Origin of the sequence: Prevotella communis (genome assembly GCF_022024175.1) — a bacterium.
GTDB classification, from domain to species: Bacteria; Bacteroidota; Bacteroidia; order Bacteroidales; family Bacteroidaceae; genus Prevotella; species Prevotella communis.
Map to the genome: position 1 here is coordinate 1,903,161 of NZ_CP091794.1, position 461,373 is coordinate 2,364,533.

At 48.3% G+C, this 461,373-nt stretch carries 340 protein-coding genes, 16 tRNA genes, 3 rRNA genes, 4 pseudogenes and 1 riboswitch (2 of these 364 running past the window's edge); of the genes and pseudogenes, 164 read left to right on the forward strand and 199 right to left on the reverse strand.

What is annotated here, in order from left to right; translation table 11 throughout:
• Positions 1-990: the 3' portion of a translocation/assembly module TamB domain-containing protein gene (locus tag L6466_RS07840; protein ID WP_237803273.1), read on the forward strand. The gene continues 3,366 nt to the left of window position 1, outside the view; 990 of the gene's 4,356 nt are visible here — the last part of the coding sequence; its start codon lies beyond the left edge, outside the window; the stop codon is at positions 988-990.
• A gap of 18 nt (positions 991-1,008) precedes the next feature.
• Here L6466_RS07840 and L6466_RS07845 read toward each other — a convergent pair whose 3' ends face one another.
• The 3 genes from L6466_RS07845 to L6466_RS07855 are packed head-to-tail and all read right to left on the reverse strand — an operon-like array spanning position 1,009 to position 3,973.
• On the reverse strand, positions 1,009-1,845 hold the full coding sequence (locus L6466_RS07845) for an N-acetylmuramoyl-L-alanine amidase-like domain-containing protein (RefSeq protein ID WP_237803272.1): 837 nt from the start codon (positions 1,843-1,845) through the stop codon (positions 1,009-1,011).
• Complete coding sequence (locus tag L6466_RS07850; RefSeq protein WP_237803270.1) at positions 1,842-2,957, reverse strand: DUF4421 domain-containing protein; 1,116 nt, start codon at positions 2,955-2,957, stop codon at positions 1,842-1,844. The genes L6466_RS07845 and L6466_RS07850 overlap by 4 nt, the downstream gene beginning before the upstream one ends.
• Before the next feature lie 32 nt (positions 2,958-2,989).
• Positions 2,990-3,973 (reverse strand): Gfo/Idh/MocA family protein, encoded by a 984-nt coding sequence (locus tag L6466_RS07855; protein WP_237803269.1) that lies wholly within the window; start codon positions 3,971-3,973, stop codon positions 2,990-2,992.
• A gap of 100 nt (positions 3,974-4,073) precedes the next feature.
• Here L6466_RS07855 and L6466_RS07860 point away from each other — a divergent pair, with 100 nt between their 5' ends.
• From L6466_RS07860 to L6466_RS07875, 4 genes are all read left to right on the forward strand, one after another.
• On the forward strand, positions 4,074-4,811 hold the full coding sequence (locus L6466_RS07860; RefSeq protein ID WP_237803268.1) for a hypothetical protein: 738 nt from the start codon (positions 4,074-4,076) through the stop codon (positions 4,809-4,811).
• Entirely contained in the window at positions 4,808-5,875 is a 1,068-nt protein-coding gene (hisB, locus tag L6466_RS07865) for a bifunctional histidinol-phosphatase/imidazoleglycerol-phosphate dehydratase HisB (protein ID WP_237803267.1), read from the forward strand. Before L6466_RS07860 ends, hisB begins: the two co-directional genes overlap by 4 nt.
• Positions 5,876-6,001: 126 nt before the next feature.
• Complete coding sequence (locus L6466_RS07870; protein WP_091819218.1) at positions 6,002-7,273, forward strand: phosphoglycerate kinase; 1,272 nt, start codon at positions 6,002-6,004, stop codon at positions 7,271-7,273.
• A 623-nt stretch (positions 7,274-7,896) separates the two neighbouring features.
• The gene (locus tag L6466_RS07875; protein WP_237803266.1) at positions 7,897-8,817 is read left to right on the forward strand and encodes a hypothetical protein; all 921 of its coding nucleotides are present in this window, start codon (positions 7,897-7,899) and stop codon (positions 8,815-8,817) included.
• A gap of 219 nt (positions 8,818-9,036) precedes the next feature.
• Here L6466_RS07875 and L6466_RS07880 read toward each other — a convergent pair whose 3' ends face one another.
• The 16 genes from L6466_RS07880 to L6466_RS07955 all read right to left on the reverse strand — a co-directional run bounded on the left by L6466_RS07880 (position 9,037) and on the right by L6466_RS07955 (position 32,489).
• Positions 9,037-9,450 (reverse strand): PIN domain-containing protein, encoded by a 414-nt coding sequence (locus L6466_RS07880; RefSeq protein ID WP_091851839.1) that lies wholly within the window; start codon positions 9,448-9,450, stop codon positions 9,037-9,039.
• The gene (locus L6466_RS07885; RefSeq protein WP_091851843.1) at positions 9,447-9,692 is read right to left on the reverse strand and encodes a DUF6364 family protein; all 246 of its coding nucleotides are present in this window, start codon (positions 9,690-9,692) and stop codon (positions 9,447-9,449) included. The genes L6466_RS07880 and L6466_RS07885 overlap by 4 nt, the downstream gene beginning before the upstream one ends.
• 358 nt (positions 9,693-10,050) lie before the next feature.
• A complete protein-coding gene (locus L6466_RS07890) occupies positions 10,051-10,329 on the reverse strand; it encodes a hypothetical protein (RefSeq protein ID WP_237803265.1) in 279 nt (92 codons plus the stop codon).
• A gap of 98 nt (positions 10,330-10,427) precedes the next feature.
• Positions 10,428-14,345: an Eco57I restriction-modification methylase domain-containing protein gene (locus L6466_RS07895; protein ID WP_237803264.1), complete on the reverse strand. Its 3,918-nt coding sequence runs from the start codon at positions 14,343-14,345 to the stop codon at positions 10,428-10,430.
• 4 nt (positions 14,346-14,349) lie between these two features.
• Positions 14,350-15,342 carry a restriction endonuclease subunit M gene (locus L6466_RS07900; protein ID WP_237803263.1) on the reverse strand — a complete coding sequence of 331 codons (993 nt, stop codon included), beginning with the start codon at positions 15,340-15,342 and terminating at the stop codon, positions 14,350-14,352.
• 739 nt (positions 15,343-16,081) lie between these two features.
• Positions 16,082-16,957 (reverse strand): protein adenylyltransferase Fic, encoded by an 876-nt coding sequence (gene fic, locus L6466_RS07905; protein ID WP_091851865.1) that lies wholly within the window; start codon positions 16,955-16,957, stop codon positions 16,082-16,084.
• Between the two features lie 1,245 nt (positions 16,958-18,202).
• Positions 18,203-19,189 carry a beta-carotene 15,15'-monooxygenase gene (locus tag L6466_RS07910; protein WP_091851872.1) on the reverse strand — a complete coding sequence of 329 codons (987 nt, stop codon included), beginning with the start codon at positions 19,187-19,189 and terminating at the stop codon, positions 18,203-18,205.
• Positions 19,182-20,993: a peptidase U32 family protein gene (locus L6466_RS07915; RefSeq protein ID WP_237803262.1), complete on the reverse strand. Its 1,812-nt coding sequence runs from the start codon at positions 20,991-20,993 to the stop codon at positions 19,182-19,184. The genes L6466_RS07910 and L6466_RS07915 overlap by 8 nt, the downstream gene beginning before the upstream one ends.
• Entirely contained in the window at positions 20,990-21,907 is a 918-nt protein-coding gene (gene metA, locus L6466_RS07920) for a homoserine O-acetyltransferase MetA (RefSeq protein WP_091818719.1), read from the reverse strand. The genes L6466_RS07915 and metA overlap by 4 nt, the downstream gene beginning before the upstream one ends.
• A gap of 34 nt (positions 21,908-21,941) precedes the next feature.
• Positions 21,942-22,646 carry a PP2C family protein-serine/threonine phosphatase gene (locus L6466_RS07925; protein WP_237803261.1) on the reverse strand — a complete coding sequence of 235 codons (705 nt, stop codon included), beginning with the start codon at positions 22,644-22,646 and terminating at the stop codon, positions 21,942-21,944.
• 52 nt (positions 22,647-22,698) lie between these two features.
• Complete coding sequence (locus tag L6466_RS07930; protein ID WP_091818721.1) at positions 22,699-23,301, reverse strand: double zinc ribbon and FHA domain-containing protein; 603 nt, start codon at positions 23,299-23,301, stop codon at positions 22,699-22,701.
• Positions 23,302-23,333: 32 nt separating this feature from the next.
• Complete coding sequence (locus tag L6466_RS07935; protein WP_237803260.1) at positions 23,334-26,681, reverse strand: AAA family ATPase; 3,348 nt, start codon at positions 26,679-26,681, stop codon at positions 23,334-23,336.
• The gene (locus tag L6466_RS07940; RefSeq protein ID WP_091818723.1) at positions 26,678-29,836 is read right to left on the reverse strand and encodes a protein kinase domain-containing protein; all 3,159 of its coding nucleotides are present in this window, start codon (positions 29,834-29,836) and stop codon (positions 26,678-26,680) included. Before L6466_RS07940 ends, L6466_RS07935 begins: the two co-directional genes overlap by 4 nt.
• Positions 29,836-30,762 carry a zinc ribbon domain-containing protein gene (locus L6466_RS07945; protein WP_237796548.1) on the reverse strand — a complete coding sequence of 309 codons (927 nt, stop codon included), beginning with the start codon at positions 30,760-30,762 and terminating at the stop codon, positions 29,836-29,838. The genes L6466_RS07940 and L6466_RS07945 overlap by 1 nt, the downstream gene beginning before the upstream one ends.
• Before the next feature lie 42 nt (positions 30,763-30,804).
• A complete protein-coding gene (locus L6466_RS07950) occupies positions 30,805-31,404 on the reverse strand; it encodes a manganese efflux pump MntP (protein WP_091818771.1) in 600 nt (199 codons plus the stop codon).
• 8 nt (positions 31,405-31,412) lie between these two features.
• Positions 31,413-32,489 carry an ATP-grasp domain-containing protein gene (locus L6466_RS07955; RefSeq protein WP_237803259.1) on the reverse strand — a complete coding sequence of 359 codons (1,077 nt, stop codon included), beginning with the start codon at positions 32,487-32,489 and terminating at the stop codon, positions 31,413-31,415.
• 124 nt (positions 32,490-32,613) lie between these two features.
• Here L6466_RS07955 and L6466_RS07960 point away from each other — a divergent pair, with 124 nt between their 5' ends.
• From L6466_RS07960 to nifJ, 9 genes are all read left to right on the forward strand, one after another.
• Complete coding sequence (locus L6466_RS07960; RefSeq protein ID WP_237803258.1) at positions 32,614-34,800, forward strand: sodium-translocating pyrophosphatase; 2,187 nt, start codon at positions 32,614-32,616, stop codon at positions 34,798-34,800.
• 73 nt (positions 34,801-34,873) lie between these two features.
• Positions 34,874-36,037 (forward strand): PP2C family protein-serine/threonine phosphatase, encoded by a 1,164-nt coding sequence (locus L6466_RS07965; RefSeq protein WP_237803257.1) that lies wholly within the window; start codon positions 34,874-34,876, stop codon positions 36,035-36,037.
• A gap of 6 nt (positions 36,038-36,043) precedes the next feature.
• Positions 36,044-37,654 carry a WD40 repeat domain-containing protein gene (locus tag L6466_RS07970; RefSeq protein ID WP_143005671.1) on the forward strand — a complete coding sequence of 537 codons (1,611 nt, stop codon included), beginning with the start codon at positions 36,044-36,046 and terminating at the stop codon, positions 37,652-37,654.
• Positions 37,651-40,479, forward strand: a complete 2,829-nt coding sequence (locus L6466_RS07975) for a sensor histidine kinase (protein WP_237803256.1) — start codon at positions 37,651-37,653, stop codon at positions 40,477-40,479. The genes L6466_RS07970 and L6466_RS07975 overlap by 4 nt, the downstream gene beginning before the upstream one ends.
• A gap of 8 nt (positions 40,480-40,487) precedes the next feature.
• Positions 40,488-41,309, forward strand: a complete 822-nt coding sequence (locus L6466_RS07980) for a sensor histidine kinase (protein WP_237796544.1) — start codon at positions 40,488-40,490, stop codon at positions 41,307-41,309.
• Positions 41,310-41,341: 32 nt separating this feature from the next.
• Positions 41,342-46,636 carry a non-ribosomal peptide synthetase gene (locus L6466_RS07985; protein WP_237803254.1) on the forward strand — a complete coding sequence of 1,765 codons (5,295 nt, stop codon included), beginning with the start codon at positions 41,342-41,344 and terminating at the stop codon, positions 46,634-46,636.
• A 27-nt stretch (positions 46,637-46,663) separates the two neighbouring features.
• On the forward strand, positions 46,664-49,054 hold the full coding sequence (locus tag L6466_RS07995; RefSeq protein WP_091818731.1) for a TonB-dependent receptor plug domain-containing protein: 2,391 nt from the start codon (positions 46,664-46,666) through the stop codon (positions 49,052-49,054).
• 164 nt (positions 49,055-49,218) lie between these two features.
• Entirely contained in the window at positions 49,219-50,406 is a 1,188-nt protein-coding gene (locus tag L6466_RS08000; RefSeq protein WP_091818732.1) for an ATP-binding protein, read from the forward strand.
• Positions 50,407-50,485: 79 nt separating this feature from the next.
• A complete protein-coding gene (gene nifJ / locus L6466_RS08005; protein ID WP_237803253.1) occupies positions 50,486-54,064 on the forward strand; it encodes a pyruvate:ferredoxin (flavodoxin) oxidoreductase in 3,579 nt (1,192 codons plus the stop codon).
• Positions 54,065-54,259: 195 nt separating this feature from the next.
• Here the strand turns inward: nifJ and L6466_RS08010 are convergent, their stop codons facing one another.
• A complete protein-coding gene (locus tag L6466_RS08010; protein ID WP_091818734.1) occupies positions 54,260-54,796 on the reverse strand; it encodes a 30S ribosomal protein S16 in 537 nt (178 codons plus the stop codon).
• A gap of 163 nt (positions 54,797-54,959) precedes the next feature.
• Between L6466_RS08010 and L6466_RS08015 the strand changes: the two genes are divergently transcribed.
• Together L6466_RS08015 and rhaM are read left to right on the forward strand one after the other, a co-directional pair.
• Positions 54,960-57,614 (forward strand): CotH kinase family protein, encoded by a 2,655-nt coding sequence (locus L6466_RS08015; RefSeq protein ID WP_237803252.1) that lies wholly within the window; start codon positions 54,960-54,962, stop codon positions 57,612-57,614.
• Positions 57,615-57,636: 22 nt separating this feature from the next.
• Entirely contained in the window at positions 57,637-57,954 is a 318-nt protein-coding gene (gene rhaM, locus L6466_RS08020) for an L-rhamnose mutarotase (RefSeq protein ID WP_091818772.1), read from the forward strand.
• On the opposite strand, the gene L6466_RS08025 is transcribed toward rhaM, so the two are convergent.
• A complete protein-coding gene (locus L6466_RS08025; RefSeq protein ID WP_237803251.1) occupies positions 57,937-58,770 on the reverse strand; it encodes an ATPase in 834 nt (277 codons plus the stop codon). The two genes, rhaM and L6466_RS08025, sit on opposite strands and share 18 nt — an antisense overlap.
• A gap of 155 nt (positions 58,771-58,925) precedes the next feature.
• Between L6466_RS08025 and hisG the strand changes: the two genes are divergently transcribed.
• The 3 genes from hisG (at position 58,926) to hisC (ending at position 62,220) form a co-directional block, all read left to right on the forward strand.
• Entirely contained in the window at positions 58,926-59,777 is an 852-nt protein-coding gene (hisG, locus tag L6466_RS08030) for an ATP phosphoribosyltransferase (RefSeq protein WP_237803250.1), read from the forward strand.
• A gap of 72 nt (positions 59,778-59,849) precedes the next feature.
• A complete protein-coding gene (gene hisD, locus L6466_RS08035; RefSeq protein ID WP_237803249.1) occupies positions 59,850-61,136 on the forward strand; it encodes a histidinol dehydrogenase in 1,287 nt (428 codons plus the stop codon).
• A 43-nt stretch (positions 61,137-61,179) separates the two neighbouring features.
• On the forward strand, positions 61,180-62,220 hold the full coding sequence (hisC, locus tag L6466_RS08040; protein WP_237803248.1) for a histidinol-phosphate transaminase: 1,041 nt from the start codon (positions 61,180-61,182) through the stop codon (positions 62,218-62,220).
• Positions 62,221-63,581: 1,361 nt separating this feature from the next.
• Here the strand turns inward: hisC and recQ are convergent.
• The 6 genes and pseudogenes from recQ to L6466_RS08070 form a co-directional block, all read right to left on the reverse strand.
• Positions 63,582-65,393: pseudogene (recQ, locus tag L6466_RS08045) on the reverse strand (DNA helicase RecQ); the annotation flags it as partial.
• Positions 65,394-65,420: 27 nt separating this feature from the next.
• Positions 65,421-65,801, reverse strand: coding sequence for a (deoxy)nucleoside triphosphate pyrophosphohydrolase (locus L6466_RS08050; RefSeq protein ID WP_237803247.1), 381 nt, complete (start codon positions 65,799-65,801; stop codon positions 65,421-65,423).
• 396 nt (positions 65,802-66,197) lie between these two features.
• The gene (locus L6466_RS08055; RefSeq protein WP_091851915.1) at positions 66,198-66,875 is read right to left on the reverse strand and encodes a sigma-70 family RNA polymerase sigma factor; all 678 of its coding nucleotides are present in this window, start codon (positions 66,873-66,875) and stop codon (positions 66,198-66,200) included.
• Positions 66,876-66,923: 48 nt separating this feature from the next.
• Complete coding sequence (locus tag L6466_RS08060; protein WP_237803245.1) at positions 66,924-67,595, reverse strand: YggS family pyridoxal phosphate-dependent enzyme; 672 nt, start codon at positions 67,593-67,595, stop codon at positions 66,924-66,926.
• A 44-nt stretch (positions 67,596-67,639) separates the two neighbouring features.
• Entirely contained in the window at positions 67,640-68,125 is a 486-nt protein-coding gene (locus L6466_RS08065; RefSeq protein ID WP_237796651.1) for a DUF4494 domain-containing protein, read from the reverse strand.
• A gap of 13 nt (positions 68,126-68,138) precedes the next feature.
• Positions 68,139-69,374, reverse strand: a complete 1,236-nt coding sequence (locus L6466_RS08070) for a serine/threonine-protein kinase (protein ID WP_237803243.1) — start codon at positions 69,372-69,374, stop codon at positions 68,139-68,141.
• A 146-nt stretch (positions 69,375-69,520) separates the two neighbouring features.
• Here L6466_RS08070 and L6466_RS08075 point away from each other — a divergent pair, with 146 nt between their 5' ends.
• The 8 genes from L6466_RS08075 to L6466_RS08110 all read left to right on the forward strand — a co-directional run bounded on the left by L6466_RS08075 (position 69,521) and on the right by L6466_RS08110 (position 81,501).
• A complete protein-coding gene (locus tag L6466_RS08075) occupies positions 69,521-70,726 on the forward strand; it encodes a pyridoxal phosphate-dependent aminotransferase (protein ID WP_091818744.1) in 1,206 nt (401 codons plus the stop codon).
• A gap of 41 nt (positions 70,727-70,767) precedes the next feature.
• Complete coding sequence (locus L6466_RS08080; protein WP_237803241.1) at positions 70,768-72,003, forward strand: ABC transporter permease; 1,236 nt, start codon at positions 70,768-70,770, stop codon at positions 72,001-72,003.
• 125 nt (positions 72,004-72,128) lie between these two features.
• A complete protein-coding gene (locus tag L6466_RS08085) occupies positions 72,129-73,784 on the forward strand; it encodes an AMP-binding protein (protein WP_237796535.1) in 1,656 nt (551 codons plus the stop codon).
• Between the two features lie 13 nt (positions 73,785-73,797).
• Positions 73,798-75,459: an AMP-binding protein gene (locus tag L6466_RS08090; protein WP_091818747.1), complete on the forward strand. Its 1,662-nt coding sequence runs from the start codon at positions 73,798-73,800 to the stop codon at positions 75,457-75,459.
• Positions 75,460-75,581: 122 nt separating this feature from the next.
• Positions 75,582-75,986: a hypothetical protein gene (locus tag L6466_RS08095; RefSeq protein WP_237803240.1), complete on the forward strand. Its 405-nt coding sequence runs from the start codon at positions 75,582-75,584 to the stop codon at positions 75,984-75,986.
• Positions 75,983-77,893, forward strand: a complete 1,911-nt coding sequence (locus L6466_RS08100; RefSeq protein WP_237803239.1) for a carbohydrate-binding domain-containing protein — start codon at positions 75,983-75,985, stop codon at positions 77,891-77,893. The genes L6466_RS08095 and L6466_RS08100 overlap by 4 nt, the downstream gene beginning before the upstream one ends.
• Before the next feature lie 80 nt (positions 77,894-77,973).
• Complete coding sequence (gene pepT / locus L6466_RS08105) at positions 77,974-79,197, forward strand: peptidase T (RefSeq protein WP_237803238.1); 1,224 nt, start codon at positions 77,974-77,976, stop codon at positions 79,195-79,197.
• A gap of 48 nt (positions 79,198-79,245) precedes the next feature.
• Entirely contained in the window at positions 79,246-81,501 is a 2,256-nt protein-coding gene (locus L6466_RS08110) for a cation:proton antiporter (RefSeq protein ID WP_091818751.1), read from the forward strand.
• Positions 81,502-81,532: 31 nt separating this feature from the next.
• On the opposite strand, the gene L6466_RS08115 is transcribed toward L6466_RS08110, so the two are convergent.
• The 4 genes from L6466_RS08115 to L6466_RS08130 all read right to left on the reverse strand — a co-directional run bounded on the left by L6466_RS08115 (position 81,533) and on the right by L6466_RS08130 (position 87,586).
• On the reverse strand, positions 81,533-84,397 hold the full coding sequence (locus tag L6466_RS08115) for a putative LPS assembly protein LptD (RefSeq protein WP_237803237.1): 2,865 nt from the start codon (positions 84,395-84,397) through the stop codon (positions 81,533-81,535).
• Between the two features lie 96 nt (positions 84,398-84,493).
• Entirely contained in the window at positions 84,494-85,030 is a 537-nt protein-coding gene (locus L6466_RS08120) for an HD domain-containing protein (RefSeq protein WP_237803552.1), read from the reverse strand.
• 4 nt (positions 85,031-85,034) lie between these two features.
• Positions 85,035-85,949 (reverse strand): glycoside hydrolase family 25 protein, encoded by a 915-nt coding sequence (locus L6466_RS08125; protein WP_237803236.1) that lies wholly within the window; start codon positions 85,947-85,949, stop codon positions 85,035-85,037.
• A complete protein-coding gene (locus tag L6466_RS08130; RefSeq protein ID WP_091818754.1) occupies positions 85,949-87,586 on the reverse strand; it encodes a diphosphate--fructose-6-phosphate 1-phosphotransferase in 1,638 nt (545 codons plus the stop codon). Before L6466_RS08130 ends, L6466_RS08125 begins: the two co-directional genes overlap by 1 nt.
• Positions 87,587-87,742: 156 nt before the next feature.
• On the opposite strand from L6466_RS08130, the gene L6466_RS08135 reads away from it, so the two are divergent.
• The 10 genes from L6466_RS08135 to L6466_RS08180 all read left to right on the forward strand — a co-directional run bounded on the left by L6466_RS08135 (position 87,743) and on the right by L6466_RS08180 (position 97,083).
• A complete protein-coding gene (locus L6466_RS08135) occupies positions 87,743-88,012 on the forward strand; it encodes a hypothetical protein (protein WP_091818755.1) in 270 nt (89 codons plus the stop codon).
• Positions 88,013-88,567 carry a 1-acyl-sn-glycerol-3-phosphate acyltransferase gene (locus L6466_RS08140; RefSeq protein ID WP_091818756.1) on the forward strand — a complete coding sequence of 185 codons (555 nt, stop codon included), beginning with the start codon at positions 88,013-88,015 and terminating at the stop codon, positions 88,565-88,567.
• Positions 88,560-91,148 (forward strand): golvesin C-terminal-like domain-containing protein, encoded by a 2,589-nt coding sequence (locus L6466_RS08145; RefSeq protein WP_237803235.1) that lies wholly within the window; start codon positions 88,560-88,562, stop codon positions 91,146-91,148. Before L6466_RS08140 ends, L6466_RS08145 begins: the two co-directional genes overlap by 8 nt.
• 2 nt (positions 91,149-91,150) lie before the next feature.
• Positions 91,151-91,474 carry a DUF8442 family protein gene (locus L6466_RS08150; RefSeq protein ID WP_091851936.1) on the forward strand — a complete coding sequence of 108 codons (324 nt, stop codon included), beginning with the start codon at positions 91,151-91,153 and terminating at the stop codon, positions 91,472-91,474.
• Complete coding sequence (locus L6466_RS08155; RefSeq protein WP_091818759.1) at positions 91,455-93,461, forward strand: YgiQ family radical SAM protein; 2,007 nt, start codon at positions 91,455-91,457, stop codon at positions 93,459-93,461. The genes L6466_RS08150 and L6466_RS08155 overlap by 20 nt, the downstream gene beginning before the upstream one ends.
• Entirely contained in the window at positions 93,385-94,182 is a 798-nt protein-coding gene (locus tag L6466_RS08160) for a PP2C family serine/threonine-protein phosphatase (protein WP_237803234.1), read from the forward strand. The genes L6466_RS08155 and L6466_RS08160 overlap by 77 nt, the downstream gene beginning before the upstream one ends.
• A 68-nt stretch (positions 94,183-94,250) precedes the next feature.
• Positions 94,251-94,324 (forward strand) — tRNA-Arg (locus L6466_RS08165).
• A 63-nt stretch (positions 94,325-94,387) separates the two neighbouring features.
• Positions 94,388-94,996, forward strand: coding sequence for a thiamine phosphate synthase (locus L6466_RS08170; protein WP_237796518.1), 609 nt, complete (start codon positions 94,388-94,390; stop codon positions 94,994-94,996).
• Positions 94,997-95,030: 34 nt separating this feature from the next.
• Entirely contained in the window at positions 95,031-95,969 is a 939-nt protein-coding gene (locus L6466_RS08175; RefSeq protein ID WP_091818762.1) for a ribose-phosphate pyrophosphokinase, read from the forward strand.
• A gap of 22 nt (positions 95,970-95,991) precedes the next feature.
• A complete protein-coding gene (locus tag L6466_RS08180; RefSeq protein ID WP_091851942.1) occupies positions 95,992-97,083 on the forward strand; it encodes a TlpA disulfide reductase family protein in 1,092 nt (363 codons plus the stop codon).
• A gap of 73 nt (positions 97,084-97,156) precedes the next feature.
• On the opposite strand, the gene panD is transcribed toward L6466_RS08180, so the two are convergent.
• Both panD and panC read right to left on the reverse strand, forming a co-directional pair.
• A complete protein-coding gene (gene panD / locus L6466_RS08185; protein ID WP_091851945.1) occupies positions 97,157-97,498 on the reverse strand; it encodes an aspartate 1-decarboxylase in 342 nt (113 codons plus the stop codon).
• Complete coding sequence (gene panC, locus L6466_RS08190) at positions 97,495-98,349, reverse strand: pantoate--beta-alanine ligase (protein WP_237803232.1); 855 nt, start codon at positions 98,347-98,349, stop codon at positions 97,495-97,497. Before panC ends, panD begins: the two co-directional genes overlap by 4 nt.
• A 173-nt stretch (positions 98,350-98,522) precedes the next feature.
• Here panC and L6466_RS08195 point away from each other — a divergent pair, with 173 nt between their 5' ends.
• The 3 genes from L6466_RS08195 to L6466_RS08205 are packed head-to-tail and all read left to right on the forward strand — an operon-like array spanning position 98,523 to position 100,995.
• Positions 98,523-99,332 carry a glycogen/starch synthase gene (locus L6466_RS08195; RefSeq protein ID WP_237803231.1) on the forward strand — a complete coding sequence of 270 codons (810 nt, stop codon included), beginning with the start codon at positions 98,523-98,525 and terminating at the stop codon, positions 99,330-99,332.
• 19 nt (positions 99,333-99,351) lie between these two features.
• On the forward strand, positions 99,352-100,851 hold the full coding sequence (locus L6466_RS08200; protein WP_237803230.1) for a DUF4270 domain-containing protein: 1,500 nt from the start codon (positions 99,352-99,354) through the stop codon (positions 100,849-100,851).
• Between the two features lie 15 nt (positions 100,852-100,866).
• Positions 100,867-100,995 (forward strand): dehydrogenase, encoded by a 129-nt coding sequence (locus tag L6466_RS08205; protein WP_091818768.1) that lies wholly within the window; start codon positions 100,867-100,869, stop codon positions 100,993-100,995.
• A gap of 32 nt (positions 100,996-101,027) precedes the next feature.
• Here the strand turns inward: L6466_RS08205 and L6466_RS08210 are convergent, their stop codons facing one another.
• The 13 genes from L6466_RS08210 to L6466_RS08270 all read right to left on the reverse strand — a co-directional run bounded on the left by L6466_RS08210 (position 101,028) and on the right by L6466_RS08270 (position 110,535).
• Positions 101,028-101,822, reverse strand: a complete 795-nt coding sequence (locus L6466_RS08210) for a TrmH family RNA methyltransferase (RefSeq protein WP_237803229.1) — start codon at positions 101,820-101,822, stop codon at positions 101,028-101,030.
• Positions 101,823-101,826: 4 nt separating this feature from the next.
• Positions 101,827-101,899: transfer RNA gene (locus L6466_RS08215), tRNA-Gly, on the reverse strand.
• 15 nt (positions 101,900-101,914) lie between these two features.
• A tRNA-Thr gene (locus tag L6466_RS08220) sits at positions 101,915-101,987 on the reverse strand.
• Between the two features lie 9 nt (positions 101,988-101,996).
• A tRNA-Lys gene (locus L6466_RS08225) sits at positions 101,997-102,069 on the reverse strand.
• 153 nt (positions 102,070-102,222) lie between these two features.
• Positions 102,223-102,681, reverse strand: coding sequence for a DUF5675 family protein (locus L6466_RS08230; protein WP_237803228.1), 459 nt, complete (start codon positions 102,679-102,681; stop codon positions 102,223-102,225).
• A gap of 45 nt (positions 102,682-102,726) precedes the next feature.
• Positions 102,727-105,021, reverse strand: a complete 2,295-nt coding sequence (locus L6466_RS08235) for a YfjI family protein (RefSeq protein ID WP_237803227.1) — start codon at positions 105,019-105,021, stop codon at positions 102,727-102,729.
• Positions 105,012-105,458: a hypothetical protein gene (locus L6466_RS08240; RefSeq protein ID WP_237803226.1), complete on the reverse strand. Its 447-nt coding sequence runs from the start codon at positions 105,456-105,458 to the stop codon at positions 105,012-105,014. The genes L6466_RS08235 and L6466_RS08240 overlap by 10 nt, the downstream gene beginning before the upstream one ends.
• A gap of 115 nt (positions 105,459-105,573) precedes the next feature.
• Entirely contained in the window at positions 105,574-105,765 is a 192-nt protein-coding gene (locus L6466_RS08245; RefSeq protein ID WP_237803225.1) for a hypothetical protein, read from the reverse strand.
• Positions 105,766-106,028: 263 nt separating this feature from the next.
• Positions 106,029-106,736, reverse strand: coding sequence for a hypothetical protein (locus L6466_RS08250; RefSeq protein WP_237796312.1), 708 nt, complete (start codon positions 106,734-106,736; stop codon positions 106,029-106,031).
• Positions 106,736-107,497 carry a hypothetical protein gene (locus L6466_RS08255; protein ID WP_237803223.1) on the reverse strand — a complete coding sequence of 254 codons (762 nt, stop codon included), beginning with the start codon at positions 107,495-107,497 and terminating at the stop codon, positions 106,736-106,738. Before L6466_RS08255 ends, L6466_RS08250 begins: the two co-directional genes overlap by 1 nt.
• Entirely contained in the window at positions 107,494-108,483 is a 990-nt protein-coding gene (locus tag L6466_RS08260) for a hypothetical protein (protein ID WP_237803221.1), read from the reverse strand. Before L6466_RS08260 ends, L6466_RS08255 begins: the two co-directional genes overlap by 4 nt.
• Before the next feature lie 142 nt (positions 108,484-108,625).
• Positions 108,626-109,570: a hypothetical protein gene (locus L6466_RS08265; RefSeq protein ID WP_237796306.1), complete on the reverse strand. Its 945-nt coding sequence runs from the start codon at positions 109,568-109,570 to the stop codon at positions 108,626-108,628.
• A 74-nt stretch (positions 109,571-109,644) separates the two neighbouring features.
• Positions 109,645-110,535, reverse strand: coding sequence for a hypothetical protein (locus tag L6466_RS08270; protein WP_237803219.1), 891 nt, complete (start codon positions 110,533-110,535; stop codon positions 109,645-109,647).
• 408 nt (positions 110,536-110,943) lie between these two features.
• On the opposite strand from L6466_RS08270, the gene L6466_RS08275 reads away from it, so the two are divergent.
• Positions 110,944-111,294 carry a type II toxin-antitoxin system RelE/ParE family toxin gene (locus tag L6466_RS08275; RefSeq protein WP_237803218.1) on the forward strand — a complete coding sequence of 117 codons (351 nt, stop codon included), beginning with the start codon at positions 110,944-110,946 and terminating at the stop codon, positions 111,292-111,294.
• Positions 111,291-111,623 (forward strand): helix-turn-helix domain-containing protein, encoded by a 333-nt coding sequence (locus L6466_RS08280; RefSeq protein ID WP_237803216.1) that lies wholly within the window; start codon positions 111,291-111,293, stop codon positions 111,621-111,623. Before L6466_RS08275 ends, L6466_RS08280 begins: the two co-directional genes overlap by 4 nt.
• Positions 111,624-111,824: 201 nt before the next feature.
• Here L6466_RS08280 and L6466_RS08285 read toward each other — a convergent pair whose 3' ends face one another.
• The 5 genes from L6466_RS08285 to L6466_RS08300 all read right to left on the reverse strand — a co-directional run bounded on the left by L6466_RS08285 (position 111,825) and on the right by L6466_RS08300 (position 114,763).
• Positions 111,825-112,238, reverse strand: a complete 414-nt coding sequence (locus tag L6466_RS08285; RefSeq protein ID WP_348535161.1) for an addiction module toxin RelE — start codon at positions 112,236-112,238, stop codon at positions 111,825-111,827.
• On the reverse strand, positions 112,213-112,347 hold the full coding sequence (locus L6466_RS14245) for a hypothetical protein (RefSeq protein WP_255779426.1): 135 nt from the start codon (positions 112,345-112,347) through the stop codon (positions 112,213-112,215). Before L6466_RS14245 ends, L6466_RS08285 begins: the two co-directional genes overlap by 26 nt.
• Positions 112,348-112,369: 22 nt before the next feature.
• Positions 112,370-112,642 carry a type II toxin-antitoxin system YafQ family toxin gene (locus L6466_RS08290; protein ID WP_237796293.1) on the reverse strand — a complete coding sequence of 91 codons (273 nt, stop codon included), beginning with the start codon at positions 112,640-112,642 and terminating at the stop codon, positions 112,370-112,372.
• Entirely contained in the window at positions 112,639-112,893 is a 255-nt protein-coding gene (locus tag L6466_RS08295) for a toxin-antitoxin system protein (protein ID WP_237796291.1), read from the reverse strand. The genes L6466_RS08290 and L6466_RS08295 overlap by 4 nt, the downstream gene beginning before the upstream one ends.
• A gap of 319 nt (positions 112,894-113,212) precedes the next feature.
• Positions 113,213-114,763, reverse strand: coding sequence for a CotH kinase family protein (locus tag L6466_RS08300; protein ID WP_237812909.1), 1,551 nt, complete (start codon positions 114,761-114,763; stop codon positions 113,213-113,215).
• Positions 114,764-115,048: 285 nt separating this feature from the next.
• On the opposite strand from L6466_RS08300, the gene L6466_RS08305 reads away from it, so the two are divergent.
• The 3 genes from L6466_RS08305 to L6466_RS08315 all read left to right on the forward strand — a co-directional run bounded on the left by L6466_RS08305 (position 115,049) and on the right by L6466_RS08315 (position 116,808).
• Positions 115,049-115,657, forward strand: a complete 609-nt coding sequence (locus tag L6466_RS08305; protein WP_237803212.1) for an HU family DNA-binding protein — start codon at positions 115,049-115,051, stop codon at positions 115,655-115,657.
• Positions 115,658-115,771: 114 nt separating this feature from the next.
• Positions 115,772-115,885: a smalltalk protein gene (locus L6466_RS08310; protein WP_237796286.1), complete on the forward strand. Its 114-nt coding sequence runs from the start codon at positions 115,772-115,774 to the stop codon at positions 115,883-115,885.
• Positions 115,886-116,076: 191 nt separating this feature from the next.
• Positions 116,077-116,808, forward strand: coding sequence for a peptidylprolyl isomerase (locus L6466_RS08315; RefSeq protein ID WP_237803211.1), 732 nt, complete (start codon positions 116,077-116,079; stop codon positions 116,806-116,808).
• 23 nt (positions 116,809-116,831) lie between these two features.
• Here the strand turns inward: L6466_RS08315 and L6466_RS08320 are convergent, their stop codons facing one another.
• From L6466_RS08320 to L6466_RS08335, 4 genes are read right to left on the reverse strand one after another with little or no spacing between them, the layout of a single operon-like run.
• Positions 116,832-117,764 (reverse strand): endonuclease/exonuclease/phosphatase family protein, encoded by a 933-nt coding sequence (locus tag L6466_RS08320; protein ID WP_237803210.1) that lies wholly within the window; start codon positions 117,762-117,764, stop codon positions 116,832-116,834.
• 4 nt (positions 117,765-117,768) lie between these two features.
• A complete protein-coding gene (locus tag L6466_RS08325) occupies positions 117,769-119,298 on the reverse strand; it encodes a peptide MFS transporter (RefSeq protein ID WP_091818163.1) in 1,530 nt (509 codons plus the stop codon).
• An 8-nt stretch (positions 119,299-119,306) separates the two neighbouring features.
• Positions 119,307-120,077, reverse strand: coding sequence for a porin family protein (locus L6466_RS08330; RefSeq protein ID WP_237796265.1), 771 nt, complete (start codon positions 120,075-120,077; stop codon positions 119,307-119,309).
• Positions 120,078-120,086: 9 nt separating this feature from the next.
• The gene (locus L6466_RS08335) at positions 120,087-121,427 is read right to left on the reverse strand and encodes a PBP1 and LysM peptidoglycan-binding domain-containing protein (protein WP_237796258.1); all 1,341 of its coding nucleotides are present in this window, start codon (positions 121,425-121,427) and stop codon (positions 120,087-120,089) included.
• A gap of 76 nt (positions 121,428-121,503) precedes the next feature.
• Here L6466_RS08335 and L6466_RS08340 point away from each other — a divergent pair, with 76 nt between their 5' ends.
• Both L6466_RS08340 and uvrA read left to right on the forward strand, forming a co-directional pair.
• Positions 121,504-122,205: a T9SS type B sorting domain-containing protein gene (locus L6466_RS08340; protein ID WP_237803209.1), complete on the forward strand. Its 702-nt coding sequence runs from the start codon at positions 121,504-121,506 to the stop codon at positions 122,203-122,205.
• On the forward strand, positions 122,192-125,074 hold the full coding sequence (uvrA, locus tag L6466_RS08345; RefSeq protein ID WP_237803208.1) for an excinuclease ABC subunit UvrA: 2,883 nt from the start codon (positions 122,192-122,194) through the stop codon (positions 125,072-125,074). Before L6466_RS08340 ends, uvrA begins: the two co-directional genes overlap by 14 nt.
• On the opposite strand, the gene L6466_RS08350 is transcribed toward uvrA, so the two are convergent.
• The 7 genes from L6466_RS08350 to L6466_RS08380 all read right to left on the reverse strand — a co-directional run bounded on the left by L6466_RS08350 (position 125,057) and on the right by L6466_RS08380 (position 134,641).
• Positions 125,057-125,644: an AbgT family transporter gene (locus L6466_RS08350; RefSeq protein WP_237803207.1), complete on the reverse strand. Its 588-nt coding sequence runs from the start codon at positions 125,642-125,644 to the stop codon at positions 125,057-125,059. The two genes, uvrA and L6466_RS08350, sit on opposite strands and share 18 nt — an antisense overlap.
• A 73-nt stretch (positions 125,645-125,717) precedes the next feature.
• Complete coding sequence (locus tag L6466_RS08355) at positions 125,718-126,434, reverse strand: DUF5932 domain-containing protein (protein WP_237796241.1); 717 nt, start codon at positions 126,432-126,434, stop codon at positions 125,718-125,720.
• Positions 126,407-129,553 (reverse strand): ATP-binding protein, encoded by a 3,147-nt coding sequence (locus L6466_RS08360; RefSeq protein ID WP_348535160.1) that lies wholly within the window; start codon positions 129,551-129,553, stop codon positions 126,407-126,409. Before L6466_RS08360 ends, L6466_RS08355 begins: the two co-directional genes overlap by 28 nt.
• Positions 129,554-129,608: 55 nt before the next feature.
• Complete coding sequence (locus L6466_RS08365; protein WP_091818175.1) at positions 129,609-130,277, reverse strand: bifunctional 4-hydroxy-2-oxoglutarate aldolase/2-dehydro-3-deoxy-phosphogluconate aldolase; 669 nt, start codon at positions 130,275-130,277, stop codon at positions 129,609-129,611.
• 5 nt (positions 130,278-130,282) lie between these two features.
• A complete protein-coding gene (locus L6466_RS08370) occupies positions 130,283-131,305 on the reverse strand; it encodes a sugar kinase (protein WP_091818177.1) in 1,023 nt (340 codons plus the stop codon).
• 159 nt (positions 131,306-131,464) lie between these two features.
• Positions 131,465-133,351, reverse strand: a complete 1,887-nt coding sequence (rho, locus tag L6466_RS08375; protein ID WP_091818179.1) for a transcription termination factor Rho — start codon at positions 133,349-133,351, stop codon at positions 131,465-131,467.
• A 165-nt stretch (positions 133,352-133,516) separates the two neighbouring features.
• Complete coding sequence (locus tag L6466_RS08380) at positions 133,517-134,641, reverse strand: hybrid sensor histidine kinase/response regulator (protein WP_176756922.1); 1,125 nt, start codon at positions 134,639-134,641, stop codon at positions 133,517-133,519.
• Between the two features lie 167 nt (positions 134,642-134,808).
• Here L6466_RS08380 and ruvC point away from each other — a divergent pair, with 167 nt between their 5' ends.
• The 3 genes and pseudogenes from ruvC to L6466_RS08395 all read left to right on the forward strand — a co-directional run bounded on the left by ruvC (position 134,809) and on the right by L6466_RS08395 (position 137,167).
• Positions 134,809-135,381 carry a crossover junction endodeoxyribonuclease RuvC gene (gene ruvC / locus L6466_RS08385; RefSeq protein WP_091818183.1) on the forward strand — a complete coding sequence of 191 codons (573 nt, stop codon included), beginning with the start codon at positions 134,809-134,811 and terminating at the stop codon, positions 135,379-135,381.
• 38 nt (positions 135,382-135,419) lie between these two features.
• Positions 135,420-136,670: pseudogene (locus tag L6466_RS08390) on the forward strand (ATP-binding cassette domain-containing protein); the annotation flags it as partial.
• An 8-nt stretch (positions 136,671-136,678) separates the two neighbouring features.
• Positions 136,679-137,167, forward strand: a complete 489-nt coding sequence (locus L6466_RS08395) for a hypothetical protein (RefSeq protein ID WP_237796230.1) — start codon at positions 136,679-136,681, stop codon at positions 137,165-137,167.
• A gap of 5 nt (positions 137,168-137,172) precedes the next feature.
• Here L6466_RS08395 and dapA read toward each other — a convergent pair whose 3' ends face one another.
• The 16 genes from dapA to L6466_RS08475 form a co-directional block, all read right to left on the reverse strand.
• Positions 137,173-138,060: a 4-hydroxy-tetrahydrodipicolinate synthase gene (gene dapA, locus L6466_RS08400; protein ID WP_091818189.1), complete on the reverse strand. Its 888-nt coding sequence runs from the start codon at positions 138,058-138,060 to the stop codon at positions 137,173-137,175.
• A gap of 109 nt (positions 138,061-138,169) precedes the next feature.
• Positions 138,170-139,123 (reverse strand): SPFH domain-containing protein, encoded by a 954-nt coding sequence (locus L6466_RS08405; RefSeq protein ID WP_091818191.1) that lies wholly within the window; start codon positions 139,121-139,123, stop codon positions 138,170-138,172.
• A gap of 40 nt (positions 139,124-139,163) precedes the next feature.
• Positions 139,164-139,616 carry an NfeD family protein gene (locus L6466_RS08410; protein ID WP_091818193.1) on the reverse strand — a complete coding sequence of 151 codons (453 nt, stop codon included), beginning with the start codon at positions 139,614-139,616 and terminating at the stop codon, positions 139,164-139,166.
• A gap of 36 nt (positions 139,617-139,652) precedes the next feature.
• Entirely contained in the window at positions 139,653-140,315 is a 663-nt protein-coding gene (locus tag L6466_RS08415) for a hypothetical protein (RefSeq protein ID WP_091852195.1), read from the reverse strand.
• Between the two features lie 101 nt (positions 140,316-140,416).
• Entirely contained in the window at positions 140,417-143,263 is a 2,847-nt protein-coding gene (locus L6466_RS08420) for a M16 family metallopeptidase (protein ID WP_237803205.1), read from the reverse strand.
• Positions 143,264-143,357: 94 nt separating this feature from the next.
• A complete protein-coding gene (locus L6466_RS08425) occupies positions 143,358-143,774 on the reverse strand; it encodes a hypothetical protein (protein ID WP_237803204.1) in 417 nt (138 codons plus the stop codon).
• 12 nt (positions 143,775-143,786) lie between these two features.
• Positions 143,787-144,173 carry a hypothetical protein gene (locus tag L6466_RS08430; protein WP_237796223.1) on the reverse strand — a complete coding sequence of 129 codons (387 nt, stop codon included), beginning with the start codon at positions 144,171-144,173 and terminating at the stop codon, positions 143,787-143,789.
• A gap of 142 nt (positions 144,174-144,315) precedes the next feature.
• On the reverse strand, positions 144,316-146,727 hold the full coding sequence (locus tag L6466_RS08435) for a DUF3987 domain-containing protein (RefSeq protein ID WP_237803203.1): 2,412 nt from the start codon (positions 146,725-146,727) through the stop codon (positions 144,316-144,318).
• Entirely contained in the window at positions 146,724-147,113 is a 390-nt protein-coding gene (locus L6466_RS08440) for a hypothetical protein (protein WP_237793105.1), read from the reverse strand. The genes L6466_RS08435 and L6466_RS08440 overlap by 4 nt, the downstream gene beginning before the upstream one ends.
• A gap of 87 nt (positions 147,114-147,200) precedes the next feature.
• Entirely contained in the window at positions 147,201-147,896 is a 696-nt protein-coding gene (locus tag L6466_RS08445) for a phage antirepressor KilAC domain-containing protein (RefSeq protein WP_237793106.1), read from the reverse strand.
• A gap of 23 nt (positions 147,897-147,919) precedes the next feature.
• A complete protein-coding gene (locus L6466_RS08450) occupies positions 147,920-148,201 on the reverse strand; it encodes a hypothetical protein (RefSeq protein ID WP_237793107.1) in 282 nt (93 codons plus the stop codon).
• 204 nt (positions 148,202-148,405) lie between these two features.
• Entirely contained in the window at positions 148,406-148,867 is a 462-nt protein-coding gene (locus L6466_RS08455) for a hypothetical protein (RefSeq protein ID WP_237803202.1), read from the reverse strand.
• On the reverse strand, positions 148,837-149,343 hold the full coding sequence (locus L6466_RS08460; RefSeq protein ID WP_237793109.1) for a hypothetical protein: 507 nt from the start codon (positions 149,341-149,343) through the stop codon (positions 148,837-148,839). Before L6466_RS08460 ends, L6466_RS08455 begins: the two co-directional genes overlap by 31 nt.
• A gap of 165 nt (positions 149,344-149,508) precedes the next feature.
• Positions 149,509-150,390 (reverse strand): helix-turn-helix transcriptional regulator, encoded by an 882-nt coding sequence (locus L6466_RS08465; protein WP_237793110.1) that lies wholly within the window; start codon positions 150,388-150,390, stop codon positions 149,509-149,511.
• Positions 150,391-150,431: 41 nt separating this feature from the next.
• Positions 150,432-151,145, reverse strand: coding sequence for a four helix bundle suffix domain-containing protein (locus L6466_RS08470; protein ID WP_237793111.1), 714 nt, complete (start codon positions 151,143-151,145; stop codon positions 150,432-150,434).
• Positions 151,146-151,258: 113 nt separating this feature from the next.
• Positions 151,259-152,995 (reverse strand): RagB/SusD family nutrient uptake outer membrane protein, encoded by a 1,737-nt coding sequence (locus L6466_RS08475; RefSeq protein ID WP_237803201.1) that lies wholly within the window; start codon positions 152,993-152,995, stop codon positions 151,259-151,261.
• Positions 152,996-153,454: 459 nt separating this feature from the next.
• On the opposite strand from L6466_RS08475, the gene L6466_RS08480 reads away from it, so the two are divergent.
• Together L6466_RS08480 and L6466_RS08485 are read left to right on the forward strand one after the other, a co-directional pair.
• Positions 153,455-153,991, forward strand: coding sequence for an HU family DNA-binding protein (locus L6466_RS08480; RefSeq protein ID WP_237803200.1), 537 nt, complete (start codon positions 153,455-153,457; stop codon positions 153,989-153,991).
• Positions 153,992-154,215: 224 nt separating this feature from the next.
• Positions 154,216-154,311, forward strand: coding sequence for a smalltalk protein (locus L6466_RS08485; RefSeq protein WP_176757075.1), 96 nt, complete (start codon positions 154,216-154,218; stop codon positions 154,309-154,311).
• Between the two features lie 329 nt (positions 154,312-154,640).
• On the opposite strand, the pseudogene L6466_RS08490 reads toward L6466_RS08485, so the two are convergent.
• The 7 genes and pseudogenes from L6466_RS08490 to L6466_RS08520 form a co-directional block, all read right to left on the reverse strand.
• Positions 154,641-154,957: pseudogene (locus L6466_RS08490) on the reverse strand (hypothetical protein); the annotation flags it as partial.
• Between the two features lie 193 nt (positions 154,958-155,150).
• Positions 155,151-156,203: a TlpA disulfide reductase family protein gene (locus tag L6466_RS08495; protein WP_237803198.1), complete on the reverse strand. Its 1,053-nt coding sequence runs from the start codon at positions 156,201-156,203 to the stop codon at positions 155,151-155,153.
• Between the two features lie 9 nt (positions 156,204-156,212).
• Complete coding sequence (locus tag L6466_RS08500; protein WP_237803196.1) at positions 156,213-157,361, reverse strand: TlpA disulfide reductase family protein; 1,149 nt, start codon at positions 157,359-157,361, stop codon at positions 156,213-156,215.
• Positions 157,362-157,482: 121 nt separating this feature from the next.
• Positions 157,483-157,556, reverse strand: a tRNA-Arg gene (locus L6466_RS08505).
• Positions 157,557-157,585: 29 nt separating this feature from the next.
• Positions 157,586-157,659, reverse strand: a tRNA-Arg gene (locus L6466_RS08510).
• Positions 157,660-157,765: 106 nt separating this feature from the next.
• A complete protein-coding gene (locus L6466_RS08515; protein ID WP_091815876.1) occupies positions 157,766-159,274 on the reverse strand; it encodes a TolB family protein in 1,509 nt (502 codons plus the stop codon).
• A gap of 2 nt (positions 159,275-159,276) precedes the next feature.
• A complete protein-coding gene (locus L6466_RS08520) occupies positions 159,277-161,100 on the reverse strand; it encodes a DUF6057 family protein (protein WP_237812911.1) in 1,824 nt (607 codons plus the stop codon).
• Positions 161,101-161,222: 122 nt separating this feature from the next.
• On the opposite strand from L6466_RS08520, the gene L6466_RS08525 reads away from it, so the two are divergent.
• Positions 161,223-164,342 carry a glycoside hydrolase family 2 TIM barrel-domain containing protein gene (locus tag L6466_RS08525; RefSeq protein WP_431356491.1) on the forward strand — a complete coding sequence of 1,040 codons (3,120 nt, stop codon included), beginning with the start codon at positions 161,223-161,225 and terminating at the stop codon, positions 164,340-164,342.
• 55 nt (positions 164,343-164,397) lie between these two features.
• Here L6466_RS08525 and L6466_RS08530 read toward each other — a convergent pair whose 3' ends face one another.
• Both L6466_RS08530 and mtaB read right to left on the reverse strand, forming a co-directional pair.
• Entirely contained in the window at positions 164,398-165,420 is a 1,023-nt protein-coding gene (locus tag L6466_RS08530; protein ID WP_091854454.1) for a glycosyltransferase family 2 protein, read from the reverse strand.
• On the reverse strand, positions 165,413-166,753 hold the full coding sequence (gene mtaB, locus L6466_RS08535; protein ID WP_237803192.1) for a tRNA (N(6)-L-threonylcarbamoyladenosine(37)-C(2))-methylthiotransferase MtaB: 1,341 nt from the start codon (positions 166,751-166,753) through the stop codon (positions 165,413-165,415). The genes L6466_RS08530 and mtaB overlap by 8 nt, the downstream gene beginning before the upstream one ends.
• A 258-nt stretch (positions 166,754-167,011) precedes the next feature.
• Here mtaB and L6466_RS08540 point away from each other — a divergent pair, with 258 nt between their 5' ends.
• Positions 167,012-167,188 carry a hypothetical protein gene (locus L6466_RS08540; protein ID WP_176757021.1) on the forward strand — a complete coding sequence of 59 codons (177 nt, stop codon included), beginning with the start codon at positions 167,012-167,014 and terminating at the stop codon, positions 167,186-167,188.
• A gap of 154 nt (positions 167,189-167,342) precedes the next feature.
• Here the strand turns inward: L6466_RS08540 and L6466_RS08545 are convergent, their stop codons facing one another.
• From L6466_RS08545 to L6466_RS08565, 5 genes are read right to left on the reverse strand one after another with little or no spacing between them, the layout of a single operon-like run.
• A complete protein-coding gene (locus L6466_RS08545) occupies positions 167,343-168,494 on the reverse strand; it encodes a sodium ion-translocating decarboxylase subunit beta (protein WP_237803191.1) in 1,152 nt (383 codons plus the stop codon).
• A gap of 38 nt (positions 168,495-168,532) precedes the next feature.
• Positions 168,533-169,000, reverse strand: a complete 468-nt coding sequence (locus L6466_RS08550) for a biotin/lipoyl-containing protein (protein ID WP_237803190.1) — start codon at positions 168,998-169,000, stop codon at positions 168,533-168,535.
• Between the two features lie 4 nt (positions 169,001-169,004).
• Positions 169,005-170,033 carry an OadG family transporter subunit gene (locus L6466_RS08555; protein WP_237796177.1) on the reverse strand — a complete coding sequence of 343 codons (1,029 nt, stop codon included), beginning with the start codon at positions 170,031-170,033 and terminating at the stop codon, positions 169,005-169,007.
• A 42-nt stretch (positions 170,034-170,075) separates the two neighbouring features.
• Positions 170,076-171,794, reverse strand: a complete 1,719-nt coding sequence (locus L6466_RS08560) for a putative transporter (RefSeq protein ID WP_237803189.1) — start codon at positions 171,792-171,794, stop codon at positions 170,076-170,078.
• 18 nt (positions 171,795-171,812) lie between these two features.
• A complete protein-coding gene (locus tag L6466_RS08565) occupies positions 171,813-174,515 on the reverse strand; it encodes a valine--tRNA ligase (protein ID WP_237803188.1) in 2,703 nt (900 codons plus the stop codon).
• A 169-nt stretch (positions 174,516-174,684) separates the two neighbouring features.
• On the opposite strand from L6466_RS08565, the gene mazG reads away from it, so the two are divergent.
• The 8 genes from mazG to L6466_RS08605 are packed head-to-tail and all read left to right on the forward strand — an operon-like array spanning position 174,685 to position 180,579.
• A complete protein-coding gene (mazG, locus tag L6466_RS08570) occupies positions 174,685-175,536 on the forward strand; it encodes a nucleoside triphosphate pyrophosphohydrolase (protein WP_237803186.1) in 852 nt (283 codons plus the stop codon).
• 12 nt (positions 175,537-175,548) lie between these two features.
• Positions 175,549-176,229, forward strand: a complete 681-nt coding sequence (locus L6466_RS08575) for a lipocalin family protein (protein WP_237803184.1) — start codon at positions 175,549-175,551, stop codon at positions 176,227-176,229.
• A 6-nt stretch (positions 176,230-176,235) separates the two neighbouring features.
• Positions 176,236-177,153, forward strand: coding sequence for a ribonuclease Z (locus L6466_RS08580; protein ID WP_237803183.1), 918 nt, complete (start codon positions 176,236-176,238; stop codon positions 177,151-177,153).
• Positions 177,146-177,544: a hypothetical protein gene (locus L6466_RS08585; RefSeq protein ID WP_143010105.1), complete on the forward strand. Its 399-nt coding sequence runs from the start codon at positions 177,146-177,148 to the stop codon at positions 177,542-177,544. The genes L6466_RS08580 and L6466_RS08585 overlap by 8 nt, the downstream gene beginning before the upstream one ends.
• Before the next feature lie 29 nt (positions 177,545-177,573).
• Positions 177,574-179,076, forward strand: a complete 1,503-nt coding sequence (locus L6466_RS08590) for a L,D-transpeptidase family protein (RefSeq protein WP_237803182.1) — start codon at positions 177,574-177,576, stop codon at positions 179,074-179,076.
• A gap of 36 nt (positions 179,077-179,112) precedes the next feature.
• The gene (locus L6466_RS08595; protein ID WP_091815834.1) at positions 179,113-179,664 is read left to right on the forward strand and encodes an RNA polymerase sigma factor; all 552 of its coding nucleotides are present in this window, start codon (positions 179,113-179,115) and stop codon (positions 179,662-179,664) included.
• Between the two features lie 45 nt (positions 179,665-179,709).
• Entirely contained in the window at positions 179,710-180,069 is a 360-nt protein-coding gene (locus L6466_RS08600) for a hypothetical protein (RefSeq protein ID WP_091815831.1), read from the forward strand.
• A 15-nt stretch (positions 180,070-180,084) separates the two neighbouring features.
• Positions 180,085-180,579 (forward strand): hypothetical protein, encoded by a 495-nt coding sequence (locus L6466_RS08605; protein WP_176757019.1) that lies wholly within the window; start codon positions 180,085-180,087, stop codon positions 180,577-180,579.
• On the opposite strand, the gene L6466_RS08610 is transcribed toward L6466_RS08605, so the two are convergent.
• The 8 genes and pseudogenes from L6466_RS08610 to ileS all read right to left on the reverse strand — a co-directional run bounded on the left by L6466_RS08610 (position 180,570) and on the right by ileS (position 189,060).
• Positions 180,570-181,025, reverse strand: coding sequence for a DUF3256 family protein (locus L6466_RS08610; protein WP_091815828.1), 456 nt, complete (start codon positions 181,023-181,025; stop codon positions 180,570-180,572). The genes L6466_RS08605 and L6466_RS08610 overlap by 10 nt on opposite strands.
• A gap of 23 nt (positions 181,026-181,048) precedes the next feature.
• Positions 181,049-181,771 (reverse strand): 16S rRNA (uracil(1498)-N(3))-methyltransferase, encoded by a 723-nt coding sequence (locus L6466_RS08615; protein ID WP_237796131.1) that lies wholly within the window; start codon positions 181,769-181,771, stop codon positions 181,049-181,051.
• Positions 181,758-182,294 carry a bifunctional nuclease family protein gene (locus tag L6466_RS08620; RefSeq protein ID WP_091815822.1) on the reverse strand — a complete coding sequence of 179 codons (537 nt, stop codon included), beginning with the start codon at positions 182,292-182,294 and terminating at the stop codon, positions 181,758-181,760. Before L6466_RS08620 ends, L6466_RS08615 begins: the two co-directional genes overlap by 14 nt.
• 2 nt (positions 182,295-182,296) lie before the next feature.
• Positions 182,297-183,616, reverse strand: a pseudogene (locus L6466_RS08625) (MFS transporter).
• 68 nt (positions 183,617-183,684) lie between these two features.
• Positions 183,685-184,629 (reverse strand): DUF4296 domain-containing protein, encoded by a 945-nt coding sequence (locus L6466_RS08630; protein ID WP_237803181.1) that lies wholly within the window; start codon positions 184,627-184,629, stop codon positions 183,685-183,687.
• The gene (locus L6466_RS08635; protein WP_091815812.1) at positions 184,626-185,261 is read right to left on the reverse strand and encodes a lipoprotein signal peptidase; all 636 of its coding nucleotides are present in this window, start codon (positions 185,259-185,261) and stop codon (positions 184,626-184,628) included. The genes L6466_RS08630 and L6466_RS08635 overlap by 4 nt, the downstream gene beginning before the upstream one ends.
• Positions 185,258-185,644 carry a TraR/DksA family transcriptional regulator gene (locus L6466_RS08640; protein WP_091815809.1) on the reverse strand — a complete coding sequence of 129 codons (387 nt, stop codon included), beginning with the start codon at positions 185,642-185,644 and terminating at the stop codon, positions 185,258-185,260. The genes L6466_RS08635 and L6466_RS08640 overlap by 4 nt, the downstream gene beginning before the upstream one ends.
• Positions 185,645-185,649: 5 nt before the next feature.
• On the reverse strand, positions 185,650-189,060 hold the full coding sequence (gene ileS / locus L6466_RS08645) for an isoleucine--tRNA ligase (protein WP_091815806.1): 3,411 nt from the start codon (positions 189,058-189,060) through the stop codon (positions 185,650-185,652).
• 202 nt (positions 189,061-189,262) lie between these two features.
• Here ileS and uxuA point away from each other — a divergent pair, with 202 nt between their 5' ends.
• From uxuA to rpiB, 4 genes are all read left to right on the forward strand, one after another.
• On the forward strand, positions 189,263-190,516 hold the full coding sequence (gene uxuA / locus L6466_RS08650) for a mannonate dehydratase (RefSeq protein WP_091815906.1): 1,254 nt from the start codon (positions 189,263-189,265) through the stop codon (positions 190,514-190,516).
• Between the two features lie 374 nt (positions 190,517-190,890).
• Positions 190,891-192,483, forward strand: a complete 1,593-nt coding sequence (locus L6466_RS08655; RefSeq protein ID WP_237803180.1) for a xylulokinase — start codon at positions 190,891-190,893, stop codon at positions 192,481-192,483.
• A gap of 33 nt (positions 192,484-192,516) precedes the next feature.
• Positions 192,517-194,529, forward strand: coding sequence for a transketolase family protein (locus tag L6466_RS08660; RefSeq protein ID WP_237803179.1), 2,013 nt, complete (start codon positions 192,517-192,519; stop codon positions 194,527-194,529).
• A gap of 62 nt (positions 194,530-194,591) precedes the next feature.
• Positions 194,592-195,032 (forward strand): ribose 5-phosphate isomerase B, encoded by a 441-nt coding sequence (rpiB, locus tag L6466_RS08665; RefSeq protein ID WP_237796122.1) that lies wholly within the window; start codon positions 194,592-194,594, stop codon positions 195,030-195,032.
• 93 nt (positions 195,033-195,125) lie between these two features.
• Here rpiB and thrS read toward each other — a convergent pair whose 3' ends face one another.
• The gene (gene thrS / locus L6466_RS08670; protein WP_237803178.1) at positions 195,126-197,072 is read right to left on the reverse strand and encodes a threonine--tRNA ligase; all 1,947 of its coding nucleotides are present in this window, start codon (positions 197,070-197,072) and stop codon (positions 195,126-195,128) included.
• An 81-nt stretch (positions 197,073-197,153) separates the two neighbouring features.
• Positions 197,154-198,332 (reverse strand): DUF3078 domain-containing protein, encoded by a 1,179-nt coding sequence (locus tag L6466_RS08675; protein ID WP_237796112.1) that lies wholly within the window; start codon positions 198,330-198,332, stop codon positions 197,154-197,156.
• Between the two features lie 80 nt (positions 198,333-198,412).
• On the opposite strand from L6466_RS08675, the gene yidC reads away from it, so the two are divergent.
• Genes yidC through dpp5 form a run of 3 tightly spaced genes read left to right on the forward strand, consistent with a single transcriptional unit; the run spans position 198,413 to position 203,976 of the window.
• Entirely contained in the window at positions 198,413-200,305 is a 1,893-nt protein-coding gene (gene yidC / locus L6466_RS08680; protein ID WP_237803177.1) for a membrane protein insertase YidC, read from the forward strand.
• A 26-nt stretch (positions 200,306-200,331) separates the two neighbouring features.
• Positions 200,332-201,795 carry a DUF1846 domain-containing protein gene (locus L6466_RS08685; protein WP_091815785.1) on the forward strand — a complete coding sequence of 488 codons (1,464 nt, stop codon included), beginning with the start codon at positions 200,332-200,334 and terminating at the stop codon, positions 201,793-201,795.
• 9 nt (positions 201,796-201,804) lie between these two features.
• The gene (gene dpp5, locus L6466_RS08690; RefSeq protein ID WP_237803175.1) at positions 201,805-203,976 is read left to right on the forward strand and encodes a dipeptidyl-peptidase Dpp5; all 2,172 of its coding nucleotides are present in this window, start codon (positions 201,805-201,807) and stop codon (positions 203,974-203,976) included.
• A 71-nt stretch (positions 203,977-204,047) separates the two neighbouring features.
• Here the strand turns inward: dpp5 and queC are convergent, their stop codons facing one another.
• Complete coding sequence (queC, locus tag L6466_RS08695) at positions 204,048-204,707, reverse strand: 7-cyano-7-deazaguanine synthase QueC (protein ID WP_237803173.1); 660 nt, start codon at positions 204,705-204,707, stop codon at positions 204,048-204,050.
• 112 nt (positions 204,708-204,819) lie between these two features.
• On the opposite strand from queC, the gene L6466_RS08700 reads away from it, so the two are divergent.
• From L6466_RS08700 to L6466_RS08735, 8 genes are all read left to right on the forward strand, one after another.
• Positions 204,820-205,008 (forward strand): Sec-independent protein translocase subunit TatA/TatB, encoded by a 189-nt coding sequence (locus L6466_RS08700; protein ID WP_091815779.1) that lies wholly within the window; start codon positions 204,820-204,822, stop codon positions 205,006-205,008.
• On the forward strand, positions 205,001-205,747 hold the full coding sequence (gene tatC, locus L6466_RS08705) for a twin-arginine translocase subunit TatC (RefSeq protein WP_237803172.1): 747 nt from the start codon (positions 205,001-205,003) through the stop codon (positions 205,745-205,747). Before L6466_RS08700 ends, tatC begins: the two co-directional genes overlap by 8 nt.
• A gap of 33 nt (positions 205,748-205,780) precedes the next feature.
• Positions 205,781-206,677, forward strand: coding sequence for an esterase-like activity of phytase family protein (locus L6466_RS08710; protein WP_237803171.1), 897 nt, complete (start codon positions 205,781-205,783; stop codon positions 206,675-206,677).
• Between the two features lie 81 nt (positions 206,678-206,758).
• Positions 206,759-208,243, forward strand: coding sequence for a 4Fe-4S binding protein (locus L6466_RS08715; protein ID WP_237803170.1), 1,485 nt, complete (start codon positions 206,759-206,761; stop codon positions 208,241-208,243).
• 58 nt (positions 208,244-208,301) lie between these two features.
• Entirely contained in the window at positions 208,302-209,651 is a 1,350-nt protein-coding gene (locus L6466_RS08720) for an aldo/keto reductase (protein ID WP_237803169.1), read from the forward strand.
• Positions 209,648-210,376 carry a YjjG family noncanonical pyrimidine nucleotidase gene (locus tag L6466_RS08725; protein ID WP_237803168.1) on the forward strand — a complete coding sequence of 243 codons (729 nt, stop codon included), beginning with the start codon at positions 209,648-209,650 and terminating at the stop codon, positions 210,374-210,376. The genes L6466_RS08720 and L6466_RS08725 overlap by 4 nt, the downstream gene beginning before the upstream one ends.
• 10 nt (positions 210,377-210,386) lie before the next feature.
• Entirely contained in the window at positions 210,387-211,625 is a 1,239-nt protein-coding gene (serB, locus tag L6466_RS08730) for a phosphoserine phosphatase SerB (protein ID WP_237796067.1), read from the forward strand.
• 1 nt (position 211,626) lies between these two features.
• Positions 211,627-214,458 carry an outer membrane beta-barrel protein gene (locus L6466_RS08735; protein WP_237803167.1) on the forward strand — a complete coding sequence of 944 codons (2,832 nt, stop codon included), beginning with the start codon at positions 211,627-211,629 and terminating at the stop codon, positions 214,456-214,458.
• A 58-nt stretch (positions 214,459-214,516) separates the two neighbouring features.
• Here L6466_RS08735 and L6466_RS08740 read toward each other — a convergent pair whose 3' ends face one another.
• Positions 214,517-216,562: a hypothetical protein gene (locus tag L6466_RS08740; protein ID WP_091854414.1), complete on the reverse strand. Its 2,046-nt coding sequence runs from the start codon at positions 216,560-216,562 to the stop codon at positions 214,517-214,519.
• A 96-nt stretch (positions 216,563-216,658) separates the two neighbouring features.
• A complete protein-coding gene (locus L6466_RS08745; protein WP_237803166.1) occupies positions 216,659-219,346 on the reverse strand; it encodes a 3'-5' exonuclease in 2,688 nt (895 codons plus the stop codon).
• Between the two features lie 121 nt (positions 219,347-219,467).
• Between L6466_RS08745 and L6466_RS08750 the strand changes: the two genes are divergently transcribed.
• Genes L6466_RS08750 through L6466_RS08760 form a run of 3 tightly spaced genes read left to right on the forward strand, consistent with a single transcriptional unit; the run spans position 219,468 to position 222,998 of the window.
• Positions 219,468-220,940, forward strand: coding sequence for an SPFH domain-containing protein (locus L6466_RS08750; RefSeq protein WP_176757022.1), 1,473 nt, complete (start codon positions 219,468-219,470; stop codon positions 220,938-220,940).
• Complete coding sequence (locus L6466_RS08755) at positions 220,918-222,309, forward strand: MATE family efflux transporter (protein ID WP_237803551.1); 1,392 nt, start codon at positions 220,918-220,920, stop codon at positions 222,307-222,309. The genes L6466_RS08750 and L6466_RS08755 overlap by 23 nt, the downstream gene beginning before the upstream one ends.
• A gap of 14 nt (positions 222,310-222,323) precedes the next feature.
• Complete coding sequence (locus tag L6466_RS08760) at positions 222,324-222,998, forward strand: peptidylprolyl isomerase (RefSeq protein ID WP_237803550.1); 675 nt, start codon at positions 222,324-222,326, stop codon at positions 222,996-222,998.
• A 397-nt stretch (positions 222,999-223,395) separates the two neighbouring features.
• Here L6466_RS08760 and rsmA read toward each other — a convergent pair whose 3' ends face one another.
• The 4 genes from rsmA to L6466_RS08780 all read right to left on the reverse strand — a co-directional run bounded on the left by rsmA (position 223,396) and on the right by L6466_RS08780 (position 228,163).
• Positions 223,396-224,199: a 16S rRNA (adenine(1518)-N(6)/adenine(1519)-N(6))-dimethyltransferase RsmA gene (gene rsmA, locus L6466_RS08765; RefSeq protein ID WP_237803549.1), complete on the reverse strand. Its 804-nt coding sequence runs from the start codon at positions 224,197-224,199 to the stop codon at positions 223,396-223,398.
• Positions 224,200-224,220: 21 nt separating this feature from the next.
• Positions 224,221-225,618: a C1 family peptidase gene (locus L6466_RS08770; RefSeq protein WP_237803165.1), complete on the reverse strand. Its 1,398-nt coding sequence runs from the start codon at positions 225,616-225,618 to the stop codon at positions 224,221-224,223.
• A gap of 50 nt (positions 225,619-225,668) precedes the next feature.
• Positions 225,669-227,105, reverse strand: coding sequence for a Na+/H+ antiporter NhaC family protein (locus L6466_RS08775; protein WP_237803164.1), 1,437 nt, complete (start codon positions 227,103-227,105; stop codon positions 225,669-225,671).
• A gap of 164 nt (positions 227,106-227,269) precedes the next feature.
• Positions 227,270-228,163 (reverse strand): helix-turn-helix transcriptional regulator, encoded by an 894-nt coding sequence (locus L6466_RS08780; RefSeq protein ID WP_237803163.1) that lies wholly within the window; start codon positions 228,161-228,163, stop codon positions 227,270-227,272.
• A 158-nt stretch (positions 228,164-228,321) separates the two neighbouring features.
• On the opposite strand from L6466_RS08780, the gene L6466_RS08785 reads away from it, so the two are divergent.
• The 8 genes from L6466_RS08785 (at position 228,322) to L6466_RS08820 (ending at position 237,380) form a co-directional block, all read left to right on the forward strand.
• Complete coding sequence (locus tag L6466_RS08785) at positions 228,322-229,488, forward strand: iron-containing alcohol dehydrogenase (RefSeq protein WP_237796042.1); 1,167 nt, start codon at positions 228,322-228,324, stop codon at positions 229,486-229,488.
• Positions 229,489-229,543: 55 nt separating this feature from the next.
• Positions 229,544-230,866 carry an amidohydrolase family protein gene (locus L6466_RS08790; RefSeq protein ID WP_237803162.1) on the forward strand — a complete coding sequence of 441 codons (1,323 nt, stop codon included), beginning with the start codon at positions 229,544-229,546 and terminating at the stop codon, positions 230,864-230,866.
• A 2-nt stretch (positions 230,867-230,868) separates the two neighbouring features.
• On the forward strand, positions 230,869-231,975 hold the full coding sequence (locus L6466_RS08795; RefSeq protein ID WP_237803160.1) for a cyclophilin-like fold protein: 1,107 nt from the start codon (positions 230,869-230,871) through the stop codon (positions 231,973-231,975).
• Positions 231,972-232,508, forward strand: coding sequence for a flavodoxin family protein (locus tag L6466_RS08800; protein ID WP_237803159.1), 537 nt, complete (start codon positions 231,972-231,974; stop codon positions 232,506-232,508). Before L6466_RS08795 ends, L6466_RS08800 begins: the two co-directional genes overlap by 4 nt.
• Before the next feature lie 36 nt (positions 232,509-232,544).
• On the forward strand, positions 232,545-233,588 hold the full coding sequence (locus L6466_RS08805; protein WP_237803158.1) for a carboxymuconolactone decarboxylase family protein: 1,044 nt from the start codon (positions 232,545-232,547) through the stop codon (positions 233,586-233,588).
• Positions 233,589-233,622: 34 nt separating this feature from the next.
• Complete coding sequence (locus L6466_RS08810; RefSeq protein WP_091854389.1) at positions 233,623-234,606, forward strand: DUF362 domain-containing protein; 984 nt, start codon at positions 233,623-233,625, stop codon at positions 234,604-234,606.
• A 45-nt stretch (positions 234,607-234,651) separates the two neighbouring features.
• Positions 234,652-235,782, forward strand: a complete 1,131-nt coding sequence (locus tag L6466_RS08815) for an alpha/beta hydrolase (RefSeq protein ID WP_431356492.1) — start codon at positions 234,652-234,654, stop codon at positions 235,780-235,782.
• 407 nt (positions 235,783-236,189) lie between these two features.
• Entirely contained in the window at positions 236,190-237,380 is a 1,191-nt protein-coding gene (locus tag L6466_RS08820) for a hypothetical protein (protein WP_237803157.1), read from the forward strand.
• Positions 237,381-237,418: 38 nt separating this feature from the next.
• On the opposite strand, the gene L6466_RS08825 is transcribed toward L6466_RS08820, so the two are convergent.
• The 5 genes from L6466_RS08825 to L6466_RS08845 all read right to left on the reverse strand — a co-directional run bounded on the left by L6466_RS08825 (position 237,419) and on the right by L6466_RS08845 (position 241,694).
• Positions 237,419-237,904: a hypothetical protein gene (locus L6466_RS08825; RefSeq protein WP_237796016.1), complete on the reverse strand. Its 486-nt coding sequence runs from the start codon at positions 237,902-237,904 to the stop codon at positions 237,419-237,421.
• Positions 237,894-238,658, reverse strand: coding sequence for a TlpA family protein disulfide reductase (locus tag L6466_RS08830; protein WP_237796014.1), 765 nt, complete (start codon positions 238,656-238,658; stop codon positions 237,894-237,896). Before L6466_RS08830 ends, L6466_RS08825 begins: the two co-directional genes overlap by 11 nt.
• A gap of 7 nt (positions 238,659-238,665) precedes the next feature.
• Positions 238,666-239,076 carry a hypothetical protein gene (locus tag L6466_RS08835; protein ID WP_237796012.1) on the reverse strand — a complete coding sequence of 137 codons (411 nt, stop codon included), beginning with the start codon at positions 239,074-239,076 and terminating at the stop codon, positions 238,666-238,668.
• Between the two features lie 15 nt (positions 239,077-239,091).
• The gene (locus L6466_RS08840; RefSeq protein WP_237796010.1) at positions 239,092-240,585 is read right to left on the reverse strand and encodes an MACPF domain-containing protein; all 1,494 of its coding nucleotides are present in this window, start codon (positions 240,583-240,585) and stop codon (positions 239,092-239,094) included.
• A gap of 308 nt (positions 240,586-240,893) precedes the next feature.
• The gene (locus L6466_RS08845; protein WP_111898462.1) at positions 240,894-241,694 is read right to left on the reverse strand and encodes a KilA-N domain-containing protein; all 801 of its coding nucleotides are present in this window, start codon (positions 241,692-241,694) and stop codon (positions 240,894-240,896) included.
• Positions 241,695-242,578: 884 nt separating this feature from the next.
• Here L6466_RS08845 and L6466_RS08850 point away from each other — a divergent pair.
• The 3 genes from L6466_RS08850 to aat are packed head-to-tail and all read left to right on the forward strand — an operon-like array spanning position 242,579 to position 245,805.
• Positions 242,579-242,881 carry an ATP-dependent Clp protease adaptor ClpS gene (locus L6466_RS08850; RefSeq protein WP_237796008.1) on the forward strand — a complete coding sequence of 101 codons (303 nt, stop codon included), beginning with the start codon at positions 242,579-242,581 and terminating at the stop codon, positions 242,879-242,881.
• Positions 242,882-242,889: 8 nt separating this feature from the next.
• Positions 242,890-245,076: an AAA family ATPase gene (locus tag L6466_RS08855; protein ID WP_237803156.1), complete on the forward strand. Its 2,187-nt coding sequence runs from the start codon at positions 242,890-242,892 to the stop codon at positions 245,074-245,076.
• 60 nt (positions 245,077-245,136) lie between these two features.
• On the forward strand, positions 245,137-245,805 hold the full coding sequence (aat, locus tag L6466_RS08860; protein ID WP_237803154.1) for a leucyl/phenylalanyl-tRNA--protein transferase: 669 nt from the start codon (positions 245,137-245,139) through the stop codon (positions 245,803-245,805).
• Here aat and L6466_RS08865 read toward each other — a convergent pair.
• Positions 245,789-246,679, reverse strand: coding sequence for a M48 family metallopeptidase (locus tag L6466_RS08865; protein ID WP_237803153.1), 891 nt, complete (start codon positions 246,677-246,679; stop codon positions 245,789-245,791). The genes aat and L6466_RS08865 overlap by 17 nt on opposite strands.
• Positions 246,680-246,835: 156 nt before the next feature.
• On the opposite strand from L6466_RS08865, the gene L6466_RS08870 reads away from it, so the two are divergent.
• Genes L6466_RS08870 through L6466_RS08880 form a run of 3 tightly spaced genes read left to right on the forward strand, consistent with a single transcriptional unit; the run spans position 246,836 to position 250,212 of the window.
• Entirely contained in the window at positions 246,836-247,903 is a 1,068-nt protein-coding gene (locus L6466_RS08870) for a mannose-1-phosphate guanylyltransferase (RefSeq protein WP_237795983.1), read from the forward strand.
• Positions 247,904-248,995: a GDP-mannose 4,6-dehydratase gene (gene gmd / locus L6466_RS08875; RefSeq protein ID WP_237803151.1), complete on the forward strand. Its 1,092-nt coding sequence runs from the start codon at positions 247,904-247,906 to the stop codon at positions 248,993-248,995.
• A gap of 44 nt (positions 248,996-249,039) precedes the next feature.
• Positions 249,040-250,212: a GDP-L-fucose synthase family protein gene (locus L6466_RS08880; RefSeq protein ID WP_237803150.1), complete on the forward strand. Its 1,173-nt coding sequence runs from the start codon at positions 249,040-249,042 to the stop codon at positions 250,210-250,212.
• 36 nt (positions 250,213-250,248) lie between these two features.
• Here the strand turns inward: L6466_RS08880 and L6466_RS08885 are convergent, their stop codons facing one another.
• The 3 genes from L6466_RS08885 to L6466_RS08895 all read right to left on the reverse strand — a co-directional run bounded on the left by L6466_RS08885 (position 250,249) and on the right by L6466_RS08895 (position 258,518).
• Positions 250,249-252,975, reverse strand: coding sequence for a LamG-like jellyroll fold domain-containing protein (locus L6466_RS08885; RefSeq protein ID WP_237803149.1), 2,727 nt, complete (start codon positions 252,973-252,975; stop codon positions 250,249-250,251).
• Positions 252,975-256,691: a glycoside hydrolase family protein gene (locus L6466_RS08890; RefSeq protein ID WP_237803148.1), complete on the reverse strand. Its 3,717-nt coding sequence runs from the start codon at positions 256,689-256,691 to the stop codon at positions 252,975-252,977. Before L6466_RS08890 ends, L6466_RS08885 begins: the two co-directional genes overlap by 1 nt.
• Before the next feature lie 81 nt (positions 256,692-256,772).
• Positions 256,773-258,518 (reverse strand): mechanosensitive ion channel family protein, encoded by a 1,746-nt coding sequence (locus L6466_RS08895; RefSeq protein ID WP_237803147.1) that lies wholly within the window; start codon positions 258,516-258,518, stop codon positions 256,773-256,775.
• A 300-nt stretch (positions 258,519-258,818) separates the two neighbouring features.
• On the opposite strand from L6466_RS08895, the gene trpB reads away from it, so the two are divergent.
• From trpB to trpA, 7 genes are read left to right on the forward strand one after another with little or no spacing between them, the layout of a single operon-like run.
• Positions 258,819-260,021, forward strand: a complete 1,203-nt coding sequence (gene trpB / locus L6466_RS08900; protein ID WP_091815653.1) for a tryptophan synthase subunit beta — start codon at positions 258,819-258,821, stop codon at positions 260,019-260,021.
• Positions 260,008-261,399 (forward strand): anthranilate synthase component I family protein, encoded by a 1,392-nt coding sequence (locus L6466_RS08905; protein WP_091815650.1) that lies wholly within the window; start codon positions 260,008-260,010, stop codon positions 261,397-261,399. Before trpB ends, L6466_RS08905 begins: the two co-directional genes overlap by 14 nt.
• Positions 261,400-261,433: 34 nt before the next feature.
• On the forward strand, positions 261,434-261,997 hold the full coding sequence (locus L6466_RS08910; protein ID WP_091815647.1) for an anthranilate synthase component II: 564 nt from the start codon (positions 261,434-261,436) through the stop codon (positions 261,995-261,997).
• 60 nt (positions 261,998-262,057) lie between these two features.
• The gene (gene trpD, locus L6466_RS08915; RefSeq protein WP_091815895.1) at positions 262,058-263,056 is read left to right on the forward strand and encodes an anthranilate phosphoribosyltransferase; all 999 of its coding nucleotides are present in this window, start codon (positions 262,058-262,060) and stop codon (positions 263,054-263,056) included.
• Between the two features lie 22 nt (positions 263,057-263,078).
• Positions 263,079-263,813: an indole-3-glycerol phosphate synthase TrpC gene (gene trpC, locus L6466_RS08920; protein ID WP_237803146.1), complete on the forward strand. Its 735-nt coding sequence runs from the start codon at positions 263,079-263,081 to the stop codon at positions 263,811-263,813.
• Positions 263,810-264,478, forward strand: a complete 669-nt coding sequence (locus tag L6466_RS08925; protein WP_237803145.1) for a phosphoribosylanthranilate isomerase — start codon at positions 263,810-263,812, stop codon at positions 264,476-264,478. The genes trpC and L6466_RS08925 overlap by 4 nt, the downstream gene beginning before the upstream one ends.
• The gene (trpA, locus tag L6466_RS08930; RefSeq protein ID WP_237803144.1) at positions 264,475-265,251 is read left to right on the forward strand and encodes a tryptophan synthase subunit alpha; all 777 of its coding nucleotides are present in this window, start codon (positions 264,475-264,477) and stop codon (positions 265,249-265,251) included. The genes L6466_RS08925 and trpA overlap by 4 nt, the downstream gene beginning before the upstream one ends.
• 450 nt (positions 265,252-265,701) lie before the next feature.
• Here trpA and L6466_RS08935 read toward each other — a convergent pair whose 3' ends face one another.
• Positions 265,702-265,947 carry a hypothetical protein gene (locus L6466_RS08935; RefSeq protein ID WP_237803143.1) on the reverse strand — a complete coding sequence of 82 codons (246 nt, stop codon included), beginning with the start codon at positions 265,945-265,947 and terminating at the stop codon, positions 265,702-265,704.
• Positions 265,944-266,153 carry a DUF4250 domain-containing protein gene (locus L6466_RS08940; RefSeq protein WP_237795951.1) on the reverse strand — a complete coding sequence of 70 codons (210 nt, stop codon included), beginning with the start codon at positions 266,151-266,153 and terminating at the stop codon, positions 265,944-265,946. Before L6466_RS08940 ends, L6466_RS08935 begins: the two co-directional genes overlap by 4 nt.
• 196 nt (positions 266,154-266,349) lie before the next feature.
• Here L6466_RS08940 and L6466_RS08945 point away from each other — a divergent pair, with 196 nt between their 5' ends.
• The gene (locus tag L6466_RS08945; protein WP_237803142.1) at positions 266,350-266,883 is read left to right on the forward strand and encodes a DKNYY domain-containing protein; all 534 of its coding nucleotides are present in this window, start codon (positions 266,350-266,352) and stop codon (positions 266,881-266,883) included.
• 54 nt (positions 266,884-266,937) lie between these two features.
• On the opposite strand, the gene L6466_RS08950 is transcribed toward L6466_RS08945, so the two are convergent.
• Positions 266,938-267,010 (reverse strand) — tRNA-Lys (locus tag L6466_RS08950).
• A 177-nt stretch (positions 267,011-267,187) separates the two neighbouring features.
• Here L6466_RS08950 and L6466_RS08955 point away from each other — a divergent pair.
• The 4 genes from L6466_RS08955 to ilvC all read left to right on the forward strand — a co-directional run bounded on the left by L6466_RS08955 (position 267,188) and on the right by ilvC (position 272,919).
• Entirely contained in the window at positions 267,188-268,288 is a 1,101-nt protein-coding gene (locus L6466_RS08955; protein ID WP_237795949.1) for an AAA family ATPase, read from the forward strand.
• A gap of 47 nt (positions 268,289-268,335) precedes the next feature.
• Entirely contained in the window at positions 268,336-270,549 is a 2,214-nt protein-coding gene (locus L6466_RS08960) for a RelA/SpoT family protein (protein ID WP_237803141.1), read from the forward strand.
• A 55-nt stretch (positions 270,550-270,604) separates the two neighbouring features.
• Entirely contained in the window at positions 270,605-271,666 is a 1,062-nt protein-coding gene (locus L6466_RS08965; RefSeq protein ID WP_237803140.1) for a sugar kinase, read from the forward strand.
• 203 nt (positions 271,667-271,869) lie between these two features.
• Positions 271,870-272,919, forward strand: coding sequence for a ketol-acid reductoisomerase (gene ilvC / locus L6466_RS08970; RefSeq protein WP_091815625.1), 1,050 nt, complete (start codon positions 271,870-271,872; stop codon positions 272,917-272,919).
• 80 nt (positions 272,920-272,999) lie between these two features.
• Here ilvC and L6466_RS08975 read toward each other — a convergent pair whose 3' ends face one another.
• The 14 genes from L6466_RS08975 to trpS all read right to left on the reverse strand — a co-directional run bounded on the left by L6466_RS08975 (position 273,000) and on the right by trpS (position 285,625).
• Positions 273,000-273,773, reverse strand: coding sequence for a glycoside hydrolase family 25 protein (locus tag L6466_RS08975; protein ID WP_237803139.1), 774 nt, complete (start codon positions 273,771-273,773; stop codon positions 273,000-273,002).
• Positions 273,770-275,101, reverse strand: coding sequence for a gliding motility-associated protein GldE (gene gldE / locus L6466_RS08980; protein WP_237803137.1), 1,332 nt, complete (start codon positions 275,099-275,101; stop codon positions 273,770-273,772). The genes L6466_RS08975 and gldE overlap by 4 nt, the downstream gene beginning before the upstream one ends.
• Positions 275,102-275,110: 9 nt before the next feature.
• Positions 275,111-275,533, reverse strand: a complete 423-nt coding sequence (locus L6466_RS08985; protein ID WP_091853148.1) for a single-stranded DNA-binding protein — start codon at positions 275,531-275,533, stop codon at positions 275,111-275,113.
• Positions 275,530-276,084 (reverse strand): hypothetical protein, encoded by a 555-nt coding sequence (locus L6466_RS08990; protein WP_091815614.1) that lies wholly within the window; start codon positions 276,082-276,084, stop codon positions 275,530-275,532. The genes L6466_RS08985 and L6466_RS08990 overlap by 4 nt, the downstream gene beginning before the upstream one ends.
• 39 nt (positions 276,085-276,123) lie before the next feature.
• Positions 276,124-276,196, reverse strand: a tRNA-Gly gene (locus L6466_RS08995).
• Positions 276,197-276,218: 22 nt separating this feature from the next.
• Positions 276,219-276,302: transfer RNA gene (locus L6466_RS09000), tRNA-Leu, on the reverse strand.
• A 29-nt stretch (positions 276,303-276,331) separates the two neighbouring features.
• Positions 276,332-276,413 (reverse strand) — tRNA-Leu (locus L6466_RS09005).
• Between the two features lie 48 nt (positions 276,414-276,461).
• Positions 276,462-276,534: transfer RNA gene (locus tag L6466_RS09010), tRNA-Gly, on the reverse strand.
• 103 nt (positions 276,535-276,637) lie between these two features.
• Positions 276,638-277,774, reverse strand: a complete 1,137-nt coding sequence (gene nspC / locus L6466_RS09015) for a carboxynorspermidine decarboxylase (protein ID WP_237803135.1) — start codon at positions 277,772-277,774, stop codon at positions 276,638-276,640.
• Positions 277,775-277,792: 18 nt separating this feature from the next.
• Positions 277,793-281,035: a carbamoyl-phosphate synthase (glutamine-hydrolyzing) large subunit gene (carB, locus tag L6466_RS09020; RefSeq protein WP_237803134.1), complete on the reverse strand. Its 3,243-nt coding sequence runs from the start codon at positions 281,033-281,035 to the stop codon at positions 277,793-277,795.
• 41 nt (positions 281,036-281,076) lie between these two features.
• Complete coding sequence (gene carA, locus L6466_RS09025; protein ID WP_237803133.1) at positions 281,077-282,156, reverse strand: glutamine-hydrolyzing carbamoyl-phosphate synthase small subunit; 1,080 nt, start codon at positions 282,154-282,156, stop codon at positions 281,077-281,079.
• Positions 282,157-282,239: 83 nt separating this feature from the next.
• Entirely contained in the window at positions 282,240-283,040 is an 801-nt protein-coding gene (locus L6466_RS09030) for a polysaccharide biosynthesis/export family protein (protein WP_237803132.1), read from the reverse strand.
• Between the two features lie 95 nt (positions 283,041-283,135).
• Positions 283,136-284,542 (reverse strand): glucuronate isomerase, encoded by a 1,407-nt coding sequence (uxaC, locus tag L6466_RS09035; protein ID WP_091853140.1) that lies wholly within the window; start codon positions 284,540-284,542, stop codon positions 283,136-283,138.
• Between the two features lie 36 nt (positions 284,543-284,578).
• On the reverse strand, positions 284,579-285,625 hold the full coding sequence (gene trpS, locus L6466_RS09040; RefSeq protein WP_237795913.1) for a tryptophan--tRNA ligase: 1,047 nt from the start codon (positions 285,623-285,625) through the stop codon (positions 284,579-284,581).
• Positions 285,626-285,910: 285 nt separating this feature from the next.
• On the opposite strand from trpS, the gene L6466_RS09045 reads away from it, so the two are divergent.
• Together L6466_RS09045 and L6466_RS09050 are read left to right on the forward strand one after the other, a co-directional pair.
• Positions 285,911-286,225: a hypothetical protein gene (locus tag L6466_RS09045; protein ID WP_237803131.1), complete on the forward strand. Its 315-nt coding sequence runs from the start codon at positions 285,911-285,913 to the stop codon at positions 286,223-286,225.
• 58 nt (positions 286,226-286,283) lie between these two features.
• Positions 286,284-288,512, forward strand: a complete 2,229-nt coding sequence (locus tag L6466_RS09050; RefSeq protein WP_237803130.1) for a VapE domain-containing protein — start codon at positions 286,284-286,286, stop codon at positions 288,510-288,512.
• A 150-nt stretch (positions 288,513-288,662) separates the two neighbouring features.
• Here the strand turns inward: L6466_RS09050 and L6466_RS09055 are convergent, their stop codons facing one another.
• Positions 288,663-290,096 carry an IS4 family transposase gene (locus L6466_RS09055; protein WP_431356493.1) on the reverse strand — a complete coding sequence of 478 codons (1,434 nt, stop codon included), beginning with the start codon at positions 290,094-290,096 and terminating at the stop codon, positions 288,663-288,665.
• 269 nt (positions 290,097-290,365) lie between these two features.
• On the opposite strand from L6466_RS09055, the gene L6466_RS09060 reads away from it, so the two are divergent.
• The 8 genes from L6466_RS09060 to L6466_RS09095 all read left to right on the forward strand — a co-directional run bounded on the left by L6466_RS09060 (position 290,366) and on the right by L6466_RS09095 (position 305,311).
• Positions 290,366-290,656: a hypothetical protein gene (locus tag L6466_RS09060; RefSeq protein WP_091815599.1), complete on the forward strand. Its 291-nt coding sequence runs from the start codon at positions 290,366-290,368 to the stop codon at positions 290,654-290,656.
• A 186-nt stretch (positions 290,657-290,842) separates the two neighbouring features.
• On the forward strand, positions 290,843-291,313 hold the full coding sequence (locus tag L6466_RS09065) for an HU family DNA-binding protein (RefSeq protein ID WP_091815593.1): 471 nt from the start codon (positions 290,843-290,845) through the stop codon (positions 291,311-291,313).
• A gap of 53 nt (positions 291,314-291,366) precedes the next feature.
• Positions 291,367-291,462 carry a smalltalk protein gene (locus L6466_RS09070; protein ID WP_176756948.1) on the forward strand — a complete coding sequence of 32 codons (96 nt, stop codon included), beginning with the start codon at positions 291,367-291,369 and terminating at the stop codon, positions 291,460-291,462.
• 15 nt (positions 291,463-291,477) lie between these two features.
• The gene (locus L6466_RS09075) at positions 291,478-291,909 is read left to right on the forward strand and encodes an N-acetylmuramoyl-L-alanine amidase (protein ID WP_091853134.1); all 432 of its coding nucleotides are present in this window, start codon (positions 291,478-291,480) and stop codon (positions 291,907-291,909) included.
• 233 nt (positions 291,910-292,142) lie between these two features.
• Positions 292,143-296,699 (forward strand): leucine-rich repeat protein, encoded by a 4,557-nt coding sequence (locus L6466_RS09080; RefSeq protein ID WP_237803128.1) that lies wholly within the window; start codon positions 292,143-292,145, stop codon positions 296,697-296,699.
• Between the two features lies 1 nt (position 296,700).
• A complete protein-coding gene (locus L6466_RS09085) occupies positions 296,701-297,966 on the forward strand; it encodes a dockerin type I repeat-containing protein (RefSeq protein WP_237803127.1) in 1,266 nt (421 codons plus the stop codon).
• 258 nt (positions 297,967-298,224) lie between these two features.
• Positions 298,225-304,206, forward strand: a complete 5,982-nt coding sequence (locus L6466_RS09090) for an MBG domain-containing protein (RefSeq protein WP_255780301.1) — start codon at positions 298,225-298,227, stop codon at positions 304,204-304,206.
• A gap of 43 nt (positions 304,207-304,249) precedes the next feature.
• Positions 304,250-305,311, forward strand: coding sequence for an acyltransferase family protein (locus L6466_RS09095; RefSeq protein WP_237803125.1), 1,062 nt, complete (start codon positions 304,250-304,252; stop codon positions 305,309-305,311).
• Here the strand turns inward: L6466_RS09095 and L6466_RS09100 are convergent.
• Both L6466_RS09100 and L6466_RS09105 read right to left on the reverse strand, forming a co-directional pair.
• Entirely contained in the window at positions 305,286-305,618 is a 333-nt protein-coding gene (locus L6466_RS09100; protein WP_237803124.1) for a serine O-acetyltransferase, read from the reverse strand. The two genes, L6466_RS09095 and L6466_RS09100, sit on opposite strands and share 26 nt — an antisense overlap.
• 265 nt (positions 305,619-305,883) lie before the next feature.
• Complete coding sequence (locus L6466_RS09105) at positions 305,884-307,035, reverse strand: glycosyltransferase family 4 protein (RefSeq protein ID WP_237803123.1); 1,152 nt, start codon at positions 307,033-307,035, stop codon at positions 305,884-305,886.
• A gap of 117 nt (positions 307,036-307,152) precedes the next feature.
• Between L6466_RS09105 and L6466_RS09110 the strand changes: the two genes are divergently transcribed.
• On the forward strand, positions 307,153-308,304 hold the full coding sequence (locus L6466_RS09110) for a glycosyltransferase family 4 protein (protein ID WP_237803122.1): 1,152 nt from the start codon (positions 307,153-307,155) through the stop codon (positions 308,302-308,304).
• Here L6466_RS09110 and L6466_RS09115 read toward each other — a convergent pair.
• Positions 308,281-309,402 (reverse strand): glycosyltransferase family 4 protein, encoded by a 1,122-nt coding sequence (locus L6466_RS09115; protein ID WP_237803120.1) that lies wholly within the window; start codon positions 309,400-309,402, stop codon positions 308,281-308,283. The two genes, L6466_RS09110 and L6466_RS09115, sit on opposite strands and share 24 nt — an antisense overlap.
• A gap of 5 nt (positions 309,403-309,407) precedes the next feature.
• On the reverse strand, positions 309,408-310,259 hold the full coding sequence (locus L6466_RS09120; RefSeq protein ID WP_237803119.1) for a glycosyltransferase family 2 protein: 852 nt from the start codon (positions 310,257-310,259) through the stop codon (positions 309,408-309,410).
• A 201-nt stretch (positions 310,260-310,460) separates the two neighbouring features.
• On the opposite strand from L6466_RS09120, the gene L6466_RS09125 reads away from it, so the two are divergent.
• Positions 310,461-312,467, forward strand: coding sequence for a DUF4842 domain-containing protein (locus L6466_RS09125; RefSeq protein ID WP_237803118.1), 2,007 nt, complete (start codon positions 310,461-310,463; stop codon positions 312,465-312,467).
• Positions 312,468-312,528: 61 nt separating this feature from the next.
• Here L6466_RS09125 and L6466_RS09130 read toward each other — a convergent pair whose 3' ends face one another.
• From L6466_RS09130 to L6466_RS09140, 3 genes are read right to left on the reverse strand one after another with little or no spacing between them, the layout of a single operon-like run.
• Complete coding sequence (locus L6466_RS09130; RefSeq protein ID WP_237803117.1) at positions 312,529-313,674, reverse strand: glycosyltransferase family 4 protein; 1,146 nt, start codon at positions 313,672-313,674, stop codon at positions 312,529-312,531.
• Positions 313,675-313,678: 4 nt separating this feature from the next.
• Positions 313,679-314,836, reverse strand: coding sequence for a glycosyltransferase family protein (locus tag L6466_RS09135; RefSeq protein WP_237803116.1), 1,158 nt, complete (start codon positions 314,834-314,836; stop codon positions 313,679-313,681).
• A 2-nt stretch (positions 314,837-314,838) separates the two neighbouring features.
• Complete coding sequence (locus tag L6466_RS09140) at positions 314,839-316,005, reverse strand: glycosyltransferase family 4 protein (protein WP_237803547.1); 1,167 nt, start codon at positions 316,003-316,005, stop codon at positions 314,839-314,841.
• Between the two features lie 89 nt (positions 316,006-316,094).
• Here L6466_RS09140 and L6466_RS09145 point away from each other — a divergent pair, with 89 nt between their 5' ends.
• The 3 genes from L6466_RS09145 to L6466_RS09155 all read left to right on the forward strand — a co-directional run bounded on the left by L6466_RS09145 (position 316,095) and on the right by L6466_RS09155 (position 318,994).
• Positions 316,095-317,219, forward strand: a complete 1,125-nt coding sequence (locus tag L6466_RS09145) for a glycosyltransferase family 4 protein (protein ID WP_237803115.1) — start codon at positions 316,095-316,097, stop codon at positions 317,217-317,219.
• 4 nt (positions 317,220-317,223) lie between these two features.
• Complete coding sequence (locus tag L6466_RS09150; RefSeq protein ID WP_237803113.1) at positions 317,224-318,123, forward strand: glycosyltransferase; 900 nt, start codon at positions 317,224-317,226, stop codon at positions 318,121-318,123.
• 115 nt (positions 318,124-318,238) lie between these two features.
• Complete coding sequence (locus tag L6466_RS09155; protein ID WP_237803112.1) at positions 318,239-318,994, forward strand: polyprenol monophosphomannose synthase; 756 nt, start codon at positions 318,239-318,241, stop codon at positions 318,992-318,994.
• Positions 318,995-319,012: 18 nt separating this feature from the next.
• Here L6466_RS09155 and L6466_RS09160 read toward each other — a convergent pair whose 3' ends face one another.
• The 9 genes from L6466_RS09160 to asnA form a co-directional block, all read right to left on the reverse strand.
• Complete coding sequence (locus L6466_RS09160; protein ID WP_091815545.1) at positions 319,013-319,771, reverse strand: lysophospholipid acyltransferase family protein; 759 nt, start codon at positions 319,769-319,771, stop codon at positions 319,013-319,015.
• Positions 319,772-319,792: 21 nt separating this feature from the next.
• On the reverse strand, positions 319,793-320,770 hold the full coding sequence (locus tag L6466_RS09165; protein WP_237803111.1) for a metallophosphoesterase: 978 nt from the start codon (positions 320,768-320,770) through the stop codon (positions 319,793-319,795).
• Complete coding sequence (locus tag L6466_RS09170) at positions 320,767-321,573, reverse strand: vitamin B12 dependent-methionine synthase activation domain-containing protein (RefSeq protein WP_237803110.1); 807 nt, start codon at positions 321,571-321,573, stop codon at positions 320,767-320,769. Before L6466_RS09170 ends, L6466_RS09165 begins: the two co-directional genes overlap by 4 nt.
• Complete coding sequence (locus L6466_RS09175; protein ID WP_237803109.1) at positions 321,570-322,913, reverse strand: dihydroorotase; 1,344 nt, start codon at positions 322,911-322,913, stop codon at positions 321,570-321,572. The genes L6466_RS09170 and L6466_RS09175 overlap by 4 nt, the downstream gene beginning before the upstream one ends.
• Positions 322,897-323,661, reverse strand: a complete 765-nt coding sequence (locus L6466_RS09180; RefSeq protein ID WP_237803108.1) for a DUF4369 domain-containing protein — start codon at positions 323,659-323,661, stop codon at positions 322,897-322,899. Before L6466_RS09180 ends, L6466_RS09175 begins: the two co-directional genes overlap by 17 nt.
• A gap of 81 nt (positions 323,662-323,742) precedes the next feature.
• Positions 323,743-324,144 carry a hypothetical protein gene (locus L6466_RS09185; protein WP_091815525.1) on the reverse strand — a complete coding sequence of 134 codons (402 nt, stop codon included), beginning with the start codon at positions 324,142-324,144 and terminating at the stop codon, positions 323,743-323,745.
• Positions 324,128-324,481, reverse strand: a complete 354-nt coding sequence (locus L6466_RS09190; RefSeq protein WP_237803107.1) for a septum formation initiator family protein — start codon at positions 324,479-324,481, stop codon at positions 324,128-324,130. The genes L6466_RS09185 and L6466_RS09190 overlap by 17 nt, the downstream gene beginning before the upstream one ends.
• Before the next feature lie 35 nt (positions 324,482-324,516).
• Complete coding sequence (locus L6466_RS09195; protein ID WP_237803106.1) at positions 324,517-326,301, reverse strand: DNA polymerase III subunit gamma/tau; 1,785 nt, start codon at positions 326,299-326,301, stop codon at positions 324,517-324,519.
• A gap of 136 nt (positions 326,302-326,437) precedes the next feature.
• On the reverse strand, positions 326,438-327,475 hold the full coding sequence (gene asnA, locus L6466_RS09200) for an aspartate--ammonia ligase (protein ID WP_237803105.1): 1,038 nt from the start codon (positions 327,473-327,475) through the stop codon (positions 326,438-326,440).
• Between the two features lie 236 nt (positions 327,476-327,711).
• Between asnA and L6466_RS09205 the strand changes: the two genes are divergently transcribed.
• The 10 genes from L6466_RS09205 to L6466_RS09250 all read left to right on the forward strand — a co-directional run bounded on the left by L6466_RS09205 (position 327,712) and on the right by L6466_RS09250 (position 351,701).
• Complete coding sequence (locus L6466_RS09205; RefSeq protein WP_237803104.1) at positions 327,712-332,241, forward strand: rhamnogalacturonan lyase family protein; 4,530 nt, start codon at positions 327,712-327,714, stop codon at positions 332,239-332,241.
• A gap of 254 nt (positions 332,242-332,495) precedes the next feature.
• On the forward strand, positions 332,496-333,929 hold the full coding sequence (locus tag L6466_RS09210; RefSeq protein WP_431356493.1) for an IS4 family transposase: 1,434 nt from the start codon (positions 332,496-332,498) through the stop codon (positions 333,927-333,929).
• A 49-nt stretch (positions 333,930-333,978) separates the two neighbouring features.
• Positions 333,979-337,137 (forward strand): pectinesterase family protein, encoded by a 3,159-nt coding sequence (locus L6466_RS09215; protein ID WP_237803102.1) that lies wholly within the window; start codon positions 333,979-333,981, stop codon positions 337,135-337,137.
• Positions 337,138-337,330: 193 nt separating this feature from the next.
• Complete coding sequence (locus L6466_RS09220; protein WP_237803100.1) at positions 337,331-340,657, forward strand: SusC/RagA family TonB-linked outer membrane protein; 3,327 nt, start codon at positions 337,331-337,333, stop codon at positions 340,655-340,657.
• 13 nt (positions 340,658-340,670) lie between these two features.
• Positions 340,671-342,806 (forward strand): RagB/SusD family nutrient uptake outer membrane protein, encoded by a 2,136-nt coding sequence (locus L6466_RS09225; RefSeq protein ID WP_237795861.1) that lies wholly within the window; start codon positions 340,671-340,673, stop codon positions 342,804-342,806.
• A 21-nt stretch (positions 342,807-342,827) separates the two neighbouring features.
• Positions 342,828-345,206 (forward strand): hypothetical protein, encoded by a 2,379-nt coding sequence (locus L6466_RS09230; RefSeq protein ID WP_237795859.1) that lies wholly within the window; start codon positions 342,828-342,830, stop codon positions 345,204-345,206.
• 26 nt (positions 345,207-345,232) lie between these two features.
• A complete protein-coding gene (locus L6466_RS09235; RefSeq protein WP_143005721.1) occupies positions 345,233-345,754 on the forward strand; it encodes a hypothetical protein in 522 nt (173 codons plus the stop codon).
• A gap of 98 nt (positions 345,755-345,852) precedes the next feature.
• A complete protein-coding gene (locus tag L6466_RS09240) occupies positions 345,853-347,658 on the forward strand; it encodes a chitobiase/beta-hexosaminidase C-terminal domain-containing protein (RefSeq protein WP_237803098.1) in 1,806 nt (601 codons plus the stop codon).
• 113 nt (positions 347,659-347,771) lie between these two features.
• Positions 347,772-349,550 carry a pectate lyase gene (locus tag L6466_RS09245; protein ID WP_431356494.1) on the forward strand — a complete coding sequence of 593 codons (1,779 nt, stop codon included), beginning with the start codon at positions 347,772-347,774 and terminating at the stop codon, positions 349,548-349,550.
• Positions 349,551-349,628: 78 nt separating this feature from the next.
• Positions 349,629-351,701: a pectate lyase gene (locus L6466_RS09250; RefSeq protein ID WP_237803097.1), complete on the forward strand. Its 2,073-nt coding sequence runs from the start codon at positions 349,629-349,631 to the stop codon at positions 351,699-351,701.
• Positions 351,702-351,845: 144 nt separating this feature from the next.
• Here L6466_RS09250 and L6466_RS09255 read toward each other — a convergent pair whose 3' ends face one another.
• The 7 genes from L6466_RS09255 to gap all read right to left on the reverse strand — a co-directional run bounded on the left by L6466_RS09255 (position 351,846) and on the right by gap (position 360,144).
• Positions 351,846-353,276 (reverse strand): glycoside hydrolase family 57 protein, encoded by a 1,431-nt coding sequence (locus L6466_RS09255; protein ID WP_237803096.1) that lies wholly within the window; start codon positions 353,274-353,276, stop codon positions 351,846-351,848.
• 33 nt (positions 353,277-353,309) lie between these two features.
• The gene (locus L6466_RS09260; RefSeq protein ID WP_237803095.1) at positions 353,310-354,581 is read right to left on the reverse strand and encodes a glycosyltransferase family 4 protein; all 1,272 of its coding nucleotides are present in this window, start codon (positions 354,579-354,581) and stop codon (positions 353,310-353,312) included.
• Between the two features lie 12 nt (positions 354,582-354,593).
• On the reverse strand, positions 354,594-356,543 hold the full coding sequence (locus L6466_RS09265) for a glycogen debranching enzyme N-terminal domain-containing protein (protein ID WP_237795849.1): 1,950 nt from the start codon (positions 356,541-356,543) through the stop codon (positions 354,594-354,596).
• 175 nt (positions 356,544-356,718) lie between these two features.
• Entirely contained in the window at positions 356,719-357,648 is a 930-nt protein-coding gene (locus L6466_RS09270) for a diacylglycerol/lipid kinase family protein (protein ID WP_091815483.1), read from the reverse strand.
• Positions 357,645-358,568 (reverse strand): tRNA (adenosine(37)-N6)-dimethylallyltransferase MiaA, encoded by a 924-nt coding sequence (gene miaA, locus L6466_RS09275; RefSeq protein ID WP_237795847.1) that lies wholly within the window; start codon positions 358,566-358,568, stop codon positions 357,645-357,647. The genes L6466_RS09270 and miaA overlap by 4 nt, the downstream gene beginning before the upstream one ends.
• Before the next feature lie 14 nt (positions 358,569-358,582).
• Positions 358,583-359,047: a transcription elongation factor GreA gene (gene greA, locus L6466_RS09280; RefSeq protein WP_091815476.1), complete on the reverse strand. Its 465-nt coding sequence runs from the start codon at positions 359,045-359,047 to the stop codon at positions 358,583-358,585.
• Positions 359,048-359,118: 71 nt separating this feature from the next.
• Entirely contained in the window at positions 359,119-360,144 is a 1,026-nt protein-coding gene (gene gap, locus L6466_RS09285; protein ID WP_091815474.1) for a type I glyceraldehyde-3-phosphate dehydrogenase, read from the reverse strand.
• 245 nt (positions 360,145-360,389) lie between these two features.
• Here gap and mscL point away from each other — a divergent pair, with 245 nt between their 5' ends.
• Together mscL and L6466_RS09295 are read left to right on the forward strand one after the other, a co-directional pair.
• Positions 360,390-360,791, forward strand: a complete 402-nt coding sequence (mscL, locus tag L6466_RS09290) for a large-conductance mechanosensitive channel protein MscL (RefSeq protein ID WP_237803094.1) — start codon at positions 360,390-360,392, stop codon at positions 360,789-360,791.
• 181 nt (positions 360,792-360,972) lie between these two features.
• On the forward strand, positions 360,973-362,649 hold the full coding sequence (locus L6466_RS09295; RefSeq protein WP_237803093.1) for a SulP family inorganic anion transporter: 1,677 nt from the start codon (positions 360,973-360,975) through the stop codon (positions 362,647-362,649).
• A 5-nt stretch (positions 362,650-362,654) separates the two neighbouring features.
• Here the strand turns inward: L6466_RS09295 and L6466_RS09300 are convergent, their stop codons facing one another.
• The 4 genes from L6466_RS09300 to L6466_RS09315 all read right to left on the reverse strand — a co-directional run bounded on the left by L6466_RS09300 (position 362,655) and on the right by L6466_RS09315 (position 367,604).
• A complete protein-coding gene (locus L6466_RS09300) occupies positions 362,655-363,566 on the reverse strand; it encodes a PP2C family protein-serine/threonine phosphatase (protein ID WP_237803092.1) in 912 nt (303 codons plus the stop codon).
• Positions 363,567-363,651: 85 nt separating this feature from the next.
• Positions 363,652-365,259 carry a glutamine-hydrolyzing GMP synthase gene (gene guaA, locus L6466_RS09305; RefSeq protein ID WP_091815461.1) on the reverse strand — a complete coding sequence of 536 codons (1,608 nt, stop codon included), beginning with the start codon at positions 365,257-365,259 and terminating at the stop codon, positions 363,652-363,654.
• A 6-nt stretch (positions 365,260-365,265) separates the two neighbouring features.
• Positions 365,266-366,015 carry a nucleotidyltransferase family protein gene (locus tag L6466_RS09310; protein ID WP_237803090.1) on the reverse strand — a complete coding sequence of 250 codons (750 nt, stop codon included), beginning with the start codon at positions 366,013-366,015 and terminating at the stop codon, positions 365,266-365,268.
• 53 nt (positions 366,016-366,068) lie between these two features.
• On the reverse strand, positions 366,069-367,604 hold the full coding sequence (locus L6466_RS09315) for a RapZ C-terminal domain-containing protein (protein WP_091853044.1): 1,536 nt from the start codon (positions 367,602-367,604) through the stop codon (positions 366,069-366,071).
• 206 nt (positions 367,605-367,810) lie between these two features.
• On the opposite strand from L6466_RS09315, the gene L6466_RS09320 reads away from it, so the two are divergent.
• Together L6466_RS09320 and L6466_RS09325 are read left to right on the forward strand one after the other, a co-directional pair.
• Entirely contained in the window at positions 367,811-368,167 is a 357-nt protein-coding gene (locus L6466_RS09320) for a BlaI/MecI/CopY family transcriptional regulator (protein ID WP_091815451.1), read from the forward strand.
• Positions 368,164-369,690 carry a M56 family metallopeptidase gene (locus tag L6466_RS09325; RefSeq protein ID WP_237803089.1) on the forward strand — a complete coding sequence of 509 codons (1,527 nt, stop codon included), beginning with the start codon at positions 368,164-368,166 and terminating at the stop codon, positions 369,688-369,690. Before L6466_RS09320 ends, L6466_RS09325 begins: the two co-directional genes overlap by 4 nt.
• A gap of 82 nt (positions 369,691-369,772) precedes the next feature.
• On the opposite strand, the gene L6466_RS09330 is transcribed toward L6466_RS09325, so the two are convergent.
• The 5 genes from L6466_RS09330 to L6466_RS09350 all read right to left on the reverse strand — a co-directional run bounded on the left by L6466_RS09330 (position 369,773) and on the right by L6466_RS09350 (position 376,602).
• The gene (locus L6466_RS09330) at positions 369,773-372,706 is read right to left on the reverse strand and encodes a DUF4450 domain-containing protein (protein ID WP_237803088.1); all 2,934 of its coding nucleotides are present in this window, start codon (positions 372,704-372,706) and stop codon (positions 369,773-369,775) included.
• Complete coding sequence (locus L6466_RS09335) at positions 372,685-372,876, reverse strand: hypothetical protein (protein WP_091853033.1); 192 nt, start codon at positions 372,874-372,876, stop codon at positions 372,685-372,687. The genes L6466_RS09330 and L6466_RS09335 overlap by 22 nt, the downstream gene beginning before the upstream one ends.
• Positions 372,877-373,158: 282 nt before the next feature.
• A complete protein-coding gene (gene groL, locus L6466_RS09340) occupies positions 373,159-374,790 on the reverse strand; it encodes a chaperonin GroEL (protein ID WP_237803087.1) in 1,632 nt (543 codons plus the stop codon).
• A 58-nt stretch (positions 374,791-374,848) separates the two neighbouring features.
• Positions 374,849-375,121: a co-chaperone GroES gene (locus L6466_RS09345; protein WP_091815438.1), complete on the reverse strand. Its 273-nt coding sequence runs from the start codon at positions 375,119-375,121 to the stop codon at positions 374,849-374,851.
• Between the two features lie 125 nt (positions 375,122-375,246).
• Positions 375,247-376,602: a rhamnogalacturonidase gene (locus L6466_RS09350; protein ID WP_237803086.1), complete on the reverse strand. Its 1,356-nt coding sequence runs from the start codon at positions 376,600-376,602 to the stop codon at positions 375,247-375,249.
• Positions 376,603-376,756: 154 nt separating this feature from the next.
• Between L6466_RS09350 and sppA the strand changes: the two genes are divergently transcribed.
• From sppA to L6466_RS09375, 5 genes are all read left to right on the forward strand, one after another.
• Positions 376,757-378,550 (forward strand): signal peptide peptidase SppA, encoded by a 1,794-nt coding sequence (gene sppA / locus L6466_RS09355; protein ID WP_237803085.1) that lies wholly within the window; start codon positions 376,757-376,759, stop codon positions 378,548-378,550.
• A gap of 8 nt (positions 378,551-378,558) precedes the next feature.
• Positions 378,559-379,728, forward strand: coding sequence for a tetraacyldisaccharide 4'-kinase (gene lpxK, locus L6466_RS09360; protein ID WP_237803083.1), 1,170 nt, complete (start codon positions 378,559-378,561; stop codon positions 379,726-379,728).
• Entirely contained in the window at positions 379,613-380,488 is an 876-nt protein-coding gene (locus tag L6466_RS09365; RefSeq protein WP_091853018.1) for a purine-nucleoside phosphorylase, read from the forward strand. The genes lpxK and L6466_RS09365 overlap by 116 nt, the downstream gene beginning before the upstream one ends.
• A gap of 4 nt (positions 380,489-380,492) precedes the next feature.
• The gene (gene thiL / locus L6466_RS09370; RefSeq protein WP_237803081.1) at positions 380,493-381,566 is read left to right on the forward strand and encodes a thiamine-phosphate kinase; all 1,074 of its coding nucleotides are present in this window, start codon (positions 380,493-380,495) and stop codon (positions 381,564-381,566) included.
• 148 nt (positions 381,567-381,714) lie between these two features.
• Positions 381,715-381,787 (forward strand) — tRNA-Phe (locus L6466_RS09375).
• A gap of 130 nt (positions 381,788-381,917) precedes the next feature.
• Here the strand turns inward: L6466_RS09375 and L6466_RS09380 are convergent.
• Complete coding sequence (locus L6466_RS09380) at positions 381,918-382,538, reverse strand: deoxynucleoside kinase (protein WP_091815419.1); 621 nt, start codon at positions 382,536-382,538, stop codon at positions 381,918-381,920.
• Positions 382,539-382,553: 15 nt separating this feature from the next.
• Positions 382,554-383,174, reverse strand: coding sequence for a deoxynucleoside kinase (locus tag L6466_RS09385; RefSeq protein WP_091815417.1), 621 nt, complete (start codon positions 383,172-383,174; stop codon positions 382,554-382,556).
• 115 nt (positions 383,175-383,289) lie between these two features.
• Here L6466_RS09385 and coaW point away from each other — a divergent pair, with 115 nt between their 5' ends.
• The 8 genes from coaW (at position 383,290) to L6466_RS09425 (ending at position 396,579) form a co-directional block, all read left to right on the forward strand.
• Complete coding sequence (gene coaW / locus L6466_RS09390; RefSeq protein ID WP_091815414.1) at positions 383,290-384,126, forward strand: type II pantothenate kinase; 837 nt, start codon at positions 383,290-383,292, stop codon at positions 384,124-384,126.
• 41 nt (positions 384,127-384,167) lie between these two features.
• Positions 384,168-386,612 carry a zinc-dependent metalloprotease gene (locus L6466_RS09395; RefSeq protein WP_237803545.1) on the forward strand — a complete coding sequence of 815 codons (2,445 nt, stop codon included), beginning with the start codon at positions 384,168-384,170 and terminating at the stop codon, positions 386,610-386,612.
• Between the two features lie 4 nt (positions 386,613-386,616).
• Positions 386,617-389,346 carry a TonB-dependent receptor gene (locus tag L6466_RS09400; RefSeq protein ID WP_237795799.1) on the forward strand — a complete coding sequence of 910 codons (2,730 nt, stop codon included), beginning with the start codon at positions 386,617-386,619 and terminating at the stop codon, positions 389,344-389,346.
• Positions 389,347-389,369: 23 nt separating this feature from the next.
• On the forward strand, positions 389,370-390,593 hold the full coding sequence (locus L6466_RS09405) for a DUF4876 domain-containing protein (protein WP_237795797.1): 1,224 nt from the start codon (positions 389,370-389,372) through the stop codon (positions 390,591-390,593).
• Positions 390,586-392,145 carry a DUF6850 family outer membrane beta-barrel protein gene (locus tag L6466_RS09410; protein WP_237795794.1) on the forward strand — a complete coding sequence of 520 codons (1,560 nt, stop codon included), beginning with the start codon at positions 390,586-390,588 and terminating at the stop codon, positions 392,143-392,145. The genes L6466_RS09405 and L6466_RS09410 overlap by 8 nt, the downstream gene beginning before the upstream one ends.
• 11 nt (positions 392,146-392,156) lie before the next feature.
• Positions 392,157-394,649: a glycoside hydrolase family 127 protein gene (locus L6466_RS09415; protein WP_237795792.1), complete on the forward strand. Its 2,493-nt coding sequence runs from the start codon at positions 392,157-392,159 to the stop codon at positions 394,647-394,649.
• Positions 394,650-394,781: 132 nt separating this feature from the next.
• Positions 394,782-394,888, forward strand: a riboswitch (SAM-I-IV-variant riboswitch).
• Complete coding sequence (locus L6466_RS09420; RefSeq protein ID WP_237795791.1) at positions 394,889-395,146, forward strand: hypothetical protein; 258 nt, start codon at positions 394,889-394,891, stop codon at positions 395,144-395,146.
• Positions 395,147-396,267: 1,121 nt separating this feature from the next.
• Positions 396,268-396,579 carry a LytR/AlgR family response regulator transcription factor gene (locus tag L6466_RS09425; RefSeq protein ID WP_237795789.1) on the forward strand — a complete coding sequence of 104 codons (312 nt, stop codon included), beginning with the start codon at positions 396,268-396,270 and terminating at the stop codon, positions 396,577-396,579.
• Between the two features lie 239 nt (positions 396,580-396,818).
• Here the strand turns inward: L6466_RS09425 and L6466_RS09430 are convergent, their stop codons facing one another.
• The 5 genes from L6466_RS09430 to L6466_RS09450 are packed head-to-tail and all read right to left on the reverse strand — an operon-like array spanning position 396,819 to position 402,270.
• Complete coding sequence (locus L6466_RS09430; protein WP_237795787.1) at positions 396,819-398,081, reverse strand: fimbrillin family protein; 1,263 nt, start codon at positions 398,079-398,081, stop codon at positions 396,819-396,821.
• A 37-nt stretch (positions 398,082-398,118) separates the two neighbouring features.
• Positions 398,119-399,144 (reverse strand): fimbrillin family protein, encoded by a 1,026-nt coding sequence (locus L6466_RS09435; RefSeq protein WP_237795786.1) that lies wholly within the window; start codon positions 399,142-399,144, stop codon positions 398,119-398,121.
• Positions 399,145-399,186: 42 nt separating this feature from the next.
• Positions 399,187-400,080, reverse strand: a complete 894-nt coding sequence (locus L6466_RS09440) for a fimbrillin family protein (protein WP_237795784.1) — start codon at positions 400,078-400,080, stop codon at positions 399,187-399,189.
• Between the two features lie 33 nt (positions 400,081-400,113).
• Complete coding sequence (locus L6466_RS09445; RefSeq protein WP_237795782.1) at positions 400,114-401,052, reverse strand: FimB/Mfa2 family fimbrial subunit; 939 nt, start codon at positions 401,050-401,052, stop codon at positions 400,114-400,116.
• A gap of 9 nt (positions 401,053-401,061) precedes the next feature.
• On the reverse strand, positions 401,062-402,270 hold the full coding sequence (locus L6466_RS09450; protein ID WP_237795775.1) for an OmpA family protein: 1,209 nt from the start codon (positions 402,268-402,270) through the stop codon (positions 401,062-401,064).
• Between the two features lie 1,822 nt (positions 402,271-404,092).
• Here L6466_RS09450 and L6466_RS09455 point away from each other — a divergent pair.
• The 3 genes from L6466_RS09455 (at position 404,093) to L6466_RS09465 (ending at position 407,823) form a co-directional block, all read left to right on the forward strand.
• The gene (locus tag L6466_RS09455) at positions 404,093-404,527 is read left to right on the forward strand and encodes an NUDIX domain-containing protein (protein WP_237795773.1); all 435 of its coding nucleotides are present in this window, start codon (positions 404,093-404,095) and stop codon (positions 404,525-404,527) included.
• Between the two features lie 278 nt (positions 404,528-404,805).
• The gene (locus tag L6466_RS09460) at positions 404,806-407,640 is read left to right on the forward strand and encodes a choice-of-anchor J domain-containing protein (protein ID WP_237803079.1); all 2,835 of its coding nucleotides are present in this window, start codon (positions 404,806-404,808) and stop codon (positions 407,638-407,640) included.
• A gap of 9 nt (positions 407,641-407,649) precedes the next feature.
• Positions 407,650-407,823 carry a hypothetical protein gene (locus tag L6466_RS09465; RefSeq protein ID WP_237803077.1) on the forward strand — a complete coding sequence of 58 codons (174 nt, stop codon included), beginning with the start codon at positions 407,650-407,652 and terminating at the stop codon, positions 407,821-407,823.
• A 139-nt stretch (positions 407,824-407,962) separates the two neighbouring features.
• Here L6466_RS09465 and L6466_RS09470 read toward each other — a convergent pair whose 3' ends face one another.
• The 6 genes from L6466_RS09470 to L6466_RS09495 form a co-directional block, all read right to left on the reverse strand.
• On the reverse strand, positions 407,963-409,612 hold the full coding sequence (locus L6466_RS09470; RefSeq protein ID WP_237803075.1) for a carbohydrate-binding domain-containing protein: 1,650 nt from the start codon (positions 409,610-409,612) through the stop codon (positions 407,963-407,965).
• A 279-nt stretch (positions 409,613-409,891) separates the two neighbouring features.
• Positions 409,892-410,004 (reverse strand): 5S ribosomal RNA (gene rrf / locus L6466_RS09475).
• Positions 410,005-410,139: 135 nt separating this feature from the next.
• Positions 410,140-413,035, reverse strand: a 23S ribosomal RNA gene (locus L6466_RS09480).
• 182 nt (positions 413,036-413,217) lie between these two features.
• Positions 413,218-413,291, reverse strand: a tRNA-Ala gene (locus L6466_RS09485).
• A gap of 20 nt (positions 413,292-413,311) precedes the next feature.
• Positions 413,312-413,385: transfer RNA gene (locus L6466_RS09490), tRNA-Ile, on the reverse strand.
• A 122-nt stretch (positions 413,386-413,507) separates the two neighbouring features.
• A 16S ribosomal RNA gene (locus L6466_RS09495) occupies positions 413,508-415,037 on the reverse strand.
• Together the 16S, 23S and 5S rRNA genes with 2 tRNA genes alongside form the textbook arrangement of a ribosomal RNA operon.
• A 455-nt stretch (positions 415,038-415,492) precedes the next feature.
• Here L6466_RS09495 and L6466_RS09500 point away from each other — a divergent pair.
• On the forward strand, positions 415,493-417,844 hold the full coding sequence (locus L6466_RS09500; RefSeq protein ID WP_308418231.1) for a mechanosensitive ion channel family protein: 2,352 nt from the start codon (positions 415,493-415,495) through the stop codon (positions 417,842-417,844).
• Between the two features lie 8 nt (positions 417,845-417,852).
• Here L6466_RS09500 and leuB read toward each other — a convergent pair whose 3' ends face one another.
• From leuB to L6466_RS09535, 7 genes are all read right to left on the reverse strand, one after another.
• Positions 417,853-418,914: a 3-isopropylmalate dehydrogenase gene (gene leuB, locus L6466_RS09505; protein ID WP_237803074.1), complete on the reverse strand. Its 1,062-nt coding sequence runs from the start codon at positions 418,912-418,914 to the stop codon at positions 417,853-417,855.
• 32 nt (positions 418,915-418,946) lie between these two features.
• Positions 418,947-420,530 carry an alpha-isopropylmalate synthase regulatory domain-containing protein gene (locus L6466_RS09510; protein ID WP_237803073.1) on the reverse strand — a complete coding sequence of 528 codons (1,584 nt, stop codon included), beginning with the start codon at positions 420,528-420,530 and terminating at the stop codon, positions 418,947-418,949.
• Positions 420,509-421,099, reverse strand: a complete 591-nt coding sequence (gene leuD, locus L6466_RS09515; protein WP_091815926.1) for a 3-isopropylmalate dehydratase small subunit — start codon at positions 421,097-421,099, stop codon at positions 420,509-420,511. The genes L6466_RS09510 and leuD overlap by 22 nt, the downstream gene beginning before the upstream one ends.
• Positions 421,096-422,472, reverse strand: coding sequence for a 3-isopropylmalate dehydratase large subunit (gene leuC, locus L6466_RS09520; RefSeq protein WP_237803072.1), 1,377 nt, complete (start codon positions 422,470-422,472; stop codon positions 421,096-421,098). The genes leuD and leuC overlap by 4 nt, the downstream gene beginning before the upstream one ends.
• Positions 422,469-423,974 carry a 2-isopropylmalate synthase gene (locus tag L6466_RS09525; protein ID WP_091815933.1) on the reverse strand — a complete coding sequence of 502 codons (1,506 nt, stop codon included), beginning with the start codon at positions 423,972-423,974 and terminating at the stop codon, positions 422,469-422,471. Before L6466_RS09525 ends, leuC begins: the two co-directional genes overlap by 4 nt.
• A 273-nt stretch (positions 423,975-424,247) precedes the next feature.
• Positions 424,248-426,818 carry an alpha-glucan family phosphorylase gene (glgP, locus tag L6466_RS09530; protein ID WP_091815936.1) on the reverse strand — a complete coding sequence of 857 codons (2,571 nt, stop codon included), beginning with the start codon at positions 426,816-426,818 and terminating at the stop codon, positions 424,248-424,250.
• Between the two features lie 36 nt (positions 426,819-426,854).
• Complete coding sequence (locus L6466_RS09535; RefSeq protein ID WP_091815938.1) at positions 426,855-428,510, reverse strand: glycogen/starch synthase; 1,656 nt, start codon at positions 428,508-428,510, stop codon at positions 426,855-426,857.
• A gap of 132 nt (positions 428,511-428,642) precedes the next feature.
• Here L6466_RS09535 and L6466_RS09540 point away from each other — a divergent pair, with 132 nt between their 5' ends.
• Complete coding sequence (locus L6466_RS09540) at positions 428,643-429,068, forward strand: hypothetical protein (protein ID WP_091815942.1); 426 nt, start codon at positions 428,643-428,645, stop codon at positions 429,066-429,068.
• Here the strand turns inward: L6466_RS09540 and map are convergent.
• The 4 genes from map to mutA form a co-directional block, all read right to left on the reverse strand.
• Positions 429,062-429,919: a type I methionyl aminopeptidase gene (gene map / locus L6466_RS09545; protein ID WP_237795757.1), complete on the reverse strand. Its 858-nt coding sequence runs from the start codon at positions 429,917-429,919 to the stop codon at positions 429,062-429,064. The two genes, L6466_RS09540 and map, sit on opposite strands and share 7 nt — an antisense overlap.
• Positions 429,903-431,870 carry a sugar phosphate nucleotidyltransferase gene (locus L6466_RS09550; RefSeq protein ID WP_091815949.1) on the reverse strand — a complete coding sequence of 656 codons (1,968 nt, stop codon included), beginning with the start codon at positions 431,868-431,870 and terminating at the stop codon, positions 429,903-429,905. Before L6466_RS09550 ends, map begins: the two co-directional genes overlap by 17 nt.
• Positions 431,871-431,969: 99 nt before the next feature.
• Positions 431,970-434,135, reverse strand: a complete 2,166-nt coding sequence (scpA, locus tag L6466_RS09555; RefSeq protein WP_091815952.1) for a methylmalonyl-CoA mutase — start codon at positions 434,133-434,135, stop codon at positions 431,970-431,972.
• 19 nt (positions 434,136-434,154) lie between these two features.
• Positions 434,155-436,020: a methylmalonyl-CoA mutase small subunit gene (gene mutA, locus L6466_RS09560; protein ID WP_237803071.1), complete on the reverse strand. Its 1,866-nt coding sequence runs from the start codon at positions 436,018-436,020 to the stop codon at positions 434,155-434,157.
• Positions 436,021-436,163: 143 nt separating this feature from the next.
• Here mutA and L6466_RS09565 point away from each other — a divergent pair, with 143 nt between their 5' ends.
• Positions 436,164-436,628 (forward strand): GAF domain-containing protein, encoded by a 465-nt coding sequence (locus L6466_RS09565; protein WP_091815959.1) that lies wholly within the window; start codon positions 436,164-436,166, stop codon positions 436,626-436,628.
• Positions 436,625-438,766, forward strand: a complete 2,142-nt coding sequence (locus L6466_RS09570; protein ID WP_237803070.1) for a Tex family protein — start codon at positions 436,625-436,627, stop codon at positions 438,764-438,766. The genes L6466_RS09565 and L6466_RS09570 overlap by 4 nt, the downstream gene beginning before the upstream one ends.
• A gap of 130 nt (positions 438,767-438,896) precedes the next feature.
• Here L6466_RS09570 and L6466_RS09575 read toward each other — a convergent pair whose 3' ends face one another.
• Positions 438,897-439,424 (reverse strand): outer membrane beta-barrel protein, encoded by a 528-nt coding sequence (locus L6466_RS09575; RefSeq protein ID WP_237795741.1) that lies wholly within the window; start codon positions 439,422-439,424, stop codon positions 438,897-438,899.
• A gap of 199 nt (positions 439,425-439,623) precedes the next feature.
• Here L6466_RS09575 and kdsA point away from each other — a divergent pair, with 199 nt between their 5' ends.
• Genes kdsA through L6466_RS09595 form a run of 4 tightly spaced genes read left to right on the forward strand, consistent with a single transcriptional unit; the run spans position 439,624 to position 446,388 of the window.
• Entirely contained in the window at positions 439,624-440,385 is a 762-nt protein-coding gene (kdsA, locus tag L6466_RS09580) for a 3-deoxy-8-phosphooctulonate synthase (RefSeq protein ID WP_237795739.1), read from the forward strand.
• On the forward strand, positions 440,382-441,329 hold the full coding sequence (locus L6466_RS09585; RefSeq protein ID WP_091815972.1) for a KpsF/GutQ family sugar-phosphate isomerase: 948 nt from the start codon (positions 440,382-440,384) through the stop codon (positions 441,327-441,329). The genes kdsA and L6466_RS09585 overlap by 4 nt, the downstream gene beginning before the upstream one ends.
• 14 nt (positions 441,330-441,343) lie before the next feature.
• Complete coding sequence (locus L6466_RS09590) at positions 441,344-445,099, forward strand: two-component regulator propeller domain-containing protein (RefSeq protein WP_237803069.1); 3,756 nt, start codon at positions 441,344-441,346, stop codon at positions 445,097-445,099.
• Between the two features lie 35 nt (positions 445,100-445,134).
• Entirely contained in the window at positions 445,135-446,388 is a 1,254-nt protein-coding gene (locus tag L6466_RS09595; RefSeq protein WP_237803544.1) for a phospholipase D-like domain-containing protein, read from the forward strand.
• Here L6466_RS09595 and L6466_RS09600 read toward each other — a convergent pair.
• Together L6466_RS09600 and L6466_RS09605 are read right to left on the reverse strand one after the other, a co-directional pair.
• Entirely contained in the window at positions 446,385-448,583 is a 2,199-nt protein-coding gene (locus tag L6466_RS09600; RefSeq protein WP_237812915.1) for a tetratricopeptide repeat protein, read from the reverse strand. The two genes, L6466_RS09595 and L6466_RS09600, sit on opposite strands and share 4 nt — an antisense overlap.
• A gap of 19 nt (positions 448,584-448,602) precedes the next feature.
• Positions 448,603-449,520 (reverse strand): ABC transporter substrate-binding protein, encoded by a 918-nt coding sequence (locus L6466_RS09605; protein WP_091851703.1) that lies wholly within the window; start codon positions 449,518-449,520, stop codon positions 448,603-448,605.
• A 136-nt stretch (positions 449,521-449,656) separates the two neighbouring features.
• Between L6466_RS09605 and radA the strand changes: the two genes are divergently transcribed.
• On the forward strand, positions 449,657-451,048 hold the full coding sequence (gene radA / locus L6466_RS09610; protein WP_091815986.1) for a DNA repair protein RadA: 1,392 nt from the start codon (positions 449,657-449,659) through the stop codon (positions 451,046-451,048).
• A gap of 12 nt (positions 451,049-451,060) precedes the next feature.
• Here radA and L6466_RS09615 read toward each other — a convergent pair whose 3' ends face one another.
• From L6466_RS09615 to spt, 3 genes are all read right to left on the reverse strand, one after another.
• Positions 451,061-453,511, reverse strand: a complete 2,451-nt coding sequence (locus tag L6466_RS09615) for a helix-turn-helix domain-containing protein (protein WP_237803067.1) — start codon at positions 453,509-453,511, stop codon at positions 451,061-451,063.
• 134 nt (positions 453,512-453,645) lie between these two features.
• A tRNA-Pro gene (locus L6466_RS09620) sits at positions 453,646-453,718 on the reverse strand.
• Between the two features lie 55 nt (positions 453,719-453,773).
• Positions 453,774-454,961, reverse strand: coding sequence for a serine palmitoyltransferase (gene spt / locus L6466_RS09625; protein WP_091815992.1), 1,188 nt, complete (start codon positions 454,959-454,961; stop codon positions 453,774-453,776).
• Between the two features lie 148 nt (positions 454,962-455,109).
• Between spt and L6466_RS09630 the strand changes: the two genes are divergently transcribed.
• The 3 genes from L6466_RS09630 (at position 455,110) to L6466_RS09640 (ending at position 456,431) form a co-directional block, all read left to right on the forward strand.
• On the forward strand, positions 455,110-456,072 hold the full coding sequence (locus L6466_RS09630) for a diacylglycerol/lipid kinase family protein (RefSeq protein WP_237803066.1): 963 nt from the start codon (positions 455,110-455,112) through the stop codon (positions 456,070-456,072).
• A 48-nt stretch (positions 456,073-456,120) separates the two neighbouring features.
• Positions 456,121-456,315, forward strand: coding sequence for a FeoB-associated Cys-rich membrane protein (locus L6466_RS09635; protein ID WP_143005667.1), 195 nt, complete (start codon positions 456,121-456,123; stop codon positions 456,313-456,315).
• Positions 456,316-456,359: 44 nt separating this feature from the next.
• Positions 456,360-456,431: transfer RNA gene (locus L6466_RS09640), tRNA-Cys, on the forward strand.
• 117 nt (positions 456,432-456,548) lie between these two features.
• Here the strand turns inward: L6466_RS09640 and L6466_RS09645 are convergent.
• Positions 456,549-457,817 carry a methyltransferase RsmF C-terminal domain-like protein gene (locus L6466_RS09645; protein ID WP_237803065.1) on the reverse strand — a complete coding sequence of 423 codons (1,269 nt, stop codon included), beginning with the start codon at positions 457,815-457,817 and terminating at the stop codon, positions 456,549-456,551.
• 107 nt (positions 457,818-457,924) lie between these two features.
• Between L6466_RS09645 and L6466_RS09650 the strand changes: the two genes are divergently transcribed.
• A protein-coding gene (locus tag L6466_RS09650) for a glycoside hydrolase family 2 TIM barrel-domain containing protein (protein ID WP_237803064.1) crosses the window boundary here: on the forward strand, positions 457,925-461,373 show its 5' portion. The gene runs 514 nt beyond the window's last position; 3,449 of the gene's 3,963 nt are visible here — the first part of the coding sequence; its start codon is at positions 457,925-457,927; its stop codon lies off the right edge, out of view.

A 461,373-nucleotide genomic window follows, 5' to 3' on the forward strand; every position in this document is an offset into this window, starting at 1 on the left:
TATATCAACTTCAATATCAACGCCACGCCCCAGGGTACGCTCCGCATCCTGATGGACTCCAAGACCAACGACTACGTCACGCTCCATGGCAGTGGCGGCATCCGTGCGTCGTTCTACAACAAAGGTCCGTTCCATATGTTTGGTACCTATACCGTTGAGAGTGGAACCTATGGCATCACCATCCAGAATATCATCAAGAAGAACTTCACCTTCCAGAATGGTGGCACCATCATCTTTGGAGGAGATCCGCTGCATGCCAATCTGAACCTGCAGGCACAGTATACGGTGAATGGTGTGTCGCTGTCCGACCTGAACCTCGGCACTTCCTTTGCCAGCAATACCGTCCGTGTGAACTGTCTGATGAATATCCAGGGTACGCCTGAGTCGCCACATGTTGACTTCGACTTCGAACTGCCCAATGTGAATGCGGAGGAAAACCAGATGATCCGCTCTGTCATTGCCAGCGAACAGGAGATGAACCAGCAGGTGCTCTATCTCCTCGGTATCGGCCGTTTCTACACGCAGGGCACCAATAACTCACAGACGCAGGAATACGGACAGACCCAACTGGCCATGCAGTCTTTCCTCTCGGGTACCGTGTCTGCCCAGATCAACGAGGTGCTGTCGCAGGTCATCAAGTCGCGCGACTGGAACTTTGGTGCGAATATCTCTACGGGTGACGAGGGATGGCATAATGCCGAGTACGAGGGTATTGTCAGCGGACGCATGCTCAATAACCGCCTGCTCATCAACGGCCAGTTCGGCTATCGCGACAACGCCACTCAGACCACCACCTCTTTCATTGGCGACTTCGATATCCAGTATCTGCTGAACCCTAATGGCAATCTGGCATTAAAAGTATATAATCAGACCAACGACCGTTATTTCACCCGTTCTTCCCTGAATACGCAGGGTGTGGGTCTGATTATGAAGAAGGACTTCAACGGCATCGGAGAGCTCTTCAACTGGAGGAAGATGAAGAAGGAGTAAGGAGTTAAGACGATAGTTTTAGTTGTTAAGACGAATGACTCTGACGCCTGTGTGTGCCGGATGTTTTGAGAGGTATTTGCGGAATGTCATGGGCTCCTCCACCACTCGATGATGTATCTGCGACGCATTCAGCAGATGCAGTCCATCCTTTCTCCACACGGCAAATCCCAGATGCGCTATATCCAGTCCGGCTTTCGATGTGGTGATAGCCAGGATATCACCATCGTGAATCACGGAGCGAAGCAGTTTGCTATTGCGTATCTCCGACTTCGGGATAAAGCGAAACTTCTGGCCGGTCAACAGTTTCTCCTGTCCGGCAATCACAGACACATACTGTGGATGGGCCTTCAGCGCCTTGTACGACTGCGGATGCCTGCTCATATAGTTCACGCTAACCGTCTGTACCGACGTAAAGGGTGCTTTCTTCTGCTGTATCTCGCTGACAATGCCCTTCCTGCTGTTGTCTATAATCCAGTCCGTGAAATAATGCAGACGTGAGGGATAGCCGTCGATGACGCCCCCGCGGTAACGGATTCGCTGCAGCACCTCACGGAAATCGGCAAAGCTCATTTTCTTCTGCTCATGACAGAGCGTCAGCGCCACCACATTCTCCACCAGCGTGGTGCAGTCCAGCTCACGGGTATTCACCACCAGCTGTTCCTCGTCGTTCACCTCCAGCGTATGCGCTATATAGGGCCTGCCCATCAACAGGCGGGCGAAATGCAGTGTCCCTGCCCCACTCGGCGCCTGTCGCAACGCCCGCTCTATGAAGATGCTGTCCGTTTCCTTCTGCGCATAGGTGCCGACACCCGTCAGCACCAGCAGCATGATTACCACACTCAGTCTGTGTCTCATTTCTTCTCCCTGTATTTCTTCTTCAAGCCAAAATTGATTCCCACATACAGATTAGCCGAGCCAAACGTATTATTCGTTGAGAATTGCGACAAGCTATAATTATAGGTATGCATCACCACACTGCAGCCTGCATACCATTTCATGTTGTTATATACCAGCGCAAAACGTCCGATACCGTCGAGGTTCAGGTTCTGGATACTGAAGCTCCTACTTTTCTTGTCGCTCATCTCACCCGTGCTGCGCTTATGCGAGGCGGCAAGTTGGATGCTGCCACCCAGCAGCCAGTTGCGTGCAAACACCCAGTTGTAGGCATAGCCGCCCGACAGGCTGAAATCCACGTATTTGATATTCCTGAACTGCAAAGCGCTGTCCAGTTCCACGCGCTTCGCACCCATTTTCTCGTCGATGACCGACTGCAGCAGCTCATAGTCGAGATCAAACGAGTTCTGGGTATAGCCAAAGCCGGCCAACCACGAACCGCAACTGATTTTCTGTATCGTGCTCTGTGAGAAAGCTGCTGGATATGAGAACTTTCCGTGATTAAAGATATAGTAAAAGTTGAAACCCGTGATGTCCGTGGTAAACCCATCGAACGACACGTTGTTGAGTGCCGAGTAGTCCTGCTGATGCCCCAGGTTCACGTCGCGCAACTTAAAGTCGCGTGCCGTGCGGTGGTAGAACAGGTCCAGTCCTATCTGCGAACTGTACACGCTCAGGTCAAACCCACTCTTATGACTGTTCACCGACAGGTTTTCCAGCGACAGCGTATAGCCCAGAAACACCCATCGCCATCCGGCATACGGACCTAGGCGCACCTCCGAGTCAGGCGAGAAGGAAATCGACTGCCTGTTGTCGCCCGCCGAGCGGAGTGTATAGTAATCGTAGTTGCGCGTACCCTGAAGCATCGCCGCATAGACATAATGCTGAGGTTCTATGTAGCGCTCGTCCACCTTGTCGAACCCGCGGATGATGCGGCGAATCAGTCCCAGTTTCCGGGGCGCACTCTTCACCACGGTGTCTGTCTTCACGGAATCCAGCACCACAGGGATCGTCTCCTGCGCACAGGCAGGAGCCGTCATCATCATCATCAGTCCTAAAACGAGTTTTTTCAAAGTATACTGTTATCCTTATTATATAATATGCCTTAATATTTCCCGAGGATGCGGTCCATCACCCAGTTAATGGATGTTGCCGACACGCTCGTTGCCGTACAGATGCCGCGTCCCAGCAGATGTTCACACACATTCTTGATCAGCGGATACTGCACATACTGCGGATTGGGCACCTCAATGCGCTGCGTGCCATCACTGGTGTGCACCTCTATAGGCGAATAGTTGAACACCGAGAAACTCAGCGACCCCTGGTTGCCAATAATCAGTATGCGGTCGTTACGAGCCGACTCATGTCCTACGAAGCACCACGAGCCACTGCCCGGCAGTCCGTTCTCAAACTGAAACACGGCGCTCACCGAGTCCTCTGCCTCATACAGGCCGCCACGATTCGCACAGATGCCTCGCGCCTCCAGTATTATGCCAAACATATCCTGCAACAGGTCTATCTGGTGTGGAGCCAGGTCGTAGAAATAGCCACCACCCGAAATGTCGGCCTTCAGTCGCCAGGGCAGGTTCTCCGGATGGGCATAGTCCAGCGGACGAGGCGGCCATGAGAATCGTATCTGTACGTTAATCACGTCGCCTATCGTACCCTGCTCCACCAGCTGCTTCACCTTCTGGAAATACGGCAGATTACGTCTGTAGTAAGCCACAAAGCACGGAACGCCCGTCTGTTCCGACACACGGTTCACGCGGATACAGTCCTCATAGTTCGAGGCCAGCGGTTTCTCTACATAAACAGGTTTGCCTGCCCTCATTGCCATGATGGCGTATGTAGCATGACTGGATGGCGGTGTGGCCACATAGATGGCATTCACATCGGGATCGTCAATCAGTTCCTGAGCATCCGTGTACCAACGCGGCACCCCGTGACGCTCGGCATACGAACGGGCTTTCTGCTCCGTGCGGCTCATCACAGCCACCACTGTGGAATCCTCCACCTCTGCGAAGGCCGGACCGCTTTTCAGTTCGCAGACCTCGCCACAGCCAATAAATCCCCACCTTAGTTTCTTCATAGGAATGTAAATTTTCTGCAAAGGTACAAATTAATTCATAATTCTTAATTCTTAATTCATAATTATTTCGTACCTTTGCAACAATTTTTGATACAAAGACATGAAAACGAAGGAAGATTTAATGTTTCAGAAGACGCGTAGCATTGCTTCCATCTTCTATGATGCATATCAACTTTATACCGAGAACTTCAAACAGTTGTTCCGTGCATCCTGGCCTATAGCCATCATCTATGCACTGGTTTTCGCATTGGCCACATACCTGTTCATTAGTGACCTTCTGCCTATTGTCGTAACCCTGCCCGCATTCTCTGCAACCAATTGGGGGGCCGTATTGATGGCCTCCTGCCTGACGCTGGCAGCCCAACTGCTCTTTGTGCTGGCAGCCTTGCTCCTGGCATCAACGGCTTTCTGGGCATGCAGAGAGCATAAGACCACGGGCACCGTTCCCCGTCCGGCTCATTGGTGGGGCGTATGGCCAGGACTGTGGTATGTCAAGCTGCTATGGAAGTCGGTCTGCTTTCTGTTCCGTCCCGGTTTGCGTCATTTCGGCACCCTCTTCGCCACCTTCTTCATAACCCTGCTGTTCACCGCCGTGCTCACGCTCTTCTGTGAACTGCCGGCTATCATTATTGGCATTGCCAATATCAAGGCTTATGCAGGTGCTGCCGCAGGCGACCCTCTGGGCATGCCCGACTATATGGGTAAGCTCACCTTCGCCGCTTTCGTCATCGCAGGCTTCATCCAGGCATACGTTCACCTCATCACGGTGTTCCCCTTCTATTATGCCTATGGAAGCATCGATACGCTGGAAAAAGAAAGAAAACGTATTAAGTTATGAAACGCATACTCTTTATTGACCGTGACGGCACGCTCGTAGAAGAGCCTCACGACGAGCAAGTTGACGCGCTCGAGAAAATCAAGTTCAAGCCGGGTGTCTTCCGCTGGTTGGCATTCCTTCGTGAAAAAACCGACTTCCGCTTTGTGATGGTCAGCAATCAGGACGGACTGGGCACCAGTTCTTTCCCTGAGGACACGTTCTGGCCAGCCCACAACTTCATCCTTGAGGCGCTCAAGGGCGAAGGCATCGAGTTCGACGACATCCTCGTTGACAACCATTTCCCTGAGGACAATGCTCCTACGCGCAAGCCCAATACCGGACTGGTAGAGAAATACATGAACGATCCCGAGTACGACATCGCCAACAGCTACGTCATCGGTGACCGTGAGACCGATGCCCGCTTTGCTCAGAATATCGGCTGTAAGTCACTCATCCTCAGCGACACCCTCTCATGGAAGCAGGTAGCCGAACAGATCTTTGACGGCGAACGCACCGCTGAGGTCGTACGCACCACAAAGGAGACCGATATCCACGTGCGCCTCACCCTCGACGGCACAGGCAAGGCCGATATCCAGACCGGACTGGGTTTCTTTGACCACATGCTTGAACAGATAGCACGCCACGGGCAGATGGACCTGCTCATTCATACCAAGGGCGACCTCCACGTTGACGAGCACCACACCATCGAGGATACTGCCCTTGCCCTGGGTCAGTGCATCAACAAGGCGCTGGGCTCCAAGCGCGGCATCGAGCGCTACGGTTTCTCCCTGCCTATGGACGACTGTCATGCCCATGTGACGCTCGATTTCAGCGGACGTCCCTGGCTCATCTGGAAGACAGAGTTCCATCGCGAACGTGTAGGCGACGTGCCCACAGAGATGTTCTTCCATTTCTTCAAGAGCCTCTCTGACGCTGCCCTCATGAACCTCTACATCGAGGCCGATGGCGACAATGAGCATCATAAGGCAGAAGCCATCTTCAAAGCCCTGGCCCGTGCTCTCCGTGCAGCCGTACGCCGCGACATAGACCACTATCAGTTGCCCTCCACCAAGGGCACGCTGTAAATAATTGAGAGAAAAGATAAAAAAATGATGTGCGAAAGCAAATTTTCAATCATCAATTCTCAATTTTCAATTATTATTAGTAATTTTGCAACCAGTTTAATTTGTAATTTATAATATTGTAAGAAAATGACAATCAACGAATTCAACTTTGCCGGTAAGAAGGCAATCGTACGTGTAGATTTCAACGTACCCCTCGATGAGAATGGTAAGATCACAGACGACACCCGTATCCGCGGTGCCCTGCCTACCCTGAAGAAGATTCTGGCTGATGGTGGTGCTGTCATCATCATGAGCCACATGGGTAAGCCCAAAGGAAAGGTTGACATGAAGAAGAGTCTGGGTCAGATCCGCGAGGCTGTAGAGAAGGCTCTGGGTGTTCCCGTTGCTTTCGCTCCCGACTGCGCTAAGGCTGCTGATGCTGCCAAGGCTCTGAAGATGGGCGAGGCTCTGCTGCTCGAGAACCTGCGTTTCTATCCAGAGGAAGAGGGTAAGCCCGTAGGTATCGACAAGGAAGATCCAAAATACGACGAGGCTAAGAAGGCTATGAAGGCCAGCCAGAAGGAGTTCGCTAAGACCCTCGCTTCTTACGCTGACTGCTACGTGATGGATGCCTTCGGTACAGCTCACCGCAAGCACGCTTCTACCGCTGTTATCGCTGACTACTTCGACGCTAACAACAAGATGCTGGGTCTGCTGATGGAGAAGGAGGTTCAGGCTGTTGACGCCGTTCTCTCTAACATCAAGCGTCCTTTCGTTGCCATCATGGGTGGTTCTAAGGTATCTTCTAAGATTGGTATCATCGAGAACCTGCTTGGCAAGGTTGACAAGCTCATCCTCTGCGGTGGTATGACCTACACCTTCGCTAAGGCTCACAACGGCGAGATTGGTGACTCTATCGTTGAGCTCGACAAGCTGGATGTTGCTCTGGGTGTTGAGGAGCTCGCTAAGAAGAACGGCGTAGAGCTCGTTCTGGGCAGCGACTGCACAGCTACCAACGGTCTCGACTTCGGCACTATGACTGTGAAGGAAGGCGCAGAAATCATCACCTGCCCTGCCAACAAGGTTCCCGCTGGTTTCGAGGGTGTTGATGCAGGTCCTGAGAGCCAGAAGGCATTTGCAGAGGCTATCAAGGGTGCTAAGACTATTCTGTGGAACGGTCCTGCCGGTGTATTCGAGTGCGACGCCTTCACCGCTGGTTCACGTGCTATCGGTGACGCTATCGCCGAGGCTACAAAGAATGGTGCTTTCTCTCTGATTGGTGGTGGCGACTCTGTAGCTTGTGTCAACAAGTTCGGTCTCGCTGACCAGGTATCTTACATCTCTACTGGTGGTGGTGCTCTTCTCGAGGCCATCGAGGGTAAGGTGCTTCCCGGTGTAGCAGCTATCAAGGGTGAATAATAATCATCGACATATCAAAAAAATGCGGGCGTGAAGATTTTCACGCCCGTTTTTTTTACCAATCTAATTATCACACATCAATATGTCAGTTACCTGTCCCGTGGCACGCTCGTCCCGTGGCACGCTCTATCAGTGGCCATAAATTGGAAGTCAACACCATACCTCATACAAAAGGAGGTGGCCATCCCATCTAAAGAGGTACACCCTGGATATTCCCTAACAAGGTAGAAGTGATTAGAGCGCTTACTGTAACAGCTGCAGGTGAATGTTTGCGCATTCTGTGTCATTACCATTCTCCATGCTTGTTGGACTTCTCCTTTTAGCTACCTTTATGCCCTTTACTTTTTTTTCCTTTGCAAATTGAGCACGCCCCGCGCTAAGAAAGCCGAAGCTGAGTCTCAGGCATTAGCTCAGGTTGCTGAACAAAAAGGATTGATAGCCTTCCTGTAAGGGGGGGGGCTATCATATAGCCATTAATAAAATCCTATAGATAATTTGAACAAAAATATAACTTGTTTACAGAAAAAACAAGTTTTCCCAAAAATATTCTACATTATCTATATATCTTATAATCTTTTTTATTATATTTGCAGCAGGAAAATGATAATCTAAAACTTAAAATTATGAGAAAACTACTAGTAAATTATCTGAGTGTACTATTGTTTTTAGTACTTGCTTTAACTTCTTGTTCTGTTCCCCAATATTTAAGTGGACCTGAATTAAAATACCCCACTATTGATAACAAATGTTCCTTTGGCATTCAGAATATGGATGAAAATGCAAAAATAGAGAACGAAAAACTAACTTGTCACTACAATGGATTCGACATTAAGTATGATATATTGTACGACTATAAAACAACGCTGACTATTGTCAATAGTTCTAATAAAAGTATGATCATCGACAAATCAAAATGCTTTGTCTTATATGATGGGTATTCAACTCAGCTTTTCAAAGATGTACGTTCATCAAGAAGTACAACTTTTAATAACGTCCAGGATGCTATTAATAATGTACAAACTAATGAAGCAAGTGTAACAATGACCATACCACCCTATTCAAAATGGGAGTTACCGCTTAATGAAACAAATATTAGACAAATCCGCAAGCTTCCACCTTTCAATACAGATTATGGTGTACATCCATTGACACCATATGACAATCCTGAGACTGTAGAATTTGTTATACCATATTCTTTCGACTATTCTATGGCTAAATGGAGTACAAGTAGAAATCGAATATACGTCAATTCAATTGAAGTCACTAAAGGTGAATTCCCACATTATATTCAAAGTGAAATAAGGCATTGGGATGAGAACTCGAATCAATACATAGTTAGAAGGTCAATAGGAGAACCTGATTATACAGAAGCAAATAGGATAGACAGATTAAACAGAGCAATATACAAGAAGCACAAATCGCAAGTGATAACTGGAAATCTTATAGCTACTCCATTTACATTGGGAGTTTCTCTATTATATGTTTTATTTGGAGGATGTATAAATGTTTCACACCAACCACCTACATATGGAAATGGACAATAGTATAGTAAGATAAATCATTTTTGTCTCTAGTTTTCTGAATAAAAAAGGAGAGTGAAGGATTAGGGACTGGTCTGTCACCTCATTTCATATGGTTTCTTTCACTCAAATAAAAAGCTGGCCACACATGACCAGCTTTTATTGTATCTTGATGTATCGTTTTTCCGTTGAATGGCAGTTACCAGTCCCCCGTCAACCTCTAGGAAGTGACAAATATTCTTACTAATCTTCAATAGTTGCAAGATATTCGGTTGCGGTCATTACAGGAAGTTTTGAGGCAGTAAAATCCTTTCCGTTGCGTGTTATGATGACGTCAGCTTTGGCTTTGATAGCTGTGTAATATTGCATAGCATCTTCAAAATCCTTGAACTGCGAAGCCAACGAGTCATCAACTGTTCGTTCGTTAGTCGTTGCAACACGTGAAAGCTGGCGGAAATTCGACAACAGATTGCGAACGCCTTCTGGACCATTTTTACGAAGTAAGAAGGAGGCGGTCGAATATGTCATTGGTGATACAATGAGCTGTACCTTCTTATTATAAGCCATAGTGAACAAACGTACAGCATCGTGACAAAACGGCTCACGACGCTCCAACACGTCTACTACAATATTAGTATCTAAAAAAAGACGTGTCATTTGTACTTCTCCTCCAAGAATTTGTAATACGCTTCACGAGCGTTCAAATCATCTTCGGCAACTTTTTCTCCAGCTCCCAGCAAGCTCTGCACTACATCAGGAACGGCCTGCTCTGTAGTGTTTTTGCTGGCTCCAACAAAACGCATCAGAAAATTCTCAATAACAGAGGTGATGTTCAGTCCCTGTTGTTGAGCATAGTTTGAAGCCTGCTGATAAAGTTGTGAATTAATAGCTACTTCCATAACTGCAATTATTTGAATCCGCTGCAAAGATACGATTTATTTTTTATATAACTATGCAAAAGACAGAAAATGTTATTTCCAAATCAATATTTAATACATCAGCCCTCTTCCATCTTCCATCTTACATCAGCCCTCAGCCATAGTCTAGCCATACTCCAGGCTTACCCTAGCCATACTCTAGCCATACTCTAGCCATACTCTAGCCTGCTTCGTGAGTGCTCCACGGAGCAGCCTAGGAGCAGCCTAGGAGCAGAGTGATTGCTGCCTAAGAGCTGGCTAGGAGCTGATTTAGGTTGTCAGTTTTCTATCTCACGACTAGAATCTGTTGACAGGTTAATATGACATCAGACTTCAGACATCAGACATCTTCCATCGGAGCGAGACACTCACCCGTCCCCTTCTGTTCTCCAATTTTCATCTTACGTGCCATCTTGTAAGCATCATCCAATATGGCATCTCTGATTTTATCGAAGACCTTACCTGGCAGGTCCACTAATTCACCCGTGAAGTGCCCATCGGCAATAAAGTCGCCACTCTCCTTAATCTGTTTATCTGACAAGTTTACATACGCAACAAAAGTGTCAACATAATCCTCGCCTGAAAGGAAATCGTAATCAAAAGGAATTTTGTGTGTCATAATTGTATAGTTTTAAGCATTAAGTTATACGTTATTATTAGTTTCTGCTTGCAAAGATAACAAATTTTTGTTCAGTCAAAGCGAACGGAAGTCATTTTTTATTCCATTGGCTTAATCATCGACTCGATAAAGGCGATTTCTTTATCAGTCAGACCATACTTGGCATAGAGTTCCGCATCCGTCCAAGATTTACTAAAGTCTTGAATAGGGACAAACCGAAATTTCTCCGCAGAAATATCTTGTGTAGAAATTAACTGCAACATTAAAAATCTTACAAATCGAGTTTTTAGATAAGATAAATAATTCTTCGCCTCTTCCAATGTTTCAAAAACGCCACCAACCAAATAGCTTTGCGTACATATCTCTTTGGGTTTCAACACATTCATCGTTGAAAACACTCTATAGCGACCTGACTTATCAGGTGTTCCTGCGTGTTCACATGTTGCTTTTGAGAAAATCACTTTATATTTATCTATCCATTGAGAATTACGTTTTACGTCCTCATATCGTACAAAGCTTATGCCACCGCTCGAATACAATGATAGAGCATTCCTAAATTTCTCGCTTTTCCCTCTATATGTAGTTACAAAGCCAAATGGAGTCTGAGAACTAATAAAATCTTTAATGGAATCTTCATCTAGTTTCGATATCTTTTTAATAATATTAAGGGCAGAATTACGCCTAATAAACATCGGATATTCATTAAGTTTTCTATCCTCAAAAGTAGTTTCGCCCTTATGTGTGAACCCATATCGACATAATCCATGATAGTCTTTAGCCCACAAAATATAATTGATACCACCAGCAATATCTGCTGTAGGAAATATTTCTTTAGCATCTAAGAAATCTCTTATATATTTTATTCTATCATCATTAAGCATATTTGATCTAAATTCATCAAGTCCCCTTCCTCCATTAAACCATTTTGAAGGGAAAACCATAGAGACATATTTAGGACCCATGCTTTGAGCAAGTTTTACAAATTCCTGGAAAATCTGAATGCCATAATTCTCCTTTTTCTCTCCTACGTTAATCTGATATGGGGGGTTACCAACTATTGCGTCAAATTTCATTTCTAACAGAATCTTTATATATGTTTCTTTATTTTCTCCGATTAAATCGTATGAATTAAATTTGCTGAAAATATTCTTTATTGGAATATTTAGTAGCTCAAATACTTTACGTGTAAATTCATATGTTAGATTGGAGGTGGGAACTGCATAGATATTATCTCTTATCTCATCTCCAAATCTTTTATATAGTGCACAGGCAAATTCTCCTTGTTTTGATGCAATATCTAAGAATTTGCTATTCTTGTCCAACTTCTCCTTTGGAAGTAATGCGACCATATCATCAGCAACATTAGATGGAGTTACAACTTCAGAACTAGATAGTCGGCCAAATTTTTGAAGCGCCCGCTCCACTCTTTCTACAGGAGTGTAGGTCTCGTCCGAAAGCAAGTCGTTTATGTTATTAATCTTGTAATCGAGGTTGCTCAAAATAAATGGATTAATACGCTTTTGGATATAGCATAGTTTCTTAAAACTAAGACCTACGTTTTGGGCTATACGTTTGTTGTCGTTGTTGCTCTTAATCGCGTCAATAATTTGTTGCAACGTCTTTACCTTATCCTTTGTCAGTAACGCAAAGAACAATATTCTCGCAAAGAATGAAGCAAGACGCTTATCGCGCATTTCGTCTTCAGACGATCCAGCATCAACAAGTTGTGAACTTGTTATTCCATCATCAGGAAGATTCGCATATGAGTTTTGATCATCAGATTCATCTTCCGGTTCCGTATAATCATCTCCTTCTCCACTATAAGGTTTAATGTTGAGACCGTTTTTGTTATCAATCGGCTCCAGATCCTTGATATATTCCCATAGATTAGGGTCATTAAGGATTTCGCAATCTGTAGGAACAGTAGTGGCTTCCTCCATTACGGTCTTGTTTGCCGAATAATTACGTACAGCATCTATTATATCTGTAGGAGAAACCTCTGTTATTTTCCCTTTGTTGACAACAATAATAGGAGAAATCTCTATTTCACGTCCTAAACGCTCTTCTAATTCATCATTACCACGCTCATTGGTGTTGACATTGTAAATCATCGACTTCTGCTCTTGCATAAAGAACAGTCTATCTGGATCAAAATCAACAAGCAAAGTCTGTGGTTTCATGTTATATTTGATAGAGTCACCACTATCGTCCTTGTATTTCTTTACATATTGATTTTGCAATCGGAATATGGCTTGGTCATATTCCTGAGGTGAAGATACATCTTTCAAAAACAACATGGTATCCCATTCCCTAACAGTACTGCCTGTCAGCATCCTATTGACTGTCAACGAGATTGATTTTCTACCATCTTGTTCTATTGACGAAATCTTTGCTTTAATAGCATCAGTTGTTGTATATGAGTTCTCCAAACCAGAGATGTTCACGATCTCATATTCATTGAGATTGATATATTCATCTTTATGGTCTTTCAGCAACTGCTCCATTGCATCACATGACGCACAGAATGGCATTACAAAGACCATGTGCCGACACATTTTTCCCTCCTTGAGTTTTTCATAATTGAGGAAACCTAATAGATTTTCATCTTCTGCGCTTCCGTCAATGACACTTAACAATTCTTTGACCTCTTTTTCATGAACGAAGAATTTGTGTGTGGAACTAACAGTATCTTTTGTAATGGATTGTGGTCGGAAAAGTTCGTTGAGCTGTGCTGATTTGCCTTCTTTCTTTAGATTCTCAATCAATTGTCTAGACGATTCGTTTGGATTGAAAGCAAAACGAACCATTTGAGGGAATCCATAATAAGGATTAGACCATTCCTTATAATCATCTTCATTTATGTGGTCATGGTCATATTGTTCTTTATCATCAATAATATCAGAAAACTGATAAAAGGCTATGATGTCTTCCGGTTTGAACTCACTCCCCATTAGAATACGGTATGGGGTGCCAGAAAGATGTAGTGAGGTATCAACGTTGAGTTCTTTAATTCTTGAAAGCCCCTGCTCCAATTCATCAAAAGTATTATCTTCGGATTTCTCTAATTCTTTTTTTACCTGTGCGTCTGTTAGTTGTTTTGCAGTTCTCAGAATCTTACCATATTCCTCAGCACGAGCACCAAAATGAGTTTCATCAACTATAAGTAAATCTATATTATTTTTGAAAAGTTCCTGATGCTTCTCTTTGATGTTATCTCCCATCAAATCCTGTAATGTCAGGAAGATAACCACACATCTGTTAGAACTTAATATATCTTTTATAGCGTGGGGCGAACCATGTAATGCTTCACTTTCAAGGAAATCATATTTTTCAAAGTAAATATGACTTTCTACAGTTTTCTTCCATTCATTACGTACATCAGCTTTTGCAGAAACGACAAGGACGATTTTGGCATCCATTTCTTTTGCACAACACATCGAAGTAAATGATTTACCAAAACGCATTACCGCATACATCAGTAAATGTTTGTGACCTGCTTTACGTGCTTCTATAAAATTACTTATAGTTTCCTTTTGGTTTGGTCTAGGTTCATAAGACTCGGTTCGAGCATAATGAGTTTCTTCTGGCAATCGATCCTCTGAATAAAACTGATAGTTACGAGTTTCGTCTATTCTCTTTGCATATGTTTCAATATCAAGAATAGCCTTATCAACATCCTCAGGCCTTGCATTTTCAAAGAATTCACGCGAATAATAAGGAAGATTATCTATATCTGTCTTCTGAAGACGATGGAATCCACGTATAAATTCTAAATAATAATGTATGGCAAAGTCACGGAAATACTTTCCATTTTCTGTCTTTGCCAACCATTCCCAAGCTGATTCGTGTACAAGATTGGGAAAAACCTCTTTCCACTCATCCAATCTTATATTAACTGGACGATATGTGTCACCAACCTTCAAATAATTGGGAACTGTATTTGTCGTAAATGCGTAGATATGAGGTTCAACTCTACCAACAATAATTCTGTCTAATATTTCCTCTCCTCTTTCCATTATTTTAGGCTTTTATAAGGTCAATAAATCGGATTTTCTTCTTGTTCGGCCAGTCACGAATCAAACAATACGTACCATTATGTCTACGCAGGTCGTCCTGCTGACAACCTGTACAATTTACCGTATGTTCTTCTTCGCCAAATAAAGTCTGGATTTTCTCAGTTACCCCATTCTTGCAACTATCAGGCACAACGCCTTTCAGTCCGTCCATCTGCCATAGGTTCCATGAGATGATATAGGCAATGTATTTAATAGACTTAAGAAGTGGTTTTTTACCAAACTTTTCATTATAGTATTCTATGAAACTCCACAATAAAGCCTCACGAGCCAGCAAAAGATTGTCGCCCTGCCATTCATAGCCATAGGTATTCATATAGGCTATTTGTGCCCAATCGAGCCAATCGCCACTTGTTTCAGTATTCTCTGATACAACTCGCAGTTTCCTGTCAAGCAAACCGATCCGTTGTTTCAAGGGGATTAATTCTCCTGTAGTAGTATCATAACGGCTGGCTAAGTAAGGAGCCTCGCCGCAAGTCATCTCCATGCGTGTTGCCCTTACATAATCTTTCCATGTTTTACCCTCAGGGAATTCAATCTTTTTTGTCGTTGATTTCCAAGTATGATTCTCGCCGTTTTCTACATTGAAGACATCCTTTCTGCCAAACCAAGCTTCATCCACCAAATTATTCTGGGCATTACAAACCCATGAAGGTGTAAAAACCTCAGCCATTCCCTTGGCTCTATCAGTCTGATTTTCTTTAGATTTAAGTACACGAGGTCGGATTACCATCCCATGCTCACCCGTAATTAGTTCAGGCAATATCTGGGCATGATAATCATATTCACTCCCAAGCGCCTCATAGTCATGAGTAGCCCAGAAGATATTACGTCCTGTGGTATGATCACGCAGTAGCGTTGCCAACACTTCCGGCGACATATCAGACAGGTCATCCTCCCTAATATCAACACAGGGAAGATTACTTTCTTTTTTTGGCATTCTTTGCGCTTATAGCTTAAGGCAAAAGCACTTATCGGATTCTTTGGGTCTAATATCTCAAGACCTCCATGTACGAAAGAAGCGTGTCCGCTCCTTATCGAACATAGAGGCCCTGAGATTGCCCAGTAGAAAGATAAGTGACGTCCACGCTATAAGCGCAGACATTCACAATTATCAGTCATCTACTTTTTTTAGAAATTTCTCAGGTTTCTATGTTCACCGAATAACTGCTAATGCTGTTATTATTTTACCCTCAAAAATCATACCGGCACCTCCTCTGAGGCTTCGCGCCGATACTTGCTTGCAAAGATAGTAAAAAAAATGCAATCTGGTTTCCATTTTAGAGAAAAAATGACTGAGCCAATGACAAATGACAATAATGACAATTAAAAAATAGAAATACATCCTCCTTTTAAATATTATATAACTTATTGATATATAATTAGTTATATATAAAATTAAAGAAAAGTACTCTCTCGAAAACAAACTGTCATAACTGTCATTTGTCATTGAAGACAAACAAAAAGCAATTAGAATTCATCTAAAAAGCTTATAATCAACAAGATACGACATAACAACAAACAAGGCTCCCGATATGCCTAACCTCTAAAAGGCACAAATCATCTCAGTTTTCCGCCCTAAAAGGCACAAAAACCAGGCAAAAACTACACTTTTCGATGAGGAAACATGCGTTTGCGGCAAAAATGAGTGAGGATGATAGGGGATTGGCCTGCCATCTCTAATCCTCCTGTTCGTAGTAGTAAGAATAATCGATGCTCTTCATGAAGATTTCGCGATCGTCAATACGGTCCGTCATAGCCTGTTTCAGCAGTTCTCGGATTCTTGTACTGTCCATTTGGCTTGCGATCATAGCATCGAGATAGTCTTTCTTATCTATCTTGCTCCAGTCCACACACATCTTCAGCTGCTTCTTGAAAATCAAGTCAAGCCAAATGCGTGTAGAGCGACCATTACCTTCCATAAAAGGATGGGCCACATTCATCTCCACATACTTATCTACAATCTCATCGAAAGTAGTCTCTGGCATCTGCTCTATAGTTTTCAAATTATCATGCAGATACTCAGCCAAACAGAAAATGGTATTACCTTTAGAAATGGTCTTGGTGCGGATTTTGCCAGCAAAATCATAGAGGCCACCAAAGAGATAAGCATGAATCTGCTGTAGTGCTTTGACAGTACCAGGTTTCAACGTTTCCAATAGGCCACTCTCAACAAGGGTATATGCTTTTTTCTTGCTCTGTCCGTCAATGGTGTTGTCGCTATATAAAAACCAGTCGAGGAAAGCACTTGCACGATTATTAGGATAGTGCTTTGCTAATGTCTTTACGCAGTCTGCATCCAGCGCATCAGCGGCACGTTGTTTGCCATCTGGTGCCTCAAATTTGAGGTGGTTAGTGACACTAACCAGTTGAATGCCCTCCTTTGAGAACTTGCCTTTCAGGTACTTCCAATAGTTACGACATTTCTTATAGTCCTCCTCATCATTGATAGCACGCACAATGTCAGTAGCCGAGAACCACCACTTAGAGTTTTCTTCGTCCCAAACGGCTCGCACTTCTCTATCGTTGAAAAAGCGTATAGACTTCTTACTCATTCTTGGTCTTTAGTGTTTATGTGATGCAAAAATACAAATATAATTTGTAAAGACAAAGGAATACATCGAAAATAAATGGCTTAGTAAGGAAAAATGACGAGGAAAGGAATATCAATATAAATGGCCCTTCTATTTCAATTTCAGTTATTTCAATTAAAAAATGGGGGTGTATATTTTCCTTAAATAACATATAACTAATTAATATTTAAATAGTTATACATAATATAGAAGAAAAGTGCACCCCTCAGAAACAAACTGAAATAATTGAAATTGAAACGCCATGCAGCAATCAATCCATCTAAAGAGCAGAATATCAACAACTTACGTTTCCCAATTCTCCTCTCTCCCGAGATTCCAATCCTCTAAAAGGCACAAATTGTCTCAGTTTTCCGCCCTAAAAGGCACAAAAACCATGCAAAAACCGCATTTTTCGATGAGGAAACATGCGTTTGCGGCAAAAATGATTGACGAGAAAAATGCGTAACCATCTCCATTTTGCCTAGGAAAAAGCAGAAAAACCAACCCTATATAGCTGAAATCATCGATTGACTCGAGTGATTTCATGACTTGAGCTAACTCAATCGATGATTTCACTCGAGTGGCGTTTTTGGGGGTATGAATACATGAAACATTAAACATGAAACATTAAACATGAAACATTAAATATTAAACATTGAAATTATGACTCGATATTTGAGGGTTAGAAAGAGAAACGTCGTTTCTCGATGAGCAACACGTCGTTTCTCGGACAGAGATACGATGAAGTGAAGTGAGAGGCTGGTATTGATTCCAAAGACAAAAAAGTGAACAAAAAAACGGGCCTAAAAAAGGCCCGTTAACTAATTTAATCGTTTGAGTTAACTCAAATCATCAATCGAGTTAATTCAAATGATGATTTTAGTTAACTCAAATTTTTAGGGGTATTATAAGGGGGAAATATAAGAATTGAAAATACTATACAAAACACCATCATTAGCGTAAGCGGCAGGGGTACCTATCGGGGTCTTTTCTATGACAGCCTCCGAACCATTGTGCGCCAGTTTGCCAAACAACGCCTGCCGCGCATTTGCCACCATCGTTACATGTACGATGCATGGTTTGCGCCAAGCTCCTGGCTCCAGCCACGTATGTTTCTCGATTATTGTTGTGTTTACGCTCTCGTTTGTCATTGGCAAATAAAAATTGCTGGTAAGCAACGGGACAATAAAGATTTGTTCCGTTGCTTACCTGTGGATTATATCCGCTCTAAACATTCACGGTACCGCAATGGGGACACTTGCCTTTCTGGTGAAGGGTGGCGCCGCACTGGCCGCAGATATAGACGGCACGGCCATGATGCACATACTGGTAGATGGCGAAGGCGACGTAGGCGATCAGCAGGGGGTAACCGATGTAGTAAAGGGTGGAGATGCTGAAGACGACATAGTCGATGGCCAGGACGCCCATCAGGCCCAGGCAATAGAGGATGGCCTCGGTGAACGACAGTTGGCGGCGGATATCATCGAGCGCGGCAATGGCGATAAGCAGCATGGCCCATACGGATATCAGGAACAGGCTGAGATGTAGGGGCACGGCAAAGGGATTGAGCGTGGGATGATAGTAGTAATGGCGCCAGGAGTCGGGGTCGGCCAACTGGATGGTGCTATAGAACACGGCTGAGGCCGACACAAGAATGGCCAGCAGCATGGGATAGACGGAGGGGATATCGTTGAAATGCACAATGCGGGCATTATGACGATAGGCCATGCGGAGGGTATAGGCGGCAAGCACCACCACAAGGAAGGCCAGCATGATGAGCAGGTGGGTATCGGAGAAGAAGGTGATAAACTGCGAGATGGGGTTGTCAGGGGCCACACCGGGCAACATCTGCTGCTCGTGGATCCAGCCCATGGTCATCTGATCACGCGCCACCTGCACCCATACGGAGTCGATAGTATCTGACGAGAGGGTCATGATATCAGCTACCACCAGACGGTCGTCGCGCACCACGGCAACACTATCAACAAGCATGTCGCTGAGCACCTCAGTAGGTTGTTGCACAATAAGCCATAGGGTGTCGGCAGTAACCAGGAAGTTATAGTTGTGCGTGTAATGATGGGTGGTGTAGAAAGAGATAGAGTCCATCTGCTCCTCGGTGACTATCCAGGCGTCCGAGGTCTCGGGCGTCTGATGATAGCAACCTGTGAAGAGCAGGCTGAGCACTCCTATTACGAAAAGCGACAGTCTATTCATCGGCGTAAATATTCATCTGACAATGACGGCAATCGAACTCCAGGCGGAACTGACGCCCGTCGCCTAAGCGCAGCGACAGCGGTTCCTTCCACTCGGGTTTCCGGCCACCATGTTTCACACAGCGTCCCAGGGCAAAGCGCAGACAATGACGGCACTGCATGATGAGACGCTCGGCGGGCTGGCGCACCTCAAAGGCATCGGCCACCTGGATACCCTGCTGCTCGTAGAACGCACGCGCCAGAGCATTGGAGGCGTTGTAGAGGTACGGCAGATGGTAAGAGGCTTGAGGGTTGAAGGCTGATGTCTGATGGATGATGTGAGAGGGCTGAGGGCTGACGGAAAGAGTCAGCGCCGCCTCTACAGTTTTCCTTCTGAGTTCTGCCAATAAGCTGCTAGGGATGAAGTAGTTAAAGTTGGCAGGGATATCCACCTCTGAGCACTCAAACGGCGTGCCGCCAAGTTTGGTGAGCTGACGGATGATATTCTCGCGCGGGTCCTTCTGAGCCTCCTGATGTTCGGCCACGATAGAGGCTACAGCATCGCCCATCTGCAGGGAGAAACCATCGGCCGTGGCACGCAAAGCCATGGTGACCGTCATCTTTCGTTCGGCACTTTTCTTACCCAACAGGCGTTCCATCTCCTGGTCGTTATTACGATAAAGACGGAGTCCGGGACGCAGGTTGGCCGGCATCTTCAAGGGGAAAAGACGGTTGCCCTCTACCCTATTCACACGGAAGCCCTCGAGCTCGCGGCGGTCGTTGACGAAGCAGAGACCATCCCCATTGCTGAACGACGCCACACCTGCCACATTAAACGAATTGCCACGCAACTCCTTGACCGTGCCCACAAACTCGCCCATAGCCTTGGGCGTGTCGAAAGAGGCAATATCAGGCTGTCGGCCATGCAGGAAATACGTGGTATAGCCACGATTGAAGGTCTTGCGCAAATCAGGCCTGAACGTATAGGTGCAACTGCCCTTCGAGGCACGCTCGTACTGGCCGGGATGCTGCTTGATATAGGCGTTGAGCAACTGGCTATAGGCCGCCGTCACATTCTTCACATATGTCACATCCTTGAGTCGGCCCTCAATCTTAAACGACACAGCACCCGCCTCGATGAGTTCGCCCAGATGTTCGCTCTGGTTCATATCCTTCAACGAGAGGAAATAGCGCTGCGCATCGAGCACCTCGCCATCAGCATCGAGCAGGTCGAACTTCATGCGGCAGAACTGGGCACAGGCACCACGGTTGGCGCTGCGACCAAAGCAATACTGCGACGCATAGCAGAGTCCGCTATAGCTGACGCAGAGCGCACCATGGACAAAGACCTCGAGTTCGGTACCGGGCTCCTGACGATGGATGTCGGCTATCTCCTGAGCCGACAACTCGCGCGCCAGTACCACACGGGCAAAGCCCAGGGAGCGGAGCCAACTGACCTTCCCGGCCGTGCGGTTATCAGTCTGCGTAGAGGCATGAACGGTGAGACCCAGTTCCTGCGCCATCTGACGCACACCCATATCCTGCACCAGGATAGCATCGACCTGTGCCTCGGCCAACTGCTGCAGCAACGCCCGCGTATCGCCCAGTTCATCATCATAGACAATGGTATTTACCGTGACATAGACACGGGCGCCATACTGATGGGCATACTGGCAGAGCGTGCGGATATCGTCCACACTATTGCCCACGGCAGCACGCGCACCAAAGCGCGCAGCCCCGATATACACGGCATCAGCCCCATGGTCGATGGCAGCAATGCCACACTCCAGATTCTTGGCAGGAGCCAGCAGTTCCAGTTGTCTCATTCAATCTTGTTGATATCAAACGGCGTCTCCTGATAGACGTAGTAGTTGATCCAGTTACTATAGAAAAGGTTTGCGTGCGCGCGCCAGGTAACCAAAGGAGGCTGCGACGGGTCGTCGTTGCGATAATAGTTGCGAGGCAACTCCACATCAGAACGCACACCAAAGTCGCGCTTATACTCATTATCCAGCGTATTGGGCGAATACTCCAGGTGGCCCGTGATAAAGAACTCTCGTCCGCCACGCGCCATCACGATACTCACACCACTTTCCTCACTCTCAGCAATCAGTTCCAGTTCCGGATGTGCCAGGATATCCTCCTTGTGAATCTCCGTATGCCTACTGTGAGGCATCATAAACGTATCATCGAACCCACGGAAGATAGGCATCTGAGGTTGGAGAGGATGCTGCTCGAAGATACCAAACATCTTCTTCTCCAGCGGATACTTAGGTACCCCATAATAATGATAGAGGCCAGCCTGCGCAGCCCAGCAGATATAGAGCGTACTGGTGACGTGGGTGCGGGCCCAGTTGAAGATATCCACTATCTCGTCCCAATAGGTCACCTGCTCGTAATCCATGGTCTCCACAGGCGCACCTGTGATAATCATACCGTCGAACTTCTCATGGCGCATCGACTCAAAGTCGCGATAGAACATCATCATGTGTTCTATGGGCGTATTCTTCGGCGTATGACTCTTAAGCTTCATAAAATTGATATCCAACTGCAACGGGGTGTTCGATAGCAGTCGGATAAGGTCGGTCTCTGTTGTAATTTTCAGGGGCATCAGGTTCAGGATCACAATCCGCAGAGGTCGGATGTCCTGTGAGTGTGCCCTTGAGTTATCCATCACGAAGATATTCTCACGCTTCAGAATATCTATGGCAGGTAACCTGTCAGGTAATCTTAACGGCATATAAAACTCTTATCTGTTCAAATATTTAATCTTACTAATCTACTCTAATCGTAATCACTGATACATTATCATATCCACCGGCCTTGTCGGCAGCCTCACACAGCATGTCGGCATCGGCCTTCTTCTCCAGCAGCGCCTGCACGTCCTCGTCGGCCACCATGTCGGTCAGTCCGTCGCTGCACAGCATGAACGTGTCGCCCGACTCCACCTCACCGGTGATATTCGCCATATCGATATAACTCTCCGTGCTGCCACCGCCGATGCAGTTGACAATCTGACTGGAGTGGGTCTTCAGGCCCAGCACATTACTGAGCGAGTGGTCGGTGGTGAGCTGTGTGAGTTCGCCCTGATGCAAGCGGTACAGACGGCTGTCGCCACAGTTGACCCAGTAATACTGTCCGCCGTAATACAGAAAAGCTACGAGCGTGGTGCCCATGCCACGGTAGATGGGGTCTTCCTTACCCTTGGCCTCTACAGCCAGACACATGCTCTTCAGCCAGTTGTCCATAGCCTGACGCAGGTCGCCCTCGGTCATGTTCAAAGGCAGGTCGTCAAAGAAGAAGCGCAGATTGGTCAGGGAGTCCTCGCTGGCCACCTCGCCACAGTTATGTCCGCCCATGCCGTCGGCAATAGCCAGGAGCAGACGGTTATCTGCTTTAGTCGTGAAACTGGTTTTATAGACATCATTACGCAACAGTTCTGAACCGATGAGGATCATGTCCTCATTGTTTGTCCTCACACATCCTACTCTGCTTGATGCTGATATATGAAAATGTGCCATTTCTACTTATTTAATTTACACTAATTACTACTTTCAACACCACATTGGCTATGGTGACGATATCTCCATTCTTGATAGACATCTCTACGTCGGGCTGCAGACGGTGGTCGTTGAGCTTGGTGCCATTCGACGAACCACGGTCGGCTATACACCAGCCGGACTCAGGACGGAACAGCAACTGCGCATGCGCACCCGATACGTAGGCCTGCGTCTTGAAGAAATGCATATACGGACCCTGCTTGCGGCCTATGACAGCCCCGTTGATACCCACGATGCGGATGCCCAGCGAGTCGTTGAACAGCTGCAGCTGAGGCAGTCCGCCACCACCCATGGTAGGTGTGCCGGGGATGCCGCCACGCTGGCTGACCGATACCGAGCGCTGGGAGATGCCACGCATAGACATCTGGCGCATAGACACAGACATCGATACATTAGAGGTCTCCTGACGCTGCTTGAACTCGTCGGCCAGCAGCATCATGCCACCACAGGAGGTGCAGCGCCGGCCGATACCCACACGGCCGCAACGCTCACAATATGCTAAGGCTTTTCCGCACTGGTCACAGTAACAGGAATCGTCTTCTATCTCTTCTTTACAACTAGGACAAATAATCATGTTCTAAGAATTTTCGGTACTTACTATTCCGCTTACTGACGGTCCTTGAAGTCCTCAGGCTGGATAATCTGATAGGTCTCCTTGGTAACGGTCTCAGGCGGCATGTTGGACACACGGATAGAGAGCTGCTGAATGGTCTCGTCGAGCAGGTTGCGAATCTCGCGGGCGTTGCCGAAGGTCTCGTCCTTGACCTCGAGCATCTGGCTGATGACATCCAGCGCCTTGAACTCGGCTGCAGGCGACAGCGTGTACTGCTGTTTCTCGGCCATCTTCTTGAAGATAGCCAGCAACTCGTCTTGTGTGTAGTCCTCGATATGCAGTTTATAGGTGAAACGACTGGCCAGTCCGGCATTCATCATCAGGAACTGCTCCATCTTGTTCTGATAGCCAGCCACGATGACCACGAACTTACCACGGTCGTCCTCCATACGTTTCATCAGGGTGTCGATAGCCTCCTTGCCGTACTGGTCGTTCTGGTCAGACAGCGTATAGGCCTCGTCGATAAAGAGGATACCACCCATCGCCTTGTCGCACATGGCGTTGACAATCTTGGGCGTCTCTCCCATATATTTTCCTACCAGCGTAGCACGGCTGGCTTCGATGACATTGGATGTGGGCAGCACCTCCATGGCCTGGAGCACCTCACCCATCTTGCGTGCGATAGACGTCTTACCCGTACCGGGATTACCCGTCAGGATGAAGTTCATCGTCATCTGCTGCACACTACCAGCACCCATGGCGGCACGCTGCTTGATAAACATGCTCTGCACGGCCAGGCGGCGGATAGCATTCTTGACGGAGCGCATGCCGATGAAGTCGTCGAGCTCGGCCAGCACCTCGTCGAGCGGACGTGATGATGTGCTCTGAGCCATGGGCAGATCTTCCACGGTCAACTTGTACATATCCTCGAACTGGAATCCGTCGGCCACATCGTCGCATACCTGCACATCGGGCTGACTCATCTGACGGACCAGTCGCTCGCTCTGGCGCTCCACGGTCTGGTCGAAGATACGGCGGGCCTCACGCGCATTGCCGAAATTCTTGTCGCGACGCAGGTAGAGCTGTTCGAACTGACGATGAACGGCAGCACGCATCTCCTCGTCGAGCACGAAATTCTTGCCCGTAGCCATGTTGACAAATATCTGCGTGAGTTCGTCTGGATTGTAGTCCTCGAAATGGATGGTCTGGGTGAATCGGCTCTTCAAGCCCGGGTTCGCATCGATGAAGTCGTGCATCTGGTCGGTATAGCCCGCCACGATACAGATAAACTTACCGCGGTCGTCCTCCAGGCGTTTCAGCAGGGTGTCGATGGCCTCGTTGCCAAAGGCATCCTGATCGTTGGACTTGAGCGTATAGGCTTCGTCGATAAACAGTACGCCACCGATGGCAGAGTCGATGAGCTGGTTGGTCTTGATAGCCGTCTGACCAGAGAAGCCAGCCACCAGCTTAGAGCGGTCGGCCTCTACGAGCTGGCCGCGCGACAAGACACCCAGCGTCTTGAAGACATCGGCCATGATACGCGCCACGGTGGTCTTACCCGTACCGGGATTACCCGTGAACACATAGTGCTTGCCCTGGAACGTATTGGTCTCGCCACGCTTGATCTGCAAGGTGAGGAAGGCAGCCAGACTGGTAACCTCTTTCTTCACAGACTCCAGACCCACCATGCCGTCGAACTTCTTCAGGCACTCAGAGCAGTCGACAGCCTTGGGCTCCTCGTAAGGTATATCCTGCGCCTCGATGGTCACCAGCTGCTCGTCAGACATAGCCGTGATATCGCCCTTCTGCAATCGGCCGGCCTGACGCTTGCATATCTCGTCAAAGAGCTGGCGCATAGTACGACCGTTGGCGAAGTCCTTCTCGCGCGTGTCGTACATCTCTTTAATCTTCTTACGCGCCAGTTTCTCAGCCTCAGGCGAGAAGACATACTGCTTGCCCTTGGCAAACATCTGCATAATCTGATAGAGTTCGTCGGGCGTATAGTCTTCCAGGTTCAGGAAATAATTGAAGCGGCTGCGCACACCGGGATTGACGCGGAACAGGTTGTCCATCTCCATGCGGTATCCGGCAGCAATCACCACGAACTTGTCGCGATCGTCCTCCATACGCTTCATCAGCGTCTCCAAGGCCTGCGCACCCTGGGCATCACGCTCGCCAGAGGCGCTGACAGGTGCCAGCGTGTAGGCCTCGTCGACAAAGAGGATACCACCCATGGCCTTGTCACACAGTTCGTTGACCACCTTAGGCGTCTCGCCCTGATACTGGGATACCATCTTAGAGCGGTCCACCTCGACCACATGACCTGAGTCCAGATAGCCGATGGCGGCGAGGATCTCGCCCAACTTACGGGCGATGGTGGTCTTACCCGTACCGGGATTACCCGTGAGCACGGTATGCATGGAGATTTTCTGAGCCTCGCCCAGTCCGCGCTCCACACGCTGCATATTATTCTGGACGGTATAGGCCATCTCGCGAACGGCCTGCTTCACCTCGGTCATGCCAATGAAGGAATCCATATCCTTGAGGATATCGTCGAGCGTGCGCTCCTCGGGCACATAACCCTTGATATCGTCTTTCTCGACAACAGACTCCTTGCTGCCACGACTGATAAACGACGAGAAGATATCCTCGGCCGTCTTCATAGCCAGATGGGCATTACCGAAGGTCTCGTCCTTGATCTTTATCTGATACTTGAAGTAGCGGGTCAACTGCTTATCGGCCTCCTCTGAGAAAGCGGTGATGCCGTACTTCGTCTTCAGCTGCATCTTCACCATGTCGCACAGTTCCTGACAATTGGGAACGGGCAGGTTGAACATGTATTTGAAGCGGTTCTTGACGGCGGGGTTGTTCTCCAGGAACTCCTCAAAACCCTTGGGCAGACCAGCCAGAATCACAATGGGATTACCTTCCCACTTGTCCATCTCCACAAACAGCTTGTCGAGCGGGTTCACCTGGTTTGAATACTTATCGGGCAACAGCTTCTGCACGTTATCAAAGAACAGGATACCGTCCTGGGCCTTCTTGATATTATCGTCCCACTGGTCCACAAAACGCTGATAGTCAACAGCATCCACCATGGTCAGTTTGGGTTTGCTGATAATCTGATTCTGACAGAAATAATCACGGATAATCTCTGCCAAGGCCGTCTTACCCGTACCCGTCTCACCAACGATGATAGAGTTGACCGACAGGCGCACGGTGGTGATGTCCTTGCGTGTACGCAGATAAGCATAGGCGTCAACGATATTCTTCAGCTGCGACTTCACATCGTCCAAGCCCACAAGTTTATCGAGCACATGCTGCGACATCATGGGTTGGCCGCACCATTTGCAGAACTTGGCAATACTTCTGTTTTCCTTATGACAATGTTCGCATTTCATCGTACGCTCTCCTGTTGATTGACGTTTTTATTCTGGTGCCAGCCAATCACCTTAGGACTGAACAGACACAACTCAAGGATCATCACGATAACAAGCAGCATCCACAGCAGATAATGGATCACCGACTCACCCGATATAGAGTGGATCTGGTCGTCAACCTCATCGAGCACGCTGAAATGAGAAGCCTTGTATCGTTGTGACTTGGTCTTGAAGGTATAGTAAAGCGGTTCAAGAAGCGTGGACTTGATATCCTCCTTCTTGAGGGCCTCATTGATAAACTTGGAATCGGCCTTCTCATCACGGCTGAAGTCGGTGAGGCGGGCTACAATCACATAGATGATGGATATTAGGAACACAGCCAGATGGAATAACGACGGTGTGTGCTCGTTGACAAACTTCAAGGCGTAGTAAGGTGCGAACGACGTGGCAAGTCCGAAGCCGCCAAACAGCAGCGATACCAAGGCACCATAGCCACGGAAATAGGCTCGCACGGCCACGATGACGCCCGTCATGCCGCCCAGCGGATAGATAATCGTAGTGAGATGATGCCTGAAGAGATAGGTACGGTCGTCCAGTCCCAGGACGAATACCAGCAGGCACCACAGAGCAGCGAGACCATAGAAGCCAAAACGGATGGACACATCACGATAGTGGGCCGACTGCCATTCACGGCGTACCTCGTTGACACGGGCCTTCGTCTCTTCCAAGGCCTTCGTATAACGGCGGTAGTAGATGCTCTGGGGATCCAGGTCGCCCAGTTTGAGCACCCAGCTCTCCAGTTCACGCTCATAACTGTATTCCTCCTCGAACGCCTGGGACGGGTCTTCATGATAGAATACCGAGAGCCATTGCATCAGGGAACCGTTGCGCAGTTCCACCTTGATCTGAGGCTGTTTCTTGGAATCCAGGCTACGGCCATCATTCAGCGTGACGCCACCTGAAATGAAATAGACGGGTTTGCCGCCCAGTATCTTACAGAAGCGATACAAGGCCGTATGGAGGTCGTAGGCACAGAGGCGCTCCCTGTTCTCCTCGGAATTCAGGTCAAAACATTTGTCGGCCTCTGCAATCAGCCCCTTCCAACCCTTATGCTTGGCATAGAAATAGAAGCGGTCGTTGGGATCCAGAAACTCCACCAGCTGCTCCCTGAGTTCATCGTCAGTAGCACGCTGCACCTTCACCAGTTCGTAGGCCAGGAGCATACCGATCTTCTCGGGCGTGTCAGCATCACGCAGGTCGTAGCCCACATTAGGCGCAATCTTATAGAGCACCTTATAGGCCAGGGCCTTGGAATATTCCTGTCCCTGCGTGAGATGTCTTACAGACTCGCACACAGCCAGGTCGGCATGTGAATACAGCCATGAGAGCAGACGTCCGTCGCACAAGGCGTGCCAGTCTTCCTCCCTGACCTTCTCATATCCGAAGGCACGGACAATATCCTGAACGGTAGACGACGGGAGGTAGGTGATGAAAGGTATGCCCTTGTCCAACTCATAGACCATACGCAGCACGCTGGTCTTTCCGTCGACATCAGGCTGGAAATAAGAACGGAGACGCGTCACGTCGCCATACTCCCTTGCCTCGAGCCACAGGAACAGGGCATCGTTGGGATTCAGCAGAAGGATGGAGTATTTCTCCTGGTTGGCGAGCAGCGTCATCACGATGTCCGACACATCCGCGCACTCCTTATTATCTACGTCGATATATTTCAGCGTGGGCTCCATGGCGAAGCACGACGCCATATAACCAGCTTTCTGGTCGTTGGGGTAACGTACATTCAGGATATCCTTAATCAGGGTGGCCAGTTTGATGTTACCACTCTGCTCCAACCACTGTACGATGCGTCCGCTATAGAAATAATGGACAGCCAACTGCTCATTGGCAATCAGCATGGGCACCAGTTCCTTCACGTTCTCAGCAATCAGGTTGCGCTCGGGGTCAACCACGAAGCTCTGATAGCGCAGGAAAGGCGACGAGATATCTACAGCCACGTCTTCGCCCTTGAACCAGCGCTCCACCTCGTCGTATCCCCAACGGGTGTTCTCGTTCACGGAGGTAAGACCCTGGATGAGTCGCTTGACGGGATCGGGCAGCTCGTTCAGTCGAGGCAGACGACCCTCGTTCTTCTGTTTCATCATGGCACGCTCGTTAGAGCTCATCGGACTCTCGCCCAGCCATAACGTGAAGAGGGTCATACCGAGTGAGTAGAAGTCGGCTGCAAAGGTAATCTCCACCACGCCGTCGATCACATCGGTGTACATCTCAGGCGCCGCATAGATAGGCGTACGGGCCTGCGTCGTACGGAAGGACTTACCCTCGGTCTCCTGTATAGAAGAGATACCAAAGTCGCCCAGCACCAGTTCCTGTTGCTCCTTGTCACGGAAGAAATAGTTGGTGGGCTTGACGTCCTTATGCAGCAAGTGGTTCTTATGACAGTAGGCCAAGGCAGCAGCAGCCTGGAGCGTCAGTCGGCGGAAACGGTTGTAGTCGCCATTGATCTTCACATCCTTCAGGGTGCCACCCTTCAGGTACTCCATCAACTCATAGTAGCGGTTCTTACCGTCTACATACGTACGACCGTAGTCCTGAAGGTCAACAATCATCTCAAACTGGAACGAGCGAACCAGCTGGAGCAGTTTCTTATTGATATCGAAATTGGGGTAATAGAGCTTCAGCACATACTCCTTACCCTCTCTCTGAACCAGATAGACCTGAGCCTCACCGGAGTTATCGCTCAGACAGGTCACCATTTCATAGTCCAGTCCCTTCAGACTGAAATACTGAGCCGACGACTCGTTAGCGCCGTTGCGCGATGCTGGTCCTTCAGGACGCATGGTGGTCTCTCCCGAGTTTTTCTCTTTCATCCCCACGATGGTAGCGTCATCACCCTCGGGCGACTTGTTACCATAAATCATGGTCTTGTCGTCGCCACCATAGACCATTGTCTTGTCGTCGTTGTAGACCATCGTCTTGTCGTCGCTGATAACGTCATCGTTGACGGCGTCATCATCGTTGGCATTTGCCTTGTTCTTATCGGCAAAAACCATCGTCTTATCGTCGTCAACAGGGTCAAGGTCACGATTCATCACCATGGTCTTGTCGTCCACAACGGGGTCGTCGTCGAACACGTCGGTTTTATCGAAATCGTCTGCCATTATTTATCGTCCTTAATATCCTGCTTTGAATTATGTCCCAGTATCACCCATTTGCCACCCATCTGAGGTTTGGCACAGCCACAGGGACTGGAGTGAAGGGCACTCTTATAGTTACATTTCCAGGCCAGTCGCACGCCCGACGGTTTCTGGGCCATCGCATAGTTTCTGACCGTGGCCGGCGAGGGATCCTCGGGGATGGCCATTCGGTTGAGCAACTCAGCCAACTGGTCGAGCTTACGGCTCTTCATGTCAGCCAGTTCCTCCTTGGTCACGCGCTGGCGCTTAGGCACAGGCTTCACGTCGATATGCTGACCCTTGTCCTCGGCCAGCAACGTGAGCACGCGCTTGCGCAAGCCCTGCAGCTCATCATCGCGCATCTTGTCCTGCTCGGTCTCGTAGGGCAACTGCATCTGCAGCTCGTCGTACTCCTGGGCAATAGCCACCAGTTCCCTGTACTCAGGCATCTGTCGTACCTGCTGCAGCATGGCACGCGCCTGGTCGGTCAGGGGGCGTCCGCATTGCTTACAGAAAGAGAAATCGTTGAGCGTATGGCAAGCGGGACATACAATACCGCCACGAGGCTGTCCGCACTCAGGGCAGTAGACATCCTGCTCGTTAAAACTTGCGCCGCAGAAAGAGCACACATCCGTCTTGATATAATGATGACATGCCTCACAGAAATCGGCATCCGGGTCTATCTCACTACCACAGTTGGGGCAAACGCCCGTGATAAGGAAAGCACCACACAGCGCACAGTAGGTGGCATCGGGATCATTGACAGTGCCACACTTAGGACAAGGAATGCCATTGGCATTCGCCGTCTGTCCCTGCATCATCTGCTGCATCTGGGGAGTTTCGTTATCTCGAGACCTGAACTGCTCGCGCTGTAGTTCTTGTTCTGAATTAAGAAATTGTTCGTCAGCCATTAGAATATTTATTAATTTGTCTGCAAAGATAGTTAATCTTTATCATTCTGACAAATAAAATGAAGAAAAAATTGAAATGTGAGTCAGTAAAATCTTAACGCCAATCAATATCAGGATGATACCGCCCAATAATTCAGGGCGGATGCGCCTTCTCACAGCCTCACCAAAACGGAGTCCCAACAGGTGGCCAAACACACTGAAAAAGAAGGAAGCCAGACCAATCCAGACAAGTGGTTCCAGGAGGAGCGACATGGAGGAATAACCCGTAACGGCAAAGGAGATGCCCACGGCCAGCGCATCTATACTCGTGGCCACAGCCAGGAGAAGTTGGGTGCGGAGTTTCCGTGGATTAAAGAAATGCTGTTCCTCAGGCTGGAACGACTCATAAATCATCTTGCCGCCCAGAAAAGCCAGCAGACCGAAAGCTACCCAATGGTCGTAGGCTTCAATATAATGGGCAAAATAATTCGTGGCGAGCCATCCGAAAAAAGGCATCATCGCCTGGAAAAGTCCGAAGAGAAAGGCAATACGGAGAATCACAGGCCATTCCCGCCGGCCCTGAATCACACCACTGGCTATCGACACCGTAAAACAATCCATGGCCAACGCCACGGAGAGCATCCATATATCAAATAGATTCATCATGAGACCTATACTCTTTCTACCTTCATTTTGTAGCGGCCATCCGCAAATTCTATTCTCATCACACGCACCATCTCGTCATCGGTTGGCGTCAAGGCCAGGGCCACATGTCCCATGGTACGGCGTAAATTAATTTCCACACAAGGATGCAGCAGGAAACGCTCGCCCTTGACCACCATCATATCAACCCCGAAAGGTCCGGTATAGCCACCCTTGAGGATGGCCGGCAGACTACTGCAAATATTTTCCTTAATACTATCAAGCAATTCAATTGATATATAACGGCTTATCATTTCACGCTTTTTATTTTCTGCAGCCAGGATATTTCCCGTATAGGCGCCGTTTGCCGTATGGAAAAGCGAGAGTCCTAAGTAACGGATACTGCCATCTTCACCGGCATAGAACTCCATGCCAAAATCCTTCTCTTTGTCAAAAAATGGTTCAGCCATCACAGAGCCCTGCGTCGCAAACAGATTGCGCAGCCATCCGGCCTGATGCGTGGTAAAAGTGGTACTGTTCACAAAGCGCAATCCCCTGCCACTCGACGACCAGGGAGCCTTGAGAACCAGTCGGCCGTAACGCTCCAGAAGCAGGCGAATTTCTTCTTCCGTATGACACTCTAACGACTCGCCTACCGTACCTTCACATTGCAGCAGCGGAAGGAGTTGGGCTGAGGTGCGGCGATGCGACAACTGACGGATAACGTCCAACTGAGCATCCGTGGGCAACAAGCGCTCGTCTGCCCCACTCCGCTTCAGACGGGCCTTCAGGGCCACATCCCATCCCCATGGCTGGATTTTCGTGATGTCCGACGAGGGATTTTTATTTTCCCAACGAGGGAGGAAATTTTTTCTGACCGGCGCGTAATCCTTCAGTTGCCTGTTGACGGCATGAAGAAAACGGTCATAGTCGTAGGCGGCACGTTCAGGATTATCAACAAGAACGCTGTCTCCCTCTTCAGCCCACAAGGCCGGAATAAAGCCCAGGTCATGGCGCAACTGCCGACCGGCATGAGGCGCGGTGAAGTTGGCGAGGTTGGCTGCAAGGGCGATATCGTGTTCAGGATTAAATATATGTAAAGTCATATTCTCAATTTTTCGGCAAAATTACTCAAAAAATCGCAAACTTATTTGTATTTATAAAAAAAAAGTGATACTTTTGCAAAATGTAATACATAATATTATACAAATAGACTAAAAACAATAACCAATGATGAATATACCTATTGCTTTTTGGCTCGTTCCAATTGCCTCAGTAGTGGCCCTTGGCATGGCCTACAGTTTCTTCCGCAGCATGATGAAGGCGGAAGAAGGCACGCCCCGTATGATAGAGATTGCCGGTCACGTAAGACGTGGCGCAATGGCCTATCTGAAACAGCAGTACAAAGTGGTGTTGATTGTTTTCATCATCCTTGCCATCATCTTCTCTGTGATGGCCTATGGCTTTGGTGTACAGAACCCATGGGTACCGTTTGCTTTCCTGACGGGCGGTTTCTTCAGTGGACTGGCAGGTTTCTTTGGCATGAAGACGGCTACCTACGCCTCAGCCCGTACGGCTAACGCAGCCCGTAAGAGTCTGGATGGCGGACTGAAGATAGCCTTCCGCAGCGGTGCCGTTATGGGACTCACCGTAGTGGGCTTGGGACTGCTGGATATCGCAGTATGGTTTATCATCCTGAATTATTTTGATCCCGACGGACTCATCTCCATCACCACCACGATGCTGACCTTTGGCATGGGTGCCTCAACACAGGCGCTGTTTGCCCGTGTGGGCGGCGGTATCTATACGAAAGCTGCCGACGTAGGCGCTGATATCGTGGGAAAGGTGGAAGCCGACATCCCCGAGGACGACCCGCGCAACCCCGCAACCATCGCAGACAACGTAGGTGACAACGTGGGCGACGTGGCCGGTATGGGTGCCGACCTGTATGAGAGCTACTGTGGCAGTATCCTCTCTACAGCTGCCCTGGGTGCCGTAGCCTTTGCCGCTTCCGGCGAGATGCAGTTGAAAGCTGTCATCGCCCCCATGCTGATAGCTGCCGTAGGCGTTTTCCTGAGTATCTTCGGCATTTACCTTGTCCGCACCAAGGAAGGTGCCACGATGCGCGACCTGCTACACTCGTTGTCGCTGGGCACGAATGTGTCGGCCGTCTTGATTGCCGCGGCTACCTTCGGCATTCTCTATCTGCTCCAGATAGACAACTGGCTAGGGCTCTCGTTCTCCGTGATTACAGGACTGGCCGCAGGTGTCATCATCGGACAAGCTACGGAATACTATACCTCACATTCCTATAAACCCACGCAGAAAATCTCGGAGGCTGGTCTTACGGGTTCTGCCACGGTCATCATCAAGGGTATCGGCACGGGAATGATGTCAACCTGCATCCCCGTGGTCACCATCGGTGTGGCCATCATGCTGAGTTATCTCTGCGCCAATGGTTTTGTGATGGACATGAATGCCAGCGCCCTGTCGCAAGGTCTTTATGGTATCGGTATTGCTGCCGTGGGTATGCTCTCTACGCTGGGTATCACCCTGGCTACGGATGCCTACGGTCCTATTGCCGACAATGCAGGCGGTAACGCTGAGATGAGTGAGCTGGGTGAAGAGGTGCGCCACCGTACGGATGCACTCGATGCTCTTGGTAACACCACCGCCGCAACCGGTAAGGGGTTCGCCATTGGTTCTGCCGCCCTCACGGCCCTGGCCCTGCTGGCTTCCTATATCGAGGAGGTGAAGATTGCGATGCACCGCTCTGGCGACTTCATCGTGAACCTGGCCGGTGAGGAGATTGACGCTATCAACGCTACCATACCCGACTTCATGAACTACTTCCAGGTGAACCTGATGAACCCTCGCGTGCTGGTAGGTGCCTTCATCGGCGCCATGGCCGCCTTCCTGTTCTGCGGACTCACGATGGAGGCCGTGGGACGTGCTGCCCAGAAGATGGTGGAAGAGGTGCGCAGACAGTTCCGTGAGATCAAGGGCATACTTGAAGGTACAGGCACGCCCGACTATGGTTCTTGCGTAGAGATATCCACACGTGCAGCCCAGCACGAAATGATTGTACCGTCGCTCCTGGCTATCGCCATTCCTATCGTCGTTGGCTGTGTGCTGGGTATTGCCGGTGTGCTGGGACTGCTCGTTGGCGGACTGTCGAGCGGGTTCACCCTCGCCGTGTTCATGGCCAATGCCGGCGGCGCATGGGATAATGCCAAGAAGATGGTAGAGGAAGGCAACTTCGGCGGCAAGGGTTCGTTTGCCCATAAGGCCACCATCGTTGGCGATACCGTGGGCGACCCCTTCAAGGACACGTCGGGCCCATCGCTGAATATCCTCATCAAACTGATGTCGATGGTAAGCATCGTGATGGCCGGACTGACAGTGATGTTCTCGTAGAAAAAAAAATAATAATCCGTTAAATCCGTTGTCGAAAATAAACGAAATATAAAGTAAAAATTAGATAAACATTATGCCAACAAAAATTCTTAGTGTCGATGACGAGATGGACCTCGAGTTGCTCTTGACACAATATTTCAGAAGAAAGATCCGTAAAGGAGAGTACGAGTTCCACTTTGCTCACAATGGTGTGGAAGCACTGACCATGATGCTTCAGCACAAAGATTTTGATATCATACTGAGCGATATCAACATGCCGGAGATGGACGGACTGACGCTGCTCACGAAAATCAACGAGATGCAGAACCCTGCCATGAAGTGTATCATGGTGAGTGCCTATGGCGACATGGGGAATATCCGTCAGGCCATGAACAACGGTGCGTTCGACTTTGCCACAAAGCCTATAGACCTGGACGACCTGAGTGTCACTATCGAGAAGGCTATCGAGCAGATTAATTATATCAAAGAGTCACAAAAGGAGCACTCGCAACTGGAGTCGCTGAAGACCGACCTGGCTGTGGCTGGCGAGATACAGCAGGCCATACTGCCCAGGGTGTTCCCTCCGTTCCCTGAGTTTGAGGCTATCCTCGACGTGGCTGCCTCGATGACACCTGCAAAGGACGTGGGTGGCGACTTCTACGACTTCTTCCGCATTGATGAAGACAGGATTGGATTCGTGATGGCCGACGTGAGTGGTAAGGGTGTGCCGGCAGCCATCTTCATGGCTGTGAGTCGTACGCTGATACGTGCTATCGGCATGCAGGGCATAGCACCCAACGAGGTGATGACACGGGCCAACGAACTGCTCTGCAAGGAGTCGGTGAACTGCATGTTTGTCACCGTGTTCTACGCTATCTACAACACGAAGACGGGCGAGGTGAACTACTGTAACGCCGGGCACAACTCGCCCTACCTGCTCCATGCCAGCGGACAGGTGGAGGCGCTGCCTATGAGCACTAACTGCATGATTGGTGCTATAGAGGGACTGGACTTCAGCGCCAACACGCTGCAACTGCAGCAGGGCGACATGCTGGTGATGTATACCGACGGTGTGAACGAGGCCGTGAACAATGCCCTGGAGGAGTATAGTGAGCCCCGACTGAAACAGACGCTGGAGGCGCTGAAGGGACTGAACTGTCAGGAGACCATTAGCAATATCCTGGCTAGTGTGAAGGCCTTTACCGACGGCGCACCTCAGAGTGACGACATCACCTTATTATCATTTAAACGAAAGTAAAAAGCATTGAAAGAGCTGATTAGAAATAATATGCTTTGGGGCATTGCCTGTGCCGCTTTGGGCACAGGATGCGCCGTGGGCTTTAGCTGCTACTACTTCGAGAAGGAGAAGACGGCCGAACTGGAACAGCAGTTGGCCGTGATGAGTCAGAAAGAGCACCGGGCCGTGATAGACCAAAGCATCAACAAGCAGATGGAGGAGATTGCCTACGAACAGAAACGCATCAGCGATGAGCGTACCGTCGAGGCAAAGAAGCAGGCCGAGATTGCTGAGGAGGAGAAGCAGAGCGCTATCATCGCCCAAAACCAGGCGAGGGCATCGGAAGAAATAGCCCGAAAGGAGCGCGACAATGCCGAGGCTCAGAGTAAGGAGGCTAAACGGCAGGCCGAGATAGCCAACGACCAGAGGAAGACGGCAGAGCTCAACAAGCGCGTGGCTGATACCCTGAGCTACATAGCGCTGGGACGCTCGCTGGCCTCCATGGGTTCTAATCAGTATCAGTCGGGCGGCAATAAGGAACTGGCTAAGCGGTTGGTCTTTGCGTCGTATTGGCTGACGAAGACCTACGGCAGCAGGAACGACCTGTATCACGTCTCCGTGATTCAGGCCCTGATGGAGGTGAGCGACAGTAAGACGACCTGGAACAACCTGCACAAGGGTGGCATCACGGGCATCTTCTTCGTTCCCAACAAAGAGAAAGAGCTGGTAACGGTGAGTAGCTATGGCGAGATATACCGTCATGTGAATCAGGATGATAAACTAAAGACGCACAACCTGTTCTCTAACAGCGCACTGGACTTCCGTAGCGTGTATGTGGATAAGGCTGGCACCATCTATGCCGCCAGTCACACGGGCCATCTGGTCGTCATCCCGGCCAACGGCAAGGCGCAGCAGGTGGTACTCTCAGACATCAGTCACCCCATGGCGCTGGATATGTATAACGACGACATGCTGGTGGTGGTGGGTGAACACAGTGTGGCACTCTTTAATACGAAGACTCACCAGCAGCAGGGCACCCTACGTGTGAACGCCAAGATCACGGCCCTGGGGCGCATCAACAAGCATCCGTATCTCTTCGACGAACAGGGATATATGCACGAGATGGTGAGCACGGACAAGTTGGATAGTAAGCGCAAGCCCACTGCCGTAAAGGGCATCGTCACGGCTTTTGCACGCTCTGACAACAAGGGTATCAACACCTACGGCACCAGCGACGGCAAGATATATGTGGAGGAAAAGAACGGAAGAATAAAGGAACTGGTGGGCCATCGTTCGCGCATCACCCGACTGAAGGTGAACGGCAACCAACTCTACTCTTCCAGCTACGACGGCAAGATGAACCTGTGGCTCTACGAAAACGAGAAGGTGGAACCTATCCAACTGTTCCAGTCGGACCAGTCGGACGGATGGATTCGCTACTTCAACATCAATAACAAGAAGACGCACCTGTGGTCGGGCGATAACAACGGCAACCTGACGGAGACGTTGGTATCGGTCGATGTGATGGTAAACCGACTGAAGGCGCATCTGCTCACGGAGGAGCAATGGGATAACTATATAGGTAAGAGTGCCTCTTACAAGATGTTTATCAATAGTGTGAAAGGAGGTGAGAAATGAATAAACGGCTCTTTATACTCTTCGCCCTTCTGACAGCCTCAACCTATTCTTTCACACAGGGAATTCCATTCCTGCGCAACTTTAGCGCTGAGGAGTATCAGGCGCACAACCGCAACTTCGACATCACCACAGACGACAAGGGGTTTGTGTATGTGGCCAACTTTGAAGGTCTGCTGTATTACGACCAGGCAGAATGGCGCATCATCCATACGCCCAACATCACCCGTGTGACGACCCTCTATCGCGACCGGAAGGGTACGATCTGGGCTGGCGGCTACAACTACCTGGGCTTCATAGAGAGCAACGACAAGGGTGAGCTGATGCTGCATAATGCCGTGAAGAAAGGTAATTTTCAGGGTGTGGTCACCAGGATTTGGGAGAACGGCAACCAGATGGTCTTCCAACTGGAGGACGGCTACGGCTACACGCTCAGTAAGGGCGAGGTGAAGGAGGCCTCGCAGCGCCTGCTGGAGACGGCACCCGACAACGAGTTTATTGACATAGGATTCGGACTGAAGGCGCAGACAACGGGGGCCAACGGCGTGAATATTCTGAGCAACGGGCAGACGGCCTATCTGATTACGGAGGACAACGGTCTGTGCTCGAACGCTATCAATAAGTTGGCCTACAACGGCAAAGGCATCCTTTGGGGCGCCACGAACAACGGCCTGTTCTGCATCGCCGTACCTACTACCTACACGCATGCCACAGCGCAAGAGGGACTCCGTGGCGAGGTACTGTCTATCATCTTTCATGAGGGAACGCTCTACGTGGGCACTGCCAACGGACTGTTTTTCATGGATGGAAAAATCTTCCGTCAGGTGGCCGATATGACCCACCCTTGCTGGCAAATGATTACCACACCCAAGGGATTGCTGGTGGCTACGAGCAACGGTCTGTACCTGATGAAGGAGAAGACGGTGGCCGAGCGACTGAACGACCACAACACCATGTCGGTGAAGGAGGCGCAGGGCGGATTCTATACTGGTGAGTCGGAGGGTGTGTTCATGAACGGCGACAACGGTCGCAGGGAGAAGATAGCCGACCTGGAGCGCGTGACACATATTTATATAGATAAGAAGGAGACCATCTGGCTGCAGAATCTGTATGGCATCATCTGGTGCAAGAAGCAGGCAGAGAAGGCGTTCCATCAGGTGGTGCTGGAGGGCGACAAGACCGTGCCGGGCATGATTGTGCCAACGAACAAGGAACTGCTCACCATCAGTGCCAACCAGACAGACCCCATCCCCTACCCTCAGATGGCTTATCTGGACAAGGACGGGGCCACATGGCTCACAAATAGCGACGGACGAGGGCTTTACTGCATCAAGGATGGCATCAAGGACAGGCGATTCACGCAGCAGTTGAACGCTATCAGCGAATATAATGTACGCGATATGTTGTTCTTCGACAGGGACAGGCTCATCTTGGGTGGCGACTTTGGTCTGATTACCTATAAGGTGAAATTCTCTGACCCCATACTGGATAGCAGTCCAAAACTGTTTATACGCAGCGTCAAGCTGAATGGCGACAGCATCTTGTGGGGTGGCTACGGTAAGATGCCAAGCAAGTTGCAGAGACTCAGCAGCGATGAGCGCAACCTGGAGTTTACCTTCGCACTGGACAACACCATCCTGATCAAGGAGACACGCTATCGCTACAGGTTGAACAATCAGTCGTGGTCGGCATGGGACAACGAGCAGGAGGCTAAGTTCCCAAGTCTGGAACCAGGAAGATACACCTTCGAGGTGCAGGCGATGGATGCCTACGGACAGGTGACGCAGGCAGAAGCCCTGAAATTTGAGATTCAGCGGCCGTTCTACCAGCGATGGTACATGATGATTCTCTACCTGGTTGTGGTTGGTATCCTGATCTACCTCCTCGTACGTTTCCGTCTGCACCGGTTGGAGAAGGAAAAGATGCGTCTGGAGAATATTGTGCAGGAGCGCACGGCCGAGGTGGTCAAACAGAAGGACGAAATTGAAGAGAAGTCAAAGAGTCTGGAGCAGGCCCTCAAAGACCTGGGCGAGGCGCAGCACGAACTGATTCGTCAGGAGAAGATGGCTACGGCCGGTAAACTGACGCAGGGCTTGATTGACCGCATTCTCAACCCGATGAACTATATCAATAATTTCTCAAAACTGTCGTGCGGACTGCTGAAAGACCTCAAGGCGAATATCGAGGACGAGGAGGAGCACATGGACAAGGAGAACTTCGAGGACACGCTGGATGTGCTGGAGATGTTGAGTCAGAACCTGGAGAAGGTGGAACAGCACGGACTGAACACCACACGCACGCTGAAGGCAATGGAGGAAATCCTGAAAGACCGCACGGGTGGCAAGATGGCAATAGACCTCTGTAGCATCCTGAGACAGGACGAAGAGATGCTACACAACTATTTCAAGGAGAAGATTGCTGCGTTCAACATCCAGGCACCTTTCTCTATACCTGAGACAAGTGTCAATATCAATGGTAATCCAGAGCTGATCAGTATGACCATCATGAGTATTCTAGGCAATGCGATGTATGCGCTGGAGAAGAAAGCAGCACGCACGCAATATACGCCGGAGGTGGCTGTCACGCTGACTCAGGACGACGCGCTTGCTACCATCACCGTTCGCGACAACGGTATCGGCATAGAGGAAAGCATCATTGACAAGGTCTGCGACCCCTTCTTCACCACGAAGCCAACAGGTGAGGCAGCAGGTATCGGTCTCTATCTGAGTCATGAAGTGATACAGGATCACGGTGGCGACATCCAGATAGCGTCCGAGAAAGATAATTATACAATAATAACCATTACGTTACCAATTCTTCAAAACTGATACATATTATGGAGAAGCAAATGGAAAACCTCAGGCAACAACTGAAGCAACAGGAGAAGCTGGCATCATTAGGACTGCTCAGCGCCGGCATTGCCCACGAGATTCAGAACCCCTTGAATTTCGTCATTAATTTCAGTAAGATGTCGAACAAGTTGCTGAGTGATCTGACTGAGATTGTAGAGGACAACGAAGATAAACTGAGTGAGGACGACCGTGAGGAGGTGGAGGATATCGTGGCCGACCTGAAAGAGAATATGTCTAAGATTGTGGAGCATGGCGAACGGGCCATCAGCATCATTCAGGGCATACTGCTCATTTCTCGTGGCAAGGAAAACGAGTTTATCCCGACGGACATCTGTCACCTGGTCAAGGAGTATGTGTGGCTGTCGTATCACGCCATGCGTGCCAACGATAAGAGTTTTAACATAGCTATCCGTGAGAACTATCAGGAGGGTCTGCCTCCGATTATGGTCATCCCACAGGATCTGAGTCGTGCCGTACTCAACGTGATGAACAATGCCTGCTATGCTGTAAAGAAGAAGGCCGAGGCAACGGGTGCTGACTATCAGCCGGAGGTAACGGTATGCGTGAAGTCGGACGGCAAGCAACTCACCATCTCGCTGGCCGACAATGGTGAGGGTATGAGCGACGAGGTGAAGCAGCATCTCTATGAGAATTTCTTTACCACCAAACCCGTAGGACAAGGCACTGGTCTTGGCATGGGCATCACACGCGATATCGTAGAAAACAAACACGGAGGCAAACTGTCGTTCGAGTCAACGCTGGGACAGGGCACGAGTTTCACTTTTATAATTCCAATTAAAAATTGATTCCTTCTTTCACAGGAGAAAAATCCATACGAATGGTTAAAACAGACTCTACTACCGCATTATTTATAAAATGGATAGTGGATGCTTTTGAGAATTATTCCCAAAAGACGGCTATCATTGACCATGCTGGCGAACGGGAAACAACCTACGAAGAGCTGTATATCATGGTTTGCAGGGTTGTGGGCTATATCGACAAGCGTCGGTTGCCCGCCCACTCTTTCATCGGCATCTGTCTGCCCACGAGTATGGAGTATATAGCTGCTGAGATTGGCATCTGGCTGGCAGGTCATGCTATCATTCCCATGGGCGACCAGTTTCCGGAGTCTCGTATTCAGCAGATTATGGAGCATAGCGAATCGCCCCTGTTGATTGATGAGAAGGTGATGAGCGAGATGGCATCCACAGAACCAAAAGAACCGTCGGCACTGCCTGGTGAGGACGACATCAACGCCCTCTTCTATACGTCAGGCAGTACGGGGCAGCCAAAGGGTGTGCTCCACTCGTTTCGCTCGTTTGGCATTCCGCTATTCCCTGACAAGATGTTCCAGGATTTGGATGTGTCGGTGATGGCTGTCACGGCGCCAATGTTCTTTGTGGCCTGCAAACTGATTTATGATTTCATCACCAGGGGCAAGACCGTCAACGTGGTGCCTCAGAATATCAGGATGGATATTCGTAAACTGGAGGATTTCCTGGCCGAGCAGCGTATCGAGTTTGTATTTATTCCTCCTTCGGTACTACCCTATTTCCAGAATAAATCACAGGCATTAAAGGTGGTGTTTACTGCATCTGAGCGTGTGTCGGGTGTAGGCCCTAAGGGGTATAAGCTCGTCAACTACTGTGGTCAGACGGAGACGGCTGGCATCGGCTGCACGTTTATGATTGACAAACCCTACGACAATACGCCTATCGGTATCCCTGTAGAACCTTATATATATAGTGTACAGGATGAGGACGGCAACGAGGTGCCTTTCGGCGAGGAGGGAGAACTGTGTTATCGGGGCGACTTGACGCCTGGCTACTATAAGGACCCGGAGCGTACGGCACAACTGTATCGGGGCGGATGGCTTCATACGGGCGATATTGTCAGGGCTCGGCCAGACGGCAACCTGATATACGTGAACCGTAAGGACTGGATGGTGAAAATCAACGGGCAGCGCGTAGAACCGAGTGAGGTGGAGACGGTGTTCAAGAAGATTCCTGGCATCGACAACGCCATCGTCAAGGGTTTTACTTCTGGTAATAAGCGTCAGTATCTCTGCGGCTATTATATCTCGAAGACGGGCGTCACGGAGCAGGAAATCATCGACTACCTCACGTCGAAGTTGCCTGCCTACATGGTACCGGTCTATTTCGTGAAGATGGAGAGTTTTCCGCTCAACATGAACGGCAAGACCGACCGCAAGAGTCTGCAGTCGCCTGCTGTGGAGGACGACGTCATAGAGCGTGCGCCCTACGAGGCTCCTCAGAACGATACAGAGGCGAAGTTGTGTGCTGCCTTCGAACGTACACTGGGCCATACGCAGGTAGGTGTCAATGAGGACTTCTTCCTGATGGGTGGCGACAGCATCCGTGTGATGAAGTTGCAGACGCTGTGTGCCGACCTGTCTATCGACGCCCGAATGATTTATACGCATCGCACGCCACGCAGGATAGCCGAAGCCATCAGCAAGAAGGGCGAGTTCAGTTTTGAACGCCTGGCGGACTACCCACTGAGTCAGACGCAGTTGGGAATCTTTGCTGCATGCATGGCTCGACAGGGCGAGGTGGTCTATAACAACAGCACGCTTTTCAAACTGGCCCCTGGGCTGGATCTACCTCGTCTGGCAAAAGCCCTTGAGGCCGTAGTAGAGGCCCATCCCTTTGTGAAGACTCGCCTGTTTATCAACAGCAACGGCAATCCCCGTCAGCGCAGGAATGATGACGAGAGTTATAGGCAGGAGATAGAATATGTTTCGGAAGAGGAATTTGACTATCTAAAGCCTCAACTGATGCAACCCTTTGACTTGCTTCATGACCAACTGTTCCGTATCCGTATCATTGCTACGCCGAAGAATGCCTATCTTTTCATGGACTTCCATCATGTTATCTTCGATGGAATGTCTATGGGCGTTGTACTATCCGACTTAGAGAAAGCTTATCATGGTGAGCATCTGGAAGGTGAGTCTTTCAGTGGCTTTGAGGTAGCGCAGGAGGAAGAGGCTCTACGACAAACAAAAGCTTACAGTGATGCCAAAGAGTGGAACACAAATGTGTTTGGAAGTCTGGAAATCACATCCCTGCCCGTTGCCGACAGCAACGGACTTGCTACCACATTTGGAAAACAGGAGGCTGACCTGGGTTTGAGTGTACAAGAACTGAACGAGGCGTGCCAACGTTTTGGTGTGACTTCTAATGTATTTACGATTGCAGTCTTTGGTTATCTGTTGGGACACTATACCTATTCTCAAGAGTCTCTGTTCGCTACCATCTATCACGGTCGTCATGAATTAAGATTGGACCGTACTGTTTCGATGTTGGTAAAGACGTTGCCCGTCTATGAGAAATGGGACAAGCAGACAACGCTGAGAACATTGCTACAGACTATCAAAGAACAACTGATGGGCAGCATGGCAAACGATATTTATTCGTTTGCCGAGCTCAGAGCCATGAATCACTATATTGGCAGTCAGATTCTCTTTGCCTATCAGGGCGACATCGAATTTCCAAACCGTATTGGCGGAGCGCCATACTGTCAGATACCTCTGATGGATAATGCCACCGGCGAGCAACTGGCATTCGAGATTTCCAGAAATGGCAACCAACTCACGCTTCATGCGGAATACCACAGCAACATCTATTCAGATGCTTTTGTGAAGAGGATTTTGCAAAGCTACATTCACCTGATTAAGACCTTTGCGGCTGTTGACAATGATGAGGTGACTTTGATGTCGCTTCCTCTTCTGTCGCATGAAGATATGGAGAATCTGCTAACCATGGGCTGCGGGAAGGAAGTCAAAAGAGATGCGTCAGAGACATTTATTCAATTATTCAGGCATCAGGTCTCACTCACTCCCGATGCAATAGCCGTTGTCGATAAGCTATCTTCTATCACTTACGCAGAACTGGACAGACAGTCTGACTGTCTGGCTGCATCACTTGTCAAGGCTGGAGTTGCTAACGACGCTTTTGTGGCACTGATGCTTCCACGCCGTAAAGAGTTTGTGATTGCTGTCCTCGCAGTATTCAAGGCTGGAGGCGCATATCTGTCGATGGACTCTGACTATCCACAGGCTCGTATTGACTTCATGCTGAACGACCTGAATGCCCGATTCCTGATAACCACCAGTGAACTGGCAGAGAAACATGATTTAAGGTCGAATGATAGTCAGCGACATATTATCTTATTAGATCATTTCGATTTTTCTTCTACTGTTTCGCCATTAGACTATAGTAGAGCGCAATCGCTGGCTTATATCATCTACACATCGGGCACTACAGGCAAACCTAAGGGTGTTATGATAGAACATCATTCGCTCTGTGCCATGCTGAATTGGCTGATTCCTATGGAAGAATTAAAGGCTGGAGACAAGTGCGCACTTCACCCCAGCTTCAGCTTTGACGCCTCAATACCTGACTTGTTTGGACCACTTACATGTGGTGCACAGATTCATATCATATCATCGGCCATGCGTTATGACATAGTGGCTTTCAGCCGCTATCTTACCGACAACCAAATTACGGGTCTGACAATGAGTACGCAGATAGGAATGGAACTGCTTGAGAGTCAGGACCTGTCGCTACGCTATCTGTTCCTTGGAGGCGAGAATCTGCATGTCAACCGAAATACGGGTGTCAAGGTTATCAATGGTTACGGACCTACAGAATTTACGGTCTGTTCTTCTTATCACATCGTTGATCCTGATTGTACATACGAGAATATTCCCATTGGGCATCCCGTTCCTGGCAGCAAGTCGCTGATTGTCGGTTCTGAAGGGCGTCTTGTCCCCTGGGGCGCTATGGGTGAGTTATGTCTGGTGGGACCGCAGTTGGCTCGTGGCTATTGGCAACGAGAGCAACAAACTCGTGAGCGTTTCGTCGACTGTCCCTTCCTGCCAGGCGAGAAGATGTATCGCACAGGCGATCTGGTGAAGTGGAGCCAGGACGGCGAACTGATATTCCACGGACGCATAGACAATCAGGTGAAGATTAATGGCTACAGAATAGAGCTGGGCGAAATAGAGAGCTGCATTAATAGTCTGCCTGGTATTCAGACGTCGGCAGTAATTGTGAACAAACATAACAACCTTCAGTACCTGATGGGCTTTTATGTTTCCGACAGCAGTGAGATGAGTCCAAAGGTATTACGCAAGAGTCTGACAGACTCACTGCCTTCTTATATGGTGCCCTCGAAGCTTGTACAACTGGAAAGAATGCCGATGACTCCCAATGGAAAAATTGATCATCGGCAGCTCACAGAACTGGCAACGAGTATGACATTAAGTCATGGTACTACAGAACCACCTTCAAATCAACGGGAGAAGGTCTTGCTCGACATCGTTAAGACGATATTGGGTATCGAACAGGTGGGTATTACTGATGACCTGACTCTGCTGGGGTTGTCATCACTCAATGCCATTAAACTGGCAGTATTGGCTAAGGAAGCCGACTTCAATCTGAAAGTCAATGACATACTCCGGTTAAAGACTATTAAGAAGATAGCAGCCCACAAAACCACTGTTGGCGACTGGGCTCAGGGCTACGATGCCTCGAAACCTGTTGCCGTGGTCGTTCAAGGACTCACTTCCTACCATTTGTTGCAGCCGCTGATCACCCGTTTATGTCAGCGCTATTCCGTCTTTGTCATCGAACCCCTTCAGGAGCATATCCGTACATTGTTTGCTGGCAAGAACAAGTCAGAAATAGTGGATGGCTATATTGAACTGATTCGCCATAGTCTCCCTGCTGATGCCAAGGTCAGCGTCTTCGTGGGACATAGCTTTGGTGGCGAGTTCAGCTATCGTTGTGCAGTCAAGTGGCACGAGGAAACAAATCAGACTCCACGTGTGTTGCTGTTCGACACCTATTTCGATATCTCTAAGGTTGTTGGCAGGCTCCATCAAATGGAGGAGTATATCAATCCCATAGAGGATTATTCGCCCATGCCGTTCTATAGTGGTAGTGTGGATTATTTCGAAGCCACACAGATGGCAGACAAGGAACTGAAGTCTGATAGCGATGCCTCCTGGCGCCGCTTGTTGCCTCACCTCTGCGTCCATTCTGTGTCAACCAGCCACTTCCGTCTGTTGGATACAAATAACGTCAGCTTCTGTCTGTCGCAAATATAATGTGTAACGTATAATTGTTTTTATGAAATGATTAATCATCTAAGAATATACCTCACAGTCGTCGCCCTCACGCTTCTGGCAATGCCTGCATCAGCTCAGGATGTCTATGTTCAGGCGGAAAATGCCTATAAGATAGGTCGTATTGACTCTGCGCTCGTTTTGCTGAAACGCAACGAGAAAGCTTTTCTTGGTACCGACAGGCAGAAAGCATATCGTTTGATGTCGCTCTGCTGTCTGGCGCTCGACCAGCCAGAACAATCGGAGTATTACGCAGGACTGCTGCTGAACGAAAACAAGTATTTCTTCGGTTCACTGGAAGATCCTGTGCGTTTTGTCGATATGATAAACCGACTGCGCGAAGGTCGGGGTACTACCATTAAGACGGCATCTGGTCAGGAAGAGAATATCGAGGAGGCGCCTGTACCTGTAACCATCATCACTCGCGAGATGATTGATATGCTGAGCAACAACAGGAACATCGGACAGATACTGGCTGCCTATGTGCCTGGCATGAGTGAGATTTGTACGTATGCTTTCGCTAATGTGGCCATGCATGGTGTATATACGAATGGTCAGGAGAAGATTCTTGTGATGGAGAATGGTCACCGACTGAATGCCCGTTCTACCAACAACGGTAAGCTCGACTATGCCATCAGCACGGAGAAGATTGACCATATAGAGGTGCTGCGAGGTCCTGCTTCATCACTTTATGGTAACGTGGCTCTGACGGCTGTGGTCAATATTATCACAAAAAGTGGTAATGAGATCAATGGCATCAAGGGCAAATACAGCTATGGCTCTTTTGGTACACATCGTGCCGACCTCACAGCTGGAACAACGTTCCTAGGAGCCGACGTGATGGCATGGGCTTCTCTCTACACCTCAAAAGGAGAACGTATCACGATTCCTGCTGGTTCTGGCTATTCACAAACCCCACACGATGGCTATGCCTATGTGGGCCGTTACGAGGGCAAACCGTCTTACGACATAGGAGTCACCATAAAACTCAATGATTTCAACCTGATGGTGAGTCGCAAATACGGAAAACTGGTTCCTCAGTATTCATGGTATGCTCAAACATATGACTACGACCGTTATCGTCAGTTCTTTGGGGTCACCCCTGGCTATTCTGTCAATGAGAACCATCTCAATCTCGAATACGACAAGAGTTTTGGCAGTTCCAACTTGAATATAGCGCTCTATGGTGACTGGTATCAGTTTCAAGACTATCAGGTTGTTTCTGATTCTATGTATAACGTAGAGTTCAATCCTGATGGCAGTGGTACCCCAAAGATAGGTCCAGACGGAAAACCGGTTATGCGTCTTTATCATGGTGTGTATCAGGATGACAACTGGGAAGAATATACTATTGGTGCAACGGCTAAGTACTCCTCCAACTATAAGATAGGTAATCAGCATGGTAACCTGCTGGCTGGTGCACAGTTTGAATTCTACAGAATCCCTGTCAACGAGTTCTTCCTCGGAGAGGAGTATAGTAACATCACTATAGTAACCACACCAGAATCCCCTAATCAGCTAAATGTGGGCCATGAGAAGAGCATCTCGGGTTTCATTCAGAATAAGCACTATTTCACCGACCAGCTGATCCTCAATGCTGGTCTGCGCTACGACAAGAAGTATCGTCGAAACGATATGAGCGTCGAGGCATTCTCGCCCCGTGTCGCCTTGGTCTATGTTCCCTCTAAGACGTTCAGCGTCAAGGCGTCGTACTCACGCTCGTTTGTAGATGCTCCCTATTTCTATCGTCAGAACACGCAGAACACGTACAAAGGTAGTGAGGACCTGATGCCGGAATATATGAATGCTATACAGCTGGACTTTCTGGGGTCTATAGGTGGGCATTTTGATTATGATGTCAACTTGTTCTACAACCACTTGACAGACCTCATCTGTAATAACCAGAGCACCGACCTGAATGCGCCGAAATATGTAAACTCGGGTAGTCTTAAGGTGGCAGGTATCGAAACAGAACTGAGTTACAAAACGACGGCGTTCCGTTCACGACTCAACACCACTTTCCAACGGGCCATGAGTGCTGAACAGTATTATTACTACGATCATCACATCTATAGCATACCGTCGGTAACGGCCAACTTGGCTTGCGAGCAGCGCCTGTTTGACAAGAAGAACCACTCTTTGTGGCTATCGGGCAATCTGCGCTATACCTCACGTACGCTCAACAAGGCCAATTCACGTGTCACAGGTAGCGAAGATTTCTATCTCAACGAACGTGCCCTGGTTGACCTGCGTCTGAAGTACGATTACAACAAGACCATGCAGCTCTCACTCGATTGCGACAATGTGTTTAACACCTGCTACGAGATTGGTGGAACGTCATATATCCCCTATCGCTATCCGGGTCGCACCCTGATGGGAACGGTGGCATTTAAGCTTTAATACCCAGCCATCGTAAATGTATGATTGCATATTTATTAAATCTATTTTAAACATTATATCAATTATATTAAAATAAATACGATTTTTGTAATATTTTGCCATTTCCACTTTGCAATTTCGCAAAAAAGTCGTACCTTTGCAGCTGTTTTAAAACAAATCTGTAGATGGAAGCTTTTTTCAGAACACATCGTTACTTGGTAGAGCATGTGAATGCACCAGTCCGTCGCAGTCTCATGGACGAGATCGACTGGTCTGACCGCATGATTGGTATTAAGGGTACGAGAGGCGTTGGAAAAACGACATTCCTTTTACAGTATGCCAAGGAAAAGTTTGATATAAACGACAAGCAATGTCTTTATATCAACATGAACAACTTCTACTTTCAGGGACGCGGCATTGCTGATTTTGCTGGCGAGTTCTATCATCGCGGTGGCCGTGTGCTGTTGATAGACCAGGTCTTCAAGCAGGACAACTGGTCGCAGGAGTTGCGTAAATGCTACGACCTCTATCCAGGTCTGAAGATTGTGTTTACTGGTTCCAGCGTGATGCGCCTGAAGGACGAGAATCCGGAGCTCAATGGTATCGTGAAGTCCTACAACCTGCGCGGTTTCTCTTTCCGTGAGTTCCTGAACTTAATGACAGGCAATAGTTTCCGCGCTTACACCCTGGACGAAATCCTGAGCGACCACGAGCATATTGTCAAGCAGATTCTGCCCAAGGTATCACCACGCCGCTATTTCCAGGACTACATCCATCATGGCTTCTACCCCTTCTTCCAGGAGCATCGCAACTATAGCGAGAACCTGCTGAAGACCATGAACATGATGACCGAGGTTGACATCCTGATTATCAAGCAGATTGAGCTGAAGTATCTGCCTAAGATCAAGAAGCTATTCTACGAGCTGGCCGAGGAAGGTCCGAAGGCTCCCAACGTGTCAAAGCTGGCTGCCGACATCGAGACCAGTCGTGCCACGGTGATGAACTATATCAAGTACCTCACCGATGCCCGTCTGCTCAATATGATTTACCCAGAGGGCGAGGACTTCCCCAAGAAGCCTTCAAAGGTGATGCTCCACAACTCCAACCTCCTGTATGCCATCTACCCCATTCACGTAGAGAAGCAGACAGCTATGGAGACCTTCTTCGTAAACTCTCTTTGGAAGGACCACAAGGTGAACCAGAGTGGACGCGAGCCCTACTTCCTGGTAGACGGAAAACTGAAGTTCCGCATCTGTGATGCCGACGTACATAATAAAATAAAGTACGCGTCCGATACGATTTACGCCCGCTACAACACGGAAATCGGCAAGGACAATCAGATACCCCTCTGGCTGCTGGGATTCCTTTATTAAAAGGTAGAACAGTAAAAGGGTAAAAAAAGGACATAAAACTAAAAGCAAACAAATACATTCATTTTTAATCATTACAAAAATGGCTAAAGAAAAGAAATTTATCACTTGTGATGGTAACGAGGCTGCGGCTCACGTGAGCTATATGTTCTCGGAGGTAGCTGCTATCTACCCCATCACCCCGTCTTCGCCAATGGCGGAGCATGTTGACGAGTGGGCTGCCCGTGGTCGCAAGAACCTCTGGGGTCAGAACGTCTCAGTTCAGGAAATGCAGTCAGAGGCTGGTGCTGCCGGTGCCGTTCATGGTTCTTTGCAGGCTGGTGCCCTCACCACTACATTCACCGCTTCTCAGGGTCTGCTCCTGATGATTCCAAACATGTACAAGATTGCTGGTGAGTTGATTCCTTGCGTATTCGACGTTTCTGCCCGTACGCTGGCTTCACACTCTCTGTGTATCTTCGGTGACCACCAGGACGTTATGGCTTGCCGTCAGACCGGTTTCGCCATGTTCTGCTCAGGTTCAGTTCAGGAGGTTATGGACCTCACAGCTGTTCCTCACCTGGCTACTCTCGAGACCTGCGTACCTTTCGTTAACTTCTTCGACGGTTTCCGCACCTCTCACGAGTACCACAAGATTGAGCTGATGGATCAGGAGGATATCCGTCCTCTGGTTAAGGAGGAGTTCGTTAAGCGTTTCCGCGACCGTGCTATGAGCCCTGAGCGTCCTATCACACGTGGTACTGCTGAGAACCCCGAGACATTCTTCACACACCGTGAGGCTAGCAACCAGTACTACGATGCTGTACCCGAGGTTGTTGAGAAATACCTCGGCGAGATCTCTAAGATTACTGGCCGTGAGTACCACCTATTCTCATACTACGGAGCTGAGGATGCTGATCGCATGATTATCCTCATGGGTTCTGCTACCGATGCTGCTCGCGAGGCTATCGACTACCTGAACGCTAATGGCCAGAAGGTTGGTATGATTTCTGTTCACCTCTATCGTCCATTCTCAGTTAAGCACCTGCTCGCTTCAGTTCCTAAGACTGTTAAGCGTATTGCTGTGCTCGACCGTACCAAGGAGCCCGGTGCTAACGGCGAGCCTCTGTACCTCGACGTGAAGGATGCTTTCTACGACGTAGAGAACAAGCCTCTCATCGTGGGTGGCCGCTACGGTCTTGGTAGCCGCGACACTACACCTGCTCAGATCATCAGCGTGTTCAACAACCTCGCTATGCCCGAGCCAAAGAACCATTTCACAGTTGGTATCGTAGACGATGTTACCTTCACCTCTCTGCCTGAGGTTGAGGAGATTGCCCTGGGTGGTGCTGGCATGTTCCAGGCTAAGTTCTACGGTCTTGGTGCTGACGGTACCGTTGGTGCTAACAAGAACTCAGTAAAGATTATTGGTGACAACACCGACAAGTACTGCCAGGCTTACTTCTCTTACGACTCTAAGAAGTCAGGAGGTTTCACCTGCTCTCACCTGCGTTTCGGTGACACACCTATCCGCTCTACCTACCTGGTAACCACACCTAACTTCGTGGCTTGCCACGTTCAGGCTTACCTCCACATGTACGACGTTACACGTGGTCTGCAGAAGAACGGTCAGTTCCTGCTGAACACCATCTTCGACGCCGACGAGCTCGAGAAGTTCATGCCTAACAAGGTAAAGCGCTACTTCGCACAGAACAACATTACTGTTTATACCATCAACGCTACTAAGATTGCACAGGAGATTGGTCTGGGTAACCGTACTAACACTATCCTGCAGAGTGCATTCTTCCGTATCACCGGCGTCATCCCCGTGGAGCTCGCTGTTGAGAAGATGAAGGCTGCTGCCCTGAAGTCTTACGGGGCTAAGGGTCAGGATGTAGTTGACAAGAACTATGCTGCTATCGATCGTGGTGGTGAGTATGTTCAGCTGACAGTTAAGCCTGAGTGGGCTAACCTGCCCGACGACGAAGCTAAGGTAGACGATGCTCCCGCATTCGTTAAGGAACTGGTTCGTCCTATCAACGCTCAGGCCGGTGACCTGCTGAAGGTTTCTGACTTTGTTAAGCACAACACTGTTGACGGTTCTTGGCAGGTTGGTACAGCCGCTTACGAGAAGCGTGGTGTTGAGGCCTTCGTTCCTGTATGGAACAAGGACAACTGTATCCAGTGTAACCAGTGTGCTTACATCTGTCCTCACGCTGCCATCCGTCCATTCGTTCTCGACGACGAGGAGCTGAAGGGCTTCGCCGCAGCTGCCGACACCCTCGAGATGAAGGCTCCTGCCGCTATGAAGGGTATGCACTTCCGCATCGAGACTTCAGTACTCGACTGTCTGGGTTGCGGTAACTGTGCCGACATCTGCCCAGGCAATCCTAAGACCGGTAAGGCTCTCACCATGGCTCCATTCAATCCTGATGCAGCCGACATGGTTCAGGAGGCTAAGAACTGGGAGTACCTGGTTAAGAATGTTAAGTCAAAGCAGAACCTCGTCGACATCAAGAGCAACGTGAAGAACTCACAGTTCGCTCAGCCTCTGTTCGAGTTCTCTGGCGCTTGCTCTGGTTGCGGTGAGACTCCATACGTTAAGCTGATTTCTCAGCTGTTCGGTGATCGTCAGATGATTGCCAACGCTACTGGTTGTTCTTCAATCTACTCTGCTTCTATTCCTTCTACACCTTATACTAAGAACGAGAAGGGTCAGGGTCCTGTATTCAACAACTCTCTGTTCGAGGACTTCTGCGAATTCGGTCTGGGTATGGCTCTGGGTAACAAGAAGATGAAGGAGCGTGTAGCTAAGCTGTTGCAGGAGATGATCGATAGCGATAAGACCAGCGCTGAGTATAAGGCTCTGGCTCAGGAGTGGATCGACAATAAGGACGATGCCGAGAAGACCAAGGAGATTGCTCCAAAGCTTCGCGAGCAGATTGCTGCTGGTGCTGCCGCTGGTTGCCCAGTTTGCACCGAGCTGAAGACTCTGGATCACTACCTCGTAAAGCGCAGCCAGTGGATTATCGGTGGTGACGGTGCTTCTTACGATATCGGTTACGGTGGTCTCGACCACGTGATTGCTTCTGGTGAGGACGTGAACATCCTCGTGCTCGATACTGAGGTTTACTCTAACACCGGTGGTCAGGCTTCTAAGGCTACTCCTCTTGGTGCTATCGCTCAGTTCGCTGCTCAGGGTAAGCGCATCCGCAAGAAGGATCTGGGTATGATCGCTACCACTTACGGTTATGTATATGTAGCTCAGATTGCTATGGGCGCAGACCACGCACAGACCCTGAAGGCTATCCGCGAGGCTGAGGCATGGCACGGACCTTCAATCATCATCGCCTACGCTCCATGTATCAACCACGGTCTGAAGGCCAAGGGCGGTATGGGTAAGAGCCAGGCCGAGGAGAAGAAGGCAGTTGAGTGCGGTTACTGGCACCTGTGGCGCTACAACCCAGCTCTGGCTGAGGAAGGCAAGAACCCATTCTCTCTCGACTCTAAGGAGCCCAACTGGGAGAACTTCCACGACTTCCTGCTCGGTGAGGTTCGTTACCTCTCTGTTAAGAAGGCTTATCCTAACGAGGCCGAGGAGCTGTTCGCTGAGGCACAGAAGATGGCTCAGCTCCGCTACAAGACTTACATCCGCAAGTCTCAGGAGAACTGGGAGGATTAATTCTCTGAATCCGTGTGGTCAGCGGTTCGCCCGCTGACCCACCTCTATAAAAAAGGAGCATCCGCATTTGCCGGATGCTCTTTTTTATTCTACCATCAATCTTACCAAATACAAGTACGCACAAAAAAAAAGAACCCTCGAAGAAAAACTTCGAGAGTTCCAGTTTGATTTCTACTTGAATAAAGAAGAAGCAGATTAAGCCTCTGCGGGAGCCTCTTCTGCAGCTGCCTCAGCCTCTGCGGGAGCCTCTACCTCAGCCTCTGCTGCAGCAGCAGCTGCCTTCTTGTCAGCTACCTTCTTAGCAATTGCCTCGTTAACCTTCTTCTCTTCAGCGAGAGCCTTTGCCTCAGCATCCTTCTTAGCCTTAGCTACCTCGGCTGCTACCTTGTCAAGACCCTTCTGCTTGTCAGCCTTCCATGCATCGAACTTCTTCTGTGCAGTAGCCTCGTCGAAAGCGCCCTTCTTCACGCCACCCTTAAGGTGCTTCATCAGGTAAACGCCCTCACCGCTGAGGATGTTGCGTACGGTATCAGTAGGCTGTGCGCCATTCTCTACCCAGTACAATGCACGGTCGAAATTCAAGTCTACCGTGGCGGGATTGGTGTTAGGATTGTAAGAACCAATCTTCTCAGTGAAACGACCATCACGTGGTGCACGAGCGTCGGCGATTACGATGCTGTAGAAAGCATAGCTCTTACGGCCACCGCGCTGCAATCTGATTTTTGTTGCCATGTTTTAAATGTTGTTTTTGTTGTTAAAAGTTTGAATTTCATGCTCCCATCTCGTGAAAGCGGCTGCAAAATTACGAAAAAAAAGTAAAAGTGGAAAGTGAAAAGTGAAAAATTTGCTCCCACAACGGTATTTTTAGATTTTTTTGTGTAATTTTGGGCTCGAAATGAAGCAAGAGCTATCGATATTAATACCTATATATAATAGTGACTGCACCAGTCAGGTGGCAGCATTAAGCCGGCAGGCGGAAGCTATCGAGGGTCTCAAGTACGAGATTATCGTAGCCGACGACGGGTCGGACAGGATGGATGATGGAAGATGGATGATGGATGATGGACAATTGTCCGCTTTCCCCCATGTGCGTTTCATTCGCCGTGAGCAGAATGTGGGCCGTGCAGCCATCCGCAATTTCCTTTGCAACGAGGCGCAGTATGCCTGGCTGCTGTTCATGGATGGCGACATGACCATTCCCTCCGACGATTTCGTACGTCGCTGGCTCGATGCCGACGTGGAGCAGGTGGGCTATGGCGGCTATATCATTGGTCGTGGCGAGGAGACCAACCTGCGCTATCTGTACGAAAGACAATGCGTGGCGATGCATACTGCCGAGGAGCGCAGGAAGCGTCCCTTCATGCATTTCCATACGTGCAACTTCCTGATTTCCAAGCCCCTGATGCAGCAATATCCCTTTGACGAGCGCTTCCATCATTATGGCTATGAAGACGTGCTCTTTGGCAAGCGCCTCCGACAGGCAGGCATCCGGATTGTCCATCCCGATAATCCCGCAGGTTTCTTCGACTACGAGGACAACGCCCACTTCGTCAGTAAGACAGAGGAAGGTTTGCGCACGCTCAAGGAATTCCGTAGCGACCTGCGCGGCTACTCCCAGATGCTCACCTTCGTGGACGGCATCCATATCTCAGCCGTGAAAAGCGTCATCCGCCTGTGGCATCGCCTCTTTGGTACATGGGAACGCCGTAACCTCTGTAGCGAGAAGCCCTCGCTCCGGCTGTTCAAACTCTATAAACTGGGCTATTTCCTATCGCTGGCGAAACTCCTGCTTATATTTATCTTATCTACCCCTATTGCAGCACAGACACCCTTTATAACGGCCATCACGGAACGAGGCTACAACGAGAATGTCCAAGACCTGAGCGATTCTATGACCATTAAGATTGACGAACCTACACTGGCATTCGTCAACCTGACCGGCTTTTCCCAACTGCCTACAAAAAAGACTGACATACAAAAGGGCTATCTGGAGATGTACGACGGTAACGGTCACTATTTCCGAAAACCCGTAACCCTGAACGGCCAAGGCGACTATACCATGCGCTACCCCAAGAAAAACTTCTCATGCCATTTCACCGATGCCACTTGGAACGAAGACGGGGCTCCTGACCTGAAGTTTGGCGACTGGGTGAAACAAGACGGTTTTCATCTCAAGGCTTTCTATACCGACTACGCCCGTGGACTCGGAGAGGCAGCCTACAAACTATTCAGTCAGATGATTGCCGACCGACCTCCTTATTGGGAGCGCGGGGGCTATTACGAGAGCAGCGAAGCCCGTTGCTTCCCCGACGGATTCCCCTGTATTGTCTATGTCAAAGGTGATTTCTACGGCATCTATGCCTGGCAGTTAAAGAAGCACCGCAAGAATATGAACCAGAAAAAAAAACGCGCTTCCCATATCCATCTGGACGGTAATCTGAACGACCAATACCTCTTCAAAGGAACAATCAGTTGGAACCGCTTCGAGGTACGCACGCCTAAAACGCTCTACACCATCCAGGGAGAAGTCTACGATGGCAACAGTCCGAAGGAACTCATCGACGAAAACAGTCCGCTCTACATCGTAGATGACGAGCCAGACAGTATCCGCAAGGCCAAGGAATTGTCTGCCGAGGTGAAGCAACATATTCAGGAGCTAAGCCAATACTGGTCAGTCCTGACAGACATCGAGGCCCAGGAAGCCAGCATCGAACAGATGCGACAGGAGATAGAGCAACATTTTGACACAGACGCACTTATCGACTATGCCGTACATTACTATTTCACTCGCAATGGCGACGGTTCCCAGAAAAACTGGCAATGGTTTACCTACGACGGACATCGATGGATGGTGACTCCCTATGATCTTGATCAGACCTTCGGCGTAGGACTCTATGGCAACATCGAACCGCCTTACCGTCCTGTAGAGAAACTGACATCGGGCCCTTTCTACTGGATTAACAAATACTATGCCGACGATATCGCAGACCGTTATATCACCCTGCGAGAGAATGGTGTGTTTGACTATGACAACGTGGTGGCTATCATCGACGATTGGCGAGCACGCATAGGCGAAGCGTTCTATGCTGCGGAAGAGGAACGCTGGCCTCTGAGTCCTTGCTATAGTGATGCCGTCTGCAATAGTGGATGGGAGACTGTGCCGCTGGACGACCCAGAGTACTACCTCTCAGGACAAGGTTCCTATAAAGCCACAAAAGAATATCATACTGGTGACGTATGCTGGCTTGAGGGCAGACTATGGCGGGCCACCACTACAATCACAGGCGTAAAACCATTCATCACCAATGCCAACAAAGACAGCGAAGAACGTATCCATAATTGGGTGAAGGGCCGTATCGAGTTCCTTGATACCTACTTTGCCTATACGCCCGATGCCATTGAAGATATTATCATAGCAGAATCCCCAAAGGACAAGCGTCTTGCGGGCATCTATACGCTTGCTGGCATCAAGATCAGCACCCCATTAACAGGCAAAACCTATATCTTCAGATATTCCAACGGTACCTCACGTAAGGTACACATACAATAATCAATAACTAAAACAAATTATGATCAAAAGATTCGCATTCAAGATGTTCCTGAAGCCAGGCTTCGAGGAAGAGTACGAGAAACGTCACGCCGCCATCTGGCCGGAACTCAAACAGATGATTAAGGAGCAGGGCGTACAAAACTACAGTATCTACTGGGACAAGGACACCAATATCCTCTTTGCCTATCAGGAATGTACCAAGGAGGGCAACTCGCAGGATACGGAGAACGTGGACCCCATCACCCAGCGCTGGTGGGACATGATGGCCGACATCATGGAGGTGAACCCCGATAATTCGCCAGTCACCATTCCCCTGCCCGAGTTATTCCATCTCGACTAAGGCATCCAGAGGGCTACGCACAATTTTTCCGAGTGTGTAGCCTTCTTCCTTGACCGCCTTTTCCAATTGTTGCTGATAGTAAAAGGCGATGCTGCCCACGGCATTAATGGGCAGATCCTTGCGCTGATAGGGCGCTATGTCCCGCTGGATAAAGTCGCGGAAGTTATCAATCACCAACTGCTCTATCTGCGGATTCCCTATCTGCTCATGGATAAAAGCAGAGAGCGAAGCCAACCACCTGTTAGCCATCGGCTGACGATAGACGCGCTCTATGACCTGCGCCATCGACATCCCAGAATAAGCCTCAAAAGCCACTTTTACTTCGTTTGATAACCTATTCTTATACAATGCATTAAGAAAGCGCGCTCCAAGTACTGCTCCACTACCCTCATCACCGAGTATATACCCCATTGGCGGTGTGTTTTTCACAATGCGCTCACCGTCATACAGACACGAGTTTGCCCCCGTTCCCAAAATGCAGGCTATTCCCTCCTCGTTGTTACAAAGCGCACGCGCCGCACCCAGCAAGTCGCCATGTGCCTCTATATGCTCCGCCTGCGGAAAAGCCTCGCCCAGCAATCGTCTCATCTTCTCCTCCAACTCAGGGCGCACCCCACTGCCGTAGAAGAGAATTGATGTAAGATGTCTGATGTCTGATGTCAGCTGCGGCAACAGTTCATCTTTCAAGATTCCGCGTATTGTGTCTTCGTCCTGATGAAACGGATTGATACCCTGCGTCTGCATCCGCATCCCCATGAAAGCCCAGTCCGTCTTTGTGCTTCCGCTATCAGCTATCAATACAGAATGATTTTCCATATAAATAATAATCAAAAAGAGTATAAATATACTCACAAGTACCAAAAAAGTCGTTATTTTGGTGCAAAAGTAAGCATTTTATTGCAAATTAAAGAAAAAAACAGTAATTTTGCAAACGAATATATTAAGAAGAAGGTAAAAAGGTAAAAAAGAATATGCTTAGAATTGCAGTACAATCAAAAGGCCGCCTCTTCGAGGACACGATGCAGTTGCTTAGTGAGGCCGACATCAAAGTAAGTGCCAGCAAACGTACGCTGCTGGTCGAGGCAACCAATTTTCCCTTAGAGGTACTCTATCTGCGTGATGATGATATTCCCCAGAGTGTTGCCTCTGGTGTAGCAGACATCGGCGTTGTTGGCGAGAACGAATTTGTGGAGAAGGGTGCCGAGGCCGACATCATCTCTCGTTTGGGTTTCAGCAAGTGCCGTTTGTCGCTGGCTATCCCCAAGGATATCGACTACAAAGGTCTTGAGTGGTTCAACGGCAAGACCATTGCCACGTCCTATCCCGTCATCCTGAAGAAATTTCTGACCGATAATCAAATCAATGCCGAAATCCACGTAATCACCGGTAGCGTAGAGATTAGCCCGGGCATCGGACTGGCCGATGCTATCTTCGATATCGTGAGCAGCGGCTCTACACTGGTCAGCAACAACCTGCGTGAGGTAGAGATTGTCATGAAGAGCGAGGCTCTGCTCATTGGCCACCCCGGCATGAGTCAGGAGAAGAAAGACCTGCTCAACCAGATGCTGTTCCGTTTCGAGGCCGTTCGTGAGGCTGAGGACAAGAAATACGTACGGATGAATGCTCCCAAGGCCCGTCTGCAGGAGATCATCAGCGTGCTGCCTGGTCTGAAGAGTCCCACCATCATTCCTCTGGCCGACGAGGAGTGGTGCTCAGTACACACCGTGCTCGACCAGAAGCGTTTCTGGGAGATCATCGGCCAGCTGAAGGAACTGGGTGCTCAGGGCATTCTGGTGACACCAATCGAGAAGATGATCCTCTAGAAGGGTATAGGGGAAAGTGAAAAGTGAAAAATTTGCTACCGCTTTTAAAGTGAAGAATTTGCTACCGCAGAGATGAACATTATCAAATATCCCAAACAGGAAGAATGGGCAGAAATCTGCCAGCGTCCACATCTGGACATCACACAGCTGCAGGCCACGGTCAATACCGTGCTCACCGATGTGCGCACAAGGGGTGACGAAGCCGTGAAGGAATATGAAGAGCGCTTCGACCATGCCGTGCTCACATCCCTGGCTGTCACAGAGGCTGAAATCGACGAGGCCGAGCGCCTGGTTAGTGAGGAACTGAAAGCCGCCATCGTGCTGGCCCATGAAAACATCCATCAGTTCCATGCTGCCCAGAAGTTCGAAGGCCATAAGATTCAGACGCGTGAGGGTGTGACCTGCTGGCAGAAGAGTGTCGCAATCGAGAAAGTAGGACTGTATATCCCCGGAGGCACCGCCCCACTCTTCTCTACCGTCCTCATGCTGGCCACGCCTGCCAAGATTGCCGGATGCCGTGAGATAGTACTCTGCACGCCTCCCAACCGCGAGGGCAAGGTGAATCCCGCCATCCTCGTAGCAGCCCGTGTGGCTGGCGTCAGCAAGATTTTCAAGGCTGGTGGCGTTCAGGCTATCGGCGCCATGGCCTACGGCACACAGTCTGTGCCCAAGGTCTTCAAGATATTCGGTCCTGGCAACCAGTATGTGATGGCTGCCAAGCAACAGGTATCGCTGGGAGAGGTGGCTATCGACATGCCTGCCGGTCCCAGTGAGGTCTGCGTCCTGGCCGACGAGACCGCTAATCCTGCCTTCGTGGCTGCCGACCTCCTCTCACAGGCTGAGCACGGCATCGACTCCCAGGTACTGCTCATAAGCACCTCCGAGGACATGATGCAGCAGGTTCAGGCCGAGGTGGAACGCCAGCTCAACCTCCTGCCCCGTAAGGAGATTGCCCAGAAGGCACTCGAGAACAGTCGCATGGTGCTTGTTGCCTCTGCCGACGAGATGATGGCGCTCTCTAACGCCTACGCGCCCGAACATCTCATTATTCAGACCAAGAACTACGACGAGATGGCTGCTCAGGTCATCAATGCCGGTAGCGTCTTTCTGGGACAGTATGCCTGCGAGAGTGCCGGCGACTATGCCAGCGGTACCAACCACACGCTGCCTACCCACGGCTATGCCACGGCCTATAGCGGCGTCAATCTCGACAGCTACTGCCGCAAGATCACCTTCCAGCATCTCACCGAAGAGGGCGTACGCCAGATTGGCCGTGCCGTAGAACTGATGGCAGGTGCCGAACAGCTGGATGCCCACAAGAATGCGATGAGCGTTCGATTGAACGCAATCGAGAAGTGAATAGTGAAAAATTGGCTACCGCTACAACTAATTATTGAGAATTATGTTTAGTCTTGAAAAACTGACTCGAAAGAATATTTGGAATCTTGCGCCCTATAGCTGTGCGCGCAACGAGTTCTCTGGCACCACGGCCACCGTGTTCCTGGATGCCAACGAGAACCCCTACGGCATAGACAACCTGAACCGCTATCCTGACCCTCTACAGCTGGAAGTAAAGAAGCTCATCGAGAAGGTCAAGGGCATTCCTACAGCCTACACCTTCCTGGGCAATGGCAGCGATGAGGCCATCGACCTGATGTACCGTTGCTTCTGCGAACCCAAGGAAGATAATGTGGTGGCTATCGAGCCCACCTACGGCATGTACAAGGTATGTGCCGATATCAACGATGTGGAGTATCGTCCCGTATTGCTCGACGAGAACTACCAGATTACAGCCGACAAGCTCCTCGCAGCCTGCGACGCCCACACCAAGGTTATCTGGATCTGCAGCCCCAACAACCCCACCGGTAATGATATCAACCGCGACGAGATTGTGAAGGTGCTCAACGGTTTCGAAGGCCTTGTCGTGGTCGACGAAGCCTATAGCGACTTCTCTTCGCAGCGTCCCCTGCGCTTCGAACTGCCCCGCTACCCCAACCTCGTGGTGCTCAACACCCTGAGCAAGGCATGGGCCTCTGCCGCTATCCGCCTGGGCATGGCTTTCGCCTCACCCGCCATCATCGACATCCTCAACAAGGTGAAGTATCCCTATAATGTCAACCTCCTCTCACAGCAGCAGGCCATCAAGGTGCTGAGCGACCCCGACGAGGTAGACCGCTGGGGACAGCTCATCATGCAGGAGCGCACCCGTATGATGCAGGCCTTCAGCCAACTGTCTATCTGCGAGAAGGTATATCCCACCAATGCCAATTTCTTCCTGACAAAGGTCACGGATGCCCAGCGCATCTACGACTACCTGGTCAGCCAGGGCATCATCGTGCGCAACCGCACCCGCGTGCAGCTCTGCAACAACTGCCTGCGCATCACCATCGGCACCCGCAACGAGAACAGCGAGCTGATAGGTGCCCTCCGTCAGTACAAATAATATTCCCCCTCTATAACAACAAAAAGCGCACCCCTCCCGGATGCGCTTTTTGTTTATCTTACATCTTACATCTTCAGCCTTCAGCCCTCAGCCTTCAGCCATACTCTAGCCATACTCTAGCCTGCTTCTAGCCTCGCTCGTGAGTGCTCCACGGAGCAGCCTAGGAGCAGCCTAGGAGCAGCCTAGGAGCAGAGTGATTGCTGCCTAAGAGCAGGCTAGAAGCTGAATTAGTGAAAACACAAAAAAGTTGTGACATGAATTTAATTGCATCAGAATCTGATTCGCATAGCCTATACACAGGAGATTTCCGCGTTTTTATGACCATACAGAGTTGTGACACAAACTGAAATAAAAAGGATGCAAAAAGATAAAATTATTGTAACTTTGTAGGGTTAGACAGAATAACTAGTTTTAATGACGCAAGAACAATATAACATATTAACATGGACAGTGGACAGTGAGGACAGTGGTTTTCAGAAATCCTCTCGCGTACGTCTGCGCGCAGACGTACGCGATAAACTTTCTATTTTTCACTGTCCATACTGTCCACTGTCCAAATAGTAAACCACAGACTTATACATCGTAAACCATAGGTTAACACATCGTAAACCATAGAGTAACGACTTAAAAACCATAGAGTAATGAAGCAATGAGAAGCTGAGCAATAGCAAGAAAGCAGGCTAAGAATTAGTATCTCTCTCTTTGAGACTTTCTAATTGACTTCTATTCCTAGGAACGTCAACAAACTCTGTACTCAGATTATCGAATAGAATCTTTTCTTCATCAGTAATGGTGATGAGTCCATGTCCAACTTCTCGATACCACTTTCTTAGAGCAATTTCATTATAATCACCATCCATGAATGGAAAACGTTTATTCCGAATCACAAATAAACGGAAACGAGAAAGAACCTCGAAGAAGGAACCTGAAGGGAGCGAAACTATTTTTCCATATCTATCGTAATCATATTTTTGTGCAATAATCACCATACCAGCTTGCTCATCAACAGTCATACCATATCCTTCTTTTAAAATATGGCATAGTGTTGCGATAATCCGCTCGCGTTTTATTGCGTCTGTAGAAAGATAATCACTCAAACGAATCACTAGCTTACCCTTATAATTCCAATAAGCTTTCTCTGATATTTCCTTTAATATCTTGCGCCATTCTATCGAATGCCAGATATCCAAGTCTATATCATAAGTTCTTCCATGGATAACGATTCTATTCTTGTGTTTTTTCTGCTTGTCCTCCACAATAGAATCTTTAGACTTGTGGACTTCTCCCTTATCTTCTTTTTCTCTTTCTATCAAGACCGTTTTTCCTGTCTCGTCCTTGGTAGGAATAATATTCTCCGTTGGGACATATTGTTTTATGACCGTAATAAATCGTTCTCCATAAGTATCTCTCTTATGTTTACCAATACCATATATATTACCAAAGGAGGCAAGAGTTGTGGGCCTCTCGGTAGCAAGTGCCATAAGTGTCTTATCAGACATCACAACAAATGCTGGACTATTCATTTCATCGGCGATTTCTTTTCTCAGCATCTTCAAATGTTTAAGCAACTCCAACTTTTCACTTTGGTCTGTATTGGTCTCCGCTGAGACATGTTCTTTCATCACCTCGCAACGAACATCTTTTACGTTATAGTCTCTACGGCCGATAACAATCAGTTGTACTTTAGCTTTCCCGCACAGAACATTATAGCCAAGTGGGGTTACATGCAAATGATTGTCTTCGTTGTAAGCAATTTCAATATATCCCATCTGCAACATCTGAAGCAAATAGTCATGCCAGTCTCTAACAGGAACTTCTCTTCCTGCTGCAAAGGTTTTAATCTGAGCATAACCACGAGATACAACTTCTGGTGAGAAGTTTCCATGCAGAATATCGATAGTCAACGTAAGACCAACCTGTTCGCCCGTTCTGAGTATAGCAGAAAGTGCCTTTTGTACGAGTTCTGTCCCGTCGAAAGTCGATGGCGGATTATTGCAAACATCACAGTTTCCACAGCCTTTGTCACATATCTCGCCAAAATAATTCAGCAGAATACGTCGTCTACAAACCTGCGCTTCGGCATATTCCTGCATTCGTTGTAGTTTTTCCATATTGATATCCCGCTGTCCGCTTTCCTCAGCAAAACGGCGTAAAGTAATAATGTCCTGGAGATTATAAAATAGGATTGTCTCGCAAGGCAGTCCATCACGACCACCACGTCCTATTTCCTGATAATAGTTTTCTATGCTCTTTGGCAGATTATAATGAACAACAAAACGCACATTACTTTTGTCAATGCCCATTCCAAAAGCAATCGTCGCACAGACCACCTGGATGCGGTCATTGATAAAATCCTCTTGTACACGATTGCGTTCGTCTGTTGGTAGTCCGGCATGATATACACCCACAGAAACACCCTCTTTCTTAAGTTTCTCGGCAACCTTCTCGGTGGTTTTCTTAGCTAGACAATAGATAATACCACTTTCTCCTTGATGACGATGTATCAAACCCAAAATTGTGCGGATTTTCTCATTGGCCGTATATCCTCTTCTAATGTCCAGACTCAAATTCGGTCGGTCAAAAGAACTGATAAAGATTTCTGGTTCCTTGAGATGTAATTGTTCAATAATATCGGTTTTGGTTATCTTATCAGCAGTGGCTGTAAGTGCCATGATAGGCACATCTGGGAATAACTCATGCAGATTACCCAATTGTGTGTATTCTGGTCTGAAGTCATGTCCCCATTGTGAGATGCAATGTGCCTCGTCAATAGCAAAAAGCGATACTTTCAACATGGTTTGCATCCACCTCAATTCTACCATCAATCGCTCAGGCGAAATATATAGAAGTTTAATTTCACCCCGTAAACATCGTTCAGCAATCTGTCGATTTGAAATCTCATCATTGGCACTGTTAAGTGCCTCCGCAGCAATTCCATTAGCTCGTAATGATTCGACTTGATCCTTCATCAGCGAGATAAGTGGCGAAATGACGATAGCCGTTCCTTCCATCATCAAAGCTGGGATTTGAAAACAAATCGATTTACCACCACCTGTCGGCATTAGTACTAGCGAATCCTTTCTCTGGAGCACGTGATTAATAATATCTTCCTGTAAGGGTCTAAAATAGTCGTAACCAAAATACGATTTTAACGCATGTTTTATATTATACATACTTGTCTCGCTCGATAATTACAATTATTATTTAATCGTTTGAACAACAATCACATCCGCTGGCAGCCAATCTACACTGTCCAGTTGATCTTTATATAGCCATTTCGCCGCCTCATGCTCTTTCAGCGTCAGACTTCCGCTCTCTACGTGACACCAAAAACAATGCATGGTGAGATGAAACTGCGGGTAATCATATTCCACGGTCTGCACCAACCGTTCCACCACGATTCTCGTTTCCAGCTCTTCCCATATCTCACGCTTCAGCGCCTCCTCAGGTGTTTCCCCAGCTTCCATCTTTCCGCCCGGGAATTCCCAACCGTCTTTATAGTCACCATATCCTCGCTGAGTGGCAAAGATGCGACCTTCGTCATCATGTATAATTGCTGCTACAACTTCTATGTGTTTCATTATCCTACTGACCTATGTTTTGCTATATTCAACATTGATGCTGGCATTGGTGTTTTCAATCGCCATATAATTTCCATTGGCTTTGCACCGCAAAGTTACAAAAACTTTATGAGATTGTTGTAATTTCAATTGGATATTTCAAGATATTATTACCCTTTCGAAGAAAAAAAGGGTTGGTGTGGAAAAAGAAGGAGAATTAAAGAAAAAGAGGACTGAAAATGTAGCGGAATATCTATATAGCTGAAATCATGAAATGACCCGAGTGATTTCATGACTTGAGCTAGCTAATTCGATGAATTCACTCGAGTGACGTTTTTGGGGGTATTATGAATACATTAAATATTAAACATTAAAAAAGGCTCCTGAAGCGCAAGTGCTTCAGGAGCCTTTCTATGTTTACTTTCGGAATAACTTCATGTTTTTCTTCAGGCGCCGCACGGCGCGGTCGCGTATCTGGCGCACACGCTCACGCTTCAACGACATGCGCTCGGCTATCTCGGCCATGGTCTGACGCTCCTCACCAATACCGAAGTAGGCATTGACGACGACGGTCTCGCGCTCGTTGAGCGTCTGCAGCGAACGCTCGATGGCATCCTCCAGACTGGCATTATAGACACGCTGGTCGGCCTGTGGGGAGTCGGCATTGACCAGTACGGACAGCAGACTGACATTGGCCTTGGAACCCAGTGGGGCATCCACCGAACGCGTCTGTCCGTCGCGGGTGCTCTCCACACGCTGCTCGTCGCTCTCCTTGCGCACCGCCTTCTCTATCTGCTGACGGATAAAGACCACGGCATAGTTGACGAATCGCAGTCCGCGCGTGGCGTCAAACTTACGTGCAGCCTTCATTAGACCCAGGTTGCCCTCGCTGACGAGGTCTTCCATAGACAGGCCCTGTCCCTGATACTGGCGGGCAATGACAACGACGAAACGCAGGTTGGCCTCGATCAGGCGGTTCAGCGCCCGCTCGTCGCCCTGAAGGATACGAGCCGAGAGGCGGGCCTCCTGCTCTTCGGAGAGCAGTTGCTCGCGACCAATCTCGTCGAGGTATTTATTCAGTATGCTATCTTCCATCTTTTAGGAGTTAAAGGAGTTAAGGAGTTAAGGAGTCAAGACGATAGTCTAATAAACTCTTGGTCCGAAGATGGTGGTACCGATACGCACCATGGTGGAACCGTTTTGCACAGCGATGTGGTAGTCGTGGCTCATGCCCCAGGAGCGCTCACAGAAGGCATCGTCGGTAGCGAAATACTGCTGTTTCACCTCGTCGAAGAAACGGGCAGCCGTCTGGAACTCCTGCGCTATCTGCGCCTCGTCGTCCACATTCGAAGCCATCATCATCAGTCCGCAGATCTGGACGTGCTCCATCTGTCGCCACTCGCCATCGGCCAGCAGCTGGCGGCAGGCATCGAGGGTGAGTCCGTATTTCGTAGCCTCCTCAGCGATATGCAGTTCCAGCAGCACGCGCACCACCCTACCGGCCTTGGCAGCCTGTTTCTCGATTTCGCGCAACAGCTTCAGCGAGTCCACCGCCTCGATCATCGAGATATAAGGGGCGATATACTTCACCTTGTTGGTCTGCAGATGACCGATGAAATGCCACTCGATATCGCTGGGCAACGACTGCACCTTGCGGGACAGTTCCTGCTCGTGGCTCTCGCCAAAGATGCGCTGGCCCTCCTCGTAGGCCGCAGTAATATACTCCTCGGGGTGGAACTTACTGATAGCCACGAGCTGCACCCCCTGAGGGAGCGACTGACGCACTTCGTTTAATTTCTCTTTAACAGGATACATAAAGCGGTAGCAAATTTTTCACTTTTCACTTTTCACTATTCCCTTTACCCTTCGTATTCGGGTTTATCGTCCTGCTTACTGGCCTTTGCCAGGTGCTCGAAAACATCCATGAGCGTGGTCTCGTTGACGCTGACGATAGAATAGTCGATCATGGTGCCACCCATCACCTCTTCCAGGTTTTTCACGGCACCATTGAACGAACCGGCCTGAACCAGGTAGTTCACGTTAGAGCGCTTCTCCTTCTCAGTCTTCTCGTCGAGCGTGATAAACTGCAGTTTTGCCTTGTACCAGCGGTCGGCCATCTCCTGGTCGCTGAAGAAGATCTCGCCATAAGGCGCCTTCTTGATGTCGGTGACATTGAACTCACCACTGATATATGAAGACATCTCCTCGATGATACGCTCCTCGGCCTCGCTGAAGCTCAGGGCATCCACCACATAAGCCTCGGTGACCTTCTTCTGCATACCATCTTCCATTGTCTTCTCGTAACGAATCTTGCATTCAAACCATGTTGCTGTTCTACTTCTCATCATTTTCTTTTATCTATTTATTATCATTTTCCTTTGCCTTGATATAGCCATGACGGCTGAGTCCCTTCTGCTTCTGCTGGGTGAGCTGCTCCACGATCTCGTGACCGATGCGGCCAGCCAGACCGTCGGGCAAGCCAGCCTCGCCAGCCAGTTCTTTTTGCACCTTCAGCAGTTCCTCGGCCATAGACTGAGAATTGGCCATAAAAGTTTTCTCAGACGACCCCATGTGTTTGCTGTTATAAACCTTCGAAAGAATCTCATCGGCAGCTTTCTGGTAACGCTTACGGTAAATCATCTCAGCCTTTTGCATCAGCGCCTCGTCAGAGAGGTCGATGGTATCAGCCAGAAATGCCGTATCCTCATCCAGTTCGTCACTACTAAAGAGGTCATTAGTCTGCTGTTTAGCCGGTTCTACGAACTCTATATTGTTAGTAACCTCGGGCAGCGTGTCTACATAGATATAGACGGCCAGCAGAGAGACGAGCACGCTGGCAGCCATCAGCACGGCAGAGCGTCGCATACTGCGCTTCTGACTGATAGCCTTGTGCATCTCGTCGAGCGACTTATAGCGCTTCCTGGGCTCCTCGGCCGTGGCCTTCTTCACCACCTGCTTATACTCGAAAGGCATGGAGCCCTGCTCGTAGAGAAAAGCGATGAGCTTACCCAGGGAATAGACATCGCTGCGCCCGGTAGCCTCCTCACCGGCAAGCACCTCGGGAGCCACATAGTCCTCGGCCCCGGCAAAGAGTGCCTTCTGGTCGGTCATGGCCTTATAGAACGAGCCATGGGAGAGCAGGAAGGGATGGTTGTCGCTCTTGCGCACAAAGATATTGTTGGGCGCATAGCAGAGCTGGAACACGCCCCCCTCATTGAGCTTGGCACCAAACTCAATCAGCGGTTTCACGATGCTGTCCACAAACCCCTTGCCGGCCAGGGCAGCGGGATTCTGGTCGAGGAGAGATGCCAGCGTCAGGAACTGTCCCTGCTCCAGTTCGAGTTCATAGAGCTGGTCATTGCTGTCCTGATGCACCTCGTAGTGGAGCTGCTGCTTGCCACGCTGGCGCACAGACCACTGCTGTTCCTGCTTCAGGGCTTCGCAGAACACGATACTGTCGGTCAGCTCCGGTCTTAACTCAATGACATAGCGGTATTTACCATCCACCTGACGGCGATAGTAACTGCCCAGCGGGGTTGACTCACGGTGGGGTTTCTGTCCTTCCTGAACATTCAGCATTTCCTCGAAATTCATATGATGTGCGCTTTATTTTGACGTGCAAAAATACGCATAAAATCCGAAATGAGCAAGCAAAAGCCGTTTTTTTCAGATTTATTTGTTGTTATGTCGGAAGAAAATCGTATCTTTGCACGCAATTATAAAAATAGCACATAAACAAGATGCCAGAAATATCAGTACGAGGACTGGAGATGCCAGAGTCGCCAATCAGAAAATTGGCTCCGCTGGCTGTTGCCGCAAAGAAACGCGGAACGAAGGTGTATCACCTGAACATTGGTCAGCCCGACCTGCCCACACCGCAGGTGGGACTGGATGCGTTGAAGCAGATAGACCGTTCTATCTTGGAGTACTCACCATCGCAGGGCTATCAGAGCTACCGCGAGAAACTGGTGGGCTACTACGCGAAATACAACATCAACGTCACGGCCGACGATATCATCATTACCAGCGGTGGTAGTGAGGCGGTGCTCTTCGCGTTCCTGTCGTGCCTGAATCCTGGCGACGAGATTATCGTGCCAGAGCCTGCCTATGCCAACTATATGGCCTTCGCCATCTCGGCCGGTGCCAAGATACGCACCATCGCCACGACGATTGAGGAAGGCTTCTCGCTGCCCAAGGTGGAGAAGTTTGAGGAACTGATCAACGAGCGCACACGTGCCATCATGATCTGTAACCCCAACAACCCCACGGGCTACCTGTACACCCGCCGCGAGATGAACCAGATACGCGACCTGGTGAAGAAATATGACCTGTATCTCTTCTCTGACGAGGTGTATCGCGAGTATATCTACACCGGTTCGCCCTATATCTCGGCCTGCCACCTGGAGGGCATCGAGCAGAACGTGATCCTGATTGACTCCGTGTCGAAGCGCTACTCTGAGTGCGGTATCCGTATCGGTGCGCTGATCACTAAGAATAAAGAGGTACGCGCAGCCGTGATGAAATTCTGTCAGGCCCGCCTCTCTCCCCCACTCATCGGACAGATTGTGGCCGAGGCATCGCTGGATGCACCCGAGGACTACTATCGCGACGTGTATGACGAGTACGTGGAGCGCCGTAAGTGCCTGATTGACGGACTGAACCGTATTCCCGGCGTCTATTCGCCAATCCCTATGGGCGCTTTCTATACCGTGGCCAAACTGCCTGTTGACGATGCGGAGAAGTTCTGCCGCTGGTGCCTGTCGGAATTTGAGTACGAGGGACAGACGGTGATGATGGCTCCCGCAGCCGGTTTCTACACCACGCCAGGCGCAGGCATCAACCAGGTGCGTATAGCCTACGTGCTGAAGAAGGAGGACCTGATGAAGGCACTCGTGGTGCTGCAGAAGGCACTGGAGGCTTATCCGGGAAGGGTCATGGAAAAGTAAAAGTGAAGAGTGAAAAGTGAAAAATCGGCTACCGCTGTAGAGTGAACTTCCCATTATTCATAGCCAAGAGAATTTATAGCGACAAGGGCGACCGCCGCAAGGTGAGCCGCCCGGCTATTCGTATAGCTACCATCGGCGTGGCCATAGGACTGGCTGTGATGATTATCACGGTGAGCGTGGTGCTGGGCTTCAAACATGCCATCCGCGAAAAGGTGGCGGGCTTCGGCAGTCATATACAGGTATACAACGTGCAGGCTACGGGCTACCCCATCTGCATCAATGACAGTACGCTGGCGGCCTACGAGGCGGTAGAGGGCGTGCGCCATGCGGAGCGCTTCGCCATGACGCAGGGCATCCTGAAGACCGACGAGGACTTCCTGGGCGTGATGCTGAAAGGTATCGGACAGGAATACGACACGACCTTTATCAGCGAGAACCTGGTAGAGGGATCGCTGCCGCAGTTCTCGGACAAAAAGACCAAATACCCGCTGGTCATCTCGAAGAGCATCGCCAAGAAACTCCGCGTGAAGACAGGCGACAAGCTGTTTGCCTACTTCATAGGCCAGGACGACGTGCGTGCCCGCCGGTTCACCATCTGCGGCATCTACCAGACCAACATGAAGCGCTTTGACGACCAGATATGCCTGACGGACCTGTACGTGACGCAGCGGCTCAACGGATGGGACAGTCTGCAATGCTCGGGTGCCGAGTTGCTGGTCAACGACTTTGAACAGCTGAAGCCTACGAACATGAACGTGCTGCGCGAGCTGAAGGGACAAACCGACCGCGACGGCAACACCAGTGTGAGCTACAGCATCACGGAGGTGTATCCGCAGGTGTTCTCCTGGCTGGAACTGCTGGATGTCAACGTGTGGATTATCCTGGGACTCATGGTCTCGCTGGCAGGATTCACCATGATCAGCGGCCTCCTTATTATTATATTGGAACGCACGCAGATGATTGGCATCCTGAAGGCACTGGGCGCAGGCAACGGCAGCATCATCAGTACTTTCATGTACTATGGCATCATGATTACCGGGCGCGGCATGCTGTGGGGCAACGTGCTGGGCATAGGACTGGTACTGCTGCAGCAATACACGGGCATCATCACGCTCGATGCCCAGACATACTATGTGAGTGAGGCACCCATGGAACTGAATCCGCTGCTGATTCTACTCATCAATCTGCAGACAATCATGTCGTGCGCCGTGGTACTTCTGCTGCCCTGTATTCTGATACTTTTCATCCATCCGGCACGCTCGATGCACTACGAATAATTCGAAAAGTTGCGCATATTAGTCTATTTTTCCTTAATTAACAAAAACGTCTAAAAAATTGCACGATTTTTTTTGAAATGTGCAAAAAATATCGTACCTTTGCACAAAATTTTGAAAATTGTGCAATGAGCTCAAATATTAGCTTCAACAAGTATATTTACGACGCCATCATCAACAACTGGGACGCTGATGCCTTGACTGATTTTCAGGGACAGACGTTGCAGTTTCACGACGTAGCCCGTAAAATAGAAAAACTTCACATCGTCTTTGAGAACTGTGGCATTGAGAAAGGAGACAAGATTGCCATCTGCGGACGTAACTCTGCCCACTGGGCCGTGACCTTCCTGGCAACCCTGACCTACGGAGCCGTGGTAGTACCCATCCTCCATGAATTCAATGCCGAGCAGATCCATAACATCGTGAACCACTCTGGCGCCAAGGCCCTCTTCGTGGGCGACTTCGTGGCCAAGGAGATTGACCCTGAGCAGATGCCCGCACTTGAAGGTATCGTGTTCCTGCCCGATTTCTCATTGATGGTATCACGTTCTGAGAAACTGACGTATGCCCGCGAGCATCTGAACATGATGTTTGGCGAGAAGTATCCCAAGGCTTTCAGGAAAGAGCACGTACGCTATCACGAGGATTCGCCCGAGGAACTGGCGCTGATCAACTATACCAGCGGTACCACGGGATTCTCGAAGGGCGTGATGATTCCCTATCGCGCCATCATGGGCAACCTGACCTTCTGTCTGCGCCATCTGGGTGCGGTAGTGAAGGCCGGTGACCCCATGCTCGACATCCTGCCCATGGCCCACATGTATGGTCTGGCCATCGAGTTTGTGTTCGGTTTCTGCAACGGTTGTCACCTGTTCTTCCTCAACCGCCTGCCATCGCCCACGCTGATTGCCCAGGCCTTCACGGAGGTACGCCCTACCCTGGTGGTATCGGTACCCCTGATTATCGAGAAGATTATCCGCAAGAAGGTGTTCCCCATCATACAGACCAACAAGATGAAACTGCTGATGGCCATGCCTATCGTATCCACGAAGGTGAAGAACCGCATCTGTCAGCAGGTGTACGAGGCCTTCGGCGGCCGCGCCTACGAGGTCATCGTGGGTGGTGCGCCCCTGTCGAAAGAGGTGGAGCAGTTCCTGATGAGCATCGGATTCCCCATCACCGTGGGCTATGGAGCCACGGAGTGTGCCCCGCTGATCAGCTATCGCGACCATAAGGAGTTTGCCGCCAGCTCATGCGGCTGTCCGGTGGACGACATGGAGGTGCGCATCCTGAGCGACGACCCGCAGAACATCCCCGGCGAGATTATCACACGCGGCAAGCACGTGATGCTGGGCTACTACAAGAACGAGGAAGCCACGCAGCAGGTCATCGACAAGGACGGCTGGTATCACACGGGCGACCTGGGTACGATGGATGAGAAGCAGAACATCTTTATCCGCGGACGTATCAAGAACATGCTGCTGGGTGCCAGCGGACAGAATATCTATCCTGAGGAGATTGAGGATAAGCTGAACTCCATGCCGATGATTGCAGAGAGTCTGGTGGTGCAGGACGGCGACAAGCTGGTGGCAATGATCTATCCCGATCAGGACGAGGTGGTGAACTTCTCACAGGAGGAACTGGAGGCCGTGATGGACCAGAACCGCGAGAACCTGAACGCCCAGTTGCCTGCCTACAGTCGCATCAGCCGCATCGTGCTGCGCGACGAGGAGTTCCAGAAGACACCTAAGAAGAGCATCAAGCGTTATCTTTATCATGCATAAACAAATCTAAGATATGGAAACAATACCAAGTTTTAATAAACTCATACAGGAAAGTATCATCGCCAACTGGGATGCAGATGCGCTGACCGACTATAAGGGACAGACATTGCAGTTCCACGACGTAGCCAGAAAGATAGAGAAGGTGCACATCCTTTTCGAGAACTCAGGCGTACAGAAAGGTGACAAGATTGCACTCTGCGGACGAAACAGCAGCCAGTGGGCTGTGGCTTTCATCGCCACGCTGACCTACGGTGCCGTTGCCGTGCCCATCCTGCACGAATTCATGCCCGAGCAGATTCATAATATCGTGAACCACTCTGATGCGAAGCTGCTCTTTGCCGGCGACTATGTGGCTGGCATCATCGACCCAGAGCAGATGCCTCACCTGGAGGGCATCATCCGCAATACGGACTACTCGCTCATCGTGTCGCGCTCGGAGAAGCTGACCTATGCCCGCGAGAACCTGAACGCCCTCTATGGACAGAAGTATCCTAAATACTTCCGTCAGGAGCATATCAACTATTACATCGAGCAGAGTCCTGACGAGCTGGCCCTGATCAACTATACCAGCGGTACCACAGGCTTCTCAAAGGGTGTGATGATTCCCTACCGTGCGCTGTGGTCGAACTACGACTTTGCATGCAACGTGCTGGGCTCTACGATCAAGAAGGGTGATAACATCATCTCGATTCTGCCCATGGCGCATATGTATGGCATGGCCTTCGAATTCCTGTTCGAATTCCTGCATGGCTGCCACGTGTTCTACCTGAACCGCACCCCGTCGCCTGCCATCATCGCGCAGGCCTTTGCCGAGGTGAAGCCGAAGATTATCATCGCCGTGCCCCTGGTTATCGAGAAGATTATCCGCAAGAAGGTGTTCCCCAAGATTCAGAACAACCGCATGCGCCTGCTCCTGCAGATGCCTATCATCTCTATGAAGGTTCGCGAGATGATCTGCAAGGAGGTGCTCAAGGCCTTTGGCGACAATGTATACGAGGTGATTATCGGTGGTGCTGCCTTCAACCAGGAGGTGGAGCAGTTCATGCATCGCATCAACTTCCCCTACACGGTGGGCTATGGTGCCACGGAGTGTGCCCCGATTATCTGCTACAGCGACTGGCACTCGTTCGTGCCCGGCTCTTGCGGACGTTCGGTAATCCACATGGAGGTGAAGATCGACTCTCCCGATCCTGCTACGATTCCTGGCGAAATCCTGGCCCGCGGCCTGAACGTGATGCTGGGCTACTACAAGAACGAGGAGGCTACGGCAGAGACCATCGACAAGGACGGCTGGTATCATACGGGCGACCTGGGTACGATGGATGTCAACGGCAACGTATTCATCAACGGACGTTCGAAGAACATGCTGCTGGGTGCCAACGGACAGAATATCTATCCTGAGGAGATTGAGGACAAGCTGAACTCTATGGCCATGGTGGTAGAGAGCATCGTGGTGCAGCGCGACACCAAGCTGGTGGCACTGGTACACCCCGACCTCGACGAGGCCAAGAACATGGGCTTCACGATGGACGACCTCGCTGGTATCATGGAGCAGAACCGTAACACGCTGAACGAGGCGCTGCCTGCCTACGAGAAGATTTCGGAGATTGAAATCCACGAGGAGGAGTTTGCCAAGACACCTAAGAAGAGTATCAAGCGCTACCTCTACAAGTAAGGAAGCCTACTTTTCGCTGATTATATCAGACTGTTTGCTTAAAAAGTTTGGTCTTTAGACTGGGAAAGACTAACTTTGCAGGCAAACAGTCTTTTTTTGATAACATCAAAACGAACACAAAAATGAGGAAACTGGTTCTAACCACCCTGATAACACTGGGCACACTCCAGGCGCAGGCATATGACTACCCGTATCTGGTATTCCAGAATACGGAGGGCACGACGACGGTCCTCGCCGTGGAGCAGCTCTCTATCACAATCAGCAACGGACAACTCGTGGCCACGAATGCCGACGGCACACAGTCGTTGCCGCTGACCGACCTCAGCAAGATGTACTTCACCCAACAGGCCGACCTGACTGGCATCAGTAATGCCGGCACGCAGGAGAAAGAGGTTGTGGAGGTCTTTACTACTGGAGGAGTCAAACTTGGTAAGTATCTGAATATCAACGAAGCAAAGATTTCTCTTAAACCCGGGCTTTATATCCTGAAGAGCAAGCAGAAATCCTTTAAGATAGTGGTAAAATGAAGAAGATATATAGCCTCATCACAGCCCTGGTACTCACTATCGCAGTACAGGCTCAGACGCTGAACGTGGTATCGGGCGGCGTAACGTATCAGTTTCCCGCGGAGAAAGCCGGCGAGATGAACTACGCCAGCGGAACCACGCTGACCATCATGGACAAGGCGTTCGCTGTCGGCGATATCAGCAGGATGTATATTGATGGCACGGAAGTGACGGACAACAGCGTCAGAATTACCTACGACGGCACGACGGCAAGCGTCAGCATCGCCGGCAATATCGCCGCCTATGTCAGCGCATCGGTCAATGGCGGGCACGTCAGCATCAGTCAGGCCAACACGGCCGACATCGATGGCGACGAGATAACGTATATCCTCAAAGGCAGTACCGAAAACGGATCGCTGACCCTCGACGGCGCCTATAAATGTACGGTACAGTTGGCCGGCATCACGATGACCAACCCCAGCGGGGCTGCCATCACCATCAACAACAAGAAGCGCATCCAGCTCAGCGTGAAGAAGGATACGGAGAATACGCTCACCGACGGGGCCAGCGGCGACCAGAAAGCATGTATATACAGCAAGGGACAACTGCAACTGCAGGGCAACGGCACACTGAATATCTACGGCAAGACGGCGCATGCCCTGAAGAGTGGCGACTATATCACCATCAAGAACCTGACGCTGAATATCCTCTCGGCCGTGAAGGACGGTATCTCGTGCAACAAGTATTTCCAGATGAAGAGTGGCAGCGTCAGCATCAGCGGCGTGGGCGACGACGGCATCAACGTGGACCTGGAGGAAGACGATGAGACGACAGCCCAGACAGAGGATCATGAGGACGAGAACTCGGGCACGCTGTATGTGGACGGTGGCACGCTGGTCATCAACAACAGTGCGGCACCCACCATCGAGAATGGCGAGGTGAAGGGTGCCAAGGGCATGAAGGCGCTCTGCATGGCCCTGAATGCGGGCGATATCATCATCAACATGAGCGGTAACGCCTCGAAGGCTATCCGTTGCGGCAACGGCACAGAGACGACAAGCGGTGGCAACAACTGGGGATGGGGCGGTCCCGGCGGCATGGGCGGAAGTACGAAGTGGACGGACGTCACGGGTTCCTACACCCAGGGCAAGCCCGACGGTACCGGTCCGAAGCTGACCATCCGTCAGACGGGTTCTACCTACAGTTCCTCATCGGCCAAGGGCATCAAGGCTATCTGTGCGGTGACCATCTATGGCGGCGAGACGGATATCTACACGAAATCAGACGGAAGTGAAGGTCTGGAGTCAAAGACCAGCATCGATATTCAGGGCGGCAAGCACTATTTCCAGTGCTACGACGACTGTATCAACTCTACAGGAAAGATTATGTTCAACGGCGGCGTCACGGTGTGCTACTCCAACGGTAACGATGCCGTAGACTCCAACGCAGGTACCACGGGGGCCATCACCATCGGCAACGGTGTGGCTTTTGCCTACACCACCAAGGGCGATCCCGAGGAAGGCTTCGACTGTGACAACAACTCGTATATCCAGATTACGGGTACGGGCATCGGCATCAGCGCCGGCGGCAGTCAGGGCGGAGGCGGCGGTCGCGGCAGTTCAAGTGGCAACACCATCTCGAACGCCAAACAAGGCTATGCCTTTGTCACCAGCACCATCAGTTACACGAAGGGTCGCTACTACACCCTGGCAGATGCCTCGGGCAACAACCTCGTGACCTACAGTTTTGATGGGTCCTGTAGCAGCAAGCTGGCGCTGTTCACGGCTACGGGAATGGTCAAGGGCTCCACATACAACGTGAAATACAGTACCACGGAACCTACCGATGCCACCACGGCTTGGCACGGCCTGTATCTGGGGTCCACACATCAGGGAACAACTAGTGTCGCTTCAATAACTGCCAAATAATTTATGACGTCTGCAAAGGCAGACAGCAAATATCTCCTCCAAAATTTGGAGTTGTAAGAGAAAGTTCGTAATTTTGCATTATGAATATTATCGAACGATTTCTGAAGTATACTCAATTTGATACACAATCAAATGAGGAGAGCGATAGCGTGCCAAGCACCAGCAAGCAATTGGTGTTTGCACGCTTTTTGTATGAAGAGCTGAAACATGAGGGACTGGAGGATGTGACCCTGGACGACAAGGGATACATCTATGCCACGCTGCCCGCCAATATCAAGGATAAAGTGCCCGTGATAGGATTCATTTCCCACTATGACACCAGTCCCGACTGCAGTGGCGCCGATATCAAGCCGCGCATCGTCAACAACTACAGCGGCGGGGATATCGAACTGTCGGAGGGTATCTACCTCTCACCAGATAAGTTCCCAGAACTGCTGCAGCATACGGGCGAGGACCTGATTGTGACGGACGGACACACCTTGCTGGGTGCCGACGACAAGGCTGGTATCGCCGAGATTGTGCAGGCCATGGTATTCCTGAAAGCCAACAAGCACATCAAGCACGGTAAGATACGTGTGGCGTTCAATCCCGATGAAGAGATTGGCATGGGTGCCCACCATTTCGACGTAGAGAAATTCGGATGCGAATGGGCCTACACGATGGATGGTGGCGACGTGGGCGAACTGGAGTATGAGAACTTTAACGCCGCGTCTGCCAAGATTACCATCAAGGGCGTGAGTGTTCACCCGGGATATGCCAAGGGAAAGATGCTGAACGCCAGTCTGCTGGCAGCGGAATTTGTCAGTATGATGCCTGCCAACGAGACGCCTGAGACGACGGAAGGCTATCAGGGTTTCTATCACCTCACGGGCATGCAGACACAGACAGAACAGGCCAGGCTGTCGTATATCATCCGTGACCACGACCGCGAGAAATTCGAGGACCGCAAGCGTTTCATCAAACGCGTAGCTGAAGAGATGAATGCGAAATACGGCGAGGGAACGGTCAGCATCGAGGTCTGCGACCAGTATAACAACATGAAGGAGAAGATTGACCCGCAGATGCATGTCATCGACCTGGTACTGAAGGCCATGCAGGAAGCTGGCGTGGCACCCAAGATCAAGCCTATACGCGGTGGTACGGACGGTGCCCAACTCTCGTTCAAGGGTCTGCCCTGCCCCAACATCTTTGCCGGCGGCATCAACTTCCACGGTCCGTACGAGTTTGTGCCTGTACAGTCTATGGAGAAAGCCATGCAGGTCATCGTCAAACTGTGTGAACTCACCGCACAATACAACAAATAGCGCCATCCCAGGAAAGGATTGCGCCTCATCTAACAACACGTAGAGTCTATGGCAGAACTTCCCGCATTGATAGAAGACCTTGCCCTGATACTGATGGTGGCTGGTGTCGTGACGCTGGTATTCAAGAAATTGAAGCAGCCCCTGGTACTGGGCTATATCGTAGCCGGTTTCCTAGTGTCGCCCCACATGCCCTATACCGCATCGGTGGTAGACATGTCCAACATCCATCTGTGGGCGGATATTGGCGTGATGTTCCTGCTGTTCTCCCTGGGACTGGATTTCTCTTTCAAGAAAATCCTGAAGATGGGAGCATCGCCCGTCATCTCGGTGATATGCATCATCTTCGCCATGTCCCTGCTTGGCGTCATCGTAGGACAGTCGTTTGGCTGGTCGCGCATGAACTGCATCTTCCTAGGCGGTATGCTGGCCATGAGTTCCACGACCATTATCTACAAGGCATTCGACGACCTGGGGCTGCGCCAACAGCAGTTTGCCGGTCTGGTGATGAGCGTGCTGATACTGGAAGATATCCTGGCTATCGTGATGATGGTGATGCTGAGCGCCATAGCCAGTGGCAACAATCCCGACAGCGGACAGATGTTGGGCTCCGTGATGAAGATAGGATTCTTCCTGGTACTCTGGCTGGTGGTGGGCATCTTTGCCATCCCCCTCTTCCTGCGCAGGGTACGTAAGCTGATCAATAACGAGGTATTGCTGATTGTATCCCTGGGACTCTGTTGCGCCATGGCCGTATTCTCTACGAAGGTAGGTTTCTCGTCGGCCTTCGGAGCCTTTATCATGGGCAGCATCCTGGCTGAGACGATAGAGGCAGAACGTATTGAGAAGCTGGTGGAACCGGTGAAGAACCTGTTTGGCGCTGTCTTCTTCGTGTCAGTAGGTATGCTGGTTGACCCGCAGATACTGATAGACTATGCCCTGCCCATCTTCGTGCTGGTGATGACCATCATCATTGGCCAGGCTATCTTCGGCTCCATCTCGTTCATGTTGGGCGGCGAGTCGCTGAAGTCGGCCATGCGCTGTGGTTTCTCGATGGCTCAGATAGGTGAATTCTCGTTTATCATTGCTTCGCTGGGACTCTCATTGGGCGTCATCGGCGATTTCCTATATCCGGTGGTGGTGGCCGTATCCGTCATTACAACATTTCTCACACCTTACATGATACGGCTCGCCACGCCGGCTTATAATGCGCTGGAGCCACATCTGCCCACGAGACTCATCAAGATGCTGAACCATCTGTCCATGAGCAGGCCGAACACCACTGAACAGAGCAAATGGAAGCGACTGCTCATCCAGATGAGTATCAACACCATCGTCTACAGCATTCTCTCCATTGCCGTCATTGCGCTGATGCTGACATTCTTCCACCCTATCATGATTCAGATGTTTCAGGAGAAATGGTACGGTCCTGCCATCACAGGCGTCATCACCATCATCCTGATGGCTCCGTTCCTGCGGGCCATGGTCATGAAGAAGAACAGGAGTGAGGAGTTCAAGGCCCTGTGGAAGGAAAGCAACCGCAACCGCCTGCCCCTGATATTCACCATCTTGTTCCGCATCATGATAGCCGTGAACTTCGTGTTCTACGTGATCAGCTACCTGACGCATTTCGGGTCTGCCATCCTGATTACGGTGGGATTTGTGGCTGTGATACTCATCATCATGTCGAGGTCCATCAAGCGACGCAGCATCTTGTTGGAACGCCTGTTTATCAACAACCTGCGCTCACGCGATATCGAGGCTCAGGTGCGTGGCAGGAAGAAGCCCCTGTATGAGGGAAAGCTGCTGGACAGAGATATCCATATTGCGGATTTCGACGTGCCTTTCAACTCGATGTGGATGGGACAGACGCTGAAGCAGTTGAACCTGGGACGCAAGTATGGCGTACACATCAGCAGCATCATGCGTGGCGGATGCCGACTGAACATCCCTGACGGCGACTATATCATCTTCCCTGGCGACAAGCTGCAGGCTATCGGCAGCGATGACCAGTTGACCAAATTCCGCAATGCCATAGAGAATGACGTGCTGGGCGAAGACTATGAACTGGAGAAGCGCGAGATGAAGCTGCGCCAGTTTATCATCGCCCAGGACAGTCCGTTTATTGGCAAGACTCTGGAAGAGAGTGGCATCAGAAGCCGTTACAGTTGCATGGTGGTAGGCATGGAGGAAGGAAAGGAGAACCTGTCATCCGTAGGACCCAAGCACCGCTTTGAAGAGGGAGACATCCTCTGGATTGTAGGTGAGCAGGAAGCCCTGGATGCCCTGATGCTTGCACACCAGTAAGCCTCTTATTCGTTTTAAGAATAAGACAGGATTAATACCACTGGACAGAATTGCTATATCCGCTACGCTTATCGTACTTCAAGGCATCGGTAAGCGTAGAAGCGTTACAACGGAACGAGAAGTTATAGCTGGTATAGGGCGACAGCACTACAGAGCACGACATGTTGAAGCAATGCAGGTCGCGCGAGAGTGATGCCGTGGTCATGGAAATCTTCTTGTTCTCAAAGTCGTAACCGGAAGAGAACGAGATATTCCATCCGTCACTCAGGCGGATATTACCACTCATGTTCAGGTTCTGCGTGAACTTATAAGGATAGCGCATCGTGTTGTAATTGAACTTCTTCACGTCAGTATCCTCACGCATGGTGATACCATAGCCGAAGCTGACAGACCAGGGCATAGAGAAAGGCATGTAACCGTCTTCATCGGTCTCAGCCAGTCCGGCATTCTGCTTCCTGGCGCCATGCTTGGCTTTCTCCATATCGGGGTCAACATTCGACTCGATACTATTGATGTCGTCAAGAGCCGGCTCGTTCTCATCCTTATCCTTCTTATTATCACGCTCACCCCTGAGCCACTTGAAGATCTTGGAGATCTTCTCGTTGGAGATGGTGTACGACAGGTTTTGCGACATACCCTGGAAACGGCCTATCTTACCTTGCTCCCAATAGGTGGTATGCTCGCTGAGACGCGGACGGGCACCTACCGAGTCGGCCTCGTAGACATAGCTGGCAAAGACGGCGTTCATGTTGAGGGTATAGTTCTTCGTGAGCTTCAGACGGATACGGGTAGACAAATCGCTCCAGGGACGGATCTTCGCCGCCATGTTGTACGACATAGATGCACCGAACTCATCAATCAGGCTGATTTTCCTCAACGAGTCATTACGGTCGTACATCTTCATCTCCAGGTTGTTGGACATATCAAAGGCGATGCTACCCGTCTTTCCCTTGCCAGGTACGCCGTAGAGTGAGTTTTGGAAAGGAGAATACTCCACCATCGTCACATTACCCTCGCTATCCGTCTTCTGGTATGTCTCGTAATAGCCATAGCGGGATGCGCTGAAGTCGGGCGCATAGTTCAGGCTGACCTGAGGCGTGAAGACATGACGGATCTTCTGGATCCTGCCGCCCAGGAAACCACGGGGAGGCGTCAGGAAGCCATACAACTTGGTAGAAGCAGCCAGCGACATGTTCCAGTTGTAGACGTTATAGAGACCATAGATGGTATCCCTCTGTTCCGTCGTACCATCCCATGAACGCATAATCTTATTGGTATAAGTGCGGTCCGTGAAATTGAACGATGCCGTCAGGTTGATATAGTTGAGCACGGTGAAGCTGGCACTCACAGGAATAGAGTGCTGCATACCATTGCGCCAGTCCTTGATCAGGTTAGAATGCATCAGCTTATCCTCTTTCGTAGAGATAGAGTTGCTGAAATGACCCGTATACGACATGGCAATCTTCTCGTACCAGCGCTGCTTGCCCACCATATGCTTTCGCTTGAACGGGTAGAAGCGCGAGATAGAGATATTCAGGTCAGGCATCGTCATGGCGATGGTTGAGTCACGCATGTTCTGGTTCAGGTTCATCGTGGTACTCAGACTCATGCCGATGCTTGAGAATGAAGTGCTATAGCTGACAGATGATGTACGCGTAGACTGCGTCATCGTCTGAGGGTTATACATAGAAGTCAGGTTGTTGCGCTCATAACTGCTGGTAGCAAAGTTCACCGATGCCGAGAGCGTAGAATAAGGATTGGCCTTTGCGTCCTGACGATGGCTCCACTGGATCTTGAAGCTCGTTGTCTTGGAATAGTCGGGCAGATTCTTCTCACCCGTCACCGAGTTCTGGTAACTGCCATAGAAAGAGCCGCTATAGCGATAACGCTTGCGGTAATTGGATGCCGCGCTGACACCCCATGAGCCCTTCGTATAGATCTCACCGAGCAGTTTCAGATCCATCTGGTCGCTGATGGCGAAATAGTAACCACCATCACGCAGATAGAAGCCACGCTCAGTCTCGTCACCATAGGTAGGCATGATGAAACCGCTGGAGTAGCTCTTCGTAAAGGGGAAGAAGCCATAAGGAATAGCCAATGGCAGGGGCACATCGCATACCACGAGATAGGCAGGACCGAATACCACATCCTTTCCGGGACGAACCTTTGCGCGTGAGAGTGCCAGGTAGAAGTCAGGATGGGGTTCGTCACATGTCGTATAGCGTCCGTGCTGCAGATAGAGTTCACCATTAGCGCCACGCTTGGAAAGCTGACTGGTGAGGTAGCCCTCCTGCTGCTCGGTATATACCTGCTGGATAAAACCTTTCTTCGTCTTGAAGTTGAAAGCCATCGTATCACTCTGATAAGTATCGCTGCCCATCTGGAACACAGGATTGCCGAAGAGCTTTCCTGAAACGGAATCACGTGCGCCGGTAGCATGAACGAGTGAAGAGTCGAGACTCAGATAGATATTCTCGCTCTGTAGATCCATGTTCTGGTATTTCACATGGGAATTACCAAAGAGATAGGCCATGCCATGGCCGGCCTCATAGAGCAAAGAGTCGTTGGCCGAGAACTCCACGGGAGAATCAATACCATGCTTTCTCTGACGATTGATACTGTCGAGTGCCAGCGAGTCGTCAACAGCCTTATTATGGAGATAGATAGCCAGTTCCAGCGAGTCCATCACCGTGGTGTCACGCTTCAGGGCTGCTGCAGCCTGACGGGCGCCACGCGATATCGTCGTGTCCGAAAAAAGGGAATCAAATGATGCTGGGACCGTATCAAGAGATGCGAGAATAGAGTCAAACAGAATAGAATCGGCCACCTCCAACGAATCGCCATCCAGTGTCCTTGAATTATCCTGATATGGTGTTGAAGGTATTCCCGCCAGCATACAAAGGAAAGCGGAAAGCATTAAAAATATGACCGATTTGCGTTTCACGGGTGCAAAAGTACAAATAAAAAATGAATTATGTTGTCATTTTCGCATTTATTCAAACTTTTTAGCCCATACAAGGAACTTTTCCACGCCCTCGCGACCGAATTTCTCCAAACTACGGGCTGCATCCGCTACAGACAGCACTCTGTCAGGATGAGATTTCGAGAAAAATTTGTCGGCATAGCATACCAGTTGTTCCTCAAGTGTCTCTGGGGTAAAATCCTCTTCGGGAAGAGGCAGGTTCTGTCGTATAATCTGCTCACGCGTCAGTCCTGTGCCCGTATGGCGCTCGCACGCACGCGCATGTTGCGGAAAGCCCTCCTTCCGAAGTATCTCCCCACCAATAAGTCCATGACGGATATAAGGTTCTTCGCCCTCACAGAAGATGCCGGGCGCATGACACCAGCGGATACCGATATCGTGGAGCATGGCAGCCTCTTCAACGAAAGCCCTGTCAAGTTGCAGTTCTGGATGACGCTCACAGGCCAGGATACATTTATCAGCCACCTGGCGCGAATGTTTCATCAGCAGCGCCTTCAAGTCGTCGTCCTCCGGATAGTATTTATCGATCAGAATCTTATAATCCATCATATTAATCATTATCACGATAAGCGTCTACACCGATGGTCTCCTGACTGCCAATGGTCAACTGACGCAAATCATAGTACGACCCGTTGTAGATATTGAAGTCGACAGGCCCCTTGATGCCCGGCAGACTACCTGCATCGGTATGTTGCCAGAACTTCCACTGTCCCTGATACTCCACGCTGTCCACATAGTAATGGGCTATCCAGTAAGGATACTGGTCGAACACCGAGTCGTTAAGGTTTTCCATCTTAAATTTATAATATGTATAAAGGATGGGCTTTACACCATAGTGTTTCTCAACAATCTGCAGCCATTCCAGGACACTCAGCTTGAAGGCTTCCGTTGTCTGCCCCTTAGGCTTATGCTCTACGTCAAGTACTGGAGGCAGGTCGCCATTCTCCAGTTTCACGTTGCGGATAAAGAAGCGGGCCTGGTCGGCAGCACTTGAACGGGTGCTGTAAAAATGGTAAGCACCACGTGTAAACCCGTACTCGCGCGCCTGGAAGAAGTTATCCTCGAAATTCTCGTCAACCTTGGTGGCACCCTCCGTAGCCTTTATCATCACAAAACGGATAGGACAATCATCGATAGTGCCCTGATTACGCAGCACCTCCCAGTCTATCTCACCCTGATAGTGACTGACGTCAATACCATGGATGTCAAAACCCTCGGGATAGTTGACCTCACCATAGAGCGCACGCCAGCGGAATCCGTAAGGCGATACAAACAAGTAATAGAAGAAAGCAATATAGACAGAGATGATAGCCAGTCCGCCTATCCACCACGCCCAACGGGGCACATGACGGAGAAGACGTATAAAAAAGCCTGGCTTCTTTCTACGAACAGGCGAAGTCAGACGAGGCTTCTTTCTGCCCGTCTGACTTCGCGATGTAGTGTATTTGGAATGACTTCCTGGCATTATTTGCTCTGCTCAAGAGCCAATGTCTTCGTAGGCTGGTCACAAACCTCTGTGGGACCCCAGTACTGGATAGGACCGGGATAAACGTAAGCTGTCTCACGAGCCCAACGGTCACGCTGAGCAGCAAAGGTCTTGAAGGGTTTGCCGTCCAACTCAACGAGAGCCTTACGGATAACGGGCTTCATCTCACCATTACGCTTCTCCATGTTCATCATCATCGTGATGGGCACACCACCTGCCTTCCACTCGTCGGCAGGAGCAGTCGTATTCTTCACGATAGCCATGTAGCCAGTCTTGCCGGCAGCAATCAGCTGGGCAGCGCTGGTACCCAGGGCATAGCAGTAGTCAGCATCGAAGTTTGAAGGAGCAGCGCAACGTCCCTCGTATCCGAAGAAGTGGTGCTGGGCCGCAAACTTACCAACGAACTTACCCTCGGCCTTCATAGCGTCGAGCTTCTTAGCAACCATCTCTGACAGCAGTTTCTCTGTCTCAATGAGTGACACCTGTACGTTTCCGTGAGGGTCACGGTCAAGAGCCAACTGACGGGCAACACCCTCGGGCAGGCTGTTGAACACAGCGAGGTTCTCGGCTGTGAGGTGACTCTTGGCGAAGTCTACCTGCTCGTCGCGGCTGATATTCTTAGCCTCGGGCAAAGCCAGCACGTCATTCAACTGGGCAATCAGCTTCTTGATGGCAGGGATGAACTCGATAACACCCTCGGGGATAACTACTGTACCGAAGTTGTTACCATCAGCAGCACGAACAGCTACTGCATTAGCAATATATGCTACGATATCATCGAGGCTCATAGCCTTCTCCTCAATCTCCTCAGAAACGAGACAGATATTGGGCTGAGTCTGCAAAGCGCACTCCAGGGCGATGTGAGATGCTGAGCGACCCATCACCTTGATGAAGTGCCAGTACTTACGGGCTGAGTTACAGTCGCGCTCAATGTTACCAATCAGCTCAGAGTAAGTTTTACAAGCGGTATCGAAACCGAATGAAGTCTCAATCTGATCGTTCTTCAAGTCACCGTCGATGGTCTTAGGACAACCGATAACCTGTACGCCATAATTCTTGGCGGCATAGTACTCTGCCAGCACACAAGCGTTGGTGTTAGAGTCGTCACCACCGATAATCACGATAGCCTTGATGCCGAGCTCACGGATAATCTCGAGACCCTTCTCAAACTGCTCTACCTTCTCCAGCTTTGTACGACCAGAACCGATCATATCAAAACCACCAGTGTTACGATACTCGTCGACAATCTCCTTGGTCAGCTCCATGTAGTTGTGGTCTACCAGACCGCCAGGACCCAGGATGAAACCATAAAGACGGTTGGCGGGATTCAGACGCTTCACAGCATCAAACAGACCGGTAATCACGTTGTGACCGCCAGGAGCCTGACCACCACTAAGGATAATACCCACATTCATGGGCTCGTAGCTCTTCTCTTCACCGGGAACGAACTCTACGAGAGGCATTCCGTAGGTATTGGGGAAGAGAGCCTTGATTTCTTCCTGGTTGTCAACACTCTGAGTGGCAGCACCTTCTACAGCTTTTACTGCGCCCTTCAATCCACGGGGCAGCTTGGGCTGATAGGCTGCTCTTGCAATCTGCAATGCACTTTTTTCCATACTGTTCTAGAACAATTTATTTGATTAAAAATAACATTTCAAAATCAGGTTGCAAAGGTACGAAATAAAAACGAAAAACACAAAAAATTAAAGAAGTATTTGGTGGATTCAAAATCATTTTGTATCTTTGCAAAGGATTCAACAACTTTAAAGACTATGGCAAACAAGAGATCACTAAAGAAGGCAATAAACCAGATTTGCGAAGAACTATTTACTGAAGGCGTGGCTGCTTCGCTGTATGGAAACGAAGTCAGCAAGGAAAACACAGAGGCATTGCTTGTGGCAGTCGTCAAGACCCAGCGCAACTTCATCAGCCGCGTATCACACCCCGAGCCGGGCATCAAGGCCAGCGCATACTACAAGGATTTGCGCGAAAAGTTTGCCGCTCAAGTCAGCGAAATCGTAGATCAAATAAACAACCTGTAAATGTGGCAGAAATTTTGTAACTGGCTATTGTTCGAGAAAATGGGATGGACAACCGAAGTGACTGAGGAACATCCTGAAAAATACATTATCTGCCTGGCTCCCCATACCAGCAACTGGGACTTCCTCATCGGACAGCTCTACAACGGCGCCAAAGGTCTAGGCAGTAATTTTTTAATGAAAAAGGAGTGGTTTTTCTGGCCATTGGGTCCCATCTTCAAATGGATGGGCGGCATCCCCGTATACCGTCAGAAACATACCAGCATGACAGACTCTATGGCTGAAACAGCCAAACAGACCCCGGTATTCCATCTCTGCATCACCCCGGAGGGCACACGCTCACGTGTGGAGGAATGGAAGAAGGGCTTCTATTTCATTGCCCTGAAGGCAGGCATACCCATCCTGCTCTACGGACTCGACTACGAAAAGAAACACATCAAGTGCACGAAGACCATCATCCCCACAGGTGACCTGGAGGCCGACATGCGCGAAATTAAACTATACTTCAAGGATTTCAAGGGCAAGCGGCCCGAACTGTTTACAATTGGTAATGTCTAGACAAACACCTCTATTTATTATCACACTCCTGCTGGCAGGCATTCAAAGTCTGTCAGCCCAGACTTCATGGGGACATATCGACTATAAGGGTGAGCCATGGGTCAAGAACGTATCACGCCCCTACACTATTGAGCACGGACTCGACGGGCGGCATCTTTCACTATGGGCCAGTCACGGGCGCTATTTCGACAACAACGAGGGAAAATGGCGCTGGCAGAGACCAGCTCTCTTCGGAACGACGGAAGATCTCTTCACCCAGACCATCGTAATCCCCTACCTCATCCCCATGCTCGAGAACGCCGGAGCGAATGTTTTCACACCACGCGAACGCGACTGGCAGCGCAACGAGATCATCGTAGACAACGACAACACGCCTCCGTTTGTCAACTACCATGAAAGCAACCTGCGCCATCCTTGGGAAACAGCTCCCAGTCAGGGGTTTGCCATTCACCAAGGAACTTATCAGGACAAGGACAATCCTTTCATGGCCGGTACGGCACGCATGGCAGAAACCACGCACAACAGTTCCAAACAGAGTACCGTCACCTATCAGCCCACCATCCCCGAAACGGGCCGATATGCAGTCTATATCAGTTACCAGACCGTAGAAGAGAGCATTGACGACGCCCACTACATCGTCTATCACCAAGGTCAGAAGACTGAGTTCAAGGTCAACCAGCAGATGGGCGGATTCACATGGGCCTATCTGGGTACATTTGATTTTGACGAGGGATGCAGCGAAAGAAACAAGGTCGTAGTATCCAACCTCAGCAAGCACAAAGGCGTAGTCACGACTGATGCCGTCCGCTTTGGCGGTGGTATGGGTAACATAGAACGAGGGGGCGAAACCAGCGGACTGCCCCGTTGTCTGGAAGGCGCACGATATTATGCACAATGGGCAGGAATGCCTTACGAGATATATAGTTGCAAGAATGGCGAGAACGACTATGGCGACGACCTCAACGTGCGTTCCCTGATGACCAACCTGCTTTGTGGCGGTTCTGTTTTTGCACCAGATTCCATTGGTCGTCACGTTCCTATAGAACTGTCGCTGGCCATCCATAGCGATGCAGGCTATACAGAGACTGGTGAGGGCGTCTATGGCTCTCTCTCCATCTGCACCACCAATTATGGCGACAGTTGTTTGGCGGCAGGCATCAGTCGTGAGGCCTCAAGAGAACTGGCCACGGCCCTGCTCAACAACCTGACCGCCGACATGAAATACAGTTATGGCGACTGGACCAGACGTCAGGTGAGAGACCGCAATTACTCTGAGACACGTCTGCCCATCGTTCCCAGCTCCATCCTTGAAACGCTGTCGCATCAGAATTTCGGGGATATGCGCTATGGTCAGGATCCCAACTTCCGGTTCACGTTGGCACGTTCTGTCTACAAGACCATCCTGCGCTATATCACCAGCAAGCACAAGAAAGAGGCTGTGGTACAACCCTTGGCGCCTAATCGTTTCCACATAGAGTTCTCAGAAAAAGCAGGCGAAGCGATTATCAGTTGGCAGGGCGTCATAGACGGACAGGAGCCCTCATCTGCTCCGACGGGCTACGTATTATACATTGCCCAGGACAACAGCGACTTTGACAATGGCACTCTGCTCAGAGGCACTTCCTGTCATGTACAACTGAAGCCCAACGTGCTCTACCGCTTCCGCGTAACAGCCATCAACGAGGGGGGAAAGAGTTTTCCCACTGAGGTTCTTGCTGCACTCTACAACCCCAAATCCACCAAGACCATCATGATAGTCAATGGGTTCAACCGACTCTCATCACCCGCCATCAGTAAGGAGGGACAGGGTTTTGACCTCAACGAAGACATTGGTGTGTCGTATGGCAGGACAGCCGGATGGCTGGGACTACAGCGTAATTTCGACGTCAAGCGCATGGGCATTGAGAACGAGACGGGCTTAGGATATACCACAAACGATTTTCAGGGTATGTTCATTGCCGGCAACGACTTCAACTATGTAGGCACCCATGCCAATGCCATCCGTTCGGCTGGAGAATACAGTATCGTCAGCAGTTCTTCACTGGCCATTGAAAAAGGCGACTGCGACCTGAACAGATACCAGGCCATTGACCTGCTGTTAGGACTGGAGAAAAATGACGGGCACAGCTTAGTGCCATACAAGAGTTTCCGTCAGGCTATGCAGGAACGACTGAGAGACTATACAGCCTGCGGCGGCAACCTGCTGGTAAGCGGAGCTTATATCGGTTCTGACATGACCAACGACGAAGAGAAGGCATTCCTTGCCGACGTCCTGAAGGTCAGCTACGAGGGAACCAACAACGACCTGAGTGGAGACGTCAAGGGACTTGGCACGACATTCAAGTTCTATCGCCAGCTGAACGAAAAGCATTACGCCGCCCTGAAAAGCGACATCCTGATGCCCACCACCAGCAACGCATTTCCCACGATGGTTTACAACAACCAGACTTGCGCTGCAGTGGCCTATCAAGGTAATGACTACCACGCATTCTCAATAGGTTTTCCCTTTGAATGCATCACAGATAAAGCACTTCAAGAGTCAATTATGCGTGGCATACTGAAATTCCTAATTAACAGATAATTATGGCAAAAATTCAAACCAACGCTTCAGGTACAAGAAGCATCGAGGTAAGTGACCAGCACCTGGCTACTATCGAGCAGTACCAACTGCTTCGTGATCTCATCGATTCCAACGGATACGTTGACGAAGACGTACTCGATAAACTGAGGTTTAACATACGCTCCCTTCTTGAATCAGAGACAGGGCGCGACAAAGCACTCCTAGACCTCTGCCTGGATGTCATCTATCATCCCAACATGAAGGCACTGGGACTGCAGAACTTGATGACGCTCTTCCTCGACTGGAAGAAGAACCAAACAGAGAATAATGGAGTATCGGCTGACTGATTTTCTACCGACAACAAAAAAGGAATTAGAACTCCGGGGATGGGATTACGTAGATGTAATCCTGTTTTCGGGCGATGCTTATGTAGACCACCCATCGTTTGGTGCTGCCGTGATTGGCCGCACACTCGAGGCCGCGGGATTCCGTGTGGCTATTGTGCCCCAGCCCGACTGGCACGGTGACTACCGTGACTTCAAGAAATTAGGCAAGCCACGTCTTTTCTTTGGCATATCACCAGGCTGTATGGACTCCATGGTGAACAAATACACGGCTGCACGTCGTCTGCGCTCAGAGGATGCCTATTCCCCTGACGGACGTCACGACATGCGTCCGGAATACCCCACCATCGTCTACACCAAAATCCTGAAGGAGCTATACCCCGACGTGCCTGTAGTACTGGGTGGTATCGAGGCCTCACTGCGTCGTGTGAGCCATTACGACTACTGGAGCGACAGCCTTAAAAAGTGCCTGCTCTGCTATTCGCCTGCTGATATGATTACCTACGGCATGGGCGAGAAAGTTACGATTGAACTGGCACGCCGCCTGGCTGCCGGCGAGAGCATCCGCGATATTCGCGACCTGCCGCAAACCGTTTATCTCTCGCGTAAGGAGGATATCCTGGGCGGCATTACCGATCGCGACATCGTACTCCACTCGCACGAGGAGTGCATGAAGAACAAAAAGGCTCAGGCCGAGAACTTCAAGAATGTGGAGGAGCAATCCAACATGATGCACGCCCAGCGCTTGCTGCAGGGGGTTGACGGACGCTATGTGGTCATTAATCCGCCTTACCCGCCCATGACTACCGAGGAGCTCGACGCATCGTTCGATTTGCCTTACACACGTCAGCCGCACCCCAAATACAAGGGCAAGCGCATTCCGGCTTACGACATGATTAAGTTCTCCGTCAACATCCATCGCGGATGCTTTGGCGGATGCGCCTTCTGTACCATTTCGGCCCACCAGGGCAAGTTTATCACCTGCCGTTCAAAGGAGAGTATCCTGCGCGAGGTAAAACAGGTGATTCAGATGCCCGACTTTAAGGGAAATCTGTCCGACTTAGGTGGCCCATCGGCCAATATGTATGGCATGAGCGGCAAGAACAAGAATGCCTGTGAGAAATGCCGTCGCCCATCATGTGTGCACCCGCAGATATGCCCTAACCTCAACACCGATCACTCGAAGTTGCTCGATATCTATCGTTCGGTAGATGCCCTTCCTGGCATCAAGCACAGTTATATCGGCAGTGGCGTCCGCTACGACCTATTATTATATAAGAGTAAGGATGAGGCCAGCAACAAGGCCGCTGCGGAGTATACCCGCGAACTGATTACCCGTCATGTTTCAGGACGTCTGAAGGTAGCCCCCGAGCACACCAGCGACCGAGTTCTCTACCTCATGCGCAAACCCTCGTTCCAGCAGTTCTACGAGTTTAAGCGCATCTTCGACCGTATTAATCGCGAGGAGGGACTTCGCCAGCAAATCATTCCCTACTTCATCTCCAGCCATCCAGGTTGTCAGGAGGAGGATATGGCCGAATTGGCTGTGATTACCAAGGGACTTGATTTCCACCTCGAGCAGGTGCAGGACTTCACGCCAACGCCTCTTACCAATGCCACCGAAACGTGGTACACAGGCTACGACCCTTATACACTCGAACCCGTGTTCAGCGCCAAGACGCCAAAGGAGAAGTTGGCCCAGCGCCAGTTCTTCTTCTGGTACAAGCCCGAGGAGCGTCGTGGCATCGAGCAGTCGTTACGCCGTATTGGCCGTCCCGACTTGATTGCAAAGCTGTATAGCGACATGCCACCATCGCAAGGCGGCTATCGTCCGTATGGCGAGAAGCGTCCGTATGGCGAACATCGTGCATCGTCAGGCAATAAGCCCAAATCGTATAATCCAAACTTCAACAATGATAATTCTCGAACAAAACCTCGTTCCGAAAAACCCAAAGAAGAAAAGCGAGGACGGCATCGTCGTCACGGATGATTTCATCGCCGTTATCGATGGCTCTACGTCAAAAACCGACAAGCGATACAGTTACTTCAAGAGCAACGGACGCTATGCCATGCAGCTCATCGGGAAATATATCCGCAAAGCGCCAAAGGGTATCTCATGCCACGATTTCTGCATAGGGGTATCCAGACAAATCAATAAGCACTACAAAGAAGCGGACATACCCCGACTGATAGAACACCCTGAGGAAAGACTCACGGCCAGTGCCGTTGTCTATAGCCGTTTGAATCGCGAAATCTGGATGATTGGAGACTGCCAATGCATGGTGGGCGGCACCTTCTACGACAATCCAAAGCCCTACGAACAGGAGTTAGCCGAGCACAGGGCGCAGATTATCAACGAAGGAGCAGAGCCCAGGGAGCACTACCTCGTCAACGACACTGCCCGTCAGCAGATTATCCCACAGATGCTGGAGGCTATGAAGCAGCAAAACATCACTTATAGCGTCATTGACGGCTTCCGCATCCCAGAGCAATATGTGCGTATCATCACCCTCGACTTCCAGCCATGGGAAATCGTACTGGCCAGCGATGGCTATCCCTTCCTGTGCCCCACCCTGCAGGAATCCGAGGAAAAACTAGCCTGGCAACGTGAGAACGACCCCCTGAATATCGGTGAGTTCAAAGCCACCAAAGCCTTCACAGCGGGAAATAATTCGTTCGATGACAGGTCATATATCAGATTTAAGGTTTAAAATTTGCATATATCATAAAAAAAGAGTACCTTTGCACTCGCAAATGAGGGCATTCCTCATGCGAGGCTGGTTCCGTAGCTCAGCTGGATAGAGCAACAGCCTTCTAAGCTGTGGGTCTCGGGTTCGAATCCCGACGGAATCACTTAATTACATAAAGCCCTTATTCCTAACAGAAAAGGGCTTTTTATAATAATAAGATTTGTAGATGAAACTTATCATCCTGACAAAGGCCACGTTTTTCGTGGAAGAAGACAAGATCCTGACCACTCTTTTCGAAGAAGGGATGGATAATCTGCACTTATACAAACCTGATTCGGAACCCGTCTATTCCGAACGGTTGCTTACCCTCCTACCTGAAGATTACTATAGAAAAATAACGGTCCACGACCATTTCTACCTACGCGAGGAATTTGGTCTTAAAGGTATTCACCTCAATACAGCCGATGCAGAACTGCCCTATGGCTACAAAGGCCATTTCAGCTGCACCTGCCACAGTATTGCCGAACTGCATGATGCCAAGAAGAAAGCCGATTATGTTTTCCTGAAGACCATCTTCGACAGTCAGAGCAATCCCCAAGACAAGCAAACAATCAGCGAGGAGGAACTGCGCGAGGCCAGCAGGAAAGGCCTTATCGACAAGCATGTCTACGCGATGGGCGGCATCAATCTTGACAATATCCGTCAGATGCGCGACTTGGGTTTTGGAGGCGTAGTCATCTGTGGCGACCTGTGGAATCGTTTCAACATCCATCAGGAGCAGGACTACAAGGATCTCATATCTCACTTCCAGAAGTTACAAAAAGCAGTTAACTAAGTCTATTCAATTTATACGTACTACATAATAAGCAATGACTACAAAAGACTCTTACATGGTATTCTCGGGTACTGCAACGAGATACTTGGCTGAGAAAATCTGCCAAAGTTTAGGGTGCCCTCTGGGCAAATTGCAAATCACCAAATTCTCTGACGGAGAGTTTGCCGTTTCTTACGAAGAATCTATTCGTGGACGCGACATTTTCCTGGTACAGAGCACATTCCCCAATAGCGACAACCTGATGGAGCTATTGCTGATGATCGATGCTGCCAAGCGTGCATCTGCTCGTACTATCAACGCCGTCATCCCCTATTTCGGATGGGCACGTCAGGATCGTAAGGACAAGCCACGCGTTAGCATTGGTGCCAAGTTGGTTGCCGACCTGCTGAGCACTGCTGGCGTTAACCGTGTGATCACGATGGACCTCCACGCAGATCAGATTCAGGGTTTCTTTGATGTACCTGTTGACCATCTGTATGCTTCAGGTGTGCTGCTGCCCTATCTGCAGAGTCTGAAACTCGACGAGCTTGTAATTGCTTCACCTGACGTAGGTGGTTCTAAGCGTGCCAACACATACGCCAAATACTTGGGTTGCCCACTGGTGCTTTGCAACAAGACCCGCGCTCGTGCCAATGTGGTAGCCACCATGCAGATTATTGGTGATGTTGAAGGTAAGAACGTAGTCATTATCGATGATATGGTTGACACAGCAGGCACTATCACCAAGGCAGCCGACCTGATGATGGAGGCTGGTGCCAAGAGCGTGCGTGCCTGTGCATCCCACTGTGTGATGAGTGGTCCTGCCAGCGATCGTGTGCAGGAGTCAGCTCTTGAGGAGATTGTATTCACCGACTCTATCCCATACACCCAGCGTTGCGCCAAGGTGAAGCAGATCAGCGTTGCCGAGATGTTTGCCGAGACCATTCGCCGTGTGATTGAAAACGAGAGCATCAGTGACCAGTATCTGGTATAGTCACACCAATTTTACTATAAAGATGAAACAACTAAAATTCCTTTTCGGATTAGCTCTTGCAGCTATTTCCATGACATCTTGTAACTCCAACGGTTTCAAGGTAGAAGGTGAGGTAGAGGGCATTGATGACGGTGACACACTGCTCATCATGTCCAACACTCCCACCCCGCTCGACACGCTCATCGTCAAAGATGGCAAATTTGAATGGGAGGGCGAAGCCGACTCCGTATTCCTTTGCACTGTTGTAGCTCCGAAGACAATGACCTCTGTCATGTTCTTCAGGGAGCCAGGCACCATCAATCTGCTGCTTTCGGCCACTGGCGACTCTAAGGTATCTGGTACCGAGTCCAACGAAGGCTTGCAGGAATTAGGTACAATTTTCTCTGAGGCCCAGAAAAAGGGCGAGGCACTGATGAGCAAGATCTACAATGACAGTCTGACCGAAGAGCAGCAAGTGGAGATCTATACGCAGTACACTGAGATTCAGAAGGAGGTTGGCAAGAAAGTCAAAGATCTGGCACTCCGCAATCTCAACAACGAGCTGGGTTATTTCCTCATCAACCAGATGGCCTATGGTGACGACTTCACACGTGACGAGTTAAAGGAGACCATTACAAAACTGCCTTCCAAATTCCAGGAGCGCCAAGCTATCAAAGATATTCTGAAGATGCTTGACGAGATATTCACCACGGAGGTAGGTCAGCAGATTCCCGATTTCAAGATGCAGACACCTGAGGGTCAGGAAATCAGCATCATGAGTCTGGTGAAGCAGAACAAGCTCACCGTCCTGGATTTCTGGGCATCATGGTGCCAGCCCTGTCGTGAGGAGATGCCCGCAATGAAACAGATGCTGGCAGACTATCAGGAGAAAGGCTTTGGCATCGTAGGTATCTCTATCGACGATGACAAGAAGGCATGGGTGAGTTGCATCGACGAGCTCCAACTCACATGGCCTCAGATGTCCGACCTGAAAGGTGGCGTCTCAAATATCGCACGCAGCTTTGGCGTGCAGGCCATCCCCTTCACCGCTGTCATCGACCAGCAGGGTAAGGTGCTGTCAAAGGGACTACGTGGTGCCGAACTCTCACAGTTCATCAATGAGAACCTGAAATAAGTAATATCTCACATAAAAAAATCCCTTCAGTCATCAGGCTGAAGGGATTTTTCATCTGTCTGTATCTGTTTTCTCAGATGTGATTATCGTTAGGGAATACCACAGTAGGCGTGAATGTCTTAGCCTCCTCAAAATCCATCAGGGCATAGGAGATGATGATCACCGTATCGCCTACCTGCACCTTACGGGCTGCTGCACCGTTCAGACAGATACAGCCACTGCCACGCTCGCCCTTGATGATATAAGTCTCAAAGCGCTCACCATTGTTATTGTCAACAATCTGCACCTTCTCACCAGCAATCATATTTGCTGCATCCATCAAGTCTTCATCAATAGTAATACTACCCATATAGTTCAGGTTGGCCTCAGTCACCCGAACACAGTGAAGTTTAGACTTCAGTACTTGAATCATCATGCTTCCTTATACTTTATATGATCAATAAGACGAATAGGCGTCTTACCACAATAAACAGTGATACAACCAACTATATAGGGAGAATCTTCCCATTCTGCTACATCCTGCAAGGTGTTGCCATCCACGATAGAGAAATACTCCACATCGAGACCTTCCACCTTATTGATATCAGCTACCACCTTGTCGTGAGTCTGCTTCAACGTGTGCTTCTTGGCATACGTCACGCTGCTCTTCAAAGCCTTATAGATAGCAGGAGCAATGGCGCGCTCGTCTGGTGCCAGCAAACTGTTGCGGCTGCTGCGTGCCAGTCCGTCGTCATCGCGTACGATAGGACATTCCACAATCTGAACGCCCAGCTCCAACTGACGCACCATGGCCTTCACCACGGCAATCTGCTGCCAGTCTTTCTCACCGAAATAGGCCCTGTCAGGACGTACGATATAGAACAGACGGCTCACCACCTGGCAAACACCATTGAAATGGCCTGGACGATGAGCGCCCTCCATCACCGTTGATACCGGTGGGAATTCAAAATGACGTGTATCGGGTGTAGGATACATCTCCTCCACCTCGGGTGCAAACACATAGTCGGCCTTGCAACTCTCCAGCAACGCACAGTCGGCCTCCAAGTCGCGAGGATAGTTCTTCAGGTCATTCTTATCATTAAACTGTGTGGGGTTAACAAAGACCGACACTACGGTAACACCATTCTCGCCCACACTACGTCTTACCAGCGAGGCATGTCCCTCGTGTAGAGCCCCCATTGTAGGCACTAATCCAATTTCCTTACCCTGTTTGCGTTCTTCGAAAAGCGCATTCTGCAGGTCAACAATCTTCTTAAAAACTTTCATTCTTAATAATCACCAATTGGTTTGGCGGTGCAAAATAACAACAAATTTCTCAAATATGGAAAAAAAACACTAAAAATAAGTATATAAAGTGTCACTTTTTCCTAAAATCACACATTTTTTGCCGTTATTTGCAAATAATTTTGTACCTTTGCACAACTATTAACAACATAAAGATGGCAAAGAAGAAGATTCTATTCATCAATCAGGAGATATCCCCATACGTTCCCGACAACGCAATGTCGGTAATGGGTCGTGAATTACCTCGCACCATGCAGGATCGCAATCATGAGATTCGCACCTTCATGCCTAAATGGGGAAATATCAATGAACGTCGCGGACAGTTGCATGAGGTTATCCGTCTTTCTGGTATCAACCTCATCATCGATGATACCGACCACCCCCTTGTTATTAAAGTTGCTTCAATCCCCTCTTGTCGTGTACAAGTTTATTTCATCGACAATGATGATTATTTCTCTAATCGTCAGATGACTGTTGATGAGAACGGACTGGACTATCCCGACAATGGCGAGCGTGCTATTTTCTTCGCAAGAGGCGTGTTGGAGACTGTGAAGAAGCAGTGCTGGGTTCCCGATATCATTCACTGTCAGGGATGGATGAGTGGCGTTGTGCCTTTCTATATCAAGACGGCCTACAAGGACGAGCCTTCGTTTGCCAATACGAAGGTGGTCACCTCGCTTTTCAACAAGGAGTTCCAGGGTGATTTCGGCACCAACTTCAAGCAGTGTGTTGATTTCCGTGATGCCAAGGCAGAGTTGCTGGCTCCCTATAATGACGAGTTCACCTTCCAGGACCTCGGCAAGCTGGCTATCGACTATAGCGATGGTGTGATTCTTGCTGACAAGGACGTGAGTAAGACGCTACAGAAGTATGCCAAGGACAAGAACATTCCTACCCTTGGATTCCAGGGCGAGGAATTTGGAGATGCTTACGAAGCATTCTACGATCAGATTAGTCCAGAATAATAGTTAGGATCATTTCTATATGAAAAAGATTATGCACTATATGGCTGGTGTCGTACTTACGGCAATGGCCTTTTCTTCTTGTGATGAGACCACAGACCAGATTGGCGGTTCACTTACCAGTGATGAAGACCAGTTGAATATTACCTCGCAGATCTTCGACGTCCAGACACGCACCGTCATTGCCGATACCGTATTCAATAATAGCGACGAGCATCTTGGCTCTGTGTTCACGCAGAGCAGCACCTGCTATTTAGGCATGGTGCGCGACCCTCAGACACAGGCCGACATCAAGAGCGAGTTTGCTACACAGTTTCACCTGCTCGATATCGTCACAATACCTGATGCCGATAAGTTCCTGAGCCTGGACAATGGTCTGCCTGCTGCCGATTCCTGCTATCTGATACTCTACGTCAGCAATCCCTTCAATACGGCCGACACGCTGGCATCTGTGAAGATGACAGTCCATGAGTTGGACAAGACACTGGAGACTGGCCTGAAATACTATTCCGACTTCAACCCCATGAAGCTTGGCATGGTGCGTACGGAAGGTCTCAACAAGAACAAGATGTTCTCTTACAGAAACCTGGTTGACAACGACAGTCTTCGTGGCACCTCATCCTATATGAACAATATCCGTGTATCGCTCAACGAGCCTTACACAGACAAGAATGGTGTTACCTATAATAACTACGGCACATACATCATCAGACAGTTTCACGAGCATCCTGAGTATTTCAAGAACTCATATGCCTTCAGTCGCCATGTGTGCCCCGGATTCTTTTTCGAGATTACAGACGGCTACGGCTTCCATGCCAAAGTCTCAAATATCGGTCTGCGCCTGAACTACACCATTCAGGGCGACACATCCGTTGTCAACACTGGTGTGACGCTGGCAGGTACCCGTGAGGTCACCCAGACCACGCTGATTACCAACGACAAGCAGGCCATCAAGAAACTGGCCGAAGAGACTACACACACTTATATCAAGTCGCCTGCCGGTCTGTTCACTGAGGTAACACTGCCTGTCAAGGAAATCAAGGAAGGTCACGAGAACGACTCGCTCATTGCTGCCAAGATTTCTTTCCAGCGCATCAACGACGAGTCGAGCGACAGTCGTATGTTTGGCATCCCCTACACCCTGCTGATGGTGCAGGAGGACAGCCTGAAGACATTCTTCGAGGGAAACAATGTGCCCGACCAGGCTACGTCGTTCTATGCCAACTACAACTACATCAACTCCACCTACAACGGAACAAACACTTATAACTTCGCCAATATAGCTTCACTCATCACCAAGGTATGGGAGAAATATCAGGAAGGCATTAAGAATGATGCCAACTGGGAGCAGAAGCATCCCAACTGGAACAAGGTGCTGCTGGTGCCCATCACCTACGAGAGCGGTTCGTCAACCAATGCTCAGCACGACATGTCGCTGACCAGCACACAACTCGTTGGAGGTGCCGACAACCCCTACGAGCCCATCAAGATTAATGTGGCGTACGCTAAATTCAACAAATAAGCATACACTCGCATCATGGCCGACGGATATTTAGAGAAACACCAGCAGGACTACGAGGCTCGCAAGGCCGAGTATCTCAGGAAGAAGAGGCACCTGCCCCGTATTGTCAAGAAGCCACAGCGCCCCGACGATGAGGCGTTGTAACGATAAGAAAAAAAGAGAGAGAGGGAAGTCACTTAGTGATTTCCCTCTCTTTGTCTCACAGCCTCGAACAGCAGTATGGCCGCCGAGACAGACACATTCAGCGAATCCAGTTGTCCCAGCATCGGAATCCGTATGTGAGCATCGGCCGCCACGCGCCACTGGTTGGTGAGCCCCGTAGCCTCCGTACCCATCACAATAGCCGTGCCGCACGTCATATCCGTGTCGTAATACAGTTCCGAGTCCTGCAGCTGAGCCGTCAGAATCCTGATGCCACGAGCCTTCAGAAAACGGATACAAGCCTCAGACGACACCGCTACTGTAGGCACCGTGAACAAAGCGCCAATACTAGCACGAATCAAATTAGGATTATATAAATCTGTCAATGGATCACACACTATCACAGCATCAGCACCAGCAGCGTCGGCCGAACGCAATACAGCCCCCAGGTTGCCAGGTTTCTCCACACTCTCCAGCACCACCAGCAACGGATGTTCCGTCAACTGCAAATCCTCTAACGTCAGATGTCTCATGCGCATCACGGCCACCACACCCTCAGTGCTGCCACGATAGGCAATCTTCTCATACACCTGCTCTGTCACCTCATACGAAGGAGCCACCAACAAGTCATCGATTGGCTCGCCAAGCAACGCACTACAGAAGAAAAGACTATCTATCTCATAACCCTTGCTCACACAGTGGCGCAACTCACGCAAACCCTCAACGACAAAAAGACCGGACCTCTTGCGCTCCGATGATTTCTGTTGCAGTAAGACTAATTGCTTTACTTTTTGATTCTGAAGACTGGATATAAACTGAATCTCTTTCATTATGAGCGGAATACGGGACTCGAACCCGCGACCCTCGGCTTGGGAAGCCAATGCTCTACCAACTGAGCTAATTCCGCATTGACATCCTTTTGAGCCGACACCCGGACTCGAACCGGGGACCTACGCATTACGAATGCGTTGCTCTACCAACTGAGCCATGTCGGCCTTCCCAAGTACACCCGCAGAGGTTCGAACTCTGGACACCCTGATTAAGAGTCAGGTGCTCTACCAACTGAGCTACGGGTGCATCGTTTTCTTGTTTAGCGGGTGCAAAGGTAGTCATTTTTTTTCTTACCCACAAATTTTGAGACTACTTTTTTTTCCTGACAACAACATTTTTAAGCAAGGTGGGCAAGGGACGGTCTCACAGGCCGCGCCGACCGTCCCTCCCCCTTTGTTTTCACCTGATGGTGATCCAGACGGGCTCACCCCTACCCTTTGCCTCAACAATTTTCTGCTTGAGACGATGGGTCCATATGCGGCTGTCCACCACCTGCCCCACCAGCTTGTTCTTGCCCACCAGTATGCAACCTTCGGTATCCTTGGCCGTGTTGCCCGCATGGATGCGTATGCCCTGCCATTTGCGGTTGAACTCAGGGCCACCAAGCAGGATGGGCAGCCACTGCTTGAACTTGGGCGAATACGAGATAACCACTGCGTAGCGGCCTTCGGGGATGGCCGAGCGACCTTTCACCTTGTAGGCCCCGTTCTTGTAGTCGCGCCAGGTAGGTTCCAGTGTGTCGCAAAAATAGTCATCGGCAGTGCCCGTCAGATATTCATCCACCACTTGTCGGCGGATGTACAGACGACCTATCGTGTAGGTCCTGCGTTTTGCTATACGTTCTAAAATCAATTCCATAAATGCTTAATGTTACAAAGTTACAATGTTACAAAGTTACACCTCTCACCTTTCACCTTTCACCTTACTCCAGTGGTAGCGGTCGGTTTTGCTAATCCATCCGTCGCGCATCCATCGAGAGATAATCATGCGCATAGCCGATTCCGAGCAGTAGCCGCGCTTCAAGGCTCGCAGGTCATCGAGGGTAAAGGTGGGTGCAAGCTGGTCGAACACGGAGTGGTTGGCACCATATCGCTGACACTCCTCATGAGCATCAACATATTGATTCTGTAATGCCTCGCCGAATGCTTTTATCTGCTGAGAAAGACAATACTCGGCCATCATCAGCGCAAACTTGATACAGTTTCGACTCTCCCCCTTCCCCTCCCTGTGAGGGAGGGGCGTAGATAGTTCTTTTACTTGAGTCTGACCACTCCCATCCCTCACAGGGAGGGGCTGGGGGTGGGTCTCCAGCAAGTGAAAGATCACCCCGCACCGGAAACCGATGACGGCAGCACGCTTACGATAAGTATCCTTCACGTGGTCGATGTCCTTGGCAGCCTCTACGCGTTTCTGCTCCACCCACTGCTCGATGGCCTTGCGCAGACGCGGGGTGTCTATGAGTCCGGAGAACGCACGCAGTCGGGTGACGGCCTCTTGTATCATGGCTTCATCCCCTGCCGAACGACGGCCAAACTTGGGCATCTTCGAGAAACTGCTGTCGGGCATCTCGGCCACGAGGATTCGGCTAGAAAGCCCGTTCTCTATGTTGTCCGACTTAAAGCACTTTCTGAGTGCTCCGTTGGTGCCGAGCATCGTCCAGTTGTAGGCCACCTTCACCACTCCCGACTCAGCGGCATCCGAGTTGTAATCCTGACCCCACTCACCCTTGTCAAAGCTCAGGCGGTAGATGTCGTACTTTGAGCTCCACGAGCCGGCACCGTTGGTTTTACGCAGGGTGTCGAGTTCCTCACCAAAACTGTAGAGGGTGTGACCCTGAGCATTCTTGAAGCGCTTGAGCAAAGTAGAACACGAGACCGTCACCGGCACCATCCTTATCAGCACCTTCGGGTCGTCGGGCGCCTTCTCGTTGGCCTTGCGCCCCTTCTTGCGCTCCTTCCACTCCTCCTCGCGCTTGCGAGCAAGGGCGTCTTCCTCATCGAACTGACGCTTCCATACATCGATGGCATTCTTCACCACCGACTTGTTAGAAGCCTGTTCACCACGTATAATCGACATCAGCCCCAGGTGCTGCAAGTTGCCGTCGCAATACTCCACCATCACCTGGTCGGCATAGGCCGCTGCAATGGGCAGCACACCACAGAGCACCGGCATGTGCATCGACACGGGCACACCCGTCAGCGACTCTTTAAGGCCCATTGGTAACGCTTTGACATTGACCTTCACACCAGTCTCTGCCCGAACCGCCTCGGCATCCTCGATTTCGTCTGAAGAGATACCCATTTCCAGCGCACTTACAATGCCTTGCATCATCTTTGAAATGCCCTTGGGCGTCTCCTTGCAAGCCGAGTCGACCACGCTGCGAAGTTCAACGTCGGAGAGTCCGAATCGGGGCATCACCTGCATCAGCACCTCTTTCTTGTTGTCGCAGATAGCACGAAGACTGACGGCCAACTTGTGCAGTTTCACGTTGCGCTCGCCTTCGGCCGGCTCTCCGCCGTTGCGATGCCACCACTCTGCTATAATAGAGGTATAAGGGATGCCCTTGAACATCAGCTCCGTATGGGGTTCTTGTGCGGCTTCGGATGTCGGCAGGCTCTTCTGCTCGCAGCCCTCATCGGATGTCGGCGCACTTTTGCGCTCACAGTCCTCAGAGACCTCAAACAGCTTGTCGCTGACATACTTCGTATGGTCCTCAGAGACCATGTAGATGCACCTCGAAACATCCTTCACCGCGGCATCCGGCTCAAAGCCCGTAGCCTCCTGCATCAGCTGCTGAGCCTGCTCGGCCGTCATGCCGTCGGGCAACTCAACGAGCACATGAGTGCCACGACGAACACTTTCCTCTATCAGCAGCGGCACCAACGGCGACTGCTCCAAGAGTCGGGCACAGATTTCGTCCGTGTGACCCTTCTCGTCAAAATCCAGCATCAGTCGGTTCAGCGGACGCACCGCATCGGCAATGGCACGATGATTATTCTTGAACTCGGCGCAGTGGGGTGTCCACACCGGCAGCCGATGCTTCAACTGCTCGTCGCCACGCTCTATCCTTTCACACATCTCTTTCAGCCAAGGCTCGCGGCGAAGTTTTTCCCAATCCTCGCGGTTGGCTGGGAAGCAAGGGGCGCCGTGTCCCTTGCCTATGCATGTAAACATCAACCGTTCCAAAATCATTTCCATAGCGTTTCCTCCTTGCGTGTTTTAAAGTAAGACATAATCTCGTCGGCCTCCTCCTGATAGAGGGCCTTGGTCAGCGCCAGTCCGTATTTCTTCGGGAACTTGAACATGACATAGACGTATTCCTCGTTAATGCGTCGGTGACCATCGCTGGGACGTATTTGAGGACGAGTCATCTTCACGGCTCCGTGGGCCGTCTCGTAGAGGGTTTCGTGGAGCGGTCCCTTGCTGCCGACCTTGTAGCGCTTCACCTGGGTGCGACCGTCGGCATCCACCTCGATGCCACCACGGTAGCGTACACGCTCACCGTTAGTCACCTGCTTGTCGTCCTCCCACGGGCACGGCACTATCAGCATGTTGCCGTTCAACTGGAAGTTAACACTTGCGTCCATCTGGACTGCGTTCTGCAAAATCTGTTCTTGGAATTTCTGTAAATTCATTGTTTTCTGAATTTTGGTTGAGCGAAGCTTCAGAAGGGTGGCCACCTTTCGATTTGTGATTGAAATCTCGCGAGACTCCGTTCACCTCAACTCAGAGTTAAACTTGAAAAAATTGTTAGCGGTTAAGAAACTGAAGATAGAAAGGCTGGTTCTTGCTTTGGCAAGCGTCTCCTGATGTCGCCGAGCGCGCTACTCCTTTGCCTCCCGTTTTGTGCATCCGACATTTGTTCATCAGCGCCAGCTGCTGGCGAGCCTGATTCTTCAACTTGTCGTAAATTCGCTTTCCACACATTAAATCTCGTGCCATACTCTCAATTGTTACCGCTTCCTTCGAGCGGGGTCTTAAAGTTGTTCGGTGGAAGTGCTCTTTTCGAGGCAACCTCCGTAATCCCCGACTAAGCCCACGTTTCTTCGGGAAAACGTTCGGGTAAACTTTCGGGGAACGCCCAAAAGCCACCTTGAATAGAGAATAAAAAAGAAACGGAACCTCTTGTGTTTCAAAGAGATTCCGCTATGCGAGAAAATTTATCAAAAAAGTTTCAGTTTCCCGAAGGATTTCCCGAAAGCTATTTATTTCTTATGCCAATGCATATCCTGTTGGTCATATCGGTCATATTCAGAACGCGATTCCTCATCCTCGTCAAAGTCACCATTGATTAGCCTGTCAACACTGGCATTGAGAATTATGATGCACTCTTGGATTACTGGCAGAGCCTTGTTGTTAACAGGGTCGCCATTATCAAGTCCAGTCAGCCACTTACCAGATTTGTCTTTGAAATGGCCTTCGAGTATAGAAGGAATAGTGAATCCGTCAGCCACAAATATTAGCCCTTCGGCAACAAGTTTCTTGAACAAGTCAACAAGCGTACCTTTGCCATACTTGGCTGTCCATGTCAGAGCGCAGTCTGCGTCTCTCTTTCCAGAGAATAGTGCTTTGAAGTCGGCATCGTTGCCCTCTATCCAACCATCCTCAGTCAATTTCATAAACAGAACAGTCAAGTGGCCATCAGTCACACAACTTTTTCGGCTGAAGGTCATGATTTCACGTTCCTTGGGTGGCTTTTGTTCTTTGGTTCCAGAACCTTTCTTTTTGCCAGACTTTCCTTCTGTAGCTTTCTGTGGGATGTCACCATATATTTTTTGAACGCCAATGCCGCCTTCCTCAACATTGCCGATTTCATTCTCAACAATCTTCACGCCGACCACATCGCCCTTGAAGTTACTTAGGTCGAAACCTTCGGCAGCAGCCTTTATCAGTTCTTTGATGTCTATATCCATTAGTCTTTTTTCATTTCTTTAATTACCCCTGTGCCTCCAGCTTCTACATTCTGAATTTCAGTATCCACAATCTTTGTACTAACGTATTCCTTAGGCTTGATGATTGTGGTACTCTTGATGCCAAACTTATCGAAGAGAGCTATAACCTCTTTGTCGTAAGCATGATTGTGGTCAATATTATAGCGGTTAAGAAACAATAGATTCCCCTTAATGGTTTCTTTATCCATTTTGTCGGAACACTCCACCATATCAGCAAACAACTGCTTGACTTCTTCCGACCCACCACCATTCAGTTTTATCTCCTGCAACTCGTAGTTCAGCAGATTTGTTTTCTTGCCTTCAAGCCAACGGGCATCTTCTTTGTTGGTCATTTGCTCAATGAGAGGCCACAAAAGATCGTGACCATCCAAACACTCGTAGATGTGAAAGATTATCTTTCGGATATCTATGCCGACACATTTCTTGCTTCGTGCTTGCAACTGAGCTGTAGCTAGTGCCATAATGAGCATGGCATCATTTTCGCCCTCGGCTTCATCTTCCAAATCGTCTATCTCGGCATCCAAGCCCTCCATAACATCTGGCAAAGCAAGCAACGTCTCACATAACTCCTGAGCAGAGAGGAATAATTCTACCGGCGACAACTGTGTATGCCCGTCTTGTTTCATCTTTCTGAGTGCGTCGTGGCTGATGATATACACCGGATCTGCGAGCAACTTCCTACGGGCTGATTTTTGCTGTTCCTTTTCTAATCGTACTATCATGCAGCCTGATCCTCCTCTTCGTCAGTCACTTCATGCTTCATGCTGTTCATCAGCCCTATCACCTCTTCCTCGGCTTTCAGACGGTCTTCGTGCTCTATATTGCTGCCATCTTTCTTCTTCGTCTTGAAAAGCATATCCAAGAAGTTCTCGTTGAACTCATGACTGACAATCTTATCTGTATTGCCTTCATCGTTGTCAATAAAACAACGGAACGTGCCGCCATCGTTGGTTATCAGTTCCACAGGCTCGTCAAGTGCATCGGCTAATGTCAGCAGATTACGCATATACACGCTGCTCTTGTCAACATAGAGGGCCGTCTTTTTGTCTTCCGGCATCACCGTATAATGCCCTTTATACTTTGCCTGCTTCTGTGCATAGAGCACATCCAGGAGTGCCCCCATGATGGAATCGTCGAAATAGTCGCGATTCTTGGCCTTCAATGCCTCCACCTTCCTCAGAATCTCGTCCTTCTCCATCTCAGGCGTTCCAAAACGCATCTGCTGGGCATGTGCCTGCTGTTGCTCCCATACTTTGAAAAGGTCAACAGGATAGTAGTCGGGCAGAATCTCGAATCCATAACAATGATCCTTGAACAACTGCTGGTCTATTACAAAAGACATGATCTTCGCCACCTTGTGCGTATTGCTGAAGGCCTTCTTTCGCTTCTGGATGGCAACGGTGCGGAGATGGTCGCGATTGTCGATGATGACGAAACATGAAGGTTCATCCTTGGCCATCGCAGGTTCAAAGTCGCGCTCTACGGGTATGTCAATATCATTGGCAAATCGCATCACCGTAATACCTGGTGCTGACTTCAAATGATACACCTTATGCTTGTAAACCTTGCGGTCGGTACCTTCTCCCAAATAAAACTCGATGCTCTCATCCTTATCGAAGAGAGCACCAAGATGTTGTTGTCGCTGTTCCCAGTCATAGCAGCCTGCGTCGTGCTTGTACTTTGCGTAGTATTGTGCGAATCTTGACATACGATCTTTTTACCTCTAAATCTTTTGGAGTGCAAAGATACTAAAAAATCCCGCTCTTTTTATGGTAGAACGGGATAAATATTTATAAAATTTTCAAGTCACATGTGAATCGTGGGGGGAGAGGTAATCTCTTTTAGCATCATTATAGAAAAGACTTAGCTTTCGTGTAACCATCAACATTTAGTTTGAAAAGATATGTATCTGGTGTTGAATAAGCATTTCTTTCTTTTACAGATACTGTAATCATTCCACCTTTGGCAAGTATTTCTTCCATTTTCTTCATATCTTCAGAACCCCATGATGACATCTGTCCAGATGAATCACTATTGTAAAGAGTCATTTCGTAGACGTCGCCATCAGAATCTTTGATGCGATATCTATATGAATCATCTGACTTTACTACGCTTGAATCATACTCTATCAATTTGAAAGAGAATTCATCTTTATCCATATACAGAATTGCTGTCATTCTAGAATTTGTTGTAGCAGAATTGCTAAATACGCCATTACCCATCAATAACAAATACTTTTGTGACCCCTTTTCACCAAACTCATCCTGATATGCCCTGAGTTCCCATGAACCTGTTCCGGTTGGGACTGGAATATTGAAATCTTCTCCGTCATTAACACCAGCCTCTCTTCCTTTACTATTTACATAAATTGCAGCAAGGTATCTTAAACCCTCTTCATAAGATAGTGGTTCGTAAATTGTTCCCTTCTTGTCTTTTTCATACTTCTCAGGACTAACATAAATACCTTCTTCGTTCTTGTTTATCTCCATGTATGATTCATAGTTCTTGCCATTACAACTTATGAAGATGTATTCACATTTATCCTTAACCTCTGCACCGAGTCCGTTCTTGGCCGAGAAGTCACAATGAAGAATGCATAAAGAGTCATCACTATAGACCGTTTCTATATTCGATAAATTGACACTGGATGGGTCTCTTGCCATTTCTTTGAAAGTTGCCTCCATTTGCGCCTTAGCTGCTTTTTCAAGTTTTGCACTTTTTGAACAAGATGTCATAATTGTCATTGCCATTGCTGCGAGCATCAGCATTGCTAATACAATAATTAACTTTTTCATAATCATATGTTTTAGTTTCTACAATCAATCATAATTGTTCCTGCCTGGTTACGATATACATTTCACTACCTTGCTCATAATCTATTCCTATTTAAAATCTTGATAACTTCATAATTCTCCCTAACCTCGTCAATAGATATTTCACCCGACAAGTACCCATATGTCTTTTTCGCAATTATAACGATGGGCTTGCTCGTGTATGATTGTGGTATTTGAGCAGCCATTTTATATTTTACAGAGCTAACCTTTGAGAAATCGTGGTTTGTTTCGGAATAGTTGCCAATGCTCGCACCATAGGTATCATATGTAGCGTATTCTATTCTGAAATCATCAATCTCTTTTAATTTGCCATCCACAATCTCACAGGCGTAGACCCTAGGGGGTGAGGCGTGATTCTCCTTTGTTGAAATAGAAAGTGAAGCAAGAATATAGGTACAATTCTTGTCTGCAACCTCGTACGAGTATTCATTCACATCAAGTACATATTCAAAAGTGAAGGTGCGACCATAGGTAAAACCTGAGAATGAATATGTAACATTACCGAACTTAACTGTTGGATTATCCTTAAATGCTTTATATCCCAAAGCTTTTATTCTATCTTCCTCAGCTTTCTTTGCAGCTTCTATCGCCTCTATTTTCTTTAGATATTCGTTACAGCCGTCGTTTTCCTTTGCATTAGGAAAAACACGTTTAAGTTCTGCCGTTTCTTTTTTTACGCCATCATAATCCCCAGAATTAAATAATTCTCCAATGTGGGCTAATCTTTGGTCAGCTGGATAACTCAGAATTCCTATCTTTTCATTAGCTTCACTCAGTTGGTGCCTTAAGATTTTTATTGTGTCTTGGTATTTACTTTCCACCTCTGCAATTTTGGTAGTAACATCAGTCTTATTTGCTTGTGTGCATGATAAAAGAAGGTTTGTCGTAATGGCCAACACGATGAATACAATGCTCTGTTTTTTCATAATTATGTGTTTTAGGTTTGTACTATTCATATTCATCAAGTCGCACAAACCTCAAACAAGAAGTGAGCGCAGACTTGTCATATTCTCAGCCAGGCTCACCACAAGCCCCAATACTACTATGACAGAAGCCTACGCTCAAGCGTAGCTTCAATTGTAGTATTGGTTTGCTCTGTTATTCTCTTTCGAGGTGGTGATTCGGCTGAGAAAATCGAGCAATATGTCTTGCAGTCCTTTTCGGATTGCACCTGCAAAAATACAAAAAGATTTCGATAACAAATATTTTTTTCTATTTTTTCTTGGGTAAACGCTTTAAATAGAGTAAAATTATAGGGAAAATACAAAAAAATGCCTCTTTTGTTGCGCATTTAAGAAACATTTCGTATTTTTGCAGCAGAATTATAAATAAAAATGGAACAAACAGTATTTGAACTTGATTTGTTAGAAGAAGCACGAGACTTCCTGAAATCCTTAACAAAGGAGATTCGTTGCAAGATAGGCTACAATATCCGCAGGGTTCAAAAGGGAGAACGAGACAGTGAACTCTTTAAAAAACTTGATGGTACGGAAATATGGGAGTTTCGCACAATCTATGATAAAACCTGTTATAGGTTGTTTGCCTTTTGGGATAAGGATATCAATACGTTGGTAGTTGCCACTCACGGTATTGTGAAGAAAACGCAAAAGACACCGAAAAGTGAAATCACAAAGGCTGAAGGAATTAGAAAACTGTATTTTGAGAATAAAAACAAGAAAAAATGAAAAAGGTAGGAAACATGAAACTGTATAGCTTTGAGGAATTGCTGGAAGAGGATTACGGTAAGATCGGGACACCAGAACGCGACGCCTTTGAACATAGCGTAGATGAAGCAGTCCAGGCCTATCGTGTAGGAGAGGCTATTAAACAAGCACGTGAAGCTCAGAATCTTACACAAGCAGAATTGGGTGAGAAGATGGGAGTACAAAGGTCTCAGGTCTGCCGATTAGAGAGCGGAAAGAGCATCACACTTGCTTCTATGATGCGTGCATTCCGTGCGCTGGGTGTACAAGTGGCACTGGAAATGAAAGGCATTGGAAAAGTTGCATTATAATCAAAACCTTGCAATCTTACATAAAAAGTGCACTTGATAGTTTCGACTTTCATACTGCACTATAAAAGGAACTAATGAGGCTGTCTTTCAAGGCAGCCTTTTTTAGTGTAGAACACTAGGGACAGGCAAGTGTCTTACTCCTGAATCATTTCCTTATGGGTAAGGAAGAGTCGTGGGCGGAACATGGGACTGGTCCCCGTTTCACGATTCTTGTTCTTCTTCCCCTTCAGGAATCTCTACCGCTTTCAGTTTCCCCTCGCTTTGCAGCGCCTGAAGATCGAGGCCCAAGTCTTTTATAATTTGGCGAACCACATTCATCTTGATGCTGCTGGCATCGGCTTTGTCATAGAGTAATAAGAGTATCACCACACCATCCTTCTCGTCGACCATATAAGTGAACGTGATAATACGAGCACCGCCCGACTTACCACGACCTTTTGAGCCAATGGTAAGACGGACTTTGCGGATGCCGGGTGAGAGTTCCGTTCCCTGATAGGGATTCTTCAAGATACTGTTTCGGAAGTCAGAAAGGTCATCAACGAAACTACGATGGCGTTTAGCCAGTCGCTTGGCTTCGCTGTCGAAATAACTAGTCGTTTGAATCTCGAAGCTCATTGATCAGGTTGTCCAGAGTGTTCAACTTCCGTTTACCTTCTATCGACTCCTTTGCTTCCAACAGCGCACCACGGAGCTCATCTTCTATATTCTTTTTCACTTCAATCATTGGCTCGTATTTTTGAATCAGACTACTTGAACAACTCACTGTGACTGCCTAGTCGTACCAGTTCGATGACGTTTGTATTCTTATCAAACCATACCAGAAGAAAGTCGCCATTGATGTGACATTCCAAACAGCCTTTATATTTCCCGCTTAAAGGATGCGGGAGATAATCTGCTGGAATGGGCTGCTCGTTTTGAAGCATCTTGAGCACTTCTTTTAGGTCAGCCAACTTCTGAGGATTATTCCTATACCGTTTCAGATCTTTCTTATACTGGGTAGTAGGCTGTAGTTTCTTCATTCTTCATTCAGAATGTCGTTAAACATATCGTCTACATTGTCGTAGACCTTGTTAGGGTTACGGCCCGACATGGCTTCCTTAATAGCAGCCTTAGTCGTTTCGTTCGGCTCATTAAAGATGTAATCGAGCAGCACACTCTCCACATAGTTGTTGAGTGTACGGTTTTCTCTGACTGCGTTACTCCTCAGTCTCTCCAACAGGTCGGCCCTAAGTCGGAAAGAGGCTGGTTTTCTGATAATTGTTGTTGCCATACTTGTAATACAATTAAATATTTTCGTATGCAAAGATAATACTTTTTATTTATATAGCAATGCATTTTCATATTATTTTTGTCACATTGTAACTTTGTAACAATGTAACAATAAGGATTCTCAATCTACGGGGGCATTATTGGTTTAGAATATATAATAATTATAATTATTATATATTCTAACTGCTATGGTCTGCACTCGGCTTGGGCTTAATGTTACAAAGTGACATTGTTGCAAAGTGACAACTTAAAACCGCGTCACCTTGCCCGCCATCGGCGAAAAGTAATCTTCGAGGGTCGGATATTACGGATTCGAGGTCTCAAAATTGGTTCCCTGCCAATTTGCCTTGGTGTATGTATATGCCTCGGGCGGTGGGTTTTTGGGCGAACTTACGACCTTGAAGATCATACCAGTCATCATTGTCTTTACGCTTGACGAATGGCACATTCTGAATAGAGATGATACCCGTAGGATCGAAACCCAGTTGTTTGTCAATCCACGCCACTTGTTTCTTAGTCCATTCACGCATGAGGGCTATTTCCTCATCATAGTTTGTGGCAGTGGTGGGAGCCAGGGGGATCTCTTTGTCCCAGATGGGCCATGCCTGATAATTGCGCTCACAGGCACCTCCAATCGTTACTTCGTTGACCAGAGAGTCCATCATTTCAGTGACGTGCTGGTCGCTCAGTGTGCTGGTTCGTAATTCAGCCCATCGCTCCTTCATGCGTTTCCAATAGGCTTCGTCTTCTGTTAGCCGTTTCCACCAGAAAGGCACAGGCAGCTTGCCCAGCAGCCCCGCTTTCTGTCCTTTCTCATATACCCATTGCTCATAGAGGAAATCTCCAGCTGCGATATTATTGCCGAAGGTCATGTTGTAGTCCCAAGGGGTTATCTTGAATCGCGGATCCACAGAGTCACGTCGTTTATAGATATAGGTACTCAGACGATAGCCGTCAGGGTTTTGGCAGAACTCCGTCAGCAGCTGGTAATTGATGAAGTTTTCCACGTCGATATACTTGCTGTAGCCATTCTCTTTGTCAGCAAAACCGTCGCTGCTGAGCACATCCTCCAACTCGTCAAACCGCTGCTTGATATAGGCCATCTGTTCACTTGATATTTCCTCGCAATCAGGGAAGTGGTACTTTGCGCAGATATCATGATCGTACATTTTGTATTTCAATACGAAATGTGGCTCATTATCACGGTCTATCTCCACCATATAGTCGCCAGTCAGTTCGTCGCCGCTGTCGCCTGGAGCAGTAAAGTTCAAGCGGTTCTTGCCCTTGCTGGGTTTTTCGCAGAGAATATAGACACCATAGTAGATGCCGTCGACGATGATCTCGCAGAATTTGCACTTAGGTGTGAATTCGAAGTAGGGCCGTGAGAGTTGATACACCAGCGGATCGCGGATCAGACTGCGGTCATGATAGGGCGCCAGCAACACCCAGTTGTTGTCCTCTGGCAAACCGAGCAGTTTCACTTTCTCTTTCTTTCCGTTCACGTCAGCCGTTTTCAAGGTTCTGAAACCATAAGGTTTCTTGTCGGAGTCATAAAATGAGCTGCTACCTCTGTACTTGATGCCTACCCATCCCTCATAGTCGGTGGTCTGCCCCGAATGAGCCACTGTGTCGCCGTAGTTCACCCCGTCAGCATTGTTGATGATCTTCATACGCACTGCCACTTGGTAGTCTTTATGGATGGCGGTGGTATGGCCGGCTTCGTCGCGGGTGTTGATGAACAGGATGGGCAGGTTTGTCTTCTCTAGCACGACATCGGTGTTATAGGGCTTAAAGTTCCCTTCATCCCAGCTGTCAGCAGGAACTTCTATGGCAAATAAGCACAGCAGTATAGTTAATAAAACATCTTTCATATCATAGCCATTTTCGACTACAAATATATGAATTAATTTTGGTAAAACAGAATAAAAACAATAAAATTTCCGTTTTGGGGTCTTAACAGAACATTTCACAAGGTGTCTCGATGAAACATCAATTGAGCGATTTCGTGCTGAAAATCGCCCCAAATCGATGCCCGAAATTTGGAATCGCACGAAAAATGTTGTACCTTTGTACACGTAAACAAAGCGGGATGTCGGCCACCCGATGTAGCTGGCCGCAAGTGATTCTAATACCATGTAAAACACAATTTAAACACTATGGCAAAGATTTTGTATGAAGTAAAGAAAAACCAGAACTCGCACTCAGCGGCCTTCGGCAAGTGGTACGCGCAGATCAAGAATCTGGAAACGCTGAACACGCGAAAGCTGGCTAACCACATCTCGGAGCACGGCTCTATCTACACCCCCGACGTGGTTTACGGCGTGCTGGAGAAGTTTCGCAGCTGCTTGGTGGAGATGCTGCTGGAGTCGAAGAAGGTGAAGATTGACGGCCTGGGCACTTTCTACTGCACGCTGGAGAACCAGAAGAACGGTGCGAAGAAGAAGGAGGAGTACATCCCCGCGAAGCACATGAAGGCGCTGCACATCCGATTCCTGCCCGAGCAGACCACGGAGGAGAACATCTCCAGTCGCACGTTCCTGAAGAAGGCCGAGTTCGTGAACATCGAGCAGCTACTGAAGGGCGAAGAGGAGGAAAGCGGCGAAACCAACGGCGGCGACAACGGCGGTGACAACGGCGGCGACAACGGCGGCGGCAACGGCGGCGGCAACGGTGACAGCAACGGCGGCGGCAACGGTGACAGCAACGGCGGCGACAACGGCGGCGACAACGGCGGCGACAACGGCGGCGGCCCCGTGAACCCCTAAGGAGATCAGGAGTTTCAGGAGTTTTCAGTAAAACCCTGAACTCCTCACCCCTCAAATCTTAAACCTCAAATCTTAAACCTCAAATCTCAAACCTCAAATCTCAAATCTACTACTATGAAGAAAGAAACTTGGAAAACCGTTATTCAGATCATCGTCAGTGTGCTCACGGCAGCCATCACGGCACTCGGCACTACGAGTTGCATGGGACACGGGCCGATGGGTGTCTGAAAGCGCGCGACGTCACATTGTCACATTGTCACTTTGTAACATTAAGGTGGCGGCAGAGGTGACGACGCAAACAAAAAAGAAAGACGACGGACTTAAAAACAGTCTGTCGTCTTTTATTTTTAAAAAACAGAATCATAATAATCTATTATTCCATGATTATTCGTACCTTTGCAACAAAAATCCAACAGATTATGTCAAAAGTAAAGATTCAAACCATGTTGGGCGACATCACCGTACGCCTTTACGACGAGACTCCTATCCACCGTGACAATTTCCTGAAACTGGCCAGGGAGGGCTATTATGATGGCACATTGTTCCATCGTGTCATTAAAGGTTTTATGATTCAGGGCGGCGACCCCGACTCAAAAGGTGCCCCTGCTGGCAAGATGCTGGGCGTGGGCGGTCCCGACTATACCCTTGAGGCCGAGATCAAGTCAGACATCTTCCATAAGCGCGGTGCCCTTGCAGCAGCCCGTCAGGGTGACGAGGTAAACCCAGAGCGCCGCAGCAGCGGCTCGCAGTTCTATATCGTCTGGGGCGATGTGTACAACGAGGGCCAGCTACGCCAGTTCTCCAAGCAGCTCAGAATGCAGAAGGTGCAGTCTGCCTTCAATGCCCTTGCCGCTGCTCACAAGGACGAGATTATGCAGATGCGCCGCGACAGAAACCGTGCCGGTCTGCAGGAGCTGCAGGACAAACTCGTAGCAGAAGCCGAGAGCAAGGTAGGCAAAGACGGTCTCACCGAAGAGCAGCTTCAGCTCTACTCCACCCTGGGTGGCACTCCCCATCTGGATGGCCAATACACCGTCTTTGGTGAGGTAGAAGAAGGTCTCGATGTTGTAGAGATGATTCAAGGCACAGCCACAGGCCGCGCCGACCGTCCCTTAGACGATATCGAAATGAGGATGGTTGTCGTTGAGTAGTATGTGCTTCGGGAGCCTTTAGATTATATATCCTTGAACCGCACCACCAGCGGGAGGTGGTCGCTGAAGCCGGGACGGTAGTGGTTAATCTGGAAGGTGCGGAATGGACGCTTGCCGCCATACTGGGGCTCGTCCTCAAGGAGGAAGGGGGCATCGTTGATATAGGCGGTGTCTACCCTATTATATAAAAGAGGTGATACGAGGACGTGGTCGAGGGAATGCCACTCGCCACGAAAGCGGTAGGTGCCATGGGCTTCGCCGTGAATACCACGGGCACTGCTGGTGGCATTGTGCAGACCGAGGGCGTAGAGCTCTAGGAGGGCGGGACTGTCGGCATAGTCGTTGAAGTCGCCGGTGATGATGACATGGGCGGAGGGACCGAGCTTAGCGAGACGCTGCTGCAGTTGGACGACCACCTGATGGCGGTTAGGAAGTGATTGGCGCTCGCCACCAAGACGGCTGGGACTGTGGACCACGAAGACATGGAGCGTGTCGCCAGACGGACGGCGGCCCTGTACATAGAGGATATCGCGCGTGGGGCGCATGCCAGGCAGGGGCGGCACCTCCAGATAGTCGTAGCAGATGAGACGAAAGCGGCGGTAACGATAGAGCAGCGCCACATCAATGCCACGTCTGTCGGGCGACTCAGTCATCAGGTACCGGTAACCGGCACGCTTCAGCAGCGAATGTTCCGTAAGGTCCGTGAGCACGGCATCATTCTCAACCTCTATCAATGCAACAAGGTCGGGAAGCTCCTCCCTATAAGACGTACAAGAGAGGATTTCCTGACCTATGCGGTTCTGTTTGGCCCAATAGCGCTGGATTGTCCATTCGTGAGAGCCGTCGGGCAAAAACTCTGTGTCCTCCTTTCCTACGTCGTGGCGGGTGTCGAACAGGTTTTCGCAGTTCAACTCCACAAGCGTAAGAAAGGAGGACAGCAGTAGGGTTAAAAACATCGGATTAGCAGACCTTCTCCAGACGTTTCATGATAGAGAACATAAATATAGCTGATACGACGCAGAGGGCGATGAACACGCTCCATACAGCCCACAAGGGGATATTGCCCCAGAGGTAGCCGCCAACGCCTACCAACTTGTTACCGATAGCAGTAGCCACGAACCAGCCACCCATCATCAGACCCTTATACTTTGGAGGAGCCACCTTGGATACGAATGAGATACCCATTGGCGACAGCAGCAACTCGGCGAAGGTCAGGATGAGGTAGGTATAGATCAGCAACTGAGGCGTAACGTCGGCCACATGAACAGCAACAGACTCGCCGTCGGCACCAGTCTCAACCTGAGGCATGGGCAGTCCGAAAGAAGCCACAGCCATCAAGCAGTAGGCCAGACCAGCCACCACCATACCGTAGGCAATCTTACGGGGAGCAGAGGGCTCCTTGCCATGCTTAGACAGGGCACCGAAGATAGCCAGGCTGACAGGAGTCAGGGCTACTACATAGAAGGGGTTGAACTGCTGGAAGATAGGAGCTGAAACAGCCACGATCTCGCCAGAGTTGCGGTCGTACTGGAAGAAGAGGAAGCACAGAGCCAGGGCGATGACAGCGGCAGAGATGCTGCGAGCCTTGGTTGTCTTGCTCTGGAACAGAGAGAAACCGGCATAGACGATGAAGATCAGGGCTACGAGGTTCCATACGTCGAAGGCCATACCCTCAACGCCAGTAGAAGTCTGAGAGGTGAACTCGTCAGCGAAATAGGTCAGCGACAGACCATTCTGGTGGAAGGCCATCCAGAAGAAGATTACCACGGCGAATACCAGACAGAGGGCGATGATACGCGCCTTGGTATCCTCCTTGGAGAGTTCCTCTACCTGCGTCTGTTCGCCCTTCTTGCCAGAGCCACCCTCCACATGACGGAAGGTGTTGCGGAAGATGTAGTAGATGGCGATAGACAGGATGAGCGACGCACAAGCCACGGCAAAAGCGAAGTGGTAAGAGTCATTGACCGAGGTACCCAGATTCTTCTGAGACCACTCCATGATCTTCACGGCAGCCGTAGGAGCGAAGAGCGCACCGATATTGATGGCCATGTAGAAGATAGAGAAACCTGAGTCGCGCTGGGCAGCATAGCGGGAATCATTGTAGAGGTCACCTACCATCACCTGCAGGTTGCCCTTAAACAGACCAGTACCCAGTCCGATGAGCAGCAGGGCAGCCAGCATCACCACCAAAGCCACGGTGTCGCCTCCAAGGGGCACAGACAGCAGCAGGTAGCCGGCAAACATGATGATGATACCCGTGGTAACCATACGGCCGAAGCCGAACTTATCTGCCAGCCATCCGCCTACGATAGGCAGGAAATAAACGAGCATGAGGAAATCGCTGTAGATTTCGCCAGCCCAAGCAGCATCCAGTCCATAGTTAGCACGCAAGAAAAGCGCGAAGACGGCCAACATTGTGTAGTAGCCGAAGCGTTCGCCAGTGTTGGCCAGAGCCAACGCATAAAGTCCTTTCGGTTGATTTTCGAACATAATTTAATTTACTTAATATTAGAATTTTTGGTTTTTGTGATATCAAATAGATAAGTCAGTTTGACGCAGATATTATTCAGGTTGGAACGCCCGAAATAGTCGCGCTTGGAGTTGCGGAAGATATCGCCCAGTCCGTAGTAGTAACGGCCCTCAACGAGGAAATGGCCCACATTCTTAAGCGAGAACTCCAGTCCCAGGCCCGCAGCAATACCATAGTCGACCTTGCGCTGTACGGACATCGTGTCCTGCGCAATGACAGACGAGGTACGTCCTGAACCGTCGGAATAGACAGGAGTACGGGAGTCCCAGGGAAAATTCATCTGTGTCTTCTCGTTGAGGAAAAAGCCCACCTGCGGACCGGCCTGCACAAAGAACTGCACACCGCGGCGCTCACGTCCCCACCCCATACGGGCCAGAACGGGAACCTGAAGATACGTCATGTCGCGCTGGTAACTCTCAGCCTGACCTGTGGTGGCATTGATGACCGGCTCATCGTTGGGCGTCAGGATGCGCTCCTTCCAACCCACCTGGGCATAGTTAACCTCGGCCACGATGGCACAGATACTATTGAAATATTTCTCGGACGTATAGCGCAAGGAGAAACCGCCGGTGAGGCCCTGATGCATATCCTGAGGCACCTCGGGCATGAAGCCCACATTACTGAACATCATGCCGCCATTGAAACCGACAGAGAAATCACTACGATGCTGGCCCACCTGGGCTACTGCCATTGCGATACCCACAAATGGCAGGAGAAAGGATAAAAACAGTCTTCTCATCTTCACCATTTAGTAGTTGACTGTTTCTATGGTACGGTCGTCCTTATAATGCACGAACATAAAGGCACGGTTCTGCAGTCCGCCATTACCCATACGCTCAAACTTCAGCGGTGTCTGCAGGGGCTGATAGCCGAAACGGCCGGCTGCACCGTCGAAGGTCATACCGTACTTGTGCAGGCCACGCAGGAAGAACAGCGCATGGTCGAAGCCTGTGAGGGCAAAACGCGGCAGAGCCGACATCATATCCTCGCGGAAATTCTGACGGTAGAGGGACTGCTGGCGCTGCACCAGGGGCGACTGCAGGTTGGTATAGAAAGGTGCAGGGATATAGACGTTGTACTTATGGAAATTATCCTGCTGATAATGGGCGTACATCATCCACTCCGTGTAGCCGAACATGGAAATCTGGATGCCGGGATTATTGATCTTGATCTCACCGAGACGGCCGAAGGCAGCAAGCAGTTCGCGTGAACGGGCCGTATTGAGAATCACCAGGTTGGGCTGGTCCTTGACGAAAGCCTTGGCGAAATTGGCATCGCTCGACTTCAGGTTGGTGATGCTATAGGGCACGTCGGCAATCTCCAGCTGACGGCGGTAGGTAGACGTGAAACTGCCCTTCGTGCTGGTAGTGTCGCCACAGTCGATAATCACAGGATGATAGCCCTTGAAGAACTGGGCACAGCGGCGTGCAGTGCTCTCAGTCTGGTCATTGGGCGACTGGTACACCTGGAACAGGCCGCGGTTGGTATAGAGCTCGGGGGCATGGATAGAGAAAGGTATCACCAGCAGACTGTGATGCTTCTCCGTAAACTCAGACAGCTGACTGACAAAGCGTGAATACAGCGGACCGAAGATGATGTCGCAACGGGCGGCGGCAGGATCAGCCAGAATGGGCTTCACATCGCCATTCTCGGGCAGGTTCCATGCGTGGATATCCACAGAGATACCTTCTTTCTTCAGCGAGTCGCAAGCCATGAGCAGACCGCGGTAATACTCCACCATGCGCCTGCCGTCGTTGTTGACCTGATGAAGAGGCAGCATCACACCCACGCGGATGGCACGCTGACGCACATCGGCATCCGGATTCTGCTGGACTGCCAGAGTCGCTACCTTCTGTCCGTCGGCCGAGGGGATATTGATGATGGAGCCTTTCTTCAACTTATAGCCGGGCTCTTCCATGCCAGGATTAGCCTGCACCAGTTGTTCGACGGTGATGCCGTACATTTTCGAGATGCCGTACATGGTCTCTTTCTTCGCTACCTTATGCGTGCGAACAGACTGAGCCACAGACACATACGAGTACGAGACAAACAAAACGAATATCAGAAAATATCTTAATAAACTCTTCATAATACTCTATTTTTCAGTTTTCGGATACAAAAGTACAAAATTATTTCGTAACTTTGCAACCAAAACAAGAAGAATTATGAAAAAGAACTTGATATGGCTGATAGCCGCCTTCATTTTAACGGCCCTGAATGTTGGGGCTCAGAAGGTTTCCCCCACCCTGACATATATTGACAAGGATGGTAATCCGCACGACACACTGTGCATCGAGGACGGACAGGCGCCGGTGGACGTGACATTCCACGCCAACCCATCGGACATGGGCGACCTGACCCCGTCGTATGAATGGCATTTCTACAAGAAAGACGGCACGGAGGTCGGCAACAAGGAACTCTTTGTGCGCTACGAGGAAGAGACACAGTACACGTTTACGGAGTCGGGCTCGTACACCATCATTCTGAAAACCATCCTGGACAGCGAGGGCACCCAGTTGGACGACGAGACAATCACGGTGTTCATAGCCGACAGTTACCTGGAGTTTCCCAATGCCTTCTCGCCCAACAACGGCGACGAGCTCAACAATATCTTCAAGGCCAAAAGGCATAAGAGTCTGGTGAGTTTCCATGCCTATATCATTAATAGGTGGGGACAGAAACTGTATGACTGGACCGATCCCGACGGCGGATGGGACGGCAAATACAAGGGAAAGGACGTGAAAGACGGCGTCTATTTCCTATTGTGCAAGGCCCGCGGTGCCGACGGCAAGGAGTATAATATCCGCAAGGACGTGAACTTGTTACGTAAATTTGTAGAAGGAGGACGCACGGGTGGCACAAACTGATAATCAGGGGAATATCGAGGTATATGGTGCCAGGGTGCACAACCTCAAGAACATTGATGTAACCATACCCCGCCAGTCGCTGACCGTGATTACCGGACTGAGTGGCAGCGGAAAATCATCCCTGGCCTTCGACACGATTTTTGCCGAGGGTCAGCGACGCTATATTGAGACCTTCTCGGCCTATGCGCGCAACTTCCTGGGCGGAATGGAGCGTCCCGATGTGGACAAGATTTCAGGTCTGTCGCCTGTGATCAGTATCGAACAGAAGACCACAAACAAGAACCCGCGCTCTACGGTGGGCACCACCACGGAGATATACGACTACCTGCGACTGCTCTTTGCACGCGCGGGCAAGGCATATAGCTACATGACGGGCGAACCGATGGTGAAATATACGGAGGAGCGCGTGCTGGAGATGATTCAGAGCGACTATGCAGGACACAAGATATTCATCCTGGCCCCGCTGGTAAGGAGTCGTAAGGGACACTACCGCGAACTCTTCGAGGCCATGCGCCGCAAGGGCTACCTGACCATGCGCGTGGATGGTGAGATTGTGGAGATCAGGCAAGGCATGAAGGTGGACCGCTACAAGAACCATGATATTGAAGTGGTCATCGACAAAATGAAGGTGGAGGGCGAGAGCGAGCGTCTGAAGAAGAGTATCCAGACGGCCATGAAACAGGGCGAGGGTCTGATTATGATTCTCGACAAGGACAGCAACGAGGTCAAATATTTCTCCAAGCGACTGATGTGTCCTACGTCGGGCATCGCCTATAGCGACCCAGCACCCAACAACTTCTCGTTTAACTCGCCGCAGGGTGCCTGTCCGCGTTGTAAGGGTCTGGGCATCATCAACGAGATAGACCTCAACAAGGTGATTCCCAACAAGAAACAGAACATCCACGAAGGTGGAATCATTCCTTTAGGGAAATACAAGAACCAACTGATTTTCTGGCAGATAGACGCCATACTAAAAAAGTACGAATGCGACACTAAGACGCCTATTCAGGATATTCCCGAGGAGGCGATGAACGAGATACTGTATGGCACCTTGGAGGATGTGCGCATCGCCAAGGAACTGGTTCATACGTCGAGCGATTACTTCGTGGCCTTCGACGGCATCATCAAATATCTGCGCGACACGATGGAGAACGACGACACGGCAGCAGGTCAGAAATGGTCGGACCAGTTCCTGGCGGAATGTGAGTGTCCGGAGTGTCACGGACAGCGACTGAACCGTGAGGCCCTCTCCTACCGTATCTGGGATAAGAACATCTCGGAACTGGCATCGATGGATATTGCGGAACTGCGCGAATGGCTGGATGAAGCCGAGAAGCACCTGGACAAACAGCAACAGCAGATTGCCACAGAGATACTGAAGGAGATACGCACCCGACTGGATTTCCTCCTGGACGTGGGACTGGATTATCTGGCGCTGAACCGTCAGTCGGCCTCGCTGTCGGGCGGTGAGAGCCAGCGCATCCGACTGGCCACGCAGATTGGTTCGCAACTGGTCAACGTGCTGTATATCCTCGACGAACCGTCGATTGGTCTGCACCAGAGGGACAACGAGCGCCTGATCCGTTCGCTGAAGGAACTGCGCGACCTGGGTAATACGGTCATCGTGGTGGAGCACGACAAGGATATGATGCTGGCGGCCGACTATATCATCGATATCGGTCCGAAGGCCGGACGCAAAGGTGGTGAGGTGGTATTCCAGGGTACGCCCAAGGAGATGCTGAAAGCCAACACGCTGACGGCACAGTATTTAAGACCCCACCCCCAGCCCCTCGCTGAGATGGAGGGGAGCGGTCAGACCCAAGGACAAATGCTATCTACTACTCGCTCTCGCAGAAAGGGCAACGGGAAGAGTCTTCTCATCAAGGGTGCCCGTGGCAACAACCTGAAGAATGTGGATGTCAGCTTCCCCCTGGGAGAACTCATCGTGGTGACAGGCGTCAGCGGCTCTGGTAAGTCGACGCTCATCAACGAGACGCTGCAACCCATCCTGAGCCAGCATTTCTATCGCTCATTGAAGAAACCGATGCCCTACGACTCAATAGAAGGCATCGAACATATAGACAAGGTGGTGAATGTGGATCAGTCGCCCCTGGGACGCACGCCGCGTTCAAACCCCGCCACCTACACAGGTGTCTTCTCGGATATCCGTTCGCTCTTCGTGAACCTGCCCGAGGCCAAGATCAGGGGCTACAAGCCGGGCCGCTTCTCGTTCAACGTGAAAGGCGGACGCTGCGAGACCTGTGGCGGCAACGGTTACAAGACCATCGAGATGAACTTCCTGCCGGATATCCAGGTGCCTTGCGAGGAGTGTCACGGCAAGCGCTATAACCGTGAGACGCTGGAGGTGCGCTACAAGGGTAAGTCGATTGCCGACGTGCTGGATATGACCATCAACCAGGCTGTGGAGTTTTTTGAGAACGTACCTGATATCCTCAGGAAAATCAAGACGATACAGGACGTGGGACTGGGTTATATCAAACTGGGACAGTCGTCCACGACACTGTCAGGCGGTGAGAGCCAGCGCGTGAAACTGGCTACCGAACTGTCGAAGCGCGATACGGGAAAGACGCTCTATATCCTAGATGAGCCCACCACGGGTCTGCATTTCGAGGATATCCGCATCCTGATGCAGGTGATCCACAAGCTGGTGGACAGAGGCAACACGGTGATCATCATTGAGCACAACCTCGACGTGATTTGTCAGGCTGACCATATCATCGACATGGGACCGGAAGGCGGACGAAAAGGTGGAACGGTGCTGAGCACGGGCACACCCGAGGAGGTGGCCAGGAGCAAGAAAGGCTTCACGCCCAGATTCCTGAAAGAGGAATTAAAGGAACACGTATAGGCAAGACTCGTAGAACGTTACGGCAAAGAGATACAGAATCAGCAGGGGCGCCGCTTGCTGGAGTCCGATGCGGAAGGATTCAAAGACATCATACATCGACGTGAACGTACGCGAAAGCAGACCATAACATGAGGAGGTGATGATGGCCAGGGCCGACAGGATGGGAACAAGTGCCCTACTGAATGGTGAAGGCCATAATAAACCGGTGGAAGACAGTAGCACGGCTTGTGGCGTCATCACAAGCAGTGCTACTATTGTTATCAGCATCATGAGCACGAGGAAAGAGACCCTCAGGGCCGACTGACGACGGAAAGAGAGTTGGGAGGGACGGAAGATGCCGCTGCGCCATACGCATCCGCCAGCCATCGACAGCAGGATAAGCCAAATGAGCTGGGGCTTGAGCAGCATCACGGAGAACTGTCCCAGGAACCAGCGGATACCTTCGCTCGACAGTAACGGGCGCACGGCATCGGTCAGCGTGGCAGACAACAGCCACGACAAGAACGCCAACAGCAGTTGCGCTATCAGCAAAACCAATACCAGTCGGGCTATGATGCGATTCAATCTCATCAATTATAAATTATAAATTTAAAATTGTCAATTATCAATTGTCAATTATCAATTGTCAATTATCAATTAGAAACTACTCCTCGTCCGCTTCCAGGTTGTCGATATCGATGATACGCAGTTCCATGGCACGTACCACCAGACGCGTAGCATTGACGCCACGTCCGTCGGGGAACAGCTTCTGTACCAGTTCGTTCTGACGTTTCTCCAGACTCTTCACGCCAAAAGGCATGCCGCGGAGCTGGGCTATCTGGTCCTTTGTGTAACCCAAGGCCAGATGACGGAGCAGACGCTCGTCGTACTCATCTATCTCGTAGTTGACCATCGCCTCCTGCTTCATCAGTTCAGAACCCACGCTACGCTTGAAGCGCTCCACGATTTTCTGCAGGATGGGCTGGTTGAATACCAGTTGCTTGCCATTCATCACCGCCATCACATCATTACGCGTGAGCAGTTCGCCCGTCTTCAGGATGATACCATCGGCACCTGCATCCAGCACGTCGACCCACAGTTTCTCATTGAGTATCTCGCCTGTGAAGATGAGCACGCGCACCTGCGGATGCATCTCCTTGGTCTGACGACAGAGTTCCACACCAACGGTCGTAGAGCCACCAAGACCAAGGTCGAGCAGCACCAAGTCAGGAACCTGCTGTTTCAGCAAGCGCCAGTAGGCTGCCTCGTTCTCGGCAGTACCGATGATCTCGGCCTCAGGGATATCATTCTTTACAATACCCACGGTACCCTTCAGTTCCAGGGGCACATCCTCTACGATAATGACTTTGAAGTTTTGCATATTCTTGGAAGTGTTATTAATATCTTAATGTGTTGATTTTCATCTCGTTCTGCCCGTATGCCACAAGCATGGCGGTTGGTGGCCTCGGCATGCAGGCGCACAATCTCACGACAAATCAGGAAGGGGATATTCTCCTGGCCCTGAGGCATGAAGAGGCGTCCCAACTGCTCGTCAGAGAGTTGCAGGGCCGACATCGTCACGACGGCCTTCACGTAATGGTCGTCCACAGGCATCCACTCTACAGAAAGCGTGGCCTGGCCCGACTGCTTGCGAAGGATGTCAAACAGATAGTCTATGAAGATGGCATCGCCCAGCACCTCGTGGTCCAGCGCCTTCAGGTGCATCTTCGAGTAGTCGAGCTGACGCATGGCCTGCTGACTCAGGATGCCATAGAGTTCGCGATAATACTCCGTGACCTCGATGAGCGACGCGCTGTCATCTGCATCGAGCAACTGTTGGATACGACTGGGGTAATACATCGTCTCGTGCTTCAGGGTAGAGAGCGTATTATCCAGCACGGCATTACTGATATGAAGGTTGCCCTCCTCCATCTTCAGGCGCGTCACGTCGTCGGCCATCAGTTCCAGTTGCGAGCGCCGTTCCTGCAGGATGCTGTAGCGCTTGTTGTGGAGCAACATCAGTTGCCACACCACCACAGCAATGATAGCCAGGAAGAGAGACACCAGAATGACGATAGCCACCTGCTTGTTCGTCTGCGACTGTTGCATGGTGCGACAATAGGAGTCGAGCGACGAGTCGGCAGAGAGTTCCTTGAACAACTGCGTATAGATGCGGTTGTTATACTCGTAGAGCTGCCACTCATGGAGCGCCAGGGCCGCCACGGCACTCTCGTTGCGGATATCCAGCAGTATCTGGAAGTTCACAGACACATTATCGTGGAGCCACAGGATCTCAGGCGGCGTTACCGACAGGTCGCCAATAGCCAGGAGCGTGTCGTCCACATGTTCGCCCAGACTCCTGTAATAGCGGTTCAGGCATTGGCGGCACGAATCCGCATAATCCAGCGTCAGCTGGTAGTCGCCCCTGATATTCAGGTAATAGGTGGAGTCGGCAAAAGCGCTGGCCTGCTGCAGGTCGTGATTCTGGGCAGAGGTGATTCCCGTAAACATCAGGAGCACCAGCAGCAGCGTCATCAGTTTCTTGGGCAGACGGAAATAGAACCGGCTCCCCTTCCCTGCCTCACTCTCGGCCGCAATCATGCTGACGGAGAATATCTGACTCAGTTTGCGGTATTTCTCGATGATACCCTTGCAGTTGATGAGTCCGAAGCCGTGACCCTTCTCGGCCGGACGCCTGTCGCTGTCGACAATCACCTTATGGTCGAAGACATGGGCCAACTGTTCCTCGTCCATGCCCTGCCCCGTATCGGCCACCGATATCTCCACATAGCGGTCAGCATCCGTGGCATAGACAGAGACGCGTCCGCCCTGAGGCGTGAACTTACGGGCATTGTCGGCCAGGGTGTTCAACATAAAGAGCGTCAGCACCTTGTCGGCCTTCACCATCAGCGTGGTGGGCTGGATATCCAGCGTGATACCTTTCAGGTTGAAGCTCCTGCTGCCCCTTGCCAACATGTCGAAGAGTTCCTGCAAGGGGAAGGTCTCGATATGGACGCTCAGTTCACCCTTGCGCAACTGTATCCAATGTGTCAGTATATCGTTCTGCATATTGACATTATCCGTCAGTTCGCGGATATAGTCGATACGCTCCAACTTATTCTTGTCATTCAGGCAACGCTCCTCATGAATCATGCGGTCGATAAAGGGCGTGATACCATTCACCAGCGACATCTTCGCCAGTTGCTCCACATAGAGCCGCTTGCCCTGCATGATGTGGAGGTTGGTCAGTTCCAACTGTTCCGTAAGTTCTTCCTCACGCTCATCCAGCGTCTCATCATGCTGACTGTTGAGCGTCTTCTTACGGAAAAAATAGAACAGCAGGATGACCACGATGAAAAGCACCATGGCGATAACCACGGCGATGAGCAGCACGTTCAACTGACCAAGCGACTGCTCCAGCTGGTTGGCACGTGCCTCCAGCCACTGGTCCTGACGCGTACGTTCCTGCAGGTCCAGGTAAGCATTACGGTTATAGTCGCTCGACGCCTTGTCGTCAATAGCGGAATAAGCCACGCAGAGCTGTTCGCGGATACTGGCCACGAGGTCGGGCGCCTGATAAATCAGCGTATCACTCAGCGCCTTCTCCAGGTTCACGAGCGCCCCGTCGTAGTCCTCCTGACGCATACAACAGGTAGCCAGGGTACGATAGGCACCCGCTATCTGATAGGTATCGCCGTAGTCCGTGAAGATGGCCAGCGCATGATCAGCCAGCCAGAGCGGCAGCAGCTCGTCGGCCACGCCCTCAGGATTCAGGAACTTCATAGCCGGCTGGTTGTCGGCCATCAGTTGCTCGCGATATTCCTCCACACTCAGGTGTTCTGCCAGCGCCTCCAGCGAGTTGGCCACGAAATAAGGACAGTCCACCTGGCGCGACAACAGGTAGCAACGCATCAGGTGGTCAAACTCCGACTGGTTGATTTCCTGTTGGGTGCCCTGTGTGATGATGCCACCTGCACCCACGTTATAAAGATAGTTCAGATACTGCGCCGTATCCGTCTCCACATCAGGGCGGATACTCTCCATCGCCTCTACCGACTGACGTTCCAGTCCGACGTAATAATAATAGGTAGAGTTGACGATGGCAAACTCCGTCTCAGCATAGAGCAGACGCTTCAACTGGCGCTCGGACAGATAATGACGCTCCTCGTCGATACGTTGCAAGGCACGCTGGGCCTGTTCCCTGCAGTCATAGAACTCCCTGTTCAACGACTGGCGCTGACAGAGACGCATCTGCTGCACGTAGGCCACGAAACGCTCCAGCTGGTTGTCCGTAAACAGCAACACACTATCCAGTCGCAACCTTGCGTCTGCATAGTGCATCTTCACCATATCCACGAAAGCCAAGTGATTGAGGGCCTCTGCCTTTCCGTCAACATATCCCTCCCGGTTGGCCAGGTTAAATGCCTGCTGGGCATAGTGCGCCGCAGAATCCACCTGACGGAAATGATAGGCATACGATAAAGAATTCAGCTTGTCCACCGCTTGCCTATCGGACGGTGAACAAGCTGAAAGAAGTAATATGGGGATGATCAGCTTAAGCGCGTGCCTTAGCCACATAACCAAGTGCCTCCTTGCACTTGTCGGTTACATACTGCCAGTCGCCAGCCTTCACCTTGTCGCTTGGGAAGAGCTTAGAACCCATGCCCACGCAGAACACGCCAGCCTTGAACCACTTCGTGAGGTTCTCCTCTTCAGGAGCCACGCCACCAGTAACCATAATCTTTGACCAAGGCATAGGAGCCTTCAGACCCTTCACCATGTTAGGACCAACCACGTCGCCAGGGAACACCTTGGTGAGGTCGCAGCCCAGTTCCTGAGCCTTACCAATCTCGCTGACTGTCATACAGCCAGGGCAGTAAGGAACCAGACGACGGTTGCAGACAGGTGCAATCTCGGGGTTGAACAGAGGACCTACCACGAAGCAGGCACCCAACTGGAGGTACATGGCTGCTGTGGGAGCGTCGACTACAGAACCGATACCCAGAGCCAACTCAGGACATTCCTTATCAGCCCATTTCACCAGTTCACCGAATACCTCCTGAGCGAAGTCGCCGCGATTGGTAAACTCGAAAGCACGAACGCCACCCTCGTAGCAAGCCTTCACTACATTCTTACAGGTCTCAAGGTCCTTGTTATAGAACACAGGCACCATACCTGTGTCGCCAATCTTCTTCAGAACAGCTATCTTATCAAATTTTGCCATAATTCTTATCTTTGTACACGTCCATTAGCATTACCGCCAGCCAGAGCCTCTACCTCGTCAACACTTACCAGGTTGAAGTCACCATTGATAGTGTGCTTCAGTGCTGATGCAGCCACAGCAAACTCCAGAGCCTCGCCCTGAGTCTTCTTGGTCAGCAGACCGTGAATCAGGCCACCAGAGAAAGAGTCACCACCACCTACGCGGTCGATGATAGGATTAATCTCGTAGCGCTTTGACTGATAGAACTCCTTACCGTCATAGATCAGGGCCTTCCAGCCATTGAAGGTAGCGCTGTAGCTCTCACGCAGGGTAGAAACCACATACTTGAAGCCAAACTCCTGCATCATCTGCTTGAAGATACCCTCGTAGCCGGCAGCATCTGTCTGACCACCCTCTACGTCGGCATCGGGCTTGAAACCAAGGCAGAGCTCAGCATCCTCCTCGTTGCCGATACATACATCGACATACTTCATCAAAGGACGCATGATAGAGATAGCTTTCTCGCTGGTCCACAGCTTCTTACGGAAGTTCAGGTCAACTGATACTGTAACGCCGTGACGCTTGGCGGCCTCACAAGCCAACTTGGTCAGTTCGGCAGCCTTATCGCTGATGGCAGGTGTGATACCACTCCAATGGAACCAGGCAGCACCTTCCATAATCTTATCGAAATCGAAGTCAGAGGGATCAGCCTCTGCGATAGAAGAATGAGCACGGTCGTAGATCACCTTTGAAGGACGCATTGAAGCACCTGTCTCAGCATAGTACAGACCTACACGGTCGCCACCGCGAGCTACAAACTCAGTATTAACGCCATAACGACGCAGCGCATTGACTGCGATCTGGCCGATTTCGTGTTTGGGAAGTTTCGAAACAAAATATGCCTCATGGCCATAGTTTGCTACAGAAATAGCGACGTTAGCCTCACCACCGCCAGGGATGATGCGGAATGATTCGCTCTGAATAAAACGGTCGTTGCCTTGAGGCGACAGGCGGAGCATAATCTCACCCAATGTTACGATCTTTGCCATTGTCTTTTGTTTTTAAGTGTTTATATATTTAATATTTTTTTCTTTGCAGCGACAAATTTACAACTATTTTCTGAAACGGCGAAACATTTCCAGTAAAAAGTGCAAAAAAAGCCGCAGAACGGGGACGTCTGCGACTCTTTTTATCTGAAAATCCATGAATTAGCCATTCATTGACATGAGGAACTCCTCGTTGTTGCGACTCTGTACCAGACGGTCGCGAACGGTATTCATCGCCTCGATAGGATTCATCTCGGCAATGAACTTGCGGATAATCCACATGCGGTTGAGTGTGGTAGGATCCTGCAGCAGGTCATCACGACGAGTAGACGACTGTACGAGGTTGAGGGCTGGGAACACACGCTTGTTGGACAGCATGCGATCCAACTGGATTTCTGAGTTACCCGTACCCTTGAACTCCTCGAAGATCACCTCGTCCATCTTTGAACCGGTATCTACCAGGGCTGTAGCGATAATGGTGAGCGAACCACCGCCCTCGATATTACGGGCAGCACCGAAGAAGCGCTTAGGCTTCTGCAGGGCATTGGCGTCCACACCACCCGTCAGCACCTTACCGCTGGCAGGCGATACCGTGTTGTAGGCACGAGCCAGACGAGTGATAGAATCCAAGAAGATGACCACGTCATGTCCGCACTCCACCATACGCTTAGCCTTCTCGAGCACGATACCTGCAATCTTCACGTGACGGTCGGCAGGCTCGTCGAAGGTAGAGGCAATCACCTCAGCGTTGACCGTACGGCTCATATCCGTCACCTCCTCAGGACGCTCGTCGATGAGCAGCATCATGATATAAGCCTCAGGATGGTTGGCAGCAATGGCGTTGGCAATATCCTTCATCAGGATGGTCTTACCGGTCTTGGGCTGAGCCACAATCAGCGCACGCTGACCCTTACCGATTGGTGAGAACAGGTCGACGATACGTGTAGAAGGATTGGTGGTAGCAGGATTGCCGCACAGGTTGAACTTCTCCTCAGGGAAGAGCGGCGTGAGATGTTCGAACGACACGCGGTCGCGCACCTCAGAAGGCTCACGTCCATTGATAGCCTTCACGCTTGACAGGGCGAAGTATTTCTCGTTATCGTGAGGCGGACGAACGGTGCAGTCAACCACGTCACCCGTCTTCAGGCCATATTTCTTGATCTGCTGGGGAGATACGTAGATATCATCGGGCGACGACAGATAGTTGTAGTCGCTTGAACGCAGGAAGCCATAGCCGTCCTGCAACAGCTCCAGCACACCATTACCCTCAATCAGGTCGCCAAAGTCATAATTGGCGGTTGATGACGGTGCCTGAGATACAGGCTGGAATACGGGCTCTGCCTGATTAGCCATAGGACGGTCGAAGATATCGAGCGTGGGGATAGCGGCCTGGTCCTCGATAGGCAGGTCTACAACGGTAATGAAATCAGTACCGTCGCCAGGGTCACCCTCCCAGTAGTTGCCGGCATTGTCAAACTGCTCCTGAGGCATATTCACCTCCTCACGACGCTTTGACATCTTTTCCTGCAGGTGCTCCAGCAGTTCAGGGTCAGGAGCCTCGGTCTGCATATCCTCGGCAGCCTCGGGCACTACGGCTTCTGCTACTGGCTGCTCCTCTGCGGGCTGCTCCTCTGCAACAGGTGCCTGGGCGGCTTCTTCCTCAGCCTGTTCGGCCTTGGTCTTCCTGCCACGCTTCTTGGGAGCAGGCTTAGCCTCCTCTGCAGGCTTTTCTTCGGCCTCTGCCTTCACAGGGGCGTCACTAAACAGCGACGGAGCTTCTGCCTTTTTCCTCTTTCCCTTGGTATCCAGGTTCTCACCATCGTCACCTTTCACGGTGTAGACCTTATCTGTATCTTTCTTGGCAATACGTGTGCGCTTACGCTTTGAGGGCGAAGCATCTTCGGCTGCGACATCGATGGCAGCCTTGTCCAGAATGTCATAAATAACGGTTTCCAAAGAGTCGTTCTGCGACACTTTGATTCCCAGTTTGCTGGCAACTTCCATCAATTCAGGAACTGCCATACTTTCAAGTTGTTCTTTGGTATACATATAGTATTGATACGTTAAACGTATGTTTTGACTAAAAATTGGAGATTTTGTGATGTAAGAAACGCTTCACGAAAAGAAACGTTATACTGAAATCGAATGCAAAGGTAGTCATTTTTTTTGTAACTGCAAAGAAAATGACTACCTTTTTTTTATTGTGTTATCTTTTTACTTCTTCAGAGGTACCAGGACGCTGAACGTAGATCCTTCGCCAAGTACTGATTCTACCGTACAGCTACCGCCATTCTTCGTGGCAAAGTCCTGACAGAGCTGCAAGCCCAGGCCAGAGCCTTCCTCGCCGCCTGTGCCGTAGGTCGTCTCACCTTTATTAAATATAGAACTCAGACGCTCAGGGGCAATACCCACGCCGTGGTCACGCACGCTCACCTTGGCATAATCGCCCTCTGTGCTGAGGATGATATCAATGCTGCCATTCTCGGGGGTGAACTTGATGGCGTTCGACATGAAGTTGCGCACCACCGTCTTCAGCATGTCATTATCGGCCGTAACGATGACCGACGAAGCGCTGGTCTGATAATTCAACTTGATATGCTTGTTCTGTGCAATCATCTCAAAGATATCCACCACGCCAGGGATGATATCGTTCAGGTCCAGGTCCTGACGCACCACCGTGAGACGGCCCGTCTGGCTCTTGGTCCATTTCAGCAGGTTATCCAGCAGGTCGTGCACATCCTCCGACTCCTTGTTGGCCTTATCCAGCAGGTCGTACATCTCCTGCCCGATCAGCTCAGGCGATGCAGAAGCCGCCACCAGGTTGAGCACCATGCGGATGCTGGCCATAGGCGAACGCAGGTCGTGGGCAATCACAGAGTACATCTTGTCGCGGTTGCCGATGGTGGCACGCAACTCAGCATTCTGGCGCTCGATGATACGCGTAGCAGCCACCAGCTTAATCTGGTGGAACACACGTACCACCAGTTCCTCCTTGTTAAACGGCTTCGTCAGGAAGTCGTTGGCACCTACCTGGAAACCATGCACCAAGTCGCTTGGGTTATTCAGGGCGGTCAGGAATATAATGGGGATATGTGCTGTCTCAGGGTCTTTCTTCAGGATCTGTGCAGCGTCGAAACCCGTGATATCAGGCATCATCACGTCAAGCAGGATCAGGTCAGGTTTCTCTGCCTTGGCCTGCTCGATGGCCATATTACCACAGTTCGCCGTACAAACCTGATATTTCTCGTTTGTAAGGAGAATTTTCAATAGCAGGACGTTGCTGACAACATCGTCCACTATCAATATTTTATAGTCACCTTTATTAATTTGTGACTCGATTATTTCAGATTCTACCATAACTTGGGCCTATGGCGTTAAATTATTACGACTGCAAAATTACGTAAATAATTTGATTTTGCAAATATTTGGGATATAAATTTTCTATTTTCTGTTAAATTTCATATAATCCTATCCGTTCTATCCTTGAAAAACGTTACCTTTGTAGCATGAAAGAGAAAGTGATACTGGGCATCGACCCAGGTACAAATATCATGGGTTACGGCATCCTGCGCGTCGTCGACGGCAAGGCCGAGATGGTGACAATGGGCATCATTGACCTGCGTAAATTTGAGGACGCCTATCTGAAGCTGGGCCATATCTTCGAACGGGTCACGGGTATTATCGAGGCCTACCTGCCCGATGAACTGGCTATCGAGGCGCCCTTCTTTGGTAAGAATGTCCAATCCATGCTGAAACTGGGACGTGCGCAGGGTGTGGCTATTGCCGCCGCTATCCGCCGCAGCGTGCCCATCCACGAATATGCCCCTATGAAAATCAAGATGGCGCTCACGGGCAATGGCTCGGCTTCCAAGGAACAGGTGGCCGGCATGCTGCAGCGCCTGCTCCATATCCCTACCGAGGAGATGGGCCGCTTCATGGATGCTACCGACGCCCTTGCAGCCGCCTACTGCCATTTCCTGCAGATGGGCCGTCCTGATACGGATGCGCCCCATTATCGCGGATGGAAGGATTTTGTGAACAAGAATCAGGATAAAGTATGGAAAGCCAGAAAATCATAGCTATCGTAGGCAGCAACGGCAGTGGCAAGACGAAGTATGTGGACCAGCTCCGCAAGGACCTGTCGAGCAGTAAGGTGCGCTATATCGCCTTCTGCGACACCTACGGCACAGCCACCGACCGCGCCTATTACCTGCAACTGCGCTGGAACCAGCATGATATCGACAAGGAGACGCCCTGTGTGGGTGAGATGATTCAGCGTGCCTACGACATGCTGGGCGACGACACGCCCGAGCGCCGTCAGTTGCTGCAGGACCTCATCAGCCTGTTTGAGTTTGAGCCCCTGCTCGACAAATACACCATCTCCCTGAGTAGTGGCGAACTGCGCAAGTTCCAGCTCATCAAGACGCTCCTTGCACAGCCTGGCATCCTGATACTCGACAATCCCTTTATCGGTCTTGACGCCCAGACACGCGAGCAGCTCAACCAACTGTTTCCTGTCCTGGTGCATCAGCAGCACATGACCATCTATCTCGTGGTGGCCAGGAAGGAAAATGTACCCGCGTATGTGGACGACATCATCTGGATCACGCCGCAGGAGGAGTTCCTTGCCCCACTCCACCATCTTGACGGTGCACGCCGTGAGGCTATCCGCACGCTTCACCAGGAGCAGCAGGCCACGGCCGGCGAGGTGGTGAGCTTCCACGATGTCAGCATCCGCTATGGCGAACGTACCATCCTCAAGGATGTCAACTGGACCATCCGCGAAGGCGAATGTTGGGCGCTGTCAGGCCAGAACGGCAGTGGCAAGTCTACCCTACTCTCGCTGATATGTGCCGACAATCCTCAGGCCTACGCCTGCGATATCCGTCTGTTTGGCAAACAGCGAGGCAGTGGCGAGACCATCTGGGACATCAAGCGCCGCATCGGTTATGTGTCGCCCGAGATGCACCGTTCCTACCAGCATAACATCCCAGCCATCCAGGTGGTGGCCAGCGGACTGAAGGATACGGTGGGACTCTATACGCGTACCAACGAGGCCGAGCGCGAACAGTGCAGGTGGTGGATGCGTATCTTTGGTATCGACGCGATGGAACAGCGCCCGTTCCTGCAGCTTTCCAGCGGCGAACAGCGCCTGGTGCTCCTGGCACGTGCCTTCGTCAAGGCGCCCCAGCTGCTGATTCTCGACGAACCCCTTCACGGGCTCGACAGTCAGAACCGCCAACTGGTGAAGGATATCATCCAGACCTATAGCGAGCTGCCAGGCAAGACGCTCATCATGGTGACCCACTATGAAGAGGAACTGCCTGAATGCTTTACACTGAGAAAACAACTCATCAAACAACAATAGATTTCAAAATGAAAAAATTTTTTCTTTCAGCACTTTTCCTCCTGAGCCTCTCACAGACCCTTTCCGCCCAGGAGATATATGCAGAGATCCGTCGCTCGGCCCAGGCCAAGGTCAGCGATACCAGTGCCGATATGCTGGTGCGCCAGTTCAGTATGTTCAAACTGGAGGCGCTCAACTATCTGGCTATCAAGATGAAGGAGGAGTTTCCCGACTCTACGGCCGAGTTGCTCGACAAGGAGGCACTCTCGCTGAATGTCTTCATCACCAACTACACCCGTTCGCTCGTTGAGAGTCGCACCATGCCTGCCAATCACCAGAAGAAGATTATCAGGGCCTACATGGACGCCAGCTATTCCAACCCACTGTTCAATGATAACGACACGGAGATGGTGCTGGCCTATTTCAACGATGCCAACAGTCTGACACGCTTTTCACTCGACACCGATTGGCGCCGAGCCGTACTGGCCGCAAAGGCAGCCTTGGAAAAGATCAAATAAGAGAATTAAATCTTCAGCTCACGCAGCAGTTCGCTCATTCTTTGCAGCGTACTGATTCGCGTGGGCACCAGGGGCAGACGCAGCACATTCTCGATGAAACCCATCTCGTGGAGCATGGCCTTCACGCCAGCGGGGTTGCCGTCGACGAAGAGCAGTGAGAACAGGTCCGTGAAGCGATGGTGAATCTTGCGGGCAGGGTCGTACTCGCCGCGCATCTGCAGGCGAATCATCTTCGAGAACTCCTTGGGCAGCGCATTGCCGATGACGGAGATGACACCCACCGCACCACATGATACCATGGGGAATGTCAGCGAGTCGTCGCCAGAGATGACGTCAAAGTCGGCTGGCTTGTTCTTGATAATCTCATCTACCTGCTCCAGGTTACCGCTGGCCTCCTTGATAGCCACGATATTCTGGCAGTCGCGCGCCAGACGCACCGTTGTCTCTGCCTTCAGGTTCACGCCTGTACGTCCAGGTACATTATATAATACCACGGGCAACTGTGTAGCGGCAGCGATAGCCTTGAAATGCTGATAGAGTCCTTCCTGCGAGGGTTTGTTGTAGTAAGGACATACGCTCAGTATACCGTCAATACCTTTAAAGTCGCCGTTTTTCAGCTCCTCCACCACAGCAGCCGTATTGTTTCCGCCACAGCCCATCAGGATGGGCACACGTGCCTGCACCTTATCGACCACCAAGTCCTTGATACGCTTCTTCTCATCAGCGGTCAGGGTTGGAGTCTCACCAGTTGTAGCAAGAATACAGAAAAAATCAGCGCCGTTGTCCAGTTGATACTCTACCAGTCGAAGCAAGGCTTCGTAGTCTACCGAGCCATCCTGTTTGAAGGGGGTTACGAGTGCGATACCCAGTCCCTTAAAAATATTGTATACCATACGTATGCAGTCTAATTTGGCTGCAAAGTTACTAAAAAAGTAACGAAATGCAAAAGAAAAAGCGTATTTCTTTTACATTTCGTTCATTTATTCGTTCAATATTCAATATTTATTCACTCTTGAACAAATCCTTGATACCGCCGATGCTGCCCATCAGGTTGGTAGCCTCGTAAGGCAGGTATACGGTCTTGGTCTTGTCGCCCTGGGCCAACTGCTCCAGCATCTGGATATATTTCTGGGCCAGCAGGTAGTTGGCGGGGTTGCTGCTCTTGCCCACGGCCTCAGTAATCAGCGCGATGGCCTGTGCCTCGGCCTCAGCCTTGCGGATACGTGCCTGTGCCTCACCCTCGGCCGTCAGGATAGCCTGCTGCTTGGCAGCCTCAGCACGGTTGATGGTAGCCGTCTTCTCACCCTCGGAAGCCAGGATCTCGGCAGCCTTCTCACCCTCAGAGGTCAGGATCTGCGCACGCTTGTTACGCTCGGCCTGCATCTGCTTCTCCATGGCATTCAGCACAGATGATGGCGGTGTGATATCCTGCAGTTCTACGCGGTTCACCTTCACGCCCCACTTATCCGTGGCGTCGTCCAGTACGGCGCGCAACTTCGTATTAATGGTATCGCGCGATGTCAGCGTCTCGTCCAGCTCCAGTTCACCGATGATATTACGCAGCGTGGTCTGTGTCAGTTTCTCGATAGCGTTGGGCAGGTTGTTGATCTCGTAGGTAGCCTTGAAGGGGTCCATGATCTGGAAATACAGCAGCGCGTTGATTTCCATCTGGATATTATCCTTCGTAATCACGTTCTGCTTAGGGAAGTCGTACACCTGTTCACGCAGGTCGATATTGTTGGAATAGACATAGCGACCGTATTTCAGCACCACCACGTTCTTGGCCTTGTCGATAAACGGGATAATCAGGTTGATACCAGGCTTCAGCGTAGCATGATAACGTCCCAGTCGCTCAATAATCTTGGTCTCCGACTGTGGGATAATGACCAGCGCCATCTTCACAATGATAACAGCCACAATGGCAATGGCAATGAGGAAATAGAAAAATAAATCCATACGTTTTAGTTATTAAAGAGTTTATAATTAATTGATGATTTTAATCCGTCAACAGTTCCACGGTGACGATGGTGCTCTCGCGGCTCACGATCCTGACGCGTGTACCGGCAGCTATCTCCTCGTCGTTGACAGCCACGGCCCTCCACTGGTCACCATCGATGGCCACATAGCCGAAACCGCCTGCTGGGATGGTCTCACTGACGCGTCCCTTGCGGCCCAACAGCGCATCGGCATTGCTCACACACTTGCTGTCGTTGCGATGCAGGTAGCGCAGCACGAAGGGGCGCACCTGAAACAGACTGACCAGCGTGACCAGCGCAAAGACGCCAATCTGCCAGTATATATTGGCGAAGGGTGCCGTGATGGCAGCTCCTGCCGCACCGATGGCAATACACATGAGGAAGAAGTCGCCCGATGTCAACTCAAGTATCAGGCCCAAGACGGCTATTACAGCCCATATTTGCCACATATTGGCCAACAGATAATCGATCATAGCTTTATTGTTTTAATGATTATACCTTATTCTATATTATATCGACAGCAGGAAATCGTCCCAGTCCTTGGCCGATCCCTTCTTGCCAAACACTTTCTGATAGAGCCGGCTCCTGCTGGTAGAGACGCTCTCCTTGGAATGGGCCGTGAGCAGCGCTATATCCTTGGGCAGGACGTGGATCTTCACGAGCAGACACACATGGTAGTCGTAGGTGGTGAGCTTGTAGAGGCTGTACAACTTCTCCGAGAAGCCCGTGTAGACGCTGTCTACCAGCATGGCCAACTGCTGCCAGTCTTCCTCGCCCATGCTCCGGCCTTCTGCTGCCAGCCGCTGTATCCTCAGATACACCTCCGAACGGAAGATGTCGCCCTCGGCCCTTTCGCGCTTCTCGCTCTCAATGCGGGCCATCGTGTTGGCATAGTCCAACTTGGCTTTCTTCTCCTCCAGTTCCAGGCGGAGCAGCGAGTTCTCGGAGCCCAACTTCTGTATCAGTCTTTCCAGCTCCTCTATCTTCTGGCGGTTGGCCTCCACATCGGCCACCTCCTGCATGGCGCGTACCTTGTCTAAACGCTCCTGCAAAGAGAGCACCTTGCGACGGCTGTTCTGCCAGGTCACCACAAACAGCGCCATGTAGGTCAGTGCACCTATTATCAATAGGAACAACTCGCGCTGTGTGAGTATCATCAACATCTGATTCATGTCGCAAAGGTACATGAAAAAAGCGAACTATCCAAACATTTTCGTTTGCAATAGTTCGCAATTGTATTTTCAGTTTGCAAAAATTTGCACAAGTGCCTGTTTTACTCGCTTGTCAGGTAGCCCACGTGCAGGTTGCCCTTCTTGAGCAGCTGCTTCACAAAGGCTTTCAGCGACTTCGGCGTCACCTGTCGGATATAGGTCAGGTCGCCCTGATTCACCACGATGCCGTTGAGTTCCTGCGTCAGGTAGTCACGACGCCTGGTGTACTCATTGCCTTTGTAGGCGTCCTGCACCTTCTCGCGCGACTTGACATAGCTGTCTATCATGTCCTGCGTAATCAGGTTGCCCTCGGCCATGTCCCTGACAATGCTCTTCACGTCCTCAGCTATACGTTCGCGCTGGGTGGGGTCGCAGGCATAACTGATGACATACCTCATCTTGGGCACGGGCAGCAGGGCATCCTCCATCTGGATCTGTGGGGTGTAAACATCACTGTGCTGCACGCGCAGGGTCTGGAACAGCTGGTTGGCCAGCACGCTCTTCAGCACCTCATTATGGGCATGGGTCTGCTGGGTGTACTTGTAGCCTTTCTCCCAGGTGTAGAACAGGAACGTCTGACAAATGGGCGCTGGGGTCTCTATCTTCTCCGTCATCACGCTGTTCTCCGTCTTGTAGTGGTCCGACGGCCACACCGTCCGCTTCACGCGCTCCGGCTTCGATGGCAGGGCACCTACGTACTTCAGTATCAGGGGCATGATGCTGTCGGTGTCATACTCGCCCTGCACCACCATCACTGCTCCGTTGAAATTAGAGAAGTATTCGCGGACTACCTCACGGAAGTGCCCGATGTCGTAGTTGGCTATCGTCTCGGCCGATGGCGTCACCTGTCGCCTGGTGTCCTTCAAAATCATCATTCCCACTTTCAGGGCCGACTGTGCCAATGGGGTCGACAGGCTCGCCACTGACGTCTGCAACTTCTGTTTCTGTTCGGCAAACTCCACGGAGTCTATCTCGTCCGTGGTCAGCGACTTGTAGAGCATCTTCAGCGTACACTCCACCCTGTCCAGGTTCAGGCTGTCACCTGGTTCCCACTTGGCCATATGGTCATAAGTATCATCAAATGCCTCAACAACAACGTTCGAGTACCCGTTAAAGCAACTGTATTTTCTCAGGCAACTGCCCAACATGTCGTGGAAGTTGATGTCGTCATCGGCCAACATGCTATAGCCCTGCGGACGGCGTAGCATGAAGTTCACCAGATGATGCTCCATAGGCTGCTTCATCAGCACCACCTTCACGCCGTTCGACAACAGTACCTCGCTGATGCTGTCGTTGAGCACCTTGGTCTTGACAACGGTGCCTGGAACTGTTGGGATGTCGAGACTGTCCACATTGATTCTGTCCAGCTTCTTCTGCTGTACCGCCTCTATCTCGGCCAACTCCTCATCGCTCATCTGTTTCACGCGCTGGCATACGGCCTCCACCTCCTCGCGCCCAGGCATCATGGCACTGTCGGGCAGCATCACGCCTATCATCATGTTGCGTCCGCTGGTCATCCTGCAGAATTCCTCGCGCAGTTCGTCGGCAGTGATGGTATTCTTCAGGTGACGGTCCACCAGATGCCGTTCCATATCGGGTATGATGGCGTCGCCGTTGAAGAAATGGGCCAGGCATTTCTCCACATGCTGTGTACTGCCCAGACTGTTGGGGTGTTTTGCGTAGACCGTGTCCACAAAGACGATGGCTGTAGAGTCGGCATTGTAGTCCGGCCAGATATAGTTTTTCCGCTGTTTCCAGTAGTCGTCACCAAATCCCTTCCGACGTATCAGTTCCACCTGCATGGCCAGCAACTCCAACGTGTGTCGCCACTGGTCCTGGGGTGCCGACAGGTTGAGCACCCACAACTTATCGCTGAGGTCGGCCACATTCACCGACATCACGCTACCGTCAATCAGTTCAGGATATTTCGCCCTCAGACTCTTCAGCTTCATCTCCATCGCCATCCTGATTTCATCACGCACCACGTCCGTCTTCATGCTTCCCACGGTCTGGTGCTTCGCCGTATCCCCAGCCAACCTCAGCAGATAGCAAAGAGAGGCGAAGGGCTGCTGCTTTTCAGTATACAGCAGATACTTGGTCTCGCTGTCAGGGATGGCGGGCACCGCAGGCGACACCGTCTTGCCCCGCTTCCTGTCGCCAAACATCCTCTTCACCTTCATCACCATCTCATCTGCATCAAAATCGCCCACCAGCACCACGGCCTGGTTCTGAGGCTGGTACCAGCGGTCGTAGAAGTTGCGCACCAACTGCTGAGTACAGTTCTTCACGATGTCCATATCGCCGATGGGAGAACGTCGGGCATAGATGGAGTTATTGTAGAAGTCGTTCTGCAACTGCTGTACAAACGAGGGCATCATTCTGGTGCGCCGTTCCTCCACAATCACGTTGTGCTCGCTCTCCACGTCCTTGGCGGCAATCGTGGCATCGCCGGCCCAGTCGCGCAGCAGCAACAGACAGGAGTCCATCAGCACCGCGTCGTCCACGGGAATCCCATTCAACTGGTAGCGCACCGTTGTAAAGCCCGTGAAGGCATTGGTGTCGTGGCCAAACTGGAGTCCGTGGCGCTGGGTAAATTGGAAGATGCTGCCAGGGAAATGCTTCGTGCCCTTAAACTGCATATGCTCCACAAAGTGGGCTATGCCTCGCTCGTTGTCCTGCTCCACCACAGACCCCGCTTTCACCAGCAGGTAGAAATACGCCAGTTTCTTCGGACTGTCGTTCTTGCGCACATAATACGTCAGTCCGTTGTCCAGCACCCCCCGTCGCACCATCGTGTCCTCAGGAATCGCCTGTTTGTCTATCATCTCCAGATTCAGGCTTTCCCTTTTCTGTGAGAAAGCCCCAGTGCTGCACATCGTCAGCAGTACGGTCAATAATATCAGTTTCATTTTTTCTTACGGTTGATTTCGTTTTGCAAAGGTACATGAAAAAAGCGAACTATCCAAACATTTTCGTTTGCAATAGTTCGCAATTACAAATTCTTTATTCCCTCGCCATCATCCAGCCGCGCAGCATAGCAAACCAGTCGAAGCCTTCCAGACCGCACTCCTGAATGCCCATGGCAGCACCCAGCATAATCCAGCGGGCAGGCTTATCACTGGGGATGCCCAGGGGCTCATCGGCTCCGATGCCCGTCAGCCTGCATACATTCTCAATGTACCGCTTCGTGTTGTTCTCATTAGGCGGCGCCCAGCGATTGATTATCGCCCTGATGGTATAGAGCCTGTAATCATGATAGTATGTGCGTGTCAGCAACTTAAAGGCTGCACGCCAGCCATACGGCATTGTTTCAAACTGACAGAACTGAGCGTCTGTCTGCAAGGCCTTCAAGCCCTGCCATTTATCCTTTGAACGACGAATGTTCAATGGGTTGTTATTACGAATTCCTCTTGCAATCATAATTTTTACTTTTTACCTTTTTCCTTTTTTATTTACGTTTATTGGTGTACTATTTGGAAAGGCTTCACTATAAGCCTTATCGAGCGCTTTCAGATTGACTTTCCGATAGCTGACGCCCGTTTTTACAGCCACGATAGCACGCAACAGTTCACGGTGCTTGCGCGGATAAAGACTCGGTATCGGCAGCTCGTTCCAGCCTTCCTGAGGCTCGTCGTCAACCACAGCCATGTGACACACCTCCCAGATAAAATCGTCGGTGGCTTCGCTGCCAAACCATGCCTTCAACACATTGCGGATGCAATACCGCTTACACTGACCTCCGAGGAGGCGCCTCGTGCGCTCCAGCCTGCGCCAGAGCAACACAAAGCATTCCTGCGAATTATTTAATTCTAAATTCATAATTCTGAATTTCAATATTCATAAAATCGATTTTGACCAAATGACCTTGACCATTTTGACCGCCAATGCGGTAGCCGCTCGAGCTCTGCTCGCTTTTACAAAGCTTCGCGACTAAAAGAAATTTTTCACTATTCACTATTCACTATACCTTTCTATACTTCCCATCCTCTTCCAGTGCCACGAGCTTTTGTTTGCGCCAATTCTTCAGCATCTGCCGCACGGTGTTATGGTTCACGTTGGCCCCCTTCACCGCCACCGATTGCTGCATAGCCTGCTCGAAAGAGAACTGGATGTCCAGTCGCTCAAAGATGGAGTCGTTCTTGCCGCGCTTGGTGCGCTCACCGTTCATATTGCCAGCATAGTCGCGACTCTGGAAGGCGTTCTCTATGCGGTCGCGGAAGAAGTAGAGCGCATTCTCCAACAGCGAGTCGGCTATCACGTCGTAGACCTCCAGCATCGTGGGCGTCTGCGCCTTCAGCAGCATCTCCTTCCATAGTCCCGGCTGCTGCTTCAACTGTGCCTCTGCTCCGGTCAGCCCGTGCTTCTGAATAAGGCCTTCGCACACCTTGCAGAGCATCAGACAGCACGTCATTCTTTGGGCTGTGACGCAGACGCGGAAGCGCTGACGGGCACGGGTGCGGTCGTCGTTCTTCATCGTCTCCAGTCGGATGCGCTCCACCCATTCACGGCCCTTGGCCTCCAGTTTGGGCAGCACCACCTCGCCATACATCAGCGGCAACAGATGGGCTATCTGCTGGATGCGGTCGCGCTGGCGGTCAGTCAGCACAGGCGGCTTGTCCTGCAGCGGTGCGAAGGTGTTATCGGGCGTGCGGGCCACGGCGATACGGCTCTGGAAACCGTCGGTGTAGTTGTTCACCACGCGATACAGCGCATCGGGCGTGCCGCACATGCACACGTTCCACAGCAGTTTGTCGATATGCACGTTCACCGCGTCAGCACTCCTTGCCTCACGCTCGTACTTCGTACCGTCGTAGCTCTGGCGCAGCATCACGGAGAAGTCGCTCATCGTGGATTTCCACTTCTGCGCCACGGTATCGGCCTCGGGGGTAAACGAGAAGGCGTGCTTGCCCTCCGTGTTGGCCAGACGCTCGGCCAGGTTGGCCACCGTATTGTTCAGCGTCAGACAGCGCACGGGCAGTTTCGGTTCCTCGGGCTGCTCCTTCTTATTCTTCGCCGCCCGCTTCTTGGCACGCCACTCATCCTCCTGCACCTGGTACATCTTGTCGAGCGCCTGCACCTCACTCATCCACGCCTCCACCACGGGGTCGATGCCACCCTTGCCGCTGGCAAAATCACCGGCAATGTAACTGATGAGGTTGAGCCCCCTCTTCTGCCCGTGCACATCCAGCGTCACACCCGTGGCCAGCGTACCGATACAGGGGCAGATGGCGGTGATAACGGGCATGGAGAGCTGAGGACCGACGGCATCGATGGAGTCGCGGATGCCCTGAGGCATTCGCCTAAGGGAAGAGGGAATAGTGAAAAGTGAAGAATTTGCTACCGCATCTTCATTGTCATCCTCATCCGCTAGGCCCTCCTCCCCTTTGGGGAGGTCGGGAGAGGTTAAGGCATTCAGTGTGTTGCGCAGCCTCTGCGGAAATCCGTTGTACTCCGAACTCAGTGCACTCTTAATCTTCGCCCGTTTCTCCTCTTCGGGGAACCCGTTGTAGCAGGGAATCACCTGATCCAGCCAGTCAGCATTCTTGCCACAGATATGCCTCAGGTCGCAGGCCAACTGATAGGTCAGCGTGTCGCGGTCGCCAATGGTCGGTTCAAACCCGTGATTGTTCAGTTCCCAGTACTTCTTCAGTATCTGCTCAAACGGTATGCCGTGGTAGTCGCTAGGGAATTTATTGTCTAAGGAGTCTGGGAGTTTTGGAGTTTTTTCATCATCACCTTGTCCTGATACTCCTTGATTTCTATTATTTGTAGTTCCATCAAATATCTCCTGCTTCACACTCTCGCTCACATTCTCCTCAAACAGTCGCTTATCAGGACCATAGAGCACATAGCTTCTCGGTACTGCAAACGACCCGCGAGCCAGGTCTTTTGTCTTGGAGTCGTCGGTTACGCCAAGCTTAGCAGCAAGCCACTGTTTCGACTGGTCTATGCGCTCCGTTGGCGACAGATGGCCGAACTGACTTGGAATGATATACACTATGCGCAAGCCCTTGCCCGAACAACTTACGTGTACCAATACTATCAGATGCTCCAGCTCCAGCATAATAAGCGTCTGCACCAGTCGTTTCCACACCTCACGCGGGTCTTCGCCGTTCAGCTCATCCAGATCCAGATAGGCCATATTCGTAGGCACAGCACTCTTGGCGTGTCGGTGCCCGTCGGTATAATGGGCCATAAACATGAGCAGCGGCAACCCCTGCTTCAGCGTCTTTGCCTCGTCACTATCGTGGTCTACGGTGGTCAGTTTCCGGCACACCTCTGCCACAACTGGCGAGTCCAGAATCTCGTTCAGTTTATCCTGAGGGCAAGCCAGAACCTGCGCTGACTTGCCATTCTTACAGTATGAAATCATCGTCTATGTCCCCTTCCATTTATCAGTTCGCGAATCACTTTCTGCGCTACCGCGCTGGCCTGACGCACCAGTTTCTCGGGCAACTGCCCCAGCTGATCCTCGTCGAGCGAGAAGTAGAAATAATATCGCTTATCCTTACCGTGCGACAGCGAACAGTTGTCTTCGCGGAATATCGGTTTGTTTTTGTGTCGTTTAGGTTTCTCAGTCATATACACGTTGCCGTCGCGCATCCCCTGCACGTGGAAATCGCCATGAAAGGCTTCTGCTGCCACATCCTCGCAGCACTCAAAATCAAGTGTACGCAGTCCTGATTCCTGCTTGCCGAAGGTCATCAGACCCTCGACCATTACCTGTTGTCCTAAAATAGGTGTTCTTCTAGTTTTCATTTTACTTAAGTTTTGCGAGCAGAAGTTTCAGAAATCCGATGGCCATCTTCACGTGAAGACTTCTTTCGCCTCAACTCAAGTTAGTTCTTAGTGAAACAATGATTTGATGAATTCCTTGCCCTGCGGTGTCCACACCATGTATGGGCGCTGCTTCTTGTCACCATTCAGAGCGTAGTAGTGAAACATGCGTTCTTCCGTATAGCCGCATTCAGTATATTGGGCCTTGAGCTTGTAGCGCGAACCGTTCCAATACTGTATGCCCTTGTCCACCAAGAAGTGGTTCAGCGCGTTCGCTGTTGTTTCCAGGCTCTCGGCCACCTCTGATGCTGTGAAACAGTCGTCAGCAGGCAGGTTGGCACGCGATATGGTACGAGCTATAATCTTGTTGGCCTCCTCAACCATCTCACCCTCGGTCAGTGCCTCGCCAGTGCGCAGGTTCCTTGTTGGCAGATAACCGCCCGTCTGACGAATCTGCGGCAGCACCTCAGCCGTTACCCAGCGCTTAAATTCCTTAGCCTGCGGCAGCTTGGAGCTGAGTACCAGGGAGTAGAGACCAGACTCGTTGATGATAATCGTTTTCTGAGTTCCACCAAGGGGGCCCTGAATCAGGGCGTCCTTTTTGTCCTCATCATCAACATGAGCCGCTAAAGCATTACGACTTTTAGCATATCCCAGCGCCTGTGCCACATCCTTACCCACAAAGAAAGTCTCACCTTTCTCATTTGTCATTGTTCGAACCTCGCCGAACATATCATTCTTAAAAATCTGAATATTTGTTGTCATTGTTGTTTTTACCTTTTTATTTTTTACCTATTTACCTTTATCAGGTCTGTCGCCAGTATTTCCTGGAACGTCTGTCCCTGATATTCATGTGTAGAGAACCGGAGGGTGGCGATGACGATGTCACCCTCGTAGAACCTGCACGCCGCCAGATTACCCAGCATGGCGCACACATATTCATTTTCAAACTTAGAGCCCAGCTCCTTCAGCACGATGTTGCACTTCTGGATAACGCCCGACTCCTGTTTACTTGACTGTACGCTGAAGGCCTCGCCCTGGCGTACCACTTTCAAAATCTTTGTTTCCATAATTAATTTGTTATTTGTTAATATGTTATTGTGTCTGTTAATATGTTACTGTGTCTTTAAAACCCATTACTGTGTATCAACATGTCAAAGATCGCCTTGTCGTTGTTCGACGCTGCAAAATTAGGCACAAAAAAAAGGTGCATGAAACAACGTCATGCACCTCTGTAGGTTATTCTGTAGGTTATGTAGATTATTCTGTAGGTATTACGCTGTGCGCCTGTCCTCAACGGCATTTTTATACGCCTCCATCAGTTGCAGCACCCGCTGCTTGGCACCCTGCTGCGCCCATTTGTCCACATGCAGGCGCATATACGGATTATTTCTGAACGTATTCGACAGCAACCCCTCCTGACAATGGAAGTCGCGCTCAAACTGCCTCATATTATTGGCATAGCCGTAGCAGTCGCGACACGTGCAGAAGATGACCGCCAGCGCACTGTCGCCCCAGAAGTATTGACGCACACTGTCTACACATGTCGCCAGCGTCGCTACATCGGGCTGCTCATCATCCTGAGGCGCGTCTGGCGTCTGTGGCTCCGGCACGTGCTGGTTGACCGTCGCCCCGGGCATGGCAAACACGCAGCCGCGGATATTGCCGTTGAATACCTGACAGTTTGAGCCCGCCTCAAAATTGTTCACAACATTTTTCTGATTGTCTTTTTCCATTTTTTCTTGTTCTTTTTGATATCGTTACGTTTCTTGTTATTCTTATTTCTGTCGCTCTGGACTTTGCCAAACTTACCGCTCACCCGGTCGTTGAACACCTGCGAACTGCTGCCCGCCTCGAAGTGGTTGTGAATCTCCATAGGCTTCGCACGCACCTCCGTCTCCAGGTGCTGTCGCTCCGTCTCCAGATGCTGGTTTCTCGCCTCCAGCAGTTGCCGTTGCAGGTCGTCTATCTCCTGTTGGTGCTGACGGCGCAGATCTTCTATCTCCTGATCCCGCTGCTCCAGCTGCTCGTTCAGGTCGTCCACCTCCGCCTGCAGCCGCTCGTTCTCGGCCTGGATATCGCCAATCACCTCCGTGGCCCGTGCCAGTCCGTCCAGCATTTTCATCTGTTCCATCATTCTTTCGCGCTCCCTGTCGAGCGCACGCCTGGCGCCATCGCTCCAATCTCTCAGTTCGTCAAAATTTACGTCCATTCTCTTCTAAGAATTTATAGTCCGTGAATATTACCACTACCGCAATGATATAAATCCAAAAAATCGCATCCATAATCTTAATGTTTTTAGTTCGACATATATTGATTTCGGATTGCAAATATACAACAGAGGGTGTCCCAGAAACCGGGGACACCCTCTTGAGATTTAATATCTATTAAGCATTTCTTTTATGATTTTACACATTTTAAGGCGAAGTTCAGGCGGGTCGACCACTTCCACGCCATGGTCGTATTTCAGCAGTTCGCCTAGGAAGTCGGGCGTGGGCCTGACGTCGAGCGTAAAGTCGGTATAGGCCTCGGTCGTGTCTGCCACCCGCTGCGAGTGGTGAAGTGGCAGCGTGCGCAGGTAGTTGGCCGTCTTGCCGTAGGCACGCACCACCACGTGCGTCAGCGGCGTTGTCTCGTCGGTCAGCACACCGTAGTATTCGCCGAAGTACTGCTCTGACGAGAAGTCGGCAGGCATCACGAAGGTCTCGTCGGTCATCTCTACCGACAGCATGCGGTCCAGCGAGTAGGTAGCCATGTGGTGGCCCGTAAACACCAGCAGATACCAGCGACGTCCCCACAGCTTCAGCACGTAGGGCTCCACCGTCTTCTCGCTCACCTCACAGCCGAAGCGCTGGTAGCGCATGTGCAGGCGGCGGTTCAGTCTGATGGCCTTGATTATCATCGGCAGGAACTGCTCGCCCTCGGGCACGCTCTCCAGAATGATGCGGTCCTTCACCGTCGAACTGTCGGCCAGTGCCACGTTCACCGTCATCGTCGACAGCAGCCAACTCTCAATCGAATGGTCGGCCAGCTCGCCCGGGTTCGAGAAATAATACTGGTACTTCTCGTCGCACTCCATCATCAGGCCAAACAACTCGAAGATTTTGTCACGATAGCGGTTGAACGACGAGCGATAGAGCGTGTCGCCCATCTTGTCGGCCGTCCATTTCTCCTGCAGCGCCTTCAGCGTGAGGCGCTCGTTCTGCCTGATGGTCGTTATCAGCCACAGGCACTGTCGTATTGTGTTGCTTTGATACATAGTATTTGATTCTAGTTGAGACTAGTCAAAACTAGTTTCCTTTATCCTCTTCTCTTTTCCCTTTCCTGCCGCAGCAGCACCTCCAGATGGCGCTTCTCATTGAGAAGCTGCTCAATGCGCTGCTCCAGGATAGGCACCTGCTGACGCAGGCTCTTGTTCTCTTCCCTCAGCCGCTGCAGGTCTTCGTCTATGCCCTTTCTGTAGCCCGTGCGGGCCGCATACATACGCTCCTTGATGCCACCCTGAGTGACAAACTGCTTATCAAGGCCACTCAGATAGGTCTTCATCATCTTGTCTGTCATGTGCAGCAGGGTCAGCGCCACGTTGCATTGCTCCTCGTCGCCCCACCGTTCAAAATAGGGTTCATAGTCGCTCACTTTATTATGCTGCCTGCAAAACTTCAGCAGCGTGTCGTAGCGGGGATTACCACTATCCCACACGGTAAGATGACGCGTGCAGAGGTAGTCCTCATAGTCTGCGCGCAGTTCCTTTAGCGACGAGCGTGCCACATTCAGCAGTTTCAGCTGCAGCTCTGTGGATGTCATGCCATCGGCAAATCCCTCTATGATATTCTGCTTTCCCGAGCGTGCCGCCTGTATCATCTGATCTACAGTGCGGTCAGCCTTAGCAGGCAGGAAGCGCTTGGCAAAATGATATGTCAGCGCATATAGCACCTCTGTCTTCTGATAAAAGAAGAGGTCCTGGTATTGCACCTCGTTCTGCAACACCTTCGGAATTTCCTTATCCTTGTCCATTTTTACCTTTTTACCTTAATAGAACCAATAATTTACCTGCAAAGGTACAAAAAAATCCCGCTCTGTTTGTGGATAGAACGGGAAAAATATTTATAAAAAAATTGAATCGAATCCTAGTATCCGGGATTTTGTGTGATATTGGGATTTGACATGATATCCACATAAGGAATTGGCATCAGTAACTCATAGTCGAAACAACCCGTAACAGATTGTGCCTGACCTAAACGCTTAAGAGCAGCCCAGTACCCAAAGTCGGCATAGGTGTATTTCTTCCATTCTGCAGCAACACCCTCTGGGCCTGAAGTGGCACCTCCATCACCTAATGAAACGTTAGTCTCCAATACTAATCCATCCTTTCTGCCTGTAATTTCATACAGATACAACTGATGATGGGTGATAGTATAAACAGGGATATATGGTCCCGAGCTAGCTTGAGCCATTGCCCAGATAACAGGTCTTTCCATAGTTTGAAGAACAGACCTCGTCTGATAGATATACGAATCCTTGTCTATCTGGTTCAACGTATTCTGAGCCGCGCTTTTGCTTCCCAAAGTCAGTTCAATCTCTGCTTTTAGCATCTTGCCGGCATCTTTATTGAAATAAAGTTTTCCTTCATTCTGATAATTACTTTCAGGGAGATTGCCCAAAGCATTGCAGATATCGCTGTATGCCAGTTGAAAGACTTCACTTTGGCTGCGTTGCGGTATGTTGCTAGCTTGTTCTGAAGACATGATTGCCTGAGTGATAACGGGGACGTTACCCCACAGCATGCCAAGGTTATAATAGATAAAGGCCCTGATGGCTCTCACTTCTGCTAAAAATTGCGTAACCTGCTGATTTAGTTGAAGATCACCTCGTTCTGCCATCTCTAGAGTGTAGTTGATTCTGTTTATGGTGCTATAAGCTGCCTGCCATGTATTGCTGACTACAGGACTCTGGGCAGATATCTGGTGTACTGTGTTAGGGGTTGATCTGGTTGCCTCCAATTGCAGTTGTCCCTCAACAAATGATGCGCAACTGGCATAAATAGGAGCACGGAGCGCAAAAATATTTGACTGATAATCCTCCGTAATAGTCGCATCCATGCTTTGATACACCACTTTGGTTAACACGACAGTTGCCTTGAGCTCGTCATCAAGTGTGCCCTCCATGCGCACGCTTATGGTGCTATCTTTCTGCGAGAGCAAGGTGTAGACATACATCGGCTCGCTCGTCTGCTTATGATAGGTCTCTATTCTGCCGTTTTTGATGAGCCATGCGTCCTCCATAGAGTGGAAACCTACGCACGAACCGTCTTTCTTAAATGAGATTTCCTTATCTTTTTGGATATATGAGTTTCTGCCCTTTTCGATAGTAAAGTCCTTGACCTTCCATGAGAAGTCTCCTGCAATCAAATCATCAGTAAACGTCAACACAGGCTGGACGACACCGCTATCGTCATCACTCTCACGGTCGAAATAATACTTAAAGGTGACGCCATTGTTTGCAGCACCCTCCCATATCATTCTTTTCCCGCTGAAGGTCACGGTAATAACAAAAGTGCCTCCACTGTTGCTTTTGACCGTAACGGTGTTGCCATTGACAGAATAGGTGCCGGTATAACCAAAGGATTGGGCGGTAGATGTATATGTGCCGCCAGCGTTGATCGTCACCTCTTTACCTACCATCAGACCATCATAAGAATGACCTTGCTGTGTGTCGGTGCTCTTAACGCACATCCATGTACCGATAGCTTTACTGATGAGTTCGCCATCAGAAATGACCTCAGTCTTCTCATCGTCGTCACCGCATCCACAAAACACGAATGACATAAGCATCATTGGCAATGCCAATAGGAGGAACCTCTTCATAATAAGTTGTAGATTATTCATATTATCGGTATCAAATACTTATATTTTTTGCAAAGGTACAAAAAATCCCGCTCTATTTGTGGTAGAACGGAAAAAAAATATTGTGGTCATTTGGTCAAGGTCATTTGGTCAAAATCAATTTCGGGAACGCGGTCATTGCTCACTATATATAAATATAAATATTTATATTATAGTGGCGGATTTTGACAGTCAGTTTTCGATTTTGACAAATGACCAAATGACCAAATGACCGCGCAAGACACAAAAATAGACAAAATAATCTTGGATATGTATTCGTAGACCGCAATGGAAATGTAGTACCTTTGCAATGTCAAAAATGAGCAACACGCCGTATCGCTGACAGCAAAACGCCGGCTCGCTGAAAGCAACACGCCGTTTCTCTCAAAACGACACAAATAAATCTCAAATCTCAAACCTTAAACCTCAAAATTAAAAACTATGGGAACAATTGAAATTAAGAAGGTAGAACGCAAGGTAACTGTGGGCAAGAAGGGCGAGCAGCGCCAGCAGGTGAAGAAGACCTACGGTAAGATTATCTATCGCGGCACGCTGCGACTCACCGACATGGCCGAGCACATCATGAAGCACGGCAGTATCTATACCGAGGACGTGGTCATCGGTGTGATCACCAAGCTGAAGAGCTGCATGCAGGAGATGCTGGCCGACGGCTACAAGGTGAAGCTCGACGGCATCGGTACCCTCTACCCTGTCCTCACCTCCAAGGGCGTTGCTGACGCGAAGGACTTCAGCGCCTCTGAGAACGTCACCCGCCTGGGCATCGCCTTCCTGGCCGACCAGAGCAAGAAGTCTGCCTACAAGGCTTCCGCCATGCGACAGGGCGCTACGCTGAGCACCCAGCTGTACAGCGAGCTGACGGGTGAAGAGACCGCTGAGAACGGAAACACGGAGTCAGGGAACAACGGAGGCGGTTCTAGCTCCGAATCTGGCAACGGCGGCGGTCCCGTCAATCCTTAAGCCTCGCGCAGAGGTGATAATCTCACACAGAAATCACGGAAATCACAGAAATGAGAATCGCCAGCGATTCTTTATCCGCTGAATCCGATTAATCCGTGGTCGAAAGATTTCCGTGATTTCTATTTGCTATGCAAATACTGGAGGCGCAGCCAATTTCTGTGATATCTGTGGTTTCTGTGTGAACTTAAATAATCTATCGGTGTGAAATCAAAAACCAAATCATTATGAAGAACAAGACATTTTGGAAATTCGCGATTCAAACAGCCATTAGTGTGCTGTCGGCCATAGCAACGGCACTGGGCGTAACCTCGTGCATGTAATACATTAAACATGAAACATGAAACATTAAAATGGGGAAATAGTTAATTACAGGAAGAGCCACACCGCGTGGCTCTTTTTCATTCCATCAAAAAAAAAGGAAAGGCTCGCTTCACAGCGAACCTTTCCCGATAACTAAATTAATCAACCATAAACCTTAACCATTAAAAATCTTTTTATGTACTGCAAAGGTACGAAAAAAGGTTGAGATATATGTTGAATATTTGTTATAAGTGGTTCAAAAATTATTAAATATCAGATTTCCGACCAATTTAAGCGAATTTTAAACCATTTATCACAAATGATTTATTCTAAAAAAGCTAACAATACGTTATTTCAGTCGTTTGTAGCCGTAGGCAGCCGTATCGCCCAGTTCCTCCTCAATACGGATGAGCTGATTGTATTTGGCCATGCGGTCGCCAATCTTCTCGGTCAGTTTTACCCAGTTGTCCCAGTCGTTCTCGTCGAGTCCGTCCTCGATAGAGTCGATAGGATACTTGGTGATGAGTTGTTCCAGATAGGCAATCTGCTCGTCGGCTGAGAGAGTGCATCCTCAATGCCGTCAAAATCAGGTGCATAGCCACCCTCGTCGCCCACGGCAGTAATTACCTCTTGAATCGAGGATCTCTCTTGCATGAATCTTTTCAATTTTCATATGTCTTGTCTTAATTAAAATTGCACCATGGTTGTTTTCACGGTGCAAAGGTACGGCAAATAAAAAAGGTGCGCAATACCTAAAATCGAGTGTTTTAAGTATTACGCACCTATCATGAACTGCCAAAGCAGATTAATCAGAAGTAGGTATTCAGCATCCTATCCACCAATGCCCAGACGAGTATGGTTATTCAGGGAAGACTTCAGCCAACTTTTGCTCAATAGCGTCCATACGGTTGTTGCCTCGAACAAGGATGGTGCCGTCAGGAGCAAAGAGGATGAGTTCAGGGATGGCGTCGATGCCATAGAGTTCGGATGCCACGGCCTGCGAGTTGAGGATCTGGGGGTAAGGGATAGCATCGTCCTTGATGGCACGCAGCGTGGCCTCGGGCTTATCTTTCACGGCTACGCCAAGGGCTGTAAAATTGCGGTCTTTATACTTCTCGTGCAAGGCAATGACCTTGGGGATTCCTGCACGACAGGGACCGCACCACGAGGCCCAGAAGTCAACGAGCACATACTTGCCGCAACCCACATAGTCGCTCAGGTGGGCGGTCTTGCCGTCGTACTCCACGGCAAAGTCGCGGAACCTTTCGCCCTCCTGCGGACGGGTAAGCAGCGTGTTCAGCCTCTCCACGTACTTAACGGTGACAGGATGCTGCTGTACAACCTCGCCACACTGGCTGATGAGTGCCAGCACCTTCCTGGCTTCGGGCACCGTAGAATGGGGCAATGCCGTGAGCATCAGCGCCGCGGTAAGGTCGTTGCGATGGGCAAGGATATAATCCTTGGTGAGCTGAACGGCTTTGTCCTTATCGCCAGCCTCACTGGCTTTGCCTATCTCGCGCGTGGCATCAAACAAGGCATCATTGAGCGGGGTGCCTCCTACACGGCACGACATCCAGTCGTCCTGCGTGATGACGATATCACCTGCTTCGAGGATAAGCGGGAAGCGATTAGTACGGACACCGTTCTGGATCTGTGACTCCAGCAGCAGGGCTGCTATCTGGGGCTTCTCCACCCTGCCGCTGATAGCAATCTTATTGCCTTGCAGGGCACATTTCTCCGTGATAGGCTCCTGATTGACGAAGTCGGCCAGGTAGAAGCTGTCAATCTTGACGTTTTCCTTAGCATACTCTTCATTCAGCAGACTAACGTCGCAACTCACTGTATAAGTGTTTTGCGCCCAGCCCGTAAGAGTGACAAGGGCAAACAACGAGATAAGGATTGATTTCTTCATATTTGGGTTTTATTTGATATCAAATATCTCTGCGAGCTTTTCCTTCAGCTCTTGGCCTCGTAGTCCTATGGCGAGAATCTTTCCATCTGGGGTGATGAGGACAGTTTCAGGAATAGCACGAACACCATAGGTTTCGGATGCAATAGATTTCCAGCCTTTCAGGTCGGAGAGATGAACCCAAGGTAGTTCAAGATGGCGGATAGCATTAAGCCATGCGTCACGTTTAGAATCGAAGGAAATGCCAATCATTTGCAGGCCTCGGGCAGCATATGTATTGTATATCTCTTTCATTGTCGGCATCTCGCCCATGCAGGGACCGCACCACGAAGCCCAGAAGTCAAGCAAGACATAATGACCTTTTCCAACGTATTCCGAAAGCCGGTGAGATATACCCGTTGTGTCAGGCAACTCCAAGTCATGATACTGAAGACCTACAGCGCGTTTTTCCAATCCCCAATAGTATTTCCAGACTTTCTCCATGGCCGGATGGTGGGCAAAGGCACGGTCTTCTTTCAGGTATTTTGAAAGCTCATCATATGTCATATCTCCAAGGGTTACATGAAGATAATAGGCAGGAATGATATTATCGAGGTTGTCGTTGATAGCAGCCGCCTTTATCTCTTCGTACTGTGATAGGTAGCCCTTTAACTGTTCTACTGCTTTCTTATAAGGCTCATACTCAGCTGGCGACGATTTTCCCAATGCGCCTTCCTCAACGATGGTTCTGGCTTCTTCGGGCAGACTGTCAATGATGGCATCTAATTGCTTCTCGAGTTCCCATTCGCGATGCTGGTACAGGTTCATTTTGTTATTGAGCGGTGACCCAGTGATAACACCTTTGAGCATATCAAAGTGGATAGGTGTCTCGTCGATGATGAAGCGTTGGTCGTTGCCCAAACCGTCGCCCAACTGTACAAACGTTCCATAGGGAAGCCTGCCTGTAATGCGGAAACTACCATCCTGTCCAACCTTAGCTTTTGTCTGATTACCTCGTATAGGTGCGACGGTAAAAAACATCACGCTTTCAGCAGATGGGGCCGTCTTACCTGTTATTACGAAATCAATAGTGTCTGACTTTTCAGGAGTAAACACTTTCGTCTGTGCCCAGCCCGTCAGAGTGAAAAGGGCCAGCAGAATGGTTGTAATGGTTTTCTTCATATTTGGTTATCTAAGTTGTAGTACCTTTATTTATATATACGCTCAACTTGGTAAAAATATCGCGTCTATGGTTGTTAATAAATAAAAAAATAAAGAGAGATATTCAAAATACCTCTCTTTGTGATTCCGGCGGGATTCAAACCCACAACCTTCTGATCCGTAGTCAGATGCTCTATTCAGTTGAGCTACGGAACCTCCGTTCCTTTGTCGCAAACCTTTGAATGTGATTCCGGCGGGATTCAAACCCACAACCTTCTGATCCGTAGTCAGATGCTCTATTCAGTTGAGCTACGGAACCTCGTTCCTTGTTTGCGGGTGCAAAGGTACGCACTTTTTTTATATTCACCAATTTTTTTGAGGTATTTTTTTCAAAATAGGTGCATTTTTTTGGATTTTCTGAATTATTAGTGAATATTTTTCAATTTTCGGACGTATTTTACTGGTTCACCCTCGTCATTCTTCAGCACATCTGCAAAACGCTGGGGTGTTATTTCCACGGGTCCGGATACGAATTCAGGGATATTATAGCTCTTCATGAACTGACGATGATAGTCGGGATCAGCCTGAGGCAGCGCAAAGGGTTTGGATGCCCTACCCTGCTGGTCAACATGCGCAAAGAAGGGACGGGTGAAATTACCATCCTCGCGTCGGGTGCTGACTACGAGCCAACGTCCATTGCTGGACCAAGAGTGATAGCTCTCAGTATCGTCGGAGTTGATACCCTCCATAGGCTTGCACTCACCCGTGGCAAGATTGAGCATCCAGAGATCAGCCTCGTGGTGCCAGATATGGAAGCAGCCATAGTTACCCAGGGTGAAGACCAGAAAGCGTCCATCGGGCGAGATACGAGGCAGCGTGGCACTCTTGCCAAGGGTATCGGCATCGAAGACCAGCTGGCGCGGACCGAAGGTCATCGTCTCGGCATCAAACGACTTGCGATAGATATTATAATGCAGTTCGCTATAGCGGCGGATAACCTCTACATCCTTGGACACCGTATCACGGAACTCAAAATGTGCGCTGCAATAATAGAGGCTCTTGCCATCGGGTGCCCAGAAGGGGAACACCTCAAACTCAGTAGAGTCGTTCTCGATATTCGTCACCTCGTTGTTCCTGACATCATAGGCTATGATATCGCTGGCGGAATCGAACACCTCAATCTTATTCTTATGGCGCGTATGGAACGACTGTCCCGTCTTGTTGGTAGAGAACACCACCAAGGGCAATGTGGGATGCCAGGTGGGATAGACACCTGCAGAGAGCAGGGAGTCGTTGCGCATATTGACCTTGCTGACCTTGCCATCATAGACCATGATGGTGCCACCATGATTCTGACGGGCATGGAAGAGCATGCGTTCAGGATTATATTGCTGGAAATTGTGGCAGTTGACACATTGTCCGTCCTGTTCGGTGCTGCACAGCAGATTGTCGACCATCACCTTCTCGTCGTACGTCTCAAGGCAACGCTGATTCAGCGTCAGTTCCTCGTAGGTGACATAGGAAGGAGAGATAAGACGATAGCAGAGATAAGCGTCAATACTGTCGGCAGACACATGATAGGCAAAGGGCTTGAAGCGCTTCCACTGTCCGCCATTGCAGGCAAAGACCTCAACGGTGATATCGTGGCCCTGGGCAGCAGCTGTCAACTGATGCCAGTCATCAACAGAAGGCTGGGCCTTGACACCGCCACACACCAGTTCCATATCGCCATAGGAGAAACGCGTCACCACCTCGTCGGCCTCCTGCTCCAACTGGAACGAGAGCGGAGCGATATTCACAGGAATGGTCACATCCGTATAGTCGGGATATATCTTAGGCAAATGCTCGTCTTCGATAAAACTGTCAGGAACCTTCGTTCCACATGAGGCCAACGCCAGGAGTGCCCCAAGGCACAATAAATGGATATATTTCATAATCAATACAACTTCTGATTTCTAATAAGGAAATAGTCATAGTAGAACGTATGACCAAAACGGGGATAGAAGACGGGACGCATCTGGGCCTCCGTCATGCCGGCACAACTCTGGGCCAGTTTCATGAAATTCTCGTAGTCCTCCTTGACCTGGGCATCGAAAGGCATGCGACTGATATCAACCTGATGCTCCAGATTGCCATAGAGATAGGCAGCCTCCTGATAATGACGAGGCATCAGCTTACCCTGATGCAGAACGGCATACTTATTGAACCTGGGCCAGAAGGTAGGAATATCCTTGGTCCAAAGGGCAGCAAAGAGCACCAGTTCCTGCATCTCAGGATCATCCGTCTCAACATTGACCAGAAGGTGCATCAGGAAATACTCAACCAGTCCGTTGTCACTACTCAGCTGATCCTTGAAATCACGCAGATGGAACAATGGGCCGTATTCCTTGCTGGCCTTCAACCTCTCACGATGATGCAGGTACTGCTCCTGCTGTTCGGCCCACGCCTTATGATAGCGCGTGTGCTTCAGGATATTGATGTATTTTGCAGCCACCTCATATTCCTCGTCCATCAACGAGCAACGAATCATGTACTTCAGATAGACGGCACGCCAGCCATACTCCACGCCATCCTCCAGACACCAGCGGTGACAGAAGTTCAACTGGCCATAATAGAAGTAGATATCACGGCCAACGACCTGCGTCATACGGATGTCTATCGGGGTATTGCTGGCCTTGGCTCCCTGACGATAATAGTAGGCCTCATCACCCAGGCGTCCCAGGCGGAAGAGCGCCAGGTTCTTCATCATCACGATGCTGCGGGTAGGTTCATCCTGCAGGTTGGCGGCCTCACGGATCACGCCATTCCAGTCGTCAGCCTCCATAGCGCGGTTCATGGCCAGTTCCTTATGGAAATTATAGTCCTTATACCAGTATTTCTGAACGCCATACACAAGACCGCCTATCAGCAAACATTGAACCAGGCCCCAGATGACAGGCTTACGAACCTGTCCGCTGCCCCATAGGCCATAGCTGAGCGCCATCAAGGCATAGAAGACGGTGAGCAGGATGAAGGGGATGTAATAGCTGGCGAAGAAATCGTCCATCTCAAAGAGTGGAAGAGCCGTGAAATAGATATCCTCGGAATTGGTCTGATAATAGCATTGCTGATAATAGATCATCGGCACAACGATGATTGCGGCCAACGCCAGGAAGGAATTCAGGAGTCGCAGTTTCAGGGACATGTCCTTCAGGCGCCAGGAAAGCAGACCCATGAGTGCCACTGCCAGCAAGCCATAAAAGCCCAGCAGCGGGTAAAGCACGGCCGAACCGGCAACAATATACGCAGGACGGACCATCTTAGGCAGACACCTGAAGCCCCACACGCTGGCGATGCCGGCAGTAAGGCCGATGGTGGCCACAAAGAAATAGCCTCGCAGTTTCAGGTAATAAATCCAATAGCCCAGTTCCACATTGCTCAGAAGCAACAATGCCACAGGAACGAGCAAAACCGTGAGCCACTTCAACGGCACCTTAAAGGTAAGGGCCGAGAGAACCAGCAGCACAGCCCACCAGGCACACAGGATGAGCACGCCAAGCCACGAGTGATAGAAGAAGTCGGTGAAGAAGGTACCCAGATACGTCAGGATGCCACCCGAAACGACCATCTGCTGCTTAAAAAACAATGCTGTATCAAGGAACAGGTTCAACTCCTGGACCTTCCAGAGATAGTTCTCCTCATAGTGCACCAGAGCCCACGCTATCAGGCCGAAAGCTACCGTTACAAGGAGCAAAGGAATGATGTTAAGTTTATGTTTCATGCGATTTTTCGTTATTGTGCGTGCAAAGGTATAAAAATTATTCTACAAATTGAATCAGAATCGGAAATAATTTCGTAACTTTGCACGAAATAGTAAACTATCAATAACTACATTAATTATTTATGCTCAAACATTTCTTTTTAGCATTAGCGCTATTGACAACGGCACAGGGATTTGCTGCCGCGGAACCGGAATGGAAGAATCCGGCAGTCAACCAGATTAACCGTGAGGCGCGTCGTGCAGATTTCTTTGCTTTCGAGAATGCCGGACTGGCTAAGACAAACGACAAGACGAAGTCGGGTCGATACTTGTCGATGGAAGGCAAATGGCGTTTTAACTTCGTGAAGGACCACAACCTGGCACCTGCCAATTTCTTCTCGTTGAAGTTTGACGATTCGAAATGGGTGGACTTCCCCGTACCTGGTCTCTTTGAGATTGAGGGCTATGGCGACAAGACCTACAAGAACGTGGGTTATTCATGGGGTACCACATTCAACAGTAATCCTCCCTTTATCGGTGAGACCAACAACTACACGGGTTCTTACCGACGTGAGTTCAACCTGCCCGGCGACTGGAACGGACAGGAGGTTTATTTCCATGTGGGTTCGGCAACAAGCAACCTGAAGGTATGGGTCAACGGTAAGTTCGTAGGCTACTCAGAGGATTCAAAGGTAGCTGCCGAGTTCAACATCACCAAGTACCTGAAGAAAGGCAAGAACCTGATTGCCATGCAGGTGATGCGCTGGTGCGACGGCTCTTACCTGGAGGACCAGGATTTCTGGCGCTTTACAGGTATTGCTCGCGAGGTATATCTGTATGCCCGTCCGAAGATGCATATCGAGGATTTGACAGTCAGCCAGGACTTTGTTGCTGGCAAAGGTGTACTGAAAATTGACGCAAAAGCGCCGAAGGGAACTACCATCGAGCAGCGTCTGGAAGACAAGAACGGCAATGAGGTAAGTCTTGAGAACGTAAAGCCCTGGTCGGCCGAGGTGCCCAACCTCTACAACGTGATTATCACATTGAAGAAGGGCGACAAGGTGCTTGAGGTCATCCGTCAGCGCGTAGGTTTCCGTCATATTGAAATCAAGGGCGGTCAACTGTTGCTGAACGGTCAGCCTATATTAATAAAAGGTGCCGACCGTCATGAGTTGGACCCTGATGGCGGTTATATCGTCTCGATAGAGCGTATGATCCAGGACATCAAGATTATGAAGCAGTTGAACATCAATGCCGTGCGCACCTGCCACTACCCTGACGATCCACGTTGGTACGACCTCTGCGACGAGTATGGTATCTATCTGACTGCCGAGGCCAACCTGGAGAGTCACGGCATGGGCTACGGAGAGCGCACACTGGCTAAGCGCGCGGATTTTGAGAAGATGCACCTGGAGCGCAACCAGGGTAATGTCATGTCGTTCAAGAACCATCCATCTGTCATCGTATGGAGCCTGGGCAACGAGGCGGGCTATGGTCCCAACTTCGAGAAGGCTTACGACTGGATAAAGGCTACCGACAAGACTCGTCCTGTACAATATGAGCAGGCTGGCCAGAACGGCAAGACAGACATTTTCTGTCCGATGTACTATGGCTACGAGGGTTGTGAGGCTTACTCGAAGGGCAGCAATCCCCGTCCACTCATCCAGTGTGAATATGCCCACGCCATGGGTAACTCCATGGGTGGTTTCAAGGAATACTGGGACCTGGTACGTAAGTATCCGAAATATCAGGGTGGCTATATCTGGGACTTCGTGGATCAGGGTATGCGCGACAAGAGTCCTGTGACAGGACGCACCATCTTTACCTATGGTGGCGACTACGGTAAGTATCCTGCTTCCGACTATAACTTCAACTGTAATGGTATCATCGCACCAGACCGTCGCCTGAACCCTCATGCCTACGAGGTAGGCTACTACTATCAGAGCGTATGGGTGAAGGATGTAGACCTGAAAGCTGGTAAGTTTGAGATCTACAACGAGAATTTCTTCAAGACGCTCGACGACCTGCAACTGGAATGGTTTGTAGGTGGCGCAGGCAGTCATCACCATGAGAGTGCTAATCGTCCCAGCGGCATGACCTTTGGCCACGGAGGCACTATCGATATCAGTGGCATCCAGCCACAGCAGCGCAAGGTGATCACCTCTGAAGAGATGCAGAAGGTCATTGAGCGCGTATTGGGTCATCATGGTGACAACGAGATTTTCGTTTCGTTCTACTTCAAGTCAAAGAACGGCGCACCTCTCATAGAGAAAGGTCAGGTACTGGCAAAGCAGCAGTTCTGCATCAACGAGTACAAGTATCCTGAACTGAAACAGGAGACAGCTGAGGTTCTGAAGGAAGAGACCAACACTTACGTGAAACTCTCTGCTGCAGGCACCGATCTCTATATCGGTCGTTGGAACGGATGGATAGACTACCTGACTGTGGATGGTCAGGATATGCTGCAGTTCCGTGAGAGCATCGTGCCTGAGTTCTGGCGTGCTCCAACGGATAATGACTATGGTGCTCAGCTGCAGAATCGCTTCTCTGCCTGGAAGAGTCCTGAGACAAGGGTGAAAGATTTCAAGACAGGCGACAATTCCGTTACCGTCACCATAGAGCTGCGCGAACCCGCCACTCGCACGGCAGGTCCAAGAAACCGCGATGAGCGTCGTCCGGCTTTTGCCATCCTCACAATGACCTACACCCTCACTGCTGATGGTGAAGTGATTGTACGTGAGCAGCTGAAGCCTGAGGGTGAAGCCAAGATGAGTGAGATGTTCCGCTTCGGCATGGGTATCCAGATGCCTAAGCAGTACGACCAGGTGGAGTATTACGGACGTGGTCCTGTCGAGACCTACAGCGACCGTAAGGATTCTGAGTTCCTGGGCGTGTATAGGAATGCCGTGAAGGATGAGTATTTTGAGTATATCCGTCCACAGGAGAGTGGTAACCACGTTGACGTACGCTGGTTCTCAGTCATCAACCAAAGCGGAAAGGGGCTGCAGTTCTATTCCAACGCACCGATGGAGGCTTCTGCCCTGCCCTACACCACTGGCCAGCTTGACGACGGTCCTCATAAGGACAAGGCTTGGGGACGTCATAGTGGCGACCTGGTTCCGTCAGGTTACACCAGCGTTCATATCCAGCAGCGTCAGTTGGGCCTGGGTTGCGTGAACTCATGGGGTGCATGGCCTCGCAATGAGTATCGCGTTCCTTTCAAGGAGTATGACTTCACATTTGCCATCAAGCCTTTGAAATAAAGGAAAGGCAATACAACAAAAGCGGCACCCATTGGAAAATGAGTGCCGCTTGTTTTTATTGTCCTAACTGACTGAACGTCTTACAGCCTTTTGCGTAGTATCGCCAAAGCAACAGGAATGGCGCGAACTCTGCATCATGGGCAGCTACCCTACTTTGCTGAATCTGCTGACGGTCGTTTTTAAAATCCCTGCGCCAGCGCTTAAAGTCGCGACGGGCTCGGAAAATGGCTTTGAAGTCGCCCACGTTACGCTTCAGCAACAGCGTCTGGAAAGCAGCCAGGTAATCCAGGAACCAGCGCCAGCGCATCACGGGCTTCAGGTCTTTCTCTGGCAGGCACTTGTACAGCATCGTCAGGTTATTGCGGAAATTCAAGTAGGTCTTCATGGGGTTCGACTTTGGCAGCGTACCACCTCCTACATGATAGACTTTACTCTCAGGCAGGCAGTAGAGCTGGTATCCGCGGATACGCATACGCCAGCACATCTCAATCTCTTCCTGATGGGCAAAGAAGCGGCCATCCAGTCCGCCCACCTCTTTATATATACGCGCACGCACGAGGAGAGCTGCACCTGTAGCCCAATGTATCTTTGCAGGCTCATCATATTGTCCTTGGTCTTTCTCGACGACATCAAAGACTCTTCCGCGGCAGAACGGATATCCATAACGGTCCAGATAGCCACCGCATGCACCTGCATACTCAAAACTGTCGCGCTGATAAATGCTCAATAGTTTGGGTTGACAAGCTGCAACCTCAGCATGTGCGTCCATAAATGCAAGCAGGGGCGTCAGCCATCCTTTGGTTACCTCTATATCGCTATTCAGCAGCAGATAATACTCGGCATCAACCTGTTCCAGGGCTTTGTTATAGCCCTCAGCAAAGCCCCAGTTCTTTTCCAGCAGGATCAACTTCACTTCAGGGAACAGTTCCTTCAACAAGGTGATACTCTCATCTGTAGAGGCGTTATCAGCTACATAGACCACGGCCTCGTCCCTTGAATATTCCAATACGCTGGGCAGATACTGGCGAAGCATCTTTGCGCCATTCCAGTTTAATATGACGATAGCTAACTTATCCATTGATAATCGTGGCTTTTAAGGCGGTCTTATCGTGGTTGAAATCACCCATGCGCACCCGAATCAGTTCATTGTCAAATTCTGGTTTTGCATCTGCAGGCGACAGTTCTACACGAATATAATTCTTGGTAAACCCATGCATGGCACGTCCGCGCGTAGCCTTCTCAAAGAGTACCTCAGCTTCCTGGCCAATATACTGTTCATAGAAACTGATGGTCTTCTCGTCAGACAGTTCCAGCAATCGCTTACTACGCAGTTTCTTCTCCTTCTCAGGCACCACATAGTTGATCTTCAGAGCTGATGTGCCTGGACGCTCTGAGTATGGGAACACATGCAGCTGGGTGACGGGCAGGGACTTGACAAACTCATAGGCATCCTCGAAGCACTCGGGTGTCTCACCTCTGCATCCCACCATCACATCCACGCCGATAAAAGCATCGGGCATCTGTTCCTTGATACGCATGATCTTATCAGCAAAGAGCTGTCGGTCGTAATGGCGATGCATCAGGCGCAACACTTCATCACTGCCACTCTGTAGGGGAATATGGAAATGGGGCATAAAGGCATGACTCTCCCTGGCACAGTAGTCAATGAGTTCGTCGCTGAGCAGGTCGGGCTCCAGACTGCTGATTCGATAACGACTGATGCCCTCTACACGGTCAAGGGCTTTCACCAGGTCGATGAATTTCTCACCCGTGGTCTTACCGAAGTCGCCAATATTCACACCCGTGAGCACGATTTCCTTTCCTCCCTCTGCTGCTGCCTGTTCTGCTTGTGCTACCAATGAAGCTATCGTTGGGTTGCGACTGAACCCTCGCGCGTACGGTATAGTACAATAGGTACAGAAATAGTCGCAGCCATCCTGCACCTTCAGAAAATACCTGGTACGATTTCCCCTTGAACACGATGGCGCAAAGGTCTTGATATCTTTGGTCTTCTCAGTCTTGTAAGTCGCGATATTATTACGGTTTACAAAAGCTTCTGACAGGAACTGCACGAGATTAGCCTTCTCATTAGATCCCAACACCAGGCTCACGCCCTCTATCTTACTCACAGTCTCGGCTTCCAACTGGGCATAGCAACCTGTCACTACTACAAAAGCGCCAGGATTCTCGCGTACCATTCTATGAATAGCCTGACGACATTTATGATCGGCCACATCGGTCACCGAACAGGTATTTATCAGACAGATGTCGGCTGGCTCGCCCTTATGGGCTGTGCGGACGCCCATCTCCTGAAGCATCCTACCGAAAGTTGATGTCTCAGAAAAGTTCAACTTACACCCTAAGGTATAATATACTGCTGTTTTGCCTTGAAAGGCAGATGTATCTATCATATCATTTATCTTCTGTTTTGCAAAGGTACACATTAATTGGCGAAAAACACGCTTTTTTGTCTTAATTTCATTTAAGTGTCGTTTGTATACTATTTTTAACATTTCATATCCAACTGATTTACAAGCATTTACAAAAAAGTTACAAAAATCATCAAAAAAAAATTGAAAAAAATGTATCATCGTATCAAAAAAATACCTACCTTTGCATCGTTTTAATAAACAAATGATTGTTTTACAGATTTAAAAAGCAAAAAAGAAATGAAAAAGATTGCATTTATGTTCGCAGTTGCAGCTATGTTCGTAGCTTGTGGTGGTAATGGTAACAAACCCGCTGAGGAGGTTGCTACAGATTCAATCGCTGAGGTTGACACTACTGTTGTTGACACTACTGTTGTTGACAGCGCTGCCGTTGATACAGCTGTTGTTGCTGAGTAATTTAGCGAACTAAAGGAAACGTGAGGATATATCTTCTGATATATCCTCTTTTTTTTGTGTTCAAAAAATAGCCCCCTATTAGCATACAAACGATGAGCCGCAATCCCTGATAATCCGAGATTGCGGCTCATGATATTTTATGTACCTGACTTCATTACGACAGGAAACCCAGAAGAGCACCGGCAGCAACGGCGGAACCGATGACACCAGCCACATTGGGACCCATAGCATGCATCAGGAGGAAATTGTGACGGTCGTACTCCAAACCCATATTATTACTGATACGAGCTGCCATAGGAACGGCACTGACACCAGCATTACCAATCAGGGGGTTCAACTTCTTATCCTTGGGCAGGAAGAGATTCATGAACTTCACGAAGCACACGCCGCTGGCGGTGGCAATAGCAAAGGCGAAGGCACCGATGGCGAAAATAAACACGGTGTTGAGTGTAAGGAACTCGCTGGCCTGCGTAGAGCAACCTACGGTGAGACCCAGCAGTACCACCACGATATCATTCAAGGCATTGCCTGCCGTCTTAGCCAAACGGGTGGTCTTACCACTTTCCTTCAGCAGATTGCCAAAGAACAGCATACCCAACAGGGGTAAGGCTGAAGGCACGATGAAGGTGGTGATAAGGAGTCCGATAATGGGGAACAGGATGCGCTCGGTCTGACTGACCTGACGCGAGGGTTTCATCTTGATAACGCGTTCATTCTTGGTGGTGAGCAGTCGCATCAATGGGGGCTGAATCAGTGGCACCAACGCCATATAGCTATAGGCACACACGGCAATGGCTCCCATCAGGTTGGGCGACAGCTTTGAAGAGAGGAAGATGGCGGTAGGACCATCGGCACCACCGATGATAGCGATACCTGCAGCCTGGTTAGGTTCGAAGCCAAACGCCAAAGCCAGCATATAAGCACCAAAGATACCAAACTGCGCAGCAGCACCGATCAGCATCAGCTTAGGGTTGGCCAGCAGAGCCGAGAAGTCGGTCATAGCACCTATACCCAGGAAGATAAGAGGCGGATACCAACCCTGACGCACGCCTTGATAGAAGATGTTCAGTACGGAGTTATCCTCATAGAGGCCAATCTCCAGACCGGCATCGGCACGGAAAGGGATATTACCCAAGATGATACCTAAGCCAATAGGCACCAGCAGCAGGGGCTCGAAATCCTTTTTGATAGCCAGATAGATAAAGACGGCACCTACTATGATCATAAGCAAGTTGCCCACCGAGGCATTGGCAAAGCCGGTATAGGTGAGGAACTCGTTGAAATTGTCAATGATAAACTGGAACATAATTCAAAAATTATCAATTATCAATTCACAATTATCAATTAACCAATGGTCAGCAGCACAGAGCCTTCCATCACACTGTCGCCTTGTTTCACCTGAATAGAGGTTACCTTACCAGTAGTCTCGGCCTCGATATTATTCTGCATCTTCATGGCCTCCAGCACCAGGACAATATCACCGGCATTGACCTGCTGACCAACCTGCACACGGATTTCGGTGATAGTACCAGGCAGGGGTGCCTTGACAGGAGTGCCAGCGGCAGGTGCTGCAGCAGGAGCTGCTGGAGCCTCGGCTGGCTGGGCAACTGCGGGTTTGGCAGCAGGAGCAGCAGACTGAGGAGCCTGAACCTTGGGAGCCCCCATCGTGGGATGCTTAGCAGCATTGATAGGCTTCTGCAATTCCACCTCGAAGGGGATACCATTGACGTTAACCTTGGCGATATTGCCTTCTACTTCGGCGATTTCTACTTCGTAGTCCACGCCTTTTACTTTATACTGATACTTGTTCATGGGTTTAGTGTAATTCTGGGGTTGTAGGAATAATTGGAGCTTTGGGGGTGGAAGGGAGGAACGGGTCGTGCAACTGAGTCATCTGTGTGTACTCATCATCCCAACCGGTGTCCTTAGGCTTAATGGTGATAATGCCACTCTCCACGTCGTGAACATCATCCTCATATTGGCGGAGTGCCATACCGATAACAGCCATATAGACTTCCATATCGATGCCTTTCTTGTCGAAACCTTCCTGAAGAAGATTGCTGGTCTTATGACCAATCTCGGCCGTCTTCGCAACAGTCTTGGTGATAGGTTTGATAGGCTGCTGGTTAACCACCTTCTTAGCTGTGTCCATATGACGCATAATCATGCCGAAGACGGTGAAGAAAATCCACAAGAGCGACAGACAGAGAAACACAATACCCATAGCCATGATTGCCATAGCGAAGCCGTGGGGATCCTTATCCTTGAACTCCTCAATCTTTCCCTTGGCAGCATTAGCCTGAACTTTGTTGTCGTGACCAGGAGTGGCATCCCCTACTCCACATACCGTCCAATGGCCGTCAATGCGTGCATAACTCTCGTCGGCTCCCAATACGGGAATAGTGACAGAGTCAATGAGCTCTACGCCATTGGCATTGTAAAGAGCAAGGAATACGGGACCTGTACTGTCTACAGGAAGAGAGAGGTGAAGTTTTCCCTGTGCAGGGTTAGAGTTGCAGAAGAGCATCATATAATGACGGGCAGCCAGATTGGTGCGATCGTCACCATTAGGAATGACACTCATCATCGAGATGCGCTGAGGGGCAGAGAGCGATTCATCGAGGACCTTGGGATTGGTGGTCAGATACATACCTCGCACATTGTAGGTGGAGTAAGATGTATTGGCCAACTCAACCCAAGCCTCACGATGACCAAACTCATCCTCAATGCTCTGCGTGTTGCTGGTCATCACCTCGCTGATGACGATGTTGCGGGCACCTTGTCCAAACATCGCCACCGAGCCAAGCAATGTCAGCGAACTTAGCATAAGTCTTAAGCTTGTCATATTGGTAATTGTTAAACGTGTATTATTATATAGGTCGTAGCATTAAAAGAGTTGCCCACAGCAGAACAGCACAATGAGCTGAGCCGTCAGGATGCGCAGGAACATGGCAAACGGATAAACCGTAGAATAGCCTACTGCGGGTGCCTCCTTAGAGCAGATGCTGTTGGCATAAGCCAATGCGGGGGGATCAGTATAGGTACCGGCCAGCATACCTGCGATGGTGAAGTAGTTGAACTTCATACGACGGGCAATAGGACCTACTATTAATATAGGTATAATAGTGATAAGGAAACCGGTAAGCACATAGAGCACACCATCGCCTGTCATCACCGTATCAAAGAAGTTGGCACCTGCCTTAATACCCACAGAGGCAAGGAAGAGCACCAGTCCTATCTCGCGCAACATCATATTAGCAGAAGTGGTGGTATAGGTCACCAGCTTCATCTTATAGCCATAACGACCTATCAGGATGGCGATAATCAGTGGACCACCAGCGATACCCAGCTTCATCAGAGGCATGCCAGGGATGAAGGGCAGTGAGCCGAAGATGATACCAATGATAATACCTACGAAAATAGTAGCGATATTAGGTGCATCCAGACGCTTGATACTGTTGCCCATCATATTAGCCACACGGTCAACATCATCCTGAGGACCTACCACCATAATACGGTCACCTACCTGCAAGGGAAGGTTGGGTGATGCGAAGATATCCATGCCGTGACGGGTCACACGAGTAACATTGACACCATATACACTTGAGAAGTGCATCTGACCGAATGATTTTCCGTTAATCTTGGGGTTGGTCACCAGTACACGCTTAGAAACCAGGGGCTGATCCTGCTGTTCCCAGTCAACCTCGATAACAGGTCCGATGAAAGCAACGATAGCCTCGTAATCGGCCTCGGCACAAACGATATACATCTGGTCGCCCACATGGAACACGGTATCACGATTAGGGATAGACACATGACCATCGTGCAGGATACGAGATACCACAAAATCACGGTTTAGGAAGTTGTGCACCTGAAGCACTGTCTTGCCCTCAAGATACTTGTTAGACACCTCAAGGTGCATGTGGTGAGGCTTCTGATTAGCATTGGCACCAGCCTGCTCCTCAAGGACAGCCTCTTCTTGTTCGAGCTTCACACGACAGAGATAACGCACCAGGATAGTGGCACCAATGATACCAAGCACACCCAAAGGATAGGCACAAGCATAGGCCGATGCAATCTGAGGTACGGGCAGGTTCAACTGTCCAAACACTGAGTTCAGGGCCTCGTTGGCAGCACCAAGACCAGGGGTGTTGGTCACAGCACCATAAAGGGTACCAACCATCATAGGCAGGTCGTTGACATCATGCTTCTGGTAGAAGAAGATAAAGTAGCAGGCAAACATCACTACGATGTTGAGCACGATAGCCGAAGCAGCCAGTGCGTTGAGTTTAAGACCTGCCTTACCAAAGCTCTCGAAGAAGCCAGGACCCACCTGCAGACCAATCATAAAGACGAAGAGAATCAATCCGAAGTCCTGAATGAAGGTCAGCGTGTCGCCCGGAGCAGCATATTCTGACTCCGGACAGTAGATCTTGTAGATGTGACCCACCACGATACCCGCGAAGAGCACAAAGGTGACACCCAATGAGATTCCAAAAAGTTTTATTTTACCGAGGTACACGCCCACGGCAATCACGATGGCGTATATCAACGCGATGTGCGCCACCGAATTTGTATTAGCAAATAGATTAACAAACCATTCCATAAATTATCCTGATAAATATTATTTCTTAAGTGCATTAATTGATTCCTTCAGAGCGGCAATCTTCTCTTCTGAGTCTGCCAACTTCTTGCGCTCCAGAGCCACCACGGCCTCAGGCGCATTCTGAACGAAGCGCTCGTTAGAGAGTTTCTTCTCAACGCCAGCCTTGAATCCCTCAAGGTGTTTGAGCTGTGCTTCCATCTTCAGAATCTCGGCAGCCACGTCGATGAGGTCACCCAGAGGTACAGCAAACTCGTCAGTACCTACCATGAAAGCAGAAGCAGAGGAGTCTTTTGCCTCTACCACGTCAATAGAAGAGAGGTTACCCATCTTCTTGATGACGTCGTTATAGGCCTCGAACTGGTTCTGACCAACGGTCTGGAGTGTAAGCTGCTCCTTTGGAGCAATATTCTTCTGACTGCGAACGGTGCGTACGCCAGAAACGACCAGCTTCACCTGTTCGATATTCTCAATGAGCTTCAGTTCTTCAGCTGTAGGAGCTTCGAGCACGAGACTGTCGCGCATGATGCTCTCACCCTCTTTACGCTCGTAGAGAGCCTGCCAAAGTTCCTCTGTAATGAAAGGCATGAAAGGATGCAGCATCTTGAGCAGGAGCTCAAAGAAACGCAGAGTAGCATCATAGGTCTCACGATCGATAGGCTGCTGCACGCCATCCTTATAGGCGGGCTTCACCATCTCAAGATACCACTGTGAGAACTCGTCCCAGAAGAGTTTATAGACCGTCATCAGAGCATCGTTGATACGATACTTGGAGAAGTGGTCCTTCAGTTCTTCGTTGGCCTGCTTGATACGTGCTTCCATCCAGGCTACAGCTGTTTTGTTTGTTGCAGAGACTGCACCATCGGCTACCTGCCAACCCTTAACCAGACGGAAGGCATTCCAAATCTTATTATTAAAGTTACGCCCCTGCTCGCATAGTGCCTCGTCGAAGAGGATATCATTACCTGCAGGCGCAGAGAGCATCATACCCATACGCACACCATCGGCACCGAACTTTTCGATGAGATCAATGGGGTCAGGTGAGTTACCCAGTGACTTAGACATCTTACGTCCCAGCTTGTCGCGAACAATACCAGTAAAGTATACGTTCTTGAAGGGGAAGGTGCCCATATACTCCTCGCCGGCCATAATCATACGAGCCACCCAGAAGAAGATGATATCTGGACCTGTCACCAAGTCGCTTGTGGGATAATAGTACTTTATCTCCTCGTTGCCGGGATTGTTGATACCATCGAACAAAGAGATAGGCCACAGCCATGAAGAGAACCATGTATCGAGGGCATCCTCGTCCTGGCGCAGATCTGCATCAGTCACGCTGGCATCCTTCTGCTGAGCCAGTTTAAGAGCCTCTTCACGAGTCTCAGCTACTACATAGTCGTCGTTATCGTTGTAGTAGTAAGCAGGAATACGATGTCCCCACCACAACTGACGAGAGATACACCAGTCCTGAATATTCTCCAGCCAGTTCTTATAGGTATTCTTATACTTAGCGGGATAGAATTTCAACTCATCGTTCATCACTGGAGGCAGAGCGATGTCAGCAAAATGCTGCATCTTCAGGAACCACTGCAGTGAGAGACGGGGTTCGATAGCTGTATCGGGGTTACGCTCAGAATAGCCCACCTTATTAACATAATCCTCAATCTTCTCCATCAGGCCAGCTTCCTGCAGGTCCTTGGCAATCTGCTTACGACAGTCAAAGCGGTCCAAACCTACATAGAGGGTGCTCTGATCTGAAATAGTGCCATCAGCATTGAAGATATCGATGGTCTCGAGGTTGTGAGTTTTACCCAGCATATAGTCGTTTGTATCGTGGGCAGGTGTCACCTTCAAGCAACCTGTACCAAACTCGATGTCCACATAACGGTCCTCAATTACAGGGATAACACGGTTCACCAAAGGCACGATGACCTTACGGCCTTTCAGCCACTGGTTCTTGGGATCCTTGGGATTGATACACATAGCGGTATCACCCATGATAGTCTCAGGACGGGTGGTGGCAACAACGGCATAGTAGCCCTTGGCGTCCTTATGGATAACATTGCCCTCAGCCTTCAAGGCCTCTTCGTTGTCAAGAGATGCCAAGCCGTCAACGTAATACTTCAGGTGGAACAGATGACTCTGCTCTTCCTTATAGATAACCTCCTCAGTTGACAGGGCTGTCAGTGCCTTGGGGTCCCAGTTGACCATTCGCAGACCACGATAAATCAGACCCTTATTGTAAAGATCAACGAAAACCTTGATAACACTCTCACTACGCTTCTCGTCCATAGTGAAGGCGGTGCGATCCCAGTCGCAGCTGGCACCCAGACGACGCAACTGCTTCAGGATTATGCCTCCATGTTCATTGGTCCAGTCCCATGCATGCTCCAAGAACTGCTCACGGGTCAGGTCGCGCTTCTTGATGCCCTGACTAGCCAACTTCTTCACAACCTTAGCCTCGGTAGCAATAGAAGCGTGGTCGGTACCAGGTACCCAACAAGCGTTTTTACCCTCCATACGGGCACGACGAACTAAGATATCCTGAATTGTGTTATTCAGCATGTGGCCCATATGCAGCACACCCGTCACATTGGGGGGCGGGATAACAACTGTATAGGGTTCGCGGCCATCGGGTTTAGAACTGAACAGTTTGTTATCAAGCCAATACTGATACCATTTTCCTTCGACCTCTTTTGGGTCGTACTTACTTGCAATTTCCATACCTATTTAATAATGCTTTCTCAAATTTGCCTGCAAAGGTACAAAGAAAAATTGAAACAAAGAAAACTTAATGACTGATTTTTATCCGTTTAAAATTAAAAATATCTTTTGTCATTCGGAATAGTTTTCGTACCTTTGCATCACAAAATAAAAACGTGACAAAAACGGTATGCATACACGAGAAGAACAAATGAAGGCCTTCGGACGTCTACTTGACGTACTGGACCAACTCAGGGAGAAATGCCCGTGGGACAAAAAACAGACAAACGAAAGTCTTCGACCAAACACGATTGAAGAGACCTTTGAACTATGCGACGCTATCATGCGCGGTGACTCGCACGACATGATGAAGGAACTGGGTGATGTACTGATGCACACGTGTTTCTATGCGATGATAGCACGCGAGAAAGGGCTTTACGATATTGCCGATGTACTGAACACAGAAACAGACAAGCTCATCTTCCGCCATCCACATATCTATCATCCGTCACAGGTGGGTGCTCCAGACCCTAAGCCTCTGCCCTTTGGTGAGGATGACTCGGAACGCGAGTTTGCCAATGCGAAGACATCAGAACAGGTGTTGCAGAACTGGGAACAGATTAAACTGAAAGAGAAAGACGGCAACAAGAGTGTATTGAGCGGGGTACCAGCTGCCCTACCCTCGCTCATCAAGGCTTATCGTATTCAAGACAAGGCACGCAACGTGGGCTTCGACTGGCAACAGAAGGAGGATGTTTGGAACAAGGTGCACGAGGAACTCAGAGAATTAGAGGAAGAGTTGACAAAAGAGGATAAGGAAAAATCGACCAACGAACTGGGTGACTTCTTATTTTCTGTCATCAACGCAGCCCGTCTCTACAAGCTAAATCCTGACGATGCGCTGGAACGTACAAACAGGAAATTTATCCATCGATTCAACTACATAGAGGAGCATAGTATAAAGGCTGGTAAACCCCTGACAGAGATGTCGTTAGAAGAAATGGATAAACTATGGAATGAAGCAAAGAAAGAAGAAAAATAAAACTGACTAACAATGAAAAAAAATTTATTCATAACAGCAATTATTGCTATTGTGTTATGCATCAGTTGCGGACCGAAAGGGACATCTAGCAGCAATGCTTCTGAAGAAGAAAAAGTGGACTATCTCTTACGCGACACCGCTATTTATGGATTCTGTGCAGAGGGCTCTGCCATGAACACCTTACAGATTATTACTGACGGTGGTGACACCATTACCGTCAGCACAGCAAGAGCCAACGAGAAAGGTAAGGTACTGGGTGGCTATGCCATTGGTGATGAAATGGCAATTATTGTCAACTCTGACACGACACAGGCAATCCTCGTTATCAATAAATCCATGCTCAACGGCGATTGGGTGATGCCAAACCCAATGGACGGCAGCAACGAGACAGGCGTACGCATTCTGCGAGGTGGTGTAGCTGAAAGTATCGATCAGAGTACCATCGTCTATAAATCGTGGAGGATATTCAATGGACAGTTACAATTCACGATAACTAGGGAAGATGGTATCGATGCCGAGGAAATACTGGTTTACGACATCATCAAACTGACGGATAACGAACTGACACTCAGAGCGACTGACGAAGACCAAGAGACGTACGAGTACTCGCATCCTGCAGGTGAGGAATATACAGAAGAGGATCTTAACGGCGTTGTGCTCGACGAGGGCTACGACGATGAATTTGACATGTAACCGCCAATGGAACCATTTCGCATACATATATTAGGATGTGGAAGTGCCTTGCCTACATTACGACACATGTCATCCATGCAGGTCGTAGAATGCAGGGGTAAACTATTCATGGTGGACTGTGGTGAGGGCGCTCAGGTACAACTAAGACGTTCGGGGTTGTCGTTTGAGAAGCTGGGACATATCTTTATTACACACCTGCACGGTGACCATTGTTTCGGACTTATCGGCATCATCAGTACTTTTGGACTTCTAGGACGAATTGCCACACTGCACATCCATGCACCGGAGGAACTCAGACCGATGCTGCAAGCCCAACTGGATATGTTTTTCAACTATGACATTGGCTACAAAGTGGAATTTCATGGTGTAGATACCAAAAAGCAGCAGATGATTTACGAAGACCGTTCACTGACGGTAGAGACAATTCCCCTGAACCACAGGATGCCTTGCGCCGGCTATCTTTTCCGTGAAAAGCCTTCACTCCCGCATATCCGACGCGAGATGATTGATCTGTACAACATCCCCGTGTCACAAATCAATAATATCAAGTCAGGACAAGGCTATACCCTATCAGACGGCACACTGATTCCCCACGAGAAACTAGTGACGCCAGCAGATGCGCCACGTTCGTATGCCTATTGCTCGGATACACGTTACATGCCTGAACTACATAAAATGGTAAAGGGAGTCAACACGCTGTATCACGAAAGCACCTATGCACAGGACAAAAAAGACGGCGCAGAAAAATACTATCACTCAACGGCTCAACAAGCTGCAATGGTTGCACGCGACGCACAGGCTGGGAAACTGTTATTAGGGCATTACAGCGCACGATATAACGACGAAACGGTGCTTTTGAAAGAAGCACAAGAGATATTCCCAAACACCTATCTAACCGACGAAATGAAGGTCTTTGATGTATAACAACGAATTTTTCGCTAAAATATTTGGAAAGTTCGAAAATATTTTTTATCTTTGCCCCCAAATAAATATTACGCTTATGCAAAAAAGACTACTCATAATCGCAACAGCAATATCACTTGCTTTCGCAATACCTGCGCAGGCAATGACAATGATTGCTGAGATGGGAGTGGCAGAGCAAGTAGAAGAAACCACACCTACTATAAAATTAGATAAGAATGCCGTCACCGTGCAAGGTGGAAACGGAATGGTGCTCGAAGTTGTATCCCTCACAGGAAAAGCCGTAGCATCATACAAGATTGAAGGACCTGCACAACGCGTAGAACTTAATCTGCCTAAAGGATGCTACATTCTGAAAGTAGGAAAAACCGTACGAAAGATTACATTGCGTTAAGTCTTTTCACTTGCGCACTTCTATTTAATATGACGGCCTGCAAGAACGACATCTTTATGTCGCAGGAAGATATGGCCGCAAGACTAAGACTGCAATTACTTGCAGATAGCGCTCAAGATGCCCAACAGCGTCTTGGGCTATTTATTTCTAATCACAAAGACTCATTGGAGGCCGACAGATTGGTAAGTAGATATTATCAGGAAGGAAATGAGTGGGTATGGTTGAACGACGAAAATGAGGATTTTATAGAGAAAGCTGAGACGACAGTTCACTTTCTTGAAAATGAGGTTCAAAAGATTGGTTTTACTCCAAAAGCTTTTTTTACAACAGAGATTCTAAAGGACTTGGAGCATTTCCGCACGTTGGACTTTGACTCTACCAATACTAGCGTCACGAAGACGATGGCTGAACTGGAACTAAATCTCAGTAAGGCATACATACGTTACGCTTTAGGACAACGCTATGGTTTTATGAATCCTCATAAGGTGTTTAACCGACTGGACAAGCGCAAGGAAGGTGGATACCGCATAGTTTATGATGTAGACATAGAACAACCCAGTGAAGATTTTACAAAACTGGCACTTGCACATGCTGCAGATGAGAATCCCTCGCTTTTCCTGGCAGGACTAGAGAGTCATCACCCCGTATATAATCAACTAAAGGAGCGTCTGACAACGGATTCCACACCAGACGGACGTCAACGCATTCTATGTAACATGGAACGTCTGCGCTGGCGTCACACACAAAAAACAGACAGTACGCAGAAGCATGTTTTTATTAATATCCCGTCACAGCAGTTATGGGCCATTCGTCCTGACAGTGTATTCTCAATGCGCATCTGTTGCGGGGCATGGAAAACAAAGACGCCCTTACTATCCAGTAAGATAAGACTGATACAACTAAACCCTGAATGGAATATCCCAGGGAGCATTTTACGCGACGAGGTAAGTCAGCATGCCGGCGATTCTGCTTATTTCGCACGAAACGACTATTTTATCGTTCATAGAAATACTGGTGATACCATATCGCCCAAAGACATCACTCGTACCCAATTGCGTAGCGGAGCCTATCGTGTGGCCCAGCATAGCGGACCACGCAACTCACTTGGACGTATCATTTTCCGCTTCAACAACCAATTTGATGTCTATCTGCATGATACAAACAATAAGAATGCCTTTAATTACGACAGGCGCACCATCTCACATGGATGCGTACGTATACAACGTCCATTCGACATGATAAAATTTTTGATGTCAGATGCTCAAGAGTGGACACTTGACAAGATACGCATGAACATCGATATGCGTCCAGAAGGTGATAAAGGTAAACGCTATCAACGAGAACATACAGACGAAGAGGATCCGCTGAAGGGTATCAAGATGTCCTATGTCAGCGTAAAACCCCATATCCCAGTAGTCATCGACTACTACACCCTATACCCCAACCCGGAAACGGGAAAATGGGAAACATGGCCTGATCGCTATGAATACGACAAACAAATAGCACGTCGAATTAAACCTTTTATGCCGTAAGGCGTCTTAAACACTAAAGCCCGAACACCAGATACAATGTCAACAACAGATGATAACCAACTGAAGTTGCTCCTTCAAGACCCAGCCACACGCCGCAAGGGATTTGAAGTAATGGTGCGTCAATATAGCGAACAGCTATACTGGCAGGTACGTCGTTTAGTCATCACACATGAAGACAGTAATGACGTACTACAAAACGCATTTATTAAAGCATGGAGTTCGCTTGACAGTTTTCACGGCGATTCCAAACTGATTACCTGGCTGTCACGAATAGCAATCAACGAGGCGCTCGACTTCTTACGTAAGCAGAAAAACAGGCCAACGCTCAGCGCCGATGATATAGAGACGGGTATCGCCAACCAACTGATGGCTGACGAATATTTTGATGGTGACGAGAAAGAAGCACAGCTGCAACAGGCTATCGCGTCACTCCCAGAGGTCCAGCGTACGGTATTCCTGCTTCGCTACTACGATGATATGAAATACAGCGATATCAGCAAGACACTTGGAACCTCTGAAGGGGCACTGAAAGCCTCCTACCATATTGCCGTCAAAAAAATAACAGAGTTTTTTAAACAATTCGATTAAACCATAATAATTTTTATACGTCAAAAAGAAAAAGGATACGAAACTATGAACTACGAAGAGGATTACATTAGAAACAAAATGGGTAACAAAAACCCGTTTACGGTGCCCGAAGGATACTTTGAGCAGTTGGCGGGCGATATCATGAATAAGATACCAGCACAAAAGGAACAGAAACCCGCATTAATCAAGCGACTGAGGCCGCTACTCTATGCTGCTGCATGCGTCTGCATAGCCGTCTTTGGTGTGGTCATTTACCAAAACCTGGACAAGCAGACTAACGAGACGATGAAAGGAAATTTCTCTCAACATGCAACAGAATACAATGACTCGTACATTGACGAAGCCACTGACTATGCCATGTTCGACAACAATGAAATCTATGCCAGCCTGCTGGCTGATATGTAAGAAGGAGGAAAAGTTATGAAAAAGGGATTAATGTTATTTTTCCTATTCATTGCAGCCTTGACAATCAGTGCACACGAACCTCAGGAGGAGCAGAAATTCTCGCCGGAGAAATTTGACGCAGAACTGCATCTATTTATCATCAACGAGGCAAAATTGTCGCCACAAGAGGCTGCGAAATTCTTCCCCGTATACAGGGAGATGCAGAACAAACAACGCGGACTGTATGATCGTCAGCGCAAACTAGTTACAATGACGCCAAATGACGAGTCTTCATGCATGAAGGCTATCAAGGAGCGTGATGATATCGATTTGGAGATGAAGCGAATACAGAAAACTTACCACGAACGTTTCTTGGATTTATTGCCTGCATCGAAAGTATATGCCGTGCTGAAGGCTGAGGATAAATTCTATCGCCACGTGTTCAGACGATTTAATCGCAACAAGCCTCAGTTCAACTGGCCACAGATGCAACAACAGCAAAGACGCGGCCAGCAAGGTAATCAAAAGTAAGATTTCTCAAGCATCTCTTCATCACGTTTTAAAAGCGTAGATTTTACAGAGACATCAGATATAGGACGCCAAGAGGATGAATACCTGCCAATCAGGATCTCCTTTTGGCGTTCTGTAATTTGATAGGTGCGCTTCATAAGGACAATAGGCTCTTTCTCATCACGGCTCATCTTCAATTCCAAGGTCATCGACTCATTCATCTTAATACAAAGGGAGTCGTCTGAGAGATACGTCATCTCGCTCTCGCCACCCAACTGATTATCTACAGCAGCTTTCATCTTAGCATCCATGAAATCAATCATATCAAGCCTATTGTTCTGTGTCAGATATGGCAAAAGACTGTCAGGCATCAGTTTGAAGACCTCACGGATATTCAGACTATCAGTCTGTGCCTGCAACGATAGTTGAGAACAAAAAAGAAGCGCAAATATCAGTAGTTTTTTCATATCAACATTATTTTACCAATTGCTCAGCATTGTTTTGCAAGTTGCATCATCATTACTGCCGATAGACCGGCCGTCTCTGTACGCAAGCGACTCTTTCCTAAATCAACAGAAATAAAGCCAGCGTCAACAGCAAAACGCACTTCGTCAATAGAGAAGTCGCCCTCAGGACCTATCATCACCAAAGTATCTTCATCCTCATTGACAGCTTTCAATTCATCAAACAGGTTCACACGAGGCACCTCGTCATAGCAATGTGCGATATAACGATGTCCTGAAGTGTGTTGTTGAATAAAGTTCTTGAATGGTGTCATTTCCGTCAGTTCCGGCATATATGCCTTACGACTTTGCTTAACTGCCGACACCACGATTTTCTCAACACGTGGAAGTTTCAGCGTCTTACGTTCTGAAAAAGCACAATCCAAAAATGACAGTTTATCCAGACCAACCTCTGTAGCTTTCTCCGCCATCCATTCTATCCTATCCATCAGTTTGGTCGGAGCGATAGCCAGATGAATACAACCCTTCCATTGACGTTTCTGAGGCAGTGTCTCAACAATCTCATACTGACAACGTTTCTGCGTAGTAAGGGTCAAAACAGCTCGATAGAAAGAGCCTTGACCATCCAACAGCATCATCTCGTCACCAGCCTGCATACGCAACACTCTGACTGCATGAACGGCTTCATCATCAGGCAATTCTATCTGCTTAGCAGCATCAGGCACAAAGAAATATCTAGTCTCTTTCATGATGTCTCTTGTTTATTTCGTCACGCAATTGTGAAGCTAGTTCATAATTCTCATTCTCAACAGCATCAGCCAAAGCCGACTGCAGTCTGGAAAGGTCCATCGTATTAATAGGAATCGCAATCTTCTGTGCCCTCTCATCGAAAGGAAAACACTGCCGTTCCATCAAGTTATCCTCAATATAAAGTGGAATATCAGATATGAGACTCAGCAACACGGCATCACTCATGCGTAAACGGACACTATCACCAATATTATTCATCAGCATAACCTGATACTGGCCCTCGAAAAGTCCACAAATCAGCATCTCGTAGGATTCCGGTAACAGACTCACCAGCGTCTCTGGCAACATGGTCCGGCAAGCCTTTGGATTTGCCATGCGCATCTGTAGTTGCTGACTCATGGGTTCGTCGCACACCACAGACAAGGCACGTTTTCGTTCCCCGTCGGTCAGTATGATGACAGCCATCCCATCGCCACCAACCACCTGCTGCACATTCTCAAATCTCAAAAGCGTACGCTTCATACTTATTTCTTATTCTTATCAGGATTGAAAACCAAGGCAAATGATACGCCTACTACCAATGCAAAAGCAGCAAAAATAAACCAACAACTCTGCCACTCACCCATTAGATAGTCACCTTCCCACTGACAGAAGTAATTCACCACCTCGCCAGCAATCAGCGTACCGATAGTAGCACCAATACCATTTGTCATCATCATAAACAAGCCCTGGGCTGATGCCTTTATATCGGGTGCACATTCCTGATCAACGAAGATACCCCCCGACACGTTGAAGAAGTCGAAAGCAACACCGTAGACGATACAAGAAAGGACAAAGAAGATAACACCAGGCATAGCAGGGTCACCAACGCCGAAGAAACCGAAGCGGAATACCCAGGCAAACATAGACATCAGCATAACTATCTTGATACCAAAACGCTTCAGGAAGAAAGGTATCATCAAGATACATAATGCCTCACTAATCTGAGAGATACTAGTCAACAACGTTGCATTATTGGCAGCAAAAGTATCTGCGAAATCCGGATTACCCTTAAAACTCGTGATAAAAGGTCCTGCATAACCATTTGTCACTTGCAAACACATACCAAGCAAAGCTGAGAAAATAAAGAAGAAAGCCATCTTCTTGGTTTTGAAGAGTTTAAAGGCATTCAATCCCAAAGACTCCACAATAGATTTGTTCTTTCCATCTTCCTGTTTCTTCAATGGACACTCAGGCAGGGTAAAACAGTAAGCACAGAGCAAGACACTCAACAAACCTGATACAAAAAATTGCATATAGGTGTACTGGAACTTATGCGAATTTTCCGCCAGGGTGAACGAAAACGAACCATCTTCCCACACTGCGCAATTAACAAACCACATTGTAGCAATAAAACCGACTGTTCCCAATACACGGATTGGAGGAAAGTCTTTCACGGTGTCCATACCATTCTTCTTCAATATGGAGAAAGCTGCAGTGTTTGCCAAAGCGATGGTAGGCATAAAAAATGCCACACTCAAGGTATACATAGCGATAAAGAGTGACTTATTGGGCAATTCGTTGCCAAAACCAGCCTGCACACCCATCCACCAACAGCCAAGCATGAAGACACCAGCCAACAGATGACAAAGACCAAGCAATCGCTAGGGTTGTATCCATTTATCTGCCACAATACCCATTAGTGTGGGCATAAAGATGGAAACGATACCCTGTATGGCATAAAACCATGCAATATTTTCACCTAGGCCAGCCTTTCCCAGATAATTACCCATACAAGTGAGGTATGCACCCCATACAGCGAACTCCAAGAAGTTCATTACTGCCAAACGCACTTTTGTATTCATATTCGTATAGATTTTTAGTTGTTTATTCTACTACCTTATTATTATAGTATGCCCTCAGCACACCATCTTTATCTCTTCTCAGGCAAACTTGTCCGCCTAACCATTCCGTGTTGGGTAACTCCTGAGTCAATGGATACCATTTTAAGACCTCCCCTTGGGAGATTTCCACCACCGACTGAGTCAAGACGGATTTGTCCTCCAATACTATCTGATTCGACGCTATCTTTCTGATTCTCTTCATGCTGTTCATTATGAAAACGTATCAACTGAATATTATCCAGGAATAAAAGGCGTGTAGTCGTTGTACGATCACTACCACCAGCCAGATAGAAATAGCCGCGAAGACGCTTGACTGCATGATTTTCGTAAGCAGGGATACGCAGTTGAGTCAGACCTGCATAAGAGAACACTATATTTTTACTGATTGTAGTGTCATTATCATAGGTCACTGCGATATTTAGCGTACAATTACGCATACCATCCTGGAACATAAAGTCAGACATAAACTGCATAAGAAAGCTATCCCCATTATAAAAAGCCGTATCTACTGATACTTCAAACGACCAACGATTATAAGGAGGGACTGGCATCATTGCATAGCGCGAACGCTCTGTCCAGATATTAGCCGTATCACCAGTAGCACTAAGAGAAGCAAACTTACCAATCTCACCTTCTGTAGCACCAAGCGACAAAGCCTGTTCCTCAAGTCTGTCGGCTACATTCTGATAAAGTTTATCAAACCTGTCAGCACGACGATAATAATAGACTAGTGAAGAGTCAAACTGCTCCTGAGTCACACCATGCTTACGCAATACAGCCTCAATATACAAAGCCTGTTGATAATTACGCTCCTCATATGACCCGTCATACTGGCCGGCCATAGCTTTAGCCATATGATACTCAACAAGGATATCCTCCATGTCGTCAGGCTGAATATATTCACTCGGCGTACCGGGTTTGCATCCAACCATCATTGTAAAAACGCCTACGGCAAACAGCAGATATTTCTTCATTTCTTCCTAAATGAAATCTGACCGATTTCTTTTCTGAAGAACAGCAATAAAGCTACTACTCCAACACTAATACTCGAGTCGGCAAAATTAAATACGGGACTAAAGAAGATAAAATCCTCACCTCCACAAACAGGGAACCAATCGGGATAAGTCGTGACAATGAGAGGAAAATAAAACATATCCACCACCCGTCCCATGAGGAACGACTCATAGCCATTGCCCAAACCTACATACTGACTAACGTGTCCTACAGTAGAGGCATCAAAACATAAACCATAGAACATACAGTCAATTAGGTTGCCTGCAGCACCTGCCAATATCATAGACAAGCAGACAATATATCCCCAACGAACATTAGTTTTTTTAGATTGAAGCCAGATATAATACCCTAGAGCACCTATGGCTACTACACGGAAAAGTGAAAGAAGTAACTTCGAACCAATCTGCATACCATAAGCCATACCGTTGTTTTCGATAAAAGCAATATAGAACCAGTTGGTCACTCGGATACTCTCATGTAACTCCATGTGGGTCTTCACCCATATTTTAATAAACTGATCAATAAGGAGGATGGCGATGATTAGTATCACCGCCAATCTTCCTTTAGTCACGATTTCTTTAGCCTTATTCACTTCTTTTGCTTTTCAATCTGCTTTGACTCAACGCTCAACGTAGCATGAGGTACAGCACGCAGACGCTCAGCAGGAATAAGTTTTCCTGTGATGCGGTCAATGCCATATGTCTTATTCTCAATACGTACGAGGGCAGCTTTAAGTCCCTGAATAAACTTTTGCTGACGTGCTGCAAACTGAATCAAGTCTTCCTTTGACTGCGTAGCACTACCCTCCTCCAATGCCTTGTAGGTGGGTGATGTGTCATCCACATCGTTAGAATCCTGATTGGTCAGCGAAGCCATCATTTGGTCGTAGTCACGTTTGGCCAAGGCCAACTTCTCATTGATTATCTGACGGAACTCCTCGAGCTCCTCGTCAGTGTAGCGTGTCTTTTCCGCCATAAGTCTTAAGATTTAGTAATATTGATATTCAGTTTAAAATCATCAAATTCAACAGACTGTCCCTCATTGGCCTCCAGCTTGACCTCATCGGCCAGCACCTGACGGGCGATATAGTCGCCAAAGTCCTCCACAGCCTTCATTACAGCCGCGTTGGGTTCTATCTGTACGCGGATACGGTCGGTAATCTCCAATCCGCTCTTCTTACGAATGTTCTGAATGCGGTTCACCAGCGTACGGGCCATACCCTCTGCACGCAGCTCGTCAGTCAGCGTGATGTCGAGAGCAATAGTCAGGTTACCATCGTTGCCAACCAGCCATCCAGGAATATCCTCACTGATTACCTCAACGTCCTCGGCCAGAATCTCATAGCTACCCAACTGCACCTTTCCGTTGGTCTCCAGTTCAGCAATCTGCTCCTGTGTCATATCAGTAACAGCAGCAGCAACGGCCTTCATGTCCTTGCCAAACTTCTTACCCATCGTACGGAAGTTACACTTCACTTTCTTCACCAGGATACCCTGACCCTCAACGAATTTCACGTCCTTCACGTTCACTTCCTGCAGGAAAATCTGCTTCACGCTCTCGATTGCGATGCGTTGAGCCTCGTCCACGGGTGGAATCATCAAGGTCTGCAGAGGCTGCTTCACGGCAATGCCTTCCTTCTTGCGCAGTGACAGCACAACGGTAGTAATGCGCTGAGCAATCTCCATACGCTGTTCCAGGTCAGCATTCACCAATGACATATTAGCTACGGGGAATTTCTCCAAGTGCACGCTGTCCATCTCGCCACCCATATCACAGTAGATACGATCTGCGAAGAACGGAGCAAACGGAGCCAGAAGTTTAGAAACAGTCATCAAGCACTCGTAAAGCGTCTGATATGCAGCCAACTTATCCTCATCCATCTCCTTACCCCAGAAGCGTTTCTTGTTCAGACGCACATACCAGTTAGAGAGGTCCTCGTCAACAAACTTATCAATGAGACGTCCTGCACGGGTGGGATCAAAGCCATTCATCTCTTCCTCTACGCCCTTCACCAATGAATTCAGACAAGACAAAATCCATCTGTCAAACTCAGGACGCTTCTCAACGGGAATCTGTGGAGCTTTCGGATCGAAGTTATCCACATTAGCATACATCGCGAAGAGTGAGTATGTATTATATAAGGTACCAAAGAACTTACGACTGATTTCAGCCACGCCCTCTGGATCGAACTTCAGGTTATCCCAAGGTTCTGAGTTTGTAATCATATAGAAACGCACAGCATCAGAGCCGTACTTATCAATCATCTCGAAAGGATTGATTACATTGCCCACGTGCTTCGACATTTTATTTCCCTTAGCATCAAGCACAAGACCTGTAGATATCACGTTCTTAAAAGCAACAGAATCGAAAATCATCGTTGCAATAGCGTGAAGCGTGAAGAACCAGCCTCGTGTCTGGTCCACGCCCTCATTGATAAAGTCTGCAGGGAATGCCTTATTATTATCGATGAGCTCGCGATTCTCAAATGGGTAGTGAATCTGGGCATATGGCATAGAACCAGAGTCGAACCATACGTCTATCAAGTCGCTCTCGCGCTTCATGGGCTTACCACTGTCGCTCACCAAAACAATATAATCCACGTACGGACGGTGCATATCAATCTTGTCGTAGTTTTCCTTCGACATATCACCAGGTACGAAGCCCTTCTCCTTCAATGGATTAGAGGTCATCACACCTGCAGCAACAGCCTTTTCTATTTCGTTGTAGAGTTCCTCCAGACTGCCAATACATTTTTCCTCGCCATCCTCACTACGCCAGATAGGCAGTGGTGTACCCCAGAAGCGTGAACGGGAGAGGTTCCAGTCATTCAGATTCTCCAACCAGTTACCAAAGCGGCCTGTACCTGTTGACTCTGGATGCCAGCCAATAGTAGTATTCAACTGGCTCATGCGCTCCTTGCAAGCAGAACTCTTAATGAACCATGAATCCAGCGGATAATAGAGCACGGGCTTATCCGTACGCCAACAGTGTGGATAGTTGTGAACATGCTTCTCAATCTTAAAGGCTTTGCCTTCTGCCTTAAGATCCATGCAGATGGAAATATCAAGAGTTTCATCCTTATCGGTGAGGTTCTCATCATAGGCGTTCTTCACATAACGACCAGCATATTTACCCCACTTCTCTACATCTACATATTTATTAACGAATTCTGCATCGAGATCTTCAAGTACAAAATACTTACCCTGCAGATCAACAACAGGACGTTCGTTGCCCTTCTTATCAATCAGTACAATAGGACAGATTCCTGCCTTCTTAGCAACAAAGGCGTCGTCAGCACCGAAGTTGGGCGCGATATGCACAATACCAGCGCCATCCTCTGTCGTCACATAGTCACCAGGAATCACCTTGAAGGCATCGCCCATAGGCTTAATCATTGGCAACAACTGTTCGTACTCCATACCTACGAGGTCAGTACCTTTATAGCGACCTACCACACGATAAGGCAAGAACTTCTCACCCTTCTTGAATTCTGGCATCTCGCCGCCATCAGTAATCTCTGCTGCAGTATCAAAATAAGCAGCTACACGTGCCTCAGCCATCACCACCGTAATTTTCTCGGCAGTATATGGATTATAGGTTTGCAGCGCCACATAATCAATCTTTGGGCCTACACAGAGAGCCGAGTTTGCAGCCAGCGTCCAAGGCGTTGTTGTCCAAGCCATAAAATATGGTTTACCCCATTCTGTCATCTCAGCCTTTGGATTCTTCATTTTGAAGAGTGCCGTGCAAGTAGTATCCTTCACGTCACGATAGCAACCAGGCTGGTTCAGCTCATGACTCGACAAGCCTGTACCGGCTGCAGGACTGTAAGGCTGAATGGTATAACCTTTATAAAGTAGACCCTTCTCATAGAATTTCTTCAAAAGGTACCACAAAGTCTCTATATACTTATTATCGTAAGTGATATAAGGATTATCCAGGTCTACAAAATAACCCATACGCTCAGTCAGTTCACGCCATTCTGCGGTAAACTTCATCACGTTTTCACGACACTTCTTATTGTAATCCTCCGTTGAGATATACTTATCACTTTCCTTGTTGTCAATATCAGCCTTAGTAATACCCAGTTCTTTTTCGACACCAAGTTCTACAGGCAGACCATGAGTATCCCAACCTGCCTTACGCTTCACCTGGAAGCCCTGCATGGTCTTATAACGGTTAAACGTATCCTTCAATGAGCGACCCAGCACATGGTGGATACCTGGATGACCGTTTGCAGAGGGAGGACCCTCGAAGAATACAAACTGAGGACAGCCCTCACGTTCATCAATGCTGCGATGAAAGATATCATCCTTCATCCACTTCTCCAGAATCTCGTTATTCACCTGTGTCAGGTTCAAGCCGTTATGTTCGGCGAATCTCTTTGCCATATCTTATTTGTACTTATTTTATTTTTGACGTGCAAAGGTACGAAGAAAAATTGATACCACCAAAAAATGAAACAAATATTCACGCTTTAGCGAAAAGTAAACGAAATTACATAATTTTGAACCAAATTTTGATGGTGATATAAAATATTTCCAGTACCTTTGCATGAAATTTCGAAAACCTTTAACAAACAAAAAGAAAGAAATGGAAAGAACTTGGAGATGGTTTGGCAAGAAAGACAAGATAACGCTTGCCCAACTGAGACAGATTGGCGTTGAGGGCATTGTCACCGCCCTGCACGATGTACCCCTTGGCCAAGTGTGGACACGTGAAAAAATTCGCGAACTGCGCGAGTATATTGAAAGCTATGGCATGCGCTGGAGCGTGGTAGAATCGCTCCCCGTGGTCGAAACTATCAAATATGGCGGACCTGACCGTGACCAACAGATTGAAGTATACAAAGAGAGCCTGCGCAATCTTGCCGCAGAAGGCATCAACTGCATCTGCTATAACTTCATGCCCGTTCTAGACTGGGCCCGTACAGACTTATTCCACGACAACCCCAACGGTGCCACCAACCTCTACTTCAACTATGCCGAGTTTGCCTATTTCGACATTTACATCCTGAAGCGCCCTGGTGCTCGCGAGGAATGGGAGAATTTCCAGTTTCCCGAAGGTTGGGGAGAAGGTCGCAGTGTCATAGCCGAATGCGACGAGCTTGCCAAGACCATGACACCCGAAAAAGACCACAAGTTGGTAGAGACTATCGTCATCAAAACACAGGGTTTTGTATCTGGTAATTTCAGCGAAAACGACGAAGCTCCAATCCAGAAATTCCGTGAATTCCTTGACTTATATAAAGGCATAGACAAGAAGCAGTTACGCGAAAACATGAAATACTTCCTTGAGGCCATCATGCCTGTCTGCGAGGAGTGCAATATCAACATGTGCGTACACCCTGACGATCCCCCAATTGAAATCCTCGGTTTACCGCGTATTGTACGTACCGAAGAGGACATTCGCTGGTTCTTAAATGCAGTACCCAACAAGCACAACGGTCTGACGTTCTGTGCAGGTTCACTGAGCGCCGGTGCTTACAACAATGTGGTTGAGCTGGCAAAGGAATTTGCTTCTCGCACCCATTTCGTTCATCTTCGCTCATGCCACATTTTCCCCAACGGAGATTTTACCGAAGCAAGTCACTTAGGCGGACGTGCCGATCTGATTGAGCTGTGCCGTATTTTCGAAAAAGAGAACCCTGCACTTCCTATGCGTGTTGACCACGGTATGACGTTCACTGACGAACCTGGTGGTATTATGGACGAAAGCAGTCACGGACACAATGCCGGCTACACCCTTCTGGGACGCATGTTTGCACTTGGTCAGGTTCAAGGCATCCTTGCAACGGTTGACCGGGAATTAGGTATCCCTTACAAGCAACCTGGTTTCTTCGACTAACCCCCTTCTAAGGTCTCATCCCCCTCTTATATCTGTCCCCCTATAAGGGGGACTTAGATATGAGGGGAGGCCTTATTTCCCCCACAGAAACAACACCTTATTCTGCAGCTTTTTAAAAACCACTGATTTAGAGATGCTAAACCATAGGTTTTGGACTCACAAACCATAGGTTTACGATGCGTAAACCATAGGGTTACGACCTCTAAGTCCCTACTTGACGATGTCAAAACCACTGATTTCCATATCAAGCACTCCTACCGACCATCATAGCGCCTAAAACCAAGCATCATTTTTCATTATTTATTTGAAATAATTTGGCTATTAGCAAAATTAGTGTTAACTTTGCAGTCAAAACTTCAAAACTTAGAAAAACAATGACCGCAAAACAAACCATTGAGGCTGGTAAAGCCATTTTGGGAATCGAATTCGGTTCCACACGCATCAAGGCCGTACTTATCGACCAAGACAACAACCCCATTGCTCAGGGCTCACACGAGTGGGAGAATCAACTCGTTGACGGACTGTGGACCTACTCTACCGAGGCTGTATGGTATGGGCTGCAGGACTGTTATGCCGAGCTACGCAAAGACGTGCAGAAGCAGTATGACTGTGAGCTTGAGACACTGGCTGCCATCGGCTTCTCAGCCATGATGCACGGCTACATGGCATTCAACAAAGACCAGCAGATTCTGGTGCCTTTCCGCACATGGCGTAACACGAATACAGGCAAAGCTGCTGCCAAGCTATCAGAACTGTTTAATTATAACATTCCCCTGCGCTGGAGCATCTCACACCTGTATCAGTGCATCCTTGACAATGAGAAGCACGTAAAAGACATCAAATACCTGACAACACTGGCAGGTTACGTGCACTGGCAGGTAACTGGCGAGTTTGTACTGGGTGTTGGTGATGCATCAGGTATGATTCCTGTTGACCCCGCCACAAAGACCTACGATGCCGAGATGGTGAAGAAATTCGATGAGCTGATTGCACCCAAAGGCTTCAGCTGGAAATTACTCGACATTCTGCCAAAGAGTCTGAATGCTGGCGAAAACGCTGGTTTCCTGACTCCCGAAGGTGCCAAGAAACTGGACGTAAGTGGTCATCTGAAGCCTGGATGTCCGGTATGTCCTCCAGAAGGTGATGCCGGCACAGGCATGGTTGCCACCAATGCTGTAAAGCAGCGCACAGGTAACGTGAGCGCAGGAACCTCTTCTTTTTCTATGATTGTATTGGAGAAGCCGCTTTCAAAGCCCTACGAGATGATTGACATGGTGACAACACCTGACGGAAGTCTGGTAGCTATGGTACACTGCAACAACTGTACTTCAGACATCAATGCCTGGGTAGGTCTGTTTAAGGAGTATCAGCAGCTGATGGGCTTGAAGGTAGATATGAACGAGCTGTTTGGCAAACTGTTTAACAAGGCATTGGAGGGTGATGCTGACTGCGGTGGTCTGATGGCATACAATTACGTCAGCGGTGAACCCGTAACAGGTCTCAGCGAGGGTCGTCCCATGTTTGTGCGCTCAGCTAATGACAAGTTCAACTTGGCCAACTTCATGCGTGCCCATCTCTACGGTGCCATCGGTGTATTGAAGATTGGAAACGATATTCTGTTCAAGGACGAGATGATTCGTGTGGATCGTATCACCGGTCACGGTGGTTACTTCAAGACCGCAGGTGTAGGTCAGCGCATGCTGGCTGCAGCCCTGAACAGTCCTATCAGTGTGATGGAGACTGCTGGCGAAGGTGGTGCGTGGGGTATCGCCCTGCTGGCTGGCTACGTGGTGAACAACCCCAATAAATTGTCACTGGCCGATTACCTGGAGACAGTGGTATTCGCAGGCAATACAGGTGTGAGCATCGCCCCCACCCCAGAAGATGTCGCAGGATTCGAGAAATACATCGAGAACTACAAGCAGTGTCTCCCCATTGAGCAGGCTGCCGTAGATAATAAGAAATAAGTATATATAATATAAACAGTAGTTAAACAAATTATGAACGACAACAAAGTTATGAACAAAGCAGCGGATAATATCCGTATCCTCGCTGCTTCGATGGTTGAAAAAGCCAAGTCGGGACACCCCGGCGGTGCTATGGGTGGTGCTGACTTCATCAACACTCTGTATAGTGAGTTCCTGGTTTACGACCCCGAGAACCCCGCATGGGAGGGTCGTGACCGTTTCTTCCTTGACCCCGGTCATATGGCTCCAATGCTCTACAGCCAGTTGGCTCTGATAGGCAAGTTCACATTGGAGGATCTGAAAAACCTGCGCCAGTGGGGCTCAGTAACTCCCGGTCACCCCGAGCGCGAGATTGAGCGCGGCATCGAGAACACCTCTGGTCCTCTCGGACAGGGTCACTGTTTCGCTGTTGGTGCTGCTATCGCCGCTAAGTTCCTGAAGGCTCGTCTGGGCAACGTCATGAATCAGACCATCTATGCATACATCTCTGACGGTGGTGTGCAGGAGGAGATTTCACAGGGTGCTGGTCGTATCGCCGGTAACCTGGGTCTGGACAACCTCATCATGTTCTACGACGCTAACGATATCCAGCTCTCTACAAAGACAGAGGTTGTGACCTGCGAGGACACAGCTAAGAAGTACGAGGCATGGGGCTGGTATGTACAGAAGATTGACGGTAACGATGTTGACCAGATTCGTGAGGCTATCAAGAAGGCTCAGGCCGAGAAGGAGCGTCCAAGTCTGATTATCGGTCACTGCGTTATGGGTAAGGGTGCCCGTAAGGCCGACAACACATCATATGAGAGCAACTGCGCTACTCACGGTGCACCGCTCGGTGGTGACGCTTACATCAACACGATGAAGAACCTGGGTGCTGATCCTGAGAATCCATTCCAGATCTTCCCCGAGGTTAAGGAGATGTATGCTAAGCGTGCTGAGGAGCTGAAGAAAATTGTGGCTGAGCGCTACGCTGAGAAGGCTGAGTGGGCTAAGGCTAACCCCGAGAAGGCTAAGCAGCTGGAGAAGTGGTTCAGCGGTAAGGCTCCAAAGATCGACTGGAGCAAGGTTGAGCAGAAGCCCGGTTGCGCTACACGTAACGCATCGGCTACCGTTCTCGGTCAGTTGGCTGAGCAGGTGCCCAACATGATTTGTGCATCAGCCGACCTTTCAAACTCTGATAATACAAACGGCTTCCTCAAGAAGACTAAGGATATGGTTCGTGGCGACTTTAGCGGTGCATTCTTCGAGGCTGGTGTAGCTGAGCTCACCATGGCTTGCTGCTGTATCGGTATGGCTCTGCACGGTGGTGTTATCCCTGCTTGCGGTACTTTCTTCGTATTCTCAGACTACATGAAGCCTGCCGTTCGTATGGCTGCCCTGATGGAACTGCCCGTGAAGTTCATCTGGACTCACGATGCCTTCCGTGTTGGTGAGGATGGACCTACCCACGAGCCTGTTGAGCAGGAAGCACAGATCCGATTGATGGAGAAGCTGAAGAACCACCACGGCAAGAACTCTGTATTGGTAGTTCGTCCTGCCGATGCTGAGGAGACAACCGTTTGCTGGCGCATGGCTATGGAGAATGTGGATACACCTACAGCACTTATCTTCTCTCGTCAGAACATCGAGATGCTGCCCGAGGGCAACGACTACAACCAGGCTACTAAGGGTGCTTACGTTGTAGCTGGATCAGACGAGAAGTTCGACGTTATCCTGCTTGCTTCCGGTTCTGAGGTTTCTACCTTGGAGGCTGGTGCTAAGCTGCTCCGCGAGGATGGCATTAAGGTGCGCATCGTAAGCGTTCCTTCTGAGGGTCTGTTCCGCAGCCAGAGCAAGGAGTATCAGCAGAGCATCCTGCCTGCTGGCGTTAAGAAATTCGGTCTCACAGCAGGTCTGCCAGTAAACCTCGAGGGTCTGGTAGGTGCCGACGGTACAGTATGGGGTCTGGAGAGCTTTGGTTTCTCTGCTCCTTACAAGGTGCTCGACGAGAAGCTCGGCTTCACCGGAGAGAATGTTTACAAGCAGGTTAAAGCCCTGCTGGGTTAATTTATAATAATCTAATCATCAGGCACGGACTTCCGGTCCGTGCCTTTTAAAATCTTACGACTATGGAAGTAAAAACAGTTGGAGTTGCTTGCGACCACGCAGGCTTCGCTTTGAAACAGTTTGTACTCCAGTATCTGGAGGAGAAAGGCTATCCCGTGAAAGACTATGGCACATGGAGCGATGCCAGTGTAGATTATCCTGACTACGGTCATGCTTTGGCAAAGGGCATCGAAAGTGGTGAGGTTTACCCTGGTATTGCCATTTGTGGCAGTGGTGAGGGTATTTCTATGACACTGAATAAGCACCAGCAGGTACGCGCAGGTCTTTGCTGGATACCAGAGATTGCACACCTTATCCGTCAGCATAACGATGCCAACGTATTGGTAATGCCAGGTCGTTTTATCGACAACAACATGGCACGCAAGATTATGGATGAATTCTTCACCGCAAGTTTCGAAGGTGGTCGCCACCAAAAGCGCGTGGACAAAATTGCAATCCAGTAAGCAGATTGCGATTCAGTGAGAAGAATAAATGCTAAATTAAAGAGGTCACCTCATCATGAAGTGACCTCTTTTTATTATATTAGAATTCTGAGATTAGAAATTCTTTGTCTGCTCAGCAACCTCAGCATTAATCTTGTCGATGAACTGCTGGATAGTCATGGTAGCCTGCTCGCCACCACCCTGCTGACGCATAGAGACAAGTCCCTCTGCAGCTTCCTTCTCACCAACAATAACCATGTAAGGAATACGTTTCAACTCATTATCGCGAATCTTACGACCCAACTTCTCGTTACGAAGATCGATAGAACCGCGAACACCCTGCTGGTTGAACTGCTCGAGCACTTTCTTTGCATAGTCGTTGTACTTCTCTGACAGAGGCAGAACAATCACCTGATCAGGAGTAAGCCACAAGGGGAAGTGACCACTTGTATGCTCAATCAGCACAGCTGTAAAACGCTCCATTGATCCGAAGGGAGCACGGTGAATCATTACAGGTGTCTTCTTCTGATTATCCTCGTCGGTATATTCCAACTGGAAGCGCTTTGGCAGGTTGTAGTCCACCTGAATGGTACCCAACTGCCAACGACGACCAATGGCATCCTTAATCATAAAGTCAAGCTTAGGACCATAGAAAGCAGCCTCGCCATATTCTACCTTAGCAGGCAGTCCCTTTTCCTCACAAGCCTCCTGGATAGCCTTCTCAGCCAGTGCCCAGTCTTCATCACTACCCACATACTTCTCGTGATTGTTGGGATCGCGCAGAGAAATCTGTGCCTCAAAATTGAAGCCGAAAGCAGAAAGCACCACATTAATGATATCCATCACGTTGAGGAATTCCTGCTTCACCTGGTCAGGACGGCAGAACAGGTGGGCGTCGTCCTGAGTGAAAGAACGTACACGAGTCAAGCCATGAAGCTCACCACTCTGCTCATAACGATATACAGTACCAAACTCAGCAATACGCAGAGGCAGATCCTTATATGAACGGGGTTTCCATGCAAAAATTTCGCAGTGGTGAGGACAGTTCATTGGCTTCAACAGATACTCCTCACCCTCCTCAGGTGTCTGGATGGGCTGGAAGGAATCCTTACCATAGTGATCCCAGTGACCAGAGGTAACGTAGAGGTTCTTCGAACCAATGTGTGGAGTAATAACTTCCTGATAACCATAACGTTTCTGAACCTTACGCAAGTGGTCCTGCAAGCGCAAACGCATATCTGTGCCTTTGGGCAACCAGATAGGCAGACCCTTACCAACCTTGTCAGAGAACATAAAGAGTTCCATCTCCTTACCAATCTTACGATGGTCGCGTTTCTTAGCCTCCTCCAACATAACAAGATACTCGTCGAGCATCTTCTTCTTGGGGAAAGAGATACCATAGAGACGCTGCATCTGCTCACGGTTGGCATCGCCACGCCAGAAAGCACCGGCAACAGAGGTCAGCTTGATAGCCTTAATCTCGCCTGTATCCATCAAATGGGGACCACGGCAAAGGTCGGTGAAAGCACCCTGTGTATAGGTGGTGATAGTACCATCCTCGAGGTCCTGCTCGATATGTTCGCACTTATAGGTCTGACCATTAGCAGCAAACTCCTTCAGAGCATCAGCCTTAGCAACTTCCTTGCGAACCACAGGCTCCTTCTTTGAGGCCAGTTCACGCATTTTGCTCTCGATGGTAGCAAAATCGCTCTCCTTGATGCTCTCACCATTAGGCAGCAGCACATCGTAGAAGAAGCCACTCTCTACAGCAGGACCGAAACCGAACTGAATGCCAGGATACAATTCCTGGAGTGCTTCAGCCAGCAAGTGGGCAGAGGTGTGCCAGAAAGTATGCTTACCCTGCTCATCGTCCCACTTATAGAGCTCAATCTGTGCGTCCTCATTGATAGGACGGTTTAGCTCCACCGTTTCGCCATTCACACCGCAAGCCAAAACGCTGCGAGCCAGAGCAGGCGAAATGCTCTCGGCAATTTGAAGTCCCGTTACGCCCTGCTCATACGAGCGAACAGATCCGTCGGGAAAAGTAATTTTGATTTCCATATCTACAATATATGTTTAAGTTTAAGCGGGTGCAAAGGTAGTATTTATTTTGAATAATACAAAGAAAATCAAGAATAACCTTTAGAAATTATAAGAGAATCCCAGTGAAGAGTACTCTTTGAACTGCCAATAGCCCAGATTTTCGTCACGATTGTTGGCATCGTCGAAACGAGGGAAGAGAAACAGGTTGGCCGAGATATACTTCGATACACGCAGGGTAAACGTATTCTCCCACTCCACTTCTGAACGGTGATAACTGGAGAATCCATAGATGCGCGTCTTCCAAGAAAGCACATCATTGACCTGCCAAGTGAGCGACGCCGTTATTTGCGAACCGAAGTCAGTCAACGAATGACTATGGTCCGGCGTCTTAACACCAAAACTCGCGGCCAAATCGGCACGGTCAACATAACGATAGTTCACAGCGAGAGGCGACATATTGATAGTACCCGTAAGCTTATTGGCAAGAGCCTGTACCTTATAGTCCATACCAAGACCGACGCTCAGGTTAAAAGGCGACATAAAGTCAGAGAACACCTTTGTATTGTTTGACTTCAAACCATGATAAAACTGCGTGTAGGCCAACATCTGTAAAGTATAGTACCAACGATTGGCAGCCTGCAATCCTACCTTTCCCGTATAACGAATCAAGTCCTCATTGGTCTTGAACTTATGAACAGTGTCTGAAGGTGATGTCTGGAAACCCAACTTCATCTCCAGTTTATTATCCCACTTCCATTTTGACTTATTGTCATAATTAGCCTCAAGTGTCACAGAACCTACTGCAGCCTGATTACTCTCACCGCCTTTATACCAGTTGTCCGACACATAATTCTGCATGAATTGCAAATTCGCATCACCTTTGTACTTCCAGAAATTTGGTTTTTCTATAACAACCTCAACAGGAGCAGCTTCAGGAGTCTCTGGCATTGGTGCTGCCTGTTCCACCATCTCTACCTCCTGCATTACGGGTGTCTCGATGATATCCTGACGCAAGGAACCAGCCTCTTCCTGTTCAGATTCGGTAACTTTCACCAATTCCGGGCGTTTCAGATAAACGTGCATAAGCGCCTGATCTATAGCCTGACTCACCTCATCAGAGTCATTAGAAATAATATTAAATTGACTACTTGCTACGTTGTGATAAAACGTCAGCGGAGCGAAAAGACGATAATAAAGCCCAGTGTTTTTCAACTGAGGCTCTGCCGCCGAAAGACCCATTGAACTGACAGCAGCAATAAATAATGCTAATTTTCTCATAACCGAGTGCAAAGTTATGATTTTTTTTCGTAACTTTGCACCTTGTTTGTAAAAAAGTAACAAAAAGTAAGATAATTAATATGAACAGAAACACTTTGATTGGTTTCAGTCTCATTGCAGTGGTACTCATTGCATTCAGTTACATGAGTTCTCCCTCGCAAGCAGAGATTGATGCTTACAACCATGAGCAGGACAGTATTGCTGCTGTCAAGATGGCTCAGGAGCAACAACAGATTGTACAGGATACGTTAAAGGGACAGAAGGCTGTAGCTGCCATTGACTCAGCTGCCCTTTTCTTCCCTTCAATGAGTGACTCACTGGCTGGCGTCAACAGTCTCGTTACATTGAAGAACGACTCACTGGAATTGACGTTCAACACACAGGGTGGTACCATTGCCAGCGCACGTATCCTGGGCCATAAGGACACCTTGAACAATATGGGCGTTCAACTCTTCACCGAGAATGGACAACACATGGACTTCATCATCAAGGGTCTGAAGCAGTATATTAACACCCGCGACCTTTATTTCACGCCAACCCAAGAAGCTGACGGTTCACTCACAATGACAGCTCAGGCTCAGGGCAACGGACAATTGATTTTCAAATACCGACTGGGTCCTGACTATATGCTGCATTTTTCCATGCAGGCCGTAGGACTGGGTGACCAGCTCGACCCCACCAACAAAGAAGTGGTTATTCTATGGCAGGACTCTTGTCGCCAGCAGGAGCGCGGTTTCACATTCGAGAACCAGCGTTCGGCTTTGACATATAAGTTTCACAATGGCGGTACCGACTACCTGAGCGAGACATCAGAAAAGAAAGAGACTACCGAAGAACCTATTGACTGGGTGGCATTCAAGAACCAGTATTTCTCAGCTGTACTCATATCAAGAGATGCATTCAACACTGGTGCAGAACTAGCCAGCACACCTCTGGATAAGAGCACACGCATCCTAAAGAACTATGACGCACGCCTCACCACGAAGTTCGATCCCACAGGTCTGCAGGCATCAGAATTTGAAATGTACCTTGGTCCTAACGACTTCCGTCTGATTCAGGATGTAGAGGCCCAGAGTGAGTTTGGCAAGGATCTTGAGCTGGAGCGTTTGGTCTACCTGGGATGGCCTCTATTCCGCTTCATCAACCGTTGGTTCACACTGTATGTCTTCGACTGGCTCACGAAGTTGGGTCTGCCAATGGGTATTGTTTTGATTCTCATCACAATGCTGCTGAAGCTCATAACCTACCCCATGGTGAAGAAGAGTTATATGTCAAGCGCAAAGATGCGCGTTCTGAAACCCAAACTCGAAGAAGCAACCAAGCAGTACAACAAGCCCGAGGATCAGATGCAAAAGCAGCAGGCCATGATGCAACTCTATGCAAAATACGGAGTATCTCCTCTGGGTGGCTGTCTGCCAATGCTGATTCAGATGCCTATCTGGATTGCGATGTTCAACTTCGTACCTAACGCCATACAGTTGCGTCGTGAGTCGTTCTTGTGGATGGAAGACTTGTCAACATACGACCCCATCCCCTTCATCGGACAGTGGGATACGCATATATGGGGTATCGGTGACCATCTCTCGCTGACCTGTATTCTGTTCTGTGTGAGCAACATCCTCTATTCATATATGACCATGCGCCAGCAACGCGACCAGATGGTAGGACAGCAGGCCGAGCAGATGAAGATGATGCAGTACATGATGTACGTCATGCCTGTGATGTTCTTCTTCATGTTCAATGACTACGGCTCAGGTCTGAACTTCTATTACTTCATCTCCCTGTTTTTCTCTGCAGCTATCATGTGGACACTCCGCAAAACAACTGACGACGAGAAGCTGCTGGCTATCCTTGAGGCTAAATACAAAGAGAACCAGAACAACCCCAAGAAGGCAAGTGGCTTGGCTGCCCGTCTGGAGGAGATGCAGAAGCGCGCTGCCGAGATGCAGAAGCAACAGCAGAACAGAAAGTGACAAGTGAATATAAAGGGAGAGAAAAAATGAAAATAGGTTTCGACAACGAGAAATATCTCAAAATCCAGTCAGAGCACATCAAAGAGCGAATTGCCAAATTTAATGGTAAGCTATACCTCGAGTTGGGTGGAAAACTCTTCGATGACCACCATGCATCACGCGTATTGCCAGGCTTCAAGCCAGACTCAAAACTACGTATGTTTGCACAGTTACGTGACCAGCTGGAAATCGTCATCGTAGTAAGTGCCGAAGACATCGAGAAAAATAAGGTACGTGCAGACTTGGGCATTACCTATGATGAAGACGTGCTGCGTCTGCGCGAGGAATTCATGAATCGCGACTTTATGGTAGGATCTGTCGTCATCACTCATTATAACGGTCAGAATGCAGCAGATCAGTTCCGTCATCGACTGGAGCGCATGGGCATCAAGTCGTATGTACACTACCTTATCGATGGTTATCCCCATAACGTGGAACTCATTGCCAGCGACGAAGGCTTTGGTAAGAACGACTACGTTGAGACATCTCGAGAGCTCGTCATCGTCACAGCTCCAGGTCCAGGTTCTGGCAAGATGGCAGTATGTCTCAGTCAGCTCTACAATGAGAATAAGCGCGGTGTACAGGCTGGTTATGCCAAGTTTGAGACTTTCCCCGTATGGAGTCTGCCCCTGAAGCATCCTGTAAACATCGCCTATGAAGCAGCTACCGCCGACCTCAACGATGTGAACATGATCGACCCCTTCCATCTGGAAGCCTACGACAAGATTGCCATCAACTATAATCGCGACATTGAAATATTCCCTGTGCTTAACGCACTGTTTGAGGGCATCTATGGTGAGAACCCCTACAAGAGTCCTACAGATATGGGCGTCAACATGGTGGGCTTCTGCATTAGCGATGACGAGGTATGCTGCCAGGCCAGTCGCGACGAGATTATCCGTCGATACTACGATGCGACCAACAAAATGGCGGAGGGTATTGACAACGAGAAGGAAATCAACAAGATTCTGATGCTTTTCAATCAGGCAAAGATTACCACCGCTTATCGTCGTGTCACCGTAGCTGCTCAAGCCAAACAAGAACTCACTGGTCAGACCTCTGCCGCAATGGAATTGGAAGATGGCACCATCATCACAGCGAAGTCATCACCCCTGCTGGGTTGCTCTGCTGCTCTGCTGCTCAATGCCACCAAACACCTTGCAGGCATCAGCCATGAGGCAAAACTGATTCCACAGAGTCTCATTGAACCTGTTCAGAAAACTAAGATAGAATACTTAGGAGGTAAGAATCCCCGTCTGCATACTGATGAGGTGCTGGTAGCCCTGAGCGTATTGTCAAAGGACGATGAGCAGTGCCGCAAAGCATTGGAACAGTTGCCCCGTCTGCGCGGCTGCCAGGTACATTCTACCGTAATGCTCTCAGAAGTAGATCGTAAGATATTCAAGAAACTGGGGTGCGGCCTGACCTGCGATCCCGTGAAGAAGAAATAAATGACGCTTATGAATAAATTATTAGCAATTGGTGCCGCAGCTCTGCTACTCACGGCTTGCGGCTCACAGAAAGACAATAACGAAGTGAACATCCAAAAACAAACCATACAGTTGGAGAATGACCAGATGACGCCAGAGGCACTCTGGGCTATGAGTCGTATCGGTGGTTATCAGGCTTCACCTGACGGACAGCATATCGTTTTCCAGATGGGCTACTATAGTGTAGAAGAAAACAAAAGTCACCAGGTGCTTTGGATGATGAATGCTGATGGATCAGAACAGAAGCAACTTACTGAAGATGCCGACAATGAAACGGATGCGCAATGGCTCGACAACGAGACCGTAGCCTTCATCAAGGGTGGCGAAGTGTGGAAGATGAGTCTTAACGGCTCAGCCCGCAAACAGCTTTCAGAGACAGAAGGTCAGGTTGAGGGTTTCCAGTTCTCTCCCGACCGTTCAAAGGTCATCATTCTGAAGAGCATCCCCTTCAACGAGGTAATCAAGGAAAAACCTGCCGACTTGCCAAAGACTACAGGCCGTGTGGTAACAGACCTGATGTATCGTCACTGGGACCACTACGTGGAGAGTATCCAGCACCCCTTCGTATTCACAGTAAACGATGATTTTTCTGTTGCCAGCGAAGGTACAGACATCCTTGAGGGCGAGCCTTTCGAATGTCCAATGGAACCCTTTGGCGGTATGGAACAACTGGCTTGGAGCACCGACTCTAAACAGATTGCGTACACCTGCAGGAAGAAGACTGGTCTGCAGTATTCTATCTCTACTGACTCAGACATTTTCCTTTATGATGTAGAAAAGAAAGAGACCAAGAATCTCTGTAAGCCTGCCGACTATGTAGAGCCTGCCATCGAACCTACCAAAACCATGCTTAATCAGGCAGTCAACGCCCCTGAGAATCTGAAAAACTTGCCTGGCTACGACCAGAATCCTAAGTTCTCACCTGACGGCCGCTATCTGGCTTGGACATCTATGGCACGAGACGGCTATGAGGCCGACCGTATGCGTCTGTGCTGCTACGACCTGAAAACAGGTGAGAAGACATTCCTTACGGAGTCGTTTGATTCAAACGTGGACGATTACTGTTGGGCACCTGACGCGCGTACCATATATTATATAGGTGTATGGCACGCCACAGAGAATCTCTACAGCACTAACCTTCAGGGCGAGGTAAAACAGATGACAAACTATCAGGCTGATTTCGGTTCACTGCAGATGCTGAACGACAAGCAGATTCTGGCAGAGAAACATTCTTACACAGAACCCGCCGATCTCTATGTGGTGACACCAAACGATACTGATAATGGCGTAGCTATTACTCAGATTACCGAGGTCAACAAAGAAATCCTTGACCAGCTTGGAAAACCTTCTGTAGAACAGTACTGGGTGAAGACCACCGATGGTAAGGAAATGCTCACATGGGTTATTCTGCCTCCTCATTTCGACAAGACAAAGAAATACCCCACCCTACTATTCTGTGAAGGTGGTCCACAGAGTCCTGTATCTCAGTTCTGGAGCTACCGCTGGAACTTCTTCATCATGGCTTCTCAGGGTTATGTAGTCGTTGCTCCCAACCGCCGCGGTCTGCCTGGCTTCGGACAGGAATGGCTTGAGGAGATAAGTGGCGACTGGACTGGTCAGTGCATGAATGACTATCTGTCGGCTATAGACTTTGCATGCGACAGTCTGTCTTATGTTGACCGTGACAAACTTGGTGCCGTTGGTGCATCATTCGGCGGCTTCTCCGTTTACTATCTGGCTGGTCACCATGACAAACGTTTCAAGTGCTTCATTGCACACGATGGTGCTTTCAACCTCGAAGCCATGTACACCGAGACCGAGGAAAACTGGTTCTCGAACTGGGAGTACGACGATGCGCCTTGGAATCGCGACATGACAGCTCGTGCCAAGAAGACCTACGAGAACTCACCCCACCGCTTTGTGGACAAATGGGATACACCTATCCTCTGCATCCACGGCGAGAAGGACTACCGCATCAATGCAACTCAGGGCATGAGTGCATTCAATGCAGCCCGCATGCGTGGTATCGAAGCTGAGTTACTGATTTTCCCAGACGAGAACCACTGGGTATTGAAGCCACAGAACGGTATTCTTTGGCAGCGCACCTACTTTGAGTGGTTGGATCGCTGGTTGAAGAAGTAAGAAGAAACACACATATGATACAAAAATAAATGGGAGTAATTGATTGCTCCCATTTATTTTTTTATTTCATTTTATTCGTATTCCGTTGGATCAGGAATACCGGCATCGGCCAATGCCTCTTTGCGTTCTACACACGTGCCGCATTTGCCACAGTGTTTTTCACCACCTTTGTAGCACGACCACGTCTCGGCATAGTTGATACCCAATTCCTTTCCACGAGCAGCAATCTGTCCCTTGGTGATATTCGTATAGGGTGAAACAAGATGCACACCATTATAAGTGCCAGCATGGGCTGCAGCATCGAAAGCCGCAACGAAATCAGGGCGGCAGTCAGGATAAATCGTATGGTCGCCACCATGATTTGCCATCATCACATACTGCAGTTCGCGACTCTCTGCCATACCCACGGCAATGCTCAGCATGATGCCATTACGGAAAGGCACCACCGTAGATTTCATGTTCTCGTCAGCATAATGTCCCTCAGGGATAGCCTCCGAACCTTGCAGTAACGAGCTTTCGAAATACTTACCCATAAAATCCAGAGGAATCACGATATGTTCTATACCCAGCCGTTCACAGTGCAGACGGGCAAAAGGAATCTCCTTGGCGTTATGATTTGACCCATAGTCGAACGAAATAGCCAATGCGATGCGCTCCTTGTAATCATACAGCAACGTGACACTATCCATGCCACCGCTTAATATCAAAATTGTATCCTTTTTTGTTTCCATGCGTACAAAGTTATATTAGTAGGCCGCAAAGGTACAAAATTTTTGTGACAATCTTATCAAATCTCATTTTTTTTACCTAAATTTGCATCCGATATTAAAAACCCTACAGATTATGATTGGACTTAACACATTACTCTTCCTTGGATTGGGCGCACAGGAGTTGCTGCTCATTGCCCTCATCGTGCTACTTCTTTTCGGTGGAGCCAAGATTCCCGAACTGATGCGCGGCCTAGGCAAGGGCGTTAAGAGTTTCAAGGAAGGCATGAAGGAAGTTAACGACGAGGTCAAAAAGGATGAATAATAGCGAACCGGTAACCTTCTGGCAGCACCTTGATGTGCTCCGATGGGTCATCCTGCGTTCGCTGGTTGTCACCACTATCTTCGGCATTGCCGCCTTCTGTATGAAGGACTGGCTCTTTGCCGTTGTACTGGCTCCACGTACTAGCGAGTTCATCACCTTTCAGTGGCTGGGCGTAGAGCCATTCAGTATTCACCTGATGAACACGGGACTCACAGAGCAATTTATGACCCACATGCGTGTGGCCATCTATGCAGGTTTGCTCTGTGCCGCCCCATACGACATCTTCGAACTATTCCGTTTTGTTTCTCCCGGGCTTTACCAAAACGAACGTCGTGCTGTTTTCTGGGTAGTCACCACGGGCTATCTGATGTTTATTCTTGGCACCTTGCTCAACTATTTTCTGATTTTTCCCCTCACCGTGCGTTTTCTGGGGACCTATCAGGTCAGTGCAGAGGTAGAGAATATGCTCACACTTCAGTCTTATACAGACACACTTGTCTCTATGAGCCTAATCATGGGCATAATTTTTGAACTCCCCATTGTATGTGCAATCCTTGGCCGTCTGCATCTTATCAGCTCCAGCCTCATGAGTCGTTATCGACGTCATGCCATCGTGGCAATCCTCGTCATTGCCGCCATCATCACCCCTACTACTGACATTTTCACCCTTCTGGTCGTCTCCCTGCCAATCTGGTTGCTCTATGAGTTCAGTATCCTTGTAGTGAAACTGATTCGATAAAGTCCACACCTTTACATTCTCTTTACAACAAAGATGAAGAAGACTATTGTATTGCTCTACTTGATGGTATTGTGGACTTCAGTCATAATAGCCCAGAAACCACAAAGATTTCATCAAGAGTTGCCTGCAGGAAACTACAGTGGGATAACGGCTTTGGGGAATAACAGATATGCCGTGGTGAGCGACAAGTCGGAAACAGAGGGATTCTTTATTCTGCATATTGAGACAGACAGCGTCAAAGGGTGCATCACATCACTAGAGAACGAGGGATTTCAATCCAGCGGTTTGCCAAACAGAGATGTAGAGGGAATCTGCTATCGCCCCACAACAAATACTGTTTTCATATCTGGAGAGAAGGATAATGAGGTATATGAATATACTTTGGATGGAAAACGAACCGGACAACGCCTGGAGATGCCAGACATCTTCAAGAAGACAGGACACAACTACGGATTGGAATCGCTGACCTACGACAGGAAACGGCATTTATTCTATACTACCTGTGAAAGGCTCCTGGAAGGTGACTCCCTGCTTCGTATCCAATCCTTCAGTGATAACCTGAAACCAGGGTTCTGCTACTATTATAAACCTGATGAACCAATCAGTAAGAAGCATTTCTATGGAGTTTCGGAACTCTGCGCATTAGAAGACGGACGATTATTGGTTTTAGAGCGTCAGATTCGTGTGCCAAAACTAAAACTGGGCGCATCCACCATTATCCGTATCTACGAGACTACGCCAACGGATAAGCCCATATTAGAAAAGAGATTAGTCAAAGAGTTTCGCACCCGACTAAGTCTCACCAGTCGTAAGTTTGCGAATTACGAAGGACTCTGTGAGATACAGGGAAACCGTCTGCTACTGATTGCTGATTCACAGAACAGATTCAAAGGTTTTCTGCGCGACTGGTTTCTGATAATTGGATTTTAAAATACTCATGCCTGAAAATACGCAATTTATTTGGTGTTTTCCTTGCTTATTCGTATCTTTGTAGCCACAAATACTATTACTATGCTTCGAAAAATCAGAATTACACTGGGCAGTGTGATGTTCATAGGACTGTCACTGCTGTTCCTGGACTTTACGGGAACACTACACCAATGGCTTAGCTGGATGGCCAAAGTGCAGGCTTTAGAGGCCGTATTGGCACTGAATGTGGCTGTCATCGCGGGGCTCGCTGTACTCACGTTTCTATTTGGACGTATCTATTGCTCCATCATCTGTCCACTGGGGGTAATGCAGGATGTTTTCGGATGGTTGGGTAAAAAATCCAAGAAAAACAGGTACACCTTTTCTAAAGAATACAAGTGGCTGAGATATGGTCTGCTCGCTATATTCATCGCAGGTTGTCTGGCAGGTGTCGGCACTATCATTGAGCTGTTGGCTCCTTACTCTGCCTTTGGCCGCATCTGTACCATGCTGCTGCAGCCTTTGTGGATGTTGGGTAATAATGCACTGGCATCAATTGCAGAGCATTACGAGAGTTATGCATTCTATGGCGTAGACGTATGGATGAAGTCACTCCCCGTATTCTTCATCGCCCTGCTCACGCTGATTATCATTGCTATCTTAGCCTGGCGAAACGGTCGTACATACTGTAACACCATTTGTCCTGTAGGCACGGTACTGTCGTTTATCTCACGTTTCTCACTGCTGAAGATTCATTTCAACGAGGATAAATGCAAGAACTGTTCGTTGTGTACCAAGAACTGTAAGGCGGCCTGCATAGATTCCAAGAATCACAAGGTCGATTATAGTCGTTGCGTAGTATGTGGGGACTGCATCAAGAGTTGCAAGTTTGGAGCACTGAGCTACTCTAGAAAAACTAGTGGGACCAGTAAAACTGGTACGACTAGTGATGCTAGCGTCGATGCCAACAAACGTTCTTTCTTGATTGCCACAGCCCTTGTATCTACAGCAGCCTTAGCACAAGAAAAGAAACACGTTGATGGAGGACTGGCAGATATCATCGAGAAGAAAGCGCCTGAAAGAAAGACACCAATAGTACCACCAGGTGCCCGTTCGCTGAAGCACATGACACAACACTGCACGGGCTGCCAGCTGTGCGTATCAAAATGTCCCAACGACGTTTTGCGTCCCAGCATGGATATCACAAATCTGATGCAGCCCGTAATGTCATTCGAGAAAGGCTATTGCCGTCCGGAATGTACACGTTGTTCAGAGGTTTGTCCTGCCGGTGCCATCAAACTGATAGACAAGGAAGAGAAGTCAGGTATTCAGATAGGTCATGCTGTGGTCTATCCCGACTTCTGTCTTTCGGCTTTGGGTGAAAACGAGTGTGGCAACTGTGCCCGTCATTGTCCAGTAGGTGCCATTGAGATGGTGCCCAGCGATCCTGAAGACGATCTGTCACCATCTGTTCCCGCAGTCAACGAGAATGCCTGCATAGGTTGCGGTGCCTGTGAGCACCTATGTCCTGTGCGCCCACTATCGGCCATTCACGTAGAAGGTCATGAGGTTCACAAGATGGTTTAAGGTTTAAGATTTAAGGTTTAATTATGCATTAAGCATTATGAATTAAGCATTAGAAGACATGGATAGAAGAGATTTCTTAAAATATATGGGACTTGGCTCAGCTGCTGCTATTGCAGCTTGTGCAGGAAAGAAGAGTGACAACGGCAATGACATTGGCGAGCCACCTGTGGGACAAATGACATACAGGACCAACCCCAAGAACAACGACAAGGTATCCTTATTAGGCTACGGCATGATGCGACTGCCACAACTACCTGATTCTGAAGAGTTTGATCAGGATATGATCAACCAACAGACAGACTACGCCCTGGAGCATGGTGTGAACTACTTCGACACATCGCCCGTGTACTGTCGCGGTCTTTCTGAGCGCTGCACCGGTATCGCTCTGAGTCGTCACAAACGCGAGGAATATCTCGTAGCCACGAAGTTATCAAACTTTGGTGATGCTTCACGCGAAGGATCGATGCAGATGTACCAGAACTCGTTCAAGGAACTGCAGGTTGAGTATATTGACTACTATCTGCTGCACGCCATCGGAGGCAGTATGGAGGAGTTCAACAAACGCTATGTAGACAACGGCATGATGGACTTCCTCATGCAGGAGCGCGAGGCTGGAAGGATTCGGAACCTGGGCTTCTCATTCCACGGTCAGAAAGAAGTGTTTGATGAGGTATTGGCTATGACAGACCAGTATCACTGGGACTTCGTACAGATTGAGCTGAACTATCTGGACTGGAACTATGCCAACGAGATTAACAGCTTTAATGTGGATGCTTCCTATCTCTATGCAGAACTGGAGAAGCGTCATATTCCAGCTGTCATCATGGAACCTCTTCTCGGAGGCCGCCTGGTCAAGGACCTGCCACAATATGCAATCAACGAACTGAAACAGCGCGACCCGCAGAAATCGATCGCATCATGGGCCTTCCGCTATGCAGGTACCCCAGAGGGTGTTCTCACCGTACTGAGTGGTATGACTTTCATGGAGCATCTGAAAGATAACCTTCTCTCCTACTGTCCGTTGGAGCCTCTGACGGAAGAGGAGCAACGATTCCTGGACACAGAGATTGCTCAACAGATGATGGAGATGGGTACAATCCCCTGCAACAACTGCCAATACTGCATGCCCTGTCCCTATGGTATCGATATCCCAGGTATCTTCGTACATTATAATAAATGGTTGGTGGAAAAGACGTTGCCTAAGGACAAAGGTGACGAGAACTACCGCAAGAACCGTCGTAACTACCTCATCAGTCTGGACCGTGCCATCCCCAAGGACCGTCAGCCCGACCACTGCATCATGTGCAACCACTGCATTGAGGTGAAAACCTGTCCTCAGAAAATACGTATTCCTCAGGAACTGAAAAAGATTGCTGACCTGATGGAACAACTGAAAAGAGACGAATGAAACAGTACACAGACATATTTTTAGATTTCGACGATACACTTTATGACACCCACGGCAATGCCGTGATAGCACTCGCTGAGACGTATGAGGACTTTCATTTGGACCGCTATTTCAACGATCCACAGGTGTTTTACGAAGACTATTGGAAGACCAACATCGACCTGTGGGGACGCTACTCCAAGGGTGAGATAACACGCGATTATCTTATCGTTGAGCGTTTCCGTCACCCACTTTGTGTGAGTGAAGAATTACGAGTGAAAAATGAGCAGTCAGCCTCTGCCTTCGAAGACTATTGTCTCAAGATAAGCGATGTATTCCTTGACTACTGCTCATCAAAGCCTGGCGTCATTGATGGTGCCCACGAACTGATGGATTATCTCCGCGACAAAGGCTATAGGCTACACATGTGCAGCAACGGTTTTCATGAGGTACAATACAAGAAGCTGAAGGCCTGCGGATTAAGCAACCACTTCGACACCATCATCCTGAGCGAAGATGCAGGTGTCAACAAGCCCTCACCCCTATTCTTTGAATATGCCCTGAAAGAATCGGGAGCCAACAAAGCATCGACGATTATGATTGGCGACAATTTCCAAACAGATATTCTGGGGGCCAAGAATGCCGGACTAGATACTATTTTCTTTAACCACTGGCCAGAATATCCTGCAACAGAGCCTGTAACTTATGAAGTAAAAGCATTAAAAGATATTATGAACATCCTATAAGATTAAACATATGGAACAGAAGAAAGAAGAACAAATACTTGTGCGCATCACTGGTCAGGATCGTCCTGGACTGACCGCATCGGTGATGGGCATACTTGCAAAATACGACGCACAGATTCTAGATATCGGTCAGGCCGATATCCACGCCACCCTGTCACTGGGCATCCTTATTCGCATGGAAGAAGAGCACTCGGGACAGGTGATGAAAGAACTGTTGTTCAAGGCTACCGAACTGGGCGTAAACATCGGCTTTGCCCCTATCACCGATGAAGAATACGAGGACTGGGTGGGCCATCAAGGCAAGAACCGCTATATCCTCATGGTGATGGGACGCCAGTTGGAAGCCAAGCAGATTGAAGCTGCCACACGCGTCATTGCCGATCAAGGTCTGAATATTGACTCCATCATCCGTTTAACTGGTCGTAAGAGTATCAAGAACCCAGCTAAGCACACCCGTGCCTGCATCGAATTCTCACTGCGCGGCGAACCCGCCAACCGTCACGAGATGCAGTCCAAGTTCCTCAAACTGTCGGCCGAGATGGAGATTGACTTCTCCTTCCAGCGTGATGATATGTTCCGCCGTATGCGTCGCCTTATCTGTTTCGATATGGACTCCACCCTTATCCAGACCGAGTGTATCGACGAGTTGGCCGAGCGCGCTGGCGTTGGTGCACAGGTGCGTGCCATTACCGAGAGCGCTATGCGTGGCGAGATTGATTTCAAGGAAAGTTTTACGCGTCGTGTAAAATTGCTCAAGGGTCTCGATGTCAGTGTGATGCAAGATATTGCCGAACATCTGCCCATCACCGAGGGCGTTGACCGTCTAATGACCATCCTCAAGCGCTGCGGCTATAAGATAGCCATTCTCAGTGGTGGATTCACCTATTTCGGCGAACACCTGCAGCGCAAATACGGTATTGACTATGTCTATGCCAACGAGTTGGAGGTCGACGAGAACGGCAAGCTCACTGGCAACTACGTAGGTGAGATTGTTGACGGTCATCGCAAAGCCGAGCTCCTAAAGCTCATTGCACAGGTAGAGAAAGTCAATCTGGCGCAAACCATTGCCGTGGGCGATGGTGCCAACGACCTGCCTATGATATCCGAAGCCGGACTGGGCATCGCCTTCCACGCTAAACCGCGTGTGGTGGCCAACGCCAAGCAGAGCATCAATACCATCGGACTCGATGGCGTGCTTTATTTCCTTGGTTTTAAAGACTCCTATCTCGGTGATCAAGGCAAACTATAATATGAAGACAATACTAGTTGGAATAGCAGTTTGGCTATCGGCATTAGCTTGCTATGCACAAGCCGACACCACTCAGGTTAGGAAAAAGAAAGAGCGCACCATTGAACTATCGGGCGAAGTCTATGACTCGTTCACCAAGGCCAAGGTGAAAGCACTCATCACATTGATGCGTTCAGACTCTACGTTTGTGGACTCTATGACCTGTTGGACATGGAGCACTTCTTCTTATTACCAGTTTAAGGTACCTGCTAAGAATGCCGACTATATCATCAAAGCCTCTGCCGAAGGATATAATGATACCACAATGAACTATAAGTTGCGCCATATTGCACGCAACTCATGGTTTGAACTGCCTCGCATCCTCATGAAGAAGAAGCAGCGCAGCGACGATGATATCTATAAGGAAATCGGACTCGGAGGAGTCGTCGTAACAGGTACCAAGGTAAAACTGGCCTATCGTGGTGACACGCTGGTGTATAATGCCTCCGCCTTTAACCTGCCAGAAGGTTCTATGCTCGACGGACTGATTCGTCAGATGCCCGGTGCCGAACTCAAGGACAACGGAGACATCTATATCAACGGCAAGAAAGTGGACTATCTCACGCTGAACGGTAAGGACTTCTTTAAGGGACAGAACAAGGTAATGCTCGACAACCTGCCCTACTACACCGTGAAGGAACTGAAAGTCTTTGACAAGAGTACCAAACAGAGTGAACTCATTGGCCATGATGTCGAGAAGAAAGACTACGTGATGGATGTGCAGCTGAAGCGCGAATACAATCGTGGTCTGATGGGTAATATTGAAGGCGGGTACGGTACCGACAAACGTTACATGGGACGCCTGTTCGGCCTCTACTATGATGACCACTCACGTGTAAGCGTCTTTGCTAATGCCAACAACGTGAATGAAACCCACAGGCCTGGAGCTGAAGGCGAATGGACACCCAGTAATACGCCGCAGGGACTAAGGTCTATGAAACAGACGGGCCTGCATATTGAGACCGAAGATGCTGACAAAAACTGGGAGACCAACCTCGATGCCGTCTTCGCATGGGATGATGCCGATAATATGAGCCGTACTTCCAGCGAGCGCTTTGCCACAGGCGGAAATATCCTTGGAGGCTCTGAGTCATGGAGCCGCCAGAAAGATTTCCGTTTTCAGGCCTTTGACTACTTCCAAATAAAGAAGCCTGTCACATTGTGGGGTACACTCAATGTCACCTATACCAATGGGCATCGCACTAACGGCAGTCAGGACTCCACCTACCGCGAGAGCCTCATCAACCAATCCTTCAACGACGGATTGACACGTTACCGCACGCTGAACCTAAGTGGTACAATCGGCTTACATCATAAATTCGCCTGGGGCGATTATCTGATGGGCGGACTGACTGGCAGCTATACGCGCCAGAAACCAAGCGACAGCTGGACGATGAACCGCACACTCTTCACACAGACAAGTGATACGGACCTGCGCCATAACTATGCCGACACACATAGTGACAATTATAGCTATGAGGCAGAATTCGGCTATTATCTCCAGCTACTCAACAGGTGGTTTATTGGCGCCAATGCCAGTTATACGCAGTCGTTAGACAATAGCAATAACCTGCGTTATCGCCTGGACCGCTTGGCGGAGGACAAACTACAGACGGAATGGCTACCTTCCACGCATGAAGAACTGAAGAGTGTGATAGACCTTAACAACTGCGACGAGCAACAACTGCTTACTCGTACCGCCAGTACCACATTAGAGGTCATGCACTCCAGCGACAATGAGTATTTCTCATTCTCACTCCCCATCAAGAATCCACACGAGCGACTTTATTATAACGACTTTGCCGGGCTCGACACCATTGCTCGTCGCAGTTACGTGGAAATAGCGCCTAGCATCAGCTGGTCGCGCTGGGGCAAGAAGAATGGTCTGAACAGCTTAGGCTATAGCATGAACATGAGCAGACCATCCTTGGCAGACCTGATGCCCGTCGATGATACAACCAACCCACTGGTCACCACCATCAACAACCCTGACCTGAAACCTACGCTGACACATAACGTGAATATCGGTTTTCAGTTCAACAATGACTCCATCCGCCGTTTCATCCGTGTGTGGAGTAATGCCTCGCTGACTCAGCACTCTATTGGTACACGCACCATCTACGATACCGCGACAGGTGTCTATACCTATATGCAGGACAATATCAACGGCAACTGGAACTGGAACCTCGGCACGAGCTATGAGCAACCACTCGACAGTGCCAAACGAATCACCCTGCAACAGCGTTTCAGCGTCGATTATCTCCATTCTGTAGATTTCGATGTGGTCTATGAATCCTATAAGCCCTTTGAGGAATATGACTTCCTGAAGAGCACCGTACACAACTGGACGCTCAACGAACACCTGGGTGTAGAATACCAAAAGGACAAGCTCACCATTGGTATCAGCGGCGAGATAGACTGGCGCCGTTCAACCAGCCATCGTGCCAACTTCGAGAATATCTCGGCCTTCGACTATAACTACGGTGGACTGCTGCGCTACACCATTCCCTGGGTAGAACTGAACATCGCTACCGACATCCGCATGTATAGTCGCAGGGGCTATCAGAGTGAGATGATGAACACCGACGACTTGGTGTGGAATGCCGAACTGGCACGCTCACTGTTCAACGAGAAACTCACATTGAAGTTCACGGCCTTCGACCTGCTGCACCAGCTTTCCAACAAGCAATACAGCGTCAATGCACAGGGTCGCACAGAGACTTGGAACAACTGCATTCCCCGCTATCTGATGCTTTCCGTTGCCTATAAGTTCAATAAACAACCAAAGAAATAAAAAAAATAAGAGGTGAGACGTTTCAATCTCACCTCTTATTTTTTATGATAGCATTCCCTTAGTTAATCAGGAATATCTTGGTCTGACCGTTGTAGGTAGCCTTCACTGTAGCACGACCTTCAACGATAGGACTAATCTCGCACTTCACGCCTGGCACGTCAGCCTTAGCCTCCAGCTTGGTATTAGCCTTCAGAGGACCATAGACCTGATAGCGAATCTGGTCGGCATAGCCATTCTGATTGTTGAAGCGGATAGGTGTGGTGGGGATATTCAACTTCTGGCCATCAGCAGTAATAGTGAGCTGAGGAACAACAGGAGCCGTATGTTCTGCACCTTTAGAGAAACTGATTCCGTGGAGGTCGAACAAGCCCTGAGGGCGCTGAGGCTGCTGGGGACCACGACCAAAGCCAGGACGTCCCTGAGGCTGCTGGGGCTGCTGTACCTCTGGACCATCAGCCACGAGGTAGATAGCATGCTTGCCGCTAAGACCCTCTACAGCAGGAACGGCAGCATAAAACATTGTCTCCTTACGGTCTGCATTAGCGGGCACGTCAACGACAGCAATCTCCTGACCCTTCCAGGGATCATCCAACTTAACGCGAATCTTGAAGGCGCCCTTGCCACTGGGTGTCAGATTGAGACCAAGTGTAGTCTTGTCACCAGCCTTAGTTCCCTCGAAAGCCTTACAGCCCTTGGTATCCTGAGCCAGTCCACCGAAGCCGAAATACTTAAAGCCTACGATACCGCCATTCTGAATGCCTGCCAGATCCATTGAGTTATTCCATACATCATGGTTGTCCTGCATCCAGTTGTTGGCGTTGGGGCCATACATAAAGGCAGCATAACCAGCGCTGTAGTAGTTATAAGGAGGCAAACCGAAGATCTGGAAGCCCTCGCTGGTCACCTCAGCACCTGTATATTCATTGCCGTCGGTAGCCTTTGCTGTCCACACATTGTTCTTTGTGTAGGGGTCATAACCAGTAATCGTCACCTTACCACCCTTAGCCACTGGCTTCTTATCCCATGTAATCTTCACAGGAGCTACCATTGCCTGACGAGCATTACCAAAGCCACGTGGGGGACGATGATAGAACACATACCACTGACCATTGATTTCCTGCAACGAGCCGTGCGTGTTATGACCTGCATTCGTCGTTATCAACTTTGAACCATCCTCATTCAGGACAACACCACGTGAGTCAACCAACACACCACCAGAACGCCAGGGTCCCAGAGGAGAGTCACCATAGGCATAGCGCAGAGCCGAGTTTGTGTTGCCCAGTCCGTACTCCTTGCCAGAGTAACCAGAGAACACCATCACATACTTATTACCCACCTGACGGATAGAAGAAGCCTCAAAGAAGTTGAAGTCCTTAGGATCCTGACCCTTATAAAGCGCCTTATACTCACTGCCAGCCTTATCCAACAAACGACCGTCGGCGCTTACAGCAGGAATAAACGGATCTATGGGTTCCGTTCCGGGACGCTTAGAATACATCGTGTTCTGGTCAAGTTCTACAGCAGTAGAGTGCTGGAAACCATAGAACACGTAAGCACGGAAACCGATGTTATAATCCTTATCTTTCTTATCCGTGATATTCTCAATGAATACTGAGGGGTCGAAATCAATCAGTGAACCAGGCAGACACTGGCGACCATCCTCAGTGAGGTTGATGGGCTTAAAGGGACCATTGGGGCGGTCACCCTTACACACCATTGGCGTGCGACGCCAGCCACGAGAGTGAGGATAGAGGTAGTAAGTCTTCTTACCAGTTGTTCTGTCCTTTACCTCCACCAAGTCAGGCGCATACATCGTGTCCCACTGACCATCTACAAACCACGAGAAGATTGGACCTTCATCGCGCCACTGACTGAGGTCTTCTACAGGTGCTGACCACATACGGATATCAGGACCGCAGTAGGCTGAATAGTTCACATCGTGCGAACCAATGATGTAAGCACGAAACTTTCCCGGCTGATCGGGATCTTCAAACACACGGGGTTCACCATCGGGCACATGTTCCCACAATGGCAAATAGGGATTCTGGGCATTGATACCCATTGTGGCTGCGAAAGCCACAGCTAATAAAAAGATCTTCTTCATAAAACTCGTTAAAGGTTTTTATTCCGACTGCAAAGGTAGCAATAATATGCGACAAGACTTTTGGATTATGTGTCTTATCCTTCTGATTTTGTTACATCAGGCAAAGAATTGGCGGATAGAAGCCATATAACGGGTTAATTGTTTGGGATAAATGCGTCCCCAGCGCGTGATGCTGTTATGACAAAAGCTGATGGTCAGCCGTTTGCGGGCGCGTGAGATAGCCACATAGAATTTGCGTGCCTCTTCCTGTCCGCCACTCTCTGTATCGGCATAGACGCTGGGATATTTTCCTTCCACCGCATCATAGACGATGACATGATCAAACTCCAGTCCCTTTGCCTTATGTACCGTACTCACAAAAACACGGTCCGTCATACTGGAAGCCCCACAGAGGTCGGCCTCCTTCATGGTGGTCAGGTCCTGGATATGCCGGTGAAGCTGGTCAACCAACGACAGTCCACTGGCAGATGAAATCAGTTCCTGTTCTATATACCTTATTATATATGGCAGCTTTGGCATATAACCTATACGGCCAATGTCACGCAGATAGTCAAACGTATATTGCAGTTCAGCCGAGAGTGGTGTAATACCACTCTGCACATAGAGCCTGCTACGCGAATGCTGATAGAGGTCGGCATAGAGATGACGGAAGCGGTCTATGGTTTTCTGGTGACGCCTGATAAACTCCTGCTGACGTCCGACGATACTCCTGGCACGATCGTAGCAATAAATCATCAGACTATTCGTAGCCAGTATATCATCATTAGCCAGGTGCGAGTTATGTCCCTCAAGCCCCAGCTGTACCAATAAGTCCTTTAACTTATAACTCTTCAGGCGCGGACGCAGCAGGCGTGCCATCTTCAGACTATCAAAATAAGAAGGCCAAAGCCGGTACATCGACAAGTCTGGTGCATATCGCTGCATGTTATGCTCCATAATCTGATAGTCGTAAGTAGCATTATGTCCCAGGATAGCACAGCCACGGGAGAAATCCACAAATCGTTGTAAGGCCTCCTGATGCGACAGATGCGGTTGTGCCGCATACTCCTCTACCAGCGGGTTCACCACCTCGCCCAGCATCTCAGGAATCGTACGTTCTGTCTCAATGAAGATATTCAACTCCTCTATTACCCTACCCTGTCTGACCTTCACGGCAGCTATCTGCACCACGTCATCCTCAAAGACATTCAGGCCTGTGGTCTCTGTATCAAACACCACCACATCCTGTTTCTCATAGACCTTGACAAACTCACTCAGATAGGTAGAACCCTCATAATCCAGGAAATCAACAGGCGACAAGGCCAGCTCCATCACCTGACGCACAAACTGCCTTGAGGCACTATTGGAAGTATAGACATGAAGCCCGGTAAACAGATGCGACCAGGCTATGAAATTCTGTTCCATCGACACCACACTGAGATGAGCCAACAGCAGACGCACCTCTGGCGTAGAGAAACAGTCGATACCAGATATCTTGAAATGTGGCAAGGTCTGCAACGCACCACTCACGTCATCGGCATCACTATTGAAAGCCACGATTACCGCCACCGTGTCGTCAGGATACTGTTCGTAGATACGACGTACCTCATGCGCCACGATGTTAGCCTCATCCACATTCGTATCAGCCTCAAGAATCTGCAGATCGCCTACCTGCTTCTCCGTCTTGTTTTGCGTTGATGGCAACAGGTCATGAGCTATACCCAGTTGCTGTTCACCATACTGATTAAAGACATCCAGCAGATACTGGGGTGAACGGTAGTTGACGAAGAAATTATGGAAATGTCCCTCGCCGCAGCGCTCTTTCAACAACGTCAGCGTGTCCGTCTGTGCACCCATAAAAGAGAATATAGCCTGCTGAGTATCACCTAGATACACTACAGTTGCTTCAGTATCAGTAAAACCATCAATAATTGCCAGTTGAAGCGGATTCAGATCCTGAACCTCGTCTATCTGAAGCCATTTCAGTTTCTTGATGGGATGCGCTTCCAATTGTTCTGCATGATGCGATTCTGTCGCATCATACTGCACCAGCATATCGTAGGTTTTCAGGAGCAGGTCCTCAAAATCCATCAGATCGTTTTGCAGCTTGTATAATTCATACTGACGGGCCGCATTCAGGCTCAACAAGAGGGCTGCGGCCTCCTTACTGAGCAACGCATGCTCATCCAGGAACAGACTGGCTTGATGATATAGCGTGATAGACGAGTCCTGTGTATATGGCAGACGGAAAGCGATACACAATTCCTTCAAAGCCGATGGCTGCATGGCATCACGATGTACCATCAGTTTCGACGGATAACGATGCTCACACTGATACATCAGGTGTTGCAGGTTCAGTATCTGAGAATAGCGCTGTCTGTCCTTGTTGTCACCCAGCACTTTCAGTTCATCCTCACCCAGGAAATCAGCCATGATACTAAACGACGTGTCATTATCTATCACAGCCGTATGCTCTGGCACAATACCGTTCTCAAACAGAAAGCGCGAGCAGAAGCGATGCACATTACCCACAAAGAGCGCATCCAGCCCTTTCACGTTACCCATACGCTCATAGATACGTTCCTTCATGCCTCGTGAGGCACGATTAGTAAAGGTCAGACAAGCCATATCGGCAAATTCCTCCCCATGTTCATGAGCCCATACGATACGCTCGGCAAGCACAGCCGTCTTACCGCAACCTGGAGGGGCGAGCACCAGATGACAGCCCCCCGTAGCCTCTATGACTTGTTGTTGTTCTGTGTTAAATGTCATCACCACATTGCAAAGGTAACCCTTTTCTGGCATATTGACAAGCGTTTTAGTTAAATATAGCGAATTTTTTTTGCCAATCATCCGAAATGTAGTACATTTGCTTACACAATTTATCTATGAACTCTAAAATTATTCAATTATGGAACCAACACTCATGTATGCTCTTATTGGCGCTGGAATCTTTTTCCTCGCCATCTTCGTTTTCGTATCCTATGTGAAGGCACCACCCTCATTCGCCTTCATCATTTCAGGTCTTTCCAAGCAGCCTCGCGTGCTCATTGGTAAGGGCGGATTCCGTATTCCGTTCCTCGAGCGTCTGGACCGCGTCTACCTGGGACAGATTACTGTCGATATTAAGACAGAAGAGAGTGTACCTACCAATGATTTCATCAATGTTGACGTTGATGCCGTGGCCAAGATTCGTGTCACACCCGATAGCGAGGGAACCCGTCTGGCAGCCAAGAACTTCCTGAACATGACGCCCGACGAGATTGCCATGCAGTTGCAGGACTCTCTGCAGGGTAACATGCGTGAGATTATCGGTACGCTCGACCTGCGTTCGCTGAATACCGATCGTGACGGTTTCTCTGACCAGGTGATGGCTAAAGCATCGCCCGATATGGCAAAACTGGGTATCGATATCATCTCATGTAACATCCAGAACGTGACCGACCGCGAAGGCCTTATCAAGGACCTGGGTGCCGACAACACTGCCAAGATCAAGAAAGATGCCGCTATCAACCGTGCTATCGCTGAGCGCGACGTGAAGATTGAGGTGTCTAAGGCCGACAAGGAATCTAATGATGCACGCGTGGATGCCGATACCGCTATTGCTATCAAGAACAACGATCTCGCCTTGAAGCGTGCTGCCCTGAAACAGCAGGCCGACACCGCTCAGGCCGATGCCGATGCTGCATACGCTATCCAGCAGCAGGAACAGCAGAAGACCATCAACGTGAAGACCGTTGAGGCTGAGATTGAGAAGACCAAGCGTGAGCAGATCCTGTCAAAGGAGCGTATTGAGATTAAGCAGAACGAACTGTCTGCTGAGATTGAGAAGAAGGCTGATGCCGATAAGTATAAGGTTGAGCGTGATGCTGCCGCAGAACTGGAACAGCGCAAGCGTGTGGCCGAGGCTCAGAAGTATGAGGCCGAACAGCGTGCACTTGCCCAGAATGCCGAGTCTGATGCTACCCGTTACCGTCTGGAACAGGAGGCTGCCGGTATCAAGGCCAAGGGTGAGGCCGAGGCTTATGCTATCCAGAAGAAAGGTGAGGCCGAAGCGCTTGCTATGGACAAGAAGGCTGAGGCTTACAAGAAGTATAACAATGCAGCTGTCGTTCAGATGATGATTGAGGTACTGCCTCAGGTTGTAGAGAATGTGGCTAAGCCTATCTCAGCCATCAAGGATGTCAATATCTACAGTGGTGACGGCCAGGGTATCTCTGCCATGAGCGGCAACGTGCCCGTAGCCATCAAGCAGGCCTTCGACGTGCTGAAGAGTGCCACTGGCGTTGATATGGCCGACATCATGCGTGCTGGCACTATCGAGGCTAAGACTACCCGCAACGTCAACCTGAATGATCAGGCTCGCGATGCAGTTGATAATATCACGGGTGAAAAGTAAAGACTTATTATCATACATACGTGAAGGTCGCACGATGACGCAACAGGAGAAGTTGCGGCTCATCGTGCAACTTTCTATTCCCTCTATCCTTGCACAGATATCCGCCACGGTGATGTTCTTCATCGACGCATCCATGGTGGGACATCTGGGTGCAAAGGCTTCTGCTTCCATCGGACTGGTTGAGACCACCGGATGGCTGATGGGCGGACTGGCCTCTGCAGCCTCGATGGGATTCTCTGTACAGGTGGCCCATTTCATTGGTGCCAACGACTTTGAGGCGGCACGTCGTGTGTTGCGTCAGGCCTTGGTATGCTGCCTGATATTCAGTTTCGTGATGAGTGGCATCTGCATAGGCATCAGTCCCTTCCTGCCCTACTGGCTTGGCGGCAGTGCAGAGATAGCACGTGATGCCTCACTCTATTTTGCCATCATCGGACTGGCAGGCATCTTCTTCCAGATGGAAGGACTGGCAGGCTCTATGCTGAAGTGCTCAGGTAATATGAAGATACCCTCTATCCTCAACATTGGTATGTGTGTGATGGACGTTATCTTCAACTATTTCTTTATCTATATCCTCGACCTCGGCGTGATGGGCGCTGCCATGGGCACAGGACTTGCCGAACTCGTCACAGCCATCCTGATGTTGTATTTCCTGCTGGTAAAGAGCGATATGCTCCGTCTGAAAGGTTTCCCAGGCTCGTTCCGTCCAAAGAGCGATACCGTTGGCACAGCCTTTAAGATTGGGGCACCTATGGGACTGCAACACCTGCTGATGGGCGGTGCACAGATAGTAAGCACGCTGATAGTAGCCCCGCTGGGCACTATCGCCATAGCCTCCCACTCGCTTGCCATCACCGTTGAGAGTCTCTGTTATATGCCAGGCTTTGGTATAGCGGAAGCAGCCACCACACTTGTAGGACAAGGAATAGGTGCCGGTCAGAAGGTGCTGACCAGAAGTCTGGCACTGATGTCTGTGGGCATGGGCATCGTCGTGATGACCTTCATGGGTATCCTGATGTGGACCTTCGCACCAGAGCTGATGACAATCATGTCGCCTGTAGACGACGTTATTACACTGGGTACCGATGTACTGCGCATCGAGGCATGGGCCGAACCGATGTTTGCTGCCGCTATCGTATGCAACGGCGTCTTCGTGGGTGCCGGCGACACACTAAAACCAGCCTTTATGAGTCTGGCCTCGATGTGGGGCGTACGTCTGACGCTGGCCTGGTATCTGTCAAAGGATTACGGACTGATGGGCGTCTGGCTAGCAATGGCTATAGAACTAACCTTCAGGGGAATCATCTTCCTGACGCGCCTCTTCACAGGGAATTGGAACAATAAACTAAAATTAAAAACGACTAATTGATTACATATATGAATATAAAAAGTATTATAGGCAGTCTACTACTATCAGTACTTGCATTGCCTGCAGTAGCTCAGACCAATGAGGTGCTGCTTGAGACAACAGAGGGCAACATCCGTGTTATGCTGTATGATGACACACCGCTGCATCGTGACAACTTCCTGAAACTTGTGGATGAACAATTTTATGACTCCCTGCTCTTTCACCGTGTCATCAGGAATTTCATGATACAGGCGGGCGACCCAAAGAGTAAGCATGCAGAATCAGGAGAGATACTGGGCGGAGGCGATCTGGGCTATACGCTGCCTGCAGAAATCAAGACGCCTACACACTATCATGCCAGAGGAACCCTGGCAATGGCTCGCGAGGGCGATGCCAGAAACCCGCAGAGACGCTCCAGCGCCTGCCAGTTCTATATCGTATGGGGTAAGACCTATTCCACCAAGGAACTGGAAGCCATCCAGGAGAAGGTGCTCGAAAATACCAAGGGACAGACCAGATTCAGTTCTGAGATGTACTGGACTTACAAGAAGCGCGGCGGTTCGCCCCATCTCGACGGACAATATACCGTATTTGGTGAAGTCACCGAGGGACTGGATGTCGTAGAGAAAATCCAAAAGGTGTTTACCGACGACTATAACCGTCCTGTTGACGATATACGTATCATCAGGGCTACAAGAATCAAGAAATAAACATTACAGGTATATACAACGAAAATGCAGGTCGTGGTTCTCTAACCTCTGGCCTGCATTTCATTCGATATTAATAACTAAAAACCTTTTCTACTTTTGTTACCCTTAATGCAATCTCTATTACCTTACTAATACCTACTTTCCTTAAAAACAATCTAACCTTATAACTAACTAACCTATTGATTCTCTTTTACTAACTTTCTATGCTTTTTACTAACTCTATGCTCGCCTTTCACAAGGGGATTTTCTAAAACTTTCTACCTAATCAAACTAAATACTATTGAAGATCTCTTTTGTCATTGTTTCCTTTTGACGATGCAAAGGTACGACGAAATCCGATAACTTGTATCAAATTCCGTCGCCTTTTGCAAGAAAAATAACGTATTATTGATTAAAATCAAGCGTTTGTGTTCGCACACAGGTAATTTTCCAACCAATTCGTCAATTCCACAAACTCTGAAATTGATAGTTGCTCTGGACGCTTGGTTAATGCCGTAGCATATTCATTAAAAAACGGAGAATCAGCAGGTAGCATCTGCTTCAAGCTGACACGCAACATCTTACGGCGCTGATTAAACGTGGTCTTCACAATACGTTTAAACAGGTCCTCGTTGCATCCTAGTTTCTGTACCTTATTACGCGTCATGCGTATTACAGCACTCTGCACCTTAGGAGGCGGATTAAACACACCTGGTTCTACCGTGAACAGATACTCCACATCATACCATGCCTGAATCAATACGGACAATATGCCATACTGTTTATTACCTGGCTGTGAGGCCATACGCAGGGCCACCTCACGCTGTATCATGCCAGTACAACAAGGAATCAAGTCGCGATTATCCAGCATTTTGAAGAATATCTGTGAGGAGATATCATACGGATAATTACCTGTGAGCACAAACTGTTGCCCATCAAACACCTGACGCAGGTCCATCCGCAGAAAGTCCTCACCCAGGATATTCTCACGCAACTTAGGAAAATGCTCGTTTAGATACTCCACCGACTCACGGTCTATCTCTACCACCTTGAACGGACGGGGTTTCTCTACGATATACTGTGTCATCACGCCCATACCCGGTCCTACCTCCAGCACAGGTATATCGGGACAGGCATCTACAGTATCAGCAATGCGCTTAGCTATAGACAGGTCGGTCAGGAAGTGCTGACCAAGATTCTTTTTCGGTTTTACTTGTTTCATCATTAGCACAAGTTTTCTTGATTATTCATCCATTTGGAAGAGCGGGTCTTCGGGCATCACCATCACAGGAGCTGTCTCGTATGCCTTCTTCACCTTAGCAGGTACATATTCATTGGGCACCACTAGGCGGAACATATACTCACGGAACCAGCGGTCTGTCATAATCAGGCAGCCCTGTTGTCCCCAAGAGGCACCCCATGAGTTCTCCACCTTCCATTTTGTAGCCTTACCTTTACTGTCAAGGTCAACAGCCGTCAGTGTCATCGCATGGGTAGAACCACTGTCGAACGTAGATATACGTTCTGCCTTGTTCATACCAAACGAGGTATTAAACAATGCCCCGTAGTCAAAGTTTTCCGTATCGGCATAACCACGCTTGCGGTCCAGCATCTTACCTACGTCATAAGAAGAATAGAGCTTATGACCAGCTTTCAGAGTATTGATGGCCATCTCCTCTATATCATCCATTGGCAAATTGACGTATTTCCAGTTGTGTCCGTCATACGTGTGGCGGTCATACTCCACTTCGTAGGTCTTGTAGTACTCACGACGAGGGTCATTCATTACCATGATAAAAGTACCGTTGAGCGATTTGCCTACCACCTCTTTATAAAAAGACTGTGGGGTATATTCTTTAGGCTCGCCTACAGTCTGTCCCTTGCTGTTCTTAAAGGCGTAGGTAAACTTCATGGGTGGCTCACCAATGGTGTACTGCAACATGTGGTAGATCTGACTGAGCATGCGTGTCTTTGCCTTCTCGATAGCAGATGCCTTCTTGTCTTTCTGCACCATATCACGCAACTGCAGACCGAACTCACGCAGTTTGCTGGCAATCAGGGCACGAGCCTTTGAGGTATTGTCACTTGAATATGACTCAGGCATCACCTCCGTAGGCACCAGCCCGTATTTCTCTGTCAGGTCGGCCACGCCACAGAATGTGCCACCATCATTGATAGGATAATGGAAGAAGAACTGCACACGCTGGTCGTCAATAGGCTTCTTAGCCGTATCAATACAGCCCTGCAGCATCAGGTTGGCCTTCTCCAACTGGTCATAGAAGAAGAGATAAGCCTGTGAGAACGTCACATTGAGCGAGTCGGTACGCAGGTTGAAGTCAGAGCGCAGCACGTTCAGTCCACTGAACATCCAGCAGCGGCCAGACGATTTCTGATCTGTGATGCTCTGCTTCTTCGTCTCTATGCTGAAATGCGTATCCAGCGCGCCTGCGTTCTTGCGGTTCTGCGACAAGTCGTCAATGGCATTCGCGGCAATAGCGTTTACCAATGCACGATCAGCAGGCTGCAGCGCATTCTCGTTTTCAATCTCAGAGAGCATCTTCTTGCTGATGCCTCCATCTTTCGTTTGTGCCTGCGTCGTCATGGCGACACACAAGGCAGCTAAAATCAGTACGTTTTTCATATTATCAATTTTTACTTTTTACTCTTTAACCTTTTTACTTTTTAACCTTTTCACTCTTTTACCTTTCTCTTGATCTTCCATCCCAATGCAGCCACAAGAATAGTCATCATGGGACTCAGGATATTAAAGAAGCAATAAGGCAGATAGGCGATGGTAGCCACACCCAGCACCGTGCTCTGCGTCAGTCCGCAGGTATTCCAAGGCACCAGCACACTGGTCACCGTGGCCGAGTCTTCTGCCGTACGGCTCACCAGCCGTGGTTCGTAGCCCTGCTTCTCATATACGTTCTTAAACATATTCACCGTCAGCACAATACTGATAAACTGGTCGCCTGTGGCTGCGTTCAGGAAGAGGCCTGTGCTGGCTGTAGAGGCCACCAGCCCTACCCTGCTCTTCACCCAACTGATTACCACTCTTGTGATGCTCTCAATCATACCGCTGGCCACCATCACGGCTCCGAAACACATGGCACAGACAATCAGCCAGATGGTATTCAGCATACCAGCCATGCCACCCGTAGATACCAGCTCGTTGAGTTCTGCCGAGCCCATCTCAATATTTGTAGGACCATAGAATGTCATCACCAGGCCTTTTGTCAGGGCTGCCACACTGCCCAGCTCTGCATCGCCAGCTATCTCCTTCAGGATATGCGGCTGCAGGATGATGGCCATCACTCCGGCCATCAGGGCCGAGAGGAACAGCACGATGAGCGAGGGCACGCGCTTCACAATCAGCACGCCGGTAAACACAGGTACCAGAAGCGTCCACAGCGAGATATTAAACTTACCTCCCAGTCCCTCTGTATATTGATGCACATGAATACTGTCGTCAGCATCAAAGCCCAGTCCTAATGCCGTAAATATCAGGAGTGTCAACATAAAGACAGGCATCGTGGTCAGCATCATATAGCGTATGTGCTTAAAGATATCCACACCAGCCGACGAGGATGCCAGGATGGTGGTATCACTCAGGGGCGACATCTTATCACCGAAATAGGCACCAGAGATGATGGCGCCTGCAGCAATGGCCTCGCTAACGCCCAGCGCATGACTGATACCCAGCAATGCCACACCTATCGTGGCTATCGTGGTCCACGAACTGCCTGAGAGCAGCGACACCAGCGCACAGATTACGCAGGCACAAAGCAGGAAAAACTGGGGCGACAACATCTGCACGCCATAATATATCAGCGTGGGCACCACGCCACTTATCATCCACGCTCCTGCCAGCATACCTACTGCCAGCAGTATCAGTATCATAATAGCCACGCCGCCCACGGTTTTCTCTATCTGCTGCTCAAACGATTTCCATGGCTCCTTGTAGAATACCATCGAGATAAACACGCACACAGCCATAGCTGCCAATAGAGACACCTGACTGCCACCGCTCAGCGAATCACTGCCAAACAGCGCAATAACCACAGCCAGCAGACCTATCAGGACCACTAGTGGAATAGCTGCTACAAGAGGATGAGGGAGTTCTTTCATCAATATCACATAAATTTCAGTGTGCAAATTTACAAAATAAATCGCAAAAAAGTAAATTTACACTTATATATTTGTATTTGTGAGAAAACATACTTTATTTTGGAAGCAAACATATTGATGAGAACAGCCACATTGAGAAATGTCGCAATAATAACGACAGATGATTATTTCCCAACGAACTGGCTCGGACTGAGACCCGTGATGCGCTTGAAGAGGCGGGTGAAATGATGGGGAAAGTCGAAACCCAACAGGCGGGAGGTCTCGCTGACGTTATGCCCTTGCATCAAAAGACTTTTCGCCTGATTGATGACATAATTATGTATATAACCGATAGCAGTGCCGCCCGTGGCCTTGTGGACAATGTCACCAAAGTATCGGGGAGAATAAGCCAGTTGGGAGGCACACCAGGCTACAGTGGGCAAGCCTTGCGACAATTGTCGGTTCTCGCGAAAATAGGTATGCAGTAAGCTATGGAAACGCTTTAGCAGGTCGGTCTCTCCCCTATTCTCTTCCGATAACTGGCGCAAATAGATACGATTGCAGTATTCCAGTATCAGGTGCAAATAAGCCAACAGCACACTTCGGAGTGAAGGGGAATCCTCATGCGCCTGCAACTCTTGTCGCATCTGAGCCACCAACTGCGTGATGCAAAGCCACTCGTCTGGATCCATGCGCAGCGAGCCATCGAAGAAATACGAGAAGAACTGATAGTGATCAATCTGACGCTCCAATTCGCTGCCGTGCAACAGCTCAGGCGACCATAGCAGCACCCAACCACTTAACGAGATGCGCTCACCATTGTCCTCCAGTCCGCCTATTTGTCCTGGTTCCACTGCAATGATAGAACCATCGCTCACCTGCAATTTCCGCATGCCGTATGAGAGATTGAAGGGGAACTGTCGTTGGATGAACAACCCATACACACCATAGTTGTTCAAGCTGTGACGAAAGGGTGCCAGCTCGTCATAATGGATGATGCTAATTAATGGGTGCAACACCGGTGCATCCACAAAACGAGCATAGTCGTTGGGGCTGTCTAACTTCAAAATATTCCTCATATTGGTGGCAAAGATACGCAAAATAATCTAATAATGGTATATATTTTACGTTATTTAAGCACTTTCTGCGGAATTGGTATATAATCAGCCAATTTGTGTAATACCTATATAATATATTATGTGTACTTTTGCACCCAGAAACTTAAAACAGAATAATTATGTTAGGCAATTTTACATTCCACAATCCTACGAAGTTACACTTCGGTGAGGATTCTTTAAGCAAACTGAGTGAAGAACTGAAGAACTATGGCAAGAAGGTGATGCTCTGCTATGGCGGTGGCAGCATTAAGCGCAACGGCATCTACGATCAGGTGATGGCCGAGCTGAAGAAGGCAGGCTGCGAGGTGGTAGAGATAGCCGGTGTGATGCCCAATCCTACTATAGAGAAGGTATTAGAGGGAGCCCACATGGCTCGCCAGGAGAATGTGGATTTCATCCTTGGTGTGGGCGGCGGCTCTACCGTTGACTACTGTAAGGCCGTAGCCGGAAGTGCTTGGTACGATGGTGACCCTTGGGAGTATTACTTCAAGAACTGGCAACCGATGACCTGCCGTTGGATTCCTGTGGGTTGTGTGCTCACAATGGCTGGCACTGGCTCTGAGATGGACAGCTGTTCGGTTATCTCCAGCCATACGGAGAACCGCAAGTTGTTCTATAACTTCCGTAACCCCGACTTCTCCATCCTCAATCCTCGCTTCACCTTCACTGTTCCCAAGTATCAGATGGTGGCTGGTATCTACGACATCATGAGTCATATTCTGGAGCAGTATCTCTCTGGCACCGACGACAACACCAGCGACTATATCGCCGAAGGACTGATGCGCTCACTTATCGTCAGCAGCCGCAAGGCTAACGTGAATCCTGAGGACTACGAGGCTCGTTCGAACATCATGTGGACAGCCACTTGGGCACTCAACACACTCATCGACCGCGCTAAGGCCACCGACTGGATGGTGCACATGCTGGGTCAGGCTGTGGCTGCCTATACCGATGCCACTCACGGTCACACCCTCGCTGCCGTCAGCGGTGCCTACTACCGTCTGCTCATCAGCAAGTCGCCCGATGCCGTGCAGAAGTTCAAGCGTCTGGCCATGAACGTATGGGGCGTTTCTGCCGAGGTTAAGACCGACGAGCAGGTTGCGATGGAAGGTCTGGAGACGATGGAGCAGTGGATGCGCGAACTGGGATTGGCGATGAATATCACCGAATGTGGTGCCAAGCCAGAGTTGATTGAGGGAATGGCTGATGCCTGCCCCATCTGTCAGGGTGGCTACTACATTCTGAATCGCGATGAGGTTGTACAGGTACTGAAGGATAGCCTGTAATTAATTGAAAATTGAAAATTGAGAATTGAGAATTAAAGCTTTATTGCTGAGTCTTATGATAGCAGCAAACGGTTTCGCTCAGGGCGTGATTGATGTGCACAGCCACATCATCACTCCTGAGTTTGTGTCGGCTCTTGAAACAGAGGGACGTGTGATGGACGAGGGATTCCCCTTGCCGAAGTACAATGTGGAGAATCATCTCAGATGGATGGACGAGGCTGGTGTGGAGACATCGGTGTTGACATTGGCAGCTCCACAACCATCGTCAGCGGAAGTGGTGAGGCAAACCAACGAGACAGCCGCTCGCATCAAGAAGGAACACCCCGGACGATTCCTGTTCTGTGCTGCCCTACCCCTGCCTGATGTATCGAAAGCCATCGAAGAGGCGAAGTTTGCACTTGATGTATTGAAGGCTGACGGCATTAAACTGGCAACAAACGTAAACGGACAGTATCTAGGTGCACCCGAACTCGACACGCTTTTCTCTGTGTTGAATGAGCGCAAGGCTATTGTCATCCTGCATCCGCATCGCCCCGAGCCAGTAAATAAGCAGGTGATGCAGCAGACACCGCTCGCCATGCAGGAGTATCTCTCAGAAACCACCCGTGCCGTGTCGAACATGATTTCACGCAATGTGCTGGCTCGCTACAATGACATCAAGGTGGTGGTTCCCCATTGCGGTGCCTATCTGCCTTTGGCTATTCCCCGCATGAAGTCGCTGACGCCCGTGATGCAGACCAACAAGATGGTAGGTGAGATTGACTACGAGGCCAACCTCCGCACCCTCTATTACGACCTTGCGGGGGCACACTCTCCAGAGGTCATCCACATGCTGCTCACCATCACCACGCCCGACCACCTGCTCTATGGTTCCGACTATCCCTACGTGGCCCCACAGGTGCTCACGCAGAGTCTGGCGAGGATGAAGGACTATCTCTCGAAAGAACCTGACCTCGCACCGTTCAAGGAGATGATTCTATGGAAGAATGCCCAAAGCCTCACCCAATCACTATCTACTCCCCTCCATCACAGGGAGGGGCAAGGAGGAGGGTCTCTTATAGTCCGCATTGCTGAGATTGAGGTCTATCCGCAGTATTTGCAGGAATACTTAGCTTTTGCCAACGAGGTGGATCGCCTGAGTATAGAGCGCGAGCCAGGCGTCATCTGCCTCTACCCGATGCAGAGTGCCGAAGACTCTACAAAGATTCGCATTCTTGAAATCTACGCCTCTGATGAAGCTTATCAGCAACATCTGAAGACAGAGCACTTCCAGAAGTACAAGCAGGGCACGCTTCATATGGTGAAAGACCTGAAACTGCCCACCATGAAGCCACTCGACCCAGAGACAATGAAACTGATATTCAAAAAACAACGATAACGATGCAAAAGATTTTATCATTCTTAGCAGCAATGTTGTTCTGCTGCTGTTCCGCAGATAACGAAGTGAAGGCTGAGGAACCTGCAAATACAGCCAAGACGCTTGTGGTATATTACAGCTATACAGGTAACTGCCGTGAGATAGTAAATACGCTGACCAGTCAGATAGAGGCTGACGTGCTGGAGATTCAGCCTGCAGAAAAGGGACTAAGGTACGAGGCAAACAATTATGCCCTTGGTACTCAGTTGCTGAATGCCATCAAGGCTAATCCTAACGATGTCAGCAGTTACCCAGCCATCGACCCTGTAACGACATCGCTCAGCGACTACCAGAACATCATCATTGTCACCCCGTTGTGGTGGAGTCAGATGGCTGCCATCATGCAGTCTTACCTGTTTCAGAGTGCCTCTCAGATGGCAGGAAAGCACGTCGGCATGATTGTATCAAGTCATTCGAGTAGCATCAGCGGTGTGGTAAATGATGCCAAACGACTATTGCCTGATGTGACATGGATGGGTGATGCGTTGTGGATTAACGCCAGCAACCACAGTAATCGTGCCACACTGATAGAAAACTGGCTCAAGACACTGACTTTCGCAGAAAAGAATACTACTATGGATAAGATATATATCACCATCGGCGGACAAACGCAAAGCGCGACACTGGTCGATAATGAAGCTACACGCGAGTTGATTGCGGCACTTCAGGATGCCTCCATAACAGTTACTCTTAACGACAACGATTTTGAGATATGGGGTTCTTTAGGCAAATCGCTGACAACGAAAAACGAGCAGATGACAGCCCTACCCGGAGACATCGTGCTTTATAACGGCAGCAACATATGCATCTTCTACGAGTCAAACTCTTGGAGCTATACTCGTTTAGGACATATCGACGGACTGTCAGAAAATGAGCTTCGCACATTCCTCAAAGCAGGCGAAAGCAACATCAGTGTTACCCTGTCGCTTGCAAAGCCTACTGGCATCAAGGGCCTCTCCCCCAACCCCTCTCCAGTTAGAGAGGGGAGAATTTACTCCCTGAATGGTGTGAAGATTGAGAATCCATCTAAGGGAATATATATAAAGAATGGTAAAAAAGTTATATTATGAAAAAAGTTATAGTTATTTCCACAAGTCTGCGTCACGGCTCAAACAGCGACATGTTAGCAGACAAATTCGTTGAAGGAGCAAAGACTGCTGGAAACGAAGTAGAGAAGATTTCTCTTGTAGGTAAGAATATACAGTTTTGCAAAGGCTGCTTTGGTTGCCAAAAGCTGGGTCGCTGTGTCATCAACGACGATGTGAACGACATCATGGCAAAGGTACTGGAGGCCGATGTAGTATGTTGGGCTACACCAATTTACTATTATGAGATGAGCGGACAGATGAAGACCCTCATAGACCGCATGAATGCGATGTATGAACAGGATTATGCGTTTCGTGACGTCTATCTGCTGACAACGGCTGCAGAGGATGATGAGCAGACGCCGAAGCGTGCCGAAATGGGCTTGACGGGCTGGATAGACTGCTATCCCAAAAGTCACCTGGCAGGAACGCTTTTCTGCGGAGGTGTGAATGACCCTCGTGAGATTGAGGGTAATCCCAAACTGCAGGAGGCTTTTGAATTAGGAGAAAATGTATAATATAGAAAGTAGAGAAGAATGAAAAGGTCTTTATATATGAGAAGATTATTTTTTACTCTATTAATCATGATGATGACTATGGTAACAGCAAATGCACAAATGCAACGGGTAGGCGACGGCACGTCGGGAATGACGCTGACGGAGCGTCAAAAGGGATTGGCAGCATGTGCCTGCCTGATGGCACAGGGTGACATGAATCGTTTGGAGCCTGCCGTACGAAAGGCTCTCGATGGTGGTGTAACCATCAACGAACTGAAGGAGGCTTTCTCGCAACTCTATGCCTACACTGGTTTCCCACGAAGTCTGAATGCGCTGGGAGTTTTGAGTAAGGTTTTGGAAAGCAAGCAGGCGAATTGGCAGGAAGGAAAGCCTTGGAAGCGTCCTGCTGAGTGGGATGATGCCAAAAAGGCCTACGAACTGGGCACCAAGAACCAGACACAACTCTCAGGAAAGCCTTTCAACTATGAGTTCTGTCCGCAGGACGACTACTATTTGAAGTCACACCTCTTTGGTGACATCTTTGCTGGTGACCAACTCTCTGCTGCCGATCGCGAAATAGTAACCGTAGCAGCCCTGAGTGGTCTTGAGGGCGTAGCACCACAACTCGCTGCCCACAAGCAGGGTGCCGTAAATATGGGAAATAGTCAGCAGCTCGTCGATGAACTGTGCACTTGGCTCTGCAACGAGGGCTACACTCTAAGCACCAAGTGGCCCAAGGGTGAGCCAAATCCCTACGGAAAGTATTTCATCGGCCAGAGTTATCTGGCAGATGTCGGTGGTGGTGTGATAAACGTCACCTTCGAGCCTGGTTGCCGTAACAACTGGCACATCCATCACAAGCAAGTGCAGGTACTCATCTGTGTTGCCGGTAAAGGCTGGTATCAGGAATGGGGCAAGGAGCCGCAAGAGCTTACTCCCGGCACTGTCATTGCTGTTCCTGCAGAAGTAAAGCATTGGCATGGAGCGCAGAAGGGTTCATGGCTTCAGCACCTCACCTATCATAAGGATATTCAGGAAGGAGCAAGCAACGAGTGGTGTGAGGCTGTTAGTAACGAACAGTACGATGCTCTCTCAAAATAACCCCTAAGAATATAAACATATAAAGGCATAAGATATGAAGAAGACATTAACAATTGTTGCATTGATGCTGGTGGCATCGGCAGCTGCTTTCGCACAGTCAAAGGTGTATCTGACAAGAGAAATCAGTCCTGAGTCGTTGGTGAGAATCTATAAAGCCTTGGGTGTTCCCGCTAAGGGACGCGTGGCCGTTAAGATGAGTACTGGAGAGGGTAGCAACCCTAACTACCTGAAGCCGGAACTGGTGAAGAACCTGATATTCGAGGTGGATGGCACCATCGTGGAATGTAACACCGCATACGGCAACTCGCCAGCCGACAAGAAGGATGACCGCAACACATCGGAGAATCATTGGAAAGTGATTGAGCGTCACGGTTTCACGAAATATTTCCCTGTAGATATCATGGACGAATATGATGAAATCCGCATCCCCGTAAAGGATCAAACGCACATCAAGTACGACATTGTAGGAGGCCACATAGCTAACTATGACTTCATGATTGCCCTCAATCACTTTAAGGGGCATCCTATGGGAGGCTATGGCGGTGCGCTGAAAAATCTCTCTATCGGCTGTGCTAGTCAGAACGGCAAGGCTTACATCCACTCTGCCGGCAAGATGGAGAAACTGGATATGGGCAAGTTGTGGACACCAGAGTTCATCGGTAATCAGGACGGATTCCTTGAAAGTATGGCAGCTGCCGCGCAAGCTGTGGTGAACTACTTCAACAAGAAGCAGGGCATCATCTACATCAGCGTGATGAACAACATGTCAATAGACTGCGACTGCGTGGATCATCCCGAACCCGTAAAACTGGAGGACTATGGCATCCTCGCCTCTACTGACCCTGTAGCGCTCGACCAGGCCTGCATCGACATCATCAATCAGCAGAAGGTAACAGCCAAGAACGACCCTACCGATTTGCTGAAGCGCATCGACAAGCAACATGGTACACACACTATCGACCATGCAGCCCAGATTGGCCTTGGCTCCAAGAAGTATGAGTTGGTAAATCTGAAGTAGCACCGCTCTCGGCTGAGAGGTTTGAACTATCAATTAACAAGCAACATGAAACGAACATTTTTAGCTGCATTGATGCTGGTCGGAATGCTGGCAGGTTGCACAAGCAGTAACAAACAAACAACTAATAACGATATGGAACAGAAGTTGGAATTGACGCAGGAGTGGGACAAGGTGTTTCCGCTGAGCGAGAAGGTGAACCACAAGAAGGTGACGTTTAAAACACAGTATGGACTGACGCTGGCGGCAGACCTTTATACGCCGAAAGATAGCAAAGGTAAGATGGCGGCCATCGCCGTCTCTGGGCCTTTCGGAGCAGTGAAGGAGCAGTGTAGCGGACTCTATGCCATGAAGATGGCGGAACGTGGTTTCGTGGCACTGGCTTTCGACCCTTCCTATACAGGTGAGAGCAGCGGTGAACCGCGTCGTACAGCTTCGCCCGACATTAATACCGAGGACTTTATGGCGGCTGTCGATTTCCTGTCGAAGCAGGACTATGTGGATGCCGAGAAGATTGGCATCATCGGCATTTGCGGCTGGGGAGGCATCGCCCTGAATGCTGCCGCTGCCGACACACGCATCAAGGCTACTGTAGCCTCAACAATGTATGATATGACCCGTGTCAGCGGAAACGACTACAACGATGCTTTCGACAATGAGCAGTGGCGCCACAGAAACCGCGAGAACCTCTCAAAACAGCGTTTGGCAGACCCCAATGCTATGGCTGGCGGTGTACTGGACACCGTTCCACCACAGGCTCCCAACTTTGTGCACGACTACTACGACTACTACAAGACTTCACGTGGTTATCACAAGCGCTCTGGCAACTCTAACGACGGTTGGCGCGTCATCGGTACGCAGGCCTACGCCAACAGCCGTTTCCTTTACTACATCAATGAGATTCGCTCTGCCGTTCTCGTGATGCACGGTGCCGATGCCCACTCACGCTACTTTGGCGAGGCCGCCTATCACTATATGGTAGAGGGTAAAGCCGAAGGCTACAAGTTCGTTGGTGAGCCCAATCCCAACCCCGAGAACAAGCAACTGCTCATCATCCCCGATGCTACTCACTGTGACCTTTACGACGGTGGCTATGAGGAAAAAGCAGGCCAGGGTCAGCCCAAGAACATGATTCCTTGGGACAAGTTGGCTGAGTTCTTCAAGACCTATCTCAAATAAACAAGTATTCTTCAAACAGCCTGCGGAAGCAGAGAAACTGATGCCTTACTGCAGTCTGCTTCTAGCCTCGCTCGTGAGTGCTCCATGGAGCAGCCTAGGAGCAGCCTAGGAGCAGAGTGATTGCTGCCTAAGAGCAGGCTAAAGCATTTTTGACAGTAAAGTAATAAAGAAATTCTCTAGAGAATTTTGTCCTTACTAAGTGATATAGCATTTGCTACTTAGTTATAAAGATAATAATTCTCTAGAGAATTTTCTTGCTATCATATACAAGGCAGATTAAAAGTCAGTAATATCGTTTTTGTTTCTGGGTTAAACAGCCCTCGAACATCAGCCTTCAGACATCAGACATCTTCCATCGGAGCAAGACACTTGCCTGTCCCTAGTGTCCTACTGACGACATCCGTGTCATGGTGAAGCAGAAGACTGGCAGGGCGATGCAGGAGAAGGACGTGAAGTTTACGGACAAGAAAGGCAAGCAGCGTGTCCGTCAGGGGTGCAGCCCAATCCGTGAAGGTGTGGTGAACATCAAGCCCGACACGACGATGGAAGACCTTTTGCGCTATGTCAAAAGAGTGCACGAGAGGTGGGGCATCAGAGCCATACAGATACACATTCATAAGGACGAAGGCCATTATGAAGTGATGGAGCAGCGAGAGCAATGTCAAGCAGGCTTGAACATTGCCGAGTCGCGACAGAACTCGGCGGAGCCAGCCACCGAAGACCCCGCATCATGGGAACCGAACTACCATGCTCATATCATCTGGGACTGGATGGACCACGACACGGGCAAGTCCTTCAAGTTGAATGCCGAGGACATGTCTGCCATCCAAGATTTGGTAGCTGAGACATTGGACATGCAGCGAGGGCAGAAGAAGTCAGAGACAGGGATTGACCATCTGGAACGGAACGACTTCATCATCCTGAAGCAGGAAAGCAAGAAGAAACAGCTACAGGAAGAGTCGAAGAAAGCCATTGCAGAGAAGGAGGAGGCGGAAGCAGAGGTCGAGGCAGCAAAAACAGAAATGGCAGACTTGTGGAAAGAGCACGACTATCTGACAAGTGCCAACCGCACGAAAGCAGAGCGCAGCAACCGCCTCGACCTTGACATCAGGAATAAGACGAACCGCTCCCAGGCACTTGATGATGCCATTGATGCCAAGAAACAGGAAGTTGCTGGACTATCAGCGAAAGCCGACAAGAAGCTGCGGGACTTCTACACCATCAAGGAGCGTGGCGACTGGCAAGACCCGATGTTCTTTGCCATGTCTGCATATATCTACCGCATTGACGAGGGCTTGCAGTTTTGCATCAAAGCCATTCAGGACTTTGCCTATTCAGGCTTCGGCGGTCGAGGCGGCAAGCATGGTGACATTTTCTGGGACAACGAGTCATACGCCATCAAGCAATACCTGAAGATGTTTGCCGACCTTGCCAGTGCCACCTTGAAGCAGGTGGCAGACTGGTTTGTCTGGCTGGCAAGCACTTTGGGCAGGTTCAACGCTAACGAACTGAGACGTGCCGACCATGAAGTCCACGACATTGCTGATGGCAGATACGATGGACGAATACAGAAGTACCAGCAAGGAATTTCGAGATAAGCAGCTGCTATATGATAGCAGTCCGATAAATATAGTATCTACAATTCCACCTCGTGGCCCTTCACGATAATCATCGGGCAGCCAGGAATTTTCTTCATTTTTCCTTTCACTTTGTGACGGGCATAACTGCTCTTGAAGTTGGCGGGGAAAGACAGCCTGCCTTTGCCCTTGATGTCAACGACGCTGATAGTGACGCAGTATTTCTTCTTGCCTTTCAGAACGACAGACTCCACAGGGGTGACGCTGAGTTGTTTGCCATTGTCGGCTGGCGTGACTCGCAGGTAGATGGGCTTGTTCAGTACATTGACAAACTTCTTGTCCCGAACCTCGTAACAGTTGAAACTCAATAGGCATTCCTCGTACTCGCACTTGTCGATGGCGACCATAATGTCGGTCAGCAGATAGTCTTTCCGGTTCTTAAAGATAGGCCCCCATTCTATTTCTCCTTTGCAGTCGCCCTCGAAACCTGCCGTGCTGGTCCTTATCCACGACTTGCCCGACAGCGTGTGCGGCTTATTCTGCATCAGCCTCCTTAATCTTTGCCAGCAACTCAGCACGTTTATCCTCGCTCGTGCCGTGGACGGCATAGCGGACGATGCCCTGCTTATCGACCACAACGGTGAAGGGGAAACCCTCGGTGCCAATCCACGACATCATGTCCTTGGCCTCAACGAGATGCGTCCACGTGAAGTGGTGCTTGTCGGTAATACGCTTGGCCAGCTCCGCATCGTGGTAGGTGGCAGAGAAGAACATCACATTGGGCAACTGCTCCTTCCACGTGGAGAGTTCGGGCATCTCGGCACGGCAGGGGCCGCAGCCGGAGTACCACAGGTTGAGCACCATCACGCGGCCTCGAATGCTGTCGTTCGTCCATGTGCGCCCGTCCATATCCTTCTCATTGAACTGCGGGAACGGCTCACCGGCCTTGGGCGAGTAGAATGTGCCGTCGGCTTTCACGTTTGCCCTTGTCAGTTCGCCCATCTCGTGCATCATGTTCAGACCGTTCAGGAACTGGTCGGCATTGTGGACTTGCTCACGCGGGATGGCCTGACGGATAAGAGACTTGGGCAGCGTGGCATCGACGTTGATGACGACGAGACTATTGCCCTCCTTGTCTTTCAGTCGCATGATGGACTTCTCACCGTCGGGCAATTTAGGCATTTCACGGAAGAAATAGCCGTTGGAAAGAAACTTAGGAATAACCGTGTCGATTCTTTCTTCTTGTGCCGTCGCCGTTAGTGAACAGGCTATCAATAGCAATGTAAATAAATGTTTCATGTCCCTTTTATTTTACTTTCTTGAAATTCAAAACTACATCCGAGTTTGTGAGATGCCAAGTCATCGTTTTTGCCGAAAGCTTTTGGACATCATACTCTTGGATTTCCGGGGGCGTACCGCCATACTGTCCGATGTATATAGCCAGATGGCGGTCCTCGGTCAGTGCATAGTCACGCACAAATGTCGTGTCGCCTGCAAAGACATCATACACATGAATGGTACATTCACCCCCTGTAGCCGGCTTGCCAGGCGTAAACGTGTACTGCACATACCCCTCAGCCACAACACCTTCATCATACACTTGCTCCCAAGTGCCCGCGAGTTGGTCCATCAGAAATTCTTCATCATCGTCGCTGCTGCAAGAGGCGAGGGAGAAGGCAGCAAGCATCGCAAAGGCGAGTCTCAAAATCGTATTCATGAGTTCCTGCTCTGGTTAATTCAACTGGTGGCTGTGGATATACGCCTTTACGGCACGCTGTACCTCGGCCCTTTTGGTCTCGTCGGGTATCAGTTTGTAGATGGGAATCAGGTCGTCGTCTTGTAGGTGGGCCAGCGAAAGGTCGCTCTTCTCTTCGCTTGACTGATTCCACCAATCGGCGATGCCTGCCGATGATACCTCAAACGTCAGAGGGAAACGAGCCAAGGCTGCCGCGAGCCGCTGAGTGTTGCCTCCATGACACTGAACGGCCAGCGCACCGCCCTTGGTGGCCTTGCTGTCGGTGATGCCCCAGAAGATGGGGTAATAGACTTCCATCATACGGCGGAACATACTTGCTGTGAAGCGGTCTTCATCACGGGTGTTGGCTTTCAGGCCAGAGCGGTAGAGCGAGAGGATGCTCAGTCCCATTGAGGCCTTCTTCAGCACGTGGGTGCCGAAGCGTTCCACGATGCGCTCAGCACTCTCCTCGGCCAATGCCCGCTTGAACTCGTCGGTCAGTATCCGCTCTAAATAGGCTTTGGAAAGATACATCGTCATGTTGAGTTGGTGTCGATAGACGATGTAGCGGTCAATATACATCAGAAACTTATAGTCATCGCCACGCTCCGATGCTTCCTTGAATAGTGGATTGTCCGTAAACGTGCCTGCGAAATAGACATCGCCCGGTTCGCCCTCCATGGTGAAGCCCTGAGCCACGCGCAGCCCATTGAGAAATCCCCAGGCATTGTCAACACCGCTCACCAGACTGCCCGTGCCGCTAAATGCGGCTATCTTCGGTTGGTCGCTCTCGTCGAATGTGCTGAGGTCTATCACATTCTCGCGCAGGCAGTCGTTGCTGAGATAGGCTCCCGTCACGTCGTACCCTGAACCCAGATAGACCTTGTTCGCAAGCGGCGCATCGGCCATGAGGTGTGTAGCCGTGGCTTCTTCTGGAATGGGAACTTCGTCAGAGAGGGTTAGGCCACCTTCGTCCACGACCAGCACGATTACCATGTCGCCGTTTTCTTCATTGGCTACGGTCTTATTGCCGAGTTGTGCGCCTATAACGTGGATGGCATTGCCGCCATACATCTCCTCGCCATTGCTGTTGTCGGTAATCTCAAAGGCAAACGTCAGACGGGCGGTTTTCCCGCCAACGATGATGGTCATCGTGGACGTTCCCGTCCCAATGCTCTTGTCTTCGTTGTATTTGATGTCCCGCTCGTCGGGCAGGTCGGCGTTGAACTTGATGTACATCACCCCATCCTCCCTCATGTTCCCTGTTGAGGCATATTGTCCTGACAGGTTGCCGTAGATTTTCAGTGAACTAAGCGTCTCTGTCTGGCTACAAAGATCGTTGCCGTCTGCATCTGTCAGCACCATCTTTACACCGTTGATTATCGCCGAGCGATGGGCGGGCTGATATTCTCTATTTTCTTCGCTATCACTGCTGCAAGAGGCGAGGGAGAAAGCAGCAAGCATTGCAAAGGCGAGTCTCCAAATCTTCATTGTTTTCATTTTCATTATAATTTTGATGTAATTGCTCTGTTTGATTAAACGCCGAAAGCCGGAAATCTTGCACTGTCGGGCGTTAAACTTTCCTAATCGCTGGACATAAAGATGGCGCGAGTCTGATTCTGTGCATTTGTTCCAAGGCATCGCCAAACGCCTACCTACTAATACAAGTCTCAGCTCGCGCCTAAACGCGAGCATCAACTTCTATCATCTCGTAGGTTAATATTTTGGCGAATTTTGGAACAAGAATCAAAAAGTCAACGCTTCTTATGTTGTTCTATGTTATATTCTATCCACTCATGTCATTTTAAGAGGTTTCTATTATCATCGTTCTCCAGCACACGCATCTGATTGATGGCTATCTGATTGAGGCGGACAAGGCGGTCGCCCTGTGGCACACCCTCATCAATGAGAACTGCATTGATGTTCTCCATATTTGCCAGACAAATAAGTTCGTTGATGGAAGCATAGTCACGAATGTTTCCTTTTAGTTCAGGATGGGCTTCACGCCACTGCTTGGCGGTCTGTCCGAACATGGCAACGTTCAGTACATCCGCTTCCTCTGCATAGATAATGCTTGCCTGTGCTGCCGTCACCTCTTCCGGAATCAGGTTTTGCTTGATGGCATCCGTGTGAATACGATAGTTAATCTTCGACAATTCACGCTTTGCCGTCCAGCCAAGTTGCTTCTGCTCCTCATCTTTCAGCCGTTGGAACTCACGTATCAGATAGACCTTGAACTCAGGGCTTATCCACATGGCAAATTCAAAGGCAATGTCCTTGTGGGCGTAGGTGCCACCATAACGTCCAGCCTTCGAGATAATACCGATGGCATTAGTCTTTTCTGTCCACTCTTTAGCACTGAGACGGAAACGGTTCAACCCTGCCTGAGATTTAATTATGTCGAATTCGGCACAATTAAAATTCGGATTCATCAACCGCTCCCATATTCCAAGGAACTCTATGGTGTTGCGGTTGCGCAGCCAGTTAGAAAAAAAGAACTCACCATCTTTCGCCTTCAACATATCTGTCAGGCTGATATAGTCATCTTCGTTCTGCTTTATGACCGTTATCTGCGTGTTCTGTACTGTTATCTTTGCCATATTGTCTGCTGTTTTTACAAACTTTGCGCTGCAAAGTTACAACTTTTCCACCAATTACAGATAACTTGCCATATTAAATAAGGTGAACACACCTATTTTTACTTCATTATTGCCTCAAAGTGTCACCTCAACCTTTCTTTTCCCGACCTTTTTAACCAATTTGTACCAAAGATTATCTGTCTGGTGACACATAAACATTGATACAATTGACAGCACATTTTTTGTGTCATTCGTTGACTTTGAATTATTAACCGACCTTGTCACACAGTTACTTAGCGCAACCGAGGTACAAGGTCGGTACAAATGCCCCCATTTTGATGATTTATCTTCTCTCTTTTGACTGGCTAAAAGTCTTGTCTTTGCTCACCAAAGTTGCCAATAGCTCAAAATGACTAAAATTCGTCTGTTAAATAATCTTAACGAATTGTTAAATCTTATATTGCTCTAATGATAGAAAAACTGCTTGCTTTGGCACCAGAAACGGCAAATTGCAAATTGCACTTTTTTGTACCTTTCAACTTCAGGGCATAATCGTTTCTACCTGTGTTACAGATACTTATAAAGTTCTCAAACACTTCCACATGAAACATTAAACATTAAACATTAAATATTAAACATAAAACATGAAACATTAAACATTAAATTATGACTCGAAATTTTGGGGTTAGAAAGAGAAACGTCGTTTCTCGATGAGCAACACGTCGTTTCTCCGTCAGAGATACGACGAAGTGGTTCGAGGGAAAAGATAAGAAATAATATCGAGATGACAGACAAGAAATGCATTTTTTCTTTCATAAAATAACGAACTATTTCAATAAAAAAGTGTATCTTTGCACCATGAGAACAATGAAACGTATGAACCAATGGCAATAAAGAAATAAGGTATGCCACAGGAACAATCGCAGATAAAGGAGAGGCAGCGCACAGACTTGCGCGAGCCGCAACGCTATAAGGTGACTATTCACAACGATGACTTCACACCAATGGACTTCGTGGTGAAGGTGCTGACACATGTTTTCTTCAAACAGCCTGCGGAAGCAGAGAAACTGATGCTTCAGGTGCATCACTCGGACAAGGCCGTGGTGGGTATCTATACCTATGACATCGCCGTGTCGAAAGTGAAGAGAGCCACGATGATGGCACGCAATGAGGGATTTCCCCTGAGGCTTACTTATGAACCGGATTAATCGATTTTATGGCAGATATCAAACTGACAGAAAGACTGAATGACCTTTTGCAGGAGTGTATAGAGCTCTGCAAAGAACGCCGATATGAATTTGTAACACCCGAGACAGTGCTCTACGAACTGCTCTCTGAGGACGTATTCTGCTCGGTGATAGACTTCTATTGTGATATTACAGAGCTGATGGACGAAGTGGAAAACAGGTTGGTAGAGACGGGATTCGTGCCCTACAACATAGAATACCAACTGATGCCGTCAGAGCAATACAATCAACTGATGGGAAAGGCGTCGCTACAGGTTATCTCAAGTAGTGCCGAGGCACTGGACATACCCCACGTTGTGGTGGCCATGCTGGAACTGGAAGAGTCGTGGGCAGCCTATCTGCTGAAGAAGCATCTGGGCGCCTGTGAGCCTGAATTCGTCAGCGATATCGTATCTTCCTATGAGGAGGCAAGTTTGATAGACGAGAACGAGGGTGAGGAGCGTACGGAGGAGGCTGCAGGATGGCGACGACTGGTGACGTGTATGAACGACGTGGTGGATCAGAAGAACCCGCTCATTGGCCGCGAGGCCGAGTTGGAGCGTACCATACAGGTACTCTGCCGTCGCGACAAGAACAATCCCCTGCATGTAGGCGAACCCGGTGTGGGTAAGACGGCGCTAATCTACGGACTGGCTGCCCGCATCAACGCAGGCAACGTGCCCGACAGGCTGAAAGGCAGCAGTATATATATGTTGGACCTGGGCACGATGTTGGCCGGCACACAGTATCGCGGCGACTTCGAGAAGCGCATCAAACAGGTGATGGACGGTGTGGCAGGCGAAGGCAAGAACAACATTGTTTACATCGATGAGATACACAACATGGTAGGTGCCGGTGCCGTGGGCGAGAGCAGTATGGATGCCTCAAACATGTTAAAACCATATCTGGAGCGAGGCGATTTAAGATTCATTGGTTCAACAACTTACGAAGAATACAACAAGTACTTATCCCGTTCCAAAGGACTGGTACGCCGTTTCCAGCAGATAGACATCTTGGAGCCCAGCATCGACGAAGCCGTGAACATTCTGATGCAACTGCGCCCCAGGTATGAAGAGTTCCACAAGGTGGTCTATGAAGACGAGGCCCTGCGCTATGCCGTAGAGGCCAGCGCGAAATATATCAATGACCGTTTCCTGCCAGACAAGGCCATCGACCTGATTGACGAGGCAGGAGCTACGCTTGAGGTAAGCGGTAAGAAGGAAGATGTAAAGGTCGTCACAAAGTCTCTGATTTCCGAGGTCTTGGCAAAGACCTGCAAGATAGATGTAACAACGAAAGAGGACGACAACGAGAAACTTTCAACTCTCAACTCTCACCTTTCAGCTCAAATCTACGGACAGGACGAGGCTATCCGTCAGGTAGTAGAGGCTGTGCAGATGTCGAAGGCAGGACTGCTGGACGACAATAAGCCCACGGCATCATTGCTATTCGTTGGTCCTACGGGCGTAGGAAAGACAGAGGTGGCACGTGTGCTGGCCAAGGAACTGGGCATCGAGTTGCTACGCTTTGACATGAGTGAATATACGGAAAAACACACTGTGGCAAAACTCATCGGTTCGCCTGCCGGCTACATTGGCTATGAGGACGGTGGACTACTCACAGATGCCATCCGCAAGACACCCCACTGTGTGCTACTGCTCGACGAGATTGAGAAGGCGCATCAGGATATCTACAACATTCTGTTGCAGGTGATGGACTACGCCCGTCTGACGGATAACAAGGGACGCAAGGCCGACTTCCGCAACGTGATTCTGATTATGACCTCAAACGCAGGCGCACAGTTTGCCGGACAGGCCAACATCGGTTTCACAGGAGGTATGAGTCGCGGTGAGGCGATGCTGAAACAGGTGAAGAAGACCTTCAAGCCCGAGTTCATCAACCGACTGAGCGGTACGGTGGTGTTCAACGATATGGACCACCATATGGCAGAGCTGATTCTCAAGAAGAAACTGCGCGAACTGCAGGAGAAGCTCACCGCCAAGAAGGTGACGCTGACGCTGAAGGACGAGACCTTCGCTGCCCTACTGAAAGAGGGATTCACAAAGGAATATGGCGCACGCGAGATGGACCGCGTCATCAATCAGCGTCTGAAGCCACAACTGATGCGCGAAATACTCTTCGGCTCACTCAAAGACGGAGGAGAAATCACAATTTAATTCTTCGCTCGGCTTCGCCGCTTGGCTCCGCCAAGAACTCTTAATTCTTAATTCAATAAGGTGGTTTACCAATTAGACGACGATTTGTGGTTTCCAGACCCACGCCTGGCCGATGAAGACGGTTGTCTGGCGGTGGGCGGCGACCTGAGTATAGACCGGCTGTTGCTGGCCTATCAGCACGGCATATTCCCCTGGTTCTCGTTTCGCGACAACAAAGAACCCGTATGGTACTGTCCGCACGAGCGCTTCGTCATCTTCCCAAATGAGATACACATCTCCCACTCTATGCGCACCTTATTAAATAAAAAGAAATATACCTTCACCCTGAACGAGGATTTTGAAGGTGTGATCCACAATTGCAGTAAGTTGCGCTACGAGGAAGAAGGTGCCTGGTTGGGCGAAGACATCATCAAGGCCTATACCGAACTGCATCGTCAGGGCTTTGCTGCCAGTGTGGAGGTATGGGAGGGTGGCGAAGACGATAACCATAACGGAAAGCGACTGGTAGGTGGTCTTTATGGTGTGAACATCGGATCGGCTTTCTTTGGCGAAAGCATGTTCTCACTGGTGCCAAGCGGTTCGAAACTGGCGCTGATACACCTGGCAAAGACTATGCAGGAACTGAACGGCAGCATCATTGACTGCCAACTAAAAACCGCCCATCTGGAATCGATGGGCGGCAGGTATATCAGCTACGATGAATATATGAAGCTTATTTCTTCTTGCTAGTTTTGCTAGTCTTACTAGTTTTGCTAGTCTTACTAGTTTTGCTAGTTTTGCTAGTTGTAGTCTTTTTGGGCACATAATATTTCAGAGCCTCGGGCATCCATCCCTGAATATCCTTGATGCGCTGCTCGTCAGAGGGGTGGTCACTAAACAGCCCCCCACCCTTGCCACTACTCTGAGCGGCCATACGCTGCCAGAAAGATGTTGCCACCTGAGGGTTGTAGCCCGCCATCGCGGCAAAAATGAGTCCCATGTGGTCTGCTTCACTTTCCTGCTTACGAGAGAAACCTGAGGTCCACAGTGCACCACCCAGTTGCTGGCCCAAAGAGATAAGTGCCTGCGTCTTCTCGCTGACGCCTGCACCTTGAACCACAGCACCAAGGATGGCAGTACCATACTGGTTCTTGTACTCATTACTCAGACGCTCAGCCGAGTGTTTTGCTACAGCATGGGCAATCTCATGACCCAGCACGATAGCCAGCGAAGCCTCGTCCTGAGTAACAGGCAGCAAGCCCTCGTATACCACAATCTTACCACCAGGCATACACCAGGCATTCACCTGTTTGTCCTGCACGAGATTAAACTCCCAGGCATAGTTCTGCGTCTCAGCACTCAGGCCATTGCTGTTAAGATAGGACGTCACAGCATTAGCCAGATTCTGTCCAACACGCTTTACCAGCGCTGTGTTGGTAGCATTCGTTGATGCCTTAGCACTCTGCATATACTGCTGATACTGCTGGGTAGAGAGACTCAGCACCTCACCATCACTAACCAACAAAGTCTGCTTACGTCCCGTAATGGGTACGGTAGATGTGGTGCCACAACTCACCAGGATAGTTGCCACCAGCGACATGAATACGATTTTTATTGCTTTCATAATTTTTAGGTTATAAATTTCAGGACGCAAAGGTACGAAAAATAATTGAAATAGGAAATTGAGCGTTACAATTTTTCCTTTTTTACTTGCAAGTATCACTCTTTTTCCGTAATTTTGCAACTTCATAAAATAGTAGTCGAAAAAAAAGTAGTTGTTATGGCACAAAAGAATAATCACCTTGTTATCATGGCCGGAGGTGTTGGTAGCCGTTTCTGGCCTATGAGCACTGCAGAAAAGCCAAAGCAGTTTATTGATGTATTGGGAGTGGGAAAGACATTATTGCAACTCACCGTAGAACGCTTTAACAAACTGGTTTCACCTGAGAATATCTGGGTAGTCACGAATCAGAAATATGTAGACATCGTTCGTGAGCAACTGCCAGAGATGCCAGCAGGAAATATTCTATGCGAGCCATGCCGCAGAAATACTGCACCCTGTATTGCCTACGTTTCCTGGCGTATTAAGTCAAAAGACCCCAAGGCCAATATTGTGGTAACCCCCAGCGATCATATCGTGATGAACGTACAGGAGTTTCAGCGTGTCATCACAGAGTGTATGAACTTCACCGCCGAGAGCGATGCCATCGTGACACTGGGCATGAAGCCTACACGTCCTGAGACGGGCTACGGTTATATTCAGGCCGACCTTTCAGCCTCATCATTGAGAAACAAGGGCATCTTCCGTGTGGACTCTTTCCGCGAGAAGCCCGATTTGAAGACCGCTGAGCAGTATATCAAGAAGAACTACTATTTCTGGAATGCGGGTATCTTTATCTGGAACGTATCGACAATTGTCAATGCTTTCCGTATCTATCAGCCCAAGATGAACAAGATTTTCGAGCAGATGCTGCCCATCTACGGCACACCACAGGAGCAGGAGATGATCAACGAGAAGTTCCCCCAGTGCGAGAATATCTCTGTGGACTATGCCATCATGGAGAAGGCTGAGGAAATCTTTGTTTGTCCTGCCGACTTCGGATGGAGCGACCTGGGCACATGGGGCTCACTGCAGACACAGTCGAAGCGCGACATCTACGGCAATGCCCTCATTGGCGAGAATATCAGCGTCTTTGATACCCACAACTGTATGATTCACACCACACAGGAAAAGAAAGTGGTTGTACAAGGACTGGACGGCTATATCGTAGCAGAGAATAACGACACGCTGCTTATCTGTAAACTGTCAGAGGAACAGCGTATTAAGCAATTCAGTGGAGAAAACTAAATGAAGAATATCGCACTAATCACTGGCATCACTGGCCAGGACGGCTCTTACCTGGCAGAATTCCTGCTGGAGAAGGGATATGAGGTGCATGGTACCATACGCCGTTCGTCAGTTGACTACCGCGAACGCATTGCCCATCTGGAGGGAAAGCCCAATTTCCACCTGCATTATGCCGACCTGGGCGACTCGATGAGTATTCTGGGCGTTATCGGCAAGGTGAGACCCACAGAGATATACAATCTGGCAGCACAGAGTCATGTACAGGTATCATTTGACTCACCAGAGTTTACTGCTGACGTGGATGCCGTTGGTGTGCTCCGCATACTGGAGGCTGTGCGCCAGTTGGGACTGAAGGACCAGTGCCGTATCTATCAGGCATCTACCTCTGAGCTCTATGGAAAAGTAGAAGAGGTGCCCCAGAACGAGGAAACGCCCTTCCACCCCTACTCTCCCTATGCCGTTGCCAAGCAATACGGTTTCTGGATTGTGAAGGAATACCGTGAGGCTTACGATATGTACTGCTGCTCAGGTATTCTGTTTAATCATGAGAGTGAGCGTCGCGGTGAAACCTTTGTGACACGTAAGATTACGCTGGCTGCAGCCCGTATCAAGCAGGGCAAGCAGGACAAGTTATATCTTGGTAACCTGGGCAGTCTGCGCGACTGGGGCTATGCAAAGGATTACGTAGAGTGTATGTGGCTCATCCTGCAACAGGAGAAACCGGAAGACTTTGTCATTGCTACCGGTGTGCAACACTCCGTACGCGAATTCTGCTACTATGCCTTCAAGCACGTTGGCATCGAACTGGAATTTGTTGGCGAGGGTGCTAACGAGAAAGGTATCGACAAAGCAACAGGAAGAGTACTCATTGAGGTATCACCCGACTTCTACCGTCCTACCGATGTGGTCAACCTGTGGGGCGACCCCTCGAAGGCAAAGGCCAAGTTGGGATGGAACCCCAATAAAACCTCGTTTGAGGAACTGATAAAGATTATGGTGGACAGCGATATGGCTAAGGTTGCTGCCGACGGTGCTGCCGCCAAGGTTCGTACCAATCTGGAAGAATATCTGGAGAAAGGTATCGTGAAATAATTGAGAATTGAGAATTGATAATTGATAATTGACAATTAGGAATTGTGTTAGATAAAAACGCGAAAATATATGTAGCGGGGCATCACGGACTTGTGGGCTCCGCTATTTGGAATAACCTGTTGCAGAGAGGTTATACAAACCTGGTGGGCAGAAGTCACAAGGAACTGGATCTGACAGACCAGGTGGCCGTACACCAGTTCTTTGATGAGGAGAAGCCTGATGCGGTGGTGCTGGCAGCTGCCTTTGTGGGTGGAATCATGGCCAACAGCCTGTATCGTGCTGACTTCATCATGCAGAACATGATGATGCAATGCAACGTGATTGGCGAGGCCTATAAGCACGGCGTGCAGCGACTGCTGTTTCTAGGCTCTACCTGTATCTATCCCAAGAATGCACCTCAGCCTATGACGGAGGATTGTCTGCTGACGTCGCCTCTGGAATATACCAACGAGGAATATGCCATTGCGAAAATAGCAGGCCTGAAGATGTGCGAAAGTTACAACCTGCAATACGGAACCAACTATATCGCTGTGATGCCCACCAACCTGTATGGCCCCAATGATAATTTCCATCTGGAGAATAGTCATGTGATGCCAGCCATGATGCGCAAGGTATACCTGGCCAAGTTGATTCACGATGGCGAGTGGGACAAGATTGCCATTGACCTCAACAAACGTCCTGTAGAGGGCGTAGATGGGTCATCATCACACGACGATATACTGAACATCTTGTCGAAGTATGGTATTGAAGACAATAAGGTGACCCTTTGGGGTACTGGTACACCCCTGCGCGAATTTCTGTGGAGTGAAGATATGGCGGATGCCAGCGTACACGTGCTGCTGAACGTAGACTTCAGTGATGTGATTGGCATTGAGAAATACTCCAGCGTGCACTATGGTGCCAAGACCGATGGCGCCGTAGACCGTAACCATTCGGCTGGCCGCGGTGGAGCCATCCCCTCATTAGGCGAGATACGCAACTGTCATATCAACGTAGGTACAGGTAAGGAGCTGACCATTCGCGAACTATCAGAACTGGTTGCTAAAGCTGTAGGCTTTGAAGGTACTATCGAGTTTGACAGTACAAAACCCGACGGCACAATGCGTAAACTGATTGATGTATCCAAGTTGCACCGATTAGGTTGGACACACAAGGTTGAGATTGATGAAGGAGTGAAGAAACTCTTTGAGTGGTACAAACTATCGTTGGAGAAATAAAGAAAGAGGATGCTTCGGCATCCTCTTTCTGTTTTATTACTTCATCAAGATCTTCCTGCTGTCAATGATATTAATGCCCTGTTGGGGTCGGTCAATCCGTTTACCATCAATCGTATAGATTGGTTTACTGACGACGTCGGAATTCTCAACAGACTGGATGTTGGTATAGGTACCGTCCTTCACAGCCTTCACCTCGTCAGCACTAAGGGCGTAGTTGAATATGCGCACATCATCATAATTAGCCGAGATATTGGGGTCTGCCGTATACTGACTGCGTCCCAGATAATTCAATACCGGACGGATATCGCTGGGCTTAATGGTGATACCTGTAGTAGAAGCAACCTCTGTACCATCAACATAGATTGCAGTCTTATCCTTACCCATCGTCACCACAACATGCTTCCACAGATAGCTTGACAACTTCGAAGGACAGTCGAGAATCTGTTCATCACCTCCGTTCTTAATGGCGAAGCGCATCTTAGAGGTACCGCTATTGGGTGTCAGGAACAGATAATGGTCCTCGTCATTACCGAAATCGAAGATACGCTGCCACTGAGTAGTAGATGTGTTCCACTTAACCCACATAGCAACAGAGAGTTCATCACTATCAGCAACACGATAAGGCAACTGAACGAACTGGGCAGTCAGCGACAAGGACTTATCGCCCACCTTATGGTCAGCCACATACTTAGGCGTAGAAGGTGAAGCCATATCCAGCATATTCTGCGTGTCGTCATTGAGATTATCCTCGAAATCCCAACGGGCAATCATCGTAGGCTGACTCAGCGGAGCAGCCTCAACGACATCAGAAGCCTCAGATATATTCTGCGAACGGTCTATCGCCTTTACCTTATATATATAAGAGGTATTAGGACGACAGGTATTGTCTACGAAATAAGTCTCCGTGAGCTGACGGGCGATGGTGTTCCAGTCGTCAGTACCCTTTGGCGCACGCACCACCATATAGCCTTCCACATCCGTTTCTGTATTAGCCGTCCATGAGAGACGAACAGAGGCCGACTGCGACTCAGCCAGCAAGCCAGCAGGCTTTGCAGGAGCAACCGTCTCGTAAGTTACGTCCACGGGAACGAAACGGAACAGCATACGATCACGATTAGTGCCTGTAAGTTCTGGGGTCTGTATAATCTTGGCCATTGTACTAGTGCCTGCCGATGCCAGATAGAGTGCACTCTCACGGTTACGAATCAAGTAATAGCCATTGCCGTCATACTCCAGATACCACTGTTCGTTGCTGGTAGGACCATTCTGCGTCCACGCCAGGATATCAGCCTGACTCTTGGAATAATCCTTCACATTCATGCGAATATTGGCATTATCCACCGACTCGATATTATAGAAGCTATAATCACCACCAATGCGAGAACTACAAGGTTTCACCGTCCACTGCTGTTTCTTGGAACCCGTGTACCTTGACTGCTTAATCACATCACCACTGGAAGTATAGCTTACGACATTACCAGTAGCACCCGAAACCTTGTTCAACAGTTTATAAGTACCGTTAATCTCAGAAGGAGGCACGTCCTCGCCCCACGTCACATTGATTACACGCTCACCGTTGGTCTGTCCTGTCTGATAGCCCGTACCACCAGGCATCTCCATCACGAACTCGTGTACAGGACCATAACCATCATAATAGACATCACGCTCAGTAGAGACAAACTGATAAGTGGTGGTCTTAGCCTGACGTTCACTGGAGCCAACAAAAGCCTTTACGCGTCCGTCATCATGACGATAAACGCTGGCCGCCGTCCAATTGTTGCGGTGCTCACCATAAGCCAGACGCACACCATTGCGACTTATATCGCAGAACTCACCACGCGCACGACTGTCGAAGCCCCACCAGATGCCGACAGTCATGCCGTATTCCAGACCAACCATAGCCTCAACAACATTGTGCATCTCGTCATCGAAACCCACCTTTTCAGCGTTTTTCAGTTGCTGATAGAAGTTAGCGAAATTAGCGAACGAGCCCGCCAACTGATGGGTATTTCCCCAGTCGTAATACTGTTTGCCAGCATTAAACCAGTTCCATGCGTTGTCATTATTCAGCGTGTTGGCACCAGCGATGACGATGCCATTCATCGAATCATAGCTTTTCAGTAACTTTGCCACATTAGCCTCATCCCCTGCATTTCCCTGTATTTCACCCGCAAGGTTCTTTTCCCAAGCGTTATCAGGCTCATTAAACGGCGACACACCAACTATCGGATGACTAGTATTCGTCTTCATCCAAAGCACGTGAGCCTCAATGCACTTAGCCCAATGTTCTACATCAACACTCTTATCTTCAGCTGTATAGTAAGTATTGATATACGGTCCTGTATGACCATTGGGCATATAACCGTTGTCACAGTTGATAACCAATGGCAGGGTTCTGCCCACCACATTATCAAATACATTCGAACGCGAACGTAGTCCTTCTATCTGGTCTGATGTCAACTGATTACCATCTTTCAGCGCATTCAGCACACGGAATGATGTACGACCGATGCCGACATTCTCCTTACCCATGTGGTTGACGCCCTTACGCAAATTTGACTCATTATTCCAAGCCAGATCCAAGCCCCAGGTTGGCTGGAATCGCTTGCCCTCAGCCGAGATGGCAAAAGGTAAGGACACATCAGCCTTTTTCTGGGCATGCAGATAGAGACTTGACGAAGAGCGCACAGGCTCTTGCGCGAAAGCGGTGGCAGCACCCAGTGCAGCCACCACAAACAGGATATATTTTTTTTGATTCATCATCACTTTATGATTGTCTTATACATACGTCCACCAACGACCTTGATATAAAGGCCTGGCCTCAATGACTCACGCTGCATGCTGCGTCCATCAAGCGTGTAAACGCCATCAGCAAACATACGGTTGTCTACGACGGTATTAATTCCGGTGAGTTGGTTGTTCTTTACTTTCTCCTCCTCAGTAACACCACTGATAGCCATTGTCTCACCCGTCCAGTCGGTCAGCACAGGGATAGCCTCACTATTGAGATCCGTGAAAGGACGCATATAGCCGTCGTAGTTTTTCACTTTCGTACGATTTGCAGAAGTAATCTTCTCGAAAGCGCCATCGTTGACAAAGTAATAATTAAGAGGCATACGAGCACTTGCAATCAGATAGCCACGCAGATTGCCAGGACCGTTCTGTGTCATGGCCACTGCATCGCCATACTCCAGGAAGAGCGCCTCAGTATCTGAAGAACGGTAGATAAAAGGAACGCCAGCCTCTGTCTCGTCGATCTCCTCAAGACACAGTTGGGTATAGTCTGCATTGATACCCACAATTTTGTAGCATTCAAGCGTTTCGGAAGCGCGAACAGCATAAGGCAGACAGATACAACCAAACTGATTGGGCACTACCGTTTGCTTATAGAGCGGCGTAAAACGGAGTGCGAAATCTGTTGCACACCACCACCCCTCGCGCTTATCGTTAGACTGACCTGACGTTTTTCCGTACTGCAGCCAGCCATTGGCAACAGAGCCCTTCTTAGTACCCTCGAAACCAACGGTAAACGTACTATTATCGTTGAGGTAGATAGGAGCCGTGTAAAGCGTACTCCAGCGTTTGGCAACAGGCATATTCAGATCCAGATAGTCGGCTGTAAGGTTTTGTGTATTCTCCTTTACGGTACCATCTGTAATATAACCATGCTGGTCTGAAAGACAGTAATGCTCTGTAGAAGCCTTACACTCAAGTGCATACAGACCATGCATAGGAGTTGTGCCTGGGAATGTCAAATCCTGCGAGATAGCCATCGACTGTGTCTCGTTGTCGGCATCGATACCTGACCACCACGCATTCCAGCAGGTGACGCCATCATGAGTAGCCAGACGCTGATCACCACCTTGATAAGAACCAGTCTTAAACGTCCATCCAGTATTCAACGAGAAATTGGGATTCTCAATCTTATCCTTCACCTGTTTGTAAGGCAGATAGTCGAACACAGCCTCCTCCAAGTCAGCATAGCACATGACAACAGATTCTATTGTCTTAGCTTTCTTGGCAGCATTAAGAATCAATTCCAAACTCTCATAACCATGTAACTTCAGCGCAACCAGTTTCTCAGCATATGCAACCAACGTACCATCGTTCAGATAACGATACGCCTGGAGGGCATCTTCCATTGCCTTTGCCAGCGTCTGAAGAGCCTCTGCATCAGTAGTAGTAACACCCGTGGAAATACGTGTCAAGTCCTCGTTTAGATAGTTGTACTTTGTATTGTAGTCCTTGAATGCCTCAGCCGTGATACGCGCTTTGGCAATACCATCAGCAATAGCCGAGTCTCGTGTAGAGAACAACTGGCAAAGCATCATCTGATCAACTTGCGCCTTAGAAGCCAGATTAAACAGACGTACACGTGCCTGCGTATTGGACTTACTATTGAAACTGGCAAACTGCGTCAGCCACTTATCCGTTGTATTATTAATAAACAAAGGTGATGCCGCAGGAGCTGCCATACCCTCCTCGCTCAAGCCCAACTTACAATCATAGCCCGAAGGCATGTTGCAAGAGGCTACTGAGAAATAATAATTCGTGTTGGGCAGGATCGTAAACACCGTATGCAGAGCCATCTCACTTGTCAGGTTGCCATTGCCGTAAGCCTGCAGATAAGCACCATCATCATTTCCACCCTCAGGAATCACCTGGAAATAAGGTGCCGAGAGCGTGTTGCCTTTTCCGTCGAGCCAACCATAGAAGCCCATATCAAAACTGCCATTCACCATGATGTTACCACCCAGATATCTTGTCTGTCCGTCAATCTCTATGGCATCACCAGTCTGCAGCTCATCACTTGTTGCCATCAAGGTAGTAGACTTTCGATCCTGGTTGTTGGCATCCTTGACGACAATCTGATACTGATAGCCAATCATGGCAGCAGAGTCGGTAAACGTATAACTTGCAGCATCCTCTTGAATAGCGACATTACACAATACCTCCCATGCCTTACCGCTACCAGCCTTTCGCATAATAGACATACTGCTGTTCATTTCGCCATTCTTATCATCCCATTTCAGGACGGCCAGTCCCTTCTTATTATCATATTCCACAGAGAAATTGGAAGGGGCATACTGTTTAGGTGTCTTAGGCACAAAATCATATTTACCATTATAAGCCATCGGCGCCTTCATTGCAGCATAGTACTCACCAGCAGGTGTCAGTCCGCCATCATAGAGACGGGATATCGGAGCCTCACCATTCCAGTAATAATAGCGCTCCACATAATCCCAATTATTCAGATTCGTACAGATACGTTCCAATGCTCCCTTCACCTGTGACTGGGTGACACCATCAGCGAAAGCACCATTATGATTCCAGGAGGCACCCCAGCACCATTCAGAAATCCAGATAGGACGCTTATACTTGTCCGACCAATAGTGCATATTACCGAAGCTGCCCTCAGCCCAGTAGCAGTGCAGGTCAATAATATCGCAACGCCAGCCGCGAGCATCAATAGAATCCAAGAACTCTGCCAGGAATCCCGTAGCATTCCAATAGTCGCTACCATCCCAAGAAGCCGGTGAGCAGAGGCGCATACCCGTACGCATCATGTTCTCCCAGTTGTTGAGGATTGTATTCAGATCCTGCGGATGGTCATCAGACGTATTCCTAGGTTCATTATTATTCTTTGAATGAGGCGACCATGTAGCTTTGCCAATAGCACGAGAAGAGGGATAGTCCTCATAGATATGGTTGGGTACACACTCATAATCGGGTGCCATATTATGTCCCTCGCTCCAAGTATAACTACTCTGTACATCCAGGGCAGCCATGGTGGTGGTGTTCAAATCATTGGCCAACTGTTTCTTGCCAGCGTCATACCATTTAAACACACGATACGAAGAAATACTGTTGTCCATGAGCGCAGGCAGTGAAGCCATCTCCAAATCCTTGTCAGCAGCAATAAAACAACGGCTATAACCGCGTCCGCCTGCTTTCAGTGAAAAAGTCACCATATAGCCACGCTTCAGTTTAAACGAACGGATACGGTTGTTCAACTTTGCATCCGTCAGCGTGTTCATATAACCATCGGAATGCTCTAATCCGAAGTCATTGCACGACTCGCCCTCGAAATTCTTCTCAGAATAGACGGTGAGCGGCTTGAAATTATCACCGCCGGCATATGGCAGGATGATACAACCATAATTATAGAACTTTATCTGACAGTTGGAGTTGTTGGCAGCCTTCACACCGTTGATCTGAACATATTTCAACCACGAAGTCACTTTCGATGGTTTAATATTTTCAAGAATCAGCACAGCATGCTCTGTATTCGTGATATTAATCAAGCCATCACCGGCAAAAGGTGCATCGCCCGTGATGATGTAATCCACATCATCGCTAAGAGTGACTGTCGTTGTGACCTGTGTTATTGTTGTCTTTGTATTGGCAGCCATGATATTTCCTTGAGCAGCAAACAGCATAGCAGCAAACAGCAATAGAGAAGAAAGTTTTCTTTTCATCTTATAATATTTTTAGTTAGCAATCGAGTATTCGTCTGCAAAGATAATTGAATTCTGTCAAACTTCAAAATAAATTAAAATTTATTTGTCACTCTTGGGAATTTGCAACTCCAGATTATCTCTGTGGGCAAAGATATGGGGTGACATAATCTCAACACCAGCCTCATGGAAATGATCCAGAATATTCTGGTGCAACTCCGAATAGATATCCGACAAGAGTTCAGAATGGTGGGTATAGGCATTAATCTCATATTCCACGTAGAAATCATCCAATGACGTGACACGCACGAAGGGCAAAGGCTTCTGTAGAAGATGCTTGGTAGCCTTTGCCGATGCCAATAACAGGTTCTCTATCAGTTCGTGCTTCATGTCATAACCAATCGTCACCTTAGTATGTACAATGATACCATAATTAGCCGCGGCAAAGGTATAGTTAGAGGTCTGCGCGCTCATCAGGTTCGAATTAGGGATAGTAAGCACCTCGTTCTTACGTGTTCTGACACGCGTTACCAGAGCTGTCTTCTCGATGACAAAGCCCTCCACATCACCAAAGCGGATGAAATCGCCCTCGCGGAACGGGCGCATATAGGTCATCACCAGTCCTGCCATCACATTACCCACGATAGAAGTAGAACCCAGTGAAACGATGATGCCAATAAAGACAGAGACACCCTGAAATACTTCAGAATCAGAACTGGGCAACAAGGGCCATATCATGACAAACATGAACGAATAGAGCAAGATACGCAGGATGAGATAGGTTGGCTGTGCCCAGTCGGCATAAAATCCTGTAATCTTCAGATTCCCCGATGCCACCTCACTGGACAGATAGCGGATTGCCTTCACCAGGTAGCGGAAACATACGATGATGACAATAATCTTAAAAAGGTTGGGCATATAGCCCATCACAGACCCCACGATATCGACCAGCGGGTCCCAAATATATCCTAATATTGTAAAGGTGAACGTCTTAGTCTCCGGGAATACAGAGAAGAGCAGGGGCACACTGACAAGCAACTGCATCAGGATGACGAAGAAGCGCAGCATACGGAAGAAGAACAGGAAGATGATGCCACGCCTACGGACGTTCAGCACCTCATAATCCCTGATTCTCAAAGGGATATCCCATCGCATCACACGTCGCATCAGACGATAGCGCCATCTGCGGTAGAACCACAACGTCACCTTGATGAGCAACCATTGCACCACGATGATGACAGCCACCCACAACAAGCCACGCAATTTCTGGCGCAACCCATACTCCTCATGAATCTCCAGAATCTTGGCCTTGATAACCTCCGCATATTGCGCGGCCAGTTCCTGACGGGTTGTATTCTGCCACAGCGCATCAATATCCGTCACACTGAGTATCACCTCATTGCCTGCCATGATATCGCTGAAGAAATCGCTCTCATAGACATAGACTGAGTCGGCAAACATCGTCAGGCGACGCCCCTGCGAGAGGATAGCTTCATAAGCCTGTTCTACGCGTTTCTCAGGATACACCCCACCCTTGCGCGCATAGAGCACCAACAGCGTGTCGCCGTCAATCACCAAGGGCGAACCTGGCGTTATCGTACGCAGAGAGTCCACACGCGCCTTTCGTTCGGCTGCTCTCAAGGAGTCGCTACGTCCCGTCTCGGACAACTGTTCCTGCATCATGATACGCTGCAACTGCAGTTCCTGTACCTGATTACGCAACACCTGTATCAACGAGTCACTTTCCGAAGTCACGGAGTCAACGGCAAAATCTGATTGAGCCGATATGCCAGAACAGACGAAAAGAACAAAACAGGTTAATAGAATTTTATAGAAATAGGTTCTCATAATCATCAATATCTAACAAATATCACTGCAAATATAAGAAAAAACTATCATATTACGAAAAAAGTTAGCGAAAAATTTGCAGATTATCAGAAAAACACGTACTTTTGCAACCGAATTAGAAACAAGAAACAAGAAAATATGAAACAATTGTTCAATGCATGGTGGTGGCGTAACTCAAGATTTAAATAGTCGTGAGAAACTTGCCATGTATATGTACATCAACCATAGAAAGAGGCTCGTCAAATCACGACGGGTCTCTTTTTCTTTTAGTCGAATAACAACACAAAAAAATAAAAATATATGAGTTACTTAGTTGACAAACAAGGATTTTACGGAGAGTTTGGTGGAGCCTACGTTCCCGAGATTCTCTATGCTACGGTGAAGCGCTTGCAGGAGGAGTATCTGCCCATTATCGAGTCAGAGGAGTTTAAGCGTGAGTATATGACGCTGCTACGCGACTACGTAGGTCGTCCCTCTCCCCTCTACCTGGCTAAGCGCATGAGCGAGAAATACGGCTGTCAGCTCTACCTGAAGCGTGAAGACCTGAACCACACCGGTGCCCACAAGATCAACAACACCATCGGACAGATCCTGTTGGCCAAGAAGATGGGTAAGAAACGTATCATCGCCGAGACAGGTGCCGGTCAGCACGGCGTGGCTACAGCAACGGTATGCGCCCTGATGGATATGCCCTGCGTGGTATATCAGGGAGCGCTGGACGTAGAACGTCAGCACGTCAACGTAGAGCGCATGAAGATGCTGGGGGCCGAGGTCCGTCCGGTGAAAACAGGCAACTGGACCCTGAAAGATGCCACCAATGAAGCCATCCGCGACTGGTGCTGTCATCCCAGTGATACCTTCTACATCATCGGTTCTACCGTGGGTCCCCACCCCTATCCCGATATGGTGGCCCGTCTGCAGAGCATCATCTCCGAGGAAATCAAGAAGCAACTCCAAGAGAAGATTGGCCGCGACTATCCCGACTACCTGATGGCTTGTGTGGGCGGTGGTTCAAATGCCGCAGGTACTATCTATCACTATATAGATGATGAGCGCGTGAAGATTGTGCTGGCAGAGGCTGGTGGCAAGGGCGTAGAGACCGGTCATACCGCAGCTACGATTCACGCTGGCCGACTGGGTATCCTTCATGGTGCCAAGACGCTGGTGATGCAGACCCCCGACGGACAGATTATCGAGGCTGAGAGCATCTCTGCCGGACTGGACTATCCCGGTATCGGTCCGATGCATGCCAACCTGGCCACTCAGCATCGTGCAACCGTCTACAGCATCAACGACGACGAGGCCATCCGCGCCGCCTACGAACTGACCCGTCTGGAGGGTATCATCCCCGCCCTGGAGAGTGCCCACGCTATTGCAGCCCTCCAGAAGATGACCTTCAAGCCCGAGGATGTGGTAGTGCTGACCGTCAGCGGACGTGGCGATAAAGATGTAGAAACCTATCTGAACAACAAAGACTTAGCAGGCGAATATGGAAACTTTTAAATATACCACAACCAGCCGTACCATTCTGGCCGACCTTTATACACCTGTTGGCGTATACATGCGCCTTCGCGACCTCTATCCACAGAGTGCCCTGATGGAGAGTTCGGATTATCACGACTCAAATAACTCGCGCTCGTTTATCGGTATCAACCCTATGGCGAGTGTGGCCATCGGTCACGGCCTTGCCAACATCATCTTTCCTGATGGAAGCAATGAGCAGCATGAAATCAACAACAACTATGGTTCTGCCGATGCCATCCATGCATTGATTGACCATATCAAGGTCACTGGCGAGCATGCAGACACCTGTGGACTCTTCGGCTATACCTCATTCAATGCCGTACGTTATTTCGAGAATATCGACGTTAAGGACGAGACACAGGCCAAGAACGATGCCCCCGACCTGTTATACATCCTTTATAAGGTAGTGATTGTGTTCGACCATTTCAACAACACCCTCACAATTATCTCACTTGATGGCGAAAAGGCACTAGATGATGTGATGAAAGCCATGAATAAAGCCAACGTAAAGGCTTACGACTTCCATCCTGTAGGCGAAACGACCTCACCCCTTACCGACGAGGAACATAAGGCCAATATCCGAAAGGGCATCCAACACTGTCTGCGTGGCGACGTCTTCCAGATTGTGCTCTCACGCCGCTTCATCCAGAAGTATGAGGGCGATGACTTCAAGCTCTATCGTGCCCTCCGCTCAATCAACCCTTCACCTTACCTCTTCTACTTCGACTTCGGCGGTTTCCGTATCTTCGGTTCTTCGCCCGAGACGCATTGTCGCATAGAGGGAAAGAAGGCCTACATCGACCCCATCGCAGGCACTACCAAGCGTACAGGCGATGCAGAGGCCGATCGCAAGGGAGCCGAATACCTGCGCAATGATCCCAAGGAGAATGCAGAACATGTGATGCTGGTTGACCTGGCACGCAACGATCTGTCACGTAATTGTCACGGCGTAAAGGTTGATTTTTACAAAGACCTGCAATATTACTCACATGTCATTCATCTCGTGTCACGCGTCTCAGGCGAACTTGACAAGGATGCCGACCCTATCAAGGCTTTCATCGACACCTTCCCTGCCGGCACACTATCAGGTGCCCCAAAGGTTCGCGCCATGCAGTTGATTTCTGAGTACGAGCCCCATAACCGTGGTGCTTACGGCGGTTGTATCGGCTATATAGGTCTTAACGGATCGCTGAATCAGGCTATCACCATCCGCACCTTTGTCAGTCGTAACGGTGAGCTCTGGTTTCAGGCAGGCGGAGGTATTGTGGCCAAGAGCGACGAGGAGTACGAACTGCAGGAGGTTAACAACAAACTGGGTGCACTAAGACGTGCTATCCTCATGGCCGAGAAGATGTAAATTACCTGATTCATTAATCCCCATTAGAACCATCATGAAAATAGTTATCATAGATAATTACGACTCGTTTACATACAACTTGAGTCATTTGGTTAAGGAACTGGGTGCCGAAGTCACCGTTTACCGTAACGACCAGTTTGAACTGTCGCAACTGGAGGAGTTTAGTAAGATTATTCTTTCCCCAGGTCCTGGCATCCCTTCTGAGGCAGGTCTGCTGCTTGATGTGATTCGCACCTATGCCGGCAAAAAGCCCATTTTGGGTGTATGTCTCGGTCATCAGGCTATCGGCGAGGCCTTTGGTGGCCAGCTCGAGAACCTGAGCGACGTCTTTCACGGTGTAGCTACGCCCTGCCATCTCACTAACGACGATGCACTCTTCTCGGGTATCTCGAAGGAATTTACCGTAGGCCGATATCACTCGTGGGTGGTCTCAAAGGAGAACTTCCCCGATTGTCTTGAAATCACTGCCGAGAGCAACGAAGGACAGATTATGGCCTTGAAACATAAAACTCTCAACATACGTGGTATCCAGTTCCACCCCGAGAGCGTGCTCACCCCCGATGGAAAGAAGATGCTGCAGAACTGGATGTTCTTGTAACTTGAAGTATTAAAGATTAAAAATTAAGGATTAAACAACAAAACAGATATGGCACAGACAATGAAAGACATCCTGAACAGGATGCTGAACCACGAGGAATTGTCTCGTGAAGAAATGAAGAATATTCTGATTGGTATCACTCAGAGTGAGTATCCCACCGAGCAGATTACAGCACTGCTCACATCCCTGCAGATGCGCGGTGTTACCGTTGACGAACTGCTTGGTTTCCGCGATGGTATCCTTGAGACGGGCGTTCCCGCCATTCTCGACGCCGATCGCTATATCGACGTGGTAGGAACCGGTGGCGACCGTAAGAACACCTTTAATATTTCTACGACGAGCTGTTTCGTCATCGCAGGTGCAGGTTACAAGGTGGCTAAGCACGGTAATTACGCTGCCACTTCTGTTTCGGGTGCCTCGAACGTCATTGCCCATCACGGCATTAAGTTCACCGATGATATCGACAAGTTGAACCGCTCACTCAACGAGGCTGGCATTGTCTATCTCCACGCCCAGCTCTTTGCCAAGGCCATGAAGTTTGTTGGCCCCATCCGCAAGGCGCTGCAGTTCCCAACAATCTTCAATCTGCTTGGTCCTCTGGTCAATCCCTCACAGCCTCAGTGTCAACTGCTTGGCGTAGCCAACCTCGACCAGATGCGTCTGTATAACCAGGTTTATCAGAAGATTGGCATCGACTATGGTATCGTGAATTCTATCGACGGCTATGACGAGATTTCATTGACTGGCGACTTTAAAGTAACCACCAAGCAGTACGAGCGTATCTTTAAGCCCAGCGACCTCGGCTTCGAGATAGCTAAGCCCGAGGAACTTGTTGGTGGAGCTACCGAGGAAGAGGCCGCCCAGATATTCGACTCTGTACTCGAGAATCGTGCGCTGCCTGCCCAGAAGAATATCGTGCTGGCCAATGCCGCCTTCGGTATTCAGGTGCTTGAAAAGGGCGAGAAGAGCATTGAGGAGTGTATCGCCATTGCCCGCGAGAGTATCGACAGCGGTGCAGCACTGCGTACCTTCAAGAAATTCGTGGAGCTGAATTCTTAACCCCATTAATCCCATCACAACAATGGACATCCTCGAAGAAATCATCATCACCAAGCAGCAAGAGCTGGAGCGCATGCGTCAGAAGAAGGTCTCTATGCGGGAAGCCCTCCTGGCCTCGCCCACGGGCATCATCGCTGAGTTCAAGCGCCGCTCGCCCTCGAAAGGCTGGATCAAAGAGGAGGGTAAAGCCTGCGAGATACCCCTGTCGTACCAGCAGAACGGTGCCGCAGCCCTATCTATCCTCACCGACAAGCAATATTTCGGTGGTCACGACCGTTTTATCATGGAGGCACGACAGGCAGGCGTCGCTATCCCTGTACTCTACAAGAATTTCGTTATCGACGAGATGCAACTCTACGAAGCCCTGCTATGCGGTGCCTCTGCCGTACTGCTCATCGCAGCTTGTCTGACGAAAGAAAAACTGCGCACTCTGCTGACAAAAGCTCACGAGCTAGGACTGGAGGTACTGCTTGAAATGCACGATGAGCGCGAACTGGAATATGCAGAATTGAATCCAGACCTCTGTGGCATCAACAATCGCCATTTAGGCTCGTTTATTACCGACGTGGAGACTTCTTACCGTCTGGCCGAGAAGCTACCAAAAGAGGCTGTAAAAGTAAGCGAGAGCGGCATCTCTAACCCACAGACGGTCAGGGAACTGCGCGAGGCAGGTTTCCGCGGTTTCCTCATCGGTGAGACGTTTATGCGTGAACCCCAGCCAGGACAAGCTCTGAAAGAATTTATTGCAAAGATATGAAAGTAAAAGTATGCGGCATGCGCGACGGCGAGAATATTCGTCAGGTCAGCAAGTTAGGCGTCGATTATATCGGCATGATTTTCTGGGAAAAATCGCCCAGAAACGTGACCATGATTCCCTCCCACGCAGGCATCATCCCCGACACAACACGGCTTGTTGCTAACAGCGAAACGCCGAGTTGCTACCAGAGAGTGGGCGTTTTCGTAGACGAGATGGCACAGAATATCATCACGCGGGTGGTGAATTTCAAGTTGGACGTGATTCAGTTGCACGGCCACGAAGAGCCCACACTCATCCGCAACCTGCGCAGTACGATTGACCCCGACTTGCGTCGAGGCATCCAGATTTGGAAGGCCATCAGCATTATGGATCGCAATTCGGTCGCAATTTATAAGAAGTACGAGGACTGCGTCGATGCCTTCGTTTTTGATACAAAATGTACGTGCGTAGGCGGTAGCGGAAAGCAGTTTGACTGGTCTGTACTCGACGGCTACGACGGTGAGAAACCTTTCCTGCTTAGTGGCGGTATAGGTCCCGACGATGCTGCTCGCATACGCGATTTTAAGCACCCGAAGATGATGGGAATAGATCTCAATTCTCGCTTTGAAACAGAGCCTGGAATGAAAAATGTAGAACTATTAAAGCAATTTCTGACACAATTATGAATAAAATAACACGACTTTTCAACGAAAGAGGCGACAGAAAGCTCCTCTCACTCTATTTTTGCGCCGGCACCCCCACCCTCGACAGTACCGCCGAAGTAATTAAAACGATGCAGAAACGAGGCATCGACATGATAGAAGTGGGCATTCCTTTCAGCGACCCGATGGCCGACGGACCCGTGATTCAGGATGCTGCCACAAAGGCTTTGAAGAACGGAATGAGTCTGCAAACGCTCTTCAATCAGCTCAAGAGCATAAAAGACGAAGTATCTATACCACTGATACTTATGGGTTATCTAAACCCAATCATGCAGTATGGTATCGAAGCTTTCTGTCAGTCGTGCGTTGAGTCTGGCGTCAGTGGTGTCATCATCCCCGACCTACCCTTCAAAGACTACCTCGACGACATCAAACCAGTGGCCGATCGCTATGATGTACGCGTCATCATGCTCATCACGCCCGAGACCTCCGAGGAGCGTATCCGCTTCATTGATGAGCACACTGAAGGCTTCATTTACATGGTATCATCAGCTGCCACAACGGGGGCGCAACAGTCGTTTGACGAACAAAAACAGGCTTATTTCCACAAGATTAATGCCATGAACCTGCGAAATCCGCGCATGATTGGCTTCGGAATCAGTAACAAGCAGACCCTGGAATCAGCCCAATCAAACGCTGCAGGTGCCATCATCGGCTCAAAATTTGTGCAACTCCTCGACGAGGAAAAAGACGCAAATCGTGCTCTTGACAGACTTTTCGAAGCACTCTCGAAGTAACCACATACTCCATTCTTTTGTGTTTTACCCTGAAAAACGTTGTTTTTGATTCAACGATTTCCAGGGTAAAATACTTTACTTTGAAATCAACAACCGATACAGGTTGCACCCAATGAAATTGCCCAGGACTTCCATCAGGTAGATAGCCAACAACTGGATGCTGATCATCTGAGGGACGACCAAGAAAAAAAAAGGCATCTGCCACAGAATGGGTAAAACCACACAGGATGAAGACGGGCACACCAAATAATAAAGGTAGGAATTTACCCTCGCGGCCAAACTGGACAGCGGTGGTCATGATAAATCCGCAGCCAATGGCCAACAGGAAGCAGGCCAAAGGGCCCTTGGCCAGTCTGCAGAACGCAAAATCTTAACATAGTGATTCATGGGTGCAAAGGTACTCAAAAAAAAATGACTTTCAGTACATTTTCCAGAAATAATCCCCACACGTCACAGCATCCCTTCCAGCATCTCAACAGCCTTGGTGATATCCTCCAGAAAATGCTGATGGTCGCGCAGGAAGTCGGTACGGCCACCACAGATGCCATCATACAGATCAGGACTCATTTCGTCGGCATAGGCGGCAATGGCCATCTCGATGTCATCCTTCTGCCAGTCGAGCGTGGAATGCACATAGATGCGCTGCTTCTGATGCAGGAAGCTATAGGCGGTCTCTATACTGTCTTTTGTAATCATCGGGTTGCGGTGTCATAACCTATCGGACGGAACTGTCGTTGCTCCTCGCTATACACAAATCCATGTCCGTAAAGGTAGTCCTTGACATGTACGGGTTCTGTACCAAAGTTATAGCATAGAGACTCAAGCGTGTCGAACTCCTCGTCACGCAGCAGCATATTCACACTCGAAACCAGTATAGCAGGGTCTTTCGGTAAGTAATCCATTTCGAATAATCATATTAAATCGGATTGCAAAGGTACTTAAAAATCCGATAATTTTCCTACCTTTTCATTGATTATTAGGATAGTTTAGGATTAAAATAGGAGAATCCCCACCACATGATAGGGATTTTCTTTTTTATTGTTTGAAGCAAAATGCGTATCTTTGCACCTGTTATTAATCAATTAAAAAACCAATGTTATGAAAAAGATTACTACACTCAAAAAGTCACTGATGGTGATAGGTTTTATAGGATGGAGCCTATCGGGTTTTGCACAAGCGTACAAAATAGACCGCAACAAGGTCTTTTTCGACAGGGAGCCAATACCGCATGCGGATGCCCGTTCGTTCGTAGATTTAGGTCATGGTTATGCCAAGGATCGCAACAATGTGTATCACCATGGTCGCATACTTGAGTTTGTAGACCCAGCCACATTCCGTTTGAAAGGGCGCGACAACTCACATTTCCACGAAGAAGGAGACTGGCATGAACATGACAGAAGCCCCAAGGGATATTACAAGACGAAGTTCAACGTGTACTACGGAGACAAGAAGATAGACGCCATGGCCTCTTCTTTCAAGGAGATTGGTGACGGTTATGCCAAGGATGCCTTCAATGTATTCTATTACGGAAAGAAGATTGACGGTGCCTCTGCCTCTACATTCAAATATACAGGCGACGGCTATGCACAAGATGCATTCAACGCTTACTATAGGGGACGGAAACTTGATTAGTGATTATCAAACAGTTAAAATAAAAAAAGAGAGGTGGTAAACCTCTCTTTTTAGTACACCCGCAGAGGCTCGAACTCTGGACACCCTGATTAAGAGTCAGGTGCTCTACCAACTGAGCTACGGGTGCATCGTTTTTTATTGTTGATTCAGCGCTCTTGCTGAATTGCGGGTGCAAAGGTACGGAGTTTTTTTGAAACCACCAAACTTTTTCTTATTTTTTTTCGATTTTCATCAAAATTTTCTTCTCAGAGGCATTATTTCTGATAAAATTGATTATCTTTGTACTCAAAATACAAGCATTAGAATGAACGAAATAAAAAAAATAGTCCTCACCGGCGGACCATGTGCAGGAAAGACAACGGCACTGGTGCGCGTCATAGAACATTTCTCGAGTCTCGGCTATAAAGTTTTCACCATTCCGGAGGTCCCTACCCTCTTCACTCAGGCAGGCATGAACTACCTGACAAAGAACCAGGGATTCTTCTATGAGGGAGAGAAAGCCACGCTGGAGATCCAGTTGGCCCTGGAGGACAAATTCCTGAGGATGGCACAGGAGTGCACTAAGCCCTGTCTCATTGTCTGCGACAGAGGTGCAATGGATATCTCGGCCTACATGACCCCCGATATATGGAGCAACATTACACGCGCAGTAGGAACCACAACACCGGAGTTGCGCGAGCGCTATGACGCGGTGCTGCACTTGGTATCAGCTGCCGACGGTGCTGAGCAATACTATACCACGGCTAATAATGCACAACGCTACGAGCAGATGAATGAAGAGGGACTGCGCATTGCCCGCGGATTGGACAAGAAGGTGATTAAGGCATGGACGGGCCACCCACATCTGCGCGTCATCAACAACCACGATGACTTTGACTGCAAGATGAACCGCGTCATCATGGAGATATCCAACGTGCTGGGACTGCCCCAGCCCATCGTGGAAGAGCGGAAATATATTGTGGAGCTCACTGGCGAACTGCCTGAAGACTGCATTCAGAGCGAGATTACGCAGACCTACCTGCAGGGCGAACCCGGCACCGAGATTAGGCTGCGCAAGCGTGGATGGGGACAGAAACAGGTGTATGTGCACACCACGAAGAAAAAGACGTCGGAAAACGAGGAACTGGTGACCGAACGCCAGATTAGCCTGTCGCTCTATGAGATGATGCTCTCGCTGGCCGACCCGCAACGTTGCACCATCCACAAGCAGCGCCACAGCTTTATCTGGAAAGGCCAGTATTTTGAGGTAGATATCTATCAGGGATGCCTCGAAGGACTTGTCATACTAGAGACAAAGGGCATAGCCGAGGGCGAACCCGTGAAATTCCCCCCATTCCTCAGAGTCATCAAAGACGTCACGGGCAACAAGGAATATTATAACTACACATTGGCCCTGAAACATTAGAAAATATGTTTGGGGCTATCCTATTAACAAAAAGATGTTGAAGGGATATGACTGAACATTTTGAATTTAGTATAGAGGAGAGAGACCAAGCGCTCGCACTATATACAGAACTGAAGGAAAAGATTGCTCCTTCACTGGAGGACGACGACGAAGGACGTATTCGCAGTCACCTGCTGCATGCCATCGAGCAGAACCAAGTAAAACGCGACACCTTCGGACTGAACCCCATCGTCAGCAGCCTGCAAACAGCACTTCTTTTAATCGACGAGATAGGACTACGCAGGGATGCCGTACTGGCTATTCTGCTAAACCCCAGTGTAGAGGCAGGATTCCTGACAATCGACGAGGTTGGTACCACCTACGGTATTGCCGTGGGACGGATCCTGCATGGACTGCAACGCATACAAGAACTGTATCAGAAGAATCCCGTCATCGAGAGCGAGAACTTCCGCAACCTGCTACTGTCGTTCGCAGAGGATATGCGCGTGATTCTCATCATGATAGCAGACCGCGTGAACTTGATGCGTCAGATCAGGGACACAGAAAAAGAGGAGGCCAAAAGACGCGTCAGCGAAGAGGCTGCCTACCTCTACGCCCCACTAGCCCATAAGTTGGGTCTGTACAAGTTGAAAAGCGAACTGGAGGACCTGTCGCTGAAATACCTGGAGCCCGATGCCTACTATCACATCAAGGAAAAACTGAATGCCACCAAACAGGCACGCGACAAATACATAGAGCAGTTTATCGCTCCTATTGAGGAAAAACTGAAGAATGCCGGACTGAAGTTTCACATGAAGGGACGCACCAAGAGTATCCACTCCATCTGGCAGAAGATGAAGAAGCAGAAGTGTGCCTTCGAGGGCGTGTACGACCTCTTTGCCATCCGCATCATCATAGACTGTCCGATAGAGAAGGAGAAGCAGCAATGCTGGCAGACATTCGCCATCATCACGGATATGTACACCTCGAACCCTAAGCGTATGCGCGACTGGCTCAGCGTGCCGAAGTCAAACGGCTACGAAAGCCTGCACATCACGGTGCTGGGTCCCGAAAAGAAATGGGTGGAGGTACAGATCCGTACGGAGCGCATGGACGACATTGCCGAACGAGGCGTGGCAGCCCACTGGCGCTACAAGGGCGTGAAGTCGTCGGAAGGCGGCATGGACGAATGGCTCAACGGTATCCGTCAGATGCTGGAGAACTCAAGCGGTATGGAGGCTATGGATCAGTTTAAGATGGACCTCTATGACGACGAGATTTACGTCTTCACTCCAAAAGGCGACCTACTGAAATTTCCCAAGGGCGCCACAGTGCTGGATATGGCTTATCACATCCACTCAAAGGTGGGGTCTGCCTGCACGGGCGCGCGCATAAATAATAAGGTGGTAACCTTCCGTCAGGAACTTCACTCGGGCGACCAGGTAGAGATTCTCACCTCGTCCACACAGTATCCCAAACAGGAATGGCTCAGCATCGTCAAGACGGCTAGGGCAAAGGCCAAAATCCGTCTGGCACTGAAAGAGACTCAGCAGAAGGAGGCCCTGCTGGTGAAGGAGATGCTGGAGCGTAAGTTCAAGAACAGGAAGATAGAACAGGACGAGAGTCTGATGATGCGCACGATGAAGAAGTTGGGCTACAAGGAGGCCAGCGACTTCTATCGCGACATAGCCCACGAGGCGCTGGATGTGCAAACCGTGTTTGACAAATACCTGGAACTGCAGCAGGGCGAGAAGGTGGTTACAGGCGACAATATAGCCCGCTCGGCCGAGGAATTCGTACTGGAAGACTTCAAAGGTCAACCGACAGTACAGAATGATGATGTGCTAGTCATCGGGCAGGACCTGAAGGGCGTGGACTATCAGTTGGCAAAATGCTGCAACCCCATCTATGGTGACCAGGTATTCGGTTTTGTCACCATCAGCGGCGGCATCAAGATTCACCGTTGTGACTGTCCTAACGCACCAGAGATGCGCCGACGTTTCGGCTATCGCATCGTCAGGGCCAAATGGAGCGGCAAGGGGTCTAGTCAGTATGCCATCACGCTGCGTGTCATCGGCAATGACGACTTGGGCATCGTGAACAACCTGACCAGCATCATCTCGAAAGATGAGAAGCTGGTGCTGCGCGGCATCAATATCGACTCTAACGACGGATTGTTCCGGGGCACGCTGACCATCATGATTAATGATAACACCCGACTGGAAGCACTCATCAAGAAACTGCGCACAGTGAAAGGCGTAAAACAGGTAGAGAGAATATAGTGAACTTGAAACCTGAGGCCTGAAACTTGAAACATGAAACTAGATTATTAAAGATATGAAAACTAAAGTAGTGACTTTCGGAGAATTACTGCTCCGCTTTTCAAAATTAGATCATCAACGTTTGTCGCAAGGCGACTATTTCACGAGCAAATACGGCGGTAGTGAGGCCAATGTGGCAGTGTCGCTGGCCACACTGGGCGACAACGTGCAATACGTCACCCGACTGCCCAACACGCCCGTCGGTCATGCCGGAGCTCAGAACTTGATGCAGCTGGGAGTGGACTGTCGCTATATACAATGGGGCGGACAGCGCATCGGCACATATTACATGGAACCGGCAGCTGGCATGCGCTCGGCGAAAGTTATCTACGACCGTGCCAACTCGGCCTGCTCGGAGATAGAGCCTGGCATGATACCCTGGCGAGAGATTCTGAAAGATGCTGCCGTGCTGCACGTATCGGGCATCACAGCAGCCATCTCACAGAGTTCGGCAGATGCCACTTTCGAGGCGCTCGACATTGCCGACGAGATGGGTGTCAAGATTGCCTTCGACATCAACTACCGTAAGAACTTGTGGCAATACGGTGCAGACCCTCGAGAGACACTGAAACGGATGCTCGCCCACTGCGACCTGATGTTTGGCGACGCTATCGAGTTTGAATGGATTTGTGAGCGCAAGCAACCGCCTTTCACGGCTATGGACTCCAGTTTCGAGATGCAGATGGACGAATATCGTGAATGGTTTGACGACCTGCATCGCGAATTCCCACGTTGCAAGAAATGGCTGATGGGTATGCGCAACATGGTAGCTTCGAGTCATCACCTGCTCACTGCCCTACTCTTCACCAGCGACAACGGCACTGACTATGAGCTGCTGAAGGCACCTATCTATGATATCAACGGTGTGGTAGATCCTTCGGGTGTGGGCGATGCCTTCATGGGCGGACTGCTTCATGCCATCAACGCATTCCCTGATGATAACCAGCGGCAGTTGGAGTATTCACTGGCAGCATCAACACTCAAGAACACCATCCCAGGCGACTTCAATCTGGCTACAGATGAAGAGATACAAAGTCTGATTGACGATAAAACTGTAAAGATAAAGACCTATTTTTAAATAAAAGTATTAGAAAATTTGGCTACTTCATAACAATTTGTTACCTTTGCAGCCAATTATGATGTATTAACCCCCTCGTCGTACCTTCGCGCAAGGTGGGAATGGACTTAAACAAGGCGGTGGTGAACACCAAGCGTCCGGTTCTCGGGCAGGACTGGCATAGTTCATAGGGATAAGTTTAACTTTTAAAACCATTTGTAATTATGGCACAAATGAATTTTGGTGGCGTTATCGAAACCGTAGTCACCAGCAAAGAGTTCTCACTTGAGAAAGCACGTGAAGTATTGAAGGATGAAGTAATCGCAGTTATCGGTTACGGTATTCAGGGACCTGGTCAGGCTTGCAACCTGCGCGACAATGGGTTCAACGTGATCGTCGGACAGCGTCAGGGCAAGACCTACGAAAAGGCTGTAGCCGATGGTTGGGTGCCCGGTAAAACCCTCTTCTCTATCGAGGAGGCTGCCCAGAAAGGTACTATCCTTTGCATGCTGCTGAGTGATGCTGGTCAGATTCAGGTATGGCCCACCATCAAACAATATCTGAAGCCAGGTAAGACCCTGTACTATTCTCATGGCTTCGCTATCAACTGGAGCGATCGTACTGGCGTCGTTCCTCCAAAGGACGTTGATGTAATCATGGTGGCTCCTAAGGGTTCTGGTACCTCTCTTCGCACCATGTTCTGCGAGGGTCGCGGACTGAACTGCTCGTACGCTGTTTATCAGGATGCTTCGGGCAAGGCAAAGGATAAGACACTGGCCTTTGGTATCGGTATCGGTGCCGGCTACCTGTTTGAGACAACCTTCCAGCGTGAGGCTACGTCTGACCTCACTGGCGAGCGTGGTTCACTGATGGGTGCTATCCAGGGCTTGCTGCTGGCTCAGTATGAGGTGCTGCGCGAGAATGGACACACACCTTCTGAGGCATTTAATGAGACTGTTGAGGAGCTCACCCAGAGCCTTGGCCCGTTGTTCGGTCAGAAAGGTATGGACTGGATGTATGCCAACTGCTCTACAACGGCTCAGCGTGGTGCGCTTGACTGGGCTCCCCGTTTCCACGATGCGATAAAGCCTGTGATGGAGTGGCTGTACTACTCTGTGAAGACTGGTAATGAGGCTCAGATCAGTATCGACTCTAACTCTAAGCCCGACTATCGTGCTGGACTGGAGAAGGAGCTTGAGGCTATGCGTAATCAGGAGATGTGGCGTGCCGGCGAGACTGTTCGCAAGTTGCGTCCTGAGAATCAGGAAGACTAATTCCCAATAAACTACATAAAAGAATGTCGGGTTCCAATGTGGAGCCCGACATTTTTTTTCTTATCATCATAGGGATGCACTTAATGGATAAAGCGCAACTCACGTAACTTATGGTCGCCCATGATATAACTCTTATCGACCAGTCCTCCAACGCCTCTGATGCGTCCCTTTGAGGTATACTGCCAGATGATATAGTCACGATTATCTGCCAGCACCGGTGGTTCGTCAGCATACATGGCCACCATCAACTGATAGTCATCAAGTTTGCCCAGGAGGTGCTTGTTATAGAAATTGCGGAAGGTATAGATCAGGGGTTTCTGGTGATAAGCCTCTTCCAACATATCCAGGAATTTAAACAGCGAGTCACAAAATTCCTCTGTCGACAGTTTGCCTACCGTCTCCACATCCAACATAGGAATCAGGTCCTGCTCACCTGGCAGACACTGGGTGGTGAAATTCTCCAATTGCTGCTGCAAGTCAGACATCGGACGGAAGAAATGGTACGAACCCACCTTCAGGCCATAACGGTGAGCCAAATCAATATTCCGCTCATATTTGGAATCGATACGGTCACCACCCTCAGTGGCTTTCAGATAGACATATGCCATCTTGGTATTCTCGCCTACGGTCTCCCAGAACACCTCACCCTGATAATGACTCATATCCAGTCCATGCACATGTTCGCAGGTATCCTCACAACAGACATAGGGATTCTCATGAATGGTGGGTTTGGCGACCACCCTTGTCACCTTAGCGCGCCGGCGGGTCTTTTTCTTCTTTCTGGTTCTTGCATCTACATCAGTTACTGCCATGCAGCAAAGACAAAATATCAGGAATATAGTAAGTTTTCTCATTTTTCTTCTTCTGTTTTTTCTTCTGCCTGCAGGATGACTTTAATCTTAGAGATACGATGTCCGTCGAGTTCAACAATCTCGAACTTGAACCTGCCATACGTAAAGCGCTCATGCTCCTGCGGGAAGTCACCCTTCAACTCCAGCAGCAGACCAGCCAGCGTATCAGCATCTCCCTCTACATCCTCAAACACATCATCATCAAGATTCAATATCTTGTAGAAATCGCTTAGCAGCGTCTTACCTTCAAACACATATGTATTGGCATTGATGCGTACGTAATTCTTCTCTTCTTCGTCGTACTCATCATTGATCTCACCCACAATTTCCTCTAGGATATCCTCCAGGGTGATGAGTCCACTGGTACCACCAAACTCGTCGACAACGATGGCAATATGCACCTTATTCTCCTGAAAATCACGCAGCAAGTCGTCAATCTTCTTCGTCTCAGGCACGAAATACGGAGGACGTATGAGTGACTGCCATCGGAAAGTAGCTGATTTTCCTAGATGCGGCAACAGGTCTTTGATATACAGAATACCACGCACATTATCGATAGAATCCTGATACACGGGAATGCGGGAGTAGTTGTTCTCTACAATGCATTTCAGCACTTCGGGAAACGTAGAACGGAAATTCAAATCCACGATATCCTGTCGGCTGGTCATCACCTCCTTGGCTGTCTCGTCGCCAAAGCGCACAATGCCCTCCAGCATATTCTTCTCCTCCTTCAGTTCCTCCTTGTCAGTCAGTTCCAGTGCCTGTTCCAAATCGTCCACACTGAGCACGTGGTTCTCTTTCTGCACCACCTTCTCGGCCAGTGCACCAGAACGGATGAGGATGGATGCCAAAGGATAAAACAGTTTGCCAAGTAAAGAGATCGTTGGTGCAAACACACGACAGATAGCCAATGCATGTTGCGCGCAATACACCTTTGGCACAATCTCACCAAAAAGCAATAAGAGGAAGGTCAGTACAATCGTGACAACCAGAAACTCCAACCACTTTGCAGCTCCAAAATCAAACAAAGAAGCCATAAAGAAGTTACAGAGCATAATGATGGTCACATTCACCAGGTTATTCGTAATCAGAATCGTGGCCAGCGTGCGCTCTGAGTCATTACGCAGACGCTTGATATAACCATCAGCCTTGTTCTTCTCCTCGTCAAGCTCACTCAAGTCTGTAGGCGAGAGGGAGAAGAAGGCTATCTCTGAACCCGATGCAAAGCCTGACGCTACAAGTAGCAAGCAAGCCAATATGGCTGAAAAAATCTCTCCGAAACCAATGGGATTCAGGTGTACCTCGTTGATGATATCTGGAAGATAATCCATTTCTTAATATTAGAACGGCAGGGCATCCGACTGACTGCTTTCCGACGTAGTATCAGTAGCAGTTGTCTGGCTTGCTGTGGCAGTTTGCTCCTGCTGACCCGTAGGCTTTGCAGAAAGCATCTCCATGTTGTCAGCCCAGATTTCAGTCACATACTGACGCTGTCCCTGCTTATTATCATAAGTAGAATAACGCAGTCGGCCCTCAATATATAGTTTATCTCCTTTATGCACATAACGCTCCACAATCTCGGCCAGGCGGCGCCACATTATCACATTGTGCCAGTCTGTACGATCGGGTACCTGTGTACCGTTCTGAAGCGTATAACCCTTCTCTGTGGTTGCAAAACGAAAACGAGCCACAGCAACGCCCTGCTCTACATAACGTACCTCAGGGTCAGTGCCAACATGGCCTATCATCATTACCTTATTCATGACTGTAATGGTTTTGCTTCACCTAAATAACGGAACTTGAAATTCTTTCCTTTGGCTGAGGGGAACTGACTGCGCTCATCCACGCGCTCACGCAGATGACCAACAATACGATTGTAGCAGTCCAAGCCAGAATAAGCCTTTACCTGAGCCACAAACTGAGTATCACGATACTGGAACTTACCTGTACCTGGTACCAACAACACACGCTTGAAGTTCAGTTCACCTTCATACCAGCCTTCGCGTTCCTCGTTCAACTTCAATACAGCAGGAATTGGCTGACGCTCCTTCTGACCATCCTCGGCAGGATGCAGCGCACGCTTCTCTTTGAAGTCCTGCATGGTAGCAGCCTCAGTCTTGATGATAATGAAATAAACCCGGGGACGAATCTTATAGCGTTTAGGATAGTAAACATCACTTGCGGCATATTCACGGATATCAGCCTCAAGAACAGGATTCATACCAATCTCGTCGATATTATCTAAGAATTCTATTGCTTCATCGACACTCGAAACAAGTGTCTCGCTGTCAAAGTATCTTAAGTATAAATTCATGTTTGTGTGAAAAGGTTGTTTTCCTAAATAAAAAAAGAGAGCGGAAAACGGGACTCGGACCCGCGACCCCAACCTTGGCAAGGTTGTGCTCTACCAACTGAGCTATTTCCGCAATTCTTATCAAAAAAAAGAGGTGAAGAGGAGGAGACTCGAACTCCCACGTCGCAATTGACACTACCCCCTCAAAGTAGCGCGTCTACCAATTCCGCCACCTCTCCAACAAATTTTTACATATTGAAAAAAAGAGTGCCCAGAACAGGACTCGAACCTGCACGCCTTGCGGCACACGCACCTGAAACGTGCGCGTCTACCAATTCCGCCACCTGGGCAATTTATGATTAAGGCCTTCCCTAATCTCTCTTTTTGTTCAATCTGTGAGCGGAAAACGGGACTCGGACCCGCGACCCCAACCTTGGCAAGGTTGTGCTCTACCAACTGAGCTATTTCCGCGTTACTTCTTTATTAGAAGTGCATCTCTCTCGATTGCGGATGCAAAGGTACTACTTTTTTTTGAACTACCAAAACTTTTCCGATTTTTTTTCAAAAAAAAGTGCTAATCCATGCGGTTTCGGTAGTCTTCATAGCCAAAACGACGCAAAATCTCCAATTTTCCGTCCTTATGAAGCATCGCAAGAGCTGGATGAGAGATACCATTGAACATGCAAGTTTTTACAGTCGTGTAATGAATCATGTCCTCAAAAATCACCTCTTCTCCCACTTTTAATTCATGATCGAAGCGCCATGAGGACATAAAATCACCACTCAGGCAACTATTGCCTCCCAAACGATAGACATATTCTGAGGTTTGAGACTGGAGACTGGAGGATTCTTCTACGATTTCTGCCCCTCTCACCTCTGGCATATATGGCATCTCCAGACAGTCGGGCATATGACAAGTAAAACTTACATCCAGAATAGCCGTACGGATACCCTTGTCCTCTACAATATCCACCACATGACTCACCAGTGGACCCGTTTGCCAGGCAAAAGCGCTACCTGGCTCAAGGATAATCTTGAGCCAGGGATAACGCTCATGTAGTCCCTTTAATATATTAATAAGGTGAGGCACATCATAATCCTTACGCGTCATCAGATGTCCACCACCCAGATTCAGCCACTTCAACTGTGGGAACCACTTAGAGAATTTCTCCTCTATATGCACCAACGTACGTTCCAGTACGTCAGCACCACTCTCACAATGACAGTGACAATGAAAGCCCTCGATATTTGCAGGCAGCACAGCGGGCAACTTATCGGCAGTGACACCAAATCGGGTGCCAGGTGCACAGGGGTTATAGAGCATGGTGCCAACCTCTGAATACTCAGGATTCACGCGCAGGCCGATGCTAGCCTTCCCCTCTACCCTATCATGGAAGCGCTCATACTGTGACAGAGAGTTGAACGTCAGGTGACTGCTGCACCTCACGATATCATCAATCTCCTCATCAGTATAGGCCGGTGAATACGTGTGAGCCTTGGCGCCAAACTCCTCCAGTGCCAGCCGGGCCTCACTCAGGCTGCTGGCCGTAGTACTGTTGATATACTCCCTGAAAATAGGGAATGTTTTCCACAATGCAAAAGCTTTGAACGCCAGGATAATCTCCACGTCGGCCTCTTTAGCCACGTCGGCAATCAGTTGCAGATTCCTACGTAGCAGCGTTTCCTCAATGATATATACGGGTTCTTTCATCAAATCAATCAGTTCAAATTATTTATATTCGCTCCACGACTTAATGCCAATACCATCCAGTCCCACCTTACAGAAGGCCTCGATGAAGGCAGCTGCCAGACGGGCATTGGTAATCAGTGGCACGTTGAGATCGATGGCAGCACGACGAATCTTGTAACCATTCGTCAACTCGTGGGTAGTCAGGTCCTTCGGAATATTCACCACCATGTCTATCTGATGATTGTGGAGCAGGTCGAGTGCTGAAGGCACATTACCTGCAGCCCCCTCTTCCTCAGAAGGCCACAAAGCACGGGTATTCTTCACACCATTCTCCGTGAGATATTTCGAAGTACCATCAGTAGCATACAGTTCGTAACCATGTTTCACCAGCATACGGGCAGCATCCAGCATCTCAGCTTTCTGCTTGGCACCACCCGTTGACAGCAGCACAGTCTTCTTGGGAATACGGTGTCCCACAGAGAGCATAGCCTTGAGCAGTGCCGTGTCGGTATTGTCGCCAATACAACCTACCTCACCGGTAGAAGCCATATCCACACCCAGCACGGGGTCAGCCTTCTGTAAGCGGTTGAATGAGAACTGCGAAGCCTTGATACCTACATAGTCGAGGTCGAACAGATTCTTCGAGGGTTTCTCTACAGGCAGTCCCAGCATCACCTTCGTAGCCAGGTCAATCATATTCATCTTCAGCACCTTTGACACGAATGGGAAGCTACGCGAAGCACGCAGGTTACACTCAATCACCAGGATATCGTTCTCGCGAGCCATATACTGGATGTTGAACGGACCATTGATATTCAGGGCCTTGGCAATCTGACGTGAGATACGCTTGATACGACGTACAGTCTCCACATACAACTTCTGCGGTGGGAACTGAATCGTGGCATCGCCAGAGTGTACACCGGCAAACTCGATATGCTCGGAGATAGCATAAGCGATAATCTCACCATTGCGTGCCACAGCATCCATCTCGATCTCCTTGGCATGCTCAATAAACTTAGACACCACGACGGGATGATCCTCGCTGACGTTAGCAGCCAACTTCAAGAAGCGCTCCAGCTCATCATTGTTAGAACAAACGTTCATGGCAGCTCCCGAGAGCACATACGAAGGACGCACCAGGACGGGGAAGCCCACACGCTCCACAAACTGGTTGATATCATCCATAGATGTCAGTGCACTCCACTCAGGCTGGTTGACACCCAGCTCGTTCAACATCTGCGAGAACTTAGCACGGTCCTCAGCACCATCGATATCCTTAGCCTGTGTACCCAGGATATTGACACGCTGCTCGTCCAGATGCACAGCCAGGTTGTTTGGAATCTGACCACCAGTTGAAACAATGACACCGTGAGGAGCCTCCATATCGATGATATCCATCACACGTTCGAAGGTCAGTTCATCGAAATACAGACGGTCACACATATCATAGTCGGTTGACACCGTCTCAGGGTTATAGTTAATCATCACAGAGCGCCAACCTTCCTTACGGATGGTGTTCAGAGCCTGCACACCACACCAGTCGAACTCTACGCTCGAACCGATACGATAGGCACCAGAACCCAACACGATGATACTCTTCTTATCGTTCTCGTACTGGATATCACTAGCCACGCCAGAGTAAGTGACATACAGATAATTGGTCTGAGCAGGATACTCTGCAGCCAGTGTGTCAATCTGCTTCACCACAGGTGTGATGCCAAACTGCTTTCTGCGATTACGTACCAGCAGTGAAGCCTCGTGCATGTTACGACATTCATTCTCCAGTCCGATGGCACGTGCTATCTGGAAGTCGGTAAAGCCATAGACCTTGGCCTCACGTAACAGGGACTCCTCCAGCGTGTTAATATTATATTTTTTCAGTTGTTCATCGATATCGATGATATGCTTCAGTTTTTCCAGGAACCACTTGTCAATCTTTGTCAGTGCATGAATCTTGTCGATATCATACTCAGGCAGATGCATAGCCTTTGAGATGACGAATACACGCTTATCCGTAGGTTCACGCAGCGCAGCGTCGATATCTGCAATCTTCAGTTCCTTGTTCTCCACGAGGCCATGCATACCCTGGCCAATCATACGCAGACCTTTCTGGATAGCCTCCTCAAAGGTACGACCGATAGCCATCACCTCGCCTACCGACTTCATGCTGGAACCTAGTTCCTTGTCAACACCATGGAACTTAGACAGGTCCCAACGGGGAATCTTACATACCACATAGTCGAGGGCGGGCTCGAAGAAAGCACTCGTAGTCTTGGTGACACTGTTCTTCAGTTCAAACAGACCATAGCCCATACCCAACTTAGCAGCAACGAAAGCCAAGGGATAGCCCGTAGCCTTTGATGCCAGGGCTGAAGAACGTGACAAGCGGGCATTCACCTCGATAACACGATAATCCTCTGATTCCGGATCAAAAGCATACTGCACGTTACACTCACCCACGATACCAATATGACGGATAATCTTGATGGCCAGCGCACGCAACTTGTGATATTCCGAGTTTGTCAGGGTCTGTGAAGGAGCCACCACGATACTCTCGCCGGTGTGGATACCCAGCGGGTCAAAGTTCTCCATGTTACATACGGTGATACAGTTGTCGTAACGGTCGCGCACCACCTCGTACTCTATCTCCTTCCAACCCTTCAGGGACTTCTCGACCAGCACCTGTGGCGAGAACGAGAATGCCTTCTCGGCCAGGGCGTTCAACTGTTCCTCATTGTCACAGAAACCACTGCCCAGACCTCCAAGCGCATAGGCAGCACGCAGAATGATAGGATAACCCAGTTCGGCAGCTGCCTTACGGGCATCAGCGATATTATCACATGCCTGACTCTTGATGGTCTTCACATTGATCTCGTCCAGTTTCTTCACGAAGAGCTCACGATCCTCAGTATCCATGATAGCCTGAACGGGCGTACCCAGCACCTTCACGTTGTACTTCTCCAGCACACCGCTCTGATACAGTTCCACACCACAGTTCAATGCTGTCTGACCACCAAAGGCCAACAAGATACCGTCGGGACGCTCCTTCTCGATAACCTTCTCAACGAAATAAGGCTGAACAGGGAGGAAATAGACCTGGTCGGCCACACCCTCTGAGGTCTGCACCGTAGCGATATTAGGATTGATGAGCACCGTCTCGATACCCTCTTCCTTCATCGCCTTCAGCGCCTGTGAGCCACTATAATCGAACTCACCTGCCTCACCAATCTTCAGGGCTCCACTGCCCAACAGCAACACCTTCTTTATATTATTGTCCTTCATCTTTCTTTTCTTTTTTTAGCTTTTTACCCTTTTACCTTTTCTTAGAGTGTCTCAATAAAACGGTCGAACATAAACTCTGTATCTACAGGACCCGAACAGGCTTCGGGGTGGAACTGACTTGAGAACCAGGGGTGCGTCAGGTGACGGATACCCTCGTTAGAACCATCGTTCATATTCACGAAGAGCTCACGCCACTCATTACCCAGAGTAGTTGCATCTACAGCATAACCATGGTTCTGCGAGGTCACATAGCAGCGGTTGGTACCCACCTCACGCACAGGCTGGTTGTGAGAGCGGTGACCATACTTCAGTTTGTAGATAGTGGCGCCACCGGCCTTGGCCAGCAACTGATTGCCCATGCAGATACCACAGATAGGCTTGCGGCTCTGCGACATCTGTTTCTTCAGGATTTCCACTGCATCCACACACTTGTCCGGGTCGCCTGGACCATTGGCCAGGAACAGGCCGTCGAAAGCCATATCCGTATAGTCGTAGTTCCAGGGAACACGAATCACCTCTACGCCACGATTTATCAAGCAGCGGATGATATTATTCTTCACGCCACAGTCCACAAGCACCACCTTACGACCAGCACCTTCGTTGTAGCGAATCACATCCTTGCACGACACACGCTCTACCCAGTTGATGGAACCATAGTCAGCACCCTCGGCATCCTCAGCATCTTCCATACCCTCGAACACCAGTTTACCCATCATCACACCATGCTCGCGCAGCACCTTGGTCAACTGGCGGGTGTCTATGCCAGTGATGCCAGGCACCTTCTCACGCTTCAGCCAGTCACCCAGACTCTCGCATGCATTCCAGTGAGAATAAGCCTGAGAATAGTCGCTCACAATGATGGCCGAGGCATAGATGCGGTCACTCTCCATGAAGGTAGCGATGCCATTATCCTCTACCGTGAAGGGAGGCACGCCATAATTGCCTACCAGAGGATAAGTGAGTACCATTAACTGACCTGCATAACTGGGGTCTGTAAGACTCTCGGGATAGCCCATCATAGCTGTGTTGAAAACCACTTCGCCAGCTACTGGACGCTCGTAACCGAAACTCTTTCCTTTGAATTCTGTTCCATCCTGAAGAACAAGTGTTACTGCTTTCATTATCTTGTGTTTATATATATATGTTTTATTTCTGTCTAGTTGATATAAAAAAAGATTGGGGAAAAATGCCCCAACCTTTTATGTTATTTCTTCAATATGTTGTAAAGCAACGATGTCAACGAAATAAGAATAGACGTTGCAGAGAACCAAAGCGTCGTCATGCTACCAACGCTGGAGTTCTGCGCTTTCACCTTGTTTGGCGTCACGTAGACCACGTCGTTCTGTTGCAAATAGAAATACGGCGAATTGATGATGTCGGCATCGGTGAGGTCGAACGTATGGATAGACTTCTGGCCAGAAGCATCCTCACGTATCAACTGCACATTCTTACGCTGACCGTAGATGGTCAGGTCGCCAGCCTGTGCCAAAGCCTCAAGGATAGAGATCTTCTCACGCGACACGGTAAACGTACCGGGACGTGCCACCTCACCAATCACAGAAATCTGATAACCCGTCATACGTACGGTGACGATGGGATTCTCAGCAGCAGCCATGAAGGGCTTGATTTTCTCCTGAATCATCTTCTCACACTCAGACTTTGTCAGTCCACCTACATGAATCTGTCCTAACACCGGATAGTTGATATTACCCTCATTATCTACCAGGTAGGTCTGGAGCATAGCCTGCGAATAGGTGCTTCGCTGATTGGCTGTATAGGGTGTGGGTACCGTCAGGTTGAAGGGCACTGCAGCCTCGTCATCGGTAGTACTCACCGTGATGGTCAACTGATCTTTTGGCATGATGCGGGCATCATACAAATACTGTGATTTCGACAAATCTACCTCGTTTGAATTCTGGAAATAGGCAACGTGTTTATGACTTGCACAACCAGCAAGCAAAACGACTGCCATTACCAACAAAAGACTTTTATTAAGAAGCTTCATTCTAAAAATCATTTTATTTCGGCTGCAAAATTACTGCTTATTTTCGACATACGCAAAAAAAGGAGGAGTTTTTTGAAAACCCCTCCCTATTTTTATCAATAGAACTTAAAATATCTGCGAGCATTGTTGTAGGAAATATCCTCAACCATACGAGCCAGGGTCTCACGATCGTCGGGCAGCAGTCCTTTCTCCACATCGTTACCCAGCAGGTTGCAGAGGATGCGGCGGAAGTACTCGTGACGAGGATATGAGAGGAACGAACGTGAGTCAGTCAACATACCCACGAAGCGGCTCAGCAGGCCCAGCACTGACAGGGCGTTCATCTGCTTAATCATACCGTCCATCTGATCATTGAACCACCAGCCTGAACCGAACTGGATCTTTCCGGGCTCACCACCCTGGAAGTTGCCCAGCATGGTAGCGATTACCTCGTTGGCGCAGGGGTTCAGCGTATATAATATGGTACGCGTAAGCTTGTCCTCCATATTCAGTTTATTGAGGAACTTAGACATAGCCTTGGCGGTGTTGAACTCACCTATAGAATCAAATCCAGTATCAGGACCTAACTGATTGAACATCTTGGTGTTATTATCGCGGATGGCACCATAGTGGAACTGCTGTGTCCAGTCGGCATCAGCATCCATTTCTGCCATACGGGTCAGGAAGCAGTTCTTAAACTGGCGAACCTCCATGTGTGACAACTGCTGTCCACGCATAGCCTTCTCGAAGATGGTCTCAATCTGTGAATCGGTATAGTCCTCATCATAGAATTCCTCAATACCGTGGTCAGACAACTTACAGCCATTCTCAGCAAAGAAGTCGTGACGCTTCTGCAGGGCATCTACCATATCGGCAAACTTCACGATGTTGACGCCACTGACCTCAGCCAACTGCTCCACATACTTTGAGAATTCAGGCTTCTCAATGTTCATGGCCTTGTCAGGACGCCATGCAGGAATCATGATGGGATCGTCAGCAGCCTTGTGGCGGGCATACTCAATATGGTTGTGCAGATCGTCAACGGGATCGTCGGTGGTACATACACACTCTACGTTGTAGTGCTTCATCAGACCACGGGCAGAGAACTCGGGCTGCTTCAGCTTCTCGTTACACTCATCGAAAATCTCACGGGCGGTCTTGGGGCTCAACTGCTTCTCAATGCCGAAAGCGGTCTTCAGCTCCAGGTGTGTCCAGTGATACAAGGGGTTACGGAAGGTGTAAGGCACGGTCTCGGCCCATTTCTCAAACTTCTCCCAGTCGCTGGTATCCTTACCGGTGCAGTATTTTTCATCTACACCGTTGGTACGCATGGCACGCCACTTATAGTGGTCGCCACCCAGCCACAGCTCTGTGATGCTCTTAAACTTATGATCGTTGGCCACCATCTCTGGAATCAGGTGGCAGTGATAGTCGATAATCGGCATCTTGGCCGCATGGTTGTGATACAGGTCCTGGGCTACTTCTGTCTCCAGAACGAAGTTCTTGTCATTGAATTGTTTCATTGATCTTATGTTTTAAGTGGTTAATAGGATTATATCTTATCCGAAATAGTCTATCTGCATGGCCTTACGCACCTCGCTCATAGTCTGAGCGCCCACCTCGCGGGCAGCCTCGGTGCCCTTCTTCAGGATATTGTATATCTCGGGGATATCCTTCTCCAGTTCTGCACGACGCTGACGCATGGGCTCCAGGTACTGGTTGAGCACCTCGTTGAGGAACTTCTTGCACTTCATATCACCCAGTCCGCCACGGGTGTAGTGCTCCTTCAGTTCGTCCAGGTTCTGATACTCTGGCCAGAAGTTCTTGAAGTCCTCGTCGGTAGAGAAGGCATCCAGGTAGGTGAACACGGCGTTACCCTCCACATGCCCCGGGTCTGAGACATTCAGGTGCGTGGGGTCAGTGTACATAGAACGTACCTTCTGCCATACCTCGTCGGCCGAGTCTGACAGGTAGATACAGTTGCCCAGACTCTTTGACATCTTTTCCTTACCGTCTGTACCTGGCAGACGACGGGCAGTCAGGTTCTCGGGCAACATGATATTGGGCTCTACCAATACGGGGCCGTAGGTATTATTAAAGCGGTTCACCAGTTCGCGAGTCACCTCGAGCATAGGCTCCTGGTCCTCACCAGCGGGCACTGTGGTGGCTTTAAACAGGGTGATATCGGCAGCCTGACTCACAGGATAGCAGAAGAAGCCCAAGGGGATGCTCTCGCCCTCAAAGCCGCGCATCTTGATTTCGGTCTTCACCGTAGGGTTACGCTGCACACGGCTCACAGAGATCAGGTTCATCAGATAAGTGGTCAGTTCGGCCAGCTCAGGAATCTGACTCTGAATAAACAGTGTACATTTCTCGGGGTCCAGTCCGGCTGACAGATAGTCGAGTGCCACCTGCGTGATGCTATTACGAATTTTCTGCGGATTATCAGCATTATCTGTGAGAGCCTGAACATCGGCCATAAACACAAACATTCTGTCATAGTCGCCAGCATTCTGCAGTTCCACACGACGACGCAGTGAGCCCACAAAATGGCCCAGGTGCAGTTTTCCAGTAGGACGGTCGCCCGTCAAAATCACTTTTCCCATATTTAATTTTATACGTGTTAGTTTCTATTGGAGTGCAAAGGTACGATTAAGTGAGCAAAAAACCAAATTAATACGACTATTTTATTTATGATGACAGACCTTTTTTCTAGTTTTAAATATTATTTTTGAACGAAAGGCATGTTATACGCCGTTAAAAATGTTAATTTATTTAAGAATTATGACGGATATAGCCATCAAGGCACTTCTTGCAAACTGTAGTAACTTTGTACGCGCAAGGTCAGATAGACTTGCATAATAAATAATTTAAAAAGCAAAATAAAAAAAATGAAGCATTTTTACAACCGTCCGACCCTCCTTATGGATGATGGACTGGAAGGTAAGTTATTGAGTTTCCTTTTCTTACAAATTAAGCGAAAAAGAGGCCTCACTACATTTATTACTAAAGAGGCTGGTATTAACGGAAAATGGCTTAACCCCGACAAGCCCTACAACATCAGTGTCCAGCACATGCTTAAAATTATAGAAAAAAAGGCGGATTTCCAAGGGCGCGAAGAGTGCATGAAAGATATGGAAGAATTCATTGACTACTTTTTTAAAATTGTTCAGGAAATGCGACAATCTCGCATGGATCCTCCGTGATTTCCATTTGACACCATAAAATGCAGTAACCACTTGATATACAAACCATTTTTAGACTATGAACCTTCAAGACATTAAAGTAAGTATTTTCAATAATCTGGGTTCCTACGAGAGTAAACCAATAAACCTTAACACGGTGCTATGGTGGATAAAAAACGACCAGAGCGTAGCACAGAAAACAGAACTCTACCGTAATCTTGCAATGACCATCACGCGCAAAGAAGCCAACAAAAAGGTGAAGGATGCCATGATGCCAGCCTTCTCTGTGGCGGTACTACTCAACGGCGTAGGCAGACAGACCACCCACGTCACGCGTGTGACAGGTCTTTCTATCTGTGATATCGACCACGTTATAAGTGAAAAGGTAAAAGTAAATAGTGAAAAGTTTGCTACCGCCATGAACACGATGTTCCAGAAGATTATTGCAGATCCCCACACCGTCCTGGCATTCCGTACCATCAGTGGAGAGGGATTCCGGGTTATCTTCTGTTACGAAGACGAACAAGGGATGCCTCCTGAGAATGGCATTCTTTATCGGGCGGCCTACAGGAAGGGCAACCAATACTATGCAGAACTTTGTGGCGTGGCCTACGACGGACAGTGTGGCGACATCACCCGTCTCAGTGGTATTGCCCATGATGCGGACGCTGTATTAAACCTCAACGCTGAGCCTTTCATCATCACCGACGACGAGGCTGCGGCAGCTAACACGGCAGCTGACACAGAATCAGGCAAACGTCGAAAGGACGACCCTGTGGGCACTCATCATGCCGAGGTTGATGCAGCCTGGGCTGTCATCGAACTGATGCTCGCGAAACGCGACATCACCTACGGGCCTGGCACTCATCATCATTACGTGATGCATGCCACTCATCTGTTCAACCATTTCGGAGTGGCCAAGGAAGAGGTGCTGGCATGGGCAGCACAAAACTGGTGCGACTACGACCAAAAGCAGCGCGAGAGCATCATCCACTGGGTGTACCAGAACAGGCAGGACGAACACGGTCGTTGGCGGTTGAATAAGGGTGGCCGGCCAAAGGAGGTATCCATGATTACGCTGCCGGATATCGTCGAGTGGCTCAGCAGCAACAAAGTGGAGGTTACCTATAACCAGATATCCGACCAGACTTCCTATACGGAGAATAACGGAGAATGGAAACCGTTGGAAGACAGTGATATATGCAGTCTGCGCCGCCGTATGGCTGCTGATACAGGGAAACGTGTCCTGAAATCGGATCTGAAGGATATGCTGATGAGCGACTATGCGCATCGCATTCATCCGGTGCGCGACTATGTGCGTCAGTTACCAACATGGGATAAAGTGGACCGTGTCAGTCAGCTGGCTGCTCATGTGCATATTGACCCGGTACAGGAGGGGCAGAAGCCAGAGGAAGCCCAGGAACTCTTTCTGTGGGCACTCCACAAGTGGCTGGTGGCTACCATGGCCGACTGGCTCAGTGATGATATCTGTAATGAGACTATCCTCACACTCATCGGGCCTCAGGGTGTGTACAAGACCACCTTCTTCCGCTACCTGCTACCACCAACGCTGCGTCCCTACTATCTGGAGAATTCAAGCAACTCCTTCTCTCAGAAGGATGACCAGATAGCCCTGGTCGAGAACTGTCTGGTGGAGATTGAGGAGATTGACATGTTCAAGGATCGTGATAATGCCGAACTGAAGTCTTTATCGACCAAGGTCACGTTGAAGGTGCGCAGACCTTACGATAAGTTTGTCATGACCAAGCACCGGCTGGCATCACTCTGTGCCACGGGTAATCAGGAGCATTTCCTGACGGACAAGACAGGCAACCGACGTTGGCTCTGTTTCCGCGTGGCAAATATCGACAACCCACGGGTATGGGACTTTAACTACGAACAACTCTATGCGCAGTTGCGTGATGAGTATTACGATGGCTTTACTTATTGGTTCGATAAAGCTGATGAGGAGCGCATGCAGCAGCAGAACGAGAATTTCCGCATCGTGTCCGACGAGGAACAGTTCATCCGTGACCGTTTCCGTAAGCCTCGTCCTGGTGAACCCTTCAAGTATCTCAACGCAGCCGCTATCGCCCAGATGATATCCTATAACCACCAGCCCATCACCTCCCGTAGTGTTGCTTTGGTCATGAAGTCTCTTGGTTTTCATGCCGAGCGAAAAACCATGGGGCGTTACTACAAACTCTATATTATGGATTCGAATGAGTCACAACGCACCATCTCCAATTCGCCATCAGAATCTGCTAAGAATCAGACAGTTGAGAAAGACCTACCATTCTTACCATGACGCGAGTGTCACGAGTATTCCAACTTTTCCTTAAGAAAAACCATTCACCTCGAACCAAATATATTTCTTTATAGAAAGGTTGAAAACCTCGTGTCATTCGTGTCATAAATATAATAAATTACTGAACTTTCGCAAGTGAATATTCATTCATCAAGCGACTAATTTATACATTTGATATAGCTTATGGAACTTAGGATTGGCATCAATAACCGCAGAAAGCAGTTCACTGGCATCGGCAGAGATCATCTCTGCGATTTCCAGGATGGTGTCCAATATAAGTTCCCATATCCTGTCCGAAGCGGACAGCTCGAGAGTGTTGCCAGTGGTATCACGGAAGAGCGCCCCGACGGTTTCGTAGGCTTCAAACCGCTTCACCGTGCAAAGTATGTTGTACTGCATCATGATCAGCGTAAAGCTGGCAATCTGTGCAGAGAAGTGTACGCTCTGACATCTGCCGAAGTCGAGCAGTTGCTTCTGGTCGTGATAAGCCACCTCGGTAGTCCAGCGGATAGCGTACGTCCTGTATGCTTTGAGAAAACTAAGCGAGAGGTCCGTAGTGAGCAATCCATTCCAAAGCCCATTCCTGCCTCGTTTCGAGAAGAACAAACGCACGGTGGTACCTGCAAACTTCACATCGATGGTGCAGTAGGTACATCTGAGTGTCCTGTTATGTTTGGTGAGGCCCTGCTTCTGGAGCTTCTTGATAATCTGCTTAGCAGTCAAATCACCCCACTGGGTGTGGTATTTGGTTTTTCCAATCTTTATCATACCAATCAAATGACACTTGATGTGGCGGCTGGTAATCAGGCGAACGAAGTCTGCACTGGTAAACCAACTGTCAACCAGCAGATAGTCGAAACGTATTCCACGCTTGATAGCGTACTTCACCATCTCGATTGCCTTGTCAGTCTTCTTCATGGTGTATTCTTTTATGCGCTCCTCAACACATTGCCCCGTATAGTCGGCAGAGAAACGCTCACTGCGTTGCTTGTCCGTCAACCCTTGCTTCTTGTCAGGATTACAGCCTTCTTCACCATGAAGCGAGAAATCGAGAAACAATTGGCTCATGCCATCGCACAGAAGCAGCGTCAGACATTTGTAGCCGAGGATGCTCTTATGTTGGATATGAGAGAAAACCTTGCCGATAAGTTCACTCTTGCGACCACTCTTTGGAGCGTCTGTGTCATCGATAATCAGGCAGACAGGCTTGTCATGCTCAGCCTCGGTGCTACGGCTGATCTTACGCAGCAGCTGGAGGTTCATCGCATACAGCAGTTTGCGCCACTTGATATCACCATCATTCATAAAACGATAGAACATGTCCTTCTCACAACAGAACAAGCGGCTTAATGAAGAGCCAGAGTACCGGTATGCATTCCTGACGACGAAGAAAGGGAACAGCATCAAAAGATTAAGGACCTGCACGTTCGTGAACTTGCAGTTCTCTTTCTTCTCTGTCCCTATCTGCTCCGGACGTATGTTTATGCACTCCATCACTCTCATAATCGCATTAATTGCACGGTTATTCTCATTTTCTGAGAAAAAGCTTCTCAAATCTGAAATAATTGTTGTACCTTTGCTCACGGCTTCTAAGTTTGAACTTTATTGTTTGGCGACTATAAAGTTACTCATTTTCAGTGAGTTGAGCAAACTTCGAAGCCATTTTTATTCCTATTTTATGTTAAATTATGCAGGTGCGCCATCACTTGCGAAACTTTAGTAAATTATATTTAAGAATTGAGTAAAAAAAAAGCAAAAAATGAGGCCTCATTAATCTCCAATTTGTTTATCTGTAGCATTCAACTTAAAAAACATTTTTATCAACCTGTTTCCAAACCATCATCAAGTTAGTTATGATCAATTTCTACGACAAAAATCGATTTATCAGCAAGAGCACGTTAGCCCGCCTGGCCGACGTTAGTCCTCGCACCTTCCGCCGCTACCTTGCCACCCGCCGCCCCATCCTGGACGCCATGGGCATCAGTCCCAAGGCACAGAAGCTTCCTCCACAGGCCGTCCGATATATCTGTGAGGACTACTGCATAGATCTGCCTCCCGAACTTCAGGATCAGGAAGCGCTATCAAAGTCTCCCCTCTTCCGGAACTTCCTCCGCATGCTTCAGCAACGCCAACCTCTCTATTGATTTCTCACACTGAAATAAAAATATTCTGTGAGAGATGGACAGAGTGGGACAGCCATACCGGGGATTGTAGTACCTTTGCATTGTGTTAAGAACAGCACAGGAATCTGGGAAAATCCCAGTGGAGTATTGACAAGGCCTCGCGCGCAGCCACATCATACTCCTTACTTCTCACATCAAACAACATTTATGGTTCGTTACATCTTACATCAGATCAAAATCAAATCCAGCCATTCCTTTGGCAAGTGGTTTGCCAAGAACGTGGTAGAGGAGACCATCGACCTCGACGCTCTCGCTGAGCACATGAGTAGCCACAACTGCCCCTACTCCAAGGGCGCCATCAAGGGCGTCCTCACCGACATGATTACCTGCATCAAGGAACTCCTTCTGGAGGGCAAGAACGTGAAGATAGACCACCTCGCCATCTTCTCCCTGGGCATCAAGAACAAGGTGACATCCGATGCCGAGTCCGACTTCTCTATCTCAAAGAACATTGAGGGCGTAAAACTCAAGGCTCGTGCTACCGGTGAACTTATGAGTAAGTCGCTCAACTTGGAGGCTACCCTGAAGAAGGCTGCCTATGTCAATGGTAAAATCACCACCAGCGAAGAGCCCACCACGCCATCAGACTCGGGCAACAGTGGACCAGTGAACCCTTAAACATTAAAGATTAAACATTAAACATTAAACATTAAAGATTAAAGATTAAAACCATGAAGAACAAGACAGTTTGGAAGTTCGTTATTCAGACAACCATCAGTATCCTCTCAGCTATCGCCACCGCCATCGGTGTCGCCAGCTGTAGATAACACAAAAGAAATGCTATGCGAAAAATCAACCTAATCGTTATCCATTGTTCAGCCACCCGCTGCAACCAACGCTACTCCATCGACAGTCTCCGTGACGACCACAACGCCCGTTTCCACAACAAGGGCATCGGTTATCATTACTACATCGAGCGCGATGGTCAGCTCCACAAGCCCCGTGACGAGTCAGAGGTAGGCATGCACGCCCTCCATTACAATGCCCACTCCATCGGCATCTGCTATGAGGGAGGTCTGGACGAAAAGGGCCGCTCCTGCGACACCCGCACCCCAGCCCAGCGTGCCACCATGCTCGCCCTACTCCACTCTCTCAAGTCCGCATATCCCGATGCCGAGATCAAGGGCCACTGTGAGCTCGAAGGCGTCCACAAGGACTGCCCCTGTTTCAACTGTCAGGAGTACCGCGATTACTTCGCGAACATCAAACCTTAACCATTTTCATGAGCAGCGCACCCGATTGGGTGCGCTACCTGAGTTTTTACATCCCACCACTTTTTTTGCTCAACACTCATTTTATGTCGACAAGAAGAATGCAAATTGTCGATATTTGAACGCAAATTAACACAAATTAATATATACAGTAAAAAAGAACGCTCTATTTTGTCCCATATTACATTTATTTTGTACCTTTGCATCGTATTTATCTGAAATTAAATTAATTGGCTATGGATATTAAGAGAAAGTCAACCACCGCATTGATCTTATTATTTGCCTCATTAGGCATCAATGCACAGCAGAAAGAGCAAATTTTCACGTATGTAGACCCAACAGACACAAACGCAGAACATAAGGTCTACCTGAAATACTCAGATGAGTCCAAAACCTCGCTCATGGTAATTGCGGCACCAAAGGACTCTGCAAAGTACGATGGCGACTTCGAAATACCTACCTCCGTCGACATTACTGACACGGTAAACTACGAAGAACATTACACGACTTCTCTGCCAGTTAACAAAATTGACCAACAGGCATTCAGCGGGACAAGTATTACCTCAATCAAGATGGGACATGTAAGTGAGATTGGCCGTAATGCTTTCTACAACTGCACGAAGCTTACGAAAGTCTACTTTTGGAATTTGGAACACATGTTCAATATGAATTACGAAAACGAATATGCCAATCCCCTATATATCGCCAAGCATCTCTATATAGGAAGTGACGAGAACGAGGTAAAAACGCTTCGGGTTCCAACTAACGTCACTACTATTCCCCAATATGCCTTTGCAGGAGGAGTAAATATAGAGTCAATTTTCATTCCTGCTAACGTCAGAGAAATACAAGCAAAAGCTTTCTTAAATTGCAACAACCTGAAACGGGTACAATTTGCATCGGTTGCCGACTTGGCACATATTACTTTTGGTAGCAAAGAAGCAAACCCACTTTATTACCTCCCCCACATATATGTAGATAACATTAGCACCGAAATTACCGAGATCAATATTCCTGACGATGTTATTGCCATTAGTCCCTATGCTTTCATCAATTGCGAGGGAATCACAAAAGTCAGCATCCCTAGCAGTGTAAAGTCAATAGGAAATGACGCTTTTGCAAATTGCAAGTACATCTATTCAGTCAATTATCCTTCAACCGATGCCTTGTCATACATCGCATACGGGAACGAAAACAGCAACCCTCTGCGATACGCACAAATTGTGTTCGTGAATGGCATAGACCAGTCGTCTCTGACATTACAGAGAAACGTAAATGCCTATGCTTTTTATGGTGCAAAGTGGCTTGAGAAGGTAACCATTTGTAACGGAGTTCAATCAATAGGCACTGCAGCCTTTCGAGAGTGTACCAATCTAAAAAACGTCATATTTGAAAGTGATGGACTTGAATTCATAGGCAATGACGCCTTCAATGGATGTACAAGTATAAAAGATGTAAAGTTGCCATCGTCACTACAAACGATAGGAGTAGCTGCTTTCCGCAATTGTTGGCAACTAAAACAGATAACAATCCCAGAGAGTACGACAAGCATCGGTAATGAGACATTTTTTGGTTGCGGACAATTACAAAAAGCAGTCATCAATGCGAAGATATCCACCACCCCAAAGGGCATGTTCAGTAGTTGCACGAAATTAGCAGACGTTTACTTGAACAAAAACATACGAGTAATCAATGAAAGTGCTTTCAGTGGATGTGCTTCACTTATTTCCTTACCCAAAAATGGTATGATTAGAGAAATATACAATGAAGCCTTTAAAGACTGTAATGGACTAAAGGAGTTAACACTGCCCGATTCTATCAAGACAATCGGTAAACGAGCATTCCAAAATTGTAAGAATTTAACAACGCTGTTCATCCCAAAAGGAGTTAGCGAGTTGAATATAGCTTTAGAAGCCTTTGCTCCCAGCTATCTGAAAAATGTTTATGCCTACCCCATGATTGCACCTACGGCAGAAGATTCTTCCTTTGGAGAGAACACTTCTGAGATAACTCTGTTTTATGATTCTCTTTCAACTGGATATGACCAAGCTCCATGGAGTAAATTCAAAAAGATCAAATTTGACTTTAGAAAAATAACTTATTTTGTTGACAATGATACCATTCATAGTGACAGCATTCAAGTAGGTGATAAACTAACACCTTTTGCTGCACCCACCAAAGAAGGTTGGGATTTCTCCGGTTGGATTGAAAATATACCAAGCGTCATGCCTGGCGAAAATTTAGAAATACACGGATACTTCTCGACCCGAAGAAACATTGATGGTCTGACTTATCTGATTGAACTCACGAAAAGCGATACGAAGGTACTGGCTGATACTGCCTCTTACAAGCCCTTAACAGACATTGTCGTACCAGAATTGATAACAATTAAAGACTCCGTATCTAAAGATGATGGCTATGAATACACGACACATACATTCCATGTCACTGCCATTGAACCACGAGCCTTTGAAAATTGCGAAGACCTGCAAGAAATCACGCTTCCAAACTCATTGATCCAAATTGGCAACGGTGCTTTCATGGGAACGGGCCTCACATCTTTCACGTTCCCCAATAGCATCACGACTGTAGTAGACAGTTTGTTCTTAAACTGCGAAAACTTAGCAACAGTAAACATGCCAGAGGCAACAAAAGCTATCGGCAAGGCTGCATTCTACGGATGTAGTTCGTTGATCATGGAAGCCCTACCCTCACAGTTGGAGACCATAAAAGACTTTGCCTTTAGCAAAAGTGGAATAACAGATATCAAAATTCCCAAAAGCATAACCTCCATGGGCAATCGCGTATTTGAGAGCTGTGCCCAATTAGACAGTGTTTTCTTTGATAATGAGTTCTCTCTGTCAACACTACCTGATTATAGTTTCCTCAGTTGCCGACGATTGAAAGGCTTTAAGCTGTCACCACTCACGAAAACGATTGGCACGGGATCATTCCAAGGCTGTAATTCAATCAAGCAGTTAGTATTGGAAGAAGGTATTAAGGAAATCAGTCCAAATGCATTCTATGAATGTGTCGGAATGGAAAGTGTCATGCTGCCGAAATCAATAGAAAGATTTGGTAACAACGCTTTCGGAGAATGTAATAATATCACACAGATTACCATCAACGATCGCGCCGAGGCTCCAATTGCTGCAGCATCAACATTTAGCGACGACACTTATAACAAAGCCAATCTGTATGTCACAAATGACGCCTCGTACAAAACAAAATCGCCATGGAAAAGATTTAATGGACGTATATTTACGATTAGCTACAACCCGATTATCTATATTGTTGATGATTCACTCTATCACAAAGAAGACAGTATAAAGGTGGGAGCAACCATCACCTATATACCAGTTCCCAAGAAGGAAGAACGTAGATTCTCTGGATGGAAGCCTGTATCTCCTGAGTCTCTGCCTGCTGTTATGCCCAATGACGCTGTCGTCGTAGCAGGTGAATTTGAGTATAAGTACAGATTTATTGATGAAGAAACAGAGAAAACGATTTATAAGGATTCCCTGTTCTACAAAGAAAAGCTGCCTGATTACGAAGGGGACATCTCTGCAAAACTAAAGAAAGATGGCTACAGATACGAAATCATTGACACCATCCTAACAATGCCTGCCAATGACACAATCATCAACGTACGCTATATTCCTACAGAAACAGACTTTACTGTAGATGGCGGATTGACATACCACATCTTTACTGAAGGGGATGACATCCATGCAGAACTCATGTCAGACCGAAACAATAAGGCTTATAAAAAGCCTATCATCACCGTGCCCGATTCTATTGAATATTTAAAGAAAAAATATCCTGTCACTGCCATTCGCACCGACGCTTTTAAAGCATGCTACAACTTGACATCTGTCACACTGCCAAGTATCATCAAGAGTATTGGCACACAAGCATTCAGAAATTGTGCAAACCTGTTGAAAATAGAGATTCCTGCTTCTGTAACGACTTTAGGTGATGAATTATTCTGGGGATGTAAAAATCTGCAAGAGGTGGTATTCTTAAGTGACAACAATATCACGGAACTGCCTGCTAATATATTCCAGGATTGCGACACATTGGCGTCTATAGAATTACCCTCTTCTATTCAATATATTTATGGTGATGCTTTTAGAGGCTGTAAGAATCTGATGGAAATAGAAATCCCACAGGCTGTAGATAGCATTGGAGAGCGCGTTTTCAATGGATGTGAGAAACTTGAGAAGATATATATTAGCAACAAAAACAAGTTGCCAAAAGCAACAGATGAAACATTTGATAACAAAACCTACGACGTGGCAACACTATATGTCTCTCGTGAACTACAAGAAAACCTAACAGCCCCTTGGGACAATTTCATGACCGAGATAGGAGACGCTACAAATATAGAAGTTTGTGCCCAGCCCGTCATTGATTATGTCAAAGGAAAACTGCAATTCACCTGCGATACACCTGGTGCAACAATCACAAGTGAGATAAAAATAGCAGATGCACAAAAGACTCAGAATCCGGAACAACAGCTCACTCAGACTTATGTCATCACCGCATATGCTTCGGCTAAAGGCTATAAGCGTTCACCTGTAACCACTGTAACCCTGAAATGGAAGAGTAGTTCTGCGACCTTGGAAACATCCGACAACTTTGGTCATATAGAATATCAGATAGAGGATGAGGAAGGACAGGTAGGTCTGCCTGGCGACATGAATGGAGATAAGAAGATTACTGCTGAAGATGCCGTACTGATACTGAAGCAAATAACTGGAAACAAAGAAGAAAACAATAACGGGGAGTAATATGAGACTATATAGAAACAAACTGATTGTCATATCCCTATTATTTGGATGTTGCGCTCTGGCCGAAGCCCAGAAGCTTACGCCGTCGGAAGATTTCATTGACGTCGTTACAGGACGCTCTGTGTCGTTTACCACGAGATTAAATGATGCTAAGCCTGATGCTTATAATGCGCTGACACTAAATTTACAGATAGCAGATGGGCTTATTCTTGAAGGGGATCCTATACTCACAGATAAATGGAAGAATCCACTCTGCATTACCCAAGAAAGCCTCATATTGCCAGATAGTGCGACCTTGAGGGGATATGAAAGCATCTTATTCTATGCGATAGGTAAGATGGATGAGGAAAGAAACATCAAAATGGCTTTTGCATCAGCAAACGAGCTACCTGGGACAAGCATCGACAGTTTACTAACCTTCACATTCCGTGTTTCCCCAGAGGCCAACCTTGGCACTCATGCCATTAAATTGCGAAATATTCTGTTCGAATATGACTCTGTCAAACAAGATCGTCTGCCAGATGCGAACATCCGTATACGTGTTTGCATGCTTGGAGATGCTAATCATGACAACAAAATCCTGGTAAATGATGCCACACTCATTGTTAATCATATCCTGGGAAGGTCATCTTCGGAAGAATACAACCCGGTGTTGGCTGACATGAACAGCGATGGTGACATCGACATCTTTGATGTGATGAAACTGGTCACTGTAATTGTCACAGGAAAAATGCCAGTTATTGACGAGGCCATGTCACGTGCTGCAGAAAAGAATCATTACGAAGACCTGTCAATTGCACCATTCAAAAAAGGCATCGCAATAGGGGTTCCCAACGCCCAAAGGTTCACATCATTCCAATTTGACATTGAAGTGCCTGATGATATTGACTTTACTGATGCCAAACTGATTGACAATTCTACGAATCACATCATCCAATTTGCAAAGATTGATGATCATCAATATAGAGTAGTTGGATTATCCCTCGACAATAGTTTATTGCGAAATACATCCCAAGGCTTTATTGCCCTGGAGATTCCAAACTATGGAACAATGAAGATAAGCAATGCTATCTGCGTGGATGCTCAAGGTCAGATTACCTATTTTAATGACAAAATAATAGATAGCGGTATTACGGGCATCAAGAACATTCAAGCTTCTGACAATGAATCTGTATATGATCTCTCAGGCCGTAAGGTAAAGAATGAAAATCGTCATTTAAATAAAGGAATCTACATTATTAACAACAAGAGAGTCGTAATAAAATAAACTCGAATGATGAATAGACTCGTTTTTTCTATTGTTATGTGCTTAATGGCACTAACAAACCCTATATGGGCTGAAGATAAGCTCACTATCAACGACTTCATAATTACGCCAGGCGTTACAGACAAAGAGTTCTTGATTAGTTTGGACAATGATATTTCCTATGCGGCATTTCAGTTTGACTTGTATTTGCCAAAAGGGATGACTGTCACAAGCTACAATCCAGATCGTTCCCGATTGCCTCAGGGCACATCCTTGGAGATGAATATTCAGCCAGACAACAGTTACCGCTTCATTGCTGTTGCGAATAACTTGGAAAATATCTCCGATACAAAGGGAAGTATTGTCAGGTTAACTATTTCTGCAGACAAGAGCACCACAATAGGTAACTTGACGGGGTATTTTAAGAATATCAAATTGTCCAAGGCTAATGGTGAAGGCCGGAAATATGAAGAAAACGCATTTCAGATAAACGTTGTAAAACCAACTATAGTTTCTGTAACAAACTATACTCGTAGTTATGGAGATTCGAACCCGATATTTGAATATCGGGTAGAAGGAGATGAGATTTTTGGTACACCGGAAATTACATGCGATGCCACAGAAGCGTCTGGCGTGGGCACCTACCCTATCGTTATCAAAAAAGGAACGATCCTAAATGACAGCGTCACTTTTGTCAATAGTACGCTCGAGATTACAAAGGCTCCGCTAAATATCAATGCTGGATCCTATGTTAAAAAGCAGGGAGACTCAATGCCTGAGTTTACCCCCATCTATACAGGATTCAGGAATAGCGATACAAAAGATGTACTGACAAAACTGCCAATTGTATCCTGTGAAGCTAACGAAACCAGCGCACCTGGAGAATACCTAATAACGGTATCTGGGGCTGAAGCATACAATTATGACATCAAATACACCAATGGCATACTGACTGTGACTGAAGCTGATTTGGTCACCATTACAGTCAAGCCCTGTACGCGTGTGTATGGTGACGAGAATCCAACGTTTGAATTCACAACTGAAGGCGCACCTTTGGAAGGTGTTCCAGAGATTATCTGTGAAGCTACTCCAACATCGCAAGTAGGAACATACGACATCATGGTGAAACAGGGTACGGTTAGCAACTATAATGTGGCTTATGTAAAAGGTACGCTTACCATTACCAAAGCGCCACTCACCATTGCTGCTACCACATATACGAAAAAGCAAGGAGAAGAAATGCCAGAGTTCACCCTCACCTATGCAGGTTTCAAGAATGATGACACGAAAGACGTACTGATGAAACAGCCAATTGCATCCTGTGAAGCCAACGAAGCCAGTGTACCAGGAGAATATCCTGTAACGGTATCTGGGGCTGAAGCACGAAATTACGACATCAGTTACACGAATGGCAAACTGATTGTCACTGAGGCTGACGCTGTCATCATAACTGCAAAGAGTTACAAACGACAATATGGTGATGCCAATCCTACGTTTGAATTCACAGTAGACGGAGCGGCTCTTGAGGGTACACCAGAAATTATTTGTGAAGCTACTCCTACATCGTCAATAGGAACATACGATATTATTGTAAGACAGGGAACGGTTAGCAATTATAACGTGACCTATGTTGCAGGCACTTTGACCATTGAAAAGGCACCACTCACGATTGCTGTTGAAGATTGTACCAAGAAGCAGGGAGAGCCTATGCCTGAGTTTAAACTCTCCTATACAGGTTTCAAGAATAATGAAACCCCGGAGGTACTGACGAAACAGCCTGTTGTAAATTGCATAGCCACTGAGGTAAGTACACCAGGCGAATATCCAATCACCATTTCTGGAGCAGAAGCTGAAAACTACGCTATCAGCTATCGTAATAGCATACTGGTGGTAACTGATGCTGACCCTGTAACAATCACAGCAAAGAGTTACACACGCGAATATGGTAATCCCAATCCCATCTTTGAGTTTGAGACTGAGGGGGCTGCACTTAGCGGTACACCGGAAATCATATGTGAAGCAACTGCAACATCACCTGTAGGAACTTATGATATTATTGTGAAACAGGGAACAATCAGCAACTATAACGTGGCTTATGTAAAAGGTACGCTTACCATTACTAAAGCTCCGCTGAACATTGCTGCGACTGCATATACAAAGAAACAAGGCGAAGAAATGCCTCCATTCACGCTGTCATATACTGGTTTTAAGAATAATGAGACAAAAGACGTACTGACAAAGCAGCCTGAGGTTTCCTGTAATGCCAACGAAACCAGTGCGCCTGGAGAATACCCTGTTACCGTATCCAGGGCTGAAGCAACCAATTACGACATCAGTTACACGAATGGCAAACTGATTGTTACGGAAGCAGATCTCATTGTTATTACTGCTAGGTCATATACCCGAAAATATGGGGAATCCAATCCTTCCTTTGAATTTACTGCAGAAGGAGGCTCGCTCCACGGAAAGCCTGAGATTACTTGTGAAGCAACAGAAACATCGCCTATAGGCACCTATGACATTATCGTCAAACAGGGAACAGTCAATAACTATAACGTAACATACGTTGCTGGCACTTTGACCATTGAGAAAGCGCTACTCACTATTGCCACGAGTGAAGACTGCTATACGAAAAAACAGGGCGACCCGATGCCAGAGTTCAGACTCTCTTATGCGGGTTTCAAGAATGGCGAGAATGAGGATGTGCTGACAAAACCTGCAACTCTCTCTTGCAATGCCAACGAAGCCACTGAACCGGGAGAGTATCCTATAACCATCTCCGGGGCCGAGGCTACAAACTATGACATCAATTATAATCATGGAAAACTCATTGTGATTGATGCCGACAACACCATTATCATGGCTAAGAGCTATACTCGTTACTATGGTGATGACAATCCTGTATTTGAGTATTCTACAGAAGGAGCGCCTCTCAATGGAACACCTGAAATCACATGTGAAGCTTCAACCACATCGCCAGTAGGGACATACGATATTCTTGTTAAAGTTGGCTCTGTAAAAAACTATAACGTGACATATGTTGCAGGCACATTAACGATCGAGAAGGCTCCACTGACAATCTCTGCAGGCACATATACAAAGAAGCAAGGAGAGCCGGTACCTGACTTCACACTCACATACACAGGATTTAAGAACGGTGAGAACAAGGATGTGCTAACAAGTGCTGCCATCGCCACATGTAATGCAAACGACGCCAGCAATCCTGGAGAATATCCCGTAAGGTTATCTGGAGCTGAAGCACGCAACTATGACATCAAGTATATTCACGGAAAACTGATTGTGACAGAAGCTGATCCCGTAACTATTACAGCTAAAAGCTATGTCCGCGTGTATGGTGATGAGAATCCGACATTTGAATTCACAACCGAAGGTGCACCTTTAGAAGGAACGCCTGAGATCGTTTGTGAAGCAACAGCCACATCACCTGTTGGCACATACGATATTTCCTTCAGACAAGGCACTCTGAAAAACTACAATGTGACCTATGCCAAAGGAACCCTCACAATAGAAAAGGCTCCATTAAATATTGCGACTGGAAACTATACGAAGAAACAAGGAGAGGCCATGCCTGAGTTTTCCTTGACCTATACTGGATTCAAGAATAATGAGACAAAAGATATTCTTACCAAACAAGCGTCTGTTGCATGTGAGGCCGATGGTACGAGTGCACCAGGAGAATATCCTGTAACGGTATCTGGGGCTGAAGCACGCAATTACGACATCAGTTACACGAATGGCAAACTAATTGTCACTGAGGCTGACGCTGTCATCATAACTGCAAAGAGTTACAAACGACAATATGGTGATGCCAATCCTACGTTTGAATTCACAGTAGACGGAGCGGCTCTTGAGGGTACACCAGAAATTATTTGTGAAGCTACTCCTACATCGTCAATAGGAACATACGATATTATTGTAAGACAGGGAACGGTTAGCAATTATAACGTGACCTATGTTGCAGGCACTTTGACCATTGAAAAGGCACCACTCACGATTGCTGTTGAAGATTGTACCAAGAAGCAGGGAGAGCCTATGCCTGAGTTTAAACTCTCCTATACAGGTTTCAAGAATAATGAAACCCCGGAGGTACTGACGAAACAGCCTGTTGTAAATTGCATAGCCACTGAGGTAAGTACACCAGGCGAATATCCAATCACCATTTCTGGAGCAGAAGCTGAAAACTACGCTATCAGCTATCGTAATAGCATACTGGTGGTAACTGATGCTGACCCTGTAACAATCACAGCAAAGAGTTACACACGCGAATATGGTAATCCCAATCCCATCTTTGAGTTTGAGACTGAGGGGGCTGCACTTAGCGGTACACCGGAAATCATATGTGAAGCAACTGCAACATCACCTGTAGGAACTTATGATATTATTGTGAAACAGGGAACAATCAGCAACTATAACGTGGCTTATGTAAAAGGTACGCTTACCATTACTAAAGCTCCGCTGAACATTGCTGCGACTGCATATACAAAGAAACAAGGCGAAGAAATGCCTCCATTCACGCTGTCATATACTGGTTTTAAGAACAATGAGACAAAAGACGTACTGACCCAACTACCCATTGTTTCCTGCGACGCCAATCAAGACAGTGCGCCTGGAGAATACCCTGTAACATTGTCTGGAGCCGAAGGCAGAAACTATGACATCAGTTATACGGAAGGAAAATTGGTGGTAACCGAAGCTGATCCTGTTATTATCACGGCAATTAGTTGCTCACGAAAATATGGAGAAGAGAATCCTTTGTTTGATTACGTATCTGAAGGAGCTATGCTTGATGGTATACCAGAAATAACCTGCGAGGCGACAGAAACATCGCCTGTTGGCACTTACGATATCATAGTAAAGCAAGGATCTGTAAAGAACTTCAACGTCATCTGTGTTGCAGGCACATTAACCATTGAGAAGGCTCCATTAAATATTGCTGCAGGCACTTATGTTAAGAAGCAGGGTGCACAAATGCCAGAATTTACACTGGCCTATACAGGATTTATGAACAATGAGAGTCAGGAGGTACTAACCAAGTTACCCGCCGTGAGTTGTGATGCGAACGAGGTAACAGCCCCTGGTGAATACCCTGTGGTAGTCTATGGTGCGGAAGCGGAAAACTACGAAATAACCTATACAACAGGAAAACTGATAGTCATAAAGGTAGACCCTGTTATCGTTAAAGTTAAAAATGCAACACGTGAATATGGTGATGAGAACCCAATATTCGAGTATACAACTGAAGGAAGTACACTCACTGGGACACCAGAATTCACCTGTGATGCTACCGCTACATCTCCTATAGGAACCTATGAAATTGTTGCCAAACAAGGCACGATATCAAACTTCAACGTGACATATGTTTCGGGAACGCTGACTGTCGAGAAAGCTCCGTTGACAGTCTCTGCAGGAACATACACAAAGAAGCAGGGCGATACAATGCCTGAGTTCACGCCAACATATTCTGGATTCAAGAACAATGAAGACGAAAATGTACTGACAGAGCTTCCTACAATTACATGCGAGGCAACAAAAGAGTCTAACCCTGGAGAGTATGCAATCATCATATCAGGAGCCAAGGCTACAAATTACGCCATCAATCATGTCAACGGAAAACTCACTGTAACGGAAGCTGATCCTGTGATTATCAAGGCAAAGGATTATGTTCGTTATTATGGCGATCAAAATCCAGTATTCGAATTTACGACTGAAGGAGCCATTCTCGAGGGAACACCTGAGATTGAATGTGAGGCAACCTTAGCATCACCCGCCGGTACTTACGAAATTATTGTGAAGCAAGGCTCTGTTAAAAACTATAATGTGATATATACATCCGGAACTCTCACCATTGAGAAAGCACCACTGACTGTATCTGTAGGAAACTACACACGCGAACAGGGACAAGAGAATCCTGAATTTGAACTAAAATATTGGGGATGGAAGAATGATGAGAATGAAAATGTATTGCTTTCAAAGCCTATAGTTTCAACAACAGCCACACAAGACAGTCCAATAGGAGATTATCTTATCTCCATTAGTGGAGGTGAGGCTCAGAACTATGAATTTGAATATTCTAATGGAATTCTTACCGTAATACAGAAAAACAACATCATTTCTGCGAATGCTAATTCGCAGCAGTTAAAGGTGTTTACGACAACAGGAAAGAGAATGAACGTATCATCATTAAAATCGCTACCACGAGGAATATATATCGTTAATGGACAGAAGATCGTCATTCGTTAATAATGAGAAATGATTGATCTCCTTACATAAGAAGGACATAATAATGGCAAATACTGCTAGCATACAAAACAGATTGAACTGGATTGACTGGGTAAAGGCCATAGCCATTTCATTTGTTGTGTTTGGACATACGCCCCAAACAGTTGGGAGCCCGTTAGTATGCTTTATCACCCAGTTTCATATACCTCTGTTCTTCTTCATATCTGGATATCTTACGAAGAAGGAATATATGAATAAACAGACAGCAAAGAAGTATTTTCATTCTTTGATTATACCATACTTGTGCTATAACCTGGTTTTCTATCCCTACTGGGTTGCCAGGTATCTCATAGAGACCCCGAATCATTATTGGTATGATTTCCTTAAACCTATCATTGGAACATTCATGCTCCAACATTCATCTCCATATTTCGAATCATTGAATGGTGTCACATGGTTTATATCAGCACTCCTTATTATGAAGTGCATCCTCGCTTTGTCCAATCACCTGAGATACGGGAAGTCTATTATTGTATTAGTTGTACTATGCACAGCAGCTCTTTACTGTATAAATGAATATGAACGATATGTTGTCGATTTGCCGTTTGTCGGTTTTATCAGATGTTTTCCATTCTTTGTCCTAGGACATCTTTGCAGGCAGAAGAATTATCTACCTGAGAAGCCGAATTTAAAAAAAGACTTATTCATGGCAATACTATGTCTTTCTGCCAGTTTAATGATTTTCTATTTCAATCGTCCATATGACATCACATCTTATGCCATCTATTTCTGGTGCTTAAACATCACAGCAATCATGGGAATCATCAGTTTATGCAGGCTTATGAATAATCACATGAATAGCGTTATTCTAAACATATCCATTGGAACATTAGTCATCATGGGTATGCATTGGATGCTGATTGGAGTGACAAACTACTCGTTAGAATCAATTCTAAAATTTAGCGATGGCAAAGGCTACCCTTGGTATATAGCCATTTTATTAACCATTCTGTTTGAGGCTATACTATACCCGCTGATTATTCTATTCTCAAAGAAGTATCCAGTAATGATTGGAAAAAAAGGTAGAAAGCCCATTGATATCATTGTACTGGGTAAGGATTCTTAATGTATCTGGCCGGATTATTATAGTGGATGACTTTTGCTGGACTACCTACAGCAGTTGCATCAGAAGGAATATCCTTTGTAACAACAGATCCTGCCCCTATAGTCACATTTGAACCTATACAGACATCTTCAACTATCGTTGAGTTTGGACCAATATAAACATTATCCCCTATTATTGCTGGGGTATCATGGTTTGTTCCTACACTCATGAAATGAGACAAAGAGACATTATTGCCAATAATCGTTCCTCCATTAATAACCATAGACATACCATGACCAATATCCAAGCCATAACCAATTCGGGTCATTGGTGGGAGATATATACAGCACTTCCTACTGACCCGATTATAAAGATAGCAGAATAGGCGAAAAAAGGAACCTCGATATTGGCACAATCTAAACCAAAAAAGGAGTGAAGAATTAAAATGTCTTAAATTCTTCCTTAACAAATTCCACAGAGACTCAGATTGTCCTGTCTGTCGATAGTTATCACTTTTTATTAACACAATACAATCGCGATAGCTCTCAGGTACAGGAATATTTGTAACCTCTCCGTTTTTATGTCTATAACTCTCAGTTCTCATTCTTTCTGCAATGTAGATTAAATAAGTCGATCCACAACTTCATTATTGAGTCTGGCAGATACATCATAACGTCTTCTTTGGCTGTTTGCCCCAACTTCTTCCTCAAGGATTCGTCTTCTATCAACTTACAAATACTCTCAGCCAAAGCATTGACATTCAAGTATTCTACCAAGAATCCATTACGACCATCCTCTATTATATCTTTGGCTCCATTAGGACAATCGAAAGAAACACAGGGGAGTCCACATGACATTGCCTCCAACAAAACCATTGGGAAACCTTCGAAACGGGAACTCATAATATAAATACTACTCTCTAAGTATTTACCAATGATATCAGAAGTAGGTTCATTAAGAATCAATGAATTAGAAACCCCTTTCTCATCAATACGCATTTGAAGTTGTTCCTTGATTTCACCCGAGCCATACGCATTAAGAATCCAATCAGGATGACGTTTACTGACAATAGTCCATGCGTCAATCAGATACACATAGCCTTTCTGTTCATTCAAGCGTCCCACACAGATAGCCTTATGAGATTCACATGTGGATGATTCTTCCGGATAGAATGGAGTCGGATTAGGAATCACAAAAGTATTCGTAACGCCCTTCCAACTATTAGCATCTTCTCGAGTCAATAAGACAAGAGCATCCAGTTTGCTGACATCTTTCTCTTGCTTCTTCCTCCATCTTTGAGCAATCATCTTATGCAAGCCCCCCTTTTGTTCCATCAGGTGGAAGTTACGCGAGAATTGTCGCGCAATATGAGATTCACCGATTTTGACACTACCATCCTTTATCTTTGTCAGGAAGTCTAAATCACGTCCTAACGTAGTGATGACAACATCTGATTGGCGTTTCATCAACACTTCCGTCAATTTCTTACGATACTGACGCATCAGCTTAAAGTACCACCAAGCCCTAACAGGTAAAGAATGACCATACTCTAAACTAAAATCTATTGCCAGATCATGCAGAACAACTTTCGGACTCAAGGGATATATCGGCTCTCGTCCCAACTGAGTATCAGTGACTATCATCACATCATAGCCATGCTCAGCTAACCAATTAGCCTTATTGGTTATGACACGATCAGCCCCACCTCTCGTAACTAAAGCCGTATAAATATATGTAATCTTCATCGTGACGTACATTTGTATGCAAAAATACGCAATTTCTTTAATTTAAGAGCATAATCACCGAAAAATTTGCAAAAAAGAAAAAGTATTTGTACTTTTGTCCAAAAATAGAATTAACAAATGAGGATTATCTACATACTCAAATCTTTTGCCCAACTAGCCGGAACAGAAAGAGTCGTAGCAGACAAGATCAATTATCTTGCCAAGAAGGGATATGACATCACATTAATCACGTATGAACAGGGTGCTCATCCCCTATCCTACCCATTACATCCTACGGTAAAACACATAGATTTAGACACCCGTTTCTTCACACTTTACAAATATTCACTATTCACACGTTTGATACACTACTTCAAACTGAAAAGAGTTTTCAGAAGGAAACTTCAAAAGATTGTAAATGAACAAGAACCAGACTATATCATTACAACGACCTATTCACTAAAAGTTGCCAATGAGATACTTAGTGTGAAAAGAAATGCAAAAACTATCATGGAATCTCACATCAGTCACGATTCTGTGATAAGACATTACGATTTCAAAAAACACAGCACAAGCAGAATCATCTTCAAGTTTTATGACAATCGTAACACGCAGACAATCAAAGCGTATGACCATTTCATTTCACTAACAAACGAGGATGCTTTGCAATGGAAAACGTGTGGTATCAAGGCAAAGGTAATACCCAATCCCGTGACTGAATATCCAGAAACGATAGACGACAAAAAGACTTGCAGCAATCGAATTATCGCAGTAGGAAGACTGAACCATCAGAAAGGATTTGACAAGCTTATCGACGCATTTTCACTCATTAGCGATAAACATCCCTTGTGGAAAATTGACATCTTTGGACAAGGAGAACTTGAAGGCGATTTAAACAATCAGATTATCAATAACAACCTTCAAGGCAGAATTACGATCCATCAACCCACAAAGGAAATATACAATGAATATCTTCATAGCGATTTCTATGTGTTAAGTTCTAACTTTGAGGGATTTGGATTAGTGCTTATTGAAGCCATGTCATGTGGTTTACCAGTGGTGGCTTTTGATTGTCCATACGGGCCTAACGAAATCATCTCAGACAAGAAAGATGGCTTCCTTGTAAAAAATGGCAACATCAAGCAACTCTCAGAGAAGATGGAATGGCTAATGACTCACGAAGCCGAACGTACTGAAATGGGAATCCAAGCCAGGATTTCTGCAAAGAGATATGAAATAGGTCAGATTATGTCTATTTGGGAAACGTTATTCAAGGATGGACTCAAATAGTTTTTTCCATTGAGGCATTACAATTTCAGCTGCATACCGTTGAGAGGATGTTAAAGCAGCCATTCCCATCTGTAACCGAATATTCTTATTTTCTATCAGATAACAAACACTATCGGCAAAAGCATCCACATCATATTGGGGAACAAGAAAGCCATCCTTACCTTCGGTGATAATATCCTTTGGGCCATAAGGGCAATCAAATGAAACCACAGGGAGTCCGCAGCTCATAGCCTCAGGAATAACCAAGCTAAACGACTCACTTATTGACGTCAGAAGAAAAATGGAATTCTTACAGTATTCCTCGTGGATATGTCTTGTTGGTTGATGAACAATGATATTTAAAGAAGCGATAAAATCCGCATACTGTTCTTTTTCCTCACCATCGCCATAGATATTTAAAGTCCAATCAGGGTGACGAGTTTGAACCTTTTTCCATATTTCCATAAGATATGGGATACCTTTCAGATAGGCAAAACGTCCGACGAAAATAACATTCTTCTGAGACAAATCGCTATATAAACCTGTTGCATTCAAGTTCACTACATTTGGAATGACACAAACTTTTTCGTTATGATTCTTATTCCGCCAATCATCTGCATCTCCTTTAGTTAAAGACACAAGCATATCGGCCTTCCTATATGCACGGAAAGCCATATAATTGAGAAATAACTTTAGTGGATTTTTTGTAGGTTCTGCATAGGTCATCCGATACATTGAATGAGATTCTATAACGAGTTTTGCCCTACCCTTATGGCGCAATAAAGAACGAGCAGGCATAACGTCTGTCCCAATGATAATATCAGGCTTTATCTCCTTTATTTTTTTACATACACGATACTCATACAAGCATTGCAGTCTGATCTTCTCCCACAACCGACGCAACCCCTTATAGGCATATTGGGTATGCAGACGAATTCCTAAATCATCATAATGGACCCGTTTTTCCAAAGGAAAAGGAATCTGATGAGTACCTTGATCTCTTGTTAGTATATATATGTCATAACCATAATGGTTGGCCAGATAATTCATCTTATCAGCCAATACACGCTCTACGCCACCATATCTTGCCAATGTCTGATATACATACAAAATTTTCATCCTGTCTATTTCTTTACAAGGTTATCGTCACTATCAATATACCTATCCGTCTGATGGAAAATTCTGGTTATACCTTTGAATTGTGTCTTTACATTTTCAATAAAGCTCTGATACATCGGTTTATTGCCTATGGTGCCATATCCAGTGATAGCCCTGCAGCGAGAGTCACGCACAAAAACAATCCTACCGTATTTCTTCAGATTGAATGCCATAGAACCATCTTCGCCACGGATAATATCCACACGATATGGTTCCTTGCGTCCATAGTCGGCATTATAGGCGAAAACTAGGCCGCGCACAGAGAGTTCTGGGCGCTTGAAATGCTGAATCCACAGAAAAAGGTCGCGAGTCATTTCATATAGTTTCAAACTGAGCTTTGAATGGTTCTCATCTGGAATGTAACTCCATGTAGCAGAGACACAACTTACGCCTGGCTTTAGTAAATGTTCGAGCATTACTTCGTAATAATATGGAGGGTATAAAGTATCGCTATCTACATCGAAATAGAAGCGTCCCTTTGCATGTTGCAAACCACAACGACGTGCATAGCCGCAAGAATGTTGGTACTCTGTGTAATAAGGAATACCCGACTTCTCATATATCTCAGCCGTCCTGTCTGTAGAATCATTGTCAACGCCAATAATCTCCACAGGGTATTTACACTTAATTTCACTGATAGCCCATAGACATGCCTGTAGATGTTTCTCCTCGTTATAACCTATCACCACGATACTAGCCAATGGGTCCGGACTCTGCAAACGAGCCAAGCGCTCACGAGTTCCATCTATCACATCCTGAGGCACCTCGCTAAAAGGTTTCCCGTAGATAGTCAAATACTTATCATACCAATTTGCCATAACCACAATCACGGATTCTACCATGCAAAGGTAACAAATAAAATCAAATAAAGGGTAAAAAGAAGAGTATATCATCGCCCAGAATTAAAAAATATGTTAAATAATCACCACTTTCATGCATTTTATACAGCTCTTTAAGGATTAAATAATGTAAAAATTGTATATTTGTAGGCAAAATACTAGCATAAAACAATTAATCTCATGAAAAAATCTATTACCTTAGCAATGCTGTCAGCATTTATTCTGACGGGTTGCATCAAGAAGGACTACATGGACTATCCTCCACAGCCCAATGAAAGCGAAGAGGCCATTGCGAACTTTGAACAGAGATATGGTGTCAAGATCGATTCTAATCAAGATTGGAACAGTACCGTTAGCAGTGAAGTAAAAATCACGGCCAATGCAAATCTTAACGACATCGTAAAGGTTCAGATTCTGACTGAGTCACCCTTCCTGAATAACGAGGCCAGGGTATTGAACGAGGCCCAAGTCCAAAAGGGAGCAACAGTCAAACTGACCTACTCTATTCCAAACATCTATAAGCAGTTGATTGCCGCATGTATTGACAGCAAGGGCGTTTACTTCATTCAGGTATTCAATGTAGGACAGGAAAGCGTTAGTTTCCCACAAGCCAATGCCTCATCACGTAGAGCCGCTAAGAGCGAAGCTCCCACTTTCGACAAAATCAAACTGGGGGCTCCCCAAAAGTCACTGAACACACAGCGTGCTGAGTCGGACGATGCTAAATACGACGCATGGAACAACTCGAACTGGAGCGACCAGATGTGGGCTCCTGTCGATCAGGATTTTGACAACGGATGGCGTATGGATATTTGTGTAGAAAATGGCAATAAAATTAACAACAGAGGTGTCATCTTCCGAGATGGTATTGCAGACTTCGCTGAGGGTGAGTTGGAAAATGTAAAGGCTATCCTCAATGTTTTTCTTCAGAAGTATGCTAGCGCAGATAAGAAAATCAAAAAGAATAATCTTCCAGCCATTCGCAACAGCGCCTATTTCAAGACTGACAACAACTATTTCGAGACCGACGGCAATCCCGTTACCTTGATTCCCATCCAGGCCTTTACGGACGACTTCAAGCAGAACCACATCTACTACTATTATTTCAGGCCGGAGGATATTCCATCAGGCATGAGCGAGGTTGACTATATCAAACAGTTGCCTAAATACAAAGCTATACAGGTGGAACGTATACAGACAACTGTCGAAAAGAATGATAGTGCAATCTATCACAGACGTGAATTCTTGTTGCCGTTCTATGAAGAGGCACCCTTCAAAGGAGAAGTCAAGGCCAGCGCCACCTTCCCTGCCGGCTATAAAATTGGTTTCCTGAACCAGAAATGTCAGAACGGCACCGATATTTCCAATAATAAATACGGATGTACATATGGTGACGGCCGTCTGAATGAAGAGGTGAATCATTTCGGGGACTTCAAAAAAGCCATGGATAAGAGTTTGGGTGGTGAAACCGAGGAAGGCATGACCTATACAGACCCGCGTATTGCTACGTTCACAGCCAACGGAAAGACCTATATGTGCTTTGAGGAAGGTGTAGACTGTAACTTTACCGATATGGTGATTGAGGTTGGTGGAGGTCTTATCCAAATCGATGAGAAGCCCCAGCCTGAAGCCGAAGCCTACACGATGTGCTTTGAAGACCGTCCTCAGACTGCAGACTACGACATGAACGATGTTGTTCTTCGTACCACACGTCTAGGCGAAGACAAGATTCAGCTCAGTATCATTGCCTGCGGTGCCTACGACGCCATCGTATTGGGTGGTATCCAAGGTAGTGAGGAGAAAGGCTTCAACGGTAAAGAAGTCCACGAGTTGTTCGGATACAGATATGACCAAAAGGTATTTATCAATACCGAAAAGAATTCGACATACATAGAACCCGTCACCGAGATTGTCACCGTTGAAAAGAACCTGAGTATGGATGATTTCCTGAAGTCAATCTACATAGAGAACCGCACAACGGGCAAAACCATTAAGGTGCCAGAAAAGGGTGAAGCCCCCAACGCCATCATCGTTCCTATCAGCTTCCGTTATCCGCTGGAGAGAAAGAGCATAACAGATGCTTATCCCGATTTCCTGAACTGGGCAGTTAACATGAATGTGAACAAAGACTGGTATCTCTATTGGGAAGAAGACCTTGTTTATCCAGACAAGTTCAGCAATCAATAATCAATCTTAATTGACAGATAACAATGAGGATGCACTGCATCCTCATTATTGTTTTTTTACTTTACTTCATCAGGTTTTCAAATAATTCCATCCATTGCTGCATGACTCGTTCTTGCGTAAACATCTTTGCTCTTGTTATTGCTCGCTCGCCCATAGATTGTCTGACATCCTGGTGTTCAATTACAAAGCATATTTTTTCGGCCAATCCCTTCACATCACCTGGAGAAACAAGAATACCTGTTTCACCATCTTTCAAAATATCACGAGGACCACACGGACAAGCAAACGAAACAACAGGAAGACCAACTCCCATTGCTTCAACTAAAACCAATCCAAACCCTTCATATCTTGAACTTAATACGAAGAGGCTACTCTCGGCATATTTCTCATAAACGTGTTCTACAGAACCATGACAAGTAACAACAGAAGCTAATCCAAGACCATCCGCCTGTTTCTGATACAGAGCATTGTCACCACTTCCATAGATATCCAATTGCCAATCCGGATGACGAGTATTCACAACTTTCCAAGCATTAATCAGCATATCAAACCCTTTCTGCCAGGAATACCTACCAACAGCGATAACACGTTTATTTGACAAGGACGAACGCAACATGGAAGTGGAACTTACAAAATTAGGAATCACAACCAAATTATTCAGTTCTGGCCAGTTAAGGGAATCTTCTTCTGTCAATACAACGAATTTATCTAATCGTTTTAATTTATTGACGAAGCGACCAATCCACTGTTTACTAATCCATTCGTTTAAAAATTTAGGAAAGAAAGACTTCTGAAACTTACGATAAAATGGACGTGCAAAATGTATTTCTGCAATCTTCTTGCTTCCGTCTTGTATATCAGTAATAAAATTAATCTCCCGGCGACATATAGAAACAGTAATATCAGGACGAACCTTCATCAGATAGTCACTAAACATACGTTTAAATCGTCGCTGTTTAAGGAAATAGTGCCATAGTTTCTTGTGAAATGGCATAATATCCAATTCATCAAAATTGATGTCGAAATTAACCCATTTAACACGTGGATGAATATCATAATACCAAGGGGAACCTGCCTTTTCCGTCAAAACCATGTAAAGATCATAGTCTGTATGCTCAGCCAGGTAATTAATTTTCTGACTGAGTATCGTTCCCATCCCGTTTGGAGATAGAAGTCCACCAACGAAATATACAATTTTCTTATTCATCCTTTTATATTATTGCATCCAAGACCATCTGCATCTGATTCTTCCAAGCCAATGACATTACCGTCTTACGTATATTACCCGGGGCCATGTGATTATTGCCAATGAAATCCAATATTTTGTCGATGTCTATTGGTGACTCGTCAGCAGGCGCCTTCAGCACATAAGGCTGCTGGTCAAAGTCACAGTCCTGTTCACTATAAATGAAAGGAATACCACGGGCTGCATACTCACGATTTTTCAGTGTCTTGATATTTGTGATTCCGCTACGATGGCGAGCAAGACTACCGATAGCGAACTGGGACTGATTAAAAACATCTGTCAATGCATCACCAAAGAGCTGACCATGAAAAATTACTTTATCCTGTATCTGATATGTTTCCATCAACTCATGAAAACCTGGAGCATGCATAGAATCATACATTTCCGAAGGCCCCACTCCACCAACAATATGGAAATACACCTCCTGCCGTTGGCCGTTGGCTGTTGGCAGTTGGCTATAATATTCGCCAAGCCCTGCAATCAAACGGTCATAGCCATGCCAATAATGGACCTCTGCCACACCGATCAGATGGATGGCTGATGGCTGATGGCTGTTGGCTGATGGCTGATGGAGCGGGATGCTGTCGAAATCGACACCATTACTAATATTTATCGTACGCTGACCAAAGATTTCCTGTGCATCGGAGAAAGTAACAATAGCATCCATCTGAGCATACAATTGCCGACGGAACAGTTGATCTATCTTCAAATTCAAGCGTGTCATAAAAGGGAAGCCAACAAACTCTGCATCATACGGATAAGTCGGTATCTCTGTGACAGCATGTATTCCTGCTTTCTTCAATTTCCTAAAAAATTGAATCAACCATGGATTGGCATTCTGAAAGCAACGGGCATATACAAACTCTATATTCTCACGGATACAATAATCATAAATACAATTATAACTGAGACGTTGACGAATACCTGCGAGTTTTCCTTTACCGTAGTCTTTAAGCACCTGACCATCAATAAAGCGACAGCAGTGACCATTCTTCGCAAAGTCATAATAGCAGAGACGCACATCGTGACCATTTTCACGCAGTCCCTTCACCTGATAGTGAATCTTTTTCGAGATACCACTAACCTCAGAAAAGCCATGATAAACAAGGAATAATATTCTCATACTCAACAGTCTTTTTTTACCGACTCAAAAAGAGTCCTCCAACAATCAGCAATCTGCTCAATATTGAAGCGCCTTACATTCATTATTCCCGACTGTGACATCGAACGGCGAAGAGTATCATCACCCATCAGACGAGACAGAGCATCAGCCATAGCCTCAACATTACCATTTTCGACCAGGATGCCATCCTCGCCATTCTTCACAATATCCCTAGGACCGCATGGACAAGCAAAAGACACCACAGGAAGCCCACAAGCCATAGCCTCTATTAACACCATTCCAAAGCCTTCGAAGCGAGAACTGAAGACAAAGAGAGAGCTATTGACATATTCCTGCTGAATATTTGAAGTTGGGCCATTCAAATGACAACGGTTACTATCAATACCCAATTCACGCATCTGTTTTTGATATTGCGTCCTATCACCATCGCCAAAGACTGCCAACTGCCAATCAGGGTGTGTTTTCTCTGCAATAGACCATGCTTGCAATAAAAGGTCAAAGCCCTTTTGATAAACATAACGTCCTACTGCCATGACACGTTTTTCAGCCATCATGCTTACCTGGGTCGGAACAAAAGATAGTGGATCTGATATAACACTTACATTCAAAAGTTCAGGCCATGCTTGTCTGTCTTCATTGGTCAAGACAACAAAGCTATCAAGTTTTTTAAGTTTTGACACCAAATTACGCATCCAGAACTTGGCAAAGATCCTTTTGACACAATTTGCGTCGTCAGCCTCAAAATTTCGATAATTGGCACGATTCACATGCAGTTCACCAATCTTTTTGCTTCCATCCTTAATATCAGTAAGGAAATTTATCTCACGACGAAGCAAACTTACCGTAATATCTGGTCGGAGACGCATCAGTTCTGCCTCAACCAACTTCCTGTATAGACGCTGTTTCTTCAGATAAACGAATATCTTCTTAATGAAAGAACAAGTCCAAAGCTCTTCAAAGTTAATATCAAGATTAATAACCTTTATCTTTGGAGAGAGTGGATAGAAGAATGGTTTGTCTTTTCCATCCGTCAGAATAATCGTAATGTCATAGTCGTAATGCTCCGCGAAATAATTGGCTTTGAGCGTCAGTACACGCTCCACCCCTCCAGCCATATATAAAGCTGGAGTAAGATAAACCAATTTGAATTTTTTCGCTGTTTTAGGCATTACAACATCCGTTTTAGCCACAAAATTACAAATTAATTTTGGAATAACAAACATTTTGCTTATTTTTGCAAACAAATCATATTCGAACCATGATTGTAGGCATTGAAGCACAGCGAATATTCCGCAAAAACAAGCACGGTATGGACTACGTGGTGTTGCAGGAGATTAAAGAACTGCAACAGATAGACACGGAGAATGAATACTATGTATTTGTGAAACCTGGCGAAGACCGTTGTGTAGAGAGTACAAAGAATGTGCATATCATCGAATTAAAGTGTCCTTCATATCCGCTTTGGGAACAATGGGCACTGCTAAGGGCTGCAAAGAAATATGGCGTAGAGATACTACATTGTACGAGCAATACTGCTCCCATCTGGTGTGATATACCATTGGTCTTGACGTTGCACGACATCATCTTCCTTGAGCCCCGGGACAAACAGAATCATTCTCTTTACCAGAACATGGGCTGGCTATACAGGAGATTGGACGTTCCAAGGATATTAAATAAATGCCGTCGTATCATTACCGTATCAAACTTTGAGATGGAGAACATCATTTCGAAACTGGGTATTCCACGTGAACGCATGGCAATGATATACAACGGATACAACAACTGGTTTAAGCCCATTGAGGATACGAGCCATGTCACTAAGAAATACATTGCTGATGAGGGCTATTTCTTCTTCTTAGGCAATACTGACCCCAAAAAGAATACTGAGCGTACACTGGTTGCTTATTCCAAATATCTACAACAGTCGGACGTAAAACGAAAGTTGCTGATGGCCGATCTGGATGCTGAATATCTGAATGGTATCATTCAACGGAACCACATTGAGAATATCAGAGATTATATCCTCATGCCTGGATATATTGTGAACAGCGACTTACCTTATATTTATAATGGAGCGTTTGCCTTCTTGTATACTTCACTAAGGGAGAGCTTTGGCATACCGCTGCTGGAAGCAATGGCATGTGGAACGCCTGTCATCACCAGCAATACCTCATCCATGCCTGAAATCGCTGGACATGATGCAATCTTGGTAAATCCAGAAAGCAGTGACGAGATTGCACAAATGATGCTGCAATTAGAAAGAGACGAAGACCTCTATAAGAAACAAAAAACTTTAGGATTGGAAAGAGCAAAACTTTTCTCATGGAGAAAGACAACAGAAAATCTGTTAAAGTTATATCAAGAAGTACATCAAGAACTATAATCAAATGCCAAAAGTCAGTGTCATATTACCAGTATACAACGTTGAACCCTATCTCGACGAAGCATTATATTCCTTAGAGAATCAGACTCTAAAGGATATAGAGATTATCGCGGTAAACGATGGTTCTACAGATAACAGTTTATCGATTTTAGATAAACACGCTTTAACTGATAAAAGAATAAGCATATACAGTCAAAAAAACAAAGGTTTGTCGGGCGCAAGAAATACAGGTCTAAATCTTTGTCAAGGAGAATACGTGTATTTCATGGACTCTGATGACATAATCGATAAAACAGCGTTAGAGGAGTGCTATAACTATGCAAAAAAAAATGATGCTGACGTATGCCTATTTGACGCAGAAGTTTTTTATGAAAAAGATGCATTACAAATCCCATGGGATTACAACAGAAATGATACTTTAGTAGAGGACAAAAAATACGAAGGGCTTTCTCTTTTTAATCTATTACTTGACAAAGAGAAGCACCGTGCCGTAGTATGGTTGCAGTTTACCAGATGGGAATATTTAAAGAAGATCAAATTAAATTTCTATGATGGACTTATCCACGAAGACGAATTATTCACCCCACAAGTAATACTCCAAACAAACCGTATATATTATTTAAACAGGAAGTTCGTAAAGCATAGAATAAGAAAGTCATCAATAGTTGGAAAAGGATACTCAAAAAAGAACCTGAATTGCTATCTTACTGTTTTTGACGAGCTCTTTAAATTTCAAGATTCTCCTACAATCAGGAAATTTGCTCGCTACACACTCAGTAAAGTATTCTATACAGGTCACGCGATACCCTTCAAGGAGAAATTTGGGGTATTCTGGCGAGCTGTCAAATCAGGCTATTTGAAATATATTGGTATAAAATCTATTATCGTGTTTTGGCTAAAATAACCTCTTTAGACAATTATAACAATTTATCAGGTTGCCTTTTATTATTTTTTGATAGTTATTATTTTGATAGTATCAATAAATTGACTACTTTTGCAGCATTAAAACCATTAAATCAATGAATACAAGCGACAGCATCGTTATAATTCCTACTTATAACGAGAAGGAAAATATAGAGAAGATTATCCGAGCCGTGTTTGGTTTGGAGAAGTGTTTCCATATACTGATAATCGATGACGGTTCTCCCGACGGGACTGCCAGCATCGTGAAAGGACTGATGGAAAATGAGTTCAGCGACCGTCTGTTTATCGTAGAAAGAAAAGGTAAGTTGGGACTGGGTACGGCTTATATCGCCGGATTCAAATGGGCCTTAGAGCACGACTACCAGTATATCTTTGAGATGGATGCAGACTTCAGTCACGATCCCAACGACCTGCCACGCCTCTATGCTGCATGTCATGACGAGGGTAACGACGTGGCCATTGGTTCACGCTATATCAGTGGTGTGAACGTGGTGAACTGGCCCATGGGACGTGTGCTGATGAGCTACTTTGCATCAAAATACGTGAAGATCGTAACGGGCTTCCCCATCCACGATACTACCGCCGGATTCAAATGTTACAAGCGTCGTGTGCTCGAGACCATCGAACTGGACAAGATTCGCTTCAAGGGCTATGGCTTCCAGATTGAGATGAAGTTCACCGCCTGGCGCATTGGCTTCAAGATCAAAGAGGTGCCCGTCATCTTTGTGAACCGCAAGGAGGGAACCAGCAAAATGTCGGGTGGCATCTTCGGAGAGGCATTCTTCGGAGTGATGCGACTGCGCTGGGATGGATGGACACGGAAATATCCTGCATTGCCCAAGACAGAGTAACTGCTACACTTACTCTACTTACTGATCGGGGTTTTCCACGAATCCTTGATATTCAGGCACTAAGGCAGACATCACACTGTCATAGGCCTGATTTTTTGTTGCCTCCACATTCTCTGAGCCCTGCCCTACAGGATAGATAGGTTGATGGATGGTCAGGGTAAGGGGATGCCAATGGACAAACTTCATATCTCGCATACGAGGCATGATATTAAAAGAACCATTGATAGTCAGGGGGACGACAGGCAATTGCAACTCGTCGGCCAACATAAAGGCACCCTTCTTGAAGACACCCATATGACCCGTGAACGAACGGGAGCCCTCGGGGAACACAGTAAGACTAGTACCGCCCTTCAGCGTCTCACGAGCCTGGTCATAGGTAGCCTTTACTTTTTTAGGACCACGCTTATCCACAAAAATCTGATGGGTCTTGGCACAGGCAAAGCCTACAAAAGGAATTCTACGCAACTGGTATTTCATCATCCACTTGAAATGACGATTCAGGTAACCATAAATCAGGAAGATGTCAAAGGCTCCCTGATGGTTGGCTACAAAGACATATGACTCTTTCTTATCCAGGTTCTCACGTCCCTCTACACGTACAGGAATGAGGAATAGCCACAGGATGATACGAGCCCATAAACGAGGAGGATAGTTGCCCCAGAAATGACCGAAGCCAAGAGCCGCACCTATAATGATAGAACTGGTTATAACCACTGTAGTGATGATGGTTAAAGGTAACGCAATAAACAACTGATAAGTATAGTAAAGGTATTTCATTGTTGATAATATATTTATTTTTTATTTCTTATGAAGGGTGATAACCGTTATCTCACCGGGCACGCCCACACGGAATGGGACAACACCACTGAGGCCATTGGAGACATAAAGGCAACGATTAGCAACGGTATAGAGTCCGCTATACTCCTTGTATTTCAAGAAGGCTGGAGACAAGCCAAATAGCGAGAACTGTCCGCCGTGGGTATGGCCACTCAATGTCAGTTGCACATGACTATGAGGCAGAATCTTGCGACGCCATGCAGAAGGATCATGTTCCAAAAGAACAACGAAATCCTGCCGTTTGACACGATAAAGTGCTGACGACAAATCGCCTTTCTGCGGAAAGCGTACGCCATCGCCATCATTTTCCATACCTGCAATGACAAGACGCTGATCGCCACGATGAATAAAGCAACGTGCATTATTCAGTGGGGTCCACCCTAATTCCTCATCAAGTCCTTCACGGAGCCCAGAATTGGTATATTGCTCCAAGGCATCTCCATCATCATACGTCGTATAGTCATGATTGCCCAAGACAGAATAGACACCATCCTTAGCCTTGATACTTGACAGGAGCGTCCTACAGGGCTCTATCTCGCTGGGCACCTTATTCTGCAAGTCACCAGTAAAGACCACCATATCTGCATTCTGGGCATTGATACTGTCGACAGCTGTTTTCAGCAAATCCATCCTCTTGCCGGTGAGCGTACCTGTATGTACGTCACTGAACTGCACAATGGTATAGCCGTCAAAAGCCTCTGGGAGATCCTCGAATGACAAGTCCACATGCTTGACCTCAAACTGACTGACACCCACGTAAGCACCATAGAGGAATATGAGCCAAAGCAGACATAATGGTAAGATAGATGTCCATTTCAACCAACGACGTTTGGTGAAATAGCATGTGACACCTGCTACCAAGGAAAGGAAAAACATGATACCCCACCCTATATAAATATAGGTATCAGGCTGAAGTAATGTGATATGTGTCTCGTTCATATATTTGCGGAAAGGAATTTACGTATTGTTTCTACTGGCATCTGACGACGACGGGCATAGTCGGCCAACTGATCTTCACCTATCTTACCAATAGAGAAATAATGTGACTTGGGATGGGATATCATCAGACCAGAGACACTGGCATGAGGTCGCATAGCACCACTCTCAGTCAGAGAGATACCAATCTGCTTCATGTCAAGTAAGTCGTCAAGAAGGAAATTCATGCTGGCATCTGGCAAGGAGGGATACCCCACAGCTGGACGGATACCCTGGAAATGCTCCAGTTGCATCTCATGGATAGAGAGACTCTCGTCAGGCGCATATCCCCAATAGTGTTTGCGTACCTCCTCATGCATCCGCTCTGCTGCAGCCTCTGCCAAACGGTCTGCCAAAAGCTGTGCCATCATCTTCAAGTAGGGATCATGGTCAAAATCAGTCTCCATACCTTTGTCTACAGAGGTAGCAAACAAACCAATTCTGGATGATGGATGCAGGGATTCAGATGATTGGTGAGGTAAGAGAAAATCAGCAAGACAAAGAAATTCACTTTCTGCTTGCTGCTGACGTAGCATTGGCAATCGTTTGCCTGTACTGTCAATAACAATATCATCATTATCGGAATGAGCATCAACGATATCAAAAAGCGCGTAAGCCTGATATTTCCCGTCGTACGCTTTCAGAAAGTCCTCAGCCTCCCTTCTCACACGTTGCTGGTTTACTTCGTCTTTCACCTGCCAGGCAAAATAGAAGTAAGCCCAGTTGATATAGGGCACAAGGTCTCTGATATCGTAGATAAGTTTCATCGGAACGCAAGTGGCTGACCAATATAATCTCGATCTACGACACCATGATGATATACTGAATGACCATTACAGAATGTTTGCTCCACGCGCCAGTTGAAGGTGTGCCCCTCCATAGGACTCCAGCCACATTTGCTTTCAATCACCTCTGGCGTCACTGCCCATGATGACTTTGGACGTACAATGACGAGGTCGGCCTGATAGCCTTTACGGATAAAGCCACGATGACGAACTTCAAACAACGTAGCGGGATTATGCGCCATGAGTTGCACCATCCGCTCAATGGACAGCACTTTCTGGTCAACAAGTTCCAGCATGGTTGGCAATGAGAACTGTACCATCGGCATACCACTGGCAGCCTTGGCACATCCTCCCTGTTTCTGTGACAACAGATGAGGTGCATGATCAGTGGCAATGGTGAAAATACGTCCATCATTCAATGACTCACGCAGCATGAACTGATCTACAGGACTCTTGATAGCTGGATTTACCTTGATACGTGATCCCAAACGTTCATGGTCAAGCATCGTGAAATAAAGGTGACCGACCGTAGCTTCAGCGGTGATTGAAGCCATTTTCCCCTGTTTAGTAAAAGGAGGTATCAGTTCCAACTCATCAGCTGTGGAGATATGGGCTACATGCAAACGGGCATGATGCTTCTTAGCTAATTCTACTGCCTTGGTAGTTGATGCCAGACAGGCTTCCTCACTACGAATCAGGGCATGCAAAGACACCTGAGGATCATCGCCCCAGGCTTTCTTAGCCTCCTCCATGTTACGATTGATAATCGTGGTATCTTCACAGTGTGCCATGATAGGTAATTTCGCAGAGGCAAAGATACGATTCAACGCCTCATCACGATCCACCAACATATTGCCTGTGCTGCTACCCATGAAGAGTTTGATACCTGGAATACGATGTACATCGAGCTTACTAAATAAGTCTACATTATCGTTTGTTGCACCAAAGAAGAAGGTATAATTCACGTGACTGCTCTTGGCTGCACGCTGGAACTTATCTTCAAGGGCTTCTATCGTGGTGGTCTGCGGAACAGTATTAGGCATCTCAAAATAGGAGGTAACGCCACCTGCAGCAGCTGCACGACTCTCACTCTCGATATCAGCCTTCTCGGTCATGCCAGGCTCACGGAAATGAACATGTGTATCAATGATACCAGGCAGGACATAACAACCTTTGGCATCGACGACAGAAGTAAATGATGATTCCTGAGGAATATCCTTACCGTCAATGACGTCTACGATTTGTTCGTTTTCAATAACAATGGCGCCTTCGAAGGTACGTCCTTCGTTGACGATACGTCCTCCTTTAATTAGCGTTCTCATTACCATTCAGGATATCTTGTATCGTTGCATCGTCAATTTCAGAGGGGAGCGTAGCCTCACGAGGCTCTGGTTTCTCAATCATCTCACTCTCTGTCACACTCTTATAAAACTCAGCAACCAAGGGATGGTTCTTGAACGCATCCGGTGCCTTGCTCATGATATGTTCCACCTGAGGAACTGACGTTGCCATTTGCACAAACACAAAGGGAGCCAGTACGTTATCAAAGTTCTCTTCAACAAAACCTGAAACCAGGCTATCCTCTTTCTGGGCGATGACAGCAGCCTCAGCATTAAGGATGCGTTCTATCTCATCCTCATCAACACCATCAAGCAGCATCTGACTGTAACGATGGTCAAGTTCTACCATCTGATTCTGCAACTGGGTATGCTGATCCAAGAAGTCATAAAGCAAATCATTAAGTGGAGAACCACTCACTTTCTGCTGTCCATTATCAATGGTTATACTGATATCACCTTTCTCTACTACCAAGGGCATCAAACTCTGGTCATCCATAAATAAAGAAGCTACCTGAACGGTATCAAGGACACCCGAGAAATGGAACTTTCCATGCACCACCTCGCAGGAATCAAGATTTGACAATTTCTTGTCCTTAACCACCTTCAAATAGAGTTTACTGCCATCCAGCCTTGAGACTGATGACGTACCTTGTATCACATAAGACTCTGAGCATGAAACCATCAGAGCCATGAGTAAAAAAAGATATGAAAGGTTCTTCATTTTATCCATCTGCTTATATTTTGCAAATGTACAACCTATTATTGAACTAGAGAAAAAAATTTGCGCAATTTAAAACAATTGCGCAATCTTTTATAGTTTTTTTGCCTCTTTTTCCAGTTCACTACTGATTCTATAGGTAGTATAGAGCTGCAAGACAGCCGCCACCAGCAACACAACGACCCAGTTATTATTCACATATTGCAGGTAAATAATCCTATCCAGCCCCAAGGAATTATCCTGAGACGCAAACATGAACACCGCAGTCAGCAAAAGCAGTACATCACTGAACAACATCACACGACGCAAGCGGCGAATCGTGAAATCACGTCCTTCATAACGCTGCAACATCTGCATACTTGCATAGCCTATTGCACCGACAGCATAGACATAGGGAAAATAATACCATCTGAAGATACCAGCACCGGCACCTACTACCATCAACAGAGCACTCACCATAAAGATGGCGTTCTGCCATTTATTCAATTGTTTCATCCTTTGAATTATTTTGTTGGAACTCGCGCTGGTCGTCGCTCAAAACAAAGATATCCTCTTCGTCAGTCTTCATAAAGAAGCGCTCACGAGCCACTTTTTCCATTGCTTTTGTATTACTCTGCAACTGATGAATCTGGGTCTGGTCACGACGATACTCTCCTTCATAGTGTTCAATCTCGTCTTTCAGTTCACTGATTCTCATTTTGTTACGAAAGTGCCCCCAGATACTATTGGAGCCTACGAAACCAATCAGTACGACACCAATAACCAACACAACACCATATTTCACAAACGGTATTGCCAGAAAAGCCTTGATTGTTTCCTTTATTTTCTTCATCTTATTGCAGTTGCAAATTAAAACTCATCACTTTCTTAAACCAACTCCAAGCCAAACTCCTTACGCAGTCGCTCAATAGCTGGGTTCTTGCTTGTCATCAGGTCAAACTGCTGTCGTCTGGACAGTACCACCTCCCGTTCGGTTTGGTCAGCCACAGAAAGAGACAGCGTAATCTTATTATTTCTGAGATAGATCTTCAGCGTATTCACAATACTGCCTCTGATCTGTTCCATCTCATCTTTGATAATCTCATTTGGCACTACCACCTCCACCTCTGGCATACGACGAATGACAGGATTCATATTCTTCATTCTGGCCGCAATACCACTAAGCCGTTCAGGCATTCTGTTGCACATAGCTACCCACTGCAACTGTAATTCATCCAACGAGAAATTTGCCTGCTCAGTTGATTGTCCATTTGAAGCAGCAACGTCTGACGGAAGCTGGATCTTCAATTTTCTTCCTGAACCGCGCAGATTATTCCATGTGATACCGATACTCCCGGTTTTCAGAGTTGGCCTGGGAGTCGAGGGAGCAGATGGAGGAGGAGTCTGGGGCGTATTACTTACAGAACCAGTTTGAACAGGTTCAACAGCTTTACTCTGACTCTGTGGCGCAGCCACGGCCACCTGTGGAGCCGCCTTCGGTTTGGGCTGTGCCTGCTGAATCAGTTGCTTAAACAGGGATTTCAATCTTCTGGGCTGACGCCCATTTGCCGGCCCCTCCTCGGGCTGTGTCAACTGGGCAATTTCTATCAGTGTCAATTCCACCAGCAAGCGTTTATTACCCGACTGACGGTAGTTGATATCACACTGATTCATCAATTTCAGAGCACCATAGAGGAAACGCGTATCAGCATGCTGTGCCTGTTCCGTATAGCGTTTCTTAGCCTGATCACTCACTTCCAGCAAAGGCAATGTCTGGGGGTCCTTCGCCATCAGCACATTACGCACATGCTTAGCCAAGCCCTGAATGAGCAAGCCGCCATCGAAGCCATTACTGATGATGCTATTGAGTAGCACCATGATATCGCTCACTTTATTCTGTATGGCCAAATCTACCATACGGAAATAGTTGTCCGAATCCAACACATTGAGATCTTCTATCACCTTCTGATAAGTGATATTACCCTGACAGAACGATGCTGCCTGGTCAAAGATACTCAGTGCATCTCGCATACCACCATCGGCCTTCTCTGCAATAACCGCCAACGCCGCATCCTCATACTGGATGCCCTCTTTTTCTGCCACGTGTTTCAAGTGATCGATGGTATTCTGCACCGTCATACGCTCAAAGTCGTATATCTGACAACGACTCAGGATGGTGGGCAGAATCTTATGCTTCTCTGTAGTAGCCAGAATAAAGATGACATGTGCAGGGGGTTCCTCCAATGTCTTCAGGAAAGCATTAAAAGCCGCTGTCGACAACATGTGGACCTCGTCAATGATAAAGACCTTGTATTTTCCCACCTGCGGAGGAATACGAGTCTGTTCCATCAACGTCTTGATATGTTCTACCGAATTGTTTGAAGCAGCATCGAGCTCAAAGATATTCAGTGAGCGCTGCTCATTAAACGACTGACAACTCTCACACTCGTTACATGCCTCTCCATCTGCCGTCGGATTCTGACAATTGATAGCCTTCGCAAAGATTCGCGCGCATGTTGTTTTACCGACGCCTCGTGGTCCGCAAAACAAGTAGGCATGAGCCAGTTTGCCGCTCTTCACGGCATTTTTTAGCGTAGTGGTCAGAGCCAACTGCCCAACCACCGTATCAAACGACATCGGTCTGTATTTTCGTGCCGAAACAATATATTCCATATTTTTTGTTAGTTTGCGCTTGCAAAGTTAACAAAAAAAGCCAAAAGTGGAAAATGAAAAGTGAAAAATTTGCACCGCTTCAAAATTATTATATTTGCAGAAGCAAATTTTTCACTTTTCACATTACCCTTTATCCTTAAATCAGCGGCATACCCAAATCCTTGCACTCTTTCCGCATTTCATCGGGCCAGATAGAGGCCTGAATCTCACCGATATGGGCTTTATGAAGCAACACCATGCAAAGACGACTCTGACCAATACCACCACCGATACTCAAAGGCAGTTTATCATTCAACAGCTGCTGATGGAAATAGAGTTTCTCACGCTGCTGCTGACCTTCAATCTCAAGCTGACGCAAGAGTGACTCTTTGTCTACACGGATACCCATTGACGAAAGTTCGAAAGAACGCCCTAGCACAGGATACCAGATAAGGATATCACCATTCAGGCCCTTACGTCCGTCCTCTGCCACTGTCGACCAGTCATCATAGTCTGGAGCACGTCCATCATGTTTCTCTCCATTCGCCAGTTTTCCGCCAATGCCAATTACAAACACGGCACCACACTTCTTACAGATAGCATCCTCACGTTCTTTGGGCGTCTTATCGGGATACATCTGCAGCAGTTCTTCCGCATGAACAAAATGTATCGTCTCTGGCAGGAAGGGTTTTATCTGAGGGTAGCTCTCGCACACCAAATATTCCGTACGACGAATAGCAGCATAGATGCGCTCCACAATATTCTTCAGGAAGGCAAGCGTACGATCTTCACGACGGATAACTGCCTCCCAGTCCCATTGGTCAACATACAGTGAGTGGAGATTATCCAACTCCTCATCAGCACGGATGGCATTCATATCTGTATAGATACCATAACCAGGCTCCACCTCGTATTCTGCAAGTGTCAGGCGCTTCCACTTAGCCAACGAGTGTACCACTTCTGCACGAGCATCACCCAAATCCTTGATGGGGAAAGTAACCGCACGCTCCACACCATTCAGGTCATCGTTAATACCTAAGCCCTGCAACACAAACAAGGGGGCTGTTACACGACGAAGACGCAATTCCGTGGAGAGATTCTGCTGAAAGAACTCCTTAATCAATTTAATGCCCTGCTCTGTCTGACGCATGTCGAGCAGACGCTGATAGTCTACAGGTTTAATGACTTGACTCATGTTGTTATTAAAATTTTGGGTGCAAAGATAACAATTAAATATTAAATTGCAAATAATTTACGAATAAAACTTTTCAAAAAGTAAGAATAACACAATTTTCAGTAACTTTTTGAAAGAATACAGCATAAAAAGTCAAGGACAAAATATTAAATAATGTATAATTGACACACTTTTAGTTTTTTCTTCGTAACTTTGCAGCGTCAAAAAAGCTAACTGAAAACTATAAAATATAATCAATGAGACGATTTCTTCTTACAATGACAGCGCTAGTGCTCGCGACAGCAAGCATGACAGCTCAGCGTAGAACAGACCAGTTGGATCGCGGCCTTATCGCTATGAAAACCGCACGCGGTATGTATCTCAACTGGCGTATTCAGGCTGACGAATACTACGATGTATCCTACATTGTGTATCGTGACGGTCAGCCTATCAACGACAAGCCCCTTTCCGTATCAAACTACACCGACACAGAAGGTACCATCAACAGTAAATATACTGTTGCTGCCGTGGTAAATGGTGTTGTGAAGAATGTGAGCAAAGTGGCTAAAAACTGGACTACCAGCTACACTGAGATTCAGCTCAATCACGAGGGCATCAAGAGCACACTTGTTCCCAACGATGCCACCTGTGCTGATGTCGATGGTGATGGAGAACTGGAAATCATCATGAAGTTCGACAATCTGAGTGAGATGGAACAGTCCTACCCCAAGTATGGACCAAAGATTGATGGTGTTGACACGAAAGAATATACCATCTTTGAGTGCTTCAAACTTGACGGAACCCGCTTATGGTGGATCAACTGTGGACCAAACATGGCTGACTTCCAGAATAACGAACAAAACATCATGGCATACGACTGGGATGGTGATGGTAAAGCAGAGTGCATCATGCGTGCTACTGACGGTCTGACCATGCATATGAAAGATGGCAGCACCTATACCGTGGGTGATGCCAATTCCAACGTGCGTGGAGCCAATGGTGGTGGCGTCAACTGGTTTATCTGCACCGACGGAGAATACCTACTATATTTTAATGGTGAGACAGGTGCCAAATACCAAGAAATGCCCTACCCCTTGAAACTCCGTGAGACACCCGGTGCTGACCTTGCAACCGAATGGGGCCATTCAGGATGGCAGCATCGCAGTTCGAAGCATTTCTTCGGTGCGCCCTATTTTGACGGAAAGAAACCCAGCATTTTCTTGGCTCGAGGTATCTACACCCGTCATAAGATGATTGCCTATGATGTGAATCCCACAACCCACCAACTCACACAACGCTGGCGTTGGGACTGTAACGCAGGTGGCCCTTGGAAAGGACAGGGTTATCATAACTACTGTGTGGCCGATGTGGACTGGGACGGTCGTGATGAGATTGTCTTTGGCTCTATGGTCATCGATGATAATGGTAAGGGGCTATCAACGACAGGCTTCGGACACGGTGACGCAGAACAAGTTGGAGACCTAGACCCCTACCGTCATGGTCATGAAGTATTCGCCTGCATGGAAGACAATCCAGGTACAAACTATCGTGATGCCACCACGTCAAAGGTATACTATCGCTACATCGCCGGCAGTGATGTAGGACGCTGTATGGCTGGCAATTTCAGCAACGCTTTCCCCGGCTCTATGGGTACACCTACAGATATAGGTCCCATCAGTCTTGTTACATGCAAGACCGTTTCTGGCATTACAGAGGCTGGAGTCAATCAGAATATGCGTATCTACTGGGATGGTGACCTACTTGAAGAAACCTTTAACTATGTCAATGGCAAGAACACCGCAGGTTGCATAGCAAAATATGGTTCCTGGAGCCCCATCTACACCATGGACGGTTCTATGACCAACAATGACACCAAAGGCACACCATGTTTCCAAGGTGACATCTTAGGTGACTGGCGCGAAGAAGTTATTATGCGTACAGCCAATAACAATATTCGCATATACTCTACCCCAACAACGACCAAGTGGCGTATCCCTTCACTTTGGTACGACCATCAGTATCGCAACGCCATGGTATGGCAGATGTGCGGATATAACCAGCCACCACGTCCAAGTTATTTCCTTGGCGAACTGGAGGGAATCACCATGGCGCCACCACCATTGACTACGACAGGACGCGTGGAGGTAATGAACAACGGTACCATCGGAAGCAGTCTGAACGGACAGCACGTCATGGTATGCGAAACGACAAATAGCAATGTCACCATTGAGGAGGGTGCCCAACCTGAAATCCTGACATTCAACGTACCTACATGGGTACGAGGTTCGGCAGCTAGCGAGTGTACTACCAAGGACACAAAGATTAACTATGTGACCTATACATGCACTGTAAGCGGAAGCGGTATCAGTGGTAATGGACGTCTGGTAAAACAGGGTGACGGCATTTTGGAGTTGCCCAAGGTTGACATGTCACATACAGGAGAGACGAACATATGGGCTGGTGTACTGAATTTCGACGGCACAATGAAGAATTCCCCTCTCTGGCTCAACCGCTTTGCAGAACTCAATAGCGATGGAGGTCAGTTCCGTTCTATCAAGATGGATTATGCTTCTATCCTGCGCCCTGGTCGCGCAGACAATCGCGGTACAATCACGACCGACAGCTTGCTGTTGGGCTTTGGATCACGCGTCATCTATGATCTCTACGAAGATTTCTCAGCCGACCAAATCAACACAAAGTATTTTTATATTGAAACAAAGAACTGGCAGAATGGTCCAGACTATCTGACCCCTGTGATTGAAATTGCCTATCATGGTGAAGGTGACATTGAACCAGGCAAATACCTCATCGGCAAAGCAACCGAAATAAAAGGAAGCATCAATAACATCCGCATCGAAGGAGTTCCTTCCAACAAAAAGGCAACCCTCACCACGGAGAACGAAAGTCTCTATATTATTATAGAAGGTATGCGCAGTGCAACAACCATCAATTGGACTGGTTCAGAAAGCACTGTCTGGGATCTTGACAATACAACAAACTTCCTAAAAGGTGAAGAGAAGTCAACCTTCGTTACTGGTGATGACGTATTCTTCGGCGACGATGCCACACAGTTTAATGTAACCATCAACAGCGAACTGGAAACTGACACGATATTCGTAGAGAATACCAAGGCTTATACCATACAGGGTACAGGTTCCATCACAGGTAACTCCATGCTCAACAAGAGCGGAAAAGGTTTGTTGACCATCAAAACAGAAAACGCTTACACGGGAGGTAACCGTATATCAGGCGGTGCAGTCATCGTCACATCATTGGCAAACTCTACGCAAGCAAAAGGTAATCTTGGTGCAGTAACTACCAGCGCAAGCAAGTTTGTTATCGAAAATGGTGGAGAACTGCGTACTACAGCTGCAGTGACTAATGGTTCTACCATCAAGTTTGAGAGCGAGACAGGTGGTATCATCAATAACTCAGCCGACTTTATCGTGGACCGTGCCATGACTGGCACAAAACTCACGAAGAAAGGTACCGGATGGATGAAACTGAATGTTAATAACACCGGACTTAACACACTTGTCATCGCAGCAGGTACTGTACAGTGTATTAATTCCAGCACACCTGCCAAGACCGTTGAATTCCAAGGCGGTACACTACGTGAGAATACCAGCACCAGCTACACCATCAACGTACCTCAGGGTAAACAGGGATACTGGTACATGGCAAACCGCTCAACCTATTCAAACAAAATCACAGGAACTGGCACGCTGACAGCTTATTGTGTAACAGAGAAAGGTACGAACTACTATGCTACCCGCACCCCAGTACAGTGCGACTTCTCTAACTTTGAAGGCACATTGGTGGCCACCTCTAGTCTCGATGATCCCAGCGTACTGCGCTTCACACTTAACACAAGTAGTGGTATGCCAAAAGGTACAATGAACATTGGTTCCAACGTAGAGGTACAGAACAGTGGCAAGACCTTCCGTATCGGTAAGCTGACTGGTAGTGGTGCCCTTGGCGGTGGTTGCACATTCAGTAATGGCACCAGCGTAGGTGCCAACACATGGCAGGTTGGAAATGACGCCAACTGGGGCTGTTCTGTGAAAGTCACCTCCAATTCAAACCTTGTTAAGTTGGGAACAGGTAAGATTACCTGGTCAGGAGCCAATACCAATACCGGTGCTACGACCATCAAAGAAGGTGAGTTATGTCTTGCAGCTACAGGAAAACTGGGTACAGGAAAACTCACTGTAGCGCAAGGTGCAACCTTCTCTGGTGCAAACTCTACCAGCAAGCAACTGGAGAATGCTTCAGTTGAGGTGAATGGTACATTACGTCCAGGAAGCTATAGCGGAGCATTCTCAGGCTCCCTCTTCTTCGGAGGAAAGAATGTCACGCTCAACCAGTCGGCAGTATATATCGTAGGCACCAACAAATGTGCCACAGCTAGCGCGAATGGCTGTACAGCCCTGCAGAACATTGGTACTCTGACTATCAACGGCACCATTCGTATTGAACCCGTTTCAAGCAACACATTGGCTGTAGGCGACAGCATCCGCCTGTGGAGCAATGTGACGAAGTTTGTTGGCACGCCCACGATCGAGGGCACCAACGGCATTGAATGGGACGACAGCCGCATCAGCGAAGGATTACTCTTCGTGAAATCGATTGCTACAGACATCAAGCCTCAATTAGCCGATGTTAAATCTCAGATTGGCAACATCTACGATTTACGCGGTCGCTTGGTTCGAAAGTCAGCCACATCAACAGAGGGCTTGAAGCCAGGTATCTACGTAATAGAAGGACGAAAGTTCGTAGTGAAATAAAACTACATATATTAATAGTAAAAAAACGAGAGAATTCTTTGTGGTTCTCTCGTTTTTTCGTATTTTTGCACGCAGAATAAAACTAAAACAAATAAATCATCAATATTTTATCAATTAACTAAAGTTTCGCAAGTGATGGCGCACCTGCATAATTTAACATAAAATAGGAATAAAAATGGCTTCGAAGTTTGCTCAACTCACTGAAAATGAGTAACTTTATAGTCGCCAAACAATAAAGTTCAAACTTAGAAGCCGTGAGCAAAGGTACAACAATTATTTCAGATTTGAGAAGCTTTTTCTCAGAAAATGAGAATAACCGTGCAATTAATGCGATTATGAGAGTGATGGAGTGCATAAACATACGTCCGGAGCAGATAGGGACAGAGAAGAAAGAGAACTGCAAGTTCACGAACGTGCAGGTCCTTAATCTTTTGATGCTGTTCCCTTTCTTCGTCGTCAGGAATGCATACCGGTACTCTGGCTCTTCATTAAGCCGCTTGTTCTGTTGTGAGAAGGACATGTTCTATCGTTTTATGAATGATGGTGATATCAAGTGGCGCAAACTGCTGTATGCGATGAACCTCCAGCTGCTGCGTAAGATCAGCCGTAGCACCGAGGCTGAGCATGACAAGCCTGTCTGCCTGATTATCGATGACACAGACGCTCCAAAGAGTGGTCGCAAGAGTGAACTTATCGGCAAGGTTTTCTCTCATATCCAACATAAGAGCATCCTCGGCTACAAATGTCTGACGCTGCTTCTGTGCGATGGCATGAGCCAATTGTTTCTCGATTTCTCGCTTCATGGTGAAGAAGGCTGTAATCCTGACAAGAAGCAAGGGTTGACGGACAAGCAACGCAGTGAGCGTTTCTCTGCCGACTATACGGGGCAATGTGTTGAGGAGCGCATAAAAGAATACACCATGAAGAAGACTGACAAGGCAATCGAGATGGTGAAGTACGCTATCAAGCGTGGAATACGTTTCGACTATCTGCTGGTTGACAGTTGGTTTACCAGTGCAGACTTCGTTCGCCTGATTACCAGCCGCCACATCAAGTGTCATTTGATTGGTATGATAAAGATTGGAAAAACCAAATACCACACCCAGTGGGGTGATTTGACTGCTAAGCAGATTATCAAGAAGCTCCAGAAGCAGGGCCTCACCAAACATAACAGGACACTCAGATGTACCTACTGCACCATCGATGTGAAGTTTGCAGGTACCACCGTGCGTTTGTTCTTCTCGAAACGAGGCAGGAATGGGCTTTGGAATGGATTGCTCACTACGGACCTCTCGCTTAGTTTTCTCAAAGCATACAGGACGTACGCTATCCGCTGGACTACCGAGGTGGCTTATCACGACCAGAAGCAACTGCTCGACTTCGGCAGATGTCAGAGCGTACACTTCTCTGCACAGATTGCCAGCTTTACGCTGATCATGATGCAGTACAACATACTTTGCACGGTGAAGCGGTTTGAAGCCTACGAAACCGTCGGGGCGCTCTTCCGTGATACCACTGGCAACACTCTCGAGCTGTCCGCTTCGGACAGGATATGGGAACTTATATTGGACACCATCCTGGAAATCGCAGAGATGATCTCTGCCGATGCCAGTGAACTGCTTTCTGCGGTTATTGATGCCAATCCTAAGTTCCATAAGCTATATCAAATGTATAAATTAGTCGCTTGATGAATGAATATTCACTTGCGAAAGTTCAGTCAATTAACTAAAAAACAACATGAACAAACTATTACGTTATTCTCTGATGAGTTTACTTCTCATCATCTGTGGAGTGGCCCATGCAGAGTTTCCCCTAACAGCAACCTGGGATTTCACGAATTCCAACGTAGTGGCTGCCGCTGTAGCACTATCAGGTAGTACTGAGACTGGACAAATCAAGGCTATTGAAGACAATGGCCTGCTACTCACGATTGAAGCCAACGGACAGACCATCCGCAACAACGGCAACTCTATTCAGACAGGTAGTCCCGTTGTATTCAAGGTGCCAGTGCAAGGTACTAAAGATATTGTAACCGTAGTAGGATACCCAGGCTATTTTGCCTACGCCATCGCTGGTATTGACGCTACCGATGCCACTACAACCATCAACGCAACCATTAGCGACGTGAAAAAAGGCTACGTAGAGATTGTGAACAAAGGACAATACCTGATTTCCATAAGTGTCACACAAAATGAAGACAAGAAAGAAAAGGTAACACTAGACAATGAGGCAGCCTCGGCACACTTCGCATTTAACAATGGTACAGAGGGACAAACAGCAACATACTCGAATGCAGATTATTTTCTTTCTAGCAAAATTACCCATGGAGATGGTCTTGTATTGGAAGGCAAAGACAATAAGAATCTGAACCAGACGTGGTTCAATCCTGTAGCAAAAGATAGCAAAGCTAATGATGGAAATGCCATCAACTTCATTACCACGCCGAAACCCGGACTAATGTTTACAGCCAAGAAAGTATCATTTAAGACGACACGCTATGGAACTAACGGAGGTAAGCTCGACATCGCCTGGAAAAATTCTGACGGCACTTTGGTATCGTTGGCAACAGACAAACAGCCTGCGCGAGACAACGAGACTCCTAATGTGAGTGAGTTTAGTTTTGACATCACTGGAGCAAAGGCAGGTGATGGTGCTTGCGGACTACAGATAAATCTTTACAGTCTTGATAATGGCAAACATGTAGGTTTCTCTGAAATCATTATTGAAGGAACACTCTCTGGCACAGAGAAAGACGTACCAATTTTGACTTCATTCAAGATTAACGACAAAGAATATGCCGTAGAAGACGTATTTGGCGAGCAGTATGAAGCAACATTAAAACTCTCTAAGAAAGAGGCTATGGTAAGTGCTGAGAACAAGTTGACTGATGTTACAGCAGCAAATGGCGAGGTGGGTACTATCACTTACGAAGGCACAGAGACAACCTGCAAAGTAACCATTCCTATGACTGCAGGAGAGACACAGATGAACTATGTGCTCAATATCATCCAAAAGCCCGACTATACCTTGAGCTATATTGATGTAGACGGTAACACCATTTTAAAGACACAGACGGTCGAAGAAGATGGCACCATCGGAGAATTTGCCTATAGCATTGCCGATGTAGAAGCAACAAAAAATGGTTACAAAGCTCGTGGTTGGTTCAAGCAGAACTATCTAGGTGCGAAGTTCACCACTGACGATGTTATTACAGCCGATACTAAGCTATACGCTATTCAGACTGAGATGGAAGTCGCTAGTCTCAGTCGTAAGTACGTGTATGACCTGACTGACCCGAATTTCTTTGACGAAGACCACGAAGGCTTCAATAGCATTGGTCAGGGAAAATGGCACGACAAACAACACGGATGGGAATTCAAACCTGGCGACAAGATTGAATTACTTGTAGGTCCGAAGGCTACCATTAATTTCTCTCTTTGCCAATATTCACCTGCCAGCGCTACAATCGAAGCCAGCAACGGCGTAAGTATCAACACAAAGGTTGATAATGATGGCGGTGCCGGTTCAATCGACTATGAAGGCGAAAGTGGAACACTGACACTGACACTCAATGGTGGAGCTTATATTCACGACATCACCGTATTTAACACAAGCGAGCCCAACTTCACAAAACAGGGTGAATGGATTATCGTAAAGCAAGGTGATGCAAGCAGCCTGCTTGATGCTATCGAGATGGCAAAAGGTATTGAGAACGTTAAGATCTTCTTGCCAGACGGAACTTATGACTTAGGCGAAACTATGAAGACCATCATCAGTGGAAAGAACATCTCACTCATCGGACAAAGCGCAGAGAAGACCATTATCGTCAACCATCCTCCTGTAGCCATGGAAGGTCTTGACAAGGCAGATCTGCTGAAGAACACCGGTGAAGGTCTCTATATGCAGGATTTATCACTGAAGAACGATCTGAGCTATGGTGGTAACGACGGACGTGCCGCCTCTCTACATGACACTGGCACCAAGACTATCTGTAAGAACGTCATCCTGCTCTCACATCAGGATACCTACTACTCTAATAAAGTTGGTGGATTGTATTACTGGGAAGGTGGAGAACTACACGGAACAGTTGACTATCTCTGCGGTAATGGTAAGGTCTACTTCAACAAAGTAAAACTGGTCAATGAAGTGCGCAATAGTGCAACTATCACGGCTAATTCAGAACTCTACGTATTCAACAATTGTATAGTTGAGAATAATGCTGGCACCTACAACTTCGGACGTGCTTGGAGCGACAATCCTGTATGTATTTATCTGAACACTACCCTACTCGACGGTGGTGCTAAACTTGCCGCCACACGTTGGAACCTCAGTGGTCTGAACTGTGACTACAGCATTGCCGGTGAATATGGAACCATGAACGCTAATGGTCAGGATATTACTCCGGCCAAGAACGAGGTGACCTTCACAAAACAGAACACCAAACTGAACACCATTCTGGATGCAAGCGCACTGCAGACATACTCTATCGAGAATGTATTAGGAGACTGGGCTGCCAATGCACAGAGAGATGCACGTCAGTTGGATGCTCCAGCACATGCCAAGTATGAGGACAATACAGTGACATTCGATATGACAGACAATGGTATGATAGCTTGCGCCTTGTTCAAGAATGGCGAATTTGTTGCCATCTCTGCCAACGGTGTATTCAACGACATCACCATTGACCCATCAAAAGACGCGCTCACTATCCGCACTGCCAACATGCGTGGTGGATTTGGCCCAGAGGGTCCTGTTGCAGGCACCTTGTCAAGCGTTAATAATGTACAGACAGCAACCAACACATATAATGTAATCTACAATATGCAAGGTATGCGTGTACAGAAGCCTGAAAAGGGATTGTATATCATCAATGGCAAAAAGATTATGATAAAATAGTCCTTTTTATTGTATCAATTATACATCGGAGGCACTTTTTTCAAGGGTCTCCGATTTTTTTTATAAATAATTTGCTTATTATTAAAAAATTTGTTTATCTTTGCACCGATTAAGGTATCAGGAAACCTAGATCCAACTAAAACGAACAAAAAAGTACTATTAACATTAACAATTTAACAAACAAAAGCAAAGTATGAAGGACGCAATGAAATTATTGTGCAAACTATGTCTTTTGGCAGCGTTTTACGTGCTAGCTCCCCCCGAGCTTATGGCACAGACAACAGCAAAAGGACAAGTCTTCGACCAAACTGGCGAAACCGTCATCGGTGCTACCGTAGTGGAAAAAGGTAATCCCCAGAACGCCGTGGTGACCGATTTTGACGGAAATTTCACCCTTAACCTTAAAAAGGGTAAGACCGTAATCATTTCATACATCGGAACCAAGCCCGCAGAATTAGCAGCTGGTCTGAACATGAAAGTTGTCCTCGAGGACGACAACAATCTGATGGAAGAAGTGGTAGTCGTTGGATATACCAGTAAGGCTCGTAAAGACCTAACCGGTTCTGTGGGTTCTATCTCAGGTAAGAAACTGGAGGCAGTACCCGTAACTTCGGCAGCAGTAGCCTTGCAAGGAAAGATTTCCGGTGTACAGGTTACCACAGTCGATGGTCAGCCTGGCGCAGATGTTAACATCCGCGTTCGTGGAGGTACCTCTGTGACCCAGTCAAACGAGCCCTTGTATATTGTCGATGGTTTCCAAGTGCCCAACATCAATGATATTCCACCCACAGACATTGCCTCAATCGACGTATTGAAGGATGCCTCTTTGACAGCCATCTATGGTGCCAAAGGTGGTAATGGTGTTGTCATCGTGACCACCAAGTCGGCAAAAGAAGGTAAGGTGCAGGTGTCTTTCAACGGAAACCTGAAAATTAGTCATCTATCCAAGAAGCTCGATTTGATGAATGCTCAACAGTTTGCCAACTATCAATATCAGTGGCACTCCTGTAACGGCACACGCTCTACCAACGGAAAATTCTTCCGTGCCAACTTCGGTAACCCATACGACCTAGACATGTATTCAAGTCTGCCATCACATGACTGGCAGGACGAGGTGATGGGTGAGACCCCTGTCAACTACTCTACCAACGTGACGATTGGTGGTGGTTCTGAGAGTGTAAAATTCAACCTGTCACTGACCCAGAGTGAGGACAAAGGTATTATCATGGGCTCAGGCGTACGTCGTACAAACATCAATTTCAAGACCGACGTGAAAGTTACCAAGAATTTCTCTATTCAGTTCAACCCCAAGTTCACCTTCCGTCGTGACCAGGGTGCTGGTGGTAACAATATTGGTACAGGTGGTATTATCGACGTGCTGAAGTATCGTCCTACAAACGGTTTCCGCGAGTATGGTTACATTGACCCCACATATGCAGACCCTGCAGAAGAGGAGATGTTTACCTACACCAACCCAAAGAGTGATATTGCTATCAACCAGCTCATCAAACACGCCTATACTTATACAAACAGTGTAGCACTGAACTGGAAACCCATCAAGGATCTGAGTCTGCGCTCAGAAGCAACCATTGGTTTGCAATGGACAGACCAGAGCCGTTTCTATGGCGCATATACATCCGAGGGAAAGAAGACCATCCATAACTCACAGCCATTGGCCACTATCGCCAATACCAAGCGACTGAATTATGTATGGACTAATACAGCTTCTTACAGCCTCACCCTACAGGACGTCCACAATCTGTCGTTCTTACTCGGTCAGGAGATTTATGAGACACAGACTCGCACGAACTCAACAACAAACCACTTGTTCCCCGTAGCATTCACGGCTCGTGAGGCTTGGGACAACATGGGCTTCGGTACCCCCTATGATGTTTCGTCATCACTATCAACACCCGACCGCACGGCATCTTTCTTCGGACAGATTAGCTACAATTTCAACCACAAGTATCTGATTTCTGCAACGATGCGTGCCGATAGTTCTACGAAGTTCGCACCTGGCTACCAATGGGGCTACTTCCCCTCAATCTCTGGAGCATGGGTTGTTTCCGAGGAGCCTTTCATGAAAGATATCAGATGGATTAGCCAATTGAAGTTGCGTGCTGCCTATGGTCTGGCAGGTAACAACCGCATTAATTCTGACCTCTATCGTGAACTCTATGCCATAAACTCATCAGGTGGTCCTGGTTTCGGCGAAGTAGCATCACTTGGCGAACAATATTATGGCAACAACAGCGGTGCACAGTTCTACAATCACAAAATTAAGTGGGAAACAACGATTACCCGCAACCTGGCTGCAGATATCTCACTGTTCAATGGTCGTTTGACCATCACACCGGAATTCTATTGGAACACCACGCGCGATTTGCTTTACCGATCAGATTTGGTTCCCATTGGCTACACCAACCAGATGCAGAACATCGGTCAGGTAACCAATAAGGGTATCGAACTCTCTATCAGCGGTGACATTCTGCAAGGAAAGGACTATGTGCTGAGTGCCAACCTCACCTTTGGTCACAACAAGATGAAGATTGACAAGTTGAATGGTACCGACAAGGTGGTATGGGACCAGAATGACCGTTGGAAGTCCAGTTATAACGACTACTGCTTGCGCGTGGGCGATGAGGTTGGTCTGATCTACGGATTCGTGTATGACGGCATCTACCAGTTCGATGAGTTCTATTTTGACCCACAGAACAACTATCAGGCTATTCCTTGGGGCTCTAGCGCAGCCGACAATGGAACAAGCAACAACTGTGCACCTCGCGAGGATGGTTATATTACCGTTATCAACGACGTATCAGGTGATTCAAACTCAGGTATCGCTACCCTACCCGGTAAGATTAAGTTCAAGGATCTGGATGGTGACGGACGTATCACTGAGAACGACCGTACCGTCATTGGCAATACCAATCCTAAATTCCAAGGTGGTTTCGGTCTGAGTGGTCAGTGGAAAGACTTCGACTTTACCGCTAACTTCACCTATATGCTCGATTTCGATGTAAACAATGCAACAGCTTATACCCTATCATCATCAGAGGGCAACAAGAACAGTTTCTTTAATGTTCTTTCCAAGTTTAGCGATGGTTGGCAGTATAACGATATCGACGGTAGCATCACAGGCACCAAGGGTGATATCCTTTATAAGGCATATTATCTGACAGACCCTGTAAGCATCTACAAGCGTGGCAATCAGAACCGTGGTCTGTGGAACCCCACTGACGTCACCACCAAACTGACACACTCATACTTTATTGAGGATGGTTCATTCCTGCGCTGTAATGATATTACGATTGGATACACGTTGCCAAAGAACATCACCCAGAAATGGGGCATCTCGAAAGCACGCTTCTATGTCTCTACATCCAACCTGTTTATCATCACCAAGTATTCCGGTTATGATCCTGAGGTGGATATCCAGACTGGTCTGACTTGCGGAATGGATTACAACCGCTATCCACGTAGCCGCAGCTTCGTATTTGGTACAAACATCACCTTCTAATTAAGAAACAGATATGAAAATCAAGAATATCATTATAGCAGGAGTTGCTGCACTGACATTGGGTTCATGCAATGACTTTCTAGATGTGGAGGCACCATCTGCATATACGCCAGACTTTGTCTTCAGTCAGAAGTCAGAGATAGAACGTGCACTTAACGGTGTGTATGCCCAGGCCCTTGTTGGCGATTTGTATGGCAATGCCTATCAGCTCACGTTCAATCTGAATAGTGATGTTGATGTGACAATCACCTCCAGCGGTGCACACTCACACAGCACATACGCACGTTTCGACTGTGATGAACAGGGTGGCGATATTCAGAAATTCTGGACAGCTGCCTATAGTCTGATTGAATACTGCAATAAGTTTATTGCTTCTGCAGAGGGCTCTAAGTTCTATCAGAATACAGACAACGATCCAGAATGGGAACAAGATGCACAGGTTGCACAATGGATTGGCGAGGCCAAGTGTCTCAGAGCCATGATTTATCACGACCTTGTAGTTATGTTTGGCGACGTACCTTTCACCTTTACGCCAGCACGCGACCGTTCTAATTACGTATTCCCCGTCACCGACCGTCAGGAGGTGCAAGACACGCTCATCAAAGATTTGAAAGCTATCGCACCTTACATGTCAAGCACAAAGAGCGTCACCGTGGAGCACTGCTCTAAGGAGTTTGCTCAGGCAATGATTGCCCGTATTGCTCTGACAGCTGGTGGTTACTCCTTGCGCCCGGACAAGAATAATGCAAAGAGCTATGGTACGATGAAGCGTCCGGACAACTATACTGACTATTACAAGATAGCTCGCGATTATGCTGACTCAGTAATTAGCGCTGGTACACATGATTTGAAAGCCGAATATCAGAATGTTTTCGTCAACGAGTGCAATTATCAGGTGGTCAACGATGACGACCCCATCTTTGAGATTCCCTTTACGAAAGAATCTACCGGTAATACTGGTTATATCCATGGTCCGAAATACGACTCATACGAGAACCAGACAACTGGTGTCTGGGGCGAATGTAAAGGAAGCGCCCGTCTGCACGCTTTCTACCGCTTCCTGTTCAGAACTGGCGACAAGCGTCGTGAGTTTGTAAACGGATTGTGGTATTACACCTACCGTATGGACGAGAACAACAATCAGGTTGACTCTATCGTCATCTTTAACGACTATGCAGTGTTTAACAACAAGTGGTCTAAACTTTGGACAGCAGAAGGTTCTGCACTGGGAAACGGTTCTACAGGTTCTACAGGTATCAATTATCCTTATATGCGTTATGCGGATGTACTGTTGATGTATGCAGAAGCTGCTAACGAGCTGGATGGTGGACCTTCAGATACCAAGGCTGTTGAATGTCTGACAAAGGTTCACAGCCGTGCATTTGACGACGGTGATCCTACCTTCATTGCTACTGCTCAGACTTCAAAGGAAGCCTTCCAGAAGGCTGTGCTCGATGAGCGTAAGTGGGAGTTTGCCGGTGAAAACTCTCGTTGGCGCGACCTCGTCAGAACAAATAAGTATTCAGAGGAGTTGGTATATAGCTTCCTGCGTTACTATGCTGCAGGTATGGCACACAACTCAGGCTTTGAAGATGCTATCACAGAGCACGACGAGCAGCCTGCCAATGCAAGCTATATCAACCGAACACCGCTGACAGTGTACTATCATAAGTATTATACAAGCGAGGGTACCGACAATCAGAAGATGCTCTTCCATCGTCTATACAGCAACCAGATGTACGGATACACTGTTGATACAACGACACCATTCGACATCAACCTGAGCTATCCTAACCAGTCGCTGCCCAGCCTGCGTCTGTATAATGCCTACGCACCGCTCAGTCAGCCGACAACAGGTCAGATTACAGCATTTGGATTCTCTGCTGCAGGATGGAGCAACGCCAAGTTCTACAACTGGTATAACGATGCGACAGCACAACCCAACAACCAGTGTAAGTATAGTTACTACGGCTATATCCGTGCGGACGAGAATAATGCTTTATGGATTATACGCGACGGCGTTCAAGAGCAGTTTGACGCTATCCCTGCAGATATGAGCACACTTCCAGCCGTACGCTATATTCTCCCCTATCCTAACCAGGTTATTCAGCGCTCTGCCGGTGCCTATAAAAACTACTATGGTTATTAATAACACCTAGAACAAAAGATTATGAAAAAGATATTGAATCAAATCATGCTCCTTTTCGTTGCCGCTTCCTCCATCACCTTCGTGGGATGTAAGGATGACGATAACAACGGATCTTCGACTAATACCGACAGGGAGTTTATGACCATGTTCATCACCGACAATACCCGTGGAAAAGGAACCTCTTATCCTTACAACTGCGGACTTGACGGAGCCTATCCACATGGCAACACAATCCATCTTTATTGGTACGGTGTTGACGACTGCGCAGGCTACCAGATTCAAATGGGACTGCAGATCAAGGTCAGTGGTGGTGCTGAGGCATGGCAAAAGGTACAAGGTACCAGCGACCTGCTGCTCGATACGATTGTAGGACCAAAGCAACTCGACTTGCTGCTGAAAGATCTGCAATATTCTACCAACTATAGATTTGCTATCCGCGCATTGTCAAAGAAAGACCGCAACATCAAGGGTGACGAGACGACCTTTGCTCACGCATCCAACTGGTTCGGCCATGGCAACGGACGCCAGTGGCAGGAGTATCTGGGCATCACTACTGATGACCGTTACCCCACCCCAATGGCAATCTATGTGAATCAGGCCGAGACTACCGAAAACGACATGCACGTTTACTTCAATACCAACATCAGTCAGTTGGGCTTGAACCTGAACGATGATGACGACAAGGATAAGTTGCAGGCTTACTACGAGAACTTCAACATTGATGAAAATGGTAACCTCGGTTATGAATACCTCACCGTGACACCTTCTCCCAACAATCCCAACTCTACCGTTGGCGAGAAATGGAAGAAATACAAGATTACTGATGAGGACCGCGCCCGCGGATATGTCGTGGTAGATGGTCTGACAGCCAACTCTGTATATGTCATCGATGTAATAGATCCACGCGTTCCTGTAGACATTGATGCTAAGTACAACACCTGTACCGCCCGTTCTGATGGTCAGCCCGGTGAACCTATCCTGCTTTCACATAGTGAACTGATGGCACAGGCTGCCGACATGGCGATTCCAGATCGCGATGCTAAACGTGCTGACGTATATGGACCGAAAGCCGATAAATATAATGCAGCTCCTATATCACCAACTCTCCATGACTTTATCTCGAACACCAACTATGCAGAAGGTCAGACATTCTTGCTGGAAGGTGGTAAGACATACTATTTAGATGGTAACGACATCACATGTAAAGGTTTTGTATTGAGGACCAATCCTGAAGATGTTGCCAAGGGCTTACGTGCCCGTGTCATCTGTGGCATAGGTGAAAGTTCTGATATCTTCACACAGGCCAAGGAAGGTCGTCAGTGGGATGGTTGTCCATACTCTATGTTCACCTTTGGCCGTTCACCTGAAGCTGGTGAAGGTGGTGAGATATACATGAAGAAACTAGCTTTCTATGATATCGACTTCGACAATCCTGAGTGTTTCAACTATGGTGACCAGAAAGCAGGCATAGGAACAGCAACGGGTAACTATTTCTTCAACATGTTTAGCGATGGTATGGCTATCACCCTCGATTCGCTTGTCATGGAGAACTGTACCTTCAAGCGTATTGTTCGTGGTTTTGTGCGTGAGCAAGGTCCTAACTACAAACTTTGGAACCATGTGCTTATCAAGAACAACCTGTTCTTCGACTGCGGATACTACAGCAATGGTGCTGGTGGCTACTGCTGGATTGACGGTGCTGGCAACAATGGCAAGACCAATATGCTGGCAGACTTCAAGGCTATCGAAAACACCTTCTATGACTGTCCTTTCCCTGCCTTCATCAAACAGCAGCTGGCAGAAGAATATAAGTATGTGGACAATCCAAAATGGAATATCACATTCTCTAATAACACCCTGGTGAACTACAACACACGTGGTGACGGTGCCATCTTCAAACTGACACGCATACCTAATGGTTCTGTATTTAATGTAGAGAACAACCTCATCATTCTCTGCAAACAGGCAGGTGACCAGCGCAAACTGGAGCAATATGGTGCTTACGTTCCCGATACGGAGACAGGTGCTGACGGCTCTGCAGGACATATCACGCTGAATTTCCACAACAACTGGTCAACGAATAACGATCTAACCAATGGTTCTATCTTCAGTTCACGTGCCTTCGACAACCAGAAGGATGGCTTCGGTAACTTAGTAACTCTGAATAAAGCAACACTGAACGGATCGCTACAGGTATCTGTTGCCAACATATCTGCAACAGACTTACTCATCAGTCCATGTCCTCCTCATGTTGCAGCTACAGCAGAAGATCAGCACATGCACCGTGCAGACGCACTGGACGGAACAGCAACAACAGCCTACAACGTGAACCTGTTCTTCAAAGACAAGAACAACGACATCTTCACAAACAACGTAGGTGCTGCTCGTTGGAGGAAGTAAATAACAAACACTAAAGAAAAGACATTATGAAGAAATTCAGAATATCGATAATAGCAGTCGCTACCCTACTGGCTGGTTTCGGCATGACAGCATGCTCAGAGGCTAACGAGTATGAAGATAGCAACACAGACAACCCCTCATGGATTGTCGGCTATACAGACACCACAACGATTTCTCATCCTGAGTCGCTGGAAAGTACCAAATGGGTACGTGGCGAAGGATTGAAGAAAAATGCCTATGGTAAGGAGATTCAAGGTTTTGTAGAAAGCCTCGACTTTGTATCGTCCGACTCTGTTGCTGTAAAGATGAGTCAGGGTGTCACTGAAGGCACATGGAATGATGAATCAAACACCGCCAAGTTGCCCTATTACGAATACACCTATAGTTCCAAGACTGGTAATCTTCAGATTCTGCAGCGCAACGTCAGCAACGGAAAGGTGACAAAGAAAGCCATCTTCATTGGTGTCGTGGTGAAAGGTAAGAAAGAAATCATCACCTTGGTTCACTATGGTGACTCACCTGCCCAGACCTACCTCGTAAAAGAGTAATCTCTATACAACGCCCTCTCCTGTATCAATGGTATACAGGGGAGGAAATAAAAAGACAATAACTATTTAACATTATTATTTAACTAACAATTTCTATTATGAAAAAATTTTTTACTTTAGCTTTAGCCCTCATGGGCTTTGCGGGTGTTGCCAACGCCGCTAATGTTGACGACTTGGCTGTACTGAAACACAGTTATGTGCTGGTATGTGAAGATCTTGGTGCACGTCCTGGCAAGGGAGCCCTTTTTGGTGACGGTCATTTCCTAGATGTAACAGGTGGTTCTACAGCAACTAACAAAGGTTCCGTTGATCTTTCTGTTGCAGATGGTGTACTCGTTACAGAGGCAATTGCCAATAAGTATGGTGAGTATGGTAAGCATCTGAATTTTCTTCGACTAAAGAAAACTCAAGATGTGATTGCCATGAAGGTAACTGCAAAATCAAAAGTTATTATTTTCTATCAGGACAACAACAAAGATGACCGATATCCTGTTTTTGCAAAGGATGCAGCTCTGACTGAAAAATATGCAGACGGTGTAAGATCTGAAAGATGTTCTGGCGAAGAGGGCAAACCTGCCGTAAACGTCAGAAGAATGGAATGGACTGCCACTGACGATGGTCTTGTCTACGTTGGCGACAATAATGGCGATATGTTTGTTAGTTACATCATCATTGAGGCTAACGAGGCTCCTGGCACTCCTACGGTAAAGGTTGGTGAGCAGACCTACGAAGGAGGTCTCTGGTTCCGTGAAGTTACCTGTAAGGCTAATGACTACACCATGGAGGGTACTGAAATCGGTATCCCCACCATCGTGACATACACCACAGATGGCACCGCTCCAACTGCAGCAAGCCCAATTTACCAGTCTCCTATCAAGTGCTACAAGGATATGACTGTAAAGTTCCAGGCTTTCTATGACATCGCAGGAACAGGAACTCCCGATGCAGGTTGTATTTGCGATAACGCCGACAACGAAGCAAATGTAAACTTCCTGTTTGACGCTCCTACCATCGAGGCTAATGGTGCACAGGTTACAATCACCTCTCCTTACGAGGGCGCTAAGAACTTCGTGCTGATTAATGGTGACAATGAGGAGGAGACCAGTTCAATCACTTTGGAGGAGTCTGCTACTGTAACAGCTTACTCTAAGATTATCAACGGTGACTATGCTGAGTTCACCACCAAGAGCACCACTAAGGATGTTTACGTGCTGGATCCTATCAAGGAGAAAAAGACTATCGTCGTTACTACTGGTACAGCAGTTATTGACGAGGAAGCTACAGCTACATCTACTACGGGTCCTGTTTACAAGGTTGAAGGTGGTGCCATCAGCGCCGACAAGAAAGATTTCTTTGTAAAGAACCTTACCTTCAGTGTACTGAAAGATGAGAAGGCTCAGTATCAGGTTCCCGAAGGCCAGGAGATTTACATCCAGATGAGCAACACCAACATCACCTTCCAGGTGGCCGAAGGTGACTCTGTTGACGTGAAGGTTGTCTGCACAAAGAACTCTTGCAAGAATCTTGAAGCTGAAGATGCCGCAGCAGACAAGCTTGTAAATGGTTGCACACCTGATCGCAGCTGCTACGTAAACGTAAGTGGTACTAATTATTGTCATCTGGATGCAGATGGTGGTGTAGCAGCCGACCTGAAACTGCATTCTGAGGCAAACGTTATCACTTTCGGTCTACACGCAGGTACTTACACCTTCCAGAAATATTCAGGCACTGGCAACATCTTGATTTCTTCTATCGAGATTACTCCTGTCGAGGTTGACAAAACTGGCATTTCTACCGTAAAGAACGAGGTTGCTAAGAGTGCTATCTTCAACCTGGCAGGTCAGAAGGTTACAAGCAACTTCAAGGGTATCATCGTAAAGGATGGTAAGAAAATCTTCAAGTAAGAAAGACACCGAACTTGATTAAGTTCAAATCTCAAGAGACACGCGCTTCAGTAAATGGAGCGACGTGTCTCTTTTAACAAAAACAGACGCGACAAGCAACTATCACTATACAAATGAAAAGATATCTATTCTATTACTTATCATTACTCACACTTCTCATCCTGTCATCTGCAACAATAATGGCAGAGGATAATATACCTGCCTTTCCAGGTGCAGAAGGGCATGGACGCTACGTTGTTGGTGGACGCAAAGGAACAGTCTATCATGTCACTACCCTGTCTGACAATGAAAAAGACGGTAGTGGAACATCTGGTTCCCTTCGCTACTGTCTGAAGAAAGGTGGCTCCAATGCCAAGACCATCGTTTTTGATGTAGGTGGTGTTATCCCACTGACCAGCGACCTCAAGATACCAGCTAATACAACCATTGCCGGACAGACAGCACCCTACCCTGGCATCACGCTTCGCTATTATACTGTAACGCCAAATGGCAATGAAATCATTATCCGTTTCATTCGCTTCCGCAGAGGTGAAGAGAAAAACGTAAACGATGGTGCTGACGCCACTTGGACACGACAGAAGACCAACATCATACTAGATCACTGCTCTTTCTCATGGTCAATAGATGAAGTAGCATCTTTCTACGACAACAATAATTTCACCATGCAGTGGTGTACTATCGGCGAAAGCCTCAACAATGCAGGACACGATAAAGGAGCACATGGCTATGGAGGTATCTGGGGCGGCAAACTGGCCTCCTTCCATCACAACCTGATATGTCACGTCAACAATCGCTCACCGCGCTTTAATGGCGCACGCTATAATTGGTCGGGCTATACCAGCAACAAGCTCTATAGCACTTACCAATGGAACAACACCCTACAGGCAGAAAATGTAGACTTCCGCAACTGTGTAATTTACAACTGTGGAAATGGCTGTTATGGAGGACCTGGTGGTGGCCAGATTAATGTAATCAACAATTACTATAAAACAGGGCCAGCAGCTTCTACTAACTATATTACTAACGTGTCTCTTGCCGGTAGTGGCAACGCAGGCAATGACCAGACTTTCTGGGATATGACCAGCCGTTATTATATTGACGGTAACCAGATGAATAATGAAACTGGCAACGACTGGAGCCGCATCATCTACGATAATGGGATACCAAGCAAAAATGGTGAATACTATACAAAAGATCCTAATCACTATTACGGCTCTGACGTAACCTACGAACAAATCAATGGTACAGACTGCGTCAGAATCAGGATGGAATCTCCTGCGCCTTCAGGTCTTGTAACAACACATACAGCCCAGACGGCCTTTCAGAAGGTATTAGCCTATGGTGGAGCATCCCTCGACCGCGATGTCGTTGATGCCCGTTATATGGAAGAAGCAGAAAACGGCACCGCTACCTATACCGGTTCAGTTACAGGCAAGAAAGGTCGCATTGACCGAGTGGCTGATGTGGAGGGCTATACCGAGAATGATTTCCCCACAGGCTCACGCCCCGCTGGTTTCGATACTGATGGCGATGGCATGCCTGATGAGTGGGAAACTGCCCACGGACTAAATCCCAACAGTGCAGCCGATGGTAAGACCTATACCCTGGATTCTGAAAAGAAATGGTACCCCAATCTGGAGGTCTATCTAAATGCCTTGGTAGAAGATATTATGAAGGCTGGCAACACTGATGCCATAGAAGGTGTGGACGAGTACTACCCCTTCCTGAACCATTCTACAGGCATCTGTCACCCGACGACCGATGCACCGGTTAACTATCTCAGATATCATAATCTGAAAGGACAACGCATCGCCCAACCACGACATGGCATCTTCATAATTACCGAAAATAATGCCGATGGTACCAAACAATGCCGAAAGATTATCAGATAATCTATTCATTCTATCGGCTGAATCAGAGAAAAATAGTATCTTTGCAGAGAAAATAAAAAATATCTACTAACAATCATTATGAAATTGAAACAATTCATGCTATCTGGAGCCATGCTCTTATGTGCTACCACAATGACAGCTCAAGAAAAACTACCTGCCTTTCCTGGCGCAGAAGGATTCGGACGCTATGTCACAGGTGGACGTGGTGGTACGGTCTATCACGTCAAAAACCTGAAAGACAGTGGCTATCAGTCGCTACGCTGGTCATTGGCACAAAATCCTGGAAAGCCAAAGATTATCGTCTTCGACATTAGTGGTACCATTCATCTGGAGTCAGAACTGTCGATTCCCAGCAACGTTACTATTGCTGGTCAGACTGCCCCTGGCGACGGTATCTGCATTGCAGACTATCCTTGCAGCATTCATGGCAATAATGTCATTGTACGCTATATGCGCTTCCGTCTGGGCAACAAGAACGTGAAAAAGGATGGTGCTGACGGATGGGATGGCTTTGGCGGATTCGACCAGATGAACTGGATGATAGACCACTGCTCTGTAAGCTGGTCCATCGATGAGTGTCTGTCGGTTCTTGGCAATAAAAACACGACAGTACAATGGTGTCTCGTGGCCCAGAGTCTGGTAGCTGCCGGTCACTCCAAAGGTAATCATGGCTATGGTGGCAACTGGGGAGGCAGTGGTGCTTCGTTCCATCACAACCTGCTGGCACATCATGGCAGTCGTACCCCACGTCTTGGCCCACGTCCTACCACCCAGTTAGACGAGCGAATGGATATGCGCAATAACGTCATCTATAATTTCGGTGGCAACGGCTGCTATGGAGGTGAGGGTATGAATGTCAACATTGTGAACAACTACTATAAGCCAGGACCAGGTTCGCCCACAGACAATAAAGGGAAACGTATTGCCGGCATCGGTATTCGCACCAACTCATATATAGCCACCTACCCTGACTATGCACCTGCCCTGCATCTATGGGGCCACTACTATGTAACGGGGAATGTCAACTCAATGTATAGTGATGTGACTAGCAGCAACTGGACTGTCGGTGTGATAAACCAAGTGAACGCCAGCGATTGTGATGGCACATGGACACAAGCCACTAAGGACAGTATCAAGCTGTCAGAACCCATCTATTTTATCACCACGACAACGCACTCTGCCGCTGATGCCTACGAGAAAGTATTACAGTATGCCGGAGCCAGTTTGCACCGCGATTCGTTTGATGAGATGATGGTAAGTGATACTCGTCTGGGAAGAGCCTCACATACCGGTTCTGGCAATGCTGCAGGCTTTGTCAACTCACAAGAGGACAACAAGCCCACTGGTGCCAGTAGTACATGGAGCGCTTGGCCTGAGTTGAATAGCGAAACAGCCCTGACTGATACCGATGGTGATGGTATGCCAGATGAATGGGAGACTGCTCACGGACTGGATCCAAAGAAAGCATCTGATGGCAGCGCGCTCGATGCTAGCGGTTATACCAACGTGGAGGTATATCTGAACGCTCTGGTTGCCGATATTACCGAACAGCAAAATGAAGGAGGCACCCCCATGGGGAGCATTATTGAAATAGGCAAAGAACCCATTTCCGCCAGTTATAACATCTGCCAGATGACGTCTAATGGTGACGGTTCATTCGTTGACGGATTTAAACTTAGCAGTTTCAGCAGCACCAGTCAGCCTGCCTTTGGAACTTCCGGCACTATCAAACTAAGCAGTTCCAAACAATATACTATCACTATGCCCGAAGGGTTATCTATCAACAAGGTGACAATTCTTGGCTACTGCAACTCTGATGGTCAGACAGGTTACTTAGGCGAACTGGCAGGCACTGAATACGGGGAAAACGATTATGTGTTTCCTGCAAGAGATGCCACCCCCAGCAAAGCCACGCATACCATCACGCTGAGCCAGCCCGTCAGCAATAAACTGACGTTCACACCTAAAGGAAACGGACAGGCCTGCTATTACATCACCCTTCATGTTGACCAGACAACAGGCATCCAGGAATTGATGACTCCGGAGCATCAGGAAAATAACTGTTATGACCTGCTGGGTCGAAAGGTAAGTGATTCCCAACAAAAGAAGGGAATCTATATTTCAAAAGGAAAGAAATACATACTCAATTAGCGTTTCCGACTTAGATTCCTATTGTTTTCAACTTAGAAACAGCAGAAATCAACATAGAAAAATTAAAAGTCAACTTAAATATAAAGAACCGCCCTATCGCATGAAGCAATAGGACGGTTCTTTCTTTATTCAATCTCTATCGGATTATTCTTTCTTTGGTTCAGCCTTTTTCTTGGGGGCTGCCTTCTTAGCGGGAGCAGCTTTCTTGTCAGCTGCCTTCTTAGCTGGTGCTACCTTCTTAGCTGGTGCTGCCTTCTTGGGCTTCTCAGCCTCAGCAGGCTGGAGTTTTGCCAATTTGGTTTTCAGGCGTTCAATCTCCATATCCTTCATCTCAATCTCGTCACCCTGATTCTTGATAGTGGTCAGCAGTGAGTTGAGCTGCTCATTATCAATCTCCTCGGGATAGAGAGCGTTCACTCTGTTTATGAAGTCGCCCAGGATATTCATGTAGTTAGTGAAAGCATCAAACGGGCCGCTGTAGATACCACGGTCAAGACCTACATTAGAAGGCTTGGTGGTCATAAAGCGGAAGTTATTTGAAGCCTGCAGGTAATCCCAGTCCTGGTTGATGCGTGGATCGTTGGCTATCAACAGACGATCTGCAACAGAATACAGTTTATTAAAGGCCTCACGCTGCATGGCATTACCCAACCAGCATGAGCAGTCGCGCTCCTCGTCAACCCACGACAACGTATCAGGTACATTGATAGCCCCCACACTCTTTGTCTTCATACAAATCTCAGTAGGTGTAGAGAAGGTGATACCCTTCTGCTTAGCACATACAGGCAGAGCATGCAGGAAATCGAGGATATTAGAACTGAGTGGCTGTGCAATACCCAATGCAGAGAGTTCCATGAAGATATTGATAATCTGCTCTTCCTCCGGCAGACGGGCAATACGATCAATATAAGCATCGGCAAACAGAGGATAGCCCTCCCACTCTGCGTTATTGAAACGCAATGAGATATCGTCTGACAACTCTACATCACGAAGCAATAGTTTCAGACTGGGAGCCATGTTACAGTTGTATACATAGTGAGGACTCTTCCAGCCAAGCACGTGCTTAGCACCTTCTGTAAGCATACCCTTGAAGCCCAAAGCAGCAATCTGTGCACCGATGTCATCACTATAAATCAGAGAAGAGTTACGTGCCACAGTAGGTTTCTTGCCAAAGTACTCCTCCATCTTAGCACACTGTTTCTTCATATCACGGGCAAAAGCCTCTGGATTAGCCAATGAAGAAAGACCATGACTATAGGGCTCTGCCAGGAACTCCACACAACCTGTCTCATTGAGTTCCTGAAGTTTTTCAATAACCTGAGGAGCATGATATTCCAACTGTTCAATACCTGTACCAGAAAGAGAGAAGGCTACCTTGAAGTAATTTCCGTTCTCCTTTATCATCTGCAGCAGGGTGTTGAGTGCTGGCATATACGAACGCTCTGCTATGTCGCAGATGCTACGTTCGTTCTCATAGTCATCATAATAATAATGATCGGTGCCGATATCAAAGAAACGATATCTCTTCAGATGGATAATCTGATGTATCTCGAAATATAAACAAATCGTCTTCATAATTGTTTAATGTTTAATCTTTAATGTTTAATGTTACTCTTCCCATCCTAAGGTTCTTCTGTAGAGGGTGCGTATCCAACGCCCTACTTTCTCCCATGTAATCTGGTCAACCTCTTTCTTTCCTTCTTCCTTGAGGTAGTTGAACAGCGAGTCGTTCACACAGATACTATAGATAGCATCAGCCAAAGCATGTACATCCCAATAGTCCACCTTGATACAGTTGTCCAGGATTTCAGCACAGCCCGACTGCTTAGAGATAATAGAAGGCGTACCACACTGCATGGCTTCTAAGGGTGAGATACCAAACGGTTCTGATACTGATGGCATCACATATACATCGGAATCCTTCAGGCATTCATATACCTGTTTGCCACGCATGAAACCAGGGAAATGGAAACGGTCTGCAATACCACGTTCGGCAGCGAGATATATCATCTGATCCATCATATCACCAGAACCGGCCATGCAGAAACGCACATTGCGTGTGCGATGAAGCACCATATTGGCAGCCTCAACAAAATATTCTGGACCTTTCTGCATCGTGATACGTCCAAGGAAGGTCACCACCTTCTCCTTACCAGTATGGTCAGGACGTGGTATATCTTGATATTCTTGAGGCAGGGGATATACCGCATTGTGCACCGTAAAGCACTTACGGGGATCCTGATGATACTGATTGATAACCGTCTGACGAGTCAGCTCCGACACACACATGATACAGTCAGCATTATCCATTCCATTCTTCTCAATAGAGTAAACTGTGGGATTCACTTTTCCGCGACTACGGTCAAAGTCAGTAGCATGAACATGAATACATAACGGTTTGCCACTCACCTGTTTAGCATGTATGCCTGCAGGAAAAGTCAGCCAGTCGTGTGCATGGATAATATCAAAGTCCTCCGTACGCGCCACGACGCCCGCAATGATAGAATAGTTATTGATTTCCTCGTGCAAATTACCAGGATAGCCACCGGCAAACTCCATACAACCGAGGTCGTTCACATGCATATAGTTGAAGTCGGCATAGATATGCTCCCGGCACTTATAATAGTATTCTGGAGACATGATATTACCCACACGCTGTTTCACATAGTCATAGTTCACATCGCGCCAGGCAATAGGCACTGCGTTCATGGCTACAATACGGCAGGCATGCTGACTCTCATCACCAAAGGGACGAGGCAGACAGAGCACAGTCTCTATATCGCCTTGAGCCTTCAAACCTTCAGAGATACCATAGTTGGCGGTAGCCAAGCCACCAAATACATGAGGAGGATACTCCCATCCAAACATTAATACTTTCATCGTCGGTCCTCCTTATTTTTGATATGAATACTTTTCAAGCAACTTCATGGTACGCAGAATCTCGGCGACGTTCATCGCAAACGACATAGCACCACGTCCATGGAATGGCGGGTTACCGTCGAACAGTTCCGAAATAGTCCCAATAGCATGATAATCCATCTCATCCTCATAGCCCACCATCTGGCGCTCAATGAACGACAAGCGACTACGTTTGTAGAGTTTCAGACAAGCCTCCATATAGAAGCCACCCAGCCAAGGCCATGCCGTACCCTGATGGTAAGCATAGTCACGCTGTGTCTGCGGACCAACATACATGGGGTTATAACCGCCACTCTTAGGCGACAGTGAGCGCAAGCCCTTTGGTGTGAGCAATTCACGTGTACAGATATCTACCACGCTCTTCATCTGCTGCTGATTCAGGGGTGAGTAGTCCAAGGCCACCGCAAAGATCTGATTCGGACGAACACTCCAGTCCATCATATTTCCGTCTACATAATCCAGCAGATAGCCATACTCATTGACAAATGTGTCAACAAACGATTTTTTCGTCTTAGCAGCCAATTCCTCTAGCACCCCTGCACCTTTGACATCACCTTTCTCTGCAGCCATCGATGCGCAGAACTTCACAGCATTATACCATAGGGCATTAAACTCTACGATATAGCCAGAACGAGGCACAACGGGCTTACCGTTGGCCTTAGAGTTCATCCATGTGATGGCTTTGTCACGACCGTTGGCATAGAGCAGGCCATTATCGTCCAGTCGAAGGTTAGGATGTTTGTCGTCCTTGATATAAATAATGATGTCCTGCAATAACTTGCCATACTTCTCAAAGGCTTTGTCGCGCCCTGCATAGCGGGCATATTGCTGTATGGCCCATACAGCCCATAAGGGGACGTCAGGCTGGTCCATCTCGTAAATTTTCACCGTCAAAGGCTTGCCTTCCATAAATTCACGCAAGCCACGCTCTGCAGTGTTCATCACCAGTTCGAAATAGTCCTGCTCGTCAATAGCCAATGTCAATCCCGGAAGCGAGATAAATGTGTCACGAGCACGACATTTGAACCATGGATAGCCGGCCAACAGATATCGGGTATCATCAGCCTCACGGTTATGGAACTGATGGGCAGCCGTTACCAGACAGTGATAGAAATTATCACGCGGCACACGCAAATCCAGTTCTTTCTGGAACATACTCTTCAGAGAACTAGATTTCACCTGCGACGTAGAAGCTGCGAAGACAATGGTCTCACCCTTCTTGATAGGCACCTCGAAATAACCAGGTACATAAAGATCCTCATTAGAAGCATAGCCACGCTCCTGCTCCTTCGGATATTCTATGCCACGATACCAGTCGGGCTGGAAGATAAACTCATTTTTCTTATTGAACTGCATGAACAAATCGGGATAGCCCTTGTACATACATGTCTTGATACCGTTGTCAATCAACTGATAATCACGGCTTGCCACTGAGTTCTCATGGGTAAACTGACGTACACTTCTGAATGCCAGGAACGGACGGAAACGCAGGGTGGTAGCAGAATGAGCATCTTCCAGCGTATAGCGGATCAGTATACGGTCCTCGTAAGCCTGGAAAATCGTCTCACGTTTCAGTATCACACCACCCACACGATAAACAGTGGTAGGAATAAGACTGGCATCAAACTCACGAATGTACTTGTGTCCCTTAGGACTGAAGTTGTTGCCTTGATACTTGTGGAGACCCAGGTTGAATTCCGCTCCATGCTGCACCACCGTACAATCAAGCGACGACAAGAGCACATGGTTCTCATCGTCAATCTCAGGCACAGGGACCACCAGCAGTCCGTGGTACTTTCGCGTATTGCAGTCTACAAGGGTAGACGCGCTATACGCACCACCTCGGTTGGTGCGGAGCAATTCACGGCGCAGACTCTCCTCCAGGTTCGTCATCACGGCTTTTTCAAATCGTAAATAACTCATAGTTCCTATCTTAAGGTTTTATTTTATTAGATATAATAGTCGCTTTAGATTTATTTGATTTCCAAAAGTACGAATTTTTCTTTGGACAGCAAAACATTTAGGCAAATATTTTAGTTTTTAGTCCGAAAAAAAGCAAAAAGGAGGTATCATCACCTCCTTTTCCTCTATGATTCGCTCAATCGGGTATCAAGAAATTAATCACTTCCGGTTCTACATGAATATGGTATTCGCCCACCGTACGCTCAGCCTGACGACCGTCTACACATACCAAGGCCTTGTCAGATTCCACCGACATTTTCCTGACTCGATACGGATGCACACTCTTATGATTCAAGAGGCGCCCGGTCACCAACAGCCACAAGCCTGCCAGCAGTTGCTTTACTCGTGGATTATAGACCACTGACACATCCAGCATGCCGCTATAGGGCACAGCACTCGGCGTCTGTCCGTAACCCAGGGCATTACCTACGCAGACCGTCATAACACTACGTTCCATCACTTCGTAGTCAATATTCAGGCGCATCTTATAGTCGTGGCGATGAAACACCATTGACAAACAAGTATACAGGAAGGCTATCGTCTTTGAGCCCAGGACTTGCCTACCTTGTCGGCGCAGATTCTGAAGATCTGCCGTCAGACCGATATTGACACAGTTCAGAAAATAGCGCTTCAGCTTTTCACCGGCTTTGTTCTCATAGTCAATACAACCCAGGTCCACTTTCCTGACCCGGTGCATCTTCAACCACATCACCGTCTTCTCGTCATCACGCTCATCAAAGCCCCAGAATCTGGCGAAATCATTCAGCGTGCCATTAGGTATCACTCCCAGTGCCACTTGCTCGCGCATATCCTTATCTGCCTTCATCAGACAATTCACTGCATCGTTCAGCGCCGTATCGCCACCCATGATAACGATAGTCTTATACCCATTATGTATTAGCATCGTCATCAGACGTTCCACGCTCTCAGTCGACTCACTCTGCACAAAGTCATATTTCACACCTTGTGCCGCAAGTTCCTTTTGCAGTCGCTCCCAACGCCTGCGCGAACGGTAAATGCCTTTTCTGGGGCAATACAGTATAGCCCATCGACAATCTTCCATCATATCATTTGAAGTATTTGTTCTACCTTCTCATCTATCGGTAATGTAGCATCTATCCAATGAATAGTGAAACCACGTCGTTCCATACCACGGAACCACGTCATCTGACGCTTTGCAAACTGATGAATAGCTATCTCAAGTTGGCGGAACATCTCATCATACGACAGTTTGCCTATGATATATTCCGTCAGGTATTTATATTCCAAACCGTAGTAAATCAGGTCTTCTGTCGGTATTCCTTCAGCCAGCAATCCTCGAACCTCATCTACCATACCCTCATCCAAACGGGCTTTCAATCTGCGTGTTATCTTTTCACGACGTAAGTCACGGTCGATATTGACACCTACTATCAAGGAGTCTATCGGTGGCAATTCACGAAGTGGCATGGGATGTTCTATGTTATAGGTTTCAATCTCAATGGCACGTATGGCACGCTGACAGGAGTCTACATCGGTCTTATTATGCATCACAGAACCGCTCCGTTGCTTCAATTCAGCAAGTATGGCAGTCAGTTCTTCCAGCGTCTTACCTTCAAGACTGTCACGCAATTTCTGATTCTGGGGTACAGGCGAGAGTTTATAACCCTTCAGCACAGCCTCAATATAAAGTCCGGTGCCACCGCAGAGAATAGGTGCCTTTCCTCTCCCTACAATATCATTATACGCATCAAAGAAATCCTGTTGATACTGAAACAGGTTATACTTCGTACCAGGCTCGCAGATATCAATGAGGTGATAAGGGATGTTGACGGGGGTACCGTCAACCACAGGGGCATAGTCGCAAAGGTCCTTTCCCGTACCAATATCCATACGACGATACACCTGACGTGAGTCGGCAGAAATAATTTCTCCACCGATACGTTGGGCCAATGCAGCTGCCAATGGCGTCTTACCGCTTGCCGTAGGACCAAGTATTGTTATCATCCTCATTTCCAACACTATAGAGATACACTTTCAATGCGAAGTTTAAGCATACCTGCTGGTACACGCACCTCCACTTCATCACCAACCTTCTTACCCAAAAGAGCCTCAGCAATCGGTGACTTGATGGAAATTTTACCCTCACGTAGGTTGGCCTCATGAGGACTTGTGATAGTATAGGTCATACGTGCGTTCGTGTTGAGATTGGTCATCTCAACCTTACTCAGCAGGCCTATGCTCTCGCCAGCCAGTCGCGATTTGTCAATCACCCTGGCGTTCTCAAGCACACGCTGCATAAAACGTATACGTCCCAACAAGCGTCCCTGCTCACGCTTAGCGGCATGATATTCAAAGTTCTCACTCAAGTCACCCTTGTCGCGAGCTTCTGCAATAGCATCCCTTACCTGTGGCAGTTCCACAGTCTCTAATTGCTTTAATTCAGCCACGAGTTTATCGTAGCCCTCTTGTGACATATATTCCATGCCTGCAAAGGTAACAAAAAAAAGCCACCCGACAAAATCGAGTGGCTAATTTTTACCTATATGGGCTAGTATTACTTCAGCTCAGCGAGGTACTTGATGGTGCGAACCATCTGAGAAGTGTAAGAGTTCTCATTGTCGTACCAAGAAACAACCTGTACGAGTGAGTTACCATCCTCCATCTTGCTTACCATGGTCTGGTTAGCGTCGAAGAGTGAACCGAACTTCATACCGATGATGTCGCTAGAAACGAGCTTCTCCTCAGTGTAACCGAAGCTCTCGTTCTGAGCAGCCTTCATGGCAGCGTTGATGCTCTCAACAGTTACCTCACCCTTAACAACAGCGTGCAGGATAGTGGTAGAACCTGTAGGAGTTGGAACGCGCTGAGCAGCACCGATCAGCTTACCGTTCAGCTCGGGGATAACGAGACCGATAGCCTTAGCAGCACCAGTTGAGTTAGGAACGATGTTCTGAGCACCAGCACGAGCACGCTGAACATCACCCTTGCGCTGAGGACCGTCGAGGATCATCTGGTCACCAGTGTAAGCATGAACAGTTGTCATGATACCGCTCTGGATGGGAGCGAGGTCGTTCAGAGCCTTGGTCATAGGAGCCAAGCAGTTTGTTGTGCAAGAAGCAGCTGAGATAACAGTGTCAGCAGGAGTCAGAGTCTTGTGGTTTACATTGTAAACGATAGTGGGCAGATCGTTACCAGCAGGAGCTGAGATAACAACCTTCTTAGCACCAGCAGTCAGGTGAGCAGAAGCCTTCTCCTTTGATGTGTAGAAACCTGTGCACTCCAGAACAACGTCTACATCCAGCTTGCCCCAAGGCAGCTCAGCAGCGTTAGGAATAGCATAGATAGTGATCTTCTGACCATCAACAACGATGTAATCCTCACCAGCCTCTACAGTGTGCTTGTTCTCACCAATCTTGCCGCAGAAACCACCCTGAGCGGTATCATACTTCAGCAAGTGAGCCAGCATCTTAGGACTTGTCAAGTCGTTGATTGCTACTACTTCATAACCTTCTGCCTCGAACATCTGACGGAATGCGAGACGACCAATACGGCCAAAACCGTTAATTGCTACTTTTGTCATTTTTTTAGTTTTTTATTAAAAGGGTTATAAATAATTTCTAAGTTTTTTGCCCTCATGGAGCATTTTTTCTCATTTTCGCGTGCAAAGTTACAAAAAAATTCCTATATTTGCACCCAGAATCAATCTTAATTAAAGTGAAAAGTGAGAATCGCGTGCGAAAAGTGATTTTCATCAAGAAAGAAAGGACAAGATTGCAAAACGAAGATTACAAAATATGTATTAACCATTTAAACAATTTAAGAACTATGGGATTTATTAAAGAATTCAAGGAGTTTGCCATGAAGGGCAATGTGATGGACATGGCAGTTGGTGTGATCATCGGTGCCGCTTTTGGTAAGATTGTAAGTAGCATGGTTGACGACATCCTTATGCCGCTGGTTGGTATGGTAACAGGCAATGTAGACTTTACTAATCTGGCCTTCCAGATTGGCGATGGCGAAGATGCCGCTGTGCTGAAGTATGGTAACTTCATCCAAAACACTGTAGACTTCATCATCGTGGCCTTCTGTATTTTCCTGATGCTGAAGGGTATCAACAAGCTGAACCGCAAAAAAGAAGAACCCGCTCCTGCACCTGAAGAACCCAAGGGTCCCACTCAGGAAGAACTGCTGGCAGAGATTCGCGACTTGCTGAAGGAGAAGAAGTAAACACACCTTTTTATTATATGGGGCGAGTTTCGATAAAAACTCGCCCTTTTTCTTCTACCATATCGGCACGACATAAATCAAGAAAATGCAGTCTTTCTGTGGTTGTTATCGCACACATAACAAAAATTAATCTTTTTTGCATAACTTTGCAGCCGTTTTTCAATAGGATAATAAAAAGGTAATGAAAACTTTAGATTTTAAGCCGAAATTGGTATCGGCTATTAGGAATTACAACAAACAGACATTCACGGCCGACCTGATGGCCGGTCTTATCGTGGGTATCGTTGCCCTTCCATTGGCTATCGCCTTCGGTATTGCCAGTGGTGTTTCTCCAGAAAAAGGTATTATCACGGCTATCGTAGCAGGTTTCGCCATTTCGGCCCTTGGCGGTTCGAAAGTACAGATTGGCGGTCCTACGGGTGCTTTTATTGTCATCGTGGCTGGCATCATCAACCAATATGGCATACAGGGTCTCACCATCGCCACACTCATGGCGGGTGTTTTCCTTATCGGTTTCGGCCTGTTGCGCCTGGGTACCATCATCAAGTACATTCCCTACCCCATCATCGTTGGTTTCACCAGCGGTATCGCCGTCACCATCTTCACTACGCAGGTAAAGGATTTGCTGGGCATGCAGATGGATGCCGTTCCAAGCGACTTCATTGAGAAATGGATTGCCTATTTCCAGAACCTGACTCATATTGATCCATGGAGTGCCGGTGTAGGATTAGTGAGCGTAGCTATCATTGCCTCAGCTCCCAAATTCAGCAAGCGTATCCCCGGTTCACTCATTGCCATCATCGTCATGACTGTTGTCGTATTGCTGTTGAAGCAGTATGCCGGCGTAACCTCTATCGAGACCATTGGCGACCGTTTCAACATCTCTTCACAGCTACCTGATGCCGTTGTGCCCGAATTGAGCTGGGAAACCATCAAGGGACTGGTTGCCCCCGCGCTGACCATCGCCATCCTTGGTGCTATCGAGAGCTTGCTGTCAGCCACCGTTGCCGATGGTGTGATTGGCGATCATCATAACTCAAACACAGAACTTATTGGTCAGGGCGTGGCAAATATCGTATCACCCATCTTTGGCGGTATCCCCGCTACAGGTGCAATCGCCCGTACCATGACTAATATTAATAATGGTGGACGCACCCCTATCGCCGGTATAGTACACGCAGTGGTACTGCTGCTCATCTTCCTGTTCCTGATGCCGCTGGCACAATACATCCCCATGGCCTGTCTGGCCGGTGTACTGGTAGTAGTGAGCTACGGCATGAGCGGATGGCGCTCGTTTACAGCACTGATGCACAATCCAAAGAGTGACATCACCGTTCTGCTGCTCACCTTCTTCCTCACCATCATCTTCGACCTCACAGTAGCCATCGAAGTAGGTATAGTCTGCGCTTGTCTGCTCTTCATGAAGCGTATGAGCGAGACCACCGACGTGAAGGCTGTATACGACGAGATTGACCTGAATGAGGATGCTGACATGGAGCGTGGCAACCTGGAACACCTGTCTATCCCCAAGGGTGTAGAGGTGTACGAGATTAACGGTCCTTACTTCTTCGGTGCAGGAAATAAGTTTGAGGATCTGATGGGCGGTTTCGGTGATCGTCCGAAGGTACGCATCATCCGTATGCGTAAGGTACCCTTCATCGATTCCACAGGTCTGCATAACCTTGAGAACATGTGCCTGATGAGCCAGAAGGAAGGCATCACCGTGGTACTCTCCGGCGTTAACGAAAAAGTGGAAGCCGTGCTTCGTCGCAACAACTTCCACAAATTATTGGGTCAGGAGAATATCTGCAACCACATTGATCTCGCCCTGGCTCGCGCCAACGAGATTGTAGGCTAAGCGGTTTACATAAAGACCGCTAAGCCAACAGCGATACCCGCCAATAAAGAGAGGGCGGAGAAACCAAGTATTACAGAAGAGGAAATCTGATTACTATCCACAGGTTCGGTAGTGACAGGTTTCCTCTTCTGCTGTATTTCTGCAGTTCCTTCACTGACATCCTTCACCTGTATCAGATAGGCAGAGTGATTATCCGAATTATTTACCGTAGCATCAATCAGCCGTTGGCGCTTCTGCTCGTCAGACTCATTACTGGCAAGGATGCTCACCAGTTCCTTATCATCCATCTTCTCCAGCATACCATCTGTGCAAAGATAGAAGTAGTCACCAGGCTTTACGTCTGTGATATGCGTCAGGGTTGCCGTTGTACGCTCCATCTGATAGGGTTGCATACCCTTCAGGATAATATTCTTCTTAGGCGACGTACGCATCTCCTCGTAGGTAATCTCACCATTTTCATACATCTGCTGTACCAAAGAGTCATCACGCGTTCTGAACAGTACGCCATTCTCAGTCCCTAATGACGGACGCAGATGATATACACGACTATCACCTATATGAGCCACTAAACATCCTCCGTCATGGAAACAGAGGAAGGTCATCGTCGTACCCATTGTCGCCTCTTTCTTTGTATCGGCAGCATCCAAGGCATTATAAGCCTTTGTAAGACATTGTCTGAAGTCGTCATCCGAAAACTTTGGAACCACGTCACAGATAGCCTTTGCCATCTCTCCCAGTGCCCTACTCACAGCCGCACTGGCCACTTCGCCTTTATCAAGACCACCCATACCATCACAGACCACGAACACGCGCTGGTCTGCAGAAGCCTCTCCCATCACGGGGTATATTGCATCTTCCTGGTTACTACGATTTCCCAGTTCATTAATGGCTTGTGGTTGATGTAATTGGAATTTCATTCTTTTCTACTATTTTCTATGATTCGCGGCAAAGGTAAACAAAAAAGTCCGAAAGTACAAAACTTTCGGACTTTTTTAATATTTATTATTCCCACTCGATTGTTGCGGGTGGTTTTGAAGAGATATCATAGCAGACGCGGTTCACGCCACGTACCTTATTAATAATCTCATTAGAGACTTTTGCCATGAACTCGTAAGGCAGATGAGCCCAGTCGGCTGTCATAGCATCGGTTGAAGTAACAGCACGCAGGGCAACGGGATGCTCGTATGTACGCTCATCGCCCATCACACCAACACTGCGAACTGTTGAGAGGAGGATGGCACCTGCCTGCCATATCTGGTCGTAGAGCGAAACCTCGATCTCACCATCTTTCATATCAGCAGGAATACCAGCAGCCAGAACCTTACGGGCTTCCTCGCCGCTGAGTTTTACCTTATAGTCACGCAGGCCGCGGATATAGATGTCATCGGCATTCTGAAGAATCTGTACTTTCTCACGGGTGATATCACCAAGGATACGAACAGCCAGACCCGGTCCGGGGAAAGGATGACGCGTGATAAGATGCTCTGGCATGCCCATCTGACGACCCACACGGCGCACCTCGTCCTTAAACAGCCACTTCAGGGGCTCACAGAGCTGCAGATGCATCTCCTTGGGCAGACCGCCCACGTTATGATGACTCTTAATCACCTTACCAGTGATATTCAAAGACTCAATTCGGTCTGGATAAATAGTACCCTGTGCCAGCCATTTAGCATCCGTAATCTTCTTGGCCTCGGCATTGAATACCTCCACGAAGTCACGACCTATAATCTTTCTCTTCTGCTCAGGATCGGTTACTCCAGCCAGATCGCCGAAGAACTTCTCACTGGCATCCACGCCAATCACATTCAAGCCCAGCACCTTGTAGTCTTCCATCACCTGCTGGAACTCATTCTTGCGCAACATGCCATGGTCCACGAAGATACAGGTCAGGTTACTGCCAATGGCCTTGTTCAGCAACACAGCAGCCACTGAAGAGTCCACTCCACCAGAAAGACCCAGAATCACGCGGTCGTTACCAACCTGAGCCTTGAGCTCTGCTATAGTAGTATCAACGAACGAAGCTGCGCTCCACTCCTGCTTACTGCCACAGATATTGACAACAAAGTTATGCAACAAGGTTTTACCCTGTACCGTGTGGAACACCTCTGGATGGAACTGCACGGCCCATACGGGCTGCTTGGTAGAAGCAAAGGCTGCATTCTTCACATCCTTTGTAGAACCGATCACCTCGAAATCAGAAGGAATGGCCGTGATGGTATCACCATGACTCATCCACACCTGAGAACCTTTCTCAAAACCTTTGAACAGAGGATTGTCCAGATTGATGGTCTCAAGATTTGCACGACCGTACTCGCGAGAGTCGGCCTTTTCAACTTTACCGCCCAGAGTGTTTGAGATAAACTGTGCGCCATAGCAGATACCCAGCACAGGCACCTTGCCTACGAATTGCGAAAGGTCAACCTTAAAGGCCTCGGGGTCATGAACCGAATAGGGCGAACCTGAGAGGATCACACCGATAACGGAGTCATCACCAACGGGGAATTTGTTGTAAGGAAGAATTTCGCAAAAGGTGTCCAGCTCGCGGACACGACGGCCAATCAACTGGGTCGTCTGCGAACCGAAATCAAGAATAATAATCTTTTGCATTGAAATTTATTGATTAATGAATTGTTCTGCTTGGTCAAGGGTCTCTATCTTACCCACATCCATCAGGCGCAGGTCGTCCTTCACCACTCCCACAATCTTGGAACGGTGGCAGACGCTAAGATAGAAATCGATAATGGGGAAACGCTCAGGAAACTGTTCCATCAGCGCAAACAGACGAGGTGAGAAAGAGTGAATGCCACTGAAAGCATACTCATTGAAAGGCTCACCATGCTGTGAAAGACCTGTACGACGCACATACTCGTAGGGGCTGCGGATCTCACCCGTCTCAATATTCTTCCAGCCCATCAGTCGCATGGCATTATCGAAGAGCAGATAGCGCTTCGTCTTACGCTTACTGACAAGGAGGACGGCATCCTCTTCTGGCAGATGCTGACGCGAGAACCAACCGAAGTCTACGTTATCCAGGATATCCACATTATGAATCAGGATGGGCTCATCGTCATTAAACAGCGGCGCTGCTTTCTTCAGTCCCCCACCCGTCTCGAGCAACTGATCGCTCTCATCGCTGAACTGCACCAGTGGAGCATAGTCCTGCTGCGCCACATGGTCCTTAATCATCTGAGCAAAATGGTGGATATTAACAACGAAGCGATCATATCCTTGTTCACGAAGTCTGTTGATAATCAAGTCGAGCAAGGGGCGTCCTCCCACCGGCACTAATGCTTTCGGCATTGTGTCTGTAAGGGGTTTCAAACGGGTTCCCAAACCTGCCGCGAATATCATCGCCTGTTTCATGGGTGCAAAGGTACGAATTATTTTTGAGATTTGAGTTTTGAGATTTGAGTTTTTTATTTCTTTTGCAGAACTTGCGTTATTTTCTGTTCACGATGACAGATTCTCACCTCTACGCCAAACTTCTCATGGATATGTTCAGCCAAGTGCTGGGCAGAGTAGACTGAACGATGCTGACCACCCGTACAACCAAAACAGAACATCAGTGAGGTGAAGCCACGCTGGATGTAACGACGCACATGCGCATCAGCCAGTTTATAGACTGAATCCAGGAATGTCAGTATCTCACCATCATCCTCCAGGAAACGAATAACAGGTTCATCCAGTCCCGTGAGTTTCTTGTAAGGTTCGTAACGGCCTGGGTTGTGCGTAGAACGACAGTCGAACACATAGCCGCCACCATTACCGCTCTCGTCCTCGGGAATGCCCTTGCCATACGAGAAACTGAATACCTTGACCACCAATGGTCCCTGGGCATCATATTTCGAGAAGGTGGCAGGACCATCCTGCGGATGGGGCTTATAGGGATTATTCTCTGTTGTCTTATAGCCATCAGCACGTTTGGCTGTGGATGTGATCTGCTGGAACTGCGGCATCTCTGTCAACTGCCTGAGCACAGCCGACAGATACGGATAAGGGAAGTCGGTTGCATCAAGCAACTCGCGCAGGTTCTGAATAGCCGGCGGTATACTGTCAATAAAATGCTGCTTACGCTCAAAATAGCCTCGGAAGCCATAGGCACCCAGTACCTGAAGGGTACGGAACAGCACAAAGAGTGAAAGACGGGCAACGAAGACATGTGGTGTGGGTACCTCCGTGAACTGCTTCAACGCATGATAATACTCATACACCAACTCACGACGCAATTTATGGGGGTACTTAGCCGAAGCCTGCCAAAGGAATGAAGCCACGTCATAATAATAAGGTCCGCGACGTCCGCCCTGAAAATCGATGAAGTAAGGATTACCCTTATCATCGAGCATCACATTACGTGCCTGGAAATCCCTATAGAGGAAACATTGTTCATCACCGCCTGCAGTCAGGTCCTTAGCCATCAGTCGGAAGTCAGCCTCCAGTTTCAACTCATGGAAGTCCAGTTCGGTAGCTTTCAGGAAGCAATACTTGAAATAGTTCAAGTCAAAGAGTACCGAGTCCGTATCGAATGCCGGCTGGGGATAGCAATGGGAGAAATCCAGTTCACGGGCGCCACGTATCTGAATATTCGGCAACTCACGGATAGTCCGTTTTAGCAGTTGCTGCTCCTGCAACGTATATCGGCCACCAGCCTCACGTCCGCCACGGATTGCATCAAACAGCGACACAGAGCCAAGATCGGTCTGCAGATAGCGCAACTCATCCTCGCTCACAGCCAACACCTGAGGCACAGGCAACTGGCGCGTGGCAAAATGATGAGCCAGATAGACAAAGGCATGATTCTCGTCACGACTCGTACCAATACATCCAACTACACTGACGCCATCGGCACCCGTCATTCTGTAATACACACGGTTACTACCAGCGCCAGGCAGTTGTTCGGTCGTGACAGGCTCTGTGCCACACCACTTTTTATATAAGTCTATCAGCTGCTTCATAATGCTATCTTGTTTTTTCGTTTCGTCCGCAAAGTTAACACTTTTTTGTGTGAACAACTAAAAAATGAGCCACTTTCTACTTAATAAACATTAAAAACTAAAGTCTTTAGTTACATCGAACTATATTTTTTAGTTACTTTGCCAGCGGATACAGATACTGGCGCAGCAGAAGCGCTAATCAAATTGGAACTTTTAAACCCAAAACAATGAGAAGACTAACCACAAAAGAACGGGAAATCATGGAACTGTACTGGCAGCATGGTCCGATGTTCGTCAAGGAACTGCTGGAGTACTATGACGAGCCACGTCCTCATTTCAATACACTGTCAACTACTGTACGCATCCTGGAGAAGAAAGGTTTTCTGGATCACAAGCAGTATGGCACCTCCTACCAATATTTCCCTACCATCACGGAAAAGGAATACGGACGTTCCAGTCTGACAGGTATCATCAAGGACTACTTTAATGATTCCTACCTGAGTGCCGTCTCAGCCTTCGTAAAGGAAGAGAAAATCTCTGTGGACGAACTGAAAGAACTAATCGAGAAAATAGAGCAAGGATGATGGAGTTTCTGACATACGACCTGAAGGTGGCAGCACTATTAGCGGTATTCTATATGTTCTACCGCCTGCTGCTGAGCCGCGAGACATTCCACTGCGTCAACCGCATCGTGCTGCTGACAACCGCCGTGGCATCGTTCATACTGCCTCTGTGCGTCATCACGCTGCACAAGACGGTAGTTATAGAACTGACAGAGACACATGTGGATTTCGAGGGAATGACCATGATGATTGAGGAAGCAGAGCAACAGCCATTCTGGCAGACAGCAGCTGTCATCGCCTTCTTCATCGGTATGGTGGCCACCTTAGGATACACGCTCTCCAACGTGCTCCGCGTATGGTTACTCATCAGTCGCAGCCAACAGCATCCACAGTCCGACGGCACCGTCATCTGCGTAACCTCCTTTGACGTATCGCCTTTCAGTTGGATGCATTACATCGTACTCTCCCAAAGCGACTACGAGGCTCAAGACGCCTCTATTCTCGCCCATGAACGGGGACATATCCGTCGACACCATTCGCTCGACCTGCTCCTCGTTGATACCCTCACCGCTTTGCAATGGTTCAATCCCGCTATGTGGATGCTGCGCCAGGACCTGCGCGCCATCCACGAGTACGAAGCCGATGCAGCGGTACTCTCTCAAGGCATCAATATGCGCCAGTATCAGTATCTGCTTATCCAAAAAGCCGTGAGCCACTGCGGGTACTCAGTAGCCAACGGTATCAGTCACAGTACCCTTAAAAACCGCATAAATATGATGCTACATAAGAGTTCAAGTCGTGCCAGCTTACTGAAGCTGCTCGCATTAGTCCCCATCGTTGGTATTGCCCTGGCTATGCAGGCAGAAACCGTCAACGACTATGTCTATACAGAAAAGACACAGACACCTCAGAAGAAGGTGATCAAGAAAGGTAAGGCCAACGCTCAGATAAAGATGGGCAACAAGACCATACAAGTGAAAAAAACGGAAAAAATTGCTTCTGGGAAGACAAAAGAACCACTCATTATGATTGACGGAAAGCGCTCAACCAAAGCCGAAATGGATGCTCTGGATGAAAAGAGAATCGACCACATCAACGTACTGAAGGGGAAAGCTGCCACTGAGATCTACGGAGCTGAAGGTAAAAACGGCGTCATAGAAATAAAGACCAAGAAACCCGTACTGCTGGACGTTGTTGTAAAGACAGAAGCACAGACCGAGCCCGACGACAAACCATTTGACGTGGTAGAACAGATGCCGGAATTCCCTGGCGGTCAGGAAGCATTGATGCAATTCCTACGACAGGAGGTAAAATATCCTAAGGAAGCCGAAGAAAAGGGTCTCCAAGGTCGCGTAGTCGTAAGGTACATCATTGAGAAAGACGGCAGCATTAGCGAAGTTGAAATTGTAAAGAGTGTTAACGAATATCTGGATGCAGAAGCCATCCGCGTTGTCAACGCCATGCCGAAATGGAAGCCTGGTAAACAAAAAGGTGAGCCCGTACGTGTGAAGTTCACTCTTCCCGTTACCTTCCGCTTGAGCTAATACATAGAGTTCTATTTAGTCCGCAGGCTTCGGACTGTGCGTACGTCCCTAACGTACTGCGAGTCCGAAGCCTACGGATTTTTTATTGCAGCGTGATACCCATCAGTCCTGCAACAATATCGTTTGACAGTACCCGCAGGGTAAGGCTACGCAAGCGTTTCTTTTCATTTAGAGGCATGCGCAACATCTGAGCGGCTCCACCAGGAATCTCCCGTCCATAGACGCCTTTGATATTCAATGCCTTTCCTAAGTCGCGACTCACCGTACCCGTACCCAGACAAACACGATACGGACGAGGATTGGCACTATAGAAAGCTTTGCCGTCAACATAATAGTCCTGCTCTATAGGACACCAGTTATCCGGGTTGCGCAGAAACAGCGTATCGCAAGTATGATCCTCATAAGTGGCAATAACCAGGGCATTATCGATGCGGCTCTGCATGTGGTTCGTACTGCCTGCCATCAACAGATAAGCCGAGGAGGCCTTGCCTTTCAGGGGTACCACGATGCTGTCTGGATAATTGTCCCAGAGCGAGGTATACACGACATTCCGTCCCTCCTTGGGTGTACGGAAAGGCACACCAGCCACTGTGAACGTATTCTTCTGAATCAGCGTGCGGAATACGGAGTCATTAATCACAGGCGTATATTGCGGGTGGCACCACTCTCCCACTCCCTGCACAGGAATCTGAAGGGTCGTGGTCTGAGGTCGAGGCGACAGATACCGATTCTTGAAAATATCGTCCACCTCACTATTAAAGAAGCCGGCGATATCCTGCATCTTAAACGGCTTGGAAAGGTCTGGCTCTTCAAGTCCATAGTTGCGCTTGCCTTTCACGATAGGATGCGAGAGACTCATCACATAATCAGCTTTCCTCACCTCTATCACCTGATAACGTTCTGAGGTTCCCTCTATTTCACGATAGTTGCCCTTTCCTGTATTCTGACGAATCACAATCTTCAGGGGCTGACGGAAATTCTGTGTCACCTCATAACGCTCTACCCCATCCTTGCGTGTAAACTTATACGTCAGATAAGGTGTCTTTACAGATACGCTATCCCATGAACTGGGGAAACCAGGACGGATAACACACTGGCCGTAGAGTGCCTCAGGGATGATACCAAAGAGTCCCTGAATCAGTGTACGACTACTGATACCGATACAGTCGCCAAAGTCACGATAGCACTCACCACGGGCAGCATCATAATGAGAAAGCTGTCCAAAGTTGGCAGGCGACTGTCCGTAGAACATATTATCCATCACACTGGCCATCAGCAGGTCGTAGCCCTGTATATCATCTCCGGCCTCAAAACAGGCCAGCGCCATATGCATCGTCTCTGCCGTAGCTACATTATTGATACTCCAGGAGTAAGGCATCCAGTTGGATGTGGCAATGGTCTTATAGTTGGTATCCTCCACTCTAATATGCGGGATATGCGATCTCATCCAGTTCACAGCCTTATAAGCCTGAGCTGGAGAACAGGCCCCGCAGTCAATAGGCGTATAGATGCTCCAAACGGCAGGCGACTCATGCTTGCGCTTCAGTCCCATACCGTCTTCATACTCTGCCCAGACACCCTTCTCGCTCAACCACAATCGCTCGTTCATCGCTTTGAGGATAGCCTCAGCCTCTTGCTGATAAGGTTTTCCATCCTCACCAATGATGTCTGCGATACGCGCGGCCAGCAGATTGCCACGGTAGTTGTAGGCCGAAGAATGGGTCACGGCACCACCACTATAATATAAGGCATCACTGGCCCAGATGCAGCAATAGGCATCATAGAGGTGATCACCATCGGGGTCGTAGTTGCGTTTCTCCCACGCCAGATGTCTTTTGATAACAGGCCACATCTGTCGCATATAGGCCGTATCGGCATCATACTGGAAATGCCAGAGCAACTCATCCATATAGTTGAGGTTCATGTCGTAATGGTGCATCTGATTATTACGCTCAGGATTACGACAGATATAGCCATTCGAATACATCTGGGTGCCCCATTTCTTCTCAGCACGCGCCATATTCATCTTGGCATCCTGCGAGGGATGAGGAATAGTGGGTTCTACATTGGTCACCTGACTCTTGGCATAGGCATTGAAATGGCTCAACTGACGCTCATTCCATCCCAGTACATCACCCACATAGGCAGCACGCCAACCGGCCAGAGGCATGCGCCAGCCTATACAGCCATGCAACCAGGTCTGTCCGTCCCAGTCGCCATCGGCAGCAAAGGTCAGGGCACTTCCCAGTGTATTAATATAAGGGTCTGGTGTATTGAACTCGATTCTGCTTTGTAACGCACCGTTATGCATCACAGCTTTCATGAACAACTGTCGTCCCTGCTCGTCGCTGACTGGTGTTATCTGGTTGATAGAGTCAATCACGAAATAAGTCTCGCGCCCTCCGTTCCACTTACATCCTGAAATATTCCTTTTTTTTGACGAAGCCTCGAAACAGCCTGGCTTATCAGCACCGATGTCACCATTACGACTGAGTTTCGGATTGGCAATATCGCATACCTCAGCAGTATAGACGGCTTCCTTATCGAAATGCTGATCATCAAACAGCCATACAGCCCCTTCCCTATCAGGCATCGCCACGACTGTCAGTTTCAAATAGGCATCCTTCCCCCATCGCTTATCCTGCAAACGGTAGATACGCATGCCGTTCACATAACTCGCCTTACAATAGTCTGTAGAGTCGAGCGCAACGCCATTCACCTCAAAACGAATATGGCGATGGTGATTTTTCTTGACCACAGCAAACACCGGCCGGTCGGATGTCTCCACTCGCCAGTCTGAATAACTGCCATAGAGGGCACGTGTAAATCGATTCTTACCATTCACACAAACAATAGCATCGCCCTCTGGGAAATATTGCTGCACACGAGCCTCATCCTGCTTGCCATCATTATACGACTGCAATGCACCTGCTATCTGTGCTTCCGCAGATAAAAAGCCAGTAAGGATTAACGACAAAGTCAATACGAAATGCTTCATTGGCGCCTTTCCTTCCATTTCTCAATCCAGTCAATCACATAGCTTTCCAATATCGCAATGATAATCAGAAAACCCAGAGCCATCACAAAGGCCCACCATAAACTATTGGTCAATTTGGCAGCGAAGTTATATACCACTGTAGCCAGTGCAAACTTGACAGCCCAACTAATAATAAACTTCCAATTCATAACAGGGGCAAAGGTAGTGCTTTTTTATGAGATTACCAAAGAAACAACAAAATAAAAGCCGACTGTCTCACGACAACCGGCTTCAAAAACAAACTACTTAAAAACTAATCTACTAAAACAAATCAAAAAATATCTTTTTTCTGTTTGCAAAGTTATACATTAATTTTTATCTGTCCAAACGTTTTTATATCAAAAATTATAGTCTCTTGACATAAATCAAAGAAAATGAGACGTACAGAATACATCTCATTCTCTTTTGTTATATAGAGTTGTCAATTTGGCTTACATCATGCCACCCATGCCTGGTGCGCCACCCATAGGCATTGCAGGCTCCTTCTCGGGTTTGTCGCAGATGAGGCACTCGGTGGTGAGGAACATACCTGCGATACTTGCAGCGTTCTCCAAAGCCACACGTGACACTTTAGCAGGATCAATCACACCAGCAGCACGCATATCCTCATATTTGTCAAGACGGGCATTGTAACCGAAGTCACCCTTACCCTCGCGCACCTTCTGTACAACAACGGCACCCTCGCCACCGGCGTTGGTGACAATCTGGCGCAGAGGCTCCTCGATAGCACGCTTGATGATATTGATACCAGTCTGCTCGTCAGCATTGTCGCCCTTCAAGTCAGCCAATGCATCAAGTGCACGGATGTAGGTAGTACCACCACCTGCAACAACACCTTCCTCGATAGCAGCACGGGTAGCGCAGAGAGCATCGTCAACACGATCCTTCTTCTCCTTCATCTCTACCTCACTGTTAGCACCAACATAAAGCACAGCAACACCACCAGACAACTTAGCCAGACGCTCCTGCAGTTTCTCCTTGTCGTAAGAAGAGGTTGTATTCTCAATCTCAGCCTTAATCTGGTTCACACGGTCCTTGATGGCCTGAGAGTCGCCAGCACCATTCACGATAGTCGTGTTATCCTTGGTAACGGTAAGTTTCTCACAAGTACCCAGCATCTCGAGGGTAGCCTGCTCCAGCTTCAGACCCTTCTCCTCGCTGATAACGGTACCACCTGTCAGTACAGCGATATCCTCGAGCATGGCCTTACGACGGTCACCGAAGCCAGGCGCCTTCACGGCACAAATCTTCAGACCACCACGCAGACGGTTTACAACCAGTGTGGTCAGAGCTTCAGAGTCAACATCCTCAGCGATAATCAGCAAAGGACGACCGCTCTCGGCAGCAGGCTGCAGGATGGGCAGGAACTCCTTGATATTAGAAATCTTCTTATCATAGATAAGGATGTAGGGGTTCTCCATAGCACACTCCATCTTCTCACTATCTGTAACGAAGTAAGCAGACAGATAACCACGGTCGAACTGCATACCCTCAACAACACCGATATGGGTGTCGCGGCTCTTGCTCTCCTCGATGGTGATAACACCGTCCTTTGAAACCTTACGCATAGCCTCAGCCAGCAGTTCACCAATCTCCTTATCATTGTTAGCAGATACGGTAGCTACCTGCTCAATCTTATCGTAGTTATCACCAACCTGCTCAGCATTCTTAGCGATGAACTCGGTAACAGCCTTCACAGCCTTATCGATACCACGCTTCAGGTCCATGGGGTTAGCACCGGCAGTAACATTCTTCAGACCCTCAGCTACGATAGCCTGAGCCAAGATAGTAGCCGTTGTGGTACCATCACCAGCATCATCACCTGTCTTAGAAGCAACACTCTTTACGAGCTGTGCACCTGTGTTCTCGAAGTGGTCCTCGAGTTCAATCTCCTTAGCAACAGACACACCGTCCTTGGTAATCTGGGGAGCACCGAACTTCTTCTCGATAACAACGTTACGACCCTTAGGACCAAGAGTCACCTTAACTGCGTTTGCCAACTGGTCAACACCCTTCTTCATTGCGTCGCGGGCGTCAATATTGAATTTAATCTCTTTTGCCATGATTCTTTTCTTAATTATTTATTATTACGTGAAAACGTTATATCGTTATAACGCCACATTATTTCTCGATGATAGCAAGTACGTCGCTCTGACGCATCATCAGGAACTTCTCACCCTCGAGCTCAATCTCAGTGCCGCTGTATTTGCCATAAAGCACTTCATCACCAGCCTTGAGGATCATCTCCTCATCCTTGGTACCCTTACCAACGGCCTTGATAACACCACGAAGGGGTTTCTCTTTTGCTGTATCTGGAATAATGATTCCACCGATTTTCTCTTCAGCCGGTGCAGGAACTACCAACACGCGGTCTGCTAATGGTTTGATGTTCATAATTCTAAGTATTTTTAAGTTATAAATAAATTCGTCTGCCTTTGGCATTGCGAAAAGCGTGCCAAACTGTCCTTACTGACAATTTGGCACGCCCTCAAAGTCACCTTTATATATAATATAAGGTATTAGTCTTTTTTCTTACCGTTAATCACCACATTCTTCACCTTGCAGTTCTCTATCAGAGAAGCATTGAAAGCTTTCTTCTGATCCTTCACATTGACATTCTCAAAAGTGAAGTCCAACAAGCGGTATTTCTCACTCTTGCCTACATCGAAGAAGTTCTTACAGTCCATCTGGATATTGCGGATAGTAATATTATTACACTGTGACAGAGGCATATCCTTACGCTCCTCAGGTTTGAAGAACTGTGTCCAAGGACGTACCACCAAGAAAGAAGTACAATCGCCTGTCATATCTTCCACCGTCACATACTCATAATGCTGTGGGGTGTCAGGACGCATCTTCAGCCAAATCACACGGTTTGCCTCATGTACCTTACAGCGACGCAGGATGACATTTCTGTCATGCAAGCTCTCAGACCCCAGTGTCATACAGCCATGCACTTTCCCGTAAGTACAGTCGGTCACCATGATATTCGAACAAGGACCATTATCTGGCATAGTGTCAGCCCAAGTGCCCTTACCGCCTTTCAACACAACAGCATCATCACAGACGCTCATATAGCAGCCACTGACAAGCACATTCTTGCAGACATCCAGGTCGATGGCATCACTCGAGGGGGCACCACGCTTAGGATCTACGGGTGTCACATTATCAGTAGGTGCATAGATATAGCAGCCTAGGTAGCGCACATTCTCACACTTATAGAGGTGATTGGTCCAGAAAGCCGAGTTAATGATACGCGCATCCTGCACCGTAACATTCTTACTGTTAGAAATATACACATTACGGGGACGCATAGCCTCCAGGTTCGTGCAGTTCCTGTTGATCTTGCGGCGAATCCAGAACTCCTCCCAGAAAGCCTGTCCGTTGCCATTGATGGTACCAGGTCCGGTAATGGTAAATCCATCCACGCCATCGGCATTCACCAATGCAGCGAAATAGTCGAGTGTCTGTCCCTCCAGACGGGTCTTCAGAATCTTATAGTCACGAATACGGTCACTGCCACGCAGTTCGCCATGCTCTTCTATCAACAGGTGTGTGCCTTGCTTGAAAAACAGCGAACCACTCACCACGAAGCCACGAGGAATGACAATAACGCCACCACCCTCGTTGGCACAACGGTCAATGACGGCCTGTATCTTTTCTGTCTGTACCTGTTCAGAGTAATTCTTCACGCCATAGTCGGTCACCACATAGCGCTTGCCCAACTTACTCACATCTACCCTTGACGTGTCGCTAAACCATTCCGAGATAGGTGTGCCGTCAGGCCATAACTCTTGCTTCACCACTTTCTTCTTACCCATCGCCATCGTGCAAAGCAACAGTAACGCCAGGCCAATTATCAATCTTTGTTTCATCCTTTTAATTTAGTTTTATGATTAGTTTCGTGCTGCAAAGTTACGCATAAAAAATATAAAATCATACATTTTATGGATTTTTTGTTGAAGATTAAAAAAAATATCGTAACTTTGCACGGAATATACTTAAACCAAAAGACCAAAGAAAAAGAAAATGAAAGAGTTCTTCAAGTATGCATTGGCTACCGTCTGCGGCATCATCGCACTTGGTATCGTGGCTGGAATCATCATGATGATTTCATTTGCCGGCATCGTGGCCAGCGGAAACGCCACCACAGAGATTAAAGAAAATTCCGTATTGGTATTCAAACTGAACGGAACGGTCAATGAGCGTACGGAAGAAGGTACGCCCTTTGATGCACTGCTTGGTACTGCCGACATGTCAGACATGGGGTTGGACGACATTGTCGCTGCCATCAAGAAGGCCAAGAATAACGAAGACATCAAGGGTATATATATTGAGGGCGGCGCCACCGTTTTCGACTCTCCCGCCACAGCCCAGCAGGTGCGCGATGCCCTGGAGGATTTCAAGAAGAGTGGCAAATGGATAATCGCCTATGCCGACCAGTATCTTCAGGCCAGCTACTACGTAGCCTCTGTTGCCGACAGTTTGTTTATTAACAAGACCGGCATGATTGACTTCAAGGGTATGGGTGGCAAAGGCTACTACATGACCGGACTCTATGAGAAAGTAGGCGTGAAATACCAGTGCACCCGTGTGGGTAAATACAAGAGCGCCGTTGAGAGCGTCACCCGTAAGGACATGAGCGATAACGACCGTGAGCAGCGCCTGGCCATGTATCAGGGCATCTGGCAGCACTGGCTGAAGCAGATGGCTGCAAGTCGTAAGGTTACGGCAGAGCAGTTGAACAAAGTGGCCGACGACAGCATCATGGTATTCGCTAACATCAACGACTACAAGACAGCCAAACTGATTGACGGTGCTATGTATCCTGATGCCATCAAGAATATCATCAAGGATAAGTTAGGACTCGACGAGGACGACGATATCAACCAGGTGACGATGAGCGAAATGCTCAATGTGCCTGAGGATGAGAAGGAAGACGGTGGCAAGATTGCCATCTATTATGCTTATGGCGAGATTGTGGACCAGCCACTGAGCGGTTTTGCTTCTGAACATGCCATCGTGGGCAGCGAGGTTGTAGAAGATCTGAAGAAGCTGGCTGATGATAACGACATCAAAGCCGTGGTGATGCGCGTCAATTCTCCTGGCGGCAGTGCCATTGCCTCTGAACAGATTTGGCACGCCATCAAGTTGCTGAAGGAGAAGAAGCCTATTGTCGTTTCAATGGGCGGCTATGCAGCATCTGGTGGTTATATGATCAGTGCTCCCGCTAATTATATCATAGCTGAACCCACCACCGTTACCGGTTCTATTGGTATCTTCGGTCTGATTCCCAATGCCAGCGAACTTGTTACGGAGAAATTGGGTGTGACATGGGATGGTGTGCAGACCAACAAGCACACCGACTACGAAACCAATCTCGTCTTCGGAAAGGACAACGAAGAGGAACTCAGATTCCTCCAGACCTACGTGGACCGTGGTTACGACACCTTCCTCAGCATCGTAGCAGAGGGCCGTGGCATGACCAAAGATCAGGTACACGAGATTGCACAGGGTCGCGTATGGTTGGCCACCGACGCCCTGCCAATCAAGTTGGTAGACAAGATTGGTTCACTGAACGATGCAGTAAAGAAGGCTGCCGAACTGGCAGATTGCAGTGAATACTACACGGCTCCCTACCCCGGAAAGGCCAACTGGTTCGATCAGTTGCTGGCAGCTACCGACGATTCAAAAGGCACCTACCTGGACCAGCAGTTGAAAGAGACGCTGGGCGAGCTCTACGAGCCTGTCATCGAACTGCGCAAGGATTGTCAGCGTAATCGTCTGCAGGCAAGATTCCCCTTTGCTACAACTATTAAATAAGAAAAGAATTGGAAGGCGACTTCATCAAAATAAACCGCTGGCTGCAGCCACTGAGTTGGTTCTACGGTCTGGGCGTGCGATTCAGGAACACCTTGTTTGAGACAGGTTTTCTGAAGAGCAGGTCATTCTCCATACCTGTCATCTCCGTAGGTAATATCACCGTGGGAGGTACAGGCAAGACACCACACGTGGAATATTTGATCAGGTTACTCCAAGACCATTCCCGCGTGGCGGTATTAAGCAGAGGCTACAAGCGGAAGTCGCATGGTTTCCAGATTGCCAACGAGTCGAGCACTGCCCGTACCATTGGTGATGAGCCCTTCCAGATGAAGCAGAAATTCCCGAAGGTCATCGTTGCCGTCGACAAAAACCGTGTCCACGGCATCGAGGCCCTGAACCAGAAGTATCAGGATATCGATGTCATCCTGCTCGATGATGCATTCCAGCATCGTTACGTGAAACCGGGCATCAACATCCTGCTGGTGGACTATCACCGACTGATTATCTACGACACACTGTTGCCTGCCGGTCGTCTGCGCGAGCCGCTCACAGGAAAGAACCGTGCCGACATGGTGATTATCACGAAATGTCCGAAGGACTTAAAACCTATGGAGTATCGTGTGATTACCAAAGCCATGGATCTCTATCCCTACCAGCAGATATTCTTCACCACACTGGAATATGGAGAACTGACACCGCTATTCAAGAAAGAAGCACCGACGGTGAATCTTGACAAGCTCAAAGACCACAACGTACTACTCCTTACAGGTATCGCCTCTCCCCGTCAGATGAAGGAAGACCTCACACCGGTAGTATCAAAGTTATCGATGCTCAGTTTCCCTGACCATCACGCCTTCAGTCAGAAGGATATCGAACAGATCAGCAGTGAGTTTGCCAAACTCCCCTCACCTAAGTGCATCATCACCACTGAGAAAGACGCTGCCCGCTTCATAGGGCTAGAGGGACTTAGCAATGAAATAAAAGAGAATACATATATACTTCCTGTACGCATCAAGTTCATGCTCAATCAGGAAGAGAAGTTTAACGAAAATATTATAGGCTATGTACGAAAAAATTCTAGAAACAGCATCCTGGTTAAAAGAAAGGATGACCACAAGCCCAAAGACGGCAATCATTCTGGGGACAGGCCTCGGACAATTAGCTTCAGAAATAACTGACGCACTTGAGATACCCTATAGTGAAATACCCAACTTCCCCGTTTCTACGGTAGAAGGTCATAGCGGCAAGCTTATCTTCGGTAAGCTTGGCGGCGTGGATATCATGGCTATGAAAGGCCGTTTCCACTTCTATGAGGGTTACTCCATGAAGGAAGTGACTTTCCCCGTACGCGTGATGTACGAACTGGGCATCAAGACGCTCTTTGTCTCTAATGCTGCCGGTGGCATGAATCCTGGCTTCAAGATCGGTGACCTGATGGTGATTACCGACCATATCAATTTCTTCCCCGAGCATCCTCTGCGCGGAAAGAACTTCCCTACCGGTCCCCGTTTCCCGGATATGCACGAGACCTACGACCAGTCGCTTATCAAACTGGCCAGCCAGATTGCACGCGAGAAGAAGATTCGTCTGCAGTATGGTGTCTACATGGGCGTCCAGGGTCCTACCTTCGAAACTCCAGCAGAGTATAAGATGTACCGCATCCTGGGTGGCGACACCGTAGGTATGAGCACCGTTCCTGAGGTTATCGTGGCTCACCACTGCGGCATCCGCACCTTTGGTATTTCTGTTGTCACCGACCTGGGTGGCTTCGACATCCCCGTTGAGGTTTCCCATGAGGAGGTTCAGGAGGCTGCCGACAAGGCCCAGCCTATCATGACAGAGATTATGCGTGAGATGATTGTACGTTCTGAGAAACTGGAGCACACCAAGGAGGAACAGTTCAATACCGATCACCCAACAGAGGATTGGAAAAAGTAAAGAAATGGAAATAGCAAAATTAGGAGAATTTGGTCTTATTGACCGTCTGACAAAAGACTTAGAAAACAAAAATGAATCAACAAAGTACGGCGTGGGCGATGACTGCGCCGTACTTCACTACCCTGATAGCGAGGTTCTCGTCACCACCGACCTGCTGATGGAGGGCGTCCACTTCGATCTCACCTATATCGACCTGAAGCATCTGGGCTACAAGTCGGCCATGGTCAATATCAGCGATGTGTTTGCCATGAACGGCACACCACGTCAGATTACCGTGTCGCTGGCCCTCAGCAAGCGCTTCACCGTAGAGGATATGGAGGAGTTCTATGCAGGCCTCCGACTGGCTTGCGAGAAATGGAACGTCGATATCGTGGGTGGTGACACCACCTCTTCTTATACCGGACTAGCCATCAGCATCACCTGCATCGGTGAAGCCCGCAAGGAAGATATCGTCTATCGCAACGGTGCCAAGAACACCGACCTGATCTGTGTCTCTGGCGACCTTGGTGCAGCCTACATGGGTCTGCAACTGTTGGAGCGCGAGAAGAGCGTTTACTATCAGCAGGTTAACGAGGCCAAAAAGAAAGGCGACAACAAAGCCCTTGAGGAACTGGCTCATTTCAACCCCGACTTTGCCGGCAAGGAATATCTCCTTCAGCGCCAACTTCAGACTGAGGCTCGCGGTGATATCATCAACAAACTGCGCGAGGCAGGCGTTCATCCCACTGCCATGATGGATATCAGCGATGGTCTGTCATCAGAACTGATGCATATATGCAAACAGAGCGGTGTGGGCTGCCGTATCTTCGAGAAAGAAATCCCCATCGACTACCAGACAGCTGTGATGGCTGAGGAGATGAACATGAATGTCACCACCTGTGCACTTAACGGCGGTGAAGACTACGAACTGCTCTTCACTGTGCCCATTGGCGACCTGGACAAGGTAAAGGACATGGAAGGTGTGCGTATGATTGGTCATATCACCGACCAGAAATATGGTCAGATTCTCGTCACACGCGACAACCAGGAATTCGAACTCAAGGCCCAAGGTTGGAACCCTTTAAACGACCAAAAGTAAAGAATTGAAGCGAATTTTTCAACAATAACGCTTCTACAGAGGAGAAAATTCTTAAAAACTGCAAAATAATTGACCAAACGTTTGGTCAATTATTTTTTTATTTGTACCTTTGCACCCGCAAACGAAAGGATTGCAGTGAACACATGATGGTGCCTTAGCTCAGTTGGTAGAGCATCGGACTGAAAATCCGTGTGTCCCCGGTTCGATTCCTGGAGGTACCACTCCTCCTTTCATTATGAATCCCGTGTAAGTCTTCGGACCAAGCGGGATTTTTCTTTTCCCCTTTTTCCAATCAGTAAACGACAAGAGTCCTTCCCTCTCCTATTACAAAAAAAATGGAGTAACTGTGCGTTACTCCATTGGGAAAAGTCCAAACAATTTTGCGTCTATCATATCCGTGACCTGTTTGAAGTCCTCCGGGTTATCACCAAACTTGCAGTGATCACCGTCGACCACAATCAGCGGACCTTTATAGTCGGCTATCCATTCCTCATACCTGCGGCTCAGTCCTTCCAGATAATCCAGTCGCATGGTCTGCTCATACTCACGACCGCGCTTCTGAATCTGTGCCACCAGCGTCGGGATACTGCTACGGATATAGATCATCAGTTCCGGCAACTTCACCAGCGACATCATCAGGTCAAACAAGTCCTTATAGTTCTGGAAGTCGCGGTCACTCATCATACCCTGTCCATGCAGGTTGGGTGCGAAGATGCATGCATCCTCGAAAATCGTGCGGTCCTGAATGATGGTCTCCTTTGAATTGGCAATCTCCACCACCTCCTTAAAACGCTTATTCAGGAAGTATATCTGCAGGTTAAACGACCAACGTTTCATGTCAGCATAGAAATCCTCCAGATACGGATTATTATCTACAGGTTCAAATCTTGGCGTCCAGCCATAACGGTGGGCCAACATCTTTGTCAGAGTGGTCTTACCACTTCCTATGTTTCCGGCTATTGCGATATGCATATTGTTATAATATTTTTATTCAGGGAAAAGTCCAAACAGTGTACTGTCGATACGGTCGACAATACGTGCAAAATCCTTCGGGTTATTCTGATAGTCCAGTTCATCTTTCTCGATGACCATCACCTTACCCTTATACATCTTATAGATAAACTCATCGTAACGACGGTTCAGGTTCTCCAGATATTCCAGCTTCATGGTCTGCTCATACTCACGTCCGCGCTTCTGGATATTACCTACCAGATGAGGGACAGACGCCCGGAGATAGATCATCAAATCAGGATAATGTACTACACTCATCATCTGTTCAAAGAGCTCCATATAAGTCTCATAGTCGCGATCAGAGAGATTACCCATGGCCTTGTTGTTCTGCATGAACACATAGACACCCTCAAAGATAGAACGGTCCTGAACAATGGTATGCTCTGATTTTTCAATCTCTATGAGATCACGGAAACGCTCTTTCAGGAAGTACACTTCCAGATTGAACGACCAACGATGGATATCACGATAATAGTCTTCCAAATACGGATTATGGTCAACAGCCTCGAAACGTGCTTCCCATCCGTAATGACGGGCCAGCATACGAGTAAGTGTTGACTTTCCGCTTCCAATATTTCCTGCTACTGCTATATGCATTTTCTAAGGTTTCTGAGCGCAAAGGTACTAAAATATTACGAAACAACAAAATTCTTAATTCTTAATTCTTAATTCTTAATTAAATTATGTACCTTTGCGCAAAATTCTTATAACTATGGGTATTATAATAGGTATAGACGTGGGCATCAGCACCACGAAGATTGTAGGATTGAAGAATGGCCGTGTGGTTTCACCCATTCGCATCACGGCTGCCGACCAGGTAACATCGCTCTATGGTGCATTCGGAAGATACCTGCATGACAACAAAGTAGAATTGAAGGATGTAGAACAGGTGATGCTGACAGGTGTCGGTGCTGCCTATATTGACGAACCGGTATACGGTATCCCCACGCAAAAGGTTGACGAGTTTATTGCCGATGGTCTGGGAGCACGCTTCGAGAGCGGCCTCTCCAAGGCAATCGTTGTGTCAATGGGCACAGGAACCAGTTTTGTACAGTGCGACGGTGATGATATCCGCCATATCGGTGGACTCGGTATCGGTGGCGGTACGCTGCAGGGACTGAGCCGAGTGATGCTGAACACACGCGACCAGAAGCAGATTCAGAGTCTGGCCATGCAGGGCGACATCCATAATATCAACCTGCTTATAGGTGATATCTCCACCCACCCGCTGCCCGGTCTGCCCATGAATGCCACAGCCAGTCTGTTCTCCAAGGCACAGTACGACGCACCGAAGGAAGATATCGCACTGGGCATCATCGTCATGGTGCTGCAGAGTATTGGCTCTGCTGCCATCCTGTCGGCACTCAACTCAGGCATCAAGGACTTTGTTCTCATCGGTAACCTCACGCTGCTGCCTCAGTGCAAGGAGGTATATCCCATGCTTGAGAAACTCTACCAGGTACATTTCCACATTCCAAAGTTCGCCGAGTTCTGCACAGCTATCGGTGCAGCCCTGGCTTATCATCAAAACCAAGAATCAACCAGATAACTATGATTTACAAACATTTTCTGACTGTTGCAGCAGGATTGATGCTGACAGCAACCGTTCAAGCCAAGCCGTTTTATGCTGTAAAGGCTGACACACTTAAGAAGGATACCACCGTTACCGACACGACAAAAGTCGAAAAGGAAGACGTAAAGTCCAAGGCAAAGAAAGAACCAAAAGAGACTGAGTATCAAAAGATTATCAAGAAAGGAGGTACCGTAACCGACGGTCTTTTCCGCGTACGTCATATCGAAGACAAATACTACTTCGAGGTACCCGACTCTATGTTGGGACGCTATATCCTCTGTGTCACCCGCTTCACTGCCGTGCCTCAGAATTTCGGTCAGTTTGCCGGTGAGGAAATCACCCATTCGACCATCTATTTCGAGAAGCGCGACACCAGTCAGATCATGATCAGACAGTACGTATTGTCACATCTGGCCGACAACGGAGACAATATCTCCCGCACCCTGGAACAGTCTACCGTTGACCCCATCGTACAGGCGTTCAAGGTCATCGGACAGAATGAAGAGAAAGATGCCAGCCTCATCGAGGTTACCTCACTCTTCAATAGCGACAATAACCTGATGAGCTTCTCAAACACCGACAAGACCACTTTGAAGGTCGGTGGCCTGATGAAGGACCGCACCTTCATCGACACCATCAAGGTGTTCCCAACCAATATCGAGGTAGCCACCACCCGCACCTACGGTTCTTCGCCTGCCCGTTCAGAGGCATCAAGGACAGGTACTATCACCATGGCTTTCAACACGTCAATGGTGCTTCTGCCCAAGGAGCCTATGCGCAAGCGTCTGTGGGACGACCGTGTAGGTTATTTCGTGAATAACTTCGTGCGTTTCAGTGATGACCAGCACAAGACCGAACACGAATCGATTATCTCACGCTACCGTCTGGTGCCCAAGAACAAGAAGAAATACCTGCGTGGCGAACTGACCGAGCCCGAGAAGCAGATTGTGTATTATATCGACCCAGCCACTCCCAAGAAGTGGATTCCCTATCTGATTCAGGGTATCAACGACTGGAACGTAGCATTCGAGGCTGCCGGTTTCAAGAACGCCATCACAGCCAAGGTGCTGCCCGAGGATGACCCCAACGTGAGTCTGGAGGATGCCCGTTATTCTGTACTGCGCTATCTGCCCTCAGAGACAGAGAACGCCTATGGTCCCCGCATTGTTGACCCACGCTCTGGTGAGATTATCGAGGCTCATATCTGCTGGTTCCATAACGTCATGAACCTGCTCACAAAATGGTATATGGTGCAGTGCGGTGCAATAGACAAGCGTGCACAGACCATGCATTTCGACGACAAGCTGATGGGCGAACTCATCCGTTTCGTTTCAAGTCATGAGGTAGGTCACTCACTGGGACTGCGTCACAACATGGGTGCTTCGTTTGCTACACCCGTTGAGAAGTTGCGCGACAAGGCATGGGTTGAGAAAAATGGCCATACAGCCAGCATCATGGACTATGCCCGTTTCAACTATGTGGCACAGCCCGAGGACAACATCTCTTCCAAAGGTCTGTTTCCTCGTATCAACGACTACGACAAATGGGCTATCAAGTGGGGTTATCAGTGGCGCCCTGAGTTCAAGGATGAATACGAGGAGAAGGAAAAACTCATGACCGAGACAACGAATATCCTGAAAGGTAACCCACGTCTTTGGTTTGGTGGTGAGGGACGTAATGAGGATCCGCGCGCCCAGACCGAGGACCTGAGCGACAACAATGTCAAGGCCTCTGAATATGGTATCAAGAACCTGAAGCGCGTCATGCAGCACCTGCCTCAATGGACCAAGGAGGAAAACGACCAGTATGATGATCTCGTAGAGATGTATAAGGCCGTTACCGATCAGTTCAACCGTTACATGAACCATGTAGCCAAGAATATCGGTGGCCGTTATATCAACAACATGCCAGGCATGGAGCCTTATTCCCCAGTGCCTGCAGCCCGTCAGCGCGAGGCTCTGCAGTATCTGGGCAGAAATATCTTCGAGGCTCCCGAGTGGCTCTATCCCGCAAATATTCTGTCTAAGAGCGGTGCCGATGCCGGTACCACCCAACAGCAACAGCAGACGAATCTGCTCACCCGTCTGATGACACCCCTGATGCTGAGCAATATCAGCACCAGCGACTATGCCGTCAATCAGTATCTGGACGACCTCTTTGCACAGGTATGGACAGCACCAAAGAGCAGCAGTTCTTTCCAGCAGAAGGCCCGTCGCCAGTTGCAACGTTCGTATGTGCAGAACTTGAACAGTCTGCTCAATCCTTCAGAAGCCGACCTCAAGGGAGCTATGTCACGCAACTACAACTCAGACGCCATGCTCTATGTGCTGCAGAACCTGCAGAAGGTAGAGACCTACTGTCAGCAGCAGATGAAGGCATCTGAGGGTATCAATGCCCTGCATTTCGAAGATCTGCTCCGCGAGATAAAACTTATCCGCGAGCGCCGCACCACAGTAAAATAAGATTATGCACAGAAGTCACAAACAGTCCCTAGTCCTGGCAATTGCCCTCCTTTTCTCTGCTATATCATTTGCTCAGAAAGGCGGACACACGCTGAATGTCACGGTCACTGAGAAAGGCACCCGCGATGCCATCATCATGGCCACCATGCAACTGCAGCCCATCGGGGCAATGGCCGTGACCGATGTTAATGGTAAGGCTACCATCAACAACATCCCGTCAGGTGAGTACACCCTGCAAATCAGTTATGTAGGTTTCGAACCAGTCAACACACGTGTAAAAATCAGCAAGGACCTGCAGATGCAGTTCCAGATGACACCCTCCTCCCTGTCGCTGCGTGAGGTGCAGGTAGTGGCGCGTCAACGTGAGAGTGGAGCCTCAACGGCCAATGTCATCGGTCGTCAGGCTATCGATCACCTGCAGGCCACGTCACTGGCTGATGTGATGCAACTGATTCCAGGACAGCTGATGGACCGTCCTGACCTCACTGCCAAACAGGGACTGCAACTGCGCACACTTCAGAATAACTCCACCATGGCCTTCGGTACCAGCATCGTTGTGGATGGTGTACCGATGTCCAATAATGGTGAGATAGGCCAGGGTGCCTTCTCTGGCACCGCCTTTGCCGGTTCTGATATGCGTCAGATTTCAGCCGATAACATTGAGGAGGTAGAGGTAATCCGTGGTATTCCCTCAGCCGAATACGGCGACCTGACCAGCGGACTCGTGGTGGTTCATTCCAAGGTTGGTGCCACGCCATGGCAGGTAAAAGCCAAGATTAATCCGGGCCTTCAGAACTATAGCGTAGGCAAGGGTTTCTCTCTTGACAAGGCAGGCATCATCAATGCCAGTTTCGACTATGCCAAGGCATGGGGCGACCCACGTCAGAAGACACGCTCTTTCGACCGTTACACCGCTAATATCGGATGGGGCTATGACATCACTCCCCGCTGGCATGCTGACACCAAACTGCGTTTCATGCAGGCCAAGGACTGGACTGGTCAGGACCCCGATGCCATTCAGGACGGTACTGAGAACAAGTCAAAGACTACCACCATTGGACTTAACCATAACGGACGTATCCGTATGGACCTGCCGTTGATGCGCTCTTTGAAATATACGCTTGGTGTCACCATGACGCAGACCGACACCCGCAACACCAGTTTTGTATCCGTCAGCAGTGGTTTGCTACCCATACTCACGGCTCGCGAGACTGGTTACTACTCAGTTCCATGGGTTACTTCATCCTATCTGGCAACGGGTATCACTGAGAGTCGTCCGGGAAATATCTTCTTTAAGATGACCGATGATTTCTTCTGGCGCAGTGGAAAGACCGTTCAGAGTTTCAAGGTGGGCGTTGACTATCACTACGACTGGAACACAGGCCGCGGCTATTACAATGCCGACGAGAGTCTGCCCTACCGTCCCAACAGCAATGGTCGTCCCCGAGCCTTCGATGACATCCCCGGCCTGCATCAGTTGTCAGCCTTTGTTGAAGACCAGTTCACCTATAATATAAATAAGGTAAACCGCCTGCGCATCAACTTCGGTCTGCGCTTCACGTCAATGCAGCCCTTCAGCGATGTGGCTACCACCGCCCTCTCGCCCCGTCTGAATGCTGCGTTCACCGTGACAAAATGGCTCGACATCCGCGGTGGTATCGGCCTCAACTCCAAGACGCCCGGACTGATGCACCTCTATCCCGACAAGAAATATATCGATGACCTCGTTGGCAATTTCACCATGGCAGCCACACCGGCTTACTACACGCATACCGAAGTCTATGACGTACAGCGCTCCAAGGGACTGAAGAACGCCACGACGACAAAGGTAGAAGTGGGTGCCGACATCAAACTGCCCGGCAACCGCAAGCTGAGCATCCTGGCTTACGAGGATCGTACGCCTAATGGTTTTGAGGCAGCCGCCGACTATTTCACCTATACCTACAATCTCTTCGACGATACCCATATGCCAACAATCGGAAGCGATGGTCAGCCTGATTTCTCTACTGGCTATGCCTATCAGTTCACCTGCTTCGCCACGACCGGTCAGTTGGCTAATACCGATAAGACCATCAACCGCGGTGTGGAGTACGACTTCGACCTTGGAGAGATCAAACCGCTGAAGACAAACCTCTATTTCAGTGGTGCATGGAACGAGACCAAGACCGACTGGAGCACACGCATGAACACTATGTCCGTGCCTGCTGCGCTGCTCACGGGTACAAAGTACGCCGGCCGTAACATTTCACCCGTACGTATAGTCTATCCTTCCGGTCTCGACTATACCCGCCTGCGCCGCTTTGTCACCACGTTGCGTGCCGTCACCCATATCCCACAACTAAATATGGTGGCTTCGTTCACGGCACAGGCTATCTGGCACAACTCTACATGGAGCTACACTGCCGACAAGAATCCTATCGGATGGATCAGCAGCGACCTTGTCTATCATGACATCAACTCTGCCGACTATATCACCTTCGACGGCGGGCAGATTGCCACCAACGATGAGAAGCTGCAGTTGAAATACTCAGACAACGAACCTACGGAGTCGCCTACCACCTGGAACCTCTCGGCCCGTCTGACAAAAGAAATCAGTAAGACGGGAACCCTCTCACTCTATGTGGACAACTGCCTGTTCTACGAGCCCTATCTGAAAGGCAATAAGACATCTACACTCTCACAACGCAACACAGGAAAGTTTGCTTTCGGTGCTGAACTCTCACTGAAATTCTAATTATTCAGAACTGGAGAATGACTATGACAAAAAGACTTCATACGATATTAGTCGCTTGCGGACTGTTTGCTCTCACTTCGTGTGTAGACTATAGCGATGCTACCAGCGAAACATCCGCACGCGTCCAAATCCTGATGCCAAAGGAATTCATTGGCACCTCTACCCTTGCAGGCCATGAGGTTATACTGCAGCAAGGCAGCACGCGTCTCTCTGCCACAACCGATGCCAATGGCGTGGCTACGTTCAATGGCATTATCCCTGATGTCTATGACATCTCGTGCTCATGGGAAATTACAGAGGCTGAGTATCATCAGGCTACAGGCAGCAATCAATCCGTGAGTGGTTGTACTGTCTCTGGCTCGCAAAACTCCCTCCTCATCAAGGAAGAGCAGACCATCACCCTCTCTACGCAGTTGAGCATCAATCAGGACATCATCATTGGCAAGATTTACTATGCTGGCTCTAAAGACAACAACAATCGCAACTACATGGCTGGCAGATTCATTGAGATTTATAATCAAAGTAACAAGGAGATTGATGTGGCAGGCTTTTACATCGGTCTGGTAGAGGCCGAGAGCACGCAGGCTTACACCTTGCAGAACCTGCATGATGCCTATGCCGACTCCGTGGTACTGCTGAAGCAGATCTTCCGCATCCCTGCCACAACCAGCCATAAGGTTGCCGCTGGCGGCAGTGTACTGATTGTAAACAGTGCCATAGACCATACCGCCAACAACACATCAATGGAATACGACCTTTCCGGTGCTGACTTCGAGGCTAAGGACTATAGCAGCAATCCCGTACAGAATAATCCTGCCACACCGGCATTGGAACTTATCTATACGATGTATCCCTCTATCTCCAACATGAATTTGGTACAGAGCGGCCCCTGTGGTGTCGTCATTTTCCGTACCGACGAGGATCCGGCTTCTTTGCCTACGACCTATCCTTACGGCAAGACCAGCGGCAACCAATGGAAACTGCTACCGAAACGTATGATTCTCGATGCAGTGGAAGTGCTTTCCAATAAAAACACCGGTGTTGACGTCGCCACCAAGCGTCTCTATGACGACTTGGATGCCGGCTACACCTATATCAATTCTACCTCTGGTCGTAATGGCGAGGTGGTCTATCGCAAGACCAGCAAGCATGCCACTGATGGTCATGCCGTCCTGATGGACACCAACAACTCCAGCAACGACTTCAAAGTATCTACCACTATCAAGCCCCGCGAATACGATGAATAAGATATTTTCTATAGTTTCACTTGCATCACTAGTCTCACTAGTTTCGATAGAAGCCTCTGCTCAGGAGAGCGAGTATCGCTATGATGATGCCATGCAGCTGTGGCACCAAACCGATAATGCTGCCGGTCTGGGACTTGATAATAGTCGTGACCGTGGTTATGCAGAATTCAATCTGGAGCACCGCAGCGGCGACTATAGCAGGGTGCAGGAAGGTGACCAGCACAACCAACTGAAGTTCACCACCGAACGCTTTCAGCAAATCAGCATGCTGTTCGTAGGCTATGGCAAGTTCCAGTTTGACATGGACCACGCCAAGCACCGCGCCTGGTGCGACGTGATGCGCCCCTACAACAGTAACCCGTTTTTCTCTGGCAGCAGTATCAGTGGCAGTTACGACACGCAGAACTTCGATTGCACGGCCGCTATCAGCACCATCCCCATCCCCCTGTCGGGCGAATCGATGGATCGCGAGATGGCTTTCGGTATCAAGTTAGACTATAAAGTGGGCGACCTCAGTCGTCTGCGCGACCCGCGTTCACGCTCTGAGCTGCTCGACTATAAGCTCACCCCTGCCGCCACCTTCACCTTCGGCTATCACACCCTTGGCGTCAGTGGCTATTACAACCGCCGCAAGGAGAAAATACCCAATATCACCACGGTGCAGACCGATCCCAACCTCATGTATTACACCATGAGTGGCATGGAGAATGCCAACGGAATCGTGGGAGGCTATAGCGGCTTCACACGTGAGTGGGTGAATCATCAGTTTGGTGCCGAGCTCAACTATGGTTATCAGCACGACGGTCTCAATAGCCTTACCTCCGTCAGCATCAGTCGTGGCACAGAGGATGCCTGGGGACAGTACAAATACGAACCGGGCCAGTACACCTCTTATATATATAAGGTGGCATCCCATAACCGCATCAAGAGCGGTGACCTACTCCATCACCTCGACCTCGATATGGACTTCACCCAGGGCTATGCCGATGAATACCGTCAGCAGCTCATTCAGGAGCGCGATGCCGAAAAAGGCTATACCAGCTATCGCTACGAGACGCAGATAGAATATAGGAAGCGTTATCAAGTGAAGACAGCCAATGCTTCATTCCATTATCGCTTTTCCGTAACCGATGGCACCGCCATCAATAGCTACGCCGGTCTTCGCTTCTCTATGCAGCATACCAGCAACAAGCACCTGCTGCCCCTCTCTGATTTCCAGTACGACCACTTCAACGTACAGGTTGAGGCCGGTAAGGCATTCTTCAACAAGCAACTGTGGATTGACCTCTCAGGTACCTATCATTTCGCCAAGAACGTAGAACTGAACCTGGCCGATGCCACGACGTCCTATGCGCAGAATGTATGGCTGGCAGACATGGACTACTACCACGCTAATTACTGGCAGGGTCATGCAGAGGTGAAATACAATTTCCCTCTGACCATCAAACATACACCATCGCAGTGGTATGTCAAGGCCTATGGCGACTACCTCCGCACCAACAATCATCTGGATCAGAAGATGGTTGGACTCTCAATTGGCATTTTCAACTAACCCTTATCATAATGAAAACCAAACTATTCTTTTGTGGACTGATGACGCTGGCAACCATGCAACAGGCCAACGCACAGTCAGAACTTTATCCCAAGCATTTCGACTTGGAAGAAGTAACACTTCTCGACGGACCTATGAAGACAGCCATGGATTTGAATATCCAGATGCTGTTGCAGTATGACGTCGACCGTTTGCTCACACCTTATGTCCGTCAGTCAGGACTGGCCGACACGCAGGATGCCACCAGCCCTTACTACCAGTGGCTCACCAAGCACCCCAACTTCAAGAACTGGGGTGGCGATGCCGGCTTCGACCTCAGCGGTCATGTTGGCGGTCACTATCTGTCGGCACTGGCGTTGGCCTATGCTGCCTGCCATGATGCCCAGATGCAGAAGGTGCTGAAGGAGCGTATGGACTATATGCTCAAAGTCATGAAGGACTGTCAGGACCAGTACGACAACAACAAGGATGGTCTCTATGGCTTCATCGGCGGACAGCCTATCAACGACTCTTGGAAGGCGCTCTATCAGGGCGACCTCTCTAAGATTCAGAAGAACTGGGGCTGGGTGCCTTTCTATTGTCAGCATAAGATCCTGGCTGGTCTGCGCGATGCCTATCTCTATGGCAACAGCAAAGAGGCAAAGGAGATGTTCCGCAAGCTCAGCGATTGGAGTGCCAACCTCATTGCCAAGGTCGACGATCAGGCTTTCGAGGGTTTCCTCAACTGCGAGCATGGCGGCATGAACGAGTCTCTGCTCGATGCCTATCAGCTCTTTGGCGATGCCAAGTATCTGGCTGCTGCCAAGAAATACACTCATAAAGGTATGCTCAACGGCATGCAGACACTCAACCCCGCGTTCCTGGATGGCAAGCATGCCAACACCCAGGTGCCTAAGTTCATCGGTATGGAGCGTATTGGCGAGATGGATGGCGCTGCTGCCAACTACATCACTGCAGCAGAGAATTTCTGGAAGGATGTGGCCACCAACCGCACGGTGTGCATTGGCGGTAACTCGGTGAACGAGCACTTCCTTGCCGCTGCCAACGGCAACCGCTACATCGACCAGCCCGACGGTCCCGAGTCATGTAACACCAACAACATGATGAAGTTCTCCGAGATGCTCTTCGACCGCACCAGCGATGCCAAGTATGTGGACTTCTTCGAGCAGGCTATGTGGAACCATATCCTCTCTACACAGGATCCCAAGACGGGTGGCTATGTCTATTTCACCACCCTGCGTCCACAGGGCTATCGCATCTACTCTGAGCCCAACAAGGGCATGTGGTGCTGCGTGGGCACAGGTATGGAGAACCATTCAAAATATGGTCACTTCATCTATACCCACGATGGTAAGAAGACACTCTTCGTGAACCTCTTCACCCCATCCAAGCTGGTCAGCAAGAACTTCGTCGTCACTCAGGAGACGCAGTTCCCCTTCAGCAACACCACCACCCTCACCATTGGCAAGAGTGGCCGCTATACCCTTGCCCTCCGTCATCCCGCATGGGCAGCCAAAGGCTTCGCCGTTGCAGTCAATGGTGCTCCCATCGACGCTACCGCCCAAACGGGCGAAGCCTCTTATGTCAACATCGACCGCAAGTGGAAGAAGGGCGACAAGGTCACCATCACCCTGCCCATGGAACTGCGCTTTGAGGAGTGTCCCAACTACTCTGACTATATCGCCTTCAAGTATGGACCTATCCTCTTGGGTGCCAACACCACCAATGGCAGCGAGCAACTGCGCAATGTCTATGGCGGCGAGGGCCGTATGGACCACTCACCCGGCGTTATGGGAAGTCAGAAGAACCTGATGTCGGCACCTCTTATCCTGGGCACCCGCTCTGACGTATTGGGTCGCATCAAGACACAGGATTCGTCAAAACTCAAATTCACTATTGACGTGTCACGTCCTGGCGTAGATACCTATAAGTGGACTACCCTCACCCTGCAGCCCTTCTATCAGATTCATCACGACCGCTATATGTGCTACTGGTATCAGCAGACACCAGAGAACTTCGCCAAGAGTGATATGGCTCAGAGCGAGGCAGCCATCGAGGCACTGAAGAACCGCACCATCGACTTCGTGGCTCCCGGTGAGCAGCAGAGCGAGGCCGGCCATGAGTACAACTACAGCAGCGACTCTGGCAAGGGCAGTTACAATGGCGAGAGCTATCGTGATGCCAAAGCAGGCGGTTACGTAGAGTTTGCACTGTTCAACAAGGATGCCGTCACCGACAGCCTGTCTGTCATGTGCCGCTTCACCACAGACGACCGCGGACGTACAGCCACGCTCACCCTCGATGGCACCAAACTGGCCGATATCACCATCCCCGGCAGGGTAAGAAACAGCGAGAATGGTTTCTATAACATAGAATTCCCCATCCCTGCCGAACTGATGAAGGACAGCAAAGGCAAGATAAAGACCAGCTATAAGGTGCGCCTCTCTGCAACCGGCACCACCCCCAACCCAGGTCTTTACTACCTACGACTGGTAAAGAAATAAAAGATAAAATTGTCATAATCACGAGGCGTTATAAGTTATAACGCCTCGTTTTTTCGTTATTACAATTCTTGCCAATTCAAGGAAAATCGAATTTTCTTTTGGTTTTCTGCTCACTAATTTGTACCTTTGCACCCGAAACATCAAGAGCAGTCATCTTCGGATGGACTCGCCAACCGAGCATTGGAAGCCACGGTGGTCAGTACGATGTGGTAGTATTAACTTCAAAAACATTCCAAATTATGCAACAACACATTTATTACATTCGCTATGCCCTGCAATTCGCAGACATGCAAATTCCCGAATTAATAACAGTATTCAATCGCCAGGTCGGCAATCGAGGCTGGACCAGTATGCGTGCCTATCACGACCTGGCCCTCATCGACGAGTTCCAACGTCGAGGCATTGACATCTCCCTGATTAGCGATGGCAAGTCGATTTCATTTGCCCATCCTGTCAGATATGATTTAATCGCCAACCGACTGACCTTCATTGACTGAAGCCCCCTCTCCATAAAAGTACTCCACCCTTGCCGTCTGCTCTTGGCAAGGGTGGAGTTTAATTCTTATCTTATTTAAGTTTCGCTTGTAGAGAAACGACGAGTTGCTTATCGAGAAACAACCTTTCTCGATACTGTTTTTAACGCACAATTGTTTTTGTGTGCAACACCCACCCCAAGAATAGAAATATAGTCTGAAAAGCCTTTAAATACAATATATTCAGCAGGGGTTAGTGTTGTGTCAACACTCCCCCTGACACTAACCCCAACAGTACCCCCTACACTCCCCCTTGAGACTCTTGGCTTTAATTGATAGTGCAGAATTTTCTTTACACTATACGGAAGCAATTTTGCTACCATTAAATGTAGTAATTGCGCCCTCACTAGGAAAAAATATTTTCTTAGGCAGAGCGCAATTTTTTCTTGGTTAAGGAGTAAATAGCCAAGATTAATGGACCTGGAATTTATTTGACACGTGCCGTTAGATTTGATCTTCCCTGATATCCCTAGGGTTGGGTGTCGGGTGGAGTGTTGGGTTGGGTGTTGGGGTTAGTGTTAAGGCAACACTCCACCCAGCGCATTCCCCAGTATTTAAAGGCTTTTCAGGAGATTTCTATGCTCTTGGGTTGGGTGTTGAAGAAGTATCGTCATACTCCATGCTCTTTGAAAGGTAAAGGCATATAAGAAGCAAGCCGTAATTTTACTCCATGCGAGATTACGGCTCGCTTTGGACGAGGTTACGTCTCTTTGATCCGACGCTATACAAAATGACTTACTAATTCAATTATTTGGAATGCAACATAGAAGACTATGAAAGAGACATTATTAGGCAATTCATGATTGACATCAATCCTTCCTGTCACGTAATACCCCCAAAATCTTCACTCGAGTGAATTCATCGAATTAGCTAGCTGAAATCATGAAATCACTCGAGTCAATTCATGAATTCAGCTATATATAGTAAGATTACCTGCTTTTTGTGCTATTTTTCTACCAAGATTCTTGCTCCCTGTTTCTTTTATCCAAAGAATTTGCCGTCGCCCTCGCCTAGAAACTCTTCGGCTGTATAGTCCACTTCGCCCAAGCCTGCAAAGTCCGTATGTAGTAAGGGACGGCTTCTTCGTGAAGACTGATGAGAAGTGGGAGAAGGTGAGGTATGACGAGATTATGTGGGTGAGAGCCTTCGAGAATGGGAGTGTCGTGTTCCTGACCGACGGGAAGAGCCTGATGGTGAATCATCGGCTGTGGCGGATTGAAGAGATGTTGCAGGAGCACAAGAACTTCGTGCGTATCAACAGGTCAGAGATTGTTAATCTGGATGCTGTTGACGGCTTTGAAGGTAACTGCTACTACATCGGCAAGAATCCGCTCTATGCCACTGGCGACTATCGTCAGGGCATGGAAGGTGTCTTCGTCAAGGCAAAGCAGCAATGACGTAAAGATACGGAAAAGCCGCCCGGGAGCCTTCTCATGAGGACTCTCGGGCGGCTTGGTCGTGCTTGCTATGGTCACGGGGTGTGAGGGTTACTCCCACATCACGCTGTGACTATGTCCTTACCGTCTGACCAGTCTGTGCCGTCGGACGGTATTGTGCCCAGCAAGAATTGGTGTCACTGGTTCAAAGAACGATATCGTTTACCTCACGCGGGGTACAGACCCCGAGCGGGGAGCGTTCAGTTCGCCGGCTCAATGGTGAACACAAACTTGGTATTTTGACCCGGAAGACTACTCATACCCATAATATCGCCGCTGAACGATACGCTGGAGGCAGGAGTGCCCGTCCAGGTGCCGCTTTGTCCACTGCCAGACCAGCCTGTGCCTGATGCGTCCCAATCCCCTGTAGTCACTTCAATCTTGGTGAAGTTGCCGAGGGTGGTGGTAAATGTTCCGCCCTGCATGAAATTCTTTTCCCCGAAGTCTATATAGCCGGCAGTTATAGTGACACCGTCCTTGGTGAAAGATTTTCCACTGCCGGTTATATCATCTTTGTTCCACGTTACGGTGATGGGGACGGCGGCCGCCTGCTCCTGTGCCTGTCCGCCTGCGAGTGTCTCGCCGGTGGTCCAGTCCTGTACGGTGACGCTTGCCACCTCAATTCTGTTCTTACCCACTACGAGGTTGAAGGTGTAGCTGTTGCCTGCCTCCAGTTCGGGGATGCCCTTCACGAGGAGGGTGCTGCCTTCGCCGTCGGTCAGCTGGATGAAGCGGGCGCCGCTGTCACCATAGCCAGGCACTACGAGGGCGGTGAAGGTGGAGTTCTGACTCCAGCCCCACCCATCGTTGCTGCCCTGTGCGTATGGCTGGATTTCAGTGCTGCTGCCCGTGGGATTGCCGTCGGCAATGCCGCTGGCTTCGCTGTAGATGCGGACGTTGTCGACGGTCTTCTGGTCGTCACGGTACTGGCTGCCGAAGCCGCTGATGCGTACGATGACGCGGGCCATCTTGCGCTCCAACTGCATCTGGATGTCGCTGCCGCCCTCGGGACGGGAGATCAACTGCTGGCGGGTCATGTAGTCGGCGAGGGCAATTTTCTCCACGCTACTCTGGTCAGTGGGCACGGTGAAGGTGGTCATCGACGTGCCGGTGGTTGCAGGATAGTAAGCCGAGAAGGTGAGCGTTTTCTGTGTCCAGAGGAGGAACTTGTTGGGCACTGCCTCAGTCCATGTCTGGTTCTCGGTTGACGTGCACTGGAAGAGGACGGCCTCCTGATCGTTGGTGCTGACGGCGATCTGGTCGCCCTGGTTGAACTGGCGCTGCGTGTCGTCGGTGGCGACGGCGTTGCTACGGGTGGTGCCCTGGAGCGAGCCTACAGAGAAATTAAGACTCACGGCATTGTCGGGACGGAAGCCTGTTGTGGCCTCGTCGTCGCTCTGGCAGCTGGCGAGGGTGCCCATGAGGGCGAGGGCTGCCATGGAAAGATATTTTGTTGCTTTCATATTCTTATGCTATTTTAGTGTTAATAAAGGTAGTTAATTACTCTGTGCCGAGGTTGTCGCCGGGCTGGTCTTCCCATGAGGTGACGGTGAAGGCGCGGGCATTGAGGGTCGTGGTGTCAAAACCTACGGTGAGGGGCAGCGTGTAGTGCTTGCCCTGCTCAAGGGTGATGGCCTCGGTGTTGGTCCATGAGAAGGAGCGCGTGCCAATCTTGAACGATACGGTCAGGGCGCCGGCGGCAATCTGCTGTGGAACTACGATGCTCTCGTAGGTGGCCGTGCTGTGCTGGTTCGTCTCGGTGGCTGCAGTGAAAGCGCTCTGGTTAGCGAGGATGTCGGCAGCAACGGGTGTAGCGGCAGCGGTCACGGTGCCGTAGTTCTCATTGACAGTCTCCATGGCCTTGAACTGGTAGCCGGCGTTGGTGCCGCTGATGGTGAACTCGGTAATGTCCGAGGCATTGTTCAGCTTCGGGTCATTCTTGTAGAACTCGTTGGCCAGGTCCAGCGTCACGTCGAGCTTCGAGAGGGCGTGGTAGAAGTTGATGACCAACTTGCCGTTCTGCATCAGCGTCTCCTCGATAGAGGGGTTGGCGATGGTCTTAGTCGGCATGGTCAGCAGGTCCTGCTGCTTCAGCTTGGCCTCGGTGCTCTGGTCGGCAGCCACGGTGAGGTTGGCACCGACGATGAATTCATAGTCGCTGAATGTCTTGCCCTGCTTGTAGGCGGCAGTCACGGTGATGCTCTGCTGGTCGTTCTGCCAGAGCATACGGTTTATGGGTGTCCACTCGCTGCCGTCGTACTGTACGGTGTTGAAGTAACTGTAGGTGGCCGATGTGGGGTTGACAATCTTCACCTGGAACTGCTGACCGTTCTGGTTCACGTCGCTGCCAGTGATGCTGGCGCGGGTGGTTACGGCCGTGGGGTCAACGAGGTTGGTGGTGAAGCGCATCACGCCGTCCTCGGGGAACTGCGACTTCTGCTGTACGGTCTCGATAGCGTCGTCGCTGGAGCATGCCGTCAGCGCCATGGCTGCTGCGGCTGCGAAGAAAATGTTTTTGAATCTCATAATACTTTAATTTGAGTTGATTATAAATAATGAAAGAAAATGTTACTGCAATGCCTGTCCGCCGCTGATGGTAGAGCCTTCGGTCCAGTCGTTGATGCTCACCTCGCCGAGCTCAATCTTGTTGCGGCCCACGATGAGGTTGACGATGGTATATTTGCCGGCCTCGAGGGGGATGTCCTCAGCGTGGGTATAGACGTAGGCCTGGCCACCGATGGTGAGCGTGACGGTGCGGAAGCCCGTCTGCGGAATCATCAGGCCGCTGAAACTGCGGGCATAGCCCTCGGCAGCGTCCTTGGCAGTGAGGGCGACAGCGTCCTGCTCACCGGCAGCGTAGGTCTTAGCCAGATAGTCGATGGTACAACTCTTGGCAGCTGTAGCCTCACAGGAAGCCACCTCGGGGGCAGCGTCCCACTGGCTGCGGAAGTTCATGTTCACGTAGAGCTTCGCCATGGCGTGGTCGAAGGTCAGCGAGACGGGGTTCTGCGTGGCAGTGAGTCCGCTCGTTTGGCGGGCCACGAGCAGGTCGCTCTGCTCATAGTCGGTATTGTCCACCGTGTAGGGGTCGGCAGTGAAGTCAGTGACCGTACGTGCCGGATAGATACCGAGGAAGTAGTGGGGTGTCACCATGTCGGCCCAGAGCATGGGCGTGGCGGGTGTCCACTTGCCATCGGTACCGAGGGTGTTCACAACGCCGTTGACCACCTTGTCGGCAGCAACAGCTGTGGCCGAGCCCGTCCAGGCGTAGATGCTAACACCATCGCCAGCGTCGAACACCGTGGTATTGCCCGTGGTCGTGGCGCGGGTCATAGCCCCGATGCTCGCCTCGATGGTGATGTTCTTGGCGGCTTGCTGCTCGGCAGAAGTCGCGTCATCGCTGCTGCACGCTGCGGTCAATAGGCCGAGGGCAGCCAGAGGGATGAATCTGAGTTTTTTCATCTTGTTGTTGTTTTTATTGTGATACATTGTTTATTATTTATTAGTGGGATTCAGGATTTCACCGCTGATGGTCCAGCCCTCCTGCCAGTCGCTGATGGTCATGGCCTCGAAGCGCATGTAGGGAGCCAGAGTGGCATAATTGAAGTCCATGGTGTAGTACATGCCAAGTTCCATGCGGGGGCAGTCGGCTGTACTGGTCAGCACGGTGCCGTCGGGGGCAGTGGTCGTAATGCGCAGCAGGGCGCGGCTCTCGCCGGCGGCGGTAGGCATGAGGTGCTTGCCGTCAAGGCAGTGCGTAGAGGCGTCTTCAGCTGTAGGCGTGAGGGTGCCGAAGTCGGCTGTGGTCTGCTTAGACATTGGCACACCATAGCGGCCGTTGGTATCCTGTTCGGTAAGCAGGACGCTCTCTGCCACACGCTCTACGGCAACAGCGACCTTGGTACCCGCAGGCACACCTGTCACGTTGACGGTGAGCGTGGGCAGCAGGCGCTGGAGTTTGAAGTCGGCCACGGTAATCTCGTCCTCGCGGATGGTGACGTGGGTCACGGCATACCATGACTGGCGGGGCGACGAGGCTGCATCTTTCAGCGAAACGACAGTGGGCGCGAGGAGGCTGCTGGAGCGAGTAAGGTTGGATGCGGTAGCATAACCGGAGGGATCGTCCATATCGGCAGTGACGAGGATGTCGTACTCGCCGGCGGGCAACTGCTGCAGCCAGTCGGCACTCTCCTCAACAGAGCCAAACTCACGGGTGCGGTTGCCTCCGTCTGAGCCTTGTATCCAGAAAGAGAGTGCATCGATGGATGTGATAGCAGGCTCATCGGCCTCGTCTTCCCAGAGGAGCTGCGGAGCCACATAGCCCACAGGCTGCCCCTCATTCTCATTGGGAATAAGCTCATGCTTGTCGTGATAGCAGGCGGAGAGCAGCATCATGGCAGCTGCCGCCATCAATGGAAATATCTTCTTATTCATACGCATCACTTATTTCTTGTCGTTAATAATCAGTTCCACGCGGCGGGCCTGCTTGCTGTCGGCAGCATCGCGGTCGATGCCACGGCCAACAACTGGCTTCAGACGGCTGGCATCAATACCACGGCGCACAAGCAGCGCCTTCACCGCATTGGCGCGACGCTTAGACAATCGGTCGTTGTAGGCGTTGCTGCCGATGTTGGAGGCGTGGCCGATGATGCTCAGCGTTACATCGGGTTGTGCCTTCATCATTTCTGACACAGTATCGAGCTTGTCAGCCTCTTGCTGTGTCAGGCGGCTGCTGTTGTTGGCGAAGTAGATGGCGGGGAGGTCAGCAGGAGCGGTTTCCACCACTTCGGGCTTCTTCTCCTCTACGGCAGCGGTCTCGACCACAGGCTGTTCTACTATGGGCTGCTCTACAGCGGGGTGTTCCTCTACCACTGGTTGTGGTGCGGGCTCAGCAACTATAGGAGCAGGCTCCTCAACAACAGGTGCGGGCTTCTTCTTTCCAAAATGGAAAGCCACCTTCAGGCCTGCCTCATAGATGAGGTTGCTCTTGTGGCAGTACTTGGGGATGTTGTCGAAGCGGTCGCCCGTCAGGCAGGTGATGCCGCCATAGAGTTGGAGGCCGACGTTACGGACCACGCGATAGCCCACGGCAGCCTGACCGCCCAGACCGAGGTGCCACTGGCGGTCGAACTCCTGTTCGTAGCCCGTGGCAAGATGCTTGGTGCGCGTGGTGACGGCTGATAGTTGCGGCGACAGCGTAACAGACCAGCGTGTCGTCGGCTTGGTCAGCAGCGACAGTACGTCGAAGTTGGCCTGCAGCCCGAAGCGCATCCAGCGGGTCTTGGCTTCGAGGTCACGATAGTAGTTGCCCTGCTTGCCGAGGACGGGGGCAAAGGTGAACTCACCGTCGGTAGCGAGCCAGAATGGATCGCAGTCGAGCGACGTCTGCTTCTGTCCGCCCATCGTGGCGAGGGCTTCAACTGATAACAAGCGGCTGAACTGATAGCCGCCGAAGACACCGAACTGAGCACCAACGTTGGTCTTGCTCTCGGTGATGCTGCGGAAGGTGGCCTGACCGAAGGAGGTGCCGCCGCTGAGCCCGGCATACCAGCCCCGCTTGTAGTCGCGGCTGTCACTCTGGGCAAACGCAGTCTGCACCCCTGTGGCCAGCATCGTCAGCAGCATGAGGATAGAAGTTGTTTTCTTCATCATAATAAAAAATGGATTAGATATAGACAAAAAACAATGAGGCTTCCCATTGCAGAAAGCATGGAAAGCTGCGAGTAAGCGAGCGCAATGCAAGCTCGCTTGAACATTGCCGAGCATGAGCAGCTTCGCCAAAGGCAAAGCCGTATATTTACACGCGCGGGGGCGTATGTTATTAGTGGTGGACTGGCAGTTAAGTACCTGAGAGAGAGAGAGAGAGAGTAGCAAAATTATTGGAATGGCCAAGGAAATCGGTCATTCTTTTCACTGCGTTGGCATTATTTAACTCTCTGCGAGATTTCTTCATTAGGCGGATAAAAATACTTAGGTAAAGATTATCTGCTGCAAAGATATAATTTTTTTTAAAAACAGCAAAATATTTACCTAACTATTTTTAAACTGATTACAAAACTATTCAGGAGGTATTCAAAGTACAGAGGGGACGGGTGAGTGTCTCGCTCCGATGGAAGATGGCCGATGGCTGATGTCTGAGGGCTGATTAACCTAGAAACAAAAACGATATTACTGACTTGCAATCCGTCTTCTATAGGATAGTAAAAAATGCTTTTGCCTGCTCTTAGGCAGCAATCACTCTGCTCCTAGGCAGCAATCACTCTGCTCCTAGGCTGCTCCGTGGTGCACTCAAGAGCGAGGCTAGAGTATGGCTGATAGCCGAGATCTTTATTCCAAAATACTTTTGTACCTATATAGACAGAATCAAAGAAACATGGATTATAGATTGGGCTGACGGGAGGATCTGAGTCACTCAATGATATGAAGTTGGCAGGGGACTGGTACTGCCATCCTAAAATGGGATACAATAAAAGCTGGCCACACGTGACCAGCTCTGTATCTGAGTGAAAGAAATCAAGCGGCCGCTCGAACTTGTTCGCTTGCTACCAAAGGGACGCAAGAAGGTCGAATTGCTCATCATCTCTGTGTTTCCACAGCCATGCCACCGTTCCGCACATCGTGGCTCTACCTGATTTCTCCTTTCACGTTGCAAAGATAGAAAGTATTTTCGTTAATTCCAAATATTTGAGAGGAAATCTTCCTAAATCTCATTTTTTTTCTTGTACTATTTGACAAGATTACTTTTTTTACTACCTTAAGTACAGAGGGGACGGGTGAGTGTCTCGCTCCGATGGAATAGGTACAGAGGGGACGGGTGAGTGTCTCGCTCCGATGGAAGATGGCCGATGGCTGATGTCTGATGTCTGAGGGCTGATTAACCTAGAAACAAAAACGATATTACTGACTTGCAATCCGTCTTCTATAGGATAGTAAAAAATGTTTTAGCCTGCTCTTAGGCGGCTATCACTCTGCTCCTAGGCTGCTCCGTGGAGCACTCACGAAGCAGGCTAGAGTATGGCTGATAGCCGAGATCTTTATTCCAAAATACTTTTGTACCTATATAGACAGAATCAAAGAAACATGGATTATAGATTGGGCTGACGGGAGGATCTGAGTCACTCAATGATATGAAGTTGGCAGGGGACTGGTACTGCCATCCTAAAATGGGATACAATAAAAGCTGGCCACACGTGACCAGCTCTGTATCTGAGTGAAAGAAATCAAGCGGCCGCTCGAACTTGTTCGCTTGCTACCAAAGGGACGCAAGAAGGTCGAATTGCTCATCATCACGCAGATGCCACCGTTCCGCACATCGTGGCTCTACTTGGCTTCTCCTTTCACGTTGCAAAGATAGAAAGTATCATTGACAACGCAAAAGAAAAGCACTAAATAGTAGTCATCTTTCTTATATTTTCACTATCTTTGCATCGTTATTTTTATATTTTGCTATCGCCATCACATAAGAAAATAAGCAATGGAATATACATACAAATACCCAAGACCTGCAGTAACAGCTGACTGCGTGGTCATTACAAAGGAGGCGGAACCGAAGGTGCTGCTTATTCAGCGTAGCGCAGATCCATATAAGGGATGCTGGGCTTTTCCTGGCGGGTTCATGAATATGGACGAGACCACGGAGCAATGTGCTATCCGTGAACTGGAGGAAGAGACTGGCCTGAAGTTGGGCACTGTTCGGCAGATAGGTGCGTACTCCAAGGTGGACCGCGATCCACGAGGAAGGACTATCACTGTGGCTTACCTCGCCATCATTGATAAGCCTGCGCAAGTCACTGGTCAGGATGATGCTGCAAAGGCCGAATGGTTCCCCTTATCAGCTTTGCCTGAACTAGCCTTCGATCATGTAGATATCATGGCAGACGCCATCAACTTATTTCACGTTCAGAAATAACTTAAATAAAATATTTTCCAAGTTGATTGCAACCAGGAAACAAATTGGGAAATACTCAATATTCTCCTGCGTACACACGCACATACATGTACGCACGAAGGGTTTTATAAAAACAAGTGTATTGAAGTGTATGTGTATTGATTCCTACGATGGAAAGATTGACCTAAACAAGAAAATGCATGCATCGATACGTATTTTTTTCTTGTTGAGAGAACAATATATCAATAAATAATTGTATCTTTGCGGCGCAAATAAACCTCATTAAAAATCAAATATCGATGACAAAATTAAAACTTAACCTGATGATTATGCTCATGCTATACCTTTTCACTGGCAGCATGAGGGCAGAGAAAAATGTAACGGTCTATGAAGGAACCGATACTCAAGGAATGATTCCCGTCGCTGGTGGCATGTTTAATTATTATAACAAAAGTCAGTATGTGATTCCTGCTGCACAGCTGACAGACATGCTTGGTAGTAACATTTACGCTCTCGCATATCATCTCACCACCGACAACGACAACGAGATGATGGAGGGTAGCGTCAACGTGTATATCAAGGAGGTTGGCTACACCACTATCAGCAGTTTTGAACCGGTTGTCGATCAGGATTTGTACTACCAAGGCCAACTGACACTCTCGAAAGTGGGCAACGAGAGAATGATACTCATGGCACTCAAGACACCCTATTTCTATAAGGGTGGCAACCTGCTCATAGACTTTGAAAACCCAGAAAAGGGAGAAAAGATATCAAAGAAGTTCTATGGCAAAAAAGTCGAGGGCGCTTCTATCGCGGTGTTTGATGCTGATAAAAGTAAACTGGAGAGTAGAACACCCAACCAATATAACTTCATCCCCACGACCACATTCATGTACTATCCATGTCCCGTCATCACAGGCGTTAACACGACGCCCACCTCGGCCACTATCAACTGGACTGGCGAGAACAACAGCTATCGGTTGCGCTATAGCGAGATATCATTCTTCGACGATTTTGAGAATGGACTCGATGGCTGGACAGTGGCGCGCAATGGCCAGGGAACAAACGACACTGACTGGCAGATAATCCAAAATAATGATAATAATGCTTCTTATGAAGGAGACTATGGCGTCATTGTTTACAGCTATCGTAACAAGACGTCCTATAATGTTGACAACTGGCTGATTACACCACAGGTCAAATTAGGCGGTCAACTGAAATACTGGGTGCGTGTCGGCGATTCCAGATTTCCTGAGCACTATAAAATTTACGTCTCGACCACCGAAAAAGATACGACGGCATTCCATTTACTTGCCGAGCCAGGCGATGCCAGCGGCGAATGGACAGAGGTAACCGTTGACTTGAGTGCATACGAAGGCCAGATGGGTTATATCGCCTTCCGCGATCAAAGTAATGACCAGTATAATATGCTTATCGACAACGTCGGTATCTATCCCAACAATCCGGAATGGACTGTTGTAGAAGACGCCACAAGTCCATACACCATCGGCAACCTGAATGTAGATCATTCTTATTTAGTTAAGATAAGCGGCCTCTCTGCCCAAAATGAAGAGGTGTCCTGGGCACAGGTTTCAGTGTTCACCGAAGCTAACCCAACACCCTATGATATCAACGTCAACAGGGGCAAGGACGGGGCTACCATCTCATGGACGGGCTTCAGCGACTCCTATCAGTTTGTGTACAGAAAGTCAGACCACAGTACCTCCTTGTCGCAGAACTTTGAAAATGGATATAAAGGATGGAAGCGTCACGACTGTATCGACGGATCACAAGGCAAGAGTGGTTCTGTTGTGAGCAAGGATGGTAACGCGGGCTTCGCCTTCTTGTCGGACCAGGTACATCATCCACAGTATCTCATCTCGCCCCAATTGGCAAAGACCATCGATGGCACCCAGTTGTCGTTCTACTACAAGAACTACCACACAGAATATCCCGAGTCATTCATGGTGGGCTACAGTTCTACGACAGACGATATAGACGCCTTTACTTTCAGTAATGAAGTGACTGGTATTAAGGACAACCAATGGACGCAATACAAGGAAGACATCCCTGAGGGAACCAAGTATGTCTGCATCAAATATACATCTGACGACATGTACTACCTCTTCGTAGACTGCATCGAAATCAACAAACCGCAGACCGCTACAAACTGGACAGCCATCGGTGACATCTTCTCACCATCGATAACCCTCAACAATCTGGATAGCGACACGCAATACGAATTCACGTTAAGGGGGCTCAAGGATAGCAGACATAGTGTTACAAACCTGATAGCTATCCAGGCATTCACCACACAGGCAGCACTGCAGCTTGCCAACAACGACGCGGAACTGGTGAAAAAGAATATCGACATTCTTGAAGAGAACTGGCACAAAATGGCTGAGGTGCAACTCACTGACCGTACACTGCTCAAGGATGGTTACTGGAACACCCTGTGCCTACCCTTCTCGCTGACAGCCGAACAAATTGCCGCCAGCAGTCTGGCAGGTGCTACCATCAAGGCATTTAACAATAGCGCTGATGGTACCTCACTATCGGCAGATGGCACACTGACAATGAAATTTAATACGGTCACAGACATCGAGGCTGGTGTGCCCTACCTCATCAGGTGGAACAAGGCAGATGGCTATGACCAGGCGGATGTAAACACACGCGACATTAAAGATCCTGTATTCACAGGTGTTACCATCACCAGCACAGAGCCAACACCTATCGTGAGCGAAGACCAGCAGGTAAGCTTCGTTGGACAGTACGCGCCCTTCGAGATTGTAGCAAGTGGAGCGACAGGCGACAATCAAGGCAATAAGAACGAGATTATACTGATGTCGTCGGGCAACAAGATAGGTTACTCGAAAAACGCACGCACCATCGACAATGGCAAGGCGTTGAAATGTTTCCGTAGTCACTTCAAGGTAGCTACTGAGAATGGTCAGCAGGCGCGCAACTTCGTGCTCGATTTCGATGAAGGCTATGAGACAACAGGTATCCTAGTGGTAGAAGAAGATATAAAACAACAGGAGGAGAATTGGTACACAATCGACGGCCGTAAACTCGACAAAATGCCCACGAAGAAAGGACTATATATTTCTAATGGTAAAAAAGTCACTAAATAACAAGGAATAATGATGAAAAAGATATATACAAAACCTGATGTACAGGCTATTGAAGTCATGCACCATAATTGCCTGTTAACAGGCAGCGGGGAAAGCGTGAAAAATGTTGTGACCCCAGATGATGAAGAAATGGATTTTGTACCTGTTAAAGAGGGTATTGAAGACGATGAAGAGGATGTGTAAACAGAAACCATAGATTAAGGCATCGTAAACTATAGACTTTGAGGTCCTAAACCATAGGTTTACACATCGTAAACCATAGGTTTAGGACCTCAAAGTCACTAAGATAGGACCTCAAAATCACTGAGTTTCTTTTTCTGGGTCAATGCCAGCCTCCTGGACCACTGTTCATACCGTTGCCACCGCTATACGATGAAAGGCTGATATTGGTACCTCCGCTGACGGTGCCACCATAGATTCCAAGGCCACCAAAATAGGACGTACCATCGCAGACACTGACTCCCGACAGGAGCGTAGGCTGTGAGGCACCACTAACAACCAGACCTGAGCCACCACTTGAAGGGGTCTTAAATGAGAAGGTGCTGCTGCCTACCGTCAGTGCATACCATGTGCTGGCACTCCACGATGAGGCCTGATAGCACGACTGTGACAAACTGCTGCCGTTTTCTACTCCACCTACGGCAACGATAGTACCACCAGTCACATAGAGTTTGTAACCGCCCTCGGTATTGGCATCGATAGCCACCTCTGGTGTGCCTGAACAGATGGCAAAGATAGTACCGCCCTTGATATAGCAGTTGCCGTTGGCATCCAGTCCGTCGTTATGCTGTCCCTGGGCATAGACATAACCACCGGTGATGGTCATATTACTCTTTGAATTGATGGCATCGTCATAGGCGTACGAGGCTACCTCGCCACCGGTGATAGTCATTTGCTTCTTCGTCTCAATACCTTCACCGTTGTAGCCACTGGTACGTACCCAGATACGCCCACCACTGATGTTGATATTACCATCAACCTTGATTCCCTTAGGCGATGAGGAGTCGTTATTGATTTTGTATTGTCCACCGGTGGTAACCACATAGACACTGCCGCCATTGAAGTTGGCTTCCATATCCACATTGATGCCTTTTCCACCCGAGCCTGTACTCTTCAGCCATAGCTCTCCACCATTAACGGTCAGTGTTGAGTCGGTCTTGATGCATGCCGCACCCTTAACAGACTTATCTGTTGTATCATAAGCACCGTTACCGGTAGTCAATACTGTAGTGCGTCCACCGTTGATAATGATATGACTCTCGCTGTTGATGCCCTTAGCTGCAGCTGCCGATACCTCAATATTGAGGATTCCACCATTAATGAAGATACCATCATTTGCCTTAACACCATGATTTTCAGTAGCTTTCACATAAATATTACAGCCTTTACTAAATGTAATATAGTCGGCTGAATGGATACCGTTATTCGTATTGCCAGTGACGCTCAGGGAGCCACTGCCATTGAAAAGCAGTTTACCCTTACAGTAGAGCGTACCTTTCTGCGAGCCCCCCACTCCATCGGTCAACGTATTGGTAGTGCCATCGGCCAGGATAACAAACGCGCGTTTATTGCTCAACAGGTTCAATGCTGCTGAGTCGGGATTGGTAATGGATACACCGTTGAGCTTCACGGCATATTTCTTCTCACCAAGGATGGTCAGTGAACCGTTGGTAGTCGAGCCACTCACTACGTAGCATACTTTCTTCTCAGAGCCGTGGTTGGCCGTCACGTGGCTACCGTTGACAGTTATCTCCACACCATCAACTGTCTTCGAAACTGGATTAGACAAATCAATAGCTACCTCCGTAGAAAAATCATTATTCTCAAGCATATCCTCTTCGTCAGGATAATATGCCGAAGCGACATCGGTTGGCTCCGCTGCCGTTTTATCTATAGCAACATCAAATGAAGCCAACTCACCCGTAGTAGCGGAATTACCACTACTGGTATTGGGAGTAACGTTATTATTCATCCAATTGTTGAAGTACTCTTCATACGGATCATCCTGAGTACAACTAGTCACTGATGCAGCAGATGCCATAAGCATCAAAAAAAACAGAAATTTGTTCATCTTATAAGTTTAGAAATTTTTGATGAAGCAAAACTACACAAAGAAAACCGATTCGCCAAATATATTCAGCAAACCGGTTTTTATGTTCAGCGTAAGCAACTAACGATGCATCTAAGGTTAGGATATACAAACACGAAAAAGACCCTGACTCATTGCTGAATCAGGGTCTTCACTTTGTAAAAATGGCAGCCTCCTACTCTCCCGCATTGCATTGCAGTACCATCGGCGCAAGCGGGCTTAACTTCTCTGTTCGGAATGGGAAGAGGTGGGACCCCGCCGCAATAGCCACCTGAATATCTTCGCTAAATTGATAATTGACAATTGATAATTGACAATTATACAACCGCGTATAAGGTTGACATATCACACTAAGACTGAAGACAAAACTTTATCGTCAATACTGTCACAGTTGAAAGCATGCGCTTATTTAGCGAAAGCCTTCGGGCAATTAGTAGTGCTCGGCTTTGACATCACTGTCTTTACACCTGCACCCTATCAACGTCGTAGTCTACGACGACCCTCAATGGAGCCCTCATCTTGTGGCCGGCTTCGCACTTAGATGCTTTCAGCGCTTATCCGATCCCGACGCGGATACCCGGCGGTGCACCTGGCGGTACAACCGGTAAACCGGAGGTCAGTCAAACACGGTCCTCTCGTACTAGTGTCCGATCCACTCAAGACTCCCACGCCCACGATAGATAGAGACCGAACTGTCTCACGACGTTCTGAACCCAGCTCGCGTGCCACTTTAATGGGCGAACAGCCCAACCCTTGGGACCTTCTCCAGCCCCAGGATGTGACGAGCCGACATCGAGGTGCCAAACCACCCCGTCGATATGAGCTCTTGGGGGGGATCAGCCTGTTATCCCCGGAGTACCTTTTATCCTTTGAGCGATGCAGTTTCCATACACTTGCACCGGATCACTAAGCCCCAGTTTCCTGCCTGCTCGGCATGTCTGCCTCCCAGTCAAGCGCCCTTTTGCCTTTACACTCTATAAGGCCGGTTACCAATCGGCCCGAGGGCACCTTTGGAAGCCTCCGTTACGCTTTTGGAGGCGACCACCCCAGTCAAACTACCCACCAAACAGTGTCCTTGTAACTACAAGTTAGACCTCAGGCAGCAGAAGGGCCGTATTTCAACGGCGGCTCCATGAACGCTGGCGCGCCCACTTCATAGCCTCCGGCCTATCCTACACATCCGATGACCAAGGTCAGTGCTAAGCTGTAGTAAAGGTTCACGGGGTCTTTTCGTCCCATCGCGGGTAATCGGCATCTTCACCGATACTACAATTTCACTGAGATCGTGGCCGAGACAGCGTCCGGATCATTACACCATTCGTGCAGGTCGGAACTTACCCGACAAGGAATTTCGCTACCTTAGGACCGTTATAGTTACGGCCGCCGTTTACTGGGGCTTCAATTCAATGCTTCATCCGAAGACTGACATCTCCTCTTAACCTTCCAGCACCGGGCAGGTGTCAGGCTGTATACCTCATCTTTCGAGTTTGCACAGCCCTGTGTTTTTGTTAAACAGTTGCCTGGACCTATTCTCTGCGCCTCACTTAAAGTGAGGACCCTTTATCCCGAAGTTACAGGGTCAGTTTGCCTAGTTCCTTAGCCACGAATCTCTCAACGCCTTAGTATGTTCTACCCGACTACGTGTGTCCGTTTGCGGTACGGGTACCACACGGGTTAAGCTTAGCGGTTTTTCTCGGGAGTATGTTTACCTGCGCTATCAAGTTCTTCCGAAGAAGACCCTGTACTGTCACGTTCGGCTCGGAGTGTGGATTTGCCTGCACTCCTCAGCACCTACACGCTTCAACGTGCTATTCCGTCAGCACGCGGCAGTGTCACTGCTCCGTCACCACGTCGCCCCGTATGGTAGTCACGGAATATTAACCGTGTCAGCCATCGCTCTCGCCGTTCGGCTTAAACTTAGGACCCGACTCACCCCGGGGTGATTGACATCGCCCGGGAAACCTTAGTCTTATGGCGGACGGGAATCTCACCCGTCTTATCGTTACTTATACCTACATTTGCTTTTCCAGAAGCTCCAGCAGAAGTCGTCTCCTGCCTTCGGCGCCGCTGGAATGCTCCCCTACCGATACTTTTTAATGCTATCCCGCGCCTTCGGTACCTGTCTTATACCCGATTATTATCCATGCACGGCCTCTCGACTAGTGAGCTGTTACGCACTCTTTGAATGAATGGCTGCTTCCAAGCCAACATCCTAGCTGTCATCGAGGCCACACTTCGTTAGACTAACTCAGACAGGATTCCGGGACCTTAGACGGCGGTCTGGATTCTTCTCCTCTCGGGGACGGACCTTAGCACCCGCCCCCTTACTGCCGGACTGCAGACCGTGAGCATTCGGAGTTCGTCAGGTCTCGATAGGCGGTGAAGCCCTCTTGACCTATCGGTCGCTCTACCTCTCACGGTGACCATCCGACGCGGCACCTAAATGCCTTTCGGGGAGTACGAGCTATCTCCGAGTTTGATTGGCCTTTCACTCCTACACACACCTCATCCGGAAGCTTTTCAACGCTTATCGGTGCGGACCTCCATCCCGTGTTACCGGGACTTCATCCTGGACATGTGTAGATCACTCGGTTTCGCGTCTACCCCATCCGACTTGGGCGGCCTCTTCAGCCTCGCTTTCACTGCGGTTGCGCCCCAGAAGGGCTTAACCTCGCCGGACATGGTAACTCGTAGGTTCATTATGCAAAAGGCACGCCGTCACTAGAAAAACTAGCTCCGACCGCTTGTAGGCGACTGGTTTCAGGTACTATTTCACTCCCCTAATAGGGGTGCTTTTCACCTTTCCCTCACGGTACTGGTTCGCTATCGGTCTCTCGGGAGTATTTAGCCTTACCGGATGGTCCCGGCAGATTCGCGCAGAATTCCTCGTGCTCCGCGTTACTCAGGATACCACTAGGCCTCATTTCACTTCGCGTACAGAACTTTCATCTTCTATGGTTGAACTTTCCAGAACATTCTGCTCATGATCAGAGTACCACAGCGTGGTCCTACAACCCCCATTATGCATTGCTACATAACAGGTTTGGGCTCTTCCCCGTTCGCTCGCCACTACTAGGGGAATCATTATTTATTTTCTCTTCCTGGGGGTACTAAGATGTTTCAGTTCCCCCCGTTTGCCTTCCTACCTTTGTAGGAATAACAGTCCTTCAGACTGCTGGGTTGTCCCATTCGGAAATCCCTGGATCAAAGATTATTTGCATCTACCCAGAGCTTATCGCAGCTTATCACGTCCTTCATCGCCTCCGAGAGCCAAGGCATCCACCAGACGCCCTAACTTGCTTTCGCCTATATACATTAAACATTTATGATTAAACATTAAAGATTAAACATTAAACATTCAATGCATAGCTCATACTTTCAGCTGTAATTTTGAGATTTTTTAATCTACTCAGTTTGACTTCTTAAAGTCTTTACTTACAGTCTTGTGTGTCAATATGTCAAAGAACTCTTCCTCGTTGTGAGGATTGTGGAGAATATCGGGGTCGAACCGATGACCTCTTGCATGCCATGCAAGCGCTCTAGCCAACTGAGCTAATCCCCCATGGGATAGAGAAATCGAAGTAGTCCCAGGCAGACTTGAACTGCCGACCTCCACATTATCAGTGTGGCGCTCTAACCAACTGAGCTATAGGACTGTCAGTTTGGTCAGAGGGGGTACCTCTGCCCAGCCTCATACATTCTCTATATAAACAGCGTGTAGTAAAGAAGCTTGGGTTAAAACTAACCATCTTAACTTCTGTCTAGTCATTCTCTCCAGAAAGGAGGTGTTCCAGCCGCACCTTCCGGTACGGCTACCTTGTTACGACTTAGCCCCAATTACCAGTTTCGCTCTAGGCCGATCCTTACGGTCACGGACTTCAAGCGCCCCCGGCTTTCATGGCTTGACGGGCGGTGTGTACAAGGCCCGGGAACGTATTCACCGCGCCATGGCTGATGCGCGATTACTAGCGAATCCAGCTTCATGGGGTCGGGTTGCAGACCCCAATCCGAACTGAGGATGGCTTTTAGGATTAGATGCGCCTTGCGGAACACCATCTCTCTGTACCACCCATTGTAACACGTGTGTAGCCCCGGACGTAAGGGCCGTGCTGATTTGACGTCATCCCCACCTTCCTCACACCTTACGGTGGCAGTCCAACCAGAGTGCCCAGCATAACCTGATGGCAACTAGTCGCAGGGGTTGCGCTCGTTATGGCACTTAAGCCGACACCTCACGGCACGAGCTGACGACAACCATGCAGCACCTCCACAGGAGCCCCGAAGGGCCTCATCATCTCTGAATCGTTCTCCTGCAGTTCAAGCCCGGGTAAGGTTCCTCGCGTATCATCGAATTAAACCACATGTTCCTCCGCTTGTGCGGGCCCCCGTCAATTCCTTTGAGTTTCACCGTTGCCGGCGTACTCCCCAGGTGGGATGCTTAACGCTTTCGCTTGGCCGCATACACTATATCGCATACAGCGGGCATCCATCGTTTACCGTGCGGACTACCAGGGTATCTAATCCTGTTCGATACCCGCACCTTCGAGCTTTAGCGTCAGTTATAGCCTCGCCAGCTGCCTTCGCAATCGGAGTTCTTCGTGATATCTAAGCATTTCACCGCTACACCACGAATTCCGCTGACGTCGAATACACTCAAGGAAACCAGTTCGCGACGCACTTCCACGGTTGAGCCGCGGCATTTCACGTCACGCTTAATCTCCAGCCTGCGCTCCCTTTAAACCCAATAAATCCGGATAACGCCCGGACCTTCCGTATTACCGCGGCTGCTGGCACGGAATTAGCCGGTCCTTATTCTTACGGTACATACAAAACGGGACACGTCCCGCACTTTATTCCCGTACAAAAGCAGTTTACAACCCATAGGGCCGTCATCCTGCACGCTACTTGGCTGGTTCAGACTTCCGTCCATTGACCAATATTCCTCACTGCTGCCTCCCGTAGGAGTTTGGACCGTGTCTCAGTTCCAATGTGGGGGACCTTCCTCTCAGAACCCCTACTGATCGTGGGCTTGGTGGGCCGTTACCCCGCCAACAACCTAATCAGACGCATCCCCATCCCTTAGCGGTAAACCTTTGATTCATTTCAGATGTCTTCTACGAATAACATAGAGTATTAATCCGACTTTCGCCGGGCTATCCTCTACTAAGGGGAAGGTTGGATACGCGTTACTCACCCGTGCGCCGGTCGCCGACAAAGAAAGCAAGCTTTCTTCTCGCTGCCCCTCGACTTGCATGTGTTAAGCCTGTAGCTAGCGTTCATCCTGAGCCAGGATCAAACTCTTCATTGTAAAATGTTTTATCTCTAAAGTCTTGGTAAAGCAGGAAATGCTGCTTTCACAATCTTTTATATCTGTCTCAGAACGACTATCCAGTATCAAGTTAAGAATTAAACGGTTTGTTTCTTCTACCCAAGAGTAACCGAAATTACTCTCGCTTCTTGTACTACTTCTGTCTATGTAAATCTTTCAAAGAACTCTTTCTTTAGTGCCTTGCCCGTTGTTAGGCGAAAGCGGATGCAAAGGTACGACTTTTTTCTGAACCACCAAACATTTTACCACTTTTTTTCATAAAAAAATTGCAGGTTTTCGAGTTATTTGACAAACCTTAAAAACTCACCTTATTATATATAATATAGAGAGCAGAGTAATGTAAAAATGACACAAAAAAAAGAATCAATATTTTTTGTATTACTCACTTCTTTTCGTACCTTTGTGCCCAAATTTTAGAAAATAAACATATGTACATGAAGAAAATAATAGCTACCCTACTCGTATTGTTTACCCTGACAGATGCGTATGCCGTACTGAAAGAAAAAGATTTGGAGCAAACTCTGAGCGTGCTACGTACGGAACTAACAGAAAAGCATACCGAACTGCACTCACAGTCGAACGAGCGCAAAGAAGCGGCTAAGAGTATCGTGGACCAACTGAAGGAGACTATCAAAAAAAGCAATCAGAATGCTTTGATGCTCTATTCACAAAACACGAATTATGTGTTTGACCTGACCTACGCCTGTCATGAGGCTACGGAGCAGTATCAGTCTTTTCAGAAACAACAGTTGCCCTTTAAGGCCTATCTGGAAGAAAACGACGTAGAGATTGCAAAATACGACAGCCTGATAAACAGTCTGAAGTCAATGCGTCCTGACATGCTGGAAGAACAAGGAAGGACCGACCGCAGTGTCTGTCTGACCCTCGCTATCAATATCCAGAACACACTGATAGAGAACAGAGGACAGGTGGCCAATTATATCTCCTTCTACGAGATGGCTGAGCAACGGCTGAAGAATCTGAATGAGTATGCCAACATGCGATATGATGACATCCAGAAAAGCATCTTCAAAAATGGCGGTGAGAACTACTTTACGGTCATCAAGGAGTTCAGGACCAAACTCACTGAGGCCGAGTCGGTTATCCTGGATAAGTACACGCCCAACAAAGAAGAATCAGACTGGGACAGTTCGGTGATCATCCAGCTCTTTACCATCATTGTTTTTTATATCCTGGTAGCCGTTATCTTAAACCTTATTATATTTAAGTTCCTGCCCAAGCGATTCCACACCAGTGAGTTCCTCAAGAAGCGCTCGTGCGTGATTATGGCGACAACCACCGTTACCTTTGCCGCCATCCTGGGTATCTTGAAAGCAACGCTGAATCAGAATTTCTTCCTCATGGCCAGCAGTCTGCTGATAGAATACGCCTGGTTGCTGAGTGTGATACTGATATCACTGCTCCTCAGAGTAAACGGCCGGCAGATACGCAGTGCGTTCCACATCTACGCTCCCCTGCTCTTTGTGGGATTCATGGTCATTGCATTCCGTATCATACTTATCCCCAGAGAGTTGGTTAACCTGATATTCCCTCCCCTACTCCTGCTCTGCACGCTATGGCAATGGCGTATGATGAGGAAGCACCATCAGAACATTCCACAGTCGGACATGTTCTATACCTATATATCACAGGCTATCTTTATACTGTCATTGATATGTTCATGGGTGGGCTATACACTGATGGCCGTACAGATACTGATATGGTGGATTATGCAGTTGACCTGCATCCTGACAATCACCTGTGTGAGTCAGTATCTGAAACTATACGGCACACGCCGCGGCTTTGAAGAGAAACCTATTACAGAGACATGGGCCTACATGCTATTTTATAAGGTAATGCTGCCCGTGATGGGTGTTCTGTCTGTGATGATCTCTATATACTGGGCTGCCGACGTGTTTAACCTAAGCGATTTGTGCTGGCAGATTTTCAAGAAGCACTTTATCGACCTGGAGAACCTGCAGGTGAGCATCCTGAAACTCTGTATGGTGGTAAACCTGTTCTTCATGTTCAAGTATATAGCAAGTACCATCCTGTCACTGCTGAAGCACCACTACAAAGCAGGCGACCCCTCGACTGCCGCCAGCAGAGAGGTGATGGGACGCAACGTGATTCAAGTACTGGTATGGGGAGTATGGCTGCTGATGTCACTCTCTATCATGAATATCAGCGTGGCATGGTTGCTGGCTATCTCAGGCGGACTGTCAACCGGTATCGGTTTTGCATCGAAAGATATCATCGAGAATATCTACTATGGTGCCTCGCTGATGGCTGGACGTATCAGTGTGGGCGACTGGATTGAGGTGGACGGCACGCGAGGCAAGGTGACCTCTATCAACTACACATCTACCATCATTGAGTCTGTATATGGAGAGATTATCACTTTCCAGAACAGTCAGTTGTTTGCCAAGAACTATAAGAACCTGACTAAGAACAATGGGTATATCCTGGCAGTCATTCCATTTGGCGTGGCCTATGGTTCTAACCTGAAGCAGGTGACGGAACTGGTAGAAAATGCTGTCAACGATCTGCATCATGAATGGATGGATCCTCAAAAGAAGGTGAAGTCGGTGATGAGCGGCATGAACGACTCAAGCGTAGATTTCAAGCTCTTTGTGTGGGCTGATGCCGTGAAGAAATCGTACGTGATCAGTGATGTATTAAAGTGCGTCTATAATACGCTCTATGAGAATGGCATCGAAATACCATTCCCACAGCGCGATATTACTATTAAGAATTTAGAGGAGTTAAAGGAGGTAAGGGTTTAGACGATAGATTAATTCGCCTTGATATAATTAACTATCCACTCTCCTACCTCGCGTGTGCCATATTTCTGTCCGCCTTCGACCTGAATCTCGGGCGTACGGACATTGGCATCGAGCGATGCGTCGACAGCCTTACGGATAAGGGCGCCCTCCTCTTTCAGTCCGAAATGTTCCAACAGCATAGCAGCAGAAAGAATCTGAGCCAAGGGATTGGCCAGGTTCTGACCGGCTGCCTGTGGCCATGAGCCATGGACAGGTTCGAAGAGCGGTGTGTGTTCGCCTAAAGAAGACGAAGGCTGCAAGCCCATTGAACCCGTGATACATGAAGTCTCATCAGTAAGGATATCACCAAAGGTATTCTCTGTCACGATAACATCAAAGAAGCGCGGTTCGGTGAGCACACGCATCGAGGCATTATCAATAAACATATAATCAGTCTGCACCTCGGGATACTGCGGTTCCATCTCCTTGGCAATCTGACGCCACAAACGACTTGATGCCAGGACGTTGGCCTTGTCCACAACCGTCAGATGCTTACGACGCTGCATAGCCATCTCGAAGGCAACCTTCAGAATACGTTCTATCTCAGGACGTGTATAGACATCAGTGTCGTAAGCCTTGTCATTGTCCTGGTATTTTTCGCCGAAATACATACCACCTGTCAATTCGCGCAGCACCACAAAATCAGCACCACGAAGCAGTTCATCCTTCAATGGTGATTTGTGTAAGAGGCAATCGAAGGTGGCCACTGGACGCACATTTGCAAAGAGACCAAGTTTCTTACGCATAGCCAGCAGTCCTGTTTCAGGACGAACCTTCAGTGTGGGATTATTATCATATTTCAAGTCGCCCACTGCCGCAAAGAGCACTGCATCGGCATTCATACACACCTGATGGGTAGCCTCTGGATAAGGATCACCGCAGGCCTCAATGGCACAGGCACCTACCAACGCTTCCTCGTAAGTAAACTCATGACCGCATTTCTCTGCTACAGCATTGAGCACAGCCACACCTTGTTTCATAATCTCCGGTCCGATACCGTCGCCCGGAAGAATAGCTATTTTTAGTTTCATATCAATTTACTTAGAAGTTATACACTATTTTACTAATTAGGAATCTCGTTTTCGATGATGTTCAGCATCTTGAACGTGGCCTTGATAGCAGCCTCCGTCTGGTCAGCATCCAGTCCGCGTGTGCGCAGGATACCCCCATTATAATGCCAAGAGATGACTGTCTGTACCAAGGCATCGGTACGTCCGCCCGGCGGAATGGTAACCTGATAATTGGCCAAGACAGGAAACGTACGGTTCAGATACTTCTTATAAATATAACGAAGCGCCTTGACAAAAGCGTCATACTGACCATCACCCACAGCACTGCCATCATACTGCTGACCATTGATTTCTACCTTGACATTAGCACCCGGGCGCAGGCCATAAGCCGTAGAGACCATGTAACTGATCAGTTTGACCTTATCCTCGGAACCGTCGTGCTTCAAGACGTCACTGACGATAAAGGGCAGGTCTTCCTGTGTCACAATCTCCTTCTTGTCACCCAGTTCTGTGATACGTTCCGTGACACGGCGTGTCTGCTCAGGCGTGAGTTCCAACCCCAGTTCCTCCAGATTCTTAGCGATATTAGCCTTACCCGAATTCTTTCCCAGGGCATATTCACGCTTACGTCCGAAACGTTCTGGAACCAACTCGTTATAATAAAGCTTATCCTTCGAGTCGCCATCGGCATGCACACCAGCCACCTGCGTAAACACATTCTCACCAACGATAGGCTGGTTGGGGGCTACCGTGATGCCACTAAAGCTCTCGACCATACGTGAGAGGTCATTGAGCTGACTCTCTACAATATTTGTCTTGGCATGGAACTGATCCTTCAGAATAGCCTGAACAGAAGCCATCGGCGCATTACCACAACGCTCACCCAGCCCATTCACGGTGACATGCAGCCCCTTGGCACCACTCAATACGGCTGCCAAGGAATTACTTACGGCGAGGTCGTAGTCATTATGAGCGTGGAAATCGAAATGAACGTCGGGATAACGTTTTATCATCTTACGGAAATACTCGATGACCTGCAAAGGATTCATCACGCCAAGGGTATCAGGAAGCATGAAGCGAGTGATGGAGGATGAAAGATGGTTGGCAGATGTCAGTTGATCCATCAGCTGATAGACATACTCTGGCGAATCCTTCATACCATTTGACCAGTCCTCCAGATAGAGATTCACACTGATGCCCTTGCTGGCAGCATATTCCACTTCACTAAGAATATCGTTGATATGCTCTTCTGGCGTCTTGTGCAACTGATGAGTACAGTGTTTCAGTGAACCCTTGGCCAACAAGTTTACGACACGACCGCCACAACTGTCAATCCAGTCGATGCTCTGTCCACCATCAACAAAGCCTAAGACCTCAACACGACTCAAGAGTCCCATCTTCTGGGCATAGGCACATATTTTGGAGACGGCCTCATGTTCTCCCTCAGAGACACGTGCAGAAGCCACCTCGATACGGTCTACGTTGACATCGGAGAGCAGTTTGCGCGCCATCACCAACTTCTCGTGAGGCAGGAACGACACGCCATTGGTCTGTTCGCCATCACGGAGCGTGGAGTCCATAATCTCCACAAAGGGCAAAATGCGCTGATACGTATTCAGTTTCTCTGGTGTTCCCATTTTTCTATCTTATCTTTATTGGCCACGAGGAAATCGATATCATCAAGACCATTCATCAGACAGTGCTTCTTATAGCCATTAATATCAAAATGCTCGCTATTGCCAGTTGCTTTATTGGTCACGGTCTGATTAGGCAGATCAACCTCGACCTGAGTATCGGGATTATTCTGAATTGTCTGGAAAAGTTCCTGCAGGAAGTTTTCGCTCACCTGCACAGGAAGAACAAAGTTATTCAGTTCGTTGTTCTTATGGATATCAGCAAAGAAGCTGCTGATAACCACACGAAAGCCATAGCCAGCGATAGCCCAGGCGGCATGTTCACGACTGCTACCAGAACCAAAATTCTTACCTGCCACGAGGATACATCCTTTGTACTTCGGGTCATTGAGAACAAAATCCTCAACGATACTGCCATCGGGACGATAGCGCCAGTCACGGAAGAGATTATCGCCAAAGCCCTCTTTATCCGTGGCTTTCAGGAAACGGGCGGGAATGATCTGGTCTGTATCTACGTTCTCTAAAGGTAAGGGCACGCAGGTAGATGTGATGATGTCAAATTTCTGTTTCATAATAATGTACGTGGATCAGTGATTACTCCAGTGACTGCTGCAGCGGCAGCTACAAGGGGGGAACAGAGGATGGTGCGTGCACCAGGTCCCTGACGGCCCTCAAAATTACGGTTGCTCGTTGATACGGCATACTTGTCTGCAGGAACCTTGTCATCGTTCATCGCCAAACAGGCTGAGCAACCAGGCTGACGGATTTCAAAGCCTGAAGCTTCGAGAACCTTATCAAGTCCTTCCTCACGAATCTGCTTGTCAACAGCCCATGAGCCAGGTACCAGCCATGCCACCACATCAGCAGCCTTTTGACGTCCTTTCACGATAGACGCAAAGGCACGGAAGTCCTCGATACGGCCGTTGGTACAGGCGCCCAGGAAGACATAGTCAATCTTCTTGCCCAACAGTTTCTCACCTTCCTTGAAGCCCATGTACTGCAAAGATTTATTAAAATTGGCATCACCCTCAGCAGGAATTGACTCTGTAATACCGATTCCCATACCGGGATTGGTGCCATAAGTGATACGAGGTTCGATATCCGCAGCATCAAACACCAGTTCCTTATCAAACACAGCGTCATCGCCACTTTTCAGCGTGCACCAATAGGCCATGGCCTTATCCCAATCCTCACCCTTGGGGGCATATTCCTTACCTTTTATATAATCAAAGGTCACGGCGTCAGGAGCTATGAAACCTCCACGCGCCCCCATCTCAATAGAAAGGTTACAGAGCGTCAGGCGACCTTCCATCGACAGGTTCTTAACCACTTCACCTGCATACTCAACAAAATATCCCGTGGCACCACTGGTTGTCAGTTTCGCCATGAGATAGAGGGCAACATCCTTGGCCGTCACTCCCCTACCCAACTGTCCGTTGATGGTGATTCGCATAGACTTTGGTTTCTGCTGCAGGATACATTGTGAAGCCATGACCATCTCGACCTCACTGGTACCGATACCGAAAGCAACAGCACCCATGGCACCATGGGTAGAGGTATGAGAGTCGCCACATACAATCGTCATACCGGGCAACGAGAGTCCTTTCTCCGGACCTACCACATGGATGATGCCATTATCTTTTGACATCATACCAAAATGCTTCAAGCCAAACTCACGGGCATTTCGTTCCAAGGTATCCACCTGTTTCTTTGACACAGGGTCGGCAATTGGCTTATCCTGATCATGAGTAGGCGTGTTATGGTCGGGCATACAGACAATCTGTTCCGGACGGAAACACTTTAAGCCCCTGGCACGCATACCATCGAAGGCCTGTGGTGAAGTCACCTCATGACAGTAGAGGCGATCAATATAAAGTTGTGTGGGACCATCGGGCACGGTCTGTACCACATGGGCGTCCCATATCTTATCGAAAAGTGTGTTCATTCTGCTTTCTTGAATTTATTGATACAGTCTATATAGGCTTCCACGGAAGCGGTCACAATGTCGGTATTAGCACCAAAACCATAGTACAAAGCACCCTGGTACTCTACCTGCATATGTACCTTACCTACATCATCAGACCCCTTGGAGATAGCCTGAATGGTGAATTCCTTTAATGTCATGTGCTTCATAATAATCTTCTTCAGAGCCTTGATAGCGGCATCCACCGGACCATTGCCACTGGATGCAGCCTCAAACTTCTGTCCACTGATATCCAGTCCGATAGAAGCCACACTCTTCACGCCCTTACCTGTAGTAACCTGCAGGAAATCGAGTTTCACAGCATGTTGTTCTGCTGTATCAGCTCCTGCAAGCATCAGGACATCGGCATCGCTTACCTCTTTTTTCAAATCGGCCAAAGCTAGGAATTTCTCGTATATCTTATCAACTTTCTCTTCATCGCTCACGTCAACGCCATTGATATGCAGACGATGTTTCAAGGCAGCACGACCACTACGTGCGGTCAATACAATAGAGTTGTCGTCAATACCAACATCCTTAGGATCCATAATCTCATAGGTCTGCACATTTTTCAGCACACCATCCTGATGGATACCGCTGGAATGTGCAAAAGCATTACGTCCTACGACAGCCTTATTGGGCTGAATAGGCATATTCATTAGACTAGATACCAAACGAGAAGTGGGATAGATTTTCTGGGTATTGATATTGGTTTCAATATCGATTGACTTATGACACTTCAAGATCATGGCAATCTCTTCCAGACTGGTATTACCGGCACGCTCACCAATACCATTGATGGTGACCTCAACCTGACGGGCACCATTGAGCACACCTTCAAGCGTGTTGGCCGTAGCCATACCTAAGTCATTGTGACAGTGGGTGGAAATGATAGCACGATCGATATTATCAACATGCTCCTTCAGATAACGTATTTTCTGTCCAAACTCTTCAGGCAGACAATAGCCTGTCGTATCTGGGATGTTGACCACCGTGGCACCGGCCTTAATGACAGCCTCTACGACACGAGCCAAATACTCATTATCCGTGCGGCCGGCATCCTCGGCATAGAACTCGACATCGTCCACAAAACGGCGCGCATACTTCACCGCAGCTACAGCTCGCTCAAGAATCTCCTCACGCGTGCTATTGAACTTGAACTTGATATGCTCGTCACTTGTGCCGATACCGGTATGGATACGTTTGTGCTTGGCATACTTCAACGCTTCGGCTGCCACGTCAATATCGCGCTGTACAGCTCTGCTTAACGCACAGATAACAGGCCAAGTGACGGCCTTTGAAATCTCAATTACCGAATTAAAATCGCCCGGACTACTGATAGGGAATCCTGCTTCAATCACGTCAACGCCCAACTGCTCCAAGGCCTTAGCCACCTGAATCTTCTCTACGGTGTTCAACTGGCATCCAGGCACCTGTTCACCATCGCGCAGTGTCGTGTCGAAAATAAACAATCTGTCACTCATCTTAGTTTCTTTTTATGTCGTTAAATCGTTATGACGTTATACGAAAAAAGCCTTTCACACTCGGAAGTGAGAAAGGCTCTTGTATGATTCAAATGTATGTTAGCATTTACCTGCTCTATATATACGCCTCATCACTTCCGACCACATAGTTGCAGTCGAATAATAATAATGGCGTTTAGTAGGCTCTGCTGTATCATTTTAATACTTTTTTCTTCTTTTCGGCTGCAAATTTACATATTTCCAGCCAATCATGCAAATAAATCGATACTTTTTTTACATCTGAGGCAACTCTAACCACTTAACGTAGCAGAAATCCTGACGATGAGGCAGATTCTTGTTCTTTGGATACATACGTACTGAACACTTGTACGCACCAGCCTGATGAGGAGCCAGCTTAGCTTCGAATACAAAGTTATTGCCTTCACGACCCACCATCTTCAATGGTTCGATAGAGTAGATACGCTCTTCACCTTCCTTGTTGACAAATACATTGACCTTCTCCAGTCCAACGGCATCTTCAAGTCCCTGCTCATCTATGACATAACGGAGTGTGTACTCCTGACCTGTCTCGAGACCCGTTGAAGGAATATTCCACTCGGCAGAAACAACATTGATGCTATCCCAACGCTCAGCAACTGTTTCCTTCCACTGAGCAATATCCTTAGCCAACTGGTTGTTGTTCTTAGAGATTTCCTTGAAACGCTTTGCTTCTTTTACATAGAACTTATCATAGTAATCATCGAGCTGACGCTTCATGGTGTAGTGAGGAGCAATGAGAGCGATAGAGTTCTTGATAACCTTCACCCAGCCTTCACTGATACCCTTCTTGTTCTTATTATAATAAAGAGGTATAATCTCGTTCTCGAGCAAGCCATAGATAGTAGCTGCATCAAGACGGTCCTGATAGCCCTGAGTCTGATAGGTGCGCTTCTCGGTAAGAGCCCATCCAGCACCCTCACGATAGCCCTCAAGCCACCAGCCATCTTTCACGGAGAGGTTGACAACACCATTCATCTCGGCCTTCTCACCAGAGGTACCAGAAGCCTCAAGAGGACGTGTAGGCGTGTTCATCCAGATATCAACACCTGATACAAGGCGGCGAGCCAACAGGAAGTCATAGTCCTCAAGGAAGATAATCTTACCCAGGAACTCAGGACGCTGAGAAATCTCGTAGATACGCTTAATCAGACCCTGACCAGCACCATCTGCGGGGTGAGCCTTACCTGCGAAGAGGAAAATAACGGGATGTTCGGGATCGTTTACAATCTTAGACAGACGAGCCTCGTCCATGAACAACAGATGTGCACGCTTATAGGTAGCAAAACGGCGGCAGAAGCCAATGACCAGCGCATTGGGGTTCATCTTATCAAGCAGAGCAACCACACGAGAGGGATCACCCTGATTCTTGAGCCATGTATCACGGAACTGCTCCTTGATATAGTCGAACAACTTATTCTTCAGGGCCATACGGGTCTCCCAAATCTCCTCATCGGGACAATTGTAGATACCGTGCCAGATTTCCTCGTTTGACTGGTCGCTCATATGTTTGGTATCAAAGTACTTTGCATAGACACGGCGCCACTCGGTAGCACACCATGTGGGGAAGTGTACACCATTGGTGACATAGCCCACGTGATTCTCCTCGGGATAATAGCCGTTCCAGATGCCGGCAAACATCTTCTGTGAAACCCAGCCGTGGAGCATAGATACGCCATTAACCTCCTGACAAGTGTTGCAAGCGAAAGTTGACATACAGAACTTCTCACCGTGGTCATCAGGATTTGTACGACCCATACCGATAAACTCATCCCAAGAGATACCCAACTTCTGAGGATAACCTCCCATATACTTACCGAAGAGGCCCTCATCAAAGTAGTCGTGTCCTGCAGGAACAGGTGTGTGTACGGTATAGAGACCGCTGGCACGAACCAGTTCCATGGCCTGGTTGAAGGTCAGTCCTTCCTCGATATAGTCGCACAGACGCTGCAGGTTACAAAGAGCAGCATGTCCCTCGTTACAATGATAAATATCCTTCTTGATACCCAGTTTCTTCAGGGTGAGCACACCACCGATACCGAGCAGGATTTCCTGCTTCAAGCGGTTCTCCCAGTCACCACCATAAAGTGAGTGAGTGATAGGCTTGTCGTATTCTGAGTTCATATCATTATCGGTATCGAGCAGATACAGCTTGATACGACCCACGTTGACACGCCAAATATAAGCATGAACCGTATAGTTCATATAAGGAACGTCAACCACCATTGGCTGTCCGTTCTCGTCAAGCTGGCGCTCAATAGGCAGCGACGTAAAATTCTGAGCCTCATAGTTGGCAATCTGCTGTCCATCCATTGACAGACTCTGGGTGAAGTAGCCGAAACGATAGAGGAAGCCAATGGCACACATATCAACATTTGAGTCAGAGGCCTCTTTCAGATAGTCACCGGCCAACATGCCAAGACCACCAGAGTAAATTTTCAGGGCAGAGTGCATACCATACTCCATAGAGAAGTATGCTACAGAAGGACGCTTTGCATCGGGCTTTACGTCAACATAAGCACGAAACATCTTATATACATCCTTGATACGCTTCATCAGAGCCTTGTCCTTGACAATCTCTTCCTTACGCGAAAAGCTCAGACGCTCGAGCAACATCACGGGGTTGTGCTTCACGTCGTGATAGAGTTCTGGATCGAGGTCACGGAAAAGGTCACGGGCCTCATAGTTCCATACCCACCACAAGTTGTGTGCAATCTCACCAAGGCATTTCAACTCCTCTGGCAGACGAGATTTTACAATCATCTCCTTCCATTGAGGAGCATTCACGTAGTCAGCTTTAATTTTCATATCTTTACTTATTAAGGGATTTTACATTGAATAACACTAACTTCTGGCAACGACCTTCTTCAAAGCTATGTCGTATGCCTCATAATAATACTTGATAAATTCTTTCCAAAGAGCTTTTTTAGAGAGTGTCTCAGCAGCCTTACGACAAGCATCGACCTCTGTTTTAGACATCGTTGAGAATTCCGCTACAGTGTCCTTGATATAGTCGGCCACCTCAGAATAGTTATAGTCTGTACGATGTATCACACGTACACCATCCTGCAACTGACCTTCATGTCCAAATTCCTTATTGGCCCACAGTCCGAAACCAGCCAAATCAGTAGTAATACAAGGCACTTTAAATGCTACGGCCTCAAGCGGGGTATAGCCCCAAGGCTCGTAGTAAGAGGGATATATACACAGGTCATTACCCAAGACAACATCATAATAGGTAAGATTCATGATGCCATCACGACCATCCAGATAATCGGGCAGAAAAACCACCTTAACATTATCTTCATGACGATTGTGCATATCGTAATACTTCATCATATTAAGCACACTGTCGTGACCCATATTATGAAGCCAGTGAGTAACCTGCGGAACCTCCAAGGGAGTATCATAGGACTTACCACTTTCCAGTCTCTCCTGCAAGTCCTTACGAGGCTCACCTACCCAACCGGGCACAACAATGAAAGCAAGAACCTTTTTCTTCAGGTCACGGTCGCGCAGCAGGCGGTTCATGGCTTCTACAAACACATCGATACCCTTATTGCGGAACTCATACCGGCCAGAGGTTGAAACAATAATCGTCTCATCATCCAGATTCTCACCCAACAGCGCATTGGCCACCTGCAACATCTTCTGACGTGCAGCCTTACGTTTCTTTGTAAACGAGGCAGCCTTTGGCACAAAACTATTGTCAAAGCCATTAGGAAGTACCACATCAACGGGTTTATCCAGCAATTCCTTGCACTCATTGGCTGTGATATCACTCACTGTTGTGAAGCAGTCGACATGCCATGCCGTCTGTTTCTCAATAGAATGCTTTGACTGCATATTCAGTTCCTCAGCCATCTGATCACCATTATAGGCAAAAAGATAATCATAGAGAGGTTTCTGATTACCGGCAATAGAACGACCAATACTTGTAGCGTGGGTTGTAAAGACGGTGGCTATCTGTGGCAACTTGTTCTTAATATAGAGAGCACCAAGACCACACATCCATTCATTAGCATGGTAAACCACCTTCTGCTTACTTGAAAGAGAGTGATGATAGAAGCTTTCTACAACCAATCCGGCTGCATATGAGAACATTGAAGCCTCATCATAGTCACCATAAGCATGAAGGGAGTCCACACGATAATTCTCCCACAACCAAGTATAAATCTCGTTTTTCTTTTCGAAATACGGTGTAAAATCCACCAGAACTGCGATAGGTTCGCCTGGTACAGTCCAACGTCCTACCCTGACTTTAAGTCCCTGCTCCTTAGCCTCCCACTGCCATTCAGCAAAGAGAGAAGGTTCTTCACGGAAATATGGGCTCTCTTTTTCTTTCCAGAAATCAGGGCCAATAAAGATGATCTTATCTTCAAATTTTTCCTGCAAGGTTTTTGCCCGGGTTGAAAGGACGGTGTAGATGCCACCAACTTTATTACAAACCTCCCAACTCGATTCAAAGATATAGTCTGGAGTTAATAGCTTTTTATTCATTTTACACGTTTTATATGGCTGCAAAGATACTTAAAATAATATTAAATCTAGCAAAAACTCCAAACTATTTTCCCGTTTTTCAGAAATAATTGATTTAAATCTGCTAACTTTGTATTCTAAACAAGAAAAAAAATGAGAGCTATCTTGATAAGTATCTGTGCTTTATGGAGTTTCGCAACCTATGCACAAAGCGATAAGACAACATTTCACACCTATTTATATAATAAGGAGTACAAAGTGTATTTGCGAATCAACTTCTATGATCAGGATGTTATTATTCCCGACCAAGACTTGCTTGGTCCCCTACCCGGCTACCTGGGCAAAGAGCGTAACAGTTTCTGTTGGCCTATTGTCAGCGCGAAAGTCAAAGGAAACAAGGCTCACCTGCAAATGGTAAATGACTACGGCAGTGAGGATCTTGAAGCCACATTGACACGCGAGAACGATAGCATCTATGTATTAAAGCAAGGCAAAGGCTCTACCTTAAAGGTGCCTAATGACGGCAAATGGCAGAAGTTGCCAAGCACTCTGCCATTTGTCAGACCTAAACGTCAATAAGTAAGTATCTCAACACCGTGGTCCGTCATGACCAATGTATGCTCCCACTGGGCACTGGGTTTCTCATCTTCCGTGATAACCTCCCATCCATAGGGATCATCGGCATCAATAAATACGCGCCACGTACCCATATTAATCATTGGTTCGATAGTGAATACCATACCTGGCACGAGTAGCATACCCGTACCACGATGTCCGTAGTGGTTCACCTCCGGATCTTCATGGAACTGAAGTCCTACACCATGACCGGCCAAGTCGCGTACGATACCATAGCCATATTTCTTGCAATGCTTCTCAATAGCATGACCGATATCACCTACAAAACCCCAAGGCTTGGCAGCCTCCATACCTATCTCCAAGCATTCCCTGGCAACACGTACTAACTGTTCCTTTTCAGGTGTTGTCTTACCGATAATAAACATGCGAGAGGCATCGGCATAATAGCCATCCAAGATGGTGGTGAAATCGACATTGATGATATCGCCTTCCTCCAACACATCCTCTTCTTTAGGAATACCATGACATACCACCTCATTAATACTGGTACACACACTCATGGGGAATCCCTCATAATTCAAGCAGGCTGGAATGGCATGATGCTCTTCGCATACCTTCCGGCAAAGCTGGTCAATCTCCAGCGTACTCATGCCTGCATGAATAGTTGCTGCCACAGCATCTAGAACTGCAGTGTTTACCACACCAGCCCTACGGATGCCCTCAATCTGTTCTGGAGTCTTTATCAACTCACGGGTAGGAACAAGCTTTCCCTTGTTCTCCCAATACATAATCTGCTTATCAAATTCCGTTGGTTCCTGTCCTGACAGACAGTGCCATCTACGCTTTTTTACCATTATCTTCTATTGTCTTTTGCGAAAATTCCGTAATAGTGTTAATCAATGCGCCCTGATTACCCATATCGTAACGAAGACCTTTCAGGCGGAAGCCTATCATACCGGAGCGCTTTCTGACAGCTTCCAACGCCTCTGTCAATCCGATTTCCTTTGTCATATCACCCTCAGCGTCGGCTGCAGCTATATCTGCCTCCAACTGGGCAAACACCTCAGGTGTCAGGATATATTGTCCGAATACCGAACAGTATTCCTTGTCGCCCTGCTTATTCTTCACACCAAGGAACTCCTCTGCATAACTGGCCTTAGGCTTTTCTACGAAAGCATGAACGTGCATGATGCGCTCGTCCTTATCCTCCCATACGCCAGACATAATACCGAAATGGCTCACAGTTGACACAGGAACGGGATATAAGCCAAGAATCAGGCGATTATAGCGTTCGTATGCTTCAATAAGCTGCAGGGCACAGGGTTTATTGGATGTAGAACGGCTCAGGGTATCACCGAGCATCAGCAATACAGGTTCGTTGCCTGCAAAATGTGCAGCCTGATAAACGGCATGACCGAAGCCACGCTTTTCTGTCTGATAGACATAGCGCAAGCGTTTGCCAATATCCAAGATCCTGTTCTCATACTCCTGACACTCTGCATTCAACTTACTTAAATGCTCTTGCGTCAAAGGACGTTCGAAGAAATCAGTATACAATTGACGTTCTTCCTCACTGCCAAGTACCAGGCAAATCTCCTCAATACCACTCTGCACCAGTTCTTCCAGCAGAATCAGGATAACTGGGCGCACCATGCCATCAGGACAAGGTATAGGGAAGAAATCTTTTTTCTGACAACGCGTCGCAGGATAGAGACGAGTACCAAAGCCTGCCACAGGAATGATTGCCTTACGTACTGTATGAACAGGATTAATCGTCAGACTATATGCAGGCATACCCTCCGCCTTCAGATAGTCGACCAACTGCTGCTGACAATCCGCATCCTTAGCCAGGAACTGCACCGAACCGTCACCATGCGAACCTACACCCTTCCCGCCATAAGTCAGAGCTTTGATATGTTCATCAGCAAGAACAGCCTTGAGTTTCGGAGCACGCAACTCCTCCGGACAAAGGGGAGCCACTTGTTCATCAAATACCTTTTCAGTTTCTGTCATCAGCATACCAAGACGCTCAATCTCGCCCTCAGCCATAAACTTAATAGCACGATTGATAATATCCTGATTATGTCGTCCCAATGCATCATGCAACTTCTGTTCGCGCTCATTGGAGGCAAAAGGATAGGCTTTATTCAAGTCGGCCAGAATCTTAATGGTATTCTTTTTACCACAAAGGTCAGCGAAGACCCAATAAAGAGGCTTCTTGACATTCAGGGTCTGAACCTCGATCTCATCGCCATCGAACTTCATCAGACTAGGCTTCACACCGAAGGCACATGCCTGATCCAGACGTCCACAACGCGAAGAGGTACGCAACTCACCTACATAAGCGATATTCATCTCGCCCATGGTGTTCAGATTCAAGTTATACAGCAAGTTGAACGCACGAGCCACCAACACACAGATAGCTGCCGATGACGACAGGCCGCTCTTCATTGGGAGCGTCATATCCGTGATATTAATACTCACGCCACCGACCTTATACCATTCCAGCATATAAGATGCCACACCAGCACAGTAGCAGAAGAAGTTCTTGGAACGTGCCACACGTTTCAGTTCCTGTTCATCCATTCTACACGAGAAATCTGCGTTCTCGCCAGATTCATTCAGGAAAGAGCACTTCACCTCAAACATTGAGGACTTCTCTACTTCTGCATATATACCTTGTTCAATACCAGTAACGATGGCAGCACCAGGCTCGATATCGGCATTCATGGTACGATAATGGCCTGCCCAGTCTGTGTGTTCTCCAAACAGGCACAAACGGCCTGGCACAAATAGCTTTATCATAGTTTTGTAACTTAAATCTAAAATGACACGTGCAAAGGTAATCAAAAAATTACTGCCCACCAAATTTAGTGGGCAGTAATTTGATATTTAACTGATTATCTACTCTTTATCGAGCAAAATCTTCATCATTTCCACAGCAGCCTTAGCCACAGAGGTACCAGGACCAAAGATAGCAGCCACACCGGCCTTATACAGGAAGTCATAGTCCTGAGCAGGAATAACACCACCGGCAATGACCATGATATCCTCACGACCCAGCTTCTTCAGTTCTTCAATAAGCTGAGGAATGAGTGTCTTGTGACCTGCAGCCAGAGACGAAGCACCAACAATATGGACGTCATTCTCCACAGCCTCGCGTGCGGCCTCGGCAGGTGTCTGGAACAGTGGTCCCATATCTACGTCGAAACCACAGTCGGCATAACCCGTAGCAACAACCTTAGCACCACGATCGTGACCATCCTGCCCCATCTTAGCGATGAAAATACGAGGACGACGACCTTCTTTCTCTGCGAACTCATCAGTCAGCTTACAAGCCAACTCAAATTCGCTATCATTCTTAGACTCTGAACTGTACACGCCTGAAATTGTTCTGATTACTGCTTTATAACGACCTACGATCTCTTCGCAGGCATCTGAAATCTCACCAAGGGTACAACGCAACTGAGCGGCTTTTACTGCCAGGTCGAGCAGGTTGTTCTCGCTCTTACGGCCCTCATTGAAATCACGGACGCACTCCGTGATGGCCTTGAGCGCAGCCTGACAAGCAGCCTCGTCGCGGGTAGAGCGAACCTCCTTCAGGCTCTCCTCCTGCTGCTTGCGTACAGCGGTGTTATCAACCTCAAGGATATCAATAGGATCCTCGTGCTCCAAACGATACTTGTTGGTACCAACAATGGTCTGGACACCACTGTCGATACGAGCCTGAGTACGGGCAGCAGCCTCCTCGATACGCATCTTGGGAAGACCTGTCTCAATAGCCTTGGCCATACCGCCCAGTTTCTCAATCTCCTGGATATGCTCCCAAGCCTTGTGAACCAGTTCGTTGGTCAGGGTCTCAACATAGTAAGAACCAGCCCACGGATCAATCTGTTTACACACCTTAGTCTCGTTCTGGATATAAATCTGAGTGTTACGAGCGATACGAGCCGAGAAGTCGGTAGGCAGAGCGATAGCCTCATCAAGGGCATTGGTATGCAGCGACTGGGTGTGACCCAGCACAGCAGCCATAGCCTCGATACAGGTACGACCTACGTTATTGAATGGGTCCTGCTCGGTGAGTGACCAGCCCGATGTCTGCGAGTGAGTACGCAGCGCCAGCGACTTAGGATTCTTTGCACCGAAGCTCTTCACAATCTTAGCCCACAGCAGTCGGCCTGCACGCATCTTGGCAATCTCCATAAAGTGGTTCATACCGATAGCCCAGAAGAAGCTGAGACGAGGAGCGAAAGCATCCACATCGATACCCGCATTCACACCCGTACGCAGGTAGTCCATACCATCTGCCAAGGTGTAAGCCAACTCGATATCAGCTGTAGCACCAGCCTCCTGCATGTGATAACCTGAGATAGAGATGCTGTTGAACTTAGGCATCTTCTGCGAGGTATATTCGAAGATATCAGCGATAATCTTCATGGAGAATGCAGGAGGGTAGATATAGGTGTTACGCACCATGAACTCCTTCAGGATATCGTTCTGGATAGTTCCAGCCATCTCCTCGAGCTGAGCGCCCTGTTCCAGACCAGCTACGATGTAGAATGCCAGGATAGGCAGCACAGCACCGTTCATGGTCATTGACACAGACATCTTATTCAAGGGGATACCGCTGAAGAGCACCTTCATATTCTCTTCATTACAGATGGACACGCCAGCCTTACCCACATCGCCCACTACACGAGCGTTATCAGGGTCGTAACCACGGTGTGTAGGCAGGTCGAAAGCCACAGAAAGACCCTTCTGGCCAGAAGCCAGGTTACGGCGATAGAAGGCATTCGACTCTTCAGCCGTTGAGAATCCGGCATACTGACGGATGGTCCAAGGCTTGAAGGGGTACATCATCGAATACGGACCACGCAGATAGGGAGGGATACCAGCTGTAAAGTCGAGGTGCTCCATACCCTCAAGGTCTTCCTTTGTATAAACTGGACGAACCTCGATGTGCTCTGGGGTCTTCCAGTTGGCCTCAATACCATTATCTTTAATCCACTTGGCACCATCCTGAGCCTTGATGCCTGCATAGATATCAATATCTTTAAACTGTTTACGCATAATTCAAGTCTCCTATTCTTTAAATACCAAGTTTCTGATTATATTCCTTCAAAGTCTCGAGTACGTTGCACTTTACGTGAACAAAGTTCTCGATGCCGGCAGCCTTCAGGTCTTCCATGCAGGCAGGCGCACCAGCCACTACGAACATGGCGCGACCATCGAGGTACTTAAAGGCAGGGATAGCATACTCGGCATACTCATCATCGCTCGAGCAGATAACCACGATATCGGCCTTAGCTTCCAAAGCAGCATCAACACCCTCTTCAACGGTCTTGAATCCAAGGTTATCAATCACCTTATAGCCAGCACAAGCCAGGAAGTTGCACGAGAACTGTGCACGAGCCTGACGCATGGCCAGATTACCAATGGTCAGCATAAAGGCTGTAGGCACCTTGGTCTCCTCGGTATGGATACGGAGGTCTTCGAAATCAGCAGCCAGACGAGTAGTCTCAATAGCCTTGAATGGCACACTCTCCTCACCATGATGATGCACGCCACCACAACCACAGTTATGCTTATAGGCACGCTTACCCTCACTCTTCTCCGTGAAGTTGGGGAACTGGTTGGTACCCAACAGGAACTCCTTACGCTTGGCAGCATCGCCGTGGCGCTTCACGTTGGTAGCATTGATATCGTCCTGAATAGTTCCAGCCTTGATGGCAGCGAGGAAACCTCCCTCTTCTTCCACCTTCAGGAATATCGTCCAGGCCTCAGTAGCCAAAGCATCAGTCAGATGCTCAATATAATAAGAACCTGCTGATGGGTCGACGATACGGTCAAAATGGCTCTCCTCCTTAATCAGTAACTGCTGGTTGCGGGCAATACGCTCCGAGAAGTCGGTAGCCTCCTCGTAAGGTGCATCGAATGGTGTTACCACCATCGAGTGAACACTACCCAGGGCAGCACTCATCGCCTCGGTCTGCGAACGCAACAGGTTAACATAGCTGTCGAACAGCGTCTGGTTATAAGTAGAGGTAGTAGCGTTGATAATCATCTTGCAGGCGCAGTCACACTTAGGCTCATACTGCTTTACAATCTGAGCCCAGAGCAAACGGGCGGCACGGAACTTGGCAATCTCCATGAAATAGTTCTCGCTAACGCCCATATTGAACTTGATGCTCTTCGCAGCAGTATCAACATCAACACCAGCATCAGTCAACTGCTGCAGATATTCGTTACCCCAAGCCAACGCATAGCCCAACTCCTGTACGATATAAGCACCAGCATTATTAAGGGCATCACTATGAACTACAATACCACGGAAGTTGGGATACTCCTTGAGCGACTCGGCCAGCTTAGGCCCGAATGCCAGGATAGGCGACACATCCTTACCCTTGAGTACCATTTTCTTCATGGGGTCCCATTCGATAGAGCCCACAATCTTATCCTTGTCGTATCCTTTCTTCTGCCAATAGGTTTTGAGGATTTCTGCCAGTTCGAGCGAATGACGCTGACAGGTAGAGAAGTTCACCTCAACATACTCACAATAGATACCCTCGAGCAAAGTCTCGACTGTATCCATAGATACCATATTACCAGGAATCTTGAAACCTAACGAGTCGATACCCTTATTCAGGATGTCGAGTGCCTTAGCGTTTGCAGCCTTTGGATCGCTGGCATCAATATTCTGACGGACATACCACTCATTTGAGTCCTTCTTGTTTCCACGTACAAACGGAAACTCTCCAGGGAGAGCATCTGGTGTCTTCAGGTTCGCCAAATCTTCACGGCGGTAGAAAGGTTGTACATTAAAACCTTCGTTGGTTCTCCATACCAAGCGTTTCTGGAAGTCGGCACCTTTCAGGTCAACCTCAATCTTGTCGAGCCATTCCTGTTTGGTCGGCGCAGTGAACTCGGTAAAGAGCTTCTCCTTTTTGTTTGACATAATTTCTTAGAGTATTATTAATATAAGTTTTAAGTTCTAGATTGCAAAGATAAGCAGAATATCTGAAACCAACAAACGAAAAGAGGGAAAAAATCATATTTATTTTTTTATTATTCACAATTATTTCTTACTTTTGCACCATTATGACAAACAAGCAACAAGAATACGACGAGTTAATACCACAATTGGCATCACTCATCGAGGGCGAGAAAGAAGAGATGAGCGTACTGGCAAATGTCAGCGCAGTGTTGAAGGAACGATTCGGCTGGTTCTGGGTAGGATTCTATCTGGAGCGTGAAGGCGAATTGCGCCTTGGCCCGTTTCAGGGCACATTAGCTTGCATGCATATTAAAATAGGAAGAGGCGTCTGTGGCACTTCATTTGAGCAACAGCAGAGCATCGTTGTACCTGACGTAGAACAGTTTCCTGGACATATAGCCTGTTCAAGCCTGTCACGCTCAGAAATTGTAGTCCCCATCTTCGACAAGACCCACCGTCCTGTTGGTGTACTTGACATCGACAGTACAGAGCTTAATACCTTTGACGAGTGCGACAGACAGAATCTAGAGCGCGTTTGCGAGATTATCACCAAGACATTATATTCATGAACACGCAGACTATCTTTGCCAAACTGATAGCCCAAAGCCTGAATCTGAGTGTTGAGGCTGTGGGTAACACCTTATCTTTATTAGAGGAAGGATGCACCATTCCTTTCATCTCGCGCTACAGGAAAGAACGCACAGGTGCGCTCGATGAAGTGCAGATTGCAGCCATCAGCGACGAAAACGAGCATCTGAAGGAAATTCAGAAGCGTAAGGAGACAGTCATCAAGACGATTACAGATCAGGAGAAAATGACACCTGAGCTACAGAAGCGCATTGAGCAATGCTGGGACAGCACGGAATTGGAAGATATCTACCTGCCTTTCAAGCCCCGCCGACGCACACGTGCGCAAGTGGCTCGCGAACAAGGACTTGAACCCTTGGCACAGATTCTGATGCTGCAACGCGAACGCGACCCTGAACGTGCTGCACAGGCCTTTGTAAAAGGCGACGTAAAGGATGCAGAGACAGCTATTAAAGGAGCTCAGGACATCATAGCAGAGATGGTAAGTGAGGACGAACGTTCACGTCAACAGCTGCGTGGTGCCTATCGTCGTACAGCTATCATCACGTCAAAAGCAGTAAAAGCAAAGGCCGACACGGACGAAGCCGCGAAATATCACGACTACTTTGACTGGCACGAGCCATTGAAACGCTGTTCGAGCCATCGTTTACTGGCAATGCGCAGAGGTGAGAACGAAGGCATTTTACGCCTGAGTATCGACCCCATCGACGATGATGAATGTATCGAGCGTCTGCAACGTCACTATGTTTACGGACATACACCTTGCGGAGATTTGGTAGCCGAGGCTGTAGAGGATAGTTACAAGCGTCTCCTGAAGCCCAGCATTGAGACTGAATTTGCCAATCTGAGCAAGGAGCAGGCCGACGAAGAAGCAATCCGAGTGTTTGCAGAGAATCTGCGACAGTTGTTGCTTGGAGCCCCCTTAGGTCAGAAGCGCGTGATGGGCGTTGATCCAGGATTCCGTACTGGATGTAAAGTGGTTTGTCTGGATGCACAGGGCAACCTGCTACACCATGAAGCCATCTTCCCCCACCCGCCTGTCAACAAACGTATGCAGGCTACTGTTCACGTGCAACAGATGCTGGAACAGTATCATATTGAGGCAATCGCTATTGGAAATGGTACTGCCAGTCGCGAAACGAAGGCATTCATCGAAGACGCCCTTCAAGGTCACGACGGAATCAATGTCTTTGTGGTAAGCGAGGACGGCGCTTCTGTCTATTCCGCATCAAAAGTAGCCCGCGAAGAGTTCCCTGACGAGGATGTCACCGTTCGCGGTGCCGTCTCCATCGGACGTCGTCTGATGGACCCTTTGGCAGAGTTAGTGAAGATTGACCCTAAGAGCATTGGAGTAGGACAATATCAACATGACGTTGACCAGACAAAATTAAAACACCAGCTTGATCAAACAGTAGAAAGCTGTGTCAATCAAGTTGGAGTCAACTTAAACACCGCCTCCAGTCATTTACTGCAATACGTTAGCGGACTGGGAGTTACACTTGCAAAGAACATTATAGACTATCGCAAAGAAAACGGTGCTTTTACTTCGCGAGCCCAACTCAAGAAAGTGCCTCGTTTAGGACCTTCAGCCTACCAGCAATGTGCAGGATTTTTGCGTATTCCCGGTGCTAAGAATCCGCTCGACAACAGCGCTGTTCATCCAGAGAGTTACCCCATCGTAGAACAGATGGCAAAGGACATGGGATGCACAGTGAAGGACCTGATTGAACAAAAGGATTTACGTGCCAAGTTGGACATCAAGAAATACGTCACACCAGAGGTTGGTCTTCCCACGCTGACCGACATCATGAAGGAGTTGGAGAAGCCCGGACGCGATCCTCGCGAGCAACTGGAAGTGTTCGAATTTGACAGTCGCGTGCAGACAATCGACGACTTGGAGGTAGGAATGCTACTGCCCGGCATCGTGACCAACATCACCAACTTTGGTGCTTTTGTGGATATTGGCGTGCACCAGGACGGACTGGTACATATCTCACAGATGGCCAATCGTCGCATTGCTCATCCTACGGATGTAGTAAAACTGCATCAGCACGTCACCGTCCGCGTCATTGAAATCGACCAACGACGTCATCGCATCTCATTATCCATGAAGCAATAAAAAGTCCGACGTCGTCGGACTCTTAGTCCGTAGGCGACGTACTGACAGTCCGACGCCTACGGACTACAAACAAAAAGGGGATACGCCAACTGCGGCGCATCCCCCTTATTATTTGAATTAAATTCGTTTCTTAGAAGTTGTAGTAGAAACCAAACATCAGGTCACCAGCACTGAAATTATTGAGGGTATTCAGACCAACGATGGTTCTTGTGTCATCGTCACCAGCCTCCTTAGAGAAATCCAACACAAAGAGGTTGTTAGCCTTAGCAACAATACTAATATGATCTGTCAGGTTAAAGGCAACACCAGGAGCAACATTCAAACCAAATGCATTTGAAGACTTGTCAGCACCTTCCAACTTCTTGGTATTGAAATAGGCACCACCATCAACAAACACCTTTGCCTTACCAATTTCAAGAGCCTGATAACGGAGGTAGGGGTTGACAGCGCACTGAGTGTAAGTATCCTTAACATTTGTGTATCCGAACTGGAGACCTACACCAAATTTCTCATCCAAAGACATGCCTACTTCGGGAGCAATTGTGAAAGTCTGGGCATCACCTTTCTTTTGAAAGCCTACACCACCACCAACATAAACCTGTGCGTTCATAGTTACAGCTGCGAACAAGGCAACCATTGACATCAAAATTTTCTTCATAGTTTTATAAATTAATTTTGTTAAACTTTTCCGCCCTTAAAAAGCGGGTTATTAATGATTTCGGGTGCAAATGTACAAAAAACTTTAATACCACCAAACATTTTTCTAAAAAAAATTCACATTTTGCTCAAAAAGATGATAAATCCTTGCTATTTTCGTTTAAATTATGTACCTTTGCATGGTTGAATACATTAATAATATGAACAACAATCTGAAGTTTATTGCAGGGCCTTGCGTCATTGAGTCTGCCGAGTTATTGGACACCGTTGCCAGAACATTGGTTGACATCAATCGTCGTCTTGGCACCAATATCATATTCAAGGCCTCATTCGATAAGGCCAACCGCACCTCCATCAACTCTTTCCGCGGTCCTGGCATTGACAAGGGACTGCAGATGCTGGGCGACATCAAATCGAAATACGGATTGCAGATACTCACCGATATCCACGAAGCATGGCAGGCAGAACCTACAGGTCAGGTGGCAGACGTCATTCAGATCCCTGCATTCCTTTGCCGGCAGACCGACTTACTGGTTGCTGCAGCAAAGACTGGTAAGACGGTGAACATCAAGAAAGCCCAGTTCCTGGGTGGCCGCGACATGAAATATCCTGTAGAAAAAGCAAAGGATGCCGGCGCAAAAGAGGTATGGCTCACCGAACGCGGCAATATGATGGGCTATGGCAACCTAGTGGTAGACTTCCGCAATATCAGCGATATGCTGGAGATTGTACCCACCGTCGTCATGGACTGCACCCATAGCGTGCAACGCCCTGACGCCAAAGGAGGCAAGACGGGAGGCGATCGCCGTTTTGTACCATCTATGGCCTTAGCAGCAAAGGCCTTTGGGGCTACGGGCTACTTTTTCGAGGTACACCCTACCCCTGATCAAGGATTAAGCGATGCTGCAAACATGTTAGAGCTGGACAAACTGGAAGACTTAGTAAAGAAACTGATTTCATGACGACAAGAGAATACGGTATACAGGCAATAAAAGACGAAGCAGAAGCCCTGCTTGATATGATTCCAAAGATGGACGACCAATTTGATAAGGCCGTCGACTTAATGCTGAACTGTAAAGGTAAGGTTATCGTTACGGGTGTAGGCAAGAGCGGACATATCGGTGCAAAGATAGCAGCAACACTGGCTTCCACAGGAACACCCTCGTTTTTCATCAACCCCCTGGACGTTTATCACGGTGACCTGGGTGTGATGACACATGACGACGTGGTACTTGCCATATCCAATTCTGGTCTGACAGACGAACTACTGCGTTTCATCCCCATGGTACTCCACATGGAGATACCCATTATCGGCATGAGTGGTAACCCTGCGTCATTATTGGCGAAGTATTCCACTTTCCATCTGAATGTAGGCGTTAAGAAAGAGGCTTGTCCGCTGAACCTTGCGCCTACCAGCAGTACCACCGCTGCACTGGCTATGGGCGATGCTTTGGCTATCGCCTTAATGCAGAAAAGAAATTTCCGTCCGCAGGATTTTGCGCATTTCCACCCTGGCGGAGAACTCGGCAGACGCTTGTTGACGACAGCTCAAGACGTGATGCGCAGCGACGACATGCCTATTCTCTCACCAGAGACACGTCTTGGCGAGGCCATCATGATAGTCAGCGAAGGCAAACTGGGACTGGGTGTTGCTGAGGTTGACGGCACCATTGCCGGTTTGATTACCGACGGTGATATCCGTAGAGCCATCGAACGCTGGCAAGCCGACTTCTTCAACCACACCGTCAGCGACATCATGACTCGCACACCGAAGACAGTAGAGCTGGATACAAAGATTACAGAGATTCAACGCATCATGCAACAATACAAGATTCATTCCGTACTGGTCATCAGCAAAGACAACCAGCTATTGGGCGTCGTAGACCATTACTCGTGTATGATTTAAGAGATATAAGACGTATGAACGCACTTAAGAAAGTTCTGATTATCATAGCGCTGATGTTGCCGTTGGCTACGTCGGCCGATTATCTTTTCAAGACGTTGGACGCCCGCAACGGACTGACATCCAGCCAGATTAACTGCATCACGAAGGATTCGCGCGGATTCATCTGGTTGGGCACCCCTGCAGGTCTCTATCGTTATGACGGATATATATTCAAACATTTCCAGACAGACTCCCAGGATGGTTCATCACTTCCAGACAGTTATATAGAATCCATTCAGGAAGCCTATGATGGTAACTTGTGGGTAAAGACTATAGCCGGCTACTGTATCTACCACCCACAATCAGAGAGTTTCGAGCGCGATATGCGTCAGGCCTTTGCCCGTCTTGGAATCAAAGATGTGCCAGAACTTATCTATATCGATCGTCACAAGAACCTCTGGGGCTATATCTCGGGAAGAGGTGCCATCAGTTATAACACCCAACAGCAACTGTTCTATGAGTTTCCGGAATCAGACGATTCATATGGCATTCCACAAGGAAATGTCTGTTCTATAGGCGAATGCAAGGATGGCGTCATCTATGTCTATGACGATGGGCGTATCGTATGTCTTGACATCATCCACCAGCAAAATGTGGTATGGCGTAACTACGACATTGCCAACAAGGGACTCCGCAAGACCAGTTCTTTACGTGTATTCACCGATCAGAAAGACAATATCTGGCTTTACGGACAAGGAACACTATTCCTTTATAATAAGAAATTAAAGAGTTGGGATACCAGCATTGGAGACCAACTGGACCTGACAGGCATTAATGTTGATAATGCAGTCTATTCCATGGGTGGCGATCGCAGTGGCAACATCTGGCTGGGTACCAACCTGCCCTATCTGCTTAAGATGAATGTCAACACCCATGTCATTGAAAATGTTCAGACCAAGAGTCTTAACTCAACACGTCTGGTTGAAAACAACATGGGTATACGCAGTATCTATGTTGATGATACAGACCTCCTATGGATAGGTACGGCAAAATCTGGTGTTGCCTATATGGGACAGAACATCTATAAATTTGAGTCTCAGAAACTGGGTGACATCACAGCGATTGTGGAAGATAGCGCAGGCAAAGTGTGGTATGGCACCAGTGATAAAGGTATCATAGATTTTGATGGCAAACTCGCCAGCAATAAGATATCGGCTATGGCATATACCAAGGACGGAAGCCTTTGGGTGGGCTCTCCTCAGAATGGTATTACCCGCATCAAGAATGGTGTATCACAGATATACTCTGTGGCCAACGACAGCACACAACGAATGATGATTGACGACCATATCAATGCACTGACATCTGATAAGGCCGGCAACCTTTGGATCGCTACTGATGGTGGTCTGCAGGTTTACAACCCACGCGTCAACCAGTTCTCAAACTACACCAAAAAGAATGGTAAGATTAGGGTTAACAACATCACGTCGCTATTCTACACGTCAAGCAACAACATGCTGATAGGAACCTCCGAGGGACTTATCATCATGAACATCTCTACAACAGAGATGCGCCAGTACACTGGTAACTCTACGAATCTGTCAAAGTATACAAATAACTATGTTACTCAGGTCTTTGAGGACTCCCGTGGCTTGATATGGGTAGGAACACGTGAAGGTGTGAATATCTGGAATCCAAACAACGACCATCTGGATTACCTGACTGAAAAGAACGGACTGTGCAACAATAACATTTGTGGTATAGCAGAGGATGCCAGTCACAATGTATGGCTGTCAACCAGCAATGGTGTCAGTCGAGTTGTCATCCAAAGGAATCACGAGAACGACACGTACAACTATGGTCTTTATAATTACACACGCAACGACGGACTGCAGGGCGACGAGTTTAATATTGGCTCAATCCTCATTCGTCGCGATGGCAACGTAGTAATGGGTGGTCTGAATGGTATCAACTGGATACGTCCAAAGACCATTGACGAGACTGTCAGTCTGCCACGTGTGATGCTTACCCAGTTATTTATTGGTGAAGAGGAAATCCTGGTAGGTCATTCTTACAATGGCAACATCCCTCTGACCCAGGCACTCAACGAAAGTAGTCGCATCCAATTGAAGAGCGACCAGAATACCATTACCATCAAATTTGCCGCCGGCAACTATAACCAGAGTGAGCGCCTGCAGTTCATGTATGAGATGGAGGGCCTGGACAACAACTGGCATGATGGTGATGCACTGAAACATGGTGTCACATTCACAGACCTTTCACCGGGAACCTATAAGCTCCATGTCAAAGCCGTCAGTGCGGAAGGAGCTGTCAGCAATCAGGAGCGTGTCATAGAGATTGTTGTGGCTCGTCCCTGGTTCCTGCAGTGGTGGATGATTGGTATCTATGCCCTCATCCTTATCATTGTCATCTACATGTGGAAACAAGGCATGGACCGCATCCGTCTGTTGTGGAAGAAGAAGAAAGCAATTCTCGGCGAACTGGTTCAGCAGCGTGAGGAAATCAAGTCGGCCAGTGATGACTTACGTCAGCCAATGTCGCGCATGACGACTATCATCATGAATCTCTCAGAGAAAGAGAGCACGCTGGAAGAGCGCGAACAGCTCAATGCACTTCACGCCCAGATGCTGCAACTCATCACGCGCGTCAGCGATATGCAGACCATACTTGAGAATCCGGAGGAGAGAGCCAAGAAGGCTGTACAAAAGCACTTCGAGATTAACGCCAAGGGTGAGATGAGTCTGCCAGACCTGCTGAGTGAAGAACTCACATCTGAGATTCGCCCCTATCAGGCAGAACTCCCAACAGCAAAATTCCGTGTTGTCTTCATTGACAGCAATGTAGAGTTTATCAAGTTCATCAAGTCGCACCTGAAGTTTGTTTATGAGTTCCATACTTATAACGATATCCATAAAGCTGCCACCGATATCGAATCCATGATGCCAGATCTAGTTATCTGTAAACAGGACATGCCCAAGATGACAGGTAGCGAACTGTGCAATAACATCAAGATGCACCCCACGCTTAACCGCATCAAGTTCGTACTGATGACAGACAACAAGCTCTCCCCACAGGAGATGACGAGTCAGAATATCACGATGGGCGCTGACGACTATCTGGCTAAACCATTCAACCTGCAAGAAGCTGTGATGCGTTTCAACAAACTGCTTGGCGTAGGACCAATTGAGATTAAGACAGATTTGATTGAAGGTGCAGAGACACGTGAACTGGAAGGTCGTAACTCCAGCATGACTACCGCCACTGAGAGCATGGATTTGGCAACCTACAACCCAAGCGCCAATGATATTGAGGAAGATGAACAGATGAAGTCACTGGCCATACAGATTGTCAGAGACCATACTGCATCGGCCATGGAACAGAACTACAACTTCACAGACGACCAGGATGAGATGCACGAGAAATTCAGTATGACTGAGAGCATGGACCAGCAACTCATCAACAGCATTGAGCAGTATGTCCAACAGAATATGAATCGTGGCACCATCAATCTGGAGGATATGGCAGAAGCGATGGGCATGAGCATGAAGCCCTTCTTCCAGAAGGTTCATGACATCACAGGCAAGACACCTGCCGAGATTGTGCGCGACCTACGTCTGCGCCACGCCTGCATCCTGCTCCAGCGCACGAATATCAACATGAGTGAGTTGGCTTCACACGTTGGATTTGCTACTGGCGAGCACTTTATCAACCTCTTTAAGGAGCGCTTCGGAATGACGCCCTCTGAATACAGGCTTAAACACCGCAAATGAAAACATTAGGATATAAGATGGCAAGTGTTACTCTCATGGCACTTGCTATTCTTTCAACAAGCACATTAAAAGCACAGGATAACCTCACCTCCGATTCCCTGATATATCGGCAGTTGAAGGACTATGATGTCACGTTCTCAGATAATAACAGCGTGACGCTCCTTATGTCGGGACAGGAAAAATTCGACGATATGTTTGCAGCTATCAAGCAGGCCAGGCATAGCGTCCACTTGGAGTATTTCAATTTCCGCAACGACTCTATCGCCATGCTTCTTTTCGACATTCTGAAGGAGAAGCGCAAGGAAGGCGTAGAGATCCGCGCCATGTTTGATGGTTTTGGTAACGATTCCAATAACCAGCCTCTGCGCAAACATCATCTGGAAGCCCTTCGAAAAGACAGTATTGACATCGTAGAATTCGATCCGATCCGTTTTCCCTGGGTCAACCATATATGGCCACGCGACCATCGTAAGATTGTAGTCATCGACGGAAGTATTGCCTATACAGGAGGTATGAACGTTGCCGACTATTATATAAAAGGTACGGAGCAGGTAGGTGCTTGGCGCGACATGCACTGTCGTATTGAGGGTGGCGCCGTCAATGTGCTGCAACAGATTTTCTGTAGGATATGGAAGAAAGCCACTGGCGAGGATCTACTCTCACAGCCTCAGTACTTCAGGGCCTATGAACCTACAGCCATGAAAGGTCTCAAGCCAGACACGACAGCAACAGCAGGGAAGAAACTGGTGGGTATCATTAATCGTGAGCCCCATATCACGAATGATGCCATGCGCTACTTCTATGTCAATGCCATCAACGATGCCAAAGACTCTATCCACATCATCAACCCCTACTTCACCCTGATTCCCTGCATCAAGAAGGCTATCAAGCAGGCTCTGAAGCGAGGTATCAAAGTGGACATCATGCTATCTGCCAAGAGCGATATTCCCCTGACACCGGACTGTGCATTCTATAATGCTCATAAATTAATGAAGCGCGGTGCAAATGTATGGCTTTACCAACCAGGTTTCCATCATTCTAAGATTATGATGGTCGACGGGAAATTCTGTACTGTTGGCAGTACCAACCTGGATGCCCGCAGCACACGATTCGACTACGAAGAGAACGCCGTGATTATTGACAGTTGCACCACACGAGAACTGGATGATATGTTTGAGCGTGATAAGAAGGAAAGCATCTACCTGACACCACAGACATGGAAAGAATTCCGCACGCCCTGGCAACGTTTCCGTGGCTGGTTTGCCCACCTGTTGCGTCCTTTCCTCTAACCTTTTATCGCATCCAGCATCATCTGAATCTCGCCTTTACCTATATGGTATTTGCGAATAACGTCATTTTCCGTCAAATAGAAAGCATTTTCCAACGAGGGATCCGAAGCAATGAGAAGATCCTGATAACGGCGAAATGACAGGATGGCTCCTCCAATGTCGCCGGAAAACCACAGGCAGTAACCTTGATAAAGAAAACAATCTGCCTGAGGATGCTCCTGAGTCATGAGTTGGGCAAAGTATTTCTTTGCCTCATCAAAACGTCCATCAATTGTCAGCACCCAAGCCAATACAAGCACCACCTCCATATTCTCTTCATCGAGATAGTTCAACTTATACAGCAATTTGAGGGCATCCTCACACTGACGAAGGTTAGCCATGCAAATAGACGCATTAAGCATATACGACCTGGACTCTGCATTTATGTCCAGTAGCTGCTTGTAGACATCCAGAGCCTGACGATATTCATTATCATAAAAATGCGCGCGTGCCAATCCCGCTAGCGCCTTCTTATCATCAGGTTTCAGTTTCAAGGCCGCTTTATACCAGAATTTGTCCTCTCCACCCAAGCCTTCCGGCTGTACCTGACATAGATGTCCGCGTAAGAAGCAATATTGATAGTCGCGCTTATCCTTGGGATAAAGACAAAGAATCTCCTCTGCCTCATGATAGTATTTGCGCTTCACAAGGAAGTTTACCACTTCACTCATACGATTGACCAGTGACGTCTTACACAACAATTCACTTGCAAAGAAAAGATATATCTTTTCCTCATCAAAAGGATTCCGGAACTCCTGACGAGCAGGGTACAGTCGGAAGAAGCGGTATAAATCCTGCAGATACATACGTCTGATGTAAGCAGGCGTTTTCCTTTCTTCGTTCGTTACTATCCCGCCCAGAGGCATCGCCATCGCTTCACCTTCTTCCATCATATTCAATATATGGGCAGGCAAACGATTAAGCACTTGGTCAAAACTCAGAACAAACGAGTATTTGTCACTATCGCAGAAAGCGCCCCTTGATATAATTGAATGCAGGAATTTCTGACCTTTTGAGTTCTCCCAGATATTATTAACAGCTGGATGATTCGCAAAGAAAGGAACGAACCAGTTGGATAAGTCGTAGAAGAAGGAGAAACGCTTCATCTGCGCAAAGCCGGCGAAATAGATGTCAGAGCCTTCTTTCTGCATATCCGTCATACGCGTCACGCTCTGTTCCATCTTCTCCATATCACGTTCAGCTGCATCAGGATGCAGGATATCCTCCAGCGCGTCCTCATCCATTTCCTCCAGTCCCTTTGAAGTCATCTTAAAATGACCGCCATTCATAATATCAGGCATTATCTCATCCTGAATCTTCTTCTGATCACTCTCCGTACTCTTACAGAAGAACAGTTGCATCTGCAGTTCCGTCAACTCCTGGCACATTGTCTCATCAGCACCTATCTCAGCAATAGTCTGTTTTATTTCAGGATAAAGGGTAGATTTTTCAGCATTAACAGTCAACGTCCACCCTACCAGCGCACGCTGACGGACACAGATATCAGTTGACTGCTTATACACCTTTATCAGCGTCAGCACCTTATTCACGTCAAACGCATTCAGGGCAGCCAGCGTGATGGCACTTACAAGCAACTGCTGATCTACGGTATCAATCGTAGGCGACAGTAGGATATCCACGAACTGCTCTGACAAAGAATCTTTCCATTGGCGCGAAGTCAACACATATTCAAAGAGATTACTCATGAAGGTCTGATGACGCTGATTCAATTGCAGACTTTTGTTTGCCCTGATATGTGCAGGTTCAAAATCCAGCATCGCCGTCTCAGTGACATAGTTTTCCAACTCCTCCCTTATGCCCGTCAGTCCCCATTCAGTCCTGTTCTTACGTGGACGCTGATAAGTAGTTATCCAGTAGGAATTAGTGCGGTAGAGATGATGAGCACGGATATTCATGGCCAACACATACAGACGTCTCAGCAATTGCTCATAGACCTGTTCACGCTCAGGATCATTTGCCCCACGCTTCCAATAGTCGGCCATCAACTCATAGTCGACCTTGATAGCCGACAATTTGTCCAAGCCAGGCATTTGCGGATACGACAGGAGATAATTCTCCAGGCTCTGTATGCCCGCAAAGAGTTTTTTGGCTGTTATATACGATATAACTCCGTCTAGTGGATTCACGTTCTGCATGTATCTCTCCTTATGCCAATTATTTATTAAGCCATGAAGTAGCTCTCGTAATATCTTGCTGACGTGGCTGACGCACCCCGTTAAAATGAATATCCGAAGATATGGAGTCCGCCACTCCACCCTTCAGTCCACATCGCTGTGCCAACAGTTTACTGTAAAATCTCACACCACGTTTATTGATGGTATCGCAAGCTTCACCATAGGCTTTCAGCATACCTTTTGTCAGACGCTGGCGCAACGTATCACACTGAGAAGCCTCACTGGCGACCATCGCCCCCATGCAGACATCATTCCACTGCGTATCATAGAGAACTTCGGCACCTAACAGTTTTGCAGCAGTAGCTTGAGGCTGAGGCAGGAACATAGCATCCATGGTTTCAGTCTCCAACATCTGAAGACGTACACCAAGGTCGTTAACCTGAATCCTGAACACATGCTCATTGATGACAGAAGCACTATCCACAAGCACGTCAGCCAACATAGCTGTAGCGGAATAACGCGTCATCGCAATCATCTTGTTCTCGAGTTGTCCCAGTTTCTTCAGGCGAGCATGTTTTCCGGCCAACAGTTGCCATTGCAAGTCTGTAGCAGTAAGGTAACGCAACTGCACGCCCTGACTCTTCAGACGCTCTGCTCTCACCAGATCCGTCACCATTGCATCCACCCATCCATTCCGAATGGCCGTGTCACAATCCATCTGAGCCTGATAGGGATAGAGGCTTACGCTGACACCATGACGTTCAAACATACCCTCCTCCTCTGCCACAAACAAGGGCAGACAGTCTATGGTAGGCATCACCGCAATACGCAGTGAGGCAGAGTCTGACTCCCGCGTATCTTTTTCATTATCCGTTTGCGTATTATCACCCCTGCCTGCACATGCAACAAAACACAACAAACCAGTGGCGATAGTAAAAAATAGTCTTATTCCGTTCATCGTGGTGCAAAAGTACTAAATTCTTTTGTAACTGCGAAATCATTCACCAAATACAAGAGTTAATAAAGTAAAAAGCCTTGTATAGAGCCTTTGAATTTAGTACCTTTGCATCAAACTTGATATAAGAAAACTCAGAATGGCAAAGGACAAGACAGCATACGTCTGCGAGAACTGCGGACAAGAATCAGCAAAATGGATTGGAAAGTGTCCGTCTTGCGGACGGTGGAACACATTCAAGGAAATCAAGCTCAGTACTGACAACGTCAGACAGAGTGCCACCTCCGCCGCAGCCAAGACAGGTCATGCCCTACGCACCAACCGCATCATGAGACTCAGCGAGATAAGCAGTCATGACGAGAAACGTATCGATATGCATGACGAAGAGCTGAACCGCGTTCTTGGAGGTGGTCTGGTACCAGGCAGTATCGTACTGCTTGGCGGCGAACCTGGAATCGGAAAATCCACGCTGTCATTACAGACCATGCTCCGTCTTACCGACAAGCGCATTCTCTACGTCAGTGGTGAGGAAAGTGCCCACCAGTTGAAGATGCGTGCAGAGCGCATCTTAAACGGACAGCCCAATCCAGAGAACTTTATGATTCTGTGCGAGAACGCACTGGAACATATCTTTGAACATATCAAAGAAGAACAACCAGACCTGGTTGTTGTTGACTCCATACAGACCATTGCCACTGAGGATGTTGAGTCAAGTGCCGGCTCCGTGGCTCAGGTACGTGAGTGTGCTGCTGCATTATTGCGATTTGCCAAGACAAGTGGCGTACCTGTCATCCTGATTGGACATATCACAAAGGAAGGTACACTGGCAGGTCCAAAGGTGTTGGAACATATCGTTGACACCGTCATTCAGTTTGAGGGCGACCAGCATTATATGTATCGTATCCTGAGAAGTATCAAGAATCGTTTTGGAAGCACATCAGAACTAGGTATCTACGAGATGCTGCAAAACGGCCTCAGACAGGTGAACAACCCATCAGAACTTCTGCTCACACAAGACCACGAAGGCCTGTCCGGCATTGCCATCTCCAGTGCCATTGAAGGTGTACGTCCGTTCCTGCTTGAGACCCAGGCCCTTGTATCATCAGCAGCCTATGGCACCCCACAACGTTCGGCCACAGGTTTTGATCAGCGCCGATTGAATATGCTGCTGGCTGTCCTGGAAAAACGCGTAGGATTCAAACTGATGCAGAAAGATGTCTTTGTGAATATCGCTGGCGGACTGAGGGTTACAGACTTGGCTATGGACCTATCCGTCATTGCTGCCGTACTCTCGTCAAATGTTGACACACCCATCGAACCAGGCTGGTGCATGGCCGGCGAGGTAGGATTAAGTGGTGAGGTGCGACCTGTCAATCGTATTGACCAACGTATTGCCGAGGCAGAGAAATTAGGATTCCAGCACATCATCATCCCTCGCTATAACATGCAAGGTCTCAACACAAAGAAATACAAGATTGAGATTCATCCCGTCAGGAAAGTGGAAGAAGCCCTCCGTGCCCTATTCGGATAAGGCCATACCTTATTAATGACTCTCACGATATTCCTGAGGCGTCTGCTTATACTGATGGAAGAAGGTGCCAATCAAATAATTGGCAGTAAAGAATCCACACTCCTCTGCAATTTGTTCTATCGTATGATCCGTTGTCAGCAATAGTTTTGTGGCATTCTCCAGACGATAGAAACGTGCCAGGTCGCGAGGACTCTTATAGATATTATCCATCATCAACTCATAGAAAGGCACCACATCCATTTCTGCCACATGGCTCAACTGTGCCATACTCAAGTCACCCCTCATGTGAGCCTTTACATAAGGCAGGATACGCATCATCACCTCCATAAACTCCGGACTCAGTTTGACGTCTGCATTCTCGGAATTATGGCCATACTCTTCATGCATCGGTGACAGGGATTCACTTGTATCGGTATTACAGCGTGTCACAAACTGACGTATCTTTCGTATCATATCACCTTCACCATGACTCCTGCGCATACGCATGCGCTCGTTTCGCATATAGAAGACGAAATTGGTAATACCAATCATAAATACGATGATGCCGAGAAGCCACAAGATACCGGTAGTCTGCCACCAAGGTTCGTTGACGATGATATTCCAAATAAACGGTTCCCCATCCCACTGGTCAGGATACATCGAAGCCTGCAGTTCCAATTGATATGAACCTGGAGCCAATCCCATCAGTGGAACATGCAACATACCTTTGGAATCAACCTTTCCACCACTATTAAAGACGGATAGCAGTGTCCATTCCTCATATTCCTTAACACCTTTTATCCTGAGTCTGTAGTACGTCTGCAGAGGACGATAGTAGTTTAGAGGCGAGAAAGTCAGAGATACCGACGAATGTTCACTGCTCAACACGATTTCCCATGTACGTGACAATGCTCTGTCAATAACGATATGATTATCCATCATCATATCGGGTTCAATATTATTTCCATTCACCATCAGGCGAATCAGCTTGGGAAACAGTTTATAGGGATGAGGTGTATTGACCTCCTCCAAATCGTCAGGATTGAATCGCACGACATGATCTATAGCCTGCATAATAATCGTACCGTCATCAAGCATCCTGCCCTTACAATTTACAAAGGACTCGCTTGGCACGCCGTCAATATCATTGAAGCTATTGACAAACTCCACCTTCTCACCCTTGAAACGTACATAGGAGACACCATTTGACGTAGCAGCCCAGATATTATGATTCCTATCTTCCACCACCGTATGGACCACATTATTATAGAATCCGTTTCTCTTGGAGAATACCAGTGGTTCCGACTGAGGCGTCTTATACAGATAGAGTCCTGTTGTCGTACCTATCCACGACCAGCCCCTACTGTCCATAAACATACAGTTGGCACGCAGACCATGAAATTCCGTGATATTCTGATTCAACTCATCCATCATCCTGGAATAGTGCTCAGCTTCCGGTGTTGAAACGGCGTACGACATAAACTGTAATTTTGCCGGACGGGAATAAAGTACGCCACGGTCTTCTGTGCCGATCCACATACCATCCTGACGATCAAAGGCAATCATATTACAATCTGTCTGAACCTTACGTCCGTCAACAAGCGGGAACTCATCCACCCAGGCCATGTTATTCTGCTTGATGTCAAATATGCCGAATCCACGTTGTGATGGCAAATAAATCATTTCGTCATGAAGGGCAAGATGATTGACATGGAAGGTGAAAGTCTGAATAACCGTCCACTGCAACTGTTTCACATCAAAATACAAGAACGCAGACTCTTTCTCACCATTTCTCACCATGAAATAGCCGTCTTCATAACGAATGATAGCCGATGTCTGATTGTAGCGCTGTCCTGTATCCCAGTCATAAGCACGTGTACGATGCACGGTCTTACCCGTTTTAAGGTCCTGACCAACCTCCTCACCATTGCCATAGAAAGTAAGCAGCAGGTTATCATACACATCCACATCCTGCAGGTTCTGATCACGCAGCACGGTATACGTCTGCTGGTCGTTTACTCCAAAGAGACCTTTTTCCGTGAGAAGCCACACGCCTCCCTCCGAATCCACGAACAAATCTTCTATAGGCTCGTGACACCCTAAATCATTGATGACACTGTCGACATTCACAATAAACTGCTCCATCAACAGGTCTACACATGTCAACGTATGCGAATTCTTCAACCATATATGATGCTTACGGTCAAACCCCAGGCGATAGTTACCAGTATAGCGTGGCAACTGATACTGACAGTCGTGATGAGGAGTGATATGTGAGAATCCCGAACCATTATAGAAGTTCAGGCTTCCAAGTGTAGCGATAATCATACGACCGGTCTTTGTGCAGACAACAATCTGCGCACTATTATCTGCCAACTCATTGGATGCATTAATGGTTTTGAAGGTTCGTCCCTCAAAAGCCTCGGCGTGCTGATTTCCTAGCAGTAGTAGTATTATAGTAAAGACCCTTAGTATAGATTTCATATCGCTATAGCCGATTAATCTGGCTACAAAGATAGTGAAAAAATCTTTCTTTGCAAACTTTTTGACAGAAAAATGAATAAAAAAAGAAAACATTTAGCCATTTTGACTAAATGCTTTCCTAATTTATCTGCTAGTCGAGGTGACAGGACTCGAACCTGCGACAGCCTGGTCCCAAACCAGGAACGCTACCAACTGCGCTACACCTCGTTTTTGCGGGTGCAAAGGTACACAATTTTTGTGACCTTTGCAAATTTTTCCGCAATTATTTTATAATTCCTTGTTCAACAAAGATCTTTTTCAGTGCAATTACCGAACGTTCTACCTGTTCCTCGGTGTGTGTAGCCATCAAGGCATAGCGCACCAGCGTGTCCTGAGGAGCACATGCAGGAGGAATTACAGGGTTGATAAATACACCAGCATTGAAAGCCAGGGCAGTTACCAGGAATGTCTTATCGGTATCTCTTACATAAAGAGGAATGATGGGGCTCTCTGTATCGCCAATCTCGAAGCCCTCCTCACGGAAGCGCTTCAAAGCATAGCGGGTCACCTTCCACAACTTCTCAATACGCTCGGGCTCCTGCTGCAGGATATGCAGAGCCTCCATAGCAGCTGCAGTAGCTGCAGGGGTGTTAGAAGCAGAGAAGATATAAGTACGACATGTATGGCGCAACCAGTTGATGGTATCAGCATCAGCAGTGATAAAACCACCGATAGAAGCCAGTGACTTTGAGAAAGTACCCATAATCAGGTCAACCTCATCAGTCAGTCCGAAATGGTCACAAACACCACGTCCCTGACGACCGAATACGCCAACACCGTGAGCCTCGTCAACCATGATTGAGCAGTTGTACTTATGCTTCAGCTTCACAATTTCGGGCAGCTTAGCCAGGTCGCCCTCCATTGAGAACACACCATCTACCACAATGAGCTTGATAGCTTCAGCAGGAAGTTTCTGAAGCACACGCTCCAAATCTTCCATATCGTTGTGCTTATAGTGGAGCTGCTTAGCGAAAGCCAGACGACGGCCATCTACGATAGATGCGTGGTCACGATCATCGCAAATCACGAAGTCATCCTTACCCAGCAATGCAGGAATAACACCCTGGTTTACAGAGAATCCAGTGCTAAAGCAGAGACAGTCATCCTTACCAATAAATTCAGCGATTTCCTTCTCCAGCTGGATATGCAAGTCCAACGTACCATTCAGGAAACGGCTTCCGGCACAACCAGAGCCATATTTATCGAGCGCAGCCTTAGCTTTGTCAATGATGCGCTGATCGCCTGTCAGACCAGTATATGCATTTGAGCCAAACATCAAAACCTTGTGTCCGCCCATCTCAACTTCCGTACCCTGTTTGCCCTCAATAGCACGGAAATAGGGGTAGATTCCCTTAGCCATTGCCTCCTGAGGAATGCGATACGACTTATATCTTTCTTGTAGTTGTCCCATATCTTTTGTTAGGTTTCACTTTTATTTGGGGTGCAAAGTTACACAAAATTCCGCAAATCGTGCACATTTTTCTTAATAAAAGTTTGTTTTTTTCTTTTTATTCATCATTTACACCTCTTTTTTCATCCAAAATATGTAATTTTGCACTATGCAAAAGAAGAAAAAGAACATTACCTTTATCGTTAATCCTATATCGGGTACTAAATCAAAAGACACCCTACCCCTACTCGTCAAGCAGTTGATTGATGACAGTCTCTACGAGTGTGAAATCATCAAAACAGAATATGCCGGACATGCAGCCGAGCTTGCCAGCCAGTGCGTGAATGACCATATAGACATCTGCGTGGCTGTAGGTGGCGACGGTACCGTCAACGAAGTGGCACGCTCACTCGCCCACAGTGAGACGGCTCTGGGAATTATCCCCTGCGGATCTGGCAACGGACTAGCCCGTCATCTCTGTCTTCCGATGGATATGAAGCAGGCCCTGCAGGTTATCAATGCAGGAAAGACAGACTATTTCGACTATGGCGTCATCAACGACCAGCCCTTCTTCTGCACCTGTGGCATGGGCTTCGATGCCTATGTCTCACTGAAATTTGCCGAGTCTGGCAAGCGCGGTCTTGCCACCTACGTGGAAAACGTACTCAAGGAGGGACTCACCTACAAACCGGACACCTACATCATCACCGATGAGTCAGGCAATCATCAGTACAACGCCTTCCTCGTGGCCTGCGCCAATGCCTCCCAATATGGCAACAATGCCTACATAGCTCCTGAGGCATCCATGCAGGACGGACTTCTCGACGTGATTATCATGGAGCCCTTCAATATCATCGAGGCTGCAAAGGTAGGATTCGATCTCTTTGCCAAGACACTGAAGAGCAACAAGCACATCAAGACGTTCCAGGCACGCAGCATCCATATCCATCGCAACGAATCCGGTGCCGTACATTTCGATGGTGACCCCACAAAGATGGGCACAGACATCGACGTACGCATAGAACCCTTAGGACTGAAAGCCATCATCAACCCAGATCGCACGCAAGATGATGCCAAACCAGGCAAGGTAATCGACAATATCAGCAAGACAATAGACAAAATCATCATATAATTATATTAATAATGTACGCGCGAACATAATTATAATTTGTACACCCCTATGGAAATCATCATCGTCATTGCCATCATCATCGCCTCTGTAGCCTATGTCGTGAACAGGATTACCCGCACGATAAGAAACAAGAGTTGCGCATGCGACGATTGTCCTGGCTGTGCGCTGAAAGAGCAAATGCAGAAAAAAGGAGGAAATCCATGCTGCGACTGCAAAAAACCACAAAAAAATTTTGCCAAATAAAAAAAAATGACTACCTTTGCACCCGCAAACAAGGAAATATAGTTGGTGCCTTGGATGAGTGGCTTAGTCAACGGTCTGCAAAACCGTCTACGGCGGTTCGAATCCGCCAGGCACCTCAGAGAAAAGTCCTGAAACCTCAAAATGGGTTTCAGGATTTTTTTTCATCATCCCAATTACCCACTAAGAAAAAAAAAGCCGCAGGCCAGACACCTACGACTTTCATATGAATAACCTCACCACAACACAGGCTCGTACTCCTGCGGCACGTGTGTGGTCTTGATGCGCCACTCCTTGGGGTAAAGGTTATTGGCACGATTGCCAATATTCTTCATCAGACCTAAGGGATGCCCCATAAAACAGACTTCCACAATACCCAGAGGCGTGTCGGAAGGCAGCGCCAGTGCCTCACGACGCAGATAAGCCAGGGCCTGAGAATAAGACAGTTCTACTTTTACAGCTGACGGCTGAAGGTTGAAGTCTGATGTCATAGTCCTTAATCTGTCCATCTTACCTCTTACATCATCCCTCTTACTTCTTTCACCACCCTTACGCAGCACACACATAAACAAGCCCTCACTGCGCGTGATGCCGGGAATGAAGCGATAGACGGGCTCATCGAAGTCCTGCAGGAGCGAACCGGTAATATTCCACTCGGGCTTGGTCTCAATGGGCACCACCTCAGCATCAAACTCAGACAGTATCCAACGGACATTCTCCTCGTTCTCCTTGGTATTAAAGGTACACGTACTGTATATCAGGATGCCGCCATTGTTGAGACAGGCCCACGCATCGCTGACTATCTCACGCTGCAACTGCCAGCATTTCTCCACGTTCTGCGGACTCCACTCCTTGATGGTGGCCTCATCCTTGCGGAACATACCCTCACCAGAGCAGGGCACATCACAGAGAATCAGGTCGAACTTCATCTTCGACTTCCGATAGTCTCGAGGATAGAGATTGGTGACATGATGATTCTTGTAGCCCCACTTCGTCACATTCTCCAGAAGAATACTGGCACGCTTCTGCATAGGTTCGTTGCTATAGAGCACACAATCCGCAGGCAGGGCAGAACGGAGCAACGTGGACTTGCCACCAGGGGCAGCACAGAGGTCAAGACTCACCCCCAACCCCTCCCTGCTAGGGAGAGGAGTAGAAAGAATTTGTTCTTGAGCGTAATTACTCCCCTCCATTTCAGGGAGGGGTCGGAGGAGGGTCTTCAATACTTCATCCAAAAACATCGAGGCGGCCTCCTGCACGTAGTAGCAGCCGGCATGAAAGAGGGGGTCGAAAGTAAAGTTGGGACGCTTGGCCAGATAATAGGCATTACGACACCAGGGCACCGCATCTTCCATCTGATATTTACCCTCTGACAGCTTCATCGGATTCAGTCGGATGCTCACAGGCGTCTCTTCCTCAAACGAATGAAGATAGCGTTCGAAGCGCTCTTCACCCATCAAAGCTTTCGTTGTATGTATAAATTCTTTTGGCAGTTGTATCATCATTCTGCAAAAGTAGAAAATAATTATGAATTATGAATTATGAATTATGATTTTTTTCGTAAATTTGCACGATTAAAAAACCAAGACATCAGAATAAAACCTAAATCATAATGAGAAAGATTGTCTATTTGTGTGGTCTGATTCTTACCGTTCTGACAGCGAATGCGCAGACAGGTAAGGAATGGGACGACCCCCTGAAAACCAGTGTTAACAGAGAAACGGCACATACCATCAGTATCCCGGTGGCATCGGAAGCCGACATCAACCAAAACGACATCAGTAAGTCGCCTTACTACCAGTCGCTCAACGGTACGTGGAAGTTCCAATGGGTGGCCAAGCCCACCAGCGCCAAGGAGGAATGGTGCGCCAAGGACTTCAACGACGCCTCCTGGACCGATATTGACGTGCCCAGCAGTTGGCAGGTATGGGGGCTGAATCACGGCAAGTCATGGGACAAGCCCCTGTATTGTAACGTGGCCTACCCGTTCTCATTTGACGAGACCACCTTCAGCATCATGAAGGAGCGTCCCAGTTGGTTCACCTACAATAGCAACATGCCCAACCCCGTGGGCACCTATCGCCGTACCTTTACCGTGCCAGCGGAATGGCAGGGACGTGATATCTACGTACGCTTCAACAGCGTGGGCCACGGCTACTACCTGTGGATCAACGGACAGCGCATAGGTTACTCGGAAGACTCTTACCTGCCCTCGGAATTCAACATCACACCATACCTCACAGAGGGCGAGAACAGCATTGCCCTGCAGGTATACCGCTTCACCAGTGGCTCGTTCCTGGAGTGTCAGGACTATTGGCGCCTCACGGGTATCCACCGCAGCTGTTTCCTGTGGGCAGCACCCAAGAGTCAGATACGCGACTACTTCTTCACCACCGACCTGGACAATAACTACACCAATGCGAAGGCCAACGTAAAACTGACCCTCAGCGGTGAGAACGCAGGCATGACGGTAGAGGCGAAAATCATGGACGGCAGTAGCGTCGTTGCCTCTCAGACCTCAAACCTCAAATCCCAAGCCACCGACGTCAGTCTGGATATGGACGTGACGAATCCCAGGAAATGGAGCGCCGAAGAGCCCAACCTCTACGACCTGGTGCTGACACTGAAGGATGCCGGGGGCAAGGTGGTTGATATCCGTGGTGGCAAGGTTGGCTTCCGCGAGGTGACCATCGCCAGCAATGGTTCGCTGTTGATCAACGGTAAGCGCATGGTGTTCCACGGCGTAAACCGTCACGACTTCTCTCCAGTCAACGGACGTGCCATCACTCCCGAGGAGATTGAGCAGGATATTCTGTGCATGAAACGACTGAATATCAACGCCATACGTACATCCCACTACCCCAACGACCCTGTGTTCTATGACCTGTGCGACAAATACGGCATGTATGTACTGGCCGAGGCCGACGTAGAGTGCCACGCCAACCAGAGCCTGTCATCCAACACTAAGTTCAAGAATGCCATGGTGGAGCGCTCACAGAACCACGTACGCTGGATGCGCAACCACGTCTGCATCTTCATGTGGTCGTTTGGTAATGAGAGTGGTAATGGCAACAACTTCGCCTCTGTGCAGACAGCCATCAAGGCGCTCGACAAGACGCGTCCAACCCACTACGAGGGCGGAAGCGACTATGCCGATGTATCATCAACGATGTATGGCAGTTACGAAACTATCGAATGGATTGGTTCCTCACGCCAGAGAGAAACCAACCCCAAACCACACATCCAATGCGAGAACTCACACTCTATGGGCAACTCAATGGGTAATGTACGCGAGATGTTCGACCTATACGAAAAATATCCCTGCCTGACTGGTGAATTCATCTGGGATTTCAAAGACCAGGGCCTGCTAACCAAGAGCAGTACGGGCAAGGAATACTGGGCCTATGGCGGCGACTTTGGTGACAACCCCAATGACGGCAACTTCTGTATCAACGGACTGGTGCACCCCGACCTGAGCTATACCGCCAAGACCTATAACACGAAGAAGATATACCAGCCCCTGGAATGGGCGGCCGTGAGTGGCAAGACCAACGTGTTCCGCATGAAGAACAAGTTGGCTTTCCTGCCCAGTACCACCTACGACGTGAGCTATAGCGTGATGGACGAGGAAGGAAATATCCTGGGTTCTGGCTCCATCAGCGATGAGGTTGTGGCCGGTAAGACAAAGGATATCACCATCGACCTCAGCGCCCTCAGCGAACTCTCTTCAGACAAAGAGGCATTCATCTATTTCTGTGCCAAACAGCGCACGCAGACCGCCTGGGCCGATGCCGGTTATGTAGTGGCAGAGGAGAAGCTGCCCGTGAAGACAGCCACGAAACCCATGAAGGACCTCACCTTTGCCAATGAGGAGGCCCTCACCCTTGACGAGACCAGTACCGCCGTCACCATCACCGGTGCCCATTTCAAGGCCACTTTCACCAAGAGCAAGGGTACGCTGACCGGTTACACCCTTGACGGTGTCACGATGCTCAGCAAACCACTGTATCTCAGCGCTTTCCGTCTACCCACGGATAATGATGGCAGCAAGAAAGGTACCTGGGACGGCATGAACCTGCCCAAGCTCAGCAGTACGGCTAAGGGCACCTCTACCACCGTGACGAAGGCAGAAGACGGCAAGACCATCACCGTGAGCATGAAGAGCACCTATGGCAGTGGTGCCAACACCTTCAACGTGAGTCTCGACTTCATCGTCTGTGCCGACGGTACCATCATGACCAACTCGTTTATCCGTCCTGCCAACACAGGCGCCATCCTGCCTAAGCTCGGCTTTAAGTTGGAGATGCCCAAGGAGATGGAACAGATCTCATGGTTCGGACGCGGCCCTTGGGATAGCTATCGCGACAGAAAAGAAGCCTGTTTGCCTGCTATCTACCAGAGTACCGTCTCCGATCAGTATGAAGAGTATATTCTGCCCCAGGAGCACGGCACTAAACAAGAGGTGCGCTGGCTGTCTGTGACCAACGAAGACGGCAAGGGTCTGCTCTTTGCTGCCCCCGACCAGATGGCCGCCTCGGCTGTCCATTTCCGTCCAGAAGACAACTACACCAACAGCAACACCCGCAAGAAGCACACCTACGAATTTGTGAAGTGCGCCACTACCGTGGTCAACCTCGACGCTGCCACCCGTGGCCTGGGCAACAACTCATGCGGTCCTGATGTGATGGCGAAATACGAGTTGAAAGCCGCCAATACCGCCTTCCGTTTCTTCATCATCCCCCTGACAGCCGGTGTCAAGGCAGCCGAGGCAGCCCGCGTCGACATGCCCGTTTGTCAGCCCGTGAGTTGCGAACGCCTGAGCACAGGCCGCATCAAGATGAGCACCACCACCAAGAATGCCACCATCTACTACAGCATCGACGGTGGGGAATATCAGAAATACACCACTACCCTGCTCCACAACGATGCCTGCAAGGTGACAGCCTACTGTACGGCTGAGGGCTTGATGGACAGTCCGAAGATGGACTACACCTTCCCCTTCTATATCAACAAGTCCAGCTGGGCACTGGTCAGCGCCGACAGTTACCAGGGTGGCAACGA

Bases quoted from the DNA above. Each gene is read 5' to 3' on its own strand.
- L6466_RS07845 (WP_237803272.1), bottom strand. From the start codon at position 1,845: ATGAGACACAGACTGAGTGTGGTAATCATGCTGCTGGTGCTGACGGGT.
- L6466_RS07855 (WP_237803269.1), bottom strand. From the start codon at position 3,973: ATGAAGAAACTAAGGTGGGGATTTATTGGCTGTGGCGAGGTCTGCGAA.
- L6466_RS07860 (WP_237803268.1), top strand. From the start codon at position 4,074: ATGAAAACGAAGGAAGATTTAATGTTTCAGAAGACGCGTAGCATTGCT.
- hisB (WP_237803267.1), top strand. From the start codon at position 4,808: ATGAAACGCATACTCTTTATTGACCGTGACGGCACGCTCGTAGAAGAG.
- L6466_RS07870 (WP_091819218.1), top strand. From the start codon at position 6,002: ATGACAATCAACGAATTCAACTTTGCCGGTAAGAAGGCAATCGTACGT.
- L6466_RS07875 (WP_237803266.1), top strand. From the start codon at position 7,897: ATGAGAAAACTACTAGTAAATTATCTGAGTGTACTATTGTTTTTAGTA.
- L6466_RS07880 (WP_091851839.1), bottom strand. From the start codon at position 9,450: ATGACACGTCTTTTTTTAGATACTAATATTGTAGTAGACGTGTTGGAG.
- L6466_RS07885 (WP_091851843.1), bottom strand. From the start codon at position 9,692: ATGGAAGTAGCTATTAATTCACAACTTTATCAGCAGGCTTCAAACTAT.
- L6466_RS07890 (WP_237803265.1), bottom strand. From the start codon at position 10,329: ATGACACACAAAATTCCTTTTGATTACGATTTCCTTTCAGGCGAGGAT.
- L6466_RS07895 (WP_237803264.1), bottom strand. From the start codon at position 14,345: ATGGAAAGAGGAGAGGAAATATTAGACAGAATTATTGTTGGTAGAGTT.
- L6466_RS07900 (WP_237803263.1), bottom strand. From the start codon at position 15,342: ATGCCAAAAAAAGAAAGTAATCTTCCCTGTGTTGATATTAGGGAGGAT.
- fic (WP_091851865.1), bottom strand. From the start codon at position 16,957: ATGAGTAAGAAGTCTATACGCTTTTTCAACGATAGAGAAGTGCGAGCC.
- L6466_RS07910 (WP_091851872.1), bottom strand. From the start codon at position 19,189: ATGAATAGACTGTCGCTTTTCGTAATAGGAGTGCTCAGCCTGCTCTTC.
- L6466_RS07915 (WP_237803262.1), bottom strand. From the start codon at position 20,993: ATGAGACAACTGGAACTGCTGGCTCCTGCCAAGAATCTGGAGTGTGGC.
- metA (WP_091818719.1), bottom strand. From the start codon at position 21,907: ATGCCGTTAAGATTACCTGACAGGTTACCTGCCATAGATATTCTGAAG.
- L6466_RS07930 (WP_091818721.1), bottom strand. From the start codon at position 23,301: ATGATTATTTGTCCTAGTTGTAAAGAAGAGATAGAAGACGATTCCTGT.
- L6466_RS07935 (WP_237803260.1), bottom strand. From the start codon at position 26,681: ATGAAATGCGAACATTGTCATAAGGAAAACAGAAGTATTGCCAAGTTC.
- L6466_RS07940 (WP_091818723.1), bottom strand. From the start codon at position 29,836: ATGGCAGACGATTTCGATAAAACCGACGTGTTCGACGACGACCCCGTT.
- L6466_RS07945 (WP_237796548.1), bottom strand. From the start codon at position 30,762: ATGGCTGACGAACAATTTCTTAATTCAGAACAAGAACTACAGCGCGAG.
- L6466_RS07950 (WP_091818771.1), bottom strand. From the start codon at position 31,404: ATGAATCTATTTGATATATGGATGCTCTCCGTGGCGTTGGCCATGGAT.
- L6466_RS07955 (WP_237803259.1), bottom strand. From the start codon at position 32,489: ATGACTTTACATATATTTAATCCTGAACACGATATCGCCCTTGCAGCC.
- L6466_RS07960 (WP_237803258.1), top strand. From the start codon at position 32,614: ATGATGAATATACCTATTGCTTTTTGGCTCGTTCCAATTGCCTCAGTA.
- L6466_RS07965 (WP_237803257.1), top strand. From the start codon at position 34,874: ATGCCAACAAAAATTCTTAGTGTCGATGACGAGATGGACCTCGAGTTG.
- L6466_RS07975 (WP_237803256.1), top strand. From the start codon at position 37,651: ATGAATAAACGGCTCTTTATACTCTTCGCCCTTCTGACAGCCTCAACC.
- L6466_RS07980 (WP_237796544.1), top strand. From the start codon at position 40,488: ATGGAGAAGCAAATGGAAAACCTCAGGCAACAACTGAAGCAACAGGAG.
- L6466_RS07985 (WP_237803254.1), top strand. From the start codon at position 41,342: ATGGTTAAAACAGACTCTACTACCGCATTATTTATAAAATGGATAGTG.
- L6466_RS07995 (WP_091818731.1), top strand. From the start codon at position 46,664: ATGATTAATCATCTAAGAATATACCTCACAGTCGTCGCCCTCACGCTT.
- L6466_RS08000 (WP_091818732.1), top strand. From the start codon at position 49,219: ATGGAAGCTTTTTTCAGAACACATCGTTACTTGGTAGAGCATGTGAAT.
- nifJ (WP_237803253.1), top strand. From the start codon at position 50,486: ATGGCTAAAGAAAAGAAATTTATCACTTGTGATGGTAACGAGGCTGCG.
- L6466_RS08010 (WP_091818734.1), bottom strand. From the start codon at position 54,796: ATGGCAACAAAAATCAGATTGCAGCGCGGTGGCCGTAAGAGCTATGCT.
- L6466_RS08015 (WP_237803252.1), top strand. From the start codon at position 54,960: ATGAAGCAAGAGCTATCGATATTAATACCTATATATAATAGTGACTGC.
- L6466_RS08025 (WP_237803251.1), bottom strand. From the start codon at position 58,770: ATGGAAAATCATTCTGTATTGATAGCTGATAGCGGAAGCACAAAGACG.
- hisG (WP_237803250.1), top strand. From the start codon at position 58,926: ATGCTTAGAATTGCAGTACAATCAAAAGGCCGCCTCTTCGAGGACACG.
- hisD (WP_237803249.1), top strand. From the start codon at position 59,850: ATGAACATTATCAAATATCCCAAACAGGAAGAATGGGCAGAAATCTGC.
- hisC (WP_237803248.1), top strand. From the start codon at position 61,180: ATGTTTAGTCTTGAAAAACTGACTCGAAAGAATATTTGGAATCTTGCG.
- L6466_RS08050 (WP_237803247.1), bottom strand. From the start codon at position 65,801: ATGAAACACATAGAAGTTGTAGCAGCAATTATACATGATGACGAAGGT.
- L6466_RS08055 (WP_091851915.1), bottom strand. From the start codon at position 66,875: ATGGAAGATAGCATACTGAATAAATACCTCGACGAGATTGGTCGCGAG.
- L6466_RS08060 (WP_237803245.1), bottom strand. From the start codon at position 67,595: ATGTATCCTGTTAAAGAGAAATTAAACGAAGTGCGTCAGTCGCTCCCT.
- L6466_RS08065 (WP_237796651.1), bottom strand. From the start codon at position 68,125: ATGAGAAGTAGAACAGCAACATGGTTTGAATGCAAGATTCGTTACGAG.
- L6466_RS08070 (WP_237803243.1), bottom strand. From the start codon at position 69,374: ATGAATTTCGAGGAAATGCTGAATGTTCAGGAAGGACAGAAACCCCAC.
- L6466_RS08075 (WP_091818744.1), top strand. From the start codon at position 69,521: ATGCCAGAAATATCAGTACGAGGACTGGAGATGCCAGAGTCGCCAATC.
- L6466_RS08085 (WP_237796535.1), top strand. From the start codon at position 72,129: ATGAGCTCAAATATTAGCTTCAACAAGTATATTTACGACGCCATCATC.
- L6466_RS08090 (WP_091818747.1), top strand. From the start codon at position 73,798: ATGGAAACAATACCAAGTTTTAATAAACTCATACAGGAAAGTATCATC.
- L6466_RS08095 (WP_237803240.1), top strand. From the start codon at position 75,582: ATGAGGAAACTGGTTCTAACCACCCTGATAACACTGGGCACACTCCAG.
- L6466_RS08100 (WP_237803239.1), top strand. From the start codon at position 75,983: ATGAAGAAGATATATAGCCTCATCACAGCCCTGGTACTCACTATCGCA.
- pepT (WP_237803238.1), top strand. From the start codon at position 77,974: ATGAATATTATCGAACGATTTCTGAAGTATACTCAATTTGATACACAA.
- L6466_RS08110 (WP_091818751.1), top strand. From the start codon at position 79,246: ATGGCAGAACTTCCCGCATTGATAGAAGACCTTGCCCTGATACTGATG.
- L6466_RS08115 (WP_237803237.1), bottom strand. From the start codon at position 84,397: ATGCTGGCGGGAATACCTTCAACACCATATCAGGATAATTCAAGGACA.
- L6466_RS08120 (WP_237803552.1), bottom strand. From the start codon at position 85,030: ATGGATTATAAGATTCTGATCGATAAATACTATCCGGAGGACGACGAC.
- L6466_RS08125 (WP_237803236.1), bottom strand. From the start codon at position 85,949: ATGCCAGGAAGTCATTCCAAATACACTACATCGCGAAGTCAGACGGGC.
- L6466_RS08130 (WP_091818754.1), bottom strand. From the start codon at position 87,586: ATGGAAAAAAGTGCATTGCAGATTGCAAGAGCAGCCTATCAGCCCAAG.
- L6466_RS08135 (WP_091818755.1), top strand. From the start codon at position 87,743: ATGGCAAACAAGAGATCACTAAAGAAGGCAATAAACCAGATTTGCGAA.
- L6466_RS08140 (WP_091818756.1), top strand. From the start codon at position 88,013: ATGTGGCAGAAATTTTGTAACTGGCTATTGTTCGAGAAAATGGGATGG.
- L6466_RS08145 (WP_237803235.1), top strand. From the start codon at position 88,560: ATGTCTAGACAAACACCTCTATTTATTATCACACTCCTGCTGGCAGGC.
- L6466_RS08150 (WP_091851936.1), top strand. From the start codon at position 91,151: ATGGCAAAAATTCAAACCAACGCTTCAGGTACAAGAAGCATCGAGGTA.
- L6466_RS08155 (WP_091818759.1), top strand. From the start codon at position 91,455: ATGGAGTATCGGCTGACTGATTTTCTACCGACAACAAAAAAGGAATTA.
- L6466_RS08160 (WP_237803234.1), top strand. From the start codon at position 93,385: ATGATAATTCTCGAACAAAACCTCGTTCCGAAAAACCCAAAGAAGAAA.
- L6466_RS08170 (WP_237796518.1), top strand. From the start codon at position 94,388: ATGAAACTTATCATCCTGACAAAGGCCACGTTTTTCGTGGAAGAAGAC.
- L6466_RS08175 (WP_091818762.1), top strand. From the start codon at position 95,031: ATGACTACAAAAGACTCTTACATGGTATTCTCGGGTACTGCAACGAGA.
- L6466_RS08180 (WP_091851942.1), top strand. From the start codon at position 95,992: ATGAAACAACTAAAATTCCTTTTCGGATTAGCTCTTGCAGCTATTTCC.
- panD (WP_091851945.1), bottom strand. From the start codon at position 97,498: ATGATGATTCAAGTACTGAAGTCTAAACTTCACTGTGTTCGGGTGACT.
- panC (WP_237803232.1), bottom strand. From the start codon at position 98,349: ATGAAAGTTTTTAAGAAGATTGTTGACCTGCAGAATGCGCTTTTCGAA.
- L6466_RS08195 (WP_237803231.1), top strand. From the start codon at position 98,523: ATGGCAAAGAAGAAGATTCTATTCATCAATCAGGAGATATCCCCATAC.
- L6466_RS08200 (WP_237803230.1), top strand. From the start codon at position 99,352: ATGAAAAAGATTATGCACTATATGGCTGGTGTCGTACTTACGGCAATG.
- L6466_RS08205 (WP_091818768.1), top strand. From the start codon at position 100,867: ATGGCCGACGGATATTTAGAGAAACACCAGCAGGACTACGAGGCTCGC.
- L6466_RS08210 (WP_237803229.1), bottom strand. From the start codon at position 101,822: ATGAAAGAGATTCAGTTTATATCCAGTCTTCAGAATCAAAAAGTAAAG.
- L6466_RS08230 (WP_237803228.1), bottom strand. From the start codon at position 102,681: ATGGAATTGATTTTAGAACGTATAGCAAAACGCAGGACCTACACGATA.
- L6466_RS08235 (WP_237803227.1), bottom strand. From the start codon at position 105,021: ATGGAAATGATTTTGGAACGGTTGATGTTTACATGCATAGGCAAGGGA.
- L6466_RS08240 (WP_237803226.1), bottom strand. From the start codon at position 105,458: ATGAATTTACAGAAATTCCAAGAACAGATTTTGCAGAACGCAGTCCAG.
- L6466_RS08245 (WP_237803225.1), bottom strand. From the start codon at position 105,765: ATGGCACGAGATTTAATGTGTGGAAAGCGAATTTACGACAAGTTGAAG.
- L6466_RS08250 (WP_237796312.1), bottom strand. From the start codon at position 106,736: ATGGATATAGACATCAAAGAACTGATAAAGGCTGCTGCCGAAGGTTTC.
- L6466_RS08255 (WP_237803223.1), bottom strand. From the start codon at position 107,497: ATGATAGTACGATTAGAAAAGGAACAGCAAAAATCAGCCCGTAGGAAG.
- L6466_RS08260 (WP_237803221.1), bottom strand. From the start codon at position 108,483: ATGTCAAGATTCGCACAATACTACGCAAAGTACAAGCACGACGCAGGC.
- L6466_RS08265 (WP_237796306.1), bottom strand. From the start codon at position 109,570: ATGAAAAAGTTAATTATTGTATTAGCAATGCTGATGCTCGCAGCAATG.
- L6466_RS08270 (WP_237803219.1), bottom strand. From the start codon at position 110,535: ATGAAAAAACAGAGCATTGTATTCATCGTGTTGGCCATTACGACAAAC.
- L6466_RS08275 (WP_237803218.1), top strand. From the start codon at position 110,944: ATGGAACAAACAGTATTTGAACTTGATTTGTTAGAAGAAGCACGAGAC.
- L6466_RS08280 (WP_237803216.1), top strand. From the start codon at position 111,291: ATGAAAAAGGTAGGAAACATGAAACTGTATAGCTTTGAGGAATTGCTG.
- L6466_RS08285 (WP_348535161.1), bottom strand. From the start codon at position 112,238: ATGAGCTTCGAGATTCAAACGACTAGTTATTTCGACAGCGAAGCCAAG.
- L6466_RS14245 (WP_255779426.1), bottom strand. From the start codon at position 112,347: ATGATTGAAGTGAAAAAGAATATAGAAGATGAGCTCCGTGGTGCGCTG.
- L6466_RS08290 (WP_237796293.1), bottom strand. From the start codon at position 112,642: ATGAAGAAACTACAGCCTACTACCCAGTATAAGAAAGATCTGAAACGG.
- L6466_RS08295 (WP_237796291.1), bottom strand. From the start codon at position 112,893: ATGGCAACAACAATTATCAGAAAACCAGCCTCTTTCCGACTTAGGGCC.
- L6466_RS08300 (WP_237812909.1), bottom strand. From the start codon at position 114,763: ATGAAAGATGTTTTATTAACTATACTGCTGTGCTTATTTGCCATAGAA.
- L6466_RS08305 (WP_237803212.1), top strand. From the start codon at position 115,049: ATGGCAAAGATTTTGTATGAAGTAAAGAAAAACCAGAACTCGCACTCA.
- L6466_RS08310 (WP_237796286.1), top strand. From the start codon at position 115,772: ATGAAGAAAGAAACTTGGAAAACCGTTATTCAGATCATCGTCAGTGTG.
- L6466_RS08315 (WP_237803211.1), top strand. From the start codon at position 116,077: ATGTCAAAAGTAAAGATTCAAACCATGTTGGGCGACATCACCGTACGC.
- L6466_RS08320 (WP_237803210.1), bottom strand. From the start codon at position 117,764: ATGTTTTTAACCCTACTGCTGTCCTCCTTTCTTACGCTTGTGGAGTTG.
- L6466_RS08325 (WP_091818163.1), bottom strand. From the start codon at position 119,298: ATGTTCGAAAATCAACCGAAAGGACTTTATGCGTTGGCTCTGGCCAAC.
- L6466_RS08330 (WP_237796265.1), bottom strand. From the start codon at position 120,077: ATGAGAAGACTGTTTTTATCCTTTCTCCTGCCATTTGTGGGTATCGCA.
- L6466_RS08335 (WP_237796258.1), bottom strand. From the start codon at position 121,427: ATGAAGAGTTTATTAAGATATTTTCTGATATTCGTTTTGTTTGTCTCG.
- L6466_RS08340 (WP_237803209.1), top strand. From the start codon at position 121,504: ATGAAAAAGAACTTGATATGGCTGATAGCCGCCTTCATTTTAACGGCC.
- L6466_RS08350 (WP_237803207.1), bottom strand. From the start codon at position 125,644: ATGAGATTGAATCGCATCATAGCCCGACTGGTATTGGTTTTGCTGATA.
- L6466_RS08355 (WP_237796241.1), bottom strand. From the start codon at position 126,434: ATGCAAAACTTCAAAGTCATTATCGTAGAGGATGTGCCCCTGGAACTG.
- L6466_RS08365 (WP_091818175.1), bottom strand. From the start codon at position 130,277: ATGGCAAAATTTGATAAGATAGCTGTTCTGAAGAAGATTGGCGACACA.
- L6466_RS08370 (WP_091818177.1), bottom strand. From the start codon at position 131,305: ATGGCAAAGATCGTAACATTGGGTGAGATTATGCTCCGCCTGTCGCCT.
- rho (WP_091818179.1), bottom strand. From the start codon at position 133,351: ATGTATACCAAAGAACAACTTGAAAGTATGGCAGTTCCTGAATTGATG.
- ruvC (WP_091818183.1), top strand. From the start codon at position 134,809: ATGAAAGAGAAAGTGATACTGGGCATCGACCCAGGTACAAATATCATG.
- L6466_RS08395 (WP_237796230.1), top strand. From the start codon at position 136,679: ATGAAAAAATTTTTTCTTTCAGCACTTTTCCTCCTGAGCCTCTCACAG.
- dapA (WP_091818189.1), bottom strand. From the start codon at position 138,060: ATGGTATACAATATTTTTAAGGGACTGGGTATCGCACTCGTAACCCCC.
- L6466_RS08405 (WP_091818191.1), bottom strand. From the start codon at position 139,123: ATGGATTTATTTTTCTATTTCCTCATTGCCATTGCCATTGTGGCTGTT.
- L6466_RS08410 (WP_091818193.1), bottom strand. From the start codon at position 139,616: ATGATCGATTATCTGTTGGCCAATATGTGGCAAATATGGGCTGTAATA.
- L6466_RS08415 (WP_091852195.1), bottom strand. From the start codon at position 140,315: ATGAATCAGATGTTGATGATACTCACACAGCGCGAGTTGTTCCTATTG.
- L6466_RS08420 (WP_237803205.1), bottom strand. From the start codon at position 143,263: ATGAAACTGATATTATTGACCGTACTGCTGACGATGTGCAGCACTGGG.
- L6466_RS08425 (WP_237803204.1), bottom strand. From the start codon at position 143,774: ATGATTGCAAGAGGAATTCGTAATAACAACCCATTGAACATTCGTCGT.
- L6466_RS08430 (WP_237796223.1), bottom strand. From the start codon at position 144,173: ATGAATTTAGAATTAAATAATTCGCAGGAATGCTTTGTGTTGCTCTGG.
- L6466_RS08435 (WP_237803203.1), bottom strand. From the start codon at position 146,727: ATGATTTCATACTGTAAGAATGGCAAGTCAGCGCAGGTTCTGGCTTGC.
- L6466_RS08440 (WP_237793105.1), bottom strand. From the start codon at position 147,113: ATGAAAACTAGAAGAACACCTATTTTAGGACAACAGGTAATGGTCGAG.
- L6466_RS08445 (WP_237793106.1), bottom strand. From the start codon at position 147,896: ATGACAACAAATATTCAGATTTTTAAGAATGATATGTTCGGCGAGGTT.
- L6466_RS08450 (WP_237793107.1), bottom strand. From the start codon at position 148,201: ATGGAAACAAAGATTTTGAAAGTGGTACGCCAGGGCGAGGCCTTCAGC.
- L6466_RS08455 (WP_237803202.1), bottom strand. From the start codon at position 148,867: ATGGAAAAAGACAATCAGAAAAATGTTGTGAACAATTTTGAGGCGGGC.
- L6466_RS08460 (WP_237793109.1), bottom strand. From the start codon at position 149,343: ATGGACGTAAATTTTGACGAACTGAGAGATTGGAGCGATGGCGCCAGG.
- L6466_RS08465 (WP_237793110.1), bottom strand. From the start codon at position 150,390: ATGTATCAAAGCAACACAATACGACAGTGCCTGTGGCTGATAACGACC.
- L6466_RS08470 (WP_237793111.1), bottom strand. From the start codon at position 151,145: ATGGACAAGGATAAGGAAATTCCGAAGGTGTTGCAGAACGAGGTGCAA.
- L6466_RS08475 (WP_237803201.1), bottom strand. From the start codon at position 152,995: ATGAAGAGGTTCCTCCTATTGGCATTGCCAATGATGCTTATGTCATTC.
- L6466_RS08480 (WP_237803200.1), top strand. From the start codon at position 153,455: ATGGGAACAATTGAAATTAAGAAGGTAGAACGCAAGGTAACTGTGGGC.
- L6466_RS08485 (WP_176757075.1), top strand. From the start codon at position 154,216: ATGAAGAACAAGACATTTTGGAAATTCGCGATTCAAACAGCCATTAGT.
- L6466_RS08495 (WP_237803198.1), bottom strand. From the start codon at position 156,203: ATGAAGAAATCAATCCTTATCTCGTTGTTTGCCCTTGTCACTCTTACG.
- L6466_RS08500 (WP_237803196.1), bottom strand. From the start codon at position 157,361: ATGAAGAAAACCATTACAACCATTCTGCTGGCCCTTTTCACTCTGACG.
- L6466_RS08515 (WP_091815876.1), bottom strand. From the start codon at position 159,274: ATGAAATATATCCATTTATTGTGCCTTGGGGCACTCCTGGCGTTGGCC.
- L6466_RS08520 (WP_237812911.1), bottom strand. From the start codon at position 161,100: ATGAAACATAAACTTAACATCATTCCTTTGCTCCTTGTAACGGTAGCT.
- L6466_RS08525 (WP_431356491.1), top strand. From the start codon at position 161,223: ATGCTCAAACATTTCTTTTTAGCATTAGCGCTATTGACAACGGCACAG.
- L6466_RS08530 (WP_091854454.1), bottom strand. From the start codon at position 165,420: ATGGATAAGTTAGCTATCGTCATATTAAACTGGAATGGCGCAAAGATG.
- mtaB (WP_237803192.1), bottom strand. From the start codon at position 166,753: ATGATAGATACATCTGCCTTTCAAGGCAAAACAGCAGTATATTATACC.
- L6466_RS08540 (WP_176757021.1), top strand. From the start codon at position 167,012: ATGAAAAAGATTGCATTTATGTTCGCAGTTGCAGCTATGTTCGTAGCT.
- L6466_RS08545 (WP_237803191.1), bottom strand. From the start codon at position 168,494: ATGTTCCAGTTTATCATTGACAATTTCAACGAGTTCCTCACCTATACC.
- L6466_RS08550 (WP_237803190.1), bottom strand. From the start codon at position 169,000: ATGAACAAGTATCAGTATAAAGTAAAAGGCGTGGACTACGAAGTAGAA.
- L6466_RS08555 (WP_237796177.1), bottom strand. From the start codon at position 170,033: ATGACAAGCTTAAGACTTATGCTAAGTTCGCTGACATTGCTTGGCTCG.
- L6466_RS08560 (WP_237803189.1), bottom strand. From the start codon at position 171,794: ATGGAATGGTTTGTTAATCTATTTGCTAATACAAATTCGGTGGCGCAC.
- L6466_RS08565 (WP_237803188.1), bottom strand. From the start codon at position 174,515: ATGGAAATTGCAAGTAAGTACGACCCAAAAGAGGTCGAAGGAAAATGG.
- mazG (WP_237803186.1), top strand. From the start codon at position 174,685: ATGCATACACGAGAAGAACAAATGAAGGCCTTCGGACGTCTACTTGAC.
- L6466_RS08575 (WP_237803184.1), top strand. From the start codon at position 175,549: ATGAAAAAAAATTTATTCATAACAGCAATTATTGCTATTGTGTTATGC.
- L6466_RS08580 (WP_237803183.1), top strand. From the start codon at position 176,236: ATGGAACCATTTCGCATACATATATTAGGATGTGGAAGTGCCTTGCCT.
- L6466_RS08585 (WP_143010105.1), top strand. From the start codon at position 177,146: ATGTATAACAACGAATTTTTCGCTAAAATATTTGGAAAGTTCGAAAAT.
- L6466_RS08590 (WP_237803182.1), top strand. From the start codon at position 177,574: ATGACGGCCTGCAAGAACGACATCTTTATGTCGCAGGAAGATATGGCC.
- L6466_RS08595 (WP_091815834.1), top strand. From the start codon at position 179,113: ATGTCAACAACAGATGATAACCAACTGAAGTTGCTCCTTCAAGACCCA.
- L6466_RS08600 (WP_091815831.1), top strand. From the start codon at position 179,710: ATGAACTACGAAGAGGATTACATTAGAAACAAAATGGGTAACAAAAAC.
- L6466_RS08605 (WP_176757019.1), top strand. From the start codon at position 180,085: ATGAAAAAGGGATTAATGTTATTTTTCCTATTCATTGCAGCCTTGACA.
- L6466_RS08610 (WP_091815828.1), bottom strand. From the start codon at position 181,025: ATGAAAAAACTACTGATATTTGCGCTTCTTTTTTGTTCTCAACTATCG.
- L6466_RS08615 (WP_237796131.1), bottom strand. From the start codon at position 181,771: ATGAAAGAGACTAGATATTTCTTTGTGCCTGATGCTGCTAAGCAGATA.
- L6466_RS08620 (WP_091815822.1), bottom strand. From the start codon at position 182,294: ATGAAGCGTACGCTTTTGAGATTTGAGAATGTGCAGCAGGTGGTTGGT.
- L6466_RS08630 (WP_237803181.1), bottom strand. From the start codon at position 184,629: ATGAAGAAATATCTGCTGTTTGCCGTAGGCGTTTTTACAATGATGGTT.
- L6466_RS08640 (WP_091815809.1), bottom strand. From the start codon at position 185,644: ATGGCGGAAAAGACACGCTACACTGACGAGGAGCTCGAGGAGTTCCGT.
- ileS (WP_091815806.1), bottom strand. From the start codon at position 189,060: ATGGCAAAGAGATTCGCCGAACATAACGGCTTGAACCTGACACAGGTG.
- uxuA (WP_091815906.1), top strand. From the start codon at position 189,263: ATGGAAAGAACTTGGAGATGGTTTGGCAAGAAAGACAAGATAACGCTT.
- L6466_RS08655 (WP_237803180.1), top strand. From the start codon at position 190,891: ATGACCGCAAAACAAACCATTGAGGCTGGTAAAGCCATTTTGGGAATC.
- L6466_RS08660 (WP_237803179.1), top strand. From the start codon at position 192,517: ATGAACGACAACAAAGTTATGAACAAAGCAGCGGATAATATCCGTATC.
- rpiB (WP_237796122.1), top strand. From the start codon at position 194,592: ATGGAAGTAAAAACAGTTGGAGTTGCTTGCGACCACGCAGGCTTCGCT.
- thrS (WP_237803178.1), bottom strand. From the start codon at position 197,072: ATGGAAATCAAAATTACTTTTCCCGACGGATCTGTTCGCTCGTATGAG.
- L6466_RS08675 (WP_237796112.1), bottom strand. From the start codon at position 198,332: ATGAGAAAATTAGCATTATTTATTGCTGCTGTCAGTTCAATGGGTCTT.
- yidC (WP_237803177.1), top strand. From the start codon at position 198,413: ATGAACAGAAACACTTTGATTGGTTTCAGTCTCATTGCAGTGGTACTC.
- L6466_RS08685 (WP_091815785.1), top strand. From the start codon at position 200,332: ATGAAAATAGGTTTCGACAACGAGAAATATCTCAAAATCCAGTCAGAG.
- dpp5 (WP_237803175.1), top strand. From the start codon at position 201,805: ATGAATAAATTATTAGCAATTGGTGCCGCAGCTCTGCTACTCACGGCT.
- queC (WP_237803173.1), bottom strand. From the start codon at position 204,707: ATGGAAACAAAAAAGGATACAATTTTGATATTAAGCGGTGGCATGGAT.
- L6466_RS08700 (WP_091815779.1), top strand. From the start codon at position 204,820: ATGATTGGACTTAACACATTACTCTTCCTTGGATTGGGCGCACAGGAG.
- tatC (WP_237803172.1), top strand. From the start codon at position 205,001: ATGAATAATAGCGAACCGGTAACCTTCTGGCAGCACCTTGATGTGCTC.
- L6466_RS08710 (WP_237803171.1), top strand. From the start codon at position 205,781: ATGAAGAAGACTATTGTATTGCTCTACTTGATGGTATTGTGGACTTCA.
- L6466_RS08715 (WP_237803170.1), top strand. From the start codon at position 206,759: ATGCTTCGAAAAATCAGAATTACACTGGGCAGTGTGATGTTCATAGGA.
- L6466_RS08720 (WP_237803169.1), top strand. From the start codon at position 208,302: ATGGATAGAAGAGATTTCTTAAAATATATGGGACTTGGCTCAGCTGCT.
- L6466_RS08725 (WP_237803168.1), top strand. From the start codon at position 209,648: ATGAAACAGTACACAGACATATTTTTAGATTTCGACGATACACTTTAT.
- serB (WP_237796067.1), top strand. From the start codon at position 210,387: ATGGAACAGAAGAAAGAAGAACAAATACTTGTGCGCATCACTGGTCAG.
- L6466_RS08735 (WP_237803167.1), top strand. From the start codon at position 211,627: ATGAAGACAATACTAGTTGGAATAGCAGTTTGGCTATCGGCATTAGCT.
- L6466_RS08740 (WP_091854414.1), bottom strand. From the start codon at position 216,562: ATGAAGAAGATCTTTTTATTAGCTGTGGCTTTCGCAGCCACAATGGGT.
- L6466_RS08745 (WP_237803166.1), bottom strand. From the start codon at position 219,346: ATGCCAGAAAAGGGTTACCTTTGCAATGTGGTGATGACATTTAACACA.
- L6466_RS08750 (WP_176757022.1), top strand. From the start codon at position 219,468: ATGTATGCTCTTATTGGCGCTGGAATCTTTTTCCTCGCCATCTTCGTT.
- rsmA (WP_237803549.1), bottom strand. From the start codon at position 224,199: ATGAAACAAGTAAAACCGAAAAAGAATCTTGGTCAGCACTTCCTGACC.
- L6466_RS08770 (WP_237803165.1), bottom strand. From the start codon at position 225,618: ATGAAAAACGTACTGATTTTAGCTGCCTTGTGTGTCGCCATGACGACG.
- L6466_RS08775 (WP_237803164.1), bottom strand. From the start codon at position 227,105: ATGAAAGAACTCCCTCATCCTCTTGTAGCAGCTATTCCACTAGTGGTC.
- L6466_RS08780 (WP_237803163.1), bottom strand. From the start codon at position 228,163: ATGAGGAATATTTTGAAGTTAGACAGCCCCAACGACTATGCTCGTTTT.
- L6466_RS08785 (WP_237796042.1), top strand. From the start codon at position 228,322: ATGTTAGGCAATTTTACATTCCACAATCCTACGAAGTTACACTTCGGT.
- L6466_RS08790 (WP_237803162.1), top strand. From the start codon at position 229,544: ATGATAGCAGCAAACGGTTTCGCTCAGGGCGTGATTGATGTGCACAGC.
- L6466_RS08795 (WP_237803160.1), top strand. From the start codon at position 230,869: ATGCAAAAGATTTTATCATTCTTAGCAGCAATGTTGTTCTGCTGCTGT.
- L6466_RS08800 (WP_237803159.1), top strand. From the start codon at position 231,972: ATGAAAAAAGTTATAGTTATTTCCACAAGTCTGCGTCACGGCTCAAAC.
- L6466_RS08805 (WP_237803158.1), top strand. From the start codon at position 232,545: ATGAGAAGATTATTTTTTACTCTATTAATCATGATGATGACTATGGTA.
- L6466_RS08810 (WP_091854389.1), top strand. From the start codon at position 233,623: ATGAAGAAGACATTAACAATTGTTGCATTGATGCTGGTGGCATCGGCA.
- L6466_RS08815 (WP_431356492.1), top strand. From the start codon at position 234,652: ATGAAACGAACATTTTTAGCTGCATTGATGCTGGTCGGAATGCTGGCA.
- L6466_RS08820 (WP_237803157.1), top strand. From the start codon at position 236,190: ATGGTGAAGCAGAAGACTGGCAGGGCGATGCAGGAGAAGGACGTGAAG.
- L6466_RS08825 (WP_237796016.1), bottom strand. From the start codon at position 237,904: ATGCAGAATAAGCCGCACACGCTGTCGGGCAAGTCGTGGATAAGGACC.
- L6466_RS08830 (WP_237796014.1), bottom strand. From the start codon at position 238,658: ATGAAACATTTATTTACATTGCTATTGATAGCCTGTTCACTAACGGCG.
- L6466_RS08835 (WP_237796012.1), bottom strand. From the start codon at position 239,076: ATGAATACGATTTTGAGACTCGCCTTTGCGATGCTTGCTGCCTTCTCC.
- L6466_RS08840 (WP_237796010.1), bottom strand. From the start codon at position 240,585: ATGAAGATTTGGAGACTCGCCTTTGCAATGCTTGCTGCTTTCTCCCTC.
- L6466_RS08845 (WP_111898462.1), bottom strand. From the start codon at position 241,694: ATGGCAAAGATAACAGTACAGAACACGCAGATAACGGTCATAAAGCAG.
- L6466_RS08850 (WP_237796008.1), top strand. From the start codon at position 242,579: ATGCCACAGGAACAATCGCAGATAAAGGAGAGGCAGCGCACAGACTTG.
- L6466_RS08855 (WP_237803156.1), top strand. From the start codon at position 242,890: ATGGCAGATATCAAACTGACAGAAAGACTGAATGACCTTTTGCAGGAG.
- L6466_RS08865 (WP_237803153.1), bottom strand. From the start codon at position 246,679: ATGAAAGCAATAAAAATCGTATTCATGTCGCTGGTGGCAACTATCCTG.
- L6466_RS08870 (WP_237795983.1), top strand. From the start codon at position 246,836: ATGGCACAAAAGAATAATCACCTTGTTATCATGGCCGGAGGTGTTGGT.
- gmd (WP_237803151.1), top strand. From the start codon at position 247,904: ATGAAGAATATCGCACTAATCACTGGCATCACTGGCCAGGACGGCTCT.
- L6466_RS08885 (WP_237803149.1), bottom strand. From the start codon at position 252,975: ATGATGAATCAAAAAAAATATATCCTGTTTGTGGTGGCTGCACTGGGT.
- L6466_RS08890 (WP_237803148.1), bottom strand. From the start codon at position 256,691: ATGAAAAGAAAACTTTCTTCTCTATTGCTGTTTGCTGCTATGCTGTTT.
- L6466_RS08895 (WP_237803147.1), bottom strand. From the start codon at position 258,518: ATGAGAACCTATTTCTATAAAATTCTATTAACCTGTTTTGTTCTTTTC.
- trpB (WP_091815653.1), top strand. From the start codon at position 258,819: ATGAGTTACTTAGTTGACAAACAAGGATTTTACGGAGAGTTTGGTGGA.
- L6466_RS08905 (WP_091815650.1), top strand. From the start codon at position 260,008: ATGGAAACTTTTAAATATACCACAACCAGCCGTACCATTCTGGCCGAC.
- L6466_RS08910 (WP_091815647.1), top strand. From the start codon at position 261,434: ATGAAAATAGTTATCATAGATAATTACGACTCGTTTACATACAACTTG.
- trpD (WP_091815895.1), top strand. From the start codon at position 262,058: ATGAAAGACATCCTGAACAGGATGCTGAACCACGAGGAATTGTCTCGT.
- trpC (WP_237803146.1), top strand. From the start codon at position 263,079: ATGGACATCCTCGAAGAAATCATCATCACCAAGCAGCAAGAGCTGGAG.
- L6466_RS08925 (WP_237803145.1), top strand. From the start codon at position 263,810: ATGAAAGTAAAAGTATGCGGCATGCGCGACGGCGAGAATATTCGTCAG.
- trpA (WP_237803144.1), top strand. From the start codon at position 264,475: ATGAATAAAATAACACGACTTTTCAACGAAAGAGGCGACAGAAAGCTC.
- L6466_RS08935 (WP_237803143.1), bottom strand. From the start codon at position 265,947: ATGATTACAAAAGACAGTATAGAGACCGCCTATAGCTTCCTGCATCAG.
- L6466_RS08940 (WP_237795951.1), bottom strand. From the start codon at position 266,153: ATGGATTACTTACCGAAAGACCCTGCTATACTGGTTTCGAGTGTGAAT.
- L6466_RS08945 (WP_237803142.1), top strand. From the start codon at position 266,350: ATGAAAAAGATTACTACACTCAAAAAGTCACTGATGGTGATAGGTTTT.
- L6466_RS08955 (WP_237795949.1), top strand. From the start codon at position 267,188: ATGAACGAAATAAAAAAAATAGTCCTCACCGGCGGACCATGTGCAGGA.
- L6466_RS08960 (WP_237803141.1), top strand. From the start codon at position 268,336: ATGACTGAACATTTTGAATTTAGTATAGAGGAGAGAGACCAAGCGCTC.
- L6466_RS08965 (WP_237803140.1), top strand. From the start codon at position 270,605: ATGAAAACTAAAGTAGTGACTTTCGGAGAATTACTGCTCCGCTTTTCA.
- ilvC (WP_091815625.1), top strand. From the start codon at position 271,870: ATGGCACAAATGAATTTTGGTGGCGTTATCGAAACCGTAGTCACCAGC.
- L6466_RS08975 (WP_237803139.1), bottom strand. From the start codon at position 273,773: ATGAGAAAACTTACTATATTCCTGATATTTTGTCTTTGCTGCATGGCA.
- gldE (WP_237803137.1), bottom strand. From the start codon at position 275,101: ATGGATTATCTTCCAGATATCATCAACGAGGTACACCTGAATCCCATT.
- L6466_RS08985 (WP_091853148.1), bottom strand. From the start codon at position 275,533: ATGAATAAGGTAATGATGATAGGCCATGTTGGCACTGACCCTGAGGTA.
- L6466_RS08990 (WP_091815614.1), bottom strand. From the start codon at position 276,084: ATGAATTTATACTTAAGATACTTTGACAGCGAGACACTTGTTTCGAGT.
- nspC (WP_237803135.1), bottom strand. From the start codon at position 277,774: ATGAAAGAACCCGTATATATCATTGAGGAAACGCTGCTACGTAGGAAT.
- carB (WP_237803134.1), bottom strand. From the start codon at position 281,035: ATGAAGGACAATAATATAAAGAAGGTGTTGCTGTTGGGCAGTGGAGCC.
- carA (WP_237803133.1), bottom strand. From the start codon at position 282,156: ATGAAAGCAGTAACACTTGTTCTTCAGGATGGAACAGAATTCAAAGGA.
- L6466_RS09030 (WP_237803132.1), bottom strand. From the start codon at position 283,040: ATGAAGCTTCTTAATAAAAGTCTTTTGTTGGTAATGGCAGTCGTTTTG.
- uxaC (WP_091853140.1), bottom strand. From the start codon at position 284,542: ATGAAACAATTCAATGACAAGAACTTCGTTCTGGAGACAGAAGTAGCC.
- trpS (WP_237795913.1), bottom strand. From the start codon at position 285,625: ATGGGAAAAGTGATTTTGACGGGCGACCGTCCTACTGGAAAACTGCAC.
- L6466_RS09045 (WP_237803131.1), top strand. From the start codon at position 285,911: ATGAAGCATTTTTACAACCGTCCGACCCTCCTTATGGATGATGGACTG.
- L6466_RS09050 (WP_237803130.1), top strand. From the start codon at position 286,284: ATGAACCTTCAAGACATTAAAGTAAGTATTTTCAATAATCTGGGTTCC.
- L6466_RS09060 (WP_091815599.1), top strand. From the start codon at position 290,366: ATGATCAATTTCTACGACAAAAATCGATTTATCAGCAAGAGCACGTTA.
- L6466_RS09065 (WP_091815593.1), top strand. From the start codon at position 290,843: ATGGTTCGTTACATCTTACATCAGATCAAAATCAAATCCAGCCATTCC.
- L6466_RS09070 (WP_176756948.1), top strand. From the start codon at position 291,367: ATGAAGAACAAGACAGTTTGGAAGTTCGTTATTCAGACAACCATCAGT.
- L6466_RS09075 (WP_091853134.1), top strand. From the start codon at position 291,478: ATGCGAAAAATCAACCTAATCGTTATCCATTGTTCAGCCACCCGCTGC.
- L6466_RS09080 (WP_237803128.1), top strand. From the start codon at position 292,143: ATGGATATTAAGAGAAAGTCAACCACCGCATTGATCTTATTATTTGCC.
- L6466_RS09085 (WP_237803127.1), top strand. From the start codon at position 296,701: ATGAGACTATATAGAAACAAACTGATTGTCATATCCCTATTATTTGGA.
- L6466_RS09090 (WP_255780301.1), top strand. From the start codon at position 298,225: ATGAATATTCAGCCAGACAACAGTTACCGCTTCATTGCTGTTGCGAAT.
- L6466_RS09095 (WP_237803125.1), top strand. From the start codon at position 304,250: ATGGCAAATACTGCTAGCATACAAAACAGATTGAACTGGATTGACTGG.
- L6466_RS09100 (WP_237803124.1), bottom strand. From the start codon at position 305,618: ATGACCCGAATTGGTTATGGCTTGGATATTGGTCATGGTATGTCTATG.
- L6466_RS09105 (WP_237803123.1), bottom strand. From the start codon at position 307,035: ATGAAGATTACATATATTTATACGGCTTTAGTTACGAGAGGTGGGGCT.
- L6466_RS09110 (WP_237803122.1), top strand. From the start codon at position 307,153: ATGAGGATTATCTACATACTCAAATCTTTTGCCCAACTAGCCGGAACA.
- L6466_RS09115 (WP_237803120.1), bottom strand. From the start codon at position 309,402: ATGAAAATTTTGTATGTATATCAGACATTGGCAAGATATGGTGGCGTA.
- L6466_RS09120 (WP_237803119.1), bottom strand. From the start codon at position 310,259: ATGGCAAATTGGTATGATAAGTATTTGACTATCTACGGGAAACCTTTT.
- L6466_RS09125 (WP_237803118.1), top strand. From the start codon at position 310,461: ATGAAAAAATCTATTACCTTAGCAATGCTGTCAGCATTTATTCTGACG.
- L6466_RS09130 (WP_237803117.1), bottom strand. From the start codon at position 313,674: ATGAATAAGAAAATTGTATATTTCGTTGGTGGACTTCTATCTCCAAAC.
- L6466_RS09135 (WP_237803116.1), bottom strand. From the start codon at position 314,836: ATGAGAATATTATTCCTTGTTTATCATGGCTTTTCTGAGGTTAGTGGT.
- L6466_RS09140 (WP_237803547.1), bottom strand. From the start codon at position 316,005: ATGCCTAAAACAGCGAAAAAATTCAAATTGGTTTATCTTACTCCAGCT.
- L6466_RS09145 (WP_237803115.1), top strand. From the start codon at position 316,095: ATGATTGTAGGCATTGAAGCACAGCGAATATTCCGCAAAAACAAGCAC.
- L6466_RS09150 (WP_237803113.1), top strand. From the start codon at position 317,224: ATGCCAAAAGTCAGTGTCATATTACCAGTATACAACGTTGAACCCTAT.
- L6466_RS09155 (WP_237803112.1), top strand. From the start codon at position 318,239: ATGAATACAAGCGACAGCATCGTTATAATTCCTACTTATAACGAGAAG.
- L6466_RS09160 (WP_091815545.1), bottom strand. From the start codon at position 319,771: ATGAAATACCTTTACTATACTTATCAGTTGTTTATTGCGTTACCTTTA.
- L6466_RS09165 (WP_237803111.1), bottom strand. From the start codon at position 320,770: ATGAACGAGACACATATCACATTACTTCAGCCTGATACCTATATTTAT.
- L6466_RS09170 (WP_237803110.1), bottom strand. From the start codon at position 321,573: ATGAAACTTATCTACGATATCAGAGACCTTGTGCCCTATATCAACTGG.
- L6466_RS09175 (WP_237803109.1), bottom strand. From the start codon at position 322,913: ATGAGAACGCTAATTAAAGGAGGACGTATCGTCAACGAAGGACGTACC.
- L6466_RS09180 (WP_237803108.1), bottom strand. From the start codon at position 323,661: ATGGATAAAATGAAGAACCTTTCATATCTTTTTTTACTCATGGCTCTG.
- L6466_RS09185 (WP_091815525.1), bottom strand. From the start codon at position 324,144: ATGAAACAATTGAATAAATGGCAGAACGCCATCTTTATGGTGAGTGCT.
- L6466_RS09190 (WP_237803107.1), bottom strand. From the start codon at position 324,481: ATGAAGAAAATAAAGGAAACAATCAAGGCTTTTCTGGCAATACCGTTT.
- L6466_RS09195 (WP_237803106.1), bottom strand. From the start codon at position 326,301: ATGGAATATATTGTTTCGGCACGAAAATACAGACCGATGTCGTTTGAT.
- asnA (WP_237803105.1), bottom strand. From the start codon at position 327,475: ATGAGTCAAGTCATTAAACCTGTAGACTATCAGCGTCTGCTCGACATG.
- L6466_RS09205 (WP_237803104.1), top strand. From the start codon at position 327,712: ATGAGACGATTTCTTCTTACAATGACAGCGCTAGTGCTCGCGACAGCA.
- L6466_RS09215 (WP_237803102.1), top strand. From the start codon at position 333,979: ATGAACAAACTATTACGTTATTCTCTGATGAGTTTACTTCTCATCATC.
- L6466_RS09220 (WP_237803100.1), top strand. From the start codon at position 337,331: ATGAAGGACGCAATGAAATTATTGTGCAAACTATGTCTTTTGGCAGCG.
- L6466_RS09225 (WP_237795861.1), top strand. From the start codon at position 340,671: ATGAAAATCAAGAATATCATTATAGCAGGAGTTGCTGCACTGACATTG.
- L6466_RS09230 (WP_237795859.1), top strand. From the start codon at position 342,828: ATGAAAAAGATATTGAATCAAATCATGCTCCTTTTCGTTGCCGCTTCC.
- L6466_RS09235 (WP_143005721.1), top strand. From the start codon at position 345,233: ATGAAGAAATTCAGAATATCGATAATAGCAGTCGCTACCCTACTGGCT.
- L6466_RS09240 (WP_237803098.1), top strand. From the start codon at position 345,853: ATGAAAAAATTTTTTACTTTAGCTTTAGCCCTCATGGGCTTTGCGGGT.
- L6466_RS09245 (WP_431356494.1), top strand. From the start codon at position 347,772: ATGAAAAGATATCTATTCTATTACTTATCATTACTCACACTTCTCATC.
- L6466_RS09250 (WP_237803097.1), top strand. From the start codon at position 349,629: ATGAAATTGAAACAATTCATGCTATCTGGAGCCATGCTCTTATGTGCT.
- L6466_RS09255 (WP_237803096.1), bottom strand. From the start codon at position 353,276: ATGAAGACGATTTGTTTATATTTCGAGATACATCAGATTATCCATCTG.
- L6466_RS09260 (WP_237803095.1), bottom strand. From the start codon at position 354,581: ATGAAAGTATTAATGTTTGGATGGGAGTATCCTCCTCATGTATTTGGT.
- L6466_RS09265 (WP_237795849.1), bottom strand. From the start codon at position 356,543: ATGAGTTATTTACGATTTGAAAAAGCCGTGATGACGAACCTGGAGGAG.
- L6466_RS09270 (WP_091815483.1), bottom strand. From the start codon at position 357,648: ATGATGGAAGATTGTCGATGGGCTATACTGTATTGCCCCAGAAAAGGC.
- miaA (WP_237795847.1), bottom strand. From the start codon at position 358,568: ATGATAACAATACTTGGTCCTACGGCAAGCGGTAAGACGCCATTGGCA.
- greA (WP_091815476.1), bottom strand. From the start codon at position 359,047: ATGGAATATATGTCACAAGAGGGCTACGATAAACTCGTGGCTGAATTA.
- gap (WP_091815474.1), bottom strand. From the start codon at position 360,144: ATGACAAAAGTAGCAATTAACGGTTTTGGCCGTATTGGTCGTCTCGCA.
- mscL (WP_237803094.1), top strand. From the start codon at position 360,390: ATGGGATTTATTAAAGAATTCAAGGAGTTTGCCATGAAGGGCAATGTG.
- L6466_RS09295 (WP_237803093.1), top strand. From the start codon at position 360,973: ATGAAAACTTTAGATTTTAAGCCGAAATTGGTATCGGCTATTAGGAAT.
- L6466_RS09300 (WP_237803092.1), bottom strand. From the start codon at position 363,566: ATGAAATTCCAATTACATCAACCACAAGCCATTAATGAACTGGGAAAT.
- guaA (WP_091815461.1), bottom strand. From the start codon at position 365,259: ATGCAAAAGATTATTATTCTTGATTTCGGTTCGCAGACGACCCAGTTG.
- L6466_RS09310 (WP_237803090.1), bottom strand. From the start codon at position 366,015: ATGAAACAGGCGATGATATTCGCGGCAGGTTTGGGAACCCGTTTGAAA.
- L6466_RS09315 (WP_091853044.1), bottom strand. From the start codon at position 367,604: ATGAAGCAGCTGATAGACTTATATAAAAAGTGGTGTGGCACAGAGCCT.
- L6466_RS09320 (WP_091815451.1), top strand. From the start codon at position 367,811: ATGAGAAGACTAACCACAAAAGAACGGGAAATCATGGAACTGTACTGG.
- L6466_RS09325 (WP_237803089.1), top strand. From the start codon at position 368,164: ATGATGGAGTTTCTGACATACGACCTGAAGGTGGCAGCACTATTAGCG.
- L6466_RS09330 (WP_237803088.1), bottom strand. From the start codon at position 372,706: ATGGAAGGAAAGGCGCCAATGAAGCATTTCGTATTGACTTTGTCGTTA.
- L6466_RS09335 (WP_091853033.1), bottom strand. From the start codon at position 372,876: ATGAATTGGAAGTTTATTATTAGTTGGGCTGTCAAGTTTGCACTGGCT.
- groL (WP_237803087.1), bottom strand. From the start codon at position 374,790: ATGGCAAAAGAGATTAAATTCAATATTGACGCCCGCGACGCAATGAAG.
- L6466_RS09345 (WP_091815438.1), bottom strand. From the start codon at position 375,121: ATGAACATCAAACCATTAGCAGACCGCGTGTTGGTAGTTCCTGCACCG.
- L6466_RS09350 (WP_237803086.1), bottom strand. From the start codon at position 376,602: ATGAAACAAAGATTGATAATTGGCCTGGCGTTACTGTTGCTTTGCACG.
- sppA (WP_237803085.1), top strand. From the start codon at position 376,757: ATGAAAGAGTTCTTCAAGTATGCATTGGCTACCGTCTGCGGCATCATC.
- L6466_RS09365 (WP_091853018.1), top strand. From the start codon at position 379,613: ATGTACGAAAAAATTCTAGAAACAGCATCCTGGTTAAAAGAAAGGATG.
- thiL (WP_237803081.1), top strand. From the start codon at position 380,493: ATGGAAATAGCAAAATTAGGAGAATTTGGTCTTATTGACCGTCTGACA.
- L6466_RS09380 (WP_091815419.1), bottom strand. From the start codon at position 382,538: ATGCATATCGCAATAGCCGGAAACATAGGAAGTGGTAAGACCACTCTG.
- L6466_RS09385 (WP_091815417.1), bottom strand. From the start codon at position 383,174: ATGCATATAGCAGTAGCAGGAAATATTGGAAGCGGAAAGTCAACACTT.
- coaW (WP_091815414.1), top strand. From the start codon at position 383,290: ATGGGTATTATAATAGGTATAGACGTGGGCATCAGCACCACGAAGATT.
- L6466_RS09395 (WP_237803545.1), top strand. From the start codon at position 384,168: ATGCTGACAGCAACCGTTCAAGCCAAGCCGTTTTATGCTGTAAAGGCT.
- L6466_RS09400 (WP_237795799.1), top strand. From the start codon at position 386,617: ATGCACAGAAGTCACAAACAGTCCCTAGTCCTGGCAATTGCCCTCCTT.
- L6466_RS09405 (WP_237795797.1), top strand. From the start codon at position 389,370: ATGACAAAAAGACTTCATACGATATTAGTCGCTTGCGGACTGTTTGCT.
- L6466_RS09410 (WP_237795794.1), top strand. From the start codon at position 390,586: ATGAATAAGATATTTTCTATAGTTTCACTTGCATCACTAGTCTCACTA.
- L6466_RS09415 (WP_237795792.1), top strand. From the start codon at position 392,157: ATGAAAACCAAACTATTCTTTTGTGGACTGATGACGCTGGCAACCATG.
- L6466_RS09420 (WP_237795791.1), top strand. From the start codon at position 394,889: ATGCAACAACACATTTATTACATTCGCTATGCCCTGCAATTCGCAGAC.
- L6466_RS09430 (WP_237795787.1), bottom strand. From the start codon at position 398,081: ATGAAAGCAACAAAATATCTTTCCATGGCAGCCCTCGCCCTCATGGGC.
- L6466_RS09435 (WP_237795786.1), bottom strand. From the start codon at position 399,144: ATGAGATTCAAAAACATTTTCTTCGCAGCCGCAGCAGCCATGGCGCTG.
- L6466_RS09440 (WP_237795784.1), bottom strand. From the start codon at position 400,080: ATGAAAAAACTCAGATTCATCCCTCTGGCTGCCCTCGGCCTATTGACC.
- L6466_RS09445 (WP_237795782.1), bottom strand. From the start codon at position 401,052: ATGAATAAGAAGATATTTCCATTGATGGCGGCAGCTGCCATGATGCTG.
- L6466_RS09450 (WP_237795775.1), bottom strand. From the start codon at position 402,270: ATGATGAAGAAAACAACTTCTATCCTCATGCTGCTGACGATGCTGGCC.
- L6466_RS09455 (WP_237795773.1), top strand. From the start codon at position 404,093: ATGGAATATACATACAAATACCCAAGACCTGCAGTAACAGCTGACTGC.
- L6466_RS09460 (WP_237803079.1), top strand. From the start codon at position 404,806: ATGACAAAATTAAAACTTAACCTGATGATTATGCTCATGCTATACCTT.
- L6466_RS09465 (WP_237803077.1), top strand. From the start codon at position 407,650: ATGATGAAAAAGATATATACAAAACCTGATGTACAGGCTATTGAAGTC.
- L6466_RS09470 (WP_237803075.1), bottom strand. From the start codon at position 409,612: ATGAATAATAACGTTACTCCCAATACCAGTAGTGGTAATTCCGCTACT.
- L6466_RS09500 (WP_308418231.1), top strand. From the start codon at position 415,493: ATGAAGAAAATAATAGCTACCCTACTCGTATTGTTTACCCTGACAGAT.
- leuB (WP_237803074.1), bottom strand. From the start codon at position 418,914: ATGAAACTAAAAATAGCTATTCTTCCGGGCGACGGTATCGGACCGGAG.
- L6466_RS09510 (WP_237803073.1), bottom strand. From the start codon at position 420,530: ATGGGAACACCAGAGAAACTGAATACGTATCAGCGCATTTTGCCCTTT.
- leuD (WP_091815926.1), bottom strand. From the start codon at position 421,099: ATGAAACAGAAATTTGACATCATCACATCTACCTGCGTGCCCTTACCT.
- leuC (WP_237803072.1), bottom strand. From the start codon at position 422,472: ATGAACACACTTTTCGATAAGATATGGGACGCCCATGTGGTACAGACC.
- L6466_RS09525 (WP_091815933.1), bottom strand. From the start codon at position 423,974: ATGAGTGACAGATTGTTTATTTTCGACACGACACTGCGCGATGGTGAA.
- glgP (WP_091815936.1), bottom strand. From the start codon at position 426,818: ATGAAAATTAAAGCTGACTACGTGAATGCTCCTCAATGGAAGGAGATG.
- L6466_RS09535 (WP_091815938.1), bottom strand. From the start codon at position 428,510: ATGAATAAAAAGCTATTAACTCCAGACTATATCTTTGAATCGAGTTGG.
- L6466_RS09540 (WP_091815942.1), top strand. From the start codon at position 428,643: ATGAGAGCTATCTTGATAAGTATCTGTGCTTTATGGAGTTTCGCAACC.
- map (WP_237795757.1), bottom strand. From the start codon at position 429,919: ATGGTAAAAAAGCGTAGATGGCACTGTCTGTCAGGACAGGAACCAACG.
- L6466_RS09550 (WP_091815949.1), bottom strand. From the start codon at position 431,870: ATGATAAAGCTATTTGTGCCAGGCCGTTTGTGCCTGTTTGGAGAACAC.
- scpA (WP_091815952.1), bottom strand. From the start codon at position 434,135: ATGCGTAAACAGTTTAAAGATATTGATATCTATGCAGGCATCAAGGCT.
- mutA (WP_237803071.1), bottom strand. From the start codon at position 436,020: ATGTCAAACAAAAAGGAGAAGCTCTTTACCGAGTTCACTGCGCCGACC.
- L6466_RS09565 (WP_091815959.1), top strand. From the start codon at position 436,164: ATGACAAACAAGCAACAAGAATACGACGAGTTAATACCACAATTGGCA.
- L6466_RS09570 (WP_237803070.1), top strand. From the start codon at position 436,625: ATGAACACGCAGACTATCTTTGCCAAACTGATAGCCCAAAGCCTGAAT.
- L6466_RS09575 (WP_237795741.1), bottom strand. From the start codon at position 439,424: ATGAAGAAAATTTTGATGTCAATGGTTGCCTTGTTCGCAGCTGTAACT.
- kdsA (WP_237795739.1), top strand. From the start codon at position 439,624: ATGAACAACAATCTGAAGTTTATTGCAGGGCCTTGCGTCATTGAGTCT.
- L6466_RS09585 (WP_091815972.1), top strand. From the start codon at position 440,382: ATGACGACAAGAGAATACGGTATACAGGCAATAAAAGACGAAGCAGAA.
- L6466_RS09590 (WP_237803069.1), top strand. From the start codon at position 441,344: ATGAACGCACTTAAGAAAGTTCTGATTATCATAGCGCTGATGTTGCCG.
- L6466_RS09595 (WP_237803544.1), top strand. From the start codon at position 445,135: ATGGCACTTGCTATTCTTTCAACAAGCACATTAAAAGCACAGGATAAC.
- L6466_RS09600 (WP_237812915.1), bottom strand. From the start codon at position 448,583: ATGCAGAACGTGAATCCACTAGACGGAGTTATATCGTATATAACAGCC.
- L6466_RS09605 (WP_091851703.1), bottom strand. From the start codon at position 449,520: ATGAACGGAATAAGACTATTTTTTACTATCGCCACTGGTTTGTTGTGT.
- radA (WP_091815986.1), top strand. From the start codon at position 449,657: ATGGCAAAGGACAAGACAGCATACGTCTGCGAGAACTGCGGACAAGAA.
- L6466_RS09615 (WP_237803067.1), bottom strand. From the start codon at position 453,511: ATGAAATCTATACTAAGGGTCTTTACTATAATACTACTACTGCTAGGA.
- spt (WP_091815992.1), bottom strand. From the start codon at position 454,961: ATGGGACAACTACAAGAAAGATATAAGTCGTATCGCATTCCTCAGGAG.
- L6466_RS09630 (WP_237803066.1), top strand. From the start codon at position 455,110: ATGCAAAAGAAGAAAAAGAACATTACCTTTATCGTTAATCCTATATCG.
- L6466_RS09635 (WP_143005667.1), top strand. From the start codon at position 456,121: ATGGAAATCATCATCGTCATTGCCATCATCATCGCCTCTGTAGCCTAT.
- L6466_RS09645 (WP_237803065.1), bottom strand. From the start codon at position 457,817: ATGATGATACAACTGCCAAAAGAATTTATACATACAACGAAAGCTTTG.